Origin of the sequence: Deinococcus aquaticus (assembly GCF_028622095.1) — a bacterium.
In the GTDB taxonomy this organism is placed as follows: domain Bacteria; phylum Deinococcota; class Deinococci; order Deinococcales; family Deinococcaceae; genus Deinococcus; species Deinococcus aquaticus.
Genome location: NZ_CP115165.1, coordinates 2,170,888 through 2,619,052 on the forward strand (window position 1 = coordinate 2,170,888; position 448,165 = coordinate 2,619,052).

Here is a 448,165-nt window from a genome sequence, read left to right on the forward strand (position 1 = left end):
GCGGCACCGTGCTGTACGTGGCCGGTGAGGAATCGCTGGAGCAGATCCGGTTGCGCGCCGACCGGCTGGGCGTGGCCCTGGAGGGCGGCGCGGACATTCAACTCACGCGGGACACCCGCGCCGAGCATGTGGCCGCGCTGATGAGCGAGCATAAACCCGCGCTGTGCATCGTGGATTCCATCCAGACCGTGACCGTGGAAGGCGAGGGCGCGCCCGGCGGCGTGGCGCAGGTCCGCGACGGCACCGCCATGCTGACCCGCGCCGCCAAGGAAACCGGTACGGCCACCGTCCTGGTCGGGCACGTGACCAAGGACGGCACGGTCGCCGGACCGAAAGTCATGGAGCACATCGTGGACACCACCGTGTTCCTCGAGACGGTCGGGTCGTTCCGGCTGCTGCGCTCGGTCAAGAACCGCTTCGGGCAGGCCGGTGAACTGGGCGTGTTCGAGATGCGCGGCGAGGGCCTGATCGCCGTCGAGAACCCGTCGGCGGCGTTCCTGGCCGAGCGGCCCCTGGACGTGCCGGGCAGCGTCGTGGCCGCCACCATCGACGGGCAGCGGCCCATGCTGCTGGAAGTGCAGGCACTGGCCAGCAAGACCCCGTACCCGAACGCCCGCCGGGTCGTGGTGGGTCTCGACCCGCGCCGCGTGGACGTGGTGCTGGCCGTGCTGGAACGCCGCCTGGACCTGACGCTGGGCGGCCTGGACGTGTACGTGAACCTCGCGGGCGGCCTGAAAGTCCCCGATCCGGGCCTGGACCTCGCGATCGCCCTGGCGATCTACTCCGCCGTGGTGGGCCGCGCCCTGCCCGGCAACGTGGCCGTGTTCGGCGAGGTCGGACTGGCGGGCGAGGTGCGCTCCACGACCGGCTCGATCCGCCGCGCCGAGGAAGCCCGCCGCGCCGGGTACACCCGCCTGATCGTCCCACCCGGCCTGGATGGCCACCCGGACGGAGTGAAAAGCGTCGAGGAAGCCGTCGCGCAGGTCTGGCAGGGCCGTGCGGCAGGCAGTCCGGGGGCGGGCAGCCGGAAACCCCGCGCGGGGTAGGCGCGTACCGGACGGCATGAACACTGCCGTTCCGGTCGCGCCCCCCACCTCGCCCCTCTGGTTCCGGGCGCTGACCTGGGTGGCGCCGCTGATGCTGATCGTGACCGCCTGGGTGCCGGATGACGGGGCCGACAGGCCTCTGCCGCTGGCCGGGAGCGTGTTCCTCACGCTGCTGGGCGTGGGACTGGCCGCACTGTTCGCGCAGTTGCCCCGGCGGCTCTCGTACACCCTGACCGACACGGGGCTGCGCGTCAGCCGCTTTTCCGGAACGTTCGAGTGGCCGTACCGTGACCTGCGCCTGCGCCGCACAGAGGGACACCTGGGCCTGAAGGTGGGCGGCGTGGGCCTGCCCGGCTATTACAGCGGCAACTACACCTTCACCGGCCCCGCCTACCGCAGCGTGCAGGCGCTCGCCTCGAACACGCAAGGCGGCCTGATCGTGGAGCGGGGCGGCGTGCCGTACTACCTGACGCCCGCCAACCCGGACGCGCTCGCCCGTGCCCTGGCCGCGCGGGGCGTGCCGACCGTGTAGTGTCGGTCAGGTCATGTCGGTCGGAGAGACGGCATTGAACCGCTCCCGCGTCATCCTGTGCGCAATCCGCCACGACTGGTAAACGCGGCCCGCATCCGCCCCGGAGTGGCCCGTGGCACGCTCGGTGAATGACTGACCACCCCCACGACCACAGCTCCCATGATCACGGACCCGGTGAACACGGCCCTGGTGACCACCGCCCCGACGCACACGCCGCGCAGGGCCACAGTTCAGACACTCACGACGGGGCGCACAACCACGGTGCGAACGCGAACGCGCGGCAACTGACCCTGGCGCTTATCCTGACCGGCGGGTTCCTGATCGTGGAGGTCGCGTACGCCTTCACGTCCGGCAGTCTGGCCCTGCTGAGTGATGCGGGGCACATGCTGACCGACGCCGCCGCGCTGGGCCTGTCCCTGCTCGCCATTCGCGTGGGTGCCAGGCCCGCCGACACCCGCCGCACCTTCGGGTACCGCCGCACCGAGATTCTGGCCGCCGCCCTGAACGCCGGGGCACTGTTTGCCGTCGGCATCTACGTGCTGGTCGAGGCCGCGCGCCGCTTCGCGCAGCCGGTCGAGGTGCAAGCAGCGCCCATGCTGATCGTGGCCGTGCTGGGCCTGATCGTGAACCTCATCAGCGCCCGCATCCTGGCGGGGGGACAGGGGGGCAGCCTGAACATGAAATCCGCGTACCTGGAAGTCATGGGCGACCTGCTGGGCAGCGTGGCCGTCATCATCGGTGCGCTGCTGATCCGCTTCACGGGCTGGACCTGGGTGGACCCGCTGCTGGGCGCCGCCATCGGTCTGTGGGTGCTGCCCCGCACCTGGGCGCTGCTGCGTGCGAGCGTGAACGTGTTGCTGGAGGGCGTGCCGGACGGCCTGAACCTCACGGGCCTGCGCCGTGAACTGGCTGCGCTGCCCGGCGTGACGGACGTTCACGACTTGCACGTCTGGAGCGTGACGGGCGGCGTGAACAACCTCACGGCCCATCTGGTGGCCCCGGATACAGGGGCAGAGCTGCTGCCGCGCGTGCAGGAGATCGCCGGGCGGCACGGCATCACGCACAGCACCGTGCAGATCGAGGGGCCGGATGCCCACAGCGACCACGAGAGCGAGGCGCTGCACCCATAAGAGCGGCGGTGGGATCCTGAAGGTGGATCTCCGGACAGGCCCTGCCCCACAGGCAACGGAAGGCTGTTGGGACGCGTGGTCGGCAGGGGAGAAGGCGGCAGAGCAGGCCGCCTCTGATCTACCCGAAACATGTCTTGACAGGAATATTCTGCTTGAGGCATAATAAGTGCACAACAGAGCGCCCCACAAGGAGGTCAACCGCCACTTGAACCACCTCACCTTCACCGCCCTGGCAGACCCGCACCGGTTCCAGATCGTCGAACTGCTCCGCGCCCGGCCCCTCAGCGTCGGCGAGATCGCTGACCAGCTGAACCTGCGCCAGCCGCAGACCTCCAAGCACCTGCGGGTCCTCAGTGACGCCGGACTGATCACCGTTCACCCCCAGGCCAACCGCCGCATCTGCCACCTGCAGCCCACCGCGTTCCGCGACCTCGACGACTGGCTGGGCCGCTACCGCTCCCTCTGGGAAGCCCGCCTCGACCGCTTGGACGACTACCTGAGCACCCTCCCGCCCGCCACGCCTGACCCCACCGAACCCGGAGGTTCCCCATGACGCACGCCGCCACCCTCGACCACCGCATTGAAGACGCCCGCACCCTCGTCCTGGAACGCACCTTCGCCGCCAATCCCGAACGTGTGTTCGCAGCGTTCACGCAGGCCGAGCACCTGCGCCACTGGTGGGGACCCCGCGGCTGGGAACTCACGCACTGCGAGATTGACCTGACCCCCGGCGGCCGCTGGCACTACTGCATGACCTGCACGGACCCCGCCCAGGGCGACTTCCACGGCATGCAGAGCTGGGGCCTGGGCGTGTACGAACGCATCGAGGCGCCCACCCGCCTGACCTACACCGACTACTTCAGCGACGAGCACGGCGCGGTCAATGACCAGATGCCCGCCACGCTGGCCGACCTGACCTTCGAGGCTGTCCCCGGCGGCACCCGCGTCACCAGCCGTTCCACGTACGTCCGCCCGGAAGACCTGCAGGTCGTCATGGACATGGGCATGCTCCAGGGCATCACCGAAACCTGGGACCGCCTGGCCGAACACCTCGCCTGACCTGAACAGACAGCGGCTCCCCGAGTAGGAGGGGAGCCGCTGCTTTTTGCTCTGTCACACGGATTCCAGCTGTTTCGTTAACAACCCGGAACCACACCGGGTTGCTAACTCCACGCCCGGAATCCTCTTTGCTCCTACTCGCTCTGCGGCGCAGCTCTGCGAGTCCGGATCAGTTCAGCGCGCCGATCTGGAACTGGAAGTTCGTGCCGTCGAAATCCACGTTCAGGCTGGTGTTGTCGGGCACGTGGCCCTGCAGGATTTCGCGGGCCAGTGGCGTCTCGATCTCGCGGCTGATCGCGCGGCGCAGCGGGCGGGCGCCGAAGGCCGGGTCGTACCCGATCTGCGCGAGACGGTCCTTGGCGGCGCCTGACAGGTGCAGGCTCACGCGGCGTTCGGCGAGGCGTTTGATCAGGCCGCGCATCTGGATGTCCACGATGCGGTGCAGGTCGGCGGCGGTCAGGGCGTCGAACACGATGATGTCGTCCACGCGGTTCAGGAACTCCGGGCGGAAGTGCCCCTGCAACTCGCCCATCACGGCGTCGCGGATGTCGGCGGAGCTGTCACCCCGGTGCTGCATTTCCAGGATCAGCGGACTGCCGATGTTGCTGGTCAGGATGATCAGGGTGTTGCGGAAGTCCACGGTGCGGCCCTGCCCGTCGGTCAGGCGGCCGTCGTCGAGCACCTGCAACAGGACGTTGAACACGTCCGGGTGGGCTTTCTCGATCTCGTCGAACAGCAGCACGGCGTAGGGGCGGCGGCGGACGGCCTCGGTCAGCTGGCCGCCTTCCTCGAAGCCCACGTACCCGGGAGGCGCGCCGATCAGGCGGGCGACGGTGTGTTTCTCCATGTACTCGCTCATGTCGATGCGGACCATGGCGTCCTGACTGTCGAACAGGAATTCCGCGAGCGCCTTGGCCAGTTCGGTCTTGCCGACTCCGGTCGGGCCGAGGAACATGAAGCTGCCCAGCGGGCGGTTCGGGTCGCTCAGGCCGGCGCGGCTGCGGCGGATGGCGTCGGCGACGCTGACGATGGCGCGGTCCTGTCCGATCACGCGGTCATGGAGCTGCTCCTCGAGTTTCAGCAGTTTCTCGCGTTCACCCTCCATCAGTTTATTCGCGGGAATGCCGGTCCAGCGGCTCACGACGAACGCGATGTCCTCCTCAGTCACCTGGGTGTGCGCGAACTCCGCGCCCTTGAGTTTGTGCTCCAGCTCCTGCACTTCCTTTTCCAGTTGCGGGAGCGTGCCGTACTCCAGTTCGGCGGCGCGTTGCAGGTCGTAATCGCGGCGGGCCTTCTCGATGTCCGTGCGGACCTGATCAAGCGACTCGCGTTTCTCGCGCAGCGCGGCGACCTCGTGCCGCTCGCCTTCCCAGCGGGCGCGGACGTCCGCGAGTTCGTCCGTGATGGTTTTCAGGACGCCCTCGATGTCCAGCAGGCGGTTCTGGCTGTCCTGGTCCTTCTCACGCTTCAGGGCCTCGCGTTCGATTTCCAGTTGCAGCTTGCGGCGCTCCAGCTGGTCGATGCGTTCCGGGCTGGATTCCAGTGCCATGCGCAGGCGCGCGGCGGACTCGTCGATCAGGTCGATGGCCTTGTCGGGCAGTTGACGGTCCGTGATGTACCGGTGAGAGAGCTGCGCGGCCGCCACGAGCGCCGGGTCGGTGATCTCCACGTTGTGGTGTACCTGGTAGCGTTCCTTGATGCCGCGCAGGATGGAGATGGTGTCCTCGACGCTGGGTTCATCCACGAACACCGGCTGGAAGCGGCGTTCCAGGGCGGGGTCCTTCTCGATCTCGCGGTACTCGCTTAAAGTTGTGGCGCCGATCAGGTGCAGTTCCCCGCGCGCCAGCGCCGGCTTGAGCATGTTGCCCGCGTCGGGGCTGCCCTCGGTCTTGCCCGCGCCGACGATGGTGTGAATCTCATCCACGAACAGGATGATCTCGCCGGCCGAGGCGATCACCTCGTCGATCACGCCTTTCAGGCGCTCCTCGAACTCTCCCCGGAATTTCGCGCCCGCCAGCAGGCTGCCCATCTCGAGGCTGACGATGCGTTTGTTCTTCAGGCCGTCGGGCACGTCGCCCTTCACGATGCGGATGGCGAGGCCCTCGGCAATGGCGGTCTTGCCCACGCCGGGTTCCCCGATCAGCACGGGGTTGTTCTTGGTGCGGCGCAGCAGGATCTGCATGGCGCGGCGGATTTCCTCGTCGCGGCCGATCACGGGGTCGAACTTGCCGTCGCGGGCGCGCTGGGTGAGGTCGGTGCCGTACTTGGCGAGGGCGTCGAACTGCTGCTCACTGGTCTTGGTCGTCACGGTTTTTCCTTTGCGCTGCTCGTTCACGGCGCGGTTCAGGTCAGTCTCGGTGGGCAGGCTCCTGCCCCGGTACTCGCCGCGCAGGGCCAGGAGCAGGGCGTCGGCGGCCACGAACGAGTCGCCCAGCTGTCCGGCCAGGGTGTCGGCCCGTCCGAAGGCGCGGCTCAGGGCCGGGTCGAGGTACAGGTTGTCGCCGCCGCCCTGCACGCGTGGGAGCTTCAGCAGTTCGGCGTCCAGCGCGGCGCGGATCTGGTTCAGGTCGCCGCCTGCCAGGGTCAGGGCGCGCCCGGCGGTGTCGTTGTCGGTCAGGGTGCGCAGGACGTGTGTGGGCGTCAGGTTCTGGTGTCCGCTCTGCTGCGCGAGCTGCTGCGCCTGCTGAACGGCCTGGGTGGTGGCCTCGGTGAAACGGTCGGGATTCAAGTCGGGAACCTCCGGGAGTGGGGGAGTGGATACTGGGTCAACTGTCTCCATTCTGAAACTTGAGTCTAGTCATGTCAAGTTTATTGCGGATGATTAACAGTAACCCAGTTGACTTCTGATCCTCCCGCAGATCCCGCGCCTCTACGAACCCCGCCGACTCACCGCAGAGCTGGGAAACCAGCGCCTCTGTTCCTCTGACGCGGGGTCTGTTTCACTTCGGTGTCCTTACTTCGGTGCCCATGCCCCGCTGACCAGTTCCATCATCCCCTGCCCCCTGGCTGGCGTTCCGGCCCACACGCCCGATACCTCGACTGGCCCTTCCCAGTAAGCGATGCGGGTACTGCGGCTCAGCAGCTCCTGCTCGCGCCGCACCGCCCGCACCCTCAGATCGAACTCGTCCGAGACCAGCTGCCAGTCCAGCGTGTACCGTCGGTCCTGCGGACTGACCCATTCCTCCCCGGGCACGGCCCGCAGGCCTCTGACGGCCCTCACGCTCCCGTCCGGCTCGACCACACTGCCGATCAACTGCGCGACCGTCCCGTCCAGTCGCCGCACCCGGTATACCATCAGGTCCCGGCCACCCTCCAGCTGCACGCTGAACCAGTCCCACAGCGCCGTCTGCCCCGGAATCTGGTTGCCCCACTGATGATCCAGCCACGCCTCGCCCTGCACGGCCCGCCCATTCACGGACCCCGCCAGTGCCAGCCGCGTGATCCCCTGGTAGAACAGCACGCCCGTGTCCGCGCTGCCACTAAAGCCCGGCGGGTGCAGCATCGGCCCTTTCAGCGGCGTCAGGGTCAGGTCCAGCGGCCCCGCCTTCAACGCGAAGGCCCCCGTGGACACCGCCCCCGGCTGCGGCCCCGCCTGCGTCAGCGTCCACGCGCCCTGCCGGATTCGCAGCGGCGGGAACGCCACCTCACCCGTGCCCGGCGACTGCTCCAGGAACGTCACCTGCCCCGAGCGCAGGTCCGTGACCGCCACATGCGAGATGAACACCGGCACCGGCACGCGCGGATCACGCACCCGGAACTGAGCCCAGTGCAGCGCCAGCCCATCGCCGGGCAGGTAGGCACTCACGTACCACCACTCCATCGGGTTCTCGTGCGCTCCGAACTCCGTCACGGCCGGCAGCGCCGCCGGATTCACCGTCGTCTGCACCGGCGCGCACGCCGTCAGGGCCGCCGCAATCAGCACCGTCCACACCTTGATTCGCATCAGGGCCAGCCTAACCGACCCCGAGGTGATCTGTGAGGGCAGATGAGGCCGGGGGATAGGTAACTGATGGTAGGGCTGGCGAGATATATCCCACTGCTCCGGGCCCACGCACCCCACAGCAAACCGACCCCCCAGTTGCCCGGAGGGTCGGTAGCGAGGGGGGTTTACTCTTCGCCCAGGTACGCTTTGCGAACGCTCTCGTCGTTGGCGATGTCGGCGGCGTTCCCGCTGAGTTTGACCTCGCCGGTCTGGAGGACGTACGCGCGGTGGGCGATGCCCAGGGCCATGCTGGCGTTCTGCTCGACCAGCAGGACGGTCGTGCCGCGCTCCTTGTTCAGCTTGACGATGATGTCGAAGATGGCTTCCACGAACAGCGGGGACAGGCCCATGCTGGGTTCGTCCAGCAGCAGCAGGCGCGGGTTGACCATCAGGGCGCGGGCGATGGCCAGCATCTGCTGCTCTCCGCCGGACATGGTGCCGCCCAGCTGCGCCTCGCGCTCTTTCAGGCGCGGGAAGAACTCGAAGCCTTCCTGCACGCGCTTCTCGATCAGGGCGCGGTCCGTGACGGTGTACGCGCCGACTTCCAGGTTCTCGCGGACCGAGAGGTCCTTGAAGATACGCCGGCCTTCGGGCACGTGACTGATGCCTTTTTGCATGGTGTGGTGCGCGGGAATACCGGAGATGTTCTGCCCCTGGTAGGTCATGGTGCCCCGGCGGGGTTTCATCATGCCGCTGATGGTGCGCAGGCTGGTGGTCTTGCCCGCGCCGTTCCCGCCGATCAGGGCGACGATCTCGCCCTCGTTGACGGTCATGCTGACGCCCTTGAGAGCGTGAATGTGGTCGTAGTAGGTGTGGACGTCGTTCAGTTCCAGCATGGGTTTCAGTTCAGACATGAGGACGTTCTTCCTTCCCGTACTCGCCGGCGGCGGCCCCACGGCCCAGGTAGGCTTCCATCACGCGGGGGTCGTTGCGGACCTGATAGGGCAGGCCCTCGGCGATCTTGCTGCCGTAGTCCAGCACGGTGATGTGTTCGGACAGGGTCATGACCAGCCGCATGTCGTGCTCGATCAGGCAGACGGTCACGCCCAGTTCGTCACGGACGCGGCGGATCAGGCTTTTCAGGTCCTCGGTCTCGCGGGGGTTCATGCCGGCGGCCGGTTCGTCCAGCAGGATCAGTTTGGGCGTCGTGGCCAGCGCACGCGCGATTTCCAGTTTGCGCTGGTCGCCGTACGGCAGGTTGGTCGCCAGTTCCTGACGCCACTTGCTCAGGCCCACGAAGTCCAGCATCAGGCGGGCCGTGTCGCGCGCCTCCTGTTCGGAATCATGGAATTTCCTGGTGCGCAGCACGGCGTCCACGAAGCCGCTTTTCAGGCGGGCGTGGCGGCCCACCATGATGTTCTCCTCGCTGGTCATGGTCGAGAACAGGCGGATGTTCTGGAAGGTGCGGGCAATCCCGGCTTCCGTCACCTGATCGGGGCGCATGCCCACCAGTTCCCGCCCGGCGAGGCGGATGGTGCCGCGCGTGGGCTGGTAGATGCCGGTGATCATGTTGAAGAACGTGGTTTTCCCCGCGCCGTTCGGGCCGATCACGCTGACGATGCTGCGCTCGGGGATGCTCATGGTCACTTCGTTCACGGCGGTCAGGCCGCCGAAGATCTTCGTGACACCCTGCACGTCCAGAATGTTGCCGGTGCCGGTCATTTGCGGCCTCCTGCGTTGTCCTCGTGTTTGGCGGGCGCAACGCCGGCCGAGTACACCTCGGCGCCCGTGTTCCCCAGCGCTCCGGCGTTGCCGTCCACGCTGTCGTCTTCCTGGTTGTCCTCGTGGTGCAGTTCGAGGGTACGGCGCTTGTTGGGCAGCAGGCCCTCGGGGCGCAGCAGCATCATGGCGACCAGGATGATCCCGAAGATCAGGCGTTGCAGCTGTCCCGGGTTCACCTGCTGCGGGATGCCCAGGTTGGCGGTCGCCTCGCCCAGGCCCGGCAGGATGCGCAGGTTCAGCAGGGTTACGACGGCCGCGCCCAGGATCACGCCGGGGAAGGAGCCCATGCCGCCCAGGATGACCATGCTGAGCACGCCGATACTCTGGAACAGGTTGAAGGACTCGGGGCTGATGAAGGTCTGCTTGGCGGCGAAGATCATGCCCATGATGCCCGCGAAGCTCGCGCCGGTCGCGAAGGCGATCAGTTTGGTCTGCACCAGCGGCACGCCCATGGCCTGCGCGGCGACCTCGTCGTCACGGATGGCGATCCAGGCGCGGCCGATGCGGCTGCGGTCCAGGCGGACGTTCACCAGCAGGATCACGCCCACCACGATCAGGACCAGCACGTACAGGAACAGCAGGTAATGCTGGTCCTCGGTGAAGCCGAGCGCGCCGGCCAGCGAGTTGAACCAGGGCACGTTGGCGCTGCGGATGGGCGTGATGCCCTGCGAGCCCGCCGTGTACAGGTCCAGGTTGTTCGCTAGCACGCGAATCACTTCACCCAGGCCCAGCGTGATGATCGCGAGGTAATCGCCCTTCAGGCGCAGCACGGGCAGGCCGATCAGCACGCCGACAATCGCGGCGGCCAGGACGCTCAGGGCCAGGAACAGCCAGAAGAAGCCGGGGTCGATGCCGTTGGCGAGCCCCTCGGCCTGACCGGACATCAGCACGATGGTGGCGCGCGCCGCGAGGGTCAGGCCCGCGACCAGACCGAAGGCCGCGAGGCGGAAACTCCAGGTGCTCGTGGCGGTGGGGGCCTGACGGCTGGTCAGGCGGTTGATGTACACCATGCTGGCGGCCGTCACGACCGTCAGGAACAGGCCGATGGCCAGCGTGCCGGCGTTGGTGGCGCCCGGGTTCTCGCCGTAGTACCGCAGGATCTCGGCGAAGCGGGGGCTGGCGAAGATCCCCCAGGTGTACGCGCCGACCGCGAAGAACGCCACGTACCCCAGGTCCAGCAGGCCCGCGAGACCCACCACGATGTTCAGGCCCAGCGCCAGCGCCGCGAAGATCATGATCTGGATGCTCAGGTCGAGCAGGCTGGTGTCTTCCCGTCCGGCCCACGGCAGCACGATCAGCAGGCTGGCCACTCCGACCAGGGCGCGCGCCCAGGGGGCGGCCTTCCACAGGTACGCGAACAGAATGTTCGCCAGGAACAGCGACACGAAGAACGCTTCGGTGATGGGGTTTTTCAGGAACTGCCCGGCGCTGCCCAGTCCCTCGAGGAGCGGGCCGTTATGCGAGACCAGCAGCACGGCGCTGGTGATCAGGAAGAACGCGATCAGCAGGATGGTCCGGTCGGGTTTCCCGTCGCGGTTGGTGTCGAACATGGAGGGCAGGCTCATACTTTCTCCACGTTGCTCTTGCCGAGCAGGCCGGTAGGTTTGAAGATCAGGATCAGGACCAGCACGATGAACGCCCCGATCCGCTGGTAACTGGCGTCGATGGCGCCCAGGTTCTCACTGCCGACCACCATGCCCAGAATGTTCGTCACGCCGATCAGGTTCTGGATGACGCCCAGGGTCAGGCCGCCCAGCACCGCGCCGGGAATACTGCCGATCCCGCCCAGAACGGCGGCCGTGAAGGCGATGATGCCCGGGTCAAAGCCGCTGTAGGCGTTCACGGTACCGAACTTCATGCCGAACAGCACGCCGCTGATGCCGCCCAGCGCCCCGCCGATCAGGAAGGTGGCGCTGATCATGCGGTTGCTGTCGATGCCCATCAGGCCGGCGGTCACGCGGTCCTGCGCGACGGCGCGAATGGCTTTGCCCATGCGGGTACGGTTCACGATGTAGTTCAGGACGGCGAGGCTGATCAGCGCCACGACAACCAGGATCACGTCCTTGAGCTGCATGTCGATGCCCACGCCGCGCAGGAAGTTCCCCAGTGGCGCGCAGGTGCTCTCGGCGGCGCAGAATTTGTTGGCGAAGCCGTTCGGCAGGGTGTACGTCAGGTCGAACCGGCCCTGGAATCCCTCGATGACGCGCAGGACGTCTTGCAGGATCAGGGACACGCCGATGGCGGTGATCAGCGGCACCAGTTTCGGTGCGCCGCGCAGCGGGCGGTACGCCAGGCGCTCGATCAGGACGTTCAGGCCGCCGGAAACGAGCATGGCAGCCAGCAGCGCGATCAGCAGCTTGAGGTAGCCGTTCATCTCGACGCCGTTCAGAACGCGGAAGACTTCGAAGCCGACGACGGCGCCGGTGACGAACACCTCGGAGTGCGCGAAGTTGATGAGTTGCAGCACGCCGTACACCATGGTGTAACCCAGCGCGATGATCGCGTACACGAAGCCCAGGACGAGACCGCCGACGATCACGTTGACCAGGAAGGGCAGGAGGGTCGCGAGATCCAAAGAAATTCAACTCCTTTGCGTGGGAGTGTGGTCGCCCGGTCAGTTAATTGACCAGAGCGGCACAGAGAAACGAATAGTGCAACCGGGGAAGACCGACTCTCGGTGCTTCCTCCGGTCCCTGAACCCGCGCGTCAGCACAGTCAGTTAACTGAAATGGTACTCCGGTCACGCTTGCGCGGTTCCGTGCGCCGGAACCCGGCCCGTCCGTAACGCCCGGCAGGGCGGCGGTCATGAGAACTGGGGCCCGGCGCGTGGCCCGGCCCCAGGATGGTGCGGGGAAGCTCAGTTGTGCGGGGGCGCGTCTATACACGCCCCCCGGTGAACTTCAGTTCTTGGGAGCCTTGACGGGAATGCTGGTGCTGAGCTTGAACTTGCCGGCCGTGACGTTCATCACGTACAGTGTGCCGGCCTTGCGGTCGCCGACCGAGTTGAAGGCCACGCTGCCGGACAGCAGGCCCGTGAAGCTGCCCTTGCGGATGGCCGTTTCGACCTGGGTGCGGCTGGGCAGTTTGTTGCCGTTGGCGCGCACGGCGTTCAGGGTGCCCTGTAGGACGACCTTGGCGGCGTCGTAGCCGAAGGCGCCGAAGCCCTGAGCGTCGTCGTTGAAGGTCTTCTTGTAGTTGGCGGCGAACACCTTCGCGGCGGGCAGCGCGTCGATGGGCGCGGCGACGGTCGTGAAGTAGATGTTGTTGGCGTTGGCGGTGCCGACGATCACGGGCAGTTCGCCGCTGTCGAGGCCGTCGCCCCCGACCACGGGGGTCGCGACGCCGCTTTCACGCAGCTGCTTGATGAACACGCCGACCTGGTTGTAGATGCCGCCGAAGTAGATGGCGTCGGGTTTCTGCAGCTTGATCTTGGCGATGATGCTGGAGAAGTCGCTCTTCTCCTCGGTGCCTTCGTTGGCGACGACGGTCACGCCGCTGGCCTTCAGGGCCTTCTCGACTTCCTTGGCCAGACCTTCGCCGTAGGCGGTCTTGTCGTTGACCACGTAGGCTTTCTTGGCTTTCAGGGTGCCGCTGATGAAGTTGGCGCCGGCCGGGCCCTGCGAGTCGTCGCGGGCCACGATGCGGTTCATGTTGCTCAGGCCACGGTCGGTGACCCCGTTGGCGGTGTTGGCCGGGCTGACCATCGCCACGCGGCTGGGCTGCAGCGCGGCGCTGGAGGGAATGGCGACGCCGCTGTTCAGGGTGCCGACCACGGCCAGAATCTGGCGGTCAGCGGCGATCTTGCGGGCGGCGGCGGTGCCGGTCGCGGGGTCAGCCTGGTCGTCGTAGGGAACGAGGACGAGGTCGAAACCGAGTTTCTTGAACTGGGCCTTGTACTCGTTGACGGCCAGCTGGGTGCCGTTGCGGATCTGGGTACCCAGGTCGCTCTGGCCGCCGGACAGCGGGCTGAGGCTGGCAATCTTGATGGTGGTCTGTGCGGAGGCGGTGCCGAGGGCAAGCGCGGCGAGTACGGTCAGGCTCAGTGCGGATTTCTTCATGGGTCCTCCAGATATGGGTGCACATCGGGCCTGGTGCCCGGGTGCCGTGTGGTGATGCCCAGATTCTATGAAGCACTTAAGGTCCTGTCAATGCGTCACTCATGAAGCTCAGTGAAATGATTGAAGCGAGACCAAACCAATACCAGTGGATGATTGCCGGCGGAGAGTGCGAATTAGCAATATGATTGCGCGGCTGGTGACCGGCTGGCGTGACTGAAGCATTTTCATGCAGTGGAACGCAAGCACAGCTTGTCCAGTTGAGCCGTTGATCCCCCCGGCAGGTGAAGGTTTCCGGCCCTGATCCCTCCCTGGCTCACCACGGAAAAGTGCCGAAAGACCGGGTAGACCGGCAACACCCGAGCTGCCACTCCCGCCGATCTGCCTCTCCTGGCAGTCCAGCTCCGGACAGCAGGCCGGTACGGCCGCCACCCGGCAGGTGCTGGCGGTTGGTGCATTCAGGCAGAAAGCCCCGCCGGACAGAACGTCGGCGGGGCCTGGGGTGCCTGTGGGGCAGGTCTGTCGCCTGCCTCTCAGGACAGTCCGTGCCGGGGACAGCGCAGGGGCCGCTACGGCGTTTTCAGATACGGCGCTTTCAGATCAGATCCAGGTAGCGGTCGAGTTCCCACTGGTGCACGGTCGCGCTGTACTCACGCCACTCGGCGCGCTTGGCGGCCACGAAATGCTCCATGACGTGCTCGCCCAGTGCGCGGCGCATCACGTCGTCCTTTTCCAGTTCCTCGACCGCCTCGCGCAGGTCGGTGGGCAGTTCCTTCACGCGGTGGTGGCGTTTCTCGCGCACCGTCATCTTGAAGATGTTGCGCTGAATGGCCGGGGCGGGTTCCATGTCCTGCTCCATGCCGTCCAGGCCGGCGGCCAGCATGACGGCCAGCGCCAGGTACGGGTTGCAGCTGGGGTCGGGCATGCGCACCTCGGCCCGCGTGGAGTTGCCTCGCTTGGCTGGAATGCGGATCAGGGCCGAGCGGTTACTGGTACTCCAGGCCACGTTCACCGGAGCCTCGAAGCCCGGCACGAGGCGCTTGTAACTGTTCACCAGCGGGTTGGTGATGGCCGTCATGCCGCCCGCGTGGTCCAGCAGACCCGCGATGAACTGCTCGGCGGTGCGGGACAGCCCGTACTCGCCGGCCGGGTCCGCGAAGGCGTTCACGCCACCACGGAACAGGCTCAGGTGGCAGTGCATGCCGCTGCCGTTCACGCCGGGAATGGGTTTGGGCAGGAACGACGCCAGCAGGCCGTACTCCAGCGCCACGCGCTTGACCACGAACTTGAACGTGGCGATGCGGTCGGCCGTTTCCAGCGCCGGGGCGTAACGGAAGTCGATCTCGTGCTGGCCGGGCGCGACCTCGTGGTGGGCCGCCTCGATCTCGAAGCCCATCTCGACGAGTTTGTTGGTGATCTCGCGGCGGATGCGTTCGCCCTTGTCGATGGGAGCCAGATCGAAGTACCCGGCGCGGTCGTGCGTGACGGTGCTGCCCACCCCGGCCGGCGTGCGCTCGAACAGAAAGAATTCCGGTTCGGTGCCCACGAACATCTCGAACCCCAGGGCCGTGGCCCGGTCGATCTGGCGTTTCAAGACCTGCCGGGGGTCCCCCTCGAACGGCGTGCCGTCGGGCAGGGCCACGTCGCAGATCAGGCGGGCGACCTTGCCGCGCTCGCCTTCCTCACGCGAGAACTGCGGGTAGATCAGGAAGGTGCGCAGGTCCGGGCGCAGCAGCATGTCGGATTCCTCGACGCGCGTGAAGCCCTGCACGGCGCTGCCGTCGAAGGTCACGTCGCCGTTCAGGGCCTTGCCGAACTGGGATTTGGGGACCTCGACGTTCTTGGTGTTGCCCAGGATGTCCGTGAATTGCAGGCGTAGGAACTTCACTTCCGCTTCCTGCAGGCGGGTCAGGATGCTCTCCACGGTCGGGCCGTCCGGTTGCGCGGGACGCACGGCGGGCGCGGGGGCGGACGGCACGGGAGTTTTGCTGGAACGGGGGGGCGTCATGGTGAAAGGAACCTCCGGAATGAGAAACGGGAAGAGAATGGGAAGAGACAGCAGGGTGCAGGCAGGATTCAGGATGACCGGCGCAGCCCGGCATGCAGGTCGGGGTCAAGCGTCCCAGGCCCAGGAACACAGAGGCCGAGAGGAGAAAGGTGAATCCCGGCCCGTGAGTCGAGAGACGGCAGAACCCGGCAGGGACGCGGCCTGCGCGGGCGAACCGCAGCCGGGTCCAGGCCGCAGCACACCACCCGGGCATTTCAAAATGGTACGACCTTCGCAGCCGTCCGGTAAGCCGGGACTGCTTGCACGGCCCGGACCAGCCGCGCGGCCCCCGGCCTGTTCCCTCACGCCGCGCCGCTGGTCCAGTGCAAAGTGTTCCGGGAAAGCGGCAGTTCTGCCCATATGAGCTGTAACAAGCTGCAAGGCGCAGCCCCGCCGGGCGGTCGGGGTGCCGGCAATCCGTCATCTTGTTCAGAACAATGCGTTGACCCTGCCGGGGCACCCTCCTATACTCGCGGGCAGTACGTGAGCCACCGTCCGGCGCGGAGCAGACCGCAGGCCATCACACCGCGCAGCCAACGGCGTGGCCCACCACAGGGAGCGACATGAACCAGGACTTCGACGTTAACTCGGCCGCACGCAACTGGCGCGTGGAAACCACCCCCTCCGCCTCCCCGCTGGAAGTCGTGAACGACCTGTTCGCCAGCGACGTGCTGACCCTCGAGCAGCTCAAGGCCCGCCTCAGCAAGAGCGCCCACAAGAGCCTGCAGGCCACCGTGGAACGCGGCGCGCAGCTCGACGCCAGCATCGCCGACACCGTCGCGCTGGCCATGAAAACCTGGGCGATGGAAAAGGGCGCCACGCACTACACCCACTGGTTCCAGCCGCTGACCGGCAGCACCGCCGAGAAACACGACTCCTTCCTGAACCCCGCCGGTGACGGCGTGGCCATCATGTCCTTCTCCGGCAAGGAACTCATCCAGGCCGAGCCCGACGCCAGCTCCTTCCCGTCCGGCGGCCTGCGCGCCACCTTTGAGGCGCGCGGCTACACCGCCTGGGACCCCTCGTCCCCGGCATTCATCATCCGGCACGCCAACGGCGCGACCCTGTGCATCCCCAGCGTGTTCGCCAGCTGGACCGGCGAGGCCCTCGACCTGAAAACCCCGCTGCTGCGCTCCATCGAGGCCCTGAACAGCGCCGTGACGCCCGCCCTGGAACTGTTCGGCGCCAGCGCCGGCACCCGCGTCAGCAGCAGCCTCGGAGCCGAGCAGGAGTACTTCCTGATCGCCGAGGAGTACTACTACCGCCGCCCCGATCTGGTCATGACCGGCCGCACCCTGTTCGGCGCGCAGCCCCCGCGCGGCCAGGAACTCGAGGATCATTACTTCGGCGCGATTCCCGACCGGGTCCTGAGCTTCATGACCGACGCCGAAATGCAGCTGTACGCGCTGGGCATTCCGGTCAAAACCCGCCACAACGAGGTCGCGCCCGGCCAGTTCGAGATCGCCCCGATCTTCGAGAACAGCAACATCGCCGCCGACCACCAGCAGCTGATCATGCAGGTCCTGCGCACCACCGCCCGCAAGTTTGGTCTGGTCTGCCTGATGCACGAGAAACCCTTCGCTGGCGTGAACGGCAGCGGCAAGCACTGCAACTGGAGCATGTCCACCAACGCCGGTGAGAACCTGCTGGAACCCGGCGACACCCCTCACGAGAACATGCAGTTCCTGTTCTTCTGCACTGCCGTCCTGAAAGCCGTCGACACCCACCAGGACCTGCTGCGTGCCTGCGTGGCCAGCGCCAGCAACGACCACCGCCTCGGCGCGAACGAGGCTCCGCCCGCCATTATCAGCATCTTCCTGGGCAGCGAACTGACCGACATCTTCGACCGCATCGTCAGCGGCCAGGGCGGCAGCGGCAAGTCCGCCGGTCTGATGGGCCTGGGCAGCAGCGTCCTGCCCGAAATTCCCGTGCACGCCGGCGACCGCAACCGCACCAGCCCGTTTGCCTTCACCGGCAACAAGTTCGAATTCCGCGCCGTGGGCTCCTCGCAGAGCATCAGCTTCCCCATCACGGTCCTGAACGCCATCGTCGCCGAGAGCGTCTCTGAACTGACGGCCGAACTGAAAGCCAAACTCGATGCCGGGCAGAGCCTCGACGACGCCGTGGCCGAAGTCGTCAAGGGCACCTACCAGAAGTACCAGCGCATCGTGTTCAACGGCGACGGGTACAGCGAGGAGTGGCACACCGAGGCCGAGAAGGAACGCGGCCTGCTGAACCTGCGCACCACCCTCGACGCCGTCGAACAGCTGAACAACGACAAGAACACCGCCCTGTTCGGCAAACTCGGCATCCTGAACGAACGCGAACTTGGCGCGCGCCAGGAAATCATGTTCGACATCTACTTCAAGACCGTGAACATCGAGGGTGAAACCACCGAGTACATGGCCCAGACGCAGATCCTGCCCGCCGCCCTCACTTACCTCGCGGATCTCGGCCGGGTCAGCGGCAGCAAGGCCGCCCAGGGTGTGACTGCCGAAGTCAGCGCCGCCGCCGACGAACTGTTCGACGCCATCCAGGCCCTGCGCACTCAGAACCAGACGCTGGGCGGCGAGGAAGTTCACGAGAAAGCCCACCACATGCGCGACCACGTCCTGCCCGCCATGGGTGACGTGCGCACCGCCGCCGATAAACTCGAGAAGGTTGTGAGCAGCAAGCTCTGGCCGCTGCCCACCTACCGCCAGATGCTCTTCGTGAAGTAAGGGAAGCGCGTGGAGGGGGGGCCGTGGTGAGTGGATCACCTGCCCACCTGCACCCCACGCCCCGACCGGCACGGCCAAGCACCCCAAGCCAGTGACCCGACCTGCCCCGCAGCAGGCGGGTCACTGCTCTGTTGCGGGCCGGCCCACTGCCCATGCCCCACTCCCTGTGCCCCGCTGCCTCTCTCCCGCCCGCGTTTCAGTTCTGCTGCCCGGAGCGGAGTAAACTGCGGGCGTGTTGAATCTGCTTCGCCGCCCCGCCGTCACCCCCGCCGAACTGGATGAGGGGCTGCGCGCGCTGGGGCTGGACGGGTCGCAGCACGTGATCGTGCACGCGAGCCTGAAGTCCTTCGGAACGCTGGACGGCGGGGCCCGGACCATCGTGGACGCCTTGGCCGCGCGGACGGCGACGGTTGTGGCCCCGGCCTTCACGTACACGACGCTCCTGTCCCGGCCGACCTCGACTACGCACGCCCGCTTTCACCGGGACAGCCGGGTCAGCCGCGATATCGGGCGGGTGTCGCAGGAGATCGTGGACCGCGCGGGCGCCCTGCGATCCTTTCACCCGACCCTGAGCTTCATCGCGCTGGGCACCGAGGCGGCCCGCATCACCGAGGCGCAGTCGCTGAGCAGCCCGTACCAGCCGGTCGGGGCGCTGTACGACCTGAACGGGTACGCGCTGCTGATGGGCGTGGATTTCGGCAGTAACACCAGCGTGCACTACGGCGAGCACCTCGCGGGGATGCCGCTGCTGACGCGGTACGTGCCGCTGGACGGTCAGGTGCTGCCCACGGCGTTCCCTAACTGCTCGGCCGACTTCGATCACCTGGCCCCCGAGGTTCACATGGGGCTGCGCAGCACGCAGGTGGGCCAGTCCACGCTGCGCCTGTACCGCGTGCGGGACCTCGTGGACGCCACGGTGCGCCTGCTGAACCGCGACCCGGAAGGGCTGCTGTGCACGTACCGGGGCTGCCGCTGCCAGGAAGTGCGGACGCTGGTGCGCGCCCAGGGCCTGACGCCGCGCCCGCACACGGGCCTGATCAGCTGAGGCGTTTCTCGCTGGAGTGACCGGGCCGCACGCGCAGGTCAGGGCGGACGTGGTGCGCGGCGTGATTGGCCGCCACGGCCGCCTGCGCCAGCCCCACCGAGATCAGCTTGAAATCCTGCCCGGACGCCGCCAAGTCGCCCGCCACGAACACGCCGGGCAGCGCCGTCCGGCTGCCCACCCCGTCTGGTACGTACTCGCCCTGCCAGTCCAGCGGCCAGCCCTGCACCGGGGTCAGGTCCGGCAGGTAGCCGTTCAGGATCAGGACCGTGTCGGCCTTCACGTCGTGCGGCTGTCCGTCCACGGTCAGGGAGGCGCTGGTCGGGGTCAGGGTGGTCAGGGTGGCGGGGGCCAGCAGCTTCAGCTGTCCGCTGCGTCCCGCGTCCTCTAGTGCACCCAGGTCGGCGGGACTGCCCCGGAAGCCGGCGCGGCGGTGCGTGAGCGTCACCTGCGCCCCCGCCTGCGCGAGTTCCAGGGCGGCGCGGGTGGCCTGCGGTACGCCGCCCACGACCAGGACGTGGCGACCCGCGAGTTCTGCCGCGTCCGGTACGTCCGTCCTCACGTCCGGGTGGGTGTCCGCGCCGGGCACGCGGGCCTCGCGGGGCAGCAGTGCGCCCAGGCCTGCCGCCAGGATCACGGCCCCCGCCCGGAAGGTGCGCGGGCCGTCCGGGGTGGTCGCCCCGACGCGCCAGCCCTCACCGTCCGGTTCCAGCGTGCGGGCCAGGGTGTGCAGATGCCACTGCACGTTCAGGCCGTCCAGTTGCCGGACCAGTCCGGCGATCACGTCGGCGGCGGGCGCGGCAGGCAGGCCCGGCACGTCGTACACCCGCCGGTCCGGGTACAGGGCAGTCAGTTGCCCGCCGGGTTCATGCCGGGCGTCCAGCAGGGTCACGCTCAGGCCGCGCCACGCGGCGTAGAAAGCGGCGTGCAGTCCGGCAGGCCCGGCACCGACGACCAGCACGTCCGCGTCACGTTCAGGGGGAAAGGCGGGGGAGGGGACGCTCATGCGGCGAGTATGCCAGACGCTGCCGCGTGACCATGGCAGCCGGGCCGGCAGCAGAACGTCCCCGCCTGATGACTGGCGGGGACGTTCCGGGGGACAGTGTTGTGAGTGCAGGAGTGTGGGTGCAGCGTTCAGCGCTGCTCAGCGCTTGCAGTTCAGCTCTTGCGGTGGCCGAGCATCATCTCGCGGTGCACGATCTTGCGGCGGGGGCGGCCCTCGGCCTGCCCGGTTGCCAGTTCGTGCGCGTCGAGGGTCTGCCAGTCCGCGAAGGAGTACACCTGCACGCCCCGCCCGGCCAGCAGGGCGTCCACGGCCTCGCGGGTGGGGTGGGCCGCGCCGGGCAGGTGGCCGCTATTCACGTCGGCCAGGAGTTGCGCAACGGTGTCGGTGGCGTCCTTACGGTTGGTGCCGACCACGCCGCTCGGGCCGCGCTTGATCCACCCGGCGGTGTACTCGCCCACGCGGCCTTCCACGCGGCCTTCCTCGTTGGGAATCACTCCGCGCCGCTCGTCGAAGGGCACGCCGGGCAGTGCCACGCCCCGGTACCCGACCGAGCGCAGCACCATCTGCACGGGCAGCACCTCGTACTCGCCAGTTCCGACCGCGTTGCCGTTCTCGTCCAGGCGGTTGCGTTCCACTTTCAGGCCGCCCACGTGCCCGGTGCCGTCATCGATGATCTCGGTGGGGGAAACCAGGAAGCGCAGGTGAACGCGGCGGGGTTTGCCCTCGCGTTCACGGCCGGCGAAGTCGCGCAGCACCTCGATGTTCTTCTTCTTCACGTTGTCGGTGACGGCGGCTTCCTCGGCGTCGGTCAGGGCGATCTCGGCGGCGTCCACGACGGGTTCGGATTCGTGCAGTTCGCCGAATTCACGCAGTTCCTTGGTCGTGAAGGCCGCCTGCGCCGGGCCGCGCCGACCCAGGATCCACACGTCATTCACGGCGCTGTGTTCCAGGGCGTCCAGGGCGTGGGGGGCGATGTCGCTGCTGCGCAGTTCCCCGGTGGTCTTGGCCAGGATGCGGCTCACGTCGAGTGCCACGTTCCCCACGCCGACCACGGCGACGCCACCGGCGCTGAGGACCATCTCGCGGGCGGCGGCGTCCGGGTGGCCGTTGTACCAGGCGACGAACTCGGTGGCGCTCATGGAACCGGTCAGGTCCTCACCGGGAATGCCCAGGCGGCGGTCGCTGCTGGCTCCCACGGTATACAGGACGGCGTCGTAGTGGGTCACGGCGTCCTCGTGCGTCAGGTCCGTGCCGAAGGACACGTTGCCCAGGAAGCGCACGCGCGGGTCGCCGAGGGTCTTCTCGAAGCCGCGGGTGACGCTCTTGATGGTCAGGTGGTCGGGCGCCACGCCGTAGCGCACCAGTCCGTAGGGCGTGGGCAGGCGGTCGTACACGTCGATGTCGACGTTCAGGTCGCTTTTCAGCAGGGCTTCGGCGGCGAAGATGCCGCTGGGGCCGCTGCCGATCACGGCGACGCGCAGCGGACGTTCGGGGGTGACTGTCAGACTCATGAAGTTGAGTCTAAGGGTCAACTGCTCGGCTGGGAACGGCCACGCTGGACAGAGATGCGGCGAGGGGTGTCACATCGGCAGAAACACGGCCAGCAGAAACGGAGCCAGCAGAAACAGAGCAGGCAGAGGCAGGGGGCACGCAACAGAACGCTGCCCGGCGTGAGGACCGGGCAGCGCTGCTGAAACAGGAGTGGTGTGGGTGGATCAGGCGGCGGCGATGACGCTCAGGGCCTGTTCGTTCTTCAGGGTGATCTTGCCGTAGCCGGCGCTGATGACACCCTCGCGGGACAGTTCGCCCACGACCTTGGTGACGGTCTCGCGCACGCTGCCGACGGCGGCGGCCAGTTCGTCGTGCGTGGCGTAGATCATGGTCTCGCCGCTGTCGAGCTGGGTGGCCAGGGCAGTGTCCTTGAGTTCCAGCAGTTCCCCGGCGATGCGGGCGCGCAGCCTCTTGCCGACGAGGCGGTAGATGCTTTCGTAGGCGCGTTCCAGCGTGCGGACCAGGTGGGTGGTGACCACGAGGTTGTCCTCGGCGCTCATCAGGGCGGGGTTGATCACGTCGATGCTGGAGTCGGTGACGGCCTCGGCGAAGTAGGCGCGGTTCACGCCGGCCAGGGCTTCCTCGCCGAAGTACTCGCCGGGTTTCACGTAGCGCAGGGTCAGGCCGTTGCCGTCGTCGTCCATGGTGTGAACACGCACGAGGCCGGCGGCGACGCGGTAGAGCATGTCGCTCTTGCCGGGGTAGAGGATGACGGCGCCGGGGCGGTAGGTGACGGTGTCCACGAAGGTCCGGGTGTTGGTGTTAAGGGTCATTGTGTGCGCCTCCTTGGGCGGTGTGAGAGGGGGAAACGGGGTGCCGGGGGCTTATTCCCGACGTGCTCACAGTGTAACCCAACATCACTTTTTTGTAAACACTTTTGTTTCTTTAATCAGTATTGAGATTACAGATCGCCCGGTCAGTCGCGCTTACCGCGAGGCCCAGCAGGACAGCACTTTCAGGCGACCCGCTGGCCCGACGCACCTCACCCGCTGCTCACCGCCGGGCCGACTCCCCCGGCGGGGGCGTTCCCTGCTCACAGCAGGTCTACTTCAGGTACGGGCCGACGCGACAGGTGGTTCGATCTGCCCCGCCGGGACCTGTACTCAGGGGCGGTGCCGGCTGGCCGGAACGGGCGTGGGCGGCGAGGCCTTCACCCCGCCGCCCACCCGGTCCCGCCGCCCTCAGCAGGTCAGGATACAGCCGATCAGAGTTCGTCCTCGCGGCGGATCGGGAAGGCGCTGATCACGCTGTCCTTGTCGGACACGTTGATGACCTTCACGCCCTGCGCGTTGCGGCCCGTCACGCGGACCTCCTCGACGCGGGTGCGGATCACGGTGCCCTTCTCGGTCAGGACCATCAGTTCCTCGTCACCGGCCACGCGGGCCAGGGTGACCAGTTTGCCGGTCTTGTCGGTCACGTCCAGCGTGATGACGCCCATCCCGCCGCGCCCCTTGGCGGGGTACTCGCCGACCGGGGTGCGTTTGCCCAGCCCGCACTCGCTGACGGCCAGCAGTTCGCTGTCCTCGTCACCACCGGGGACCAGGGCCATGCTGACCACGGCGTCCTGCTCGCCTTCACGCAGGCGGATGCCGATCACGCCCTGCGTGGCGCGGCCGGTGTCGCGCACCTCGCCGCTCTGGAAGCGCATGGCCTTGCCGTTGCGGGTCGCCAGGATCACGTGATCGCTGTCCTGCACGATGCCCACGCCGATCAGTTCGTCGCCACTCTGGAGGTTGATGGCGATCAGCCCGGCCGAGGTGATGTTGCCGTAATCGGTGATCAGGGTCTTCTTCACCACGCCGTTGCGGGTCGCGAAGATGAAGCACCCTTCCTCCTCGAAGCCCCGGACGCTCAGGACGGACGCGATGTTCTCCTCGTCACGCAGGCCGGGCAGCAGGTTACGGATGTGCGTGCCCTTGGCGTCACGGCCGGCTTCCGGCAGGTCGTAGATCTTCTCGTGGAACACGCGGCCCTTGTCGGTGAAGAACAGCAGGAAGTCGTGCGTACTGCCCACGAACACGCGGGTGTTCACGTCCTCGTCGCGCAGTTTGCCGCCCGACGCGCCGCGCCCGCCCCGGCCCTGCGCGCGGTAGGCGTCCAGGTTAGTGCGCTTGAGGTACCCGGCCTTGGTCATGGTGATGACCATGTCCTCGACCGCGATCAGGTCTTCCTTGCTGATGTCCTCTTCCAGCAGCGTGATGGTGCTGCGGCGCTCGTCGCCGTAGTTGTCGCGCACGGCGCGGATTTCCTTCTTGATTTCCTTCCAGAGCAGACCCTCGTCACCCAGGACGGAGCGCAGGAACGCAATCGTCTTCTGGAGTTCGTCGAACTCGGCCATCAGCTTCTCGCGTTCCAGGCCCACCAGACGCTGCAGGCGCATGTCCAGGATCGCCTGCGACTGCTCCTCGCTGAGCCCGAAGCGGACCATCAGCGAGTCGCGCGCCTCGGTGCCAGTGTTGCTGGAGCGGATCAGGTTGATGACCTCGTCGATGTGATCAAGCGCCTTGATCAGCCCTTCGAGGATGTGGGCGCGGGCCTCGGCTTTCTTCAGTTCGTACTGCGTGCGGCGCGTGACCACGTCCCGGCGGTGAGCCAGGAAGTACTTCATGGTGTCGACCAGCGGCAGCACGCGCGGCTCGCCGTTCACGATGCTCAGGTTGATGACCGTGAACGTGCCCTGGAGCTGCGTGTACTTGTACAGCTGGTTCAGGACCAGCGTGGGAATCGCGCCTCGCTTGAGTTCCACCACGATGCGCACCGGGTCCTTGCGGTCGGACTCGTCGCGCAGGGCGCTGATGTCGGGGATCTTCCCGGCCTTGTACATGGCGCTGATCGTCTGGATCAGGTTGGTCTTGTTCACCTGATACGGAATCTCGCTGATGATGATCTGGTTCCGGCCGTTCTTTTCCTCGATGCGGGCCTTGCCGCGCACCTTCAGGCCGGCGTGGCCGGTGGCGTAGGCGTCGCGGATGCCGACCTGCGAGATGCGCCCGCCGGTCGGGAAGTCCGGGCCGGTCACGTGCTGCATCATGCCGTCCAGGCCGATGTGCGGGTCGTCGATCAGGGCCAGCAGGCCGTTGCAGATCTCGGTCAGGTTGTGCGGCGGGATGTTCGTCGCCATGCCCACCGCGATGCCGGAGGCGCCGTTGATCAGCAGGTTCGGCACGGCCGAGGGCAGCACGCTGGGTTCCACGGTGGTCTCGTCGTAGTTGGGTTTCAGGTCGACGGTTTCTTTTTCCAGGTCGGCCAGGACTTCCTCGGCGACCTTGGTCATGCGGGCCTCGGTGTAACGCATGGCGGCGGGCGGGTCGCCGTCAATGCTGCCGAAGTTCCCCTGCGGGTGAACCATGGGGTAGCGCATGTTCCACCACTGGCCCAGGCGGACCATGGCGTCGTAGATGGAGCTGTCGCCGTGCGGGTGGTACTTCTTCATGACCTCGCCGACCACGGACGCCGACTTGGCGTGCTTCTGGTTGGCGTACAGGCCCTCAAGCATCATGGCGTACATGATCCGGCGCTGCACGGGCTTGAGACCGTCGCGCACGTCGGGCAGCGCGCGGTCCACGATCACGTTCATGGCGTAGTTGATGAAGTTGGTCTTGACTTCGCTGGTGATGTCAACGGGAAGAATTCCGGTCATGTTGCTCCAGTGGTGCAGGTCCGGGCGTGGCCGGGGCCGCGCCGCAGAGGTGGGATGGGGATGCCCGGCGCGGGGGCCGGGAATGGATCGATTCTAGCACGATTATGTTTTAAGCGTAATAGAACCGACGCCTTCTATAGTCCCCATTGTACCCGAAAACACCCCCGGACACCGCGACCCTCACCACCACCGGAACCCGCCCAGCACCAGCAAAATCAGTCCTCCATGACAGCCCAGACCCCACCCGCCCCGGACGGCGCACTCAACCACCGCTCCTGTCTCCCCGGCCTGACCCGCAGCGGCAACCCCAGCCGCCTCACACCAGCCGGCCAGCAGCAACTCCTGGCCCTGAACTTCAGCCGCCTCATCGACCTGCGGGACCGTACGGAACGCACGGTGGACCCGCCCCCCTTCCTGGGCCACCCCGCCTACCTGAACCTGCCCCTGCTGCCCCGGCGCAACCGTACCTTCAATTAGGTCACCGCCGCCCGCAGCAACACAGGACGCGCTGGCCCGCAGGCTCCACACGCCCGTCCCGCCCACCACCCCCGACGGCCTGCCAGACACCACCCCCCGCTGACCCTGCCGAGCCTTTATGATGACTTCACATGCTTGATCAACTCACGCAACTCGTCAGGGACGTGGATGGCGCCTGGGCCGCAGCTATCGGTGGCCTGGACGGCCTGCTCATCGAGGGGTACTCCACCGCCACCACCGACCTCAATCTGCTGATCGCCGAGCACGCCGGCCTGTACCGCTCGGCCAGCATCGCCTATTCCACCACCCTGAACGGCGGCCAGACCCGCGAGATGTACCTGCGTGGCGAACGCCTGAGCGTGTACCTGCACCCCATCAAGGCCGATTACTTCCTGCTGCTGGCCGTCGACGCCCGCAGCAACCTCGGACAGGCCCGCCTGTACGGCCGCGACACCGCTCGCAAACTGGAGGCGACCCTGTGATCATCGACCCCCTGCGCACCCTGCCCGGCGTGATCGCTGCCGCGCTGGTCGGCCCGGACGGCCTGCCCATCGAAACGCACGGCGAGGGCGGCGACGCCATGGCCGCCGAACTCAGCGCCCTGCGTGCCAGCCTGGACCGCACCGGCCGCCGCCTGGGCGCCGGTGAAGTCACCCGCATCGCGTTTACCAGCGAGCGAATCGAGGTTGTGGCCGTTTCCAGCGGGGACTTCGTGCTGGGGGCCGCCATGGCGCGCGGCAGTGACACCCGCACCGCCCAGCAGACCCTGGCCCGGCTGGCCCTGGAACTCGGGCACCTGCCCCGCCCGGAGATCACGTGATTGAGGCCCTGATGGAGGTGCGCGGCGTGCGCCACACTGCCCTGGTCGCCAACGACGGCCGCGTCGTGGCCCGCGCCGGCCTGCCGGAAGAGCAGCTGAACGCGGAACTGACCCTGATCGCCGCTGGACGCGCCGTGATCGGCAGCCTGCAGGCCAACCTGAACACCGGCGACTGGCAGGAACTGCTGCTGGACGTCGAGGGCGGCCCCGTCCTGCTGACCCCGCACGGCGACCAGATCCTCCTGACGGCCTTCGACGAGGTCGCCAGCCTGGGCCGCGTGCGTTTCGCGGTGCGCCGCCTGCTCGGCACGGCCTGACCGGACCCGCCGCCCGCGCGCCCTGGCCCCCGCCCAGCGGGAACGCCGGGGCGCGTTGCATTCGTCCCGGCATGGGCGCGCTAGCGTAAGCGCATGCAAGACCGTCCCCGCCGCCTGCGCCGCACGCCCGCCCTGCGCGCCCTGACCCGCGAAGTGCACCTGCACCCGGAGCAGTTCATCCACCCGATCTTCGTGCATGAACGCGACACCGTGACGGACATCGCCACCATGCCCGGCGTGCAGCGCCACAGCATTGAAAGTGCCGTGGAACAGGCCCGCGAGGCCCTGAGCCTCGGCATTCCCAGCGTGATCCTGTTCGGCATTCCCGACCACAAGGACGCCCTGGGCACCCAGGCCTACGCTGAGGAAGGCATCATCCAGCGGGCCACGCGCGCCATCAAGGCCAGCGTGCCCGGCATCAGCGTCATTGCCGACACTTGCCTGTGCGAGTACACCGACCACGGCCACTGCGGCCCGCTGTGCGAGGTGCCCGGCCTGAGCGGCCCGGATGCCTGGACGGTCGACAACGACCCCAGCCTGGACCTGCTGGCCCGCACGGCCGTCTCGCAGGCCCGCGCCGGAGCGGACGTCGTGGCCCCCAGCGCCATGATGGACGGACAGGTCGCCGCCATCCGCGCCGCACTGGACGCCGCCGGCTTCACGCACGTCCCGGTCATGAGTTACGCCGTGAAGTACGCCAGCGCCTACTACGGCCCCTTCCGGGACGCTGCCGGATCCACACCCAGCGTCGGGAACCGCGCCACGTATCAGATGGACCCCGCCGGAGGCTACCGCGAGGCGCTGCGCGAGGCCCGCCTGGACGCCGAGCAGGGCGCCGACACCCTGATGGTCAAACCCGTCCTGGCGTACCTGGACGTCCTGAGCCTCCTGAAACGCGAGTTCGACCTGCCAGTCGTGGCGTACAACGTCAGCGGCGAGTACTCGCTGATCAAGGCCGCCGCCGCCGCCGGGTTCATGGACGAGCGCCGCACCGTCCTCGAAACCCTGACCGGCATGCGCCGCGCCGGAGCGGACGCCATCATCACGTACCACGCCATGGACGCCGCCCGCTGGATCGCCGAGGACGCCCGCAAGTGACCAGCGCCGCCAACCCCATCCGCGTCGACTGGATTCCCACCGGCCTGTGGCCCGGCCGCCTGGGCCTGACCTTCGCGCCCGGCAAGAAGGGCGGCAGCGTGTACCAGCCGGGCGTCACGCACGACCGCGACCTGACCGACGACATGCGCACCCTGGCGCAGGGTGGCGCGAACGTCATCGCGCCCCTGCTGGAAGACCACGAGTTCCCCATGCTGGGCCTGGAGGACTACCACGGCGCCGCCGACACCTTCGGCCTGGAAGTCGCGCCGTACCCCATCCCGGACGGGCACGCCCCGCACGACCCGCGTGACTTCGCCGCATACATCGACGAACTGATGACCTACCTGCTGAACGGCCGCAGTGTCGTCGTGCACTGCCGGGGCGGCCTGGGACGCGCGGGCCTGAGCGCCGCGTGCCTGCTCGTACAGGCGGGCCTGGACGCCGACGACGCCATCGCCCTGGTCCGGGAGACCCGCAGCCCGCACGCCATCGAAACGCCGCAGCAGGAACAGTTCATTCACGACTTCGCCCGCTGAGGGCGCGGAGGTCACCCATGATCAGTGTCGCCAACCGCATCCACGTGAAGGGCGAGTACCACGACATCTTCGAGCAGCGGTTCCGCGACCGCGCGGGGCTGGTGGACGGCATGCCCGGCTTCATCGCCAACCACGTGCTGCGCCCCACCCGGGACGGCGATCCGTTCGTGGTGCTGACCTTCTGGGAATCCCACGAGGCCTTCGAGGCCTGGACGACCAGCGACGCCTTCCGGCAGGGCCACGCCCGCAGCGGCATCCTCCCGAAAGACGCCTTCAGCAGCCCGAACGTCCTGGAAATCCATGAGGTCGTCGCCCGGCCCACCTGATCCGGCCGTCCCGCCTGCGTTCCCTCTCCAACCCGGGCAGGCGCGGGAACCATGAAGGTCTACAGCCTGAAGTCGTGGGCCCTCCCGGGGCCGCTGGCCTACACTGGGGCATGACCCGATTCCCTGCTCTGCCCGCCCTGCTGGGGTCGGCCCTGCTTGCCGGGGCGCTGGCCTCGTGCGCGCCCGCCCTGACCGGCCCGCAGACCGGCCGGATCGTGAACACCCGCACCGGGCAGGAAGGCACCGTGACCTTCGTGCGCGGCAGCCTGAACGCCCGCCTGCCGGACGTGTTCGCGCCCGACAACGCCACCATCGTCATCGGCGAGCGCACGTACACCGGCCGCACCTACCTGCTGGACGGCGTGGCCAGCCCCCTGCCGGCCGGCAGCAGTCTTAGCGTGGGCTTTGGGGCCAGCACCGGGGGAGGCAACGCCGGAGACTTCGGTTTCGGCACCCGCTTCGACACCGGCCGCCCCCGCCTCGCCCCGACCCGCACCGGGAACCTGATCGCCCGCGTGCAGGGAGACGCGCCGGGCCTGCTGACCTGCACCCTGACCGTGGACGCGCAGGAACGCGGCATCGGCGAGTGCTTCGACGGCGCGGGCATCCGCTACGCCCTGCAATTCTGAATCGGAGCAGATGCGAGTGGGAGTGATGCGGAGTCCGGAACGGACGGAGCCCACTTGAAGATGGTGGGGGAGAGGCCGCGCGTGGTGTGCCTGTGCGGCAGCGTGCGGTTCCTGGCTGAATTTGACGCGGCGTCACTGGCCGAAACGCTGGCGGGCCGGATTGTCCTGAGTGTCGGGAGCCACAGGCAGCGGGACGAGGACGCCCTGGCCCACCCGACGGGCACCGAACGGGACGCCGCGCTGGACCGCCTGGGTGAGCTGTACCTGCGCAAGATCGACCTCGCGGACGAAGTGCTGGTCATCAACCCCGGCGGGTACGTGGGGGACTCGACCCGCCGGGAGATCGCGTACGCGCAGCAGACCGGGAAACCCGTCCGCGGCCTCGAACCGCTGACATTGTGACTGGATTCAGGCGAGCAGGCTGACCGCCGGGTGCCGCACCGCGTTCACGCGCAGGGTCAGGCGGTCGTCGGGCGTGGCGGTGGGGCGGGCGACCTCGCGCAGCACGTATGCCGGGTCGCCGCGCAGGTCCAGGGTCCGCAGGATCGCCGCGAGGTTCAGCATGATCAGGCCCTCGGCCATGCCGCTGCCCGCGCAGATGTGCGTGCCCAGTCCGTACGGCGCGAACGCGCCGGGGCGGCGGTGCTCCATGCGGCCCGGCGCGAAGCGTTCCGGGTCGAAGCGGTCGGCGTCCGTGAAGCACCCGTCCAGTCCGTGCGGGACGGTCGTACCGATGATCACCCGCCGACCCTGCGGCACCGTGACGCCCGCGAATTCGAAGTCCTGCGTGACCGTGCGGGTCATGGCGGGCGCGATCGGGTGCAGGCGCAGGCACTCCATCACGAAGCGGTGCAGGTGCGGCAGCCCCCCCAGGGTGTCCATGCTGGGCGGCCCGTCCTGGAAGGCGGTGTCGGCCTCCGCGACCAGAGCGGGGACCAGTTCCGGGTGCCGCCCGACGCGGTACAGCACGAACGCCAGGGTGTTCGCGGCAGTGTCCATGCCCGCGATGAACGCCCCCATGGTTGCCATGCGCAGGTCCATGTCCGACCAGAACGCCGGGTCGGCGGCCTGCGCGGCCAGCAGGTCATCGATCAGGTCCGGTGCCCGGCCCGCCTGCTCCGGTGGGACGCGGCGGTGCTCCTCGATCAGTGCCTCCACCATGCCCAGGGACCGCGCCCGCGCCCGCCGGAAGCCCGGCAACTGCTCGACCAGCGGCGGGCGCTGCCGGGTCACGCGGACCATCAGGGTGTTCTGCACGAAGCTCAGCAGGTCGTTCAGGTACGGGCGGGCCGTGCCGTTCACGACCACCCGCGCCAGCTGCTCGGTGATCACCGCCTTGCACCAGTGCGCCACCTGTAGGTCATCCCCGGCGCGCAGCGGCACGAGGTCCTCGGCCGTCACAGACAGCGCGCGGCGCAGGTTCGCGCCCAGGTACGAGCGGGCGTACGTGCGCGACTCGGTCCGGCGGAAGGTGCGGTGCTCCGGGCCGTCCACGCTGATCATGGAGCGCTGCACCCCGAACGCCTGATCGTTCGGCCGCCACGCCTCCAGGGAACGCAGGTGGCGGTGTCCTTCCTTCACGGTCCACACGTTCGCTTCTGGCCCGGCCAGCACCGTGTACGTCTGCCCCAGTCCCGTCACGTTGAACACCGGGCCGTGCTCGCGGTACGCGGCCGTCAGGAAGGCGCGCAGGCGGTGTGGGTACAGCTGCGTGATGCTGCCGATCACGGGCGGCCCGGACACGGTGGGAATGACGCGCGGGGAGGTCGGGTACGGGGCGTTCGTCATGCCCCACGGTACACGCCCGCAACCAGACTGACAAAGCCCCGCCTGCCGTCGGGCGGGGCGGGGCTGAGTCCAGAAGGAGGGCTTCGGCTTACGCCTGACCGTACATGACGGCGCGCTTGACTTCCTCAATCAGCTGCGTGATGGGGATGTCGCGCGGGCACGCCTCGGTGCAGTTGTACGCGGTGCGGCAACGCCACACGCCCGTGTTCTGGTTCATGATGCCCAGGCGCTGCTGCGTGGCCTCGTCACGGGTGTCGAAGATGAAGCGGTGCGCCTGCACGATCGCAGCCGGGCCGAGGTACGAGCCGTTCACCCAGAAGATCGGGCAGGAGGTCGTGCAGCAAGCGCACAGGATGCAGTTGCTGGAGTGCGCCATGCGCTCGGCCTCTTCCTCGGACTGGATGCGCTCGGCGGCGGGGGCCGGGGACTCGTTGATAAAGTACGGCATGATCGCCTTGTACGAGTCGAAGAACGGCTCCATGTCCACCAGCAGGTCCTTCTCGACCTTCAGGCCACGGATGGGTTCAACCGTGATGGTGCCGCCGCTCTTGGCCACGTCGCGCACCAGGGTCTTGCAGGCGAGGCGGTTACGGCCGTTGATCAGCATGGCGTCGCTGCCGCAGATGCCGTGCATGCACGAGCGGCGGAAGGTCAGGCTGGGCTCCATGTACCACTTGATGTGGTTGATGACGTCCAGTACGCGGTCGCTGGCCTGGGCTTCCACGTCGTAGGTGGTCCAGTGCGCCTTCTTGTCCTTTTCGGGGTCGAAGCGCAGGACCTTCACTTTCAGTTGCATCATCGGCACGCTCGCAGAGACGGGCGCGGCGCTGGTCGGTGCGTGGGTCTGGGTCATTGAAGTTCCTTCCGGGCGGCGCCTTCCTGCACACCGCCCGAGTGGGTAGGGGTTTGGGTCAGTACACGCGGGGCTTGGGTTCGAACGCCCGCGTGAAGCCCTTGAGCGACACGGGCTTGTACCCGATCTGCACCTGACCCTCGCGGTTCAGGTCCTTGTACGCCATGGTGTGCTTCAGCCAGTTCTCGTCGTCGCGGGTCGTGAAGTCCTCGCGGTCGTGCGCGCCGCGCGACTCGGTGCGGTTCAGGGCACTGGCGGTCATGGCCTCGGCGCAGTCGAGCATGAAGCCCAGTTCCATCGCCTCGATCAGCTCGCTGTTGTAGCGGCGGCTGGGGTCGCTGACGCCCACGTTCGCGTAACGCGCCTTGAGCTCCTGCACGATCCCCACCTGTTTTTCCATGTCGGGGCCGTTGCGGAAGATCCCGACGTTGTTCATCATGGATTCCTGCAGTTCCTTGCGGATCGAGGCGGCGTTGTCCTTGCCGTTGCTGCTACGCAGGCGGTCGAACAGGTCCACGCTCTCGCGCTCGGGGTTCTCGGGCATGTCCGGGAATTCCACCTGACGTGCGTACTGCGCGGCGTAGATCCCGGCGCGGCGGCCGAACACCACGAGGTCCCCGAGGCTGTTGGTGCCCAGGCGGTTCGCGCCGTGCAGGCTCACGCAGGCCTGCTCACCGGCCGCGTACAGGCCCTCCACGCTGCCGCCGTTCCCGTCACTCAGGCACAGGCCGTTCAGGTCAGTGGGAATGCCGCCCATCGCGTAGTGCGCCGTCGGCTGGATCGGTACGAGATCCTTGACCGGGTCCATGCCCAGGTACGTGCGCGCCAGGTCGGTAATCTCGGCCAGTTTGCCCTCGATCACCTCGCGCGGCAGGTGCGTCAGGTCGATGTTCACGGCGTCCTTGTCGCGGCCCACGCCCCGGCCCTCGCGGATCTCGGTGATGATGCTGCGCGACACGATGTCACGCGGCGCGAGGTCCTTGATGGTCGGCGCGTACCGCTCCATGAAGCGCTCGCCGCTGTCGTTACGCAGAATGCCGCCCTCACCACGGATGCCTTCCGTGACCAAGATGCCCAGCTTCGCCAGACCCGTCGGGTGGAACTGGTAGAACTCCATGTCCTCAAGGGGCAGGCCCTTGCGGTAGTAGATGCTCATCAGGTCACCCGTCAGGGTCAGCGCGTTACTGGTGATCTTGAACGCCCGGCCGTACCCGCCCGCCGCCAGAATCACGGCCTTCGCGTGGAAGGTGTGCAGCTCGCCGGTGCTCAGCTCGTACGCCACCACACCGCGGCAACGGCCGTCCTCGATCAGCAGGTCCGTCACGTGGAACTCGTTGTAGAACGTCGTTCCGGCCTTCACGTTCTGTTGGTACAGGGTCTGAAGGATCATGTGACCCGTGCGGTCCTTCGCGTAGCAGGAACGCTCCACGGCCGCCTTCCCGAAATCACGGGTGTGACCACCGAACTTACGCTGCGCGATCTTCCCGTCCGGCGTGCGCGAGAACGGCAGACCCATGTGCTCCAGCTCGTACACGGCGTCAATGATGTCCTTGGCGAACACCTCGGCGGCGTCCTGATCGGTCAGGTAATCGCCGCCCTTGACCGTGTCGAACATGTGCCATTCCCAGTGATCTTCCTGCACGTTCCCCAGCGCCGCGCCAATCCCGCCCTGCGCAGCGCCCGTATGAGAACGCGTCGGGTACAGTTTGCTGATGCAGGCCACGGACACGTTGCCCTTCGCCGCGTACAGCGCCGCCATCAGGCCCGCACCGCCCGCACCCACAACCAGAACGTCATAACGATGATGCATAGTTATCCTTTACCACCTGCCAATTCTGGACGCAGGCTCAGATTGAGAACAGGCCAATAGTTCCAAAAGCGAACAGCAGCGCGATGACGGTGTAGAACACACCCTTCACCCACGCCCGGTTCGGACGGGACCGCACGTAATCCTCAATGGAGTACCGCGCGCCGTTCGCACCGTGCATCAGCGACAGCGCCAGGATCAACCAGTCATAGAACTTCCAGGCGGGATTCGCGAGTTTCCCCACCACCGCGTCGAACGTGGCGTCCGACTCGCTGACCTGAATGAACGTCATGTAGATGTGCCCCAGAATCAGGAACACCAGGATCAACCCACTGATCCGCATGAAGATCCACCAGTTCAGCTCCGCATTACTGTGCGACTGCTGCCGCGCATCCGTGAACGTCCGGGCACGAATCATCAGTACCCCCCCACCAGACGCGGGTACAGCGTCCACGCCGAGTACAGGAACGCCGCCACGCTGATCAGCAGCACCCCGTACCACATCTGCCGCTGGTACGCCACGCCAAAGCCCGTGAAGTCCATCACGATGATCCGCAGCCCGTTGAACGCGTGATACACCACGCCCGCCGTCACGAACAGCAACCCGATCCGGAACGGCCACAGATCATACGTCTCGTGAATCACCATGTAAAACCGCTCACCAAAAATGAACGACCCGATGCTGAACACATGCAGCAACAGGTAAGCCAGAATTGCCAGCCCGGACAGGCGGTGAAGCAGGAATGCCCACTGCCCCTCTCTTCCTCGGTACATTCTCCCAGTCCTCCTCGACGTCTAAACCTCTTCGCGCAGGCCCCGACACGCCACCACACATTAGGGCGAAGCGTTATGCCGCGTGGGTGACCATTCACACCACTCTTTCAGACAGCGCAGTTTAACACCCACCTGCCAGACCGCGCGCCCCGCGGCCCGACGCACCGAACACCCGATGTCACCGCGTGAGGTGCAGCCCCCATCCCCCACGCGCTACCCTGACACCCATGACCGCCCCCACCCCCAAAGACCCCCAGGCAGAAGCCGAATTCACCCGTAAAATGGTCCTCGGCATCCTCGGCACCCTCGAACAGAAAGGCCTGCTCAGCAAACACGAAGTCGACAGCATCATCCGCGCCGCCCGCCAGGCCGCCTACCCCACCCCACCCCGCCGCACCCCCGGCCCCGCCGCGCCCGGCACCCAGTGGGTCAAACCCGGCCAGCCACACCAGCCCATGGACCGCACCACCCCCGTCGCCATCCCCAACGTCCAGCGCGCCACCCCCACAGGCACCCCAGAGAACGACCAACCGAAAGAAGAAACGCCCAAAGCCGAAGCGCCGCCCGTCATCGACTTTGACCTGCAGTAACGGGCGACCTCGCTACGTACCTACAGATACGTACCAAGAGTTTCCACGGGGCAGAGAACAGCGATCAGAACGAAGGCCCAGGAGGCAGGGGCTTGAAATTCCCCGGTCTCATGGGCCTTGATGCGAAGTGACTATGCCTCGCACGCCCAGCCTACCGCACAGCATCATCACCGCCCAGCTGAACCGAATCACCAGCCTCAGCGGTCTCGTCCCCTACAGCACCTTGCGCAAAAGCGCCATCTGCTGGGAGATGGCGCGGAGCTCCTACGCATCGACGGAAGACCTCCAGCGCCGAGCCAGGAACGCGCCTTCCGGCGCGTTCCTGGCCTTCGATTTCGTCATGGTGCCCCACGCTGGACGGACGATGGAAGGCGTCAACTACCACTACAGCGGCCAGGCCCAGACCCGTCTGGGCCATCAGTTCACCTCCGCTGCCCTGGTCAGGTTCGGTGAAGATCCGGTTCCGTTGCTGGAGCGCTTCAAGGTCTCCCAGGCCCTTGAGACGACCTGTTATCCGTACCGCACCGCCACGCAGGAAATGATCCACGTCGTCCATGATTGCCTCGCAGCGGGCGTCCCCATGGCGGGTCTCTTCCTGGATGGAGAGTTCGGGCGGGACGCGGCCGTGACCTTCAGTCGCGAGCATCAGATTCCGGTATTGATCCGTGCCAAAGCCAATATGACGGTGCAGTTCGAGGGTGAGGGACTCACCCTCGATGCGCTGAGCAAACAGTTCCCTCCGGAACGCTGCCACCTGTACGCGGAGTTCGGGTGGCGTGTCCGCCGATTGCCGGTCGCCCGTGAGGTCGGTGGGTTCGATGTTCTGATCGTGTGGCGCAAAGTGCACGGTGAGTGGACACGCTTTTTCCTGTTCAGCACGTTCGGCGGTGACGTCACGGTTCGCTCGCTGCTGCGGGCCTGGAAGGCCCGCTGGGGGATTGAGGTGATTCACCGGCTGTTCAAACAGAACCTGGGACTGGGACGCTGTCATTGCCGGACTATCCAGGCGCAGGAGAACCGGGTGTGGTGCGTGGTGGAGGCCTTTCACGCGGTTTTACGGGTGCGTCGAGAAGTGCCGGGAATGTCGTGGCGAGCTGCACAACGGCAGGCAGCTCAGAATGCGGAAAAGTACGTCCTGACCGGGATGGAGCAGGACGGCCCCCTGCTTGAGGCCGCGTGACACGTCATCGGCAGGGCAGTGGAAACTCTTGGTACATACAGACAGGAAGGCCGCACCCGGAAGCTGGGGTGCGGCCTTCCTGTCTGTGCTGAAATTCAGCCTCTTGACTGCAGTCTGTGATCTTCCTTCGTAGTTCCCCTGTAGGCTGGCCCCTATCTACACCACCTGTTCCCCGCGTGTGGGGGGTGGCGTATGCTCGGGGCATGTTCAGCGGTTTCTGGCGGGTCGGGGCGTCCCTGGTGGGTCTTCTTCTTTGCCTGGGGCGTTGAGCGCGGCCCAGCGTTCAGTGTTCGCCCCCGGTAGCTCTCGCAGCGGCCGGGGGCGCGTTTCTTGAGGAGGGAGTTCTGGTATGGGAATGACGATTGCGGAGAAGATGCTGGCGGCTCACAGTGGGCATGACGCGGTGGTGCCGGGGCAGTTGATCGAGTGCGCGACCGACTGGGTGCTGTGCCATGAGATCACGACGCCGGCGGCGCTGCGGATGCTGGAGGAGCGCGGCATGGACCGGGTGTTCAACCCGGATCAGATCGTGGCGGTGCCGGATCACAGCGTGCCGGCCATGAACATCAAGGCCGCGAAGATGTACCAGAAGCTCAAGAGCTGGGTGCAGGAGAAAGGCATCAAGCACTTCTACGACGTGGGCCGGGGCGGGATTGCGCACGTGGTGCTGGAGAACACGGGCTTGATGAAGCCGGGGCAGACGCTGGTCAGCGGCGACAGCCACACCTGCAACGCGGGTGCGCTGGGGGCCTTCGCGACCGGGGTGGGCAGCACGGACCTCGCGGGCGCCATCTACGCCGGGAAGGTGTGGTTCAAGGTTCCCGAGACCATGCTGATCCGCGTGACGGGCCAGACGCAGCCGGGCGTGACGCCCAAGGACATCGTGCTGGAGGTCATCAAGCGCATCGGCGCGGACGGCGCGAACTACATGGTCATGGAGTGGGTCGGCGAGTACATCGACAACCTGGACATGGAGGGCCGTTTCACGCTGACGAACATGGCGATCGAGGCGGGCGGCAAGACCGGCATCGTCGCAGTGGACGACACGACGCGGGCGTACATGGCGGCGCGCGGCGTGACGCCCGACCAGTACACCGAGTACCAGTCGGACGCGGACGCGCAGTTCCGGGTGGTCATCGAGGTGGACGCCTCGGCGGTCGAGCCGACCGTGGCGTACCCGCACATTCCCAGTAACGGGCGCGTGGCGGGCAGCGACCGGATCGCCGTGACGCACGCGTACGTGGGCAGCTGCACGAACGGCCGCATCACGGACCTGCGGGAAGTGGCGCGCATCCTGAAGGGCCGCAAGGTTGCGGACGGCGTGCAGATGATCGTCGTGCCCGCCACGCAGCTGATCTGGAAGCAGGCGGCGCAGGAGGGTCTGCTGGAGATCTTCGTGGAGGCCGGCGCGAGCGTCAGTTACCCCAGTTGCGGCGCGTGCCTGGGCATGCACTCGGGCGTGCTGGGGCCGGACGACGTGTGCATCAGCTCCAGCAACCGGAACTTCGTGGGCCGCATGGGTGACCCGAGCGCGCAGATCTACTTGGCCAGCCCGGCGACCGTCGCGGCGAGCGCCGTGTCGGGCTTCATCAGCGATCCGCGCGAGTACAACGACACCATCAACGCCGCCGACTGAACGCCGGTCGCCGGGGGCCGTGAGGGGGAGGGGAGAACGTGGACCTGAACATTCTGCTGGTGGTGGCGGCGCTGCACGCCGTGGTGCTGATCGTGCCGGGACCGGACGTGCTGCTGGTCAGTCAGACGGCGCTGGCCCGCACGCGGCGCGCGGCGCTGCTGGCGGGTCTGGGCGTGGTGCTGGGCATCAGCGTGTGGGCGTCGCTGGCGCTGCTGGGCATCGGGCTGCTGTTCGAGGCGTTCCCGTGGGTGCACGGCGTGATCCGCGTGGCGGGTGGCCTGTACCTGCTGTGGATGGGCTACAGCCTGTGGCGCAGCAGTGCCCGACCAGACACGCAGGCCGCGCCCGTCCAGGCGCCGCTGAGTGATCTGGCCGCCCTGCGCGCCGGGTTCCTGACGAACATCGCCAACCCGAAGGCCGCCGTGTTCTTCGGCAGCGTGTTCAGCGGCGTGCTCGGCACCGACGCGGGAAGCGGCGTGAAACTCGCGGCGTTCGGGATCATCGTGGGCCTCAGCCTGGGCTGGTTCGCGCTGGTCGCGCTGGGCATGTCCACCGCGTCCATGCAGGGCGCGTACCTGCGTGCCCGCCGGGGCGTGGACCGCGTGGCGGGCAGCCTGATGCTGGGCTTCGGGACGCTGCTGCTCGCCTCGCGCGAGTAGACCGCCGGCGCCCGGACCGGGGCGCGGACCTCACGTGCGCCCGCTGCGCGCGAGTAAGCTGGGTGAACTTATGGGTGAAGCAAAACGACGTAAACAACTGGGCCTGATGCCCACCGTGCATCCCTTCGACGCGACCATGGACGCGGATGGCACGCTGACCTTCACGCGCGCCCCCGAGGACGCCGCGCACCGCGACCTGATCGCGGGCGCGCTGCGGCTCTCGCAGCCGTACGGGGCCGCGTGGGACAGTCAGTACCGCACGCTGCACGTCATGCACGGCCGCGTGGACCGCTTCCTGGAAACCGCCGAGGACGTGCAGTCCATTCCTGTGCCCGCGCTGCGCCGCCTGAGCGGCGAACTGGCGCTGGGCCGCGTCGGCGAGGGCAGCGACACCACCGGCCGCTTCCTGCCGGTCGAGGGTGGCGCGGTCCGCCTGCGTGAAGTGCAGCACTCTGCCGACGGCACGAAGTGGGAGGCGTTCCCCGTGAACGTGGACCCCCGCCGCGCCATGGAGTTCCTGCTGCAACACCCGGCCGCGACGCTGGGCGGCGAGGTCGTCGCGTCCTACGTGGCCGAGCAGTGGCGCGAGGGCCGCCTGGACATCGACCCGGAACCCCCGGCGGACCTGCTGGACATGCTCGAAACGCTGGCCCGCGAGTGGCACGGCGACACCGAAGAGGGCTGGCAGGAAACGCACCTGGACGCCACCGACGGCGACGACACGGACCCCGTGCCGGTCGCGCGCCGCGTGGCCTTCGAACTGCGGCAGCCCGCGCCCCTGCAATCCCCGCTGAACCTGTCGTTCGCCACGCTGGGCAACGTGGAAGTCACCGTGAACCGCGAGGGCAGCAGTTACAGCCTCGACGGCGAAGCCTGGATCTCGTACGCCGACCCGGACGGCGAGGCCCGCGAGGACGCCCTGGACCTCCCGGACTTCCTGGACGTGGAGACCGTGCCCGTTCAGGTGTTCGCCGACGGCCGCGTGGAATGGGTGGACGAGGACGTGCCCGCCGAGCATGGCGAGCGCCTGCGCGCCGACCTGCTGCTGGAAACCGGCGCCGGGAACCCGGCCGAGTGGGCGCAGTGGACCCGTGAACTGATCACGCAGACCTTCGAACACGAACTGGTCGTCCCGGAAGACGCCGAGCTGCCCGTGCCCGTCGCGGTGCTGCTGGACATTCCCCTGGACGCCCTGGACGACCCGGACCCGCTGGCGCAGTCGTTCATCGAGTCCGCCCTCACCTTCGACGGCACCAACTGGCGCGACCTGTACGACGAGGAAGTGCCGCAAGAACTCCGCGCGTTCGCTCAACCCGACGGACTGAACTGACATGAGTCTGCCCGGCCTGCTCATCACCGGCGCCGCGCTGTTCGCGTGCTGGATGACCTGCCAGGTGCCCGGCCAGGGACGGCGTGCGCCGCTCTCTTCGGCCTGGGGACCGCTGCTGCTCGGCGTGATCCTGACGCTGTACACCCACCGTGAGATGCGTCTCTGGTCGCACCTTCCCTTCCCATACGCCCTGCTGGGCTGGGCCGCCGTCACGTTCCTGACGCTGCTCGTGGGCCTGACATTGATCCTGCGCGGCCACCTGAGCGGGTGGCCCTGGCTGGGATTCGGTCTGGCGGTGCTCGGCGCGGCTGCCCTGGCGTTGCTCCAGAACGCCGTTTCGTCCGGTGATCCGATTCTGGGTTCACCCTTCATTTCCGGAGGCCGCCATGGCTAAAGTGCACGTATTTGCCCGTGACCACATCAACACCGACGAGATCATCCCCGCCCGGCACCTGACCACCGACGTGGAAAGCGAACTCGCGAAGTTCGCCATGGAGGACTACGACAAGAACTTCGTGAAACGGGTCCAGCCGGGCGACATCATCGTGGCCGGCGCGGACTTCGGCTGCGGGTCCAGCCGCGAGCACGCCGTGTGGGCGCTGCGCGGCGCCGGCGTGGCGGCCGTGATCGCCCCGAACTTCGCGCGCATCTACTACCGCAACTCCATCAACAACGGCTTCCTGGCCCTGGAATGCGACGGCATCGTGCAGGCCTTCCAGGACGGCGACCCCGCCGACCTGAACCTCACGGCGGGCACCATCACGAACACCCGCACCGGGCAGAGCCTGACCTTCGTGCCGGTCGCGCAGTTCGCGCTGGACGTGCAGAAGGCCGGCGGCTGGCTGGAGTACATGAAAGAGCATGATCAGGCGGCGCTGGAAGCCGAGACCCTGGCCGCCCACAGCACGCAGGCCGGTCACGGTCACCCCGGCCAGGACAGCAGCCAGGACGCCGCGCCGCAGGAGAAGCAGCATGCCTAAGATCGTTTCCCTGCCCGGCGACGGTATCGGTCCGGAGGTCACGGCGGCGGCCGTGCAGGTGCTGCGTGAGGTCGCGCCCGACGTGACCATCGAGGAACACCTGATCGGCGGCGTGGCCTTCGACACGCACGGCGACCCATTCCCGCAGCCCACCCGCGACGCCCTGAAGGACGCCGACGCAGTGCTGCTGGGCACGGTCGGCGGAGCGCAGGACAGCGCCTGGAACCTGCTGCCCCGCCACCAGCGCCCGGAAAGCGGCCTGCTGGCGCTGCGCAAGGCGCTCGGCTGCTACGCCAACCTGCGCCCGGTGCGCGTGCAGCCCGGCCTGGAACACCTGTCGCCCCTGAAGCCTGAACTGGCGCGCGGCGTGGACATCCTGATCGTGCGCGAACTGCTGGGCGGCGTGTACTTCGACGGCGACCGCAAGATCGACGGCGACACCGCCTACAACACCATGCGCTACACCACGGCCGAGGTCGAGCGAGTCGCGAAGGTCGCCTTCTGGGCCGCCGAGCAACGCAAGGGCCGCGTCACCAGCGTCGACAAGGCCAATGTGCTGGAAGTCAGCGAACTGTGGCGCCGGGACGTGACCGCCCTGCGCGACCGTGACTACCGCGGCATTCACCTGAACCACGAGTACGTGGACAGCGTCGCCATGCTGATCGTCTCGGACCCCAGCCGCTACGACGTGATCGTCACCGAGAACCTGTTCGGCGACATCCTCAGCGACCTCGCCGCCGTCATTCCAGGCAGCCTCGGCCTGATGCCCAGCGCGAGCCTGGGCGATGGCGCGGGCCTGTTCGAACCCATTCACGGCAGCGCCCCCGACATCGCCGGGAAGGGCGTGGCGAATCCCGCCGCCGCCATCATGAGCGCCGGGATGCTGCTGCGCCACGGCCTGAAACGCCCGGACGCCGCCAACCAGATCGACCGCGCCGTGGCCCTCGCGCTGCGTGCCCAGCCCACCCGCGACCTGGGCGGCACGGCCGACACGCAGACCTTCACGCGCGCCGTCCTGAACGCCCTGGAAAGCTCGCCCGCCGTCGGGTAAACGCCAGCAGGGCAGCCGGGTTCTGCCAGGAGGGGCAGGGGAGATCAGCTTCCCTGCCCCTTCCCGCTGTTCTTATACGGACTCCGATTGAATGGTTTGCAAAAACTGTTCAATCCGAGCGGAGCGAGTGGGAGCAGAACGGATTCCGGGCGTGGAGTTGGCAACCCGGCGCCCTTCCGGGTTGTTAACGAAACAGACGGAATCCGTATTATCCGGGGGGTGCGGTCAGTGCAGGCGTTCGCGTTCGAGTTGCTGGATGCGCCGTTCGAGTTCCCGCAGGCGGCTGCGTTCGCTGCTCTGTCCAAGCTGCCGGACCGCGAAGCGGATCAGGGCGAGGACTCCCACGGCGACACTCAGGACACTCAGGAGGATCAGCAGCTCAGGCAGGCCCAGGGTTGGCATACCCGCAGCTTAGGCGGCCTTCCGGGCGGACGATGCCTCAATTGCCACAGGGCCCCTGTTCACCGGTGCTTCACGCGGCGCATGCTGAGGGCATGAGCGACCCCGCCGTGACCTTTCCCGCCCCGACCCGCATTCCGTACCCCGGCGGCTGCGTGCTGGAACCCGGCCCGTACGCCCTGGACTACCTGCTGAAATGGCGGGCGGACGTGACCGTGCGCGGCACCCTGCACCCGGACACGCCAGTGTACCCGCTGCTGCGCGCCCTGCTGGCCGACCCGGCCGCGCACGGCCTGAGCGCCGCCGAAGCCGGAGCCGCCCGCGACCGCTTTCTGGAACTGGCCGGGCAGGCCCTGACCGCCGAGGGTGGGCAGCGCGCGTGGCTGGAACGCGAATTCCGCTGACAGCCAGCGCGCAGGACGGTGCGCCGGGCGGCTTGGCGGACGGCTGGCTGGACACCCTGACCCTCAGCGACCCGCACCCTGGAGAGACCCGCCACGCCCTGGTCGCCCGGACCCTGCGCAGCGCCGTGACGCGCGGCCTGCTGCCCGAGGGCACGCGGCTGCCCGGCCACCGCCGCCTCGCGCAGCGGCTGGGCGTGTCCCGCAACACCCTGGTGGACGCCCTGACGCAACTGCACGCCGAGGGGTACGTGCGCCCGCGAGGCCGCAGCGGCACGGTGATCAGTGTGCCCGTCATCAGTGTTCCCGGCCACGCGCCCACGACCACCCCGGGCAGTGGTGTGACCGCGCCCGCGCAGAACGGGCGGCCCCTCCCGCTGAGCGCCTGGGCGATCCGCGCGCTCCAAGGTCAGGTCGAGGAGGTCGGCGGTGACCGCTTCGCCGTGGACTTCCGGGTGGGGCAGCCCGTCCCGGACCTGTACCCGGAGGCCGCCTGGACGCAGGCCCTGGCCCGCCGGGCCGCGCAGGTCACGCACGCGCACGCGCACGATCCCCTCGGGCCGCTCGAGACGCGCCGCGCGCTGGCCGCGTACCTGAACGCGCAGCGCGGCGCACGCGTCACGCCCGACATGGTGATGCTGACTGGCGGTACCCAGTCCGCGCTGGACGCCCTGGCCCGCGTGTTCCTCGAACCGGGCCGCCTCGCCGTCGTCGAGGACCCCACGTACGCCGGGGCGCGCGCCGCGCTGGCCGCCACCGGCGCGGACGTGACCGGCGTGCCCGTGGACGACCGGGGCCTCCAGACCGGCGCGCTGCCGCCCGGCGCGACCCTGGCCTACGTGACGCCCGGCTGCCAGTACCCCACCGCAGTCAGTCTGGGCGCGGACCGCCGTCAGGCGCTGATCGCCTGGGCCGCCGCCGCAAACGCCTTCATCCTGGAAGACGATTACGCCGCCGACCTGCACCTGACCTCCCGGCCCCCCCCGGTGTTGCAGGGCCTCGCGCCGGACCGCGTGATCCTGCTTGGCTCGTTCAGCAAGAGCCTCGCGCCCGTCACGCGCAGCGGCTTCCTGGTCGCCCCGCCCGGCGTGCTGCGCGTCCTGACCGGCACCCGCCCCCTGACCGACCGCCTGCCCGGCCGACTGGACGCCCTGGCCCTGGCAGACGTGCTGGCCTCCGGCGCGTACGCCCGCCACCTGCGCCGCGCCCGCACGGCCGTGCAGCGCCGCCAGGAGGTGCTGCTCGGCGCGCTGCGTACCCACCTGCCCGGCTGGCCGGTCCTGCCCGTCGCGTCCGGCCTGCACCTGTACCTGCCGCTGCCGCCCCCCTGGAAGGAAGCGGACGTGCTGGCCCGCGCCGCCCGGCAGGGCGTGGCGCTCAGTCCGGTCGCGCCGCTCTCGCAGGGCGGTCACCCGCCCGCCGTCCTGCTGGGCTTCGCGGCCCTGTCCACCACCGAACTCACGGACGGCGCGGCCCGCCTGGGCAGGGCCCTGAGACAGGGGGCTGACGGAAGGCCCTGAAAGTGGGTGCGGTCAGGACATGCCGGCCCCACCCGCTTGGGGGCGCAGCTGCGGCACACGGGCCGGGTGTCGCGGGGTACACTGCGCGCAATGCGGTTTCTGCTGATAGCTCTGGCGCTCGTCCTGACGGTGATGTACTTCACGTTCGGGCTGCGCTTCGGTTACGTCACCCTGACCCCCACCTACCTGCTGCATGCCAGCGGCGAGAACCGCTACGGCCTGAACATCTTCGAGGACCGCGCCAAGATCGGCGTGCGCGGCTCCTGCAAGGTGCGCACCGGCACGGCCACCGTCCGCCTGCTCGACCCCCAGGGCGTGCAGGTCGCCGGGCAGGTCTGCCCGAAAGGCGAGTGGGGCCTGAACGTCCTGACCAGTGGCCCTGAAGGGAAATACCAGCTGGTCGTGGAATTCGACAAGTTCTCGGGCGTGATGGACCTGAAAGAAGCCCGCCAGTAATCCGGTAACTCAGTAACTCGGAAACCCAGTACCCGGCAATACGGACACCGTGGGAACCCGCTGTGGCCGCATCGAAGCCCGCCGATCACGGGTTTCTCATAGCCGGCCCAGTGCCCGGACCGCTAGGGTCAGAGCTATTCATGACTGCCGCGCCTCCTGCCAACCCGGCCCTTCCTGACCTGCCGGACTGGGCGGCCCCGCAGTGGAGTGCCGCTGACCGGACCCCCAACCCGGACCTGCTGCTGTCGTTACTGCCCGTCACGTTCGGGGCGGACGCCCTGGCCCGCGCGCGCCGCTGGGCGACCTTCTACCCGGCAGACGAGGTGCTGCTTGACCCGCAGGGGCACTTCCGGCCCCAGCCGAGGGATCAGATGCAGTGCAGCGTTCACCTGTACGCCGTGACCCGCCGTCACATGGAGGGCGTCCGGCCTGACGAGGCGGCCGTCATGGCCCGCATGCGCACCCTGGCGCAGGTCGAGGCGGGCCCCCTACAGGACGCGGCGTCACGGGGAAGCCTGCCGACCACCTCCAGCCTTCCTTCCGGCCCGGCGGCCCGCCTGGATCAGCTGTTGCAGACGCTGGGCTGAACTCCGCCCGGGGGGGCCGGCCAGCCCAGACCGGGGGGCCGGTCAGCCCAGCAGGGCGCGCAGGCCCCGGCGCGGCGGTGGGAACCGGGCGGCCTGAACCTGCGCCGCGAAGTCTTCCAGGGTGGCCTGCACCCCCTGAGCCTCGCCCAGCAGGCGGGCGCTGACGCTCTGCACCTGCGAGTCGCGTTCCTGCTCCCAGTGGTTCAGGACGCGTTCGTTCAGGCGGGCGTGGTCGGGGCTGGTCACGTCGCGCGGCGGGGCGAGGCGGTCGCGGGCCCGTTCGAGGTACGTGACGTGATCGGCCGCGCGGGCCGCGCTTTCCAGGGTGCCCTGCGCCTTGAGGTCCGCCACGCGCGCCGCGAGGCGTTCGCGTTCCAGCACGCTGCGGGCGCGCTCGCGACCCTGGATGAGGGCGGCGGCCGCCGCCATGCCCACCAGGGCCAGCGTGAACGTCAGCAGGGACCAGTGCTGCGGCGCGGCGTCCGGCTCGGGCGCGGCACTCAGGTCGGTCAGCTGGCCCTGCTGCGCGGCGTTCGCGGCGATCTCGGCTGTGACGCGCAGGATGCCGTCCCAGTTCAGAAAGCCCTCCACGCCCAGGTACAGCGCCGTGACGGCCAGGATGCCCGCCGTGTACGCGCGCGGGTGGGCCATGCCGGGCGTGCCGGGCGCGAGCTTGGCGCGGTACGCGAGTTCATCCACCAGCCACAGCAGCAGCACGCTGAACATCACCCCGGCCGTCAGGGCGATCAGGGTCAGGTACAGGCGGGACTCCGGGTTGAACAGCAGGTTGATGCTCACGCCGCTGATGACCCCCACGAAGAACTTGCTGAACACCGCGAATGCGTTGAACACGCGTTTACTGCCGCTTTTCTGCTCGGGCGGGCGGATGGCGTGCCCCTCGCGGGCCAGGGTCATGACGGCCTGCTGGGTGTACAGGTTCTCCGCGCCGGTCGTGTCCGGGCGGGCGCCCACGCTGACCAGCGCCTCGAACCGGCGCGCGCGGGCCTGCTCGATGGCGGCGGTCGCGGCCTCGTAATCACGTTCCACGCCTCCGCTGGCGGCGTTCATGAAGCTCAGGTGCTCCTGCTGCCGTTCCCAGCTGCTGCGCACGCCCACGCCCGTCTCGGCCAGCACGCGAGTCAGGGCCGAGCGCGCCTGCTCGTGGTTCACGCGGTACTGCTCGACGTTCAGGGCCAGCAGCCTGGCGCGGCTGTGAAGGGCCGCGCGGGTCGCCTCGTCCGGAATCAGGCTCAGCTCGCCGCGCAGGTCGTCCAGCAGCGCCGCAAACTGTGCCGGCGGCAGCACCGGCAGGAACGACTCGGCGCTCAGCGGTTCCGGGCGGGGCAGCGCCGCCTCGTACAGACGCGGATCGAAGTCCGGCAGGTCATCTGGCGGCGCGGCTTGACCGGCTGGCGGTGCGTCGGTCCGGGCGGCCTCCACCCCTTCCGCTGCGGCGCCGTTCTGGACGGGCTCCCCCTCGAATTCCAGATCCACGGTGCCCAGGTCCGGGCCGCTGAGCGTCACACGTGACAGGGGTCGGGTGGTCGGGGGGCTGATGTCGTCCGGGCGGGTCACCGGCGGGCCGCCTTCACGGCCGACGCGAAGGTCGGGTACACGTTCGACAGGTCGTATGCGCCGGCCAGCAGCACGCGTCGGTCACTGGCCGAGGCTCCCAGCGCCTTCACGAACGAGTCGCGGACAGACAGGCCTCCCGCCCCGGCTTCTGGGCTGAGACCCGCCACGAACAGCATCCGGGTGGCCGCCGCGTTCAGCAGCGTGCGGGTGGTCCCGCCCAGCGCGGCGCGCCCAGGGTCGTCCAGCAGCGCGCCGTCCGTGAACAGCACGATCACGTCCCCGACCTTCGCGGTCTGCGCGGCGCGTTTGGAGGCCAGGGTCAGTCCGGCCGTGATGGCGCTGCCGCGCCCCGTGCAGGGCCGGGTGAGCGCGGTGGTGTAGCGCAGGATGTCGGCCCTGGCCATGCGCGCCCCGTTCTTCGAGCTGAACGTAAAGTCCGCGACGGTCTGCACGCCGTCGCACACGCGCAGCAGGGTCAGGGTGTCGCCGCTGCGCAGCTGGTTGAGCATCACGCTCTGCGCCAGCAGCCGCGCCTGATCCGCGTACCGGAAGGCGGGGTTCTTGCTGCTGCCGGTCATGTCCACCGCGACCGTCAGGTGCAGCGGCGGCGTGGACAGGCCCAGCAGCGTCGAGGCACTCATGGCCGGAACCGGCAGGGACAGGGTGGATAGCAGGGGCAGGGCGGACAGAAGGGCAGGGGTCACAGGCATGGGCACTCCAGGGGGCAGGCGGGCGGGGCCGCCGGGGGAACAGGGGCAGAAGAGGTCCGGGCATAGCCGGAGAGGCGGGTGGTCATGGGGCCACCGGGACCGGGTTGCGGGGGTTCAGGCCGGCAACTGGAACGGCCGCGCCCGCCACGCGCGTGACGCCGGGCGGCACGTCCAGACTGCGGCGGTCATGTGGCAACTCACGCAGCAGGCCCACCTCGCGGCAGGCGGTCTGCTCGCGGTACAGCGTGACCGGCACGCTCTGGCGGCCATCCGGGTCGCCGATCCACACGGCCATGGCGTACTGCGGGGTGACGGCCGCGCACCAGGTGTCGTTCACGTCGTCGGTCGTGCCGGACTTCGCGCCCAGCGGCATGGCCCGCCCCTGCACGCGCTGCAGCAGGCTGGGCCGCAGGAACGGTACGTGGCTGGCGTCCGTGCTGACGGCGGCGGTCAGCAGGTCGAAGGTTTCGTAGGCGACCACCTCGTCCCACAGCGGTTGGCAGTCCGGCCGGGGCAGAGGCAGCGGCCGCCCGCTGGTGTCCGCGACCTCGGCCAACAGGTGCGGGCGGCACAGCAGGCCCCCGCTGGCAAAACTGGCGTACGCGGCCGCCACGTCCAGCGGCGCGGCCCGGTACGTGCCCAGCGACGGACTGGAGCGGTTGCTGCGGTCCTCCTGATACCCGGCGGCGTCCAGCACGGCCCGCAGCGTCTTCTCGCGGGGCGTGCCGACCTGCACGGCCACGGTGTTCAGGCTGCGGGCGTTCGCCTCGCGCACCGTGACCGCCCGGTCCAGGAACGTTCCGGTGCTGTTCCGCACGGCCTGCGAACCGTAGCGGGTCGCCTGATCCGCGAAGGTGCTCAGTTGCGTCACGCCGTCCCCGAACGCAGCGGCGTACAGTAGCGGCTTGACGGTACTCGCCACGGGGCGCAGCGCACTAGACGCCCACTGCCGCCCCGCGTCGCTGCTCTGGTTGCCGCCCGTGGAACTGGCCAGCGCCACGATCCCGCCGCCGCGCACGTCCACGATGGCAGCCCCCTCGGCCACGCCGGTCGGGCGCGGGCCGGTGGCGCCCTCGCCGGTCACGCGGCGCGTCAGAGCGGCCTGCGCGGCGGCATCGACGGTTAGCACGACCCGGCCCACCCGCTTCGGGTCCAGGCCCGCCGCGCGCAGTTCGCGCCGCACGAGTTCCTGCATGGCCCACACGGGCTCCGGTTCGTTCGTGTACGTGGGATTGCGGGCGGCCTGCACCACGCGCAGGTCCGTGCCGCTCCCGGCGTACTCGGCCTGCCACAACCGGGGTTGCAGCGGCGTACTGACCGCCTCCAGGTACGCGCCCTGCCCGATCAGGCCGTGCGAACGCAGGATGTTCAGCGTGACGAGCTGCTGCGTGCGCATCCAGCGGAAGCGGGCGGTGGCCGTCTCGGGCGGCGTGGTGTCCGTCACCAGGTAGCGGCCCGGCGCGGGCAGCAGGCCCACCAGGAACGCGCTCTGCGCCAGTGTCAGGTCCGCCGGGTCCACGCCGAACACCGCGCGGGCCGCGTCGTACACGCCCTTGCGCTGCCCGATCCCGATCCACGGGAGGCTGTTCACGCTCATGGCCAGCACCTCGCGCCGCCCGTACCGCCACGTGACGATGGGGGCCAGAACGAACTCCGTGGCCTTGCGGGTCAGCGTCAGCAGCGGCCCGCGCCGGTCCGTGTCGTAATCGAAATGCCCGGCCAGCACGTTGTTCTTCAGCAGCTGCATGGTGATGGTGCTGCCACCCGCGCCGCTCAGCAGGGCACGGGGAAGGCGGCCCAGGTCCACGCCCGCGTGCGAGAAGAACCGCACGTCCTCCTTGGCCACGTACGCCAGCAGGAACGCCTCACTGACGCCGGTCAGCGGCACGCTCAGGGACTCGCGGCACGGCACGGCGTTCACGGCGTTCCCCGCGCGGCAGTGGTCGATCACGCCCAGCGGCTCGCCGCGCCGGTCCACGACCTCGATGGGCCGCAGTTCCGCCCGCAGATTCCACACCCGCCCCAGCGCCCCGGTCCCCACCGTGCCCGCCCCGCCCAGCGCGATCATGCACAGGGTCGCCGCGCCCACCCAGGCCAGCGCGGCCCGCAGCACGCGCCGCAGCGTCCATGGCGCGGGCCGCCGCAGGAACGGCGAGCGCGGCCACGGGTTCCGCCACCGCTCCCAGACCCTCAGCACGCCCACGCCCCGTGTTCCAGGCGCGGCACGCTCAGCGGACCACGTCCGTCACGCCGGCCGCCGCCGACCGGAACTGCCAGTCGCGCGCCACGCTGTTCCACAGACCCGACAGGCCCACCAGCAGCACCAGCACCGCCCCCAGCGCCGCCAGGGCTGTCACCGCGCCCGGCCAGCCTGCACGGGGCAGTTCCGGACGGGGCAGGCGGGAACGGACTGGCCGGACCCGCCGCGCCGGGGCGGGCGGCACGGACGGAAGGGGGGGCGTTCCAGGCAGGCCCGACGAGTAAGGCCGGGGCTTACGCACGAAACTCATGGACAGAGCATACGGGGCAGGCATGAGGTGCGCATCCCACCAAAGGACGATCAAACGGACGTTAACGCCCCCCGGCCACGGGCAGGTAGCGGTGGGGGAGACCCGTAGCGGTGCCCTCCATCGACACCACACTGTACCCCCCACGTCCTGACAGGGCTTTCAGAATGGTCGTCCAGCATGGAGGCCGGCCTGGGCGGATGAAGGCGCGCTGGGAAAGACCTCCAGGTCACGGCGGGAAGCGGAAGCTGCTAGTGTTTTCCTGAAACCCTTTTCACAACCTGCCCCTGCCTGTTCCGGCCCACTCCTGGAGGTTCCGCATGATCCGAAAGTCCGTCCTGCTGCCCACCGCCTGCCTGCTACCCACTGCCGTCCTGCTGCTGAGTACCGCGCTGGCCGCCACGCCCTTCACGACCGGCGCGCCCGCCGCGAACGCCCCGTACCGCAACGCGGCCCTGCCGGTCGACGCGCGCGTAAACGACCTGCTGCTGCACATGACCCTGGACGAGAAGATCGGGCAGATGACCCAGGCGGAACGCGCCGCCATCCGCGATCTGAACGACATGGCCGTCTTCGGCATCGGGAGCGTGCTGTCTGGTGGTGGCAGCGGCCCGGCCGACAACACTCCGCCGGGCTGGGCGGCGATGGTGGACGCCTTCCAGGCGGCGGCGCTGCGCAGCCGGCTGGGCATTCCCATGCTGTACGGTGCGGACGCCGTGCATGGGCACAACAACGTGCCGGGCGCCACCCTCTTCCCGCATAACATCGGGCTGGGCGCGGCGGGCGACCCGGACCTCGCGCGGCGCATCGGGCGGGCCACCGCCGAGGAGATGACTGGCACCGGCGTCCGCTGGAATTTCAGTCCGTGCCTGTGCGTGGTGCGTGATGTGCGCTGGGGCCGCACCTATGAGAGCTTCGGCGAGACCCCGGCCCTGCCAGTCGCGCTGAGTACCATCATCGACGGGTACCAGGGCGCGGGCGGCCCCGCGCAGCCCGGCGCGGTCCTGGCGACCGCCAAGCACTACCTGGGCGACGGCGGCACCACCTTCGGCAGCAGCGCCACCGAGGGGTACCTGCTGGACCAGGGGGACACCCGCCTGAGCGAGGCGGAACTGCGGCGCGTGCACCTCCCGCCGTTCCGGGCGGCCGTGGCGCGCAACGTGGGCAGCGTGATGGTCAGCTTCTCCGGCTGGAACGGCACGAAACTGCACGCCGACCGTTACCTGATCACCGACGTGCTGAAAAAGGAACTGGGCTTCACGGGCCTCGTGATCAGCGACTGGGCGGGCGTGGACCAGATTCCCGGCGGGTACCCGGTTGCCGTGCGCACGGCCATCAACGCGGGGATCGACATGGTCATGGTGCCCAACGATTACGTGCGGTTCGTGGACACCCTGAGCGCCGAGGTGCGCGCCGGGCGCGTCCCCATGAGCCGCATCGACGACGCCGTGACCCGTATCCTGCGGCAGAAGTTCCGGCTGGGCCTGTTCGAGCGTCCCATGACCGATGCGAGCTTCCAGCGGACCTTCGGCAGCGCCGAGCACCGCGCCCTGGCCCGCGAGGCCGTGCAGAAATCCCTGGTGCTGCTGCGTAACGACGGTGTCCTGCCGCTCCGGCCGGGCGCGCGGCTGTTTGTGGCCGGGCAGAGTGCCGACGACGTGGGCCGCCAGTCCGGCGGGTGGACCCTCACGTGGCAGGGGCAGAACGGCCCGGTGCCCGGCGGGACCAGCCTGCTTGCCGGCCTGCGCGAAGCGGGCGAGGCGGGCGGCGGGTCGGTCACGTACGCGCGGGCCGCGCAGCCCGGACAGGCCCGCGACGCCGATGTGGGCCTCGTCGTGGTCGGAGAGACGCCCTACGCCGAGGGCAAGGGCGACCGCGCCTCGCTGGCCCTGAACGCCGAGGACACCGCGAACATCCGCACCGTGTGCGCCGACGGGCCGTGTGTGGTCGTGACCGTCTCGGGCCGCCCGCTGATCCTGCCCGGCACGCCCATGAACGCTCTGGTCGCCGCGTGGCTGCCCGGCAGCGAGGGCGCGGGCGTGGCCGACGTGCTGTACGGCCGCGCGCCCTTCACCGGGCGGCTCCCGGTCAGCTGGCCGCGCCGTGACGATCAGCTGCCCCTGAACGCCGACACCCGCCCGTACGACCCGCTGTTCCCCGCCGGGTTCGGCCTGACCACCCGACCCTGACATGCACTGGCAGGCGGGGCAGTCGGGCGGGCGGGACGCCCCGCCGCCCCCCGCCGCTACACTCGGGGGCATGACCCAACCCGCACCGGCCCGCGCCCCGCTGCCCACCCGCGACGACCTGCGCGCCCAGTTCCCGCCGCTCGCGCGGGGCCGCGCGTACCTCGACAACGCTGCCGGGGGCCTGCTGCCCCTGCGTGCCATCAAGGCCGTCACCGGGCACCTGATGACCTACGGCGCCACGAACGCCATGCCGGGCCACCAGCCGGGCCGCGAGATTCTGGCCCTCAAGCACCGCGCCCGCGAGGGCACCGCCCTGTTCCTGAACGCCGCGCCGGAAGACGTGGCCCTCGCGCAGAGCGCCACCGCCCTCACCTTCCGGTTGGCCGGGGCATTCGCGCGCCTATGGGGGCCCGGCGACGAGGTCATCCTGAGCGGCCTGGAACACGAGAGCAACGCCAGCCCCTGGCGGGAACTGGAACGCGTGGGCGTCACCGTGAAGGTCTGGCACGCCCGCCAGCCCGACATGACCCTGCACCCCGACGACCTCGCCGCGCTGCTCACGCCCCGCACGCGGCTGGTCGCCGTGACGGCCGCCAGCAACGCGCTGGGCGTCACGCCGGACATTCCTGCCATCACCGCGCAGGTCCGCGCCGCCGGAGCGTGGACCATCGTGGACGCCGTGCACGCCGCGCCACACACCTTCCCGGACGTGCAGACCTGGGGCGCGGACTTCCTGACCTTCAGCCCTTACAAGGTCTGGGCGCCGCACCTGGGGGCCCTGTGGATCCGCCCGGACCTGCGCGCCACGCTCCCCTGGCCCCGCCTGGAATTCATCCCGGTCGGCGACATCACGGGTATCGAGCACGGCACCCCGCAGTTCGAACTGCTGGCCGGATGGCTCGGCACCCTGGATTACCTGCGTGACCTCGCCGGACATGCCGACCTGACCCGCGCCGCCCTGGAAGCCGCCTCCGCGCGCATTCACGATCTGGAACAGCCGGTCATGCACCGCCTCGTGACCGGCCTGCTCGACCACGACCTCGTCACCGTGTACGGCCCGCAGGGCACGCAGGGCCGCGTGGGCACCGTCGCCTTCCGCGTGAGCGGCGAGGCCCCGGAGCAGACCGCCGACCGCCTCAGCCGCGCCGGGGTGGACGTCGCCGCCGGACACTTCTACGCCGCGCAACCCCTGCGTGACCTGGGCCTGTACCCGCAGGGCGTCGTGCGCGCCAGCATCGCCCACTACACCACTACCGAGGACATCGACCGGATGCTGACCGAACTGGGCTGAAGTCAGAGAGGGAAGAGTGGGCAGTGGAGGCGCGACCGCGTCCCACTGCCCACTCCCGATTTACGGCTGGGGCGTCAGCGTGAAGTCCCACTCGAACGAGCGGCCCCAGGGCAGCGTGGCGTCCTGGAGGGTGTACGTGCCACCCAGGCGCAGCGGGAAGGCGTCGCGGGCGAGGTTCAGCAGGGTGTCCTGCGTGCCGGGGGCGGTCAGTTGCGCTTCCGGGATGGCCTTTCTCAGGGCGGCGCGCAGGTCGGCGCTGTAGATCACGTCGTTGGCGTACTCGCGGGCCAGCAGGGCGTCCTGCCGGACGGGGTCCGCGCCGGGCGAGAGGGCCACCTTGGCGTGCGCGAGGGCCGCGCCCAGGTTGTTGCCGGGCGTGCCCCACGCGGCCAGCGCCTTGAGGTTCGCGGTGCGGCGCAGCGTCTGAAGGTCCGTCCACAGACGCGGGTTGCCCAGGTTCACCTTCTCCACGTCGGCCACCGCGACCGGCCCGGCGGTCAGCAGGCGGCTGACGCGCACGGCGGCGCGGCGCGGGTCGCCGCCGTTGAACACGAACACGGTCAGGTCCGCCGGCTGGCCTGCCTCCTGCACGGTGAAGCCGCTGGCCTGCGCGTGATTCACGGCGCTCTGCGTCAGGGGAATGCCCTCGTACTTCATGACCTGCCGTGCGGCGGCCGGGTCGCTGTACTCGAAGGTCACGGTGGCGGGCTGCGGGGCCAGGGCGCGGGCGGTCAGCATGGACAGCACCTCGTCCGCGCCGGGGTAGACCAGCACGTTCGCCGGGGCCTCTTTGGCCAGCGCCGCGCCCTCGGCGGGCGCAGGACTGCCGGGCAGCGCGTCGTCCCAGCTGATGTGCAACTGCGCGAAACTCCCGGCGCGCGCCCAGTCCAGCAGGGTGCGGGTCACGGCGAGGTTGCGTTCGCGGTTCGTGGCGTCCGGTTCGCGCGGCAGCGTGATGAACGCGTACACGGGCTGCCCGGTGCGGGCCGTCCAGGTGCGCAGGGGTTCCAGCCGCGCCAGCGCCTCTGCGGCACTCAGCGGGCTCGTGCGGGACTGCACCAGCCCGCCGTACGCCAGGGCGTCCAGTGCGGCGATCAGCGGGCCGTCCTTGGGTTGCGCCTCCAGCCACGCGCTCAGGGCCGCCGGGTCCGCGCCCACCTGCGCATTCCCCAGCAGCGAGGCAGGCGGAACGTGCGCCGCGCCGCCCCGCAGGTCCGCGATCAGGGCCGGCAGGACCCGCGTGGCCGGGCGGGAATCCAGGGGCAGCAGCGTCTGTGCGTGCGCGCCGCCCAGCGCCCCACCCAGCGCGAGGGTCAGGGAGGACAGCGTGCTCAGCAGAACCGGACGGGAGAACTTCATACCCCAGAGCGTACGGGCGCGGCGTGAGCCTTCCCGCAGAGAAGCCTCTGGACGGGCCGGGGCTTCGCACTCGGCCGGCCCGCGCCGCCCAGCCCGACCCCACTGTGGGCGTCACTGTAGTCATGCGTCCCCACGCGAGCGGCCCGCGCGGCGTAGCCTGCGTCTCATGAAGTCGCCAGGACTACGATGGACGGACATCTGGAAACTCGCCTGGAGGGGCCTGACCCGCCGCCGCGTGCGCACGCTGCTGACCACGCTGGGCATCACGGTCGCGGTCGCCAGCATGGTGATCTTCCTGTCGCTGGGCGAGGGCATCCGCAAGGTGTTCGTCTCGCAGCTCGGCGGGATCGGCCCGGACGTGCAGGTCAGCCTCACGCCGCTGTCGCAGGGACTGGCGCTGCAACCCAACCTGCCGCAGAAGACCGCCGACGACATCCAGGCGCTCGCGCCGGAGCTCGGCATTCAGACGGTCACGCCGGTCATCATGGCCGTGCGCGGCGGCCTGGAAGTCACGCAGAGCGTCGTCCTGTACGGCCTGCCCGCCGCGCAGGGCATCGCGGCCGTGTTCCCCACCACCACCGCCGCTCAGGGCCGCGCCCTGACCCCCGCCGACGAGGGCGCGGGCGTGGCGGTCGCCGGCGCGAAGGCCGCGCAGAACCTGCGGCTGAAGGTCGGCAGCACCCTCAACCTCAACCGCCGCAACCAGGTGAAAGTGATCGGCGTGCTCGCCCCGGAAAGCGGGCTGGTGGACAACTTCATCTTCATTCCGCTGGGCACCCTGCAACGCAGCGAGGGCGCGGCGGGCCGCGTGTCACTGGTCGCCGTGAAACTCGACAACCCCCGCGACGCCCGGCGCGTGGCCGACGTGCTGTCCGAGAAACTGGACCTGGAGGCCGGCACCCAGAGCGACTTCCTGAGTTTCATTGACCGCGCCCTGATCATCAGTGACGCCGTGCGCTTCGGCATCTCGCTGATCGCCCTGATCGTCGGCGGGCTGGCCGTGGCGAACACCGTCATGATGGGCGTCTTTGAACGTACCCGCGAGTTCGGCACGCTGCGGGCCATCGGGGCGCGGCCTTCGTTCGTGCGGTCCCTGGTCCTGACCGAATCGCTGCTGCTATCGCTGGTGGGCGGCGTGGGCGGCGTGCTGCTCGGCCTCGCCGGGATCGCCGGCGTGAACCTCTACACCCAGCAGCTCGCCGGGATCGACGCGGCCGCCCTGACCCCCAGGCTGGTGCTGCTGGCGCTGGCCATCAGCCTGCTGCTGGGCCTGCTCTCGGGCCTGCTGCCGGCCCGGAACGCCGGGCGCATGAGCATCGTGGGCGCCCTCGGGAGAATCTGACATGACCACCACCCACCCCACCCAACCGACCGCCCAGGCGGCCAACCACCCAACGAACCAGGCTGCGCCCACGCTGCCCGGCCTGCGCACCGAGACCCTCTCACGCACCTACCCCAGCGGCGACGGACAGGTGCTGGCCCTCGCGCCCTTCACGCACACCTTCCCGCCCGGCCTGACCGCCGTGGTCGGTCCGTCCGGCAGCGGCAAGAGCACCCTGCTGAACCTCCTGGCCGGCTTCGACGAACCCACCACCGGCCGCGTCGTCGTCGGGGACACCGCCCTGACCACCCTGAGCGAGGCGGACCGCGCCGACTTCCGGCTGCGCCACTACGGATTCGTGTTCCAGAACCACAACCTCGTCAGCATCCTCAGCGCGCAGGAGAACGTCGAGTTCCCCCTGACGCTCGCGGGCATGCCCGCCCGGCAACGGCAGGACCGCGCCCGCGAACTCCTCGCGCTCGTCGGCCTGGAGGCGCGCGCCGGACACCTGCCCAACCAACTCTCGGGCGGCGAGGCGCAGCGCGTCGCGGTCGCCCGCGCGCTGGCGCACGACCCGGCCATCCTGCTGGCCGACGAACCCACCGGCAACCTCGACAGCCGCACGGGCGAGAGGGTCCTGGGCCTGCTGCAACGCGCCGCCGCGACCGGCCGCACCGTCATCCTGATCACCCACGACCGCGACGTGGCCGCGCAGGCCGACCATCACCTGAGCGTGAAAGACGGCGTGGTCAGCCTGGAAGACTGATAAGGACTCCGATTGAATGGCTTGCAAAGCCGCTGGGTCCGAGCGGACGAAGTCCGTATGACAGCGGGTTTCAGTTCCATTGAGGGGCGTGCTCCTGGCCGCTCAATTCCATTTCCAGGCCTCTGATACGGATGCCGTCTGTTTCGTTAACAACCCGGGACAGCACCGGGTTGCTAACTCCACGCCCGGAATCCTCTTTGCTCCCACTCGCGTCCGCTCGGATGGAACGGTTTTCGCAAACCATTCCATCGGAGTCCGTATGAATTCTGCTCTGAGCGGACCCCCGGTACGGGGTAGCCCGCTCAGCTCCCGCTGACCCGGCCGGTGTCCCGTAGCCAGTAGGTGTGCCCCAGGCGGTCTTTCAGCCGCACGACGACCTGCACCTGATCGCCGCGCCGCAGGCTGCCGCTGCCACTCCAGGCGGCGGCGTTCAGCGAGGCGGCGCCGCCCCTGGCGGGCAGGGACGGGTGCAGCGGGGCCTTCCAGGTACCCTGGCCCGTCACGACAAACACGCCGTCCAGCGTGAGGTTCCCGAGCGGCCCGGCCGGAGTGACCGCCGGGGTCAGGGTGCCCGGACGGGCCGGCGCGGACACCTGCACGCGCACGCCCAGCCCGCCGCCGTACAGCGAGGCGCTGGCCTGGGCCGTCAGCACCTGCCCCTGCACGATCAGGGTGGTCGGCGCGCTCAGCAGGTTACCCGGCTGAGGTTCCGGCAGGCGGCCCACGGCCCCGCAGGCGGCCAGAACGCAGGCCAGCGCGGCCATCCAGAGCTTCTTCATGAGCCCCAGAGTAGCGGACGATCAGGGGGGTGTCTGCCACATAAAGTTGCAGCGGCCCCTCCAGGAAGGGCCGCCGCTGCCGGGCAGGGCTGGTCGGGCCCGTCTGGGACGGCCCACGCCCGGAACCCGCTTTGCTCCTCCTCGCATCCGCTCGGATTGAATGGTTTGCAAAACCGCTCAATCCGAGTCCGTGTGATCAGCTCGGGGTTACCAGCTCAGGCCGGGCGCAGTCACGATCCGGTCGGCGGGCTGATCGGTGAACAGCGTGTACGTCAGGGTGTACGTGCCGGGAATCACGCGGGTCAGGATGATGCCGTCACCGTCCACGCGGGGCGTGACGTTCGCGAGGCTGGGGCCCTGCACCTGAAGGGCGCCCCGCACGGCGGGCTGCGCGCCGCCCGTGGGCAGCGGGTCCAGCAGGCGCACGTTCTCCAGGGTGCTGTCCACGCTCAGGACCAGGGTCACGAGGTAGCCCTGCGCGGTGGCCTCCACGCTTTTTTGCAGGCTGGCGCGCGCGCCGCCCTGCACGTTGCGGGTCACGTTCGCGCCGCCGGGGTTGCGTACGCGGGCCTGCCCGGTGGTGCGCAGGTCGATGGGGTCCAGCACGGCTTCGGCGGTGTCGCTGCGGCACACGCGCACTGGCGCTTTCAGGTTCAGGGGTTGCCCCTGGCTGAACTCGCCCGGAACTTCCAGCGGGTAGTCGCTGGTCCACCCAGCTGGCAGGTTCAGTTTCAGGCGGGCGGGCAGGCGGTACGGGAAGTCGGTCTTGGCGGTCGCGGTCAGCTGCGTTACGTCGCAGGCGTTCAGGATGTCGGGCGACGTGACCAGTGTGACTTCCGTCTGCACGCGGTACTCGATGGTCACGCGGTTCGTGCCGCCGTCTGCGACCCGGCCGGGCAGGGGGCGCGTGAAGGTGCTGCCGGGAATGGTGGTCGGCGCGACCGGGTAATCGCCGGGGGCCAGGGGCACCGTGGTGGGCGTGGTCAGGGTCCGGCCGTCGATGGTGAACGGCACGCCGGTCAGCGGGATGCGCTGGTCGCCGTACAGGGCGACGGCGTCCACGGCCAGCTGCCCCTGGGGCGGGCGGGCCACGAAGCGGATGCGGTTACTGCCCGGCTGGTACCGGACCTCGCTGGGCGACACGACGTTCCCGGTGCCTTCGAGTAGCGTGCCGCTGACCGGCACGTACCCGGCAGGCAGTTCCGGGCGCACCACGGCGTCCCCGACCAGCGAATACGACGCCCCCGGAATCGGGCGGCCCTGCGGGTCCACCACGTCCACGATCAGGCGGTTGGCGATCTGCGCGTTCGCGGGGGGCGTGAAGCCGCCCACGCGGGCCGTGATGGGTTTGTCGTCCAGGCGGAAGGCGTAGCGGATGGCGTTGCTGTACTGCTTGGTGGTGGGCAGCACCCGGATGAACAGTTTCCATTCGCCCAGCAGGTCCGGCGTGATCTTGAAGTTGTCCGTGGCGGTGCGGCCGTTCTCGCTGGGGGTCAGGTTCACGCGCGTGCCACTGGGCTGCACAGCCCACAGTTCGGCTTCCTTCGTGCCGTCCACGTCGTAGTTCAGCAGGCCCAGCACGCGGCCGTTCCAGTCGCTGGTGACGTTCACGGTGGCGGCCAGCAGGTCGGTTGCGTCGGTGCTGCGGGCGTTCACGCTGAAATCGCTGGTTTCCAGCGCGAAGGGCGCCGCGACCCGCAGCGCGAAGGAGTTCTTGCCGTCGCCCCGGCTGGTCACCTTCAGGGTGTACGTGCCGGCGCTCAGGCCGCCCGCGAACAGGCTGTCCCAGGTGTGCTCGCGGTTCAGGCCGTAGCGGCGCTCGACGACCGTGCCGTTCGGGCCGGTCAGCGTGAACGTCGTCTCGAACGGTTCGTTCTTCTTGTACAGCTCGTCCCCGAAGTACCCGTCGCCCCGGCGGCCGTCCACGTAATCCGCGAGGTTGAAGCTCGGCGAGTACACCTCCAGGCCCAGGGACTTGCCGGCGTTGGCGGCCGGCACGCGGATCACGTACGACTCCTGCGCCTGCGGCCACTTCTCACCGACCGACACCAGGGGCAGCACGCCGCCCACCTGCGCGGCGGCGGGCGCGGCCGCCAGGGTCAGCAGACCCAGGGCCAGCAGGGCGGGGCGGAAACGGACAGATCGGGCAGGAGTGAACGTGGGCATGACTGCGAAAAATCATACACGCGCCCGCCCGTCTGGCCGCCGCGCCCGTTCACACCGCCCGCCGGGGGTAGCATGCTCGGCAGATGTCCGTCCTCGCCTCCCGCGCCCGCGCGCTGATCGACCCCGACGCCCTGCGCGGCAACCTGGGCGCCCTCGCCGCCCGCAGCGGCACGCCCCTGATCCTGCCGGTCAAGGCGAACGCCTACGGGCACGGCCTGAACCTGATCGTGTCCCTGGCCGCCGCGCACCCGGACGTCTGGGGGTTCGCGGTCGCCACGCCCCGCGAGGCGCAGGCCGCCGCCGCGCTGAACACCGGCAGGCCCGTGCTGCTGCTCACGCCACCCACGCCCGCCGAGGTGCCGGTCCTGGCCGACCTGGGCGTGCGCCTGCCCGTCGCGTCGCTGGCGGAGGCCGCCGCGCTGCCCGCCCACGCCCGCGCGCACCTGAAAGTCGACACCGGCATGAACCGCCTGGGCGCCCGCCCCGAGGAGGCGGTCGCCGTGGGCCTCGAACTGGCCCGGCGCGGCCTGCTGGAAGGCGCGTACACCCATTTCGCCAGCGCCGACGAACCCGACCTGGGCTTCGCGCACGAGCAACTGCGCCGCTTCCGGGCGGTGCTGGACGCCCTGCCCCCCACGCCGCAGCCGCTGCTGGCGCACGCCGCGAACGGTGGCGCCGTCCTCAGCCTGGGCCGCCTGCCGGGCATGGCGCTCGCCCGGCCCGGACTGGCCGCGTACGGCTTCGCCCCCCCGCATCTGCGCGCCCACGCCCCGCTGACCCCGGTGATGACCGTGCAGGCCAGCGTCACGCACCTGCACACCGTCCCGGCCGGCGAGACCGTCAGTTACGGCGGCCTGTGGCGGGCCCCGCGCGACACGCCGGTCGCCACGGTCGGTATCGGGTACGCCGACGGCTACCCCCGGGGCGCTACCGGCCGCGCCGAGGTGATCGTCGCCGGGCAGCGCCGCCCGGTCCTGGGCCGCATCTGCATGGATCAACTGATGATCGACGTGACCGGCCTGACCGTGCAGCCCGGCGACCCCGTCACCCTCTGGACGCAGCGGGAGCTGACCGTCACCGACGTGGCCGCCTGGGGAGGCACCGTGGAATACGAGGTCCTGACCGGCGTGGGCGAGCGCGTGGAACGCCAGGTGGGGGAGACCTCGTGACAGGAAGGTGGGCCGCAGGAGCAATCTCCCACGGCCCACCCCTGCCACCCGCCGCCTAGTGGATGACCACAGGCATGACAATGGCTATTCATCGAAGTGGTAGTGGCGTTTGAGCTTGTCTCGTGCCGCCGATATCGAGAACTGCCAATTCGCCCGCACAGACCGCGCATTGCGGTCTGTTTCCCACGCCAGCAGTTCCGCCTCCACAGCATCCACACTGGCTAAGCGCTGCCCCAGACACTGTCGTTGCAGGACTGACCACTCCAGTTCCGCCATGTTGAGCCACGACGCATGTTTGGGCGTGTACACCCACTCGAAGCGTCGGCTCAGCCGACGCGCCTCCTCGGCCGGGAGATGTTGATACAGCGCGGCTGGACTGTGCGTAGACAGCTGATCCAGCACCAGCACGATCGTGTCCGCTGCCGCGTACCGCACGTCCAGCGCCTGGAGCTCCGCCGCGAACTCGGCGTTGCCTCGCCGTTCCGTGACCGTCACCGTGCGCTGACCCATCAGCGGTTCGAAGGCCACGAAGAAATTCACCGTGCCACAGCGTTTGTATTCATGATCAACCCGTGCCGGGTGTCCCGGCACTGGTGGCAGTGGATCGCGCACGTGATCGAGCATCTGGTAGGACTTCTCGTCGAAGCAGATCACCGGCCGACGGGCATCGTAGGGCAGGGCGTAGGTGTCCAATACGGCTTCCATGCGCCACACGAAGTCCGCGCCTACCTGGGCGACACACCAACTCTCGACCTGCCACGGCTTGAGGACGTTTTTTTCAGCGTACGCCGGACGGTTTCATCACTGATGCTGTCCACCACCCCCAGCGTCACCAGGCGATCAGCCAGCAACTGCATCGTCCAGGTTTCGCGTCCGACGGGCGCGGAGCACACTTCGGCAATGAGGATGGCCGTCCCATGAGCATTCAGTTTGGGCGGCTGTTTCGGCCGGGCCCTTTCGTACAGGGCGGCCTGAAGGCCGCCCTGTACGAACTTGCGCCGGATGGAGGCTACGGTCACGGTGCTGACCCCCACCCGCTCGGCGACGTCCCGATCCTTCAGTCCCTGGTCACTGAGCAGTAACAGGCGGGCGCGGGTCATGACCCGCGCACTGTGGACGCCTTTGCGGGTCATGTCCGTCAGTTCCTGCCGCTCGTTTGCCGTCAACACCACCACAAACTGTTTCTTTCGCCCCATCCCTCAGCTTAGATCAAGCCAAGCGTGTGGTCATCCACTAGAAGAAGCGGCTGACGTCCCGCACGACCACGAACAGCATCAGCATCATCACGAACGCGAAGCCCGCGAGGTTGATGGCCTGCTCCTGACTGAAGGTCAGCGGGCGGCCCCGCACGGCGCCGACCAGGACCAGCAGGATGCGCCCGCCGTCCAGGCCCGGAATGGGCAGCAGGTTGAAGAACGCCAGCGACAGGTTCAGCAGGATGGCGATCTGCACGAGCGCCCAGGGGCTCAGCGCGGCGGCCCGCGAGACGATCTCGGCCGTGCCGATGGGTCCGCTGACGTTCTCGTCGCGGGAGAAGTTCAGGGTCAGGAACCGCTGGAACAGCCCGCCGAAGCTTTTCAGGACCTGCGGCACCGCCTCGCCCGTCACCTGCCACGCCCGGATGAACGCGGCGGGCGCGGTGGTGGCCTGCACGTCCGGGCCGTAGCGGATGCCCAGCAGTTGCCGCTCGCCGTTCACGGTGGGCGTCCAGTCGAAGCGCACGTCGCGGGTCTGCCCGGCCCTCACGACTGTGAAGGTGTGCGGCCCGGCCCTGGTCAGCACGTCCCGCACGCCTTCCCAGCCGGCAGCGTCACGTCCGTCCACGCGGGTCGTGTCCGGGATGTCCTGCCCGTCGATGGCGGTGATCACGTCCCCGGCCTGCAGGCCCAGGGTCTGCGCGGCGGACCCCGCCACGACCTCCTCGATACGGGCGCGGTCCGGGGCGGGCACGCCCTGCGCTGTGAAGGTCACCGTCATGAGCAGCACCGCGACCAGCAGGTTCATGACCGGCCCGGCCAGCAGGACCGCCACCTTGCCCCAGGCGGGCAGCGCCGCGAAGCCCCGCGTGGCCGCCCGCACCTGACCGCTCGCGTCCTCTTCGGGGGCCATGCCGTCGATCTCCACGTACCCGCCGATGGGCAGCAGGCTCAGCCGCCACTCGGTGCCGCGCCACTGGCGCCGCAGCAGCACCGGCCCCATGCCCACGCTGAACGAGTGCACGGCCACGCCCTGCCAGCGGGCCAGCGCGTAGTGCGCCAGTTCATGCAGGAAGGTCGCCACGCCGATGATCAGCACCGTCCACAGCAGGCCCAGCGGCGTCAGCGCGGCCGTGATGCCCTGGACCACGTTCACGCCCGCACCCCGCTGCCCGTGCTGTTGCTCAGGCCGTGGGCGCACAGTTCGCGCGCCCGCACCCGCGCCCAGGCGTCCGCCTCGTTCAGTGAGTCCCAGGTCAACTCGCCGGCCGGCGTTTCGTCCAGCAGTCGCTCGATCAGGCGCGGAATATCCATGAACCCGATCTGCCCGGCCAGGAAGGCGTCCACGGCGATCTCGTCGGCGGCGTTCAGCACCACCGGCGCGAGGCCCCCGGCGTTCCCGGCGCGGTACGCCAGTTCCAGGCACGGGAAGCGCCGCAGGTCCGGCGCGCGGAACTCCCAGTCACCCAGCAGCGGCCACGACCCGTGCGAGGCGACCTCCGGGCCACGCCGCGCGCCCCGCACGTCCCCCGGACGCTGCATGCCGGTCGGCGCGGCGTCGATGGCGTACGCGATGGGCAGCCGCATGTCCGTCGGCCCGAACTGCGCCTTCAGGCTCCCGTCCCGGTAGCGCACGGCCGCGTGCACGATGCTCTGCGGGTGCACCACCACGCCCACCTGCGACAGCGGCAGGCCGTACAGACTGGCGCACTCCATGACCTCCAGGCCCTTGTTCAGCAGCGTGGCGCTGTCCAGCGTCACCTTCGGCCCCATGCTCCAGGACGGGTGGCGCAGCGCCTGCGCGGGCGTCACGCCGCTCAGGTCGTCCGGGCCCAGCCGGAACGGCCCGCCGGACGCCGTGAGGATCAACTCCGCCACGTCAGCCATGTCCTCGCCGGTCAGGCACTGGAACATGCCCGTGTGCTCGCTGTCCACCGGCACGACCCGCCCGCCGCCCACGGCCGCCGCCTGCCACATCAGGTGCGCGGCCGTGACCATCGCCTCCTTGGTGGCCAGCGCCACGGCCTGCCCGGCCTCCAGCGCCGCGCGGGTCGGGGCCAGCCCGATCAGGCCGCTCATGGCGTTCACGACCACGTCTGCACGCTGCGCGGCGACCTCGGACGGGTCCGCGATCACCTGCGCCCCCAGCCCCGACAGGCGCGCGCGGGCCTCGCCCAGCACGTTCTCCTGCACGCTGACCAGTCCGGGGCGGAACTCCCGCACCTGCGCTTCCAGCAGTTCCAGGTTCCGCCCGGCCGCCAGCGCCGCGACCTGCCAGCCGCGCTCACGCGCCACGTCCAGCGCCTGCGTGCCGATACTGCCCGTGCTGCCCAGTACCGCGATGGACTGCACTGCACTGGACTGCGCCGTACTGGACTGCACCGTACCAGACTGCGCTGCGCCGCTCTCTGCCTGCTGCTCCTGCTTCATCACCCTGCATGCTAGTGCAGCGCCCCGCGCGAAGTGCGGGATCAGAGACACTTGATGGGCAGGCGGAGCCGCAGTCGCCTCTGTGCGGTTGCGGCCCCGCCATGACCAGCCTTCAGAGCCTGAACTTCAGCGCGTGAAGATGTTGATGTGCAGGAACAGGTACGTGGCGGGCACCGCGAACAGCAGGCTGTCGATGCGGTCCAGGAACCCGCCGTGACCGGGCAGGCTGTTGCCGCTGTCCTTGGTTTTCAGGGAGCGTTTGATCAGGCTCTCGCTCAGGTCGCCCAGCTGGCTGGCGCTGGCCACCAGAATCGAGTACAGCAGCGCTTCCAGCGGCGACCAGATGCCGGTCACGGTCGTCAGGGCCAGCACGATCACGAAACTGGCGATCAACCCGCCGATGGCCCCCTCGACGGTCTTGCCGGGGCTGACTTCCGGCGCCAGCTTGCGCCGCCCGAACAGGTACCCCATGAAGTACGCGCCGATATCGGCCGCGAAGGTCGCCAGCAGCGGCAGCGCGAAGTACAGCAGGCCGTCCCCGGCGTCCGGGCTGTAGCGCAGCATCAGGAAGTACCCCAGCAGCCACGGAATGTACAGCAGGCCGAACACTGAGTACACGATGCGTTCCAGTGGCCGCTCACCGGGCCGGATGACCTCTATGACCAGCAGGTATGCCACGGCAACCGTCATGACCGCCTCGCGCCACGACCCGCCGGGCCAGGGCGTCTGCGGCCACATAGGCAGGCTCGCCAGGATCAGCGCCACGGCGAACACGCCCAGGCTCACGCGGCGCACATCGATGTCGTTGCGGTCGAGCATGCGGATGTACTCGAACAGGCCCATCACCGACACGAACAGCAGCGCGGGCAGCATGGCCCACCACCCGATCCACACGACCACGCTGATGATCGCAAACCCCACCACGCTGGTCAGGACGCGGCTGCTCAGCGACTCCACGCGGCCTCCGGAAGGGAGATGGCCGGAAGGGATGTGCGATGTGGGCTGTGGGCGGTGGGGATCTCACCACACCCCACGACCCACAGCCCACATCCTGCTTCAGGCGTCCTCACCCGAGGATTTCCTGCTCCTTCTTCTGGAAGGTGCTGTCCACCCTCGCCACGAACTCGTCGGTGATCTTCTGCACGTCGGCCTCGCCGCGCTTGATTTCGTCGTCACCGATGCCCTCGACCTTCTTCACTTCATCCAGGCTGTGCTTGCGGATGTTGCGAACGGCGATGCGGGCGTCCTCGGCGTAGTTCTTGGCGTTCTTCACGAGGTCCTTGCGGCGCTCCTCGGTCAGCATGGGCAGGCTGATGAAGATCGTGTCGCCCTTGTTGTTGGGGTTCAGGCCCAGGTCACTGTCGCGGATGGCCTTCTCGATGGGGTTCAGCGCGCCCCGGTCCCAGGGCGTGATGACCAGCGTGCGGGCGTCCGGCGTGCTGATGCTGGCCACCTGATCGATCGGCACGGTGCTGCCGTAGTAGTCCACGACGATCTTCTTGAGGATGCCGGGGTTGGCGCGGCCCGTGCGCAGCACGGACAGGTTGTTCTCGAGCGACTCGATGGCCTTGGTCATCTTCTCGCGCGTATCGGCCTGGATTGCTTTCATGTCAGCCATGGTCAGGGCCTCCTGAGGGGGGTCATGTGAAACGGAACGGTGGGGGTGAGGGGGGGTCAGACCCCGGGGAATGCCGGAATTGTAGCGCAGCCCGGTCCGCTGTTCGGAGGCGTCCGGTCAGCTGGCCCTGGCCCCGGCGGGTCAGGGGAGCTGGGTCAGGGCGTCTGGATCAGCGTGCCGACCCGCTCGCCTTCCAGCAGGCGGCGCAGGTTGCCGTCCTGGAACAGGTCGAACACCACGATCGGCAGGCCCTTGTCCATGCACAGCGTCAGCGCGGTGGCGTCCATGACTTCCAGGCGCTGCTCGACCACCTCGCGGTGCGTGGCCTGCGCGATGAACTTCGCATCACTGTTTTTGCGGGGGTCGCTGTCGTACACGCCGTCCACGCGGTTTTTGGCCATCAGGACCACGTCCGCTCCGATTTCCAGGGCGCGCAGGGTACTGGTCGTGTCGGTCGTGAAGAACGGCGCGCCGTTCCCGCCGCCGAAGATCACCACGCGGCCCTTTTCCAGGTGACGCATGGCGCGGCGGCGGATGTACGGCTCGGCCACGGCCGCCATCTGAATGGCGCTCATGACGCGGGTGGGCCGCCCGGCACTTTCCATGGCGTCCTGAAGGGCCATGGCGTTCATGACGGTGCCCAGCATGCCGATGTAATCGGCGGTGGCGGGGTCCATGCCCTCGCCGTTGCGGGCGCCGCGCCACAGGTTCCCGCCGCCGATCACGATTGCGAGTTCCACCTCGGTGCCTTCCAGGGCCCCCGTGATCAGGCGGGCCAGCTGAGCGGTGGTGTCCGGGCTGATCCCGAAGCCCGATTCACCGGCCAGGAACTCACCAGACAGTTTGAGCAGAACGCGCTTGAACATGCATACCTCGCTTGGGGTCGGCCGCGCCGCAGCGCGCCGGGAAAAAGAGTGAACGTGACTGAACGGCAACACAATACTCCCGGCAGGCGCGCGGGCGGCTACCGGGAGTACTGTGTCGCGCGCAACGATGAATCCGGCCTGCGGCTCCGGCCCGTCCCGCGTGCGGCGGGGGGGGCCGGAACGTCAGGGGATTTACGCGCCGATTTCGAAGCGCACGAAGCGCTTGATGGTCGCGCCGCCCAGGTACTTCCCGACGGTGACGCTGTTGTCCTTCACGAAGTTCTGCTCGGGCAGGACCTTGTCGGAGTAGAACTTGCCGATCTGGCCCTCGACGATCTTCTCGACGATCTGCTGGGGCTTGCCCTCGTTCAGCGCCTTGTTCGTGAGGATTTCGCGCTCCTTCTCGATGTCGGAGCTGTTCACCTCGTCACGGCTCAGGAACTGGGGGTTCTCGGCGGCGACGTGCAGGGCCACGTCCTTGGCCTGCGTCTCGTTGCCGCCTTCCAGGTCGACCAGCACGCCGATCTTGCCGTTGCTGTGCACGTACCCGGCGATCTGCTGACCTTCGACGAAGGCCACGCGGTTCAGGACCAGGTTCTCGCCGATCTTGCCGGCGGCGGCGGCCACGGCGGTCGCCACGGTGTCGCCGCTGGGCAGCGTGAAGGCGCGGAACGCTTCGATGTCGCTGGTCCCGGCGCTCAGGGCGGCCTGGGCCAGTTCGGCCACCAGGGCCTGGAAGCCGTCGTTACGGGCCACGAAGTCCGTCTCGCTGTTCACTTCGACCATGGCGGCCTTGTTGCCGTCCACCACGAAGCGCACGAGGCCTTCCCTGGCTTCACGGTCGGCTTTCTTGGCGGCCTTCACGATGCCGCGCTCGCGCAGCAGGGCCACCGCTTTTTCCTCGTCGTTCCCGGCGTCGGAAAGGGCTTTCTTGACGTCCATCATGCCTGCGCCCGTCAGTTCACGGAGTTTCTTGATTGATTCCAGCATGTCATGCCTCCTGTGTCGGCTTGAATTTTCTTGGTGTGGGTGGGTGCGCCCGGAAGTCCGGGCACGGCCGGGGCGGGGCCGGAAAAAAGGGTGGTCCGAGAGCGTACTCGCCGGACAACACCCTCCTTTCCGGTCCCGTCAGGGCTTAGCTTTCGGTCTGCTCGGTTTCGGTCGCTTCCGTGGCGGTTTCGCCCTCGGCCGCGCCGACGTCCTCGCCGCCGCCGCGCGCTTCGACCAGCAGGTCGCCGATACGGTGCGTGATCAGCTGGATGGAGCGGATCGCGTCGTCGTTACCGGGGACGATGTAGTCGATGACGTCCGGGTCACTGTCCGTGTCGGCCAGCGCAATGACGGGAATACCCAGTTTGTTGGCTTCCTGCACGGCGATGACTTCCTTGGTGGGGTCCACCACGAAGATCGCGTCGGGCAGACGGTTCATCTTGCGGATGCCGCCCACGAAGCGCTGCAGACGGTCACGCTCGGCGGCCAGCTTGATGCGCTCGGCCTTCAGGCGGTCGTTGATGCGGCCGGACTCGAACATCTCGTCGAGTTCGTTCAGGCGGTCGATGCGGGTGCGCATGGTCTTGAAGTTCGTGAGCATCCCACCGAGCCAGCGGCTGGTGACAAACGGCATGCCGGTGCGGCGCGCTTCGAGTTCCACGATTTCCTGGGCCTGCTTCTTGGTGCCGACGAACAGGATGACGCCGCCGCGCTCGGACAGTTCCTTGATGAAGTCGAAGGAACGGTCCACCTGCTTGAGGGTCTTCTGCAGGTCGATGATGAAGATGCCGTTACGCTCGGCGAAGATGAACCGCTTGAACTTGGGGTTCCAGCGCTTGGTTTCGTGACCGAAGTGAACTCCGGCTTCCAGCAGTTGCTTCATGGAGATGTACGACATGTGAACTCCTGAGCGTTGAAATGTGGGACAAGTTTGCCGTTCTCGTGCCAGCCCAGCGTCATGAACGCCGAAGGTGGGCCAGGCCATACGCGACGCTCCAGCGCGCACAGCGGGTCACGGGGGCACCCAAACGGAAATTATACGACATCAGACGCACTGGTGGGAGGGGGGATGCCGGGTGGACAGCTGATGGCGGAAGGCTGATAGCAGATGGCGGATGGCGGATGGCTCAGCGGAGGCTGTGGGCCAGCGCCGAGACCGCCAGCGCCTGCCGGGCCTGCTCTATCTGGGCGTCCTCCAGATGCCACGCTGCCGACAGGGCCGCGTACGCGCCCACCCACGCCAGCAGCCGCGTGCGCTCCAGCCCGGCCTCCCGCGCGATCAGGGTCGACTGCCGTGCCAGCCGCCCCGGCGTCAGCGCGTGTTCCGGCGTGGGATTGCACAGCATGTTCGCGAAATCGAAGGTCCGCTCGCCGGTCAGGCCCTTCGGGTCGATCACCAGCCAGCCGCGCTCCGGGCTGCGCAGCACGTTCCCGTGGTGCAGGTCTCCGTGCAGGGGCCGCACGTCACGCTGATCCGCCAGCAGGCGCTGCGCGGTGGCCCAGGCCTGCGCGAACGTCTCACCCTGCGCCTGGGCCGCTTCCAACGACCAGAACCAGTGGCGCAGGTCCGGCAGGTCCGGTGGCAGGCTGGGACGGTCCCGGTGCACGCCCGCCGCCGCGCCACACAGAATCCGGGTGGCCGCGTCGTCCTGACCGCCCAGTGCCAGGGCCGCCAGATCCGGCGCGGACTCCAGCCGCTCCATCAGCAGGGCCGCGCCCCCATGGCGGTACACCCGCGCTGCGCCCTCGCCCTCCAGCCACACCATCAGGTCGTTGCCCCGCTGCTCCTCGGCGCTGCGGGCCACCTTCAGCATCGCTGGCTGGCCCTCCCACACGACCGGTTGAAGGTCACTGCTGGGCGTGCGCCGGGCCTCGCCGTCCGGCATCAGGTTCCAGCACCGCAGGTAGCTGTCTACACTCACCCCCGCACTCTGCACCTAAGGAAGGACGCCCGGCCCCTGGTGACAGGGCTTACACTCGGCAACTATGGACTGGTTCTACGCAATCGTTTACGGCATCGTCGAGGGCATCACGGAATTCCTGCCGATCAGCTCGACCGGCCACCTGATCCTCACGGGGAACCTGCTGGGCGTCCCGTGGACCAAGGAAGTCAAGGACACCTTCGAGGTCGTCATTCAGGGCGGCGCGATCCTGGCCGTCCTCGCGTACTACTGGAAGGACTTCCTGCAGATCCGCCGCATCGGCACCGACCGCAGCCAGCAGACGCTCTGGCTGGGCGTGCTCGTCGCCTGCATTCCCGCCGTGATCCTGGGCCTGCTGTTCGGGGACGCCATCAAGGCGAACCTGTTCCGGCCCAGCGTGGTCGCCTGGGCCCTGATCGTGGGCGGCGTGATCATCTGGCTGCTCGAGAGCCGCCGCGTCACCCCGAACGTGGACGCCATCGAGAAGATCGGCGTGCCCCGCAGCCTGATGATCGGTGCGGTGCAGTGCCTCGCGCTGCTGTGGCCCGGCTTCTCCCGCAGCGCCAGCTCCATCCTGGGCGGCATGGTCCTGGGCCTCGACCGGCCCACCGCCACCAAGTTCAGCTTCTACCTGGGCGTTCCCACCCTGGGCGGCGCGGCCCTGCTGGACTTCATCAAGAGCCGCGACATCCTCGCGGAGATCGGCGTTGGGAACGTGTTGCTGGGCGCCGGCGTGTCGTTCGTGGTCGCGTACCTCAGCATCGGCTGGCTGCTGCGTTTCGTGTCCACCAACACCTTCAAGCCCTTCGCGATCTACCGCGTGGTGGTGGGCGTGATCATCCTGATCCTGATCGCCACGGGCGTCCTGAGCAACGGCAACCTCGCCTGACCCTGCCCGCCTGACCTGACGCGCCGCTCCCGGTATTCAGGAGTGGCGCGTTCGCCGTGCAGACCGGCGGGAGGCCTGCCAGAATCGGGGCGTGGTTCCCCCCACCCTCTACCGCCCGTTCCTGAGCGGCACCTACAGCGTCTCGGCCGGCCTGTACCGCCTGGGCGCGCAGCCCGTGCCGTGGCTGGACGACCCGGCGCCCGAACGGCACACCTTCACGCTGGACGCCGAGTACCCGCGCCTGATCGGCAGCAAGGCCGCCGCGCACGCCCGCGCCCTGCACGAGTACGCTGGCGAGGCCGCCCTGACCCCGGCGTTGCGGGAGGCCGTGCTGACCTTCGCGGCCCGGCAGGTGGCCGCCGACAGCGGGGGAGAGGTCAGCTGGGACGGCCGCACCCTGCGCAACACCAGGCTGGGCTGGCAGGCCGACCTGCACCCCCGCTGGAACGCCCTGGAGAACCTGCGGCGCTTCGCGGCCCCGCACGCCGCCCTGGTCGCAGACACCCAGCCCGTGAGCGCCCTGGATTTCCTGGGCCTGAACGCCAGCGAGGACCTCGCCCTGATAGCCCGCGACCCCCGCAGCGGACGCGACTGGCTGGCCGCCACGCACGTCCTGAACCCCCAGCATTGGGACCCCCGCGACAAACTGGGCCGCGACTTCGCGCAGGTGCACGCCCCCATCCCCGGCGGCGGTCCCATGAACGCCAGCGCCCCCCGATTGCTGGACGCCGTGATTACACGCGGCCCGTTCGTGCGTTTCGCCTGGGGCCTGAGCACCACCGACCGCCTCGACCACCACCCCGCCGCGCCGCCCGACGCCGACCGCGACCCCCGCACCCGCTTCGACCCGCACGGCACGTTCCTGCGCGTGGAACGCCAGACCCTCACCGGCTTTCCGCAGGCCCACGGGGCGCTGTTCACCATCCGCCCCTACACGTACCCTCTCACGCAGGCCGTGCAGGAACCCGCCCATGCCCGCGCTCTGGCCGCCGCCATCCGCTCCATGACCCCCGCGCAGACCGCCTACAAAGGATTAACGCTGCTCCGGGACGACCTCCTGAACTGGCTGGACACCCAGGGCCTACACTCGGACCCGTGAACCGCGCCGCCCCCACCCTCGCCGCCCTGCTGCTCGGCGCGCTGCTGGCCGCCTGCGACCTCCCGCAGGACGCCCGCACGCAACCGACCACGCAGACGACCCCCACCCGCACCGCCCCGCCAACCTCCGCCCGCGACCCGCACAGCGGCCTGCGCTGGATCGCCGCGCGCGACCTGCCCCGCGAAGGACAGACCGTCCTCACCCGCATCGCCCAGGGCGGCCCCTTCCGCTACAGCAAAGACGGCAGCACCTTCGGCAACCGCGAACGCCTGCTGCCCCGCCAGAACAGCAGCTACTACCGCGAGTACACCGTCCCCACCCCCGGCGAGAACGACCGGGGCGCACGCCGCATCGTCTGCGGCGGCCAGCCCCGCACCAACACCACCGACTGCTACTACACCGCCGACCACTACGACACCTTCAGGAGAATCCAACCATGATGCAGGTCTTCAACGAAGCGCCCCAGGGCATCCAGACCGCCCCGCACGAACCCCGCATCCTGGCCGCCGGACATCAGGTCAGCGTCCGCGAAATCAATCTCGGCGCCGCCCACGACAAGAGCACCCTCATGCTCGCCTTCCTGAACGGCCTGGGCCTGCGCGACACCTTCGGCCAGAACTGGGACGCCCTCTACGACGTCCTCACCGACCCCGACCAGCGCCCCGCCCGCCTCGCCCTGCTGCTGTGCGACCACGCCCACTTCCGCCGCCGCCACCCCCACCTGAACGCCGACCTCGAACGCGTTCTGCTGGACGCGCAGACCGAAGCCGCCCGCACCGCCCGCTCCCTCTGGCTCCTCAGCGAGGAACCCGACAGCGACACCCGCCACTGGTAACACCGATCTTCCTGAAAAGAGGTAAAGCGAACGTGCGCCCGAAACCACGAGTGACCCCAGCCACCACCACCTTCGGCCCTACCTTCACCAGCCCGCCACTGCCGTGGCCCGTGCGTGTAAGCCGGAGTGTTACCGCTGTGCAACCCGGCGCGGGCCAGTTCGCACGCTTCGCCGTTCACCTGGGCTTCGATTCCGGCGGGCGTGCGGGTCAGGGTGACCGGGTGCGCGCGGGTCTGCACTACTGCGCCGTCCATGCGGTCAAGGGTGACCGTTTCCCACGTGCGGGACAGGGTGCGGGGGTATCGTTCATTGCTTTCACTCCTAGAGGGGCTGGAAGTCAGGCGGGGGCGCGCAATCTTGGCGGATGAGGCGTCCCTTTTTGCTGGCCTGATAGTAAACCTCTGGCGTTTACTTGTTAACTTCTGGCGTTAATGAACGCATAGCGTTAAGCTGTGGGAATGAATGACCGCGTGAGAGAACTGATTGATACCCGCCTTCGAGAGAAAGGGATGAGCCGGGCTGATCTGGCCCGCGCCATAGGGAAGACCCCGCAGACCGTGACGCGCGCCCTGAACGGGAACGAAGGCGGTGGTAACGTCCCCCCCCTGTGGGCCGCGATTCTCGAGGCACTAGACTTGCGCCTGACGGTGGAACCTGGGCAGGGGCAGGGCCAGGGGAACGGCGAAGGGGGGAAGGCGTGAACGTCTACCGCGCGCTCAGTGGGGCGGGATTGGCTGCGGGCCTGGGGGTGCAGGTCTGGCAAATGCGGAGCGGGCCGGGAAGCTCGAGCTTTTCTGATCTTGCCTTCGTGGGTGTGGCGGTGGGTCTTTTCTTAGCCAATGCCTTTCCGGCATTGCGTCTCAATCTCTGGCAGGTCGGCGTAGCCTTTCTGCTGCTGGCCCTGGGCAGCCCTAAGGCGTGGCTGCTGGGCGGCTTCGCAGGCATGGGGGCCGTGATGCTGTGGCAGGCGTACCAGATCAAGATCGGCGAAGAGGGGAAGGCGTGAGGCGGTCTTTCCGGGTAGCAGTGGTGTGCCTGATGGCAGCCATGATTCTTCCCACTGTGGCGCTGATGTTGCGCGCGCCTGAATGGGTGAAGGTGCTTCAAATAGGGTTGATCGTGCTGTGTTGGATTTGGGTCGCGTTCACGCGCCCGAAGCCCGGCGAAGGGGGGAAGGCATGAACACTTCCCGGCTGTGGCTTGTGGCGTGCGCGCTGCTCACCCTGACGCAGGCGTGGCGGACCTGGGAAGAATCTCAGGCGGGTCTAAAGTTGCTACCCGTGGCGGCGCTGCTCTTCTGGCTGTACCTGACGGTGCTGGCGTGGCGTGGCGAGGCGTGAAGCGGCGCAAGCGGTGAGCGGCCCACCTGGAAGCCGGACGGTGCCGGTCGTAATCGTGAACGTTGACCGGGGTGCGCCGTGGGAGGTCTTCGCCCTGGCGTGCGCGCTGCTGTTCCTGGCGTTTCTCTTTCGCCGCGTCTCCTGGGCACGCTGGGCACTGACCGGCGCGGGTGTGCTGGCCCTGATCGTGGCGGGCGTCCTGTGGGCGGCGCTGGCGTAGCAGCACGGCATCCGGCTGTACGTCACGGTTCCTTGCTCACGGCACGTCATGGGAGCCTCAACCAGAGCATGGTGCTTTCGATAGCAAGAACCCCCGTACTGGACGGGGGTTTTCCTGGTGGGTCGTGTAGGACTTGAACCTACAACCCGCTGATTAAAAGTCGGCGTGCGGCCTTCCTGGGGTGTTCGGAGATCATGCGAGAGTGTCCGGGATTGTGCGTACTGAACGGCGTTTAAGCCTCTTTGCTTCGCCGGGATAGATCGGGGTAGATCGGCGTTATTCGGGGCCGTATGGGTCACGTTTGGGCCACGGGGCCGGAAGGCGGGAAGCATGGTGTACACGCTGACAATTGGTCATTCATGCGTAGTCATCCGGGAATCTGCTACCGTGTAGGCATGATCCCGGACTATCTGCCTAACACTTTCCCGGCCCCGAAGTGGGCGCGGGTGGTGCAGGCGGTGACCTGGGCAGAGTACGGCCTGAACGAAGAGGGCCGGATCACTGAAAAGAGCGTGCGCGGTCCCGTGATCGTGTGGGGGCGCACTTCCGGCGAAGGGGAAGACCTGCCCCGCCTGGAAGCGCCCACGCCTTCGCCGCTCGAGCTGGAAACGGCCCGCCTGAACATGCGCCCGCATATACAGGCGTTTGTGCGGTGCGCGCAGGGACGCGGGAGAAACGCCCACGGTAAGCGGGTCGGCTTCCTTTGCCTGTGGCGCGGAGTAAACAAGCATTATCGCAAGAGTATGTGTATGAGGTCTGCTCTGTTTTCTCCAGATGCGATAGTCGTAATCAGTAACGGCGCTGAACTGATATGCGACATTCATCCAAAGTATATATTTTCTCAATTCAGATTGAAAAGACATTACCGTAAGATCAGATTAGAAGAAAAGGCCGGCAATGCTACGCTTGACATTTGCTTCACTGATGATTTGATTCAACTGCTTTTGGAAGTTCAGCAAAAGATCAACCGTGGAATTGTCATCAAACCGGCTGATCTTCCCGGTATTCATCCCATCGTAGCGGCGCGCACGCTACGGGCGCTCTTCGGGAAAGTTGATCTGTCGGGATTCGTTTCGCACTTCTACAGGAAAGACCGCGCGCTTCACCTGCTGCTGATTCTGAAGATGCAGCGCGCTGTATACCGCGCCCACATCGCCCGGCGCGTCCGGCCGGTGCGCCGCCGGTCCCGCATTAGGCGCCCCCTGTATGCGCGGCCCCGGCCCCCAACCTGTCCTCTTGCCCCCCCTGTGGCCTGAACGCCGGGCCGCTTCGAGTGTGGCGAAGCGGTAAGCGGTAGGCCCGGCCCTGCCTGACGTGCGCCCCCTTCCTTCCTGGAAGGCGCGGCCCCTCAGACATTGAACCTTGCCCCCTGTGGGGCAGGGCAGGGGAACACATGACCCAATCCGCATTGAACGTGCCGCACGAAGACGGCGAAGCCCTGTACACTCCCGCGCAGCTGCTCAAGCGGTCCCGCCTTCCCCGTGACTTCGTTTACACCGCTCTGAAGAATGGTGAGCTGATCGCGTACAACACCGGTCGGCAGTCCCGGCCCCGGTACCACGTGCGCTGGGCTGACTTCCTGGCGTGGCGTGAGACTCTGCGCGTGACGGTGCAAAAGTGAAGCCCGGCGTGCAGGCCGGGCGTCAGGGGGAAGCGGGCGGGCTTCGAGGGCATCATAGCGCCCGCGCGCGGCCCGCGCGGCGCACCTTCGCCGGGGGTGTCCTATGACGCCCTTAAGGCGTGCCCTCGAGGCGCTGACGCCCGGCGCAGTGCTTCGGAACTTGGCCGCGTACCTGGGCAAGAGTGCCCCGCACCTGCACAGCGAAGCGCAGGGCGAAGTGTGCGACTTCCGGCCCGGTCAGGAAGAGGAAAACCCGTCCCTGTCCTATGGGCGCGGCACGTCCGGCCCGGTCTTCCACAGGTTCGGCGGTGACGGCTTCGAGGGGGGCGCGGTGGCGTTCCTGGAATCGGCCGGACTGGCGAAGGGGGAAGCGGCGCGCCTGCTACTCGAGTGGGCGGGCGTGAAGGATGAACCCGGCGAAAGGGGAACGGTCCCCAGCTCGAGGCCTGCACCTGTGGACCGGAAGGCGGCGCGGCTGGCGAAGGCTGACGCGGCCCTGTCGAAACTGCACCCGCTCGAAGCCGGGAAGCACGGCGCGGCCCTGCGCGGCTGGGAACGCCTGCAAGCCGGGGACACGCACCCCGAAGCGCTCGAGCTGGCCCGGCGCGGCCTGACTCCGGCCCTGGCGTCCGGTCTGCTGACCGCGTACCGCTGGACAGGGAAGGCGCAGGGCGGGAAGGCCCGCCCCCTGGCCCGGCACATCCTGCGCGGCGCGGTGGCCTTCGAGGTCACGGGACCGGACAGGACGCCCTGGGCAGTGAAGGCCAGGAACCCCGGCGGGAAGGAAGACCTCAAGGAAGCGAAGGCGCAGCGGTACGTGTACGTTTCGGCGGGCCAGTCCACCCCGGCTATGTGCGGCCCCGGTCAGGACAGCGCGGCCCGGTTCCTGATCGTGGAAGGGGAACTGAACGCGGTCGCGTGCGTGCTGATGCTGGAAGCCGTGGCCCACCTCGAGGCGGCGCGCGGCTGGGCTGTGCAGGGCGTGGCGTCAGTGGCAGCCGTGCCCCACGTGGCCCACCTTCCGGCGGGGGCGCAGGTGTACGTGTACGCAGACCCGGACCCTGAGGGCAACGTGGCCCGTGTGACGTGGGCGGAGCTGCTGACCGCGCGGGGGTGCCAGGTCTTCCAGGTGGGCGGGGACGTTTCCCCCTTCGCCGTGGAAGGGAAGGCGGATGCTGACGCCTGTGACGCCCTGGGCACCGTGGGCCAGGGCGCAGACCCCGAAGGGCACGCGGCCCACGTGGGCGCGCGGTTGCTGAGGGCGCTGGAAGCGGCGCGGCCCTGGAAGCCGGAACCGGCGCAGGAAGACGCGGCGCAGGTGACGGGCGGTGACGGCGAAGAGGAACGCGGGGACGTGTGGCTATCCAAACGCGCCGGGTACGGCGTGCGGGACGGTCGGCTGTGCGCCCTGACCCTCAAGAAAGACCCGGACAGCGGCGAAGAAACGGAAGTCAGGGAGCAACTGTGCAACTTCGCGGCGTTCATCACGGCGCAGGTCAGACAGGATGAAGGGCAGGGCGAAGCGGCCCGCGTCTTCGAGGTGGAAGGCTACCGGGCCACGGGCGCGCCCTTCCAACCGGCCCGCATAACTGTGCCCGTGGCAGAGTTTGACCCCATGCGCTGGCCCCTCAAGGAATGGGGCGCGCTGGCCCGCGTGGAAGCCGGGAACGGCAAGAAAGACAAGGCCCGCGCCGCCATTCAAGCCCTGAGCGAAGTGCGCGGCATTGAAGAGCGCACCGTGTACGCCCACACCGGCTGGACAGTTCACCCGGAACACGGGCCGGTCTTCCTGACGGCGGGCGCAGTGATCGGGGCGCGCGGCGCGGTGCCGGGCGTGGAAGTGAACCTTGACCCACGGGGCGAGAATCCCCGCCTGAACGCCTACGCCCTGCCTGACCCGGCGGGCGCGACTGGCGAAGAGATGCGCGCGGCGGTGCGGGCGTCCCTGTCCCTGATGGACGCCGTACCGGATACCGTGGGCGTTCCCATGCTCGGAGGGGCGTACCGGGCGGCGCTGGGCAGGTTTAAGGGCGTGGTGTTCCCCACGGGCGAGACGGGCCGGAATAAGACGGCGTTCACGCTGCTCTGCCTGTACCACTACGGGACGGCGTGGCGAGACGATTACCTGCCGGACGCCTGGAACAGTACGGCTAACACGCTCGAGCGAACCGCGTTCATCCTGAAAGACGTTCTGACCGTCTTCGATGACTTCAAGCCGGAGGGCACGCAGGTAGACCGGGCGAAGATGCAAGGGACTCTTGCGCGCATCCTGCACGGTGCCGGGGATGGTACGGGCCGGGGCCGGATGAGCGCAGACGGGCGCACGCGGGCCGGGTACTACCCGCGTGGCCTTGTGCTGACCTCTTCGGAGGGAATGCCGCGCGGGCAGTCGAACACGGCCCGGACGGTGGTAGTGGAAGTGACGGCCCCCCTGATCGGGCCGCGTGGTACGGCGAAGAGTCGGCACTTTGACGCCCTGGCGGATGCTGGACAGGCGGGCGTGTACGCCCTGGCCCTGGCGGGCATGGTGCAGGCGGTGGCGTCTTCCTTCGAGGCGGTGCGCGTGGGCAGCGCGGCCCATAAGGAAGCGGTGCGCGGCCTGTCCCCGTACCTGAAAGGCGCGCACGGGCGCACGGGGGACACGCTCGCAGACCTTGCGTATGGGTGGCAGGTGTTCCTTTCCTTCGCCTTGCAGGTGGGCGCGGTTCAGGAACTCGAGGCGGCGCAGCGGTGGGAACGGGTCATGCTGGCCCTTCGGGAGATCGCGCAGGGTCAGGCGGCGCACCTGAACGAAGCTGACCCCGTAGACCGGGCGCTGTCGGTGCTGTCCGGGTTGCTGGCGTCCGGGCGGGTGTTCCTGGAAGACCTGCGCGGCGGCGGCGCGCCCCCCGTGGAAGACGCGGCGCTGTGCGGGTACTCGGTGCAGGCGTACCGGGGGGAACACGGCGAAGAGGAAACGGCCCGCACCCGGCCCGGCGCGTCCCTGGTCGGCTGGTACTCCCGGACGGGCGGGGACACGTGGGGGCACTTCCTGCCGGACAACTTGCACGCGGCCCTACAGGACGCCGTGAAGGGCCAGGGCGTCAGCTTGCCGGACGCGGGGACGCTGTGGCGCAACATGGCCGGGCAGCTCCAGGGGCCGGGTCTGATGCGGTGCGAGGCGGCGAAGAAAGACGCTGACGGGCGCGTGACCCAGTGGCGGCCCATGTTCAAGGCGGTCAGGCCGGACACCGGCACGCAAGAGCGCATGATTACCCTTCGTCTTCCTATAACCCGGCTTGGTACGGATGATGGGATAAATGGGATAAATGGGATAGACACCCCTTCAAGCACGTCTGACACGGCATTCTCTCTTATCCCATTCTCTCTATTTTTAAAGGTTAGTAATGGGATAAATGGGATAGAAGAGGGTCAGGAAGAGGCGTTTTCCTCTTCGCCGGTCACCCCTGCCCCCACCCCCCGCGCCCTGACGCTCGAAGACCTGGAAGGGTACGGCGAAGGCGAAGACCTGCCCGGCGGGGTGGCCCTGTGACGGGGGCCGCTGTGCCCGCCCTGCTGTCCCGCCTCGAGGGGGCAGGGGCGCGCCTGGAAGTGCAGGGCGGCGCGCTGATCCTGACCGGGAAGCGCCCCCCGGCTGACCTGCTGAACGAAGTCCGGGACCGGAAGGCGGAAGTACTGGCGTGGCTGACCGCGCCCCCCGAAGACCCGGCCCCCCTGACCGTTCCCTCTTCGCCGGACCCCGTGCCCACTCTGGCCCGCGGCGTCCCGCTCGAAGAGGCCCGCGCCCGGAACGCCCACGCGGCAACCCTGCCCGGTCACTGCGGAAGCTGTGCGCGCGCCGTCCCTGCCCCGGAGTGGGGGCCGGGCATGGCGACGTGCGCCTGTCCCCCGGCGGCGTGGCGTCCCGTGCCGCCCCCGCTGGCCCTGCACCCCGCGTGCCGGTGCGGTGCGTACCTCACGGACGGCGAAGACGTGGGCCGGGGCTGGAAGGCCAGGGCGGCGGCGCGGCCCACGCGGGGCAACCTGCGCGCGGCCCGTCCGGCGGGCTGGGATGACCTGCCCGGCCTGGAAGGGGGCGCGGCGTGACCGGCCTACAGTGGGCGGTCCTGACGGCCTACGCGCGCACCCTTCCCACGGGCAGCGCGGCCCGGTGTGCGCTCGAAGAGGCGACGGCGGCGGGCGCGCCCGCCCCGGCGGCGCAGCGGGTGGCGCTCGAGGTGGCCCGGCAGTCCGGCATGGTGGAAGCCGGGCGGGTCACGGAGTGGGGCCGGTCGGCCGCGCGGGTGTACCTGTCCCGGCTGGGCATCCCGGCGAAGAGGGAACCGTGAAGGGGGACGCCCTGAGCGCGCACGCGCACGCCCTGGCCCTGATGCTCTGCCACTGCGAACATGCCGCGCCCCTGAGCGTCCGGGCCGCGTGGCTGGCCTTCCTTCGCCGTCACGAAGGGCACCCCGAAGACCTGCGCCGCGCCCTGCAGGAAGCCCGCGCCGCCGGGCACGTCCGGGCCGGTCAGCTCACCCCGGCGGGCGTCCGGGTGGCCCTGCAAGCCCTGGGGGGCGGCGCTGTCCCCCCCCGCTCTATACGTGGCCCCCAGTCCGGGGCCGGGAGGTCAGATCATGGCAAACCCTAACCCTGTGGAAGCCCGGAAGGCGAAACGCGCCCGGCGAAGAGGAAAACCCGGCACGCTCGAAGAGGCCCGCGCGCTGCTGTGGCGCGCCCTGGAACGCGCGGGGGAGCTGCTGGAAGTGGAAGACCCGGCGCACGCCCTGAAAGCCGTTCACGCCGTCAGTCAGGGCGCAGCGGCTTACGCCCGGATCGTGGAAGTAGGGGAACTCGAGGCGCGCATAGCGGCCCTCGAAGGCCAGGGCGGCGAAGACGAAGACCCCGCCCCCACTGGCCCGCGCCTTCGCAGGGGGGCCGCGTGACGGGGCGGCGCGGTCGCCTCTCGAAGCTCGAGGCGCAGCGGGGCCGGGCGGTGACGCTGTGGGAAGCCCTGCCGGAACACCTGCGCGCTGACGTGACGCCCGAAGCGCTCGAGCGGGCCGCGCAGGAAGCGCCGCCAACTCTGCGGGGTGACGTGCGGGCCGTGAGTCTGTGGGCGTTCCTGTGCGTCCCGGAAGGGGGGGAAGCGTGACGGCGAAACGGAAGACGCGGGGAACGGTGGCGCGCCTGGAAGCGCTCGAGGGTCGGGAAGCGGCCCGGCGGGAAGCGGTGCAGGCCGGGAACTGGGCGCACCTGGAAGCGGCCCGCGCGCAGCTCGCACCGGCTGACGTGCGCGCCTACCGGGACGCGGTGGGGGCACTCGAGGCGGAAGGGGACGCGGGGGGCATCCTGGCCCGCCTGCAGGTAGCGTGCGCGCACCTGGGGGACGGCGTGCCGGTGGAACACCCGGCGAAGGAAGACGCCGAAGCCTGGGCAGAGCTGGCCCTGAACGGCCCGGACGGCGCGCCCCTGACCGCACCGGACCCCACGCGGGCCGCTGACTTCGTGGGGTACTTCGAGGCGTGCGGCGCGTGGTGTGACCGGGAAGCCCGGCGCGTTCCCCTTTCGCCGGACGTTCACCGGCTGGCCCGGTGGGGCGCGTCCCTGTGGCGCTTCGAGGCGGCGCTGTGCCGCACTCTGAACGGGGGCCGGGCATGAAGGGCCGCGCCGCGCGGGTGGCCCACCTGGAAGCGCAGACCCGCGCCGGTCAGAACCGGGGCCGCGTGCCCCTGGCCCTGCGCCGCCTGAGTGACGCGCACCTGCGAGACCTGGAAGACGCCGTGAGCGCAGCGGGCGGGACCGGCCTACCCGTTCACCCGTGGGAAGACCTGCGCCCCGGCCTGAGTGACCCTGAGCGGGCCGCGTGGCAGTGGGCCAGGGCGCAGACGTGGGCGCGCCTCGAAGACGTGTGGACACGCCCGCCCGCCGGGGCCGCTGACGTGTTCCAGCTGGAAGCGGCCCGCCTCGAGGGACTGGAAGACCGGCCCGCCCGGCACGCCCGCGCCGCGTGGGCCATGCTCGCAGCGCTCGCAGCTGTGATGCTCGAAGAGGGGACCGCATGACCGGCCGGGCACAACCGGAAGCCCTGCGCGGGCATTACAGCAACGGGCGGCCCATGATTCACCTGGGCTTCCGCACGCCCGGCCCCACGCCCTACGCGGCCCGCCTGACCGTCCGGGAAGCGTGCGAGGCGCGCGGGCTGACGGTGTATCAGGTCGCCATGAGCGGGCTAGCGCAGGGCACCGTGGATTCCGGCACGGTGTACCGGCTGGCCCGTGGGGACACGTCCCGCATTGACCTGTACACCCTGGCAACCGTGGCGGGCATTCTGCACACCCTGAGCGGCGAAGTGGTGACGGTCGCTGACCTGCTGACCCTCGAGGTGATCGGCGAAGAGGAATGAAGGGGGGCGGGTTGCCGGTGTGTTGCCGCCCCCTGCACCTGCCCACCCCGTCCCCGCGCAGGGGGCAGCGGGTGGGCGTTTGCCTTCCCGGTTGCCGCGCGCTGGCCTTCGAGGGGACCGGCGAAGGGGAATGAGGGGGGCAGGATTCCCGGTGTTTTCCCGGTCACACCCTGGCCCGCACCTGTCCCGCGCGCGTGGGCAGGGGCGGGCGCTTCCCGTGCGCGTTCCCGCGCCGCTCGAAGGGCAGGGCCGGGCATCTCAGGTTTTCTCAGGTCGGCAGACGCCCACCCCGCGCCCGGAATGCCGTCCCCGTGGGCGGCGGTGCGTGCCGGTGCGTGCGGTTTTCACCCTAGCAATTCCTGACAGGTGGGCCGCTCGAAGGCGGGGGCCGGGGGGATCGTCGAGCCGGGGGGCAGTGGACCGTGAAACGCTGAAAAATGTCAACAATTCTCAACATGAACAAACGCCTACCACATGCCCGGAATGCCGTCCCCGTGGGCGTTTTCCGGTTTCCTCTTCGCCGTCCCTGTGCGCGTGCATCTTAGCCAGGTTCAACCATCTTTCGCCCGGTCGGGACTGGCCCACGCAGGGGACTTCCAGGGGGGCGGGCCGTGCGGCGCAGGTGTTAGGAAGTGTTAGGTTTCGTCAGGAGGCACTAGCACCCACCATGCGCCCGGAATGCCGTCCCCGTGGGCGTTTTCCCGGTTCCCTCTTCGCCGCGCGGTGGCGTGAACCGTGGGCGCGTCCGGCGGATTTTCACCCTGCCAGGGCTTACCACCTGGGGACTTCCGGGGCGGGTGTTTCTCCGGTTCCAAACCGGGAAAGTCTGCCGGGCGGCGCGGGCGGTCCCTGGCCCCTCGAGCTGCGCGGGGGATGTTGTCGGTTCTTAACATCGCGGCCCGCTGGCCTTCGCCCTGTCCTGTCCCGGCGGGCGGTGATCGGCGAAGGGGAAGACCTGGAAGACCCGGCGCTGACGCCCTGGCCCCTGCACCGTGGGGCATGGGTGGAAGCACGCGCCGCGCCGCTCGAGCTGGGGGGACCGGGGGGCCGGGCAACCGTCACCATGATGGTGATAGTTGCCCGGAACCTGGGCAGGTTTAGCCACTTCGGGGCCGGGCGGTGCGCCCTGGAAGCGGCCCGGTGGGCGGGCAGGGGCAACCGTCACGATATGGGGGAAGGTTGCCCCGTGGCCCTGCCCGCATGACCTGGGGAACGATTTGCCCCCGTCGGCAAAATGATGACCCGCGCGGGCGTGACCTGAGGATTCTCTACCAGTCCGGCCCCCTGGCAACCGTCAACCTATGTTGATAGTTGCCCCTGGCCCTGTGTGCGTGGCCTGAGGTTTGTCTAGCAGTCCGGCCCCTGCGTACCATTTTCCTGCTGTCAGGAAAATGCGTCAGGGACGGCGCGGGGATCATTTTCGAGGCGGGTCGAAGATGGTAGGGCGCGGCGCGGGCACGTCTGGAACGCACTTTCGTTTTAAACGGCAGTGGGCGCGGGCCGTGCGGTGCGTCTGGTACGCACTTTCATTTGGGCTGGAAGTGGGGGGCAGGTGATCGGCGAAGGGGGAAAGTGGATCCATCCGGGGCGCGGCTGGGTATTCCCCGGAATGGGGGAAAACTTCGAGCGGGCGCGGTCGCGTTTAAAACGCGGGTGGTGAACTGTCATGGGGTATCGGCCCGGCGTGCGCGGGTGGTGAACTGTCATGGGGTATCGGCCCGGCGTGAACTGTCATGGGGTATCGGCCCGGCGTGAACTGTCATGGGGTCTGCCGGTCGGTGAGGGTCGGTATAGGGTCTGCCGGTCGGTGCATCTGTCATGGGGTGCGCCGGGGTGTGTACCGTTCATGGGGAATGCCGGGACGTGTACCGTTCATGGGGTTCCCGCCTCGGGGATTCTGCAAGGGGTTCCAGGTGGGCCGGATTCTGCAAGGGGTTCCCCGTCCGGTGGATTCTGCAAGGGGTTCCCCGTCCGGTGGATTCTGTATGGGGTTTGCCGGGTGGTGAGGGTCGGCATGGGGTTTGCCGGGTATGCCCGCCGGGGTTGTCCGGTATGGCCGGGGCCGCTGTCCGGTATGGGCCGGGGTTTATCACTATTCCCTCACGGGAAGAGGCCCGCGCGCCGGGTGGGTGCGTGGGCCAGGGCCGGAGCCGGCGGGGATCAGTTCAGGGGGGACGTGGGGCCGCGTTCCTCTTCGCCGGGCAGTGTCGCCCACGCGCGGCGCAGGTACGCGGCCTGATCGGGCGTGAGACGCACCGTCACGCGGTCCCCCTCGAGCGTCAGGGCCAGGAACGCGCCCCCGTCAGGCAGGGGGGACAGGGTGCCGTTCCAGGGCGCGGCCCGGTAGTCTTCGCCCCCACCCATGCACACATTCACGGTGCCGTCTTCCAGGCGCTCGAGGTACTGCGGGGTGTGCGGGCCGCGCGTGCTGGACGGTTCCCCCGTTCCGGGGAGCAAAGCAGGGCCGGGCGCGTCCGGGTCTGCGAAGACCTCGAGGACCGCGCCGGTCATGTCTTCCGCTTCGCCGCCCTCGAGGGTCGGCACGGCTTCCAGGGTGCGGCACACGGCCCACCATGCCGCGAGGCGCGCCGCTTCCCGCGCCCGGCCCGCGCGGCGCTGTGCCTGCACCCATCCGGGGAACAGGTGGGCGTTCACGTAGGCGAGGTGCAGGGCTTCCACGTCTGCCACGGGAAGGGGCGCGGTGGCGCTCTGGCATCGCTCGAGTGCCCACAGGCGGGCGGTGCTGAGGGTGTTCCAGGCGTCCCGGTCCTGCGCGGCGGCGTCTTCGAGTAGGGCACTCAGGCCGGATGCGGCGAAGTGGAAGATGCTCAGGGCGGCGCTGTGTGGCGTGGGAAGGCGCGGCCCGGCGTGCTGCTGCGCGTGGTGTGTCAGGGCGTCCCGCACGTCTTCGAGGCGGGCGGCGACGTGGGCGGGCGTGGGCAGCATGAAGGCGAAGGCGCGGGCGGCGGTCTGCGCCGTCGGGTTCGGGGTGAAGGCGGGCAGGTCCGGGCGGGGGTCGGGTGGGGTCATGGTGCGGGTCTTCCTTCGGGGTGTGGGTGTGGCCCGGCGAAGAGGGAAGCCGGGCCACGGGGCGGAGGTCAGCGGTTCAGGATGCGGGGCGGGTGGGGGTGCGGGCGGGGTGCGGGTCGGGCGTCAGCGCGGGGCCGGTGGGGCTTCCTGGGGGCGCGGCCTGTCACGCGGCCCCCTGGCCCTGCGTTTCCCCTTCGCCGGGTTGCTCGAAGGCGGCGCGGGCTTCCTGAGCGGCGTGGGTGGCCTGCGCGTGACCCTCGAGCGCTTCCAGGACTTCCCGGAACAGCCGGACAGTGTGAAGGGCCAGGGTGGAAGTACGCCCGTCCGGTCCCTGGAAGGTCACGCTACTGCCGGTGGGCAGGAACACGCGGCCCCAGTCTTCGGGGGATGGGCGGGGGGCGGTCACGGTGACCTGCACGCCTTCCGGGACGCGGCGCACCTGGGGAATGCCCCCGTGATCGTCAGTGCAGATGTACAGGGCGGGGTTTCCGTTGCCCTCGAAGATCAGGGCGCACGCGCGCAGGGTGACGGCGAAGGGGAAGAGGGGCCAGGGGGTGCGGACCTTCGGGGGCCGCGGGGCCTTGCGCTTCCGGCCGGTCATGCCCATTCACCTTCGCCGCTCAGTGCGGCTTCCACGTGAGGCCACAGGTGCGCGGGGACGCGGTAACCGGGCGCGCCGTTCACGCGGTTGAAGAATGCCGTGCGCCCACGGTGCCCGGTGAAGATCACGGCCCGCGCGCCGTCCGGCTGGGGAATGGTCAGGGTGTCCGGCGCGGGCCAGATGGTGTGCGCTTCGCCGTCACTGCTGATGAAGTACGGGCGGCGGATGCCGTGCGCGGGGTCTGCCGGGCGGCACGTGGTCAGGGCGGGCAGGGCTTCCAGGTCAAGGGTCACGCGGGCCGGGGCCACGTCTTCGGGCAGGGCAGCCGGGGCGGCGTGGGCGCGGCGCAGGTGGCGCAGGGTGCGGGCGCGGTAGGCGTCCCCGTAATCGGCTGCCATGCCAGCGCCGGTCAGGTCTTCCACCATTGCCAGAAGATCGGCGAAGGGAAGCCCGGCGCGTGTCCAGTGCGCCGCCCACGCGCCCACAATCGGGGCGGTGAGGGCTTCGAGCTGGGATTCTGCGGCGTGCCGGTTCAGGTGCGCCGTGTGGCAGGGGATGCACAGGGCCGCGCCAGTCTTCCCGGCGGCGGTCGGCATGGGCAGCCCGTAGGCGTCCCCGCAGTCTTCGCAGACACCCCACGCAGGGGACGCGGCGCGGGTCATGCGCGCCCGCCTTCGAGCGCCGCGCGGTGCCCGGCTTCGATGGCCTCGAGCTGGGCCAGTTCGCGGGTCAGGACTTCCCGGCGCAACGTGATGTTTCGCAGGGCTTCGAGGCGTTCCGGGGCGGTCAGGGGGGCGGCGGTGCAGTCTGCCGTGAGCTGCGCGGGGGTGCGGGTGTCTTCGAGCGGGTGGGGGTAGGTCATGCGGTCACGTCCTCTTTGGTCAGGCGGCGAAGGGCGAAGGCCAGGGCCAGGAAGCCGGACAGGATCGCCAGGGCGGCGAAGCGGTAAGCGTGCGGGCCAGGGGCGGCGGTCAGGATCAGACAGGCGAAGTACAGGGCGGCGAAGATGCGGGCCACGGCGTCACTTCCTTGTGTGTGGGCGTGCGGTTCCTCGAAGCGGGGCGGGTGGGCGCGGCGTGCCGGTGGGGCCGGGGCGTCTTCCACTTCGCCGGGGATGGATCCATGCGGGCAGGGCTTCGAGGGCGCAGGGGTGAGGGGGGCCGGGCGTGGCCCCCCGGACAGGTCAGGCGGCGCGCACCTGGGGGAACGCTTCGCACAGGAAGGCCCACACGGCGCGGGCGTCCTCTTCGGTCAGCGCTGCGAGGCTGAACACCGGGCGGTCAAGCGCGGCCCCGGCGAAGCCGTAATGCTCACCGCTGGGCACCCCGGCGCGGGCCATGAGGCGGTGAAGGCGGGCGGCGCGGGTCTTTCCGATGGTGGGAGCCTCGAGGGTCTGAGCGGTCACGGTCACGCGGTCGGCACCGTTCAGGATGCTCACGGCGCGGGCCAGCTCGCACGCTTCGCCGTTCACCTGGGCTTCGATTCCGGCGGGCGTGCGGGTCAGGGTGACCGTGTGCGCACGGGTCTGCACTACTGCGCCGTCCATGCGGTCGAGGGTGACCGTTTCCCACGTGCGGGACAGGGTGCGGGGGGCGGTGGTATCGTTCATGCTGCTTCCTTCGGAACTGTGGGGAGTCAGGCGGGGGCGCGTTTTCTTGGTCGGAAGGGCGTCCCTTTCTGCTGAGGTAATAGTAACAGCTACCGTTCACACTGTCAACGGTAGCTGTTTGGAATCGGTAAGTGTTAAGCTGCTGTCATGAACGATGAAATTAGGGCGGCAGTCGAAGCCCGCCTGAGAGATAAGGGAATGAGCCGCGCTGATCTGGCCCGTGCTACCGGCAAGCTGCCACAGGCGATAACCCGCGCCCTGAACGGGGGGAAAGACAGCGGAAGCCCGCCCCCTGTGTGGGCCGCAATCCTTGAGGCCTTAGACCTGCGCCTGACGGTGGAACCGGGCCAGGGGACCGGCGAAGGGGGGAAGTAGGCCGTGCGCCGGACGGTGCGCGGGGATGAGGTGCGCGTGACCTTCGGGGACAGGTTCACCGGCCCGCCTTTGCCGTGGCCTGTGCGGGTGATCGTGCGGGCCGCGCTGCGCGTCCGGGCCTTCCTGCGGGGCAAGCCGTGAGCGGCGCGCCTACCGGGTACAGCGAGAGTACAGACCTGATCGTGTCCTACGGTCCGGCCTTCCCGTGGCAGGTCTTCGCCCTGGCGTGCGCGCTGCTGTTCCTGGCGTTCCTCTTTCGCCGTGTTCCCTGGGCGCGCTGGGCACTGCTGACTCTGGCAGGGCTGTGCTTCATAGGCGCGTGGGCGCTGTGACCCCGCTGCAATGGCGTGCCGCGTTCCTCGGATTGTGTGCCGTGCTGTGCCTCTGCGCGGCGGTCGCTACTGCCCTATACGCCCTGCTGATCTGGACGTCCGGTGAAAATCGAGTGGCTGCCCGCGTGGGGGCGCTGGCGGTGTTGCTTGCCACTCTCGGGCTGGCCGTGGGGGCTGCGGGGCGGCGTTTGAGGGACAGGGGCAGACAGCAGGAATGAAGGCCAGACGGTCCCCGCAGTGATCGGGGCGGGGGCCTGTGTGTAGCACCTGGAAGACCGGCGAAGGGGAAGCGTGGGCTTCATGTGTATGTCACCACAGGTTACCTAACCCGTTGTATCCTGTTTTACCCGGATTCATACGGCTTCATACGGGAGCCTGCGGGAAGGAAGGTGATGACATGCGATTGATTTTTGAATCTCTCGAACTGGCGAAAGCTCTTGACGCCTCGCGGCGTTCTCCCGAAGAGGAAACGCGACGGAAAGCGCTGCTCAGTGAAGCGCGGGCGCTGTCTCAAACGCTCGTCATTCGCCCTGCCCCTCCCGCCCGTCCTCTGATCTCTGCCCACGATTGAGGGGACTATCTGTCAGCGTTTGAACTAACAATCATGCCCCACACGTTCCGTTGTGGGGCATTTGACTGCGGCGTAAAAAGCATAAATGACGCGCTGCGCGGAGAATTACTCACATCCATTCGAGAGGGGCGCAGTCGCGCCTACTACGTGGAAGAGGGCGGTGTTTGCCTGGGATTCATTTCGTTGCGCGCTGAGTCTTTTGAGCTGCGCGACTCCATAGATCGTGAGGAGTTCGTGGTAAGCGGCTTGAAAGTGCCGGGCGTATTGCTTGAACTGATCGGCACCGATGAAAGTGCGAGAGGTAGGGGTGTGGGGCGGTTCCTGTTGCTCTCTGCTTTGGTGCTGGCCCGGCAGGTCGCGGACACTGTGGGGGCGCGCTTTCTGGTGTTGGATAGTCTCCCTGAGGCAGTGGCTTTCTACGCTGCTAAGGGGTTCAGGCGCACGGTGCATCAGCCGGACGCGGCAACCGTGTTCATGGTCCTTGATCTGCTGGAATGAACTGCACGGCGAAGGGGAAGCGTGGGCGCGTGCCTGGGCTTCCCCTTCGCCGTGCCCCTGGCCCGCTCGAGCGGCCCCCGGAACATCTTCCTGACGCCGGGCACATGATCCGGCCCCCACGGTCTAAGCCCGGCTTAGGGCGTCAGGGGGTTTTACTCAGACCTGAGTAAAAGAGGGGCGGGCGGCGTCTGAGTCCACTTCTATATCCAGGTCAACACCGAAGGGACGCACGGCATCCCGCAGGGCGGCGCAGATGGTCATGGCCCGCTCGAAGCCGTAGTGAGCGTCTGGCATGATGACTTCCGCTGTGATGGTGCCGTCCGGGCGAAGCTGAGCGCTCAGGGTCAGCGGGCACCCCGCGCGGGTTTCGGCGCTGGGCAGGGCTTCCCACAGGGCGCGCAGGGCGCTGGGTTCATCTGCCGACGGGTGCGGGTCTGCGAGGTGTTCAAGCACAGCGCGGGCGTTTGGCAGGGCGCGGGCAAGGTGCGCGGCGGTGATCGGCTGGCCCGCCGGGTGCGCCTTCCACACTTCGCCGCGCGTGAGGGCCGTGACGTGCGGCGCGCTGGCCTGCCCGTGACGGTCAGCGCACGCACTCAGGGCTTCCAGGGCAGCGGGGGACAGTTCCTCGAGGTCCGGCGCGGCGCTCAGGTCCAGACCGGCGCGGGTCAGGTGCAGGAAGGCTGACGGGGCGGGGCCGTCGCGCAGGGCTTCGTAGGCACCCCCGAAGATCAGCGCGCCGCACCGGGACAGGTGTTCGAGGTCGGCAAGGTAAAGCAGGGCGCTCAGGTGTTCGAAGGTGGGTGACGGGACGCGCTGGGCAAGGTACAGGGCAGCGGCCCGGCACACGTTCAGGTCTTCGCCCTGCGCCTGGAAGTGGGGCGCGGCGAAGAGGGAAGGCGGGGTGCGCTGTTCGGTCATGGGTTCCCCCTGTCTGCCCTTCGCCGGGCAGGGTGCGGCCCTGAGTCTATTCCTGCCCCACTGTCTTCCGGGATCGTCCGGGGGGATGCGGGTTTACGCTGCTGTCTTTCGGGGTTGTCCGGGGGCCAGGGGAGTAGGCCGGGTTTACCCTGTGGCGTATGACGGGGAAGCGGAAGGGCAAGGCCAGTGACCGGCAGGGGGACGTTACGCAACTGCCGTCCGGGCGGTGGCGGTGGCGGGTCCGGGTGACGTACCCGGACGGGACAACGGCGCGGCCTAGCGGGACGGTGAACACGAAGCGGGAAGGGCATGAAGCGATAGCGCGCGCCCTACAGGAAGCGGGGGAAGGGAAGCGGCCCGTGTCCCGGACTCTGACCGTGGAGCGGATGGTCACGGATTACATGCGCTCGAAGCGGGCCACGTGGGCAGACCGCACGGCCTGGAATAACGAAGCGCTGTACACCCGGCATATAGCGCCCCACCTGGGGCACCTGATCGCGGCGGGCATCCTGCCGGGCCGGTTGCGTGAGTACTTCGAGCTGCTGAGCGTGGCGCGGCCCGGCGAAGAGGGAATGATGCGGCCCCCCCTGGGGTACAGCGGTCAGAGACAGGTTCACGTCCTCTTGCACGGCGCGTATGCCCACGCTATCGCTGACGGCCTGCTGAGGGACAACCCGGCGCAGTACGCGCGGCCCCTGTCCCCCTCGAAGGGCGGCGCCGTGAAAGAGGCGAAGGTGAAGCACTTCGAGCCGGAAGACCTGGCGCGCTTCGTGACCGTGGCCCTGGGGGACCGTTTCGCCCTGCCCCTGGCCTTCCTGGCGTACACCGGCCTACGGATCGGGGAAGCGCTGGCCCTGACGTGGGGGGATGTGCGGCAGGATGACACGGGCGCGCCTTACGTCAGTGTCTCGAAGACCCGCAGTGAGTTTGAGGGGAAGTACTACGCGGGCGGGCCGAAGACTTCGGCCGGCGTGCGGCGCGTGTACCTGTCCGGGGACGCCCTGGGGATCGTGGAAGACATGCGGGCGCGCGTGGCAGTCGAGGCGCGTTCCCTCAAGTACCAGGGCGCGGGTGTGGAAGACACGGCCCCGGTGTTCCCGTCAGTGGACGGGCGGCCCATGCGTCAGGACTCGCTGCGCGCCGTGATGCGCCGGACGTGCGAGGCGGCGGGCGTGGAAGTCCTGTCCCCGCACGCGCTGCGCCACAGTACGGGAACGTTCCTGATCTCGAGGGGGGAAGACCCGGTGAGTGTCGCGGCCATGCTGGGTCACGCGCAGGTGAGTACCACCCTGAACATTTACGCGCACGCCTTGCCCGGCAAGCTGCGCGGTCTGGGGTATGAGCTGTCAGACCTTCGGGGGCGGGGCCAGGGGCGCGCGGCACCTGCACCCCTGGAAGCGCCCACGGTGCCCGGCGGGGGGCCGCTCGAGGGGGAAGGCGGGACCGGCGAAGGGAAGACGCGGGCGGGCGTGTCCCCGGTGCGCCGTGGGGCGGTCAGGAAGGGCGGGCCGCGCCGGAAGGTGTAGGCCAGGGCCAGGGCGTGCGGTCGGCACCGTGGAAAGGTGGGGGGGGTGCGGGGGGGGCGGTCTGATCGTCCCTCTTCGCCGGTTCCTGCGCCGGTCCCCACCCCTGAACGGCCTGAGTCCCCAGAGTGGGGACGCAAAGTCCCAAAAGTGGGGACACGGAGAAACGCTGTCCTGCACGGTGTTTTCTGGAAGTGAGTCCCCACCCCCGTTTTTCGTGGGGACAGGGTTTTTCTTCGTGTCAGACGGCGTGAAACGGCTTGAGTCCCCAATGTCCCCAGATTTTTCGAGGTATAAGAGCTGGAATCTTTCGGGCGTGTTTTTTCTGCGAAGAGGACCGGGCCAGGATGACCCGTCCCCCCTGGCCCGGCGGCGGTCGCTGACGGTGCAGGCCGGGGCCAGGGTGGGAGATCGGCGAAGAGGAAAACGCCGGACGGTCAGCGTCAGCAGGTGCTTACGCTTCGCCTTCCCCTGAGTGGCCCTTATGAATCTGTGGGGACTCTGGGGACTCTGGGGACACGGGGCGAAGAAAGCGCGACTAGCACGGCATTTAACTGTGTCCCCAACTTAAATTATTTCTCTTATGAATTGGGGACTTTGGGGACTCTAGGGAAGGAAGAGGCGTTTTCCTCTTCGCCGGTCACCCCTGAACTTAGACAACTTTTTAGACAGGTATCCCACCATATCCCAGCGTATCCCACTGATTTTAGGGCAGTGGGATACAGTTTTATGCCGTGCTGGACAGTGTTTTTAGGGGTGAATCCCCCGTATCCCAAAAATCCCAGTTTTTTACACCCCCCCCTAGAGTTTTGCAGCGCGCGGCATGTCTCGAGCGCACCCGCCCCCCTGGCCCGGCGGCGGTCACTGACGGTGCAGGCCGGGGCCAGGGTGGGGGTCTTCGAGCGGGACCGGGCACAGTGGGCCAGGGTGACCCCCTGAAACACGGTGGGCCACGTTTGGGCCACGCGGGGCACGGTGGGCCACGTCAGCGGGTGGAAGCAAAACAAGAAACCCCGTCCTAGACGGGGTTTTTCTGGTGGGTCGTGTAGGACTTGAACCTACAACCCGCTGATTAAAAGTCAGCTGCTCTACCGATTGAGCTAACGACCCAACTTGTGTTTGCCTTGCGCGTGCCGTGTGGGCGCGTTCTCAGCGGGGATGAGTATATGTGGGGTGCGTGCGCTTGTCAACAGGTGGCGTCGGGTGGTGGGGAAGGGCGTGCTGCGCGGATGGGAACGACCCCGGAGTGGGAGTTGTCCGGGGTCGTTCTGGTCGGTCAGGGTGGTGGGTGGTTCAGCGTTTCATGCTGGGGGGTACGTTGGGCATGCGGGGTGGTTTCATGCCCTTGGCGCCGGGGCCACTCATGCGCTGGAGCATTTTCATCATGTCTTTCATCTGCTCGTGCATTTTCAGGAGTTTGTTGATGTCCTGCACGGTGTGGCCGCTGCCGGCGGCGATGCGTTTGCGGCGGCGTCCGTCGATCAGTTTGGGGTTGCGGCGTTCCTTGAGGGTCATGGAGCTGATCATGGCGTCGATGCGCTGAATCTGCTTTTCGTCCACGTTGAAACCTTCGGGCAGGGCGCGGCTCATGCCGGGGATGAGTTTGAGCAGGTCGCCCAGCGGGCCCATCTTGCGGATCTGGCGCAGCTGGGTCAGCAGGTCTTCGAGGTCGAAGTCGCCGGGTTTCTTGACTTCCATGGATTTCAGGTCGGCCTGCTGGGCGCGTTCGATCAGGCCGAGCACGTCGCCCATGCCGAGGATGCGTCCGGCGACCCGGTCGGGGTAGAAGGGTTCCAGGCCCGCGATCTTCTCGCTGACGCCCGCGAAGTAGATGGGTTTGCCGGTCACGGTGCGGGCACTCAGGGCCGCGCCGCCGCGCGCGTCGCCGTCCATCTTCGTGATGATCAGGCCGGTGACCTTCACGCGCTGGTCGAAGGTCTGCGCGACATTCAGGGCTTCCTGGCCGGTCATGGCGTCCACGACGAGCAGGCTCTCTGTGGGTTGCATGGCGGCCTGCAGGTCGGCCAGCTGGTCCATGAGGGTCTCGTCGATCTGGAGGCGGCCGGCGGTGTCCACGATCACGAGGTCACGGAAGTCGGTTTTCAGGTGCTCGTCCACGCGGCGTTTCGTCTCGGCAGGGCTCTCGCCGTCCGCAACTTTCAGGACGGGTACGCCCACCTGTTTTGCCAGGACTTCGAGCTGGTCGCGCGCGGCGGGGCGCTGCGTGTCGGCGGCCACCAGCAGGACGCGGCGGCCCTTGCTCTTGTAGTGAGCGGCGAGTTTGCCGGTGCTGGTGGTCTTCCCGGCCCCCTGAAGGCCGACCATGAACCACACGTTCCCCTCGTTTTTCAGTTCGGGTTGCGCGGCCTTGCCGCCCAGCGTCTCGATCAGTTCGTCGTGCACGAGTTTCACGACGGTCTGCCCGGCGTTCAGGCTGCCTTCCACGGACTGCCCCACGGCCTTCTCGGACACGCGGGCCACGAAGTCCTTCGCCACGCCGAAGTTCACGTCGGCTTCCAGCAGCGCCATACGGATCTCGCGCATGGCCGCCTTGACCTGCGCCTCGGTCAGCTGGCGCTCCTTGCCCACCCGGTCGAGGATGTCCTGCAACTTATTCCCAAGGGACTCAAACATGCTGCCACGCTACCACGCGCGTTAAAAGGCGTCTGTGCCGCTCGCACCGCCTGCCGGCCTACCCCGCACGCAGAGGTTCAGTGGGAGGGCCGGGCCGCGCCCAGGCAGCCGCGCGGGGCGGCCTTGCGGGCCGGATCGGGTGGACGCCAGCCTAACGCTCGTTAGGCGGCCCGCGCTATGCTGCGCACATGCAAAAAGTAGTGATAGTAGCGGCCAGCCGCACGCCCACCGGGAAGTTCCTGGGAAGCCTGGAAAGCGTCAGCGCCGTGGAACTAGGCGCCACCACCCTGCGTGAAACCCTGCGCCGCAGCGGCCTGGGCGCAGAACTCATTGAGGAAGTCATCATGGGGCAGGTCGTGCAGGCCGGCTGCGGACAGAACCCCGCCCGGCAGGCCGCCCTGAAAGCCGGACTGACCAGTGAGGTCGGCGCGCTCACCATCAACAAGGTGTGCGGCAGCGGCCTGAAAGCCGTCATCCTAGCCGCCCAGAGCATCCGCGCCGGGGACCAGCACGCTGTCCTCGCCGGGGGTATGGAAAGCATGAGTAACGCGCCGCACCTGCTGCCCGGCGCGCGCAAAGGCTACCGCCTGGGCCACGCGCAGGTGCTCGACGCGAACACCCAGGACGGCCTGTGGTGCTCCATCAACGACGAGGGCATGGGCCTGACCGGCGAACGAGTCGCCGAGAAGTACGCCATCACCCGCGAGGAACAGGACGCCTACGCCACGCAGAGCCACCGCCGCGCCATCGCCGCGCAGCAGGCAGGCCGCTTCACCGACGAGATCGTGCCCGTCACCGTCAGGGACCGCAAGGGTGACACCGTCGTCGACACCGACGAGGGCCCCCGCGCCGACACCAGCGAGGAAACCCTGGGCCGCCTCAAACCCGCCTTCAAGAAGGACGGCAGCGTCACCGCCGGGAACGCCCCCGGCCTGAACGACGGCGCCGCCAGTCTGATGGTCGTCAGCGCCGACTTCGCCCAGGCGCACGGCCTGACCCCCCTCGCCGAAATCATCGACTACGCCACCGGCGGCCTCGCGCCCGAATGGGTCATGATGACGCCCGTCCCCGCCACGCAGAAACTCCTGACCAAGCTCGGCTGGCAGGCCAGTGACGTGGACCTCTGGGAACTCAACGAAGCCTTCAGCGTGCAGAGCCTCGCCGTCAGCCGCGAACTCGGCCTGGACCCCACGCGCGTCAACGTGAACGGCGGCGCCGTCGCGCTCGGCCACCCCATCGGCGCGAGCGGCGCACGCATCCTCGTCACGCTCCTGCATGCCCTGAAACAACAGGGCAAGGAAACCGGCGTCGCCACCCTGTGCATGGGCGGCGGCAACGGCCTCGCCCTGGCCGTCAAGCGGGTAGGCTAAAGGCATGGCAACCCCGACCCTGTGGATTATCGAAAGCACCTACGTCAAAACCGGAGACGAAATCGCCAGGGTCACGCCCGCCCACCGCGAATGGCTTGACCAGCACTACAAGAGCGGCGTGTTCCTCACCAGCGGCCGCAAAGTCGACAACACCGGCGGCGTGATCGTCGCGCAGGCCGACACGTTGCAGGAACTCGTTGACCTGTTCGACCAAGACCCCTTCGTGCAGGCGGGCTGCTCGCGCTACAAGTACACCGCCTTCAACCCCGTCAAACGCGGCAAAGCCGTGCAGATCGAGGGTGTCCCGCTGGTCGAGTGAGTCTGGACGGACTGACGTTTCAGGTCGGTGCCCTTACGGTGACCGTCCATCAGGGCCGGGTGCCCGAAGGGGCGGACTGCTGGGATGCCAACTGGCTGGAGGTCGCCGCCGAGGTTGACCTGCCCGGACAGGCCTGGGTGCGCGCCACGGGATCATTCCTGATGACCAGTGAACTCGCCGGGTTCCTGACAGAGCTGCGGCGCATGAACGAGACGCTGACTGGAACGGCAGACCTTCATCCCCTGGAGCCGAACCTGAGGGTGCGCCTCAAATGCGGTTCAACGGGGGAAATCCTCACAGAGATTGAATTGACTCCAGACCACCTGACTCAGACTCACACCTTCAAGTTGCAACTCGACCAGACCTACCTGCCTGGAATCATCCGGCAGCTGGAAACCATTCTTGAGCGTTTTCCCGTCCGGGGCAGACCGGACTGAACAGGAGTTCCCATGAAATTCGGAGTGATCGGAGCTGGACAGATGGGCGGCGGCATCGCGCAGGTCGCTGCGCAGAGTGGCTTCACCGTGGTTGTGCAGGACATGAAGCAGGAGTTCCTGGACCGTGGCCGCGCCGTGATCGAGAAGTCTGTCGCGAAACTGCACGAGAAAGGTCGTCTGACGGACACGCCGGACGTGATCCTGGGCCGCATGCAGTTCACGACCGACCTGAACGCGTTCGCGGACTGCGATCTAGTCGTGGAGGCCATCGTGGAGAACGAGGGCGTGAAGGCCGACCTGTTCCGCCAGCTGGGGCAGATCGTGAAGCCGGAAGGCATCCTGGCGAGCAACACCAGTTCCATTCCGATCACGGCGCTGGCGAGCGCGTCGGGTCGCCCGGAGCGGTTCATCGGGATGCACTTCATGAACCCGGTGCCGCTCATGCAACTGGTGGAGGTCATTCGCGGATACAGCACCAGCGACGAGACCGCGCAGTTCGTCACGCAGACCGCCGAGCGGATGGGGAAGACCCCGCTCGCCTGCAACGACTTCCCCGGCTTCGTCAGCAACCGCATCCTGATGCCCATGCTGAACGAGGCCATCCAGTGCGTCATGGAAGGCGTCGCGGAACCGGGGGCCATTGACGGGATCATGAAACTCGGCATGAACCACCCCATGGGCCCGCTGACGCTGGCGGACTTCATCGGGCTGGACACCTGCCTCGCCATCATGGAAGTGCTGCACGAAGGGCTGGGCGATGACAAGTACCGCCCCAGCCCCCTGCTGCGCAAGATGGTGCAGGCCGGCCTGCTGGGCCGCAAGAGCGGACAGGGCTTCTACACGTACTGACGACGCACTGAACGGAGCCTCAGGCAAGTAAGCGATGAAGGCCACACGCGCGGTCGGGATGTTAGCTTAATCAGGTCCTCAACCCTGATCGCGCCTTGACCCGGCGTCGCCCTGTCGTTCTCAGTACCACTGCACGCATGACCCCCTGGAGTCCGCATGTTCAAACGCAACTGGTTGACCGTCACCGCCGCCGCCCTGTCCCTCACCGCCATCACCCTCCCCAGCACCGCCAGCGCCGCTGACGTCACCCTCGGCCTGAACAGCAGCCTGGGCCTGGGCTGCCAGGTGGCTGGCGTCCGCGCCGGCGTCCGCTCGGACCGCATCAGTGTGTACGGGCAGGGTTCTTTCTGCACCAGCAACCTTGAAGGGCAGTCCGGCACGCCGTCCTTCGGGCTGGGTGTCTCGGTTGACCTGTTCCGAACCGGGAACTTCACGACCTACGCGCTGGCTGGTGTGGACACTGTGCGGAACAATGTCGCGTTGCAGGCCGGATTGGGTGCCCGTTACGGCCTAGCCCTGGTTCCAGTCGAAGCGTATTTCGAAGCGGGTATTCAGCGGATCAACACTTCACTGCAGGCGATCACTGGACCCCGCCTGGCCCTGGGTGTGAACTACCGCGTGAATATCGAGAACCTACAGGGAAGCATTCCTATTCCGATTGCCACGAACGACGGAACTCCCGCGAACCAGTATGCGGGTTCAGCACCTGTCGAATGCAAGCTGACTCCGGAGGCCGATATCGCTGGCGCCCGCGCTGCGGCGAGTTCCGCTGCCGACGAGGCCATCTCTGCCGGCCTGGGAGGCGTGTCAGCCGTGTATTCGAATGTCTCGTACTCGGTCAAGACTGGCGGCGTCAGCATCAATGGCAACAGCGCGAGGGTGGGCGGCACCGTCACGCTCTCGGGCACTCAGAACAGTACGGGAGAGCGGGTCAGCGGAACGTACGGCGGCTCGATCAGTCTCGTGAGGGACGGCTGCGGCTGGACCGCGACCGGGTACACCCGCAGCGGGTAAGACAGATTTCAGATTCTGCGTTCAATCTACTGGGTCTTTCCTGTAGAGACACCGGGCGGAACGAGAAGAAACTGCACGTCACTTCAGCGCCAGATAACTTGTGCTTCACGCTGTCCAGGACGCAGCGAACCTGATCTGGTCACAATGGCGGACCGTGCCGGAGAGGACCGTGCTCGCCGCGGTACGGTCAGAACTGCCGGGCAACCTCTGATACGGACTCGGGTTGAAAGGTTTGCAAAAACTTTCAACCCGAGCGGAGTGAGCAGGAGAGAAACGGGTTCCGGGCGTGGAGTTAGTAACTCGGTGGCCTTTCAGATTGAGGGCGAAACAGACGTCAGGCCGTATGAATTCATGCTGGCCTGCCACATTCGTGTCGCGCACCGGACATTCACTTTTCGCGGGTCAGTCATTCTGCTGAACTCGACAGCGAAAAGGTGAAGTGTTCCGGTGCTGAGTACGCCAGTCTGTGAAGGCAGATCAGATGCCTGGGCTGCGTTGTGGTGTTCAGCGCCCCCGCTGGTGGTATTCGGGGTTGGGTGTGAAGCCCAGGGCGCTGCTGATGCGGTTGGTCATGTTGAACATGCCGGTGACCTGGGTGGCTTCGAGGATTTCGTGGTCGTTCAGGCCTGCGTCCCGCAGGGGGGTGAGGTCGCGTTCGGTCATGTCGGTGGGTGTGCGGGTGAGTTTCTCGGCGTAGGCGCACAGGGCGGCCTGCCGTGGGGTGAGGGTGGCGTGCCGCCAGTTGACGGCGACCGTGTCGGCCCAGGCGGGGTCGCCGCTGTACTCGCGCAGGGCCGCGCCGTGTGAGACGGCGCAGTACACGCAGCGGTTGATGGTGCTGACGATCACGGCGATCAGTTCGCGCTCCGTGTGGGTCAGGTGCCCGTCGCGGTTGACGAGGGTGTTGAAGTCGTTCCACCACGCCAGGAAGTGCTCGCCGTTCAGGGCCTGCGCGCGGAATACGTTTGGTGTGAAGCCCAGGTTCGCTTCGGCTTTCGCCCAGAGTTTCTGTACGCCCTCGTGCGCGGAGTGCTCGTCCGGCACGGCCAGCCAGGAGATTCGGTTCATGGTCCGCACAGACTAGGGCACGGGCGTGCGGGGTGCGTGGCATCATCGGCGGGTGCCCGTTTCCTGTGCTGAGTTGATCAGCGTTCCTATGTACGCCAACGTGTTCCTGCTGACCACCTCGCAGGGGCGGTTGGTGGTCGATACCGGCACGGTGGTGCACGCGCCGCGTTTCCTGCGGCTGCTGCGGTCGTTCCGGCCGGACTCGTTGCTGGTCACGCACGCGCACCCGGATCATGCGGGCAGCGCGTTCCTGGCGGCGCGGGTGGGCCTGAGCGTGCTGGCGCACCCCCTGGAGCACCCGGCTCTGCTGGGGCAGGTGCATGACCTGCCGTACCCGGCGGGCCGTCCGGGCGTGGGGCGGCTGGTGTCGCGCGCGCACCCGAAAGTCCCGGCGTCGGCCTTGCGGGCTGCGCTGCCGGGTCAGGACGTGCTGGGCTGGGAGGTCGTTCACCTGCCGGGCCACACGGCCGGGCAGATCGGCCTGCGGCGCGGGGGCGTGTTGATCGCCGCGGATGCTGTGGTGGGCAGCGCGGACGGCGCGCACCTGCCCCGAGCGGCGTACAATCACGACCACGCGCAGGCGCTGGCCACCCTGAAGACCGTGGCGGGCATGGACCTCCGCGAGATCTGGCCGGGTCACGGGGGCGTCCTGACCGCCGAGCAGGTCCAGACCCGCGCGGGAAGAGTTGACCGTTGAAAGTCGATAGTTGACGGAAGGGAATGCGCCCTCTCCATCAACCATCGACTTTTGACCTTCTACGGGTTTACTTCTTGGGTTCGTCGGCGACCTGTCCGGTGACGCCCGGGGCGACCCAGGCCATGTTGTTCAGGTCGCCGATGCTGGCGACTTTCCCGGCGGGGACGCGCAGGATGCCGTTGCGGTCCTTGAGGGGGCCGGTGAAGGGGTCGAACTTGCCGCCTTTTTCCATGTCGGCTTTCAGGGTCATGACGCGGTCGTACACGCTGACTTTCTTGCCGGCCACGGTGACGCTCTTGGCTTTCAGGGCGGGCACCCATTTGGGGTTGATGGCCATGCCGTCCTGCGCGCCGAGTTCCACGCTGCCGCCGCGCAGCAGGTTCCAGTAGTCGACTTTCTGGAGGTTCTTGGTGGTGTACGTGCCGGTGTGGACCTTGGTCAGGAAGTCGATGTAGATCTTCTCCCAGTGGACCAGCTGGCCGCTGACGACGTAGTCGGGCGCGAACTTGTACATGGGGGTGTAGTGCGCGAACACCGGGATCTTGCGCGCCCCGGCGGTCTGCACGACGGTGGCGGTGTCCTCGGTGAAGGCCAGCGCGCCGGCACCCTCGCTGATCAGGCTTTCGGCGGCTTCGCGGGCCTTGTTCGGGTCGAACCACGCGTTGATCCACTTGACGCTGACGGTCGCCTTGGGGTTCACGGCGCGCGCGCCCATGGCGAAGGCGCTGATGTGCCGCTTGAGTTCCGGGACGGGGAACGCCGCGACGTAGCCGAGCTTGTCGGTTTTGCTGACGGCGGCGGCCATCATGCCGTTGAGGTAGTACAGCTGGTAGAAATCTGCCATGTACGTCGCCATGTTCGGCGCGCGTTTGAAGCCGCTGGCGTGCGCGAAGATCACGTTCGGGTACTTCTTGGCGGCTTCCAGGGTCTGGTCCATGAAGCCGAAGGACGTGGTGAAGATCACCTTGCAGTTGTCTTTCACGAGGCGGTCGATGACGGGCGTGGCCTGCCCTTCTGGCACGCTTTCCACGTACTTGGTTTCCAGCCACGGCAGGGCCTTCTCGCTGAGTTTGCGGGCCTGATCGTGCGCGTAGCTCCAGCCGATGTCGCCGACCGGGCCGACGTAGATGAAGCAGGCTTTCAGTTTGTCGGTCTGCTGGGCCTGCGCGGCGGGACTGACGGCCGTGCCGAGCAGGGCCAGGGTGACGGGCAGAGCAGCAAGAATCGTTTTCTTCATGGGAGGACCTCCGGGCGGGCAGGGCAGACGCGCCGCCGCTGGTGTTCATTGTGCCTTCATTCTGTCTTTAAGAAAAGGGACAGGCTGACCAGAATTCTAGATTCCACACCCGGTACCGCCCGGACACGCTGCAATCTGTCGGGCAAACAGCCTTCACCATGATCCCGGCGCGGTGACAGCGGCCCGCGCGCCCAGCCGGATCACGCTGCCACTGTACCTCCGCCACCGTACCCACGCTGCTGTAGCCCCGCCGCTGCAACCCTGTCACTGTGACCCCGGACGCGGCCTTTGAACCGATTACGCCCAGAATGCGTATACCTGAACAGGAGGGCCACCATGACCGACCCACGCACCCCCGAGGACCAGACCCCCACCCCCCAGGCGACCGAAACCCCCATCGCCGAGACTCAGACCTCGGACAGCCAGCGCCGCATCCTGACGCCCGGCAGTGACCTGAACCCCCGCCGTGAATTCCTGCGCAGCGCCGCGATGTTCACCGGCACGGTCGCCGCGCTGGGAGGCGGCCTGGAAGTCCTGACCCGCCGCCCCGGCCTGAGCAGCGCCGAGGCCCAGGCGGCCGATCCCTTCAGCCGCGCCGACCGTCCCCTCGGGCCGTACGACACCAAGGAGAAGGTCACGCCGTACCAGCAGGCCACCACGTACAACAACTTCTACGAGTTCGGCACCGACAAGAGCGACCCGGCCCGCCTCGCCGGGAGCCTCAAGCCGCGCCCCTGGACGGTCCGCATCGACGGCGAGGTCCGCAAACCGCAGACCATCGACATCGACACCCTGCAGTCCTGGTTCCCACTGGAAGACCGCATCTACCGCATGCGCTGCGTGGAAGGCTGGAGCATGGTCATGCCGTGGCTGGGCTTCCCGCTGGCCGCCCTGATCCGCCGTCTGGAACCTACCAGCAAGGCCAAATACGTGCAGTTCACGGCGCTGCTGGACACCAAACAGTTCCCGGGCCAGAAACAGCAGGTGCTGAAATGGCCGTACGTGGAGGGTCTGCGCCTCGACGAGGCCCTGAACCCCCTGTCGTTCATGGCCGTCGGTCTGCACGGCCGCACCCTGCCCGGCCAGAACGGCGCGCCCCTGCGCCTCGTCGTGCCCTGGAAGTACGGGTTCAAGAACATCAAGAGCATCGTGCGGATCACCCTGACCGACAAGCAACCCCTGACCACCTGGATGCAGGCCGCGCCGCAGGAGTATGGCTTCTACGCGAACGTGAACCCGGCCGTGTCGCACCCCCGCTGGAGTCAGGCGACCGAGCGGCGCATCGGTGAACTGGGCCGCCGCAAGACCCTGCCGTTCAACGGGTACGCCGACGAGGTCGCCGCGCTGTACAAGGGCATGGACCTGCGGAAGAACTTCTGACCGTGACCCGCCCCGCACCCACCCCGGCGCCCGCCCGCCGCCCCCCGGCCCGCCTGGGCTGGCTGGTCCCGGCCGTCACGGTCGGCGGCCTGCTCCCGGTCGCCGTGCTCGTCTACGACGCCCTGAGTGGCGCGCTGGGAGCCAACCCCATCCAGCGCGCCACCCTGCAGACCGGCCTGCTGACACTGGCGCTGCTGGTGCTGTCACTGGCCTGCACGCCCCTGCGCCTCCTGACCGGCTGGACGTGGCCCGCCCGCATCCGCAAGACGCTGGGCCTGCTGGGGTTCGGGTACGCGGCCCTGCACTTCCTGATCTACCTGTTCGACCACGGCTTCGACCTGACCCTGATGACCGAAGACGTCCTGAAACGCCCCTTCGTCACGGCCGGGTTCACGGCCCTGCTGCTGCTGGTGCCGCTGGCCCTGACCAGCACGCCGCGCGCCGTGAAACGCCTGGGCTTCCAACGGTGGACGCGCCTGCACCAGCTGGCGTACGTGGCCGTCAGCCTGGGCGCGCTGCACTACTACTGGGGCGTGAAGAAGGACCACACGCCGCCCCTGATCTACGCCGCCGTGATCGCCGCGCTGTTCCTGATCCGCTTCCTGAAACGCCGCCCCGCCCGCAGCGCCCGGGCCGGAAGCCGCGCCGCGAAGTCCTGACGCCAGCCGCCTCACCCGCCACCCCCGGCACAGCCCCCAGCCTTCTGGCCGGGGGTTTGTTCATGCCGGGCATTGAACCTCCGGCGCGGCCCCTGCGTACCCAGGGTGACGCCCCATGCCCACCGGAGGTCCCCCATGAACCGACTGCCTGCCCTGACCACCCTGACGAGGCTGGCGACCCTGACGGCCGCCAGCCTGCTGACCCTCGCCACACCCGCGCGGGCTGTAACCGCCGGGCAGACCCCGCCCGAGCTGACCGGCGGCCCCTGGCTGAACGCCCCCGCGCCCCTGACACTGGCGGGCCTGAAAGGCAGGGTGGTGCTCGTGAACTTCTGGGTGTACTCGTGCGTCAACTGTCATAACAGCCTGCCCACCCTGAAAGGCTGGTACGGGCAGTACCGCGCGCAGGGCCTGGAGATCATCGGCGTGCACACCCCGGAATTCGAGTCGGACAAACCCACCGCCAGCGTGCAGGCCGCCCTGAAAGAGGACGGCGTGACCTGGCCGGTCGTGCAGGACAACGCCCGCACCAACTGGCGCGCCTGGGGCGTCCGGGCGTGGCCGACGTTCCTGCTGATCGACCGGCAGGGCCAGGTGCGGTATTCGCACCGGGGCGAGATCAGCGCCCGCTTCCCGCAGGCCATTCCGGTTCTGGACGCGCAGATCCGGGCGCTGCTGGCCGGGAAGTGATTCCGGCGCTGCTACTGGCGGCCGCCCTGAATACGGCTCTTTCCGCCGCTCCGGCCCTGATGGTCAGCGTGCGCCCGCCGCCCGGCGTGGGCTTCAACGCCCGCAGCCCATCGCTGATCACCGTTCAGGCCGGAACGTACCGGCAGCAGTTCCCGCTGACCGGCGTGCCTGACCCCACGTACCCGGACGCCTTCCGCGCCGTGCGGCCCCTGAGCGTGCGCCTGCCCGCCCACGTGCGCGGCTCCGTGACCCTGCACGCCCGCCTGTTCCTGTGCGACCGCGTGAACGGCCTGTGCAGCGTGCACGAACAGACCCGCCGCGTGACCCTGAAAGCTGGACTGACTGTGCCCGTGGCCGTGCAGGTGACAGGGGAGAGGTGACAGTCTGCACAGCAAAGAGGCCCGGCGTCTTCACGCGCACCGGGCCTCTCCCATTTCCCACTGCCTACTGCCTACAGCCCACTCACCGCTCGCCGCGCACGTACGCGCGGCCCAGCGCGGCGGGGGCGTTCCCGGCCTGCCCGCGCATGCCGGCCAGGGCCAGCACGACCAGCACCAGCACGAACGGCATGGCGCTGAAGACCTCGGTGGGAATGGGGCTGTTGCCCTGAAGGCGGAACTGCAGGTAGTACAGGAACCCGAAGAACAGCGCCCCGGCAATGGCGCGCAGGGGCCGCCAGCCGACGAAGATGACGAGCGCCACGGCGATCCAGCCGAGGCCGCCGGTCATGTTGTCCGCCCACGAGGACCGGTACGACAGGGACAGGAACGCCCCGGCCAGTCCGGCGAGGGCGCCGCCGCCCATGACGGCCAGCACACGGATCAGGCCGACGTTCACGCCCAGCACGTCCGCCGCCGCCGGATTCTCACCCACCGAGCGCAGCGTCAGGCCCGAGCGGGTGGCGCCCAGCCAGAAGGCCATCGCGCCGGCCAGCAGCAGGGCCGCGACCGTGAACGGACTGATCGTGAAGCCTCCCAGGGACAGGTCGGCGACCTTGTTGAACAGGGGCAGGCCCTCGAAGCGCTTGCCCAGCAGACCGGCGGTGCCCGTGCCGATCAGGGCGAGCGCCAGCCCACTCACGAACTGGTTGGCGCGCAGCGTGATGGTCGCCACGGCGTGCAGCAGGGCCAGGGCCGCGCCGGCCAGCATGGACGCGCCCACCGCCAGCCACAGGTTCGCGTCCGGGCTGCTGGCGGCGACCGCGAAGGCGGCCAGGGCGCCCACGGCCATCAGGCCCTCGACGCCCAGGTTCACGACCCCGGCGCGTTCGTTCAGGATGGCGCCCAGGCAGGCGAGCAGCAGCGGCGTTCCGACCGCCAGGGCGCGCACGAGCGCCTCGATCACAACGTTATCCATGAGAAACCTCGGGGTGAGCGGTGCGCGGGAAGCGGGCCGCAGTGAGGGAGACGTGGCTCGTCACGCGCGGCCCCACTGCACGCGGTGGCGGACGAAGATCTCGCTGGCGATCAGGCACAGCAGGATCACGCCGCTGAAGATGTCCACCACGCGGAACGGGAGGTTCAGGTCGATCTTCAGGATGTCGCCGCCCGCCAGGATGATGCCCATGACGGGCGCAGTGATCAGGCACAGCGCCGGGTTCCCGCGCGCCAGCCACGCGACGATCACGGCCGTGAACCCGTACCCGAGGCTGATCTGCCCCGCCTCCAGCAGGCGGTGGTGAATCCCGGCGACCTCTCCCGCACCGGCCAGTCCGGCCGCGCCCCCGGTGATCAGCGCGACCAGCAGGGCCACACGGCCGCTGCTGAGGCCCGCGTACCGCGCCGCGCCCGGGTTCTCGCCCACCACGCGCAGCGCATACCCGAACGTGGAGCGCGACAGCACCCACTGCAGGCCCAGCGCGACGGCCACGCCCAGCAGCAGCGTGGGCCAGTGCACCTGCGACCCGCCCAGCGTGGGCAGGTTTGCGGCGTCCGGGAAGGTGTCGGTGTAGATGTACCCGCGCACGTCCTTGCCTTTCCACGGCCCGGCGATCAGGTACGTGACCAGCGCCACCGCGATGTAGTTCAGCATCAGCGTGGACAGGATCTCGTTCACGTTCACGCGCCGCAGGGCCGCCGCGATCAGCGCCCACAGGCCCCCGCCGACGAAGCCCGCGACGAACACGGCCGGCAGCAGCAGAGGCCCCGGCAGCGGCACGAACAGCGCCGTCCCGGCCGCGAACACCGCGCCCAGCAACAGTTGCCCCTCGGCGCCGATGTTGAAGAACTGCGCGCGGAACGCCAGGGCCAGCCCCGCCCCGATCAGCAGCAGCGGAATGGTGCGCCGCCCCACCTCGCCCAGGCCGGTGGAGTCGCCCAGCGTGCCGCGCAGCATGGTGCCGTACACCTCGGCCGGGGACTGCCCGGCCAGCTTGAAGACCAGCGCGCAGATCAGCAGCGCTGCGACCAGCGACGCCAGCGTGACCAGCGCCGAGCGGGCCGCCGAGGGGGCGTTCAGGGGCACGAACCTCATGCCACCACTCCCTGATCCGCGCCGGGAAGGCTGTGCGGGTGCGCGCCGCCCATCAGCAGGCCCAGCGACTCACGCGTCACCCCGGACACCGGGAACGGCCCCAGCAGCGAGCCGCCCACCATGACCGCCACGCGGTCCGACAGGCTCAGCAGTTCATCCAGGTCCTCGCTGACCAGCAGCACGCCCGCGCCCTGCGCCGTGCGTTCCAGCAGCACCCGGTGCACCTGATCGGTCGCGCCGATATCCAGCCCGTACGTGGGGTGCACCGCCAGGATCAGTTTCGGCTGCCCGGCCAGTTCGCGCGCCAGGATCAGCTTCTGGATGTTCCCGCCCGACAGCAGCCGCGTGGGCGTGTGAATGCCCGGCGTGGCGACCGCGTAGGCTTCCACCTCGCGCCGGGCGCGGTCGTCGGTGGCGCCCAGGTCCCGCGCCAGCCCGCGCGCCAGCGGCGGCCGCGCGAAATCCCGCAGCGCGAGGTTCTCCGCGACCGTCATGCTGGGCACCGTGCCGCTGTGAATGCGGTCCTCCGGGATGTGCGCCACGCCCGCCCGGAAGCGCCCGGCGGCGTCCCCGGTCAGCGGCTGACCGTCCAGCGTGACCGCGCCCGTCGCCTCGTGCAGGCCCGCTAGGACCTCGACCAGTTCACTCTGCCCGTTCCCGGCGATCCCGGCCACGCCGAGTACCTCGCCCCGCCGCAGCTCGAAGCTCACGCCGCGCAGGGCCGGCAGACCGCGCGATCCCTGCGCGCTCAGGTCGCTTACGCTCAGCAGGGTGCCCGCCTCCGCACCGGGGCCGCCCGCGCGTTTGCGGGTGAAGTCCACGCTGCGGCCCATCATCAGCTCCGCGAGGCTCTCACGGGTCGCGCCCTGCGTGGGTACGCCACCCACAACCTTCCCGCGCCGCAGCACCGTCACGCGGTCCGCGACGGCCAGCACCTCGTCCAGCTTGTGCGAGATGAAGATCAGGCTGCGCCCATCCGCCTTCAACTCGCGCATCACGCGGAACAGCCCGTCGGCCTCCTGCGGGGTCAGCACGCTCGTCGGCTCATCCAGAATCAGGACCCGCGCGCCGCCCAGCAGGGCCCGCACGATCTCCACGCGCTGCTTCTCGCCCGGCGACAGGTCCGACACGCGCGCCTCCGGGTCCACCTCCAGCCCGTACCGCGCCGAGAGTTCCCGCACCCGGCCCGCCACGCGCCGCGCCGGGAACAACCCACCCGCGCCGCCCAGCGCCAGATTCTCGGCCACTGAATGCCGCGAGACCAGCAGCGGATGCTGCGGCACCAGCCCGATCCCGAGCCGCAGCGCCTGCGCCGGACTGCCGATCCGCACCGCCCGCCCGTCCAGCTCCACCGCGCCCTCGTCCGGCTGGTACAGACCGTACAGGATCGAGATCAGCGTACTTTTCCCCGCGCCGTTCTCGCCCAGCAGGGCCAGCACCTCGCCCGCGTGGACGGTCAGGTCCACCGCGTCGTTGGCAACCACGCCAGGAAACCGTTTGGTGATGCTGCGCAGCCGCAGCGCAGGCGGCGCACCCGCCGCAGCGGAGGGCGAACCGGAAAGATCAGAAGAATGTGTCACGCAGAAAAGTCCTTTGGAGTCGCGGCTGACCGCGCCTGCCCTGAAATGTATCCGCACAGACTAGGACAAAAGGCCGCCCCCACCCCCGCCCCTGCCCAGCCAGCAGGCCGCCGGAACCCTCAGCGCAGGGTCTTCAGGGGAACGTTCAGTAGAAGTCGCCGCCGCTGGGGAAGGTCACGACTTCCGCGATGCCGTGGCGGTTCAGGCGGGCGATGAACCCGGCGTCCTCGCGGTACGCCATGCCGCTGTCCATCGCCACGCACAGCCGCCCCGCGTACGGGATGGGCGCGCCGGCTCCCAGGGTCGGGCCGTGCAGGTGCTCGTCCAGCAGCACGTACACCGGCGTGTGCCCGTGCGCGATGCGCTGCCCGCCGAAGGTGCTCAGCATCTGCCGGGCCTTCTCGTCCCCGGCGCCCAGAACGAACGCGAACCGGTCCGTGAAGGCGTTCAGGAACGCGCCCCAGTCGTCCGGGTTGGGGTTAGTCATCAGTTCCAGCACGGCGGCGTTCACGCCCTCGACGCTGCTACCCAGCTTCAGGTACATCAGGCTGTCGGCGTGCACCAGCAGCCAGTCGTGCGAGGCCGCCATGACGGGCCGTTCGGACAGCCACGCCAGGTCGCTGGGTTCCAGCAGGTCCGCGTCCCGCATCTGACCGCCGTTCTCCAGCCAGTACTCCCGGTACCCGTAGCGGTCCTGCGGGTCGCTGTGCCGGAATACCAGCGCCGCCAGGAACATCACCTCGTGGTTGCCCAGCAGCGCCGTCACCTGCCCGCCCACCTCCTGCGCCTGCACTTCCAGGCTGCGGACCAGCCGGATCACGCCCACGCCGTTCGGGCCGCGGTCCACGTAATCACCCAGGAACACCACGTGCGCGTCCCCGGCCGTCCAGCTGCCGTCGAAGTCGATCAGGCCGGCGCGCAGCAGAATGGCACGAAGCTTGTCGTACGCGCCGTGAATATCCCCGATCACCCACAGCGGCCTCACGCGCGCGGCCCCCACAGGTGGCAGGAGGCGGAGCAGGGCAGGTGGACTCCGGCCGGAGAGGGAAGACGCTGTTCAGGAAGGCCGCAGTTCACGCCCTGAAGTGTAGCGTCCCCGTAGCGACCTGCACGGGGGCTCTGCTGCGCTCCCTGACTCCCCGTCACCTGTCGTCGTCGGTGCCCGCGCCGTCCCCTTCCGGCAGGGTGCGCCATTTGGTCATGCGTTCCGTGATGTCGTCCTGAATGCGCCGCACGTTGCTTTCCAGCCCGGCGCGCGTGGAATCCAGCTGGTGGCGCAGCCGCATGATCTCCTCGACCCCGGCGAGGTTCACGCCGAGTTCCTGCGTCAGGCGGCGGATCTCGCGCAGGTGCTCGATGTCCCGCTCGCTGTACAGCCGGGTCTTGCCGCTGCTGCGCCCGGGGCGGATCAACTGTTTACGCTCGTACAGGCGCAGCGTCTGGGGGTGCATGTCCACCAGTTCCGCCGCGATGCTGATCACGTACACCGGCCGGTCCCGCGCGTCCACCTTGCCGTCCGCGCCCGGCAGTTCACGCGGCTGCGCCTGCGCCCGCAACTCGTCCTCGATCCGCTCGATCTCCGCCTCGAACTCACCCTGAATGTCGTCCAGTTCATGCTGAAGCCGCATGACCTCCTCGACCCCGGCAAGGTTCACGCCGAGTTCCTGCGTCAGGCGGCGGATCTCGCGCAGGTGCTCGATGTCCCGTTCGCTGTACAGGCGGGTCTTGCCGCTGCTGCGACCGGGGCGGATCAGACCCTTGCGTTCGTACAGCCGCAGCGTCTGGGGGTGCATATCCACCAGTTCCGCCGCCACGGAAATGACGTACACGGGCCGATGTCTGGAGTCAGAGGGCATAACTTCCGTTGAGTATACCCGCGTCACTGTTTCTGCAACCGGGAGGCAGCAGCCAGTGCAGGGGCAACTCACGTCGGGTCAGGGCGGAGTTGCTGCAGAAGGCCGTCACGGTACAGATCATCCCAGCCTGCACGTTTGCGGTTTTTGTTGATCGCACCCACTGACCCCTCCTGACGCATCAGATTCAAGGCCCACCGTCTGAGCACCGCCAGGTTCTCGGCACCGTGATCCGCGACTGTCACGTTGGCATCTTCCGCAAAGGCAACATCCAGCACCCAATGCAACGAGTTCTCCACCTGCCAGTGCGTCCTGACCGCGTGTAACGCGGTCAGCGGGTCCGGTGCAAACGAGCACAGGAACAACCTCCGCTGCGACACCCGTTTGCCCTTCACGAGCCTGGAACTTTCAATCAGCGCGACACTCTGCAAGCCCGGCCACTCGTGATCATCCAGATCCGGGCTTGCAGGCAACACCCAGCAGGTCCGCCGCTCATCCCGCCGACGATCATCCCAGGTGCTGACTCCCAGGAGTGCCGTGTCCGCAAACAGACGACGCGAAGCGTCGTCGAACATCTCCTGGACATCCTCAAACAACGTGTCCTGATTGCCCTTCAGAGCCAGAACGTACTGCGCTTGGAGCGCAACCAACTTCCTCGCCACCGTCCGCTGGGTGCCCATCGCGTCGATCGTCACGATGCACCCGGCCACGTCCAGATACGCCAGCGTGTCGAGCACACTGGGCAAGGTGGAGAGTTCGTTCTGCTTGCCCTTGACGGCCTGAGCACTCAGACAGAGGCCCTGCCGTGCAGCCCACACGTTCACCATGTGAATGCCCTGAACTTCGTGGGCCGAGGTGCCACGGAGCCGCTTGCCGTCAATGCTGATGATGTCCCCTTCAAGCTTGCCGCCAACCGCCTGCTTGACCCAGTCCAGCGCGCTGGACTGGAAGGCGGTGGGGTCCAGCTTCGAGAGGACCCGTCGGAAGGTTTCATGATCGGGGACACGCCTGAAATCGAGAAAGCGTAGGAACCATTCCCGTTTGGACTGCACGAACGTCTGAATCTCCGGGAAGGTGTCGGCGCCACTCATGACAGCGCAGAGAGCCATGACGACGATGTTCACGAGGCTGTGGTTCAGCCCACGGTGGTGTCGCTGATCCGGCAGATCAGCGAAGATCGCGGCGGCCAGTTTTAGTTGCTCGTCGGACATGCCGTCAGACTCTCATCTCTCGACGTGAGTTGCCCCTGGCAGCCAGTGGCGTGTGGGCAGCGGGGAGCGGATCGGGGGCGGCCCACATCCCACTGCCCTCCGATCCTGGACGCCCGGCGCGTGTCAGCCCGTATCATCCCCGGTATGACCCATCAGACTCCGGACCTGAGTGCCGCCCTGAACCGTGAGCAGGCGAACGAGGAACTGTTCGCGCTGCTGCGCCTCCCCTCGGTCAGCGCCGACCCGACCCGTAAAGGCGACATGGCCGCCACCGCCGAATTTCTGCGCGCCAAACTGAGTGGCCTGGGTTTCACGGCCCGCATCGACCCGACCGCCGGGCACCCCGTCGTGTACGCCGAGCGCCTGAACGCCCCCGGTAAACCCACCGTGCTGATCTACGGGCACTACGACGTGCAGCCCGAGGCACCCCTGGAAGAGTGGGTCACGCCGCCCTTCGAGCCCACCATCCGCGACGGGCGCATCTACGCGCGCGGCAGCACCGACGACAAGGGGCAGGCCTACGCTCATGTGAAGGGTGTGGAACTGCTGCTCGCGCAGGGCGAACTGCCCGTGAACGTGAAATTCCTGCTGGAAGGCGAGGAGGAGATCGGCAGTCCGAACCTCGAACCGTACCTGCGTGATCACGCCGATGAACTGAAAGCCGACGTGATCGTCATCAGCGACGGTAGCCGCTTCGCGCCCGAGATTCCCACCATCACGTACGGCGTGCGCGGCCTCAGCTACGTCGAAATTCACGTGCAGGGTGCCAACCGCGACCTGCACAGCGGCAGCTACGGCGGCGCCGCACCCAACCCGATCAATGCCCTCGCGGAGATCATCACGCGCCTCAAGGACGACCAGGGCCGCGTGACCATTCCCGGCTTCTACGACGGCATCGACGAACTGACCCCCGAGGAACGCCAGATGTGGGCCGACCTGCCCCACAGCGACGACGAATTCGCCGCCAGTATCGGCGTGCCCGCCCTGCCCGGCGAGGCCGGGTACAGCACCCTGGAACGCCTGTGGGGCCGCCCCACCCTCGACGTGAACGGCATCTGGGGCGGCTACCAGGGCGAAGGCAGCAAGACCGTCATCGCTGCCAGGGCCGGAGCCAAGGTCAGCATGCGCCTCGTCCCCGGACAGGACCCCGACCGCATCACGCAGCTCATCACCGACTACGTGCCCACCATCGCCCCCGCAGGCATCACCGCCACCGTCCACCCGCACCACGGCGGCCGTCCCTTCAAGTTCGACCTGAACAGCCCCTACAACCTCGCCGCCAATCGCGCCCTCAAGCGCGTCTTCGGCCGTGAAGCCGTGTTCGCCCGCACCGGCGGGAGCATCCCCATCGTCGCCGCATTCAACGACCTGCTGCACGCCCCGGTCCTGTTCGTGGACCTCGGCCTGAACGAGGACGCCCCCCACAGCCCCAACGAGAGCTTCGCCGTCAGCGACTACCACAACGGCATCCTGACGAGCGCCTACCTGTTGCAGGAACTCGGCGCGCCCAACACCGCCGAATGAAACTCGGCTTTCTCGCCTCGCACGGCGGCAGCGCCGCGCGGCACCTCGTCGAGGCCTGCCGCGCAGGCGACCTGAACGCCACGCCGGTCGCCCTGGTCAGCAACAACAGCCGCTCCCCGGCCCTCGCCTGGGCGCAGGGGGCGGGCCTGACCGTCGCGCACCTCAGCAGCGCGAAGCACCCCGACCCGGACGCCCTGGACGCCGCCATTCTGGACGTTCTGGTCGGCGCGGGCGCGGACACCCTGATCCTCAGCGGCTACATGCGCGAGATCGGGCCGCGCGTCCTGACGCACTTCGCGGGCCGCCTCGTGAACATCCACCCCAGCCTCCTGCCCCGCCACGGCGGACGCGGCATGTACGGCGACCGCGTCCACGAAGCCGTCCTCGCCAGCGGCGACACCGAGAGCGGCGCGACCGTCCACCTCGTCACCGCTGGCATCGACGAGGGTCCCATCCTCGCGCAGGCCCGCGTGCCCGTCCTGCCCGGCGACGACCTCGCCAGCCTCAAAGCCCGCGTGCAGGCCACCGAAGGTGAGCTGATGCTACGGGCCGTCCGGACCCTGGGCGCGTAACAGGAGAGGAGGGGCGTGAAACGGAAAGTCTTCGACCTGAGCGGCTGGGCGCGTGTCACCCGGCACGACCAGACCGTCCTGCACGTTCCCGGTCACGTGATCGTGGATTTCGTCGCGTACGAGGTCAACCGGTCCCTTGACGTGCCCATTCCCGGCCAGGACGGACTGCGGCGCGTGCTCGACAGCGGGTACCGCTGGGTCCGCGCTCATCCCACCACCGGCGAAGGCACGCCCGGCAGTGCCCTCACCATCCAGCTCGACCCTACCGGACGCCCCGTGCAGTTCTACATCGACCTGCACGGTGGCGAGGGTTGGCACGAGAGCGGATTCCCCTGGCATGACGACCTGTACCTCGACGTGATCGGTCATCCCGCCGAACACGACCCCTGGGTGATCGACGCGACCGCCATCATCGATGGCGACGAACTCGACGACGCCGTCACACAGGGTCTCGTCACGCCCGCCCAGGCCGACGCCGCCTGGACGCACGCCCGGATGGTCGAAGCGCAACTCCAGGCGGGCACCTACCCACCCCTGCACGTCCTGAAACGCTACCTGGAAGACCCCTACACCTGACCATGAACCCGTGATCGCCGCGCCCGCCTCAACTGCGGAGCGCGGCGGCTCGTTGCTGCCCTACGCTGCGGGCGTGAAGCGCAAGGATGGCCGGTATCTCCAGTTCTTTCCCGGCGTGCAGGGCACGCAGCGCGTCGTGACGCTGCCCGAGGGCTGGCTGGTGGACGTGACCTTCACGCACGTTCCTCAGCCGCACACGGTGACCGTTTATGGGGTCACGGTGCCCACCCTGGCGGTCGGGGCGCGCTGGCTGACGCTGGTGCCCCCGCAGGAGCACGCGGCGCTGCTGGTCATCCTGAAGAGACGCCCGTGTTCGCCTACGCGGACGTGTGCGCCGCCACCGGCCTGGGCGAGGACGGCATGCCCTGGCTGGATGACCTGTATCTCGACGTGCGAGCCCTCCTGAATGCAGACTGGATGCCCGGCGTGCCGGAAATCATTGATGCCGACGAACTGGACGCGGCGTTGCGGGGCGGTGACATCACTGGGCAACAGCACGCTCTGGCGCGGGCAACGGCGCGGGAGGTGGCGGCGCAATTGACCTGTAATGCGAATCCGCTTCTGCATGCGGTCCAGGCGTTCGTGCTGGGTGGCGCGGGGTCGGGGTGATCCGCTGCCGGCTCTCCGCTTATACTTGAACTCAGTTCAAATTCTGTGTTCGACCCTGGAGGTTCCACCCATGACTCAAGCTGCCACCCTGCCCGCTTTCGCTGCCCAAGCCGTCAAGAAGGCCCTGCATGACATTCCCATGAACGCCACGGTCGGCGTGCAGATTACGGACGTGGGCGTCGGCTGGGCGACTGGCGTTGCGCCGGACACCGCGCCGTTCCGCAATCACCTGGGCACCATTCACGCGGGCGTGCAGTTCCTGCTGGCCGAGGCCGTGAGTGGCGCGGCGTTCGCGGGGGCGTTCGCGGCGCAACTGGCGGGCGCCGTGCCCCTGATCGAGAAACTGGAGACGCACTACGTGAACCGCGCCGTGGGCGACCTGACCGCGCGGGCCGAGGCGGCGGACGCGGCGGGGATCGCGGCGGCGCACGCGGAGTTCGCGGCGGACGGCAAGGCCCGCCTGATCGTGAACGTGACCGTGCAGGACGGCGAGGGTAAGGACGTGATGCGCGCCGTCGCCCACTGGTACCTGCGCGCCCGCCCCCAGGCGAAGTAAAGGCCAGGGGCATGACAGCGGTGCTCCTGACGGGCATGTCCGGTGCGGGCAAGAGCGCCACGCTGCTGGAACTGGCTCGCCGTGGCATCCGCGTGGTGGACACGGACGCCGGGGACTGGAACGAGTGGGTGCAGGCCCCGGACGGCCCGGACTGGGTGTGGCGACTGGACCGCCTGAATGCGCTGCTGGACGAGGCGGGGTCTGCGTCCGTGGTGCTGGCCGGCTGCCGGAGTAATCAGGGGGCGCTGTACCCGCGCCTCCGGGCGGTGGTGCTGTTAACGGCGCCGCTGCCCGTGCTGCTGGCGCGCGTACAGCACCGGGAGAATCCGTATGGCCGGACGGCAGACGATCGGGCCCGGATCGCGGAGCATGTGGCGTGGGTCGAGCCGTTGCTGCGGCAGTCCGCGACGCTGGTGCTGGATACGGCGCTGCTGTCCGTGGCGCAGGTGGCGGACCGGGTCGAGGAGCTGCTCCGTGAGCCCGGTACGGACTCCGGTTGAAAGGGCCGCACAATCACTCCACCCGCTCTGTTCACGAGACAGGCGGAAGCCGTGGATTCTTGCACGTGGCTCTCGGTCCACCTCCAGGCTGACGCTGCTGCCGGGCTGTAGGTCGCGTCCTTGCTTTACCCTGCGTGCATGACTGTGTTGCTGCTGGATCATGTGGCGATCGCCACGCCGGACCTGGAGGCGGGTTCCGCGCCGTACGTGGCGCTGGGCCTGCATCCGGAAGGGCCGGATGAGGAGGTCGCGTCGCAGGGCGTGCGGGTGCGGGCGTTTCAGGTGGGCGAGACCCTGATTGAGCTGCTGATGCCCACGCGGGAGGACAGTCCCATCGCGGCCTTCCTGGCGAGGAAGGGGGCGGGGCTGCATCACACGGCGTACCGCGTGGCGGACCTGGACGCCGAGATGACCCGCCTGCGGGCGGAGGGCGCACGCTTTCTGAATGAGGTTCCCACGCCGGGCCGGGCCGGGTCGCGCGTGGCGTTCCTGCACCCGAAGTGGGGGGCGGGCACGCTGATCGAGCTGGTCGAGCATCCAGCTGGTGGGCACCCGGCTGGTGGGCACGGTTGAGACGTCCCAGACCGCTGTGGTGGGTGCCGGCGCTGCTGATCATGGGGGCCATCTGGTCGCTGAGCAGCGCGCCGCAGACGCCAGGGCCGTCGCTGGAGCACCCGAAGGACTGGATCGCTCATTTCTCGGCGTACCTTGCGCTGGCGTTCACGCTGGCCCGCGCGACCGGGCGGCGCGGCGCGGCGCTGGTGATCGCAGCGTGGTTCGGGGCGCTGGACGAGGCGCATCAGGCATTCGTGCCGCCGCGTGAGGCGGGCGTGCAGGACTGGTTGTTCGACGTGGCGGGCGCGTGGCTGGGTTCATGGCTGGCGCTGCGCGGCGCCGCCCGCCCGTCCGCCCGGCCGGACGAGCCTCCGGAGCGGGCAGTGGGCCACGCGACCTGACCGCCGGGGGGTGGGGGGGGTGGTTGCCGGGCGGCGGTGACGGCGGGCAATCTCTGCCGGCGTCGCAGTTCTGTCAGAGTTGGGCCGCTACGCTGCCGGGCATGACGACCGCCCTGAGTTCCGTTTCCACTTCCGACGGGCACGTGGCGGCCCTTCAGGCGGCCCTGACGCAGCTCGACAGCGTTATCCTGGGCAAGGGCGGGCAGGTGCGGCTGGCGCTGGCCTGCCTACTGGCGCGCGGGCACCTGCTGATCGAGGACCAGCCGGGCGTGGGCAAGACCACGCTGGCGCAGGCGCTGGCCCGCACCTGCGGCCTGGAGTTCCGGCGCGTGCAGTTCACGGCGGACCTGCTGCCCGCCGACCTGACGGGCGTGAGCGTCTGGGACGCCCCGGCGGCCGCGTTCCGGTTCGTGCCGGGGCCGGTGTTCAGCGAGATGCTGCTGGCCGACGAGATCAACCGCGCCACGCCCCGCACGCAGGGGGCGCTGCTGGAAGCCATGGAGGAACGGCAGGTCTCGGAAGGTGGCGTGACCCGCCCGCTGCCACAGCCGTTCTTCGTGATCGCCACGCAGAACCCGGCGGCGTTTGTGGGCACCAGCCCGCTGCCGGAAGCGCAGCTGGACCGCTTCCTGATGACCGTCACGCTGGGCTACCCGGACGTGCGCGCCGAGCGGCAACTGCTGGAAACGGGCGGCCGCAGCCAGAGCGTCCGGGACCTGGGGGCTGTCCTGAGCGCCCCGGCCCTGCTGGCCATGCAGGCAGGGGTGGACCGCGTGCACGCCGCCGCGCCGCTGCTGGATTACCTGCAACTGCTGGCCCGCGCCACCCGCGAGCACCCCGCACTCGCGGCGGGCCTGAGCCCACGTGCGCTGCTGGCGCTGCTGGCTGCCGCGCGCGCCTGGGCGTACCTGCACGGGCGGCCCATGGTGCTGCCCGAGGACGTGCAGGCCGTGTTCCCGGCGCTGGCCGCGCACCGCCTGCCGCCCCGCGACCCGTCCGTGAATGTGGGCGCGCTCCTCGCGGCGCTGCTGGCCGACACGCCCATTCCCTGAGATGACCCGTCCCACGACCACCGCCCCCGCGCCCCGCGCCGACCGCGTGAGCGCCGCGCTGCACCTGCGACCCACGGGGTTCGGGCTGGCGTTCCTGATCCTGATCCTGCTGACCCTGATCGGCTGCGTGAACTACGGCCTGAGCCTCGGGTACGGCCTGACGTTCCTGCTGGGCGGCGTGTGGGTGGTCACGGCGGCGCAGGCGTTGCGTTCGGCGCGCAGCCTGACCCTGACGGTCCGTCCGTCCGGCTCCGTTCACGCCGGGCAGGACGCCCCGCTGACCGTGCAGGCCCAGGCGGGCGGCAGTGGCGGCGCGCTGGAAGTCCGCCTGCACGCCCAGGGCCGCGAGCTACGCGCGGCGCTGCACGTGCGGGCGGACGGCGCGGCGCTGACCGTGGCGTTCCCGACCGTGGTGCGCGGCCCGCTGAGCATCCGGGTGCACGCCCACGCGCTGGACCGCCTGGGCCTGTGGCGCGTGGCACTGCCCGCCCCGCCCGCCCCGCTGACACTGCTGGTGTGGCCCGCCCCGGAAAGCCCGGTCCCGCCGGTCCCGGTCCGCGCGGCGCCCGGCGTGAGCGGCGACGGCCTGCGCGGCCCCGGTGACGAGGAGTTCGCCGGGCTGCGTCCCTACCAGCCGGGTGACTCTCCCCGGCAGGTGTCGTGGCGGCACGTGGCCCGCACCGGGCAACTCCTGACCCGCGAGACCGACGCCGCGCGCGGACACGCCACCGACCTGCACTGGCAGGACGCGCCGGGAGACCCCGAGGCCCGCGCCTCCCGCCTGAGCGCCTGGGCGCAGCACCTGTCGGCACTGGGCACGCCGTTCGCGCTGACGCTGCCCGGCACGCACTTGAAGGCCGCTGCGGGCGAGGCGCACCTGCACGCCGCGTTGAACGCCCTGGCGACCGTGGACCCCCTGCCCGCCGCGCCCGGCCCGGCACGCGGCGCGGCGCGGCTGGTCTCGCACGCCGCCACGCTGGTCACGCAGGCCACGCCGCCCACCCTGCTGGCCCTGGCGGTCACGCTGGCGCCCGGCGGACTGCGGCACCCCGTGTGGATCACGCTGCTGATCATCCTGCTGCTGGCGCACGCCCTGGCCCGCGTGCTGCCGCGCCCCGGCCGGACACTCGACCCGCTGCCTGTGTGGCTGCTGGCGCTGCTGGCCGTGGGCGGGGCCGCCGCGCTGATCACCACGCAGGGCACCCTGCTGGGCCGCGACGCCGGAACGGCCTTCCTGGGCCTGCTGATCGCCCTGAAAACCGCCGAGAGCCGCTCGTCCCGCGACGGACGCATCCTGATCCTGCTGGGCCTGTTCATGACCAGCACGCATTACTTCTACAGTCAGGGGCCGCTCGCGGCGCTACACACCCTGATCAGCGCCGCGTTCCTGCTGGCCGCCGCGCCCGCCTGGATCGCCCCGGTCGCCTCCGGCCCGGCCTCCACCCCGGCCGCCCCCGGCGGGGAAGGGAGGCGCGCGCACCTGCGGGACTCGCTGCTGGGCGCCGGCCGCCTGCTGGCCCTGGCAGCCCCGCTGGCGCTGGTGCTGTTCGTGCTGTTCCCCCGGCCGGCCGGGCCGCTGTGGCAACTGCCCGTGCAGGGGCAGGCCACCACCGGCCTGAGCAACGAGATCAGCGCCGGCGAGTACTCGAACCTCGCGCAGAACAGCGCCGTCGCCTTCCGCGCCGACTTCCAGGGCGCGCTGCCCACCCCCGATCAGCGTTACTGGCGCGGCCCGGTCTACGAGGCGTACGACGGCCGCACCTGGCGGCAGGTCCGCGCGCCCGGCCGGACGCCCAGCGTGGACGTGACCGGCCCGCCCCTGAACTACACCCTGACCCTGGAACCCAGCGGGAACCCCTGGCTGCTGGCGCTGGACGTGCCGCTGACCGTCCCGGACGGCGCGTTCCTGACCAACGCCTTCCAGGCCGTCACCCCCCGACCCGTCACCACCCGCCGCCGCGTGGAACTCCAGAGCCGCGCCGCGCGACTGGGCGTGCAGGAGGACCCGGAACGACTGGCCTTCGACCTGCAACTCCCGGCCGGACAGAACCCCCGCGCGGTCGCCCTGGCCACCAGCTGGCGCAGCCTGAGCCCCGAGGCGCGCGTGCAGGCGGGCCTGGACCTGCTGCGCACCGGGGGCTTCACGTACACCCTGTCCCCGCCGCTGCTGCCTGAGCAGGACCGCGTGGACGACTTCCTGTTCAGCTCCCGCCAGGGCTTCTGCGAACACTACGCCAGCGCCTTCGCGGTCCTGATGCGCGCCGCCGGCCTCAGCGCCCGCGTGGTCGGCGGCTACCAGGGCGGCGAGGCGAACGGCTCGTACCTGATCGTGCGCCAGCAGGACGCCCACGCCTGGACGGAAGTCTGGCTGCCCGGCCAGGGCTGGGTTCGCGTGGACCCTACCGCCGTCGTCGCGCCCGCCCGGGTCAGCGCCGGCCTGAGCACCGCCCTGACCCGCCCACAGGCCGCCGCCCCCACCGCACCCGGCACCCTCAAACGCCTGCAACTGCGTCTGGACGCCATCCAGAACCGCTGGAACGACCTGGTCGTCGACTACGACGGTGGTCGCCAGAGTGACCTGCTGACCCGCGCCGGACTGGGCGGCGTGGGCAGCGCCCCGTACCTGCTGCTGCTCCCCACCCTGATCGCCCTCACCCTGCTTCCCGCCCTGCTGCTCGCCCGCCGCCGCGCCCGCCCCAGCGACCCCGCCAGCCGTGCCCTGCACGACCTGAGCGTGCACCTGCACCTGCCCCGCGCCCCCGGAGAAACGCCCACCGCGTACGTGACCCGCGCCGCCGCGCAGTACCCGCAGTTGCATGCCGCCCTTCAGGACGTCCTGAGCGCCTACCACGCCGCCCGCTACGCCCCACAGCCCCCCCCGGACGCCCTGACGCGCCTGCGCCGGGCCGTGCGGAACGTCCGCCGCTGATACGGACTCTGGGCTTGGAGCTGACGCAACGGTGCATTCCGGTATGGTGCCCTGCCCGACAGCGGTGGCGCTGGCCTCTGCACTAGCATGGCGGGGTGAACGTGATCAAAGCCGCCCTCTCGATCATCGCCGCCCTCTCGGCTGCCCTGATCGCCTACAGCGCCTTTTTCGTGCGGGGTGATCTGGGGGGTGTCATGGCGTACCTGCGGGCGCGTGGGGCGCTGCGCCGCCTGCGTGAAAGCGGCACGCCCGAGCAGGTCGCGCAGGGGCAGGCGCAGTTGCAGGCGCTGGGGCAGCAGGTGGGTGACCCGGCGCTGGCCGCGCAACTGATTCCGCTGGCCCTCACGGTGGGGTTGCTGGTGGGTGCGCTGGTGTGGTGGGCCTTCTCGCGCCGGCAGTCGGGCACGCCCCGCACGGACATTCAGGAGCGCATGGTGTACCGTCTCGCGCACCGCAAGGGTGGGCGGTTCACGCTGGATGACCTGCGCGCCGCCAGTCCCCTGACCGACGAGCAGGCCCGCGCCGTCACGGCCCGCCTGCTGGACCTGGGCCGCCTGACCCGTGACGGCGACACTTTCCGCCTGCCCTGAATGACCGGCACGCACCTGCCCCGAGGAACCACCCCATGACCGACACGCCCGACACCCTCGCGGACCTGCTGGACCGCGCCAACCACGACCCCGATACTGGCCTGCGCGCCGCGCTGGACAGCGTGCAGGGCCAACCTCACCCGCGCGTGGCGGCCATCGCCGCGCACCTGAGCGCCGCCAAGCGTGACCTGTGGACGCGCATCGCTGCTGCCACCGGCACGCCCGTCCCCCCGGATGACGCGGGCCTGTCCCGCCTGAGCGACTGGGAAGTCAGCGCTGCGCAGGCCCTCCCCGCCCACACGCTGAATGTCACCGTCCCCACCGCCGATCCCGACGCGGCGGGCGGTGAGCCGCCCATGACCGTTGCCGCCCTGATCCGCCTGAACGCGACCCTGACCGGCAGCCGCGCCGCGCAGATCCGCCGGCTGGCGCAGCAGCCCCGCCTCGCCTGACATGCCCGCGGACCGGCCCTTCCTGACCGATCCTACCCCGGACGGCACGCACGGGAACGGCGCCGTGCCGCCTGCCCTGTTCGATCTGGCGGTCAACCGCGCCGCCGCTGCCCTGCGCGGCCTGCGCCCCGCCCAGCCGGACGCCGCGCTGGCCGCGTGGCACGCCCGCACCCGCTTCGCCCGCCGCGTACCCCTGGACGCCGTGAAGGCCGCCCTGGCCACCCGACCCGCCGGGACCGAGTGCCACTGGGCGGGCGGCGAGGGGGGCGGCTGGCAGCCCGGACGCGCGCCCTTTCCGTAGGCAGTGGGAAGTGGGCCGTGGGAAACGCTGCTCCACGGCCCACTCCCTACGCCTCGCCGCTGACCGACGCCGCCACGGTCCAGGCGGCTACCTCGACCGCCCGGGTCAGTTCCGGCTGCGGAAGGTACGGCACGGCTTTCGCCTCGGCCAGGGCGACCCCGGCGCTGGCGGGCAGGTGCAGGAACCCGCACGGCACGTCCGCCCGGCCCAGACTGCGCAGGGCGTGCAGCGCGTGGTACATGACCGCGTTGCACACGAACGTTCCGGCCGTGTCACTCAGGTGGCCGGGTATGCCCGCCCCGTGCCACGCGGCAAGCACGGCCCGCAGCGGCAGGGTGCTCAGGTATGCGTCCGGGCCGCCTGCCTGGACTGGGGCGTCCCGGTGCTGCTGCCCGGCGTTGTCGGGAATGCGGAAGTCCATCACGTTCACGGCCACGCGCTCCAGCGTCACCTGTGGTCGTCCGCTCGCCAGACCGGTCAGGAGGACGGCGGCCGGGCGCCGGGTGTCCAGCAGTTCGGTCAGGCGGGCGCAGGCGGCGTGCGGCTCGACCGGCAGCAGCGCCGACACGACCCGCAGGCCGCCGAGCACCTGCCCGTCCAGTGCCTGGGCCGCCTCGGCGCTCGGGTTGACGGGGTGCGTGTGGAACGGCTCGAAGCCGGTCAGGAGCAGCGTATTCACGCCCCGCAGGGTAGCGCGGCGGCGCCCCCGGCCGGTACGCTGGCTGTATGCGCCTGCTGCCTGCCCTGCCGCTCCTGGCGGCCCTGCTGACCCCGTCCGCCCTGGCCGCCACGACCACGCAGTACGCCGTGCTGCGTGGCGTGCAGGTGCAGGGCCGCGTCGCCACCCTGACCCTGGATTACGTGGATGTGTTCTCGGACACCGACGCCGACGCCCGCCGCGTCGTGGCGCTCGGTGAGTACCCGTCCGCGCAGGCGTACTTCGAGGCGAACCCGAGTGGGCTGTACGTCCGGAACGTGAACCCCCTGCTGCGGACCCTGAAGACCGACGCCCGCACCGTGTTTGCCTTAGCGTGCCTGGACCGTCCGGACGGCATGCAGGCTGTGCCGCTGGAGACGTTCGTGTCTGCCTGGAAGGGCTTTGCGCCGCAGGGCTGCTGGCCGTTCAGCGAGCGGGTCGTGGCGCTGCACCTGAACGGCACCCGCGTCCTGCGCGCCGAGCAGGTGTACTTCCCGTGAGCGCGGCGCGGTCCTGAGCAGCAGGCCTGAGCGGGAAGGGCCGTCCTGAAACGAACACCGCAGTTTCGCCGCGCCGCGCGGCCTATGCTCGGGCGTATGCCTGAACTGCCGGAAGTGGAAACCACGCGCCGCAAGATCGAGCCGCTGTTGCGGGACCGGACGATCCTGCACGTCGAGCACGACGCGCCGCACAAGTACCGTGACACGCACCTCGCCGCAGGGCGCCGCGTGACGGGCCTGTCGCGGCGCGGGAAGTACCTGATGCTGAACCTCGCGCCCGAGAGTGGGGACGGCCCGCACGACCTGGAATTCATCGTGCACCTGGGCATGACCGGCGGGTTCCGGCTGGAGGGCGGGCGGCACACGCGCGTGACGATCCGCACGGATGGCGGCGACCTGTTCTTCGACGACGCCCGGCGCTTCGGGAAGATGGCGGTCGTGCGGCCCGGCGAGTACGCGGGCATGCCGACCCTGGCGGGCATGGGCCCCGAACCGCTCTCGGAGGACTTCCGGGAGGAGCCGTTCGCGGCGCTGGCCGCGCAGGCGGGGGCGGTGAAACCCTGGCTGCTGTCGCAGAAACCCGTGAGTGGTGTGGGGAACATCTACGCCGACGAGAGCCTGTGGCAGGCGGGCCTCCACCCCGCGCAGTCGCACCTGACGCGCGAGGAGGCCAGGCGGCTGTACGCGGCGGTCCGGGACGTGATGGGCCGCGCCGTCGAGGCGGGCGGCAGCAGCCTGGGCAGCGGCGTGGGCAACTACCGGCAGCACGACGGCCTGTCCGGGCTGTTCCAGCATTCGCACGCCGTGTACGGGCGCGGCGGCGAGACCTGCCCGCGCTGCGGGACCACCATCGAAAAGACCGTGCTGGCCCAGCGCGGCACGCACCACTGCCCGCAGTGCCAGCCGCTGCGCGGCCCGGAAGGCCGGGCGAAGGGAGGCAGCGTATGACGGACCTGACCGGACTGAGACTGTCGTACACCCGCGCCGAACTGCGCCGCGCCGAGCTGCACCCCGATCCGCTGGAGCAGTTCCGGGGCTGGTTGCAGGAGGCCATCGACTCGGGCCTGCGCGAACCTTACGCGCTGAGCCTCGCCACCGCCGACGCGGCCGGGCGGCCGGGCGTGCGCACCGTGTTGCTGCGCGGCGCGGACGAACGCGGCCTGACCTTCTACACCAACTACGAGTCGCACAAGGGCCGCGACCTGGGCGCCAACCCGCAGGCGGAACTGCTGTTCCACTGGGCCGAGCACGAGCGGCAGGTGCGCGCCTACGGCCCCGTGACGCGCGTGCCGGACGCCGAGAGCGACGCGTACTTTCACGCCCGCCCACGGGAGTCGCAACTCGCCGCGCATGCCAGCGACCCGCAGAGCGCGCCCGTCCGTGACCGCGCGGCGCTCGACGCCACCTTCGCCGCGCTGCACGCCCGCTACCCGGAAGGCACTGAAATTCCCCGCCCCGCCTTCTGGGGAGGATTCCGGGTGCAGGTGCAGGAATGGGAGTTCTGGCAGGGCCGCGAGAGCCGCCTGCACGACCGTTTCCGCTACGTGCGGGCGGGCGCAGACTGGCAGACGGACCGGTTGATGCCCTGACAGGCCCCTTCACGCCGGCCCCGCAACAGGGACCGGGCTGCACGCGGCGAGCGACACGTCCGCTGGGGGCATCAGACGACACGGCGAATAATTCACATCTCGCCTCCTAAAATGACCGCATGGCCCTGAGCGTCGTGGAATCCAGTGTGCGCTCCCGTGTGGGGCCACCGGAACACGGCGCGGACCTGCTGCTGGCCTCCGCCCACCACGTCGCCCTGATCGCCGGGTTCAGTTTCGGCACCAGTGCCGGGGGCACCCAGCCGCGCGGCATGCCCCCTGCCCGCTTTGCCGCGACCGTCGGCATGGCGGGCCTGCGCGACCTACCGCCCGAAGCCACGCTGCGCGAGGCCACCGACCACCTGAGCGCCTCGCTGACCAGCGCCCTGCGGCACGCCGTGATGGGCGGCGAACGCCTGCAGGTGGGATTCGCGTTCGCGGCGATCAGCAACGCCCGCCGCGAGGTCTGGCAGGCCGGGCCGGTCGCCGCGCTCTGGGACGACCCGGGCCTGGAAGGCACGCAGGGCGGTTTTCCCGGCACCCTGCCGTCCCTGAGCGCCGCCGGGCAGGCCCGCGCGCTGGTCATTCAGGCGCTGCTGGCCCAGGGTTCCGGGCAGTTCACGCAGACGCAACTCCAGGCGTCCGACCCGGCGCAGGCGATCATTGCGCCGCTGCTGATCGCGCACGCCTCGCTGGCCAACTCGACCGGGCCGCTCGGGTACGGCCTGATCAACGGCGAGCCCGTCCCGGACGAGCACCTGCGCGTGCACCGCCTGCCGCCCGGCCCGCGCGAGATCAGCCTCGCCACCGCCGGGTACCCGGCCATCATGAACACCCTGGCTGCCACGGAACGCCGCCTTCAGGACCTGCTGCGCACCGACCCCCTGCTGATCACCCGCTTCCCGTACGTGCGCCCCCACCGCCCGGACCACGAAGGGTACGCCGACCGCGCCTACGCCCGCGTGCGCGTCTGGTAAAGCGGCCCTGCCCCTGTCCGTCCGGCAGCACTCTGTAGTCGGCCTCGCCATCTTCATGAGACGGGCGGTGCATGCTGACCCGCGTGAGCAACCTTTACACCGCAGAAGCAACCGCCACCGGAGGCCGCGCCGGCACCACCAAGAGCAGTGACGGCCGCCTGGACCTGAACCTCAGCGTGCCCGCCGGAATCGGCGGCGACGACGGCCCCGGCACGAACCCCGAGCAGCTGTTCGCCGCCGGGTACGCCGCGTGCTTCCAGGGTGCCCTGGGCGTGGCCGCGCGCCGCGCCAAGATCGAACTGACTGACGACAGCACCGTCACCGCCCGCGTGGGCCTCCAGAAGTCCGGACTGGCCTTCGCGCTCGACGTGGAACTCGAGGGGCACTTCCCCAACCTGACCGGGGAGCAGGCGATGGCACTGATGCATGCCGCGCACGAGGTCTGCCCCTACAGCGTCGCCACGCGCGGCAACGTGGACGTACGCATCAGCGTCCGCTGAACCCAGACTCGCTGAACCCAGGCCCGCTGCGTATGCCCCGCCCCGTCCGCCCGGATGGGGGCGGGGCACACGCCGGTTCTGGCCGGATCGGCGCGTCAGGCCGGCGGGGGTGGGCCGTTCAGGTCGGCTCGCGGCTTTCCAGGTAGGTGTCCTCGGCGTCCTCGCCCAGCAGGTTGCGGCGCTCGGCGGGCGTCAGGGCGATCATCACGCGGCGCAGCACCACGTCCACGGCCTGCTCGGCGCTCTCGTCGAGAGTCAGGCCGTCCAGTAGCGGCACGTCGTACGCGGCGGCCAGTGTTTCCAGTTCGTCCTGCATGGCCCGGATCTCATGGAAGTAGCGCATGTAGCGGTGCAGGGGGCGGCTGGCCCCGGTCTCGTCGTTGCGGCTCTCGAAGTGCCGCTGGTGCTCCTCGGCGTCGGGCAGCGTGACCAGCATCGGCACGACCAGCGCCCCGCTGAACGACCCGGCCTGCAGATACCCGGGGACCAGATGCACGCCTTCCAGCACCAGACTGGTGCCCTCCTGCACGCTGCGCTCCACGACGGCGCTCAGGCCCACGCTGACCTGCTGCACCTGATCGCGGAACCCGGCGATCAGCGTCTCGCGACTGGGGTGCTCGGGGCGGGGCGCGCCGGGCGGCAGCAGGGCCTCCCAGGCGCTGAAGGTGCTGGCGTGCAGCGTGGGAATCAGGGCGGGGGAGACCATGGCCCGCATAACCTCCCGGATGGAATCGGTACTGACAACGCGGGTGATGCCCAGCCGGTACGCGATCTCGGCCGCCAGGAAGCTCTTGCCGGTGCCGCTCACGCCGCCCAGCAGCACGATCACGGGGCGCGGCGGCCTGCGGATGACCCGCAGCAGGCGGTAGCGGGCGCTGACGTCCGGGCCGACCTCGTCACGCAGCAGCGCCTCGACCTTCTCGCGGATGGCGGCGCGGCGCACCACGCGGTCCTCGCTGCCGCGCAGGTCCCGCTGCGTCACGCGCGCCACCTTGCGCGCCACGTCCGGCGGCACGCCCGCCGCCAGCATGGACTGCACCAGGATGCCCTTGCTGAACGGGCCCGGCACCTCGCTGCCGCCACTGATGACGCCCAGCTTGCCCCGGTTGTGTTGCAGGTAGCGGTAGGTGAGGCGCAGGTGCTCGCCGTAATGTTCGGCCAGGGCGTCCTCGGTCAGGCGGTCGATGGCCTCGGCGCTCAGGGTCCGCACGCCCTGGCGGCGCAGTTTGACGTCCACGCTGCTGGCGGTGGCGTAGGCGTCCTTGCCGGACAGTCCGGCGTCTTCCAGAGTGCGGGCCAGGACGCCCCGGCTGAACGGCAGGTTGCCCTTGCGGGCCGTGACGATGATGTCCACGAACGCCGGGGTCTGCCGCGCCGTTTCCTGCGCCGTTTCGGGTCCGGCGAGGTCATGGGCGACCTCGGCCATCAGGGCCTGCAACTCGGCGGGGCTGACCAGCGTGCGCCGCGCCAGCCGCAGTTGCTGCTCGATGCGGCGCGCGGCGGCGGCCGCGACGCTGGCGTCTGCTCCGGCGTTCACGAGCGACTCGACCAGCAGGCCCCGGCTGAACGGGAAGGCGTGCCGGGCCGTGCCGATCCGCAGTTCCGGCTGACTCATACGGACTCCGATTGAATGGGCTGCAAAGACCATTCAATCCGAGCGGATGCGAGTGGGAGAGAAGCGGGTTCCGGACGTGGAGCTGGCAATCCGGTGAAGTTCCGGATTGTCAGCGAAACAGACGGAATCCGTGTCACGCGCGCTCCCGGTCGGGTGGGGGGTCGCCGCGCAGGGAAGGGTGAAGACGGGTCATGCGCCGCAGTGTAACGTTCCGCCCCGGTCGGCGCGGCGCGTGTTCCGTGCGGGCGGTCAGTGGCGGGGCGGGTCGCGTTTGACGGCCCCTTCCAGCAGCAGGCTCAGGGCCAGTCGCATCTCTTCCTGCAGGGGCCGCTCGGTGCCGTAGGCGCTCCAGCGCAGCGCGACCATCAGGTACGTGTCGGCGATCAGGTTGCTGATGCGTTGCAGGCTCAGGTCGGTGCGCATCATGCCCGCCTGGTGCATGGGCCGCAGGATCAGCTCGATCACCTTGCTCAGCGGCAGCGCCTGGTATGCCGTGCGGGCGCGTTCCGGGTTGGGGTTCATGACCTCGTACGCCAGCGGGGGGAACAGGTCGCGTTCGCGGGTGTTCTCGTCGGCCAGCCGGTCCCAGACCTCGTACAGCACCGTCAGCGGGGCCGCGCCGTCGTGCAGGCGGGTCTCGGCGTGGTCGCGCAGGCGGTTCATGACCTCGCTGCCGTAGTCCAGCAGCACCGCTTCCTTGTACGGGTAGTAGTTGAAGAAGGTGCCGCGCGACACGTTGCTGGCCTTGGCGATATCGGTGGCGGTCGTGGTCTGGAAGCCACCCCGCTTGAACAGGTCAATGGCGACGGTATAGATGCGGGCGCGGCGGCGCTCCTTCTGGCGTTCGCGCAGCGAGGTTGAATCCATGATCCTCACAGGATACTGCCACGGGTTCAAAATTACACCCCGTCCAATCTGATCCGTTCTGTTGTGTCAGCTCATCACCAGTCAGGTGGCCGGTCACAGAGTCGTGCAGAGGAGGCTGGTGCCAGCCGGGCGGCGTTCCAGGCGGCATGCGTCCGCTGGGGGAGAGGCCCGGTGCCCGCGCCGGTTGCGGTACGCTGAACCGCATGAGCGTGATCCTCGGCATCGACATCGGCGGCAGCGGCATCAAGGGCGCGCCAGTGGACACCCGCACCGGCAAGCTGGCCGGCGAACGCTGGCGCATCCCCACCCCCGAGGGAGCCGCGCCGGACGACGTGAAGAAGGTCGTGGCGGAACTCGTCGCGCACTTCGGGCTGGAAGGCCCGGTCGGCGTGACCTTCCCCGGCATCGTGCAGCGCGGCCACACCCTGTCCGCCGCGAACGTCCACCCGGACTGGGTGGGCCTGGACGCCGACGCCCTGTTCAGCGAGGCGACCGGCCACGAGGTGCACCTGATCAACGACGCCGACGCCGCCGGACTGGCCGAGGCGCGCTTCGGGGCCGGCAAGGGCGTGCAGGGCACCGTGATGGTCCTGACCTTCGGCACCGGCATCGGCAGCGCCCTGATTCACGACGGCGTGCTGGTGCCCAACACGGAACTCGGGCACCTGTGGCTGCGCGACAAGCACGCCGAAAGCTGGGCGTCCGACCGCGCCCGCGAACTGGACGACCTGAACTGGAAACAGTGGAGTAAACGCGCGAGTACCTACCTGCAACACCTGGAACTGCTGTTCAGCCCGGACCTGTTCATCATCGGCGGCGGCATCAGCAAGAAAGCCGACAAGTGGCAGGAACACCTGAAGGTCGAGCGCAGCCGCGTCGTGCCCGCCACTCTGCTGAACGAGGCCGGGATCATCGGGGCCGCCATGATGGCCGCCCGCCACGCGGAACCGGCCGCGGGAACTCCCATCTCACGGGAACCGGCCCCTGAAGGCCCGCCCACCCCCCGCAAGACCTCGACCCGCAAGGCCCCCACCCGCAAGAAAGCCTGACCCTCCAGAGGCGTCAGCCGGGAACCCACGTCAGCATGACCCCGTACAGGGCAGCATGGGATTCCTGAAGAAGATGATGGCCGCCATCGGTGTGGGCGGCGCGAAGGTCGACGCCCGCGTGAATAACCCCAGCCTGCGGGCCGGTGACACCCTGACCGGCGTGCTGGCCGTGCAGGGCGGCAGCGTCGAGCAGCGCATCGAACGCATCAACCTGGGGCTCGCCACCCGCTACCGGCACGACGACACCCACGTCACGCACCAGCTGACCCGGGCGCAGGTCGTGCCGGCCTTCGACCTGCGGGCCGGCGAGACCCGCGAGTTCCCGTTCAGCCTGCCTGTCCCGCTCGACACGCCGCTGTCGCTGCCCGGCACGCAGGTGTGGCTCGCCACGGACGCCGACATTGCCGGCGCGGCCGACCCGGGCGATCAGGACCACCTGCAGATCCTGCCCAGCCGCGAGGCGGAAACGCTGATCATGGCCGCGCAGCGCCTGGGCTTCAGCCTGAGCGGCAGCGAGATCGAACACCACCACGGCCGCATTGCGCAGGAACTCGCCTTCCGACCCCCGCACGGCCAGTACCGCGTGGCCGAGGTCGAGATGATGCTGTTCCACACGGGCGGCGGCCTGGACGTGATCCTGGAAGTGGACCGCCGCGCGACCGGCGTGGCCAGCCTGTTCACCAGCGAGTTCGAGCAGCGCGGCCGCTGGAACCTGGGCGCACATACGCTGGCGCAGGGACCGGACGCCGTGGCCCGCGAACTCGAGGCCCGCATCCGCGCCCTGCTGTGATTGCCCTGCTGTAACGGCCCTCCTGTACCTCCCTTGATGGCAGCCCCCGCGCCGCGCGGCGTAGCATGCCGCCCATGACCGACCACGCCGACCCGCTCGCTCCCCGCCTGCTCACCTGCGACGTGCTGTTCACCGGCATGGGGGGCGCGCAGTCGCCGGGCGGTGTGGTCGTGGTGGGCGGCACGGTCGCCGCGACGGGTGATCCGGCCGCGCTGCGCGCCTCGTACCCGCACGCGCGCGAGGAAGCGGTGGGCGGCGTGATCGCGCCGCCGCCCGTGAACGCCCACACGCACCTGGACATGAGCCACTACGAGTTTACGGCCCTGCCGTACTTCCGCTGGATTCCGGAGGTGGTCGTCCCGCAGCGCGAGAAACGCAGCGTGGAGGCCGCCCTGCACGGCGCGGACACCCTGCGCCGCCTGGGTGCGGGCGGCGTGGGGGACATCGTGTACATGCACGCCCCGGAGGTCACGGACGCCCTGCTGGCCCGTGAGGACCTGCGCGGCGTCCTGTACTACGAGGCGCTGGGCACCTTCCCCGACAAGGCGGACGACATCTTCCGCACCATCCGCGAGCGCCTTGAACGCTGGCGCCGTCTGGAACGCCCCGGCGGGCCGCGCGTGGGCCTGTCCCCGCACACGCCGCACACCGTCAGCCACCGCCTGATGCGCCTGCTGTGCGACTACGCTGCTGGCGAGGGCCTGCCCCTGCAGATCCACGTGGCCGAACACCCCGCCGAGCACGACCTGTACACGTGCGGCGGCGGCCCCATCTGGGACAACCGGCTGGCGCCTTTCTACCCCGAGACCTTCGCGGAGGTGATCGGCCGCGCGCCGGAACCGGAGCTGACGCCTGTGCGCTACCTCGACGAACTGGGCGTACTGAACGCGAAACCCACCCTGATCCACATGGTGAACGTCACCCCGGACGACATCGCCCGCGTGGCCCGCGCGGGCAGCGCCGTCGTGACGTGCCCGCGCAGCAACCACCACCTGGAGTGCGGCGTGTTCCCGTGGGCGGCCTTCGCGGCGGCCGGCATAGAGGTCGCGCTGGGCACCGATTCCGTCGCCAGTGGCGGCTCGCTGGACGTGCGCGAGGAGGTTGCCTTCGCGCAGACGCTGTACCCCACCCTGGACCCGCGCGTGATCGTGCGCGCCGCCGTGAAAGGCGGGCACCGCGTGCTGGGCAGCCGCGCGCCGTTCATCCGCCGGGGCGAGGCCTGGAACGAGGCGTACCTCTGGCGCTGACGGGCACACCCGGAGCGCGACGGAAACGGCCCGGATTCGTACTGAATCCAGGCCGTGCCTGTCAGCGGGGCCTTATACGGGTTCCGTCAGGCTTTTATCTTGACTCGGGTCCAACAAAGCGGGCTGATGGGGAGTTGTGAGACCACCCATCAGCCCGCTCCCATTTCTAACTCAAATTCCAGACTGGCGTGCCCCTACCCGCATCCATTACCCATGGGAAGCCCTCTGGACCGTCATTCTCACTGGCCTCCTCGCCGGACCACCCAACATCCTCGCCCTCACCCAGTGGCTCGCCGGACACCGCGAGGTGCTGGCACAGCACCTCGACCTCGACCGCCTCCCCCAGCAGGCCATGATCTACCGCTTCTTCTGGTCGCTGGACCAACATCTTCCTGAACTGCAAGGCGTCCTGCTGGACTGGGTGAAGGCTCAACATCCCACGGCGCATGACCGCTTGGTCATCCTCGCTGGTGACGGCAAAGTCCTGAAAGGGAGTGCACGAGAGGGCCGCACGGCCCTCTCGTTCCTGTCGGTCTTCTTCCATGAGCTGGCGCTGACCGTCGCGCAGGTCGATCAGGCCGGACGTCATGAAGCCAAAGGGATGCAGGATCTGCTTCCCATCCTCACGACGCTCTTCGGGAACGGGTGGCTCGTGACGTTGGACGCCGCCTACACCGAGCGGGAACTCACGACTCGAATCGACGAGGCAGGCGGAGCCTACCTCGTCCCACTCAAAAACAACACCCGCTCGCTCAAGGAATGGGCGAAGTTTGCGTTCACATACCCGGCGCACGATCACTTCGTGGACGTTGAGAGACGCAGTGGGGAAATCTGGGAGCGGCGCACGTCGGTGATCACCGGCGCACAGGTCCCCGAGGAGATCAAGGAAGGGCTGTGTGGCGTGCAGACGTTGATCCGGCGAGAGCACCAGGTCACGCGCCGCGATGGCATACAACGGGTTGAGGTGCGGTATGCCGTCAGCAGCCGGCTGCTGACGGCTCAGGAAGCGGAGCGCATCTGGCGCGGTCACTGGGGCATAGAGAATCGAAGCCACCATTGCCGGGATGTCGTGCTGCACGAGGATGCGTGTCGGTTGCGCAAAGGAGCACAGGGACGGGCGATGCTCAATGGCGTGATGGTTGCTCTGCTCAGTGGAAAAACTCGTCAGATCACAGCACTGGTGCGCCGCCTGACCATTGATCCGTTGCTCGCTCTTCAACTCCTGATTCCTGAACTCGCGTCAAGATAAAAGCCTGGGGTTCCGTCTGTTTCGTTGACAACCTCGGGTGCTAGGGGTTGGCGACGAGACAGAAAAAGCGGAAGCTCCGGTATGCCTACCAAAGAACTTCCGCTGCACCAGTCTACGGTGACGGACCTCTTCACGATTATCTACGTCTACGTCGACGATTACCTCAAGGCCGCTGCCCGCAGCGGCCTGTTCACCTTACCCGACGAACCCAACCAGAAGGCCAGTTACGCCGAGCTCATGACCATCGCACTCGTCGGTGAGCTCCTCCACCAGCCCTCGGCACAGCAGTGGTTCGCTCAGGTACGCGCCACCTACACCTTCCTCTTCCCCTCCTTACCCGATCGCTCCCGGTATCTCCGCATCCAACTGAACCTCGAACGGATCTATGCCGACCTCGCGCTCCGATTGCCCCACTTCGATGACGACACCGTCTATGTCATCGACAGCAAACCGCTCGTGTACTGCGTTGGAGCCCGACACAAACGGCCCAGGAGCATGACCACCGCGACGAGTGGCCGGGGTGGACACGGTGGATATGGCAGAACCGGGTTCTTCTACGGGTTCAAGCTGCATGCCGTGATCGACGATCACGGCATGCTCGTGCGCTTTGCCATTGTTCCTGGGAGAGAGGGAGACCCACCCGTGGCACGGGCACTCTTGGATCCCCAGGAAGCGGCGTTGGTCCTAGGCGATCGAGGGTATCAGGGCTGTGGTGTATATGCCCAGCCGAAGAAAAACTTCAAGAAGCCACGCCACTGGTGGGGGGCGATGCGGTGGGTGAGGAAAACGATCGAGACTGTTTTTTCACGTCTGGATCGTTCTTTTCACCTGATGTTGCCACAGTTGAATTCGGAGAGATCCATCCGGGCTCACGTGTGTCGCAAGATCGCGGCCCACAACCTGGGCCTCTACTTCGGAGGCTGCTGAGCCCCTAGCACCCGAGGTTGACAGATCGGAACACCACCGATCTGCCAACTCCACGCCCGGAACCCGTTCCGATCCCACTCGCATCCGCTCGGATTGAATGGCTTTACAAGCCATTCAATCGGAGTCCGTATTACTGGCTGACGTTCGCCTCGCAGGTGCCGTTCGCGACGGTCTGCCCGCCGCGCTGCATGGTCAGGCGACCCTGGTACGGCAGGCTCAGCGGGGCCGTGACCTCGCAGATGTACGTGGTGTTCCCGGCGGCCACCCAGGAGAACGTGACGTAGCGGCGGTCCGGGTCGTAGCGCGCCACGCCGAACCCCTCGCGCCCGGCGGCGAAAGCGTCAAGGCGGTCGCGGTCGTTCACGCTGGCCGTGCCACCCGACACGCTCACGAGGTCCGGGATACTGATGGTGGCGGCCACGCTGCGCCCGTCAATGGGGCCGGACACGGTCCAGGTGTCCCCGACCGTCAGGGGTCCCGCCTGACGCGGCGAGGGCCCCTGCTCTTCGCGGGCGGCCAGCAGGGACGCCACGGGGGTGCAGGAGGCCATGAGAACAGGAAGCAGCAGGGCGGCCGTCAGAACACGCAGGGTCATGGGCAGAGCATACGGGCCGCACATGAGGACCGGCGCGGCCTTCCAGCCGGTCCTGAAGCGGGCATTCATGGTGTCTGAGCGCTTGCGGCTCAAGTTGCTTATGTGCGCCTCACTGAAATCCGTTCGTATGCCGGGCCGGCCGCGCGTTATACTCACTTGTCATGTTCCGTGTCCTGAACAAATTATTCGATAACAACCAGCGCGACGTGGCGCAGATCGTGAAGACGGTCGTGCAACCCGTGAACGCCCTGGAAGAAGAAACCATGAAAGTGGAAGATCTCGCCGCAGCCTTCATGGACCTGCGCCGCCGCGTTCAGGAGGGCGGCGAGACCCTCGATGACGTGGTCGTCCCGGCCTTCGCGCTGATCCGCGAGGCGGGCCGCCGCTCCATCGGCAAACGCCACTACGACGTGCAGCTGATCGGCGGGTACGCCCTGCACCGGGGCCGCATCGCGGAGATGCGCACCGGCGAAGGCAAGACCCTGGTCGCCACCCTGGCCCTCGCCCTGAACGCGCTGGAAGGACGCGGCGCGCACCTCGTGACCTCCAACGATTACCTCGCGCGGGTCGGCATGGAAGAAATGAGCCTGCTGTACCGCACGCTGGGCCTGACTGTCGGCCTCGCCAGCCGTGAACTGCAACCCGCTCAGAAGCAGGCCGCGTACGCCTGCGACATCACGTACGTCACGAACAGCGAACTGGGCTTCGATTACCTGCGCGACAACATGGCCCAGAGCCGCGAGGCCCTCGCCCTGCGCGCCGAGCACCCCCTGAACTTTGCCATCGTGGACGAGGTGGACTCCATCCTGATCGACGAGGCCCGCACGCCCCTGATCATCAGCGGGCAGGCCGAGAAGGCCACGGACCTGTACTACGTGTACGCCAAACTGATCCGCCGCCTGCAGAAAGGTGAACCCGCCGAACCCGGCGTGCGCACCGAACCGACCGGCGACTACACCATTGACGAGAAGAGCAAACAGGTGCACCTGACCGAGGGCGGCATCAGCAAGATCGAGCGCCTGTTGAGCCTCGGGGACCTGTACAGCCCCGAGAACATGGACAAGGCCCACATGATCACCCAGGCCATCCGCGCCCGCGAACTGTACCAGCGCGAGAAGGACTACATCGTGAACGCCGAGGGCGAGGTCATCATCGTCGACGAGTTCACGGGCCGCTCCATGCCCGGCCGCCGCTACGGCGAGGGCCTACACCAGGCCATCGAAGCGAAAGAAGGCGTGAAGATCGAGAACGAGAACCAGACGCTCGCGACCATCACGTACCAGAACTTCTTCCGCCTGTACAACAAATTCTCAGGCATGACCGGCACCGCCAAGACCGAGGAGAAGGAATTCCTCGACATCTACGGTAGCGACGTGCTGGTCATCCCCACCAACAAATCCATCCTGCGTAAGGACTCCGAGGACCTCGTGTACCGCACCCGCCTGGGCAAGTACAACGCCGTCGTGCAGGAAGTCGTGGAACTCCACGCGACCGGCCGCCCCGTCCTGATCGGCACGGCCAGCATCGTCACCAGCGAACAGCTCAGCGGCCTCCTCACGCAGGCCGGCGTGAAACACAGCGTCCTGAACGCCAAGTTCGAGGCGCAGGAAGCCAGCATCATTGCGCAGGCCGGCCGCTCGGGCACCGTGACCATCGCCACCAACATGGCCGGGCGCGGCACCGACATCATGCTCGGTGGGAACGCCGAATTCATCCTGGGTGAAGCCATCGAGCAGAACTTCGGCATCAGCCGCTTCACCCCCGAAGCCGAAGGGTTCATCAAGGCCGTCAGCCGCCAGGACGAGAACGCCGTGCAGGCCGGCATGCTGATCCCCGGCATGACCGAGGAGTTCGCCCGGCAGGCCCTGCAGGTGCAGGCCGACATTCTCGCCGACCGCCAGAAGGTCAAGGACATCGGCGGACTGCACATCATCGGCACGGAACGCCACGAGAGCCGCCGCATCGACAACCAGCTGCGCGGCCGCGCCGGACGTCAGGGCGACCCGGGCAGCAGCCGCTTCTACGTGTCGTTCGAGGACGACCTGATGCGCCTGTTCGCCAACGACCGCGTGATCGCCATGATGGACCGCCTCGGCATGGACGACAGCCAGCCCATCGAGGCGAAAATGGTCACCGGTGCCATCGAGAAAGCGCAGGCGCGCGTCGAGGACCGCAACTTCAGCACCCGCAAGCAACTGCTGGAATTCGACAACGTCATGAGCAAACAGCGCGACACCATCTACGCCCAGCGCCGCGAAGTGCTGCTCGGGCCAGACAGCGACGTCGAGGAAAGCACCGAGGGCATGATCGCCGACTACGTCGACATGCAGCTCGCCACGCACCTGCCCGCCGAGGCCAGCCACGACCAGTGGGACACCGAAGCCCTGAAAGCCGCCGTGCTGGATACCACCCCGCAACTCGAATCCTTCGACTTCGAGGGACTGCGCGCCATGAGCCCCGCCGACGCGCAGGACACGCTGCTCAAAGCCGTGGCCGACGCCTACGACGCCCGCCGCGACGAACTGGGCAACACCATGCTGATCAGCCTCGCCCGTTACGTGCTGCTCCAGACGGTCGACCAGCACTGGAAAGAGCACCTGCACAACATGGACGTCCTGCGCCAGGGCATCGGCCTGCGCGGCTACGGCCAGCGCGACCCGTTCACCGAGTACAAGTTCGAGGCGACGAACATGTTCAACGAAATGGTCGACAACCTGAAAACGGACGTCACCAAGTTCGTGTTCAGAATGCAGTTCGGACAGACTGGGTAACATCATGCACGAGCAGGGAGGGAGCCCCAGTCACCGGGTGCTCCCTGTTTCCTTAAATGCCCTGTGCTGTCCGGTTGAAGCTGGGTTCGCCGCAGCTTCGTCTGACAGCTTGCCTGCATCGGTGCGTCAAGGTGCCTCCATGCAAGGCGCAGAGCTTCCTCACGGGGCCGACCTACGCTGAATTCACCCACAATTAAGGCCGACCGGGTGAAGTCGGTGAGGGCCAACCCCGCCCCAGCGCGGGGTTTTGACTGCGCCGCCCCGGCTTGTGAGCGCACGCTGCTGCCGTAGATGGACGTTCCCTCAGCGTTCCCTGTAGTGCCGCTGAAGATTAACTTCAGTTGCCTTGAGAGGGCCGTCATGACCCTGTATGAGGTCCAGGCGCACACTACCGATATGAACCTGCTCCTGATCATGGCGGCCCTGACACTCCTGATCATGCTGGGTGCCTTCGTTGCGCTCACGCGTGACGACCGCGCCCTGCTGACCGAGCAGGAGGACCTCCCCCACGACCTTCAGCCCCTGCCCCGCGCGTACAACCGCCGCGTGGCGGCCCCGGCCAGCGCCGACGAGCACGCCCACTACCCGCAGGCCGCCGACTGATAAACACGCTGTAGAAATACGTAGGAAGCCCGTTTCCCAGCATGTTGCAAGGGTGACCCGTGAGCGCCTCCATTCACGGCGCGCCGCCGTATTACGCCCACAGTAGAATGGGGGTTATGACCTCCGCTTCACCCGATACCCTGGTGCTGATCGACGGGCACGCCCTGGCGTTCCGGTCGTACTTCGCCCTGCCGCCACTGACCAACCGGCAGGGCGAAAGCACGCACGCCATCCTGGGATTCCTGCGCCTGACCCTGCGCCTGGCGCGGCAGCGCAGTAACCAGGTGATCGTGGTGTTTGACCCGCCGGTCAAGACCTTCCGGCACGAGCAGTTCGAGGGGTACAAGGCCGGGCGCGCCGAGATGCCCGCCGACCTGCCCGGCCAGATCAACCGCATCCGCGAGATTGTGGACGCCATCGGCCTGCCGCGCCTGGAGGAACCCGGCTACGAGGCCGATGACGTGATCGCCAGCCTGACCCGCAAGGCCGAGGGCACGGGCATGCAGGTGCGGATCGTGACCAGTGACCGCGACGCGTACCAGCTGCTGGACGACCACGTGCGCGTCATCACGAACGACTTCCGCCTGATCGGCCCGGACGAGGTGCTGGAAAAGTACGGCGTGACCGTCCGGCAGTGGGTGGATTACCGCGCCCTGACTGGCGATGCCAGCGACAACATTCCCGGCGCCAAGGGCATCGGCCCGAAAACAGCGTCGAAGCTGCTTCAGGAGTACGGTTCGCTGGAAGGCATCTACGCCGCCGCGAAGGCCGGAACCCTGAAACCCGACGGGACGCGCCAGAAACTGCTGGACTCCGAGGAGAACGTGCAGTTCAGCCACCAGCTGTCGTGCATGGTCACGGACCTGCCGCTGGACGTGGAACTCGGGACTGGGCGACTGCCGGGCAACCCGGCCCGCCTGGAAGAGCTGCTGGACGAACTGAACCTGATGAGCGTCAAGCGTGACGTGGCCGCCCTGGACGCCGCCGACGCCAGCCCGGCCCTGCCGGACAGCGTGCACGACGCCGCGCACCAGACCGCGCCGCACGACGAACCCAGCGCCGACCCGCTGCCGGACCTGACCACCGACACGGCCCCCTGGCAGGCGCCCACCGGGACGGTCATCTGGGGCTACGCCCTGTCCCGCGAGGACGACCTGACCGCCGCCCTGACCGACGCCGCCACCTTCGAGGTGACTGGCGACCCCGCCGCCGGGGAGTACAGCGGTCTGCTGCGGACCGCTCCCACCCACGAACCCGCCCAGTGGAAGAAAGCCGAGGTGTACGCCCTGCCCGGCACCCTCTTCGACAGCCCCGACACGCCCGCCGCGCCCCTGACGAAAACGCAGCAGAAAGCGGCCGAGAAGGCCCTGAAAGATCAGGAGAAAGCGGCCGCGAAACTCCGCGCGCAGTACCCCGCCACCGTCAGCGAGACCGAATTCGCCGCCCAGCCGACCGTGACGGCCGCCGCCGCCAAGGCCCTCGCCACGCACCTGCGTGTGCGCGGCCTGAACACCGAACCCGGTGACGACCCCCTGCTCATGGCGTACCTGCTCGACCCGGCCAACACCACCATGAACGCCGTCGCGCAGCGATACCTGAACGCCCCCTGGCCCGACGACGCCGCCGGCCGCGCCGCCGCCACCGCCCAGCTGCTGCACCTGCTGCCGCCGCTGCTCAACGACACCCGCCGCGCCCTGTACCACGACATGGAACAACCCCTGTCCGGCGTGCTGACCCGCATGGAAGTCCGGGGCGTGCAACTCGACAGCGAGTACCTGCGCGGCCTGTCCGCCGCCACCGCCGCCCGCCTCCAGATCCTCGAAACGCAGATCCACTCGCTCGCCGGACGCGAATTCCAGATCCGCAGCCGCGACCAGCTCGAAGCGGTCCTGTACGACGAACTCGGCCTAGCCAGCGGCAAGAAGACCAAACTGACCGGCAAGCGCAGCACCGCCGTCGCCGCCCTCGAACCCCTCCGGGACGAGCACCCCATCATCCCCGCCCTGCTGGAATACCGCGAACTGGAAAAACTGCGCGGCACGTACCTCGAACCCCTCCCCAACCTCGTGAACCCCGCCACGGGCCGCCTGCACACCACCTTCGCGCAGGCCGCCGTCGCCACCGGCCGCCTCAGCAGCCTCAACCCCAACCTCCAGAACATCCCCATCCGCAGCGACGCCGGCCGCGAAATCCGCAAGGGCTTCATCGCCGCGCCCGGCATGTGCCTGATCAGCGCCGACTACTCACAGATCGAACTGCGCCTCCTGGCACACATCGCCGACGACCCCCTGATGCAGCAGGCCTTCCAGGAAGGCGCGGACATCCACCGCCGCACCGCCGCGCAGGTCCTCGGACTCGACGAGGCCACCATCACGCCCAACCAGCGCCGCGCCGCCAAAACCGTGAACTTCGGCGTGCTGTACGGCATGAGCGCCCACCGCCTCAGCGGCGACCTCGGCATTCCCTACGCCGACGCCGCCGGATTCATCGAAACGTACTTCAACACCTACCCCGGCATCCGCGGGTACATCGACCGCACCCTCGAATTCGGCCGCCAGAACGGGTATGTGGAGACGCTGTACGGCCGCCGCCGCTACGTCCCGGAACTCATTGCCACCAACCGCACCCTGCGCGAGGCCGGCGAACGCCTCGCCTACAACATGCCCATCCAGGGCACCGCCGCCGACATCATCAAACTCGCCATGATCAAACTCGACCGGGAACTCCAGGGCACCGGCGCGCACCTCCTGCTGCAAGTCCACGACGAACTGCTGATCGAAGCCCCCGAAGAGAAAGCCGAAGAGATCAGCCGCCTCGTAAAAACCATCATGGAAGGCGCCGCCAGCCTCAAGGTGCCCCTGGCCGTCGAGGCAGGCACCGGCCCTAACTGGTACGACACGAAGTAAGGGGTTTGGGTTGCCCTCCGACCTCAGGGCAGGAATGCTGTCAGGCAGGATGGACAACCTCACGGAAAATGCACTCCAAGCACTGAACGACCGCCACGCGAAGTTCGAGGATTGCCTGATCAGACGCGTCTCACTTGCCTTCACCTCAACCCCGCAGTGGAGGCAGGTCACTGTGGAGATCGAAGCGAAGGACAATCGTGCAGCAGACGGCTGGGGTCAGGTGCTGTTTGAATTTCGCGGCGTGACACTGTTACACCTTCTTGAAGACCGAACGACGAATGTCGTGCTTGGCGGAATCAAATGGACGCTCACCGCACTGGGCTGGAAGGCGGACTTCAGCCCCGTTCATTCCGAGGGGAGCCTTTCGACCTTCATCATTGAAGCCCGGGAGGTCTGGTTCAAGAGCGCGCCGCAGAGCGAACCTGTTCAAATAGCTCCATGACTATCAGGGCTGTCTTCTGGGATATCGGTGGGGTGCTCCTCACGAACGGCTGGGACCGCAAGCAACGCGCGGATGTTCTCTCACGCTTCGGGCTGGACCTGACCGAGTTCACTGAGCGGCACAAACTGGCCGCGCCGGAACTCGAACTGGGCCGCATGACACTCGATGAGTACCTGTCGCAGACGGTGTTCCACGCCCCGCGTGACTTTACCCGCGAGGACTTCCGCGCTGCCATGGAAGCCGAGAGCCGCCCCCACGACGACGCCTTGGCCCTCGCCCGCGACCTGAGCGGCCGGTACCGCATGTACGCCCTGAACAACGAAGGCCACGACCTGAACGAGTGCCGCATCCGCAACTATGCCTTGCACGAGTTCCTGCTGGCCTTCTTCAGTTCCTGCTACCTGGGCGTCATGAAACCCAACCCCGCCATCTACCGCCTGGGCCTGAACCTCGCCAGCCTCCGCCCCGAAGAGACCGTGATGATTGACGACCGCGCCCAGAACGCCGAGGCGGCCCGCTCGGTCGGCATGCACGCCGTGCGGTACGAGAACGCCGCGCAGCTCCGGGAGGAACTGGCGGCGCTGGGCGTGAAGTAGGGGAGGGGGAGATGACGACTGACCGTCAGGAAGCTAATTTTGCCCTGCTGGCCCTGCTTTTACGGGAAGTCGACGATCACCCTGATCTCAGATTTGGCCAGCTGCTCTGGAATCTGGGAGTCTTGATGCCGGGTAGTTCGGGGAACATCCTTGACCCGCACGCTGAAGAGTCCACAGTGACGCTCCGACGCGTTCAGCAGCGATTGGCAGTGACAAAGCAGGGGTCCGATCCGCCCGATTGATCGTTTACCCCTGCGTCAGGAAGGCTTTGACGGCGCCGAGGCTGGCGGTGTCGAGCAGAAGTTTGCCGCTGGGGCGGTGCAGCAGGGCGGGCGTGCGGGCCAGGGCGTGTGCTTCGGCGAGCCGCGCGAAGGCGTCGGGTTGTTCCTGACGGTGCAGGACCTCAATCTGGGTGTCGAACGCGCCGCGCAGGGGCAGGGCCAGCATGCGTTTCAGGGTTTCGCACTGCGGGCACTGGTCCTGCGTGAACAGCACGAACGGCCGGGTCTGATCGGTATCAGTCATGCGCGACCGCCGTGCGTTCGGGCCAGAGTTCCGCGAAGTCCTCGTCGGCCAGGGGTTCCACGTTCAGTTTCGCGTAACTGCTGCCCTTGGCGCTGAAGAAGTCGTGCGTGGTGCCGCGCGTGCGGATGCCGTTCAGGACGACCGGGTTGATATCCTCGTCCGGGAAGCGGCGTTCCAGGCCCAGGTTGTCGGCCAGCACGTTGAAGTTGAAGCGGATGAAGCGCCCCACGTCCTCGGTCAGGCCCACCCCGGCGTACAGGGTGTCGGTGTACGCCAGTTCGTTGCGGTACAGGGTGTCCAGCGCGCCGTCGAACCACGCCAGGGCCTCGGCCTGCTGCGCCTCGCTCATGGCCTCGAAGCGTTCCTGGGCGAGCAGCGCCACGTACACGCCGTGCATGGCCTCGTCGAGGATGATCAGGTTGAAGATCTCGCCGGCCGACACCATGCGGCCCTGCCCGGCCATCAGCAGCGGATAGTAGAAGCCGCTGTAGAACAGTGCCGTTTCCAGCATGCACGACACGACCATCTTGCGCCACAGCCCGAAGTCGCTGGTGTCCGGGTCGGCGAACACGTCCTGAATGAACGCGATCTTGAACTGAAGCTGCGGCTGCGCCTCCACCCACGCGAACACGGCGCGTTCCTCGGTGGTGGACAGGAACGTCTTGTTCATCAGGCTGTAGCTGCGCGCGTGAATGTCTTCCATCATGCCCTGGAATTGCAGGGTCGCCTTACGGATGTGGCCCGGCACCAGCCCACGCAGGGCGGGCATGCCGACCTCGCCCTGCAGGGTGTCCAGGGCGTTCAGGCCGGCCGAGGCGTGCATGTACGTCCAGCGTTCGGCTTCGGTCAGGGATTTCCAGACGATGGCGTCGTTTGACAGCGGAATCTCTTCCGGGAACCACAGTTGCGAGGTGTACTTCTCGTAGAACGTGACCGAGAAGCTGTCCTCGGGTTCGCTCCAGTTCGTGGCAGTAAAGGGGGTTCGGGTCATGGGGAGTCTCACAGGGGGGGGTGGGGGTGTGCTCCCTCTCCGCTGGGGGGAGGGCCGGGGTGAGGGGTGTTCAGATCAGATGGTGCAGATCAGACGGCCCAACTCATACAGCGCAGCTGAGGCACTCGTCGATGCTGACCTTGCGCAGTCGCGTGTAGTACAGCGTTTTCAGGCCTTTGGCGTAGGCGTACAGGTAGTAGCGTTGCAGGGTACGCGTGGTGGCGCTGCTGGGAATGAACAGCGTGCAGCTGATGCCCTGGTCCACGTGCTTCTGCGCGGCGGCGACCGTGTCGATCACGCGGCGCTGGTCCATGTCGTACGCTTCCTCGTAGAACCACTCGGTCAGCTCGTTCAGGTGCGGCATGGGGTAGATGGTGCGGGCCTTGTTGCTGGTGCGGGTCTCGACGCGTTCCGTGATGGGCATGATGCTGGCCGACGCGTTGCTGACGTAACTGATGCTGCCCGTGGGGGCGATCGCCATGACGAAGGAGTGCGCCAGCCCGTGCGTCCGGATGTCCTGTACCAGCTGCGCCCAGTCCTCGCAGGTGGGGAGATGGTGACCCTCGAACAACGCGGCGACTTCGGGCGTGCGGGGAGCGAAGTCCTGCGCGAGGTACTGCGCGAAGTGCTCGCCGCTCTGGTAGCGACTGCCCTCGAAGCCCCGGAACACGAAGCCCGTGTCGCGCGCGATCTCCATGCTGGCGCGGCGGGCGTGGTAGTGCACGGCCGCGAAGTACACGTCCACGAACTCCAGCGCCTCGGGGCTGCCGTACGCGATCTCGTTCTTCGCCAGGAACGAGTGCAGGCCCATGGCGCCCAGGCCCACGCTGCGCATCTCCTCGTTCGCGCGGCGCACGGCGGGCACCTCCGTGATGCTGGTGGAGCGGGCCACGTCGTCCAGCATGCGCACGGCGGCGCGCACCACGCGGCCCAGATCGCCACTGGCGACACTCTGCTCGATCACCAGCGACGCAAGGTTGCAGCTCACGTCCAGACCCACCTGATCCTGGCCTTCTTTGCCGTACGCGTGGAAGGTGCTGGGCAGCGTGGGTTGCAGGATCTCGCTGCACAGATTGCTCATCTTGATCGTCCCGACGTTCGGGATGGGGTTCACGGCGTTCGCGTTGCCCTCGAACAGCAGGTACGGGTACCCGCTCTCGCCCTGCGTGACCGCGATCTCCTCCATGACACGCCGCGCCGACACGCGCTTCTTGCGGATGTCCGGGTTCGCGACCAGCGCGTCGTACTCGCGCGTCCAGTCGATACTCGTGAACTCGCGCCCCGTCGCCTGGAACAGCGAGTGCGGGTAGAACTGGTAGATGTCCTCACCGGCCCGGACCTTCTGCATGAACACGTCCGGCACGGTCGCCCCGACCGACAGGGTCTTCAGGCGCGCGTCCTCGTCCGACGCGATCTTCTTGGCACTCAGGGTGTCCAGGAAGTCGGCGTGCATGACGCTCAGGTAGATCGCCCCGGCGCCCGGACGCTGCCCGGCCTGATCGGCGTAGCGCAGCATGTTGTCCAGCATCTTCGCCACGCCCATCACGCCCTTCGTGACGTTCTGAATGCCGCGCAAACTCTCGCCACGCGCCCGCAGGTTACTGACCTCCACGCCGATCCCGCCGCCGCCCTTGCTGAGTTCCGCCACGAACGACAGCGTCTTCGTGATGGAATCCAGGTTGTCCGTGCAGTCCTGAAGCAGGAAGCAGCTGACCAGCCGCCCCGTGTTCGCCTTCCCGGAATTCATCAGGGTAGGCGTGGCCGGCGTGAACGTCTGGTTCACCAGGTGATGCACGAGTTCCAGCGCTTCCTCGACGCTGCTGCTGCGCGCCAGGGCCGTCACGCTCAGGCGGTCCTCGAAGCGCTCCAGCCACTGCTGGCGGTCCGGGGTCATGGTCGCGTACTCGCTGTAGAACTTGAACGCCCCCATGAACGACCGGAACCGGAAGTCGTACCCGTACGCCCGCTGGAACACGGCCTTCACGTCACGCGGGTGGTAGCGCGCGAACACTGCCGGGTCCCACACGCCCTTCTCGGTCATGTACGCGACCTTCTCGGCCAGCGTCGGGAACGTCACGGTATTGGGGTTCACCTTCTCCGTGAAGTACGCCTGCAGCGCCTGCGCGTCATGACTCGTGTCGATACGCGTGCCCGAAAGCACCCGGTTATTCAGTTCAATCCAGCGTTCCATAACTTTCCCCCCCACCCGGCAGGTGCGACCGCACCCAGCGCGTGACCTGCTCACGGTCCGAGACCGTTCCACCCTTGTTCAGACGCGCCACCAGCGGCACCCGGAACTCCGAGGCGATCCGGTCCCCCGCCCGCCCGAAATTCGCGCCCCAGTGGTAACTGCCGCTGGACACCACGCCCCGCAGGCCCCCCGCATGCGCCCGCAGGAACGCCGCCGTGCTGGCCGGCACCTCCCCCTGCCCGAACGTGTACGTCAGCAGCAGGAACGGTTCACCCGGCGCGGGCGGCGCGTCCTTCACGGACCCCACCGGCACGCCCCCCGCCTCCCGCGACACCGCCAGCGCAAAGCGGCGCACGTTCCCGGTCAGGGAATCGAACACCAGCCTCATGCCGGACTCCTGCCCCGTAAAACAGGCCCGGAAGCAGAGCGCAGCCCGGAAGGCCGCAAGGATGAAACCCATGTACGCATAAGAGAAACCGCCTTGTGCCCCTACCGCGGGGGACCGTGAGATGGGCGTGTCTTCGCTGGGCGAGCGTTCGGACTGAAACCGTGGCGCGACCGTACCGGACTGAACTCCACTGTGGGAGCGTGACCGGATTTCCCTCTGTTCCCGCGAAGTGCTGCCGGGTGGCAACGACAGCGCGGAGTCTACATGCTGTATCTCCGCCGGTCAAACCGGGCGTGGGGATACAGCATCTTGTGTCTTTGATTGCGGAGTAAAATGCCAGAACGGACTCAGGATGTGTCCAGAGTCCGTTCTGAGTTACGGCCGTCTGCGGCCCAAGCTGGTCAGCCTATCATCCACAGGGTGATCAGATCGGAGAGGTCCTGCGAAAAGGATGCCAGGGCCAGACTGACGGCCACCCCGTTCAGATACTTGAGGTATGGAATCAGTTTGCTGATACTGCCGGATTTGTTGGCTTTAATCAGCGCAAGAATCAGGACGGCCGGAACGATAACAAGCAGGGCTTCTAGAAGCATGGCACTCCTTGGAAAGACAGAGAGAATCCATAAATGGGTGACACCGCATGGCTGACCGGCCGAGCGCTAAAAGTCCATGAAGAACCGCCTTGTGCCCCTACCGCGGGGGACCGTGAGATGGGCGTTTCTTCGCTGGGCGAGCGTTCGGACTGGAACCGTGGCGCGACCGTACCGGACTGAACCCCACTGTGGGAGCGTGACCGGACTTCCCTCTGTTCCCGCGAAGTGTTGCCGGGTAGCAACGACAGCGCGGAGTCTACATGTAGTACGTGGTCAGGTCAAACGCACCTGCACATGCAAGATCTTGACTGTTCCGTCCCGCGTGTCCCGCACTGAAAGACCCCCGTGACGGCCCGCGCGGCATGATGCCCCGGTGACGTTCTCCGCCCGCCTCCTGCTGACCCTGCTGTGCGCCGCCCTGCTCCCGACCGGTCTTGCTGCGTCACCTGCCGCGCAGGCCGCCGCGAAGGTTCCCGGGTACGTGCTTCAGGGCATGCCGCTCGTCCGGCAGTCGTACAACGCCTGTGGGCCTGCCAGCATCACGCAGGTGCTGGCGTACTTCGGGCGGCAGGTCAGCATGGCCGACGTGAGCCGCCAGACCCGCCCCAGCGACCGCTCGTACATGACCGCGCAGGCCATCGTGAACTACGCCCCGAAAGTGGGCATGCAGGCCCGGCTGTTCACGGGCGGGAACCTGAACACCGTCAAGAGTGCCATTCGCGCCGGGCTGCCCATCATCGCGCTGCAATCGCACATCACGGACACCGGCACTGTCATCCCGCACTGGCGGGTGCTGGTCGGGTACAACGACGTGACCGCGCAGGTGTACATCATGGACCCCCTGCTGGGGTACGTCGCCATGCGCTACAGCGACATGGACCGCGTCTGGGCCGACCAGCGAGGTCAGTTTGCGGTGCTGTTCCCGCCCACCCTGGCCGGGACGGTCCGGAAGGTCATCGGGTAGGGGTCAGTCACGCGCCGGTCAGGGCGGCTCATCTGCGGCCCGCCGTGGCCCGCGCTGTCCGTACACTGACGGCATGCCCATCCGCCGCCGCCTGACCGCGCTGCTCCTGCCCGCCCTGCTGGGCAGCTGCGCGCTGCTGAACGACCCGCGCAGCAGTTTCAACGCCGGTCAGACCTGGATCGTCACGGGACAGGACGGCCCGGTGCCCCTGCGAACCGTGGCCCGCACCGGCCTGTTCAGCGACGAGATCGCCACCGACCGTACGAAACTGTTCTGGCAGGACCGGCCCGTGCCGAAGCTCACGACCAACCAGACGGGCCTGTTCGCCGCGCGGATCCTGTTCCCGAACACCGCGCCGGTCATCACCCGCGAACCGCAGAGCGGTGAAACCATGATCGTCTGGAATGCCGGGCAGCCGGGCGTGCTGTACGCCTGCCTGATCCGCGACGGCGGCTCGCCCCGCACGCACGTGTACGGCGACCTGACCCGCTCGTACCTGCAACAGGAGGCCCCGCTCGGGCAGTGCGAGGCCGTCCTTCAGGACTGACCGAATTCAGACCTGGCGGGCCACGTCAGGGCCAGCAGGGCGTCCACGGTCTCCCCGACGGTCAGGGCGCTGCTGTCCACGACTGCCCAGCCAGCCTCGCGGAACAGTTCGGGCGGCATCTGTCCGTACAGCCCGTCGATCAGGGGAACGAGCACGGACGTGTCGTACGTCTTGTTCGTGCGGGTCCGGTTGCGTTCGTGCGCGACCTCCAGGGTGGTGTACAGCCGCACCGGGCGCACGTCCAGACCCTCCCAGTGGCGCGCCATGAACGCCAGATCGTCCGGCCACAGCACGTCCTCAATAGCCACCGCAAAGCCCTCCTGCGCGTACAGGCGGGCCGTCTGCGCCGCCCGACGTGCGGGCCAGCGCGAACTGCCGCGCGGCCTCCGGCGGGTGATCCAGCGCCGGCTGCGCCAGCCCGGATACCACCTGCTCACGTAGATCGTCGATGGACAGGTGCAGCCCGAACGGGAAGCGGCCCAGCAACGCCGCTGACACCGTACTTTTGCCCGCACCCGGACTGCCGCTGAACACCCAGATCACGCCGCTCATGCCGGGCAGCGTAGCGCAGCCCCTGCCCACGCCCTTCCTTAGATGCCACGTGACCGGCGACAGTTTGACCGGCGACTGGCAGCCGCTGTCCGGGTACCGCTCAGATCAGGAACACGCCGTCTTCCTGCACGACCTCGCCGTCCAGGCTCAGGCGGCCGCCCTGGCGCAGGTCCGTGATCAGGTCCCAGTGGACGGCGCTGGCGTTTATGCCGCCCGTTTCCGGGTAGCTCTTGCCGATGGCGAGGTGCACGGTTCCGCCGATCTTCTCGTCGAACAGGATGTTCCCGGTGGGCACCTGAATGCCGGTGTTCGTGCCGATGCCTAGTTCACCCAGGCGGCGCGCGCCGGGGTCGGTGTTCAGCGCGGCGTGCAGGGCGCTCTCGCCCTCGTCGGCGCTGGCAGCCACGACCTGCCCGGCGCGGAATTCCAGGCGGGCGCCGCGCACCATCTGCCCCTGGTACTCGGCGGGCACGGTGAAGGTCACGATCCCTTCGGCGCTGTCCTCGTGCGGCCCGGTGAAGACCTCGCCGCTGGGCATGTTGCGTTTGCCGTCACTGTTCGCCCAGGTGCGCCCGCCCACGCGCAGGGTCAGGTCGGTGCCGGGCGCCTCGATGCGGACCACGTCGGCGCGGGTCAGGCGTTCGATCAGGCGGGCCTGGGTGGCGCGGACCTCACCCCACGCGGCGACCGGGTCGGGCCGGTCGAGGAACATGGCGCGCATCACGAAATCCCCGAACTGCGCTTCATTCATGCCGGCCTGCGCGGCGGCGTGCGCGGTGGGGTACAGGGTCAGGCTCCACTTGCGGCGGGCGCGGGCGGAGGCGACGGGGGCGTTCGCGGCCAGCAGGCGGGCGCGGCGGGCGGCGTCCACGGGGTGGGCGGGGGCAGGTGTCAGGACGCGCAGGCTACCGTCCAGGGCTTCCACGTCGCCCAGATCGGCGGGGTGAATGGCGTCCAGCACGGCGTCACTGGCGAGTTCCGCGAAGTCCTCCTGCTGGCCTGGGTAATCCACGCGCACGACGGGCCGCGCGCCGCGCGTGAGCAGGGCGCGGGTCACGGCGCGGATCAGGGGCGTGGCCGCCTGCCCGCCCGCGACCAGCAGGCGCTCGCCGGGCGCGGCCGAGAGGCAGTAGTCGGCCAGCAGGGCCGCGTGAAGGTCCGGGTCGTACGCCACGTAAGAGGTGTTTGTTTGCACGTCCGCGAGGCTACCACCCGCCGCGCGGGGTATTCTCGCCGGATATGACGGCCCCAGTTTCAACCGCGCCCGACCCCCTGAACACTGCCGTACTGACGATCGCCTGCCCGGACCGGGGCGGGATCGTCGCGGCCGTCTCGCAGTTCCTGCACAACCACGGCGCGAACATCATCCACAGTGACCAGCACAGCACGGACCCGCAGGGCGGCACGTTCTTCATGCGCATGGAATTCCACCTCGCGGGGCTGGACCTGGCCCGCGATCAGTTCGAGCGGGCCTTCGCGAACGTGGTCGCCACGCCGTTCGGCATGGACTGGAGCGTGCATTACACCACGCAGCCCAAACGCATGGCCGTGCTGGTCAGCCGTTACGACCACTGCTTCCTGGACCTGATGTGGCGCAAGCGCCGGGGTGAACTGAACGTGGAGATCCCGCTGATCATCAGTAACCACGAGGACCTGCGGCGCGACGCGGAGATGTTCGGCATTCCCTTCCACGTCGTGAAGGTCACCAAGGAGAACAAGGCCGAGGCCGAGGCCGAGCAGGTGCGCCTGATGCACGAGGCGAACGTGGATTTCGCTGTGCTGGCGCGGTACATGCAGATCCTGAGCGGCGAGCTGCTGCGCTCGTTCGGGCGGCCCGTGATCAACATTCACCACTCGTTCCTGCCCGCGTTCATCGGGGCGAACCCGTACCGCGCGGCGTTCAACCGGGGCGTGAAACTGATCGGCGCGACCAGCCACTACGTCACCGAGGAACTCGACGCCGGGCCGATCATCGCGCAGGACGTGATTCCCGTCACGCACCGCGAGACGCCGGACACCCTGATGCGCCTGGGCCGTGACGTGGAGCGGCAGGTGCTGGCCCGCGCTGTGAAAGCGCACGTGGAAGACCGCGTGCTGGTGCACGGCAACAAGACCGTCGTGTTCTGATACGGACTCCGATTGAATGGGCTGCAAAGACCGTTCAATCCGAGCGGAGCGAGAAGGAGAGAAGCGGGTTCCGGGCGTGGAGTTGGCAATCCGGTGAAGTTCCGGATTGTCAGCGAAACAGACGGAATCCGTATGAGATGGCGTGAGCAGGGGGGGCCATGAGACCTGCCCCACGCCCTGCCGCGTCCATGTCCCTTGAGCTTACCGATCGGTCAGGTTAGGCTGGTTCTCATGGCGACCCTGTACCTCGTGCTGCTGACCCTTCACAACCTCAACCGCTGGGTGATCCTGCTGACCGGCCTGTGGGCACTGGTGCAGACCATCCCCGGCCTGACCAGCGGCCGGCCCTTCACGCCCGCCGATCGCCGCCCCGTCGCCGCGTTCATGGGTAGCCTGCACCTTCAGGTGGTGCTGGGCCTGCTGCTGTTCGCGTTCATGGGCATGCAGAACATCCCGGTGTTCGCCGGAGCGCCCCGCCCCAGCTTCCAGTGGGAACACCTGGGCCTGGGCGTCCTGGCCGCCGTGTTCGCCACGCTGGGCAGCATTCAGAGCCGCAAGGCCGCCACCGACCCCCTGAAATTCCGCGCGGCCGCCCTGTGGACCGGCCTGTCGATGATCGTCATCCTGGCGGGCATTCCCTGGTGGCGGCCCCTGCTGCGCTTCTTTAACCAGTAAGCGCGCCCTGCTGCGCCCGGCCCCCTTCCCGCGTGGGTGGGGGCCGGGTCATACCGGGGTGGGCCGGTCGGGGGTTCGAGCCTTGGCCGGTGCGTCCGGCGCGGCGCGGGGCGTGGGGCGAAGCAGGCTCAGCAGCACGCGGCCCCGGTCGGCCGGGCGCGGCACCTGCGCGGCGATCAGCAGTGACCGCGCCAGCCAGCCCAGCCGACCACCGAGGGTCAGGCCAGTGCCCGGTCCGGGGCCGCGCAGGTGGGTCACGGCGTTCCAGTGGCCCAGTCGCACGCTGCGGGCCGCCCAGTGCGGACCGGCCGGGAAGGGCTGTGCCCCGGGCCTGCAGAGCGTGCGGGCCACGTTCTGCCCGGCGTGCCAGCCGTGCGCGGCCGTGCGGGCCGCCCAGACGGACGTGGGGTCCGGCACGCGCAGGGCCGCGTCGGTCAGCAGGAACCCCCCGGGCGTGCGGGGCAGGGTTTCCGTGCCGGGCAGAACGTGCGGCGCCGCGTCCGTGACCACGGTCAGGTCGTGATCGTCGCGCCCGTCACTGCCAGTTCCGCGGGCCAATTCATGAATGGTCACGCCGGCCGCCCCCAGGGCCGCGCGGACCGGGACGCTCAGGCCGGGCTGCGCGGACAGCAGTTCGCCGCCGCACCGCAGGGTCACGCCGCCGCCCAGGTCACGTTCCCGCTGCCACTCACGGACGGCCAGGGCCAGTTCCGCCCCGGCCACGTCGCCGCCCAGCACGGTCACGCGGACCGGCGGGTGGTCACTCAGCCGGTCTGCCAGCGCGGCGGTGGGTGCGTCCGGCCGGTCGTCACCCAGGATCAGGTGATCGAACCCCAGCCAGCACGGGTCGTGGTCTGCGCGGCTCACCTGAAGGCGCTGCATGGTCAGGTCCGCCTGCATGACCCGGCCGACCAGCACGGTCGCGCGGGGCAGCAGCGTGCGCAGGGGTGTGCGGGCGGACTCTGCTGGCAGGTGCCCGGCCAGCACATCGGCGTGCAGGTCGGGCGCGTGAACGTCCGGCGTTTCGCTGATCACGGTCAGGTGCACGTCACCGCTGCGCACGGCCCGCCCGGCGGCCCGCAGCAGCGCCCGGTACGCGGCGAGGCCCGCCGGGCCGTTCCCCACGATCACCACCCGCGTCACCAGGGAACGGCCGGCCGTCAATCGGATCGGCTGGTGGGCGGGCAGGCTGGAGAGGGGGGCAGGCATGGCAGGAACCTCCGGGGAAACGGCGTGGCAGGCAGGGCGGGGCAGCAAGCAGGGGAGAGTGGACGGTCGCCCAGAGTGTGCCACTGGCCGCGTTACGGCCCCGTTAGCGCTTGCCCCTGCTTGTGCATGTTGTCCTGCCTACCATGACCGGACCGTGATCAGCTGGCGGTCAGGTGCGCCCGTCCCGGTCGGGTGGAGCCGCTGCCGCGCAGCACGGCAAACGAAAACCGCCACCGGCCGCAGGGGCGGGGTGGCGGTCGGCAGAGGGCCGGCTCAGCGGCCGGGTTCGATGATGACCTTGCCGGTCGTCTTGCGGTCCAGCAGGTCTTGGAAGGCGCGGGCGCTGTCGGCCAGGGCGTAGGTGGGGCCGACCTGCGGCGTGACCTGCCCGCTCCCGACCAGTCCGGCGAGGGCCTGCGCGGCCTGCATGGTCGCGGCGCGGTCGTTCATCAGGCTGGTCAGCCACAGGCCCGTGACGGTCAGGTTGCGTTTCATGAGTTCCACGGGGCGCATGTTCGCCTGCTCGCGGCTGGCGTTCCCGATCACGATGATCCGGCCCTGCGGGGCGGCCATGTCCAGGCTCTCCTGGAAGCGTTTGCCGCCCACGACTTCCAGGATCAGGGGCACGCCCTTGCCGCCGGCCGCGTCACGGACTTTCTGCACGCGGTCCGGGTCGTCCTGCAGGATGGTCACGTCGGCGCCCAGGTCGCGGGCCAGCGCGAGTTTCTCGTCGGTGCTGGCCAGCGCGATCACGTGCATGCCCATCGCCTTGGCGAGCTGGATGCTGGCGGTGCCGAGTGCCCCGGCGGCGGCCTGCACGAGCACCCACTCGCCTTCCACGCCGCGCCCCAGGGTTTTCAGGCCGTGGTACGCGGTGAAGTACGACACGGGGAACGCGGCGGCCTGCGCGCCGCTCAGGTTCTCCGGGACGGGGATCAGGCCGGCGGCGTTCACGACCGAGTAGCGGGCCAGGGCGCCGCTGCCGCCCAGCGCGGCCACGCGCTGCCCGACCTGCACGCCCGTGACGCCCTCGCCGAGGGATTCGACGATCCCGGCGAATTCCATGCCCGGCGTGTAGGGCACGCGGGTACGGGTCAGGTACTCCCCGGCGACGCTCAGAACGTCCGCGAAGTTGATGCCGACGGCCTCGACCTCGATGCGGACCTCGCCGGGGCCGGGGGTGGGGGCGGGAACGTCCTGGAGTTCCATCACGTCTGGGGGGCCGAGTCGTTCGACCCGGATGGCCTTCATGGATTCACTCATGAGGCGCAGCATACCCGACTGTCACCCCCAAAGTGAACGTTGACGTACATCTTGAACGTGAACGTGTTTGACCGGGTTCAGAAATCGTGAAAAGCTAGGGGCCGAACCACAACCACATCACCCACCCATCAGGAGGCCCTACCGTGAGCACCCCCGAGTCCAGCAGCCAGCCCAGCCTCGTGCAGCAGTCCCGCGACGGCGACGTCCTCATCCTGACCATCAACAACCCGCCCGTGAACGCCTTCTCGCCCGGCGTGCCCGAAGGCCTGAAAGCCGGCCTGGACGCCGCCGCAGCTGACGACAGCGTCAGGGCCGTGGTCATCATCGGCGGCGGGCGCACCTTCGTCGCCGGGGCCGACATCCGCACCTTCGACCTGCCCCGCGAGCAGTCCCCGGACCTGCGCGGCACCATCGAGAAACTCGACGCGTTCACCAAACCCACCGTCGCCGCCATTCACGGCACCGCGCTGGGCGGCGGCCTGGAACTCGCCATGGGCTGCACGTACCGCGTGGCCGTGCCCGGCGCGCAGGTCGGTCTGCCCGAGGTGAAACTGGGCGTCCTGCCCGGCGCGGGCGGCACGCAGCGCCTGCCCCGCGTGGTCGGCGCGGCCAAGGCGCTGGACATGATGCTGAGCGGCAACCCCATCAAGGCGACGGAAGCCGGGCAGCTCGGCCTGATCGACCGCATCATCGACGGCGACCTGCTGGCCGGAGCGGTCGAGTTCGCCCGCGAGATGGCCGACGCCCGACCCCTGCCGCGCATCAGCGAACGCAGCGTGCCCGGCGCCACGCCCGACGTGTTCGCCGCCGCCCGCCAGGGCATTGGGAAAACGCACCGTGGGCAGCTCTCGCCATCGCTGATCGTGGACCTCGCCGAGATGGCCGCCACCGTTCCCTTCCAGGAAGGCTGGGACGCCGAGGCGACCAAATTCATGGAAGCCAAGGACAGCCCCCAGAGCCGTGGCCTGCGCCACATCTTCTTCGCCGAGCGTGAAAGCGCGAAGATTCCCGGCATCACCAAGGACACGCCCACCACGGAAATCAAGTCGGCCGGGATCATCGGGGCGGGCACCATGGGCGGCGGCATCGCCATGAACTTCCTGAACGCCGGCATTCCCGTCACCATCGTGGAAACGCAGCAGGAAGCCCTGGACCGTGGCCTGAGCGTCATCCGCCGCAACTACGAGAACACCGCCAAAAAAGGCCGCATGAGCATGGACGACGTCGAGACCCGCATGGGCCTGCTGACGCCCACACTGGACATGGGCGACCTGAAAGACGCCGACATCATCATCGAGGCCGTGTTCGAGAACATGGACGTGAAGAAGGACATCTTCACGCGACTCGACGGCATCGCCAAGCCCGGCGCGATCCTGGCGAGCAACACCAGCACCCTGGACGTGAACGAGATCGCCAGCGTCACCAGCCGCCCCGAAAGCGTGATCGGCCTGCACTTCTTCAGCCCCGCGAACGTCATGAAACTGCTGGAAATCGTGCGCGCCGAGAAGACCAGCGACACCGTCCTGGCGACCAGCATGGCCCTCGCGAAGAAGATCAAGAAAGTCGGTGTGGTCGTCGGCGTCTGCGACGGCTTCGTCGGGAACCGCATGGTCCACCGCTACGGCGACGAGGCCCGCCAGATCGTCGAGGAAGGCGCCCGCCCCGAGGACGTGGACGCCAGCATGAACGCCCTGGGCCTGCCCATGGGACCCTTCCAGATGAGCGACATGGCCGGCCTGGACATCGGGCACGCCATCCGCCAGCACCAGGCCAAGGTCGCCGGGCAACCCAAGCCCGACGGCTGGCTCGACCGCATCGTCGAGACCGGACGCAAGGGCCAGAAGACGCAGGGCGGCATCTACGACTACGACGAGACCCGCAGGCCCATCCCCAACGCCGACATGCAGGCCCTCATCGAAACCTACCGCACCGAGAAGGGCATCACGCCCCGCGAGATCACCCAGGAAGAAAGCACCCGGCGCCTCGCGTACTCCCTGGTGAACGAGGGCGCGAAAATCCTGGAGGAAGGCATCGCGCAGCGCGCCGGGGACATCGACGTGATCTACATCTACGGGTACGGGTTCCCCGCCTACCGTGGCGGCCCCATGCAGTACGCCAGCGAACAGGGGCTGAAGAACGTGGTCGCCGACCTGGAGAAGTACGGCCAGACGCCTGCGCCCCTCCTGAAGCGACTGGCCGATGAGGGCAAGACCTTCGCCCAGTACGACGCCGAGAAAGGCCGGGCCTGACCCACATGGACGTCCCGGACGCCCTGCTGCTGCTACCGGCCGGGTCGGACGTACCGGGACTGACCGCGCTGATTCGCCCGCCGTTCACCCTGCGGGCCATGCCGACCGACCCGCAGGCCCTGAGCGAGATGGTGCGCCGCATCGGCACCCGCGAGGAACAGATGAGGTCGTACACCCACCTGTTTGCGCTGCACGGGCCGTCCGCGCCGCCTGAAACCTACCGGGACGCGTTCTTCACGCTGACGGACCAGATCGAGCAGCACAGCCCACACGCCATTCTCTGCACGCTCAGCGGCGAACGCACCCTGCGGTAAGCCCACCCGCTGAACCCGCCTCTTCACATACCCAGGAGTTCCATCATGAAAGACGCTGTCATTGTTTCCACCGCCCGCACCCCCATCGGTAAGGCCTACCGGGGCTTCCTGAACGACACGCACGGCTCTGATATCGGCGCGCACGCCGTCATGCACGCTGTGCAGCGGGCCGGCATCGACCCTTCCGAGATCGAGGACGTGATCATGGGCGCCGGGAACCCGGAAGGCGCGACCGGCAGCAACATCGCCCGGCAGATCGCGCTGCGCGCCGGTTTGCCGGTGAGCGTGTCGGGCGTGACCGTGAACCGCTTCTGCTCCAGCGGCCTGAACACCATCGCGCTGGCCGCGAACCACGTGATGACCGGCCAGGGCGACGTGTTCGTGGCGGGCGGCCTGGAAAGCATCAGCCTGACGCAGAACGAGCACGCCAACGGGTACCGCCTGCGCGGCGAGTGGCTGACCGAGCACAAGCCCGAGATCTACATGCCGATGCTTCAGACGGCCGAGGTGGTCGCAAAGCGCTACGGCATCAGCCGCGAGGCGCAGGACGAGTACGCGCTGCAAAGCCAGCAGCGGACGGCAGCGGCGCAGCAGGCCGGGCTGTTCGAGCATGAGATCGTACCCATGACGGCCCGCATGAAAGTGCAGGACAAGGCCACGGGAGAGATCAGCACCCGCGAGGTCACGCTGAGCCTGGACGAAGGCAACCGCGCCGACACCACCCTGGAAGGCCTGAGTAAACTGAAGCCCGTTATCGAGGGCGGCGTGATCACGGCCGGGAACGCCTCGCAACTGTCGGACGGCGCGGCGGCCGTGGTCGTCATGAGCGGCGACATGGCCCGCGAGCGCGGACTGGCCCCGCTGGGACTGTTCAAGGGCTTCGCCGTGGCGGGCCTGGAACCCGACGAGATGGGCATCGGCCCGGTGCTGGCCGTCCCGAAACTCCTGAAACGCCACGGCCTGAGCGTGGACGACATCGACCTGTGGGAACTGAACGAGGCGTTCGCCGTGCAGGCCCTGTACTGCCGGGACACGCTGGGCATCGACCCGGCCAAGTACAACGTGAACGGCGGCGCGATCAGCGTCGGGCACCCGTACGGCATGAGCGGCGCGCGCCTGACCGGGCACGCCCTGCTGGAAGGCAAACGCCGGGGCGCGAAGCACGTGGTCGTGACCATGTGCGTGGGCGGCGGCATGGGCGCAGCCGGTCTGTTCGAAGTGCTGTAAGGGCGGCGTTCAGGGCCGCGCCCTGAACCGAGTGGAACGAGAAGCCGTGAGAGGCGGTGGTGGGAAGTGGCGATGGTGGGAAGGGGAGGTCGCGGGAGTGCTATTTTCCCGTGACCGGAACTGGACACCATCGCCAGGGGAGTAGGAGGTGGGCTGTGGGGGTGACCCTGCGGCCCGCTTTCTGTTGCAGGGTGTCGTGACCCCTCACCCGGCCCTTCGGGGCGCCCTCTCCCCAGGGGAGAGGGTCGGGGGCTGTGGCTCCTGCTGTCGGCTCGTCACAATCGCTTAACGTCAAACGAATTAGAGTGTGGGCATGACCACCACGCCTCTCACCCCGCACGGCCTGCACCACGTCACCGCCGTCACCGCCGACGCCCGCGCCAACCTCCAGTTCTACACCGGCGTCCTCGGCATGAGGCTCGTCAAGAAAACCGTCAACCAGGACGACGTCACCGCCTACCACCTCTTCTTCGCAGACAGCGTCGGCACCCCCGGCAGCGACCTCACCTTCTTCCAGTGGCCCGTCCCACCCGAACAACCCGGCAACAACAGCGTCACCCGCACCAGCCTCCGCATCCCCGACGGCACCCTCGACTGGTGGCACGCGCACCTCAGCGCCCACGGCCTGACCGTCACGCCCGTCACCCGCCACGGCCGCCCCCACCTGGACTTCAGTGACCCCGAAGGCCAGCGCCTCAGCCTCGTGGAAGGCGGCCCGCACGGCACCCCCTGGGAAGGCAGCAGCGTCCCCACCGACAAACAGATTCACGGCCTTGGCCCCAGCGAACTGACCCTCCCGAACCTGTTCCCCACCACCCGCGTCCTCGAACGCGCCTACCACATGACCCCCGCTGGCACGTACCCAGACCCCGAACAACCCGAGCGCACCATCCACGTCTACGCCATGCACGACGGCGGCCCGCACGCCGAACTGCACCTGCGCATCGACCCCACCATGCCCCCCGCCCGTCCCGGCGCCGGCGGCGTACACCACATCGCCCTGCGCGTCCAGGACGACCAGTACCACGACTGGAACACCCACCTGACCGCCCTGGGCCTGCGCACCAGCGGCGAAGTGGACCGCCACTGGTTCCACAGCATCTACTACCGCGAACCGCAGGGCATCCTGATCGAACTCGCCACCGACGGCCCCGGCTTCACCGTCGACGAACACCCCGACCACCTGGGCGAAACCCTGATCCTCGCCCCGTTCCTCGAACCCCGCCGCGCCCAGATCGAAGCGGGCCTCACCCCCCTCACCTGAACCCACAACACTGAACCCACAACGAAGCCGCCCCCACCGTCAATTGGTGGGGGCGGCTTCGCGTGCCGTCAGAGTTACTGGCAGTCCACCACAGGGAACGCCTGCGCCGACTCCTTGATATTGCTGTACTGCCCGTTCTGATCCACGCCCTGCACCCGCACGAACGTGTTCCCCTTCACCCGCACGATCACCGGATTCACCACAATCGCCTGAGCCGACAGCTTGTTCTGAGTCAGCACCCGCAGAGGAGCCGTATTCGGCGTCAGGGTACTCGTCGCCCGGCCCGAACCGCTGTAATCCACCTGCCCGTAACTGTAGAACTCCTGATCCTCGGTCGTGCCCGTACTCAGGCCCTTAAACTGCACGTACAGCTTGCTCAGGCCGCCCTGCCACGTCAGGTCCACGTACATTTCCGTGTTCAGGTTGTCGCAGATCACGTACGACCCCGCCGCCACGGTATTCCCGTTCTGATCCGTGAACGCCGTCGTCGTCCGGTACTGCGTGCTGTACGCGAAATCCTTCAGACTCAACGAGTTCGACGCACCCGACCCCGGCGTGAACCCGTCCGATACCGTCACAGTCACCCCGCAACTCGCCAGGATGCCCGTCAACCCGATTGCCGCCAACGCCAGTTTCTTCATACCACCCACTGTGCCCGCCGAACCTGACCGGGACGTGATGAATCCCTCAGCAAACCTGAGAAAAAGAACAAGCCCCCGCGCGAAGCAGGGGCCGAAAGTGTGAAGCTGGGAATTACTGGCTGAGCGGCTGAGCAGTGCTGGCGAGGGTGCACTTGCGGTACACGGGCGTCAGGCCAAGGTTCTTGCTGGTGATGGTAAAGCTGGAGCCGGTAGAGGTATTGATCGTGAGGTCGGCGTAGAAGCCACCCTCAACGCGGTCGCTCGCGTTCACCTTCTTGACCGGTAGCTCGTTCGGGCTCACCACGATGCTATTGGGCAGGAATTTGCCCGTTGCAGAGTTGAAGTCAAAAATGGCCTTGTAATCGCCGTTGCTGTCCTTTTTGAGATCGCTCGCTTGCAGGGTGACTTCCTGGTTGTAGACGTTCGTCTTATCGCCTTTAACAGCGACCTTGACAGAAGTGATCGTGCCACCCGTGGCGAACTTCACGATCACCTGGGTTGAGCGGGCGCGGCTGACCGTGCTGGGGTTGGTGATCTCGTCGCACCCCACAAAAGCCATCTGCCCGTCGGTGGCGTATTCCGTGGAAACGCCAATGACGCGTCCGCTTCCACTCCCGTCGGGGGCGACTCCGGCGCTTCCGCACGCTGCGAGGATGCCGCTCAGACCGACTGCTGCTGCCAGGATTCTTTTCATGCCTCTCACTTTGCCTGCCGGGCCTGATCTGCACGTGACGGGCCGCTGAGGAAACCTTCAGTTCCGTGAATGCTGCGCGGCAGGGTAAAGGGGCGGCCCACCGCCGGGCGTGCCAGGGTGGGCCGGGGGGCGTGGCGGCGGGTCAGGCCATGCTGAGGGGGGCGCTGAGTGCGGCGGCCTGCGGGTCCAGGCGCGGCACCTGCGGCAGCGGGTGGCCGTCCGGGCCGAGGACCGTGCCGTACATCATGTGCGGCGTGGCGTGGTCGATGCGGACGCGGTACACGCCGGGGCCGGTCGCGCCGATGGCGGCGGGGACGATGGTGGGGTGGTTGCCGCGCGTGTGGCCTTCCAGGAAGCCGTCGCTGTGCGCGTCGCCGCGAATCAGGACTTCCTGCGTGGTGCCGACCTTGGCGGTGTTCTTGCGGGCGCTCCAGTCTTTCTGCCTGGCGATCAGGCGTTCCAGGCGTTCGGTTTTCACTTCGCGGGGCAGGTCGTCGAAGTGCTTGTAGCTGGGCGTGCCGGGGCGGGCGCTGTACGCGAACATGTACGCGCTGTCGTACCCGACCTCGTCGTACAGGCTGAGGGTCTGCGCGAAGTCGTCCTCGGTCTCGCCTGGGAATCCGACGATGATGTCGGTGGCGAGCACGACGTGAGGGAGGTGTTTCTTGATGTCCGCGACGTGCGCGAGGTACTGCTCGCGGGTGTACTCGCGGGCCATGCGGCGCAGGACGCTGTTGCTGCCGCTCTGGACGGGCAGGTGCACGTACTCGCAGATGGCGGGCGTGTCGGCCATGGCGGCGGCGACGTCCTCGGTGAAGTTCATGGGGTGGCTGGTCGTGAATTTCACGCGGCGTACGCCGCTGCGGCCCACCATGCGCAGCAGGTTCGCGAAGGTGGGGTACCCGCCCAGCCGGGCGCCCTGGTCCACTCCGTACGCGTTGACGTTCTGGCCCAGCAGCGTGACTTCCTGCACGCCCGCCGCGAGTTGCAGGTCCAGTTCACGCAGGATGTCGTCCGGGTGGCGGCTGACCTGCGGGCCGCGCGTGGTGGGCACGATGCAGTACGTGCAGTGGTGATCGCAGCCGCGCATGATCGTCAGGTGCGCCTGCAACTGCCCGGCCGGGGCGGGCGGAACGTGGTCGTGCAGTTCATCCCGGAACGCCAGTCCCCAGAAGCGCTCGTTGCTTTCCAGCGCCTTGCCGATATCCAGCAGGCTGCCCGGCCCGAGCAGGATGTCCACGCCGAACTTGCGGGCCATCTGCTGCCCTTCTTCCAGCTGCGCGAGGCAACCCATCATGCCGATCACCAGGGAGCGGCGGGCCTTGATCTTGCGCAGGTCGCCCAGCAGACTGCGGACCTTCTCGACGGGTTTCCCGCGAATGGCGCAGGTGTTCAGCAGCACGAAATCGGCCACGTCCACGCTATCCACGATGTCCGCCCCGAAACTCACGAGTTGCGACTGGACCAGATGCGTGTCGTACTCGTTCATCTGACACCCGTAGGTGACGATCATTGCCTTCATGTGTGTCTCTCCTCTCAGCCGTTCGGATGGATTCCGGGGCCTTTGCCTGCCCGCTGCGTCGTGCTGGGCGGTCGGAGGGCAGTGTAGCGGACGGGCCCGGGGTGCGGAGGCGGCTCAGGGCTGTGCTGGCGGTATGGGCCGCAGTTGCAGGGTGTACCCGAGGGCTTCGCGGCCCAGGAGGACGGTGCGCAGGCGGCCGTCCAGGGTGACGGTGCCGCCCGTGTCATGCCGGACGAGGTAGAGGTTGGCGCGGTGGGTGCCGTTCTCGTAGAGGTTCAGGGTGAGTTCGGTGCCGTCGGCGAGGCGTCTGAAGGGGCCGCTTCCGGCGTAGACTCGGCGGCTTTCGAGGTTCACGAGGCTGCCGCTGGCGCGTCCGTCGCGTTCGACGAGGCCGAGGGTCAGGCGGTACGGGACGCGTCCGGTGGGGCCGATGCCGACGCCCTCGTACACGCCGCTGATCTACCGTTCGAGGGTGGTGGTGGGCGGGAAGTACGCGCCGAACGCACAACTGCTCAGGGCCAGAGGGAGCAGCAGGGTGGCGGTCAGGGCGAGGGGAGCGGTGGGTCGGCGCATGGGCCGCAGCGTACGCACCCCTCATGAAGCGGGCCTGATGCCGTGCGCCTGATGCGCTGTGGGTGCGGTCAGCGTTCGGCGCGCAGGGTCACGTTGTGCTTCACGCCGCCCACGGTGAGGGTGCCGCTCAGGATGGTGCTGGTGACGGTGGCGCCCAGCAGGCCGCTGGCCCTGAGGGGCACGTTGCTGACGCCGAAGCCCAGCAGGCTGGCGTTCAGGCGGGGCGTGTCGCCGGGGTCGATGGTGGCGGTCAGGGTCGCGCCGCCCGGTCTGGGCAGTTGCGTGCCGCGCAGGATGAAAGTGCCGCCGCTGGTCAGGTTGCGGTACTCGCCGCGTGCCTCGTGAGTGACGGGGTCCACGGTGTACGTCACGCGGATCTTCTGCGGGGTCAGCAGGAACCGCGCCTCGCCCGCATACGAGTACACGGGTTGCGCGGCGGGTTGTGTGGCGGGGGCGCAGGCGGCCAGCAGGACCGGCAGCGCCAGGGTCGCCAGTGGGAGGGCGGCGCGTTTCACGCAGGCTCCGTGCCCGTGGCGGGGGCGGTGTCCAGCGCGTGGGCCAGGGCCAGCAGCGTGTCGTCCTGCCCGTGCCGCCCGACGAGCTGCACGCCCACGAACGGCTGCCCGCCTGCGTGGTGCGCGGTGGGCAGCGCGGCGGTCGGGGCGCCCAGCAGGCTGAACGGCGCGGTCAGGCGCAGCACGGCGCGGCGCAGCGGGAGCGGGCCGCCCGGCAGGTCCACCTCGTCCTGTCCGGTCAGCGGGGGCGGGGTGGGCACGGCGGGGGCCAGCAGCACGTCGAAGGTGTCCAGCAGGGCGTCCAGTTGCCGGCGGTACGCGGCGCGGCGCGCGAAGGCCGCCTCCACCTCGTCGGCACTCAGGGCCGCGCCCTGGCGCAGGGCCGCCAGCGTGAACGGCAGGAAGCCCGGATCGTCCAGTGTCAGGGCGTCCTGGTGAACGGCGGCCGCCTCACTCAGCACGATGGGCGAGTACGCGTCCAGCACTTCCGGGAAGTCCACGGGTGTCACGGTCGCTCCCAAGCGCGTCAGGGTGCCCGCCACGCCCAGCACGGCGGCGTGTACGTCCGGCGTCACCCAGCCGTCCGGGAGCCACAGGCCCACGCGCCGGCCTGCCCAGTCCTGCGGGGGGACGGGCTGGCCGGTCAGGGCTTCATGAACGCGGATGATGGTGCGCAGGTCGGCGGCCAGCGGCCCGGTGTGATCGCAGGTGCGTGACAGGGGCAGCACGCCCGCCTCGCTCCAGTCGGCGTGTCCCTTGGTGGGTTTGAAGCCCCGCACGCCGCACCACGCGGCGGGCACGCGGATGCTGCCGCCAGTATCGGTGCCCAGCGCGAAGTTCACCTGCGCCAGCGCCACGCTGACGGCTGCGCCGCTGCTGCTGCCGCCCGGCACGCACTCCAGCCGGGTGGGGTGCGCGGTTCCGCCGAAGCCGTTGGCGCCCGTGATGCCCAGCGCGATCTCGTGCAGGTGCGTCTTCCCGGCCGCGCTGGCCCCCAGCTCCAGCAGTCGGCGCACCAGCACGCTCTGGCCGGGGTCCGGGACGGGCGCACGCGTACTGGCGCGCAGCGGCCAGCCGGGCACCCCGAACAGGTCCTTCACGCTGAAGCGTAGGCCCGACAGTGGCCCGCCGGGCACGCCGGGCAGGGGAGACGCGGGCCGGAACGCCCAGGCCCGCTGCGGGTCACTGGCGTCTGATCTGATGGCGTCCGGGGTCACTGGGGTGAGGTGATCGGGGCGGGCGGGATCGGTCACCCGTACAGGGTAACGTAACGCCCAGGCGGCCAGAACGGCAGGGTGCTCAGAACGGCAGGATGGGTGACTGCTTCCACTGCCCCTGCGACAGCGTGAACGGCCCGAAGTTCTGCAGGCCCAGCGGCCCGAAGTTCGCCGTGAACCCACCGTCCACGCGGTACGTGACCAGCTGGCCGCGCGCCACCTTCAGGAACGACGCGGCCGTGTTCAGCGTGACCGGAATGGAGAGGTCTGCCCGCTGCGTGCTCACGCCCCGCGCCGCGATATCGACGTTCGGGAACGATACGTCGCCCACGGCGGCTCCGTCGATGATCAGCGTCCCGGCGATGTTCGCCATGCGCAGCGGCACCGGGTTGGGGTTGGTCACCTGAAGGTTCATGGTCAGGTTCGCCACGGGCACGCTACCGAACCCGCCGGGCAGGGTCAGGCTGGTCAGGTAGACGTTCTGCACCTGCACCTGCGGGACCTGCACAAGCTGTTGCAGGGGCGCGCAGGCGCTCAGGGACAGGGCGGCGGTACTCAGGGCAGCGGCGGGAAGCAGGCGCATACCGTCAGGCTACCCTGCCCCCCGCGCGGGAATCTGACGCGCCCGGTCAGGTTCCCGCGCGGGGGCGACCGGGCCGCTGCACTACGCCCCACTACGCTACGCTGCCTGCATGCGACCCACACCCCGTTCCGGCTGTTTCCGTTCGCTGCCCGCCACCCTCGGCGCGGCGCTGCTCGTGTCGTCGGCGCAGGCCGCCACGCTGGACTTCGGCGTGTCGTACCGCGCTCCGGACGCCGGACTGTGGGGGCGCGTGGGCGTGTCGGACCTGGACCTGCTGGGGGGGCAGGTGTCGGCCGCCCTGAGCAGCCGCGCGGCGCAGGTCGGGTACGCCCGCAGCCTAAGCCTGCCGCCGCTGGGCGCCGCGACCGCCCGCACGGACCTCGCCGTGACCTGGCAGGGCGGCGTGCGCGTGGAGAGCCGCGCCAGCGCCGGGGTGGGACCGGTCGCGCTGAACCTCGCGGGCGCGTACTTCACGGCCCCTGTCACGGACGTGGACCCGCTGGCCCCGTTCGCGCAGGCCCCGGCGGACCTGCGTGAGCGCGGCTGGAACGCGGCGCTGACGGCCCGTTACCGCGTGAACCGCGACCTGATCGCCGTGCTGGGCGGAGAACTAGGCGCGCAACCGCAACTGAGCGCCGTGGTGGAGGGCCGCCGCGCCGTCACCCGGCCCGTGCCTCCCACCGACCAGCCACCTGCCGGAGAGGAGGAAACTGACGTGACCACGCTAGACCCGGCCCTGACCGACCCAGCCCTGGCTGACGCTACGCCAGCTGATGCCATGAACCGCGGCGACGCCATGGATACGGACGAGGCCATGACCGATGAGCAGCCGGAAACCGAGACGGTCGGCACGCTGACGTGGCGGGCGGGCGTGCTGGCCGGGCGGGACGTGCTGGGCCTGACCGGCGGTGTCAGCTACGCCACCGGGAACGGCCTGAGCATCGGGGTGGACGCCCTGGCCGGCGTCAACACCTACGGAGTGAGCGGCAGTGTGTCCGCGCCGGACCTGCTGGGTGAGGGCAGCATCCTGCGCCTGTACGCCGCCTACGAGCCGTGGAGGACGGCCAGTTCGCCGCTGCGGACCGGTGTGAGTGCCAGCTTCCCGGCGGGCAGCGGCACCCTGACCCTGGACGCCAGCGCCGGGCGCACCCTCCAGGGTCAGGCGGGCTTTGGCGTGCGCGTGGGGTACACCCTGCCGCTGCCCTGAGCTGTGCCCCGACCCCCGGCGGGGGAAGGCTGCCTTCGCTGCTGGACCGCTCGACTGTGTCCAGCAGCGCATTTTTGCGTTCTCTGGATGAACCTGCCGTCAGGTGCCTGGACCCCTTCTCATGAGGACGGACGGGATACTGCCGGCATGAAGAAGCTCTCCCTGACCCTCCTGGCTCCCGCCCTGCTGGCCCTCGGCTCGGTCGCCGGTGCCCAGACCGCGCAGGACATCATCAGCAAAGTGGACTCCACCCAGAAAGCCGCCAGGGACGTGTCGTTCCGCCTCAGTGGGAACGCCACCCTGGACACCAGCAGCCAGAAGATCGACCTGACCATCAAGGCCATTCCCGCGCAGAACGTCGCCCGCGTGCAGTTTGCGGCCCCTGACGCCCTGGCCGATAACGTGGTCGTGGCCGACAAGAACGAGATCCGCCAGTACCTGTACCTGACCAACCAGATCACCGTCACCAGCGCCCAGAAAGCCGCCAGCAGCGCCGGCCTGAGCCTGGACTTCACGCAGCTGAGCAACACCGCCAGCATGCTCAGCAGTTACAACGTCAAACTGCTGGGCACCAGTGGCACTGCCGGCAAGCGCCTGTTCCAGCTGGAAGCCACGCCCAAGAGCGGCGGTACTGACCGCACCCGCGTGTGGATCACCGAGGCCGGCTGGCGTCCCACCCGCATTCAGGTCCTGAACAGCGGCGGCAAGACCCTGGCTGACCTGAACGTCTCGAACTACCGCGTGAACGCCGGGCTGACGGCCGCCGGCATCAAGGCCCTGCCGAAAGACGCGCAGATCATCCGTCAGTAACCTTCCTTCAGCGTGGTGCGGCTGCGGCCCGGTGTCCCCGTGATGCCGGGCCGGCCGCTATGTGGGCATGGCACCATGAAAAAACCCCCGCCGGGATGGGCGGGGGGTGTCGGTGAAACTCGGTCGCTGCGTTCAGTTCAGGACGCGGCGGGCACCGTCGTAACGGCTGGCCCAGTACGAGTTGCTGAACAGGGGCTCGATCATGCTGCGGCCGTGGTAGCTGTTGGCGTTGGCCATCATGCCGTCGCCCATGTAGATGCCGACGTGGCTGGCGGTGCGGCCCATGGTGTTGAAGAACACCAGGTCCCCGGCGCGCAGGTCGCGGCGGCTCACGGCGGAGCCGGTGCGCCACTGGGCGGCGGCGGTGCGGGGCAGGTTCACGCCCATCTGGCGGAACACGTTCATGGTGTAGCTGCTGCAGTCGATGCCGCCGTTGCCGCTGCCACCCAGCACGTAGCGGATGCCCAGGTAGCGGGTGGCGGCCGAGCGCACGAAGCCGTTGCCGCGCGGGACGGGCGAGGCGGCGGTGGTGGCGCGCGGCGCGGATGTGGAAGCGGAGGCACTGCTGCCTCCGGTGGTGATCTTCTGACCCACGTTGATGGTCGTGCTGTTCAGTTTGTTCAGCTTCATCAGGGTGCTGGCTTCCACGCCGGTCGCGCGGGCGATCGAGTACAGCGTGTCACCGGGTTTGACGGTGTACGTTGCTGCGCTGGCGGCGCCACTGAAGGCGAGGGCGGTTAAAAGTACGTGGGAGAGTTTCATCGACGCCTGAAGTTTAGCGTGTCTTTATTTATTTGGCCTTCATTCTTGGCGGAACCGGCACCTGATATGCGCCTATACGGGTTTTATGCGTCGGTTGGCCGGGCGGCGCGCGGCTGAATCGTGCTGCGCATCTCAGTTTTCTCAGAGTGCGGCTCATGCAACTTTAGGTGGAGGGCCGCCCCCGCAGAGGCGCTGCAACGGCAATGCCGGGTTTTCCTCACTCTCACGCCGAGCTCATGCTTAAAACTGGCTCCGGGTGAAGCGGCGGGGCGCGGTGCTGGGTTCTGCCACTTCACCCGTCTGCCGCCCGCCAGTCCCGCCAGCGCCCACCCACCGGGGCTCTCTGGCCGCCCCGCGCTCTGCCGTCTTATACTCGGCAACAGCGCACTCACCCCGACCCGGCCCGCCTGCGGCCACCACCCACCCGGTGCATTGGAGGACAGCATGAAGGAAACCATGACCACCGAACAGATTCAGACCGGCCTGAAACACTACCGCCGCATCGCCCGCCAGGACATGCTGCGCGCCGCCGAAACGCCCCACCCCGACGCCTTCCTCAAGCACGCCGAATGCCGCCGCGAGATCTACGCGCAGCTCGGCACGCACGCCGAGACGCACGCACCCGACGAGGTCATCGCCCGCGCTCTCGACCTGTACCGCGCGCTGCCCTTCGCCACCGGCACGCCGGAACACGAATACCCGGACATCAAGGGCCACGAGAACGCCCTGGAGAACTTCTTCCTGCTGGTCGGCCTGGACCCCAAAACCCGCCGCGAGGCCCGCAGCAAACGCCCGAAACTGGGCACGCTGTCCGCGCCGGCCGCCCCCACTTCCTGAACCGGGCCTCCTGAACTGGCACCCACCTGCGCCCCTCCACCCGGAGGGGTTTTTTGCTGCCCCCGCCCACGGTTGCCCGGCCCGGCCCGCCGTATCCTGCGGGCGTGACCGACGCCGGGCCACCTCACCCCCTAGCCAACCCCGTCAGCGCCGCCCAGCGCCACGCGGCCCTGCTGACCCTGGAAGGCCGCAACCGCGCCTGCCGCGCCTGCGACCTGCGCCCCGGCTGCACGCAGGTCGTGGTGGCCGAGGGCCGGGCCGACGCGCCACTGCTGATCGTGGGTGAGGGCCCCGGCGGGCAGGAGGACCTGACGGGACGGCCTTTCGTGGGGCGCGGCGGGCAACTGCTCGATCAGATCCTGCACGCCGCCGGCATCGACCGGGCCGACGCGTACATCACGAACATCGTCAAGTGCCGCCCCCCCGGCAACCGCGACCCGCACCCGCCCGAAACGCAGACCTGCACGGCCCGCTGGCTGGAACCGCAACTGACCCTGCTGCGCCCCCGCGTGATCCTGGCCGTCGGGCACACCGCGACCTCGTACCTGCTGAGCACCCGCGCACGCATCACGGACCTGCGCGGCCAGTGGTTCCCCTACCGGCATGCCGACGGGCAGGGCGGCACGTACGAGGCCCCGCTGATGCCGCTGCTGCACCCCGCGTATCTGCTGCGGCACGACACGCGCGCGCCCGGCGGCCCGAAAAGCCTGACGTGGCGCGACATCCGCGAGGCGGCGGCCGTGCTGCGCGGCGACCACGAACCCGCCGCGTTCGCCGCGCTGGCCCCCGCCGACATGCAGGGGCAACCGGGGCTGTTCTGATTCCCGGCCCTTGCCGTCTGCCTGCCCCCACCGTGACCGGACGGACACCCGCCCCCGCCGCCGCCCGCTATGCTCGGCGCATGTCTCACCCGGAATTCGTTGGACTCGTGAACTCATTGCAGGCGACCGCCGAGGCGGCCCTGGGCGACCTGAACGCCGCCACCGCCAGCGCCGCGCGCGACGGCCTGCTGGAGGAACGCCGTGCCCGCCAGACCGCCGAACGCAGCCTGAAACTGCTGACCATGCTGGCCGAGAAGACCCGCGGGAACCTCGACTTCACCGAGGCCGACCTGCTGACGGACGCCATCGGCAGCGTCCGCGAGCGCCTGAACGCCGCTCCGCAGGGCGGCGGGGCGCAGAACTGACGTGCGCGCCACCCTGCAACGCGTGACCCGCGCCACCTGCACGGTCGAGGGCGAGGTCACGGGGCAGACCGGCCCGGGCCTGCTGGTCCTGCTGGGCGTCGCGCCCGGCGACACCGAAGAGACGGCCCGCGCCCTGGCCGCCAAGATCGCCAAACTGCGGATCTTCAACGACGAGAACGGCAAGATGAACCGCAGCGTGCTGGATATCGGCGGCGGCGTGCTGAGCGTCAGTCAGTTCACGCTGTACGCCGACACCCGCAGCGGCAATCGCCCCAGCTTCACGGCCGCCGCCCCGCCCGAACAGGCCCGCGCGCTATACGGCACCTTCAACGCCGCCCTGCGAGGGCTGGGTCTGCCGGTCGGTGAGGGCGTGTTCGGCGCGCACATGGTCCTTGACCTGACCAACGACGGCCCCGTCACCCTGACCCTCGACCTGTAGTCCTGCCGGTCAGGTGCGCCTCTCACGCTCGGCCCCTATCCTGCGGGGCATGAACCGCCGCTCCCTGCTGCTGGCCGCGCTGCTCCTGGTGGGCGGCGCGGCGGCCTACACCGTTAAACCCGGCGATACGCTGTACTCGATCTCCCGCGCCAACGGCACCACGCCCGAGGCGCTCATGAAACTGAACAACCTGGGGAGCACGACCCTGGAAGTCGGGCAGGAACTGCGCCTCCCCGGTCAGGCCGCCGCGCCCGCCCGGCCTGCACCCGCCCGCCCGGCGCAGACGCCGCCTGCCGCGACCAGCAAACCCGGCCTGCCTGCCCCGCTGCCGCCCGAGCAACTGACCCCCACCGCGCCGACCGCGCGCATCGCGGGCGTGAACGTCACGGTGCCCGCCAGTCTGCGCATGGGCGAGGCCTTTACCGTGCAGCTCAGCGGCGCGCGGGCCGCGCAGGCCACCGTGCGTTTCCCCAGCGAGATCGGAGAGGACGTCCGGCAACCCAATGAGATCCTGAAACCCGTCGGGGCGGCCGGGGAGTACTCCGTGCCGGGCCGCGTGGTGCTCGGCAAGACCACCCCGGTCGTGTTCGAGGTCAGCGTGGGCGGCGAACTCGTGCGCGGCCGCATTCCGGTCGTGGGCCTCGACCAGCCTATCCAACACCTGAACCTGCCTCCGCAGATCAGCGGCGTGCTGGTCGATCCGGGCCGGAAGGCCGAGGACGCCCTGGTCGAGAAGGCCTACGCCCGGCGCACCCCGCAGGTCTGGACGCGGCCCTTCGCTCCGGCCCTGAGCGGCGTGAGCCCCACCAGCAGTTCCTTCGGGCAGCCGCGCACGTACACGGCGGGCGGCCCCGTCGCTTACCACTTCGGCACCGACTACCCCGCCAGGGCCGGAACGCCCGTGCTGGCAGTGAACGACGGCATGGTCGTGATCGCCGGACGTTACCCGGTGCGCGGCGGGCTGGTCGTCATCGACCACGGGGCGGGCGTGACCAGCCTGTACTTCCATCAGAGCCGCGTGACCACGAAGGTCGGGCAGAAAGTCACGCGCGGCCAGAAGATCGGTGAGGTCGGCAGCACTGGCTTGAGCGCCGGGCCACACCTGCACCTCGAGATCCGCGTGCGCGGCGAGGGCACCAACCCGGGCGGCTGGATGAACCGCCTGTGGCCCCGCTGAGCTGAACGACCCCTCCGGCCGGGCGGCGCTATGCTCCGCGCATGACCTCCGCGCCCGGCCACCCCACAGGCGATCTGCCCCGCACAGGCGAGCTGTTGATCGTGACGCCGCACCCCTCCGGGCAACTGCCGGCCGACGTGCTGCGCGATATGCTGGGCGACGACGCCTTCGACACGCCCCGCCGCGAGGCGTTCCTGCGCCGCATCTTCCTGGACGGCGACCCGTACACGGACCTGCTGTTCAGCGTGCCCGGCGCGCGCCACGCGCAGGCTCCCTGGAGCCGCTTCGCCGCCGACCTGAACCGCGAGCGCGGCGACCTCGACGACAACGGCGTCCTGAAAGTCATGGGGTTTGACCGCGCGCCCCTGTACCCGGCCGGGTGGACGCCCGGCGACGCCACGCGTGAAAGGCGGCTGCGGCGCATCTGGGACCCTTTCGATGCCCTCGTGACCGCCGAACTTCAGGGCGTGGGCCTGATGATCGTGGGGCACTCCATGGCCCCCACCGGCCCCGCCCTGGGCGCGGATACCGGCGTGCCCCGCCCCGCCATCTGCCTGATGCCCGGCACGCCCGGTCAGCCCACCTTCCCGCACGCCCTGTGGGACGCCCTGCAACGCGCCTGCCAGGACGCCTTCGCGCCCATCATCGCCGGCAGCTCCGACCCGCGCGTCACGCTGGGGGAACCCTGGGCGACTGACACCCTGAGCCTCACGCACAGCGTCCGTAGCGGCGTACCCGCCTTCGGGATCGAATTCAACGCCGGACTGTACCTGCAGGGCGGGCAGCCCATCGACCCGACCATCCGCGCCCTGAACGCCGCGTTTGGCGTGTTCGCGCACGCTGCACTGAACCTGCTGCGCCGCTGAAGTCGCCCGGGAGTGGGGGAGTAGGCAGTGGGAAGCAGGATGTGCGGGCATCCACTCCCCACTGACGGCCGTGCGGTGTTCAGGCCTCTCTGGTCGCCAGTTCCCGGATGACGCCCAGCAGTTCCTGCGCCGCCGCCGGGTCCGGCACGCCGGTCAGCGCGTCTTCCAACAGGGTCAGGCCCTCGCGGGCCAGGGCGTCCGCGTAGGCCTGCGCGTGGGCCACGCTGCCGCTCTCCAGCAGCCACCCGTGAATCTGCGCGATCACGGCCGGGTCCTTGTCGGGGCGGTCGCGGCGCATCTGCTCCAGGAACACCTCACGCTGATCGTGCGGCGCGTGCGCCAGCCAGTGCAGCACAATCAGCGTGCGTTTGCCTTCCAGCAGGTCCCCGCCGATCTCCTTGCCGTACTTGACGGGGTCGCCGTTCAGGTTCAGCACGTCATCCCGGATCTGGAAGGCCGCGCCCAGCGCCAGTCCCGACGCATGAAACCCGGCGTGCGGCTCGGCTCCCGCCGCCAGCGCCCCCAGTTGCAGCGGCACGACCACCGTGTAGTACGCGGTTTTCAGGCGCACCATCTCGAGGTAATCCTCCTCGCGCAGGTCCCAGCGGCGGCCCTCCACCCAGCACAGGTCCAGGTGCTGCCCCTCCGCCGTGCGGTGAATCATGTCCAGGAAGGCCTGCATGCCGCCCGGCACGCCCGCGCGGTGAACGGCAGCCCACATGTACGCGTGCAGGGCGTCTCCGGCGTTGATGGCCAGCGGCACGCCGTGCAGGCGGTGCAGGGCGGGTCGGCCCCGGCGTTCCTCGCTGTCGTCCTCGATGTCGTCGTGGATCAGCACCCAGTTCTGGAACATCTCCAGCCCGGCGGCCAGCCACAGCGCCGCGTCCCACGGCGTTCCCTGCGAGGGTGCCGCTTCCTGCTGCGCGCCGTGCACGCGGGCGCTGGCGAGCAGCAGTTCGCTGCGGATGCCCTTGCCGCCGCGCTGCGGGTAATCGCGCAGCATGCCGTAATACCCGGTCAGTTCCGGACGGTCCGACCGTTCGGGCAGCAGCGAAAGCACACGGGACAGCAGATCAGCACGCATCGCCGCGCAGTCTAGAGCAGCGGCGCCGTTTAGAGCAGCCGCGCCGTTCCGGGCGGTCACGCGGGCCGCGGCGCATGCCGGCGGGGGTGTTCAGGGTGCGTGAAGGCCCCCCCGGCGCAGAGCGTACCCGACAGGACAGTTCCGCCCGGAACGGTGGGCGAGCATACAGGAATGAAACTGAACCGGACCCGCCCGAACCTCCGCGCCGCGCCGCAGGACCGCGCCCGCCCGCGCCGCAGCCTGCGCCCCCTGACGACCGCGCTGCTGATCGGCGGGCTGGCCCTGGGAGCCGCCGCGCTGGCCCAGACGGCACCCGCCTCGCCCGCGCCTGCCCAGGTGCAACCGGCCGAACTGAACCGGCCCGTGAACCTGCGGCCCGCCCTGAGCGGCGAGCGGCGCCACCTGACCATCCCGAACTTCGGCCGGGTCGCGTACTACGCCGATCCGCGCGGCGAGGGCCGCCCGCTGGTCCTGACCAGCAGCGTGAACGCCGCCGCCAGCGCCTACGAGATGAAACCCATCTGGGACGCCTACGTGGGCACCCGCCCGGTGTACGCGCTGGAATGGCCCGGATTCGGCAGCAGCGACCGCCCGGACGTCACGTACACGAAAGAACTCATGACGGCCGCCCTGAACGCCCTGATCACCGAACTGAACGCCGACGTGGACGTGGTCGGCCTGAGCCTGGGCAGCGAGTTCGTGGCCCGCGCCGCGCTGCTCGACCGCCGGGTGCGTAGCGTCGCGCTGATCAGCCCCAGCGGCCTGGGCAACCCGCGCGGCGGCACCCAGGAAGCCACCGCCGATGACGGCGGCCAGCAACTCTACGACCGCCTGAACACCTTCAGCACCCCGCTGTACGCGGTCATCCGTACGCGCCCCAGCATCCAGTACTTCCTGAGCCGCTCGTTCCGGGGTCCCGTGGACGGCGGCCTGATCGACTACTCGCTGGACACCACCCGTCAGCCCGGCGCGAAGTACGCCCCGATCTACTTCATCAGCGGCCGCCTGTTCACGCCCGACGCGTACGCCGACCTGTACTCGCGCCTGAACACCCCGGCGCTGGTCCTGTACGACCAGGACGGCTTCGTGTCCTTCGAGCGCCTTCAGGCGTTCACGCAGCAGAGGGGCGTGCAGGCCGTCCGTATCCCTGGTACGGACGGCCTGCCGCACTTCGAGAAGATGCCCGAGGTCAGGGCTGCGCTGGACGCCTTCTGGGCCGCACTCCGCTGACTCCCGACCTGGCTGACCCCCGGCCTGCCGGGGCCGGTCAGGGTAGACCGCCCCGGGGGCCTGGGGACCCGTACCACCGCCGGGGGAGGGGGGATCTCCCCGGTTCATGAAGGGCATCTGCGCGCCTTTCTGAAGTGAGTTCAATTAGGCTGAGTCCAGGCCCGTCATGACCCACCCGACCCCCGATGCCCCCTGCCAGCCGTCCAGCGATCACGCGGTCGGACTGGCCTGGGCGGCCCGCGACGATTCCCCGGAACGCGCGTCGCTGCTATCCAGTGCCGAACTGGGCGGCCCGTGCGACGCGCAGGCGGGCGTCACCTCCGGGTACCTGCTGTGGCGCGACGGGGCGCTCCCGCAGGCCGTGGAACGTATCGGCCGCAGCCTGATGCACCTGCGACAGCAGCCCCCCAGCGTGTGGCTCGGACGGGGCCTGAACATCCTGGCCGCCCTGCAGAGCCAGCTGAACCGCCCCGACCTGGCCGTCTCGCTGTACGAGGAGCAACTGACCCTGGCCCGCAGCATCCACGACCCGGAACTGCTCGCCACGGCCCTGCACGACCTGGGGGTCGAACTGCGCTTCAGCGACCCGGAACGCGCCCGGCAGCACATCACCGACTCCATCACCGCCTTCCGCGCCCTGAAGTACGACTTCGGCGTGGCCGTCGCCCACCTGAACCTCGCCGAGGCCGAGCAGTACAGCGGCCACCCGCACGAGGCGCTCGGGCACGTGCAGGCCGCCCTCACCTACCCCCTGCTACGCCAGCATCCCCTGATGACCGCCGAACTGCAGGCCACGCTGTTCGGCGTGTACCACGCGCTGGGCGACCCGCGTGCCGCTGGCAGCGCCGCCGAACTGCGCGCCCTGACCACCCACCCCCACCCGGAAGTGCACCTGACGGCCGCGCTGGCCCTGGCCGCCCACGCCGCCCCGCCGGAAGCGGCAGCCCTGCTGGAAGCCGCCCTCCAGCGCGCCCGGGAACTGGGCAGCCACACCCTGCTGCCCGCCGTGCACGAGCAGCTCAGCGCCGCGCACGCCCGGCAGGGCCACCACGACCGCGCCCTGCACCACCTGCACGAAACGCTGCGCCTGACCCGCGAACGCCACGCCGCCGAACGCCACCAGTCCTTCCAGAGTTTCGAGGTCCTGCAACGCATTCAGGCCCTTCAGGAAGTAGCCGAGCAGGAACGCACCCGCAACACCGAACTCAGCGCGCACCTTCAGGAACTCCGCGCCCTGAACAGCCGCATCCGCGAACTGGGCCGCACCGACCACCTGACCCAGCTGTTCAACCGCGAACACCTGTTCAACGAAGGCGAGCGGCTGGTCCTGAGCGCCACCGGACGCACCCCGCTGGCCGGCGCGATCATCGACATCGACCACTTCAAACGCATCAACGACACCTGGGGTCACCAGCTGGGAGACGCCGTGCTGCGCCAGCTGGCCGACCTGATCCGCGCCGCCGCGCAGCCCGGCGACCTTCCCGCCCGGTACGGCGGCGAGGAATTCGTCCTGCTGCGCCCCGGCGCGACCGCCACGCAACTGGCCGTCACCTGCCGCGCCCTGAACGCCCACGTTCAGCAGCACCCCTGGCACACCCTGACCCCGGACCTGCGGGTCACCGTCAGCATCGGCGTGGCCGACACCACCACCCCGGACCTGGACACCATGCTGGGCACCGCCGACCGCCGCCTGTACAGCGTGAAACGCAGCGGCCGCAACGCCGTGCAGCACCTCGACTGACCCGGCACGCCGGATCGCCGTCCGTCCCTCAAGGGCACCCTTACAGACGGCGGATGCGGGCCTCATGCACCTCTGCCACGCTGGGGTATGACCCTGCTGACAATCATCGGCCTTCTCATTCTGCTGCAGGTAGTAGCCGGCACCGCCCTGGGCCTGTGGTTCTCGTACCTTGCACTGCGGGGCCCGCGCGCGGAACGGCCACAGCGCCGCAGACGCGCCACGCAGAACGGCTGACACGGACTCCTACTGGTTGATCCGGTGTCCGGAACAGGAGCGGACAGGCACCCTCTGACCCTCTTATACGGATTCCGTCTGTTTCGTTGACAACCCGGAAGGACGCCGGGTTGCCAACTCCACGCCCGGAACCCGTTTCTCTCCTGCTCGCTCCGCCCGGGTTGAAAGCTTTTGCAAACCTTTCAACTGGAGTCCGTATTATGACCCCATCAGATGAAGATCTGCTTTGCGCGTGAGAGCGGTGACCCTGTCATCATGCCAGTTCATGCCCGAGCGCCTCCGAATCCTGCTGATCGACGATAACCTGGCAGACCTGCTGCTGGCCGAGGAAGCGTTCGAGGATCACGCCGCCCACACCGAACTGATCACCTGTAACTCCGGCCGCGACGCCCTGAACTGGCTTCAGAACCCCCGCGAAGCCCTCCCGGACGTGATTCTGCTCGACTGGCACATGCCCGGCATGACCGGCGAGGAAGTCCTGGACGCCCTGAAAGCCGACCACGCCCTCGCCGCGCTGCCCGTGACTGTCATGTCAGGCGTCCCCATTGACCGCGCCGACGTGAATCAACTTACCAAGAGCGTCACCCTGGACGACCACCTTCAGCAGATCGCCCGGCTCGTGAATGACTGGCGCTCCCAGCACCGCGCCCCCGCCGCCGGGACGTGCTGCCCGGAATCATCCAGTCAGCGGCAGTGACCGGCATGCAAGGAATCACGTACGCCTGCTGACCCACGGCATCCGGCACCCCTGACTCCCGTCCTCCCGCAGACCAGTCGTAGCGCAGAGCCCCCACCAGCCCCATCTTCATGCACCGCACACCCCCGGCGCTGGTGACGCGCCTGTAAGACCCACCGTCCTAGCCTATGTGTACCCAACAACACGCAGCCGCCCGAGTGAAGGCGGCAGGGCCGCCCCACCACCGCGTGGGGCTTTCTACGGCCACGCCGTGATCCTGCATGGATGCGTACACGGGCAGCCGCGCCGCCCCCTCACATGGAATCCGTATCACACTGAACGCTACGCCAGGGAGAGTCGCGGCGCAGCGCTGGAGCCCCACCCTGCGCCCTGCATGGAGGGCCAAGCATGGACAACCGCACCGCTGCGAAAGCCCTGACCATCGCCGGAGCCGCCTCGATCATCGGGTCCATCATCATCTGGGCCACCCACGGTGGACAGACCAGGGACGAAGCTGCCAAAGCCCACGGCGAACGCTACGGCATCTTCGAGGGCGGCCGTGCTGGGAGCTGCTTTAACGGTACAGGCCCACGGCCACGTACCGGCCTCCTACTACTGTCGGAACCGAATGAAGCGGCGCGACGAAAAACCACACGTCATCCACCTCCACCCCCAGCGGCCTCGGCTGCGGCCCGGACGACACCACCTCCAGCACGCCCACCAGCCAGTCCACATCCACCGCCACCAGCCCACGCAGCACCCACTCCTCAGCGCGAACACTGACCATCAACTCCACATCCCGCTCCGACAACGACGCGAAATCCAGCGGAACCCGCCGTACCTCCGGCCTCAGCACCGCCGTCCTCCCATTGAACGACGCCGCCGCGTAACACGGCACCTCCACCACACCAGATGCCGGAATGCCCGCAGCCACAAGAGGATACATACCACCGAGAGTACCCCCACCCGCACCGAGGGAGCAGCCGTGCGCCCCACCACCCAGCCTCACCAACGCTGCCACCATCCAGCCCGCCGCGACCCCCATCGCCGCGACCACCACGGCGACCTACACCAACCTGCTGGAAGTGCCGGTTACGGAGGAGAGCACAGCAACCAAGAAGAGACCATCAACGTGCACGGCCGCATCACGCCGATCCGCGTGGTGAACGGCAAGGACCTGACCGCCATGATCCGCACGCTGGGCGGAAGCGCCTGATCACACGCGGTATGATCCCCAGCCCGAACAACCGCAAGCAGATCATCTGGGCGAACCTGAACGACCCCACGCCCACCCGGCAGGCCGTGAACGGGAACTGACCCACTGACGGGAGGCGAGCCATGCAAGAACCGCTGACCGTGCTGGGAGAGCGTGGCCGCCTCCCCCTGCTGGCCCGCGTGCCACGCCTCGCGCACCCCCAGGTTCCGCAGTCAGGGTGTGGTTGGGAAGGGGTACGGCAAGGTCAGCACGGCGATCAGTACCCCGGCCACACCCAGCAGCGTGAGTATCCGGCGTCTGGAATCCAGATCAGATCCACTAGGAACGCCGTGAAATAGACCGCGAAAGAGAGGATCAGCCAGTACGTCTGGAAGGGGAGGAGCCAGTACCACCGTCCTGCTCGTGCCACTCACGGCCCTAGACGATCACGTGTGCGCCAGCGTCGGCGCACTCGCCGGGGCCATCCTGCCTCTGTGTACCCTGCGCGTCGCCGTGAAACTCATCGGGCAGAAGTACGGTGTCGAACTCGGGGAACTTACTGCCACCAACGGCCCGAACAAGAAGGTGACAGCGCGTGATCATCGACGGCTACTGGCTGAAACTCATGTGGGCGGTCCTGGCGGGCGGTTCGTCAGCGCCCTGATCCGCCTGATTCTCACGGCTCTCAGTTGGCCAGACCAGCGTGGGCGGCGGCTGTTCGCAGTGATCGTGTCGGCCATAGCAGGCGTGTTCTTTATCTGGCGGCATGGCAGTGCAGGCCCCTGTCCGTGCTCATTCCCCTCGAGGAGACGTACCGGAACCTCGCGGCCCTGCTGCTCGTCACCTGGGCGATCCTAGATAGCATCCGGGGCGGCGTACCGGCTGGCCGTCAGCACCCGAATTCCTCATGAGAATTTAGGGCTTTTCTGACGGGGTGCTTATGTGACCTTTAGAAACCACACCATCCGTCTGGATTGGTGAATATCACCTCTTTGAGGGCGAAAGTGAATTTAAAATTAAGGCACTATGCCGCAGTCCATTACTGTTCTCCTGATTGACGACAACCCAGCGGACCTGCTTCTGGCCCAGGAGGCCTTCTCCGAGTACAGCGAACGGGTACGCGTCATCTCGCACACCGGCGGGCGGGAAGCCCTGGCGTACCTGAAAGATACCCAGCAGGCCCTGCCGAACGTCATCGTGCTGGACGTGAACATGCCCGGCATGAGCGGCTTCGAGGTCCTGGGCGCCATTCGTGAGGACCCGGAACTCCGGCACCTGCCCGTCGTGATGCTGACCACGTCAGCGCAGGAGAAGGACATTGACGCCGCGTATGACCTGATTACCAGTTCGTACATGGTGAAGAACGCGAAATTCAGTGAGTTCGTGGATCAGATCGATCAGTTCGTGAAGTACTGGCTGGGGTCGCAGTTCAAGCGGACCCGGCGCCCGTAGGTACACACACCCTGTGCCGACCCCACCCCCTACCCGTGCCCTGGCGGGAGGCAGGGGGCCTCTGTTCATTCCGGGAGGTCGGTCGGTGAACCTGCCAGGACGTGGTACGCGAGCGGGTACTTCGCAGCGCGCCACGGGTCTGGAGGTAGGTGGTCGTGACCGCTCACCCGCGCCCACCGGCCTGGGTGGCCGTGAGTTGCAGCACGGGCAGGTGCAGCGTGATGGGCCGGACGTGCCACGTGAAGTGCCAGCGGCGCACGCCAGTGGACCGGAGGGTGCTGGCCACGTGGGCAGCGCGCGCTTCCTCGAGGAGCTGGGCTTGACGGGACAGGGCGGCCTGATGGCGTTCTTCAAACATGATGGACCTCGCGGGGGTGGGGAGAGGCTGGAGTGTGGGGTGTGATACGGACTCCGATTGAATGGTTTGCAAAAACTGTTCAATCCGAGCGGAGCGAGTGGGAGCAGAACGGATTCCGGGCGTGGAGTTGGCAACCCGGCGCCCTTCCGGGTTGTTAACGAAACAGACGGAATCCGTATGATCGACCGTCCCGCCGTCCGCCGGAGCAGACGTGGGTGCGTGCGGTGGACGGGGTCAGGTGAGGTGCAACTGGCCCTTGAAGGTCATGAGGACGAACGTGCTGGTGCGGGCGTCGTCGGTGTCGTCGGATTCCAGGCGGGTGAGAAGGTCGTTCAGGGCGTCCTGCGCGGCGCGGTACTGCCGGGGCGTGAGCTGCACGGTGCGCAGCCGCAGGGCAGGCGCGAACGGACCGGTGTCCCCTTCGGCTTCCGGTGCGCCGCGCCCCAGGTGAACGGTGAGGTCGTCCCCGCTGGCGTCTGGGTGGCCCTGGCGGGACTGCCAGTCGAGGATGGCGTGCGCGTAAGTGGTCGTGACCTCACGCATGACGGGCTCGATGAGCGTGAGGGGCTGGTCGAGTTGCACCAGGGTGCGGGGTACGTGAAAGGTGCGGGCCGCCGCGACGTACAGCACGCGTTTACCCTGGTGACCGGCGACGCGCAGCAGGCCGCAGTCTGTGAGTTTGCGGACGTGGTACGTGACGCGGTTGGCCGGTTCGCTGATGGCCCGGGCGGCGTGACTGGCAGTGGCGGGTTGTAGGAACTGCTCGAGGAGGCGGGCGCCGTAGGAGAAGTCCAGCAGTGCGCCGGCCTGCGCGAGGCTGGTGACCTGAAAGGTCTCGCCGGGAGCGTGAAGGGGCGCTGGGTGGGTCATGCGTTCATTGTGCGGAGATCAATTTTCAATTGAAAGCTGAGATTCTGAAAACGCCAGCAGGCGGGACCGCACGCTGCAAGAACCCGCAGGATGGGTTGAAGGAGGACTCCGGCTCATCAGGCGTCCACCCCCCGGCCACTGACCATCACCGACAGCTGAAACGGACGGAGTCCGTATCATCCACGAGGAATACGTGCGGGACAACCGCTGAGCGAACGCACACAGCTCACGCTGAACCCTGCCCAACAGAACAGCCCCACCCCGAGGCTCGGGGGTGGGGCTGATGTCTACCTACTACTAGCGCACGACGATGTTGATGATGCGGCCGGGGACGTAGATCTCCTTGACGATCTGCTTGCCCTCGATGAACCGCGCGACGTCGGCGTTGGCTCTGGCAGCGGTCATCGCCTCGTCCTGCGTGGCGCTCTTGCTGATGGTGACCTGTCCGCGGACCTTGCCGCCCACCTGCACGCCCATGGTGACGGTGTCGCGAGTGGCGGCCTGCTCGTCGGTGGCGGGCCACGCGGCGGTGTGCACGCTGCCGTCCTGGCCGCGCGCCGTCCAGATTTCCTCGGCGATGTGCGGTACGACGGGCGCCAGCAGGCGGTTGAAGATATCCAGCGCCTCGTCCCAGGCGGGTGTGCCGAATATGGGGGCGCGTTTAGCCTTGACGAGGGTGTTCGTCAGTTCCATCAGCGACGCGATGATGGTGTTGAAGCTCAGGCGCTCGAAGTCCCCCGTGACCTTCTTCAGGGTGTTGTGTACTGCGAAGCGCAGGTCAGCGTCGGTGACGGTCTCGGCGGGGCCGGTGACCTTGTCGTCGGTGTACAGGGTCCATACGCGGCTCAGCCACTTGGCGGGGCCGTTGATGCCCTGCGGGTCCCACGGGCCGCCCAGTTCCCACGGGGCGATGAACATCAGGTACGTGCGCACGGTGTCCGCGCCGTACTCGCGCACCAGGTCGTCGGGGTCGACGACGTTCCCGCGTGATTTGCTCATCTTCTCGCCGTCCTCGCCCAGGATCATGCCCTGGTTCCGGAGGTGCGCGAAGGGTTCGCTGTGCTTCGTCAGTCCCATGTCGCGCATGACCTTCACCCAGAAGCGCGAGTACAGCAGGTGCAGGATCGCGTGCTCGATGCCGCCGGTGTACAGGTCCACGGGCATCATGGGGTCCTTGCTGGGGTCGAAGGGGCCCTCGTGGTAGTCGGGGCTCAGGTAGCGGTACATGTACCAGCTGGAGTCCACGAAGGTGTCCATGGTGTCCGTGTCGCGCTCAGCGGGGCCGCCGCAGACGGGGCAGGTAGTCTTCAGCCACTCCTGGTCCAGTTTCAGGGGGCTCTGGCCGGTCGGCGTGAACTCCACGTTCTCGGGCAGGCGGACGGGCAGCTGGTCCTCGGGGACGGGCTGCGCGCCGTGTTCGGGGCAGTGCACGAAGGGAATAGGCGTTCCCCAGTAGCGCTGGCGGGCAAACAGCCAGTCGCGCAGACGGTACGTGGTTTTCGCCCTGGCGATCCCGCGCGCCTCCAGTTTCTCGATGATGGTGGCGATGCTGGCCTTCCCGCCGCTCAGGCCGTCGAACTCGCCGCTGTTCACGATCGTGCCCTCGCCGGTGTAGGGCGCGGCGGCGTCCTCGGCCATCGGCTCGCCCCCCTCGGGACGGATGACTTCCACGATGTTCAGGCCGAACTTGCGCGCGAACGCGAAGTCCCGCTCGTCATGCGCGGGCACCGCCATGATGGACCCGGTGCCGTACGTGACCAGCACGTAATCGGCAATCCAGATGGGCAGCTGATGACCCGTGATGGGGTGCGTGGCGTAGCTACCGGTGAACACGCCGGTCTTCTCGCCCTCCTGCTGGCGCTCCACGTCCGTCTTGCGGCCCGCCGCCGCCACGTACGCCTCGACCTCCGCGCGCTGTTCGTCGGTGGTCAGGTCCTTCACGCGGGCGTGCTCGGGGGCCAGCACCATGAACGTCGCGCCCATCAGGGTGTCCGGGCGGGTCGTGAACACCGTCTCCGGCCCGGCCGGCGTGTCGAAGGTCACCTCTGCCCCGACCGACTTGCCGATCCAGTTCGTCTGCATCAGACGTACCTTCTCGGGCATGTCCGCGCCACTGAAGTCCAGCAGCTCGTCGGCGTAGTCCGTGATCTTCATGTACCACTGGCTCAGGTTGCGTTTCTCCACCGCCGTCCCGCAGCGATCGCAGTGGCCGTTCACGACCTGCTCGTTCGCCAGCACCGTCTGGTCCTTCGGGCACCAGTTCACCAGCCCGCCCTTCTTGTACGCCAGGCCGCGCTTGTAGAACTCGATGAAGAACCACTGGTTCCAGCGGTAGTACTCCGGGTCGCAGGTGGCGAACTGACGGCTCCAGTCGATCATGGTACCCATCGCCTGGAACTGCCCGGTCATGCGTTCGATGTTCGCGTACGTCCACTTGGCGGGGTTGGTCTTGTTCTTGATGGCGGCGTTCTCGGCGGGCAGGCCGAACGCGTCGAAGCCCATCGGGAACAGCACGTTGTACCCGCGCATGCGCATCCAGCGGGCGCGGGCGTCCGGCGCGACGTTCGCGTACCAGTGCCCGATGTGCAGGTTCCCGCTCGGGTACGGGAACATCGTCAGCGCGTAATGCTTCTCGCCCGGCGCGCTCTCATCGAAGGTGTACAGGCCGCTGCCCGCCCACGCCGCCTGCCACTTGCCCTCGATGGCGTGCGGGTTGTACCGCTCCATGCGCGGCTCGGGAATGTTGACAGGCCTGGATTCGTTGTTCTGGGTCATGAGGTGGCTCCTTCAGAAGTGGGGGAGGGGGTGGGGAATGGGCGCTGGCCGCCGCTACCGACTGTCAGCGCCAAAAAAAACGCCCCGGCACGCAGCCGGGACGCCCGAACGAACCTGACGGCTAGTCGGGGCGTCCCGGGCTGAGAAGCGCAGAGCGGATCATGCCCGGAAGTGTAGCGCAAAGCGCCGCGCACGTCAGCAGGGCGCGGCCCCCCAGTTCAGATGCCGCCGGGTAGGACAGCTCCAAGTCTGATGAGGTGGTCAGGGGGCGGGCACGCCACTCAGGTGAACCAGCATGCCCGCCCCCTGATGCTCGGCAATGAACGTCAGCCGCTCCTGGCCGCGCAGCAGCACTATCTCCCGCTGAATCCCATCATCCGGGCGTTCCGTGAACCGTGTGAACCCCCCGGCGCGCAGCACGTCCAGCACCGCGTCCGGCTGCCACTGCGGGAACGCGAACTGCTCCAGGCGGGTATTTCCGCTGCGAATCTCGGCCCGTACCGTCCGCGACTCCGGGCAGGTCGGCGTGCCGCCCGCCGGAACGGCCGCCAGCCCCCACACCCGCCCCGGCTGCTCGAAACAGTACAGGTCGCCCCGCCAGCGCGCCCCGGACTGCCACCACGCCCCCGCACCCGCCAGCAGCACCAGCGCCGCGACCACCCACACCACTCCCCTCAAGCCGCTCCCCTCATGCGCGCAGGCTACCCCGCCCGGCCCGGAGTCGCCCAGGGGCGCGTGACCCCCCTTTCCCGAAGCGTTCAGATTCCGGACAGCCGGATGGCCGGCGGGGGTGTCCCTGCCGGCCATCTGTCTGGTCACCTGTGACCGTGGGGTGGTGTGCTTCTTGTGGTTATTCCTGGCTGGTGATGTACGGCAGGTTGCGGTCGAACTGCGCGCGGTCCAGGCCGTAGCCGTACACGAACGCGTCGGGGATGGTGAAGCCCAGGTACTCGACGGGAATCTCGACCTTGCGGCGGCTGGGTTTGCTGAGCAGCGCGGCGATCTTCAGGGTTTTGGGGCCGCGTCCTTCCAGGTAGTGCAGCAGGTAGTTCATGGTGATGCCGGTATCCACGATGTCCTCGACCAGGATGACGTGGCGGTCACTGATGGGGAACTGGAGGTCCTTGACGATGCGGACCTCGCCGCTGCTCTGCTTGGCGTTGCCGTACGAGCTGGCCTGCAGGAAGTCGATGGTGCAGGGCATGTCGATGGCGCGCACCAGGTCGGCGTGGAACATGAATGCGCCGTTCAGGACGCAGATCAGGTGGGGTTCCATGCCGTGGTAGTCCTCGCGGATTTTTGCGGCGATTTCGTGAATGCGGGCCTGAAGTTGGTCCTGCGTGATCTGTACGGGGCCGTTGCCTGGGGCGAGACTCATAGGGGATCAGGCTAACACGCCGCGCCGCTGCGCTGACCGGGGCGCCGCCGGCTTCTGGCCTGCCGGGCAATGCTCTATGCTTCGGCGCATGTCTGTTCTGAGTGCCCCTGATCTGAAGCGCGTTCCGGGCGTGCTTGGCCGCATCGTGGAACTTCGCGCCGGGGATTACGTGGGCGCGGACCCGCAACTGGGCGCGCCCCGCCCCGACGAGCGGCGGTTCGAGGCGGCCCTGGGCGCGCCGGGCCTGTCTCTGATTGCCGAGGTGAAGCGCGCCAGTCCCAGTGAGGGCGCCATTGCGCCGCTCGACCCGGCCGACGCGGCACGGGCTTACGCGGCGGGCGGCGCGGCGGCGATCAGTGTCCTGACCGAACCGCGTTACTTCGACGGGAACCGTGAGGCGCTGCTGGACGTGGTGGCCACCACGGACCTTCCGGCGTTGCGCAAGGATTTCGTGGTGCATCCGGCCATGCTGCGCGAGGCGGCCGACTGGGGCGCGTCGGCGGCGCTGCTGATGGTCAGCGTGCTGCACGAACACACCGGCGAGTACCTGAGCGCGGCGCACCACCTGGGCCTGGACGCCCTGGTCGAGGTGCACGACGAGCACGAACTGGACATCGCGCTGGAGGCCGGAGCGCGGATCATCGGCGTGAACAACCGCGACCTGACCACCCTGAAGATCGACCTGGGCGTCAGTCCGCGCCTGATCCGCCGGGCGCGTGACGCGGGCTTTACCGGCGTGCTGGTCGCCGAGAGCGGCTACCGCACCCCGCAGGACATCGCGGCCGTGCGCGGGCTGGCGGACGCGGTGCTGGTGGGCAGCAGTCTGGCGGGCAGCGGCGACCTCGCGCGCGCCGCGCGTGACCTGATGACCCCGTGACCGGCCCAGTCCATATCAGCCCCGACCAGACCGACACCCTGACGCTGCTCGGCACGGGTGATAGCAAGGGCGTGCCGCGTTTCTGGTGCGCCTGCCCCGTGTGTACCGAGGCGCGCGGCGTGAACGGGCAGCCCGGCGTGAACCGCCGCACGCGCACGGCCACGCTGCTGCGTTCGGGCGGGCAGTCGGCGCTGCTGGATGCCGGGCCGGACACGCACGCCGGACTGGCCCGCCTGAACGGCCCGCTCGTGCCGGACGCGGTGTTCATCTCGCACGCGCACAACGATCACCTGCTGGGCCTGGGGGATCTGCTCGACTACGTGCGCTACGCCGCCGGGCGGCTGCGCGTGTACGCCCCGCCGGAGGTCGTGCCGGAGATCGCCGCGCGCTTCCCGTACGCCTTCCCGGAGGGCGAGGGGGGGCCGGTACAGCCCATCCCGCCGCAGGGCGTGCCGGTGGGTGAGGTGGTCGTGCGGGCCTTCCGGGTGCCGCACGGCGCGAACGGCCACAGCCACGCCTACCGCCTCGACCGCCCCGCCGGGGCCGGGGGTGACGGCTGGTCGGCGGCGGTCGTCACGGACGCCATCGGCATTCCGCCAGAGCTGGCCCGCGAGTGGCTGCGCGCGCCCGGCGGCGCGGGCCTGGACACGCTGGTGCTCGGCACGTCCTTCGAGGACGAGTCCGGCGCGCCCCTGACCGGCCGCAGCGTGTACGACGTGCGCGAGGCCCTGACCCTCCCCTGGGCGCAGGCGGCGGGGCAGGTCGTCCTGACGCACCTGTCGCACGGGGTGGACGTGCGCCACGCCGGTCACCTGCCGCCCGGCTGGCAGTACGCCCGCGACGACCTGACCGTTCACCTGCCCGCTGCCCCGTACCGGCCCGGTCCCCCCCCGACCCACAACCTTTGATGGTCGCAGCTCATCTGCCCGTCGCCTACACTGGGCCGCAATGACCGCCGCCGTTCAACCACCCCGCTACCTGCGCTGGCTGATTCTGGGCGGCGCACTGCTGCTGATCGGCGGCGCGGCCCTCCAGCCGGACGCGCGCGAGTTCCTGGGCCGCGCGTACGCCGCCCTGACCAGCAGCGACCCCCGCGTCACGCACGCGTTCGTGGACGGCCTGGGCTGGGCCGGGCCGCTCGCGCTGATCGCGGGGTTCGTGCTTCAGGCGGTACTGCCGGTCCTGCCGGCGCTGGTCATGACCGCCGTGACCGCCCGCGCCTACGGCCCCTACGAGGGGTTCCTGATCGTGTACCTGGGCACGCTGCTGGGCGCGGCCGCCGGGTACGGCCTGGGCCGCACGCTGGGCGATACGCTGATCCGCACCCTGGCCGGTGAGACCGCCCGCCGCACCGCGCATGATTTCGCCGCCCGCTACGGCCTGCAGGGCGTGCTGATGGTGCGCCTGATGCCGGTCCTGTCCGCCGACGTCATGAACCTCGTGGCGGGCGCGGCCCGCATGGGTTTCCGGCCGTTCATGGTCGCCACGGCCGCCGGGGCGCTGCCGGTCACGCTGCTGGTCGTGTGGCTCAGCGGGAACACGCAGCGCATGCTGTGGGGCCTGGGCCTGCTGTCGGGCGTGGTGGCCGTCGTCGGCCTGAGCCGCTGGCTGCTGGCCCGCCGCGCCGCGCGTCCCCCGCGCCCCTGAACAACCTGCCCCTCTCCACCCCGACCAGCGCGAGTTTGGTTACACTGCACTGAACATCCGCTCAGCGGACCGCAGGAGGCAGGAGCACATGACTGAAAGCAAGCAAGGCGCGCAGGCGTCAGCCTACGAACGCGCGGGCGTCAGCATCGACGCCGGACACCGCGCCGTCCACCTGATGAAAGACGCGGTGGCCCGCACCCACACGCCCAACGTGCTGGGCGGCCTGGGCGGCTTCGGCGGCCTGTTCCGCGCCGCGTTCGGCCACATGGAAGACCCGGTCCTGGTCGCCAGTACCGACGGCGTCGGCACGAAAACCAAGGTCGCCGTCCGCACCGGGCGCTTCGGCGGGCTGGGCGGCGACATCGTGAACCACTGCGTGAACGACATTCTCGTGCAGGGCGCGCGCCCGCTGTTCTTCCTGGATTACGTCGCCATGGGCAAACTCTCGCCCGAACGGGTCGCGGAAGTCGTGACCGGCGCGGCGCAGGCCTGCGAGGCGCTGGGCGTGGCCCTGCTGGGCGGCGAGACCGCCGAGATGCCCGGCGTGTACGTGGACGGCGAACTGGATATCGTGGGCACCATCGTGGGCGTCGTGGACCGCCCGGCCCTGATCACGGGCGCGCGCATCGAGGCGGGCGACACCGTGATCGCGCTGCCCAGCTCGGGCCTGCACACCAACGGCTTCTCGCTGGCCCGCATGGCCCTGGACGACCTCGACTGGAACGAGGCGCGCGCCGACCTGAACGGCCAGACCCTCGCGGACCTGTTGCCCGTCCCACACCGCTCGTACCTGCCGGCCTTCGACGCCCTGCAGGCGGCCGGGGTGGACGTGCGCGGCATGGCGCACATCACGGGCGGCGGCCTGATCGACAACCCGCCCCGCGTGTTCCCGGCCGGCATCGGCATGCAGGTCGATACCGGCAGCTGGACCGTGCCGCCCGTCTTCGAGTTGATCGTGGCGCGCGCCGGCGTGGAACGCCACGAGGCCTTCCGCGCGCTGAACATGGGCGTGGGCTTCCTGTTCATCCTGCCCGCCGCGCAGCAGACGGCGGCGCTGGACGCCCTGAGGGTCGCCGGCGAGCAGCCGTGGGTGATTGGTCAGATGACGGCCGGTCAGGGCGTGACCTTCACGGGAGCCGTTTGACCAGGCGGCTGGCCCCCACCGGGTTCGCCGCGCCGGACCGCGCCACCGCCACGGAATTCTGGGTCGTGCGCCACGGCGAGAGCACCTGGAACGCCGACGGCCGCTACCAGGGGCAGACCGACGTGCCGCTCAGCCCCATCGGGGTGTTGCAGGCGTCCAGCCTCGCCGAGCGCCTGACCGCGCAACCCTTCGACGCCGTGTATACCAGCGACCTGAACCGCGCCGCGCAGACCGCCCGCATCGTCGCCGAGCGCCTGCATGGCGCGCCCCCCGCGCAGACCGACGTGGGCCTGCGCGAGATCGACGTGGGCGAACTCGCGGGCCTGACCATCCACGAGATCCGCGCCCGCTTTCCCGAGTACCTGCAGGCCCTGAGCGCCGAACCCTGGAGTACCCGCCGCCCCGGCGGGGAAAGCATGGAGGACCTGTACGCCCGCAGCGGCGAGACCTTCGCGCAGATTCAGGCGCGGCACCCCGGCCAGCGGGTGCTGGTGTTCACGCACGGCGGCGTGGTCCGCGTGGCGGTGGGCCTCGCACTCGGCGGCGTACCCGCCAACGCCTGGGCGCGCCTGAGTGTGTCGAACACCTCGGTCACGCGCGTCCTGCTGGGCGCGGGCAGCGGCATGCTGCTGGGCTTCAACGACGACGCCCACCTGGAAAGCCTGCTGGAAGCCACCGAGGCCGACGACGTGCTCGGACAGGCCCCGTAACAGCAGGCCTTCCACACGCGCGGTCGGTCCTGCTGGAGGGGCCGGCCGCGCTGGCATTGACGGGCGCGCGGCGGCCAGTCGGAGGCACGCCAGCGGGCGGGGCAGGGGTCGGGATGCGGTGCAAAGATGCACCCCGTCCGCAGGAGCGCGCCCCCACCCACCGCTGGGCGGACACTCGGGGCAGGACCGCCGCTTCCTCTGCGCCGCGCCCGGACCGTCCGGCGCGGCCCGCTCCCAGCGGCGGCAGGTGAAGCCATGACGCACCCCGCTCCCCTCACGCCCCCCAGCCTGCCCCTTACCCTGCTGCGGCCCGACTCACTGCTGCCTGTCCCGGGCCCGGCTCCGGCACTGCCGCGCATCATTCAGGGCGGCATGGGCGTGGCCGTCTCAGACTGGCGGCTGGCACGGGCCGTATCCATGACCGGCGAACTGGGCGTCGTGTCCGGCACCGGCATCGACACCGTGCTGCTGCGCCGCCTTCAGGACGGCGATCCGGACGGGCACGTCCGCGCGGCCCTGAGTCACTTTCCGGACGCGGCCCTCGCGGCGCGCACCGTGCAGCGCTTCTTCCTCCCGGCGGGCCGCGCGCCGGGGCAGCCCTACGCCCGCGTGCCGCTGCCCACCGCCGAACGGCATCGCGACGCCTGGGAACTGTCGGTGCTGGGCGCGTTTACCGAGGTGTTCCTGGCCCGTCAGGGGCACGCGAACCCGGTCGGCCTGAACCTGCTGACCAAGTTGCAGCTGCACACCCTGCCGTGCCTGTTCGGGGCGATGCTGGCCGGGGTGGACACCGTGATCATGGGCGCTGGCATTCCGCGTGACATTCCGCGCGTGCTGGACGCCCTGGCCGCCGGGCAGCCCGCCACCCTGAATCTCGACGTGCGCGGCGGCGACCCCGTGCCTTTGACCCTGGACCCGGCCGCGTACGGCGGAGCGGGCGTCGCCCTGACCCGCCCGAAGTTCTATCCGGTGGTGGCGTCGCACGTGCTGGCGGGCGTCCTGGCCCGCAAGGCCAGTGGGGGCGTGGAAGGCTTCGTGGTCGAGGGGCCGACGGCCGGGGGGCACAACGCCCCGCCGCGCGGCCCCCTGACCCTGGATAGCAGTGGTCAGCCGGTGTACGGCGAGCGGGACGGGGCGGACCTGCAAGCCCTGCGCGCCCTGGGCCTGCCGTTCTGGCTGGCCGGCAGTCACGGCACCCCGGACGCCCTGGCGCGGGCGCTGGCAGCGGGCGCGGCGGGCATTCAGGTGGGCACCCTGTTCGCCTTCGCCGCCGAGTCCGGCCTGTGCGCCGACCTGAAAGCCGAAGTGCAGGCCCGCGCCCACACCGGCACGCTGGAGGTGTTCACGGACCCGCTGGCCTCGCCCACCGGGTTCCCGTTCAAGGTCGTGAACCTGCCCGGCACGCTCTCGCAGGCCGGGGCGTACGCGGCGCGGCAGCGGGTGTGCGACATCGGGTACCTGCGCGAGGCGTACCGCACCCCCCAGGGCCGCGTGGGCTGGCGCTGCCCCAGCGAGCCCGTCGCCGCGTACGCCGCCAAGGGCGGACAGGCCGCCGACACGACCGGACGCAAATGCCTGTGCAACGCCCTGATGGCCGACGCCGGGTACCCGCAGGTGCAGCGCGGCGGGCACACCGAGCCGCCCCTGCTGACCAGCGGCGACCGCCTGAACGACCTGCGGGACCTGCCCACCGCCTACCACGCCGCTGACGTGATCCGCGTCCTGCGCGGCTGAACCCCGCTGCGCGCCCATGCGCTAGCCTGGGGGGCACATGCCTTCCCTTCCATCCACCCGTTCCGGCCGGGGCAGGCCGTGACCGCCCCGCTGCCCCCGGCCGGAAGCCCGCCGCCCACCGACCTGCTCGCCCGCTACCGCGCCGGGGACCTGCGCGCCCTGGCTCGCGCCGTCACGCTGGCCGAGGCGGGCCTGCCGGGCGCGCGGCCCCTGCTGCGCGCCGCCCGTGAACGCACCGCCCGTCAGGGGGGGCGGGCCGTGGTGCTGGGCGTGACCGGCAGCCCCGGCAGCGGCAAGAGCACCCTGACCGACGCCCTGATCGCCACACTCCGCGCGCGTGGGCAGCGGGTCGCGGTGCTGGCCGTGGACCCCAGCAGCCCGTACAGCGGCGGCGCGATCCTCGGGGACCGCATCCGCATGCTGCGCCACCACGCCGACGCGGGCGTGTTCGTGCGCTCGCTCGCCAGCCGGGGCGCGCTGGGCGGCCTGTCCGCGCGGACCATGTCTGTGCTGTCCCTGCTGGAAGGCGCGGGCTTCGACTGGGTGATCCTGGAAACCGTGGGCGTCGGGCAGTCCGAGGTGGACGTCGCCGCCGCCTGCGACCACACCCTGCTGGTCCTCACGCCGGCCGGCGGGGACGGCGTGCAGGCCTTCAAGGCCGGGATCATGGAGATCGCAGACGTGATCGCCGTGAACAAGGCCGACCTGCCCGGCGCCGCCCGGACCGTCCGGGAACTGATGGCCGCGCAGGGCCTCGGCGCGCACGACGAGCACACCTGGATGGCCCCCATCCGGCAGACCATCGCCTCGAAGGCCGACGGCCTGGACGCCCTGATCGACGCCGTCGAGGCGCACCGCGCGCACCTGGGCGAGAGCGGCCTGCTGGCCCGCCGCGAGGCCCGCGCGGAATTCGAGGTCCGGTCCCTGGTGCAGGAGCGGCTGCTGAGACTGGCCCGCGAGCGCAGCGGCGACCTGTACGCCCGCGTGGCCCGTGGAGAACTGAGTGCCGACGAGGCCGCCGACACCCTGCTGGAGCAGGCGTGAAGGCCCGCCCGCTGGCCGGCTGGCTGCTGGCCTTCCTGACCGCACAGCGCCTGCTGGAACTGCGGGTCGCGCGCCGCAACGAACGCTGGGCGCGCGAGCAGGGCGCCGCAGAGTACGGCCAGGAACACTACCCGCTGTTCTTCGTGCTGCACCCCGCCTGGATGGTGTTCACGTTCCTGGAAGGCCGCGCAGGGGGCGGGCGCGTGAACGTCCCGGCGCTGCTGCTGTTCCTGCTGGCCCAGCCGCTGCGCTACTGGGTGATCCGCACGCTGGGCCGCTACTGGAACACCCGCATCCTGATCGTGCCCGGCGGGCAGCGCGTCACGGGCGGCCCGTTCCGCTTCCTGCGCCACCCGAACTACGCGGTGGTGGCGCTGGAACTTGCCGCCGCGCCGCTCGCGGTGGGCGCGTGGCGCACCGCGCTGGCCTTCACGCTGCTGAACGCCGCGCTGCTGCTAGGCATCCGCATTCCCGCCGAGGAACGCGCCCTCGCGCACTACCGGGCCGGGCAGCAGGAACAGCCGTAAGATGGCCCGCACTGGCCTGAGCCTGGGCTGACGGTCCTGCGCTCAGGCGGTCTGAGGGAAACGCCGCTCGAACACCAGTCCGGTGGGCGTGTCGGCCAGCAGGACCGGCGTCACGACCGGAAGGCCCTGCAATTCCATGCGCACGCGTCCCGCGTCGTTGGTGTGGGCCACGCCCGCCGCGACGGCCCGCATGGTCCAGCCCTGATGGGTGGCCGCCAGCATGACTTCCAGTTCACTCAGGCCGCTCTGCAACTGGGGCGTGAACAGCACCGCGCGGGCGGGCCGCGCCTGATCCCGCAGTTCATCGCTGATCTGCGGCCAGTCAGGTGCCGTGAGGTGCATGTGACCGGACGGTTGCCGCTCGGCTTGCACCACGAACGCGCCCCGCAGGTCGGCCACGGCGACAGCCAGGGGGGCTGCGCCCGGCAGGACCAGCGCCACGTCGAAATCCGGCAGGACCGCGCTGAAGTAATCCGCAGCGTCCTGCACGTCCCGGTCGCTCAGGCGTAACAGGGACTCCCGCACCCGCTCCGGGCTGGGAAGCGCACGGGCAATGGCGGCGCGGAACACTTCAGTCATACCCGCAGAGTAATGCTGCGTCCCTTGCAGCACTGTCACAGGTGACCGCCAGAGCTTCATCAACCGTTGACCCACCGCACCCTCCCGGCCACACGGAATCCGCATCATGGCCGGTCAGGCCGGACATCCCGGCCGCTGTGGGGAACCGGCCTGCCACCCGCAGCGGCCGGGCGGAGTACCGTGCAGAACATGTCGGCCCCCGTCCCCGCACCACCCACCCGTCCGGCCGACCCCACCAGTGGCCGCGCACCCGGCACCGCTACCACCGTTGCGGCCCGGAACGCCGCCGCCATCGCCGTGGCCGTCACCGCCGGGCACTTCATCAACGACGCCTACAGCGCCATGCTCACCCCCCTGACCCCCGCCCTTCAGAGCAAGTACGGGGTAAGCATCGCTGCCGTCACCCTGCTCACCAGCGTGTACTCGCTGACCAGCAGTGTCCTGCAACCCCTGCTGGGCATCATCGGCGAACGCCTCGACCGCCGCTACGCCGCCGCGCTCGGCCCCCTGATGACCGGCGTCGGCCTGACCCTCATGGGCTTCATCCCCTGGTTCGGCGCGCTGATTCTGCTCGTCGCGGTCGCCGGACTCGGCAGCGGCTTCTTCCACCCGGCCGGTGCCGCGTACGTCGCGCAGCACAGCCCCCCCGACAAACGCGGCCTGTGGGCCAGCCTGTTCAGCGCGGGCGGCACCGCCGGCATGGCCCTCGGCCCGGTCTTCGCCGGGGTGGGCCTCACTCACCTGCCGTGGTTCGCGCTGATCGGCGTGGTCGTCGCCGCCATCACCTTCGCCGTCACCCCCAGCGGCGTGCAGAAGGCGAAGCGCATCCCCATGCGCGACTACGCCGGCATCTTCCGGGGGCCGCTGGTGTGGCTGTGGGCCATGGCTGTCCTGCGCTCACTGGCCAGCATGGGGTACAACGCCATGCTGCCGTTCATGCTGCTGGCGCGCGGGTACGGCGCGCGCGAGGTTGCCATCACGCTCGCCGTGTACTCGGTCGCCAGTGCCATTGGCGGCATCGTCGGCGGACGGCTCAGCGACCGCCTGGGCCGCGTGACCATCCTGCGCGGCGCGATCCTCACCACCATCCCCTTCTTCGCCGCGCTGATTCTCTCCAGTCCCGAGAACTGGTGGTTCTACCCCCTGACCTTCATCGTCGGGGCCGCCGTGAACGCCAGCATTCCCGTCGGCGTCGTCACCGCGCAGGAGTACGCGCCAGGGCACGTCGCGGTCGCCAGTTCGATCATGATGGGCTTCTCCTGGGGCTTCGCGGGCCTCCTCGTGTTCCTCGTCGGCGCGCTGGCCGACGCCACCAGCCCCACTACCGCCGCGCTGGCCGCCCTGAGCCTCCTGATCCCCAGCGCCCTCATTGCCGCGCGCCTCCCGGAACCGCAGAAGGTGCAGTTCAGCTGAGCGGCGGCCGGGCCTGATGCGGACTCCATATGACAGCAGGGTGGGTCCTGAGACATTCCTCGGGACCCACCCTGTTCTGCCCCCGGCTTGTCAGGCGGGTGCGAGTTCCCGCGTTTCCTGCGCGCGAACGGCGTCCATGACGAGTTTCAGCGTGTCGCGGCGCTGGGCGGCGTCGGGGATGTTCAGGCTGACGATCACCTCGTCGGCGGCCGCGTCGCGGGCCAGGGCGTGCAGGCGTGCGGCCACACTCTGCGGGTCTCCGATGATGGCGCGGCGACGCATGGAGTCAGCCAGCACGCGTTCCTGCGGAGTGTACGGGTACGCTTTTGCCTCGGTGACGGTGGGGTAGGGGGCGCTCTCGCCGCGCGTGAGGCGCAGGAACATCAGGCCCAGCGGCAGGCTGAGTTCCTCGGCCTCGGCGGCGGTGGGGGCAGTGACGACGCTCGCGGCGACGATCACGCGCGGCTCCGGGAAGGATTCCGAGGGCTGGAACGCGGCCCGATAGGCGTCGGCGGCGGCGCGGGCCTGCGCCGTGTCCGGGTTGATGTGCCACGCGAACGCCAGTCCCGCCCCGGCCTTGGCCGCCACATGCGCGCCGTAGCCGCTGCTGCTCAGAATCCACAGCGGCGGGAACAGCCCCTCGCCCGCCGGGGCCGCCACGGTGCCCGCGAAGGGGTGCCCGGCCGGGTACTGCCCGGTGCCGAAGGCGATCAGGTCCGAGAGTTGCCGCTCGAACGGTTCATCCATCAGGCCCTGCGCGCCGCGCAGTGCGCGGGCCGTGCGGCCGTCCGTGCCCGGCGCGCGCCCCAGGCCCAGGTCCACCCGGTCCGGCGCGAGGGCCGACAGCAGCCGGTAGCCTTCCGCCACGCTCAGCGGCGCGTGATTGGGCAGCATCACGCCGCCCGAGCCCAGGCGGATGCGGCTGGTGCGCTGCGACGCCGCCGCCAGCACCGCGAGCGGCACGCTGGAAGCGAGTGCGCCCATGTTGTGATGCTCGGCCACCCAGTACCGCTCGAACCCGGCGTCCTCGGCGGCCTTCGCGTACGCCAGCGCCGCCTCCACCGACTCGGCCGCGCTGGACCCCAGCGGCACGGGAACAAGGTCGAGCACGGACAGCGGCAGGGGAGAGGAAACACTCATGCCCGGCAGTCTGCGCCTGCACGCGCCGCGCAACCCTGCCCACCATCACGAACCGGCACCCCCCTAGCCCACAGCGCCCGCGCGCCCAATCCTCCCGCCCAGCCGCGCCTATCCTGTACCGCATGAGGTTCCACGCTTGAACAACGACATTCCCGTGCAGACCCTCGGCGGTCAGGGCGAGGTCATGGCGCACGCGGTCGACGCCTGCGTTCACTGCGGCTTCTGCCTGCCCGCCTGCCCCACCTACGCGCTGCTGGGCGACGAGATGGACAGTCCGCGCGGCCGGATCGTCCTGATGAAGGAGGTGCTGGAGGGCGGCCTGCCCCTGATGGACGCCGCGCCGCACCTGGACCGTTGCCTGGGCTGTCAGGCCTGCGTGACCGCCTGCCCCAGCGGCGTGCCATACGGCGAACTGATCACGGCGTTCCGGGGTTGGAGTGAGCCGCAGCGCCAGCGCAGTCCGTTTGACCGGGCCAAGCGGGCCGCGATCCTGAAGATCCTGCCCGCCCCGAAGGTGTTCAGCGTGGCGGCCCGCCTGGGCCAGTTCGCCAAGCCGCTGGCGCCGGTGCTGCCCGCCGCGCTGCGCAGCCCGCTGGACCTGCTGCCCGAACATGTGCCCGCCATGCAGCCCAGCGCCGACTTCACGCCCGCGCGCGGCGTGCGGCGGGGACGGGTGGCGTTCCTGGTCGGCTGCGCCCAGCAGGCCCTGACGCCCAACTTCAACGCCGCGACCCTGCGTGTCCTGAGCCGCAACGGCATCGAGGTCGTCATTCCCGACGGGCAGGGCTGCTGCGGCGCCGCCGCGCTGCACACCGGCGCGCGGGACGAGGCGCTGAAGCTGGTGCGCGCCAACCTGAACGCCTTCAACCCGGACGACTTCGATGCGATCCTCTCGAACGCCGCCGGGTGCGGCGCCGGCCTCAAGGAGTACCCGATGGTCCTGCACGGCGAGAGCGACGAGGCCCGCGCGCAGGCCTTCGCCGCGAAGGTCATGGACATCAGCGAGTACCTGGGCGGCCTGCTGGCCGACGGCACGCTGGAACCCACCCTGCCCGCCAGCCGCCCCCTGAAGGTCGCGTACCACGACGCCTGCCACCTCGCCCACGCGCAGGGCGTCCGCGCCCAGCCGCGCGACCTGCTGCGCGCCATCCCCGGCGTCACCGTCCTCGAAATCCCCGAGGGTGACCTGTGCTGCGGCTCGGCCGGCACGTACAACCTCGAACAACCCGAACTCGCCACGCAACTCGGCGAGCGCAAGGCAAAGAACATCCTCTCCACGCACCCCGACCTGATCGCCAGCGGCAACATCGGCTGCCACACCCAGATCCAGAGCCACGTGCGCCGCCAGGGCGACCGCGCGCCCGTCATGCACACCATCGAGATTCTCGATCTGGCGTACCGGGGGGAACTGTGAAAGGGGATAGGGGATGGTTGATGGTTGATGGAGGGGTGGGCTCGTGAGCATGGAGAAACTCGCGCTGACCACTAATTCCCGTGCTCGCAAGCCTGCCTCGGCGGGGGGGGCGCACAATGCCCTGGCCGCCGACCTCACGCGCCTGCTGGGGCCGCGCAAGGTCCTGTCGAACCTGTCCGAACGCCTGAACTACCGCTATGACGCCATTCAGTTCGGTGCCACGCCGCTGGCCGTCGTGCTGCCCGAAAGTACCGAGGACGTGGTGGCGGCCGTGCGGGCAGCGCGCGCGGCGGGCGTGCCCATCGTGGGGCGCGGCGCGGCCAGCGGCCTGTCGGGCGGCGCGGCCCCCACGGAACCCGGACTGGTGATCTCTTTCACGCGCATGACCCGCCTGACCATCCACCCTGATCGGCGTGAGGCGCAGGCGCAGGCGGGCGTGATCACCCTGGCTGTCAGCGACGCCGCCAGACCGCACGGCCTGATCTACCCGCCGGACCCCGCCAGTTTCCGCACGAGCACCATCGGCGGGAACCTCGCGGAGAACGCGGGCGGCCCCATGTGCTTCAAGTACGGCGTGACCGGCGATTACGTCCGCGCCCTGAGCTTCGTGGACGCAGACGGCGAGCTGCACCACGTCACCCGCGACGCCTTCGACCTCGCCGGACTGCTGATCGGCTCCGAGGGCACCCTGGGCCTGATTACCGAAGCCACCCTGCGCCTGATCCCGCCCGCCACGCACACCCGCACCCTGATGGCGCACTTCCCCGAGGTCGGTGCCTGTGCCGAGGCCGTCAGCGCCGCCATCGCCGCCGGGGCCGTGCCCAGCAAACTGGAATTCATGGACCGCGCCTGCACGAACGCCGTCGAGGACTACCTGAACCTCGGCCTGCCCAGAGGCGCCGAGGCCGTGCTCCTGGTCGACACCGACGGAGACGACCTGGACACCGTGCAGGACGAACTGCAACTCGTGGCCGACGCCTGCGAACGCGCCGGGGGCACCGTGCGCCGCGCCGCCACCGACGCCGAGGGGGCCGCCCTGTGGCGCGCGCGGCGCAGCGTCAGCCCCGCGCTGGGCCGCATCCGCCCGCAACGCATGAACGAGGACATCGTCGTGCCCCGCTCGGCCCTCCCGGACGTGGTCCGCGAGATCCGCGCGCTCGGCGACGCCAGCCCCTTCCGGCTCGTGCAGTTCGGGCACATCGGAGACGGCAACCTGCACCCGAACATCCTGTTCGACCCCCGCAAGGAAGACACTCACGCCGTGCACGACCTCGCGCACGAGATCGCCCTCGTCGCCCTGCGGCACGGCGGCGTCCTGAGCGGCGAGCACGGCATCGGCTCCATGAAACGCGACTTCATGACCGACGCCGTCGACCCCGGCACCCTGAAGGCCCTGTGGAACGTCAAACGCGCCCTCGACCCGCACCTCGCCCTGAACCCCGGCAAGATCCTTCCTGCGGAAGGAGTGGACGGTTGATGGGTGATGGTCAATGGAACCAGCGCGGCCGTTCGTCCATCTCCTTTCAACCATCAACCATTCACTCCGCCGGAGGCCGCCCATGACCATCCTTGACCTGTCCCCCGGCGATCAGACCATCACCGTCAGCGGCGACACCACCCTCCCGGAAGTATTCGCCACGCTGCCCGCCGGCCTGTACCCGCCGTTCCCGCGCGTGAACCTGCCCGGCACGGTCGGCGACCTGATCACGCGCGGCGGCTTCGGGCAGACCTTCCCGTTCGCGTCCGACATTCTGGGCGTCACCTTCCGCGCCCCCAGCGGCCGCGTGATCCGCGCGGGCGGCCGCACCGTGAAAAACGTGCAGGGCTACGACCTGACCCGCCCGTTCGTGGGCAGCTTCGGCCTCCTGGGCGAGGCGCTGGAGGTCACGCTGCGCCTGCGCCCCGGCCTGAGCACCGGGCACATCGTCCACCCCGGCCCGCTGGCCCCCACCGCCGCCCGCTTCACCTGGGCTGCCCCGGACGGCACGCACGTCGTGCACTTCGGCCATGAACGCGAGGTCCGCACTGCCCTCGACCTGCCCGGCGCGGTCCCTGTCACCACCCCGCCCGACTACACTCCGCTGTTCCCCGGCGGCATGGGCGTCGCAGAAGACGGCCCCCTGCGCGACCTGCGCTTCGCATGGCACGACGGCGCGGCTCACCCCACCCCGCCCGCCCTGTTCACCACCCTGGCCGCCAGCCTGTAATACGCACTCCGGTTGAAAGGTTTGCAAAGGCTTTCAACCGGAGCGGACTCGTAGAGCTGGGGCGCAGAGCGAGCAGGAGAGAAACGCCCCTCCAGGCGTGGAGTTGGCAACCCGGTACATTGGCGGGTTGTCAACGGAACAGACGGCATCCGTATAGCACCACCCACCGGCCTATCACCCGTGGTCGGCAGATACACCCCTGACTCTTTTCGCTATTCTTGACGGCGTGCTTAAAAACATCTCCCTGATGACGGCCCTGCTGCTCGGCGCAGCCGGCGCCCAGACCGTCGACCTCCGCATCCTCGAAACCACGGACCTGCACACCAGCGCCCTCGGTTACGACTACTACCAGGACAAACCCACCGGGGAATTCGGCCTGGAATACACGGCCACCCTCATCAACAACGCCCGCAACGAGAAACGCAACAGCCTGCTGTTCGACAACGGCGACCTCATCCAGGGCAACCCCCTCGGCGACTACGTGGCCCGCATCAAGCCCCTCCAGGACGGCCAGATGCACCCCATGCACGCCGCCATGAGCGTCCTCAAATACGACGCCGCCAACCTCGGCAACCACGAATTCAACTACGGCCTGCCCTTCCTCAAGCAGATCATCGACGCCGCCCCCATGCCCATCGTCAGCGCCAACACCTACGTTGACGACGGCACCGGCAAACCCGGCGCGAACGCCTTCAACCCCTACCTCATCCAGCGCCACACCGTCTACGACACCAATGGCCGCCCCTACATCATCAACGTCGGCGTCATCGGCCTCCTGCCCCCCCAGATCGTCCAGTGGGACAAGAGCAACCTCGACGGCAAGATCGTCACCGCCGACATCGTCGAAACCGCCCGCAAATTCATCCCCCAGATGAAAGCCCAGGGCGCCGACATCATCGTCGCCATCGCCCACAGCGGCATCACCGCCGACTACACCCCTGGCCAGGAAAACGTCGCCACCGAACTCACCAAAATCGCCGGTATCGACGTCGTCCTCTCCGGCCACAGCCACCAGGTGTTCCCCGGACCCGTCTACAAGAGCATCCCCGGCGCCGACATCACCAAAGGGACCATCAACGGCAAACCCGTCGTCATGGCCGGCTTCTGGGGTAACGACCTCGGCATCGTCGACCTGAAACTCGACTACGACCGCAAAACCCAGAAGTGGACCATCAAGGACAGCGCCGCCCTCGTCCGCCCCATCTGGGACGCCGCCGCCAAGAAAAACCTCGTCACGCCCGACCCCCGCATCGCCAGGGCCGTCAAAACCGCCCACGAAGGCACCCTCGCCTACGTGCGCGGCAAGGTCGCCGACCTGACCGCCCCCATCAACTCCTACTGGGCCCTCGTGCAGGACGACCCCAGCGTGCAACTCGTCAACAGCGCCCAGACCGCCTACGTCAAGGCCGCCCTCGCCAGCACCCAGTACAAGGACCTCCCCGTCCTGTCCGCCGCCGCACCCTTCAAAGCCGGCGGCCGCGCCGGAGCCAGCTACTACACCGACATCCCCGCCGGCACGCTCGCCATCAAGAACGTCGCCGACCTCTACGTGTACCCCAACACCGTCCAGGCCGTCCTCATCACCGGCGCGCAGGTCCAGGAATGGCTCGAACGCAGCGCCGGCCAGTTCAAACAGATCGACCCCGCCAACACCCAACCCCAGGACCTTGTCGACACCAGCTTCCCCACCTACAACTTCGACGTGATCGACGGCGTCAACTACGAAATCGACGTCACCCAACTCAACCGCTACAACGCCAAAGGCGAAATCGCCAACGCCAGCGCCCACCGCATCAAGAACCTCACCTACCAGGGCAAACCCATCGACCCCGCCCAGCAGTTCGTGATCGCCACCAACAACTACCGCGCCAGCGGCGGCGGCAGCTTCCCCGGCCTGACCGGCAAGAACATCATCCTCGCCGCCCCCGACGAAACCCGCCAGGCCCTCATCGGCTACTTCAACCAGCAGAAAACCATCAACCCCACCGCCGACGGCAACTGGAAACTCACCTCCATCCCCGGCGCCACCCTCCTCTACACCAGCAGCCCCAACGCCCAGAAATACCTCCCCGCAGGCGCCACCCTCACCAAAACCCGCGAAGACGGCTTCGCCGAATACAACATCAAGAACTGAACGCAACGAAGCACAAAAAAGCCCCCTACCAGTACAGTGGGGGGCTTTCTTCTATGAATCGCTTGGGATGGCTAGAATAATCAGGCGCGCATTAAGGGTTCCTGACCACAGATACCGTGCCGCCGCCCACAGATGTGACAATACCTGTCGTCATGTCTTCGATCAGCCAGACGATTTGATAGGTTCCGACCTCGCCAAACGCGACGGTCACGCTTGTGTTGCCCGTCACATCATTGCTGAATGTAATATTCTTCTGAGCACTGTTCTGGTAAAGCACAGCAGCCACACGACTACGGTTGCTCATACCACCCAGGGACCACGTACCCGTTGTGTAATTCAGTTCCCCGGTGCCGCTGTTAGGGGGAGTAGGACTGGTGACGGTGTTAGTGGTATAGGAAGAGCGAGCGGCACGAATTGCAGCGCGATTGATGGTGACCGGGATGCACTGAATGTTACGGTTGCCTTCCGTATCCTGAACCGTCACACGCAGGTCATAACGTTCGTTAGGGTTGTTGTCAGGTACGTATGCTGACCCGTCAATGTCAAGGTTGTTGAGTACGACGTCACCGATGGCAATCGAAGGATTGTACCCGTAGTTCAACATCAGGACGTCAACTGGCGTACGTCCGTTGACTGGTTTGCTGGCGTCACACTGGGTCGTTCCGTTCAGCGTCAGCGGTTGTGTGCCGTCGAACGGACCCACGATGCGTGCCTCCACGACATTCACCCCAGTGTTGTCACTGACGGAGATTAGGACACCTGAACTGCTGTCGATTTGACTGGGTTTCTGGAGATCTGTGATAGCAGGGAAGCGAATGGTAGAGGCAGGGGGCAGTACGCTGGTGGTGTTGTGCCTGAATTGACTGCTGGTTTCCAGGGGGCGTGAGATGTTTGCACCCGTCGGGTCGACCAGTACTGTCGTGCGGGCACGCACAGTGTAAATGTCTGCTGGCAGAGCGGCCACGTCGAACGTGGTGTTGCAAGTCAATGATTCCGTACTGCCACTGCAAACGTTGCGATCACTGCTATCGAGAGTTCTGGAGGCTACCGTGACACCACGGTAATCCAGTAGGTCCACCTGAATGGGCTGCGTGATGGTGTAGTCCGCACTGCGCTTGGTCAAGGTGATCTGGACAGGTACGCTGGGCGTCGTGACAGTAACTCCATCGCTGGGGGAAGCGATCTTGAAATCCGGGCTGGTCAGATTCTGCACCTGGACACTGGCTTCCGCGCTGATCCCACGCAGACCGGTCTTGGTATAGGCGATAACCTGGAGTTTCAGAGGACCGTTGGCGAAGCGCGTGGTGTCGACGCTGAAGGTAGCGCGGGCCTGCGTGGTGACATAGGTACTATTGTCTACAACACCCTTGGAGTCTGTCACCTGAAGAATCATGCGGTCTACCTGACTGGCAGCGTCGAAGTTGCCGGATACATTGACGCTCATGTTGCCGGAGTAAGGCGCACTGCCCACAACTTCCAGAACGGGTGCTGGCGCCTTCTCAGTCGGTGCAGTAGTGACGACGTACGTGAAGGTACGGTCGACGGTGCGGGTGTTGCCTGCCGCGTCACTTGCCTTGTATTGGACTGCGTACGTGCCAGCCTGGGTGGGTGTAAACACGGCGCTGTAGGAGGCTCCACTCTGGCGGCCAAGGGTCGTGAGGGACTGGCCCTGTAACCCCACGAGCACTTCGATGTTTGCGACACTGCTGGTCGCGTCAGTGGCCGTGGCGGTCAGCGTGATGGGCGCAGTCGTGAACTCCTGTGGGTTGGCGGGGAGGGCAGGTATGACGTCTGGTGCCGTGGAGTCGATCGTAAACGTGACGTTGCGTGCGGCCACGTTGCCGACGTTATCGGTCGCGGTGGCGGTCACGGTGTGCTGACCGTCGCTCATGGTGACTGGCTGACCGTTTTCAGTGTAGGTGACGTTGCCGTTCACGCCGGAGGCGCTGTCGGTCGCGGTGGCATTCAGGGTGACGGGCGTGCTGGACAGACTACCGTTCAGCGGTGCATTCCAGTTGATGATGGGGGCAGTCTTGTCCACGTACACGGTGGTTTTCGTGACGCCCACGGTGCCCAGCGAGTCGGTGAAACGAACGCCGATGTCACGCAGACCCTCGTTCAGGTTGTCGAAATCGAAGGTGAAGGTAGGGTTGCCAGTGGCCGTGGTGGTCGTGAGCAGGGTCTGACCATCCGCCTGAAGTTCCGCCTGCGTCATGCTGGGGGCGTCGGTGGTGGCGGCGGCGCTGATCACCAGGGGACCGCGGACGTAAGTGCGGCCATTGCTGGTGTAGGTGCTGCCCTTGGGATCGGCGTTGGGCGGTGTGATCGCAGGCCCAGCCGTAACTTGGACGGTGCTGGCGGTTTTCACCTTCACGCCGGTTACGGTTGCGTCGGCGCTGGCGTTACCGGCCCGGTCGGTTGCGGCGGCCCTGATGGTGTAGGGGGTGCCGTCCGTCTTGCGGGGGTACCAGGTGACGCTGCCGTTCCCGCCGAGCGTGCCGATGAGTTCGTCGGTGCTGCCGTCGTTTGCGTACACCTTGATGCTGGCGACGCCGGTGCCGCTGTCCTGACCGATCAGGCTGATGGTCACGGGGGTGCTGGTGAACATCTGGCCCTGGGTGAGGCTGGTGATCTGCACGGTCGGGGCGGTGCCGTCGTACGTGTAGGTGGAGGTGGCGGTGCCGGTGTTGCCGGCCTTGTCGGTGGCGCGCACCGTGACGGTGTGGTTGCCGTCCGTCTTGGGCAGGGTGGGAGCAGTGGCGTTGAACGCGCTGCCGTCCACACTGTATTCCAGGGCAACGGTGTCACCGGGAGTGGTGTCGTTCGGTACTGCTTTCACGGAGGCGTCGCTAGTGCTGCCCAGCAGCGCGCCATTGGCGGGATTGCTGATGGTGACGGTGGGTGCAGCGTTGTTCACGCGGGCAGTCACGTTGGGGGTGGGGAAGGTGTTTCCGGCGTTGTCGGTGATGACGGCCGTGATGGCATGGTCACCGTCGCTGAGTTTGGTGGTGTCGACCGGGAAGGTGTACGTTCCGGCGATGCCGCTGGTCTGGGTGCCGCTCAGCAGGCCGTCGATGTACAGGCTGACCGTGGCGACGCCACTGCCGTTCGTGTCGCTGGCGGTGACGCTGAGGGTAGCCTGCCCGCGCAGATCACCGGACGGAGCCGTGACGGTGCCGGCGGGGGGTGTCGTGTCGCTGGTGGTGAGGGCGACGGTGAAGGTGACGGTGGTGTCGGTGCTGTTTCCGGCGCGGTCGTACGCGCGGGCGGTGAGGGTCTGGCTGCCGTTGGGGGCGGCCCAGGTGACGGTGCCCTGCGTGCCGGTGACGGTGCCGATCTTGGTGGTGCCGCTCAGGACGTCGATGTGGTCGACGGCGACGTTGTCGGTGCCACTCACGCTGATCGTGATGGGGTTCTGCGTGAACTTCTGGCCCTGGGTGGGGCTGGTGATCTGCACGGTCGGGGCGGTCCGGTCGACGGTGATCGTGCGGGTCAGGGTGGTGGTGTTGCCGGCAGCGTCGGTGGCGGTGGCAGTCAGGGTGGCGGCGGTGCCGTCCTGGCAGTCACCGTACGCCCACGTGCTGCCTGTGATGGTGCCGCAGCTGGCTGCGTAGGTGACGGCCGCGCCTGTTTCCGTGGTGGCGTTCAGGGTGATGGTCCCAGCGCTGCCGACGGTGGCGGGTGCGTTCCAGTTGAGGACCGGGGCGGTGTTGTCGATCTGGACCTTGATGTCCTGGTTGCTGACAAGACCGACGCCGTTGGTGGCCTGCACGGTCAGGGTGTAGGTGCCGTCGGGGAGGGTCTTGCTGTCCAGGGTCAGGGCGTAGCGGGTGCTGCCGTCTGGCTGGGCGCTCAGGCTGGGCGTGGCGTTCAGGCGTACGCCGCCGTTGAACAGGGCGACCTGACTGACGCCGCTTTCCGGGTCTTTCACGAAGCCGTCGAGGGTGATCACGCCGCGCGAGATGGATGCGGTGGGGGCGGGCTGCACGGTGGCGGTGCCCACGAAGGTGGGGGCGGTGGTGTCGGCCGTGGCGAGTTTGACCGCGACGTTCACGGGGGCGCTGGCGGGGCTCCTGTTGCCGGCCCTGTCGGTGGCAATGACGGTCAGGTCGTAGGTGCCGCTGGTGGGCGTCCAGGTGACGGTGCCGCTGGCGCCGCTGACGGTGCCGATGCTGGTGCCGTTCGCGAAGACTTCCAGGCTGCTCACGCCGCTGCCGGTGTCGTTGCCGGTCACGTTGACTGTGACGGGGTTGCTGGTCAGGGTGCTGCCAGCGGTGGGGCTGGTGATCTGCGCGGTGGGCGCGGTGGCGTCGCTGGTGACCTTGATGGTGCTGCTGGTGCGGTTTCCGGCGGCGTCCTGCGCGGTGGCCGTGATGGTATGCGTGCCGTCGCTACTGAAGGTGGCCTTGTTGCCGGTCAGGGCTGCGCCGTCGACGGTGTACGTGACGGTCCCTTCGTTGGTGGTGGCGTTCAGGGTGACTTCACCGCGCGTGACGGCTCCGTCGGCGGGGCTGATCCAGTTGACCACCGGAGCCGTGTTGTCGACGGTCAGGCTGGCGCTGGTTTCGGCGCTCAGGCCGGCGTTGTCGAATGCGATGGCCCGCAGGTTGTGGGTGCCGTCGCTGAGTTTGGTGGTGTCGAGACTGAAGGTGTACTTGCCGCCCACGCCCGCCGCTTTGGATTCGATCAGGGTGCCGCCGTCGTACAGGTCGACCTTGGCCACGCCGCTGTCAGTGTCAGCGGCGGTAGCGGTGACCGTGACCGTTGCCCGCTGCGCAGTGGCGGGGATGGGGGAGAGGGCGACGGTGGGGGGAGTGGCGTCGCTGCTGGTCAGGTTGACCTTGATGCCGCCGAGGGTGGTGGTGTTGGTGCGGCCTGTCTTGTCGGTGGTGGTGGCGCGCAGGGTGTAGGTGCCGTTCATGGGGGCCCAGGTGACGTCACCACTGGCGGCCGTGACGACGCCCACCTGCGTGTAATTGGTGTCCCCGTCCTTTTTGGCTTCCACGAGGATGCGGTCCAGGCCACTGACGGCGTCCGTGCCGGTGACGCTGATCTTGATGGGGTTCTGCGTGAAACTCTGGCCCTGCTGGGGGCTGGTGATCTGCACGGTGGGATCGCTGGCATCGACCGTGATGACCTTGGCGGGGCTGCTGAAGCTGCGGCCGCCGTCGGTGACGGTGGCGGTGACGCTCTGCTTGCTGCCGTCGGCGCAGTCGGTTCCCAGGGTCCAGATGTTGCCGCTGATGGTGCCGCAGGTGGCCGTGTAGGCGATCTGGCTGCTCAGGTCCTGGCCGTTGCGGGTGGCGGTGGCGCGCAGGGTGACGGTGCCGCCGCCCTTCACGAAGTCGCTGGCAGGACTCAGCCACGTGAAGGTGGGGGCCGTCACGCCGCCGTTATCGCCGGTGCTGGCGGCGTTGAATGTCACGGCGATGTTGCGGCTGGTCACGAAGCCCACGCTGTCTTCCGCTTCGACGGTGAGGATCACGGTTCCGGCCGTGCGGGCCGTATTGCCGGGAGCCTTGGTCAGGTCGACCGTCAGAGTGTTGCCGCTGACGGATTTGACCAGCGTGCCGCTTTCCAGCACGCGGATGGTCACGGGCGCTGGGGTCTTCTGGGCGTCACCGCGGGTGTCCTGCGCCGTCACGCTGAGCAGTGCGGCGTCCCCGACGATCAGGGTGGCGGTGTCCGTGGCCGCCTGGCCGTTCAGGTTCACGGTGGTCAGGGTGGGCGCGGCCGCGTCGATCAGGAACGGAGCCTTGATGGCGGTTACGGCGCCGGCGTTGTCGGTGGCTTCGACGGACACCTCGTGCTGCCCGCCGCTCAGGGCCGGGAGGGCCAGCGCGATGGAAGCTGCGGGCGTCAGTTCGGTTTTGGCGCCGTTGTCAATGGAGTAGACGACTTTCGTGATGCTGCCGCCGATATCCGGGTCGGAGACGCTGACGTCCAGGCGGCCACGGCTTGGCAGGTACGTGTCGGGTGCAATGGCGCGGCCGCCGGCCTTGATGCTCACGGCGGGCGCGGTGTTGCCGGGCGTGCTGGGCGTGCTGCCGCCACCGCAGGCGACGAGGGTACCGGTGAGAAGAAGAAGGAGAGGGTTACGGGGGACAGTTTTCATTCAGCGGACCTCTTCGGTGACGGTGGCGATGTAGACGCGAACCTGTGCTTGGGGGATGTTGATGGTGCGCGTGGCTCCCAGGGTGTCCTGGCCGGTGAGGGTGATGTTCATGCGCACTTCGGCGCAGGCACCCTGGCCCGACGCGAGGACTGCCGAGCCGTCCACGCAACTGTCGGCTGCGGCGATGGCCGCCTGTTCGCTCAGCAGGTACAGTCCGGTGGTGGGAGCCGTGAAGGCAACGGCCGTGGCTGCCTTTTCCGTGAAGGTGCAGGTGGCGGCGCCGCCCGGGCAGACGTAGCCTTCCGGAACCTTGATGTTCAGGGTGGAATTAAAGGTGTTCGAGGGCGCCGCGAAGGGCGTACCGGAAGCGTCCGTGTACACGACTTTTGCAGAGGTGACGGTCAGGCCCAGACTGCCGGCCTGCACCTGGAAGTTCAGGGCACCCTGGGTGGGCCGGTACACCTTGACCTCGCTGCCCAGGTAAGCGCCGCGGCTGCCGTCTGCGTTCTTGGCGTAGACGTTGACCACGTCGGCGGCGACCTCGGTGCCGCTCAGGGCGGCCGTCATGCTGACTCCCTGTCCGACGTTCACGCCGGTTTCACCGCACGCTGCAAGAATGAGGGGGAGGGCGAGTAGGGAGAGTTTCTTCATGCGGGGTCCTCCGGGGTGGGGGCGTCTTTGAGGTGCGGGTTGAGGATGTAGAAGGCGAGGCGTTTCATGCCGGCGAGGAAGTCGATGTTTTCGACGATGAGACCACGCCATTCGTCACTGATTTCTTGCGGATGGCCGCTGCGTTCGAGGGTACGGGGTTGGATGACGACTGGGGCGAAGTTGAGGATGCCTTTGATACCGGCGTCGGCGAGGGCCTGCGCGGCGTCCTGGGCGTGTTCGGGGGGGACGGCGAGGAAGCCCATGTCGACGGTGTTGTGGCGGGTGAAGTCGCGCAGTTCGTCGGTGTGGCGGACGGTGAGGCCGCGCACCTGCTGGCCGACGAGGGCGGGGTTGACGTCGAACAGGCCGACGTACTGGAACTGGTAGTCGCTGGCGCCGGGGTAGTTGGCGATGGCCTGTCCGAGGCGGCCGACCCCGACGATGACGACGTTCCAGGTCTGGTTGAGGCCGAGGACCCGGACGAGTTCGCGTTTGAGGATGGGGACGGTGTAGCCCATGCCGCGCGTGCCGAAGCGGCCGAAGTACGCGAGGTCCTTGCGGACCTGGAAGGCGCTGACGCCGGCGCGTTCGGCGAGGTCGCTGCTGCTGGTGCGGCTGATGTCCTGCGTTTCGAGTTGTTCGAGGATGCGCAGGTAGGTGACGAGGCGGCTGATGGCGGCGGTGGGGATTTCGGCCACGTTAGCGAACCCGGAAGCTGTCGAGGCCGTTGGTGGCGAGGCGGGCTTCGGTGCGGGTCAGGGCGTCGGGGTTGGCGTAGGGGCCGACGAGGACCGTGACTTTCTTGCCTTCGGGGGCGTTGACGGTGGGGGCGTACCCGAGGTCCCGGAGTTGCTGGACGAGGTTCTGGGCGCTTTCCACGCGGTCGAACGCGCCGACTTGCAGGTAGGTGGGGCCGCTGGGGGCGGGGGTGGTGCCTGGCGCGTTGGTGGTGGGGGCCGTCGCGGCGGGGGTGTCGGTCGTGGGGGCCGGAGTGGCCGGGGTGGTGCTGTCGGTGGCGGGCTGGTTGCGGGGTGGGTACAGGACCGCGCCGGGGTAGGCGCGTTGCACGTCCGCGAGGGCCTGCCGGGCGCTCTGCTCGTCGGCGAAGGGGCCGATCTGCGCGACGACCTGCGCGCCCAGGTCGATGGGGTAGACGGTGTACCCGATGCCCTGGACGGGCGCGGCGGCGTTCTGCGCGGCCGTTTCGCTGCTGAAGGTGCCGAGCGTGATGCGGTAGTCGCTGCGCAGCGGCACGCGGCTCTCGCTGGTGCGCACGGCTCCTTCCGGGCGGGGGGTGGGTCCGCCCGTGGTGGCCGGGTCGGTCGCTGTCTGGTCCTCTGGGGTGGTCGCGGTGTCGGTGCTGGTCTCCGTGCTGCCCGTGGCGTCAGCGGGATTGGGGCTGGCCGGCTCAGTGCTGGCGGGATCGGCGACCAGGGGAGCGCCGATGGGGGCCGCTTCGATCACCGGGGCGGTGTCCTGTGCGGCGATGTCGCTGGGCGCGGTGGCTCCACTGTCGGTGGTGCCGGCCGGGGCCGTCTCAGCCGGGGCGGATTCGAGGGTGCCGGTGGGCGCTGCCTGAACGGCCGCAGGGTCGGTGCCGGGCGCAGCGGGAATGCTGGCGTCGGTCCCGGCGGCGCTGGTGGCCGCAGGCTGGGGCGTGCCGCGCAGCAGCAGCGTGCCGAAGCCGCCCAGCAGCAGCAGGACCAGCAGGCCGATCAGCAGGTCGGGCCAGCGGCGGGGTCCGGAGGCGGGCCGGGTCATTTCAGGGCTCCGGCGGCGCGGGTGCTGCCCAGCGCGGCGGCCGTCTTCAGGGACGCGCGGGCGTCGGTTTCGCGGGTCTGGGCGCGCTGGGACAGGCCCAGCTGGAACCACGCCTCGGCGTTTTTGGGATCGTCACTGACGAGTCCGCGCAGGACCGCTTCCGCTTCCGCGTAGCGGGCGCTGGCGAGCAGGGCGCTGGCGAGATTCAGGCGGGCGGTGGGCGTGGGGTTCAGTTTCACGCTTTCGCTCAGGGCGGTCGCGGCGGCCGGGTAGTCCTTCTGCGCGTAGGCGCTCAGGCCCAGCCACAGGGTGGTGTCGGCGCTGGGCGCGCGCGTCTGGCTGGACGTCAGGGCCTTGATGGCCTGCGGGTACTGCCCCTGGCGGTACGCGGCGACGCCCTGCACGAACAGCGCGCGGGCCAGGGTGGCCTCGTCCGGGCGCAGCGTGAGGGCCAGTGCGGCGTCGCGGGCGGCCTCGGCGTTCTGGTTGAGGGTCAGGCGCACGCCGGCCAGCGCGGCGCGGTAGGCGGCGTTGTCAGGCGCGAGTTTCACGGCATTCTGGTAGAAGCTCAGCGCGCCGGGCCGGTCGCTGCGCAGGGCGCGCAGTTCGCCCACGCGGGCGAACGCGGCGGCGTTGCGGCCGTCCTCGCGGGTGGCGTCCTGCGCGGCGAACACGGCGGCGCGCGTGTCGGTCAGGGCCAGGATGTCGGCCTTGCGCAGCAGCAGCGTGGCGCGGTCGCTGCCGTTGGCGGCGCGGGGCACGGCGGCGTCCAGTTCCCGCGTGGCGCGTTCCGGCAGGCCCTGCGCCACGTAGATGTCCGCCAGCAGCAGCGCGGCGTCCAGGCGGGCGGGGGCTTGCGCCAGCAGCGCGTACACGCCGGGCAGCGCGGCAGCCCCCTGACCGCTGAGGGTCCGGGCCTGCGCGAGGCGGTACTGCACGTCCAGGTTCTGCGGGTCCAGCGCGCTGATGGTGGCCAGCGTACCGCTCAGGGCCGCGAAATCAGCCTTGCGGGTCTGCTCGGTGGCCAGCGCCTCGAGAACCTGCTGCTGCGCGGCGGGACTGGCCTGATCCTTCATCAGGCCGGCGGCCTGCCCGTACAGCGTGAGGGCCTGCTCGTGGTTGCCGGCGCGGGTGGCGATCACGCCCAGGTTGTACGGCCCCTCGAAGCGGGTGGGGGCCAGCGCCGCGAACTGGGTGAATTCGAAGGTGGCGCCCTTGTCGTCGTTCTGAGCGAACAGCACCAGCCCCAGCCCGAAGTGCGGAGCGGGGTTGGTGTAGTTCTGCGTGATCAGCGACTCGAAGGCCGCGCGGGCCTGCGGGTAGTTCCGGGCCTGGAACGCGGCCTGCGCGGCTTCCAGCTGGGCCTGCTGTTCGGGGGTCAGGGGCGTGACTGTCACGGCGGGTACGCTGGTGCCCGCGCTGCTGGCCGGCGTGGCCGGGTCGGCGGGTGCGCCGGGCGTGGCGGGAAGGTTCACTTTCGGAAGGGTGGGCGTACCGGCAGATTGCAGGGTGTTCTGAATCCCGGCCGCGCCGACCGTCTCGATCATGGTCTGAGCGGCGCTCTGGCTGGCAAGGGCCAGCGTCAGGCCCAGCAGAACGGAACGTGTGTATTGAGTCACCTTGATGGCCTCCTGATGTTCGGAAACGCGAGTAGCGTAGCATTAACCTCTATCGGAACCCTTACTCATGTGCGCGCCGCGCGTCCGTCCGGGCGGCGCGCCCGCCCATTTCAGGCGGGCGCAGCCTGACCGGCTCCCTGCTCACCGCTGACGGCGTACGGGCGTTTCAGGGCCAGTTGCCCGCAGGCGGCCCCGGCGTCCCGCCCACGCGAGCGGCGCACGCTGACGTCCACGCCGCGCGCTTCCAGGGTGTCGTAGAAGGCCTGAAGCTGCTCCTCGGTGGTGCTCTCGAAGTCCGAGCCGGGCCAGGGGTTCATGGGAATCAGGTTCACGTGACTGACCATGCCTCGCAGCAGGTCGGCCAGCAGTTCGGCCTGCCACAGGTGATCGTTGATTCCCTTCAGCATCGTGTACTCCATGGTGATTCGGCGGCCCGTGACCGACTGGTACTCGCGGGCAGCGGCCATGATCTCCTCGATGGAGTTCACCGCGCCGGTCGGGATGATGCGGCGGCGCGTCTCCTCGTCCGGGGCGTGCAGACTGATCGCCAGTTTGATGCCCAGGTCGTCCTCGGCCGCCAGCCTCTGAATGCCCTTGGCAATGCCCACTGTAGAGAGGGTAACGCGGCGCTTGCTCATGTCCAGCGCGTCCGGGTGCAGCAGGATGCGCGCGGCCAGCATGGTGTGGTCATAGTTCAGCATGGCCTCGCCCATGCCCATGAACACCAGGTTGCGGATCTCGCGCGGCGCGAAGCCCTCACCGCCCGCCACGGCCAGCACCTGCCCCACGATCTCGCCGGGCGTCAGGTTCCGGCCGAAACCCATCGCGCCCGTCGCGCAGAACGCGCACTTGGCGGGGCAGCCGACCATGGTGGACACGCAGATGGTCTTGCGGTCCAGGTACGGCATGTACACCGCTTCCATCTGCCGGCCGTCCATCAGCGTGAACAGGTACTTCACGCTGCCGTCGGCGCTGCGGACCGTCTCGATCAGCTTGAACGGGTTCAGCTGGTACGAGGCCTCCAGTTCCGCGCGGGCCTGGGCGGGCAGGTTGGTCATGGCGTCGAAGGTGCCCACGCCCTGCTCGAACACCCACTCCAGCAACTGCTTGCGGCGAAAGCCTTGCAGCGGGTAGGCGTCGGGGTGAAGGTCCAGTAAAAGCTCCATGAAGACAGTGTACGGGGCGGGCGGCTCCCCTTCCGTGAGCCAGCACCGCCCGGTCAGACCGGCGTGACCCGGCCCCCCACCCAGACCTCGGTGCCGCCGTCGGCCGGGGCGTACTGGGCGCTCAGGCGGGCAGGCTGACCGGGCCGGCGCTGCGCCGCGCGGATCAGGGTACTGTCTGCCGGCAGGCGACCCAGGTGGCCCAGCACGCCGGTCAGGCAGGCCAGCATATTGCTGCTCGCGGCGTCCTCGGTGAAGCCCTTCAGAGGTCCGAACGCCCGGAAACTCACGTCCGCGCGGGCCGGGCCGCCCATGCAGAACAGGATCAGACCGGTCGTGCCGGTCGCGCGGTTCACGCCGCTCACGGCCGCGTCGTCCGGCACGAAGGCGTCCAGTGCGCCCAGGTCCGCGACCTCCGCCACCAGATTCGGGCGGCCCGTCCCGGCCACCCAGGCAGGGGAGAGGCCCGATCCCGACAGGCCCAGCACCGACAACTCCAGCACCGACAGGTCCGCCGTGACCGCCTGCACCGTCACCACGCCCTGACGCAGCAGCCACTCGCCGCCGCACAACTGCGCCATCTGCACCTCGCCGCCTGCCTCCGGGTCGCCCTGCGTGACCTCCAACACGTCCAGCAGGCCTGCGCTGCCCTGCACGGCGCTCAGCGCGGCGATGGCGGCGCTGTCACTGCTGCCCTTCTCGCGGGTCGGCGTGAACACACACAGCCTCAGACCCGTCGGGTCGGCGGCCTGCACGAACACGCTCAGAGGCGCACCCGAGGCCGCCGCCCGCGCCTGAGCGTCGCCCCCCTCCAGAAAAACGGCCACCTGTTTTCCACCGCTGCCGTCCGGCGCGGCGAACACCCGGCGCAGGTCCGGAACGGGCGCGGTCTCAGAGTCGGTGACGGGAGCGGGTTTGGCGTTCATGCCGTCATTCTGGCCCACTGACCGTGCGCCACCAGCCGGGCCGTCTCGACACCTTGCCTTACGCGCTGACCCACTCGCGCAGCAGGGTTTCGAGGTGTTCGTCGTCCAGTTCGTTGTGCTCGGCCAGCGCCTTGATGTGGTCGGTGACGCGCCGCAGGGCGTCCTCGCCGTAGTGCAGGCCCATCTCGCGGGCCTTGTAGGCGATGGCGTGCTTGCCCGTGACCTTACTGGCCGCCTGGATGCGGCGGCCCACGCCGAACACGCCGGGCGGGATGGCCTCGTACGCGCCGGGGTTCAGGTAGATGGCTTTCAGGTGCATGCCGGCCTTGTGGTTGTACGCGAACTCGCCGGTCAGGTAGTTGTTCCAGGGGATCGGGAGGTCGACCATGCGGGCGATCATGCGGTCGAGTTCCGGGAGCATGTCGAGGTTGTACTTGTCGATCAGGCCCTGCGGGTCGAAGGTGAACATCCGGGCCAGGAACCCGCCCAGCGGCGTGATGCCGTTGCGTTCGCCGATGCCGAGGATGGTGGTGTCGATGTGCGTGGCTCCGGCCTCGACGGCTTCGTAGGCGTTGGATACGGCGCAGCCCGTGTCGTTGTGCCCGTGGAATTCGATGCCGCACTCGGCGTGGATGACCTTGCGGACTTCACGGACCAGCGTGTACACCTGCCGGGGCGTGGCGACGCCGACCGTGTCGGCCAGTCCGACGCGGTGCACGCCCAGGTCGGAGACGGCCTTGTACACGGCCATCAGGTCGGCTTCCTCGCTGCGGAAGGTGTCCTCGGCGCTGAAGCGGATCTGGAGGTCCGGGTGGTTGGTCTTGATCCAGCTGATGACCTCCTGCGCGGCCTCGATGATCTGCCCGATGTTCTTGCCGTGGCTGAATTCGCGCAGGAAGGAACTGGTGCCGAACAGCAGGTCCAGGCCGTCCACGCCGGTGTCCACGGCGCGCTGCACGTCGTCCATGTGGCAGCGGACGTGCGTGAGGAACTTGGCGTTCAGGCCCAGGCTGGTCAGGCGGCGGATGTCGGCGTGCGTCTGGGCGCTGACCATGGGCGTGGTGACCTCGATGAATTCCGCGCCGAAGGCGTCGAGCGCGCGGGCGATTTCGATCTTGTCGTCGGTTTTGAAGTTCCCGCGTGCGAACTGTTCGCCCTCCCGCAGGGTGGAGTCGATGATCGCCCAGGAGCGCGCGGGGATCAGGGGGGCGGGGTGTTCGGCGGTCGCGGTGGGGTCCTGGGTCATGGGGGCTGCCTCTCGTGCCGTATTCTGCGGGTCCGCCTGATGAATGTCAAGGAAAAAGGTTAAATAGATATCAATTGATAAGATAGTGGTGGGTTGTTCTGCGCAATGCCCGGTGCGGTGTCCGGCTTGGTGTCCGGCGCAGACGACCCGCAGGCCCGCGCATCCGCACAACGGCTGATCCCACACCGGGGCCGCCGGTGTACCGTGGACACCATGTCGTCTGTGCCCGCTCCCAGCCCCGCAACTGAATCGATCAAGAGTCCGGGCCGCGAAATTGCCGCCATCGCCGTGCCCGTCAGCCTTGAAATGGTCATCCAGCTCGTCCTGACCTTCATCAACCAGATCATCGTCGGCACGCTCGGCGCGGTCGCCGTCGCCGCCGTGGGCCTCAGCGGCAGCCTCGGCTTCCTGTTCTTCGTCACCCTCGGCGCGCTCGGCAGCGGCACCAGCATCCTCATCGCCCGCCGCGCCGGGGCCAGCGACCAGACCGGCGTCAACCAGACCCTGACCGTCAGCGTCGCCACCAGCGTGCTTGCCGCCGCCCTCCTGACCGTCCCGGTCGTCCTGGGCGCCGGCACCCTCCTCGCCCTGGCCGGCGGCGAGGAAGCCGTCACCCGCACCGCCACCCCCTACATGCAGGTCAGCATGCTCGCCCTGATCCCCGGCAGCCTCGCCTGGATCCTCAGCGGCGCGCTGCGCTCCCTCGGGCACGCCCGCACCCCCCTGGTCGCCACCGTCATCACCGTGATCGTCGAGAGCCTCGTCGCATACGGGCTGGTGTTCGGCGTCGGCCCCCTCCCGCAGCTCGGGGTGGTCGGCGCCGCCTGGGCGCTGGTGATCGCCAACACCCTGAAAGTCGCGCTGCTGGCCTACCAGATCTACGGCCCCCGGCACCTCGCCGCGCTCACCCTGCCCCCCCGCCCCGCGTGGCGGTCCATCGCCGCGCCCCTGCTGACCATCAGCGCCCCCATCGCATTTACCGAGTTCGCCTGGAGTCTGGGCGGCTTCATGTACGCCGCCGTGTTCGCCCGCGTCGGCACCGCTGCCCTCGCCGCCAGTCAGATCGTCGGCACGCTCGAAGGCATCTTCATCGTCGGCTCCTTCGGCCTGATGAGCGCCGCCACCGTCTTCATCGGCCGCTCCCTGGGCGCGGGCGACGCCGCCGCCGCGCAACTCTGGCTTTCCCGCATCGGCCGCGCCGGCATCGTCACTGGCATCGGCTTCGGCTTCCTGTTCGCCGCCAGCGCCTTCCTCGTGCCCGGCCTGTTCCCGAAAGTCGGCGCGGACGTGCACCACATCGCCCTGATCGGCATCCTGATCAGCGCCGTCACGCAGGTCGTCAAGGTCCGCAACATGATCATCGGCGGCGGCGTCCTGCCCGGCGCCGCCGACGGCAAGGGCGTCATCATCGGCGACGTCGTCGGCGCGTTCATCGTCGGCCTGCCGCTCGCCATCGGCCTGGGCCTGTACTCCCCGCTGGGCGTGTGGGGCGTGTTCCTGGCCCGCAGCGCCGAGGAAACCGTGAAAGTCCTGATCTTCGAATGGAGACGCCGCCGCATCAACTGGGACAGACTCGCCACCGAACAGCGCGGCAAGGAAGTGGTCGCCGCCCACTGAAGACGGCAGTGGGAAGTGGGGAGTGGGAACCGCCGGTCAGCTGGCTCCCACTCCCCACTCGCTCCTCTTTACTACCCGTCTTCTTCCAGGGTGCGGCGCAGATCGTCCAGGCTGACACTCTTGGCGGGGGCGTCCAGGGCCACCTGACCGCCGCGCAGCGCCACGACCCGCTGACCCAGGTGCAGGGCTTCTTCCAGCTGGTGCGTGACGAACACAACCGTCACCTTGTGCTGCCACCACAGGGCCAGCAGTTCGTCCGCCAGGGCGGTGCGGGTGGCGTGGTCCAGGGCGCTGAACGGTTCGTCGAGCAGCAGCAGGCCCGGCTGGATGGCCAGCGCGCGGGCCAGGGCGACGCGCTGCCGCTGCCCGCCGCTCAGTTCGTGCGGGCGGCGCGTCTCGAACCCGGCAAGACCCACCTGCCGCAGCGTGTCGGTCACGCGTGCCTTCCGCTCCGCGCGGTTCAGGCCGCGCAGGCCGAAGCCCACGTTCCCGGCGACGGTCAGCCACGGGAACAGCGCCGCTTCCTGCTGTACCAGCGTCAGGCGCGGGTGCGGGCCCCGGACGACCTCGCCGCCCAGCGTGATCTGCCCCGCCTGGGGCCGCAGGAAGCCGGCCAGCAGGCTCAGCAGGGTGCTCTTGCCGCTGCCGGACGGTCCCACGACGCACAGGAACTCCCCGGCGGGCACGTTCAGGGTCAGGGGACCGACGCCCGCGCCGCTCGCCGCGCGGCTCTGGTAGCGGTACGTGACGCCGTCCAGCGAGAGCGGCGCGCCGGACTGCCGGGCCGGACTGACCGCCGGCGACTCGGCGTTCAGGGACGTGATGCGCGGAGCGGTCACGACTGCACCTCCAGCCCGTAGGTGCGGCGCACGCGGGCCTCGGCGGCGCGCAGCAGCGTGTCGAACAGCCCGCCGATCACGCCGATGATGATGATGGTCGCCAGGACCAGCGCCACGTTCGCGGTGTTCCGCCCGATCTCCAGCTGCTCGCCAAGGCTCTTGACGCCCGCGATCAGCAGTTCACCGCCGACCAGGGCGCGCCACGCGAAACTCCACGCGGTCCGCAGGCCGGTCAGGACGTTCGGCACGCTGGCAGGCAGCAGCACCCGCAGGGTCAGGCCCAGCCCGCGCGCGCCCAGCGTACGGCCCGCCACGCGCAGCGCCGGGGGTACGTTCAGCAGCGCGCCCGACACGGCCAGCGCCACCGGGATGAACCCTTCCAGTATCACCACGAACAGCACGGCCTGCTCGTTCAGGCCGAAGAACAGAATCGCGAACGGCACGAACGCAATGCTCGGCACGCTCTGAATGCCGGTCAGGTAGGCGCCCAGCGTGGCCCGCAGCGGCAGCCAGGCGCCCATCAGCAGGCCCACCACGCCGCCCAGCAGCACGGCCAGCAGGTACCCGGTCAGCACGCGGCGCAGGCTGCCGCCGATGGCGCCCAGCAGTTTGCCGTCCTGCGGGCCGGTGCCCCACAGGCCGTAACTGACTTCCGTCCACACGGCCTTCGGGCCGGGGAACACGTACGGCGGGTACACTTTCAGCACGTCGGTGACAAGCCACCAGAGGCCCAGGATGATCAGCAGGCCCGCCACCTGCCAGGACAGCACCCGCCAGCGGGACGGTTGCCCACTGGTAGGGGAAAGATCGGTCGAACGGTTGGCAGTGGTCATGAAACTCCTGAAAAGATCGGCGGGTGAGGCGCGCGGGAATTACTTGCGCAGGAAGGGCGTGAGGTCCGGGGCGCTGCGGGCGTACCCGGCCTCCACGTTCAGCGCGGCGTACTCCCTGAGTGCGGCCGGGTCCAGCGCCGTCGTGAAGCGCGTGCGGGCGAAGGCGCGCTGCAACACGCGCGGGTCGAGTTTCTCGCCCGTCAGTTTCAGCAGCTGGGCGTTCACGGCCGTCTGCGCCGCTGCCGGGGAGCGGTTGATGAACGCCACGGTGTCCGCGTGGGCTTTCAGGAACGCCGTCACCAGGGCCGGGTTCGCCTGGGCGAACTTGGTGTTCACGATCAGAACAGTGGTGGGGTACTTCCCGTCGCGCCATACGGTCTTCTCGGTGCCGATCACCTTGTGGCCCTGCGCCTCAAGGGCCGCGCCCCACGGTTCGGGAACCAGCGTGGCGTCCACGCGCCTGGCAGCGAAGGCGGCCAGCACGTCGGCGGGGGCAATGGGCGTGATGGTCACGGTGCCGCCGTCCGTTCTGGATTTCAGGTCGTTCTCGTTGAGGATGTGCCGCAGGCTGATGTCCTGCGTGTTACCCAGGCTGGGCACGGCGACGCTCTTGCCGCCCAGATCCCTGTACGACTTGATTCCGCTGTCCTTGCGGGCCACCAGGACCGCGCCGGCCTCGCTGGCCCCCGCGAGGAACTGCACGGGCATGCCGCGCCCGGCGGCGTTGATGGCCGGGCCCGGCCCCACGTACGCGATGTCGATCTGCCCGGCGGCGAAGGCCTCGGTCAGGGTGGTGCCGGACACGAACTGCCGGGCGTCCAGTTTCACCTTACCCAGCGCCTTCTGGAAGGTGCCGCGTTCCAGGCCCACCAGGGCGGGCGCGTGCGTCAGGTTCGGGAAGTACCCGAGGCGCACGGTGGAGGCAGACTGGGCGGCGGTCTGGGCTGAGGAGGCCGGCAGGCTGATCAGCAGGCCGAGCAGGGTGGAGACGGTCAGCTTGGTCGTTCGGGTCATGCGTCCCTCCGTGGGTGGATGATGCATTTCAAAGGTCCGGGAGGGGCGGTGCGTGTGACGCCTCCCACCGGACCTTCAGGTTTTCCTGATCCAGACCTGCCGGGGCAGGGCCAGTGAACAGAAGTAGCGGGGGGCGCCGTTCAGTTACGTCCCGCGTATGCGGCGCGCAGCACCTCGGCCACCTCGGGCCGCGTGAACTCGGCCGGCAGGTTCTCCCCGGCGCTGAGTTTCTCGCGGACCTTCGTGCCGCTCAGCACCAGGTGGTGGCTGCTGTCGTGCGGGCAGGTGCGGGGGCTGACCAGCTGACCGCAGGAGTTGCAGTAGAAGGTATGCTCGAACTTCAGGATCTGAATGCCCAGTTCTGCCGGGGTGTACGCGCTGAAGATCTCCTGCGCGTCGTATGTGCCGTAGTAATTGCCGACGCCCGCGTGGTCGCGGCCCACGATGAAGTGCGTCACGCCGTAGTTACGCCTCGATAGGGCGTGCAGGATCGCCTCGCGCGGCCCGGCGTAGCGCATGGCGGCCGGGTACACGCTCAGCAGCGTGCGGGCCTGCGGGTAGTACCCCTCCAGCAGCACCTCGTAGGCCTTCACGCGGGTGTCGGCGGGCACGTCGTCGCCCTTGGTGGTCCCCACCAGCGGGTGCAGCAGCAGGCCGTCCACCAGTTCCAGCGCCACCTTCTGAAGGTACTCGTGCGCGCGGTGAATGGGGTTGCGGGTCTGGAAGGCCACGCTGGAACGCCAGCCGCGCGCCTCGATCACCTCGCGCACCTCGGCGGGCGTGCGGTGGTGGCGGGGGAATGCGCCGCGCGGAATCTCGAACAGCGCGACCGGCCCGGCCAGGTTCACGTCCCCCTGGGCCAGCAGGGCGGCCACGCCGGGGTGCGCGGAGTCCTCGGTGCGGTAGATCTCGCGGGCTTCCAGGCTCTTGCGGGCCTCGTAGGCTTCCTGCACGTCGATCCAGCCGATGTCCTGCCCGCCGTGGCTCAGGACCACGCGGCCGCGCAGCCCAGCCTGATCGCGCCCCACCGGCAGCGTGATGGGAATACTCCAGGGGGTGCCGTCCGCGAGGCGCAACCGCTCGATGACCGACAGGTAGTCGGCCTCGTTCACGAAGCCGGTCAGCGGGGAGTACGCGCCGGTGGCGAGCATTTCGAGGTCGGCGGCGCTGCGGTCACTGATGTTCAGGCGGGGCAGACCAGCCAGTTCGGCCGGGTCGAAGTCGTGACCGGGGCGGCGCACGAGGTTCACGAGGGTTCCGCCGAGGGGCGTGGGCAGCAGGGTGGATTCGGGCAGCAGGATGGTCATGGGAGGAACCTCGTGAATGAACAGTGGGGCGGAGGGCATTGGTGGATCAAACTACTCAACTATTCCGGGCGGGAAAAGCCGCTCGAAAGGGCAGGCGGCGTTCCGGATGCGGTGAGGTCAACAGCGGCGGTTCACAGGGCGTTCCCTCCGGCCCACAGGCCGCACTCGGTCTTGCCCTTCCCGGCCCAGCGTCCCGCGCGGGCGTCCTCGCCAGGGCGTACGGCGCGTGTGCAGGTCCAGCAGCCCACACTCAGGAACCCGTCGAAGTACAGCGGATTCACCGGCAGGTCGTGCTCATGCGCGTACGCTTCCAGGCGCTCGCGGGTCCAGTGGGCCAGCGGGTTCACCTTCACCCGCGCGCCCTGCTCCACGAAGGGAATGTCGGCGCGGGTGGTCGCCTGATCGCGGCTGCGGGCGTTCAGCAGCGCGTCCGGCGCCTGGGCGCGCAGGTACGACTGAAGGGGCGCGACCTTTCGCACGGCGCAGCAGGCGTCCGCATCGGCCGCATACAGCGCCGGGTCCGTCTGCCCGTCCTCGGGACTGGCCCCGTCGTTCAGGGTCACGAAGGTCAGTTCCGGGTAGCGCGCCGCCAGCCGGTCACGGGTCGCCAGGGTCTCGGGGAAGTGATAACCGGTGTCCACGAACACCACCTCGCCCCGGTACCCGGCTTTCGCGGCCAGATCGATCAGGACCACGCCGTTCAGGTTGAACGCACTGGGCATCAGCACCCGCCCGTGCGCGCCGAGCGCCCAGCGGATCACGTCCAGCGGATCGCTGTCCGGCGTGAAGTCGGGCCGGGGCGAGAGGGTGGTCATACAAACTCCGGTGGAATGGTTCGCCAGAACTGTTCCACCCGAGCGGATGCGAGCAGGAGTCGGGCGGAGTCCGGACGTGGAGTTGGCAACCCGGCGGTGTTCCGGGTTGTCAACGCAACAGACGGAATCTGCCTCATACCTTCAGCGCCTCCAGCAGTTGCCGCACGCCCTCGTCCACGCTGATGCGGTCGGTGCGCAGGTGCAGGTGCGGGTTCTCGGGGGCCTCGTAGGGGTCGCTGACGCCCGTGAAGTGCGGGATCTCCCCGGCAATGGCTTTCAGGTACAGGCCCTTCACGTCGCGTTCCGTCACGACTTCCAGCGGGGCGTCCACGAACACTTCCAGTGCGTCCGGGAAGCTGCCCAGCACCTCGCGGCGCGTGTCGGCGTAGGGGCTGATCGCGCTGACCAGCACCGTCACGCCGTGCTTTGCCAGCAGCCCTGCCACGAACCCGATGCGGCGCACGTTCGTGTCCCGGTCGGCCTTCGAGAAGCCCAGGCCCTTGCTCAGGTTCTCGCGTACGGCGTCACCGTCCAGCAGTTCGGTCGCCACGCCGCGCGCCAGCAGTTCGGCGTACAGGGCGCTGGCCAGGGTGCTCTTGCCCGCGCCGCTCAGACCGGTCAGCCACACCACGCGGCCCGTACCCACCGGGGGCTGCGCGACGGCCGTCACGCGGTCACCGCGCCGCGCAGCGCGCCCAGCACGGCGTCCGGCGCGAAGTGCTCGTGACCGATGCGGTCGCTGTACTCCACGAAGCTCTCGCCCGGCTGCTTGTTCGCCTGGAATTCCGACAGCACGGCGTCCGTGTACTCGTTCAGGCTCTCGGCGGGTACCGCGCCCTTCAGTTTGGTGCCGGTGCGGTGCGCCTGCCCGATGCTGCCCGCCAGGTGAACGTTGAACACCTCGTGCACGGTGCCGTCCTTGTCGGTCTTGTTGGCACCCATGAAGCCCAGGTCCGCCACCTGATAGCGCGTGCAGGCGTTGCTGCACCCGGTCAGGTTGATGGTGAACGGCACGTCCAGTCCGCTGAATTTCGCCTCGATGTGGTCGATCAGGTTCGCGGTGCGGGTCTTCGTCTCGGTCAGCGCGAGGCGGCAGAACTGACTGCCGGTGCAGGCGATGGTCGTGCCGCGCAGCGTGGTCTTCGGCGCCAGTTCCAGTTCGCTCAGCGCGGCCGTCACGGCGTCCAGGTCGGCGGTCGCCACGTGCGGCAGGACCATGTTCTGGAAGGCGGTGGTGCGCAGCACGCCCTTGCCGTAACGGTCGGCCAGATCGGCCAGCGCGCGGGCCTTCTCGGGGTTGATGCGGCCCACGGTGGTCGCCACGACCACGTAGTTCAGGCCGTCCGCCTGCGGGTTCACGCCCAGCACGTCGTTCCCGCCGAACCGCGCGGTTGGCGCGGCCGGGCCGTCCGTCAGCTTGCGGCCCAGGTAGTCGTTCTCGACGATCTCGCGGAACTTCTCGACGCCCAGGTCCTTGATCAGGAACTTCAGGCGGCTCTTCTTGCGGTTCTGGCGGTACCCGTGATCACGGTACGCGGCGGTGATGGCCTGCCCGACCTCCACGACCTCCTCGGGGCGGATGAACACACCCAGGCGCTTGGAGAGGTGCGCCACGGCACCCAGACCGCCGCCCACCCACACGTCGAACCCGACCTCGCCGTTCACCCGGTGGGCCAGGAAGCCGATGTCGTTGATCATGTGGATGCCTTCCAGTTCGGGGACCGCCGTGATGCTCATCTTGAACTTGCGCGGCAGGTCCTGGAAGTCGGGGTTCCCGGTCAGGGTGCCTTCCATGGCGTGGGCCAGGGGGCGCACGTCGATGATCTCGCGGGCGTCCAGGCCGGCCAGGGGGCTGGCGATCACGGCGCGCACGGTGTCACCGCACGCCCCCTTGGGGTGCAGGCCCAGCGGCGCGAGCCGGTCGAAGATCTGCGGGATCTTGTCGATGGTCAGCCAGTGAAACTGGAACGCCTGACGGTCCGTCACGTCCAGGAAGCCCCGGCCGTACTCCTCGGCGATGTTGGCGACCTCGCGCATGGTGGCGCTGGAAAATTCGGCGGCCGGCACGCGCACGCGCATCATCAGGAAGCCGTCCTCCTGCGGGCGCTGCGGGTACACGCCCGCCCACTTCAGCAGGTCGATGCGCTCGGGGTCGATGAAGCCCTGCGCGGCGTACTGCGGGATCAGGTCGAAGATCTGGAACGGGGGCACTTCTTTTTTCAGGGCTTCAATGTCGCTCATGGTGTGTCCTTTTGGTCGTGCAGCTCAGGCTGGGAGGTGTGTTCGGAGGGGCGGGACTCAGTGGCTCGGTGGTTGGACGCGCCGTGGTCCGGTGCCTAGCGGCGCAGCAGTTGGTAGCGCAGGCGGCGGTACTGAAAGTACATGATGCAGCCCACGCAGATCTTCTCGGTCAGGTTCAGGACGGCCAGCGCGATCACGACCACGCCCAGCAGCGCCCCCACGACCGGCAGGCCCGCCAGGGTGAACGCGGCGGAGGCCAGCAGGAAGGTGCCGCCCACGCCCTGCGCGAAGTGATGCGCGCGGGGGTCCTCGTCCACGACCTCGGGGCTCAGGCCCAGACTGCGGCCCAGCAGGCGGTACGCGGCGCGCATGGGGGACACCCCAGGGCGCACGGCCCCCAGCAGCATGGCCGCGCCCAGGATCAGCGTCAGGGCTGGAAGGGTCAGGATCACGGCCAGCAGCGTCACGAAGACCACGGTCAGCTGATTGAATTTCAGCGCACTGAGGTCCGTGCGTGCGGGCTGTCGGGTGGGGGCGGAGGCAATCATTGACAAAAAAGGTAAACCTTTATGGCGTACAAAACAAGTCAACTATCCAGACAGGTGACCGGATACACCCTTCACGGCGCCCACACCCACCGCCCGGGCCAGCGCAAACGCCCCCCGGAACAGCCGGAAATCCCTTTGCCAGCGCGGCCGGCAGGTTGTCCTGGCGCCAGCGGAGTGGGGAGGCGCCACGTCAAGCGGACCTGCGGCAACGCGGCCCACACCTGCCCGCTAGCCTGCCGGAGCCACCCCCGCCAGGTGGGCTGACCACGCCCCACCCCTTTCCCCCGGCCCACCCAGCCCAGCAGGAGACCCCATGACCGACCCGACCCCACCAGCCAGCCTTAACCGCCCCGCCGCGACCCGCCGTCCGGCCCGCCTGCTGGCCACCGCCGCCCTGGGCGTGCTGCTGCTGGCCGGTGCGTATGCCGGCGCGACTGCCTTAGCCGCGCCCAGACCCTCACCACCGACCTGACCGGCACGCTGCGCGCCCGCGCCGCCGCCTCGGGCGCGCAGGTCAAGCAGGTGTCGTACACGCGCGGTTTCACGTACAGCACGCAGGTGCTGCGCCTCACGCTGCCCGGCAGCACCGGGGCCTCGCAGACCCTGCTGGTCACGAACGACATCCAGCACGGCCCGCTGCCCGCCCTGAAAGGCGTGGGGCAGGCCACCGTGACCACCACCTTCCGCCCCGAGGACCCGCAGGCGCAGGCCGCGTACGCGCGCGCTTTCCCGGACCGCCAGCCGCAGGTGCAGACCGTCATCGGACTGGCCGGAGACACGCACAGCCGCGTGGACGTGCCGGGCGGCACCCTGACCGAGCAGGGCACCACCGTCAACTGGCAGGCGCTGGGCGGCACCGTGGACGTGCAGGGCAACGACACCCGCCTGAACCTCAGCTGGCCCGGCCTGACCGTCAGCGACCCCGGCGACGGCGACCCGACCACCGGCACCATCGGTCGCGTCACCCTGACCGGCGAGAACCGCCGCAACGGTCCCGCAGACCCCATCGGCCTGGGCCGCGCCAGCCTGACCCTGGACCGCGCTGCCCTCCAGGGAGACGGGGCCTCCATGAACCTGACCGGCCTGAACATCAGCGCTGACACCGCCGCGCAGGGCAACTACCTGAACAGCACCGTGAAGTACGACGTGGGCACCCTCAGCCTGCCCGGCCCCGACGGCGCCGCCCAGTCCCTGCGTGACCTGCAACTACACCTGAGCCTCGGTCACCTGGCCCGTGAACCGCTGGCCCGCCTTCTGGTCCTGCTGAACGACGCGCCGAGGGAGCTGGACGGCGCACAGCCGGGTCAGCCGGACAGTGCCGTCAGTGATCCGCTCGCGGGCCTCAGCGCGGCGCAGCAGACGCAGGCCCGCGCCGACCTGCTGGCCGTGCTGCAGGACAACCCGGTCCTGACCCTGGACCGCCTGAACGTCACGCAACCCGCCGGGAACGTCACCCTGACCGGTCGGCTGGCCCTGCCCGGCGCGGCCCGCCTGAACGATTCGCAACTTCAGGCGCTGTCCGACCAGCCCGCCGCGCTGCTGCCCCTGACCGACCTGCAACTGAAACTCAGCGCCACCTGGGACGCCCTGAACACCCTGTTCGGCAACTTCGGCCCGCTGGCCCAGATGGCCGACATCGACACCCTGATCAGCGCCGGGTACCTGACCCGCAGCGGCGACCAGCTTGGCCTCGACCTGCGGTTCGATCAGGGCCGCGCCACCCTGAACGGCCAGTCCATGGAGTAATGGCCCCAGGAGTAACTGTCCCTGGAGTCACCGGAGGCCGCACCCGCCGGGCAGGACGGCCGCTCAGGGTTGGTTCTCGCAGGCCAGTCCGTCGCGGTCGCCGTCCATCTCAGGCCGGTACCCGGGCTGGCCGCGCCGCAGGGGCAGGGTCGCGCCAGCTGCGCGGGCGGCGGCGCAACTGCTGAACACGGCGGGCGCGGCTGACTGGCGGATCTCCGGTGTCCCGGTCTTCGGTGTGACCTGCGTGGCGCAGCTGCGGCCCGTGGGCAGCCGGAAGGGTGCGCTCGCCGGCCGGTTCACGCGGTACCCCAGGTCCTCCAGGGCGCCCAGCGTGAGGGGACTGACCGGGTTGACCCGCCCCGTGAAATCCCCGGCGGTGCCGGACAGGATCTCGCTGCACACCGCTGCCCCGGCCCAGTGCCCGGCGTCCGGGTCGAGCGGCACCCCTACCTCCCGGCCGCCCAGCGCGCGGTACGCGGCCAGGGCGCGCGGGCCGGTGTAGTACAGCTGCTTGCCCACCCGCCTGACGAAGGTCCTGCTGTCCGAGTCGCCGTTCATGGACACCCGGTACTCGGCCTCCCACAGCGTTCCCACGCCCAGCGTGTGCAGCAGCTCGTGAATCATGGTGTCCAGCAGGTCCGCGCGCGGCAGGTCCCCCAGGCCGTCACTGTTCAGGTCGATGGTGCCGTAGATGGGCAGGTACGATCCGTCCCGCAGGTCGCAGGGCATGCCGGTGGCGTACACGTCGTCCCCCAGGCTTTTCACGACCACGAACACCACGAAGCGCGGCGCGGTCTCCCGCAGGCGCGGCAGGCCCCGGTCGCAGTCCCCGGCGGGCGCGTTCAGCCGGACGGGCGTGAACGGCGAGGCGATCAGGGCCGACACGCGCGCCGCGGCCTCCTGCACCGTGGCCCGCTGCGCGGCACTTAGCGGTCGGCCCAGCAGGCGGGTCTCGATGGTGAACGCCCCGGGCGCACCGGCGGGGGCGGCGTGCGCGTGCGGCGCGGTCGCCAGCAGTCCGCCCACCGCCACGGGCAGCAGGGACCGGAGCAGGGAACGCAGCGTCGGGGCGAACGTGAACAGCGGAGGCACGCCCTCACTGTAATCCCCCGCAGCAGACCCGGAACCTGACATGATACGGACTCCGGTTGAAAGGTTTGCAAAAGCTTTCAACCCGAGCGGACTCGTAGAGCTGCGCAGCAGAGCGAGCAGGAGAGAAACGGGTTCCGGGCGTGGAGCTGGCAACCCGGCGCATTGGCGGGTTGTCAACGAAACAGACGGAATCCGTATGATAGGCCCAGCCGGCACCCGTCCCCCGCGCCCGCCGCCCCCTTAAAACGGAACCTCACGGAGTTGCCATGCCCAATTCGCTACCTGATCACCTGCCCGGCCGACTGGCCAGTCCGCTGTCCTCTCCGGCCCGCCGCGCCCCTGCCCTGCACCCGGGCCTGAGTATCGCGGTCCTGGGTGTCCTGCTGGCCCCCGGCCTGACTGCCGCTGCCCAGAGCAGCAAGGCCCAGATCAATACCACCCAGATCAACACGGCCCGGGCTGCTCAGGCGGCGCCCGCCCCGCGCACGCTGGACATCACGGTCGGCCAGCAGGGCACGGAACTGCCCGTGAACGTGGGTGACGTGCTGCGGTTCACGCTGGGCGGCCCGTCCGGCACCGGGTACTCGTGGCTGGCGCTGGAGGTCGACCCGGCGTACCTGCGGCTGCTGGACCGCAAGACTGCCGCGCCGGCCGGGGATGGGGGCCTGCCCATGCCCGGCGGTCCCGGCCCGGTCACGGTGTACCGTTACCGCGTGCTGGCCGCGCCGCGCCCGGGTTTCACTGTGCCGCTGATGTTCGCGCACGTCCCGCCCGGACAGTCGGGCCTCGTGAGCGCCGACCTGATCCGCTACAGCCTCGTGACCCGCTAGGTGGTCCTGCATGAAGAGTGGCCCTGCATGAAGAGGAGCCCTGCATGAACTCTGAACCCGGCGGCTCTGACCCCCACCCTGACACCCAGTTCAGTGAGTACGCGCAGAACCGTGTCGTCACCGGTACGCGCGGCGTCAGCCGGGACGAACTGCGGGATCTGATCACTGAGCACGGCTGCTGGGGGCGCACGCTGGCCGACTTTCAGGACCTCGCGGGGGTGCGGATCTCGGGGGACACGGCGTACATCACGCAGTTCTACCTGCTGCCCGGCCCGGCCCCCCACGCGGACGGTCAACCCGAGTCCCTGGCCGACACCTGGGACGCCCTGCAACGTGAGCACGCGCTGCCCGCGCCCCCCGCCCCGTCCACCTGACTCGCCGCCCGGCAGGGAAGTCCGTACTACACTGCTCAGAGTGAACACGTTCAAAGTTCAGGTGGGTGCCGTGACCCGCGACCTTCCCATCGTTCCCGTCGCTCCTGGTGTCAGTGTCGCCCTGTTCAACATGCTGGGCGACACCGAAGTCACCGAGGCCGCAGGCCGTGAACTGGCCCGCCTGCTGCCCGCCGATATCGACGTGCTGGTCACGCCGGAAGTCAAGGCGCTGAGCCTCGCGCACGTCATCAGCCGCGAGAGCGGCAAGCCGTACATCGTGATCCGCAAGACGCAGAAGCCGTACATGGTGGACCCCGTGGCGCGCGAGGTGGTCAGCATCACGACCGGCAAACCGCAACTGCTGGTCCTGGACGGCTTCGACGTGCAGAAGATCCGGGGCCGCAAGGTCGCCATCGTGGACGACGTGGTGTCCAGCGGCGGCACCCTGCACTCCATCCGGCAGATCATCGAGGAGGTCGGCGGCGAGGTCGCGGCGGTCGTCGCCGTGTTCACCGAGGGCCAGGAACGCCCGGAAGTGACGGCGCTGGGCCACCTGCCGCTGTTCGAGAGCGAACCCACCGCAGGCTGACCCGGACCGTCCGCTCCGCTGCCGCGCGCCGGGTGGGCCGGGTGCGTCCATTCCAGTGGAACAGACCCGGCGCACCTGAAGCGCCGCGCGCACAGCCGGGATAGGGTGGGTCGCATGAACAACCCGAACGAACTGACCGTGCAGGTCGGCAGTCTGGAACGGCACCTGCCCATCGTGCGCACCGGGAACCTGGGGCGCGTGCCGCTGGTGGAATTCATGGGCGACAGCGCCTTCACGAACGCCGCCGCGCAGGAGATGCTGGCCCTGATCCCCCCGCAGACCCAGGTGCTGCTGACCGTCGTCACGAACGCCCTGCCCCTCACGCATGAACTGAGTGACCGCAGCGGCATCCCGTACGTGTGCGTGCGCAAGAAACGCCGCACGTACATGCACGACCCGCTGATTCAGGAGGTGCCCAGCATGTCCCTGGGTGTCACGGAAACCCTGTGGCTGGACGGCCCGCACGCCGCCCGGCTGAAAGGCCAGCAGGTGACCATCGTGCAGGACGTGATCGCGTCCGGCGGGACCGCGCAGGCCCTGGCCCGCCTCGTGGAACGCTCCGGTGGAACTGTCACCGCGTACATCGCCGCGTTCCGACGCGGCACGCCCCCCATGGCCGTCACGGCCCTTCAGGACCTGCCGACCCTGCCCGGTTAGTTCTTCTTACTCAGCAGGCCGGGCAGGTCGTCCGGCAGGCGGCGCATGGGCAGGTCGAACAGGGTGCGGGCGGGCTCGTTGGGGGCCGTGTTGCCCTCCTTGAGCATGGCGTACTGATGTCGCGTGATGGGCGGGTTGGGCAGGATCTGCATCAGCGGCACGGCGAGGTCCATCAGGGCCAGCGGCACCGGCACGATGGGTTTCTTCTTGCCCAGCGCCCCGAGTTCGAGTTCCAGCAGTTCCCGGAACGTGAATTCCTGCGGGCCGGTCAGGGCGTACGTGTGCCCGCTGCCCAGGTCGGACCCGGCGGCAGCGGCGAACGCCTGGGCCACGTCCTGCACGCTGACCGGCCGGAACGGAAAGCGGCCGTCCCCGATCTGCGGCACGATCGGCGCGGTACTCACGAGTTCCCGCAGGACCCGCCCGAAGAAATCATCGCCCGGCCCGAAGATCAGGCTGGGTTGAAAGATCGTCCAGTTCAGGCCACTGTCCCGCACGAGCGCCTCGGCCTGCGCCTTGCTGCTGGAGTACCCGCTGCTGCTGTCGGGCCGCGCGCCCAGCGCACTCATGTGCACGTACCGCGCGCCGCGCGGCGTGGCCGCCAGGACGTGGCGGGTGCCTTCCACATGCACGCGGGCGAAGGTCTGATCCCCCTTCTCGGCAATGATGCCGACCAGATGCACGACCACCTGCGGGTCGGCCTGCCCCACGGCGCGCTGCACGCTGCCGGGATCGGTGACGTCCAGTTTCACGCCCCGCGCGCCGCCCACGTCGCGGCCCGAGCGGCTGCCGGCCGTGACGGTGTGCCCGCGCGCGATAAGTTCGGCCACGACGGCCTTTCCGACGAAGCCGCTGGCTCCGGTAACAAGTACGTTCATGCTGAACCTCCAGAAGGGTGCGGGGGGATGGCCGGGCTGCCCAGCAGGGCCGCCGCGATCTGCTGCGCGGCGCTGGGCGCGTCCGGCCCGGCGTACTGACCGCCGAGTTCCTGCGCCAGTATGGGCTCGGCGTTCAGCAGCGCGCCGCCGTAGAACAGCGGCATCCCCAGGCCGTCCAGGTCGCGCAGGTGCGCGCGGGTAGCGTCCAGAGCCCAGGTGCCGTTCAGGGCCAGCAGGACCGCGCGCGCCTCCCGCTGCCGGGCGTACACGGCCAGGTCGCCCAGCGGTACGTTCGCGCCCAGGTACGCCACGCGCACGCCCCGGCGGCGCAGCGCCAGCGTCAGCATCATCAGTCCCAGTTCGTGCTGCTCCTCGGGCGCGCAGGCCGCCACGACCAGCGGGCCGCACCCGCCCTGCACGCCCGCCACGTCCATCAACGCCGACAGGCGGGACCGCAGGTACGCGGTCGCCTGATGCTCGTGCGCAATGGTGATCTCACCGCGTTCCCAGCGCGCCCCGATCTCGACCATGGTGGGACTGATCACGCCGGTCATGACGTCCTCGACCGGCAGGTGCGCGTGCACCCCGGCCAGCACCGCGCCGGCCCGGTCGGTATCCGAGGCCAGCAGCGCGTCGGTCAGCAGCGCCGACCAGCGGGCCACGCCGCGCCCCTCCGGCTGCGCGGGTGGGGGTGCCGCCACGGGCACCTCGGCCGGACTGCTCGAGGGTCGGGTGGCCTGCACGGTCAGTTCGGCTGCGCGGCCGGCGGGCACGCCCGACTGTAACTGGGACTGCATGTACTGAATGGCGGCCACGTCCCCGGGCGAGTACAGGCGGTACCCGCTGGCGTTCCGGACAGGATGCGGAAACCCGTACCGCCGTTCCCACTGCCGCAGCGTGGTGGCGGGAACGCCCGTCTGCACCTCGACTTCCGAGGCGGTGAACATTCCGGTCTGGGACCGTCCGGCGGTGGGCTTCATCGTAGACCATTGTGGCGCACGCCGGGACCGTTTGATGGTAAGGATTACGCATAATACGGACTCCGATAGAATGGTTTGCAAAACCGTTCCATCCGAGCGGATGCGAGTGGGAGCAAAGCGGGTTCCGGGCGTGGAGTTGGCAACCCGGTGTCGTTCCGGGTTGTCAACGAAACAGACGGAATCCGTATAAGGCCGCGCCGACATGCATTGACGGCCATCCGGGCGGACCCCGGCCCCCGTTCCGGCCCGGCGCCAGGGTCATCTGCCTGCCGGGGGCGGCCAGTACAATGCCCTGTTCATGCGAAGCGCCGCCCAGACCCGATCCCACCTGCTGCCTCTGCGGCGACTGCTGACCGTGTCGCGCCCGGCGCTGTGGGTGAATACCATCGGGACGCTGATCACGGGCGTGTGGCTCTCGGGCCGCCTGTACACGCTGGACCCGGCCACGCTGCTGCTGCTGGCGTACCTGACGTTGCCGTTCAACCTGCTGATCTACGGCCTGAACGACCTGTCCGACCGCGAGGAAGACGCCCGCTCGTCCCGCAAGGGTGGCTGGCAGGGCGCGCGCCTGACCCTGGCCGAGGGTGGGCCGCTGCTGCGCGCCACGCTGATCCTGAATATTCCCGCGCTGCTGGCGCTGGCGCTGTTGCTGCCCCCGGCCGCCACGACCCTGCTGCTGGTCTCGGCGGCGCTGTTCGTGGCGTACAGTCTGCCGCCCCTGCGTCTGAAGGGCCGCCCGTTTCTGGACGGCTTGAGCAACGTGGCGTACGCCCTGCCGCTGGCCCTGCCTGCCCTGACGCTGGGCAGCCCGGTGCCGTGGTGGCCGCTGCTGGCCCTCATGAGCTACTCGGTCGGGAAGCACGCCTTCGACGCCGCGCAGGACATTCCCGCCGACCGGGCCGCCGGGACGCGCACCGTGGCGACCACGCTGGGCACGCGGGGCAGCGCCGCCTACGCGCTGGCGTGGTTCGTACTGGCGGCGGCGCTGCTGCTGCCCGTCTCGCAACTCACGGCGCTGGCGCTGCTGCTGACCTGCGGCGGTATGGCCATGGGCCTGCTGCGCCGCCCCACGCCCGCACAGGCCGCGCGCCTGTACCCCCTGAGCATCGTCACGCCGTGGATCGTGGGCGCGGTGGCGGGCGTGCAACTGGTGTACCTGCTGGCGCGCGGCCAGTGGACCGGCCTGTGAACTGGCCTACGAGCTGGCCCGTGAACTGGCCCATGAACTGGCCCATGAACTGGTCTGTCACGTGAGCCACGTGGGGGTCGTGGGCGGCGGGATCGCCGGACTGACCCTGGCCGCACTCCTGGCCGCGCGCGGGCACGCGGTCACCGTGTACGAACAGGACCGCGCGGGCGGCAAGCTGCGCCGCGAACAGGCGGGCGGCCTGAGCTTCGACACCGGCCCCAGCCTCTTCACCTTCCCAGACGTGTGGCGCGCCGTCCTGCACCGCCTGCACGAACCCGACCCGCTGGACCTGCGCCCCCTGCCCGGCGCTCTGGGCGTGCACCACACCCCGCACGGGCCGGTACCGCTGCCCGTGCCGCCCAAACATGCGCTGTTCCCGCACTGGCAGCGGTACGCGCAGGCGGCCGAGCCCCTGCGGGCGCACCTGACCACCCTGCTGACCACCCCGCCCCGCCTGAGCGACCCGGCGTTCCTGCGGGCGTCGGCGGCGCTGCTGCGCGTGACCGGCCCGCACGCCAGCGCCGCCGCCTGGCTGCGCGCCCGGCACCTGCCGCCCACGCTGGAGCACGCGCTGGCCACCCACGCCCTGAACGCCGGCCTGAGCCCGGGTGACGCCCCGGCCCTGTACGCCCTGATTCCCGCGCTGGCCGGTGATCAGGTGCTGCGGCCCGCCCGGGGAATGGGCGCCCTGCTGGACGCCCTGCGCGGCTTCTGCGAGGCGCGCGGCGTGACCATTCGCGAAGGCGTGGGCGTCCGCGCCCTGACCGGCACCACCCTGACCCTGAACGGGGGAGGGGTCCGCCGCCACGATCTGATCGTCAGCGCCATCGACCCGGCCCGCCTCGCCCAGCTGCGCGGCCAGCCGGTCAGACCCGGCCCCCGGACCGTCAGTGGGGTGGCCCTGTACGCTGCGCTGCCCGCCCCTGCCCTCCTGCCCGCCACCAGCGTCATCCCGCCCGTCAGCTTCCGGGACTTCCGGGCCGCCCTGCGTGCCGGGGCACTCCCGCCCACCACACTGGCACTCGTGCACGCAGACGGCCCGCGCCTCGCCGTCCTGCTGACCGCCCCCCCCACCGGCCGCACCCTGACCGCCGACCACCCCTGGGTCCGGGGGCAGCTACGGCGTGTGGAACGCACCCTGAACGTGCCCGGCCTGCTGGACTCCGCCCTGGATACCGTCACCCTGACGCCCGCGCACTACGCGCGGGGCGGCCACCCGGGCGGCGCGATCTACGGCGCAGCCCTGCCCGTCTGGCGCGGCGGCCCGCTGCACCCCCAGCCATACTGCCTGACCCCCACGCTCTGGCAGGTCGGAACCGGCGTGCACCCCGGCGGCGGCCTGCCCGCCATCCTGGGCGGCGCGCTGATCGTGGACCGCCTGCTGCGCGAAGCGGGCTGGTAGATGAACAGCACCCCCTTCCACGCGGAGGGGGTGCGTGGTGATCGTGACGCTTACTGGCCGGTGATGGCCTTGTAGGGGTCGACCAGACCGTACCCGAAGTTATTGTCCTTCCCGGCCGTGCCCAGGTCCCTGGCGGTGCTGGTGAGCAGGCTGAGCAGCTGGGTGTTCGTGAGGGTGGGTTTGGCGGCCCAGACGACGGCGGCAGCGGCACTGACGTGCGGGGTGGCCATGCTGGTTCCGTCGAGGGACTCGTAGTCGGCGCCGGTCACGGCGACCGTGCCGGTGGTGGGGAGTTTGGTCAGCAGGCCCTGCCCGTCGGCCTGCTGGACGCCCACGACGGGCACGGCGTAGGTGTTCGTGAGGGTCATGCCGAGCGCTCCGGCGGCGTTGTTGTAGATCATGACGCCCCTGGCGCCGCTGGCGACGGCGTTCGCGGTCTTCTCCTCGAAGGAGCAGGTGCCGCGCGCGATCAGGGCGATGTTGCCGCTCAGGGCTGCGTTGCGGGTGCTGGTGCCGCAGAATTCGTTCGCGCCGGCCGTGCCGGTGCCGTCACCGGCCTTCACGACGTTCCCGGTGAAGCTGCCCCGCCCGGTCAGGTCGGCGGCCTGCACGTTACTGAAGGTCACGCCGCCGCCAGAGGCGCTCGCGGCGGTGCCCTGCCCGAGCGGCACGCTGCTCAGGACGGCCACGCCGGGCCCCGACAGGTCCACCTGCGTGCCGAAGTTACTGAAGTCGGCCTTGGCGAGGTTGCTGTCCACGGCGGCCACGCCGGCCACCTGGGTGTAAGCGGCGGGGTAGGACACGGCGGCCCCGTCGTTCCCGGTCGCGGCGATGATCAGGGCGCCCTTGTTGTACGCGGCGGTGTACGCGCGCTGTTCGGTGGTGCTCTTGCTGCCGCCGCCCAGGCTCATGGACACCACGACCCGGTCCTGCGTGCCGCCCTGCGATTTCAGCTGGGCCACGCACCAGTTCACGCCGTTGATGATGCCGCTGCTGCTGCCGGACCCGGTGTCGCCCAGCACGCGGCCCATGTACAGGTTCGCGCCGGTCGCCACGCCGCCCACGCCGTTCGGGTCCATGCCGCTCTGCTGGCCGGTCGCGCCGGTGCCCGCCCCGTACTGCGCGAACACGGTCCCGGCGACGTGTGTGCCGTGGTGGGACACGTCGTTCAGCGCGTAGGGGTCGTTGCGGTTGGCTTCGGTGGTCACGAAGTTCTTGAAGCCCGTCAGTTTCCGCTGGAATTCCGGGTGATTCCCGTCGATGCCGGTGTCTAGGATGCACACCGCGACCTTGGTGGTGGCGGCCCCGGTGTACCCGGCGGCGCGCAGGGCGGGAACGCGCAGGGCGTTGTCGCCCCAGGTGTACTCGCCGCTGGGTGCATACAGCGCCTGGGCACCCAGGCCCTGCGCGCCCAGGGTGTTGGGGGCGGGGCGGGCGTCGCTGCTGCCGCTGCGCATGCCCTGGGCGCGGTGCACGGCTTCCTGCTCGATGTACTCGACGCTGGGGTTCGCGCGGAGTTTCGTGAGGGCGGCGGGGCTCAGGCGGACGGCGGCGGCGCTGATGTCCGCCCACTGGCTGCTGATCACGCCCCCGGCCGCAGTGATGGCCTGCGCCTGCACGGCGGCCTGAGCGGCGAGTTCCTGCGCGCCGAGGCCCTGACCCCCGAGGTTCTGGGCGCTGAGCGGCTGGCGGAAGCCCACGAGGTAGCTGTCCGTCCCGGCCGGCGTACCGGCGACGGGGGCGGTAGGAGCGACGGCGTCCGGGGTGACGGCACTCTGCTGTCCGCAGGCGGCCAGGGTCAGGGCGAGGGTCGTTGCCAGCAGGGGGTGGGTCAGTTTCATGCGTGCCTCCGTGAGGTCTGGCCGTGGGACGGGAAGGCTGTTCCGGCCGCACGGGGAAGTGCGGCAGGGACGTGGAATTCACCGGCAGACGCTATTGCAATTAAGCTTGGCGCGGATACTAATGCGCGCCCGGAGGTCGGCCTCACAGGTCAGCTAGACAGCTCTAGACGGGGTACAACAAATAGACGCACGGTCGCTTGCGTTTCGTCAGCCAGTCAGTTATCAGGACGGGGTGTCGCGTGGCCCGAAAGAGAGCCTTGCCAGAGAGCAAGGGAATCAGATTCACGCAATTCAAACGCGAAACCCACCCTGCGCGGGCTCTCCGCACGAAAGAGGCAGGCAGAGGTTCATCCCCCTGCCTGCCCCCTCTACGGTTACCTTCCGTTGGAGTGCCCCGTTGACTGTCTCCTACGGGACGCTTACCAGCGCTCAGTGACGGTCTTGAGCTGCATGAAGTTCGCCAGATAGTCCGGGCCGCCCGCCTTGCTGTCCGTGCCGCTCATGTTGTACCCGCCGAACGGCTGCACACCCACGATGGCGCCCGTGATCTTGCGGTTGAAGTACAGGTTTCCCGCCTCGAACTCGTGCCGCGCCTGCTCCAGCCGGGCGCGGTCACGGCTGCAGACGCCGCCCGTCAGGCCATACTCGGTGCTGTTCGCGATGTCCAGCGCGTCCTGCCAGTCCCGCGCGCGGATCACGGACACGACCGGCCCGAAGATCTCCTCCTGCGCCAGCCGCGCGTCGCGCTTCACGTCGCCCACGATGGTCGGCTGCACGTAGTAGCCCTGTTTGCCGTTCGCCTCGCCCGTGGCCTCGCCGCCCAGCAGCACCTTGCCCTCACTGGGAGCTAGTTCCAGGTAGCCCTTGATCTTGTCGAAGCTCATCTGGTTCACGACCGCCGTGACGTTTGCGTTCTCCTCGCCCGTGCCCACCTTCAGGGCCTTCGTGCGCTCCACGAAGCCACTGACCACGGCGTCGTACACGCTGTCCACCACGATCAGGCGGCTCATGGCGCTGCACTTCTGCCCGTTGAAACCGAACGCGCCCTGCACGGCCGCCGTGACCGCCATGTCCAGATCGGCCGTCTCGTCCACGATCAGGCCGTCTTTGCCGCCCAGCTCCAGAATGACCTTCTTGATCCACTTCTGGCCCGGCTGGGTCTTAGCGGCCACCTCGTTGATGTGCAGGCCCACCGCGCGGCTCCCCGTGAACGTGATGAAGCGCGTCTTCGCGTGCGTCGTCAGGTACTCGCCCACCTCTTTCCCCACGCCCGGCAGGAACTGCAGCACCCCGGCAGGCAGCCCCGCTTCCAGCAGGATGTCTACCATCATGCCCGCGATCAGGCCGCTGTCCTCGGCCGGCTTGGCGATCACGCAGTTGCCCGCCACGATCGGCGCGGCCAGCATGCCCAGGAAGATCGCGCACGGGAAGTTCCACGGCGAGATGCTGACGCCCACGCCCACCGGCATGAACATCAGGCCGTTCTCCTCACCCTCGAACCACGTCGTCTCGGCCGCGCCGAAACCCGCGTACTTCATGGCGCTGCGCGCGTAGTATTCCAGGAAATCGATGGCCTCCGCCACCTCCACGTCGGCCTCGGCGTAGTTCTTGCCGACCTCGACGCTCATCAGCGCGCAGGCCTCTAGGCGGCGGGCCTTCAGGATCGCGGACGCCTTCAGCAGAATGCGGGCGCGGGCGTCCACATCCCACTTCTTCCACGACTCGAACGCCTTCCACGCGCCCTGCAGGGCACGCTCGGCGTCGTCGATGGTGGCCTTCGCCGTCGTACCCACTACTTCACTGGTATCGCAGGGGTTCAGCGAGGTCAGCTTCTCGGCCGTGTCCACGCGCTCACCGTCGATGACCAGCGGGTAGTGCTTCCCGACCAGCTCGGCGCGCACTTTCTTCAGCGCGGCCCTGTAGGCCTGAACGTTCTCTTCCTTCGTGAAATCGATGAAGCTCTGCGGGCGGTACTCTTGGATCTTTAACATATAGCTCCTTAGATGAATTACACGGCTGTTCTTTGTCAAGATGCGCGTAGATTTAGCGTACCAGTCTTAGGCCTACTTCTAACAATTCCTGACATATTATATCAAGAACGTGGTTTTGCGTCGAAGTGAAATGAATAAAAGTGTCATGTGTGCTTATGCCTCTTGTGACACTGCCGAAGCATCCGTCGCCCTCCCATACTCCGCCGAGATGATCCGTAGCACCCTTTACGGCCTTCATGCCAAGTTGCGTGGCGTAATAATGGCACACCAGAACAAGTTGATCTACAGATCTGCTTGATGACGTTCCTGTCAAAAGAATGCTGTTGTAATGCGCACCTGGGCGCATGTAAGGATTTCTCAATGCTGCTTCGCGTTCGAGAAAAACCTGTACATTGGCAGCGTGAGGGACGTCTTCAAAAAAAATAGTGCCTTCGTGCCCGATGGAGTAGGCGAATTGAGTGTTGGCCCTCTCGTGATAGAACTCTTCAAACACCTGATCCATTGGGTGATAATCATCGGGTGAACTGATTTCTCGTACACCCAAAGTACACGGAGCACCGTCGATCCTCGAAGGGACGGAAAGGCCGGCGAGTTCGGTCTGCATGGCAATCAGTGCGTGATTGCAGTATCCCCACTTGGCAGTCATCTCAGCCCGGAGCGCATCTGGGCTGAGGAAGCACCCATCTGCCTTCTCGAATCCTGTTATGAAGTCGCGCGCACGTCGGCTCCAAGCCCACGTGAGTGCGTTACCGAGCATCCGGCTCGTCTCTTCAGTAGCAGGACTAGGAACAGGTAATGGGTTCAACACGTTCGTTCAGCCCTTGACCATGCCGCGCAGCACGAACATGACGTTGGCGGGGCGTTCGGCGATGCGGCGCGAGAAGTACGGGTACCAGTCGCGGCCGTAGGGGATGTACGCGCGGACGCGGTAACCCTGCGCGGCAAGGTTCTTCTGGAGGTCGCGGCGGATGCCGTACAGCATCTGGAATTCGAAGGTGTCCTTGCTGATGCCGTTGGCGAGGACGAAGTGCTGCACGTCGCGGATGATGCTCTCGTCGTGCGTGGCGACGTTCACGTAGTTGCCGGCTTTCATGTGGGCGTACACGAGTTTGCGGTAGCCCGCGTCCACGTCGGCCTTGACGGGCATGGCGACCGTCTCGGGTTCCAGGTACGCGCCCTTGACGATCCGGAGGTTGGGGTGCAGGTCGTCCAGCGCGGCGCGGTCGGCCTCGCTGCGGTACAGGTACGACTGGAGGACGCTGCCCACGTGCTCGCGGCCGAACTCGCCGATCAGGGTGCGGAGCTGCGCGAGGGTGATGTCCACGCGCGGGTGGTCTTCCATGTCGAGGCACACGAACCCGCCGTACTGTTTGGCGCGGCCCACGATGCGGCGGGCGTTGGTGAGGCCCAGGTCCCCGCCCTCCACGGTCTTGCCCTGGCCGACGCTGCTGAGTTTCACGCTGACGTACGGTCTGATGCCCTGGGCGTGCGCGGCGTCCATGAGGTTCAGGACGTTGTCGGCGAACGCGGTGCATTTCTCGGGTGAGTCGATGAATTCGCCCAGCAGGTCGAGGTTGGCCAGGACGCCGTCCTTTTCCAGTTCCTTCACGGCGTTCAGGGCGGTCTGGATGCTCTCGCCGGCCACGAAGCGCTGGGCGACGCCCCAGCCTCGGGCGCGCACGATGTTCTCGATGGTTTTCTGCCCGGCGACGGTCAGGACGGCTTTGCGGTACAGCTGGTCGATCATGCTTGTTTCTCCGGTGGGGTGGGCTGGGCGAGGTTCTGGAGGACCAGGGCGGCGAAGGTGCGGACGTGCGTGCGGGCGGCCTGACGGGCGGCGTCCGGATCGCGCGCCAGGATGGCGTTCAGGATGTCGGCGTGCTGGGCGTCGGTCTGGGGGTGGGCGTTGTACGTGCGGGTCTGGTGCTTGATAAGCGCCACGCGTTGTTCCAGGTCGCGGTTCAGGTCGGCCAGCGCGGCGTTGTGGGTGGCGGCGGTGACGGCCCGGTGGTACGCGAGGTCCAGTCGGGTCTGTTCGCGGTAGTCGCTGCAGGGCGCGCGTTGCAGGGCGCTCAGGGCGCCGCGCAGGGTCTGGGCGTCGGCGGGGGTGTGCTGGCGGGCGCACAGGGCGGCGGCCAGTCCGTCAAGTTCCTCGCGGACCACGTAGGTGTCGCGGGCCTCATCGGCGGTGACGGTGCGCACACGCACGCCCTTGTTCGCCTCGGCGATCAGCAGGCCGTCCTGGGTCAGGCGCATCAGGGCCTCGCGGATGGGCGTGCGGGACACACCGAGCTGCTGGCCGAGTTCCACCTCGCCCAGGCGCTCGCCCGGTGCGATGTCGCCGTCCAGTACGGCGCGGCGCAGGTGTTCGTAGACGCCGTCGCGGACCAGGGTGGGGCGCTCGAAAGAGGTCATTGTGGATATTGTATACAATCCTTGCGCAGATCTGCAAGCCAACGGACCTGATGAGAGCTCACTGGTATGGGAGCACGCCGCTCCCTCTCCCGTGCGCCTGACGCCCGATCCAGACAGGCCGGGGGCAGCAGGCGCGGCCTGAAGGGTGCTCACATCCCGGCTCATACGCCGCCACGCCGGGGCAGCACCCGGCTGTCGGGTCGCTGGTATTGGGCGTCGCCAGCGAGCCAGAAAGGATGGCGGCGCGTGACCGCCGAATGAGCACAGGTGAAGCCTGGGAGAGCCTGCATCACCACTCCGGTCTATTGTGATCAAAACTGCATTTGCGGTGATGGGCGGCCCCTACACTGGCTCCATAGTTTTCCTGGGTACGCAGTGAGTAAGAGGCGCACAAGGTTTCTGTGCGTCTCTTCGTGCCTATTGGAATCTAAGGAGTTGAACATGGCTGTAGGTAAAGTGAAATGGTTTAACGCGGAGAAGGGCTTCGGTTTCATTCAGACGGAAGGGAGCCCCGACGTGTTCGCGCACTTCAGCGCCATCCAGAGCACCGGCTTCAAGAAGCTCAACGAGGGCGATGAAGTCGAGTTCGAAGTGGAAGAAGGCCAGCGCGGCAAGGGCCCGCAGGCCAAGAACATCGTCGTGACGAAGGCCGCGCCCGTCAGCGAGTACGGCGGCAACCGCCGCGACGACCGCTGGTAATCGCAAACCACCCCTAACCGGAGGAGCCCACCAGGGCCACTCCGGTTTTTTTTTGTCGTCCCGCCCGCGCCCGCTCACCCCGGCGCGGGCGAACTGCTGTCTCCACCTCCCACGCGGGCATGAAGGTCAGCACGCCAATATGCTTACGGTCCGCGCCAGTCACCCTCCTATACTTCAGGACGATGACTGCAACCCAAGCTGATACGACCGGCGTGAGCAACCCCCTGCTGAACGTCGGGTTCCGCATTCCGTTCGACCAGATCCGCCCCGAGCACGCCGCGAGCGCCGTGGACACCCTGCTGGCCCAGACGCAGGAGAAGCTCGAGCAGCTGGCCGCCGCCCCGCAGCGCGACTTCGTGAACTTCATGGCCGACCTTGACACCCTGACCGAGCAGCTGGACACCGTGAACACCATCGTTCACCACCTGGACGCCGTGGTCAGCAGCCCCGAATGGACCGCCGCCAAGATGGAGATCCTGCCCAGAACCAGCGAGTTCTACACCCGCCTGGGCCTGCACGAAGGTCTCTGGGACGCCCTGAAAGCCTTCGCGGCCACCCCCGCCGCCGCCGCGCTGGACCCCGTCCGCGCCCGGCACCTCCAGACGACCATCGACGACTTCCGCCGCGAGGGCGCCGACCTGCAGGGCGATGACCGCGACCGCCTGCTGGCCCTGAACACCCGCCTCGCGGAAATTACCAGTGCCTTCTCCCGCAACGTCCTCGACTCGACCGCCGCCTACGAACTGCTCGTGCCCGCAGAGCGACTGGCCGGCGTGCCGCAGCGCGTGCAGGACGCCACCCGCCGTGACGCGCAGGGCAAAGGCCAGGACGGTCACCGCCTGACCCTGCACGCCCCCACCCTGCTGCCCATCCTCACCTACGCCGACGACCGCGAACTGCGCCGCGAACTGTGGCAAGCGCAGGGTCAGCTGGGCGTGCAGGAAGGCCGCGACAACCGCCCCCTGATCCGCGAGATCCTGCAACTGCGCCGCGAGAAGGCCGCGCTGCTGGGCTTCCGGGACTTCGCGGACTACGTGCTGCACGACCGCATGGCCGGAGGCGGCGACCGCGCCCTGAGCTTCGAACGCGACCTGGACGCCCGCACCCGCCCCGCCTTCGAACGCGAGAACGCCGAACTGGTCGCCTTCTACCACGAGCAGGCCGGCGCGGACGCCCCGGAACTGCAACCCTGGGACGGCGCGTACTGGGCCGAGAAGCAGCGGCAGGCGAAGTACGACTTCGACGAGGAAGCCCTGCGCCCGTACTTCCCGATGGACGGCGTCCTGACGGGGATGTTCGAGATCGTGCGCCGCGTGTTCGGCGTGACCGTCAGCGAATCCAAGGCGCCCGGCTGGCACCCGGAAGTTCGGTACTACGACATCCACGACGAGGCGGGAGCGCACGTGGCGAGCTTCTACACCGACTGGTTCCCGCGCGACAGCAAACGCGCCGGCGCGTGGATGAACGCCTTCATCACCGGCGGCCCCCGCGACGGCGGCGTGGACCCCCACCTGGGCCTGATGTGCGGCAACATGACCCCCCCCGACGGCGACACGCCCGCCCTGCTGTCCATCCGCGAGGTCGAAACGGTCTTCCACGAGTTCGGGCACCTGCTGCACCACGCGCTGGCCCGCGTAAGCGTCCGGAGCCTCAGCGGCACCCGCGTCGCCTGGGACTTCGTGGAACTCCCCAGCCAGATCATGGAGAACTGGGTCATGGAACGCGAGGCGCTGGACCTGTTCGCCCGCCACTACCAGACCGGGCAGACCATCCCCGAGGACCTGTTCGCCCGCATGATCGCCGCCCGCAACTACCGCGCCGCGAACGCCGCCATGCGCCAGTACTCCTTCGGCCTGACCGACCTGAGCCTGCACGTGGAATTCGACCCGACCGGCGACGCCGACCCCCTGCTGTACGCGCGGGACATCATGGCGACCTTCATTCCGTTCCCGCTGCCCGCCACGTACGCGCAGATCGCCAGTTTCAGCCACCTGTTCAGCAGCCCCGTCGGGTACGGCGCCGGCTACTACAGCTACAAGTGGGCCGAGGTGCTCGACGCGGACGCCTTCAGCCGCTTCGCGCAGGAAGGCATCTTCAACCGCGACACGGGCCGCGCCTTCGTGGACGCCATCCTGAGCCGCGGCAACAGCGCCGACCCGGCCGAACTGTACCGCGAGTTCATGGGCCGCGACCCCGACGCGGACGCCCTGCTGCGCCGCAGCGGCCTGCTGCCCGCCTGAAGCCTCCCCAGTCCTGATACAGACTCCGATTGGTAACTGCTCAGCAGGGTAAATTGCTCAGAATCTGAATTCAGCCCTAAAAATTGCTAAGAAGCTGGTTTCGAATGACTGAAATTGCCGATATGGGCGAATTGGTCCGTCCAAAGCAGATTTGCAGTAAATATTATGTTCATACAAAACGGGAACAGGCGTTTTTTGCCGTGTTTATCGTGCTGAGCAGTTACTCCGATTGAATGGTTTGTAAAAACCGTTCAATCCGAGCAGACGCGAGCAGGATTAAAGAGGATTCCGGGCGTGGAGTTGGCAACCCGGTGCCCCTGCGGGTCGTTAACGAAACAGACGGAATCCGTATGAGTTTTGGTCCAGCAGGTCCGGTTCACGCCGGGCCTGCTGGCATGTGTGGCGCGGGCGGCGCGGGTCTGCGCTTACCCTGGAGCCTGCGGCGGGTTAAGCTGCGTTCACGATGCTCATCAGTTTCTTCCGGCGTTCCTCCCGCCCGCTGGCCGCTCTGCTGGCCTTCGCCCTGCCGGTGGCTGTGCTGCCGGCCGCCGCGCAGGCGGGACCGTCCAGCGCGGAGACGCTGCTGATAACCCGCCTGAACGAGGTACGCGGCCAGGGCGTGAACTGCCCCGGCAGCGGCCGCCGCCCGGTCGCCGGGACGCTGCGTTACACGCCGGAACTGGCGGCCGCCGCCCGCATTCAGGCCGGGTACATGAGCGCCACGGGCCGCATCAGTCACACCGGGCAGGACGGCAGCACCCCGAAAGTCCGCGCGGCCAGTACCGGCGTGAACGCCGTGAGCGTCACCGAGATCATCTACATGGGCGGCGGGGTCAACCCCGAGCAGGCCATCCGCTGGTGGCTGAACTCGCCGGAACACTGCTTCTGGATGAACGACGCCCGCTACACCCAGGTGGGCGCGGCGGTCGTGCAGGGCTCACGCGGCGCCGCGTACGTGATGGTCCTCAGCAGCAACTCCCGGTAACGCGGCGGCTGGTGTGGCCTGCCTGCCGCCGGGGGAGGCGGGTCACGGACTGTCCCGTTACCCGAACAAGCGTTCGTTTGACTCCCGTGGGCCTTACACTGGAGCTCACATGAACAAGGTGTACCCCGACGCCCGCGCGGCGCTTTCCGACATCGTGCAGGACGGCCAGACCATCGCCGTGGGCGGTTTCGGTCTGTGCGGCATCCCCGAGCAACTCATCCTCGCCCTGCGCGACACCGGCGCCACCGGCCTCACCGCCGTCAGCAACAACGCCGGCGTGGACGGCTGGGGCCTTGGCCTGCTACTCCAGACCCGCCAGATCCGCCGCATGATCAGCTCCTACGTCGGCGAGAACAAAGAATTTGAACGCCAGTACCTCGCCGGGGAACTCGAACTGGAATTCACCCCGCAGGGCACGTTGGCCGAGCGGATGCGCGCGGGTGGTGCAGGCATCCCCGGCTTTTACACGAAGACTGGCGTGGGGACGCTGGTGGCGGAGGGGAAGGAGCACAAGGAGTTTGATGGTCAGACGTACATCCTGGAACGGGGGATCGTGGCGGACGTGGCGCTGGTGAAGGCGTGGAAGGCGGACCGGGCGGGGAATCTGGTGTACCGGAAGACGGCGCGGAACTTCAACCCGATGGTGGCGACCTGCGGCCGGGTGACCGTGGCGGAGGTGGAGGAGATCGTGGAGGTCGGTCAGATTGATCCGGACGACGTGGACACGCCCGGCATCTACGTGCAGCGGGTGGTGGTGAACGCCAACCCAGAGAAACGTATTGAGCAGCGCACCGTCCGCGCCGGCTAGAGCCTCAGCGGCAGGCGTTCTCCTCGTTCTTCTCCTGCTGCCACCACCCGTCGAACGGTGTGACCGGCACGGCGCGCTTGTGACGGGTCTGAAGGTACATCCGTTCCAGCTTCCCGGCGACCTCCTCCGGCACGGGCTGGCCCTCCAGGTAATCGTCGATCTGCGCGTACGTGACGCCCAGTGCGTGCTCGTCCGGCAGGCCCGGGCGGTCGTCTTCCAGATCGGCGGTTGGCACCTTGCGCCACGTTTCCTCGGGCGCGCCCAGCTGAGCGAGCAGCTGCGCGCCCTGGCGTTTGCTCAGGCCGGTCAGGGGCGTGACGTCCACGCCGCCGTCACCGTACTTGGTGAAGAACCCGGTCAGGGCCTCGGCGGCGTGATCGGTGCCCACGACCAGCAGGTTCAGCTGCCCGGCTAGCGCGTACTGCGCGACCATGCGCTCGCGCGCCTTGATGTTGCCACGCACGAAATCACGCAGTTCCCCACCGGCACCCGCCTCTGCCAGGGCGGCGGCGGCGGCGCTTGAGGCGGCGTCCACCGCGCCTTTCACGTTCACGGTCACGCTGTGGTCCGGGCGGATGAACGCCAGGGCGCGCTGCGCGTCCGCCTCGTCAGCCTGCACGCCGTAAGGCAGGCGCACGGCCATGAACGTCGCCTCGGTCCCCCCGGCGCGCAGGCGCTCGGTGGCCAGCTGGCACAGCCGCCCCGCCAGGGTGCTGTCCTGCCCGCCGCTGATGCCCAGCACGAAGCCCCGCGCGCCCGACGCGCGCAGGTACGCGCACAGGAACGCCACGCGCCGCTCGATCTCGGCGGCCGGGTCAATCGGCGCCTGCACGGCCAGTTCACGCTGAATCTGCTCTCGAAGACCGGTCATGCGGCGCAGTATTCCACGCGTCCGGCCTGCCTGAAGGTGGGGCGTTGGTGCCCCGCCGGGCCGCCCGCTGCGGAACATCCGGCGTTCCGGGCGGCCCGCTGCACCTAAGATGGGTGATGTGAGTGACCGCCCCACCCTTCTGCGCCTGCCTGCCGACGCCGTGGCCGCTCCCGCTCCGGATACCCTGACGGTCGACGGGGTCATCGAACACCTGGGTCTGGGGGCGTTTCAGTACCGGCTCCTGGTGATCTGCGGCCTGACCTTCGCCGCCGACGCCATGGCCGTGCTGGTCATGGGATTCGCGCTGAGCGGCGTGCGCGAGTCGTTCGGGCTGGAGGCCGGGACACTGCCGGTCACGCTGCTGACCCTGGCGACCTTTGCGGGCATGTTCGTGGGCGCGCCCTTCTGGGGCCGGGCCGCCGACCGCTTTGGCCGCCGCCCGGTGTTCCTGACGACCGTGACGCTGGGCGTGCTGTTCGGCCTGCTCAGCGCACTGGCACCCAGCGTGTGGGTGCTGATCGCCGCGCGGGTCCTGACGGGCTTCGCCATCGGTGGGACCATGCCCGTGGATTACGCCATGATGGCCGAATTCATGCCCGCCGCGCTGCGCGGCCGCTTTCTGGTGCTGGTCGAGGGCTTCTGGGCCATCGGGACGCTGGGCATGGCGGCGCTCGCCTCGGTGCTGCTGGCCGGCGGCACCCTGGAATTACCCGGCGACGGCTGGCGCTGGCTGGTGGCCCTGACGGCCCTGCCGGGCATCGCGGGTCTGTTCGTGCGGCTGGGCGTGCCGGATTCGCCCCGCTGGCTGGTCGCGCACGGCCGCATGGACGACGCCCTGAGCGCCCTGCGGCAGGTGGCCCGCCGCAACCGCCGCGAGCTGCCGGACCGGCCGCTGGCCCCGCCGCTGCCCCTGCTGCGCCAGAAATCGCGGTTCGCGGTGCTGTTCGGCCCGGACCTGCGGGACCGGACGTTCCTGCTGGCCGCCGCGTGGTTCGGCATGAGCCTCGGGTACTACGGCATCTTCTCGTGGCTGCCCACGTACCTGCGCGCCAACGGCTTCGAACTGACCGACACGTACCTGACGACCCTGCTGCTGGCCTTCGCGCAGGTGCCGGGGTACCTGCTGGCCTCGCTGCTGGTCGAGTGGGTGGGCCGCCGCGCCACGCTGGTGGGCTTCATGCTGGTCAGCGCGCTCGGCGCGTACCTGTTCCTGCTGGTGGACTCGGCCGTGGGAGTGCTGCTGGCCTCGGCGCTGCTGTCGTTCTCGCTGCTGGGCACCTGGGGCGCACTGTACGCCTACACGCCCGAGCTGTTCCCCACGCTGCTGCGCGCCTCGGGCATGGGGGTCGCCAGTGCGTTCGCGCGGCTGGGCAGCCTGATCTCGCCGTTCGCGGGCGCGCTGCTGCTGGGCGGGAACCTCGCGCAGTCCCTGACGGTGTTCGCGGCGCTGTTCGTACTGTCGGCCGCCTGCATCTGGACGGTCGGCATCGAGACGCGCGGCCGGCCGCTGCGGGACCGGGAGACCGCGTGACCTCCAAGGGAGCGTTCGGCCCGGCGCTGTTCACGGACCTGTACCAGCTGACCATGATGCAGGGGTACTTCGTCAGCGGCCTGCACACCCAGCCCGCCACTTTCGACCTGTCGTACCGCCGTAACCCCTACCGGGGCGGGTACGCCGTGTGGGCCGGACTGGAACCTGCCCTGGAGTACCTGAACGGCCTGCGTTTCGGCGAGACGGACCTCGCGTACCTGGGCAGCCTGGGCCTGTTCCGCCCGGATTTCCTGTCGGCCCTGCGCGACTGGCGCTTCACGGGCCGCGTGACGGCCTTCCCGGAAGGCAGCGTGGTCTTTCCCAGCGAGCCGCTGCTGACCGTGCAGGGACCGCTCTGGGAGGCGCAACTGGTCGAGACGGCGCTGCTGAACGTCCTGAACTTCCAGACCCTGATCGCCACCAAGGCCGCCCGCTGCCTGCACGCCGCGCAGGCTGGCGCGCACGGGGGCGAGATCGTGGAATTCGGCGCGCGCCGCGCCCAGGGACCTGACGGCGCACTTGGCGCGGCCCGCGCCGCCGTGATCGGCGGGGCCACCGGCACCAGCAACGTGGAAGCCGCCGCCCGCTACGGCCTGCGCGTGACCGGCACGCACGCGCACGCCTGGGTCGAGAGCTTCCCGGACGAACTGAGCGCCTTCCGCGCCTACGCCGCGCTGTACCCGGACGCCACCACGCTGCTGCTCGACACCTTCGACACGCTCCGCAGCGGCCTCCCGAACGCCCTGACCGTCGCGCGGGAACTGCGTGAGGCCGGGCACGAACTGCGCGGCGTGCGCCTGGACAGCGGGGATCTGGCGTACCTGTCCGCGCAGGTGCGGGCCGCGCTGGACGGTGCGGGCTTCCCGGACGTGCAGATCATCGCCAGTAACGACCTGTCGGAATTCGTGATCGAGAGCGTCATTCAGGGCGGCGGGCGCATCGACGTGTACGGCATCGGCACGCAACTCGCCACGGGCGGCGGCGAAGGCGGCGGCGCGCTGGGCGGCGTGTACAAACTCGTGGCACTGGGCGGGCAGGACCGCATGAAACTCACGGGCGACCCGGCCAAGACCAGTGTGCCCGGCACCAAACGCGTGTGGCGCGCCTGCGACAGTGCGGGCCGCCTCGCGCTGGACGTCGTGGCCGGCGAACAGGAGGCGGCCCCGCAGCCCGGCGAGCGCGTCAGCGACCCCGCCAACCCCATGCGGTCGCGCCGCGTTCCGGACGGCCTGACCTGGACCGACCCGCGCGTGACCGTCATGGACGCCGGGCGGCGCACCCGTCCGCCCGAGACCCTGCCGGACCTTCAGGCCCGCGCGCACTCGGCGCTGGCATCCCTGCCCGACGGCACTCGCCGGCTGCTGAACCCGCACGCGTACCACGTGAGTCTCAGCGCCGCGCTTCAGGGGCGCCGGGACGCCCTGATCACGGACCTGCGCGACCGCCACGGGCTGTAAGGGGGAGCCGTGCCGCCCGCCTCCCGCACGCCCGGCGCGCTCGCCGTGTACATCGGGCGCTTCCAGCCGCTGCACGACGCGCACCTGCACACCATTCAGGCGGCGCTGCACCGGCACGCGCACCTGCTGGTCCTGACCGGCAGCGCCAACCTCGCCCGCTCGGCCCACAATCCCTGGACCGCCCCGGAACGCGCCCGCCTGATCCGCGCCGCGCTGCGCGAGTCCGGTCACGACACCCGCCGCCTGAGCGTGCGCCCCCTGCCCGACGAGTTCGACGCTGGACTGTGGGCCGCGCAGGTGCAGGCCGCCGTGGCCGCCACCCTGGACCGCCTCGGGCCGCGCCCGGTCGTCCTGACCGGCTTCGAGAAGGACGCCAGCAGCGGTTACCTGCGCTGGTTCCCGCAGTGGCAGGCCGACCCCGTCCCCGCCCAGACGGCCGGCGGGACGGGCCTGCTGAATGCCACCGACCTGCGCGCCGCACTGCTGGGCAGGGGAGAGGTGCCGCCCCACGTCCCACCAGCCGTGCAGGCTTTCCTGCGCGACTTCCTGCGCACCCGCACCGCCGCCCGCCTGAGCGCCGAGTACCACGCCATTCAGGCCGCCCGCGCCGCCCTGAGCGGCACGCCCACGCCCCGGCACGAGCGGCTGGACCTGCACACCGACGCACACACTGTCTGGCTCGCGCGCCGCGACGGTCCCATCGGGCGCGGCCTGTGGGCGCTGCCCGCCACCCCCCTCCTGCCCGGCGACCTGCCCTCTCAGGCCGCCGTGTTCGCGCACCCGGCCCGCTCACCGGTCTGGCCCACCACCGCGCACGCCGTCCGCGTCACTGCCCCGCCGCCCGGCACGCGGCCCGTCCCGCTGGACGCCGCACTGGCCCGCCCACACGCCTTCTTCGAGGATCACCACGTCATCCTCTGCCGGATGCTGGAGGCGGGCCGCAGTCGTGCGTGAAAGGCATGGACTGTCCATCAGCCATCCTCCATCAGCCTGCCTGAAACGTGCCTGTGACGGACAGTGGGCATGATGGCCCTGTCCGATCCGTCCGGTCGGGCCGCTTGACAGGCCCGGCCAGCGCGCCGCAAGCTGCCCCTGACTTTCACAATTTCGCCCCTACCGACTTCAAGGAGGTCACCCATGCCCTGGACCCGAGACGAGATGGCCGCCCGCGCGGCCCGTGAACTGCAAGACGGCTACTACGTGAACCTGGGCATCGGCCTGCCCACCCTGGTCGCCAACCACATCCCACAGGGCGTCAGCGTGATGCTGCAAAGTGAAAACGGCCTGCTGGGCATCGGCCCGTTCCCCACCGAGGACGAGGTGGACCCGGACCTGATCAACGCCGGCAAGCAGACCGTCACGGCCCTGCCCGGCGCGAGTTTCTTCTCCAGCGCGGACAGTTTCGCCATGATCCGGGGCGGGCACGTGAACCTCGCGATCCTGGGGGCCATGCAGGTCAGCGAGCGGGGGGACCTGGCGAACTGGATGATTCCGGGCAAGATGGTCAAGGGCATGGGCGGCGCGATGGACCTCGTGGCGGGCGTGCAGCGCGTGGTGGTCCTGATGGAGCACGTGGCGAAGGGCGACGCGCACAAGATCCTGCGCGAGTGCGACCTGCCGCTGACCGGGCAGGCGGTCGTGAACCGCATCATCACGGACCTGGGCGTGCTGGACGTGACCCCGGATGGCCTGAAGCTGGTGGAACTTGCGCCCGGCGTCACTCTGGACGAGTTGCAGGCGAAGACCGGCGCGGCCGTTCACGCCTGACACGGATTCCGTCTGCCCCCGCATCCTGACCGGTGCGGGGGGTGTGTCATGAATCCCACCACAACCTAACGACCGTTTGTTAGACTGTGGGCAACAATGACCCAGCCAGACACCAGCGCCCCCCCGGCGCCCCCCGCCCGTAGCGCGTGGCAGGACGCCCTGGAACGCCTCGCCACTGACCGCCTGACCGTCCACGCCGGCGGCGGACCCAAAGCCCAGCAGCGCCAGCACGACAAGAACCGCCTGACCGCCCGCGAACGTATCCGCCAGCTGATCGACGACCAGACGCCCTTCAACGAACTGATGACCTTCGCCGGCTGGGAGATGTACCAGGACGTCGGCGGTTGCCCGTCGGGCGGCACCGTCACCGGCATCGGCACCATCCAGGGCCGCCCGTGGATGATCATTGCCAACGACGCCACCGTGAAGGCGGGCGCGTTCTTTCCGATCACTGCGAAGAAGGTCATCCGCGCGCAGACCATCGCCCTGGAAAACCACCTGCCGGTCGTGTACCTCGTGGATAGCGCCGGTGTGTACCTGCCCATGCAGGACGAGATCTTCCCCGATCAGGACGACTTCGGTCGCGTGTTCTACCTCAACGCCCGCATGAGCGCGCGCGGCATCCCGCAGATCGCCGCGATCATGGGCAACTGCGTGGCGGGCGGCGCGTACCTGCCCGTCATGTGCGACACGCTGATCATGACCGAAGGCTCAGGCCTGTACCTCGCCGGACCCGCGCTGGTGAAGGCCGCCATCGGGCAGGTCGTGGACAGCGAGGACCTCGGCGGGGCCAGTATGCACGCCAGCATCGCGGGCACCGTGGACTACAAGGAACCCGACGACGCCGCCGCACTGAAACGCATCCGCGCGCTGGCCGACCTGTACGCGCAGGGCGAAAGCGCCCCCTTCGCCAGACGCCGCAAGGAGCCGCTGCCCGCCCCGGAACGCGACCTGACCGACCTCGTGGGCTTCGACGGTAGCAAGACCTACGACGTGCGCGACCTGATCACCGCCCTGGTGGACGGCGGCCCAGAAGGTGAGCCCAGCTTCCACGAGTTCAAAGCCGAGTACGGCGAGACCCTCGTGTGCGGCTTCGCCCGCGCCGGTGGCTTCCCCGTCGCGTTCGTGGCGAACCAGCGCACCGTCATCAAGAAGAAACTCAAGAGCGGCGGCGAACCCGGCCTGCGCACCCGCATCGAGGTCGGTGGCGTCATCTACGGCGACAGCGCCGACAAGGCCGCCCGCTTCATCATGGACGCCAACCAGGCCGGCGTGCCCCTCGTGTTCCTGAGCGACGTGACCGGCTTCATGGTCGGCCGCGACAGCGAACAGGAAGGCATCATCCGGCGCGGCGCGAAACTCGTGAACGCCGTCAGCAACTCCGTCGTGCCCAAGATCACCATCATCACCGGGGGTTCTTTCGGCGCGGGGAACTACGCCATGAACGGCAAGGCCTACGCCCCCCGCTTCCTGTTCGCGTGGCCCAGCGCCAAATACGCCGTCATGAGCGGCAACGCCGCCGCCAAGACCCTCATGGACATCCAGCTCGCCGCCCTGAAACGCGCCGGTACCGAACCTGACGACGAGGACATCCTGCGCCTCTACGACGAGGTCAAGAGCAAGTACGACACCGAACTCGACCCCCGCTACGCCGCCGCCCGCCTCTGGGTCGACGAGATCATTCAACCCAACGACACCCGCGAGCGCCTGATCCGCGCCCTGGAAGCCTGCGCCCAGAACCCCCACCAGGACGAATTCCGGGTCGGCGTGTTCCAGGTGTAAGCGGGCGGATGGCTGAAGGCAGATGGCCTATGGCCTACAACGCCCCAGCCCCGCCTTCGCCATCCGCTATCTGCCATCCGCCATCTGCCCTCCGAAGGAGCCCCCCATGACCAGTACCCTGAACCGTCCCGACGCCAGCAATCCGAACACGCAGCCCCTGAACGACGAGCAGCGCACGATCATCAGCGCGCTGAAGTCATTCCTGAAGAACAAGGTCGAGCCGGGCGCGGCCGAGCGTGACCAGACCAGCGAGTTCCCCATGCAGATCGTGCGGGAGCTGGGCGAGATGGGCATCATGGGCGCGCAGACGCCCGAGGAGTACGGCGGCACCGGCCTGGACACGGCGACGTTCGCGCAGATCATTGAGGAGATCGCCGCCGTGGACGGCAGCCTGTGCCTGACGGTCGCCAGCCACAACAGTCTGTGCCAGGGCCACATCCTGATCGGCGGCACCGAGGCGCAGAAGCAGAAGTTCCTCCCGGCCCTGGCGAGTGCCGAGAAGCTGGGCGCGTGGGGCCTGACGGAACCCGGCAGCGGCTCAGATAGCGGTGGCATGCAGAGCAACGCCAAGGAGCAGCCGGACGGCAGCTGGATCCTGAACGGCAGCAAGAACTTCATCACGCAGGGCAGCGTGGGCGGCACGTACGTGATCCTGGCCCGCACCGACCCCGCCCGCTCCGGCAAGGGCAAGAACGACGGCATCAGCGCGTTCGTGTTCAACCGCGACGAGGTCACGGGCTTCAGCATCGGCCGCAAGGAAGACAAGCTCGGCCTGCGCAGCAGCGACACCGCCCAGCTGATCTTCGAGGACATCCACCTGCCCGCCGACGCCCTGCTCGGCGAGCGTGGCAACGCCTTCAAGGACGTCATGAAAGTGCTCGACGGGGGCCGCGTCGGCATCGCCGCCATGGGCCTCGGCCTGGGCCGCGCCGCGTTCGAGTACGCCACCCGCTACACGCTCGGCCGCGAGCAGTTCGGCAAACCCATCGCCACCAACCAGAACATCAGCTTCCGCCTCGCCGACATGGACACCAAACTTGAAGCCGCGCGCCTGCTGATCCGCAAGGCCGCCGACCTGAAAGACGCGGGCATGAACTTCACTGTCCCGGTCGCCCGCGCCAAACTGTACGCCACCACCGTCGGCGTCGAGGCCTGCGACGAGGCCATCCAGATGCTCGGAGGGTACGGCTACATCAAGGAATACCCCGTGGAACGCATGTGGCGCGACAACCGCCTCACCCGCATCGGCGAGGGCACCGACGAGGTGCAGCGCCTCGTCATCAGCCGCGACGTCCTGAAGAGATTCGCGGACTGAACCGGGGGGCCGGGGAGGGGCCGGGGGTCAGTCCTCCGGCTCCTCCAGTTTTTCCAGGAACTCGTCGTACTGGTACGTGATCTGATCCGAGAAGCCGTACCCGAATCCGCCAGCGTTCGACACCAGCCGTTCCAGCCGCTTGAATGGAATGTCTTTCAGGTCGAGGGTCGCCGCGCGTTTCAGGGCCGCCTCGAAGACGCCTTCCATGCTGCCGTAGTTGTTCTCCGGCCAGTCGCCGTACGCGTGCAGGCACATCACACCGGCCTCCACGTAGCGCAGTTCCGCGTCGAGCGCGTCGGCGGGCGCGGCGACCTTCAGGTACGCGGCCAGGGCCTTCTTCGCCCCGCCGACCTTCATGGTTGGAAGGCGACCGGACGTGCGGAACGCCTTCTCCAGCTCGGTTTCCAGCCGGTCCAGCAGGCCGCTGTGGTCGCCTTCCAGCAGCGCGGCCAGCTGGCGTTTGTTGTCGGCGCTGGCGCGGTACAGGGCTACGAGGACCTCGCGGAGTTCCGGAGCGTCCATATCACCGAGCGTCTGGCGAAGTTGCGTGAGGGTCAGGGCCATGCCGTCAGCGTACCGGCTGGCGGGTGCGACAATCAGCCATGAAAGCCGGAAGACTGTGGGGGGTGGGGGCGGCACTGGCGCTGGGCGCGTGGGTCCTCTCGACCAGACGCGCCGCCTCGTACGCCCAGTTGCACCCGGAGTTGCGCTCGCCGTTCGTGCGCCTGCGGACGCCGCCGTTCACGCCGGGCGTCGTGGCGGTTATGGGGGCGATGCAGGCCCGCGCGAAGGCCCCCGCGTTGCCGAACGGGGTGGCGGTCGAGGAGCGGCGCATTCCCGGCCTCCCCGGTGCGCCGGATGTGACGGTGTTCGTGTATAGGCCCCCGAATCTCCCGGCGGGCGCGGCGGCGATCCTGAACATTCACGGGGGCGGGTACGTGACCGGGTCGGCCGCCTCGTACCACCCGCAGAGCGCCGCGTACGCGCGGGAACTCGGGGTGCTGGTCGTGGGTGTCGAGTACCGCCTCGCGCCGGGCACGCCGTTCCCCGGCCCGCTGGAGGACTGTTACGCCGCCCTGACCTGGATGGCACGCGGGTCGGATGCGCTGGGCCTCGACCCGGCCCGTATCGCGCTGGTCGGCGACAGTGCCGGGGGTGGACTGGCCGCCGCTCTGGCGCAACTCGCGCACGACCGGGGCGAGGTCACGCCCGCGTTTCAGCTGCTGTACTACCCGATGCTGGACGACCGCACCACCCTGGCAGCCACGCACGACGAGCGCGGGGATTTCATCTGGCGGCCCGCGTCCAACCAGTTCGGGTGGTCGGCTTACCTGGGCCGCCCTCCAAGGATGGACAGCGCCCCCGAGTACGCCGCGCCCGCCCGCCGCGAGAGCCTGGAAGGCCTGCCGCCCGCGTGGATCGGCGTGGGCACCCTCGACCTGTTCTGCCCGGAAGACCGCGCGTACGCCCGCCGCCTCACGGGCGCCGGCGTGCCCTGCGAGTACGTCGAGGTGCCCGGTGCGTACCACGCCTTCGAGCGCTTCGCGCCGGACTCGGCGGTGGCCCGCACCTTCACGGCCTCCGCCCTGAACGCCCTGCGGCGCGGGCTGGGGCTGGCGTGAAGAGGACTGTCAGAATCTGTCAGGTACGCGCGTGGGGGGCCTTGAGTGCTGCGGGCGGGACGTTTGTCTGGAGTGCGTGCTGCACGGCGCGGCGGGTGTGAGTCCGGGGTGTGAACTTATCGTAAGCTTCGTGCCATCTCTGTCAGGGTTTGGTCTTTACACTGGTGGACATGAAGGGCCTGCGTGAATTTGTTGACTGGCTCCGCGAGGTGCTGAAAGGCAGCCCGCAACCACAGCCGGTGCCGATCCCCGTGCGCGTGCGTGACCGTCGCTAGGGGCACTGCTTTTCCCGTCATCTTCCCGCCCACCCGCTGTTTCCGGGGTGGGCGTTTTTCTGCCGTGTGCGGCGCAGGTCTGGTGGTGTCTGGGTGTGGGTGACCGTGTGCGCGGCGCTGTGTGGGCAGCGCGGGCGTGCCGGGGTGTGGGGGCGCTATTGTGCAGGGCGTGGCTGACGGCGATCATGGCATGAGTGAACTGCGCGCACTGGTTTCGGCGCGGCCCCCGGCGGAAGTGGAAGGGATTGAGAAGGCGTACGTGTTCGCGCGCGACGCGCACGCGGGCGTGAACCGCAAGAGTGGCGAGCCGTACATCACGCACCCGGTGGCGGTCGCGGTGATCCTGGCGCGGCTGGGCATGGATTCGGACAGCATCATGGCCGGGCTGCTGCACGACACGGTCGAGGACGTGGAGTACGTGACGTTCGGCATGATCGAGAAGCAGTTCGGGCCGGACGTGCGCCGCATCGTGGAGGGCGAGACGAAGGTCAGCAAGCTCTCCAAGCAGGGTTCCCAGGCGGCCGAGGTCAGTGACGCCGGGCGGGACGTGCAGGCCGAGAACCTGCGGCAGATGCTGATCGCCATGACCGGGGACATCCGCATCATCGTGGTGAAACTCGCCGACCGGTTGCACAACATGCGCACGCTGGGCAGCATGAAACCCGAGAAGCAGCAGCGGATCGCGCGGGAGACCATGGACATCTTCGCGCCGCTCGCGCACCGGCTGGGGATCGGGCAGATCAAGTGGGAACTGGAGGACCTGAGTTTCCGGTACCTGCAACCCGACGAGTACGAGTACCTTCAGTCGCGTCTGCGCACCCGGCAGGAGGAACGCGACGCGCTGATCACCCGCGCCGTGAAAGAACTTCAGGAGGCGCTGGAGGATGATCTGGAGTTGCCCGAGTGGGTGTCGGACATCGACATTGCGGGGCGCAGCAAGCACCTGTGGAGCATTCACACCAAGATGCAGCGTGAAGGCAAGGCCCTGGAGCAGATTTTCGACCTGCTGGCCATCCGCGTGATGCTGACCCCGCGTGATCTGGTCGTGCCGCCCGGCACGGACGACGTGCGCCGCGAGCGGGCCGAAGCGACCCGTGAGAAACGCATCTGCTACCACACGGTCAGCATCGTGCATTCCATGTGGACGCCGCTGCCGGGCCGCTTCAAGGATTACATCGCGGTGCCCAAACCGAACGGGTACCAGTCGCTGCACACGACCGTGATCAGCCAGAGCGGCCAGCCGATCGAGGTGCAGATCCGCTCGCGGCGCATGCATGAGGTCGCGGAGTACGGCGTGGCCGCTCACTGGATGTACAAGCAGGGCAACCAGCTGGCGCAGAAGGACCGCGAGAACTGGATCTCGCAGCTGCGCGAGTTGCAGAACGAGATCAACGACGCCTCGGATTACATGGACGCCGTGAAGACCGACATCCTGTCGCAGCGGGTGCGGGTGTTTACGCCCAAGGGACTGGCGATCAGCCTGCCGTCCGGCAGCACCCCGGTGGATTTCGCGTATCACATTCACACCCGTATCGGCGAGACAACCGTGGGCGCGCGCGTGAACGGCAGCATCGTGCCGCTCTCGTACAAGCTGGGAAACGGCGACATGGTCGAGATCGTGACCAGCAAGAACGGCCACCCCAGCAAGGACTGGCTGAACTTCACCGTGACCCGCAGCGCCCGCGCGAAGGTCCGGCATCACTTCCGCATGGAGGAACGCGACGAGGCGCTGCAACGCGGCCACGACCTGCTAGAACGGTACCTGCGCAAGCGGCAACTGGCGGTGCGGCAACTGATGCGCACCAAACTGCTGGAAGACGCCACCCTGAAACTGCTGGGCACCCGCAACCCGGACGACCTGTACCTGGCGCTGCACGCCGGGAAGCTCACGCCCAGCGTGGTGGGGCGTGTCCTGTCACCGCAACTGGCGCAGGAGCAGGCCCCGGCGAGGCGCGTGCCGACCCCGCGCGTACCGGAACCGGGCGGCGTGTACGTGGAGGGGTTCACCACGAACACCAAACTCAGTCAGTGTTGCAACCCCATCCGGGGTGATCAGGTCATGGGGTACCTGACGCGCGGGCGTGGCGTCAGCGTGCACCGCATCGACTGCCCGAACATGATCCGCCTGCTGAAAGACGAACCGGAACGCTGTGTGGCGGCCAGCTGGGACGCCGGAACGCCCGGCACGACCCTGGTGGACCTGGATGTGATCGGCCCGGACCGCGCCGGCCTGCTGGCTGACGTGCTGGGCATCCTGGCACGCGAGAAACGCAGTCCGACCCGCGTGGAAGCCGTGGTGGGCATGGAGGAGGTCGCCGTGATTCACCTGCGTCTGCCGGTGCTGGGCAACAGCGACCTGGAGAACATGCGGCGCGCCATCATGCAGGTTCAGGGCGTGGACGACGTGATCCGCGTGGGCGGCCGCAAACGCAACGGGGCCAGTTCCTGACGGGTCGGCCCGGCGGATGCTCTAGACTGCCCGGGATGCTGACAATCCTGACCGTTCATGCCTGCCCGGCGCGGAGCAGCGCGTGCCGCTGACGCTGCTGCCGGACCTGGGTGACCTGCTCAGGCTGCAACCACAGTTCAACGCGGGCACGGTCGTGGAGGCCCTGCGGTTCCTGCGGGTGAGCGCGGCGCTGTGGGGCAGCGGCATGGATCCGGACCACCCGCTGCGGGACGCGCTGCCCGCCGCCCGCGTGGACATCACGGACGGTCTGGTCGGGGACTGGGCGTGGGCGGACGCCGAGCACACCCAGTTGCAGGACTTCCTGCAGCAGTTCTCGCAGGGCCGTGAGCGCCTGCGGGCCGCCGCGCAGGCCGAGTCGGCGCTGGCGCAGCTGGTCACGGCTCCCCTGTCCCTGACGCGCGCCTGCCACCCGGAGGTGCTGGCCGGGGTACAGCAGGCCGTGCGGGGCGTGCAGGACGCGCTGGACGAGGGACCGGGCACCCGCTGGCGTGTACGCCGCCTCACGGAACTGGCTGCCCGCCTCGGGGACGCGGGGGGCGTCCTGATCGTTCCGCTGGACGACCTGCCGGACCTGCTGACCCTGCTGCCCGGCGCGGTCCTGCCCGACCTGATCGGGTTCCAGCCGGGCGAAACCAGTCGCCTGCGGGCCCTGGCCGACCGCGCGTGGCAGCTGAACGAGGACGACGACCTGAGCGGCCTGCTGGACAGCCTCAGCCGCGAGGCGGGGGACGCCGTGACCCCCCGCGCCGAACTGGACGCCGCCGCCGCCGGCATTCACCTCGCGGTGGGTGACCTGGGCACGGCCCGGACCCTGCTGGAACGCGCCGCGCACGGCCTGACCGACGATCAACCCCGTAGTCTGGCGGGCCTGACCCTGGCGCGGCTGGGGCAGGTGCGGGACGCGCAGGGTGACCGGGAACTCGCACAGCGCACCTACCGCGCTGTGCTGGCCCTGCGGTACGCGCCGCAGGTGGCCCGCGAGGCCGCGCAGGCCGGACTGGACACGCCGTTCGCATTGACCCTCAGCTGAAGAGCGGCTAGCTGGTTACAGGACCCGTTCGATCCACTGGGCGCGCACATCCAGGCGTTCGGCGTGCAGCGCGTGGGGCGGGCCGCTCAGGGTCAGGCCCAGCGGGGCGGCCAGGGTATTCACGTGAACCTCCGCCTGCGCACGCCGTAGTGGCCACGCTGTGTGTCTGATTACACCCCGGTACACGTGCCCGGCCCGGTCGGCCGAGAACAGACGCAACCGGTCGGTCAGCCACGTCTCCAGCGAGTCGCCGCTCACCTGCAGCGGGTCTCCGACCGGCCGGTACGCTCCGGCGAACTGCCCACCACCGGGCGTGCCGGGCGCGCGCAGTTCGCTGGCGTAGCGGGTCACGTCGCCCTGCCGGTCCACCCACATGCGGCTGTGCCGGTACGGCAGGTGAAACAGGGTACGGGCCAGGGCTGCCGCCACAGGCTGCGTGACGTCCAGGCTGTAGAACCACACGCCGCGCTCGCCGTTCACGGTCACGTAGGTCCGCAGGTTCAGTTCCGGGAAGGCGCTCAGACCCGGCACGTCCGGCAGCCCGGTGGGGGAGACGCCCTCCATCTGGAACGGCACGACGCCCAGGTACGCCTGAGAACCGTACGTGTCCAGCTGCACGCCACGCGGAAGCGTGCGCTGCAACGCCCCGGCGGGAACCGGCCAGTGCAGGAAACACAGGTCAAGCCACTGCATCCGCAGCACCCAGGGGCGCGTCACGCCCGACTCCGCAGGACAGAAACACGCCGTTCCCGCCGATGTTCCAGCAGCATCAGGCCCGGTTTCCCGGAGGCCGGGCCTGACGGAAGGCGTCTGTTCCTGAGTGAGAACGTCTGGGGCATCGGGTCAGCAGAGCATGCCCGCCGCGACGCAGATGGTGTGATGTCCCTGTATGTGAGAGGCCGCAACCCCCGCTCAACCCCCGGTGAACGCCGCCTTGGGCCGCCCATCATCAGGCACACCGGGGCGGCCACTAGGCTGACCTCGTTGCACAACCCGGCTGCGCCCTGACCTGTCAGGAACGGAAAGCCGGGCCTTACGGCGGCTCCCGCTCTCATGCCAACGCCCAACGGAACCGCCGCACCCCATACCCATCCAGGAGGCACCACCATGACCATGAACAACGAAACCGTGCTCGATAAACTCCAGTACCTGCTCGGCACCCTGCGCGACGGCGAGAAAGGCTTTGCCGACGCCGCCGAGCACGCCACCGACCCGAAACTCAAGGCCCTGTTCACCGAACGCAGCGCCCAGCGCCAGCAACTGGCCGCCGAGATCGAGCAGAAGATCGCCGCTCACGGCGACAAGCCCCGCGAGGGCGGCAGCGTGGGCGCCGCGCTGCACCGCACCTGGCTGAACGTCCGCGACGCCGTCACGGGCCGCGACGACTACGCCGTGGTCGCCGAAGCGGAACGCGGTGAGGACGTGGCCGTCGAGAACTACCAAGACGTGCTGAAAGAGGCCGAGCTGCCCGCCGAGATCCGCGCCTTCGTGGAAGGACAGTTCAGCCGCGTGAAGGCCAGCCACGACCAGATCCGCGACCTGAAACACAGCATGCAGGCCAGCTGATCGACTCCGGCTGAAAGGCCCGTAAAGCCAGGCTTTTATCTTGACGCGAGTTCAGGAATCAGGAGTTGGAGAGCGAGCAATGGATCAAGGGTCAGGCGGCGCACCAGCGCCGTGATCTGACGGGTTTTTCCACTGAGCAGCGCAACAACCACGCCATTGAGCATCGCCCGTCCCTGTGCTCCTTTGCGCAACCGACACGCATCCTCGTGCAGCACGACATCCCGGCAATGGTGGCTTCGATTCTCAATACCCCAGTGACCGCGCCAGATGCGCTCCGCTTCCTGAGCCGTCAGCAGCCGGCTGCTGACGGCATACCGGACCTCGACCCGTTGTGTGCCATCGCGGCGCGTGACCTGATGTTCACGACGGATCAACGTCTGCACGCCACACAGCCCTTCCTTGATCTCCTCGGGGACCTGTGCGCCGGTGATCACCGACGTACGCCGTTCCCAGACCTCCCCGCTGCGCCGCTCGACGTCCATAACCTGATCGTGCGCCGGGTACATGAACGCGAACCTCGCCCATTCCTTGAGTGAGCGGGTGTTGTTCTTGAGTGGGACGAGGTAGGCTCCGCCTGCCTCGTTGATTCGAGTGGTGAGTTCCCGCTTGGTGTAGGCGGCGTCCAACGTCATGAGCCACCCTTTCCCGAAGAGGGTCGTGAGGGTGGGGAGCAGATCCTGCATCCCTTTGGCTTCATGACGTCCGGCCTGATCGACCTGAGCGACGGTCAGCGCCAGCTCATGGAAGAAGACCGACAAGAACGAGAGGGCCGTTCGGCCCTCTCGTGCACTCCCTTTCAGGACTTTGCCGTCACCGGCGAGGACGACCAGGCGGTCATGCGCCGTGGGATGTTGAGCCTTCACCCAGTCCAGCAGGGCGCCTTGCAGTTCAGGAAGATGCTGATCCAGTGCCCAGAAAAAGCGGTAGATCATGGCCTGCTGGGGGAGGCGGTCGAGGCCAAGGTGCTGTGCCAGCACCTCGCGGTGTCCGGCGAGCCACTGGGTGAGGGCGAGGATGTTGGGTGGCCCGGCGAGGAGGCCAGTGAGAATGACGGTCCAGAGGGCGTCCCACGGGTAATGGATGCGCGTAGGGTCACGCCAGTCTGGAATTTGGGTTAGAAATGGGAGCGGGCTGATGGGTTGTGTCACGACTCCCAATCAGCCCGTTTTGTTGGACCCGAGTCAAGATAAAAGCCTGCCGTAAAGCCTTTCAGCTCGGATTCCCGGAGAACGGCTGTTGCTTGACAATCCAGCAGAGAAGAAGCGCGGTACCCAAGGGTAACTGCGCTTCTTCTGTGTCGAATGTGGTTTCTCTGTCGATTGGGGTTCAGCTGCGTTTGCGGCGGCGCAGGCGTTCCATGGCGGAATCCAGGCTCAGGCGCATGCGTTCCAGGGCCTGCGCGAGGTCGCCGATCTCGTCGTTGCGTTCCGGCTGCACCGGGCGGGACAGGTCGCCCATGCTGATGGCGTCGGCGACGCGCACCAGACGCTCGATGGGTTCCACGACGCGCTGCGCGGCCCGCACGGCCAGATACGCGGCCAGTCCCAGGGCCAGCAGGGATACGAACAGCACCAGCAGCAGCGTGTTGCGCAGCGTGGCGGCCTGCGCGGCGTTCTCCACCCCGACCGCAACCGAGTACAGCAGGTTGGGGTTGTCGCTCTCGGTGGGCGTGGTGCTGACGCTGCGCACGCCCGCGTTCTCCAGCACCGAGATCTTCTGCACGATGTAGTTCACGCGGGTGCTGCGCTGGTTGACGGGATCGGCGGCCAGCTTGTCCAGTTTCAGGGTGTCGTTCTCAGTACCGGCCCCCACGGACTTCAGTTCCTCGGCCATCTTCCGGTAGGTCTCGGACGGGTTGACGGTCTGGGTGAACGTGGACTGCTTGGGGTTCTCGATCAGCCAGTTGCTGATCTCCGGGTTCAGCAGGTCGTCCAGTTCCGGCGTCTGACTGCGGAAGTACCGGGTGCCGTCGCGCAATTCGATCTGCACGAAGCCCACGCTGGAACTGCTGACCAGTGCCTGCAACTGCGCCGCGATGGACTGACTGCGGGTCGGGTCGAGGTTCGTTCCGACGGCCACGGCGACCGCCTGCGCGTTGCGCTTGACGAGTTGCCCCTGCAGGTTGGGGAGGGTCAGGGCCAGCACGCCCAGCGTCAGCGCGCTGGACACGCCCAGCGGCACGAGCGCTCCGACCGCCATGCGGCGCGACAGGCTGCTGCGGCGACTGGCGGCCGAGCCCGGCGCGTCGGCCAGGGGCGTGACGACCACCGCGTCCATGGGCCGCAGCTGCACTTCCGGGGCCACTTCGGGTGCGGCGGCGGCGGGCATGCTGAGCGCACCCGTGAAATCACTCCAGACGTCGGCGCTGGCTACCTCCGGGGCGGCCATGACGGCCGCGCCGCCCGACCCGGACGGACCGCCGGTCAGACCCTGGCCGAAGGAGGAGGGTTCACTGGACGGCCCGGTCCTGGGAGCCGGCCCGGCCAGCAGGTCAGCCGGCGCGGCGGAACTGCCCGGCAGAACCGGCTCGGCGGCGAACAGACTGCCCGGCGTGAATTCACCCATGTCCAGCACGGGCGCGGCGTTCGGGGTACGCCAGTCGTCTGCGGCGGGCAGAGGCGCGAACGGATCCGTACCCAGCCCCGCGCCGAACAGGGCGTCCTCGGCGCGCGGCAGGGAGGCCACGCTGTCGTCACTGAACTTCACTTCCGGCCAGACCGCCGAGGCCCGCAGGTCCGCGAGGTCCTGCGACGCGCTGGGCTGGGGCAGACTGGGGGCCAGGGGCGCGTCGTCCGGTGCGGTCGTGACCAGCGCGGATACCACCTGACGCGCCGGCGGGGCCACACCCTGGAAGGGCTCGCTGATCAGGTTGGTCTCGTCGCGCACCTCTTCCAGTGACACGCTGGACCCCACCGCCTGGAACATGGACAGCAGCAGTTCGGCGCGGGCCCGGCCCGTGGGTTTCATCAGGCGGCCCGAACGGCGGGCGCTGAGGCGCTGGGCCTGCTCGCCGTTCAGCCCGAAGCGTTCCATCAGCTGCTGTTCCAGAACCTGCCGCATGCTGTCCGCAACGGGCTGCCGGATGACGACCGTGTACTTCATGACCGTACCTGCGCGGGCGGTGCAACTGAACTCGGGGTGTTGGGTGTATTCATCGGGGGGCCTCCGGCGGTGCGTGCGTGCGGCCTGCGGTGGCGGCCCGCAGGTTGACGGGAAAAGCGGGAAGGAAAACGGCCTGCCTGCTGTGTTGTGGCGGGGCGGCGGGTCGGGCGGCGGGTCACGTGATCCCCCGGTCGCGCAGGTTGCGGGCGAACTGCTGCACCCGCTCGGGGTTCAGCTGACGCGCCAGCCCGGACAGCAGGCCGCTGAGGGTCGCGGAGCTGCCCAGTTCATCCAGCACCTCGTCGACCATCACCTCGGCCATCGGACCGATCACCGGCGTCAGGCACTGCGTGACGGTGTCGGCCGTCTCGTCCGTCACGCGCTGCTCACGCTGGGCCGCGCGGTTGATCCACTGCTCAGCGGCCTGCAGGCGTTCGGTCACGTCCGGGACGGTCAGGCCCGCCAGACGCGCGACCTCGGTGATATCCCGCGTGCCGTCCACCTGATGCAGGACGCGCCAGATGGTGTACGGCAGCGGCGTGCTGTCGCTCAGGCCCGCCGGCCACTGCGGGGCGCTCACCGGGCGTCCAGGCCGGCGGCGGTCCACTCGGGCCGGTCACGCAGGTCCGTAATGGGCAGGTCCAGCAGGCGCAGGCCCAGGCGGGCCAGGGTCGCTTCCAGCGCGGCCAGCAGCGCCGGCCGGAACTCGGCCACCGTGACTTCCTCGTCGATGGACAGTTGCCCGGCGCTGAGGTGAATGTCCTGCGCGAACGGATCCAGGCACGGGTACGTCTCGGCGAGGCGCATGGTCACCTGACGCCACGTGGCGTCCAGCGGCGCGGCCCGGTGAATGCGGGACAGCAGGTCACGCCAGAACGCCACCAGCCGGTCCCGGTTCGCTTCGCTGTTCTGCGAGTACGCCACGCAACCCGCGCCGGCCACCGGCAGCGTGCCGCCCAGCACCCGCCCCGACGACCAGAACGAGCAGTGCTCACCGGCAATCAGCAGGCCGTGGAAACGGTCGCGTTCCAGTTCGCCCCGCTGGTCCGGCCACGCGCCGCTCAGGGGACGTCCCTGCGCGTCGCGGGTCGTCCAGATCAGGTCGCTCAGGGTGGGAGCCAGGACCGTCAGGCTGACCGACGCGCGCGGCACGCCCCGCAGCGCCGTCTCCCAGGAGAGGGTCTGACCGCCGCGCGTGAAGCCTCCCAGCAGCACGCCGCGCGTCCAGACGAAGCGCACCCAGCGCCCGCTCTCCCAGGCGTCGAACGTGCCGCTGAACTCCTGGGTCTGCCGCAGCGCGAGATCGGACGCGATTTCAGTCCAGGGGTAATGGTCGGTGCGCAGGCCGGTATACACCGCCGCGTCGGGCGGCACGCGCACCAGATGATTCAGTGCCTGAAAGGCCGGCGGCGGGGCGGATGACTGTGAGGAAGCAGGGGTTGGCTCAGGCATGAGGGTTCCGGGGGTCAGAATGAGGACTGGCTTTGCAGGGAGTGAACACGCTCCGTTATGGATACCTCATCATGACACCCCCTGGTGTCTTACGTGCCGCTTACAGGTGTCGAAAAAGTCACGTTCCGCACGGCGTCGCGCACAGACCGGCGCGCCCGCCACCCCTATTCGCCGCTGCCACAGGCCGCACGCTGGCACCTTCATACAACCCTGACCTCTCACAGGACATAAGAGGGGGGGAGGCGTCCGCGCCGCAGCGCCGGATCACCTCCCCCCCCTGGTCCTGAGTGGACTGCTGGGCTCAGCCCAGTTCGTCCAGCAGCGCCTGCACGCGGGCTTTCAGGTCACCGCGTTCCTGCGGGGCGCCCAGCTGGTGCAGGCCACCGTGGTAGGCGTCGGGGTCGCCGAACAGGCGCGACAGCAGCTCGAATTCACGCTGGCTGCGCAGGCTGGCGTCGTCGCGGAACATGTTCACGTACTGATCCTGGAAGGCCCACTCGCTCAGCTGGCCGTCCAGGAAGGCGCGCATCAGGCGGCGGTACGGCTCGGCGTTGTCGTCGGTGGCGACGGCACCCTCACCGCTGCGCAGCGGCACGTGCTGCTCGAACACCGGGCCCAGCGCCTCGGGGGTGATGTCCCAGTTGTTCACCTCGAAGGCTGGCTGGCCGTCCTGGAACAGGATCAGCTGCGGGCTGTGGTGAATCAGGCCGGTGCGCTGCGCGATGTGGTTACTGGCGGGGCGCCAGTCCACGACGCGCACGAACCCGACGGGCAGGTCGTGGCGTTGCAGGAAGGTTTCGAGCACGCCGAAGCCCTGCATGGTCTTGTGGCAGGTGCCGGCCTTGAACACGGCGGCCAGCGGGTACTCGGTCAGGAACTGATCGACTTCCTCGGGCGTGGTCAGCGGCACGAGCACCTGGGGTTCGTTCTGGGCGGTCTGGGTCATACCCCCAGCATAGCGCCCGCTTTACAAAACGAAGTAATTCCGCTTCCGTTTGTCCCGTCTTCCGGCCGCCCGGTCTCTGCTGCCCAGATCCTGCTGCCCGGCAGCCGGTTATTCCAGGGTCCAGACGTGCGCTTTCAGGTGCGTGGCGCCCGGGTAGTCCTCACCGGAACTCAGGTGGTCACTCAGGCGGGCGCGGCGGCCCTCCCCGCCGTTCGCGTCGTCCAGGCCAGCCAGGACCATCCGCTCGAACGCGCCGGGCGTCACGCCCGCGTGGTTCAGCAGCGCCAGCACCTGCCCGCCCGGAGCCGTGACCGCCGACGCCAGCGCCATCAGGCCGCCGTAATCCCGCTCGGAACGCCAGGTGCCGCGCGGGCCGCGCGCGAAACTCGGTGGGTCCAGAATCACCAGATCGAACTGCGCGCCGCGCCGCGCGAGGCGGCCCAGCCACTCGAACACGTCACCGTACAGGAAGTCGGTATCCGGGGCGTGCAGGCCGCTCAGGGCGTAGTTCGCCTGCCCCCACGCCAGCACCTTGCGGGACAGGTCCACGTTCTTCACGACCTGCGCGCCCCCCACGGCCGCGTTCACGCCGAACCCGCAGGTGTACGCGAAGGTGTTCAGCACCCGGCCTTCCCCATGGGTGGCGTGCTCCCGCACCCACGCGCGGGCCGGGCGGGCGTCCGTGAACAGGCCCACGCTCAGGTCCGCGCCGGGGCGGATCAGGAACGGCACGCCGTCCTCCAGGGCCGTCACCTCGGGCCGCGCCTCGCCCCACACCGGGTCGGGCGGCGACAGGAACTCGCGGTCCACGTTCGCCGCGTGCCGCGCCTCGACCGGGCGGCGCTTGAGGTACACGCCCGCCAAACTGCCCGCGCGGCCGCAGGCGTCGGCCAGCGCCTGTTCCTCCCAGGGTTCCAGCGCGTCGTACAGGCTCAGGATGCCGGCGTCCCCGGCGATGTCCAGCGTGAACAGGCCCCCGGTTTCGGTCTGGTGCGCCGCGCGGTACACGGTCGTGCCCAGCGACGGCAGGTACGCCCGCGCCGCCAGCAGGCCCGGCAGGCTGGCCAGCAGCTCCGTGAAGGTCAAGGACGCCCGCCGAGAATCCACCACACGGCGGCCGTCGCCACGGCTGTGACCATCCAGAAGCGCATGGTGACGTGCGTTTCCGGCCAGCCGATATCCGCGTGCTCGAAGTGATGCTGAATGGGAGACATCTTGAACACCCGCTTGCCACGCAACTTGAACGACGCCACCTGAATCACGACGCTCAGGACCGCCGCCACCGGAATGATTGCCGCGAGCGGCAGCAGCCACACGTCCGCGTACAGCACATACGCGCCGGCCGCGACCGCCCCGATCGCGTGACTGCCCATGTCGCCCATGAACACCCGCGCCGGATGCGCGTTGAACCACAGGAAGCCCAGCAGCGCCGCGACCAGCAGCGCGCTGACCGGCGACAGCGCCAGCAACGGCAGCAGTACGATGATCGCCACGCCGCTCAGCAGGCCGTCCAGCCCGTCCGTGAAGTTGAAGGCGTTCACGCTGCCCACCATCACCAGCGTCAGCAGGATCACGTCGGCCACCGGCCCCAGACTGGGCAGCAGTTCATGCGCGGCCAGCGGCGCGGCAAAGTACGCGAACGCCAGCGACACCACGAACTGCAATGGGAACTTCTCGCGGGCCAGCAGCTCCGTGCGGCCCTTGCCGGTCATGCGCGACCGGATCTTCAGCAGGTCGTCGATGCCGCCGATCACGCCCATCGCCAGCGCCGCGAGCATGATGATCAGCTCACGCGGCCCACCGGCATTCCCGGTCAGGTACAGCGGAAAGAACACCAGCGCTGCGGCCAGCACGAACGGCACGCCGCCCGCCGTGGGCGTGCCCTCCTTGACCAGGTGCGTCTGCGGGCCGTCCACGCGCACCTTCTGCCCCCAGCCACGCGCCCGGCTGACCCGCACGAACAGGCCCACCAGGAACCACGAAAGCAGCGCCGTGACGACCATCATGGCCGCACCACCCGGAAAGCAAACAGGACACTCATCTCAACCGAGGAGCCTACCACGCGCTAGGAGGCCGCCCGCCCGCACGCAACGGCCCGACAGGAGCAACTCACGTCGGGTCAATTGGCGAGGTAACGGATGAAGTCGCGCATGTCGGTCACGCAGGCGGGCGCGGTCTGCGCGGCGCTGCTGCCGGTCACGGTGCGCAGCACGCCCCGGTCACTGAGGTACAGCTGACTCACGCGGTACTTCACGCCGGACTGCTGGAAGTCGTACGCGGCCAGCACTCCCCACTGACCGGAGCGGTCCACGGGCTGCGTGACGACGTTGCTGACGCTGCGCCCCAGTGACGACTGGAGTTTCACCGCGAACAGGCGGGCGTCGTCGGGCGTGGTGAACTGCGGGAAGGCCTGACCGTGACGTTCCTCACGCATGACGCACTGACCACTGGCGTCCGCCCAGTAGTTGGCGTCCCCGTTCAGGGGCGTCCAGCCGGTCATGGGGACGATCAGGGCGGCGCTGTGGCTGGATAGGCCCAGCAGGGTCAGCAGAACGGAGGCCAGAAGGGCAGGGAAGGCGCGGGCAGACATCGTGACTCCGAGCCTAGCAAAGGCATTCTGGCAATCTTGACCCACCTCTCATGAAGCCGCACCCCACGATGGGGGGGGACACACGGATTCACGCTTTCTTCCGCGCGATGTTCAGCGGCTGCCCAGCGACTCCAGGCGCTCTTGCAGGCCCGCCTTCACTGCGGGCCACTCGCCGATCAGCACACTGAACATCACCGAGTCGCGCGTGAACCCGTCCGGGCGGCGCTGGTAGGCGCGCAGCACGCCCTCACGCACCGCGCCCAGGCGGGTCATGGCCCGGAGGCTGCGTTCGTTGCGGGCGTCCACCTTGAACTGCACGCGCCCGGCCCCCAGCTCCTCGAAGGCGCGCGTCATGAGCAGCAGTTTCGCCTCCGGGTTCACGGCCGTACCCTGCGCGGCGGGCAGCAGCATGGTGCCGATCTCGGCCCAGCCGTCGGCGGCGTTCACCTCGCTGAAACTGATCCGCCCCACCACTGGCCCCAGCCCGGCCCCCTCCGGTCCGTTCCGGTGCACCGCGAAGTTCACGCGGCGCGGCAGGGCGTTCAGCGCCGAGACGTACGCCGCCCAGGCCGGAATGCCTGGGTCAGTCGGTCCGCCCCGCGCCAGGAACCGCAGGGTGTCGGGCGTGGCGCCGGTGTACAGGTCCGCTGCGTGCTCCTCACGCAGCGGCCCCAGCGTCACGGTCCGCCCGGCCAGGACCGGCGCGCGCAGCCACTCCGCTTCCGGCAATGGCGCTTCCGGCAATGGCGCTTCCGGCAGCGGCGCGGGGGTAGGCAGGATGGAGTCAGGGCCGGCCGGGGGGACGTTCACGCCGCCCATCGTACCGGCCGCCCACGCCGCGCCCCCCCGCGCAGGTGCGGACCAGTGCCCGCGCTCAGCCCCGGTGGTACGGTTCCCCGGCGCTGATGGTGCTCGCGCGGTAGAGCGCCTCGGCCAGCACCACCATCGCCAGGTCGTGCGGCAGGGTCAGCAGGCCCAGACTCCACAGCGCGTGCGCCGAGGCCCGCAGGTCGTCCGTGTGCCCGTCGGGCCCGCCGATCGCGAAGGCCAGTTCGCCCACGCCGCCCAGCGCCTGCGCGTCCAGGTACCCGCTGAGGTCCTCACTGGAGAACTGACGGCCGCGCGGGTCCAGCAGCACCAGCGGGGATTTTCCGGCCGCCCGGCGCACCGCCTCGCTTTCCAGGGCCTGCGTGCGGCCGCTCACGCGGGTCACCTGGAGCTTGTGGTAGCGGCGCAGGCGTTTCTCGTACTCGTCCCAGCCGGCGCGGGCGTACGCGAGCTTCGGTTCTCCAACGGTAATCAGGTGCAGCCTCACGCGGGCCAGCCTACGTCATCGCGCCTCACTGCTCGGGCCGCCCCTGGGGCCGCGCAGACTGAAAGCGGGTGCCGCGCACGGCGCGGCGCACTCCGGCCCGCTAGACTGTCATTCATGCAAGGCGCGACGAATACTTCTGGACCGAACCGGTGGGCCGTCCGGACGGAACGCGCGTGAACTACGCGGCGACCCTGGCTGTCCTGGCCGTTCTGGCCTTCTGCTTTCCGTTGACGGTGCGTCTGGGCTCTGTGGTGGGCGTGCCGGAGGCCGTGTCCGTGTCGGTCATGGGCGCCCTGTTGACCTTCGGACTGGCGACGTTCCTGGTGCGCTGGCAGGTCAACCGGCACCGCGTTCACCTGGAGCGGCTGGAAGCGGCGCGCGCGCAGGTGGCGGCCGATCCGCAGAACCCCCGGTCGTATTTCGTGTCGGGTGAGCACCTGGGCAGTATGCTGCTGCGCCTGGACCGCCGCCGCGAGGCCGCCGAGGTCATCGACCGGTACGCGCGGCTGGCCGGCGCGCGGGAGTCCGAGATCGTCGCGCTGCGGGAATCACTGTCGAGCGCCGAACGGCGGCAACGCCGCGCCCAGAGGAGGGAAGCATGAAAGCCTACAAGGGCGTCGTGGAAAACGGCGTGGTTGTCATTATCGGAGGCCGCCTGCCGGAAGGCACGGTCGTGACCGTCACGGTCGGCGAGGGCGAACTGCTGCGCGCCCGCATCACCAACGTCCTCAAGCGCCCGCGCAAGGTCAAGGTGCGCCTGAAACCGAACACCGGACTGGCCGCCAGTTTCACGGAACGTGCCGCGCAGATTGGCTCGCAGGCCAGCCAGCAGGCCAGTCAATTGGGCGAGCGGGCCAGCAGCGCCGCCAGCGAACTGGGGCACGTGCTGACCGGCCCGCTGCGGCAGGGAGCCGAACCGGCCAATGAGTGACCCGCACACCGATCCGTACTCTGGCCTGCACGGACAGCCTCACCCGGAGCCCGACCTGCACGGTGACCCGGCCACGCAGCCGGAACCGGATCTGGAACCAGACCTGGAGACCGCCCCGGAGACCGACTTCAGCCCTGTGAGCATCCCGGACGGGGCGCGCGTGTGGCTGGTGCCCACCCCTGTCGGGAACCTGGGTGACATCACGCTGCGGGCGCTGGACGTCCTGCGGGCTGCCGACGCGGTCGCCTGCGAGGACACCCGCCGCACCGGGGCACTCCTGACGCACCTGGGGATCCGTAAGCCGCTGGTGAGGTTGGACGCGCACACCATGCGCCGCGCGCCGCAGGTGCTCGAAAAGTACCCGCGTCTGGCGTACGTCAGTGACGCCGGTACGCCCGGCATCAGCGACCCGGGCGCGGAACTCGTGCAGGCGGCCGTGGCCGCCGACATTCCCGTGGAGGTGCTGCCGGGCGCCACCGCCTTCGTGCCCGCACTGGTCCTGTCGGGCCTGCCCGGCGGGCGCTTCACCTTCGAGGGCTTCCTGCCGCGCAGTGGCCGGGAACGCAAGGAGCGGCTGGCGGCCGTGGCGGCCCGCGCGGAAACCAGCGTGCTGTACGAGAGCCCGCACCGCCTGCACGCCACGCTGCTGGACCTCGCGCAGGCGTGCGGGGAAACGCGCGCGGCCAGCGTCACGCGCGAACTCAGCAAGCGCTTTGAGGAAACGGCGCGCGGCACCCTGACCGAACTGGCCGCGCACTTCAGCGGCGGCGTGCGCGGCGAGATTGCTGTGGTCGTCGCGGGCCGCAGCGACGCCGAGCGGGCCGCCGAGGCCGCGCAGGTCGATCACCTGGGGCAGGCGCAGACCTGGGCCGCCACTGGGCTGGGGGTCAGGGATATACGTGATCTTCTCGTTTCGCAGGGTTTGCGTAAGAATGACGCATATGCTCTGGCGTTACAGGCAACCGGCACCCAGGCCGGTCCGCCGTCACGCCGCCCATGAAACGAGGCCACTATGACCGACCAGCACACCCCCGCCGCCCCCAACGATGCCCTCACCGCTGAACCCACCCGCCACCCCAACCCCAGCGGCGTGCGCCGGATCGCCGTCCTGACCAGCGGCGGCGACGCCCCCGGCATGAACGCCGCCATCCGCGCCGTCGTCCGCACCGCCACCTTCGAGGGCATCGAGGTCGTCGGCGTGCGCCGCGGCTTCTCCGGCCTGCACCGCGGCGAGTTGCAGATCCTCGGGCCGCGCGACGTGGCCAACACCATCCAGCGCGGCGGCACCATCCTCCTGACCGCCCGCAGCCACACCTGGCGCACCCCGGAAGGCCGCGCGCGCGGCGCGCAGCACCTGCGCGACTGGAACGTGGACGGCCTGATCGTCATTGGTGGCGACGGCAGCTTCCACGGCGCGCACTACCTGCAGCAGGAGCACGGCATTCCCGTGATCGGCCTGCCCGGCACCATCGACAACGACCTGTACGGCACCGACCACACCATCGGGTACTTCACGGCTGTCGAGACCGCCCTGGACGCCGTGGATAAACTCCGCGACACCGGGGCCAGCCACGAACGCATCTTCGTGATCGAGGTCATGGGCCGCCACGCCGGGCACATCGCCCTGGACGTCGCCGTGGCCGGAGGCGCCGAGGAAGTCTTCATTCCCGAGGACGCCAAGGACGTCAGCTGCGTCGTGGACGTCGTCAAGCAGAGCGTCGCCAAGGGCAAGACCGGCAGCATCATCATCGTGGCGGAAGGGTACCCGGGCGGCGCGCAGGGCGTGGCCGACGCCATCCAGGCGGGCACGGGCATGGAAACCCGCGTCAGCATCCTGGGTCACATCCAGCGGGGCGGCAGCCCCGTCAGCAGCGACCGCGTGCTGGCCAGCCGCCTGGGCGAGGCGTCGGTGTACGCGCTGATGGAAGGCCGCAGCGACGTGATGATCGGCCGTCAGAACCACGGGATCGCGTACGTGCCGCTCAGCGACACCTGGGAGAAACGCAAGGACGTGAGCCGCGACCTGTACCGCTGCGCCAAGACCCTGAGCATCTGATCGCCCTGCAACCAGCAACGCGCCGCCGGACAGTTCCAGGCGGCGCGTTGCTGGTCAGGGGTTCACTTGACGGGTGCTTTCACACTGACGGTCGTGCTGAGCTTCGTCTTACCGGCCGTGACGTTCATCACGTACAGGTTGGCGGCGCGGCGGTCCCCGACCGAGTTGAACGCGACCGTGCCGGACAGCAGACCGCTGTACGTGCCGCTGCGGACGGCCGTTTCTACCTGCTGGCGGGTGGGGGCCTTCCCGGCGGCCTTCGCGGCGCTCAGGATGCCGCGCAGGGCGACGCGGGCGGCGTCGTACCCGAACATGGCAAAGCCCTGCGGGGCCATTGCGAAGGCCTTGCGGTACGACGCGGCGAAGGCCCTGGCGGCCGGCAGGGACTCGACCGGCGCGGCGGTCGTCGTGAAGTACACGTTGGTGGCGCCTGCCCCGGCGATCTTCATCAACTCACCGCTGTCCAGGCCGTCGCCGCCCACCAGTGGTGCGGTGATGCCCGCGCCGCGCAGTTGCCGCAGGAAGACGCCCACCTGGTTGTACACCCCGCCGAAGTAGATGGCGTCGGGCTTCTGCAGGCGGATCTTGGCGACCACGCTGGAGAAGTCGGCCTTCTCCTCGGTGCCCTCGTTCACGATGACCTTCACGCCGGCCGCTTTCAGGCTGCGTTCCACCTCGGCGGCCAGACCCTCGCCGTACGCGGTCTTGTCGTTCAGGATGTACACCTTCTTCGCCTTCAGGGTGCCCCGGATGAAGCTGGCCCCGGCGGGTCCCTGCGCGTCGTCGCGCGGCACGATGCGGTTGACGTTCTTCAGGCCCCGGTCCGTGACCTGATTGGCGGTGCTGCTCGAGTTCACCATGACCACGTGGCTGCTCTGCAGCGCGGCGCTGGCGGGAATGGTCACGCCGCTGTTCAGAGCGCCGATCACGGCCAGAATCTGCCGGTCGGCGGCGATCTTGCGGGCGGCGGCGGTGCCGGTGGCGGGGTCGGCCTGATCGTCGAAGGGAACGAGTTGCAGTTTCAGGCCCAGTTTCGCGAAGTCTGGTGCGGCCTCCCGGATGGCGAGGTCGGTGCCGTTGCGGACCTGCGTGCCCAGGTTCCCGATGGACCCGGACAGCGGGCTGAGGGTGGCGATCTTGATGGTGGTCTGCTGGGCGTGCGCGGCGCTCTGGGCGAGCAGCAGTGCGGCCAGGGTCATGGTGAAGCGGGTGGAAGCAGGCATGGTATGAACTCCTCTTGTCTGGCGGACCGGAGGGTGAAGCGGGTCCGTCGCCGTTCGAGGATAGGCCGGCCCTGACGGCTGACCGGAGGATGTCCAGCCAGATACGGCCCCGTGGCGGGCCGGGTGTCTACACAGGTCGCGGTGCGTCCAGGGGCGGCAAAAGCCGCCTCAGGACGTGCCAGCGCCATTTAAAGGTCTGAAAAGTAGACAGAAGCAGAGCGGGCCAGCCAGCAGGGCGGCGGGGGCCGCGCGTCACAGGAATCTTCCCGGATCGCGCGGCCCCCGCCGCCCTGAGTTACGAACCGCCCGGCTGGATCAGCCCTTGACAGCCCCGGCGGTCAGGCCGGACACGATGTTGCGCTGGAACACCAGCACCAGAATGATCAGCGGGATCGTCACCACGATACTGGCGGCCATGATCTGCCCCCACGGCTGATCGAACTGCGTGGCCCCCGAGTAGTTCGCGATCACGACCGGCACCGTGCGGTTGGTACTCGTGAACGTCAGCGCGAACAGGTACTCGTTCCAGGCGTTGATGAACGCCAGCAGGCCCGTCGTGACCAGCGCCGGCATCATCACCGGGAACAGCACCAGGAACAGCGTCTGCAACGGGCTGGCGCCGTCCACCAGCGCCGCTTCTTCCAGTTCGCCCGGAATGTCCCGCACGAAACTGGTCAGCACCCACACCGTGAACGGAATCGTGAAGATCAGGTACGACAGGATCAGGCCCAGCGGGTTGTTGTACAGCCCGAAGTTGTTGATCAGGGTGTACAGACCCGACAGCACCGCGATCTGCGGGAACACGCTGACCGCCAGGATCACGTACATGACGATGCTCTTGCCCTTGAACCGGAACCGCCCCAGCGCGTACGCCGAGAACGCCCCCAGCAGCAGGCTGATGGCGACCGAGCCGACCGCCACGATCAGCGAGTACACCAGACCCCGCTGGAAGTTCGGATTGGCGAAGACCTCTGTGTAGTTGTTGAAGGTGGTCTTGGCCGCGATGAACTGCGCGGGTGCCAGGAACAGGTCGCCGGGCGAACGCAGGCTGGTCAGGACCGCCCAGACGAACGGAGCGAGCAGATACACGCCGATCACGATCACCAGCAGGTAGAACGCGGCGCGTTGCAGGTAGTACAGGGCGGGATTCTTGCTTTTCAGGTTCATGTGCTCACCTCCTCGGCTGGCAGACTCAGTCGAACTTCACGCGGAAGGCCGTCACGTAGATCACGACGATCACCATGATGATCACGAACACCGCCACGCTGACAGCGCTCCCCATGCCCAGCAGCTGATTGTCGATCAGCGCCTGCCGCGCGTACCCGGTCATGCTGGTGCTGGCGGCGTTCACGTTCCCCAGCATCACGGACATCACGTCGAACACGCGCAGGGCGTCCAGGCTACGGAACACCAGCGCCACCAGCAGCGCCGGGCGCAGCAGCGGCAGCGTCAGGCGCCAGAACTGTGTCCACTTGCTCGCGCCGTCCATGTCGGCCGCCTCGTACATGTCGCTCGGCAGGCTCTGCAGGCCCGCCAGGATCAGCAGCGCCATGAACGACGTGGTCTTCCAGACGTCCACGGCGATCAGTGCCCAGATGGCGCTGTCGGTGTTCGCCAGGACCGCCTGACCACCCAGCACGCCGCGCCCGATCAGCCCGAAGGAATCGTTGTACAGGTACGCCCACATCTGCGCCGACACCACCGTGGGGATTGCCCACGGCACCAGCATGGCGGTGCGCAGGAACCCGCGCCCTTTGAACGCACTGTTCACGACCAGCGCGATGATCATCCCGAACACCGTCTCCAGGAACACGGAGACCACCGTGAACAGCAGCGTGTTCTTCACGGCGCCCCACCACTTGGGGTCCTGCAGGAAGCCCAGCGCGATACCGTCCTCGGTGGTGAACCAGAAGTTCTCCAGGCCGATGAACGTCCGCTGATCCGGGCTGGTCAGGTTCGCCTCGAACAGCGAGAAATAGATGGTGCGGTACAGCGGGTACCCGGCGACCAGCGCAATGGCGATCAGGGTGGGCAGCAGCAGCCAGAAGGCCTGCCGGGCGCGGGCCGTCTCGATGCCACGGGTCTTGGTGGGTTTCGGTGCAGTATTCACGGTCATGATCGGGAAGCCTCCTTCGGCACGTGTTCAGAAACGGTGCGGGTGTCCAGGCGGGCCGGGCGCAGTGCGGGCATTGATCGGCGGCCCCGGTTGACCCGCTGCCGACAACCGGAGTGTTCCGGTGAATGAATGAAGGCAGTGTACGTGCCGTGAGAGAAAGTTGAGTCACAGTGAAGATTCGCCCAAGCTGCGGGTGCGGACTGGCGGTCAGCAGGACTCAGAGAAAGGGGGGACGCCCATACGCGGGCGTCCCCCCTGACCCACACCGGCCTGAACGCGGCCGGGTGGTGAACGCTTACCAGCCGCGACCCTTGATGCGGGCCAGGTCGGTCGAGAGCTTGGCCACGGCGGCCTGCCCCTTCATCTTGCCGTTCAGGACGTCGCTGACGGCAGTGCTGAAGGCCTGCGACACCTGGTTGTACTTGCCTTTCGTGGGGCCGGAGGGGCGCGCGACGGCGCTCGTGAACACGCTGTACAGGCTGCCGAAGAAGGGGTTGGCCTTCAGGATGTCCTTGTCCTTGTACAGGGTCTGGATGGTGGGGTTGTACGTGCCCTCGATGGCGCGGATCTTCTGCTCGGCCGGGCCGGAGAGGTAGCGCACGAGGTCGATGGCGGCGGCCTGGTTCTTGCTGTAGGTGCTCACGCCGAGCTGCCAGCCGCCGAGGGTCGCGGCGTTGCGGCTGCCGCCGCTGGGCAGGGGCGCCACGCCGATCTTGCCCTTGACCTTGCTGTCATCGCCCTGGCCGAGCGCCCAGGCGTAGGGCCAGTTGCGCATGAACATGGCGTTCCCGGACTGGAAGATGCCGCGCGCTTCCTCTTCACCGTAGGTCGTGACGCCGGCGGGGCTGATGGTCTTGATCCAGCTGGCGGCGGTATCCAGGGCCTTGGCGGCCTGGGCGTTGTTGATGGTGATCTTGCCGGTGCTGTCGACGATGGTGCCGCCGCCGAAGGAGACCAGCCACTCCATGGCGTCGCAGGTCAGACCTTCGTAGTTCTTGCCCTGCCACACGTACCCGGCGAAGGACTTGTTGGTTTTCTGCTCGCCGGCCTGGATCTTGCTGGCCATCAGGGCCAGTTCCGTCCAGGTTTTGGGGGCGGCGCTGAAGCCGTACTTCTTGAGCAGGTCGGTGCGGTAGTACAGCAGGCCGGCGTCGGTGAACCAGGGCATGGCGACCAGTTTGCCGTTCACGGTGTTGGCGTCGACGATGCCCTTGAAGTGAGCGTTGACTTCAGCGGCGGGCACCTTGCCTTTCAGGTCCACGAAGTGCTGGGCCAGCAGGCCGGGCCACACGACGTCCAGCTGGTAGACGTCGATGTCGCTGCTCTTGGCGGCCAGCTGCTGCTGGTACAGGCCCAGGCGGTCGTTGGTCAGGTTGGGGCTCTCGAAGATCTTGACGGTGTTGCCGGTTTTCTTGGCCCAGCGCGCGGCGCCGTCCTTGCAGAGCTGAAGTTCCTGGCCGACGGTTCCGCAGGCGAGGGTGACGGTGACGGCGCTGGCGTTGCTGGTGGCGGCGATGGCGACGGTCAGGCTCACGAGTGCAATAGCTTTCTTCATGCATCCCCCTTGGTGGGTGCTGGACAGGCCCAGCCCGCTTCATCTGGGAAGCGGTTCCACGTGTATTAACTTCAGGTAACGCAAGGTTACATGCCCGGTGAAGACCTGTCAATGGAAACAGTTCCAATAACGATCCAGAAACGGGGGGGGACCCCACCCGAAACAACAGAAGAAGGCTGCGTAGAACGGCAAAAACGCCTGATCTGGACAGCATTCCACATGGCCGGCTTCATAAAGACCGATCCTGAAAAATCTTACAATTGGAAAGTTTCTGGCCTTTCAGCGCAAGCGCGCAGCGTCCCACTTCGCAAACCTCAGCGCCGCACCACAGGCGGAAACCTGACCTACCCAACCCGGATCAGTGGCGCAGTTCGTACGCGGCGTCACGGGTGCCGGTCCCCAGTTTGCGCAGCAGGCCGTCCTGAACCAGTCGCCGCAGCGTCCGCCACGCTTGCTGCGTGCTGAGGTCGCAGGCCTCGCGCAGATCCACGTTCCGCACGCGGCCCCGCTCACGGGCCAAGGCCAGCGCAATCGCGCGAATCTCGGCGGCGCTGGGCCCACTGGTATCACGCGGCTCACGCGCAGCAGACCGGGCCTTACGGCGTGACGGCCCGGCGGGTACCGGCGGCTGTTCCACAGCCTGACCCTGCCCCTGTGCTTGAGCCTGCGCCTGGGTGGCGGCCGGCTGGTCCGTCTGCGTCCCCTCCACGCGGTCGGCGGCGGGTCTGACCTTGACCGGCTGCACCCCGACTTCAGGCAGGCCGGGTGAGCCGGATTCCGGCAGCGTCCGCTCTGGCGCAGTCCATTCCGGGCGGGGGCGTTCCCCAGGCGGTTCAACCTGCGCGGCAGGCTGGGGCTCAGGGGTCTGAGGCGTGGCGGTCTGCTGCGCAGCGCTGGGGATGGGGCGTTCGCGGCCCAGCGCGCGGCGCACCTCGTCCGTCAGGATGTACGCGATGCCGCGCCCCACGCCGGCCTTCACGATCAGCGCGTGGTCCTCCATGCCTCGCAGCAGGCGGGGCGTGCGGTCCTCCGGGAGTTGCAGGGCGCGGGCCAGGGCGGCGCGGGTCGCCTCGCCCTCACGGGCCAGCAGGCTCAGGACGATCAGCACGTCCAGCGACAGCGTCTGCATTTCCTCCTGCTTGCGCGCCACGAACCGCACGAATTCCGCGTCGAAACCCGGCGAGTGCAGCGCCAGCGTCACGGAATCCGGGTACGTCGTGAACTCCGGCGGTTCCTTCCCGTGCCGCAGCATCAGCGAGTACATCTTGTCCACGCCCACGCCCGCCCGCTCGACCAGCCCCAGGCGCGCCAGCACCTCGGCCAGCAGCGGGTTGCGGCGCTTGGGCTGGTGGCGCAGGATGTTCCCCGGCGTGATCCCGCCCGGCAGGCCGCCGGGGTTCATGATCTCCAGCCGGTCCGGGAAGTGATGCACGTGCACCGCGTCGCGCAGCGTGTAATCCCGGTGGGTCAGCGCGTTCAGCAGCGCCTCGCGGTACACGGCCTCGTCCTGATCCCACACCTCGATCCGGAACAGGCCCACCTGCACGGGCGTGAAGCGGTTACGCGCCTGAATCAGTTCGGCCAGCCGGGTCAGCAGCGCCGGAATGGGCCGCAGCAGGTCCTCCCGGAACTGGAATTCCACGTCGCTGTTCTGGTGGTGGTAGAAGCACACCTCGGACTGCGGCACGTGCGCCCGCAGCGCCGCCGGCGTGCCCGCCAGCAGGATGGCCGCCAGCGTGGGCCGCAGCGCCCCGCCACTGGGAACGAGCAGCCCCAGTTCCTGAAGGAAATCCAGGTCCGGCAGGTTCGACGCACTCGCCCGGCGCCCCAGCGCCCGCAGCCTCGCCACCTCGGACGGGTCCAGGTCCGCCAGGGACGCGTCGGGCGGCACGACCGCCGTGAAATCCTGATCCGCGACCGGTTCCGCCTCGCTGGGCGTGACCGGCACCAGATGCGCGCCGTCCCAGGCGATCACCGAACCGTCCGGCGCGGCCAGCACGTACGGAGCCTGCGGCACGAACACCGCCAGCACCCGCGCGCCCCCCGGCAGACGGTGGTGCTGCACGTTCACGGTCAGGCGACCCCCGGACAGCTCGAAGATCGCGTGCGTGACCATCAGCGGGTGCAGTTCGCCCGCGTCCCGCTCGGCGGCCGGGAGGTCCAGCACGTCCACGCCCACCAGCACCGTGCCGCCCCGCGCGTTCGCCAGCCCCACCGCGTACCGCGCGAGGTCCTGCGGAGAGACGTTCAGGGGCAGATGAATACACGTCGGCCCCGCCAGAGGCAGCACCCCCAGCGGCGAAATGGCGTCAGCAGCGTCCAGCGTCACAATCGATCAGTATACATCCCGCCCGGCCGGCACGGCCCGCAGCCACACCCGCTCGACCGGCACCGATTCCGCACCGGGCGGCAACCACACAAGCGCGGCCCGGCGACCACAGCCGTACAGCACGGCGGCCTGCCCGAAAGCCAGGCCCAGCCGCGCCGCCTCCCGCAGCGACGGGCCGCGCAGGACCAACGACGGCTCCCGCCACTCGCCCTCGCCGTTGAGGGCCTCCAGCACGGTGCGGTCGGGTGCGCCTGCCCAGGCCGTGGCCTGCGCCAGCAGTGCGGTGTGCGCCGCGTCGTTGCGTGCCCGGGGCTGCATCTGCCCCCACGGGTTCCAGGCGGTCACGATGGCCCAGCGTCCGGCCGTCCAGTCCGGCAGCGACCCCGACAGCGACCCCAGTAGGGCGGGCGCAGGGCCGTTGCCGGTCAGGGCCACCCGCGCGCCCGGCGGTCCGTACCGCGTGGCGCGGAAGGCCGCCCGCAGGGCCGGGTCGGGCCACACGCCGCCTGCCGGGGGCCGCACCCGGTTCAGTACCCGACGGTGGCGTTCAGGTTCACGATCTGGGCGTTGCGGTACCGCAGGACCAGACTGATCTTCTGCCCGGCCTTGAAGTTCCCGCCCAGCACCACGCGGTACCCGCCAGAATCGTTGAGGTTCAGGCTGCCGGGCACCGGGATGGCCTGCACGACCTCGCAGTTCGGCAGGCAGCGCAGCAGGCGGGCACGGCCCAGGCTGCTCCACACGCCGGTCAGTTCGTCGGGGCGCTGCACGTTCAGCGTCCCGATCAGGATGGCCCCGCCGTGCGAGGGTTTCAGGGTCAGGGGCCGCACGGCCGCCTGCCCGGCGCTCAGGCCGGCGGCGGCCGTCAGGGCCAGCACGGACGCCCGCAGCGCGCGGGTCACTCGGCGTCCTCCAGGTCGCCCGCTTCGTCGTCGGGTAGCAGGGGAGAGGCGGCGTCCACGTCGGTTTTCATGATTTCCCGCAGCACGCTGGTGGCGAAACTGCCGCGCGGCAACGTGAACGACACCGTGAAGCCGTCGTCCTCGGGACTCACGCTGACATCCTCGGGGAACACGCGCGTGAGGCGGCGGTCGCCCTTGCGCGACGAGAACAGGTCGGCGGACAGGCCCAGCGCCGACAGCGCCTCCTGCTCCAGCGCCCCGGCGTCCAGCGTCAGGGGCTTGACCTTCTTGCCGAACAGCGTGCCGGTCGCGCTGACCTCGCCCCGCGCCGCACGCGGAGATTCCTGCTCGGCGTCCTCGACCTGAAATACGCCGCCAGTATCGTGTTTCTTGGCCATGTCCCCGGCCAGCAGGCCCGTGAACACCCCGCGTTCCAGGCGCAGGTTCACGAACCCGTTGAACACCACGCTCTGCAGCGCCGTCGTCAGGAACCGTCGCACGCGCGGGTCACGCACGCGCGACTCGCCCCGCACGACCCGCAGGCCCTCCTCGGCGTTCAGGCCACCCAGCCCGAACCGCTGCGGCCCGAAGTAATTCGGCACGCCCTGCGCCGCCAGCAGCTCCAGCGTCTGCCCGGCCTGCCCGGCGTGGCCCGCCGCGTCCCTTACCCGCACCGAGAAGCGGTTGGCACGCAGGTGCCCCATGCCCAGCTTGTTCCCGTGCCGGGTCAGTTGCAGCACCCGCACGCCGTCCAGCGCGAAGTTCTGCACGCGCGCCTCGTACTTCTGCGGCAGGCTGATCCACTGGGTGGTCACGGCGTGCCGGTCCTTCAGGCCAGCCACGCCCACCTCGCGGTCACGCACGCCGACCTGCTCACCGAGTTCGCGTAGCACGTGCGCGGTCGTGTGCCCGGTCTTCTCGAACTGCAGGTACAGGTGCTCGCCCTCACCGGACGGCACGTACAGAGGCACTTCATCCACACGGAAATCACCGGGTTCCTGACGGAGCGTTCCGCCGGTTCCCGGGCCTTCCGTCAGCGCCCGCAGCGCCGACCAGTCAAACACCAGACTCACGATGCTGCCCACCATATCCCGAGATTTCCCGGCGGACGTGAAAAACTCCTCAGCGTTCCCGGACCGGCCCCCGGCACCGCCCGGATTGAAGGCCGGTCAATCAGAGGGCGGGTCAGTTCAGGACGCGGTTCCCGGCGTCGGCCGGCGGAGTCCAGTCCGCGCGGAACAGGTGCGCGCCGTCCACGCGGACCGGCGCGTACCAGACACGCACCCCACGGTCCTGCGCCGTGACGGGCAGCAGCGCCTCCTGGCCGTCACGCAGTTCCAGCAGCGGCTCGCCCGACACGGCCCGCACGGGCAGCCACGCGTTCATGCCCGCCGGGGACCACCCGGCCAGCCGCAGCGGCCGCCCCGACACGTTCCGCAGGTGCGCGCCCCGCTCGCTGAGCGTGACACTCAGGTCCGGCCAGTCCGGCGTGACCGCGTGATTCCAGCGGGTCTGCCAGCGCGCGTGAGAATCGAAACCCGGCGCCGCCGACCGCGAACGCGCCGGCACCAGCGCCGTCAGCAGGCCCGCCCCGGCCACCAGCAGCGCCGCCACGGTCACGCTGAGCGTCAGCGGGTTCAGGTGCGCCGGGTCCCGCAGGGCCAGCAGCAGCCCGGTCCCCAGGGTCAGGCCCACCAGCGGCCAGCCCAGCCGGTCCCAGGCCGGACCTGCCCGCCGGGACGGCCCTGCCCCCGACAGCGCCGCGCCGGACCGCCATGCGCCGCCGTCCCACGCATCGTCCGTTCCGACCCCCGGTGACCGCACGAACGTGGCCGGCACGAACGCAGCGGGCAGGTACTCGGCCAGCAGCAGCAGGGCCGCCCCCACCCCGAACAGCGCCGGTACGTCCAGCAGGGGGGCCAGCAGCATCAGCAGCAGCCCCGGCACCGCCCACCACGCCCCCCTGGGGGTCAGGCCACGCCGGGCCGCCCGGCCGACCCGCACCAGCCAGTACGCGCCCAGCAGGGCCAGCGCCGCCGCCAGCAGTGGGCTCAGGCCCGCCCCGACGTCCAGCAGGCCGACGTTCAGCACGGGTGGGCGCCCCCGGCGCCGCGTTCAGAACCGGTCATTCCCCTGCCCACCCTTGCGGTGACGGCCCAGCCCGGCCGCCACGCCACCCCCAGCACCCGGCTGCGGCGCCGGCGGCAGGGCCGCGCCCGCCTCCGGCAGAGGCGCGGGCGGGGCACTCAGCACGCCCGGCTGCCCGTGCCGCTCGACCTCGAACGCCAGGTGCCCGATCTCGTCACGCAGGATGCCCTCCCAGGCGGTCTTCACGGCGTTCAGGCTGCCCGGCATGGCGAACACCACCGAGCCGCGCACCAGCCCCGCCACCGCCCGCGACAGCATCGCCGCGCCCCCCACCTGCTGGTACGACAGCATGCGGAACAGCTCACCGAACCCCGGAATGGGTTTGGTGATCATGGACTCCACGACCGGCACCGTCACGTCCCGCCCCGTGATGCCCGTCCCGCCGGTGGACAGCACCACCGTCGCCTCACGCGCGAACGCCACCAGACTGGAGCGGATGTGCACCGCGTCGTCCTTCACGACCCGGTACCCGACCACCTCGTGCCCCTGCGCGCGCAGTTCGCTCAGCAGGTACTGCCCGCTGGTATCGGTCTCCTCGGTGCGGGTATCGCTGACGGTCAGGACCGCCACGCGCACGGACCGCTCGCCGTGCTTCCGGTGCTGTCCCGCAGAATCGAGCGGCGTGCTGGCGCTGTCCGGAGCAGGGGTGGAAGGCGTGCCGGGAGGAAGGTCCGTCATGCCGACCAGCCTACCCCGTCCCCGCCGGAGAAAAGGAGCGGTTCTCACGCAGGCGCCCCCCCCGGAACGGGTGCCCCGCCACTGGCCCTGGCTTCAGGGCTGCTCCGGCTTCAGAGTGGCCCGGCGTTCAGGACGTTGCGGGCACTGTCGGGTAGCAGGGCGCGGTCCACGCGGCGCAACTCCGCGCGCGTGCAGCGCCGGGTCAGGGCCATGAACACGTCGGCCTGCTGCGCCAGGAACTCGCGGTACCCGTCCTCCTGGCCGCTGCGCACGCACTCCAGCGCCAGCAGGTCCAGCTGCCCCGTCAGTTGTTGCAGCGCCAGGTGCCGGGCCGCGCCGGCCCCGCTGTCGCCCAGCGTTCCGCGCAGTTCGGGCAGCCGCTCGGGCCATCGTTGCAGCAGACGCGCGGCGCGGCGCACGTTCGGGTCGTCCAGGGTCAGCAGGCAGGCGCGGCAGGGTTGCTCACGGCTGGCCTCGCCGCACACCGGGCAGGGCCGCCAGCCCTGCTCCTCACGCCAGCGGCGGGCGCGGGTGATCGCCTCGGCCGCCCGCAGCGCCGCGCCCTTCAGTTCGGGGCTGCGTTCGCTCTGCACGCCCTCGACCAGTTGCCGCGCCCGCGCGCGGTCCGGGGCGGGCAGCGGCGCGGGCGTCGGCACGGCCGCCTCGGGGCCGCGCACCGTGCCCACGCTGAAACGGATCTCGCTGATGGGTTTCTCCGGAATCAGGGCGTTCAGGGCCTTCATGAAATGGTGGCGCTGCATGCTCAGGTGGTGCGCGGTGGCGCTGTCACGGACTTCCACGAACAGCGTGCCGCCCTGCTGGGTGCGGGGCCGCGTGATGCGCGCGATTTCCGGCCCGACGGCCTGCGGCCACATCAGGATGGCGCGCGCCCGCTCGATGCCGCGCGCGATCCGGGCGGTGCCCAGCGTCGCGCCCATCAACTCGCCCATCTGGCGTGGGCCGCTCAGGCGGCGGCCACGCGTCACGCGCCCACCCCGGCCACGTCTGGCACGTCGGCCAGTTCAGCCTCGGCCAGCTCAGGCTCAGGCAGCTCCGGCTCAGGCAGGTCCGGCCCGGCTTCCGGCGTGAAGCGGCCCGACTGCGCCCGCAACGTCAGGGCCGCGCCCGGCGCGCGCTCGGTGCCGGTCACGATCGCCTGCGGCACGCTGGCCGCCAGTTCCAGCAGGAACGACCGCCGCACCGGGTCCAGTTCCGCCGAGAAGTCATCCACCAGCAGTACCGGCCGCTCTCCGAAGCGCTCGGCCAGCAGCTCCAGTTCCGCTCGCCGCAGCGCCAGCGCCACGGTGCGGCCCTCGCCCCGGCTGGCGTACTCGCTGGCCGGGAAGTCCCCCAGCGTCAGCAGCAGGTCGTCGCGGTGCGGGCCGGTCGCGGTACTCCCGCGCGCGAGTTCCTCGGCGCGGCGCGACCCCATGTCCTGCGCGTACGTTTCGGGCGTGGTGGATTCCGTCAGGGACAGCGTCAGGGTCTTGCGGCTGCCCAGCGCGGCGTTCGCCTCGGCCGCCAGTTCGTTCAGGCGGACCAGCGCGCGGCGGCGGAACAGCATGATCTCGGTGCCCAGCCGCACCAGCGACTCGTCCCACACGTGCATGGCCCATTCCTCGCCGCCGCGCAGGGCCGCGTTCCGCTGCGACACCGTGCGCTCGTAGCGTGAGAGTTGCTCGGCGTAGCGGGCACTCAGGCGCGACAGCAGCGAATCCAGGAACGCGCGCCGCCCGGACGGTGACCCGAACACCATCTCGCTGTCCTCCGGGCGGATCCACACGGCGCTGCCGCGCGGCAGGTCCCCGGTGCGGACGCGTACGCCGTCCAGTTTCAGTTGCCGCCGCCCGCGCCCCAGTCCGACCTCCTGCACGCTCAGGCTGCCGCCGCTTTCCAGGTCGGCGCGCACGTACGCCTCGGTCTCGCCCTGCTGCACCAGTTGCTCCAGGCGGGACACGTCCGTCAGGCCGGTCAGCGCGAGGTACGCGGCTTCCAGCAGGTTGGTCTTGCCCGCGCCGTTCTCGCCGAACACACCCGTCACGCCTGCCGGAAACGCCAGGGTGCACGGCGCGAGGTTCCGGTAGTTCAGGGTGGACAACGAATCAAGACGCACCCGACCATTCTAGAGCGCCGGCGTTCAGGCACAGAGGCGCCGGTCACAGGAGCGTGCCTGATGGGAAAGCGGCAGCGGAAAGCGGGGGCGCGGGCGGGCACGGTACGCTGGGCGGCATGAGTGACTCCGCCCCCACACCTGAACTGCCCACCCCAGAACTGCCCAGCCTGGAGTCCCTGAACGCGTTCGGCGCGGGCCGCCTGCCGGGCCTGATCGGCGTCCGGTTCACGCACGCCGAACGGGGCCTGCTGCGCAGCGAACTGACCATCCGCCCCGAACTGCTCGCCCCGAACGGCTTCCTGCATGCCGCGAGCGTCATTGCGCTGGCCGACACCACCTGCGGGTACGGCACGCGCATCCTGCTGCCCAGTGGCGCGCACTCGTTCACGACCATCGAACTGAAAAGCAACCACCTGGGCACCGCCCGCGACGGCACCGTCACCTGCGAGGCCCGCAACGTGCACGCCGGGCGCACCACGCAGGTCTGGGACGCCGAGGTCCGCGCGCCTGACGGCAAACTCATGGCGCTGTTCCGCTGCACGCAGGCCGTCCTGTACCCGAAACCCGCCCCGGCAGGCGAGTGACTTGCCCGCCGCGCGCACCTTCCTGACCCACCCGGACCCCCTGACCCGCGAGGTTGCCCGCAACTACGCCGGGGGCGCATTCCTGATGGACAACGGCGACGGCCTGCAGTGGTACTCCGTCGAGGGCCGCGCCGTCCTCCCGCTGACCGAGGCGGACGGACTGCACGTGCCCCGCCGCCTGCGCCGCGAACTGAAGCACTTCGAGCCGCGCGTGGATACCGCCTTCGCGCAGGTGGTCGCCGGGTGCCGGGGCGAACTGCCGGGCAGCCCCGCCCGCGACGGCGAGTGGATCAGCGACGAACTCGCGGACCTGTACACGCACCTGCACGCGCAGGGACTGGCGCACTCCTTCGAGGTCTGGCGCGGTGGCCAGCTGGCCGGGGGTGTCCTGGGCCTCGCGCTGGGCGGCGCGTTCATTGCCGAGAGCAAATTCCACCGCGTCACGAACGCCAGCAAGGCCGCGCTGATTCTCCTGGCCGCGCACCTGCACGCGCGCGGGTTCACGCTGCTGGACGCCCAGATTCAGAACCCGCACATCGAAACGCTCGGTGTGCGGGAAGTTGACAGCGACACGTACGGCGCGCTGCTGGGCGCGGCCCTGCCCCTGAACGTCAGCCTGTAATGCGGACTCCGATGGAATGGTTTGCAAAAACCGTTCCATCCGAGCGGACGCGAGTGGGAGCAAAGCGGATTCCGGACGTGGAGCTGGCAACTCGGTGTTGTCCCGGGTTGTTAACGAAACAGACGGAGTCCGTATAAGGGGTGTGGGAAGTGCTGACCCCACAGCCCCCGGTCACCCTCCGGTCAGGGCGCCCCACAGCAGGTAACCGTTCAGGGCGATGATGATGCCCGCGAACAGCCACCCGAGCGCCGTCACGTGCGGGCGGCTGACCAGCACGCCCATGATGTCGCGGCGGGCGGTGAAGGCCAGCAGGGGAATCAGGGCGAAGGGCACGCCGAAACTGAGGATCACCTGCGACAGGATCAGGACGCTGGTGGGGTCCAGGCCCAGCAGGATCACGATGAACGCCGGGAGCATGGTGACGGTGCGCCGCAGCCACAGCGGAATGCTGAAGTTCACGAAGCCCTGCATGATCACCTGCCCGGCCATGGTGCCCACGGCGCTGCTGCTCAGGCCGCTGGCGAGCAGCGCGATGGCGAAGGCGGTCGCGGCGGCCGGGCCGAGCAGGGGCGTCAGGGTCCGGTACGCGGTTTCCAGGTTCCCGGCGTCCTCGATGCCCTTGCCGTAGAAGGTGGCGGCGGCCACGGCCAGCATGCTCATGTTGATCAGCCCGGCCACGCCCATGGAGACGATCACGTCCACGCGGTTCAGGCGGCTCAGGCGCAGTTTTTCCTGGTCGTTGCGGGTGGGCACGCGGCCCTGCGTGAGCGCGGAGTGCAGGTAGATGACGTGCGGCATGACGGTCGCGCCGATGATGCCCACCGCGAGGTACACGCTGTCCACGCCCTGGAAGGACGGCACGAAGCCCGCCCCGAGCTGCGCGAGGTTGGGCCGCGCCAGCACGAACTGCGTGAGGTACGCCACGCCGATGATGGCCACAAAGCCCCCGATCACGAGTTCCAGCGGGCGGAACCCGCGGCGCTGGATGGTCAGCAGCCAGAACGTCAGAACGCCTGTGATGGCCGCGCCCCAGATCAGCGGCAGGCCGGTCAGCAGCTGAATGGCGATGGCCGCCCCGATGAACTCGGCGAGGTCGGTGGCAATGGCGACCAGTTCCGCCTGCACCCAGTACAGCCACACGGCGGGGCGCGGGAAGCGTTCCCGGATGACTTCCGGCAGGTTCTTACCCGTGGCGATGCCCAGTTTGGCGCTGAGGTTCTGGATCAGCATGGCCATCAGGTTGGCGGCCAGGATCACCCACAGCAGGCCGTACCCGAACTGCGCGCCGCCCTGGATGTTGGTGGCGAAGTTACCGGGGTCCATGTACGCGATGGAGGCGATGACGGCCGGCCCGAGAAACGGCAGGATGCGGGCCAGGCCGCGCTTGCCGCCCCGCTGTTCGAGGATGGCGGAGGCGCGGGCGTTCATGCGGTCGTCCAGGGAAGTGGGAGCGCCGGGTGTGGCTGTGACGGGTGTGGTAGGGGTGGGCGGTGCGCCGCCGGGGTGGGATGAATCGGGGGCGGGCGGGGGGGACGACATGCCGCATCTTAGGCATGCCTAAAAATAAAGTCCAGTCCTGGCACGGCCCGCCCTGCCCACGACCCCACAGCATCAAGAAAGGCCCAACCCCCGCGCCGCCCCCACTGCCGCCCCTCCGCTGCCCCCTCAGCCCCCACCTCCTAGCCAAGTCGCGCCCCCCACCCCCTCCGGGCGCTTACCCTCAAGGGCATGACCGCACCCGCCACCCCCACCCCTCCGACCCAGGCAGACCGCACCGACACCCTGCGCGTCCTGATCTGCGACGAGATGAACCCCGGCAACCTGGAACACGACGGATTCCAGATCGACTACCAGGGCAACATGGACCGCGCCGAGACCCTGCGCCGCCTGCCCGACTACGACGCGCTGATCACCCGCAGCCGCACCAAGGTCGACCGGGAACTCATCGACGCGGCCGGACCCCGCCTGAAAGTCATCGGGCGCGGCGGCGTGGGTGTGGACAACATCGACCTGGACTACGCCAGCCTGCGCGGCCTGCTGGTCCTGAACGCCCCGGAAAGCAACAACGTCTCGGCCGCTGAACTGGCCGTCATGCACCTCATGGCCGCCGCGCGCGGCCTGACCCGCAGCGACCGCAAAACCCGCGCCGGAGAGTGGGACCGCAAGTACCTGGGTCAGGAACTCAAGGACCGCACCCTGGGCATCGTCGGCCTCGGCCGCATCGGCTCAATCGTCGCCGACCGCGCCCAGGGCCTGCGCATGAACGTCGTCGCGTACGACCCGCACGTCCCGGACAGCAAATTCGAACGCCTCGGCGTGAAACGCGCCGCGACCCTCGACGACCTGCTGGCCCAGGTGGACGCCATCACCGTGCACACCCCCCTGACCGACGAGACGCGCGGCATGATCGGCGCCGAGCAACTCGCCCGCCTGAAGAAAGGCGCCATCGCCGTGAACGCCGCGCGCGGCGGCATCATCGACGAACAGGCCCTCGTGGACGCCCTGCACAGCGGCCACCTGTTCGCCGCCGGCGTGGACGTGTTCGTGGACGAACCCCCCACCCCGGGGCACATCTTCCTGCACGCCCCTAACCTGGGCATCACCGCCCACCTGGGCGCCAATACCTTCGAGGCGCAGGAGCGCGTCGGCGCCGAGATCGTCTCCCGCGTCCTCGACGCCCTGCACGGCGACGTCAGCAAGGGCGCCGTGAACGCTCCCGCCCTGGACGCCAAGACCATGGAGGCCCTCGGCGGCTACCTGAAACTCGGGGATAAACTGGGCCGCATCCTCGCGCAACTGCTGCCCGGCGCGCACGACGTGGAAGTCACCTTCCGCGGCGAATTCCCCGCCGACCCCGCCCCGGTCGTCACCAGCGTCCTGGTCGGGTACCTGAGCGGCAGCACCGACGAGACGCCCAACATGATCAACGCCCGCGCCCTGGCCCGCGAACGCGGCGTGAACATCGCCATCCGCGAGCAGGCCGACAGCCCCGACTACCAGACCGAGGTGATCGTGAAGATCACGGGCGGGCAGGCCGGAGAGAAGGAACGCACCCGCACCGTGGGCGGCACCGTGTTCGGCAAGAACCCCCGCCTGACGCGCCTGCGCGACTTCCGCGTGGAACTCGAACCCGAAGGCAACATCCTGATCGCCAGCAACCAGGACAAACCCGGCGCGGTCGCCAAACTCAGCACCCTGCTCGGCACCTGGGGCGTGAACATCGCCGGCATGGCCCTCGGCCGCGCCGAGAAGGGCGGGCAGGCCCTGTTCACCCTGACCCTCGACGACGCCCTGACCCCGGCGCAACTCGCGCAGGTCCGCGAACTCGACGTGATCGACAGCGCCTACATGGTCCGCGCCTGAAACGGACCCCGATTGAGTAACAGCGCAGCGTGAGGGGGGCGGCCCGATCGGGTTCGCCCCCTTTTCTGTGTGCTGGGGCTTCTGTGTTCTGAAACTGCTGTGGTCCGGGCTGCGTGGCCCCGCTGAAGTTCAGAGCTGCCGGTGCAGGCGGTCGGCGGCGACCAGCAGTACGTCCCACACGCCACTGAACGGCGGAGCGTAGGCGAGGTCGGCGTCGAACAGGTCCTGCGCGGTCGCGCGGGTGCCCAGCAGGGCCGCGACCACATCCACCCGCTTCACGCTCAGGTGATTGCGGCCCAGCAGTTGCGCGCCCAGCAGGCGGCCCGTGCCCTTCTCGCCGGTCAGGCGCACGTGAATGGGCCGGGAACTCGCGTGGTACCCGGCGTGGTCGGTGCTGGTCACGTCCACGCTCACGGCGTTCAGGCCCAGTTCCTCCGCCTCGGTCTGGGTCAGGCCGGTGCGGGCCACGCCCAGCTCGAAGGTCTTGAAGATCCCCGTGCCGACCACGCCGGGAAAGCGGGCGTTCCCACCGGCCATGTTCACGCCCGCCACGCGCCCCATGCGGTTGGCGGGCAGGCCCAGCGGAATGTGCACGCTGCGGCGCGTGACGCGGTGCGTGCTCTGCGTGTTGTCCCCGGCCGAGTAGATGCCCGGCACGTTCGTCTCCTGCCGGGCGTTCACGGCCACTGCGCCCGTCTTGCCCAGGCGCACCCCGGCCGCCCGCGCCAGCTCCACGTTCGGTTTCACGCCCACCGCCACGACGACCAGATCTGCCCGCACCAGCCCGGCGTCGGTCTGCACGCCCGTCACGCGCCCGGTGCCGGTCAGGCCCTCCACGGTCACGCCGCAGCGTACGTCCACCCCGCCACGTTCCAGTTCCTCACGGACCTGCGCCTGCAACTGCGGGTCCAGCATGCGGCCCGCCACCTCCGGACCCCGCTCCAGCAGGACCACGCTCAGGCCCCGCGCCCGCAGCGCCTCGGCCAGCTCCAGCCCGATGTACCCGCCGCCGATAATGCATGCCCGGCGCGCGCCCGCCACGCTCGCCTCCAGCGCCTGCCCGTCCGGAATGTCACGCAGCACGTGCACGCCCCCCAGGTCCGTCTGCGCCCACGCGGGCCGCACCGCCGACACCCCGGTCGCCAGCAGCAGCCGGTCGAACGGTTCGGTCATCGTGCGCCCCGCCTCCCGGTCCAGAACGGTGACCGTCGCGGCCCGCGCGTCCACGCCTGTCACCTCCTGCTGCGTGCGCACGCTGATGCCCCGCGCCCGCATCTGCTCCGGCGTGCGCGCCACCAGATCACCGAAGTCCTCGACCTCACCGCCGATCACGTACGGCAACCCACACGCGCCGTAACTCACGTACTCGCCCCGGTCGAACACCACGATCTGCGCGTCCGGATTGAACCGCCGCGCCCGGCTGGCCGCACTCATCCCAGCGGCCACGCCGCCCACAATCACGATTCGCATGCCCGCAGCGTAGCCGCTCCCCACCCAGCAGCCATATCGGCGGCCTTCATGAGGGAGCAGGTGGGGTTGGTACGGGCGGTCAGGTCGCGCGCACGCTGTCACCCACCACCGGCCCCCTGGCTCAGCGGCCGAAGTCCTGCACCCAGTACGTGGTGAAGGTGGTGCTGGGCGTGCCGTTGCCCATGGCCGCCCCGAACGAGGTCCAGTCGGGGTTCATGAGGGTGCGGCAGTGGCCGGGGCTGTCGATGAGGGTCTGAAGGGCCTCCTCGGGCGTCAGGACGTTGTACGCGGCGTTCTCTCCGACGAGCGTTCCGGTGAAGCCGCTCTGCTGGGCGCGCTGCGGGGGTTCGCTGCCGGTTTCGGGATTCACGTGCCCCCGGAAGTTCAGGCGGATCATGTCGTTCACGTGCATCTGCGCGCTGCTGGCGAGAGTCTGGTCCCACACCAGCGGGCCGGTCGTGCCGAACAGCTGGTCCCCGCAGCGTTGCCCCTGACGGCGGGCCTCGTTGGTGATGTTCATGAACCGCACCATCCATTCGTGGGGGTCGCTGGCCTCGATCTGGGCAGGCTGCACGTACACCAGCGCGGCGCGGCCGTCCTGCACCGACACCCCGTAACGGCTGAAGCCGATGCGGTGCCCGCACTGGTTGGCTAGGGCGTCGGCCACTGGCCGGGCCTTCCCGAGTTTCGCCAGCGTGAAACTCGCCCAGCGTTTGGCGGGGTAGCGGGCCTGACCCAGCTCGTTCTTCAGCGGAAAGCCCCGCAGGACCCTGGCGGCCACGGCGTCCAGGGCCGGGTCGCGCTGGGCCTGCTGGCCGCAGCTGAGAAAGTCCGACTGCACGAGGTGCGCGAACAGGTCAGCCGTGTTGATGACCTGATCGGGGCTCAGGACCGCGCCGCCGGGCAGGGTGACGCCGGGCCCGCTGCCCGGAGCCGGTGGCGTGCCAATGGGTGCCGCTGGGAGGGGCACCGTCGCCTGGGCGCTGGCGGGTGTGCCCAGAGGCAGGCCGGTCAGGGCGGCGCACAGGACAGCGGCGCGCGTGAAGGGAAGGGATGAGCCGGCAGGGGAGGGAGCGTCGGAAGGGGCAGCGGAGGGGGCGACGGAACGCAGGGGCCACCTGGGTGAGGGGAGTCTCAACATCTTCAGACCACTACATCATGAGAACCGCACGGTGTCCTCACAATCTGCCGCTCAAGCATGCGAATTCTCACGTTCGTCGGGTGTGCACCCACCGGGGGAACGCGCGGGCCGCCGCTTCCGGTACCGGCGCGGTACTCCGCTGCACAGCGCCGCCCGGCACCCGGCTGGGGGGGCTACCATGCTGGGCATGAGCGACGCATCCCCGACGCAGCACACGCCGGACCACACGCCCCTGAACCGCGCGCGCCTGATCGCCCCCGGCCCCGTCGAGGTCGCGCCGGACGTGCTGGCCCAGCTGGCGCAGCCGCAGATGCACCACCGCGCCCAGGCCGGCATCGACAAACTGATGGAAGCGCGCGCGAAACTCTCGCAGCTGCTGGGTGACCCCTACGACGCGGTCATCACGACCAGCAGCGGCACCGGCGCGTTCGAGGGCGCGCTGCTGAGCACCACCCCGGCGGGCGCGCGGGTCGTGAACGCGCAGGCCGGCAAGTTCAGCGAACGCTGGGGCGAGATGGCGCAGCGCTTCGGGTACGACACGGACATCGTGGCCCGGCCCTGGGGCGAGGTGCTCGACCCGCAGGAAGTCGCGGACACCGCGCGCGGCGCGCACACCCTGCTGATCACGCACAGCGAGACCAGCACCGGCGCCCTGCACGACCTGCAGGCCATCGCGCAGGCCGCCCGGGCCCAGAACCCGGACCTGATCGTCATTGCCGACTGCATCACCTCGTACGGCGTGGCCGAACTGCGCCCGGCCGCGTGGGGCGTGGACGTGATCGTCTCCGGCAGCCAGAAGGGCACCGCCACCCCGCCGGGCCTGGGCTTCGTGCTGTTCAGCCCTGAGGTGCAGCAGCGCATGATCCGGAATCCCGGCAACGCCTTCTACCTCGACATGACCCGCGAACTGGCCGGGCAGAAGGCCGGCAGTACCCCGCAGACGCCCGCCATCAACCTGATCTACGCGCTGAGCACCGCCCTGGACCGCCTGCTGAGCGTGCCACTGGAAGTCCTGTGGGCCGAGCAGCGCCGCAAGACCGACGCCCTGATCGCCGCCGGAACCGTGCTGGGCGCGCCCGCCTGGGCTCCGCGCACCAGCCCGGCCGTCGCAGTCCTGACGCCCCCGGCGGGCGTGACTGGCCGGCAGGTGGCCGCGCAACTGGCCGCGATGGGCCAGCGCGCCCTGCCGGGACAGGCCCCCCACGAGGACACCGTGTTCCGCGTGAGCACCATGGGCTATGCCGACCGTTACGACGCGCTCGGCATCGCCGGAATCCTGGAAGACGCCTTCGCGGCACTCGGCGTGTCCTTCGAGCGGGGCGTCGCCGTGAACGCCGCGTGGCAGGCCCTGAACCGCTGAGCGCCGCAGCCATCAGTCCAACATGAAACCGCCCTGGCCTGAAGCCGGGGCGGTTTCACGTTGGACACTGTGCCCCGTCGCGAACGGGGCATCACACGGGGATCTGCACCGCGATCTGCCCGCTGCGTCCGGGACGCCTCCCGCGTGCCTTACCCTGTCCGGCATGACCCGCGCCCTGTACCACACCAGTCAAGATCTGCTGTTCACCGCGCAGGTCACGCACGCACGCGAGCACGAGGTGGCGCTGGACGCCACGGCCCTGTACCCGGAAGCGGGCGGTCAGGCGGCCGATACCGGCTCTCTCCGCTGGACGGACGGAAGCGGCGAGGCGCGGCAGGCGTCGGTGACGCACAGCCGCAAGGAGAAGGCCACCGGCCTGATCTGGCACACCCTGAACGGCGACGTTCCTCCGGTCGGCACCACCGTCACGGGCGAGGTGGACGCGGAGCGTCGCTGGCTGCACTCGCAGCGGCACAGCGCCGAACACCTGCTGGCCCAGGCGTTCGTGCGCGTGAACCCGGCCTTCACGGTGGACGCCGTGAACATGACCGGCTCCGAATGCACCCTGGACCTGCGCGGCGACCCGGCCGAGGTGCACGTGCGGGCCGCCGAGGCGCTGCTGCGCGACACGCTGGGCCGCACCGATCTGACCCTCGAAACGCCGGTCGTGCCGGACCATGACCTGCACCAGTACCCGTTGCGGCGAGATGCGACGGTCAGCGGGGACGTGCGCCTCGTGATCTTCCGTGACGGACAGGGCGAGCCGTTCGACGTGAGCGCCTGCGGCGGCACGCACGTCCCGCGCGCAGGCATGGCCGCGCCCGTCGTGGTGCTGCGGACCGAGCGCGTGCGGGGCGGCGTGACCCGCGTGACCTTCATGGCGGGCGAGGAAGCCGCCGCGCACCTGAGCGGCGTGTACGCCGACACCCGGAAGCTGGCCGTGGGCTTCAGCGTGCCGGTCGAGCAGGTGCCGCAGCGGGTGCAGGCCCTGACCGACAGCCACGCGGCCCTGCAGGCGCAGCTGGACGCCCTGCACGCCGCGCACGCCCGCACCCTGCGGGACGCCGCCCCCACAGAGACGTACGGAACCGTGACTCTGCGCCCGGTGACGCTGCCCGACCCGGCCGGCCTGCTGCCCGCCCTGACCGACCTGAAGCCCGGCGAGGTCGTGGTCGCTGTGACCGACGCGGGGCGCGTGGGCATCGGCAGTGCCAACCCGGACGTGAACGCCGGAGGGGTGCTGCGCGCCGCCCTGACCGCCAGCGGCGGCAAGGGCGGCGGCCGACCCGACCTCGCGCAGGGCAGCACCCCGGACACCGCCGCTTTCACGCGCGCCGTCCGCGAAACGCTCCTCGCCACCGCCTGACTGTTCACAGCCACCCCGGAACTTGGTAGGCTCAGGGGTCATGAGTATTCACCTGAACGCCGAACCCGGCCAGATTGCCGAAACCGTCCTCCTGCCGGGCGACCCGCTGCGCGCCAAGCACATCGCCGAGACCTTCCTGACCGACCCCGTCCTGCACAACACCGTGCGCGGCATGCACGGCTACACCGGCACGTACAAGGGCCAGCGGGTCAGCGTGCAGGGCACCGGCATGGGCATCGCCAGCTCCATGATCTACGTCAGCGAACTGATCACGGGGTACGGCTGCAAGAACCTGATCCGCGTCGGCACCGCCGGCAGTTACCAGGCGGACGTCCACGTGCGCGACATCGTGCTCGCGCAGGCCGCCTGCACGGACAGCAACATCAACAACATCCGCTTCGGCGCCAAGAACTTCGCCCCCATCGCGGACTTCGACCTGCTGATGCGCGCCTACCAGATCGCCCGTGAACGCGGCCACGCCACGCACGTCGGGAACATCATGAGCAGCGACACCTTCTACCACGACGATTTCGACCAGTACAAAATCTGGGCGGACTTCGGCGTGCTGGCCGTCGAGATGGAAGCCGCCGGGCTGTACACCCTGGCTGCCAAGCACGGCGTGAAGGCCCTGACCGTCCTGACCATCAGCGACCACCTCGTCACCCGCGAGGAAACGACCGCTGAGGAACGCCAGCTGACCTTCAACGCCATGATCGAGATCGCCCTCGACGCCGCTCTGGGCGAGTAACCCTTCAGGACTGCACCCCAGGCTGCATCGGCCAGGTCGCCGTGTGTGGCCCGGTTTTACACTGCCGGAATGAAACGGGAACGGGGCTGGACGTTCGGGTATCCGGCGGCCTGGAGTGGTCGTCAGGCGATGTGGGGACCTGCTCGACTGGCCCGGCTGCGGCTGGCGCTGGGACTGCTGTTCCCGCCGCTGCGCTGGCCCCGGCGGCGGGTGGCGGACCTGCCTGCCCCGCTGCGCGGCGTGGCGTGGCCTGCGGGCGTGACCCCGCTGGGCGTGTACCGCGACCGGGCGGGCGAGACTTTCGTGCGCCTGCGTGGCCCGGCCGACTCGCACGGACAGTGGCGGGCGCTGGCCGGTATCCGGGGGGCGCTGCTGGCCGCCGGGTGCCCGCCCGTGCCGACGGGTGCCGTGGGTTTCGGCGTCCCGGCGGACCTGTTCCGGGTGGGGGAGGACTCCCTGCTGGTCGTGGTCGGCTCGGACGGCGGAACGCTGGACCTCCCGCTTATCTCCCGGTCAGCGCAGGGGCGTGGAGGGCCGGGCCTGAACCTGGGCGCCCTGCCCGGCGTGTCCTGGCCGGAACCGCAGGGCGCGCCGCACGTCCTGTTGCCGCCGGGCACGGACATCCGCGCGGTTTTCACGCACTGACTGGCACAGGCAGCCGCGCAGGGGTGGGCGGCGCAGCCCCCGCTGATCGGCCCCGCGCAGGCCTTCACGCTCCTGACGAACGGCGAACGGATCGTGACCCTGAGTGCCGTGCAGGTCTGCGAAACGCCCCCAGTGTGGGCCGCCGCGCTGGAAGGCGACCTGTGGAGTCACCTCCGGCGGCGCGCGGCCGCCCGTCCGTAGAGGCGGTCAGTAGTCGCCGTCGGCGCTGAAGACCGGGCTGGTCAGGACGGCGTACCCGGTGGCGGTGGCGGCGTCATTGCGGCTGCCGAGCGTGAGCATGATCGCCTTCCCGAGCGCCTCGTACCGGTCCACGCGGGCCTTCCAGTCGGCCGGGTCGAACTGCACGTAGTCCTCGTCCAGGCCGGGGCGGTAGCGGCGCAGGGCCGCGATGTACGCCGCGTGATCCGCGCGGGCCTGCGTGATCTGCCGCGCGTACAGGGCTCCTGTCTGCCCGCCGAGGGGACTGCGGGCCAGGGCCGCCAGACTCCCGATCTGCTCTTCCAGAAACGCGAAGGACCGGGGCACGGCGTGCGCGTACATCGTGCCGCCCCCGGCGCGCGTGCCCGCCAGTTCGCTCTCGATGGCGCGCATCTCGCGGTACTGCCTTCGCAGCGTGTCGATCCGGGCGCTGAGTTTCGGGTTGCCGTTCAGGGTGCGGCGCAGCGCGGCGGCGCGGCACTCTGCCCAGTTGTAACTGGCGTTGTCCTGATCGACTTCAGACCAAGCGCCGATGGTCAGATTGCTGTATGTGCTGCTGTCCACGGCGTTCGCCAGGGCGCAGTTCGCCGGGGCCTGCGCCCGCGCGGCGCCGGATGCAAGGGTCAAGAACAGGCTCAGCAGGACGGACCGGCGCAGGAGTGTCATACCCCAGCGTACCCGGCCCGGTCTGTGCTGCCTACCGCTTACGCCCGGCGCACCATCCGCGCGATGAAGAACCCGTCGATGCCGCCGTCCGGGACGGTCAGCACGCCCGGTCCCGCCGGGACGGTGGGCACCTCGATGCCCGGCACGGCCTGCGCCTCGAAGTCCGGGTGGGCGTCCAGGAAGGCCTGCACGACTTCCGGCCCTTCCTGCGGCGTGACCGAGCACACCGAGTACACCAGCGTTCCGCCGGGCTGCACCAGCGCCGCCGCGTTCGGCAGCATCCGCGCCTGAAGCGCCGCCATCTCCTGCACGGCGTCCGGCGTGAGGCGCAACTTGATTTCCGGGTGGCTGCGCAGCGTACCGCTGCCAGTGCAGGGGGCGTCCAGCAGCACCACGGCCGCCGGTTCCAGTTGCAGGGGTTCGGTCAGGTCGTGCGTCACGAACTCGGCTTTCAGGCCCAGGCGGCGCAGGTTCCCGCGCGCCGCGTCATGCTTGCGGGCCACGAGGTCCACGCTGGTGACCTGCGCGCCGCGCGTGGCGAGCATCGCGGCCTTCACGCCCGCCCCGCCCGCCAGGTCCAGCACCCGCACACCGCTCACGTCGCCCAGCGCGTCCACGCAGGCCAGACTGGCCGGGTTGATCGGCTGCGCCTGCCCGTTCTCGTACGCGGCGGTGCGGCGCAGCGGGCGGTCCAGTTCCACGCGGTCCACGCCCTGCACGCCGGGGTGCACCACGCTGCCCTCCTGATCCAGCGCGCGCACGCCCGCTTCCGACAGGCTCAGCCACAGCGGTTGCGGGCGCAGCAGGTCCGCCATGACCGCGCCCGCCTGCTCACCGAACGCCGCGCGGTACACCCCGGCCAGCCACCCGGGCAGTTCCGTGCGGGTCTCGTCGGTCGCGTCGGGCAGCGTCACGCGGCGCAGCACGGCATTCACCAGTCCGGGCGGCCCCAGCCGCGCCCCGCGCGCCAGATTCACGTACTCGCTCGCCACCGCGTGCGGCGCCGTGCCCAGGAACAGTTTCTCGAATGCGCCGGCCATCAGGACCGCCCGCGTCTTCGGGTGCGTCTCGCCCTTGAGCATGGGGGTCAGGGCGCGGTCCAGCGTCAGCGCGTGCCGCAGCGTGCCGTACACGACGTGCGTCGCCAGACCCGAATCCCGGCCCGGCAGGCGTGCCTGCTGCAAGGCGTCGTCCAGCGCCGGGGCCGCAAACGCGTCGCCGTTCAGCACGCGCAGCAGCACCCGCACCGCCACCTCACGCGCAGGATTGAAAGGCCCCGGCAGGTCCTCGCGGGGACCGCGGGACGAACCGGAAGCAGGGCGGGCAGAGGGTCGGCGTGGAGCGTCGTTCACCTTGGCAGTGTACGCGCCGGAAGGGGGGAGAGTGGAAAGTGGATGGCCTTGACAGAGGCAGCCGGGCCGCGCACACGCTCTTGACCATCAGCCATCAGCCATCAGCCATCAGCCATCAACTGCTCACCCTGGGCCGGGCGATCAGCGTCCAGGCGAGCAGGGCCAGCAGCACGCTGCCGCTGAGGAGGTAGGGGGCGGCGTGGCTGGCGCTCTGGTACAGGCCGGTGCCGATCAGGGGGCCGGTCATGCGGCCCAGGGCGAGGGCGCTGGAGTTCAGTCCGGCGACCGCGCCCTGCTGGTCCTCGGTGACGCTGAGGCTCAGGGCGGTGCTGAGGCTGGGGCTCAGGACGGCGCTGCCGATCCCGATGACGGCCAGGGCCAGCGTGATGGGCCAGAAGCTCTGGCCGGTGGGCAGCAGGAACATCCCGGCGGCCATGATCAGCAGCCCGGCGGCCACGAGGGGAGTGGTGGGCAGTTTCTTGGCGAGGGGGCGGATCGCGCCGCCCTGCACCAGCGCGGCGACCAGACCGAAGATGGTGAGCATGCCGCCGACGGTGCGCGCCGCGCTTTCCGGGGTGAGGGCCAGGGTGTCCTGCACGTAGAAGCCGATGGTCTGTTCCATGCCGACGCTGGCGAGGGTGCTCAGGGCGCTGATGGCCAGGAACAGCGGGATGGCTCCCTGGCCCAGCAGGGCGCGGCGGCTGCCTTTGGGTTGTTCGGGTGTTCCGGCGCGGCGCGTTTCGGGCAGGGTGCGCCACGCGACGAGGGCGGTGATCAGGCCCAGCGCGGTGCTGAAGAAGATGGGCGCGGTGAGGCTGACGGTGCTCAGGAGCGCGCCGATGGCGGGGCCGAATACGACGCCCAGACCGAAGGCCGCGCCGATCAGGCCGAGGCTGGCGGCGCGGTCTTCCTTGTTGCTCAGGTCGGCCATCATGGCCTGCGCGGTGGGCAGGGTGGCGCTGGAGAGCATGCCGCCGATCAGGCGGGACCCGACCAGCAGCGCGAACAGTGCCGTGCCGCCCAGGGTGCCCTGGAGGCCCAGCTGGGCGAGCACACCGAACAGGCCGAAGCTGATGGAAAAGCCCACGAGGCCCAGGATCAGGATGGGTTTGCGGCCCTGCCGTTCGCTGCGGCTTCCCCAGATGGGGGAGAAGATGAACTGCATCAGGGAGTAGCCGGTGGAGAACCAGCCGGTCTGTGTCTCGGTCAGGCCGAGCTGGCGGCCCAGGGGCGCGATGATGGGGAACAGGACGCTGAGGCCCAGCATGGCGATGAAGATGGTGAAGAACAGCGTCAGGCGCGTGCGGCCCGTGGCTGCGGGGGGGGTAGGGGAGGCCGACATGCGCGGAGTATACGCCCCCCCTGACCGCTCGGTAAGGACGCCTGTCCGTCTGTGCAGACCCTACTGGGCAGGAGATGACGCGGCAGGCCGCTGCGTGGAAACGCATCCTGCGGCCTCGCGCCGCCTGCCGCTTCTGCCGGCGGGGTCTGCCCGTGTGCTGGACTGCGTACCTGCGGTGCCGGGGTGTGTCGGGTGCCCGGGTGGCCGGGGCGGTTTTCTGAAACGTTCTGGGCCGGAGTGGCGCGCAGGTCACGCGGCGCATGAGTGGGGGGATGCGGAACTCTCACGTTTGCCGTATGATCGGGCGATCTTTTTAACTCTGGTACCGGTTCCGGCGGGCGCAGCAGGCGTCATCCGTAAATATTGGACCCGGTTCGATAAGTCATGGTTTTATCTGACTGGAACGTTAATTCTTTCGAAGTGTGGGCATTGCCAACAGGGCCGGACAGGTCTATAATGCTGGGCGAGCAACCAGTGACAACTCAGCCGACAGGGCTCAGGTCGGCACCCCCGGACGCCTCCTCCTGTGGAAGGCCGATGGAACCAGACGTACCCCAATTGGAAGCGGTTCAAAAAGACCGCCACTCTGTAAGGAGCCTTATGAAAAAAGCACTGACCGTCTTGTCCCTCGCGCTGCTCGGCCAGGCCAGCGCCGCCACCATCACCGTCTGGACGCACTTCGGCGACAGCGAACTCGCATGGCTGCGCACCCAGGCCGCCCAGTTCAAGACGAAAACCGGTAACACCGTCAACATCGTCAGCGTCCCCTTCGATCAGATTCCCGACAAGCTGATCCAGAGCGCCCCCAAGGGCCAGGGCCCCGACCTCGTCACCACCCTGCCCCAGGACCGCCTCGGCCAGCTGGCCGCCGCCGGCGTGATCGAGCCGATGGACAAGTACATCACCAGCAAGACCGACCTCGACAAGACCGCCGTCAGCGCCATGACCTACGGCGGCAAGCTGTTCGGCCTGCCCATGTTCGCCGAGGCCGTCGCCGTCGTGTACAACAAGAAACTCGTGCCCAGCGCCCCCACCACCTGGAACGCGTTCCTGGCCGCCGCGCAGAAGAACACCAGCAGCGGCAAGTACGGCTACCTCGCCGACCTCAGCAACGCCTACATGCAGTTCGGGATCGTCAGCGCCTACGGCGGTTACGTCTTCAAGAACACAGGCGGCACCCTGAACACCAAGGACGTGGGCCTCGCCAACGCCGGCGCCGACAAGGCCAGCGCGTTCCTGAACGACCTGCGCTACAAGTACAACCTCGTGCCCGAAGGCGTGGACGGCGGCGCCGCCAAGAGTGCCTTCGTGGACGGCCGCCTCGCCATGTTCCTGACCGGACCCTGGGACATGGGCGACATCAAGAAAGCCGGCATCGACTACGGCATCATGACCTTCCCCACCCCTCCCGGCGCAGCCGGCAAGTGGAGCCCCTTCGTGGGCGTGCAGGGCACCATGCTCAACGCCTACAGCAAGAACAAGGCCGCCGCCGCGCAGTTCGCCAAGCAGATCGGCTCCAGCGACGCGCAGGTCGCCTTCAACAAGGCCGGCGGCCGCATCCCCGTCAGCCTCAGCGCCCGCACCAAACTGAAGGCCGACCCGGTCGTCGTGGGCTTCGGCAAGAGCATCAGCGCCGGCACCCCCATGCCGAACGTGCCCCAGATGGGCGCCGTGTGGGGCCCCTGGAGCAACGCCATCGCGCAGAGCGTCCAGAAGCCCGGCCAGAACTACGGCCAGATTCTCGACAAGGCCGTGCAGGAAATCAACAGCAACATCAAGTGATCCTGTCCATCCAGTGATCCTGTAACGCCGCTCCTGCCCCGCCGCGCCCACCCACGCCGGACGGGGCAGCCGCTTTTCCGGCCCGTACGGCGCGGGCCAGGGTGTACGCTGACAGTCACCAGGTCTGCCCCTCATCCCCGCTCTACCCGCCGCGCTGCCGGCGGCTGCATCTGCCCCTAGCGCACAGAGGTTGACCCATTCCATGACCCACACCATGTCCCCACCCCCCAGGCGGCGGCCCACCATTCCGCCTCAGGGCACCCGTGGCGTGTTCACCGCGCTGCTGATCCTGGCCAGCCTGATCGCCGTGAGTTTCCTGACCGGCTGGCTGCTGTCCGGCCTGGCCGCGCAGGTTCTGCCCGGCGCGCCCGCGTACACCATCCTGATCTTCACGCTGCTGGCCCTGCTGCTGCTGACACCCCTGACGTACCGCCTGTTCCCGTGGATCACCAACTGGTTCTACCTGCTGCCCGCGCTGGTGTTCATCCTGGCGTTCACGGTGCTGCCGGTCATCCTGACCGTGAATTACGCCTTCACCAACTACAGCGGCGAGAACAGCGGCAACCCGGACAGCGCCTCGCGCACAGCCGCGACCCTCAGCGCCGACCGCCTGACCGTGACCCTGCCGGAACTGGACCTGAGCACGCAACCCTTGCCCGAGTACCTCAAGTGCGCCGCGCCCACCTGCGCGGGCGGCACCGTCGTCCTGTTCGACGAAGAGGCCAGCGTGCCGTACCGGCAGAAGATCGCTAGCGTCAGTGGCAACAGCGTCACGCTGGCCGCGCCCGTCCCGGAGACCGTGGCCGTCGCGCAGGGCACCCGCCTCAACCGCTACGAGTACGTGGGCCTCGCCAACTTCCGCGAGATCTTCGGGAAGGCCAGCCGCGCCCTGTGGCCCGTGTTCCTGTGGACCGTGGTGTTCGCCTTTTCTACCATCGTCATCAACTCGCTGGCCGGCCTGATCCTGGGCATCCTGCTGTACAACAAGCGCCTGAAGGGCCGCAACGTGTACCGCACGCTGCTGTTCCTGCCGTGGGCGGTGCCCGCCGTGATCAGCGTGCAGATGTGGGTGGCGCTGTTCAACCAGCAGTTCGGGATCGTGAACAAGACTCTGGGCCTGCTCGGCATCGCTGCCGTGCCCTGGCTGGGCGACCCGCTGTGGGCGAAGGTCAGCATCCTGCTCGTGAACCTGTGGCTGGGTTTCCCGTACATGATGACCGCCACCATCAGCGCCCTGAGCACCATCAACGAGGACCTGTACGAGGCGGCCGAGATTGACGGGGCCAGCCGCTGGCAGCAGATCACCAACATCACGCTGCCGCTGCTGCGCACCTCGTTCACGCCGATCCTGCTGTCGGGCTTCGCGTTCAACTTCAACAATTTCGGCATCATCTACCTGCTTACGGCGGGCGGCCCGGCCCAGGAAGGGCGTGAAAGCACCGCGCAGAGCACCGACATCCTGCTGTCGTGGGGGTACAACACCGCGTTCGTGTCCAGCGGCGGGCAGAACTTCGCGCTGGCCAGCGCCATCGCGCTGATCATCTTCTTCCTGACCCTCGCCATCAGCCTCGTGAACTTCCGCGCCGCCGGCGTGTTCGAGGAGGCCCGCAAGTGACCGCCACTCCCAACAAGCCCGGCCAGACCCCGGGCCTGCCGCCCGGCGGGTACGTCCACCGTGAACCCAGCCTGCTGCGCCGCGCGCTGCCGTGGCTGGTCACGGCCGCCCTGATCATCGGCCTGCTCGTGCTGGGGCAGGCGCTGGTCGAGAACATGAAAGGCCGCCAGAAGAGCTTCTCGATCTACTTCGTCGAGCGCGGCTGGGTTCGCTTCCTGCTGTTCCTGCTGGCCGCCAGCGGCGTGCTGGCCCTGACCAGCCTCCTGGGGCAGCGGATCGGCATGGCCCGCACGGGGCGCCGCATCAGTTACGCCGCCGTGCTGGGCGACCAGCTCACGCACCTGTTCCTGATCCTGGTCGTGCTGGTCGCCGTGTACCCACTGCTGTACGTGCTGATCGCCGCCTTCGACCCGCGCAACAGCCTGTTCGCCTTCCCGGACTTCGAGAACCCCAACATCCTGTACCGCAGCGGCCTGATGCCCCGCCTGGACGTGCTGAGCACCGAGAACTTCGCCAAGCTGTTCGAGGGCGTCACCATTCCCGGCTGGCAACTGCTGCTGGCCGGCGTGGGCGGCGCGTCCCTCGCCACGCTGCTCCTGCTGATGCTGGTCGGCCGCTTCGGGCGTGACAGCGTGGGCCTGCAACGCACCCGTACCTGGGCGCTGCGGGTCGTGGTCGCCGCGCTGGCCGCGCTGGTGCTGTTCATGACGCCCGCGCAGTTCACGGGATTCAGCAACGAGAGCAAGTTCCTGCTGTCGGTTCGCAACACCCTGTTCGTGTCCGGCGTGACCGGCATCCTGGCGATCCTGCTGTCCACTACCGCCGGGTACGCCATGGCGAGGCTGCGCTTCCCCGGCCGGTTCCAGATGCTGCTGTTCTTCATCTTCATCCAGATGTTCCCAGTGTTCCTGGCGCTCGTCGCCGTGTACAAACTCCTGACGGACCTGGGCCTGGGCAACACCTTCACGGGCCTGATCCTGGCGTACTCGGGCGGCGCCATCGCCTTCAACACCTGGATCTTCAAGGGCTACGTGGAAAGCCTGCCCGAATCGCTTGAAGAAGCCGCCATGGTGGACGGCGCGACCCGCTGGCAGACCTTCGTGAAGGTCGTGCTGCCACTGTCGGGCGGGATCATGGTGTTCATCTTCCTGAACCAGTTTATCGGCACGTACGCCGAGTTCATCCTGGCGAACGTCCTGCTGACCGGCGTGGAGCAGTGGACGGTCGGCGTGATGTTGCGCTCGTTCACGACCGGACAGTTCAGCACCAAGTGGGGCGTGTTCGCCGCCGCCAGCACTCTGGGCGCCCTGCCGATCATCGCGCTGTTCTACGGCTTCCAGAACTACTTCGTGGGCGGCACCGTGTCCGGCGGCGTCAAGGAGTAATCACCTTCATCCTGCACAGGCGAAGGCCCCCAGCTTGATCGGCTGGGGGCCTTCTGCGGTGTGCGGATTCAGGCCTGCGGGGCGGCGTCCGGGTCGGGCATGCTGGCGGTCACGGCCGGGTCCACGCCGTCCTCGAAGCGGCGGAAGTTCTCGCGGAACATCCGGGCGAGTTTGCGGGCCGTCTCGTCGTAGGCCTGTGGGTCGGCCCAGGCGTCGCGGGGGTTCAGGACGCCCGCTGGGATGCCCTGCACGTCGGTGGGGATCTCCAGCCCGAAGTGCGGTTCGCGCTCGAAGGTCGCGCTGTCCAGTTCGCCGCTCAGGGCGGCGCCGATCAGGCGGCGGGTGTGCGCGATGCTCATGCGCTGGCCCGTGCCGTACATGCCGCCGGTCCAGCCGGTGTTCACCAGCCACACGCGCGCGCCGCTGGCCTGCACCCGGCTGGCCAGCAGGCGGGCGTACTCGCCAGGGTGGCGGGGCATGAACGGCGCGCCGAAGCAGGTGCTGAAGGTCGGGCTGGGTTCGGTCACGCCGTCCTCGGTGCCGGGGATCTTGGCGGTGAAGCCGCTGATGAACTGGTACATGGTCTGCTCGGCGCTCAGGCGGCTGATGGGCGGCAGCACCCCGAAGGCGTCGGCGGTCAGGAACACCACGTTGCGGGGGTGGCCGCCCAGGCTGCCGGGCTGCACGTTCGGAATCTGGCTGATCGGGTAGGCGCTGCGGGTGTTCTCGGTCAGGCTGTCGTCGTTCAGGTCCGGGTTGCCTGCTCCGTCCAGCACCACGTTTTCCAGCACGGTGCCGTAGGTGCGGGTGGTGCGGTAGATGTCGGGCTCGGCCTCGGCGTTCAGCTTGATGACCTTGGCGTAACAGCCGCCCTCGAAGTTGAAGATGCCCGTATCGGTCCAGCCGTGCTCGTCGTCGCCGATCAGGTGGCGGCTGGGGTCGGCGCTCAGGGTGGTCTTGCCGGTGCCGCTCAGGCCGAAGAACAGCGCCACGTCGCCGCCGTCGCCCACGTTCGCCGAGCAGTGCATGGGCATGACACCCTGATCAGGCAGCAGGAAGTTCAGCACGCCGAAGATGCCTTTCTTGTTCTCGCCAGCGTACTGCGTGCCGCCCGCGATGATCATGCGGCGCGTGAAGTTCATGATGATGAACGTGTCGCTGCGTACGCCGTCCAGCGTGGGGTCGGCGCGGAAAGACGGGATGTTCAGCACGGTCCAGTCCTCGTGGAAGTCCGCCCGTTCGGCCGGGGTGGGCTGCACGAACATGTTGTGAATGAACAGCGAGTGGTACGCCATCTCGGTCACCATGCGGCACCCGATGCGGTAGCGGGGGTCCGTGCCCGCGTACACCTGCTGTACGAACAGTTCCTTCCCTTCGGCGTAGCGGGTCATCTTGTCTAGCAGGCGGTCGAATACCGCGCCGCTGATGGGCGTGTTGAATCCGCCCCACCACACCGCGTCGCGGGTCAGGTCGTCCTCGACGATAAAGCGGTCTTTGGGGCTGCGGCCGGTCTTGTTGGTGCGGACGGTCAGGGGGCCGCAGGCGGCCTGCACGCCCTCGCCCAGGCGGGTGGCGTGCGCGTACAGGTCGTCCACGCCGGGGTTCAGGTGAATGGTGGCGGTCTTGATGCCGAGGTCGGCAAGGGGTGCGCTGGCGGTCAGACTCATGGCGGTCCTCCTCTGGCGGGGCAGTCGGGTACAGGGTGAATGAGGGGAGGCGCGGGACGGTCCGGGTCAAGCCCGGCGCTGCGTGAACGCAGCCGTTCCTGCAGGCAGCCTGCACTAAGGGCGGAGTTGGTGTGTTGTCCTACAGTGGAATCTTCGCCTGGGAAACGGTTCCAGTCAAACCTTTCGGGTGTCACGCCTGGGGGAACAACACACACTAATGTCCGAGCGCACCGGACAGACTGCCGGCCGCCTGCCTCCTGCCACCAGCATCCACCCCCGACTTACAGCACCGTTACGACCAGCCCGGTCACACCACGCACATGACAGGTCCGGCCCACCCGGACAGCCACGCACGACGAAAGCAGGAGGCGAACCCCGGACCGGGGTGCCTCCTGCCACTGCCGCCCTCACTCCCCGGCCGTGTAGACCGGAGGGGAGCTCAGTACGTCAATCAGTTGGTGGGTTTGGTATCGCCCGCAGGCTTGCCGGACTCGGCCGCCGTGCGCGCCGCTGCCGGAGCGTCGGGGGCAACCGCGCCGCCCGCGCTGCTGCCGGTCGTGGCGGCCTGCGTGGCCTGCGCCGCGCCGGGAGCCGGGGTCGCCTTATTCTCCTCGATGCGCTCCAGCCACGCCGTACCGATCAGGTTCCGGGCGTTGCGGCCCGCCTGACGCAGCGACTGCGCCGCCTCGGGGCTCACGCCCTCCACGGCGCTCAGGATTCCCTGGCGGGCCGCCGGCACGCGGGCCAGCACCACCGCGCCGGTCCCGATCAGGGCCAGGGCGGTCAGGCTACCGGCGGGGCCGCCGCTGCGGTCATCCCGGCGGGCCCGGCGCGTCTGCTTCTCCAGCACTTTCAGTTCGCGGGCCAGTTCCTTCTGAAGCGGGGCCACCTTCCGGTCGACGGCCTTCTGAAGTTTCGCGGGGCTCAGGGCCCTGCGACCGGCAGCCAGTTCACGTTCCGCGTCGCGGCGCGCCTGTTTCAGGGTGCGGTCCATGCGGCGCTGGCGGGTCTGCGCGCCGTCGGCCACCTCGTGCAGGGTGCTGCTCACGCGGTCGTGCACGGTGGCCAGCAGTTCCTTCCCGGCCCCCTGTGCGCCCACCAGGGTATCCCCGGCCGTGTGCTGCGCGGCGCTCAGCAGGCGCCCCGCCTTCCGGCGCCCCTGTTTCGTGACCGTCTGGGTACTCTCGGCCAGCGTGCCGGCCAGCACGCCAGCGCGTTCCTGCGCGGTGCCTGCCAGTTCCCCGGCCGTGCCCGCCAGCCCACCGGCGACCGTGGCGACCTCGTCCAGCACGCTGCTGAGCAGGCTGGAGGCGCGCGGAACACCTTCCTCACGGATCAGTTGCGCGGCGCTCTGGCCCCGGCGGGCGGCCTCGTGGGCCAGCCCCTGCGAGAGCTCCTGCGCCTGCGCCAGACCCTGCGTCAGTCCCTGCGCCAGGGTGGGTTTCACGGTGTCCTGGAGGGTGTGCTGCGCGCCGCTCCACACGTCGCGGCTGCCCGTGACCAGGGCGCGGCGGGTGTCCTTGTTCAGTGCCAGGGCCGCGAGGCCACCCAGCATCAGCAGGCTGCGTTTGCTGACGCCGCCGTTCATTTCGTTACTCATGACTTGCTCCTTTGAACTTCACCCGCGTGAGTGGGCGGCCCGGCCCACCTTGAGCCCGCGACCTGCCCGGAGTGAACCGGTTGCCCGCATTCTCTCCCCGCGCCCGCAGCCGAACGTGGGGGCAATGTAATGAGGATTTCATGTTCAGCCCCCCCGCCAGACATCTGCCCGCCAACCCTGACCCCCAGCCAACCCTGAAACCTGCTGCTGACCCCGCTTGCCCGGCGAGGCAGACGCTAGACTGGCCGGCGTGACCCGAAAGGCCCGCCCACGCGACGAGACCACCCAGACCGCGCCGCTCCCGGCTGCCCCGGCAGTGGCCGTGGACGCCGGGCCGCCCCTGACCCGGCTGGAAGTCCGGAATCTCGCGACCATCCAGATGCTGGACCTGCACTTCGGCGCGGGCCTCAGCGTCTTTACCGGCGAGACCGGCGCGGGCAAGAGCATCATTGTGGACGCCCTGGGCCTGCTGCTGGGATCGCGCAGCAACACCGACCTGATCCGCACAGGCGAGGACGACCTGCTCGTGACCGGCTTCTGGAACGACGACGTGGCCAGTCGCCGCGTGACCAGCCAGGGCCGCAGCACCGCCCGGCTGGACGGCGAGGTCGTCACGCTGCGCGAGTTGCAGGACTGGGCGCAGCGCCGCCTGACCATCCACTGGCAGCACAGCGCCGTCAGCCTGCTCGGCCCGGCCAACCAGCGTGCCCTGCTGGACCGCCAGCTGCCCGCCGAACTGGGTGCGTACACGGCCGCGTACCGAGCCTGGACGGAGGCCCGCGCCCGCCTGGAGGCCCTGCGCGCCAGCGAACGCGAGCGCGCCCGGCAGCTGGACCTGCTGCAATTCCAGGCGGCCGAGATCACCGAGGTGAACCCCACGCCCGGCGAGGAGGAACCCCTCCAGGCCGACCTGAACCGCTTGGCAAACCTGGAAAGCATCGCGCAGGGAGCCGCCGGGGCCATCACGCTCCTCAGCGACGGCGACGAGAACGCCCTGGGCTTCCTGGCCGAGGCGGTGCGTTCCCTGAACGTCAGCGCCCGCTACGACGAGACGACCGCGCAACTGCAACGCGAACTGCGTGAGGCGCTCGACAGCGTGCAGGCCGTCACCGGGGAACTGCGCGCCGTGGCCGAGGATCAGGCCCCGGACCCCGAGGAACTCGCGCGGGTCGAGGCCCGCCTGGGCGCGCTGGGCAAACTGCGCGCCAAGTACGGCCCGACCCTGGACGACGTGCTGACCTTCCACGCGCAGGTCGAGCAGGAACTCGCCGCCCTGACCCGCGACGAGCAGGACGCCGGTACACTGGACGCCGACGTGGCCGCCCTGCTGACCGGCGTGCGCCGCGCCGCCGCCGACCTGGACGCCGCCCGCACCCGCCGCGCCGCGCCGCTGGCCGCCGAACTGGTCGGCGTGATCCGGCAACTCGGCATGCCGCACGCCCGCCTGGAATTCCAGCTGACCCCCCTGGCCGAACCCGGCGCGCACGGCCTGAGCGACGTGACCCTGCAGTTCACCGCGAACCCCGGCGAGGACCTCGCCCCGCTGGCCGACGTGGCCTCCGGCGGGGAACTCTCACGCGTGATGCTGGCCATCAGCACCGTGCTGGGAGCCGACACGCCCGCCGTGGTGTTCGACGAGGTCGACGCGGGCATCGGCGGGGGCGCGGCCCTGGCTGTTGCGGCGCAACTGCGGCACCTCGCGCAGACGCGGCAGGTGTTCGTGGTCACCCACCTCGCGCAGATTGCCGCGCAGGCCGACCATCACTTCAAGGTGGAAAAGAGTGTGGAGGCCGGCCGCACCGTCAGCCGCGTGCGCCTGCTGCCGCCAGAGGAGCGCCTGCACGAGATTGCCCGCATGCTCAGCGGCAACACCAGCGACGCCGCCCTGCAACACGCCCGGGAACTGCTGGGCTAGGGCCGCCGCGCCTGACCGGCAGAGCCCCCGGAAACGTCGCGGCGCCGGGCCGCAGGCCACGAGGTGTGCCTTTGGTAAAGGTGACCTTCAGTTGAGCGTCAGGCGGGATGCCTAAGCTGCTAGACATGACCCGATCCCACCTGCCCCTGCTGGGCGCCGCGCTGCTCGGCGTGAGTCTGCTGAGCGCCTGCACCATGTCCGCCCCCGGTAACCTGCGTGTTCACGAGGCCCTGCTGTACGGCGGCACCCAGGAACGCATCGTGTGGGTGTACGGCACGCTGGGCCAGGGCAGCGCCCAGAGCAGCGTGAAACTCGGCGCGAACACCGCCGAACTGCGCGCCCAGATCAGCGACGACCTGGGCCTGCCCGGCACGCTCAGCGTGAACGGCAAGGCCACGTACCGCTCGGCCACCAGCGTCACCGCGCAGAAACTCAGCGTCACGCGCCGCACCGACGGCACCTTCAACGTCACGCCGCTGCCCGGCGCGGCCCTGAGCGCCGTGTACTTCACGGACGGGCAGACCTGGACCAAACTGAACGGTACCAGCGGCACCGTGAGCGGCACCCGCAGCGACGGCCTCGGCAGCGCCGGACAGCTGACCAGCGAGGAAGGAGCCGCGCTGGGCCGCGCCCTGCTGGGCCAGGGACCCCTGGCGGTCGGCGTGCTCGACAGCGCCGCCATCCCCGACGCGCCCCTGGGAGTGGAACCCGCCCCCACCGAGTACCGCCGCACGGCCCTGTACGTCCTGCCGAACGTGCCCACCCAGACCGCCGTGACGCCCACCCTGCCGGGCCGCCCCACCACGCCCCCCCTGACCCCGCCCCCCAGCGCCACTCTGCCAGGAGCCGCCGTGACCTTCACCGAACTTGCCAGCGGCACGCAGTCCAGCGAAACCGCCCCCGTCACCCGCGTGGCCCGCACCAGCAGCGAGGCACGCACCCTGTACGCCGCCGCGTACGCCCGTCAGACCGGCGCGCCCACCCCGCCTACCCTGAACGGCTCGACCCTGGTCGGCGTGTTCCTGGGCCAGCGGGCCACCGGCGGCTACAGCCTGAAAGTCACGGGGGCCAGCGTCAGCAGCGGCGTCCTGACCCTGGTCGTGCAGGTCAAGGCCCCGGCCGCGAACTCGTTCACCACGCAGGCCATCACCAGCCCCTGGGCCATCGTGCAGGTTCCCGGCAGCTTCACCCAGGTCCGGGTCGTGGACACGGCCGGCCAGCCGCTCCAGAGCGGCGCAGGCAACGACCGCTGACGCCGAGCCTGAACACAGCGTCCCCTTGAACGCAGCGCCCGCCTGGAACTGATGTTCCGGCGGGCGCTTTGACTACGGGGTTCTGCGACTGGCCGGCCGGGCCCGCCGCCGGGGGCCTGCCCCCTCGGGGGGGTGCGTTGCCCGCGTTCCCGCACTGACGGTCAGGCCGGGCCCGCCGATCAGGACGGCCAGAGTGCCGCACAGCAGCAACCACGGAACTTCCAGCCGCCCCCAGCCGACTGGTCCGGACAGCAGGCCCGGAAGTTGCGTCACGACCACCAGCGCCGCCAGCGTGCCCGCCAGTGGCCTGGAGGCCAGTCCCAGCAGCAGCAGCAGTCCACCGGAGAGTTCCAGCACGGCGCTCAGGGGCGCGGTCAGCAGCGGAAGCGGCACCCCGGAGCGCGTGAAGGTCTCGGTCACGCTGGGCAGGCCCGCCGTGAAGATCTTCTGGAACCCATGTGCAGTGAAGATGGCGGCGGTCGCCATCCTGATCACCGTCAGCGCCGCTTCCGGGTGTTGTCTCACAATTGCCAGTGTACCCGGCGCGCCTGCCTGGGGCACACGCAGGCGGCGGCCCCCCACACCGGGAGGGCCGCCGCAGCGCTTCAGGCCCAGGGGCCTGAGAGACGGATTACTTGCTGGGAACCTTGATGGCGCCGCTGATGATCTTGGCCTTCACGGCTTCCAGGCGGGATACCTGGGCGCTGGTGATCAGGGCCTTGTTGTACTGGTCGACGGAGTAGCCCACGCCGCCTTCTTTCAGACCGAAGCGGCGCTCGCCACCCTTGAACTTGTCTTCCTTGACGTCCTTGATCAGGGCGTAGACAGCGTTGTCGACGCGCTTGAGCATGCTGGTCAGGCCGTGGTTCATGGTGGCGGGGTTCTTGTCGAAGTCGCCCAGGTAGTTCTGGTTGCTGTCCACGCCGATGAAGAACATGGGGCGGGCGTCGCCGGCGCAGGCCTTGGCGTAGGCGTCGCTCTTCTTGAGGGACGCGAACTTGTTGCTGCTGAACTTCACGCCGCTGGGCAGGGCGCTGGCTTTCAGGCACTGGGTCTGCTTGATGTAGTCGATCACGCCGTTCCCGGACGCACCGGCAGCCGCGAAGATGATGTCCGCACCCTTGGCGCGCATGCTACCGGCGATTTCCTTGGCCTTGCCGGGGTTGTTCCAGGCGTCGGGGGTGGTGCCCACGTACTGCGCGATGATCTTGACCTTGGGGTTGGCGGCTTTCGCGCCGGCCGTGTAGCCCGCCTCGAACTTGTGGATCAGGGGGATGTCCATGCCGCCCACGAAGCCCACGACGCCGGTCGAGCTGTTCAGCGCGGCGATGTAGCCGACGAGGTAGCTGCCCTGCTCTTCCTGGAAGACCAGGCTGGCGACGTTCTTCTCGGAGGACACGTCGTCGATCAGGCCGAAGTACAGGTCAGGGTTTTCCTTGGCGACCTGGCTGATGCTGGCGTTGTTGGCGAAGCCCACGCCCACGGTCAGGTCGAAGCCTTCGTTGGCGAAGGAGCGGATGCCCTGCACGGTCTGGCTGGGGTCGCTGGGTTCGAAGTCGGAGGACTTGATGCCCAGGTTCTTCACGGCGCGCTGGGTGCCCTCGTAGGCGCTCTGGTTGAAGCTCTTGTCGAATTTACCGCCGGCGTCGTAGGCGATGCCGACGCGCATGGTCTGGGCAGAGGCGACGCTGGCGCTCAGGGCAAGGGCAATGGTCAGGATCTTCTTCATGGGTGTTCCTCCAGAGTGTTCGTTGATGAATGCTTGAACAGAGTATACGGAATTCTGCGTCTGTCCAGTCCCCACCAGGGTCACACTCTTAACCACAGAGGGGGCCGGTAGCGGGTAGGAGAATTCTTGTGAACTTCTTAACGCTTGCGCCTGACGGTCGTCTGATACGGGCTTCACCGCACACCCACGAAACCCGCACCGTCCAGCGCATTCTTCCAATCGCCCGCTCATCAGAGCAGACAGGTGAGAGAGCAGACAGGGGAGATGGTCGCTTCTGCCTCCGGCCATTTTCGGCAGTTCCGACGCGCTCAGCTGTCCAGGTGCCCGAAGCCGTCCAGGCCGTCGAACAGGCCGCGCAGCGGGTACTGGTGGATGGGCGTGCGCGTTCCGCCGATACTGAAGTTCTCGTGGCCCAGGCGCTCCTGCATCGCCTCTCGCTCCTCGGGCGTCATGCGGCCCAGCAGGCTCTGCTCGCCCATCTGCGTGCCGTGCGCCGCCAGCGCCGCCGCCTTGTTCCCGGCGTAGGCGGACACGTCCATCCGCACCGCGAAGGTCTCCTCGGACACGCCGTACACCAGCGGGTCGAGGTCCTGCCCCATGCGCGCGATGCCCGCCGCCGACTCGACGCTCATGGCCGTGAAGTACAGCCGTTTCGGGCCGCCGTACGGCAGGGACCCCGCGCTGAAGAACGCCGCACTGGCCGCCCGGTGAATCTGCAGGTGATCCACGTGCCCGTACCCGCCGTGCGGGTCGAAGGTCACCATTACCTGCGGCTGCACCTGCTCGATCAGGGCGCGCAGTTTCACCTCCACGTCCAGCGGGTTCACGTTCATCATGGCCAGCGGATCATCGTGGCGGGTGCGCTCGTACCGGCCGGAGTCGTGGTAATCCAGGAAGACCGGGGCGGGGATTTCCAGCGCGCGGCACGCCTCGATCAGTTCCTGCTCGCGCTGGGCGCCCAGGTCGGTGACGGTCATGCCGGGCACCGTGATCTTCCCGGCCTCGCCGCGCGTGGCGCAGGCCAGCACCACGTTCACGCCCAGCCGCGCGTAGTGCGTCAGGGTGCCGCCCACGCTGAAGGCCTCGTCGTCCGGGTGGGCGAACACGGCCAGCAGGGTCGGGCGGGTATTGAGGGCAGGCGCAGTGTGCGGCTCCGGAGCGTTCAGGTCAGTCATGCCGGGCAGTGTACGGGCCGCGCCCGCAGGCGGGTGTGCCGGCCTCCCCATTCGCCACGCCGTCAGGCTTCGCGGGCGGCCAGCACCTGCCCGCGCCCGTGGAAGTCCCACAGTGCGTCCGGCCACGTGCGGTAGATCAGGCGGCGGTTCCCGGCGTCGGCGGCTTCCAGCGCCTCTCCCAGCGCGCGGTAAAAGCGGCTGCCCTGTTCCTGCATGGCGCGGGCCGTCCAGTACACTCCGGCTTCCATCATCTGCGCGTGCTGCTCCTCGGTGATCACCCGCCCAGCATGCCGCTCACGGCGCGTGACTGGTGCCCCGCCGGCTGCCAGCATGGCCCGCGTGGCCCTGATACGCCCGGCGCAGGGTGTCTGCTACGCTCGGACGCATGACGAAGGTGGTGGCCATCACATCCGAGAAGGGCGGCGTGGGGAAAAGCACGCTGGCCGTGCACCTCGCGGGCGCGGCGCACGCCAGCAACCGCAAGGTCCTGCTGATCGACGAGGACGGCCGCGTGGGCAGCAGCCTGCGCTGGGCGGCCCGCAGCAGCGGCCTGCCGTTCCCCGTGCTGGACGCCGGGGACGTGAAACCCCGCCGACTGGCGGACTTCGACGTGGTCATCCTGGACACCGAGGGCCGCCCGCGACGCAAGGACCTGCGGCAACTCGCGCAGCGCACCGACCTGATCCTGGTACCCAGTGGCGTGTCCCCCCTGGAGGTGGAGGCCACGCGGGAACTGATGGACTTCCTGCTGGCCGAGGATGCCGGACGCAAGACCCGCGTGGTCCTGACCCGCGTGCCCCCGGTGGGCCGCGCCGCCGAGGACATCCGCGAGGACCTGCGCGAGGACGGCATCACCGTGTGCAACACCCTGGTCCGTCAGTACGCGGCGTTCCAGCGGGCCGCCGAGCAGGGCGTCCTGGCCTGCGACGTGCGCGACCCGCGCGCCGCGGCCGCCTGGGACGACGTGCTGGCCCTGTCACGCGAGATCCTGTGAAGCGCGCGCCAGTGAATATGGCAGGGGGAAAGTAGGTGGGACGCTTCGATTACCTGCAGGAACGGGAAGCCCCGGCGCCGGAGACGGCCGACAGCGGCGCCCCCCGCCGGGCCGGGAAGAAGGGCCGCAAGAAGGGCGGGAAGGCCCGCAAGGCCCTGAAGGTCACGCCGGAACCCGACGGGCGCAGCAAGGGCGAGACCGCCGAGCGGGTCGAGGCGGTGTACGTCCGCAAGGAAACGGTGCGGGCCGTGTGGCGCGCCGTGAAGGCCGAGGGCGGCGAAAGCGTCAGCGAACTGGTCGAGGACCTGCTGCTGGCGTGGCTGCGCGAGCGCGCCTGACGCGCGTGACCTGCCGGATAGCACGTCGGGTGGCATGGCTGGCCTGAGCCCAGGCGCGGCGCTGGCGCTGAGGCTGGCCGGGCTGGCTCTGGCGCTGCTGGTGACCGTGCCCGGCCTGCTGAACCCCCTGCGGGGCGGCGTGCTGGACGGCGCGAACCTGATCTTCCACGAGGCCGGGCACGTCCTGCTGGCCTGGGCGGGCGAGACGCTCATGCTGCTGGGCGGCAGCCTGATGCAGGTGGCGGTACCGCTGGCCTGCGCCGCCGCGTTCATGGTGCGCGGCGACCGGTACTCGGCGGGTATCGTGGGCCTGTGGCTGGCGCAGTCGCTGTCGGGCGTGGCGGCGTACATCCGGGACGCGCCGCTGCGGCAACTGGACCTGATCACGGGCGATCCGGACACCCACGACTGGTGGCAGCTACTGGGCGGCTGGAACCCGCTGCACAACTCGCTGGGACTGGCCGACCCGCTGGGCCGCTTCGTGACGTTCCTGGCGTTCGTGGCCGTGATCGTCTCGGTGCTGCTGGCCGTCTGGGACGACCTGCGCTAGCCTGCGTGCATGACGGGATCAGGAGGGACTGGTGTGGTGGGACGCTTTGCGCCCAGTCCGACCGGGGCCATGCACCTGGGCAACGCCCGCACGGCGCTGCTGGCGTGGCTGCACTCCCGCGCGCACGGGGGGCGTCACCTGCTGCGCTTCGAGGACCTGGATACCGGGCGGGTCCGCCCCTGGGCGTACGACCTGACCCGCCGGGATCTGGAGTGGCTGGGCCTGGACTGGGACGGGGAAGTCATTCAGTCGCGGCGGCTGGACCTGTACCGGGACGCCGCCGCGCGCCTGGACACCTACCCCTGCACCTGCACCCGGCGCGAGATCCGGGACGCCATCCAGGACAGCGCCGGGGCGCCGCACGGCGAGGAGCCCGTGTACCCCGGCACCTGCCGCGCCGCACCCCGGAGCCCGGACCGCCCGGCGGCGCTGCGCTGGCGCGTGCCGGAGGGGGAGGCCTGCGCGCACGACGCCCTGAGCGGCCGGACGCTGTGCCAGGACCTGCGCGCGGACGTGGGTGATCTGGTGCTGCGCCGCAACGACGGCGTGTACGCCTACCACCTGGCGGTCGTGGTGGATGACGCGGCGGGCGGCGTGACCGACGTGCTGCGCGGCGAGGACCTCTGGACGGCCACGCCCCGGCAGGCTGCGCTTCAGGCGGCACTGGGTCTGCCCACGCCCCGCTACCTGCACGTGCCGCTGATGACCGATTACCGGGGCGAGCGCCTCGCCAAGCGGGGGGGAGCGCCGCCGCTCTCGGCGCTGCGTGAGGCAGGGGAGAGCGCGGCCCGTATCCGCGCGGAACTGGCCCGTAGCCTGGGCTGGCTGGTGCAGGACGAGGTGAGCCTGCCGGACCTGCTGCCCCTCTGGTCGGCGGAACTCGCGCGGCCCGGCGCGGGGTGAGGGCGTGCGTCCCTGTCGGTGAATTGCGCGGATTCTCACTGTCCGGACCTGTCAGACGAAAAGCGGCCAAACAGGCCAAACTTAGACGAGTTGTCTAAGTTTGCCAAACGGACGTTCGGAGCGGCAGTCCTACGCTGAACCCATGCCCCTGACCCTTCCCACCTACCCGCAACCGGACGAACGCGGCCGCTACGGCCGCTTTGGCGGCCGGTACGTGCCCGAAACGCTGATTCCCGCCCTCGACGAACTCGAACAGGCCTATCTGACCGCCAAGACCGACCCCGCCTACCTGAACGAACTCGAGCGGCTGCACCGCGAATTCGTGGGCCGGCCCAGCGGCCTGTACCTCGCCGAGCGCCTCACCGCGCACGCCGGCGGCGCGAAAATCTACCTGAAACGCGAGGATCAGAACTACACCGGCGCGCACAAGATCAACAACTGCCTCGCGCAGGCCCTGCTCGCCAAGCGCATGGGCAAACAGCGGGTCGTGGCCGAAACCGGGGCCGGGCAGCACGGCGTGGCCAGCGCCACCGCCGCCGCCCTGCTGGGCCTGGACTGCGTGGTGTACATGGGCGCCGAGGACATCCGCCGCCAGGAACTGAACGTGTTCCGCATGAAACTGCTGGGCGCCGAGGTCCGCGCCGTCACCAGCGGCACCAGCACCCTCAAGGACGCCACCAACGAGGCCATCCGCGACTGGGTCACGAACGTCCGCGACACCTTCTACATCCTGGGCAGCGTCGTCGGGCCGCACCCGTACCCCGCCATGGTCCGCGATTTTCAGAGCGTGATCGGCGAGGAAGTCAAGGTGCAACTCCAGGCGCTGGAGGGCACCCCCACCCCGGACGTCATCGTCGCCTGCGTGGGCGGCGGCAGCAACGCCATCGGTATCTTCGCGCCGTACGCGTACCTGCCTGACGGCCAGCGCCCCCGCCTGATCGGCACCGAGGCCGCCGGGGAAGGCGTGGACACCGGACGGCACGCCGCCAGCGTGGCCGGCGGGCGCGTGGGCGTGCTGCACGGCAGCATGATGTACCTGCTGAACGATTCCGAGGGGCAGATCGTGCCGCCGCACTCCATCAGCGCGGGCCTGGACTACCCCGGCATCGGCCCGGAACACTGCCTGTACAGCGACACCGGACTGGCCGAGTACGTGCCCGTCACGGACGCCCAGGCGCTTGAAGGCCTGCAACTGTGCACCCGCCTGGAAGGCATCATTCCCGCGCTGGAAAGCGCGCACGCCATCTACCATGCGGTCGAACTGGCCCGCACCATGCGCCCCGAGCAGATCATCGTGGTGAACCTGTCCGGGCGCGGCGACAAGGACGTGGCCGAGGTCATGCGCCTGCTGGATCTGCCGGAAGGGCAGAGCAGCACGCCCAGCCATAATCTGCCGGGCCACAACCTGCCGGGTTACACCCAGCCCACTCACACCCAGTCCGGGCATACCCCGTCCATCATGGCCCAGCAGGAGGTGCAGGCATGACCGCCCCCGTCCAGACCGGCGCCCAGCCGCAGGCCACCGTGCCCGGCGCGACCCGTATTCACGCGGCGTTCGCCCGCGCCGCGCAGGAAGGCCGCGCCGCGTTCATTCCCTTCATGACGGCCGGGTACCCCACTGCGTCCGCCTTCCCGGCTGTGGCGGACGCCCTGCTGACCCAGGCGGACCTGCTGGAAGTCGGCATTCCGTACAGCGACCCCCTCGGCGACGGCCCTACCATTCAGCGGGCCAGCGAGCAGGCCCTGGGCGGCGGCACCAGCACCCGCCACACCCTGCAACTCGTCAAGGACCTGCGCGCCCGGCACGACACGCCGGTCGTGATCATGACCTACGTGAACCCCATCTACGCCGTCGGGCCGCGCGAATTCATGCGACTGGCGCAGGACGCCGGGGTGGACGGCCTGATCCTCCCGGACCTGCCGCCCGACCAGGATCTGGAAATTGCGGACCTCGCCGCCGAGCACGGCATCGCCGTGACGTTCCTGATCGCCCCCACCAGCACCCCCGAACGCGTGAAACTGGTCGCGGAGGCCTGCACGGGCTTCCTGTACGCCGTCAGCGTGACCGGCGTGACCGGCACCCGTGAGGGCGCGGCGCTGGGCGAGGTGCCCGCCATGCTGGCCCTGGCCCGCCAGTACGCCCGCGTGCCGGTCGCCGTGGGCTTCGGAGTGAAAGACGCCGAGACCGCCCATCAGGTCGCGCAGGTCGCGGACGGCGTGGTCGTGGGCAGCGCCTTCATCAACGCCGTGCAGCACGGACAGGACGTGGGCGCCCTGGCCGCCGGCATCGCCGAGGGTTGCCGCAAGGACTGAATGCTTCAGCAGCCGGGCCGCGTGGGACATTCCCCTGCGGCCCGGCTGCTGCGTGGCCTTATCAGGCGGGCAGGGTGCGGGCGGCGCGGAGGTTGTTGCGGGTCATGACGCCCCAGGCGATCAGGGTCAGGGCGGCGCACAGCACGAACACGCTGCGGTACCCGAAGGTCTGCGCGACCGCGCCGGACGTGACGCCGCTGAGCATCGCGCCCACGCTGCTGGTGTTCGCGAACAGGGTGGTGGCGGCGCTGAAGCGGCCGGGCATCAGCGTCTGGAAGTAGGTCATGCCCAGGCCCGCCAGGATCGCCAGGACGACCGCGCGCACGACCTGCGCGGCGATCAGCAGGGGCAGGCTGTTCGACAGGACGATCAGCGCGAAGTGCAGCACGAACAGGCCCATCCCGGCGGCAATCAGGGTGGGCACGCCGGGCAGGCGCCGCCACATGACCAGGGCCAGCATGACCGGGATTTCCAGCAGCGCGCACAGGCCCACCAGGAACCCGACCTCGCGGGCGTCGCCGCCCAGGGTGTCGGTCACGAACAACGGGAACATCGCCATGCCCATCTGCATGCTCATGCCGTACAGCACGAACGCGGCGGCCCCGAAGGCGATCACGCGGCGGTTGGCGCGGCGGGTCTGCGCGGCGGCCTGTTGCGCGCCGCGTTCCTGCTCGGCGGTGGCCTGGGCAGCGCCGGGGCTGGGCAGCGGGCGGCGGCCCGGCACGCGGATCAGCGGCAGGGCGGCCAGCGCGAAGCACGCGGCGGCAGCCAGGAACACGGCGCGGTAGTTGCTGTCGCCCAGCAGCAGCGCGCCCAGGCCGGGGCCGACCACCCACGACAGGCTGAACACGCTGCGCAGCACGGTCATGGCGCGGTCGGCGAGGTCAGCGGGGACATCCTTGAGGCTGGCGCGCGCAAACGAGAACACCTGCGGGAACGCGGCGGCCCCCAGGGACAGCAGCAGCACGCCGATGGTCAGCAGGCCCGCGAAGCTGGGCGTGACGCTGATCAGGGCGTACGCGGCGGCCCCGGCGGCCAGGGTGGCCATCACGATGGGTTTGCGGTTGGGCAGGCGGTCGCTCCAGCGGGCCAGCAGCGTGGCGACCAGCACGGCGGCCACGGCGTTCACGGTCAGGAACACGCCGATCTGGAAGGGGCTCATGCCGGCGCGGTTCACGGCGTACAGCGCCAGGTACGGCACGGCCAGCGACAGGCCGAAGCCCAGCAGGAAGACACTCAGGGCCAGTCCGGTGGCGTGCGGGAGCTTCAGCATGCTGCTCAGGCCTGCGGGGGTGGGGGGCGCGGCAGCGGTCATTCGGGTGCTCGTTCTGGGTGGTCTGCGGGGGTCCGTCCGTTCATCCGGACCACTGTAAGCCCGCCACGCCGGGATGGACCGTGAGGAGGTGCTAGCCTCCGGCATGACCCCTGAACCGATCAAGACGCTGCCCCGCCGTCAGGACGTTCCGCAGGAGCAGACCTGGGATATCGAGGCCCTGTACGCCACGCCCGACGCCTGGGCTGCCGAGGGAGACGCCCTGAGCCGCGACATCGCCACGCTGTCTGTCCACGCCGGACAGCTGGGTACCCCGGACGGCCTGCTGGCCTACCTGGCGGCCGCCGACGACGTGGAACTGCGTCTGAACCGCTTCATGTCGTACGCCGGCATGACCGCCAGCGTGGACGGCCGGGACGCTGTGGCCGCCGCCCGCCGTGACCGCGCCGGGAACCTGGGCGCGCACTACGGCAGCACGGCCGCCTTCTACCGCCCGGAACTGCTGGCCCTGGACGAGGCGACGGTGCGCGGCTGGCTGGACCGCCCGGACTTCGCGGACCAGCGCGTGCGCCTGGAACGTATCCTGCGCGGCAAGCCGCACGTCCGCAGCGCCGAGGTCGAGGAACTGCTGGGCGCCGTGCAGGCCCCCTTCGCCTCCGAGCGCGGCATTCACCCGGCGCTGGCGAACATGGACCTGCGCTTCGGCACGGCGGGCGGCGAGACGGTCACGCAGGGGAACGTGGATCGCCTGACCTCCCACCCGGACCGCGAGGTGCGCCGCGAGGCCTGGGAAGGGTACGCCGACGCGCACCTCGCCGCGCGGCACTCGCAGGCCGCCATGTACGCCACGAACATCCGCCAGAGCGTGTTCCTGGCCCGCGCCCGCCGCTACCCGGACGCGATCACGGCGTCCCTGGCCCCGGACCGCATTCCCACCGACGTGGTCACCACCCTGCTGCACACCTACCGCGCCAGCACCCCCATCTGGCACCGCTACTGGCGGGTGCGCCGCGAGTGGCTGGGCCTGAACGAACTGCGCGAGTACGACGTGAAGGCCGCGCTGGTCCCCCCCCGCCACGTGGACTACGCGCAGGCCGTCACCTGGATCGGCGAGGGCATGGCCCCACTGGGCGAGGAGTACGTGCAGGACATGCTCTCGGGCCTGACCACCGAACGCTGGGTGGACTACGCCGAGAACGACGGCAAACGCCAGGGCGCGTACAGCAACGGCGGCGGGCGCGTCAAACCGTTCATCTTCATGACCTGGAACGACACCATGAACAGTTACAGCACCCTGGCGCACGAGATCGGGCACTCCATGCACTCGCTGCTGTCCATGCGTGAGCACCCGTACTCGGTGCCGCGCTACACGCTGTTCCACGCGGAAGTCGCCAGCAACTTCAATCAGGCGATGGTGCGCGCCCACCTGCTGAAACAGGCCCGGGAAAACGGCGATACCGAGTTTGAGGTGCAGATCATCGAGGAGGCCCTGTCGAACTTCCACCGGTACTTCTTCATCATGCCGACCCTGGCCGCCTTCGAACTCGAAGCGTACCGCCGGATCGAGGCGGGCGGCACCCTGAGCGCCCCGGACCTGACCGAACTGACCGCCGACCTGCTTGCCCAGGGCTACGGCGACGGCGTGACCATGGACCGCGAACGCAGCGGCATCCTGTGGGCGCAGTTCAGCACGCACCTGTACGCCAACTTCTACGCGTACCAGTACGCGACCGGCATCAGCGCCGCGCACCAGCTCCTGGAGACCTTCGCGGGCGACCCGGACGCCGCCCGCGAGAACTACCTGCGCTTCCTGCGCTCTGGCGGCCGCCTGGACCCCATCGACGCGCTGCGCGAGGCGGGCGTGGACATGCTGAGCCCCGCGCCCGTGCAGGCCACCTTCCGCACCCTGGAAGGCTACGTGGCCCGCCTGGAAGAACTGCTCGCCGGGCGCCGCTGACAACCGCGTTCAGTCACACCGCTCTCAGGCTTTCCTGATCCGGCCCGCACCATCCCGCGCGCACCCCTGCACTGACCAGTGGGTGCGCCTTTCCTGTGATCCGGGAAGGCCGGCTGCCTTCAGGCCCGGGCGGCGCAACCGCCGACGGGTCGGACCGACCGTTGAGCCCCCACTTGACCCCCCCCCGGTGGGTGCAGCGGGAGGGGCATGACCGGGGAATTGTATTGACCAATTTGATGAACATAGAATGAACGGGCTTTGAGCTTCAGAGAGGAGAGTCCCATCTTGGAAACCCTGCGTGTATCCGGCACTTCACGCCCCAACGCCATCGCTGGTGCCATCGCTGCGCTGCTGCGCTCGCAGGGACAGGTGGAAATGCAGGCCATCGGCCCGGCCGCCGTGAACCAGGCAGTCAAGGCCCTGGCCATCGCCCGTGGTTACCTGACCGGTGACCAGCTTGATCTGGTTGCACAGCCAGAATTCGTGAAACTCGAAACCCCGCAGGAGGAACGGACCGCCGTGAAATTCTCGGTTCGCGCCATTCCCGCCACTCCTGCCGTGCCCGCCTGAACTGACCGTCAGGCCGGGAAAGGTGGGTGGGGAACGGTCCGGGGTACGACCGGCGGGATGCGCCGCTGGTGCATGCCGGTCGCGCCGTCGCGGCGGATAGAGGCACGCCCAACCCGGTCTCATAAAATCTGAGTGCATGACACTTAGATTGAAGTCAGGAGGAAGCGCCCCATGGAATTCTTAGGCCCCTACACCCCCCTGATCCTGCTCGTGTTCGTCGCGTCCATGCTGATCCAGGGCTACCTGACCCGCACGTACGGCCGCTGGAGTCAGGTCCGCAACCCCCGCAACCTGACCGGCGCAGATGTGGCCCGCCAGATGCTGGACGCCAACGGCTTGGGCCACGTTCCCGTGAACGCCGTTCCCGGCAACCTGAGTGACCACTACGACCCCATCCGCAAGACCGTGAACCTCAGCCAGGGCGTGTACGGCGTGCCCAGCGTGAGCGCCATGGCCGTCGCCGCGCACGAGGTCGGACACGCCATCCAGGACAAGGTCCGCATGCCCGCCCTGCTGCTACGCGGCCGCCTCGCCGTTCCCCTGAGCCTCGGCATGAACCTCGCCCCGTGGCTGCTGATGGCCGGCATCGTCCTCCAGGTGACCGGCCTGATCTGGGTCGGCGTGATCCTGTTCGGCGCGGCCCTGCTATTCCACCTGATCACGCTGCCCGTCGAATTCGATGCCAGCCGCCGCGCACTGGCTTACCTGGAAGCAGGCAACCTGACCGGCAGCCCCGAAGGGCAGAAGGGCGCGCAGGCCGTCCTGACCGCCGCCGCCCTGACCTACGTCGCCGGATTCGCCATGGCCCTCGCACAGTTCCTGAACGTGCTCGGCATGGCCCGCAACCGCAGCTGACCACCCCTCCCTCCCACACAAACAGCCCCCGACCTCTGGTGTCGGGGGCTGCCTGCTGTTTGACCTCCTAGAAGACCAGAATCAGACGTTGAAGCCGAACATGCGCATCTGGCGTTTGCCGTCGTCGGTCATCTTGTCCGGACCCCATGGCGGCGTCCACACGAACTCCACGTTCACCTCGGACACTCCGTCCAGGCGGCTGACGGCCATCTCGGCGTCCGCACGGATCAGGTCCTGCACGGGGCACCCCACGCTGGTCAGGGTCATGGTGATGTCGATCAGGCCGTTCTCGGCGATGTCCACGCCGTAGATCAGGCCCAGGTCGACCACGTTCACCGGGATTTCCGGGTCCTTGACGATCTTCAGGGCTTCCAGAACCTGCTCCTGGGTGGGCAGCGTCACTGGCGGGCCTCCGGGCCGGTCGCGGTGGGCATGCCCTCGTTCGCCCAGGCCAGGGTGCCCCCGGCGAGGTTCACGACCTGCGAGTACCCCTGCGTTTTCAGGTACTCGCCGGCGCGGGCGCTGCGGGCGCCGCTGCGGCAGATCATGACCAGTTCACGGTCTTTGGGGAGTTCCGCGAAACGCGACTCGAACTCGCTCAGGGGAATCAGCGTGGCCCCCTCGGCGTGCACTTCCTCGAACTCGTTCGGCTCGCGAACGTCCACCAGCAGCGCGCCGGCCTGCACGCGGCGCTGCCCTTCCTGCACAGAGATGTCTTCCATGCGGGTCAGCATAGCGGAGCGCCGCGCAGGGAATGTGCTTCCCGCCGCCGACCGGCACCCCGCGCCCCCTATGCTGCCCTCATGACTCCGCCTGCTCTGCCCACTGACGGCGTGACCCTGATCGACCTGCGCCCCGAACCGCTGCGCCGCCCGCTCCTGAATGACCTGACCGCCCAGCCCGTGCGCGTGGTCAGCCTGGACGACATTGAGACCGGCGCGCACGGCCTGACCCGCGACCTGGGGCCGCTGCTGGTCGTATGCGAACGCGGCGTGCGCAGCACCCTGGCCGCCCGCTACCTGCGCGCCGACGGCCTGGACGCCGACGCGTACCCCGGCGGCGTGCCCGCGTTGCAGGAAGCCCTGCGGGGCGCGTGAACCCACCCCCGTCCGCCCCTGCACCTGTGCGGCGCGCCTCTCACGCGCCGCGCCGCTAGACTGCTTCTCATGTCAGCTCTGCCCCCCGGTTTCATCACGACCAGCGATGTGCTTCAGGAGCGCCTGAGCGGCGCGGACGTCCGCCGCCTGGAACTCGCGTACGGCAACGAGGAACTCCTGTACGGCCTGGACGTGCTCGGCCTCGCCGGGCCGTTCAGTCGCGTCACGCCCTGGGAGCTGGAGGACGAGCGGGGCGTGCGCCGCATCAACGCCAGCGGGTACGCCGCCACGCCCTTCGGTGAGATGCCGCCCGTCATCACGGACTTCATGCAGGAGTTCCTGCGCCATAACCGCGCCATGGGCCTCCCGCAGCAGAGCACCGGCCCCTGGCGCGCCGCGCTGGAAGCGAACCTCGTGCGGCTCCTGGCGCGCGAACTGCCCAGCCACGCGGACAGTCAGGTGTTCTTCTGCTCCAGCGGCACCGAGGCCATCGAGGGCGCCCTGAAGTTCGCCAGGGTCTGGAGACCCAAGGCGAAATTCCAGATCTCCTTCGCCAGCGGGTACCACGGCAAGACGCTCGGCAGCCTGAGCCTCACGCCGAACCCCGAGTACCAGGACATCTTCCGGCCCCTCGTGCCGGGCGCGCTGACCAGCCCCTACGGCGACTTGGACGCCCTGCGCACCCTGATCCGCCGGGTCGGGCCGGACAACGTCGGCTGCGTGGTCATTGAACCTATTCAGGGTGAGGGGGGCGTGAACATCCCGCCCGCCGGATTCCTGCGCGGCGTCGGGGAACTGTGCCGCCAGCACGGCATCGTGGTCATCGCCGACGAGATCCAGACCGGCCTGGGCCGCACCGGCCACTGGTTCGAATCGGCCGCGCAGGGCCTGGACGCCGACATCATCACGCTCGCCAAACCCCTGGGCGGCGGCATGACCGCCGTGGGCGCCACCATCGTCCGCGCGCCCATCTACAAGAAAATGCTGGGCGGCCTGAGCAGCAAACGCCACAGCAACACCTTCGGTGGCGGCGCCCTCGCCATGGCCGTCGGCATGAAAAGCCTGGAGTACCTCATCGAGAACGACCTGCCCGCCCGCAGCGCCGCGCTGGGCGAACAGGGCCTCGCACGCCTCCAGGCTCTCCAGGCGCGCTTCCCGAAACTGCTTCAGGCAGTGCGCGGCCAGGGCATGCTGTTCGCCCTGCAATTCCAGCCGATGGTCGGCGTGCCCCTGCCCGGCGCCCTGAAGGAACTGGTGTTCGAGGCGACCGCCATCCTCGCGCTGCGCGAACTGCACGGCGCGGGCGTCATGGCTAACCTCAGCCTCAGCAGCAAACGCACCGTGCGCCTGACCCCGGCACTGGACATGCCGCAGGACGTGTTCGACACCATGTTCAGCCGCGTGGAGGCCTTCGTGCAGACCCACCCGAACGCCCGCGACCTGCTGACCCGCACGCCCCCGCAGGTCACGGCCCGCCTCGCCGCGTTCGCCGCCAGCAAACCCAAGAAACGCACGCCCAGCGACGGGTAAGACGGACTCCGATGGAATGGTTTGCAAAAACCGTTCCATCCGAGCGGATGCGAGTAGGAGCAGGGCGGGTTCCGGGCGTGGAGTTGGCAACCCGGTGCCGTTCCGGGTTGTCAACGAAACAGACGGAATCCGTTTTACAGGTACTGCTGCCTCACAGCCCGCGTTCCAGCGCCGTGTCCAGCCGCTCCAGCAGCAGCGTGACCTCGCCCGGCGTGATGCTCAGGGGCGGCCCCAGCAGCAGGTGGTCGCCGCGCACGCCGTCGAGGGCGCCGCTGCCGGGGTACGTGAGCAGCCCGGCGTCGCGGGCGGCGGCGGCGACCCGCTCGGCCACGCCGGGGGTGGCGTGCGCCTGCCCGGTAGCGGGGTCGCCCAGGATCACGCCCAGCAGCAGGCCGTGCCCGCGCACGTCCAGCACGCCGGGGTGGCGGCCCTGCAGCGCGCGCAGGCCGCTCAGCAGTTGTGCGCCACGTTCCCGCGCGGCCCGCACCAGTTCCTCGCGCTGCACGATGTCCAGCACGCTCAGGCCCGCCGCCACGCTGACGGGGTGCCCGGCGTACGTGAAACCGTGCTTGAACGCGCCGCTGCCGTTCATGACCGTGTCGTACACCTGCGCCGAGGCCATCACGCCTGCCAGGGGCGCGTACCCGGCGGCCAGTCCCTTGCCGAGCACCACGAGGTCTGGCGTCACCTGCGGGTCGTGCAGGCGCACGCAGAGCGGCTCCCCGCAGCGGCCCATGCCCGCCATGACCTCGTCCGCGATGAACAGCACGCCGTACTCCCGGCAGATCGCCGCGACTCGGGCGTGATACCCGGCGTTCGGGGCGAGCGCCGCGTCCGACGCGCCCACCACTGGCTCGCATATGAACGCCGCGACCGATTCCGGCCCGACCTCCTCCAGCAGCGCCCGCAGACGTTCGGCGTCGGCCTCGCCGCTCAGGGACGGGTCGGGTTTCGGCAGTTTCGGCCACGCGTCCGGGCGCATCAGCGGGGCGTACACCTCACGCCGCGCGCCCATGCCCGACGCGGCCAGCGCGCCCAGGCTCGCGCCGTGGTAGCTGGGCACCCGCGTGACCACCCGGAAGCGCCCCGGTTCGCCCCGCTCGACGTGGTACTGCCGCGCGAGCTTGATGGCACTCTCGTTCGCCTCGGACCCGCCCGACACCGCCCAGAAGCGGTAGCCGGGCAGGTTCAGGAACCCGGCCAGCCGCGAGGCGTAGGTTTCGAGCACGTCACTGGAGAACTGCGACCCGTGCACGAACGCCAGCCGCGCCGCCTGCTCCGCCATGGCCTGCGCCACCTCGCCCCGCCCGTGCCCCACGTTCGCCACGAGCGCCCCGGATGACCCGTCTAGGTACGAGCGGCCCTGATCGTCGTGAATGAACACCCCGTGGGCAGAAACGGCGGTCGGGTACGATTTGCGGCTGCGGTAGAACACGTTCGACATGGGATGGGTTCCTCGTGCGGAAAGAGAGAGTGGGAGGAGAGCAGGGGGGCGTGATGGTTTATGAGCGGGACAGGGGCACTCCGTCCGGGTTCGGAGCCTGGGCAATGGCGCTCACCAGGTGTCGCCCCCACCGGCAGGCGGCCACGCGCCCAGCGCCTGCCGGACCGTCACGACCTGCCCGAAGTGGTGCGCGGTGTGCAGTGCCATGTCGGCCAGCAGTTCCCCGATGGTTTCCTCGTGGTTCACGGGGTTCGCGAGGTCCGGGCGGGCTGCGTGCGGGTCGATGCGGGCCAGCAACTCGTAGAATTCGTTCTTCACGCGCGGCCAGTCCTCACTGCTCACGGCTGGCCAGGTGTCGGCGGCGTGCTTTGGGTACGGTTGGGCCTCGCCCATCTCGATGATGTCCAGCATCCAGCGGTTCCACCAGTTGATGTGCGCCACGAGTGCCGCCACCGAGTGCGGCAGGCCCGCCGGGCGGGTCGCGGCCGTGTCGGCGTCCAGGCTGCTCAGGGACGCCTCGACGCCCACGAAGGCCTGCCCGCCCCGGAACAGTTTGGGCAGCAGGCGCGCGAAGGCCATCTGGGTTCGTTCAGTGCGGTTAGGATCAGTCATGGGGCCCAGTGTTCCAGAAAAATTCGTGGGGCGGAGGTCACGGGAATGCCGGAGAATCATCATGAATAGCAGAAGCGGCGGGGTCCGGACCCTGAGCGAACTGGGCCTGCGGTTGCCGGACGCCGGGGCGATCCGGGAGATGCTGGGCGCGGCGTACCCGCTGGACGGCCTGATCGTGCATGAGGATGACCTCGCCCCGGAGTTCCTGAACCTGCGCAGCGGCCTGCTGGGTGAACTGTTCCAGACGTTCACCAACCACCGCCTGCCGCTGGCCCTTGTCGTCCCGGACCCGGCGCGTCACGGCGAGCGCTTCGTAGAACTTGCCCGCGAGCACGCCGGGCACGCTCTGGTGCGCATCACGCCGACCGTGGAGGCCGCGCGGACGTGGCTGGCGCGGCCTGCCCAGTCCTGAAGATCAGGCCGCGCCGCCCACACCTCCTCAGTACTGCTGGGCTGCTCAGTACCGTTGCGCGACCGTCTTGGTCTGCAGGAACCAGAACAGGTAGTCGGGGCCGCCGACCTTGGCGTTCGTGCCGCTCATGCCGTACCCGCCGAAGGCGTGCGTGCCGCTCAGGGCGCCCGTGCACTTGCGGTTGATGTACAGGTTGCCCACGTGCAGGTCCCGGCGGGCCACCGCGATCTTGTGCGGGTCACGCGAGTAGAACGCGGCGGTCAGGCCGTACTCGGAGTCGTTCGCCAGTTCGATGGCGTGTTCCCAGTCGCGGGCGCGGGTGAAGGTCAGCACCGGCCCGAAGATCTCCTGCTGGAAGAGGGGATCGGCCGGGTCCACGTCCGCAAACAGGGTGGGGGAGACGTAAGCGCCCACGCGCTCCCCGGTGTCGGGCGTGTCGCCGCCCAGCACCAGCCGCGCGGTCGTGCGGCCCGCCTCGACAAACTGTGAGATGCGGTCGGCGCTGCCCTGGTGAATGACGGGGCCGATGGCGGCGTTCTCCTCGGGCAGACCGACCTTCAGCGCGCGGGCCTTCTCGGTCACGCGGGCCAGCAGGTCGTCGTACACGCTGTCTTCCGCGATCACGCGGGAGCAGGCGCTGCACTTCTGGCCGCTGTACCCGAACGCGGCCTGCACGATGCCGGTCGCGGCGGCCTCGATGTCCGCATCCGCACACACGACCGTGGGGTCCTTGCCGCCCATCTCGGCGATCACGCGCTTGAGCCACCGCTGGCCCGGCTGTACCCGCGCGGCCCGCTCGTAGATGCGGCAGCCGATCTCCTTGCTGCCGGTAAAGGCGATCATGCGCACGCCCGGGTGATCCACCAGCGGGTCGCCCAGCACGTCGTCGGTGCCGGTCAGGAACTGCACGGCGCCCCGGGGCAGGCCTGCCTCGAACAGCAGTTCGGCCATCAGGTACGACGAGAGCGGCGTCTCCCCGGCGGGTTTCCACAGGACGGTGTTCCCGGCGGCCAGCGCGCCCAGCGCCATGCCCAGCGGAATGGCGCTCGGGAAGTTCCACGGGCTGATGCACGCCACCACGCCCAGCGGCTCGTACACGGTGGTCACGTGCTCGTCCGGCATGGGGTACACGGCCTTGCCCTGCGACCAGCGCAACGTTTCACGCGCGAAGACCTCGAAGTGGTCCACCGACTCGGCCACCTCGCCGTCCGCCTCGGCCCAGTTCTTGCCGTTCTCCAGCGTCATGACCGCGTTGAATTCCATTCTGCGGGCGCGCAGCAGTTCGGCGGCCCGCTTGAAGATGCTGGCGCGTTGCAGCGGGTCGGTGCGGCGCCACTCCAGGAAGGCGGCCTGCGCGGCGGCCACGGCCTCGTTCAGCTGTGCAGGTGTGGCGTTCTGAAAGTGCCACAGCGTCTCGCGGGTGTCGGCGGGGTTGCGCACGGCGAAGGTGCCGCCCCCCTGGGCGTCCTGTCCGGCGATGATCAGTGGGAAGGTGCGGCCCACGTACGCCTCACGCACGGCCCGGAAGGCGTCGCGCTGGCGGGCGGCGACCGCCTCGTCCTGAAAGGTGTGGTACGGCTCGTGCTCGAAAGGCAGCAGGCCTTCCAGATGGGTGGTGGTCATCGGTCTCCTCTGGGTCGTGCGGATTGAAGTGCCGTGAGGCTAACACGCCGCAGAGGGGGGCGTAAACACGCTGTCAGACGGTAGAAAACTGGGCCGGTAGCCTGAGTCGCAGTCCTGAAGTGGCCCGGAAACCTTACGTTTGAAAGGCGAGTGTGTAGTGACTGACCGGCAGTCACGAGACGGTCACGCCCCGCCCGCCACCATGACCCCGTCGCCCCACCCCCGACAGGAGGTCCCAGCATGCCCGTTCCTGCCCTGCACGTCCCCACCCTGCCCAGCGGCACCCACCCCATCGGCAACTACCAGATGCACCCCGACCCCGGCAGCGGCCGCTACCGCATTCAGGTGCAGTGCGCCGGACACTGGCACGCCGTCACCGTTCTGCCGGGCGAGGAACGCCTGCTGGTCACGCTGCTTCAGGCCCCGTTCCCGGCCGTGCAGGACGGCTGGATCGTCGCGGCCCGCTCACCCCTGGGCGGCCCCCTCACCTGACGCGCCCGCCCACAACGCCGCCCCAATCAGGCCCGCGTCCGCGCCCAGCGCCGCGTGCACCAGCTCGGGCCGGTACCGCTCCGGGAAGGCCGCCAGCGCCGCGCGCACCTGCCCCAGGAACCCGGCGCGCAGGCCCACGCTCCCGCCGAACGCCACCCGCGTGACGCCCAGCAGCGCCGCCACGTCCGCGCACTTCCAGGCCAGCAGCGCCGCCGCGCGGCCCGTCACCTCCAGCGCCCGTGCGTCCCCGGCGTCCGCCGCGTCGCACAGCGCCCGCGCGTCCCCGAAGCCCAGCGTCGCCGCCTGCGCGCCCAGCGCCGTGCCGCTCGACTCGAACTCCAGCGGCCCCAGCGGCCCCAGCCCCGGCACCTGGGCGCCCGGCCCCCACGCCGCCGGCACGCTCACGAAGCCCAGCTCGGCGTCCAGGCCGTTCCTGGCCAGATGCAGCTGCCCGCCCAGCACCAGCCCCGCGCCCACTCCGGTACTGACCGTCACGAACATGAACTCGCTCACGCCGCGCCCCGCCCCGGCCCGCGTCTCGCCCCACGCGGCGGCCCGCGCGTCGTTCAGGGCCGCGCACGGCAGGCCCAGCGCCACGCCCAGCCGCGCGGCGAGCGGCACGTCCGTCCAGCCTGGAAAGGTATGCGCCGCCGTGGCCGTCACGCGCCCACCGGCCACCGCACCCGCGCAGGCCACGCCCACCGCGCCCGCCTGCCCGGCCAGCGGCGCGGCCAGCTCTACCACAGCCCCCAGTACCGCGTCTGGCGTGGCCGGGCGGGGCGTGCGGGCCTCCAGGCGTTCCAGCACGTGGCCGTCTGCCGCAACCAGCGCGGCCCGCAGGCCCGTCCCGCCGATATCCAGCGCCAGCAGGGGAGAGACCGTCAGGGAACGGACAGAACCGGATTGATCAGACACAGGCGCATTCTGTCACGCCCCGCCGCACGCGGGAACGCCCGTGGGTGACGTTCACTGCCGCTCGATCTGGCCGCCCTGCGTGACGATCAGCTGCGCCGGACGGTCGGAATCCAGTGTCACCGGTTGCCCCTGCCCCTGACGCTGGCCCTGTGTTTGCACGCTCACCTCGGCCCGCGTGACGCCCTCGGGCAGCGGCACCCGCCATGACTCGTGCGGCCACAGCGAGGCGCGTTCCAGGCACTCGCCGCCCGGCAGGCACACCTGAAGGCGCGACACGATCCCCCCCGAGCGGTTCCCGATGCGCAGCCCCGCCTCAGCCCCGAAAAACGCCTGCGCCCACGCGCCCAGCGTCACGGCCGCCAGCACGACCGTCAGCGCCACGGCGGCGACACCGAAACGGGCCGGCGTGGGCGGGGTGGCAGAGGACAGGTGCGGCACTTGGGCGCTCATGCCTCCCAGCGTGTCAGGAGTTCTTCTGCGCCGCGTCAGCCATTCGGACGATCACCCGTGGGGGGAGTCGGCGGGCTGTCCCCGCTCGCGGAACGCACGCACAGCGGGAACACCCCCGTGAACAGGCGCGGCCACGCCAGCCGCGCCTCCCCCAACTCCAGGGTCAAGCCGCGCCCCGCGAAGTGTTGCTCCCACACGGCCTGCGCGCGCGGCCGCATCAGTTCGGCCAGCCTGCGGTTCGCTTCCGGCAGTTGCGGCCCCAGATCGAAGGGACTGGGCTGCCCCAGCTCGGCGCGCAGCAGTGGACGCACCTCACCCTGGTACAGCACGTCGTCCACCATCCGCGCAAACAGCGTCCCGGCGTGCCCGGCCCGGTCCGTGACGAGCGCGGCCAGCTTCCCGAACGCCACCGCCGACCCCAGCGTGTTCCCGGCCGTGTTCCACGCACTGAATCCCGCGAGCTGCGCCAGCGGCAGCCCCTGCATCAGCGTCCACAGGCGCGCCTCGGCCCCGTTCGGGTACGCGATGTCGGCCACGCTGACCGCCCGTCCGGCCCGCAGGTCAGCCCGCACGGCGTCCACGAAGGCCGGCAGGTGCCGGTGCGGGGTGTCCACCGTCCCGAAATCTGGCTGCCGGTGCGCTTGCCGCGTCCCCGGCGTGTTCACCGCCAGAACGAACGCCGCCTCCGCCAGACTGTCCGCCAGGACGCACCCGGCCGCCCGCAGGTGCGCGCGCACCAGTTCGCCCGCCGGGCGGTCCTCGTACAGCAGCTCTGCGCCCGCCCCGCTCACGCCGCTGTACCGCACCCACACCGGCACCGTCTCCGGGCGTAGCGCGCGGGCCAGCAGCGCGCACGGCACCTCGTCCGCACCCGGGTACACGTCCAGCCGCTCCCACACGCCCAGTTCGTCCGCGCGGGCCTCCAGCATCCGCCGGTCGAAGGCCGCCAGTCCGTACGGCGTGGTGTCGTCCAGCGTCAGGCACAGGTGCGCCAGCGTGCCGTCCGCCAGCAGGTCCAGCGCCGCTAGGTGCAGCGCCCGGTTCCGCTCTCGCGTGCCCACCCAGTCGGCCAGCACCTCTGCGGGCAGCGCCGCCCGCGCTGTCTCCAGCGCCTCCCGGTGCACCTCACCGTGCCGCGCGTGCCGGTCGAACGCGTCACTGAACGCCCGGAGCTCCCGCCCCCACTGCCCGTAGTACGCCTTCTCCTCGTGCGGATCGTTGTCATGCGCGACCCGCACGATCACCCCAAACGCGTAGATCCGCAGCGCCGGGTTCAGCGCCCGCACCTCCCGCAGCGCCTCCAGCCGCGCCAGCGCCACGTCCAGTCCGTCCGTCACGCGCCGCGCCGGAATCATGCCGCCCAGACACAACGTTTCCAGGCACACGACCAGCGCGTCCGCCGCCCCGGCCTCCTCCAGCAGCCACGCCCGCAGCGCCCCCGTATCCCCGGGCGTGAAGAACTCCGGCAGCGCCCGCGCAGGTGGCACGTCCACCACCGCGCCCGTCATGCGGCCCAGCCCGACCGGCAGGTCCAGCGTGGGAGGGCGGGTATCCGGCGGGATCAGCAGCACGCGCTCAGGGATCATGCCCGGCAGGGTAGAGCATCCATCCCTGGCGCAGCCACCAACGCACCGCGCCCCATTGGAACGCGCCCCACCAGAAGCAGGCGGGGCGCAGACAGAAGCAGTGGCTCAGCTGGACAGGGGTTTCGGTCGGGTGTCCTTCCAGATGCCCCGGCTGGCCGCCTGCACAGGCACCGGCCGCAGGTCACCCGTTCCCGGCAGGGCCGGTTGTCGCCACCCGGCCGGCGGCACGGGCACGCCCGGCAGCGCGGCCGTCACGGCGCTCAGCAGTGCGGCGCGCATCAACGGTACCTGCTCACGAACGAACCGACGTTCAGGACGCCCTGCCCCATCTTCGACTTGTACGTCGCGTCCGTGCTGGGCGTGGCCGTCAGGCGCAGGTTCGCGGCGATGGTCGCGGGCCTCAGGTCCGCCGCGCCCGTCGACATGGCCAGCGCCACCGCCCCCGACACCGCCGGAGCGGCGAACGACGTGCCCGAAGCGTACGCCAGGCGGCTGTCCGGGTAGCTGGTCACCACCTTCTCACCGGGCGCAGTCAGGGACATGGCCGTGCTGTACGTCGAGAAGAAGGACTTCATGCCTTTCATGTCCACGCTCCCGATACCCAGCAGGCCGCTGTTCACCGTGAACTTCCCGGTCGTGAGGTTCTGCGCGGGATAGACCATGCCTTCCGTGCCGCTGTTCCCGGAGGAATTCACCACCACGACGCCCTTGGCGATCGCCGCACTGATCATGGCGTTCAGGGCAGCCGAGTCCGTATCGGAACCCAGTGACAGGTTGATGACGCGCGCACCGCTCGCCACTGCGCGGTCCACGGCCTGCAGCACCCGCGACATCGGCCCGCGCCCAGCGGGATTCAGGACCCGCAGCGGCAGGATTTCCGCGTTCGGCGCGATCTGCAGCACCACGCCGCTGACGGCCGTGCCGTGCCCGTACTTCTTGACGCCGGTGACCGGCAGCTCTTCTTGCGGGGTGGCGTCGCCGCCCACGTAATCCCACGCGCCCACCGTGTCGATCCGCCCGCGCAGCAGCGGGTGGTTCAGGTCGATGCCCGTATCGATCACGGCGACCTTCACGCCCCGCCCGAGTTCCGGGACCAGCCTGTGCGCAGCCTGAAGGTTTATCAGGCTCCAGTACTCCTGCGTACTCGCCCAGTCCTTGGCCTGCATGAAGGTGTTTCCGCCGGCCCAGCTGGTTGCGCCATTGGCCCAACTGGTCGCGCCGTTTGCCCAGCTGGTAGCACCCAGCCCGTCTGCCAGTCCCTCCGCTGAAGTGTCGTTCAATACTTCCAGTTCCTGATCGACTTCCAGCGTCACGCCCTGGGCATTCACGCCCAGCGCCTGAAGGCCCTGCCCGCTCAGGCTGGCGGCCTTCAGGGTCCCCGGAACCGACAGCAGCGCGTACCCGCTTTCCGGATGGAACGCGATGATCTGCGTGCCGGGCGCGGCGCTGCGCAGGGCCGCCTCGGTCACGTCGGCCCCGATCCGGACAGTGGCGATCTGGCCGCCGGAGACCAGCGCGGCCGGTGCGGGTAGAGCGCTCTGAACCGGCGCGGACCGCTGACTGCAGGCGGCCAGCGACAGCGCAGCGGCGATCAGGGTCAGGCGGGACAGGACGGTCGTGTGAATCTTCATGCTGCTTCCTCCGCTCTCCGGCAGCGCGGCCCGGCATAGCGAGCAGACGGTCTCGGAGTTCTGATGTTCAGTGTGCGGGGAAAGTGTGACGCCCCTGAGACAGCGAAACTCCCTGCCGGGTGCCCCCGACGGGTGAGTCCCCGTACGTGCTGGCCGGCCTCCAGCGAACTTCAGGTGCGCCTAAGTCGGGAAAAGTCACAAAACCGGGGTATTTGTGACGGCCACACGCCCGCTGAAAGCGCCTGGGGCCTGAAACCAGCCCACCGCACAACACCTGATACGGACTCCGATTGAATGGTTTGCAGAACCATTTCAGGCCGAGCGGAGCGAGTGGGAGAAAAACGGGTTCCGGGCGTGGAGTTGGCGACTTGGCGCCCTACCGAGTTGTTAACGAAACAGACGGAATCCGTATCAGTGTTCGGCTTCCAGCAGGGCGCAGACCCGGTTCCGTCCGGAGCGTTTGGCGCGGTACAGCTGCTCGTCGGCCAGCGAAACCAGCCGCTCGTGGTTCGGAACGCGTGGGTCCGTCGCCACGCCCATCGACAGCGATACCGTCAGCGACGGGTGAATCTGGGACCAGTCGTACACGTTCACCAGTTCACGGACCCGCTCGCAGATCCGCTGACCCTGCTCGGTGGTGGTGTTCGGGAAGACGAACAGGAACTCCTCACCCCCGTACCGCCCCACACTGTCCGAGGGCCGCACCGCGTTCTGGAACAGCGCCGCGACCATCCGCAACACCTGATCCCCCACCAGATGCGAGAACTGATCGTTGATCTGCTTGAAGTGATCGATGTCCGCCATGGCCACGCACAGCGGCGCCTGCGTGACCCGGCCGTGCAGGAACTCGTGCTGCAACACGCCCTCCACATGCCGCCGGTTGAACAGCCCGGTCAGGCCGTCCTCGGACAGCTGCCGCTCCAGCAGACGCGACTGCTCCTCCAGCATGTTCACCAGCCCGCTCTTCTCGGTGTTCACCCGCTCCAGCGCCTCGTTAGCACTCGCCAGCTCGATGGTCTTCAGTCGGTAGATCTGCGCCTCGGACTTCACGCGCTCGACCTCCAATTGCGTCATCAACGCCCGCGTCTTCAGGGCCGCTGCCAGACTGTGAATCTCACGTTCCACGTCATGATGCCGCCGGTACAGATCGAACGCTTCTTGGTGCCGTCCCTCGGCTGCACACAATTCCGACAGTTGCAGGTACGTGTTCATCATGATGTCTTTCGACGCCAGTGGTTCTGCCAATGCGAGTGAATGCCCGTAGTGTTCCCGTGCGCCTTTGAAATCACCAGTGTTCTGAAGAACGCGTCCGAGTTCAAGATGATGCTCGGCTTGCGGGATGGTCAGATTGTGCGTTTGCGCATCTCGGATTGCCTGCTGGAGCAGTGCAATGCCTTCTTGGACATTACCTAGTTGCGCAATGGCTCGACCCGCTGTGGCAAGAGCGATGGTGCCAACTTCGAGGTTGCCGGCGTGTTCGGCGTGCGTGATGGCGGCCTGCGCGGCCTGCGCGGCCCGTTCCGGCTGCCCCAAGTCGAAGGCGATGGTGGCCTGCATGCTCAGCGCAAACGCCATGCCGCTGACGTGATTCAGCGAGCTGTACAGTTCCAGGCCGTCCTGCGCGAGTTCCATGGCTTTGGCGTGGTCGCGGTTGTAGTAGTAGAGGTTCGAGAGATTGTGCAGGGCGTGCGCTTCACGCAGGCGGTCATGGTCCTCGCGGGCGATGCGCAGCACCACGGCCAGGTGATCGGCGGCCTTCTCGTACTCCTGAAGGTTCGAGTACACGGCGGCCGTGAAGTTGGCGCAGTCAGCCTGCAGGGCGCGGTTGTCGCACAGGATGCCGATGTCCATGCCCTGCGCCAGATGCGTCAGGGCTTCCTCGTACTGGCCGGCCATGAAGCAGTAAAAGCCGCTGGTGCGCTGCGCGAGGCCCAGGATCAGGTCGTTACCGCAGCGGCGCGCGGCGTCCAGGGCGCGCGGGGCGATCAGCGCGCCGCCCTTGGGGTCGCTCTGGCGGATACTCCAAGCCTGCTCGATCAGCTGCTGGGCTTCCTGGCAGTCTTCGCTGGTTGCGGGCGCGGTGGGGGCGGGTGGGTGCAGGTCGGGGTGCAGGCGCGGGGCCAGCATGGGCTTGAGTTCCGGCTGGTTGCTGGTGACCATCATGATCAGGCGTTCCACGATGTCCGGGTCGAACTGCGTGCCGCTGCCGCGCTGCATCTCTTCCAGTGCGGCCGTGACCGTCCACGCTTCCTTGTACGGGCGTTCGGAGGTCAGTGCGTCGAACACGTCGGCGACGGCCACGATGCGGCCGGACATGGGGATGTCCGTGCCGCTGAGCCGGCGAGGATAGCCGCCGCCGTCCCAGCGTTCGTGGTGCGTGCGGGCGATCTCCTCGGCCATGCGCAGCAGGCGGGACGTGCTGCCCTCCAGCACCTTCGCGCCGATGACGGTGTGGAGTTTCATGCGTTCGAATTCTTCCGGGGTGTACGGACTGGCTTTCAGCAGGATGTCGTCGCTGACGCCGATCTTGCCGATGTCGTGCAGGCGGGCGGCCCAGCGGATCAGGTCGACTTCCTCGGGCGGGAGGCCCATCATCTGCGCGAGTTGCCCGCTGAGTTCCCCGACGCGGCGGGTGTGCTGCCCCGTGCGGTCGTCCCGGTACTCGGCGGCCATGCCCAGCCGCGTGACGATCTCGATCTGCACGGCTTCCAGTTCGGCGGTACGGACCCGCACGGTCTCCTCGGCCTGCAGGCGGGCGTGCTGCGCGGTCTCGTTCAACTGGCGGTACACGTCGGCGTCGTGGCGGGCGCGTTCCGCCTCGAACTGGCTGCGCAGGGACTGCACCTGCCGCTCGCTGTCCTCGCTGAACAGCTGGCGTTCCAGTTCCCGCAGCGCCCGCAGGAACGGGTACGCGTCGGCAGGGCGTCCCTGTTCTTCCAGGCCGTGGACCAGGGTGGTCAGGATGGTCAGGGCCGAGGCGTTCAGGTCGTGCTGCCGGGCCTGTTGCAGCGCGCTCTGCAACTGCGTCAGGGCCGCCTGGGTGTCCTGTCGGCCGAAGGCGGCGCGGCCCAGGCTTAGCAGGGCGTTCACGCGGCCGTGCACGTCGCCGGTCGCCTCGGCCCAGTACAGCGACTGCCGGAACATCGTCTCGGCCTGCGGGGCGTCCCCGAGTTGCAGGTGCACCTGCCCCAGGTTGTCGAACAGGTCGATCAGGTGCGGCGTCTGGTCGTGCGTGCGGGCCAGTTCAATGGCGCCCAGCAGGGTCCGGGCCGCCTGATCGGTGTCGTTCAGGTCGTTGTGCGCCAGTCCCAGGATGCCCAGCGCGGCCAGTTCGGTCTGCAGGTCCCCGCAGCGGCGGGCGGTGTCCAGGCCGGGTTGCAGGAACGTCAGGGCGTGCGTGGGCTGGCCCATCAGCAGGAACGAGTGCGCGATGTTCACGCTGCACGCGCCGCGCAGTTCGTCCGGCAGTTCCTGGTACTGGTCGCACAGTTGCTGGCAGCCGTGCAGGGCGGCCAGGGCGTCAGCGTGCGCGCCCAGGTTGGCGTGCAGCATGCCGATGTTGTTCAGGCAGTGTGCCTGCCCGGCCCGGTCGCCGCTCCGCGCCCGCAGGTCCAGTTCCCGCTGCTGGGACTCCACGGCCAGCCGCAGTTGCCCGCCGCGCTGAGCGGCGCTGGCCAGCAGCGACAGGGCCTCGATCTCGGCCGCCTCGTTCCCGGCGGTGTGGGCGGCGTTCACGTAGTCGGTGGCGGCGTGCAGCAGCCCGGTCAGCGCGTCCGGGTGGGCAAGTTCGCTCAGGGCAGCGCAGCGTTCCGCGTGCGCGTGCAGGTCGGTCAGGGGACCGCCGGGATGCGGGTCACTGACGGCCACCGGGGGCGTGGGGGCGTTCCCGGTCACGCGGGGCGGGTCCGGGGCAGGGGAGAGGGGTGGCCGTCGGCCTCCGGCAGAGCGGCAGAAAACTGGAAGGGACTCAGGTGGTCCAGGGCCATCCGCAGCAGTTCGGAGGTGCTCGCGGCGTCCTCCGGGCAGACGACCAGCGAGGTCTGCAGGTCCAGCGGGACGGGTGCACCCTGTTTCAGGTGCGTCAGGGCCGCGCCCAGTCGGTCCTGCCAGCCACGCACCGCCTGATCCTGCGCGGCGTGGCCGGCCGGTTCTGGCGGCGGGAACCGCAGCAGCAGCGCGAAGGTCGCGCCGTTCAGGCGGTACGCGCGGTCCTCGGCGCGCGTCACGGTGCGCAGGGTCCGGGCCAGCCGGGAGATCAGGTCGTTCCCGCCCGCGTACCCGGACGTGGCGTTCAGGTAGCGGATGTTGCCCAGATCCACCAGCGTCACCGCGAACCGCGCTCCGTGCCGCGCGGCGAACGCCACCTCGGCGTGCAGGTCCGCCAGGAACGCCTGCCGGTTCCCCAGTCCGGTGTACTCGTCCGTCAGGGCCGAGCGTTCCAGGGCGCGCAGCAGGGTCGCCTGCGTCAGCGCCAGCGCCACGCAGCGCGCCGCGGCAGGCAGCAGCAGGCTCGCCTCACGCGGGCCGGCCGGGTCGGGACTGCCGGGCGTCCGGGTGCCGAAGGGCCGCAGCCGCAGCGTCTGCTCCCCGATCTCGACGGTCAGGACGCCGGACTCTGCCTGGTCGCCCGCCCCGCCGTCCTGGTCGGCGGGCGTGTTCACGGGCAGTCCCGTGCGGTGCAGCGCCGCGCTGGCCGGGCCGCTGGCCTGCGGGAACCACGCGGCGCAGGCGTCCGTGCCGGCCAGTTCCGCCAGGACCGGCAGGCTCACGTTCAGGATGTCCGGCACGCTGCGGGCGTCCTCCAGCAGGTGCGTGAGGGTCAGGAGCGCCCCGCTGTCCTGACGGGCTTTCAGGGCCCGGTCTTCCAGCACCCGCACCTGCTCGAGCAGCAACTGGTGGGCCTGCCGGTCGGCCTGCACGTCCAGCGCGCGCGTCAGGGACCCGCCGATCAGGCGCGCCGCGCTGCTGAGGGACGCCTGCACGCCCGCGTCCCATTCCGCGCCGGGCTGCCCTGTGAAGGCCAGCGCGAGCCCCGCCCCGGCAGCCGTCACGGGCAGTAGCAGGGCCGGAACCGGCGCCCCAGCCGGGCTGCGCAGCGTGAGCAGGTCCGGAGTGCCCCCCGCCGCAATCCATACCGCCGGGCTGTCTGTGATGGCCCCGGGCCAGTGCGCGGGCGGTGCTCCCGCCGCCGCCAGGACCTCCGGCGCGCCGTGCGTGGGGAGTCTCAGCAGGGCCGCCCCGTCCAGGCCCGGTACGCTGCCCATGTTGTCCATTACGACCTGAAGGATGGCTGCCGGGCTGGCCTCGGCCCCGTACGCGCTGACCAGTTCCAGAAGGTGCATGGCCTCTGCGGGTAGCTGCGACCGGTGCGGCCACGCCGTGCGTTCACTGCCGGCTGGCGGCACACAACGGTACCCGGCCCCGCGGACCGTCTCGATGCGCGTTCCGTCCCCGCCTTCCAGCTTGCGGCGGATACGGTTCACGTACGCGTCGACCACGCGCTCGTCACCGCTGAACTCCAGGCCCCACACGCGCTCCAGAATATCGGCGCGGGTGTACAGGCGGCCCGGATTGGCCCGCAGCAGCGTGAACACCGCCTGCTCCCGCGCGGTCAGGGACTCGGCTGGTGCGGGGGTGGTCGGGGCGGCGCCGGTCGGGAACGCGGCGGGCGCAGAGGTGTCCTGCCGGGTTGAAGAGGCCGGGACTGGCTCTGCCGCCAGTGCACCCTGCCGGACCAAGTGGTTCATACCGGGTGATCCTGCCACGCCCCCGCTTACAGAAATCTCTCATGCGGAGTGAAAGTGGCGACAGGTATTGTCGCCGGAATGCGCTGCCGCCCAGACCGGATTCGTGCAGTCTGCACCTGCCTGCGGGGCACGCCAGCTGCCACGCTCCCCGCAGTCAGGCCCCCCGGTCAGGCAGGTGGCCGGCCTCCTTCCAGGAAGGCCAGCACGGCGCTCTGCATCTGCACGCTGGTGTAATGCCCGACCCCGGCGAAGGTGCGTTCTACCAGACCCGCGTCTGCACCTGCCTGCGCGAACGCTGCCCGGTACGCCGCCGCCGTGGGCGCGTGATGCGCCGCCAGCGGAAAGGTCGGGTCGGCCTCACCGCTGGCCAGCAGCAGCGGCGTGACAGGCAACTCCGCCACGTGCGTGACCGGCCGGTAGGTGTCCAGGAAGGCCCGCAGGTGCGGCCCACGGACCTCCGGTTCCTGCCACACGCCGGACGTGATCAGCGCCGCCGTCCGCGCCACCGGAAAGCCCGCGTCCGGCAGCGTGCGCCGCAGCGTCTGCACCACGTACCCGCCCATGCTGGACCCCACCAGCCACAGCGGCGCGCTCCGGAAATCTGGCCTGAACTCTGGCCCGAATTCCGCGCTGAACTCTGCGTGCAGCGCCTCCAGCAGGGCCGGAGCCTCGGCCACCGTGCGGCGCACACTCTCCCACACGTACTCGCGGGCATTCAGGCCCGGTGGGGTGTCGCCCTGCCGCTCACCGTGCAGCGCCGCGTCCGGCAGCAGCACCGCCGCGCCGCCCCCTCCCGCACGGCCCGCCGCCAGGGCCGCGTACACGCCCAGCTTGCCCTCCTTGGCCGCCCAGGCCCCGTGGTACACCACGCACAGCGCCGTGACCGCCTGCCCCTCGGGCGGCAGTTCCAGCAGGCACGGCACGCCCCCCAGGACCCGGCGCACCACCCGGTACGGGCGGCCCCCGGCCAGCGGGGTCGCGTGCGGGTCGGCCGGGTCGAACGCGCGGGTCACGCGTCCACCCGGACCGCCGGACCGTCAGGGCGCGTGGCCCACACGTCCGGGTTGCGCAGCGCCGCCCAGTCCCCGAAGCCCAGACCCAGCGCCAGGGCCAGCAGATTCCCGTGCGTGACCACGACCACCACGCCTGCCGGGTCGCGCGCGTCCGCCAGAGCCGCCTGAATGTGGGCTCGGGCCTCCGCGCCGGACTTGCCGCCCGGCAGGCACAGGGTGTCGTCCGCGAAACTCTCCCGCAGCCGCTCGCGCCAGTCGGCGCGGGATGCGCCGCTCAGGACCCGCTCGGTCAGGCGCTCATCCGTTGTGACGGGCAGGCCCAGCCGATCTGCCAGCGGACGCGCCGTCGCCGCCGCCCGCACCCACGGACTGCTGACGATCCGCGTGACGCCCAGCCCGGCCAGCGAACTGGCCAGGGCCTGCGCCGCCGCCCCGCCGTCCGGGGTCAGCGGCGCCCCCGGTTCCTGCCCGGTCGCCTGCGCGTGCCGCACCAGCAGCAGCGTTCCCGGCTTCACTTCAACTCTGCCCGTCATACGTTCCCACCCCGGGCGCGCATCTCGGCCCGCAAGGCCTGCACGTCCACCGCCCCCACCTGCCCCGCGTGATCCCGCGCCGCCCACGCCGCCGCGATCCCGGCCGCCTCGCCCATCGTGTGGCAGTTCTGCTGCACGCGAATCGCGGACTGCGCCTCGAAGGTACTGCTCGCCGCGCGGCCCGGCACCAGCAGGTTCACCACGCCGCGCGGCACCAGCGCCCGGAACGGAATCTCGTGGTACGCGTCCGGCGCGAAGTACGGCGCGCTGCCCTCCCGCTCGTGCAGCAGCCGCGCGCCCCCCTTCACCGAGTGGATGTCCACCGGGTAGTGATTCCGGCAGATGGAATCCTCGAAGCGCGCGCAGTCCAGAATGTCCGTCACGCCCAGCGTGTACTCGCCCTCGATGCGCCGCGTCTCGCGCACGCCCACCATCGGCGCGACCACCCCCACGAACGCGTCCTCGCAGCCCGGCAGGAACCGGCGGCAGAAGTCCGTCAGGCGCGTCACGGCCGCCCGCCCGTCCAGTTGCGCCTCGCTGAGCTGCCAGGGGTCCGCGCCGTCGTTCAGATCCGCACGGATACGGGGGCAGTTGAAACTCAACTCTCCGGGCCGCCCCGGCACGCTGAACGCCTGGAAGTAATCCCCATCCCGCTCCAGCAGCACCCCGTCCGCCACCGCCTGCCGGAACAGGCCCTCCAGCGAACTGCGGCGGCCCCACACCATCCAGAAATGCAGGAACTCCGCCGACTCCTGCGGTTGCCCCGCGCCGTTCAGGAAGTCACGCAGCCGCCCCGTGTCCACGCCCGCCAGCGAGAACCGCAGACTCATGGCCTGATGCACCCCGTCCCCATCACCCGCCTGGAACGGCACGCCCGCCGCCGCCGCCACGTCCGCGTCCCCGGTCGCGTCGATGAACACCCGCGCCCGCAGCGCCTGCAAGCCGCCCTTGTTGTGCATGACCAGCGCCCCGATCCTGTCCCCGTCCATGACGGGCTGCACCACCTGCGTATGAAACAGCACCTCCGCCCCCGCGTCGGCCAGCAGGTCGTCCAGCACGAACTTCAGGCCCTCCGGATTGAACCAGTTATCGTTCCCGTGCGCGTCCACCGCGCCGTCCCCCCGCGCCCGCAGGCGGGCCTTGATCTCGTCCGTCAGACCCAGGTTCAGGTTCTGCCCGCCCGACACGTTCCGCATCAGCGGCGTCACCCACGCGTTCGTGCCCGTGCCGCCCAGGCTGCCCTGCGCCTCCACGACCAGCACCCGCGCGCCCGACCGGGCCGCCGCGACCCCCGCGACCGCCCCGGCCGTCCCACCCCCCGCCACGATCACGTCCCACTCGCGGTCCAGCGTCCGGTAGGAGAGGGTGCCCCCGTTCACACGTCCCGCCAGTCGTGCGTCAGCAGGTGCCTCAGCGCCGCCTGCGTGAGCCAGTCGAAGGTGTTCGGCGCGTCCTGAAAGCGACGGTGGATCTCGCCCAGCGGTACCCACTCGTGACCGGCGGCCCCGTCGCCGCGCTCCGTCAGGTCGCCGCTGGCCTGCACGCGGAAGAAGAAGCCCACGCTGTCCACCGGCCCGCGCCGGGTCTGGTACACGAAACTGGGCGTCAGGCATTCCACCTCGGCGGCCGGTGTGCCCGTAGTCGTGCCGCGCAGGTCCGTCAGGTAGTCGCTGACGGTCAGGCCCGTTTCCTCGCGGACCTCGCGCGTCAGGGCGTCCGTGATGCCCTCGAAGGGGTCGAGTTGCCCGCCGGGAAATTCCAGGCGTCTGGGTTGCCCGGGTTTCACGCGGCGTTGCAGCAGGACCTCGCGCCCGTGGGGGCCGCTGCGTTCGATCACGGCGCGGGCGTTCACGTAGAAGTCCTTCCGGCGTCGTGGCCGCGTCAGCAGTCGTGGCAGCGCCAGCATCAGCCTTTCACCGCACCTTCCAGGCCTTTCATGAAGTACTTCTGGCCCATCAGGAACACGATCAGGATCGGGATGATCGTGATCACGGCGCCCGCCATGACGGCGCGGCTGTTCGTGCTGAAGGTGCTGCTGAGTTCCAGCAGGCCCGCCGAGAGGGGCAGCATGTTCTTGTCGGGCAGCATGATCCGCGCCCACAGGAACGAGTTCCAGTACGCCACGAATTCCAGGATGGCGAAGGCCACGATGGTGGGGAGCGCCAGCGGTAGCATGATGCGTCGCCAGATGGTCAGTTCGCGCGCGCCGTCGATGCGGGCGGCCTCGATCAGTTCCTGCGGGACGCCCAGGTACGCCTGCCGCAGCAGGAACAGCCCGATGATGCTGGCCGCACCCGGCAGGACTACCGCCATGTACTGACGGATCGCGTCAATGACCGGGTTGGTCTGTTGCAGCAGGCCCAGTTTGATGGTCGTGATGTAGTTGACGATCAATCCCGCCTCGTTCGGCAGGACCATCAGGATCAGGATGGAGTAGAAGATCAGGTCCCGGCCCGGAAAGCGCATCTTGGCCAGCGGGTACGCGGCCAGGGTGGCCAGAGTGGTCGTGATGGTCACGCCCAGCACGCAGATGACCAGCGAGTTCAGGATCAGGCGCCAGAACGGCACGGTCGTCCCGCTGAACACCTCGGCGTAGTTGCGCAGGGACACACCTTTGGGCAGGATCTTGGCCTCGTAGATGTTCCCGGTCGGTTCGAACGACGTGATCAGCGTCCAGTAGAACGGGTAGAGCATGATCAGCGCGATCACGATCAGCACCGCGTACGCCAGGACGTTCTGCACGCGTTGCCGGGCCACGCGGCGCGATTTGAGCTGCGCGGCCAGCCGGGCGTGTTCTTCGGCACTCATGGGGGCGGTCGCGGCGGGCAGGGGGGAGGTCATACGGACTCCGATTGAATGGACTGCAAAGGCCATTCAATCCGAGCGGATGCGAGAAGGAGAGAAACGGGTTTCGGACGTGGAGTTGGCAACCCGGCGCCCTTCCGGGTTGTCAACGAAACAAACGGAATCCGTATCAGGTCAGGCATCGACTTTCCCTCCGCGCGTCAGTTTGAAGTTGATCAGGCCGAAGAGGATGCTGATGACCGCGATGATGATCCCGGCCGCGGCCGCCAGCCCGTACTGGAAGTCCACGAACGCCCGCGAGTACGTGTAGAACAGCGCCGAGTACGTACTGCCGGCCGGGCCGCCCTGCGTCATCACGTAGATCTCCTCGAACACCTTGATGGCGCTGATGGTGGACATCAGGCTGCACACCAGAATCGTGGGCCGCAGCCCCGGCAGCGTGATGTTCCAGAACACCTGCGTGCGGGTCGCGCCGTCGATGGTGGCCGCTTCTTCCAGCTCCGGGCTGATGCCCTGCAACCCCGCGAGGTACAGCACCATGTAGTACCCGATGCCCTTCCAGAGCGTCACGAACATCACCGCGTACAGCGCCGTGGCCGGGTTGTTCAGGAATGACCCGTTCTGCGGCAGGCCCAGGAATCCCAGGACGGCCGTGACCGGCCCGCCCTGCTGGTACATCCAGTTCCAGATCAGGCCCACCACCGCGAAACTCGTCACGACCGGCACGTAGTACGCGGTGCGGAAAAACCCGATGCCTTTCAGGGGCCGGTTCACCAGCAGCGCCACCAGAATCGCGATCACCTGAATGACCGGCACGACCAGGATGTACTTCAGGCTGTTGGTCAGCCCCGACCAGAACTGCTCGTCGGCGAAGAGTTCCCGGAAGTTCGCCAGGCCCACCCACTGCGGCGGCGAGATGATGTTGTACTTCGTGAACGCCAGGTACGTGCCGAAAATCACGGGCCACGTGTGGTACACGACCAGCAGGATCAGGAACGGAAGCATGAAAGCGTAGGCGATCAGGGTGTTACGGGCCGTGACCTTGGCGCCCGTTCCACCCAACTTGTGCTGTGCCCGGCGTGACACACGCCGCTGGGTTGAAGTCATGCCCGGCAGTGTACGCACTTTGCGGCCCGCAGGCATGAAAAAACCAGCCTCCCGCTGCGGGGAAGCTGGTGCGGACCACGCGGGGTCCGGTGGGAAGTTCAGGCTGGGATTACTTGCCGTCGCCGTCGGTGGCTTCGCGCTTGCCTTCGCTGTACTCGGCGTTGGCCTGCGCGTTGTGAACCTCGGCCTTGGCGCGGTCCTCAAGGGCTTCGGCCTTGTGGTGCGCGTCGCCCGTCACGGCGTGCGCGACGTTGTGACCGGCCTCGCGGGCGCGGTCGGCGGCCTCGTTGACCTTGGCCTTGGCGGCGTCCAGCATGTTCCCAGCCGTGCTTTTGTCATCACTCATTGTGAACCTCCTGCAAGTTGGATTCCCTCTTGGGTGTGAATAGCATCGGGCAGCGGCGCGCCCGTGCGGTGAGGGAACGTTCAGGAGTCCCCCAGGAACCGGAAGGCAATCCTTAATCAGTGCGGCCCGTGGACGACGTGGCCGGGCCGCGCCCGTAAAACTCTGAACTGCGTCCAGACCGCGCCCTGAACCTTTCGGGTAACACGGACACCAACTCCGGACTCACGCGACTGGGGTACAGTGGTTCCCGTCATGGATAACCACATCAAGGTGCCCACGCAGGGCGAGAAGATCACGATGCAAGACGGCAAGCTCACCGTGCCGAACCACCCCATCATTCCCTTCGTCGAGGGCGACGGCACCGGCCCCGACATCTGGAAAGCCAGCGTGCGCGTCCTCGACGCCGCCGTCGAGATCGCCTACGGCGGCGAGAAGAAGATCGAGTGGATGGAAGTCTACGCCGGTGAGAAGAGCCTCGAAGTGTACGGCGCCAACGAGTGGCTGCCCCAGGGCACCCTGGACGCCTTCGACGAGTACCTGTTCGGCATTAAGGGCCCTCTGACCACCCCCGTCGGCACCGGCATCCGCTCCATCAACGTCGCGCTGCGCCAGGAACTCGACCTGTACGCCTGCGTGCGCCCCGTCCAGTACTTCAAGGGCGTGCCCAGCCCCGTCAAGCGCCCCGAAGACGTGGACATGGTCATCTTCCGCGAGAACACCGAGGACATCTACGCCGGCATCGAGTACAAGGCCGGCACGCCCGAGGCCGACAAGGTCCGCGGCTTCCTGATGCGCGAGATGGGCGTCACCAAGATCCGCTTCCCCGACACCAGCTCGTTCGGCATCAAACCCGTCTCGAAGGAAGGCACCGAGCGTCTCGTGCGCGCCGCCATCCAGTTCGCCATCGACAACGGCCGCAAGAGCGTCGCCATCGTCCACAAGGGCAACATCATGAAGTTCACGGAAGGCGGCTTCCGCGACTGGGGCTACGAACTCGCCAAACGTGAATTCGGCGCGGTCGAGATCGACGGCGGCCCCTGGTGCCAGCTCCCGAACGGCATCATCATCAAGGACGTCATCGCCGACAACTTCCTCCAGCAGATCCTGCTGCGCCCCACCGACTACGACGTGATCGCTACTCTGAACCTCAACGGCGACTACGTCAGCGACGCGCTGGCCGCACAGGTCGGCGGGATCGGCATCGCCCCCGGCGCGAACATCAACTACGTGACCGGCCACGCCATCTTCGAAGCCACGCACGGCACCGCCCCCAAGTACGCCGGCAAGGACGTCATCAACCCCAGCTCCGTGATCCTCTCGGGCGAGATGATGCTGCGCTACATGGGCTGGACCGAAGCCGCCGACCTGATCCTGAAAGGCCTGGACGACACCATCCAGCAGCGCGTCGTCACGTACGATTTCGCCCGCAACATGGAAGGCGCCACCGAAGTCAAGACCAGCCAGTTCGGTGACAAGATCATCGAGAACATGAAAGCCCGCAAGGCCTGAACCACAGACCAGGGAGGCCCGGACGCAGCGTGTGCGGTCCGGGCCTCCCTGTTGATAGGCGCTGGCGCCAGCAGGGCAGGCCCGCTCACCAGAACGGTAGAGCGGGCCTGTCTGCGGCTGCGGGTTTACCCGATGGCGAGCATTCGTTCGATGGGCACCAGGGCCTTTTCACGGATGTCGGCGGGGACGGTCACGCGCGGCTGCAGGTTCTCCAGTGCGTCACGGATGTTCTCCAGGGTGATCATCTTCATGTACTCGCAGCAGGCGGTGCGGCTAACCGGAATGAAGGTCTTTTCGGGCACGTCGTGTTCCAGGCGGGTGACCATGCCGGTCTCGGTGACGACGATGAATTCCTGCGCGGCGCTCTCGCGGGCGCGGTGGACCATGCCCTCGGTGGAGTACAGCTGCAACTCCGGCAGGGCGCCCAGGATTTTCGTGGAGCAGCCGCACTCGGGGTGGATGAGCAGTTCGGCGTCCGGGTACGCGGCCTGCTGGTCCGTGACGTCCTCGGGGCGGATGGCCTCGTGCACGTGGCACGCGCCGTCCCAGACGTCCATGGCGCGGCCGGTTTCGCGGATCACGTGCGCGGCCAGGAAGCGGTCCGGGGCGAACAGGACCGGCACGTTCTGCGGGAGGTTCTGCACGATCTGCACGGCGTTCCCGCTGGTGCAGCAGTAGTCGCTCTCGGCTTTCACGTCGGCGGTGGTGTTCACGTACGTGACGACCAGCCCGCCGGGGTTCTGCGCTTTCCAGTCGCGGATGCCCTGCGCGGTGACGGTGTCGGCCAGCGAGCACCCGGCGCGCAGGTCGGGCAGCAGCACGGTCTTGTCCGGGTTGAGGATCGCGGCGGTTTCGGCCATGAAGTGCACACCGGCGAACACGATCACGTCCGCGTCGGTCTTCGCGGCCTGCCGGGACAGGCCCAGCGAGTCGCCCACGTAGTCCGCAATGCCCTGCACCTCGGGCCGCTGGTAGTTGTGCGCGATGATCACGGCGTTCTTCTCTTGGCGCAGGCGTTCGATGTCCGCGCGGATCTGCGCCTCGTCCGGTAGGACTTCCAGTTGCAGCAGGTCGCGGTGGGGCGTCTGCGGGCGTGGGACGACCGGGCTGCCGGCGGGGTCGGGGCGTTCCGTGACGGGGCGGGGGGTGGGGGCCGTATTGGGCAGGTCGGTCATGACAGGTCCTCGGGTGCAGCGGGGTCGGGGGTGGGAATGAAGTTCAGGCTGATGTCCAGCGCGGGGGCCGAGTGCGTCAGCGCCCCGGCGCTCACGAAGTCCACGCCGCTGGCCGCCACGCGGGGCAGGCGGGACAGGGTCATGTTGCCGCTGGCTTCCAGCGTCACGTGCGGCGCGAGGCGGTCACGCAGCGCCACGGCCTGTGCCAGCAGCTCGTCGCTCATGTTGTCCAGCAGCACGCGGTCGGCGCGGGCGTGCAGGGCTTCTTCCAGGCCCGCGAGGTCCGGCACCTCGCACTCGATCTTCAGCAGGTAACTGTGGTCGCGGGCGCGGCGGATGGCTTCCGTGATGCTGCCGGCGGCGGCCACGTGGTTGTCCTTGATCAGGATGCCGTCGTCCAGGCCCGCGCGGTGATTGAACCCGCCCCCGTGCCGCACCGCCTGTTTCTCCAGGTCGCGCCACAGCGGGGTGGTCTTGCGGGTGTCGAGCAGGCGCGTGTGCCCGCCGCCCAGCGTGTCGGCGTAGCGCCGCGTCTGCGTGGCCACGCCCGAGAGGCGCTGCATCAGGTTCAGGGCGAGGCGTTCGCCGGTCAGGAGGCTGCGGGCCGCGCCGATGACCGTGCCGATCGGGCCGCGTGTGCGGGCCTCGCCGTCCCGCGCGGTCCAGGTGACGGTCACGGCCGGGTCTACCAGCGCGAACACGCGCGTGGCGACCTCCAGGCCGCTCAGGACGCCCGGTTCCTTCAGCAGGAATTCGGCGGTGGCCCGCTGCGAGGCGGGAATGGTGGCGAGGGTCGTGGCGTCCCCCCGGCCGATATCCTCGGCCAGAGCGGCACGCAGGCGCTCGTCGAGGCTCAGCATGGGGCGGTCCCCAGCGGTGACGTTGTGCGGGATTTCACGCGGAAGACCCTAGCACGGCCGCAGCGGCCGCGCCCACCGGCACCCGTGTCACCTGCTCGCCCAGTGCCCGCGACTGTAGCGAATGCACCGCGCCCGCTGCCTCGCCCGGGAAGTCCGTCCGGTGGTGCCCACCGCGCGATTCCTCACGGTCCAGCGCCGCCCGCAACACCCGCTTGCCGATCAGGGCCAGATGCCCGGCCTCCAGGCTCTCGCGGGATTCGGCGCCTGTGACCGGCCACGCCCAGGCGTCCAGCGCGGCCCGCAGTCCCGCCCCGTCGCGCCGCAACCCCGCCGCGCCCGCCACCAGTGCCCGCAGCGCGTGAAGGCAGGCGGGGTCCACCAGCGGGGCCGGCAATGCCTCGGTGCGCGCCGGCACTGGCTTGAGGACCGCCAGGGCCGCCCGCGCCGCCCGCGCGCCGAACACCAGCCCCTCGGACAGACTGTTACTGGCCAGCCGGTTCGCGCCGTGCAGGCCGCTGGACGCCACCTCACCCGCCGCGTACAGGCCCGGCACGCCCGTGCGGCCCTGCACGTCCGTCTGCACGCCACCCATCGTGTAATGCACCGCCGGCTGCACCGGAATCAGGTCCGCGCCCAGGTCCAGGCCCAGCGGCGCCAGGGACGCCGTGACCGTCGGGAAGCGGGAGCGCACGAACGCTGCGCCCAGGTGCCGCAGGTCCAGGTCCACCCGGCCCGTCGCGGCGATCTCGGCCGCAATCGCGCGGGCCACCACGTCACGCGGCGCGAGTTCCAGCGCCGGATCGTAGCGCTCCATGAACCGCTCGCCGCGCGCGTTCAGCAGCCGCCCACCCTCGCCCCGCGCGGCCTCCGTCACCAGAAACGCCGCGCCGCCCCGCACCACCGCCGTCGGGTGAAACTGCACGAATTCTAGGTCCCGCAGCGCTGCGCCCGCCTGCCATGCCAGCCCCAGCCCGTCCCCCGTCCCCTCGGGCGGCGCGGTCGTCACCGGGTACAGCCGCCCAAAGCCCCCGGTCGCCAGCAGCACCGCCCCGGCGCGCACCTGCACCGGCCCGTCCGGCGTGAGCAGGTCCGCGCCCACCACCGCACCCCCGGACACCCGCAGATTCCGCACGAACGCGCCCTCCAGCACGTCCAGCGCCGGACCCCGCGCCGCCCCGAGCGCCCCGGCCAGCGCCAGGCTGATCGAGTGACCCGTCGAGTCCCCCGTGTGACGGATGCGCGCCCGACTGTGCCCGCCCTCCAGCGTCACGTGCGGGCTGAACGTCACGCCCAGGTCCCGCAGCGTCTCCACGTGCGACCGGGCGTCCCGCACGAATGCCTGCACCGCCTCCGGCTCGCACAGTCCCCGCCCGGCCTTCAGGGTATCGAGTGCGTGCGCCTCCTCGTCACCCTGCGCCAGTGGGGCCGCAATTCCACCCTGCGCCCAGCGGGTCGAGCCACCCGTCAGGGGCGTCTTGCAGGCCAGCGTCACGTCCGCCCCGTAACTCCGGGCCGTCAGAGCCGCGTACGCGCCCGCCACCCCGCCCCCGATCACCAGAAGCTCCGTCTCGACAATCCTCACGCCCGACAGGGTACGGCACGGGAAGAGTGGGCAGGGGTGACACTGGCGGGCCATCAACCATCACCCGTCACCCATCGCGCCCACCTGCTCTAGACTGCGCGGCATGACGCGACTGCTGCTTGCCCTGGCGGGCGTGATTCTGTTGGCGGTCACGGCGCTGGCCCTGGTGTGGTTGATCGGTCAGGTCCTGGTGGGTGTGGGCGTGGTGCTGGTGGGCGCCGTGGGTGTGCTGGGCCGACTGCTGTGGTTCCTGCTGGTGACGGGCGTGCTGGCGGGGCTGGTGTACTTCGTGGCCAGTGCGTGGCGTCCGGCCTTGCGGGCGCGTGGCGGGACTGGGTCCGCCCGGTCCAGCGTCGCCGCCCGCCCGGCCGGTGCCGCGCTGCTCACGTTTGCGCCCCCTGCGGCCGCTCCGGTCAGTCTGGAGAAACCTCCGGTCTCGCCGGACGTTTCCGCCTGAGCCTGCCCACTCTCCTCAGGACTTCCTTCAGGCCTGCGCGGGCCACCATGCCAGGATGTTCGTATGCCTGACCAGACCCCGGACGCCCAGACCCCGGACGCCATCACCCCGGGCGCCATCACCCCGGGCGCGGCGACCGATTCCAGTGTGGTGAACCCGGCCCGGTTCCTGGGCCGCGCGGACGTGTACGCGCAGGCCCGCCCCGGCTACCCGGACGCGCTGGGCGCGTGGTTGCGGGACCTGGGGCTGCTGAACGCACGGGTCGCGGATATCGGCGCGGGCACCGGCCTGTTCACGCGCCTGCTGCTGGCGCACGGCGCGGCCGTGACGGCCGTGGAACCCAACCCGGACATGCGCGCCCGGCTGGGTGAGGGGTTGCGCGGCGTGCCGGGGCTGACCATGCAGGCCGGAACGTCCGAGGCGACCGGACTGCCCGCCGCCTCGGTGGGTCTGATCACGGCGGCGCAGGCGGCCCACTGGTTCGACCCGGGGCGGACCCTGCCGGAGTTCCGGCGCGTGCTGATTCCGGGCGGGCGGGTGCTGTTCGTCTGGAACGACTGGCGGGCCGCACAGGAAAGCGCACCATTCAACCGCGCGTACGGTGAGGTCGTGCGGGCGTTCACGGGTGACGATCCCCTTCAGATCCGCGTGCCGGAGGATGACCTGCCGCTGTTCATGCCCGGCGGGTTCGAGGTGCGCGAGTGGACGCACACGCACCCCCTGACGCTCGGGGCCCTGCATGCGCTGGCGGGCAGCGTGAGTTACCTGCCCGCACCGGACTCACCGGACTTCCCGGCCCTGCGGGCGGCGCTGGACGCGGCTTTCGATGCTCACGCGCAGGCGGGTGCGCCGGGCGCTGAGGCTCACGTGGAACTGGCGTACCTGACGCGCGCATACCTGGGCACGCTGGACTCCACCGCTCCCGGACCCACCGCGCCCAGCCGCGCCGTGTTACGCTGAGGACAGAACCCCCGGCGGGTCCGACCGGCCGGGAAAGGAGGTTTCGCCATGACCCACCCCGACACCGTCACCCCCTGGCCCGCCGCGCTGCCCCCCGGTGGGTACGCCGCCGAGGTCGTGGCGAACGCCTTCATCGAACTGGCCCGCCGCGAGGGACGGCACCTGACGCAGATGCAGGTGCACAAGCTGGTGTTCATCGCGCATGGCTACGCGCTGGCCCTGCTGGGCCGCCCCCTGACGTACAACACCGTGCACGCCTGGAAGAACGGCCCGGTCATCCGCCGCCTGTGGGAACGCTGGGGCGGGCGGGGCGTGCAGCCCATCGAGTCGCCGCTGCCGGTCGCGCCGTCCGAACCGGACCTGCACGCCGACCCGGACGCCGCCGAGGTGATCCGCAGCGTCTGGAGTGCCTACGGCAGCATGGACGGCCTGGAACTCTCACGCCTGACCCACCGCGCCGGTAGCCCCTGGGCGCAGGTGTACGCGGCCCGCGCGGACCTGATCCCCGACGAAATCACCCGCGAGTACTACACCGCCCTGGCCCGTAGCGCCTGATGCCGGACCCCGCGCCGCCTGCCACCCCGCCCCCTGCCCCGTCCCCAGCGCCCGAACGGACCGCCATCGAACAGGCCGTGCTGCACGGACTGGAAGCCGAGCGGCGCGCCCTGCCCACCCAGGCGGACCTGGAACGCCGCACCCGCGAACTGCGTTACCGCGAGGCCGTGGATCAACGCTGGCTGCGGCTGGGCGTGGGGGCCATCGTGTTCCTGCTGTCCGGCGCGTGGCTGGCCGCCGACGTGGTCCTGACCCTGGCGGCCGGGTGGGGCGAACTGGCGGGCCGACCGTTCCGGCTGGACAGCAGCGTGCTCGTGGCGTTCCTGACGACCAGCACCGCCACCGTGATCGGCCTGTTCCTGGTGTTCCTGCGCTGGCTGTACCCGCAGGGGCGCGCCCTGCCGGACGCCCCGCCCCCCACACCGGACCCCTGACGCTCGCAGGGGCGCGGGCAGGTCGTAACGCACACTTCAGTTGGGTGCGCACAATCCCGTAGAATGGCAGATTGTGACGCGCGCCGCCGCCCGAGCCCAGCCCCTGCGCTGAGACCGCTCTGGTCCCCTCCGGCGCGGCCCACGCTCCCGGAGGACTTTTGAGTTACTGGCGCAACACCATCAAACCCCTGCTGGACGACGAGACCGGCACCCTGTTCAAGCAGGCCCCCGTCCGCGTGACCCTGGCCTTCCCCAACCGCTACTCGGTCGGCATGGCCTCGCTGGGGTATCAGGTCATCTACCGCATGTTCAACAACGAGGAAGGTGTCGCCTGCGAACGCGCCTTCCTCCCCGACGACGTCGAGGCCTTCGAGAAGACCGGGCAGGCCCTGCCCACCGTCGAGACCGGCCGCGACGCCGGCGACTGCCAGCTGCTGGCCATCAGCGTGTCGTTCGAGCTGGACCTGACGAACATCATCCGCCTGCTGGACGTGACGGGCCTGCGCCCCCTGCGCGAGGAACGCGACGACAGCGACGCCATCGTCATGATCGGCGGGCCGTTCACCAGCAGCAACCCCTACCCGCTCGCTCCCTTCGCGGACGTGATCATCATCGGGGACGGCGAGCAGATCATCCCGGTCGTCAGCGAGGCCCTGCGCGAGGCCGAGAGCCGCGAGGACTTCTACGATCTCGTGGACGGCATGCCCGGCGTGTTCCTGCCCGCCCGGCACACCCACGAACCCAAGTGGGCGACCGCGCCCAAGGAACTGCTGCCGGCGTACAGCCAGATCGTCACGCCGCACAGCGAACTGAGCAACATGTTCCTGGTCGAGGCGCAGCGCGGCTGCCCACGCCCCTGCACCTTCTGCCTCGCCCGGACCATGTACGGCCCCAACCGCAACAACCAGGCGCAGGAACTGCTGGACGTCATCCCCGACTGGGCCACCAAGGTCGGACTGGTCGGCGCGGCCCTCAGCGACTTCCCGCACACCAAGTTCGTGGGCCGCACCCTGACTGACCGGGGCATCAAGCTGGGCGTCAGCTCCATCCGCGCCGACACGGTCGACGCCGAACTGGCCGAGATTCTCAAGGCCGGCGGGCTGCGGACCTTCACGGTCGCCAGCGACGCCCCCAGCGAACGCCTGCGCCGCTGGCTGAAAAAAGGCATCACCACCGAGGACCTCATCAAGACCGCGCACATCAGCCGCGACCTGGGCTTCAAGGGCATCAAGGTGTACATGATGATCGGCCTCGGCCCGGAAAACGACGACGACATCACGGAACTGATCTCGTTCACCAAGGAACTCGCCGGGATCAACCGCATCGCGCTGGGCATCAGTCCCTTCGTGCCCAAACGCCACACGCCGCACTTCGCGGACCCCTTCGCGGGCGTGCAGGTCATCGAGAAGCGCATGAAACGCATCCAGAAGGAACTGCGGACCACCGCCGAACTGCGCAACGTATCCGCCAAGTGGGCCTGGGTGGAAAGCGTGATTGCGCGCGGTGGCCCGGAGGTCGGCATGGCCGCCTACCAGATCTACCGCAACGAGAGCATCGGCGCGTGGAAGAAAGCCCTGGCGGACGTTGGCTGGAGCGACGAGTTCGAGACGAACGCCCCCGCCATCGACCTACCGCCCGGACAGTACGAGAGCAAGGACGTCAGCGCCCACGCGCAGGGCCTCGCCATCTGACCCGTTCAGGTTCCCGGCTCAGCCCCCTCCCGTACAGGAGCGGGGCTGATTCCGTGCGCCTACCATTCACGAGCCATAGCCCACGCCTCCAGTCATACGGCTTCCGTCTGTTTCGTTAACAACCCGGCAGGGCACCGGGTTGCCAACTCCACGCCCGGAATCCTCTTTGCTCCTACTCGCGTCCGCTCGGATTGAATGGTTTTTGCAAGCCATTCAATCGGAGTCCGTATCAGTTAATTCTGCGAGGCCAGGAACGCCGCCTGATTGCGGTAGAAGGTCTTCACATCCCGGAACGACAGGTTGCCCGTGATGTCGATGTGGTCGTACCCGCTGACGCGGCCCAGGCGGTACCAGTTGCCGGGCGTGGTGGCCTGCCCGGTGTACGCGGCGCTGCCCTGGCCGGTCGGGGCGTTCATGGAGGTGTTCGGGACGATCCCGTCGTTCGCCCACCACGCGCTGCTGTACGTGACGGCCCCGCCGGGGCTGCGGCCCGTGATGTTGCCCAGGCCGGGTTTCAGCGGCCACGCGTAGGGGTACGCGATGGGTTGCAGGACTGGGTTCATGGTGGGGGTGGGGTACTGCCAGCCGCTGATCAGGCCGGTGGTGGTGGCGTTCGTCTCCCACGAGAAGTACCTCGTGGTGCGGCTGCGGCCCGCGTAGGCGTTCAGGGCGGCCGAGCCGTCCACGCTCAGATCGTACGCCGCCTGATCGCGGCTGTTCCAGATGCCGGAGTTGAACACGCGGGTGTTGTACGTGGTGAAACTCTCGCCCGGGGCGCGGCTCAGGCCCCACTGGCCCAGGTCGAAGTTGTACACGAAGTTCTCGGGACTGACCGCGCCGACGCTGCCCGCGAAGGCCAGGATCAGGTTCTTGAACATGGGCACGGCGTCCTGCAACGTGTCGGCGGCGGGGCTGCCGTTGTTGGGGCTGCTGACGGTCATGACGTTACGGATCCACCCGGCGCGCCCCCCGGCGAACAGGCCGCCGCTGGCGCGATTGGCGGCGTCGCCGTCATCCAGGAGTTTCACGAGTAGCCGCGCGGTCTGACCGCCCATGGAGTGACCCAGCAGGTTCACGGGGTGCTGCGCGTCCCACTGCGGGTAGAAGCCGGGGTAGCACTTGGCGGCGTCCGTGCGGGCGTGCCCGTGCGTGGCGGCGTGCGCCGCGCCGTAGTCCACGCAGCCCCCCTTGATCTGCGCGTACAGTTCGGCGGCGCGGTCCCAGTTGCTGCTGACCGGCCCCATGCTGGCCGTGAAGACGCTGTACCCCTGGCCGCGCAGGTCCTGCTGCACGTCGTTCAGGCCGCCCCAGTAGCGCAGGCCCAGCGCCTCGTCCCGCCCGAAGCCGCCCAGGCCGTGTACCAGGATCAGCGGCGTGCTCTTATCCAGCGCCTGCGCGTTCAGCGGTGCGGGCAGGGCGGTGTCGCTCAGGTCGGTCATGCGGGCGGGTGCGGTCGCCTCGGGCGGGGTGGGCACGCCCGCCGCCGTGGACGCGGGCAGGGCGGTGGCGTCCGGGCGGGTGGGTGCGCCGCAGGAGGCGAGCAGCAGGGCGGCGCTCAAGGCGGCGAGGACGGGGGTGCGGGCAGGCGTACGGTGCGGGGCAGGCTGTGACATGACGGCTCCTGGGCCACGGGCGGAGGCAGGCCCGCGCCGGGTGCCGGAACAGGACTGCTGAAGTCCCCTCACGCTGGAACGGACGGTTCTGCCGCGGGTGGCAGCTGGGTTGTGGGTACGCTCAGCACAGTGACATACCGGAGCAGCGGTTTACTTGACTGACATGTTGCAGTTTTAGAAAAGGACGTCTGGCACGGCGCTTTGGCCTCAGAATGAGGTGTGAACCCAAAGAATGCACGTGCCAGACGGCTCTATTCTGACATCCTCACCTGCTTTTCGCGCAAACAACATCGCGATTCCTTTCAGGTCTTCCTGGACCTCCTCCTCGACGGTTCCGGTCGTCCCCTGCCCACTCGCGCAACCGTCAAATCGCCCTCCGCGATCAGTCGATTCCTCAACCACACGATCTGGGATCTCCGGACACTCTGCCGCTTCATGCGCCAGGCTGCACTCCAGCTCTTCAATGACACCTGGAAACATGCTCCACACCAGCGTCCCCGGGTCGAATTCCTGGTCGACCTGACCAGCCTCGAAAAGGCAGGAAAGTTCCCCGGACTCTCCGACTGGATGCACGTCCTGAACGCCGTGAACGGCGTTCACCTGGTCGTCCTGTACATCTGCTGTGGAGACCTGAAGCTCCCCTGGGCCTTTCAGATCTGGCGTGGAAAAGGCACGTCCTCACCCGCCGCGTTAGCCCTCAAACTGCTCCGCACTGTTCCACCCGTCATGCTTCAGGGGAAGCGCCGCCCCCGTCTGCATGCAGACGGGGGCTTCGAAAGTGCGGAGTTCATTGAGGCCGTCCTGGAAAGAGAAATAGACATCGTGATTGGTGTCCGGCGCAACAGAACACTCGCGAATGGGACACCCATTCACGAGCTGATGACCCGCGGGTACAAGGCACAACTCCAGGGTCTGAAACCCACCATGTACGTCTCGTGGGCATGGCTATACCGGAACAAAGAGCCAGAGCAGCGCTTCGTCATGTCGAACATCAACCTGGGCGGCAAGTACCTGGCCAGAGTCGGGAAACGCCGCTGGCGGATCGAGGGCTTCTTCAAGACCATCAAGGGGCGGTTCGGCCTGGAGCGGTTCGCGCAGCACAGCAAAACAGGTGTGATGCGGTGGTGGTGTCTCTCAGGGCTGGCGTATCTGCTCTGCCACTTGGCGGATCAGGATGTGCCGCCCAGACCACCGGGAACATGGCCAGATTGGGGAGCGTTAGCGAGAACCGTTCGGTTCTCGTTTATCCCAGAAGTGCGTCGTAGAGCGCTTCAACTGGAACTCGCCGAGCTTGATGCCTTCCAGGACGCACTTTCTGCTCCCGCCCCCTAAACTGCAAGATGTCAGTTGACGCGGGTTCATTTTTAAACTGACCTGCATCCGGGGGGAGGCTGAGGCGGAGGCCACGTGCCAATCCTGGCGTTTGTAAATAATTCTGCTTCAAATACAGTCAATCTCACGCCGCCCTTGCCTGGATGCGGCATGATGGGGCGTATGACGAACCCCACCCCCCGCCCGCAGACCATGGCGGAAAAGATCCTCTCCCGGCGCGGCACCATGGCGGTGTACGCCGGGGACCTCGCGGTCGTTGAGGTGGATCAGGTCATGGTCGTGGACTCCATCGCCCAGAGCTTCATCCAGCGCATGCAGCAGGACCTGAACGCCACGCCTAAATACCCCGAGCGGGTCAGTATCGTGATCGACCACGTCGCCCCGGCCAGCACCGTCAGCGTGGCGCAGGCGCAGAAGGAAGCCCGCGAGTACGCCGCGCAGACCGGCGTGCGCCTGTTCGACGTGGGGCGCGGCATCTGCCATCAGGTGCTGATGGAAGAGGGCCTCGCCCGGCCCGGCTGGATCGTGCTGGGCAGCGACAGCCACAGCACCACGTACGGCGCGGTCGCCGCGTTCGGGACCGGCATGGGCGCCACGGACATCGCCCTGGCTGCCGCCAGTGGAAAGACCTGGCTGAAAGTCCCCGAGAGCGTCAAGGTCACCTTCACCGGCGACCTCAGAGCGGGCGTGAGTGCCAAGGACGTCGCGCTGGAAATGATCCGCCGCCTCGGCGCGGACGGCGCGACCTACCAGAGCATCGAGATGCACGCCGGGGACCGCTTCACGCGCGGCGAACGTATGACCCTGGCGAACCTGTGCGTGGAGGCCGGCGCGAAGGCCGGACTGGTCGTGCCCGGCGGCGAGATCCTCACCGCGTACGGGTACGACATCCCCGACTGGGTCTACCCCGACGAGGGAGCCACGTACGTGCAGAGCATCGAGATCGACCTTGCCAACCTGAACCCCCGCATGAGCGCGCCCAGCGAGGTGGACAACGTGTTCGACGTCGCCGATCTGCGCGAACAACTGCGCGACCAGCACGTGGATCAGGTGTTCATCGGCACCTGCACCAACGGGCGCATCGAGGACCTGCACGCCGCTGCCGACGTCCTGCGCGGGCGGCGCGTCGCCCCCGGCACCCGCCTCCTCGTGATTCCGGCCAGCAGTCAGGTCATGGAGGACGCCATGGCCGACGGTACCCTCCTGACCCTGCAACGCGCCGGGGCGGTGCTGGGCACGCCCGGCTGCGGGCCGTGCATGGGCCGCCACCAGGGCGTCCTGGCCCCCGGCGAGGTCTGCGTCAGCACCAGTAACCGCAACTTCATCGGGCGGATGGGCGACAAGGACGCCCACATCTACCTCGCCTCGCCCGCCGTGGCCGCCGCGACCGCCGTGATGGGCCGCGTGGCACTGCCCGAGGACGTGCTGGCCACCCCGGTACCCGCGTGAAGGTCCGGCTGGATCACTGCGTGGTGCACGTCTCCGACTGGGCGCGCTCGAACGAGTTCTACGCACGGGTGCTGGGGGCCGAGGTCATCCCGCGCGGGCAGGGCTTCGCGTACCGCTTCGGGGCGCGGCAGCTGAACCTGCACGGGCCGGGCCTGAGTCCGGAGCCGCTGGCGCGCGTGCCGGTCGCGCCGGGTGGCAGTGACCTGTGCTTCGTGTGGGACGGCCCGGTCAGCGGGGCCGCCGCGCACCTGAGTGCGTGTGGCGTGCCGGTGGAACTGGGTCCGGTGGCTCGCGCGGGCGCGCAGGGTGACGGCCTCAGCGTGTACTTCCGCGATCCGGACGGGTCGCTGCTGGAATTCATCAGTTACGAACAAGCGTACGAGCAAGAGGGGGCCTGAGATGCCGAGAATCTGGAAATTTGGTGACAGCGTGAACACGGACGACATCCTGCCGGGCAAGTTCGCGCCGTTCATGGCGGGCGAGGACGTGTTTCAGACGTTCGCGTTCCATTACATCCGCCCGGAGTTCGCCGCGTCCGTGCAGCCCGGCGACGTGCTGATCGGGGGGCGCAACTGGGGGCTGGGCAGCAGCCGCGAGTACGCCCCGCAGGCGCTGAAGAAGTTGCAGGTGGGCGGGATCGTCGCGCCTACTTTTGCGCGCATTCATTACCGCAACCTGCTGAACCTGGGCATTCCGGCGTTCGAGTTCGACCTGACGGGTCTGCTGGAGGACGGCGCGGAGGTGTCGCTGGATGTGCCCACGGGCGTGCTGACGCATGCGGGCGGGACGGTGCAGTTGCCGCCACCGCCGGAGTTCCTGCGTGAGGCTCTAGCAGAGGGGAGCATCCTGGCGTTCTTCAAGAAGCACGGGCGCTTTCCGGGTGAGGCGGCCGGGTAGTTCTGCGGCCGGACAGTCCTGGCCTCCCGCGCAGGTCTGGCCCCCGCCGCGCAGGTCTGGGGGCCTGTTGCTGGCCTGAGGGCCGGTAGACTGGAGGCATGGCGACCCTTGAGATTGAATGCCCCGTGTGCGCGGAAGTGCTGGAACTGACGGACGAGGACCGCGCCGAACTGGCGGTCGGGGACGTGATCGTGTGCGATTCCTGCCACTCGGAGATGGAAGTCACCGTGAACGGTGAGGGTGAGGACTTCGACCTGGAGTTGCTGGGTGAGATGACGACCTGCCCGAATTGCGGTGAGGAGTTCGAGGTGACCGAGGACATGCTGGCGGTCGCGCCGGTGCAGGTGCTGGATGGTGTGGAGGTCAGTGTGGTGTCGTGTCCGCACTGCAAGGGCCTGGTGGCGCTGGAGTTGATGGATGACGGGGACGTGATCTGAGAGCGAGGTTCCGGGCACCTGCCTAGGCAATTGCGAACGCAAAACTTTTCATGTAATAACCTACCAAACGTAAGGAGTGAATATGGCTACCGTTCAATTTGAAAACCCTGATACCGGCGCACTGATCGAACTCACCAACCCCGAACTCGGCGAACTCGTCACCGACGACGAAACCGGCGTGGAATACGAGGTCGTGTCCATCGACCCCCCCCGCCTCGAAGCCGCCCCGCAGGAAGCGGAGGACTGGGGAGAGTGACCCCGCCAGGGCACGCGGTCAGGCCGTTCCACCGGAACACCTGACCGCGCTCCCTTGCAAGGCCACCAACCCCGGACACCCCCATGGCAGACCTCGCCGTTCTGTACGACCGCATCCGCCCCGACGAGAAGATGCTCTTCGAGGCCCTCGACGACCTCGGCGTTCCCTATGACAAGGTGTACACGCCGCAACTGACCGTCACCTTCGACGACCAGGGCCGCGCTGGCGTCCCATGGAAGGTCGCCATCGAACGCTGCGTCAGCCAGAGCCGCGGCCACGGCGTCACACGCGCCCTCGAAGGCTTCGGCGTGAAGGTCATCAACCCCGCGCACGTCATCGAACTGTGCGGCGATAAACTCGCCACCAATGCCGCCCTGCACGCCCACGGCCTGCCCACCCCCCGCACCGGCGTGGCCTTCGATGGCGACGCGGCCCTGCAACTCATCGAGGAGATGGGCTACCCGGTCGTCCTGAAACCCACCGTCGGCTCGTGGGGCCGCATGGTCAGCCGCCTGAACGACCGCGCCGCCGCCGAGGCCGTCATCGAGCACAAGGAAGTGCTGGGCGGCCCGCAGCACGGCATCTTCTACGTGCAGGAACTCATCAACAAGCCCGGGCGGGACATCCGCGCGTTCGTGGTGGGCGGCGTGTGCATCGGCGCGATCTACCGTACCAGCGAACACTGGATCACCAACACCGCGCGCGGCGCGAAGGCCAGCAACTGCCCCGTCACGCCCGAGATGGCCGACCTGGCCGTGCGGGCCGCCGCTGCCGTCCACGGGCAGATCGTCGCCATCGACCTCGTCGAGGACCCCGCCGCGCACAACGAGTGGGGCGGCCTGAAGATCATCGAGATCAACCACACCATGGAATTCAAGAACTCCGTGGCGACCACTGGCGTGAACATCCCGCGCCTGATGGGCGAGTACGCCATCAGCCTGCTGTAACCGGCTGCAAAGAGAAAGGCCCGGTGTGCTGATCACCGGGCCTTTCTTCTGGTTGCGTCCCCTCTGGGTGGGTCAGTCCAGCACGTCGATGCCGGTAGCCCGCACCCGCTCACGCACGTCCTTCAGGCCCTCACCGCTGACACGCATCACGAAGCGCCGCCGACCGTTCTCGCCGCCGTACGTGGCGACACTGATGATATTGCTCGGCAGGATAGCCCCGGTCGCGCGTTCCAGGCTGCCCGGCACGTCCGGCATGTCCAGCGTCAGGCGCTGCCCGCCCTCGCGCATGCCCAGGATGCCCGTGAAGGCCCGCAGGACATCCATGGTTGTGATGATCCCGCTCAGGCGGCCCGCGTCGTTCAGGACCGGCAGGCCCCCCACGTGATGCTCCTGCATGCGCAGCGCCGCGTCCTCCATGTACTCGCCCTCGGCGGCCGTGATGACCGGGCGGGCCATCATCTCCTCGACCGTCAGTTTGCTCAGCAGGTAATTCAGCTCCCAGACGCTCAGGGTCGTGGCCTTGCTGGGCATGGCGTCTTTCAGGTCCTTGCGGGTCGTGATGCCCACCAGCCGGTCACCGTCCATGACCGGCAGGCGCCGGAACCCACCTTCCTTCAGCAGTTTCAGGGCGTCCATGACGGGCGTATCGGGAGTCACGGTGATGGGTTGGGGGGTCATCCAGTCACGAACGAGCATGCGCGCAGTCTACATGCGCGGTGTGGAAAGCGGCGCATGTGAAGCGCGTCAGCGGGCCTTCATTCGGCTCAGAAAGAGCCGTGCTACGGTGCGAATCATGAAGATGAACGCCAAGATTCTCGCTCCCCTGGCCCTCGTGGCCGCGTACGGCCTCGGCACGGTCGCCCCGCACGCCCAGACCACCGCCCAGAAGGTCGGGTTCGTGGACGTGTCCAAACTGCTGGCCGCCCACCCCGGCGACAAGGACATCCAGGCCATCCAGAAGAAAGCCGACGATGAACTCTCGGCGCTCGACAAGCAGATCAAGGCCATCGACGCCAAGGGCGCCGGCGCCTCCGCCGCCGAGAAGCAGAACCGCGAGCAACTGGTCGCCACCATCAAGAGCAAGGCCGACGCCTACGACAAGCAGCTGGCCCCCAAGATCGCCGTGGTCGAGAAGGCCGTCGACAGCGCCATCAACACGACCGCCAAGAGCAACGGCTACTCCATCATCATGGACCGTGACGTGGCCGCCAAGAGCGGACTGGTCATCTACGCCGACAGCACCACCGAACTGACCGACGCCGTCGCCAAGTCCGTCAAGTAACCCCACCCCCACAGGCTCAACGGTGACGCCGGGCCCCGCAGGCAGATTGCTGGCGGGGCCGCACCATTCCCCGCGCTGCGGGCCGTGCGCGCCGCCCACCTGCAAGGAGACACCACCCTTGAACAAATTCATGATCATCCTTCCCCTGGCCCTCCTGACAACCGTTCCCCACGCGCAGCAGAGCAAGAGCCGCGTCGGTATCCTGAACGTGCAGACGGTCGTGAAGGCCATGCCCGGCAGCAAAACCTACCTGGACCTGAATGCCAAGGCGACAGCTGACCTGACCGCCAAGCAGAAGAACCTTCAGGCGCTGGCTGCGAAGGCCACCACGACCGCCGACCGCGCCGCGCTGACCAAGGCGCAGCAGGCGTACGCGGCCGCCCGCGCCGACTACGCCAAACGGATTGACGTGGCCTTCCAGCCGCTGAGCAAGAAGGTCAATGCCGCCGTGGCCAAGGTCGCCAAGGCCAACGGGTACACCGTGGTCTTCGACGAGAAGGTCGCCGCTCAGACCAGTCTGGTCGTGTACGCCAACGAGGCCGCCACCAGCCTGAACGCCGCCGTCATCAAGGAACTCAAGTAACACGGACTCCGGCTGGATGGTCTGTAGGGCCATCTGACTGGAGCGGAGGCGAGCAGGAGCAGAGCGGGTTCCGATGCGATGTAGGTGCCGGGCCGTGAACGGAGCCGATGGAATCCGCGTAAGCCGTCATCCCTGCCGGCAGCAGAAGAGGGCCGCCCGTTCTACCTGAACGGGCGGCCCTTCTCTTTGCTTTTGTCCTTCTGCTTGGGCTTTTGAGGCTAGCTCTCAGCGCGCCCGGTTTCAGAGGCGGATGGTTTCGTTCTCACCCATGTCGGGCTTGCCGCCGACCAGACCCTTGGCGAATTCCAGCAGGCTGCGCATCTTGCCGTTGCCTTCCCAGTACTCGGCGCCGCTGGCGTGAATCTGGATCAGCTGAATGTTCGGGTCTTCCTTGCCCTGCGGGAAGTACGCCTGGTAGAAGTCGCTCCAGAGTTCATCCAGTTTCGCGCGGTTCTCGACGAGCTGGGCGGCGCCGTTGACGCTGACGTACACGCCCTTGTCGGGGCTGGAGTAACTGACGTTCACCTGCGGACGGGCCGCCATGTCCTGCACCTGCTCGGTGTCCTTGCCGCCGATGAACCAGATGTCACCGTCGAACTCGACCTGCTGCGTGGTCATGGGGTGCGCGTGCAGGTGCCCCTCGGCGGTCTGGACGGTCAGCATGGCGAAATGCACTTCCTTGATCAGGCCGGCGAGCGTTTTGACGGAGTCCGTGCGGGTGGTATCGGGTTGAGTCATGGGTTCACCCTGCCACGCCCCCGCCGCGCCGGACTGGGGGGAGGCGCACCGTGTGAACAGCTTCGTAACCCGTCCTGAAGGAACGCTGCACGCCGCGTGAGGAACAGACCGTCCCGGCGTGTGGACAGCCGTGCGGCCCGGATGCCAGAGGTCCGGGCCGCACGTTCGCACAGGGAGGGCCACGACAGGAGGGTCAGGCGGGCAGGTGCTGACCTTTCGGGCGGGTGTCGGGCACGTTGCGGACCAGCAGCACGCCCAGGATGAAGAACGCGGCGGCAATGCCGAACACCAGCGTGTACCCCAGGTTGTCGCCGCGCGCGTTCCCCCAGTCGAGCAGCGCGCCCTGCGGCCCACCGATGAACTGCGGGGCCACGAACGCCACGTGCCAGATGCCCATGTCACGCGCGAAACTGGTGTCGCTGGGCATGGCGTCGCTGCCCAGCGCCCAGTCCACGCTGGTGAACGCCCCGAAGCCCAGGCCGAACACCACGGCCAGCAGCAGCGCCGCGCCGAAGCCCGGCACGACCAGCAGCAGCAGCGCGGCGGCGGCCATGGTGGTACCCGCCACGTAGATGACAGGTTTGCGGCCCACCCGGTCACTGATGCGCCCGCCGATCAGCGCCGAGACGATGCTGGCCACGATGATGCACGCCAGCATGATCGAGTTGGAGGTCGCCGGGTCCTTCTGGTTCAGCACGTCGGCGTTGTAGTACTGCAAGAACGGCTGCACCGAGTACTGCCCCAGCGCGAACAGCACGCGCGTGATGAACACCCACAGGAACGGCTGGTACGCGAACAGCGTGCGCCAGGGTGCCGGCGTGTGACCGGCTGCGGGCGCGTGATCGTCCGGCACGCCACGCATGGTCACCAGCGCCGGGACGAGCAGGAACACGCCGATCAGCACGAACGACACCAGCGCCGGCAGGTGCAGGCTGCCCACCACGAAGGCACTCACGGCGCCCAGCAGTTGCCCGGCCGCCTGAAGCATGCCCATCACGCCGCTGTACCGGCCGCGCTGCTCGGGCGGCACGAGCTGCGGAATCAGGGCCGAGTACGGCGCGGTGGCGTAATTGTTCCCGAACTGCACCAGCACGAACCCCAGCACATACACCCAGAAGCCCGTCATGCCGCCGAGCAGGGTCACGGCGGCCGCCATGACCGCCAGTCCCGCGATGTTCACGCCCACGCCCAGGCGCAGGTACGGCACGCGCCGCCCCGTGCGGTCACTGTGCGCCCCGACCAGCGGCGGGATCACCAGGGCCATGACCGCGCCGATGGCGACCAGCGCCCCCGAGTACGTGCCTTTCAGGGAGGAACCCACGAACGATTCCACGTTGGCGGGCATCAGGACCAGCAGCAGCAGCAGCCAGTGGAACGCCGTGCCGAACCAGAACGCGGACAGCACCCACGGACTGACGCGCGGGGCGGTAAGAGATTGGGCAGTCATGATGCGGCGAGTATACGGGCGGCCGGGCGACGAACCGCGCCGGAATGACCACCCTGGAACGCCCGCCCGGCGTGCGGGTTGGAAAGAGGCGGCCCCCGGCCCTGGCCTGCGCGGGGCAGGGAAGACCGGGGGAAGACGGCGGCCCGGGGGAATGTCAGGGCCAACATCCGGAGCCCACCTGGGAACTGCCCACCTGGGACCTGCCTTCAGTTGGGCAGTGGGAGCAGGCGGCGCAGGTACGCCTCGCCGCGTGGCGTGAGCCGCAGCAGGTGCAGGGGAGGGGCGTCCTGATCGGCGTTGCGGCACATGCTTTTCAGGGCGCAGGGGCCGCACGCGCAGCCGTCCGTGGTCTGCGTGGCCTCCTGCACGTACCCGCCGCTTTGCAGGGTGCGCAGCATGCCGCTCAGGGCGGTCTCGCTGCTGCCCAGGTCGCGGGCCAGTTCGGCGGGCGTGCGCGGCTGCCCGGCAATGGCGTTCAGGATGCCTGCCAGTGGCGAGGCGCTCATGCGAACGCCGCCCCGGACGTACGCACCCGTGTCATACGGATTCCGTCTGTTTCGTTGACAACCCGGGACGGCACCGGGTTGCCAACTCCACGCCCGGAACCCGTTTCTCTCCTGCTCGCTCTGCTCGGACCCAGCGGCTTTGCAAGCCATTCAAGCGGAGTGCGTATCACAGGACCCTCGACGCGATCTGGTACACGATCAGGCCCACGATCCAGGCGGTGGCCAGCTGGTACGCGACCGTCACCCACGCGACGCGCCGCCCGTGCTCCTGCGCCATGGCCCCGACCGTGGCGATGCAGGGCGTGTACAGCAGCACGAACACCAGGTACGCCAGTCCGCTGGCGGGCGTGAACGCGCGGGCCAGTGCGGCGGCCAGCGGCGTCTGCGTGTCGGCGCTGGCATCGGCGCTCAGGCTGGGCAGCGCCAGCACGGTCGGCAGGGCCGACACGCTGGCCTTCACGGCGTCCCAGGCGGCGCCCAGCGTCTGCGTGATTCCGGCCACGAGGCCCAGCGGTGCGGGCGCGGCGGCCTGCTCACCCAGGTAGATCTGCCCCAGGGTGCCCACGACGACCTCCTTGGCAATGAAGCCCGGCACGAGCGCCCCGGTCGCCTGCCAGTTCCCGAAGCCCAGCGGCGCGAAGATGGGCGACACGGCCTGACTGACCACCCCGAACAGGCTCTCCTGGGGCGGCACGGTCGCGAACTTCTGGCCGCTCACGGCGGGCAGGGCCAGCAGCAGCCACACGACGGCCACGGTCCCCATGACGGTGGTGCGGGCGCGGCGCGCGAAACTCGCGGTGCGCCGCCACGCGTGCTTCCACAGCACCCGCCACGCCGGGAAGCGGTACGGCGGGAGTTCCAGCAGCACGCCGCCCCCCTCGGCCGGCAGGGACGTGCGGCGCAGCACCAGCGCGAACAGGAACGCCACGGCCATGCCCAGCACGTACAGTCCCCACACCAGCCAGCTGCCGGAACGTGGGAACAGCGCGGCGGCGAACACCACGTACACCGGCAGGCGCGCCGAGCAGCTCATGAACGGCAGGATCATGCTGACCAGTACCCGGTCACTGCGGCGTTCCAGGGTGCGGGTGGCGTACACGGCGGGCACGTTGCACCCGAAGCCCAGGATCAGCGGAATGAACGCCCGGCCGTCCAGGCCCACCGAACGCATGGCGCGGTCCATCAGGAAGGCGGCGCGGGCCATGTACCCGCTGTCCTCCAGGAAGCTCATGGCGAGGTACAGCACCAGCAGCGTCGGCAGGAAGCTCAGGACCGTGCCCACGCCCGGAATGATCGCCCCGGCCACCAGGTCACGCGCCAGCGGGAACCACGCCAGTCCCGCCGACGCCCACCCGCTCAGGATGTCCTGCATCGGCCCGCCGATCAGATCCACGAACGGCGAGGCCACGCTGAAGGTCAGGCGGAACACCAGCAGCACCAACCCCAGGAACAGCGGAATGCCCAGCAGCGGGTGCAGGGTCAGGCGGTCGAGCCGCTCGCTGAAGGTCCGGCGGGCCTGCGCCTGTGGCACGGCCACGCGTGCCAGATCGCCCGCGCGGGCGTACCGGGCCTCGGCAATCTCGATCAGGGGGTCCAGGCCACGGGCCTCCAGCGACGCGAGGTGCGCGTCGGCGGCCTCCAGCAGCGGCTGATGTCCGGTCGCGGCCAGTCGGCCCCGCACGCTCGGGTCGCCCTCCAGCAGCGCCAGCGCCAGGTAGCGGTGCGCGTGCGGCGGCAGGGTACTCAGGCCCGACATGCGGAACGTGAGGTCCTGCGCGGCCTCCTCGATGGCCGGCGGGTAGCGGACGGCCACACCCAGCGTCGCCCGGTCCAGCACGCCGCTCATCAGGTCCGCCGTGCCCACGCTGCGGCTGGCGACCGTCTCGATGACCGGCACGCCGAGCGCCCGCGACAGCGCCTGGGCGTCCACGGTCAGGCCCTTGTCGCGCGCCTCGTCCACCAGGTTCAGCGCGACCGCCACCGGCAGCCCGAAATCCATCAGTTGCAGCGTCAGGTACAGGTTGCGTTCCAGGTTCCCGGCGTCCAGCACGTTCATTACGGCATCCGGGGCCTCGTCCATCAGGGCGGTGCGGGCGATCAGTTCCTCGGGCGTATGCGGGCTCAGGGAGTACGCGCCGGGCAGGTCCAGCAGGTGCACGCTGCGCCCCGCGTGACTCAGGTGCGCCTCGCGTTTCTCGACCGTCACGCCCGACCAGTTCCCGACTTTCAGGCGCGTCCCGGCGACCGCGTTGATCAGCGTGGTCTTCCCGACGTTCGGGTTGCCGACCACGACCACGCGCGGCTCACGCGCGCCCTGAAGGCGGGCGACGGTGGCGGCGCAGGCGGCGGCGTCCGGTCGGCGCAGTCCCCCCAGGTCCGGCAGGGGAGGCGGGACCAGCGGGGCCGTCACAGGCGTACCCGGATGCCCCGGAGGTCCGCGAGGCGCAGCGCGAGGTCCGTGCCGTTCACGCGCAGCTCCAGCGGATCACCCATCGGCGCGCGGCGCACCACCGTCACGGGCGCGCCCCGCACGAACCCCAGTTCCAGCAGGCGGCGGCGCAGCGGGTGTCGGGGGTCGAGGGACACGACGTGCGCGGTGTCCCCTGGATTGAGTTGATCAAGGGTTCGTTCTTCCATCGGGTGCCTCCGACCCCATCGGGATCATTCCCGATCAGGATAGTCGGATTACAGCGGTTGACAAGGGTCCCCGGTCACGCAGCGCGGCAGGCTCTTCAGGGCGTTCCGGGCAGCGCGTCCCAGTACGCCTGGAGGTCCGGGGCCAGCGGCACCTCGGCCACCACCTGCGTCCCGGCCCACGGGAACGCCACGCGCGCCGCGTGCAGCGCCTGCCGCGCCAGCCCCAGCCGCGCCGTGAGTTCCGGCGTCTGCCCGGTCTCCATGAATTCCAGGAACACGTCCGGGTCACGGCCGTAGATCTTGTCCCCGACCATCGGCAGACCCAGGTGAGACAGGTGCGCGCGAATCTGGTGCAGGCGGCCACTGCGCGGGTACGCCTCGATCAGGGCGTGCCCGGCCCGGCGATCCACGACCCGGAAGTCCGTCACGGCCGGTTTCCCGTCCGGCACGACCGCCTGCCGCATGGCGATACGGTTCGCGCCGCCCAGGCCCAGGTCGCCCAGCGGGCCGTCCAGCGTGCGGCGCTCCCAGTCGGGCGTGCCGTGCACGAGCGCCAGGTACGTCTTGCCGACCAGATGCGTCTTGAACAGCGTGAAGAACCGCTGCGCGGCCTCCCGGTCACGCGTCAGGAGTTGCGCGCCGCTGGTTTCGCGGTCCAGCCGGTGCGGCGGCGCGAGGCTGGCCTCGCCGGTGGCGCGCTGCATGAACGTCAGCAGGTCCGGCACCTCCACCCGCGCGCGCACCGGGTGCGTGAGCCACAGCGCGGGCTTGTGCACCACGTAGAAATCCGGGTGTTCCAGGATCACGCGGGGCCGCTCGGTGGGCGGCAGGAGGGGCGCGGGTCGGTCCGGTCCAGTCGCGCTCACAGTTCCCACACGCTGGCGTAGTCCCGCCCGACCAGCCGCGCCGACAGGTCCACGCCCCGCGCGACCGTGCGCTCCAGCCGCGCCCGTAGCCACTCGCCCGGCACCTCCGGCGCGTGCCAGTGGGCGGACGTGGCGTACACGAAATGCGGATTTACCACGCAGCGGAAATCCACCATCAACCCGAACGCGAACGCCCCGTGACTCAGGTACCCGTGATCCAGCCCGCCCGACACCAGGAACGTCACGGGCTTATCGAACCACGCGCCGTGCAGGCCGCGCGCCGCGTCACTGCTGCCCGTCAGTTCCACCAGCGCCCTCGCGCCGGACCCCAGCCCCCAGTTGTACACGGGCACGCCCAGGAACACGCCGTCCGCCCCGGCAACCGCCGCGTGGTACAGCGCCGCGTGCGGGTGCTCGTAACAGCCGCCCGGCCCCTGAACGTTATCGAAGGGCGGCAGCGGCTGCGCGCGCAGATCCAGGAACGTGACCTCGTGCCCCTGCGCCCGCAACTGCGCGGCGGCCAGCGTGCACAGCCACGCGCTGCGGCTTTCCGGATCGAGACTGGTGGACAGGACCGTGAACTTCACGCCCCAGAGCGTAGTGCATGCCGCCGGACAGGTCAGCGGGCGGCGTCCTCCAGCTGCTTCAGGTGTTCGATGCGGGCGTCCGTGCCAGGGTGCGTGCCCAGCAGGTCCGGCACGCCGCCCGGCCCTCCGTCCTGGGCTTCCAGCCGCGCCAGGATGGCCTGAAGGGGCCGCGTGGTGCGGTAGCGTTCCAGCATGAAGCGGGCGGCCACCTCGTCGGACTGCGTCTCGGCGGCCCGCGAGTACCCGCCCTGCACCAGCGCGACCGGCACGGCCGCCGCGAAGGTCGTGGCGCTCACGATGTCCCCGGTCAGCGCCGTGACGATCAGCGACAGCCCCAGCGCCTGGTACACGCTGGCCAGCCCGTGCCGCTGCGTGACGTGCCCCGCCTCGTGCGCCAGCACCCCCACCAGTTCCCGGTCACTGCGGGCCAGCGCGACCAGCTGATCGGTCATGACGACCGTGCCGTTCGGCAGCGCGAACGCGTTCGCGCCCAGCCCACTGCTACCCGCAGGTTCACCGTCGCGCAGCAGCAGCCGGTACCCGTACGGGCCGCCCGCCCAGCCGCTCACGTCCCGCAACGCCGCCTGCAACTGCGCCTGCCGCGCCGCGCTCAGCTCACTCGGGCCGATCAGGTTCTGACCCTCCAGTACCTGCAGCGTTTCGCGGTCGAAGGTCGCCAGCACACCCACGGGCGTCACGGCCGCCGCCTGCCGCGCCAGCGCCGGCACGCCGAACGTCACGAAGGCCCACAGGACCGCGCCCGTCACGGCCACCGCGCCCAGCGCCGTGCCCCAGCTGCTCTCCAGCCTCCGCACGCCGCCCAGCAGGCGGTTTCGGCCGTGCCGCTGTTCCCAGGCGCGGATGGCCGCGTCGTCTGGCGTCTCGAAGCGGCTGCCGTCCGGGAAGCTCAGGCTGCGGCGCACGCCGGGCAGCGCCGCTTCCAGCGTCACCTGATCCGCGCGCCAGTGATGCTCAGCCTGCGCGCCCAGCCGCACGCGCACCTGATCGCCGTCCAGCAGCAGCGTCGCCGGGTGGTCGCGGCTGCTGCGGCCATCGAAGAACACGCCCTGTGCGGTCAGGCTGTCCGTCGCGGCCGGGTCGGGTCCTGTCAGGTCCGGCACGTCAGAACCCCAGCCCGATGTCCAGCAGTTCGGTGGCGGCCTCGCCCAGCGCCGACTCCGGGCCGCCCGCGCCGCCCGCGAAGTCATCCAGGGAAGCGATGGCCCGCACGCTCACACCCTCCAGCAGGTAGCGGTTGCGGCGGATGTCCGCCCAGGGGGTCGCCAGTCCCAGCGTCAGCAGTTGCGCTGCGCCGTTCGACACGGTGATCCACACCACCCGCCACGGATTGAAGGTCGCGCCCGCGCGGACCACGCCGCCCAGTTCCGTGTTGTTCAGCACGTACCGCATGGTCGCCGCCCGCACGTACTGCCACGCCACGCCGTTCAGCGCGATCAGGATCACGTACCCCACTGCAAGGAAGATGAAGAAGAACAATCCGGAACCCAGACTTTCCCAGTCCATGCTGTCCAGATCGAAGCCACTACCTGCCATCCACGCCACCAGCGCCACCACTGCCGGCACGGCCAGCAGCAGCCCCGCCCCGACCAGCAGGCCCACGCCCGTCAGCGCGATCAGGTACATGGGCGCCACGTCCCCCCGGAAGTTCCCGCGCGCCGAACCGTACGACAGGTTGTTCACCTGATACCGGCGCTGCATGAACCACGCCCAGGGCAGCGCCAGCCCCCCGCTGAGACTGGCCGCCACGTTCGCCGCGCCGTACGCCACGTACGCGCCTTTCACACTGCCGTCAAAGTGAAAGCGCAGCCCCCGGTGCGTGGTATTCACCGCCTGAAAACGCATGGACTGCGCCACCAGCCACGGGTACAGCAGCGCGAACGCCAGCGCGATCAACGCCGACAACCACCACCACCGCTCACTCTGCTGGCTCAGCGTGTACGCCCCGAACAGCGCCCCCACCACCACGTACGACCGCAGCAGCTTCAGCGGATTGGCCCGGTACTCGAAGTTATGGCCGTCCACCCAGGTATGCCCGTAGAAGTACTGCCGGTTACGCACCCGCGCCCACGGCAGGTAGATGCCCAGCGTCACCACCGACAGCGCCGCGTTCACGATCCACAGCCGGAAGTACTCCCCGGCCGACCCCGTAAACGACACCGGGTACGTCGTCACCTGTGGCGCGGCCCGTTCCGGCGCGGGCAGCCTCTCCGGCCCAGAGGGAAGGTCATGCCGCCCCGGAACGGCCGTCCCGGGTGCGGGCACGGTGGGTTCTGGCGCGCGTGGCAGGGCGGGATCGGTCATGCCCCCATGCTACGGGGCGGCCGCCCCCGTCGTTTCCTCAGGTGCGCGGCGCACGAGAAAGCAGCGGACGCCAGAGGCACCCGCTGCGAATCTGCCGCCGGTCTTACCAGCGGTTGTCGCGGGCGCCCATGCCGCCGCCCATCGGGGCGGGCGCGGCGTTGGTGACGACCACGTTCTTGGCCTGCGGGCCCTTGTTGCCCTGGCCGGCTTCCACTTCGAATTCGACCTCGTCGCCCTCGTTGAGCTTGCGGAAGCCGCCGCTCTGAATGGCGCTGTAGTGCACGAACACGTCGGGGTTGCCCGGGTGCTCGAGGAATCCGTAGCCTTTTTCCACGTTAAACCACTTCACTCGACCTTGAGCCATAACTCTCCTTGCATCCCGGAAATTCACTGCCTGGTATCCAATCCTCTGGACTGAACCCAACAGACTGGCATGAATTTTGAGACCCCCGGATTATCGCACGGCCTCTCAGAATGCGCACGCCAATCTGCCGCACCTGCCCAGGCATCCCCACCCGCCGGCGGCCGCAGAGGCCCGTGTGAGACGGCGCGCGGCGATTTTCTTGAATCCAGGTTCAATCAGCCGCTCCGGTCTCATGAGGGTCCTGCCCCGCCTGACCGGCCCAGGCCCCTGCCGCGCAGCGCGTGGCCGGCTGCGGCACCGCCGGAACGCCCGGACCTTCATGCTAGGCTGGCAGGCAGTTCAAGACCCACCGCGCGTGATCACAGGGAAGCGGCGTGCGTACCCGCGCGGCCCACACCCGGAGTCACGCCCGGACTTTCGGAGGAAAGGCATGCCGCGCTACGCCCTGGACGGGCACGTCCCACACATTCACCCCACCGCCTTCATCGCCCCCAGCGCCGACCTGATCGGGCAGGTGACCGTCAGCGAGCACGCCAGCGTGTGGTTCGGAGCCGTGCTGCGCGGCGACCTGGAAGCCATCACGGTCGGTCCCGCCTGCAACGTGCAGGACGGCGCGGTGCTGCACACGGACGCCGGTTGGCCCTGCATCCTGACCGATCACGTGACCGTCGGGCACCGCGCCATCGTGCACGGCGCCATCTGCGGTCCCGGCAGTCTGGTCGGCATGGGCGCCGTGATGCTCAGCGGCTCCAGCCTGGGGGCCGGGGCCGTGCTGGGGGCCGGGGCCGTGCTGCCCGAAGGCGTGCACGTGCCGGACGGCATGCTGGCCGTCGGCATTCCGGCGCGGGTGGTGCGTCCCGCCGCCAGTGGCGGCAACGCCACCAGGTACGTGCAGAACGGCGCGCGTTTCCGCGAGGGCCTGACCCTGCTGGACGGCGACCTGCAGGCCTCCGCCGACCCTGCGCAGGACACCCTGGCCCGCGTGGACGGCCTGTGACCTCACGCCGCGCGGCGCTGCGCGTGGTCGCCGGAACCGGCCCGGCCACGCCGCGCGGCCCGCACGGCCACGTCAGAGGGGCCGCCGTATGAAGGAACGCCGCCCGCGCACGCCCCGCCCCCCGGACTCGCCGGAAGCCCGCGAGGCCGCCGCCATCGCCCGCGTGGCCCGCGCTGCCCGCGCGGCCGCCAGGGCCGACGCCCGGAAAGCCGACCTGAAACAGGCCCAGCAGCGCGACGGGACAGACCCAGCCGCGCCCAGCGCAGCCACACCTGCCGCAACCACGCAGACTGACCACGCGGGCGCGAATCTCACTGGCACGGCTGACCTCGGTGCCGCAGCGCTTGGTCCCGCAGCGGCCGGCGCTGCGCGGCTGGAGCCGGCGCCGCCGGACGCTGCGTTGCTGGACAGCCCGCAGCCCGACATTGCCGACTCCGACACCCTAAAACCTGACCCTCTGGAACCGAATGCCCTGGAATCTGGCGCCGCGCCGGACCCGTCGCTCTCCCCGTTCGCTGACCGGCCTTCCGCCTTCCGACCTGACCCTGCGGTGGATTCCATGACTGAACTTGACGGCCACGCGGCGGGCGACCCGCTGCCCGCTGCCCCGGCGGACGACGCGCACGGTAGTGAACCGGGCGACCTGATTCCGGAACTGACGCCCATGTTTCCTGGCGCGGCCCCGTTCCTGGCGCGGTTCCTGCCTCACTCGGAACCCAGTCACACGGGCCTCACGCATCACTTCTGCGACCTGCACGCCTTCCTGAAGTACCTGCACGGGGGAGGCTGGTACGGGTACCTGCACGCCGCGCTGGGCGAGCAGAGTGCCTTCGTGCTGCTGTTCGAGGGCCGCGCCGTGACGGCCGCCGCCGCCAGCAGCACGGGCGAGCAGGCGCTGGGCGAACTGCTGAACCTGTACGAGCAGGGCGCGTCGCTCAGCGCGCACCCGCTGCCCGCAGACCTGACGCACGTACTGAGCGGCATCGGCTCGCGCGCCTGGAAGTTCAACCTGACCGAGGACTTCACGGGCCTGCACGCCCGACCGACCGGCGCGATCTACTACCTGCGCGGGCAGATCATGGCGACCCTGCCCGCCACCCTGCCGTACGAGGGAGCGTTCCCCGCGCCGCTACGCCCGCAGACGCTGATCCTGCCGCGCAGTCTGGCCGGGTGGGCGCACCACCAGTACGCCATGACGCTGCGCGGCCGGGACGCCACGAACGCCATCACGGGCCTGCACCAGACGTTCCGTGCCCGGCACGGTGCGCCCGGACTGGCCTTCCTGCGCGCCCTGAGCGAGTCCCTGTCGCCCGCCGAGTACGCCCTGCGCTCGGACGTGGCCCTGCACGACCTGGAATCGATGGTGCAGGACTTCGTCAAGAGCGGGTACGTCCGCGAGGTCTGATACGGACTCCGATTGAATGGCTTGCAAAGCCGCTGGATCCGAGCGGACGTGATGAGCAGCAGGACGGACGGAGGCCGTATGAAAGCGGCGTTCCGTTGATGGATGAACATGCCTCCATCCACTGCACTTCAGACTGCTGTGAACTCCTGTGGACGCTGTCCGGCGCGGGCGGTCAGTCGAGGTAGCCTTCGCTGAGCACCCACAGGCGGAAGGCCGCGCCGTCGTCCTGCGCCTGCGGGGCGGGCGTGGTTTCGCGTGAGTTGCTGAAGTAACGCCCCGTAACGCCGATGGGGTCGGCGGCGAGGTGAATGCTGGTCTGCGCGCCCTGTTCGGGCGTGATGGCGAACAGGTCCACGACGCGGTACAGCTGACTGACGAGGCCGCCGTTGTTGTGCGCGAAGCCGGTGGCGACCATGCCCGGGTGCAGGCTGTTGCTCTGGATGCCGCTCTCACGGCGGGCGAGTTCGCGGGCGAACAGGATGTTGGCGAGTTTACTCTGCGAGTACGCGGCCCACCCGCCGTACCCGCGCCGGAATTCCGGGTCGTCGAAGCGGATGCGGCCCATGGCGTGCGCGGCCGAGGCGACCGTCACGACGCGCGGCGCGGCGCTCTGGCGCAGCAGGGGCAGCAGTTCGTGGGTCAGCACGAACGGCGCGAGGTGGTTCAGGGCCCAGGTCTGTTCGGTTCCCTCGCTGGTTTCCTGCCGGCGGGTGTTGAACGCCCCGGCGTTGTTGACCAGCACGTCCAGTTGCCCAAAACGTTCAGTGTACTCGTGGGCGGCGCGGCGCACCTGGGCCAGTTCGCTCAGGTCGGCCAGCAGGGTGGCGGCGGCTCCGGTCTGGCGGGCGGCCTCCTCGGTCTTGCTGGGGTTGCGGCCCATGATGGTCACGTGTGCGCCGCGCGCGGCGAGTTCGCGGGCGGTGATCAGGCCGATGCCGCCCGTCGCGCCGGTGATCAGCACGCGCTGTCCGTGCAGGGGGGCGGTGGGGGTGGGGGTGCTGGAAGTCATGCCTCACAGCATAGAAGCCGGGCGCGCGCCGGGGCTGAAGCATAAAGGACAATCGCGTGCCCGGCGGCCCGGGAAGGGACCGGTCAGCAGGGGGAGCGCAAAAAGTGAGGCTGATACCTTGAGCGGATCAGCCTCCTTGCGCTGCGGACTTCACTCGGCCCGCCTTCTGAATTGTTGTGCGCTGATAAGGGTAGTGTAGGCGGCGGCGTTCACAGAAATGTCACGTGCAGATGAAGGCGCGCTAAGGCCAAGGAATGCTCAATACTCCCCTGCGCGTAGCCCTGGGGTGGTGCAGGCATTGGTTCTGGCCGTGCTTTTACAGCGCTGGTGGGGTCTCGGCGGCGCTGAAGGCCTGCACCCCGGCGTTCAGCAGTCGGTCGAGGGTCGCGGCGAACTGACCGTTCTGGGCGCTGTCCAGGTTGCCGCTGACGGCGTGCGAGGCGGCGCTGTGAATCAGCAGGGTCACGCAGGTCAGCAGGTACGGGATGCGGGGGCCGCTGCCGGGCAGGTGGGCCTGCAGGCGGCCTTCGAGGTCCGCGAAGACCTGCTGGCGCCGGTGCGTGAAGGCGGGTCCGCTGCCGCTCTGGAGCAGAGTCAGCAGCGAGCGTTCCTGTACGAGATGCATGTAGATGGCCGCGAAGGGGCGGTCGCGCTGGCCGCTGTGGATTTCGGCCAGCAGCGGGGCGAGGCGGATTTCGAATTCTCCGAGGCGCAGGCCGAGCAGTTCGGCGAGGATGTCGGTGGTGGACGTGAAGTACGAGTAGATGGTAGGTCTGGAGACGCCGACGTGCCGGGCCACGTCGCCCATGTTCACGGCTTCGAAGCCGTGGGTGGTGAACAGGTGCTCGCTGCCGTCGAGAATCTGCTGCCGCCGGTCGGCGGAGGGCAGGCGGCGGCGGCCTCCGGTGGGGGGGGAGAGGGACATGCTAATCAGTCTACACCACTACTGACATATTGTCACTTGACATATTGTCGGCAATCATTCATGCTGTGACCCATCTGACAGAGTGTCACGTACCCTGTTCACTTTCGAGGCGACCATGAACGACGCACCCCCCACACCCGCCCGCCCCACCCTGAAAGAATCGTACCGCCGCCTGACCCCGGCCGAACATAGCCTGTGGCGCCACCCGATCATGTGGGCCGCCGGGGCCGCCTTCCTGTTCGTGCCCATGGTCTACGCCGGCGTGTACCTCATGAGTGTCTGGGACCCCAGCGGTAACCTCCCGGACCTGCCCGCCGCCCTGGTCAACCTGGACACCGGCACCGTTTCACGCGGCAAGAACGTCAACGCCGGGCACGACCTGGCCGTGGAACTCCAGAAAGACCCCCCCGTGAACTTCATGCGCTACCCCACCCAGGCCGCCGCCGAGCAGGCCGTGCGCCGGGGCGAGGTCTACTTCGCGCTGACCATCCCCGCCGACTTCAGCCGCAAGGCCATCAGCGGCGACAGCAGCCAGCACGGCCTGCTCCAGCTGTACCGCGCCCCCGGCATGAACTACTACGCCAGCACCGTCGCCGACCGCGTCACCAGCGCCATCGCCGAGGACCTGAACGCCACGCTCGGCCAGAACCGCTGGGAAGTCGTGCAGACCAGCCTCAAAGACGTGCAGCAGGGCTTTTCTGATATTCACGATGCCACCGTGAAACTCGCGAACGGCGCGCAGGACCTGCTGGACGGCACCGAGAAACTCCAGGACGGCGCCGGCAAACTCGCTACCGGCGCCGGCACCCTGGCCGCCGGCGCAGACAAGCTCGCCGGCGGCGCCAGCAGCCTCAGCGGCGGCGTCAGCAGCCTCACGGGCGGCGTCACGAAACTGGGCGGCGGCCTGAAACAACTCGAAGCCGCCGCGCCCGGCGAGCAACAACTCGCGCCCCTGCGCAACGGCAGCGCCAGACTCGCCAGCAGCGCCGACCAGCTGTCCGGTGGCCTGAACAAACTTGCGGACGGCAGCGACCAGTTGGCCGCCGGAGCGAAGAAACTCGGCGGCGGCGCCACGCAGGTGAACACCGGCACCGGACAGCTCGCCGCGCAACTCCCGGCCCTCGCCAGTGGCCTGGGCGACCTGAACACCGGCGCCCGGCAACTGGCCGCCGGCGCCGGAAAACTGAACGCCGGCGTCACAGACGGCCTGAAACCCGTCGCCGACGGCGCCGCCCAGCTCAGCAAGGGCGCCGCCAGCCTGAACGCCGGGCTCGGCAAGGCCCAGACCGGCGCGAAACAGGCCGCCGATGGCGCCACGCAACTCTCGGCCGGCCTGACCCGCCTGGACAGCGGCCTCGGCACCCTGCAAAAAGGCGCGCAGAGCCTCGCGGGCGGCAGCAACACACTGGCCACCAGCCTGAAAGGCACGCCCGCCGCCACCGGCGCGCAGAACGTGCAGACCGGCGCGGCACAACTGAACGCCGGACTGCAACAATCCCAGGCGGCCGCCAGCTCCGCAAGCCGGGGCGCACAGACCCTCGCCACGCAACTCCCGGCCCTGAGCGGCGGCCTGACCGACCTGAAAACCGGCGCCGCCCAGTTGCAGACCGGCGCCGATCAACTGAACGCCGGCGTCAGCAGCGGCCTGAAACCCCTCCAGACCGGAGCGGCCGACCTGCAAAGCGGCGCGAACCGACTCGCCAGCGGCGCCGCCAGCGCCCAGACCGGCGCGCAGAAAGCCGCCGCCGGAGCGAAAGAACTCGCCGCCGGCACCGCCCAGGTGCAGACCGGCGCGCAGCAACTGAACACCGGCGCCGCTGCCCTGGCCGCCAACACCCGCAAAGCCGCCACCGGCGCCGCCCAGCTGGCCGCCGGAGCCCGCGACCTGCAAGGCGGCGTGACCACCCTGGCCGACGGGAACATCAAGATCAAGAACGCCCTGGGCGACATTAACGCCCAGCTGCCCGCCCAGAAGGACCTGAACACCCTGAACACCGGCGGGAAATCCCTGGCCATCAACAGCGCCAGACTCGCCACCGGAGCGGCCACGCTCGCCAGCGGCGCCGCCGACCTGCAAGGCGGCACCGGCGACCTGCGCAGCGGCGCCCTGAAACTCCGCAACGGCCTGACCGAACTGCGCGACAGGGTCCCCACCGACACCGAAGAACTCGGCGGCGACCCCACCGGCCTCGCCCAGAGCGTCACCGTGCAGACCCGCGCCACCGCCGACGTCCCCAACAACGGGAGCGCCTTCGCCCCGTACTTCATTGCCCTGGCCCTGTGGGTCGGCGCGACCCTGACCACCTTCATCTTCCCGTTCCTGCTGATCCCCGACAGTGGCCGCACCGCCACCCAGAGCGCCCGCGTCCTGCGCAAACTCACGCACCCCCTGGCCATCGTCATCGGGCAGGCCCTGATCGTCGTGACCGGCGTGCACCTCATGAACGTGCCCTTCCTGAACCCCGCGCAGGTCGTCCTGACCGCCGTGGCCGGCAGCGTCACCTTCATGACCGTGATCCTCGCCCTGAACCTGCTGTTCGGCCCGGCCGGGCGCGTCCTGGCGCTGATCCTGCTGATCGTGCAACTCGCGGCCAGCGGCGGCAGCTACCCCATCGAACTCTCCAGCCCCTTCTTCCGCCTGATCCACACCGTCATTCCCGTCACCGACGTCATCAACGCCCTGCGCAGCGCCATGTTCGGCGCGTACGAAGGCCAGTACTGGACCTTCATGGGCCGCATGGGCGTGGTCGCCGCCGTCGCCCTGGCCGCCGCGCTCCTCAGCCGCCGCCGCTGGGTGTACACCCCGGACAGCAACTTCCGCTCACCCATCATCACCGACGTCGGCTAAGCCACCCCGTACCACCGCCGCGCCACGCCCGCCACCGGGCCCCGGGCGCGGCGCACCCGTTTCAGCGTGGCGGCCGCCCACTCTCAAGGGCCGCCCGGTACGACCCCACCGACTCGCCCGGACACGACAGCGGATGCACCTGCACCAGCCGCCGCCACGATTCGACCCGCTGGTCGTCCAGTAGCACCTGCGGCTTGGGCAGGAATGCCATAAACACGCTCTCCAGCCCCACCTCACGCGCACTGTCCCGCGCGTAGGCGGCCCCACCGGAACTCCAGCAGTACAGCTCCGCGCCCTGCGCCGCCAGTTCCCGCACATGCGCAATGGCGCCTGGGATGGGCACCCGCGACCGCCCCACATTCCGAACCAGCGTCTCATCCACATCCACGTACACCACGAGCGGGGGAGGGGTCATCAGATCACCTCGCGGAATGCCACGCTCTGGCTGCGGTTCTGCAACTCGCTGCGCAGGTATTGCAGGCGGGGGTGTTCCAGCCTGGGGTCGTGGGCCAGGATGTGTTTCGCCAGTTCGCGGGCCTGCTCGATGATCTGCGTGTCGTTGGCGAGGTCCGCGAGGCGCAGGTCCGGGATGCCGCTCTGGCGGGTGCCTCTGATCTCGCCGGGGCCGCGCAGTTTCAGGTCGGCTTCCGCGATGACGAAGCCGTCGGTGCTGCCTTCGATGATCTTGAGGCGCTGGCGGGTCTTCTTGCTGTGTTCCCCGGCGATCAGCACGCAGTAGGACTTGGCGCTGCCCCGGCCGACGCGGCCGCGTAGCTGGTGCAGCTGGGCGAGGCCGAAGCGTTCGGCGTTCTCGATGACCATCACAGAGGCGTTGGGAACGTCCACGCCGACCTCGATGACGGTGGTGGAGACGAGCAGGTCGAATTCGTGCGCGCGGAAGCGGTCCATCACATGGTCCTTCTCGGCGGCGCTCATCTTGCCGTGCAGCAGGTCGATGCGCGCTTCCGGGAGGATGGTTTTCAGGTCGTCGGCGAGTTGCGTGGCGGCCAGCAGTTCCAGGGTGTCGCTTTCCTCGATGAGAGCGGTGACGACGAACGCCTGCCTCCCTTCGCGCACCTGTCCCATGACGAACCCGTAGGCCTGCTGGCGGGCAGTGTCCTGAATCAGTTTCGTTTCGATGGGCGTGCGGCCGGGGGGGAGTTCGTCGATCACCGAGAGTTCCAGGTCGCCGTACGCGGTCAGTGCCAGCGAGCGGGGGATGGGCGTGGCGCTCATGACGAGCACGTCGGGACGGCCGGTCAGGAGGCGGCGGCGCTGCTGCACGCCGAAGCGGTGCTCCTCGTCCACGACTGCCAGCCCGAGGTTGTCGAAGCGTACGTTCTCCTGAATGAGGGCCTGGGTGCCCACGACGACGTCCACGTCGCCCTCGGCAATGCGGGTCTGCATCTCCAGTTTCACCTTGGGGGTCATCGCGCCGATCAGCAGGCCCACGCGCACGTCCAGTTTGCCCAGGTACCCGACGAGGTTCGCGTAGTGCTGCCGGGCGAGAATCTCGGTGGGGGCCATCAGCGCGCCCTGGTAGCCGTCGCGCACGGCGAGGTACAGCGCGCAGGCGGCCACAGCCGTTTTCCCACTGCCCACGTCGCCCTGCACGAGGCGGGCCATCTGGCGGTCGCTGCGCATGTCGTCCGTGATTTCCAGCAGCACGCGCCGCTGGGCGTTCGTGAAGCGGAACGGCAGCGCGCCCTCGAAGGTGTGGATGTCCTCGCTTTTCGCGCCGAAGCGTTTGCCTTCCAGCACGGCGTCCTCACCCTGAAGCAGCATGCGCAGTTCCAGGAACAGGTACTCGTCGAAGCGCAGGCGGTGGTTCGCGCGGGCCAGTTGCGCCTCGTCGGCCGGGTAGTGCATGCCCCACAGGGCGTCCGCCAGGTCGGTCAGGGCGTACTTCTGCCGCCAGTGCGCGGGCAGGTAATCGTCCAGCGGCGCGGCCAGCAGGGCGCGGTGCGCGGCGCGGCGCAGGAATTCCTGCGAGACGCCGTCCTTGCTGTCGTACACGCCCACGATCCGCCCGGTACTCAGGGAGTCCTGCGCGCCGTCCACGGTTTCCAGGTGCTCGACGCCCAGTTGCACGCTGCGCCCGAAGCGTTTCACGCGGCCCGTCAGGACCAGCCTCGCGCCCTCCCGTAGCTGCTTTTCCACCCACGGCTGGTTGAACCACGTGGCCTTCACCCGCCCGCCCGACGGGGTTTCCAGGGTCACGTCCAGAATCTGCATGCCGGGTTTCGGGCTGCGGCGCGACTTGGCGACCACCCGGCCCTCCACCGTGACCTTCTGCCCGTCCTCGACTTCGGACAGGTCCGGCAGGGCGCGGCGGTCCTCATGGCGGTGCGGGTAGGCGTGCAGCACGTCCCGCACGGTGTGCAGGCCCAGGGATTGCAGTTTGCGCACCCCGCCGGGGCCGGTGTCCAATCGGGCAATTTCGGCGTCCAGCGGGAGGCGCTCGCCGGGCGCGGCGGTCGGGGGGGCCGTGCGAGTCGCGGCGCGCGGCGCAGCGGGTTTCGGGGCGTCCGGGTCGGCCAGCAGCGCCAGCGCCCCCCGCAGAGCCGCCTCACGCTCCGGGCCGTCCAGCTCCGCGTACCCACGCAGCGCCTCGCGCACCTTCGGGAAGGGGTTCCCCAGCGGCGAGGCCAGCAGCCGCTCCACGCCGCCCGCCACCACGCGGTTCTGACAGCCGCCCGCCAGTTCGGCGTTCAGGGGCCGCCGCAATTTCTCCCGCAGTTCCGCCACAGTCGCCATGCGCGCTCAGGCTAGCAGAGCGCGCGCGGCGGTGTCCGTGAGGGGGACGTTATTCCAGACTGACGGGCTTGGCGGTGTGGGTCTCATCCTGAGCGGCCGGCACGGCGCGCAGCAGGAGGCTGAGGCCGAGGGCCACGGTGACCAGCGTGAGGGCCAGGATGTACGCGCGGCGCAGTCCCTCGGCCAGCTGGAACCCGCCGCTTTCGATGGCGGCCGGGCCGATCAGCAGGGCCATCAGGGCCACGCCGAGTGCGCCGCCCATCTGCCGGGCAAACAGGACGCCGCTGGTGACGGCGCCGAGGTCCTCACGCGGGCTGCTTTCCTGCGCGGCGAGCAGCAGGCTGAGCATGGCCAGGCCCATGCCGGTGCCGACCGCGAAGCCCAGGACGCTGGTGACCCAGAGCGGCGCGTGCACGGCGAAGATCAGCGCGGCGAACATGAGGACCAGCACGGCGAATCCGGTCTGCGCGATGCGGGCCAGCGGTACGGTCTTGACCAGTCTGGCGGTGAGGATGGCGGTCAGGGTCCAGCCGACCAGCATGGGGGTCAGGATCGCCCCGGCGGAGGTCGCGCCGCCCCCGCTGACGCCCTGCGCGTACAGCGGCAGGTACGCGATCACGCCGAAGTACGCCGCGCCGCCCAGCAGGTTCCCGGCGAACGCGATGCGCGGCAGCCGCTGGCGCAGGGCACGCATGGGCAGCAGCGGTTCCGGGTGCCGGCGCTCGACCAGCACGGCTGCCAGCAGGGTCAGCAGGCCGCCCCCCACCATGAGCCACTGCCGCTGCTCCAGGCCCCAGACGAGCAGGCCGCTGCCGGCCGTGAACAGCAGCGCGCCGGGCCAGTCGAGCCGCGCGGGGCGGGGCCGCCCGGTTTCCGGCAGGAAGCGCAGGGCCAGCAGCAGGGCGGCCACACCGAACGGGAGGCTGGCGTAGAAGGTCCAGCGCCACGACAGGCTCTCGGTCAGCCAGCCGCCCAGCAGTGGCCCCAGCAGACCGGAGATGCCCCACACGCCCGAGATGAACGACTGGACCCGCGTGCGTTCGGCCAGGGTGTACAGTTCGCCGATCATGGTCAGCGTGAGGGGCAGCAGGGCGCCCGCGCCGAGTCCCTGCACGGCCCGCGCCAGGATCAGGGCGGTCATGGAGGAGCTCAGGCCGCACAGTGCCGACCCGATCAGGAAAATGGCGACGCCCCACAGGTACAGGCGGCGCCGCCCAACGATGTCGCTCGCGCGGCCCCACAGGGGGCTGGAGACCGTGCTGGTCAGCAGGTACACCGCGAACGGCAGGGCGTACAGGCGTTCGCCGCCCAGGTCCGCGATGACGCTGGGCATGGCGGTGGCGACCACGCTGGCCTCCAGCGCGGCGAGGAACACGCCAACGACCAGTCCCACCGTGGCGAGCTGCCGGACCTGCGGGGAGATGGTGGGGGCCGGGGCTGGGGTGGGGGGAGCGCTCACCTGTGCAGGCTACTCCCGGCGCGGTCATGAAGATTGCGCGACTGGATTCATGGAATCTGAATCGTTACAGTCAGGGCATGACTACCAACACCAACTCACTGCATCAACGTCCCCTGGGCCGCAGCGGCCTGAGCGTCAGCGAGATCGGCTACGGCGCCTGGGGCATCGGCGCGGACATGTGGAAAGGCGCGCAGGACGACGAGAGCCTCACCGCCCTGCGCCGCTACGTCGCCCTTGGCGGCAACTTCATAGATACAAAGTGCCGTTAGTAGACTTGCTGGGTTTGCCCGTGTCAGACGCACTCAGCATATTCTCAAGCGGTTCAAAGTCCACCAGTACGCCTACGGTCTGGTTCCGTGCCTTCCGGTCACTCTCCGAAAAGTCAATGGAGAAATGCAGCCCTAGCTTCACCATCGTCAGATTCACCCTCTCGAATTCCTCAGCTTCCAAGTCTGCGCGTAGCTGAGTCAGAGTGTCCCGCACCTTCAATGCCTCTGCTTTGATGAATGCCTCAAAAGCCTGCTTGGCTGCATCCTCAGTTAGCCTACCGCGTGTCTTGGATTTATCCTGATAAGACTCGCTTATTTTTTTGCCTATAGATTTAATATCAGATAGCTTGAATGTGGTAGCGATAGGCTTGATGATAAACTTGTCAATATCCTCAAGCGATATGCCAAGCGAGTCGAATACCTTAACTCTCGATTCAAGCAATTTCTTGTTTTGCCTAATTAGCTTATCAATGCTATCTAGCTGCTGTTGAATGTCCTTAACGTGTTCGGAGTATGCGCCGACCATAGCAGCGAAGTTTTCATCACCAGCGAGTTTTATGCTTGCGTCTACTAAGGCACGTTGCTTGGCTTTTAGTGCTTCTCTCTCATCAGTCTTGGCATCTATCTGCAACTGTAGGTGCTTCACACCAGTTACCAACTTAGACAGTTCAAACTCATATTGTGTTTCGATGCCTTCAACATCAACAGTATCAAGGAACGTAATAAGCGCGTCATGGAAGACCTTGTATGCCACTTGAGAACGGCAGGTGCTAACAGCGGTAGCCGATACACCACTTTTCTGTTTATCGTTGCGTTCAGTCCTGAATGTTTGGCAGATGAAACCAAACTTAGCGCTGTTACCCTTATGCCATCCCATATTAGCGACACCTACTCGCCCACAGTTAGCGCAAGTAATAAGTTTGGTGAATGGTGGTGTTGCAGTGCTGCTACCAGTTTGCTTCTTGCTGACTACTTGCAGGGTTAGCAGAACTTGCTGTGCTAGTTCGGGCGATATGATAGCGGGATAGCTAACCATTCTAGATTCACCCATGTAAACTTCTTCTCTTTCTTGGCCTGAGTACATTATAACGCGGGTAAGTAGCTGGTTAAGTTGAGTAGTACCAAACTTACCATTCTTCTTAGCTTTGATGCCAATATCGTTGAGATACCTGCTAGTTTCACCAAGATTTTTGCACTCTACAAACTTCTCACAAGCTACCCGCACCATAGCTGCTTCACTCTCGTTAATGACAAGATAGGTATACTTCACCTTATGTCCGTTGTGAAGCACCTGTCTTGACTTGATATCGTATCCGTATGAGGGTGAGTAGATGTAGCTTTTCAGTTCCTTGAAAGCAAACATCTTACCCTGACTCATGCGGTCTTCAATCTGGGTACGTTCCCACTCTGCTACGGCTACATCAAAGAGAGTGTCTTTCTTGATTGAGTTGAAAGTAGGGTAGGTCTTACTCTTGGTGATGAGAGTAACGCGCCCACCACGCAAGTAGATATCTTTGAAGAAGCTTTGGATAACCAGCGCTTCACGTCCGGTCCTATCGACGCTGTAGCAGACAACATCGGTGACACGTCCAGACTCGACTAAATCGAGAACCTTCTGAATGCCCGCACGTTCCCCATAACTCTTGCCGGTCTGGGTGTCGTGAATCCACTCAACGAGTGTCCAGCCTTGGTCTTTGCCCCACCGTTCACACGCCTCTGCCTGTCGGCTGATGCTGGTGTTGGTGTCCTGAATTGCTGTGCTGACGCGGGTGTAAGTCAGAAAGGTTCTCATAGTGTCCATGCTAACAGCCTACCACAAAGTTAACTTAGTAGAGAAAGCGAGTCATGCCGCCAGATGGTGTATCTGACGGTGCGGGAAGTGGCATAGCTAGTATGCGTGACTGTGCTATCTGAAGTCGGCCCACCAGCCTTCCAGCGGGGTTGCGGGTGTGGCAGACTGCGGGTCAGGAGATTTGTTTTTTAGTAGATTCTAGCGCGTCTCTTCTTAGTTGATTGATTTTGGTGTTAATTTCCTGCATATCTTTTTCAAAAACATAATATTCGCCGACCAGTTCTTGCAATCTTTTGAAAAGCTTATCTCTATAATCGTCTCTAGACATATAAAAATACAGCATACGGGTTTGATGTGCCATTTGCTTGTGTCTATTTCTCGTGGAGATAACTAAAGCTTCAATTGCATCAAGCTTAGTCTGAAAATCTGAATTATCTTCTGCGAGATAAATCATTGAGTTTAATTCCATGTCGATTAATCTGATAGTCTCTTCAAATTGAGATTCCACATCATCAATTGCATTACTAGACTTATATTCGGAAATCAAGTCATTAAATAAGGCTATCTTATTATTTAGCCTCTCGATATCATGCGCGGGTATTTCGTGATGTATTGTCCCTATTGCATATCTTATGATGGCGGAGAACGCCAAAAGTCTATGGTCAATTTCTTTGATGCTTGATGATACTTTTCCTAAAGATATTAAATACTCCTTGGCTGAATCATGCTTCCTCTTAACTAAATTTTCCTCTTTTTGCCTCTCCAACTCCTTATCCTTGTTTCTTTCGCTAACTTTTGCGGTTGCAAAGACACCCATTAGTGCTATTGACGCACCTAAAATGTTAGATATTATTAAAGACCAATTAAATAAACTAGTGCTAGTTTTGGCTGCTTCTGCGGCAGGTTGAACCAATGGTATAAGTTCAGGTAGCGTCATCGTTCAGTCCTTCTGTTTTTCGATGCTACCTCTGTCGATATGCTGTCCAATAGTTTGAATCTTTCATCTTTTAGGAGTTTTATAGTAGAGTCTATGTTGTCATATAAATTTCTTCGGGAAATGTAATATTTATCGAGAGTGGCGCTATTGTCTGGTTCTGTAGCGGATTCCAAATCAATTGAGTCTCTGATTTTGCTAACTAGCGAAGAGAGATATGAAATAGTGAGTATATAATCTTTCCGAATATCAAGAATATTGTCACCTAACCTAGATACTAGCTTTTTAGAATAATTATCGTTCTCAAAGAAAACTAAGCTAGATGTTAGCGTGATATCTATGAACTTAGATAATTGAATCAATTTATTCGTTATATTGCTATTATTTTCCTGCGTATTGATTTTACTCTCCAGTACAACCATCTCTTCGACAATGGGGCGCACTTCATTGAGGTGAGTGCGTAGTCTGGAGTAGTCCTCAATCAGAATATCTATTCCAAAAAGACTTTGTCTGGTCTTTCTTATATCGCTATCTATCTCATCAAGTTTTACTGAAACCTCTCCTAGAAGTTTCAGATAATTGGCAGCTGATTCATGCACCCTCTTGATTTCGCTTTCTCTTTTTTGATGACGAATCTCTTTATCTTTTTGAATGGAATTAATTACTGCTGTGACTACAACACCAGATAGCGCGATAAACGCACCTTGCACTTGAGGACTGTTCCAGAAGGGTGTAGGTGGTGGCGTAGCAGCCGCAACCTGAAGCATCGATGTCAATTCGGTTATGCCCACACCAGACGCTAACACGCTGGTTCGGCACCCGCCCCTGCACATGCCACACGCTACGCGGGTGTCCTGCACGAACACCACATGGCATGCATAGGTATCAGTGCTGATAGGTCCAGTCGATATACCTATCAGATATGAACATGCTATGGGCTAGGCGAGATAGATAGCAGTAGCAATTTCGATACGGCAAAGGAAATAATCTACAGAATTATTAGTTTATCTAATTTCCTGCATGTATCTTAATTCGATGGCATGTTGTGGGTAGACTATCGGTTTCTAGAATCCTAATTTATGCGCTACTTTTCGAAAATAAAAACCCTAGGTCGTCCGTATAATAAAGATATAAGAAGTACGAACAACGTACTAACAAAGGAGATGCATGAAAGAAGTCAGATTGGGAATCAGGTTGGACAAGAAGTTAATGGAAGATTTGAAAGCATATGCAGTCGATAGCGATACACCATATAGCATGATAATTAGACAAGCAATCAAGCAATACATCAAGGAGAATAAGCAATGAAAGTATTTATTATCAACAATGGCATCATCAAGAAGAATGAGAATGGCAGCGGTGGAGTATTAGTCAACAGTCAAGCCATACAGGGTCTAAAGTATCCGCTAACCCGTGATGCATCGAAAGTCATAGTAGCCATTGCGCTTAAGTCGGATGGCTTGGTAGCACGGATGACTAGTTTTGAATTAGCTACTCTTGCGGGTCTGACCCTGAATGCTGCTGCTATCGCAGTCAATGAACTAGAGAGAAATAGCATGTTAATGGTAGTAAGCGGCTGGCTGTGATGCAAAAGTGCATATGACATTTACGACAGTGTATGTGACATTTACGACAAGTGTACATGACATTTACGACATAAATATGTCACAGATGGCATACTATAACGAATAAGATAACGAATACTCATAACGAATAACTATAACTATAGGAAGTGAAATATGAAAAATAATATAGAAAGTAAAGGCAAGAGAAGCGGCAAGTCAGAAGACATATTCTACATGAATCAGTTCTACGATACCAACATTCAATCAACCCTAACCAGCGCGGAAGCACAAGTCTACGGTGCATATCTGCGCTACTCCAATGGTGGTAAAGATAAGTGCTTCCCTAGTCAGGACAAGCTATCTGAGAATCTGGGACTGAGTGTGAGGACCATAGCTAGGGCATTGGACACACTGAGAGACAAGGGCTACATCATCCTGTTGAAGCGTGGTAACGATAGGACAGGTAGCAGCATCTACGTAGTCAAGACACCATTTGAACTAGGATTCAAAGTCGCTAGGGATGATGACAATGCCATGTCTGTAGCCGCAGTGAAAGCACTAGCGCCTAAAGCCAAGACTGAACCTAAGAAATCCGCCGTAAAGAAGACCCAATCATCTAACCATGCCATGAGTCAAACCGCAGTGACCGAACCGGCACCGGGCGTTGCGAAGACCGCTGAGGCGCATGAAGAAGCAGATGGACATAGACCCGAAACCATGACAAGTGAAATGATAATGGCTGTCTATAGCTTGGCTAATCAGGTATACGCACTCGCACTCGATAAACAATACAGCGACATTATCAGCACAGATAAAAACCAGTGGGTAAGCATGCTGGTTAGGAAAGACCGTGCGGAGTACCAAGAAGTTACCGAGTACCTAAATTACCAACTAGAAGCGCTGTCTGCTTAACCATCTATAGCATGCCATAAGATGTATGGCAGTGAACCGTTAGCGTTATCGAGATAGGGCGCAGTGCAGCGAGTACCTATCGAGATTAGCGACTCTACAGAGAGATTGGGATAATTCCTAGTCTCTCTTTTGTTATTCGCAGATGAAGACTTGAATTAAAGTACAGGTAGGATCGGTGAGTCTGCAAATCTCCTACACGTATCGTAATTCACTTAAATAATTGGAGATGATTTGGATGCAAAACTATATATATGGACTTATTAACCCAGAGACACAGGAACTTAGATACATAGGCAAGACCAATAACACAGTCAAGCGCTACCAAAGCCATTGCAGGGCTAAAGGTAACAGCTATCGGGATAAGTGGATTCGCAGTCTCAAGGATGCAGGACTGATGCCAGAGATGGTGATTATCGAGACATGCGGCAAAGATTGGGTAGAAGCTGAGAAGTTCTACATAGCATATTTCAAGTCGCTAGGCTGCCTGCTGACTAATCTGACCGCTGGTGGTGAAGGCTGTGAAGGGCATAAGCACACCGACCAAGCCAAGCGAATCATGCGGCTGAAAAAGTTGCACAAGCCACTGTCTCAGGAACACCGAGAGAGTCTGTCCAGCGCGGCAATGGGCAAACCTAAAAACTATGTCAACGGCAAAGCCAAGAGATGCAGGGTCACAAAGCCAGATGGTGAAGTAGTCGAGACACTGAGTCTCAGGAAATTTAGCGTCGATAATAACTTGAATCCTAACATCATGTCTAAGGTCGCAAGAGGTATGGTTAAAAGCCATCGGGGTTATGTAGTCGAGTATATCTAAAGTGCTACTTTTGAAAACTAGGTCAGCCGTATAATAAGAGTATAAGTAATACAAATGAATTACATAACAGGGAAGGTGAGTATGAAAAACAGAAAGAACAAGGTTATTATAGTTAGGATTCCAGACGATTTAAGGGTGTGGCTAGAAGATGAATCTGATAAGCAGGGCATTAGCATAAGCAAGCTAGTGAGACACCTACTATTCAGTTCAAAGGGCAAGGCTGGTTAACATCAGTAGAAAATCGAATATCTACACCATCGATACCAGCGCATTTATCACTAATGTTGCTGGTATTAGCATTGACTATCAGCAGGTACTTTCACGAATCAAGTCCATAAAGTATTCAGGATTTACCCTTTTGAGTACCTTGATTAGCTTATGCACAAGCAGCGGCGGCATGCTATCGGTGTCCATTACGCATAGGCAGCTATCTGAAATAACCGGAATGTCTATATCAACAATTAGCAAAAGCATAGTCAGACTCGCGCAAGCGGGTCTTATCACTTATTAAAGGAGATTTAACATGTTATCAAACAAGCAGAGATGGGATAAGAATTACAGCGAAGGCGTAAAAGTAGAAGATGGAATTATCAATTACCTAACCGGCAAGGGATGGGACTTATTGGAACGTCCAGAGGGCAAGCATCCTGAATGGGATATCAAGGTAGGAAACGATAAAGGCAGAGTAGAGACAATCGAAATCAAGGGTGACTACACCGTATATCCAAACGTAGTCTTTGAGTTTTGGCATAACGGTAAGCCTAGTGGAATCGCCACAAGCAAGGCTGATTGGTACATGATTTACTTTGTCAAAACCAACGAACTATTCACTGTCAAGAGAAGTCAAGTGCTTGAGATGTTCATGACTCATCCTGAACTATGGACACTGAGGAAAGTCAACAATCCATCAACTGAAATTGAAACACTGACATACGGATTAAGCAAAGAGAACATCAAGCGTATTGCGTTCTACAAGAAGGTTGAGATTTAATGTCAAGTCTCAGCATCATGCTAGAAGGCAACAAGGATAACAACCAAAAGCGATATGTGACAGTCGAGACACGTCTGAAGATGGGTAGCTATCAACCCCCGTGCATCCTGACTCGCTATAGCTTGATGGTGTCACTTGTAAGCGCTGGTTACAACATCCCTTATCACCACAGACCCGCTTGTAAGCTATGCGGGCATAGATACTATCCCTCACACTTCCGAAACTATTACTGTTCTGAGTGCGATAACCAGTATGCACAGAAGCTTAGCTTATCGCCTGTCGATTGTATTGAATTGGACATGTCATATCGTGCGATTATGGCTAATCTTGGCTTGCCTAATAGTAAGCAATTATATAGCATTATCGATGATTGGGATGAAACAAATGAAGAAGAATGTATATCCAAGATAAAGACAGCATTAGGTGAATCATGGTAACGGCATTAGCAGTCACTTCACTTCATTTTGCTATCTGGTACATACTCGCACCGGCATATATAAAATACACGGCATCACATAGCATATTTAATTATAATAGGAGTATTACTGATGACACCAAAACAGAAGAAAGACATAAAGATTAAGTACAATGGCTTAGGTATTGAAGTATTCAATCTGTATTCTCGATTCAGGGGAAGAGGTATGGGTGAAGTGTTGAGTGGTGTTGTTGTAACAAGCAGGCTTGATGCTTCACGAGTCAATACACTAACTGTCAACTATCTAGAAGAGGTTGGTGTGTTGCGTAATGTCAAGATGGTGAAAGTAAATAGCACTACTTATAGATTCGACTTAGTTTAAAGGAGATATGATGAAGAAGGAAAACAAGATAACTCGCAGGGATGACAAATCACATGAGATTGACAAGATGGTGAAGTTACTAATGTCACAAGATGCAGCACTAACATTGCTGGCTGCAACAGCGCATGCTGAGGCTAACTACACTGAAGAGGCTAGCCCTGATGCCTAAACTGCTACAAGAGAACAAGGAACTGCAACAAGAAAACTACTTCCAGCTATACCGCACAATGGGTAATGCCAGAAGCTTAAGAAGATTGGAAGAGGCCACTGGACTTAGCCTGACTAGCTTGCATCGAATGTCAGTGAAGTACGGATGGCAACAGCGCTTGAATGAAGAGGCTGACCGGCTGGCGAGTCTGGTTAAAGCGCAGTATGAAGAGAAGGAGTACAGCAGCGCGGCTACTCGTGTGTCCCTAGCCGACACCATCTTCAAGAAGTTGGAAGACAGTGTGGGTGACTTGAGTATCAGCAGCTTCAAGGATGCCAAGACCGCGCTTGAGATGTATGCGCTTCTGACGGGCAAGCCGACTGCGATAACTCAGGACGTATCGAGTCTGCCAGTTGAGACACTGACAGATGAGGAATTAGAGAAGCTAGCAGCCTTGCTTGTATCTGACTAACCCGACAGCTATTTCACACTAAGAAATATTGTTGCTACACAACTAGACCTATAACTAGTTCTGCTACTCGATAAGTAAGAGTTTGTCAATACCCGCCATCACACTTAATCATGCTATTTGACCTACTTGACAAACTCACGTACTTATGCTACTTGCACAACTAATCACATTCTATTAAAGGAGAAGCTACAACACATAGCACTATATGATTGTTCATCTATCAAAAATTAACACACACTTTGGTTCGGTAGTAGGATTCACCCTAACTCACTTAAGCATGCTTACTTATCTGATGCATGCCATATGCAATCTAATTATTGACTACATAGTATTTATGTCTAGTTTGTCGATATAAGCCATTCTAAGGCTTAGCAATTAAATAACAGAAGGAGATACGCACAAGCGCTAGCTATGGCCTTAATAGCCATTCTGTGCGCTTCTAGGGCTATTTAAAGACTCATGGATAATATAAAAATAACTCAGCAGCAAAGAAGCGCAATCATCAGAGAAGCCGGAAGGCGAGACATAGTTTTCTTCCAGCGTAACATTCTAAAAACACCCGAGGAATTCATCAGGCCACATCAGAAGGTGTGGCTTGAATCATTTGAGAATTACAGTAACGTGCTTCTTCTTGCACCGAGAGAACACCTGAAGTCAAGCACCCTGACTACCTACCTGCTACACAAGGTCCTGTACAACCCAGAGATACGAATACTCATTGTCACCATCTCAGATAGCTTGGCTACAGGGATGTTGCAGCGTATCAAGTCGATTCTGGAAACCAACACCACCATTAGACAGCTATTCGGTGATGTGAAAGGGAATGGTGTATGGGGTGCGGATGGTCTGACACTGAAGCGAAAGAACATCTACACAGAACCCACCATCAAGGCCATTGGCATAGGTACGGCTGCTGTCGGTAGTCGCTGTGACTTGCTTATCTGTGATGACTTGATAGACAGCACCAAAGCGGATTCACCTACTGAACGAGACAAGCTATCAGAGAGATTCAACGGGGAATTGTCCAGCTTGGTAAGTGATGGGGGAAAGACCATCGTGCTAGGCACACGCAAAGGCGCACATGACCTGTACTCAGAGTTGCTTGACAACAAGAGTTACTACTGTCTTGTTCAACCTGCCATCACCAGCCACAGACCGGAAGACCTGACGTGCGAATACATCAGGGACAGCAACGGGGTTATCACTGGTGTCGAGATAGCAGAAGAAGTAGCAGTCTTAGACCCGGTTAGATGGCCCATCGAAAGACTAATGCTACGCCGTATCAACACCGGAAGCACGCGCTTTCTCAGGGAGTATCAGAACGATATCAGTAGCTTCACTGGAAACCTACTGAAACCAGAATGGCTAACTGTATCGACTGTACCACCTATTGAACAGATGAATTTATATATGGGTGTTGACTTAGCTATCTCGGATAAAACCAACAGTGACTTCACCGTTATCACCACAGTTGGAGTGGACAAGAAGACCAATCGAATCTATCTGCTAAAGATGCACCGTAGCCGGTCTGATTTCCCTACCACCATTGAGAACATCAAAAGCGAGTATCAGTCATGGCATATCAAGCCATTGAAAGTAACGGTAGAAAGCAACGCTGCACAGATGGCAACATTCCAAATGCTGTTCAGGAATACCCATCTACCTGTATTCCCTAGTCACACGAGTAAAGGTAAGGATATCCGTATGCAACTGCTAGCGCCTCTGTTCGAGAGTGGCAAGATTCAGTTGTCTCATGGCTTTGATAGTGACGGTATCTTCAGAAACGAATGGGCTAGCTTCCCATCTATGAAAGTACATGATGACGCGCTTGACTCGGTAGAAATAGCATTGAGGCCAATACTCAAACAATCAAGTAAAGGTGCTGGTAGAGTTATTACCAGTGGCATTAGATAAACATTCAACATCATATTTAGGAGATAAATGAAATACTTTGAAATAGCATCACACGAATATAAAGCTATGCAATCCGCTTCCAAGATTGGCAACTATTACAACAGCGACTTCTACACCGACTACCCTAGAAAATCCGTTGTGCTTCCGATGGGCAGGACCATTGAAAACACTTTGGTATTCGACAATTGGATAAGCAAAACAGTCAATAGATATGCCAGTGCATCAGCGGGCAAGAATGCTTCTGTAGAGTTGTCTGACTCGGGTATTCAATTAGCATTAGAAGAATGGCATGACTCGATAAGCTTTGGTAGTAAACTAACCAGCATAGCGCGGTATCAGGGTCTATACGGCTTTAGCGTTGTGAAACTCATACTTAGGCATGCTAGGGATGAAGAAGGGCTAGTGAATGTAGCAGGTAAATCTACTGAAGACATTCTGAAAGATGTTGACATTGCTGTGTTTGGTGCGGATACCTCATTCGTAAGGCATGACGAATATGGAAACATCGATAGCATCTGCATATTGGTTGGAGATAGATTAGAAGTATTTACCAACAATGCTATAGAAGTGTACAAGTTGAATGGTAGTCGATACAGACTAGTCAAGACTGATGCTAACCCACTTGCGCCTTATCCAATGGCATTTGTAGTCAATAACCTTCTAACTGGTAGCACTACTTCCAGTGATGTTGCAGGTATAGTGACTTTGCAAGAATCACTAAATGATGCACTAACATCACTGCGCTTAGTTAATCACTATCACGGATTCCCGATATATACCGCTACTGGTGTGCAGATTGCATATGATGAATCGGGTAACACCAAGCCTCTGATTATGGGTGCTGGGATGACACTACAAAGCGAATCAGACAGCACCAAGTTTGGACGTGTCGAGATGCCCGCTATCACACCACTCAAAGAAAGTATTGAAGCACTGACTAAGGAAATCGCTATATCGACTAACTCTCTGAGTCTACTGACAGGTCAGATACCATCAGGAACCGCATTGGGATACATGCTAAGCGACTTCAACAGCGCTGTGTCAGAGAAGCAGCTACATCTCAAATCGTTCATGCTTAGCTTCCATAGAACCATTCTGAAGCTTATTGAGTACATGCTAGGACAGAAGACTAGCGATATCAAAATCAAGGCTTACGTCAGTGGGCATAACTCACTAGCTGACAATACGGCACATGCTGAGGCGCTGGAACTATTTACTGCCGGTGCGCTGTCACTTCAGACCCTACTCGATAACTCCGATTGCATCGACAGCACATCAGAGGAACTATCACGAATAGCCAAAGAGAAGGCTGCTAATCCCAATGCCAGTATCTCTAGCCTTCTGGGTGTCTAATGGAAGACTATAGTAGCCGGGTAAGTCAAGCAATGCGGTTGCTGGTAGAAAAAGCCATCTCTGCTGATGCTGACATTATCGAGAATGCCATGAGTGAAATCGCAGTGATGGTGAAAGATGGTGACAAGAAAGCTATAGCAGCATTCTTCAAGGAAGACCCTAAAGGCGTAGCAGAGTATTTGAAGAGTGGCAAGATGCCTACTTCGATAGCTGGTAAAAGATTCGTGGCTATGTACCAGTCTCTAGCATCGATACTAGATGTGATATTTGAAGGCGAGACTCTACAAATTCAAAGCTTCATAGCATCAACCGGCATCAGTGCTGCACAAGCAGATGCACTAGCCCTCAGTAGCTTGTTCATGAGTCCTGCCATCAAGCAGACGATTCTAAACGAGTGGGTCAATAAGCCTTACAACGGCTACCCATTGTCACAGCGGATATGGGGATTAAACAAAGCCACTGAGAACAAGCTAATGCAGATGGTAGCCGCTGGATTCGCAGACGGCAGGAACCCAAAGCAGCTAGCCGGACTGGTGAGGGGAATCACCGGGCAACAGTCGGCATCGAATATCAGACGGCTGCTGTTGACTGAGAACAGTCGAGTGCAGCACGGTGTTCAGAAACTCGCTGTCCGTGAGTTCCGGCACATCAGCTACGTGGTGTTGAAGTTCGGTGTGAGACACAAGGAACCCTGCCTCTGTGACCCGTACCAGCGGAAGGGGAGAATGAAATATGAGGATGCACCGGACTTGCCGTTACATCCTTCTAGTTCTAGCTATTATCAGCCCATACCTACGCCAATCGATGAATGGAAGAAGGAAATGGGTTATGTCTGAATTACTGTTTGGGGAATGTTGATTTGAACCAAAAAGTAGCGCTGTTCTCTTTCAGATTTAGGGTGAATCTGGGAACAGAATTATATTTAAGTTTATCAACGATGTACACATCAAGCACATCGGTATCAGAGAATGAAGGCGAAAGTGTTACTTCGCCATCGAAGAAGAGTGGTGTAAGAGGCCCATCATTGACTTTATAGGCTACTGTGTTATCTTTGAAGGGTATATATCCTTGTTTTTCATCGTATGTCTCATCTTTAATGAATGCAGACGCATCGGTAAAGAGGGTGTTGGACAATGTGTTAAATGCAACATAGAATGTGAATGAACCTACTCCATCTAAATAATAGCTATTCGCAATATATGCAAGAATCCTCTTATCACCGTTAAGAGTAAGAACTTCTGAAAGTCTCTCTTTGCTGGTGGCTTTAATCGTAAAACTATTAGCATCAGAAGAGAGAGTGAAACCGCAAGCGCTAAAGTCGCTGAATGGCCTATTATCTCTAGAGTGCTGCTTTACCGTTTGTGATGGAGTAGGGAAGACTGCTGGCCTGATATATGTAACTTGCCATTGATTAAGCTTGACAGTGCTGCAATTGATATCTTCCGCTGAGGCTGCGCTAAACATAGCGAGTGCAAGAGTCGAGAGAACATTGATGCGCCGCATATGTGATTTTGTCATTGAATCTCAATATATAAATCCGATTTTCAATGTCAAGCAGATTTGCCCGTCACCCCCCATTTCAACAAGGCCACAGAATCGCCGTGAAGGTGCCTCTGGAATCTCCCGAGGGGTAAAGTACCCCCCCAATTCTGCCCCGACCTGCCGTCACCCGGCCCCACTGGTGTTCCAGCTACAGGGCAGCACTCAAATCTAATAAATACAATTGCACTATAACTAAAGGAGTATGAATGTCAGAAACAATAGAAAACACTGCTGATGATGCGGAAGCAGTAACAACACCGGATAGCCAATTTCAAGAACTAATTGAAAACCTCAAGAAAGATAACTACAAGCAGCGGCAGGAATTGAAAAGCCTTAAGACTGCAATGGAAGAGTTAAACAATGCTAAGTCAAAACTAGAAGAAGAGAAGAATGAATGGGAACAGCAGATAGCGGAAACCAAGCTAAAGAATAGGCAACACCTAATTCAGTCTGAACTAGATAGAGTAAGCATTACTGAAGAATCAGCAAGGAAGCTAGCTATAAAAATGCTTGATGATTCGGAAGACATTCAAGATGGATTGAACAAAGTTATTGAGGAGTATCCTTTCTTAGTCGGTAAGTCAAGAGTAGTCATTCCTGATACCGGAAATGCTAAGGCGCAAGCAGTAGCAGTTCCCAACGAAAGCAAGCTATCAGCCGGACTCTCTAAACTAATTAAACAATAAGGTGAGTATCATTTAGACAGGTGATTTGCCTGTCATTTTTTTATTCCATTTCATATCATAGGAGATAACTAACATGGCATTAACATTAATTGAAGCACAAAAGCTAGTACAAGATGAAGTACAGTCAGGCGTTATTTACAATACATACATTCAGAACCCACTACTAGGTTTACTGCCATTCGAGAACATCACCGGAACTGCAACCGTCTATGTTCGGGATTCTGGCCTAGCCGCTGGTAGCACTACCCGCGCTATCAATGCCGACTACGTAGAAGGCACTCAGGCATTCACCCGCCTAACTGCTTCACTCGGCAGACTTGGTGGTAAAGCACAAGTCGATAACTTCTTAGAAGTAACTGGTAGCAACGTTACCGACCAACTAGCTGCACAGATTGCCAGTAAGGCACGTAGCACTGCTATCGCATTCCAAGACCAATTCTTCAACGGTGATGTTACTGTTGATGCTAACGGTTTCGACGGACTCAAGAAGCTGCTAACTGCTACTTCTCAAGATATGACCGCTGCTACTGTCATTACTCTTGATGATGTTGACTCAGCCCTTCTAGCTATTGAAGGTGATGCTAGCGCTATTTTCGTGAACGATAAGACTCTAGCTAAGCTTAACGGTCTTGCCCGTGCTAGTGGACTCGTTAAATACAACGATATCGACTTGGTAGGCAGCCGCGTCAGCAGCTACGCCGGTATTCCCCTCATCCGTGCGGGCCGCAATGCTGCCGGTCAGATTCTCGCAGACGGTGAAATCTACGCTGTTCGCTTTGGTGTTGATGGTGTTCATGGCATTCAAGCCAATACACCCACAGTCAAAGTCATCAGCCCTGATGACAACGCCACTGCACCAGTCTGGACAGCCCGCATCGATTGGTACGCTGGTTTAGCCCAGAAGACCCTAACTAGCGCTGTTCGCCTCAAGCGCACACTGTAATTCTAGGCTAGTCATGAATACTAACCCACTAGCGGCTAACTATTCTGTTCAGAGTTTCGCTTTAGCTAGAGTTAGAAGTATATCCAGAGACAACAGAGATAATCCACCCTTCAGTTTGACTGATGCAGAGTGGATACAGTTTCTAGAAGAGACAAAGCTTCCCCTCAAGGGATACCAGCTATCAGACTACTACCAAGTCTATAAAGCTGTTTATCTTGCCATAAGCACCAATCCCGACAGGCTATCCAGCTTATCGGAAGCTAGTGGGTCATATGGCTTTGTAGATATTGAGTCTACAAAGAAGTCACTCTTGAAGGCGCAAGCCGAACTCAACGAATCTCTAGGTATCTGGCCTTCCGGTAATATTCGTGGTGGATTAGTTACAAGCAGCATAGTAAGAAGCTGGTAGATATGAAACCAGTTTACTTACTATCTGTGGCTAAGACTGGAATACCGGGAAAGCAAAAGCTAATCTATACAAGGGATGCCATGATAGGCGGTTCAATTGCCCCTATGTCACTTGCTGACTATAGCAAGCGCTACTCTGATGGTGCATATATCAATAACGGTGCTTATTCATTCTCAACCATCGAGATTCTTAAAATTGGTGATGTGTTGGAATACTCGGATATGAAGCTGAAAGTAATTGGCTTTGTTCGGGGTAGATTCAGAAATCATGCACACTTACTGGTGATAGCCAATGAGTAACAATCAGCTATTTAATAGCCTGCTACAGCGCGTGCATGATGCTGTTGAAAAAGCGTTGGAAGATACCGCTGTCATGGTACAAGCTGAGGCACGAGAGGATGTTCCTAAAGACACTCAAGCGCTGATGCACTCAATCCAAGCTGAGAAGGTATCTGACCTTACCTACAAAGTCACTGCTAATACTAAGTACGCTTTGTATGTCCATGAAGGCTATGTGTCCAAATCAGGCAGATTCATAGCAGGTACTCCCTATCTAACCGGCCCAATCTCACGACAAAAGGTGAAGATACTTGACAGGATTAGGGAGAATCTGCAATGAAAAACATAGACAGCCTTATCAATGGCTTATATACAATGCTATCTGGTGTCGATGCGAGTAATAACTATTTGGGATTATTTGATTCTACAACCAAAGCTATTGCCTTCAATGAAATTCCCATAGAGTATGAACTGCCTAAGAATGGCAAATGCTTCATGGTATACGCGCTTGAAACAACTCAGGCTAAATCATCAGAAACCAAAATTAGGCTATCTGACACAGTTCTGAAGATATTCATATCAGGTGACTCTGCGCTAGCTTTATCTGCTGCTGTGAGTGACGCTTTAGACGGTTCGATAATTTCAACATTCCACTGTAGCTATCTGGGTATGAATATCATGCCCAATGGCAATATAACTATTCGATTCAATTTAATATAAACAAGGAGAAATAAATTATGCCAACACGCAAAATGCTACAAGTTATTCCCAAGACTCTAACCTTCACTCCTACTGGCGGCACTGCCGTTGTTTTCTCTGACTTCTCTGAAGCAGTTAGCTTCACCTATGAAGACAGCTACTCTGATATCTCCAGTCAGTCAAGCGACTATGCCATCGGCAAGATGCTAACCGGACGCGCCGCTAGCATGAAGGCTGTAGTCAATAACTTTGACCTACAACAGATGCAAGCTATGGTCAGCACTACGCCTGCTGATTATGCTGTTGCTACTGATACTCTTACTCTCAACTCTGGCAACTTCAACGTAAACTACGGTTTGCTTGTATTTGTTGGTCGAGACACTACAACTGGAAAAGATATCACTATCACCCTCAAACGTGCGGTAGCTAAAGTCAGTGGTGACTTAGCTTTCGGTAAGGACTCAGAAGCTAAAGCTGGACTACAGTTCGATGCTGTACGCGACGGCAGTAACACTGCTGTTGTAACTATCGCCTACGCTGTCTAAGCTTACTCAACTGACCCTAGCCTGAATGGTTAGGGTCTTTACTCATTTAAGGAGTTAATATGAAAAGAACTAATGATGAAAAGATAATTGGTATGCCTACAGAAGTAGCCATCAACGGTAAGCAGTGCAAAGTGAAGAGGCTAAAAGTCAGAGAAGTTAATGAACTAATCGCTGCCAAAATGGACAGAACCAAGAAGGCGCAAGCTAGTCAGATGAAGTTAGCCAAGATACAGTTAGCTGTACAGAATGGCAATCTAGAATCACTTGGAATAGCTGAAGAAGATGTTGATAAAGCCATTGAGGATATTCAAGCCATGCTAGGTGAAATGGCAATAGAAGCCGGTGGGGCGCACAATATGTGGCTAATTGAAAGCTGTGTTGAAGCTGATAAAGCAGACTTGGAAGATATCGAGTTCGATGAATATGACGCTGCTGTAGATGCTATTTTTGAGGTTAATCCGAGTCTGGGAAAGTCAAAAGAGATGCTTCTGATGAATCCGTTCCAGATGAACCAGAATGGGTAAAAAAGTTCAATCAGAATAAATCTGATAGCGGTATCGAGATAGAGTTAGCTGATTATTATGTCATCCTCTCTAGGGAGATGGGATATACCTACGATGATATTCTAGAGATGTATGATGAGGTATTTCACCTTTATATAGATAGATGCTTTGACCTACTATCCAAACAAGTAGGTATGGGTGCTGTGGGCTACGATTTCAGAACTGAAGAAAGAAAAGCCGTAGACAAATTCTTAACTGATGGGTTTGAAGACTAATTAACCGACTAGCCCTAGCCTTATGGTTAGGGTTTTTTGATTTATAAATTTAAGGAGAATAATGCAAGACTTATTAAGGCTATCGGTTGAGATAGGCGCAAACATCAGCGGTTTACAGAATGGTCTGAACCAAGCGCAGAACAGCGTAAACCAGTTTTCCAACGAGACAGCCAATGCGGGTGCTGCCGCATCTCAGTCTCTCGCAACCTCTGGCATTGCTATTGCTGCTGGCATTGCTGCTTCAGTGGGTGTGGCGATTGGGGCCATCACGAGTGTCTCTGCTGAGGCCCACAAAGCACAGAACCAGCTTCAAGCCTCATTAGGGCTGACAGCGGAAGAGGCAAAGCAACTTGGTGTGATTGCCAAAGATGTTTTCAAGAATAACTTTGGTGCTTCTATAGGTGAAGTAACTGCTTCTCTTGGAACCGTCAGAGGACAGCTTAAGGGTCTTTCAGATGAGGACTTGAAGAATGCCACTGAGAATGCGTATCGACTCAAAGATGTATTCGGTGTTGAGATAGTTGAATCTGTCGATGCGGTGAAGACATTGATGAATGACTTTGGCCTGAGTCAGAAAGAGGCGAATGACTTCATCACTAAAGGCATGCAATCAGGACTAAACGCATCTGGTGACTTCTTGGACACCATAGGCGAGTATTCTAATCAGTTTGCTGGAATGAAGCTGAGTAGCGGTGAATTCTTCTCTGCCCTTCAGACTGGTTTGAAAGGTGGAGTATTAGGCACTGACAAGATAGCCGACTCGTTCAAAGAGTTTGGTATCAGAATTATCGATGGAAGCAAAACTACTACTGATGCACTAGGCGAACTGAACATATCAGCCAAGCAGGTTTCAGAAGAACTTGCTTCAGGCGAGATGACTAAAGGTGATGCCTTCAAGTTGATTCAAGAAAGACTCTCAAGAGTCAATGACCAAGTTAAGCAAAATGCTATTGGTGTAAGTCTGTTCGGTACTCAATGGGAAGATATAGGTGGTAAAGCCATTCTTGCTGTTGATTTACAGAAGACTGCAATGGAAGACATGAAGGACGCTACGTCAGGACTCGACATAGCATATAACGATTTAGGTTCAGCGGTTCAGGGAGTAGGAAGACAGCTAGTAGCGGCATTCATGCCCATTGGTGATTCAATACTCAACCTTCTCAACTCGCTGATGCCGTACATCAAGCTAGTCACTGATGGCATAGCTACTATCGGTGATGCCTTCAATGCCCTACCTACCCCGATACAGAACACAGTTACAGCGTTAGCCCTAGTCGCTGGTGCTGTGAGTGCTGGTGTTGCTATATACGGCACTGTTTCACCAATGCTTGCGGGTGTAGGTGCTAGCTTTACTGCACTCAAGACTACAATGCTGGGATTCGCTGCATCTGCACGAGTAGCAGGAACTTCTATAGCGGCTAGTATTAGTGCTGCTATGTGGCCTATTGCATTGGCTGTCGCTGCGATAGGCGGTCTGTATTTAGCTTATAGAAATAACTTCTTAGGTATTAGGGACTTCTTGAAGCCGATGATAGCTAACATAGTCACTATCGTTGGTAAAGTTGTAGATGGTATCAAATATGTCGTTTACAACTCAGACATGCTATGGAAGGCTTTTCTAAAGTCTCTCGACATAACAAGTAAGGCATTAGGTTCAATAGTTAAAGGTATAGGAACTATCCTGTCTGGTGTAGGTCTAATCATCTACGCGGCATTCATAGAACCATTTGTGTCGGTCTTCGCTGCATTGAATACGGCTAGTGCGGGAATACTCAATGGTCTAAAATCACTAGTAAATAACATAGCTAATGTCCTCAGACCTGTATTCGCCATTCTAGAGAAGATGGGAATAGCTTTAGGTCAGTCACTACAGCAAGCTTTAAACAGCGTTGGTGGGTTTGTCTCTAATCTGTTCGGTGGTGCTGCTGCTGATATTCAGGCACAAGCCAATGCTGCTGCGAAGAGTAACAGCACCTTTGGTAAGGGACTCGACAAAGTAGAAGCTGGGTGGAACAGCGTTACAGGTGCAGTGAATGGGGCAAGCGCGGCTTATCGTTCCCTAGCCTCAAACACTCAGGCAGCTATGAAGACACCACCCAATGTCCAGGTGCAGAATGTGCAGCTTCCGGCTAAGCCTGTCTCGACTGGTGTACCTGCACCTGTTTCTGTACCAGTCAACACACCAGCAAGCACCGGCTACAGCGGGAACATTGCGGGTGCTGATGTGGCTGCACCTAAAACAACCAGCGCGGGCAAGACCGCTGCACCGTTCAAAGCTACGGCTGAGGACATAGCGGGTCTGTCTACAGAAATCAAGCGACTCGTGGAAGACCAACAGCGGCTAGTCAAAACAGGAAAAGTCACTGAAGACCAAGCCATAGCATATGCACGCAAGGTAGAAGACTTGCGGATGAAAATAGATAAGTTAAACCTTGAGTCAAACAAGAATATTTCAGCACAATACAATCAAGCTAAGTCACTCATTACTTCGACTAATGCTACTGCAACTGCTGCAAAGGTGAAGGCTGATGCAGATGCCAAAGCTAAGAAGGCTGCTGAGGATAGGAAGAAGGCAGAGGAATTACTGAATAAAGAGATTGGTAAGCTTGGTGCGTCAGTCAAAGATATGTCTGATGCGGATATAGCATCTACCATTGAAAGACTCGCTGGAAGGAGTGCGCTAGGTGATGTGCAGAAACTAGCCATCTTGCAAGCTGAAGCAGAGTCTAGGGCAACTGAGAGACAAGATGCGGCACAGCAACAGCTAAACGATTCTCTGGAAGAATACTTCAAGGTAGTCAATAAGACTGGCGCGGCTATAGCCGACTTTAACGATTCGGCAGATGGCATGTATTCTGACGCTAGGCGACAAGCTGTAGAAACATCACTAGCTGATGAACTGTCTCTAGCTGGTGATAACGAGTCTGCCAAGTTGGAAATCAAGAAGAAGTATCTAGCACAGCTATTAGAATTAGACATTGCTAAGCTAGAAGATGAAAGCAATGCTAAGGCTGGTGCGTTAAGCCGAGACTATACCGCTGCACTTGCCGAGGCATCTGCTTTAGGAATCGATACTAACCAACTTACGCAATCATACCTAAATGCTAGGCTGGCATTACAGGCCAATTCAGAAAGCGCCATAGCTGCCATTAGGTCTAAGAATGCTAGAGAAATAGCTGAAGATGAGATGGCACTGAATAAGAAAGTTGTGGAAGAAAGAGTGAGGATAAACAAGGAAGCTGCAAAAGATATTATCGATGCAGCAACTAAGTCTATCGACACATCAAGTATTGCTGGCCTAACTGAAGCGCGGCAAGTATTGGAAAACTTGAGAAGCACCATCTCTAGCATTGACTCTGAAAGCTTGACTGACTTAGACGACGCGCTATCTGATATCGATAAGAATATTCAATCAATTAAAGCTAGTGCGCTTAGTGGTGTGAATGATGTTATTGAATCCACCGCTGAGTTATCTGATGAATTCGACAAACTTGGTGTCTCACTTTCCCCAAAAGAGAAGTATGTCAGTGATGGTGTGGCTGCTTATGACGCCCTGATAGAGAAGTATGATGATGCGCTTGAACGCCTCAAGCTGCTTAGGGAAGTATTCGAGAGGACTGATGATGTTGCTGGAATGGCAATGGTTGATGCTATCGTCTCAAATACCACAAATGCTAAATCATCCGTTGTGTCTGCCAAGTCTGAGAAGTCCGGCAAGCTAGGCGGTGAATTCGACAGCAAGTCTGCTGCTGCAAGAGACAAGATGAATGCTGATATTGCTTCCAAAGAATTGCAGCTGGTATCCGAGGTATCAAGCTTTAAGCTGAGTAGCCTTGATACAGAAAAGAATGCCAAGCTTGCACTTGCCAAGACTGACGAAGAGAAAGCACTGATTGAACTTGCATACATTGGCAAGATAAAAGATGCCAAACTTAAGTCAATTGCTGATGCAATGGAAGTCAAGCTATCTGCAATCGAGTCTGAGAAGAAGGCTGAACTTGAAAAAGAGGGACTGACTCAAGAACAGACCGCACGCATAAATGCACTCTATGAGGCCAAGAAGCAGCTTGTTATAGATAGTCACAGACTTGAACGAGAAGAGATAGGCAAGACTGCCAAGCAAGCCGAGGAAGCGCAGAACAAGCAGCTAAGCAAGTGGAAGGAGTTGCTGCAACAGTTTATCAAAGATATGGCAAGTGCTGTAGGCAGTGCGTATGCGTCTATATCAAGCAACAATGCTAATCTGGCTGATAGTATATTCAACACTCCAGAGGACAAAGCTAAAGCGGAAGGCGATACCGCAAATGCTAATGCCGGTGCTTACAAGGATGCCGGAACTAGCATATTCAGTAGTGCAATGACACTCCTATCTAAAGCGCTACCTGAATTCTCTTGGCTGATTGAATTAGTCAGTGGATTGTTTGCTAAGATGCCACAGCTAGGCATCATATTCCAGCGAGTAGGGGAGATGTTCCTACTTGGCTTTAGCTTGCTGGAACCAGTTATCAACATGCTAGCTACCGTGCTTGAACCGCTGCTGAACATCATGAAGGTGATGATGGAAGCTATCATCAAGCCATTGCTGCCCATCCTGACATTCTTTGTTGAAGTAGTAGGTGGAATCATAAAAGCGGTATATGGAGTGATTAAGACTGTCTGGAACACTGTAGCTGCATTCTTGAACAGCATCAATATTCTAGGTTGGAAACCATTCAGCCTAAGCATGCTGCCTGAGTTAAGTGCGGATTCGCCCGGCACAGCCCCAATAGCAACACCTGCACCACCTACAGGCGGTAGCACATCGGGTAGCGGGAGTGGCAGTAATAACACGGTAGTCAACGACACTAAGACTAGTGTGACCATAAATGTTAGTGGTAACTCAGACCCTAACGAGATAGCTAGGCTGGTAGAGAAGAAATTAATTAAGTCACTCAGATAAGGAAGGTTAATAGCCTTCCTTAATTTTATTAGGAGATAAATGGACAGTGCAATTATAGGTAAATATTCATCAGACAGACTCGTGATAACTGAATTCAATATCGATAGAACAAATGTCAGAACGATTCAGAACGGGATAAAGAGAAAGGCTGTGGGCCACGCTAAGCAATCAGTTTCTATTAGCTTGTCTGGATACCTAATCTGCACATCCTTTGCTGAACTAGAACTAGAGAAAGACAGGTTATTGAATGCATTAAACGAGAATGAACTGAAACTAGTAATAGGACATAGGCCAAATGTCTATTGGTTAGTATCTTGGTCAGACTCGGATTTAGCGCACAAAGCTAAGAATGGTGGGTATGTTCTCCCCATATCGCTTAATTTCGACTGCCTAGAATCGTCTGCTGTTAATGGTATTCCTGTTAGCAAGGGATATGTAAAATTAGATAGTCAGTTCATAGACTCAAGCGGGAATATATTTGAGGATGGTCATGCATCACAGCCCTCAGCAATTCTATTCTCACCCACTACCCTTACAGCAACAGCACAGACGGCGCTTACTGTTGGTATATATGCCATTGAAGTTAGTAAGAGTGCTGCATATGCAGTTGCCACGCTAAAGGCTAATGGAGTGGTAATAGCTACTCTGTCGAGTCCGGTTAAGAGTAGTAATGTATTTGGTATAAGCTTCTCTGATTCATATGTTGCATTGCATATTGATGGCTTTAGGAAGGTTGTAAGCGACTTATCTGCTAAGCCTACTTACACTATGAATGCTAGTTCCGGCAAGCTTTGGGAACTTGAATTAGACTTCATACCGCTGGGTAATTACTCTGCTGAGGTAATAGCTTTGTCTAGTGCATCTAGCATTATTGAGGCAAGAGCTGTTGCTAACGGTCAGCAGATAGTAAATCTAGGTTCTGCGCCCGCACCTGCTAGCTTGATAATCAATGCCAGTGGACATAGCACGGCATCAGTAAACAGGTTCGGGGTATCGAGTACCCAGAATCAAGGGAAGCTAGTGCTGAATGGCATTGATGCTTCTGTAGAAACATTCCCAGCCAATGATTTGATAACCGTTGAATATCTATCTGGATTCTCGACACTACTGCCATATCTTGAAACTGGTGTAAACACATTCAGCGCATCTGGAAACAGCCAATTTATGATTGCATGGCATAAGAGGTATTACTAATGAATTTTGAATTATTTTTGATTAATCCAGTCACCTACTCAAAGGAAAGCAATAAGGCATTCAGCAATGCTTTTGGTCTGACTATTGAGAAGAGTCTGAATGGCATAGGTAGCTTTAGCTTTGCTGTTGCGTTAGGACAAGCCAAGTTCAAGCAAGCCATCACGCATCAGGCCGGTATGAAACATGTGATGGTTTATGCCGATGGCAAGCCATACATGCATGGAATAATTACAAGCTATGACAGTTCGGATATTGGACTGACTAAGATTGAATGCCGTGAAGTGCTACAGCTATTGCAGGACAGCATCATAGAAGGCAAATATGAAATAACGAATATCCAGTCTGAATACATCCCGCCTAGCACGGGTGTAGATGTGGCTGACCATTATGACTTGGTGCAGTATCCATATTGGAACAAAGCTAATGGATTGGGCTACTGGTATGCGAGAAGTATCCTACTGTCACCCGCTACGGATAAGTTGCCTAGCATCTCTGACTATGGATTAAAAGAAGATTCTAACGGTGTATCGATGGGCAGCGGTGAATTAGCTAAGAACTTTGTCTATAATAGGTATTTTGCTGAAAACCCGAAAGATAACTATTCTTACATGGTCAAGTCAAATGGCATTGGTGCTTTGAGTGTCCTTCCGATTTGCAGCGATGAACCGCCATACCCACAGGGGATACTATTTGATGCGGTTTACAGCATTTCAGAAACTACTGGAGAACCGCTAGACGGCTACGTATTTGCGGCTGTGATTGACTACGAGGGTAAGATTTCTCAGATGTACCAGCATTCTCTTCCTGTATTCAATTTCAACAATCGTGAGGTATCGGGTCTGTATGCAGCCGCACGGGGTGAGGTTGAATGCTATTACGATTTCAAAACACTGGAATCTGAATACATTGTTGATAGAACAATAGTCATCAACTTCAATGGTCAGAGAAAAATCACATCATTTGAAGGTATGTCTTTCCCCAAATCTCTGTTCGATGTATCCAAGCTAAATGCCAGAGGTGCTATCTGTGTAAGTCAAGGGACTACCATAACCTCAGCGCTAATTGGTAAAGATTCTGAATCTAGCATTGTTGATTTTATCAATGAGTCTTCTGATTCGATAGCTTTTTCAATGCATGAAGATAGTGCGCCTGCTAATGCCTATGTCACAAAGCTTTCTTACAGCGATTCTGATAGATGGTCAATTATCTCTGACTTGCTGAACATAGAAGGTGGAGTAAGTCTGCGATATAAGGAAAGTAAGCTAGGTGTGATAAGTTATGAAATTGTCAAGTATGACCAGCTGCAACAAGTTGTGAAGTTTACTGATGGTAGTGATGTGTTCAATGTTGAATATCTGAAAGACTTTGCTGATGTTTACAATGTCCTCACTGCTAGATGTAACTATTCGCACAGCCATAACCAGTATTCCTATAACAATTCAATAGAGATAGTGCTAAGGCCGGATGCTGAAAGACCTAACTATCTGGGAAGACTGAAAGAGAAAGTTGTATCCTCAAACAGCATCAAAGATATATACACTCTGACTCTGTGGGCGAGTAGCATATATGATGAACACTGCTACCCGGCTAGCCCTATCGACTTTGACACCCTGCTATCTGCCGACTGGTTAGATATGGCATTTGGTCAGACTGTCATCATGCATGGTCTAGAAGAGGGTGTTGGGATATCAGAGAAGCTAAACAAAATTAGCATTGACACATCAACGGGAATAGCAAGGATATCACTAGCTAAGCGAGTAAGCCTAGCGAGTGCGTTACTTGAGAATCGACTCAACGCAAACATTTAAGGAGAACATATGAACATTTTAGATAAAGAGAAATTAGACTCAACACTTAAAGAAATCAAGAAAGAAGCTGATAGCCGGTTCAATGACTGGACTGACGAACAGAAGCGCAGTTGGGTGTATGCCACTGCCTATGCTTGGATGGCATCTTTTGATAATGCTGATGCGTTGGTAGTAGATGCATCAGAGTCAGATGCGGGAACTAAGCTAGCATTGATGCACATAGAGATAATGATGAATAGCATGTCTGAATCTGCTAGTAAGTCAAAAGCTAAATAGCCCTAGAAGCGCACCATATCGACGATAAGCCACTAACAGGAAGATTGGTGTGTAATGTATCGTATCGAAATCTGCTGACCCGTATATCGCCTTACACAACCTCACTTGTCATAAGACATGAAATTACCCCTAGAGAAATCTAGGGGCATCTTTCGTTTGTGCTGGCTTAGTTGGTTTCTTCTTCTCTGGCAGCATCTAGTTCGGCTTGCAGTTCTGATTTAGCTTCTTTGTACTGCTCACCTGTCGGGTTATACGTCTTCATTGCTTTTTCTGCTTCTTCCAAGTTGCCATCAGCAATATGGTTTCTTACTTCTTTTTTGAGTTTAGTCCATTTGGCATTTGTAAGTTTGGGTTTCGATGCGGATGAAGTGCCAGTGCCTAAGAACGCCATGATGTGCGCTTCTCGCTGTTCATCCGTCATGTTCATAATATCTTCTGCTGTCACACCGGCTTTAGCTTGTGTGGATTTGCTATTCAGGCTGGTGATGTAACTGCTGAACCATTCTTCAAAAGCATCATCATCGAGAATAACATAGTCATTTCCATAAGCCTGAAAGCCTTTGTCGGCTTTGCCATCTTTGGTAATTGGCATTCCGATTTTAACTTCTTTCTTTTCGCCATCTAAGACAAATTTAGTTTCAGGTGCAGTCAGGGGAAGCATTGTGGTGTAAGCAATATGCTTTTCTCCGATAGCTTTTTTAATAGCATTGCTGAGTGCTTTAGCTGTCAGTTGACTCATATCACCGTCATAAGCGCTCAGGATATCGGTTAGCTTAGTGATTGATGGCTTGCTGCTTTTTTTAGTCATAGAAATACCTCGGCACTCAGACTAGTACGGCTATAGCGGGAAGACAAGTGAGTGTGAGTGAATCTATGTTAGTAGAGACAAAAAAGACCCCCACCCATACCGGCAGGGGTGAGGGCTGGCTATCGAGTAGGTCAGGTGGTACGGCTGCTGAGATACCAGCGCATCAGGCTAGTGCTACTATCCAAACTTTGCTGATACGGCCATGGGTTACGGTGACGGCCACAGCGAACGCCTCGTCGGACAGGTCGCCCGCGAACACCCGGGCACCCTCATCGCCACCAAGATCAGTCCCCTGAACGGGCAGTGGCCCGCCGCGCCCGCCACCACCGCCGATCAGGCCTACCCCGGCGAGTACGTGATCCGCATGACCGAAGAGAGCCTCGCCCGCCTGGGCCTGGACACCATCGACGTGCAGCAACTTCACGTCTGGAACGACTCCTGGCTGGGCCAGGGCGACTGGCAGGACGCCGTGACGCAGCTCAAGCGCGACGGCAAGGTCCGCGCCTTCGGCATCAGCGTCAACGACCACCAGCCTCACAACGCCGTGGCCGCCGTCGAGGCCGGAGCGGTGGACAGCGTGCAGGTCATCTACAACGTGTTCGACCAGTCCCCCCAGGACCGCCTGCTCGACGCCTGCCACGCCCACGGCGTCGGCGTGATCGTCCGCGTGGCCCTCGACGAGGGTAGCCTGACCGGCACCCTGACCGAAAACACCACCTTCCCGGAAGGCGACTGGCGCAACGGGTACTTCGGCGGCAACCGCCTGACCGAACTGCAACCCCGCCTGCGCGCCATCGAACAGGACCTCGGCCTGCGCACCGACCAGCTCGCCGAGACCAGCCTGCGCTTCGTCCTCAGCCACCCGGCTGTGTCCACCGTGATCGTCGGGATGCGCTCGGTGCGTAACGTGGAACGCAACGCCGCCCTCGCGGACGGCCAGGGCCTCCCGGCCGAACAGGTACGCAAACTCTACGCGCACCGCTGGGACCGCAACTGGTACCTCCCCGCCGAGTAACGCCCAGCTCCGGGGGGTTCCGGACGCGCGGTACGCTGCGAGCATGAAACGACTCGGTGACGTGATCATCTTGGAACTCCCCGCCACCCTGATGGGCACGCCCAGCGTCATCCACCCGGTCGCGCTGGTCGGCCCGGACCATATCCTGACTCTGGTGGACACCGGGCTGCCCGGCATGCTGGACGCCATCATCGGCGAACTGCACGCCGCCGACTTCACGCTCGGGCAGGTGCGGCGAGTGATCGTCACGCACCACGACCTCGACCACATCGGCAGCCTGGAAGCCGTCGTGCACGCCACCGGCGCGGAAGTCTGGGCACTGGAACCCGAGGTGCCGTACGTCACGGGCGAACGGCGTGCCCAGAAACTTCCCAGCCCCGAGCAGGCGCAGGCGATGCTGGCCGACCCGGATCTGAACCCCGTCATGCGCGCCATGCTGACCCGCGAACCCGTCCGTGTGCCCGTCAGCCGCGCCCTGCGGGACGGCGACCTGCTGCCCGGTCAGGTCCGCGTGATCGCCACGCCCGGCCACACCCCCGGCCACCTGAGCCTGCTCGTTCCCGGCGGGAACATCCTGATCAGCGGCGACGCGCTGACCTCACAGGACGGCGCGCTGCACGGCCCCCTCTCCCGCGCCACGCCCGACCTGCCCGGCGCGCACGACTCCGTCCGCCGGCTCGCGCAGGAGGACGTGCAGACCATCGTCACGTACCACGGCGGCGTGGTCAGCGACGACGCCGGAGGGCAACTGCGCGCCCTGGCCGCCAGCCTGGACAGCTGACCCCGGCCCTTACCCCGTCCCGGCAGGTTGCCGCTGCATCAGCGCGGTGCGTTTGCACCGTGCCACGATCTCGCCCCGCTGGTTGATCGCACGGTGCTCCACGGTCACGATGCCCGCGTCGGGGCGGCTGCGGCTCTCACGGACCTCCAGCACCTCGGACTCGGCGTGAATGGTGTCCCCGTGAAACACGGGTTTCGGGAAGGTCACGTCCGTCAGGCCCAGGTTCGCCACCAGCGTGCCCAGCGTCAACTCATGCACGCTGAGGCCCACCAGCAGGCTCAGGGTGAGCAAGCTGTTTACCAGCGGTCGCCCGAACTCGGTTCCGGCCGCGTACTCGTGATCCAGGTGCAGCGGCTGCGGATTCATGGTCATGGTCGTGAAGAACACGTTGTCGGCCTCGGTCACGGTGCGCGTCACGCGGTGCCGGATGAGGGTGCCGGGCGTCAGCTCCTCCAGGTAACGCCCCTGCGGGCGGTTCAGGTCCTCATTCATGGGGTGCCTCCGGTGGTCAGTGGGGAGCAGGAAGTGGGGAGTGGATCGTGGTGTTTCCACGGCCCACGCATCACTGGCCTACTCATCACTGCCGACCTCCTGCGCGAGGATGGCGCGCGCGGCGGCCAGCATGGGTTCATCGACCATCTGGCCCTCGAAGCTGAAGGCTCCGTGCCCCTGCGCGGCGGCATCGTGGGCGGCGGCGAGCAGGGCGTGGGCGCGGGTCTTCTCGGCGTCGGTCGCGCCGAAGAGGTCGTGGGCCAGTGCAACCTGCGCCGGGTGGATGCAGAGCTTCCCGGCGTACCCGAGGGCGCGGCCCAGCGCCCCGTCCTCGCGGAAGCGGTCCGGGTCGTTAAGGGCGGTCACGACGATATCCAGCGCGGGCACGCCGGTCAGGCGGGCGGCCAGCGCCACCTGCGAGCGGGCGTACAGCACTTCCAGCCCGCCGGGGGTGCGCCGCCCACCCAGGTCGGTCGTGTAGTCCTCCGCGCCGAAGTAGGCCCAGCGCACGGCGTCTTCACGCAGGATCTCGTGGGCGTTCCACACGCCGGCCCCGGTTTCCAGGCCCGCCAGGATCGGCAGGTTCAGGCCGTGCGTGGCCAGCGCATTCACGACGAGGCGCACGTCGGCGGCGCTCTCCAGTTTCGGGATGACCACCCCGGCCAGTTCTGGCGTGAGGACGTTCAGGTCGCCTGCGAAGTACGGCGAGTGCGGGGCGTTCACGCGCAGGAACACCGGCAGGTGCGGCGCGGCCGTCATCAGGTCCCGCGCGGCGTCCTGCGCGACCGGGCGGGCGGCGGCCTTCGCTTCCGGGTTGCCGGGAATGGCGTCTTCCAGGTCGATCACCACGGCGTCCGGCTGCGCGCGCGGCAGTTTGGCGATCAGGTCGGCGCGGTTGCCCGGCGCGAACAGCAGGCTGCGCGGGCGGGCCAGTCGGGGGGCGCTCACGCGGGCCACCCCTGGCGGAGCAGCTTGCAGGAGAACAAACGAACGTTCGTTGACATGCCCCGAGGATAGCGGCTGGACCCGCTCCCGGCGAGCCGCGCCGGAGGGCCGGACAGCCTACCCGGCCCGCCCGGCCGGGTCCGGTTCGTCCAGTCGCAGCAGCGCCGGGGAGAGGAAGCCCGCCAGGGCGGCCAGTCCACTCAGGACGCCGCCCACGATGAAGACGCCGCGCACGCCGATCCACTCGCCCAGAGGCGCGGCGAGGGCCAGACCGGCCGGACCGGCCAGACCCATGACCATGTTCAGCAGCGACAGCGCGCGGCCCTGCAACTCGTTCGGAATGACCCGCTGAAGCAGCGCCGTCATGGGCGCGTTCCCGAACGTGAAAGCCGCGCCGCTCACGACCCACCACGTGATCGCCAGCCAGAACGCCCCTGCCGGGGCCAGGGCTGTCAGGGCGACCGTCACGCACGACACGGCGAACGCCACGAGGACCGTCACGACCTGCCGGCGCGGGTTGAGGGCCGCGATCAGCACCCCGCCCGCGATCATGCCCAGCCCGGACAGGCCCTCCATCAGCGCGACCTGCGCCGCCCCGCCCCCGAAGTGCTCCTTGACGAGCAGCGGCGTCAGCGTGAAGGTGGGCATGACGGCCAGGACCACCGCGCCCAGCAGCAGGTACAGCCGCCGCAGGCCCGGATGCCCCCAGACCACGCGGACGCCCGCGCGGAACTCGGTCAGGACGCCCGTGCGGTCCTCCCGCGCCAGCCGCCGCTGCGGCACTGCGTACACCAGCAGCGGCGCGACACCCAGCAGGGCCGTGACCACGTCGATGCTCAGGGCCGCGCCCAGCGGCAGCACGCTGATCGCCAGCGCTCCCAGCGGGGCGGCCGCGACGGTCATGATCCCCTGAAGGGACTGGTTCAGTCCGGCGGCGCGCGGCAGGAACGAGGCGGGGACCAGCATGGCGCTGCTCGCGCCGGCCGCCGGTGTCTGGAAGGCCTGCATGGCCGAGCGGATGAACATCATGGTGTACACGTGCCACAGTTCGACCGTGCCGCTGGCGAACAGGCTGATCAGGACCAGCATGCACGCGGCGCTGACCACGTCGGCGGTGATCATGATCGCGCGGCGGCTGTAGCGGTCCGCGAAGATGCCGCCCAGCGGGGACAGCAGCGCCTGCGGCAGCAGGGCCGCGACGCCCGCGATGCCCAGCGCGGCGGCGCTGCCGGTCGTGTCGGTGATCCACCACAGCAGCACGAACTGCGTCATGGCCGAGCCGATCAGGGACAGGGCCTGCCCGGTAAAGATGCTCCAGTAGCGGCGCTGCCAGCCGGGGCCGGGATCGTAGGCGGCCTGGGGGTCCGGCGCGGCGGGGTTCAGCGGGTCCATGCGGTCAGCGTCTCCCGCAGCGCGTGGACCTGCGTGTCGTTCAGGCGGGGCAGGCCGGTCAGGTCGCCCATCCAGTACCCGTCGCAGGCGAGGCGGATGGCGTGCGCGGTCCCGGCGGGCAGACCGTCGTGTTCGGGTTCGGTCAGCAGGAACGCCTGGGCCTCGCTCAGGCCGGCCAGCAGCGCCGGGTGCCCGGCCAGTGGCGCGAGGGCCGCGTGCAGCGCCTGCCCGTCCTCGTCCGGGGTGAAGGTCAGGGCGATGTACGCGCGCAGCCACGCGCCGCGTGCCGGGCCGTGCGCGGCGAGTTCGGCGGCGTGCGCGGTGGTCAGCCGCTGGCGGAAGTCGTCGATCAGGGCAGCGCCCAGCGCACGCAGCAGGGCGTCGCGGGTGGGGTAGTGGTGCAGCAGGCCGCCCTTGCTGATCCCGGCGGCGCGGGCCACGGCGTCCAGCGACAGGGACGCGCCCTGCTCGCGCAGCACGGTGGAGGCGGCGGCCAGCAGGGCGGCGCGGGTCAGTTCCGGTTGGCGGGCTCTTGGCATGCTGCCAACATACCGTCCAGACGGTCGGTAAAGATGAGTGGCGTTCCTGGCGCGCCTGCCTAGTTTCCGGCATTGACCCGGTGAGGGCGCGGCGCGTACACTTCCCGGCATGAACGCGGCGAGTAACAACAACGTGAATGATGATCCCTGCTAGGGGACGTCACGCCGCATACCGCGCCCCCGACCCCACCACGGAGTCGGGGGCTTCTTCATGAACAAGGAGACGAGAGCCCATGACCACCGAAGCGCACACCCCGGAAGCCGCCCAGCAACGCCTGCCCCGCACCCTCACCCGCGACCTGAACCACCACGACGGTCAGACCGTGCGCCTGCAGGGCTTCGTGCACGCCCGCCGCGACCTGGGCGGCGTGCAGTTCGTGGTGCTGCGCGACGTGAGCGGCGTCACGCAGTGCGTCGGTAAGGGCCTGAACCTGCCGCTCGCGGAGAGCAGCGTGGAGGTCACGGGCACCGTCAAGGCGCACCCCAAGGCGCCCGGCGGGTTCGAGGTGCAGATCAGTGAGTTCCGCGTGATCAGCGCCGCCGTGGAGGCCAGCCCGGTCGAGATTCCCAAGATGGAATGGAACGTCAACCCGGAAACCATGCTGGACTACCGCGTGGTGACCGTGCGCGGCCTGAAGGAACGCGCCGCGCTGAAGGTGCAGGCTGAACTCGTCGCGGCGTTCCGGGATCACCTGATGACCGAGGGTTTCACCGAGATCAGCACGCCCAAGATCGTCTCGGCGGGCGCGGAGGGCGGCGCGAACCTGTTCCCCATCGACTACTTCGGGCACCCCGCGTACCTCGCGCAGAGCCCGCAGCTGTACAAGCAGATCATGGTCGGCGTCTTCGAGCGCGTGTTCGAGGTCGCGCCCGTCTACCGCGCCGAGGAGCACGCCACCAGCCGCCACCTGAACGAGTACCTGAGCCTGGACGTCGAGATGGGCTTCATCGAGGACGAGGAAGACGTCATGAGCCTGGAGAACCGCCTGCTGGCGAGCATCATGACCCGCCTGCACGCCACCTCGCAGGCCGAGTTCGACCTGCTGGGCGCGACCATTCCCGACGTGCCCGCGCACATTCCGCGCATCAGCCTGTTCGACGCCCGCGCCCTCGTGACCGAGAAGTACGGGCATTCGGTGGGCGGCAAGGACCTCGACCCGGAAGCCGAGCGCCTGCTGTGCCAGCACTACGCGGAAACAGAGGGCAGCGACTTCGTGTTCGTCACCAAGTACCCCCGCGCCGCCCGGCCCTTCTACGCGCACCCGGACAGCAACCCCGACGGCAGCCTCAGCAGCGAGATCACGCGCGGCTTCGACCTGCTGTTCCGCGGCATCGAGATCACGTCGGGCGGCCAGCGCATCCACGACCACGCCATGCTGATGGAGTCCATCGCCGCGTACAAACTCAACCCCGAGTCGCTTTCGGGCTACACCGAGGTCTTCAAGTACGGCATGCCCCCCCACGGCGGCTTCGCCATCGGCGCCGAACGCCTGACCGCCAAACTGCTGGGCATCAGCAACGTCCGCTACGCCCGCGCCTTCCCCCGCGACCGCCACCGGCTGACGCCCTGAGGGGCGTGGGTGATGGTTGATAGATGATGGTTGATGGCTGATGGACAGGCTCGCCCCGTGACGGGTGGGCCTGTTTTCCATTGTTGGGCGGGTGTACGCTGGATGCACACCCCAGCCCCCCCGGCCCCGGAGGAACCACCATGCGCGCACCTGCCGTCCGACCCGCCCTGATCCTGACTGCCGCCCTGCTGGGAAGCGCCAGCACGCACGCACTGGCCGCCTGCGACCCCGCCGGGTTCATGCCGCCCGGCACCCGCACGTACCGCCTGACCACGCAGGCCCAGAGCAGCACCTTCACGTCCCGCGCCCAGGTGAAAGGCAACGCCGTGACCGTGCAGACCACCATGGGCGGCCAGACGACCACCAGCACCTGGACCTGCACCGGCAAGGGCATGACCGCCAACATCGGCTCCGGCAAGGGCGACCTGCGACTGGATTCCGGGTTCTACCCGCCCACATCCGCCTGGAAGGTCGGGTATGCCTGGACCAGCGACGGGAAGCTGCAGGCCAGCGGCGGCATGAATATGCAGAGCCGCAGCCGCAGCCGCATCGCCGCGCAGGAGAAAGTCACCACGCCCGCCGGGACCTTCACGGCGCTGCGGGTCGAGACGACCACGACCACCACCATGACCCCACCCGCCGGGACGGACCTGCCGCCCGGCATGGACCTGAACAAACTGATGGGCGGCGAGACCACCAGCACCGCGTGGTACGTGCGCGGCGTCGGCCTCGTCAAGCAGACCATCCCATCCGCGCAGCACAGCATGGTCCTGACGAAGTACACCCGCTGACCCACTCCCGCTGGCCCTTACCGGCCCCGGCGCACCTGGGCTACCATTCCCGGCATGACCGACCCCACCCGAGGCAGCAACGAACAGGCCCTGAACGAGGAATTCGCGCAGTTCAGCGTGGACGGGCAGCGCATGTACGGCCTGCTGCACCGCCCCACCGGCGACGCGCCCGCGCAGGGCTGGCCCAGCGTGGTCATCCTGCACGGCTTCACCGGTAACCGTGGCGGCGATCACCGCCTGCTGCCGCTGCTGTCACGGTTCCTGGCGGCCAGGGGCATCGCCAGCCTCCGCTTTGATTTCCGTGGCAGCGGCGAGAGCCACGGCGATTTCAGCGAGATGACCGTCACCCGCGAGGTGCAGGACACGCAGGCCGCCTTCGAGTACCTGCGCCGCCAGTCGGGCATCGACCCGGAACGCACCATGCTGCTGGGCTTCAGCATGGGCGGGCTGGTCGCCGCGCTCAGCGCGCCCCTGGTGCGCCCGCACCGCCTCGCGCTGTGGGCCCCCGCCCTGCCGGAACTGTGGTTGCCGTTCCTGCGCGGCGGCTTCCTGCCCGCCACCGTCACGGATTACGGCGGCTGGCCGCTGGGCCGCGACTTCCTGCAGGAAATGACCCGCCTGCGCCCCCTGGAAGCCGCTGCCGGGTGGCAGGGCGAGGCCCGCGTCTTCCACGGAGACGCCGACCAGACCTGCCCCCCCGAATATGGCGTGCGCTACGCCCAGGCCCTGCGCTGCGAGGCCGTCGCCATTCCCGGTGCGGGCCACACCTTCGACTCGCTTGAACAGGTGGACCTGCTGTACCGCGAAACGGCGCGCTTCCTCACCGGGGAGTGAAGGAGAGGCGGGATGCGGTGCGTGTGGAGCGGGGAAGGCAGGGGCCGTTCCCGCCCACTTCTCACTCCCGACCCGCCACTGCCTACCCGTCCGAGCGGGCGACCCAGATGGTGTGCCACGCGCCCCGGCCCTCGCGGGCGCGGGCGCGGCGGACCTCGGTGTGGTACCCGGCCCTCTCCAGCGCGGCCGTGAAGCGCGGCACGGCCTCCACGCTCCAGACGGCCAGCAGACCGCCGGGCGTCAGGGCGGCGCGGATGGCGGCCAGACCGCGCGGGGAGTACAGCCAGTCGTTGCCGTGCTGGGTCATGCCTTCCGGGCCGTTGTCCACATCCAGCAGGATCGCGTCGAAGGTCCGCCGCGAGGCGCGGATCAGGTCGGCCACGTCGCCCACGTGCACGCGGGTGCGCGGGTCGGTCAGGGGGTACCCGGCGGCCTGTGCGAGCGGACCACGGTTCCAGTCCACGACGGCCCCCACGAGTTCCGCGACGGTGACGGTCCCGTCCGGCCCGGCGCTGCGCAGCGCGGCGGCCAGCGTGAAGCCCATGCCCAGACCGCCCACCAGGACGTGCGCGGCGGCGCGGCCCGCCACCTGCGGCACGGCGTACTCGGCCAGGGCCTCCTCGCTGGCGTGCTGGCGGCTGTTCATGAGTTCGCTCACGTACCCGCTGATGCGGATGCTGAACTCGTTCTCACGCTGCCACAGTTCCAGCTGATCGGGACTGCCGGGAATCGGCGCGGAACCCAGCGGCACCCAGGCTTTCAAGCGCGCACCGGGCGGAGGGAAGGAAGGGGGAGGCGGGGGCAGACAAACGGCATCCGGCCAGTGTACCCGCCTGCCCCGCCTACAACCCGATCAGGGCGCCCAGCGCGGCCGCACCGATCACGACCAGCGCGGGGTTCACGCGCGTGCGGGTCAGCAGCGCGAACGCGGCGGCGGCGATGACGGCCCCTGCCACGTTTTGCACGCTGCCGCGCGCCAGGACCAGCACCCCGGCCAGCAGTACGCCCCCACCGAACGGCAGCAGGGCACTGCGGATGGTGGGCAGCCACTTCCAGCCCAGCAGTCGCCTCCAGGCGAGGGCGGCGGCGGCGCTCAGCAGGGCGGTCGGGCCGTAGAAGCCCAGCGTGGCGGCGGCCGCCCCGGCCCACCCGCCAGCCGCGAAGCCGTAGTGGGTCATGGCCAGCATGTTCGGTCCCGGCATGACCTGCCCCAGCGCGAACCCGCTGGCCAGCGTGTCGGGCGTGATCCAGTGCCGCTGCCCGACCAGCACCCGTTCGATCTCGGCGAGGTTCGCGCCGCCGAAACTGATCAGGCCCAGCCGCGTGAAGGTCAGCAGGATGTCCAGCCAGTTCGCTCCGGCGTCCGTCATGGCCGCTCCGGTTCCGGGCGGGGACGGTGCAGGATCAGGCCCGCGCCCACCACGACGGCCAGGACCGGCAGCAGGTCCAGGCGCAGCAGGCCGATCCCGGCGAAGGTCACCAGGGCCAGCACCCACCCGCCGCGCAGGCCGCCCACGACCCGCAGGACCGGCAGGGCCGCCGTGAGCATGACCGCCAGGGCCGCGCAGGCCGCGCCACGCAGCGCACTCTGTAGGGGGGCGGGCAGCCCGCCGGGCAGGCCGAGCGTGACGACCGTGACGGCCAGCATGGCGATCAGTCCGGGCGTCAGCACGCCCACGACCGCCCAGAGCGCGCCGGTCCAGCCGCGCAGGCGCGCGCCGATCATGGCGGCCAGATTCACAGCGTTCGGGCCGGGCGTCAGTTGCGCCAGCGTGTACGTCTCCGCGAAGTCCAGTTCGGTCATCCAGGCGCGTCCCAGCGCGGCGCGGCGCATGTGGGCGGGCAGGCCGCCGCCGATGCCCACCATCGCCACGCCCGCAAACACCCGCAGCAGGTCCGAGTGCGTGGGCGTGACCGGAACCGGCGCCGGTGGGTGGTGGGGTGCGTCCTCCGGCGGGGCGGGCGGCGGGGCGGCGGGGGCACTCATCTGAACTCCGGTTGAACAGCGTTCAACCCGAGCAGGAGAGAAGCGGATTCCGGGCGTGGAGTTGGCACCCCGGTGCCGTGCCGGGGTGTGAACGCAACAGACGGAATCCGTACCATGGCCCGAGGCTACTCCCGGCCCTGCCGCGCGGGCGTGACTGGCGGGGGAACACCCGTGCACGCAACGCACGCAACCTTCTCCTGACGTGCCTGCTGAGCCGCCCCACTACGCCAACTGGCTGATTCTGCCCGCGTAAATTCGCCCGTGGCGTATCCTGGGAGGCACGATGACCACCTCACCCCCGGACGCCGCCGTGCACGTTCGCGATCTGCGCAAGGCCTACGCCGTACACGAGAAGGAACCCGGCTTCATGGGCAGCCTGCGCTCGTTCGTGAGCCGCAAGACCCGGCAGGTCGAGGCAGTGCGCGGCGTGAGCTTCGACCTGCACCCCGGCGAGGTCGTGGGGTTCCTCGGGCCGAACGGGGCGGGGAAGACCACCACCCTCAAGATGCTCTCGGGGCTGCTGCACCCCTCGGGCGGCGAGGCGCGCGTGGCGGGCTTCGAACCCCGGCGGCGCGAGGCGGCGTTCCTGCGGCAGATCACGCTGGTCATGGGGCAGAAGCAGCAGCTGATCTGGGACCTCCCCGCGCTGGATTCCTTTCTGGTCAATCAGGCGATCTACGAGATCCCGGATGACCAGTACCGCGCGACCATGCGCGAGTTCACGGACGTGCTGGGCCTGGACGGCATCCTGAAAAAGCAGGTGCGCAAGCTGTCGCTGGGCGAACGCATGAAGTGCGAACTGGCCGCCGCGCTGCTGCACCGCCCGAAGGTGCTGTTTCTGGACGAACCGACCATCGGGCTGGACGTGAACATGCAGGAAAGCGTGCGGGCCTTCGTGCGCGACTACAACGAGCGTTACGACGCGACCGTGATCCTCACGAGTCACTACATGGCGGACGTGACCGCCCTGGCCCGTCGCATCCTGGTGATCGACCAGGGCGCGCTGGTGTTCGACGGCGACCTGGGCAGCCTCGCCGGGCAGGCGCGGGCGGGGAAGACGATCCGGCTGCAACTGCGGTCCCCCGTGACCGCGCAGGCACTCGCCGCGTACGGGCAGGACGTGAGCGTGGACGGCCTGAGCGCCCAGCTGAGCGTGCCGCGCGCCGAGGTCAGCGAACGCGCCGCGCGGCTGCTGGCCGACCTGGACGTGGCCGACCTGACCGTCGAGGACCCCAGTATCGAGGCGGTCATGGCTGACCTGTTCGGACACCGCACGCCCCCCGCGCCCGCACTGGAAAGCGCGTGAGCCGCCCCGGCCCCCTGAACACCGCGCGGGTGCTGTTCGTCACGCGCTTCGCGGAGATGGCCGAGTACCGCGCCGAGGTTGTCATCTGGATGCTGTCGGGCACGCTGTCGCTGGTCATGATGCTGGTCTGGATGGCGCAGGCGCAGGCCGCGCCCGGCGGGCAGATTCGTGGCTACGACGCCGCCGGGTTCGCCACGTACTTCCTGAGCACCTGGCTGGTGTCGCAACTGCTGGTCGTGTGGGTCGCGTGGGAACTGGACTTCGAGATCCGGCAGGGCACCCTGTCGGCCAAGCTCCTGCGCCCGCTGGACCCCATGTGGACGCACTACGCGTCGCACGTGGCCGAGCGGCTGGTCAGGATCGCGCCCATGCTGGTGCTGGTCACGGCCTTCGCGCTGCTGTCCGGCGCGCGCTTCACGACCGAGTGGTGGGCGTACCCGGCCGCGCTGGGCCTCGCCGCGCTGGGCTTCACGGCGCGTTTCCTGTACGAGTACGCCATCGGCCTGCTGGCCTTCTGGACCGAGAGCAGCACCAGTTTCCAGGAACTCGCGTGGCTGGTGTACGCCGCGCTGGGCGGCATGTTCGCCCCGCTGGACTTCTACCCCGCCTGGGTGCAGGCCGTGGCCGTCTGGACGCCGTTCCCGTACATGCTGGGCCTGCCCGCGCAACTCCTGGCGGGGAAGGCCGGACCCGAGGACGCCCTGCGCGGCGCGCTCGTCATGCTGGGCTGGCTGGTCGTGTTCTGGTTCCTGCGGCTGGCCGTCTGGCGCGCCGGCCTAAAGAAATATGGCGCGGTGGGAGCATGAGGGTTGATGGTAAACGGTTGATGGTTGACAGAGGCTGGTGCGCTCTTCCATCAACCATCAACTATCAACCATCAGCCTTCTGGGGGGCCGCGTGACGCGTTACCTGCGCCTGTTGCGGATCTTCACGGGCGCGACCCTGTCGGCGCAGCTGGAGTACCGTGCGAACTTCGTGGGGGCGCTGCTGGCCAGCCTGGGCGAGGTGGGCGTGGCGCTGCTGGGCCTGGGGATCGTGTTCGGGCAGCCCGGCATTACCAGCGTGGGCGGCTGGTCGTTCCGGGAGGCGCTGCTGGTCACGGGGTTCTTCATGCTGACCGAGGGTGTGATCAGCGTGTTCATCCAGCCGAACATGAGCAAGATCGCGGACGCCATCCGCACCGGCAGCATGGACTTCACTCTGCTCAAACCCATCGACGCGCAGTTCGGGGTGAGTGCCCGGCACCTGAACGTGCTGCGCGCCCCGGACCTGCTGATTGGCCTGGGCCTGATCGCCTACGCTGCGTCGGGCCTGAGCGTCACGGCGGGTGGGGTGCTGGGCGCGGCGCTGCTGTACGCCTCGGCGGTCGTGATCGTGTACTGCATCTGGCTGGCGCTGAGCACCACGGCGTTCTGGTTCGTGAAGACGCAGAACGTCGCGGAACTGTTCAACGGCGTGTTCGGCGCGGCCCGCTTCCCGGTGTCCGCCTTCCCGCTGCCCGTGCGGGCGTTCCTGACGTTCGTGGTGCCGGTGGCGTTCATCACGACCGTGCCCGCGCAGGCCATGACGGGCGAACTGGCCTGGAGCGTGGCGCTGGCGTCGCCGGTCGTAGCGGCCGCGCTGTTCGTGGGTACCCGCCTGTTCTGGCTGCGCGCGGTCGGCAGTTACACCAGCGCGAGCAGCTGATGCCCACAGGTCCGGGCGCCTGGGAGGCCCCCACTTGGCAGGCACTGGGCCTGAGCCGCCCGCGCGCCCTGCCCCTGACCGGCGCGGCCCGCGAGCGGCTGGCGCACATGACCGAACTGCGCGACATCGACTCGCCCGCCGCAGCCGCCCGCGCCGGGGCCGAGTACGCCGGGGAACGCTGGCTGGCGCCGGACCTGCTGGGCGTGCGCCCCTGGCTGCCGCCGGACACGCCGCGCCGCGAGGTGCCGGGCGCCGTCCTGAACGGCGAGTGGACCGGCTTTCTGGCCCTGCTGGGCGAGTACGGCCCGTGGGTGTACGCCGCCGACGTGCGCGCGTTGCAGGTGCTCTCGGGTGCGTACGCCGCGCTGGTGCAGGCCGCGCAGGTCGCGCCGGAACCCGTGGCCCTTCAGGCCGCCGCACTCTCGCTGGCCGACGCGCCGCACCACACGTTGCTGATCCGGTTGGAAGCCACACCGTACCGCCGCCCCGGGCGGCCCGCGCGCTGGTGGTCGTGGCGGCTGCCCGGAAGGCAGCCTCCCGCCGACGCCACCACGCTGGTCGAACTGGAACGCGCCTTCTGGACGCAGGTGGCCGCGCACGCCCAGGACCGCCGCGCCGCCTGGGCCACCCGCCGCTAGGGTGCGCCTCCGCCGTGTGCTTCCGACTTGCTGCGCCGGGTTCCGGTCAGGGCGGACATTTTAAGCTGTCGTTCACGTCCCTGCCGGATTGTCGGCTGCTGCCGACTTTTCCCCGCGCCGCCGCATTACATTTCCGCGTATGACTCCCGGCGATTCAGATCAGACCCCCATCCTGTTCCAACCCCTCGCCCTGCGCGACATGAAGCTCCGCAACCGCGTGGTCGTGTCTCCCATGTGCATGTACTCCGCCGACGGCGGCCTCGCCAACGACTTCCACATGGTGCACCTGGGGCAGTACGCGCTGGGCGGCGCGGGCCTGATCATCACCGAGGCGGCCGCCGTGAGCCCCGAGGGCCGCATCAGCCCCGAGGACCTGGGCCTGTGGGAGGACCGGCACATCACGCCGCTGGGCCGCATCACGGACTTCGTGCACGAGCACGGCGGGCAGATCGGCATTCAACTGGCGCACGCCGGGCGCAAGGCCAGCACCTACGCCCCCTGGCGCGGACGCGGCGCGGTTCCCGAGGAACGCGGTGGCTGGCAGGTCATCGGCCCCGCAGACGAGCCGTTCAGTGACACCTTCCCCACGCCCCGCGTCATGACCGGGGACGACATTCAGCGCGTGACGGACGCCTTCGCGCAGGCTGCCCGCCGCGCCGAGATCGCCGGATTCGACACGGTCGAGATTCACGCCGCGCACGGCTACCTGCTGCACCAGTTCCTGTCGCCCCTGGCGAACACCCGCACCGACGGGTACGGCGGCAGCTTCGAGAACCGCACCCGCCTGCTGCTGGAAGTCACGCGCGCCGTGCGCCGCGTGTGGCCCATGCACAAGCCCCTGCTGGTCCGCCTGAGCGCCACCGACTGGGCCGACGGCGGCTGGGATGAAAGTCAGACCGTCGTCCTGTGCGGCCTGCTGGCTAACGAGGGCGTGGACGCCGTGGACATCAGCAGCGGCGGCCTGACCGTCGCGCAGCAGATCACCGTGCAGCCCGCCTATCAGGTGCCGTTCGCCGCGCAGGTCCGGGCCGCCGTGCCGCACCTGAAAGTCATCACGGTCGGCATGATCGACACCCCCGAACGCGCCGAGGAAGTCCTGCGCAACGGCGACGCGGACCTGATCGCCCTGGCCCGCCCGCTGCTGGGCGACCCCCACTGGACCGAAGCGGCCGCCCAGAGCCTCGGCGTCGAGCGCGACCTGATCCCCCAGTACGCCCGGGGCACCCGCACCACCTGAGCGTCTGATACGGACTCCGATTGAATGGTTTGCAAAAACCATTCAATCCGAGCGGACGCGAGTAGGAGCAAAGAGGATTCCGGGCGTGGAGTTGGCAACCCGGTGCCCTGCTGGGTTGTTAACGAAACAGACGGAATCCGTATGACTTCCGCCCCCCACATTCCCGCCTACAGGAACGCCGGGACGGAGTCCGTGAACTGCCCGTCCAGCAGGTGCAGCGTGCGGTCCGCGAAGGTGGCGAGGCGGTCGTCGTGCGTGACGAGCAGCACGCCCGAGCGTTCCTGCCGGGCGAGACTGACGAGTAGTTCGGCCACGGCGTGCGCGTTGTTGCGGTCGAGGCTGCCCGTGGGTTCGTCCGCCAGGACCACGGCGGGCCGGGTAGCCAGGGCGCGGGCCACGGCCACCCGCTGGCGCTCGCCGCCGCTCAGGACGCCGGGCAGGCTGTTCTCGCGGCCGCCCAGGCCCACGCGGGCCAGCAGGTCGCGGGCGCGGGCCTCGTCGCGCGTGCCGGCCAGCCTGGACGGGATCAGTACGTTCTCCAGCACGGTCAGGTCTTCCAGCAGGTAGTGATGCTGGAAGACCAGTCCGACCCGTCCGGCGCGGCGCGTGGCACGCACCTGCGTGTCCAGGCTGTCGATGCGCTCGCCGGCCCACCAGACCTCGCCGCTCTGCGGGACGTCCAGGCCGCCCAGCAGGTGCAGCAGCGTGCTCTTGCCGCTGCCGGACGGGCCGGTCACGGCGACCACCTCGCCCGGCATGACCCGCAGCGACACGCCCTGCAGGGCCGTCAGGCTGCCGTACGTCTGGCGCAGATCGCGGGCTTCCAGGGCGGGCGCGGCAGGCCGGGCGGGTTCGTGCGTCGGTGCCTGAGCTGTGGGGGAGTGGGCTGTGGGTGGGTGGGTCGTCACGCGCGCATGCTAGAGCACGCGCCGCTGCCTGGTGCGCAGTGCGGGCGGGCGGCTGGCATTGTTCCCGCAGACTGTATTTCAGTAGTTTGTCAAGCTAGGATGAGCGGCATATGGCCCGGATGGACGATCTCAGACACTCTCCGCTTTTTCACGACGTCCCCACAGAGGCCCTGCAGGAGGCGATGCAGGTCATCACCGAACGCCGCTACTACCCTGGTCAGGTCATCCTTGAACAGGACGCCGAGGGCGAGGCCCTGCACCTGATCACCGGCGGGGTCGTGCGCGTCTCCCGCATCAGCCTGGGCAGCCGCGAACGCGTTCTGGGCGACGTGTACGCCCCCGGCGTGATCGGCGAGACCGCCGTGCTGGGCGGCGGTGAACGCAGCGCCACCGTGCGCGCCCAGACGGACGTCACGACCCTGATGCTGTACCGCTCTCACTTCAAGCAGATTCTCAAGCGGCACCCGCAGGTCCTGTGGAACCTCAGCAGCATGCTGGTGCAGCGCGTGACGTTCCTGAACGACGAACTGATCGCCTTCGGCCTGAACACCGAGTCCGCCCTCAGTCACGTGTTCACCAGCCTGTACCGGCAGCGCGTGCAGGCGGGCGTGCCCGACCCGCAGGTACTGCCGCTGTCCACGCAGGACATCATGGCCCGCATCTCCAGCAGCCGCGAGACCGTGTCGCGCGTCATGCGCAAACTCGATACGGCCGGCCTGCTGACGTACACCAGCGCGCAGGTGACCCTGATCGACCCGGACGGCCTGGAGAACATCGCCCTGGACGACAGCGACAGCGTCGACTGACCGCCGCACAGATAGGGGCCGGTGCGCACAGGGCGTTGCACACCGGCCCCTATCTGTTCCTGGCCTCCTTCCACCTGCTTTACGCTGCCTGCGTCACGCCGACTGCTCTATGCTGCGCGCATGAAACTGGCACGCATGATGTACGGCAATCAGGCCCGCTGGGGCGAACTGGACGGCGACACGCTGCACCTCACGGGCGGCATGGGCGGCCCCCGCACGGGCGAGCAGGTCCCGCTGGACCGCGCGGCGCTCCTGGCCCCGGCGGAACCCAGCAAGATCGTCTGCGTGGGCCGCAATTACCTGGATCACATCCGCGAACTGGGCAACGACAGCGGCGATCTGCCCAAAGAGCCCGGGATCTTCCTGAAAGGCCCGAACGCCCTGGCGGAACCCGGTGGGACCGTGCAGCGCCCCGACTGGACGCAGAACTTTCACTTCGAGGGCGAGCTGGCCCTGGTGATCGGCACGCAGGCCCGCCACCTGACCCCGGACAGCGCGCTGTCGCACGTGGCCGGGTACACCTGCGGGCTGGACCTGACCGCCCGCGACCTTCAGAAGACGGACCTGCAGTGGTTCCGCGCGAAGGCCGCCGACCGCTTCTGCCCGCTGGGACCGTGGCTGGAAACTGAGCTCGATCCCCGTGACCTGCGCGTGCAGACCCGCGTGAACGGCGAGACCCGCCAGGACGGCCGCACCAGCCAGATGATCTTCCCGGTCATGGACATCCTGGTGTACCTGACCCGTTTCGTGACCCTGGAACCCGGCGACGTGGTCCTGACCGGCACGCCCGAGGGCGTCGGCCCGCTGAACTCCGGCGACGTGGTCGAGGTCGAGGTGCAGGGCGTCGGCGTGCTGAGCACCCCCATCGGCTGAGCACCCCCGGGTTCATACGGACTGCCGTCTGTTTCGTTCACAACCCGGGACGGCAGCGGGTTGCCAACTCCACGTCCGACAGTCCGCTTTACTCGCATCCGCCCGGACGGAACGGTCTCTGCAAACCATTACATAGGAGTCCGTATCAGTCCAGCGCGGGCAGCGGGGCCGGGCGGCCGAACAGGTACCCCTGCAGGAACGTGCAGCGCACCTCGCGCAGCAGCGCCGCCTGCAGGGGCGTCTCGACACCCTCGGCGACGGTCAGGACCTCCATCGCCCCGGCCAGGGTCACGATCGCGCGGATGACTTCCAGGGCGCGCGTTCCGGCCGGACCTTCACGCCCCAGGTCGCGCGTGAACGAGCGGTCGATCTTCAGGATCTGCACGGGCAGGCTCGACATGGCCCCCAGGCTGCTGTACCCGGTCCCGAAGTCATCCAGCGCCAGCCGCACGCCCAGGCTCCGCAGGTCGTGCAGCACGGCTCCGGCCCGCCCGGCGTCCAGGAGGCTGCTCTCGGTGATTTCCAGGACCAGCAGGTCCGGGTTCACGCCGGTTTCCTCCAGCACGGCGCGCACCTGATCCACGTACCCGGGCTGATCGAACTCGCGGGCGCTGACGTTCACGCTGACCCGCCCGATCCGGCGGGTGTGGGCGTCCAGCGCAGCCTGCCGCAGCACGAACGCCCCGATCTTCAGGATCTGCCCGGTCGCCTCGGCCAGCGGAATGAACTCGGCCGGGCTGACCATCCCGCCGGGCCGGTTCCAGCGGACCAGCGCCTCGTGCCCGATCAGGCGGTGATCGCTGGCCGTCACGACCGGCTGGTAATGCACCTGCAACTCGCCGCGTTCGACGGCGTGGTGCAGCGCCGCCGTCTTCTCGATGTCGTGCGGATTGCGGCGGTCGTGCGCGTCGTTGAAGTACGCGTAATTGTGCCCGGCGTGCTTGGCACGGTTCATGGCGGCGTCCGCCTGACTCAGCAGCCGTTCCGGGTCCACGCTGTCTTCCGGGTAGATGCTCAGGCCGGCGCTCCAGCTCATCCAGAGTTCCTGGCCGGCCACCATGAACGGCCGGCTCAGGGCGTCCTCGATGCGGCTCAGCACCACGTCGGTGTCCTGCGCCGCGCGCACGTCGTTCAGCACGACCGTGAATTCGTCACTGCCCATGCGGGCCACGAGATCCCCGGTCGACACGCAGCCCTGTAGCCGCTGCGCCACCTGTTGCAGCAGGGTGTCCCCGGCGGCGTGCCCCAGCGAATCGTTGACCAGCTTGAAGCCGTTCAGGTCCAGCAGGGCCAGCGTGACCCGGTTGCCGCTGTGTCCGGCGCGGCGCATGGCGTGCGTCAGGTGCTGCCGGAAGTGCGTGCGGTTGGGCAGCCCGGTCAGCGGGTCGTTCAGCGCCAGCCGGTCCAGTTCCCGCACCGTGCGGCGCAGCGCAACCTCGTCCATGACCAGCGCCGCGAACTCCTGCAGGGCCACCACGTCGCTGTCGCTGAGGCAACCGGGCTGGTGATCGATCAGGCACAGCGTCCCGAGCTTGAGGCCGTCCGGCGTGACCAGCGGCGCGCCCGCGTAGAACCGCACGTTCATCGCGCCCGTCACCGTCTCGAAGTGCCGCACGCGCGGGTCCTGGGCGGCGTCGGGAATGACCAGCACCCCGGACTGCTCGATGGCCAGCGAGCAGATCGAGTGATTATCGCGCGGCGTCTCGCTCACGTCGCAGCCGACCCGCGCCTTGAACCACTGCCGGTCCCGGTCCACCAGCGAGATCAGCACGGTGGGCATCCGGAAGTGCCGCGCGACCAGCCGCACGATCCGGTCGAACTGCGCCTCCGGGACCGAGTCCAGCAAACCCGTCTCGTACAGGGCGCGCAGGCGTCCGTCCTCGTCTCCCATGAGATCGAAGCGGGGCTGACCTGATTCGGAAGGGCGTGCCGACAACATGCTGCGCAGCGTACCGGGCGGGACGTCACACAACTCTGATTCAGCGCCGGTCTAAAGGTGGCCAGCGGCGCCTGGACAGCACAAACCCCGCCTGGGCAATCGCCGGGGCGGGGTCTGGCTCCTGCGCAGGAGCGTATTCGGATTCCGTCTGTTTCGGTGCCCACCCGGCCAGAGCGCCGCATGAGCAACTCCACGCCCGGAACCCTCTCTGCTCCTGCTCGCGTCCGCTCGGATGGAATGGTTTGCAAAAACCGTTCCATCGGAGTCCGTATTACTTGAGCAGGTTACGGCTGATGATGACCCGCTGGATCTCGTTGGTGCCCTCGTAGATCATGTTCAGTTTCACGTCGCGCAGCAGTTTCTCGACCGGGTACTCGCCGACGTAGCCGTACCCGCCGTGCACCTGAATGCCCTCGTTCGCGGCGTTGAAGGCCATCTCGCTGCAGTACGCCTTGGCGATGGCGCTCTCGAAGCCGTGGGGTTGCCCGGCGTCGACCAGCCACGCGGCCTTCTGGTACATCAGGCGGCCCGTCTCGATGCCGATAGCCATCTCGGCCAGTTTGAACTGAATGGCCTGCAACTCCGCGATGGGTTTGCCGAACGCGGTGCGGTCCTTGGCGTACTTGATGCTTTCTTCCATGGCGCGCCGGGCAATGCCGACCGAGCCGGCCGCGACGGGAATGCGGGTCTTGTCGAGCGTTTTCATGGCGATCTTGAAGCCGTCGCCCAGGCCGCCCAGCTGGTTGGCTTTCGGCACGCGCACATCCTCGAACACCAGTTCGCTGGTCAGGCTGGCGCGCTGGCCCATCTTGTGCTTGATCTTGTTGTAGCTGAAGCCCGGGGCGTCCTTGGGCACGACAAGCGCGATGGTGGCGCGGTGCCCGCCCTGACGGTCGGTGGTGGCGAACACGACCGTGAACTCGGCCAGGCCGCCGTTGCTGATCCACATCTTGGTGCCGTTCAGGACCCACTCGTCGCCGTCGAGGACGGCGGTGGTGTGCATGCTGGCGGCGTCCGAGCCGTTGTTCGGTTCGCTCAGGGCGAAGGCGGCCAGTCCGGCCTTCTCGGTCAGGGGCGTCAGGAAGCGTTTCTGCTGCTCCTCGGTACCGCCGATCAGGACGGGCGCGATGCCCAGTTCGCTGGCCATCAGGACGGTGTAGATGCCCATGCAGCCGTACGCGAGTTCCTCGCCGATCAGGCACTCGTCGAACATGCCCAGGCCCAGGCCGCCGGCGTGCTCGGGGACGCTGGGGTTGAGCAGTCCGACCTCGAAGGCCTTCTCGACGACCTGCCAGGGCAGTTCTTCCTTCTGGTCGTACTCGGAGGCGATGGGCGTGATTTCCTTGCGGGTGAAGTCACGGGCGAGTTGCTGAAGCTGGCGTTGTTCGTCGTTCAGGGTGAAGTCCATGGTGTTCCTCCAGGGGGGCCGTGCGGCGCGGCCCGTGCGGGCGCTGGCCGCGCCGGGCGGCGTGTTCACAGCGTGAACAGGGTAGGGTTTGTACTCAGTCCAATCTAGCAGTCCGGGCGGGCGCGCGCATCCCCCCTGGCCCCCAACTCCGGACGTTCCCCGCCCACCCCCGGTCCCTGCCCGCAGCCGATCACGGAGCGATCACGCCCCGCCGCGTACAAAGGAGACCGGCCCCGCAGCAGTGGGCCCCGCTCCGGGCCCCGGGCGCCCGCCACCCCACCCGCACGCCGCAGGAGGCCCGCCATGCACCGCGACAGGCAACGCCGCAGACCAGCCGCCGCCCACGGCACCCCCGGCCGTGACGGCGGCGACCGCCACGACACCACCCAACACGGCGCCACCCAGAACAAGGTCACGCACACCACCCGCCTCACGGTCACCGACGACGAGACCTTCGGCCCGCACGGACCTGCCCGTGTCACCCGCAGCGGCAGCCTGATCCTCGACGCGGCGCACCCCACCCACACCGACCTGACCACCGGCAAGTGCGGCGGTGACGCCCACCTGCAACTGCGCGTCACGTACGCCCGGACGCCCGGCGGGACCGTTACCGTCCACGCGGACGCCCGGCTGTTCGAGGGTGACCCGGCCCACGGCCCCACCGCTCACGACCCAGCCGCTCACGACCGCGTGCCTGCCGGGCAGGTCCGGTTTCACGGCCGCGTTCCCAGCGGGCAGACCCGCACTCTCGCGGCCCGTATCCGCGCAGCCGACGCGAAGGGTCAGTCCGGGATCGGTCAGCTCGGGATCAGTCAGCTCGGGATCGGGGACGCCCGCGTCCGCGTGACCGTCAGCAACCTGCGCCTGGACGACACCGACCCCCACGGCACCCTTGAAGCGAAGGCCCGGTCGCTCGGCGCGGCCCTCACCGGCCCTCCCACCGGCCCGTGCGAGGCGGTGCGGGGCGGCCACCGACGCCGCTACGAACGCTGCGACCTCTACTTCTCGCCCGCCACCGGCGCGCACGCCGTTCACGGTGAAATCCGCCGCAAGTACGACGCGCGCGGCGGTCCCGACAGCGACCTCGCGCTGCCCGTCACCGACGAGACCACCAGCCCGGACGGTCAGGGACGCTTCACTCACTTTCAGGGGAACGCCAGCGTGTACTGGCACCCTCACACCGGCCCCATGATCATCTGCGGGGACCTGCGCGCCCACTGGGCGGCCAGCGGCTGGGAACTCGGCGCGTACGGGTACCCCACCAGTGACCCCCTGACCAGCGGCCCCGGCGAGTGCTTCAGCGACCTGCAGGGCGGCGTGCTGTACGTGGCAGACCACGCCCCGCGCGAGCCCGCCACAGCCCACCTGAGTGCCCGTGACCTCCTGAACGCCTTCAGCCGCGCCCTGCACCGGCACGTCGGCGGGGACCCCCGCCTCTCCGTGGCGGCCGTCACGTGCGCGGGCGTCAGCGGCACCGCGCCCGACTTCACCCGCAGCGGCAACCGCACTCTCACCTTCCGCGTCACGGGCCGCCCGGACAGCGGCCACTGGTTCATTCCCGAACCGGCCTTCGAACTGACCATCCCCGTTCAGGTGGCCGCCACCCCGCCGCCCGACTCGCGCCGCGCCGTCACCCTGATTGCCCGGCAGGCCGGCCTGATCGGCATTCACGCCGCCCCAGGCCAGGATGCCGGGGCCACCGCGCACGCCCTGCTCGGTCACCTGACCGCCCTGTTCCGCGCGCCCATCCGCCTGGGCGTCATCCCCGGTCACGCCGGCCTGCTGAGCGTGAAGGTCACCGCCGGCGGCGGCCTGACCCTGTTCTTCCGGCCCGACGAGCGCGGCTGGGCCGCCGCCGCCCTTGCCCAGCACACCCTGGATCATCTGGACTTCTGAGGCTGAGCGGGCAGCGGCGGCCGTTCCTGTTCCCTGGCAGTTCCAACGGGAGCCCCCCCTGCCAGTTTAGCCCTGAAAGGGGAGGGTGCCGGGCGCGGTGGCCTCGCCGCGCAGCCACGCGACGACGGCCCGGCGGGCCTCCGGACGGAAGCCGTAGCTGAGCAGGGCGGGGGCGTCCACGTCCAGCGCCGCGTAGGGGTTGTACAGCGCGAGGTGCAGGTCCGGGCGGGTGCCCCGGAGTGCCGGGTGCCGGTGGCGGGACGTGGTTGCCAGGATCAGCGGCGTGCTGCCGGCGTGCAGCGCGGCCCAGTCCAGTTCGGCCGGGTCGTCGAAGGCGATCAGGTCCACCGTGTACACCTCGCCCAGGTCGGCGGCCAGGGTGGCGGCGTCCACGCTGGCCTCGCTGACGTTCTCACGCGCCACGCGCCGCTGCGCGACCAGGCGCACCGCCGAACCGGGAAGCGGGGCCACCGGAGTGCGGTACGCGGTCAGGGCCTGCGCCCACGCCCGCGCGAACACGGGCGCGTCGGCCTGCGGGTCCAGGGTCGGGTCGGCCTGCGCCGGGTACGTGCGCGCCAGCGCGGCGAGGCGCGCGGCACTCGCCCGCATCTGCGCCGGGTCCAGTCGCCCGTCGGCCAGTGCCTGCGCGGTGGCGTCCAGGGTCGCCTCCTGCGCCTCGCGGCGGCCCAGTGCCATGACCAGATCCGCGCCTGCGGCCAGGGCCAGTACGCCCGCCTCGCCGCGCCCGTAGTGATCGTCGATGGCTTTCATGCCCATGGAGTCCGTGACGATCACGCCGTCGTACCCCCACTCCTGGCGGAGCAGCCCGGTCAGGGCTGCGCGGGACAGCGTGGCGGGCGCGCCTGCGTACAGCGCGGGGAACACCACGTGCGCCGTCATGACCGCCGGGGTCACGGGCAGCAGGTCACGGAACGGCGCGAACTCCAGCCGGTCCAGGTCCTCGCGGGAACGGGTAACGCTGGGCAGCGCGTAATGACTGTCCAGCGCCGTGTCCCCATGCCCCGGGAAGTGCTTCACGCACGCCGCCACGCCCGCCGCATGGTGCCCCGCCAGCGCCGCCCGCCCATGCCGGGTCACGCGCCCGGTGTCGGCCCCGAAAGCCCGGTCGCCGATCACCGGGTTGGCCGGGTTCACGTTCACGTCCAGCACCGGCGCGAAATTCCAGTTGATGCCCACGCGCCGCAGTTGCCGCGCCAGCCCCCCGCTGACCTGCCCTGTCAGGGCCACGTCGTCCGCCGCGCCCAGCGCCATCGCGGACGGCGCAAACGGCCAGAAGTCAGGCCGCACGATCGCGCCGCCCTCGTGATCCAGCGCGATCAGGGCGTCCTCGCCCATCAGGGCGCGCAGGTCCGCGCACAGCCGCGTCAGTTGCGCCTCGTCCACCACGTTCTTCCCGAACAGGCACACGCTGCGGATTCCGTACCGGCGCAGGTGCGCGGCCGTGTCGGCGTCCAGTTCCGGTCCCGGAATGTCCACCATGACCAGCTGCCCGGCCATGAGGGGGGCGGCCGGTTCCAGGGCAGGGGAGGAGGGCTGCTGTGAGGCGGGCTGTTGAGGGCCGGGCCGGGCCGGGTCAGCTTGATTGGTCACGCGCCCAGGGTACGGCAGGCACGCCCCGGTGCGCCGCGCAGGTGGTCAGGACCGGCCCGCCAGCGCAGCCCGCCGATCTGGCTACACTGGCGCGCATGAACAGCCCATCCCGGACCGTGCCCCTGATCACGCTGCCCGAGCGTCTGGCGGCTCTGCGTGGCGCGCTGATCGTCAGCGTGCAGGCCGACGACGGCAGCCCCCTGCGCGAGGTCACGCACATCGTCGCCCTGAGCCGCGCGGCGCTGCTGGGCGGCGCGGCGGCCCTGCGCCTGCGCTCTCCCGGCGACATCCGCGCCGTGCGGGCCGTGACGGACGTGCCGGTCATTGGCCTGACGAAGCAGGCGCAGCCGGACTCGGCCGTGTACATCACCGCCACGCCCGCCGAGGTGACGGCTGTGGCGCAGGCCGGCGCGGACGTGGTCGCCTTCGACGGCACCGACCTGCCCCGCCCGCACCCGGTCACGGAACTGGTCGCGGCGGCCCACGCGGCGGGCGCGCTCGCCATGGCGGACATCAGCACCCTGGACGAGGCCCGCGCGGCGTACGCGGCGGGCGCGGACATCGTGGGCACCACCATGAGCGGGTACACGCCCCACAGCCCGCAGCAGTCGGGGCCGGACTTCGCCCTGATGCGCGCCCTGCACGCCGAAGGCCTGCCGTTCATCGCGGAGGGCCGCCTGAACAGCCCCGAGCTGGCCGCGCAAGCGCTGGCGACCGGCGCGCACGCGGTCGTGGTCGGCAGCGCCATCACCCGCCCGGACCACGTGACCCGCTGGTTCGCGGACGCCCTGCGCGGCCCGTGACGGCCGCCCTGCGCCGCTCCATGATACGGATTCCGTTTGTTCCGCCCTCCACCCGGAAGGGCGCCGGGTTGCCAGCTCCACGTCCGGAACCCGTTTTGCTCCCACTCGCTCTTCTACGAAGCTCTACGAGTCCGCTCGGATTGAACGGTCTTTGCAGCCCATTCAATCGGAGTCCGTATGAGAGCGGCCCGGTCAGGTTCTCAGGCACGGCCGCGCGTAAACCGCTACATTCGGCGCACATCCTTCTCAGATGCATTCTTCTCAGGTGCAGCTCCGCGTGATTTCCGCGTGCCGTCCACTGCCGTTCCCACCCTGCCCACCCGACCCAGCCCCGTTGACCCAGTCCCGTTTCAGGAGTCCATATGAAGAAGTTCCTCGTGACCGCCGCCCTGCTCGCCACCGCTACGGCCAGCGCCCAGAAAACCCAGCTGGAATTCTGGACCATCAGCCTCGCCCCGCTGTTCAACGACGAGATGAACCGTCTGGTCACGCAGTTCGAGAAGGAAAACCCGACCGTGGACCTCAAGTGGGTCGACGTGCCCGCCACCGCCATCGAGCAGAAACTGCTGGCGGCCGTTGCCGCCGGACGCCCCCCGGCCGCCGTGAACCTCAGCAGCGACATGAGCGTCAAACTGGTCCAGCAGGGCGCGCTGGAACCCCTGACCCTGACCGACGCGCAGAGGAAGCTGTACTTCGCCAGCCCCCTGAACACCTTCACCTTCGACGGTAAGGTCATGGGCGTCCCGTGGTACTGGTCCCCGAAAGTCGTGGCGTACAACACCGAGATCTTCCGCAAGGCCGGACTGGACCCCGCCAACCCGCCCCGCACCATCCAGACCCTGATCGCCGCTGCCAAACAGATCAAGGACAGGACCGGCCTGTACGGGTTCATGCCGAACATCAACGGCATCAACATGCTGTACCTGTTCCAGGAAGCCGGGCTGCCCGTGCTGGACAAGAGCGGCAGCCGGGCCGTATTCAACAGCCCCGAGCACGTGCAACTCCTGACCACCTACGTCGACCTGTACAAGAAGGGGTACATTCCCGAGGACACCATGCGCCGGGGCTTCACGGCCGCCACGGAACTGTACTCGGCCGGGAAGCTCGCCATGCTGATCACCGGCCCGCAGTTCATCCTGCGCGTCGAGAACGACAACAAGGACATCTACGGCGTCACCAAGGTCGCGCCGTACCCCATCAACATCGCCGGGAACGTCATCCACACCGGCCTGATGGGCTTCATGGTGCCCAAGGGCGTGCGCGACAGGTCCCTGGCGCAGAAGCTCGCGCTGTTCCTCACGAACGACGTGAACCAGCTTCAGTTCAGCCGCGTCACCAAGACCACCTTCCCGTCCACCGTGAAGGCCAGCACCGACAAGTTCTTCAAGCAGGGCGGCGCGGACGCCGTCAGCCAGGGCCGCCTCGTGGCGTCCACCGAACTGAAGAAAGCCAAGGACCTGACCCTGATCTACCCCGACGCCAGCAAACTGAACAAGGTCTTCAAGGACAACATCGAATCCGCCATGGCCGGGCAGAAAACCCCCAAGCAGGCGCTCGACGACATCGTGAAAGCCTGGAACGCCAGCCTGTAACCGGGGCGCGGGAAACGGGAGGCGGCGCGCGGTCAGGGTGCGCCCGCCTCCCGCTCCTTTCCCGCCCCGGTCGTTCCTGCCGTGTATCGCAAGTGAGGTCCGAATATGAAACCTAACCGCTCTTTCGTGGCGCTGCTCTTGGCGCTGAGTGCAGGTTCGTCCGTTCCGGCAGGTGCCGTTCCGGTGACGGTCACGCCCGCCCCGGCGGCGAGGCTGGTCACCCCGTTCCCCGGCGTGGTGCCGCAGCCGCGCGCGGCGCAGTTCCCGCCCGGTATGCTCCCACTGGCCGGTCTGGGCGTGCGGGTGGTGGGGGGCGCGCCGGAACTGGCGTGGGCGGCGCGTGACCTGCGCGCCGAGTGGCAGACCCGGCTGGGCGCGTCCCTGGCGGCAACTGGGCCCGACGCGGCCGGGAGTGCCCCGAAGATCACCGTGGGTACGCTGGCCGACCCGGACCTCGCGGCCCGCGCGCAGAAGGCCGGTCTGCTGACCCGTGACCCGGAAGGCTACGCGCTGTGGGTGGACGCGGGCGGCGCGTTCGTGGTCGGCGCGGACGCGCGCGGCGCGTACCTGGGCGCGCAGTCGCTGCGGCAACTGCTGACCCCGGACGGCCTGCGCTTTGCCCGCATCACGGACGCTCCGGCCCTGAAACAGCGGATCGCCATGATCTACCTCGACAGCACCAGCCAGGGCGTGAACGACCGCCTGATTCCCCTGCTGGCCGCCCTGAAGTTCAACGCGGTGCTGGTCATGAGCGACTACGTGCAGTGGGACACCGCCCGCGCTGGGGGCTTCGCCCATCCGGGCGGCGCGACCAAGGCCGAGGCGCGGCGCGTGGCGGACCTGGCCCGCAGTCACGGCCTGGAGGTCATTCCGCTGATCGAGACGCTCGGGCACGTCGGGTGGATGTTCTACGGTGGCAAGAACCTGGACCTGCGCCAGGACGAGGGCAGTCAGAACCCGTACGCGTACGACACCCTGAACCCCGCCACGTACGACCGCGTGATCCTGCCCATCCTGAAAGAGGCGGTCGAGGTGTTCCGCCCGGCCCGCGTGCACCTGGGACACGACGAGGTCCGCAGCCGCGACCGCTTCCCCGCGCGGGAGAACGGCAAGGCAGTGGGCTTCGAGAAACTGTTCGTGGACGACGTGCTGAAACTGCACGGGTACCTGAAGTCCATGAACGTGAGCAGCATGATCTGGCACGACACGGCTTTCGCGGACGCGGTGGTGGGCAGCGTCCCGGCCCGGCTGCCGCGTGACCTTCAGGTGGCGTACTGGGCGTACGCACCCGGCACGGCGTTCCCGGCCCTGAAGACCGTGCGGGACCTGGGGTTCCCGGTGCTGGGAGCCAGCTGGAGCGACCCCGGCAACGCCGAGGGATTCGCGCGGGCGGCGGCGCAGGGGGGCGCGGCGGGGATGATCCAGACCCGCTGGACCGGGTACTTCGGGAATCCCAGCCTGTGGGACGGGAACGCCGAGCAGGGCGTGGCGTTCGTGCGGGCCGCCAGCGCCTTCTGGAACCCGGCCGCGCCGCCCCTGACGGACGCGGCGGCCCGCTACCGTGACCTGTACCGCCCGGCGGAGTACCGCGCGCGGGCGGGCGCGACCGTGAATCTGGGGCCACTGGTCACCCGCGCCCTGGCCGACGACGACGGCAGCGGCTGGATCGGCAAGGGGTCCGACATCGACCTGCGGAACCTGAAGCCGGGCGTGCAGCGGCTCGGCGAGTACACCTTCGATATCAGCGGGGCCGTGATGCTGCGCGGCAGCCGCGCCAGCGTGAAGGGCCTGCCGCCGCAGGCGGTGATCGACCTGGACCGCCGCGCCTCGGGGCTGGTCTTCCTTCAGACGACCGGCTGGCCCGCCGCGACGCCCCGCGAGAGCGTGGGCCGCTACGAGATCGAGTACGCGGACGGCACCCGCCAGACGCTGCCGCTGGAGTACGGACGGCACCTGCGCGCCTGGACGGACCTGCAACCCACGTCCATGATTCCCGCGCCTGCCTGGACCGGAAAGACGGGGGACGGGCTGGACGTGAACCTGACTGCGCTGGAATGGATCAATCCCAGACCGGACACCGTGATCCGCCGGGTCACGCTGGTCAGTGGCGGCGGGAATGCCAATCCGGCGTTGCTGGGGCTGACGCTGCTGGGGGCGCCCTGACCCGGCCGCCCTGACCCAGCCGCCCTGCCTGCCCTGTCCGGTCAGGGGAGACGGGATGGATGTGGGCCCGCTCCAGTCTGATCTGCCACGCTGGAAGCCTGTGCTCCCCCCCTCGTGCGTCCGGCTGGCCTGGAACATGACATTTTCCAGCCGGGCGTACGTCACCTGGGTTTGGCAAAGAAACGCAGCAACCTCTCAATTGTAATGTAGTATTGCGTACGGATCACGCAAATGATTCTTGACTCATCCCCTGAAGGCCACTAGCCTGAGCGCACGCTCGATTTGTATCAGCCTGCCTTCATGCACGGTACGCGGCCCCCGCGCCACGTCACCGCCATGAACGCTCATCGGAGGTTCCATGAAGAAACTGCTCCTGACCGCCCTGCTTTCCACCCTGAGCGCCGCCTCCGCCACCACCCTCGTCTTCGGCGGCAACGGCGAACCCGTCAGCCTGGAATCCGGCAACATCACCGACGGCATCAGCATCCTCGTCCAGCGGCAGATCTACGACACCCTGGTCGACTTCAAGGCAGGCAGCACCGACCTGGCCCCCGGCCTGGCCACCTCCTGGAAACCCAACGCCAACAACACCTCCTGGACGTTCACGCTGCGCAAGAACGTGCGCTTCCACGACGGCACCGCCATGAACGCCGACGCCATCGTGTTCAACCTGAGCCGCTGGTGGGACAAGGCGCACCCCTACGGCTTCCGTGACCAGGGCCGCACCTTCGAGATCATGGGCGAACTGCTCGGCGGCTACAAGGGCGACGCCACCGCCGTCATCAAGAACATCGTCAAGGTCAACGACACCACCGTCCGCATCGACCTGAACAAACCCAGCAGCGTGCTGCCCAACGTGCTGGCCGCCGGTTACTTCGGCATCGCCAGCCCCGCCGCCATCAAGAAAGAAGGCGCGAAGTACGGCACGCCCGCCAGCAAACCCGTCGGCACCGGCCCCTTCATCTTCCAGAGCTGGCGCACCGGCGACCGCGTGACCCTGCTGCCCAACAAACTGTACTGGGGCAGCAAGGCCAAGGTCGACCAGCTGATCATCCGTTCCATCAAGGACGCCAGCCAGCGCCTGAACGAACTGAAGGCCGGCACCATCGACTTCGCCAACGACCTGACCCCCGACAGCCTCAAGAGCGTGCAGGCCGATAAGAACCTGCTGGCCGTCAAGCGCCCCAGCTTCAACGTGGGCTTCGTGAGCATGAACAACCGCAACCAGTACCTGAAAAACCAGCAGGTGCGTCAGGCGATCAGCATGGCCATCAACAAGAAAGCCATCGTGGACGCCTTCTGGAACGGCCTGGGCGTCAGCAACGCCAGCTTCGTGCCGCCCGTCCTGGAATGGGCCAACAGCTCCAAGGTCCCGGCCGACTACAAGTTCGACCCGGCCGCCGCCAAGAAGATGCTGGCCGAAGCCGGCTACCCCAACGGTTTTTCCATCGACCTGTGGTACATGCCCGTCAGCCGCCCGTACTTCCCCACGCCCAAACCCATCGCGGAAGCCATCGCCGCTGACCTGAGCGCCATCGGCGTCAAGGTCAACCTGAAAACCGAGGACTGGGCCAAGTACCTCGAGGACCGCAACAAGGAACCCGGCTTCGACATGTACATGATCGGCTGGACCGGCGACTACGGCGACCCCGACAACTTCTACGGCGCGTACTACGGCAGCAACGCCAGCGACGACATCAACTGGAACCCCGCGAACGTCGAAACCCTGCTCCAGCAGGGCCGCGCTGCCGCCACCCAGGATGCCAAGGCCAAGATCTACGGCCAGCTGCACGAACTGACCTACAACGCCGCGTACCGCGTGCCCGTCGTGCACAGCCAGCCGCTGGCCGCTGCGCGCACCTACGTCAAGGGCTGGGTGCCCAGCCCCCTGGGCAGCGAACCCTTCAACACCATCACCGTCACCGGCAAGAAATAAGTCAGGGAAGCGCGCTGCCAGTAACTCCGGCCCGCGTTCCTGTTCAACCCTGACTTCCTGAGCCCGACCCTGCGGAGCAGCCCCGCCCACTACCGGGAGGAGGCTGCTCCGCCCTTGCCGCCCGACCCCCTGCCCGCACACACCCGCACGTCAGTTCCCGTGATCCCACGCAAGGAGGCCCGCCTTGGGCAGTTACCTGATCCGCCGAATCTTCCGCACCCTGCTGGTCATGCTGGGCATCAGCCTGGTCGTGTTCGTGTTCGTCCGCTCGATTCCCGGCGATCCGGCCCTGGCGATGCTGGGCGAACGCGCCACGCCCGAAGCGGCCGCCGCGCTGCGCGAGCAACTCGGCCTGAACAAACCCTGGTTCTTCAATCCCGCCAACCCACTGGACGCCCAGTACCCCAAGTACATGAGCGCGCTGTTGCAGGGCGACCTGGGCAGCGGTATCAAGAGCAACATTCCCGTCCGGGACGACCTGAAAGCCCGCTTTCCTGCCACCGCCGAACTGAGCGTCGCCGCGCTGCTGTTCGCGCTGGTGGTCGGCATGCCCGCCGGGATCCTGGCGGCCCTGCGCCGCAATAGCATCTGGGACAACCTCGCCACGACCGTCTCGCTGATCGGGGTGAGTATGCCGGTCTTCTGGCTGGGCCTGCTGCTGTCGTACTTCTTCGCCGTGAAACTCGGCTGGCTGCCCCCCAGCGCCCGCCTGAGCTCGTCGGTGAACATCGAACCCATCACGGGCTTCTACGTCCTGGACGGCCTGCTGCGTGGGCAACCCGCCGCCGCCTGGGACGCCGCGCGCCACCTCGTGCTGCCCGCCATCGCGCTGGGCACCATTCCGCTGGCGATCATCGCGCGCATCACCCGCTCCTCCATGCTGGACGTGCTGGGCCAGGATTACGTGCGGACCGCGCGTGCCAAGGGCCTCAGCGGCCGCTCGGTGGTCCTGAAACACACGCTGCGCAACGCGCTGCTGCCGGTCGTGACCGTCATTGGCCTGCAGGCGGGCGCGCTGCTGGGCGGGGCCGTGCTGACCGAAACGATTTTCTCGTGGCCGGGCATCGGCTCGTGGGTGTACGACGCGATCAGTCAGCGTGACTACCCCATCATTCAGGGTGGCGTGATCTTCGCTGCGCTGGTCGTCAGCGTCGCCAACCTGCTGGTCGATCTCAGTTACGCCGCTCTCGACCCCCGCATCCAGTACAGCTGAAGGGAACTGGTGACCTCATGACAACTGCAACCACCGCTCCCGCCTCCAAATCCCGTCAGGACAGCATCTTCTGGCGCCGCTTCCGCCGCAGCGCGCCCGGCAAGGTCGGCGCGGTCATCGTGGCCGTGTTCGTGCTGCTGGCCGTGTTCGCCAGCGTCCTGAAACCCTACGACCCCACCGTGGACCGCAACTACAGCCTGATCCTCAAACCACCCAGCCTCAGCGCCCTTTGGAATAAGGACGTGGCCGAAACGTACACCGATCCCGTCACCGGCCAGGTGAACATCTGGCGCGCGCCGTTCGGCACCGACAACCTGGGCCGCGACATCATGACCCGCACCCTGCACGGCACCCGCATCAGCCTGAAAGTCGGGGTGGTCAGCACCATCCTGGCCCTGGTTCTGGGTACGCTGCTGGGCCTGCTCGCCGGGTACTTCGGCGGGTGGCTGGACAGCGTCCTGGGCTACCTGACGGACGTGATGCTGGCCTTCCCCAGCATCCTGCTCGCCATCGGCTTCGCCAGTATCTTCAGCGCCAGCGACCCGCCCCTGCTGATCGCCGCCATGGACCGCCTGTTCGCCCTGAACAGCCCGCAACTCGTGACCGCCATGCTGGCCGTGTCGCTGGTGCAGGTGCCGGTGTACATGCGACTGGCGCGCGCCGTGGTGCTGTCCATCCGCGAACGCGAGTTCGTGCAGGCCGCCGGGGCGCTGGGCGCCTCGCAGGGCCGCATGATCTTCCGGCACGTCCTGCCGAACAGCCTCTCCCCGCTGATCGTGCAGGGCGCCCTGAGCATCGCCACCGCCACCATCGAGGTCGCCGCGCTGGGCTTCCTGGGCATCGGCGCGCAGCCGCCCCTGCCGGAATGGGGCACCATGATCAGCGACGGCCGCCAGTACTACATCGACGCCCCGTGGACCATGATCTTCCCCGGTCTGGCCATCCTGCTGACCGTGCTGGGCTTCAACCTGCTCGGTGACGGCCTGCGCGACGTGCTGGATCCCCGCAGCACCCAGTAAAGAGGGTGATGGTCGAGAGTTGATGGTTGATAGAGGAGAGGAGGGACGCCCGGCATGCGCGGCGTCCCTCCTCTCATTGGTCACTGTGGGCTTTCAGCGTTCCCAGGGCCACGCGCCGGGCGCGGCGGCAATCCCGACGGTACGCGGGCCGGTGTGCACGTTCAGGACCGGGTTCACGCCCGTCACGTCCGACCACACGATCGGGTGGCGGCCCTTCAGGTGGCCCAGCACCTCGTCGGCGTCCTCGCGCACGCTGCCGTACA

The 448,165-nt window shown here is 67.6% G+C and carries 442 protein-coding genes, 1 tRNA gene and 2 pseudogenes (2 of these 445 running past the window's edge); 245 read left to right on the plus strand and 200 right to left on the minus strand.

Going from position 1 to position 448,165, the window contains the following annotated elements; genetic code table 11:
• From radA to M8445_RS10525, 5 genes are all read left to right on the plus strand, one after another.
• Positions 1-1,046: the 3' portion of a DNA repair protein RadA gene (gene radA / locus M8445_RS10505; protein WP_273990887.1), read on the plus strand. Its footprint begins 349 nt before the window's first position; the window shows 1,046 of its 1,395 coding nt (coding positions 350-1,395); its start codon lies beyond the left edge, outside the window; the stop codon is at positions 1,044-1,046.
• Between the two features lie 16 nt (positions 1,047-1,062).
• Positions 1,063-1,578 carry a PH domain-containing protein gene (locus tag M8445_RS10510; RefSeq protein WP_273987711.1) on the plus strand — a complete coding sequence of 172 codons (516 nt, stop codon included), beginning with the start codon at positions 1,063-1,065 and terminating at the stop codon, positions 1,576-1,578.
• Positions 1,579-1,706: 128 nt separating this feature from the next.
• Positions 1,707-2,708 (plus strand): cation diffusion facilitator family transporter, encoded by a 1,002-nt coding sequence (locus M8445_RS10515; RefSeq protein ID WP_273987712.1) that lies wholly within the window; start codon positions 1,707-1,709, stop codon positions 2,706-2,708.
• A gap of 205 nt (positions 2,709-2,913) precedes the next feature.
• On the plus strand, positions 2,914-3,261 hold the full coding sequence (locus M8445_RS10520; protein ID WP_273987713.1) for an ArsR/SmtB family transcription factor: 348 nt from the start codon (positions 2,914-2,916) through the stop codon (positions 3,259-3,261).
• Entirely contained in the window at positions 3,258-3,767 is a 510-nt protein-coding gene (locus tag M8445_RS10525) for an SRPBCC family protein (RefSeq protein WP_273987714.1), read from the plus strand. The genes M8445_RS10520 and M8445_RS10525 overlap by 4 nt, the downstream gene beginning before the upstream one ends.
• 169 nt (positions 3,768-3,936) lie before the next feature.
• Here M8445_RS10525 and clpB read toward each other — a convergent pair whose 3' ends face one another.
• From clpB to glnA, 8 genes are all read right to left on the minus strand, one after another.
• Positions 3,937-6,495 carry an ATP-dependent chaperone ClpB gene (clpB, locus tag M8445_RS10530; protein ID WP_273987715.1) on the minus strand — a complete coding sequence of 853 codons (2,559 nt, stop codon included), beginning with the start codon at positions 6,493-6,495 and terminating at the stop codon, positions 3,937-3,939.
• A gap of 225 nt (positions 6,496-6,720) precedes the next feature.
• Positions 6,721-7,710 (minus strand): lipocalin family protein, encoded by a 990-nt coding sequence (locus M8445_RS10535; RefSeq protein ID WP_273987716.1) that lies wholly within the window; start codon positions 7,708-7,710, stop codon positions 6,721-6,723.
• Positions 7,711-7,874: 164 nt separating this feature from the next.
• A complete protein-coding gene (locus M8445_RS10540) occupies positions 7,875-8,603 on the minus strand; it encodes an ABC transporter ATP-binding protein (RefSeq protein ID WP_273987717.1) in 729 nt (242 codons plus the stop codon).
• Positions 8,596-9,411 (minus strand): ABC transporter ATP-binding protein, encoded by an 816-nt coding sequence (locus tag M8445_RS10545; RefSeq protein WP_273987718.1) that lies wholly within the window; start codon positions 9,409-9,411, stop codon positions 8,596-8,598. Before M8445_RS10545 ends, M8445_RS10540 begins: the two co-directional genes overlap by 8 nt.
• Complete coding sequence (locus M8445_RS10550; protein WP_273987719.1) at positions 9,408-11,036, minus strand: branched-chain amino acid ABC transporter permease; 1,629 nt, start codon at positions 11,034-11,036, stop codon at positions 9,408-9,410. Before M8445_RS10550 ends, M8445_RS10545 begins: the two co-directional genes overlap by 4 nt.
• The gene (locus M8445_RS10555) at positions 11,033-12,046 is read right to left on the minus strand and encodes a branched-chain amino acid ABC transporter permease (protein ID WP_273987720.1); all 1,014 of its coding nucleotides are present in this window, start codon (positions 12,044-12,046) and stop codon (positions 11,033-11,035) included. Before M8445_RS10555 ends, M8445_RS10550 begins: the two co-directional genes overlap by 4 nt.
• A gap of 325 nt (positions 12,047-12,371) precedes the next feature.
• Positions 12,372-13,529, minus strand: a complete 1,158-nt coding sequence (locus tag M8445_RS10560) for a branched-chain amino acid ABC transporter substrate-binding protein (RefSeq protein ID WP_273987721.1) — start codon at positions 13,527-13,529, stop codon at positions 12,372-12,374.
• A gap of 592 nt (positions 13,530-14,121) precedes the next feature.
• A complete protein-coding gene (gene glnA, locus M8445_RS10565; protein ID WP_273987722.1) occupies positions 14,122-15,534 on the minus strand; it encodes a type I glutamate--ammonia ligase in 1,413 nt (470 codons plus the stop codon).
• Positions 15,535-16,136: 602 nt separating this feature from the next.
• Here glnA and M8445_RS10570 point away from each other — a divergent pair.
• Complete coding sequence (locus M8445_RS10570) at positions 16,137-18,293, plus strand: glutamine synthetase III family protein (protein ID WP_273987723.1); 2,157 nt, start codon at positions 16,137-16,139, stop codon at positions 18,291-18,293.
• Between the two features lie 232 nt (positions 18,294-18,525).
• The gene (locus tag M8445_RS10575) at positions 18,526-19,338 is read left to right on the plus strand and encodes an AAC(3) family N-acetyltransferase (RefSeq protein ID WP_273987724.1); all 813 of its coding nucleotides are present in this window, start codon (positions 18,526-18,528) and stop codon (positions 19,336-19,338) included.
• Here M8445_RS10575 and M8445_RS10580 read toward each other — a convergent pair.
• From M8445_RS10580 to gyrA, 4 genes are all read right to left on the minus strand, one after another.
• Positions 19,331-20,341 carry an NAD(P)/FAD-dependent oxidoreductase gene (locus tag M8445_RS10580; RefSeq protein ID WP_273987725.1) on the minus strand — a complete coding sequence of 337 codons (1,011 nt, stop codon included), beginning with the start codon at positions 20,339-20,341 and terminating at the stop codon, positions 19,331-19,333. The two genes, M8445_RS10575 and M8445_RS10580, sit on opposite strands and share 8 nt — an antisense overlap.
• 152 nt (positions 20,342-20,493) lie before the next feature.
• A complete protein-coding gene (locus M8445_RS10585; RefSeq protein WP_273987726.1) occupies positions 20,494-21,852 on the minus strand; it encodes an FAD-dependent oxidoreductase in 1,359 nt (452 codons plus the stop codon).
• Positions 21,853-22,056: 204 nt separating this feature from the next.
• Complete coding sequence (locus tag M8445_RS10590) at positions 22,057-22,665, minus strand: helix-turn-helix domain-containing protein (protein WP_273987727.1); 609 nt, start codon at positions 22,663-22,665, stop codon at positions 22,057-22,059.
• A 431-nt stretch (positions 22,666-23,096) separates the two neighbouring features.
• The gene (gene gyrA / locus M8445_RS10595) at positions 23,097-25,532 is read right to left on the minus strand and encodes a DNA gyrase subunit A (RefSeq protein ID WP_273987728.1); all 2,436 of its coding nucleotides are present in this window, start codon (positions 25,530-25,532) and stop codon (positions 23,097-23,099) included.
• A gap of 225 nt (positions 25,533-25,757) precedes the next feature.
• Here gyrA and M8445_RS10600 point away from each other — a divergent pair, with 225 nt between their 5' ends.
• The 9 genes from M8445_RS10600 to M8445_RS10640 all read left to right on the plus strand — a co-directional run bounded on the left by M8445_RS10600 (position 25,758) and on the right by M8445_RS10640 (position 30,137).
• Positions 25,758-26,009, plus strand: coding sequence for a tyrosine-protein phosphatase (locus M8445_RS10600; RefSeq protein WP_273987729.1), 252 nt, complete (start codon positions 25,758-25,760; stop codon positions 26,007-26,009).
• Between the two features lie 131 nt (positions 26,010-26,140).
• Entirely contained in the window at positions 26,141-26,491 is a 351-nt protein-coding gene (locus M8445_RS10605; protein ID WP_273987730.1) for a roadblock/LC7 domain-containing protein, read from the plus strand.
• Positions 26,488-26,829: a roadblock/LC7 domain-containing protein gene (locus tag M8445_RS10610; RefSeq protein WP_273987731.1), complete on the plus strand. Its 342-nt coding sequence runs from the start codon at positions 26,488-26,490 to the stop codon at positions 26,827-26,829. Before M8445_RS10605 ends, M8445_RS10610 begins: the two co-directional genes overlap by 4 nt.
• Positions 26,826-27,146, plus strand: coding sequence for a roadblock/LC7 domain-containing protein (locus tag M8445_RS10615; RefSeq protein WP_273987732.1), 321 nt, complete (start codon positions 26,826-26,828; stop codon positions 27,144-27,146). The genes M8445_RS10610 and M8445_RS10615 overlap by 4 nt, the downstream gene beginning before the upstream one ends.
• Positions 27,147-27,239: 93 nt before the next feature.
• Positions 27,240-28,244 carry a porphobilinogen synthase gene (gene hemB / locus M8445_RS10620; RefSeq protein WP_273987733.1) on the plus strand — a complete coding sequence of 335 codons (1,005 nt, stop codon included), beginning with the start codon at positions 27,240-27,242 and terminating at the stop codon, positions 28,242-28,244.
• Positions 28,241-28,780: a cyclin-dependent kinase inhibitor 3 family protein gene (locus M8445_RS10625; RefSeq protein ID WP_273987734.1), complete on the plus strand. Its 540-nt coding sequence runs from the start codon at positions 28,241-28,243 to the stop codon at positions 28,778-28,780. The genes hemB and M8445_RS10625 overlap by 4 nt, the downstream gene beginning before the upstream one ends.
• A 17-nt stretch (positions 28,781-28,797) precedes the next feature.
• On the plus strand, positions 28,798-29,106 hold the full coding sequence (locus M8445_RS10630; RefSeq protein ID WP_273987735.1) for an antibiotic biosynthesis monooxygenase family protein: 309 nt from the start codon (positions 28,798-28,800) through the stop codon (positions 29,104-29,106).
• Positions 29,107-29,216: 110 nt separating this feature from the next.
• Complete coding sequence (locus tag M8445_RS10635) at positions 29,217-29,735, plus strand: hypothetical protein (RefSeq protein WP_273987736.1); 519 nt, start codon at positions 29,217-29,219, stop codon at positions 29,733-29,735.
• Positions 29,736-29,795: 60 nt separating this feature from the next.
• On the plus strand, positions 29,796-30,137 hold the full coding sequence (locus M8445_RS10640) for a hypothetical protein (RefSeq protein WP_273990889.1): 342 nt from the start codon (positions 29,796-29,798) through the stop codon (positions 30,135-30,137).
• A 6-nt stretch (positions 30,138-30,143) separates the two neighbouring features.
• On the opposite strand, the gene M8445_RS10645 is transcribed toward M8445_RS10640, so the two are convergent.
• The 5 genes from M8445_RS10645 to sdhC all read right to left on the minus strand — a co-directional run bounded on the left by M8445_RS10645 (position 30,144) and on the right by sdhC (position 34,957).
• Positions 30,144-31,523: a cytochrome P450 gene (locus M8445_RS10645; protein WP_273987737.1), complete on the minus strand. Its 1,380-nt coding sequence runs from the start codon at positions 31,521-31,523 to the stop codon at positions 30,144-30,146.
• Between the two features lie 88 nt (positions 31,524-31,611).
• Positions 31,612-32,376 (minus strand): succinate dehydrogenase iron-sulfur subunit, encoded by a 765-nt coding sequence (locus M8445_RS10650; RefSeq protein WP_055363022.1) that lies wholly within the window; start codon positions 32,374-32,376, stop codon positions 31,612-31,614.
• Positions 32,377-32,434: 58 nt separating this feature from the next.
• Positions 32,435-34,186: a succinate dehydrogenase flavoprotein subunit gene (sdhA, locus tag M8445_RS10655; RefSeq protein ID WP_273987738.1), complete on the minus strand. Its 1,752-nt coding sequence runs from the start codon at positions 34,184-34,186 to the stop codon at positions 32,435-32,437.
• A gap of 37 nt (positions 34,187-34,223) precedes the next feature.
• The gene (locus M8445_RS10660) at positions 34,224-34,601 is read right to left on the minus strand and encodes a succinate dehydrogenase hydrophobic membrane anchor subunit (RefSeq protein ID WP_189063350.1); all 378 of its coding nucleotides are present in this window, start codon (positions 34,599-34,601) and stop codon (positions 34,224-34,226) included.
• A complete protein-coding gene (gene sdhC / locus M8445_RS10665) occupies positions 34,601-34,957 on the minus strand; it encodes a succinate dehydrogenase, cytochrome b556 subunit (RefSeq protein ID WP_273987739.1) in 357 nt (118 codons plus the stop codon). The genes M8445_RS10660 and sdhC overlap by 1 nt, the downstream gene beginning before the upstream one ends.
• 227 nt (positions 34,958-35,184) lie before the next feature.
• Between sdhC and M8445_RS10670 the strand changes: the two genes are divergently transcribed.
• The 8 genes from M8445_RS10670 (at position 35,185) to leuB (ending at position 42,383) form a co-directional block, all read left to right on the plus strand.
• The gene (locus M8445_RS10670) at positions 35,185-35,547 is read left to right on the plus strand and encodes a hypothetical protein (protein ID WP_273987740.1); all 363 of its coding nucleotides are present in this window, start codon (positions 35,185-35,187) and stop codon (positions 35,545-35,547) included.
• Positions 35,548-35,680: 133 nt separating this feature from the next.
• Positions 35,681-36,727 carry a transposase gene (locus tag M8445_RS10675; protein ID WP_273987741.1) on the plus strand — a complete coding sequence of 349 codons (1,047 nt, stop codon included), beginning with the start codon at positions 35,681-35,683 and terminating at the stop codon, positions 36,725-36,727.
• A 349-nt stretch (positions 36,728-37,076) separates the two neighbouring features.
• Entirely contained in the window at positions 37,077-38,363 is a 1,287-nt protein-coding gene (locus M8445_RS10680) for a homoaconitate hydratase family protein (protein WP_273987742.1), read from the plus strand.
• Between the two features lie 38 nt (positions 38,364-38,401).
• Positions 38,402-39,022, plus strand: a complete 621-nt coding sequence (locus tag M8445_RS10685; RefSeq protein WP_230289204.1) for a LysE family transporter — start codon at positions 38,402-38,404, stop codon at positions 39,020-39,022.
• Between the two features lie 70 nt (positions 39,023-39,092).
• Complete coding sequence (locus M8445_RS10690; RefSeq protein WP_273987743.1) at positions 39,093-40,352, plus strand: hypothetical protein; 1,260 nt, start codon at positions 39,093-39,095, stop codon at positions 40,350-40,352.
• 1 nt (position 40,353) lies between these two features.
• Positions 40,354-40,746, plus strand: coding sequence for a hypothetical protein (locus M8445_RS10695; RefSeq protein ID WP_273987744.1), 393 nt, complete (start codon positions 40,354-40,356; stop codon positions 40,744-40,746).
• Entirely contained in the window at positions 40,739-41,332 is a 594-nt protein-coding gene (locus tag M8445_RS10700) for a 3-isopropylmalate dehydratase small subunit (RefSeq protein WP_273987745.1), read from the plus strand. The genes M8445_RS10695 and M8445_RS10700 overlap by 8 nt, the downstream gene beginning before the upstream one ends.
• Positions 41,325-42,383 (plus strand): 3-isopropylmalate dehydrogenase, encoded by a 1,059-nt coding sequence (gene leuB, locus M8445_RS10705; protein ID WP_273987746.1) that lies wholly within the window; start codon positions 41,325-41,327, stop codon positions 42,381-42,383. The genes M8445_RS10700 and leuB overlap by 8 nt, the downstream gene beginning before the upstream one ends.
• A 225-nt stretch (positions 42,384-42,608) precedes the next feature.
• Here the strand turns inward: leuB and M8445_RS10710 are convergent, their stop codons facing one another.
• The gene (locus M8445_RS10710) at positions 42,609-42,785 is read right to left on the minus strand and encodes a hypothetical protein (protein ID WP_273987747.1); all 177 of its coding nucleotides are present in this window, start codon (positions 42,783-42,785) and stop codon (positions 42,609-42,611) included.
• 92 nt (positions 42,786-42,877) lie between these two features.
• On the opposite strand from M8445_RS10710, the gene M8445_RS10715 reads away from it, so the two are divergent.
• The 4 genes from M8445_RS10715 (at position 42,878) to M8445_RS10730 (ending at position 45,746) form a co-directional block, all read left to right on the plus strand.
• Positions 42,878-43,186, plus strand: coding sequence for a hypothetical protein (locus tag M8445_RS10715; RefSeq protein ID WP_273987748.1), 309 nt, complete (start codon positions 42,878-42,880; stop codon positions 43,184-43,186).
• Positions 43,162-44,703, plus strand: coding sequence for a MocR-like pyridoxine biosynthesis transcription factor PdxR (gene pdxR / locus M8445_RS10720; RefSeq protein ID WP_420704089.1), 1,542 nt, complete (start codon positions 43,162-43,164; stop codon positions 44,701-44,703). The genes M8445_RS10715 and pdxR overlap by 25 nt, the downstream gene beginning before the upstream one ends.
• A gap of 90 nt (positions 44,704-44,793) precedes the next feature.
• On the plus strand, positions 44,794-45,159 hold the full coding sequence (locus M8445_RS10725; RefSeq protein WP_273987749.1) for a hypothetical protein: 366 nt from the start codon (positions 44,794-44,796) through the stop codon (positions 45,157-45,159).
• Positions 45,160-45,299: 140 nt separating this feature from the next.
• Complete coding sequence (locus M8445_RS10730) at positions 45,300-45,746, plus strand: hypothetical protein (protein WP_273987750.1); 447 nt, start codon at positions 45,300-45,302, stop codon at positions 45,744-45,746.
• Between the two features lie 42 nt (positions 45,747-45,788).
• Here the strand turns inward: M8445_RS10730 and M8445_RS10735 are convergent, their stop codons facing one another.
• The 4 genes from M8445_RS10735 to M8445_RS10750 form a co-directional block, all read right to left on the minus strand.
• The gene (locus tag M8445_RS10735; RefSeq protein ID WP_273987751.1) at positions 45,789-47,321 is read right to left on the minus strand and encodes a hypothetical protein; all 1,533 of its coding nucleotides are present in this window, start codon (positions 47,319-47,321) and stop codon (positions 45,789-45,791) included.
• Complete coding sequence (locus M8445_RS10740; protein WP_273987752.1) at positions 47,318-48,031, minus strand: VWA domain-containing protein; 714 nt, start codon at positions 48,029-48,031, stop codon at positions 47,318-47,320. Before M8445_RS10740 ends, M8445_RS10735 begins: the two co-directional genes overlap by 4 nt.
• Before the next feature lie 82 nt (positions 48,032-48,113).
• Positions 48,114-50,228, minus strand: a complete 2,115-nt coding sequence (locus tag M8445_RS10745; protein ID WP_273987753.1) for a transglycosylase domain-containing protein — start codon at positions 50,226-50,228, stop codon at positions 48,114-48,116.
• A 31-nt stretch (positions 50,229-50,259) separates the two neighbouring features.
• A complete protein-coding gene (locus M8445_RS10750; RefSeq protein WP_273987754.1) occupies positions 50,260-50,541 on the minus strand; it encodes a hypothetical protein in 282 nt (93 codons plus the stop codon).
• A 317-nt stretch (positions 50,542-50,858) separates the two neighbouring features.
• Between M8445_RS10750 and M8445_RS10755 the strand changes: the two genes are divergently transcribed.
• Both M8445_RS10755 and M8445_RS10760 read left to right on the plus strand, forming a co-directional pair.
• Positions 50,859-52,727, plus strand: a complete 1,869-nt coding sequence (locus M8445_RS10755) for a glycoside hydrolase family 3 protein (protein ID WP_273987755.1) — start codon at positions 50,859-50,861, stop codon at positions 52,725-52,727.
• A 70-nt stretch (positions 52,728-52,797) separates the two neighbouring features.
• Positions 52,798-54,018, plus strand: a complete 1,221-nt coding sequence (locus M8445_RS10760) for a cysteine desulfurase-like protein (RefSeq protein ID WP_273987756.1) — start codon at positions 52,798-52,800, stop codon at positions 54,016-54,018.
• 60 nt (positions 54,019-54,078) lie between these two features.
• Here the strand turns inward: M8445_RS10760 and M8445_RS10765 are convergent, their stop codons facing one another.
• The gene (locus M8445_RS10765) at positions 54,079-55,377 is read right to left on the minus strand and encodes a DUF4127 family protein (protein WP_273987757.1); all 1,299 of its coding nucleotides are present in this window, start codon (positions 55,375-55,377) and stop codon (positions 54,079-54,081) included.
• Positions 55,378-55,543: 166 nt separating this feature from the next.
• Between M8445_RS10765 and M8445_RS10770 the strand changes: the two genes are divergently transcribed.
• On the plus strand, positions 55,544-56,719 hold the full coding sequence (locus M8445_RS10770) for an ABC transporter permease (protein WP_273987758.1): 1,176 nt from the start codon (positions 55,544-55,546) through the stop codon (positions 56,717-56,719).
• A 1-nt stretch (position 56,720) separates the two neighbouring features.
• On the plus strand, positions 56,721-57,464 hold the full coding sequence (locus M8445_RS10775) for an ABC transporter ATP-binding protein (protein WP_273987759.1): 744 nt from the start codon (positions 56,721-56,723) through the stop codon (positions 57,462-57,464).
• Between the two features lie 302 nt (positions 57,465-57,766).
• Here the strand turns inward: M8445_RS10775 and M8445_RS10780 are convergent, their stop codons facing one another.
• Together M8445_RS10780 and M8445_RS10785 are read right to left on the minus strand one after the other, a co-directional pair.
• On the minus strand, positions 57,767-58,243 hold the full coding sequence (locus M8445_RS10780) for a hypothetical protein (protein WP_273987760.1): 477 nt from the start codon (positions 58,241-58,243) through the stop codon (positions 57,767-57,769).
• Positions 58,244-58,450: 207 nt separating this feature from the next.
• Positions 58,451-60,409: a hypothetical protein gene (locus M8445_RS10785; protein ID WP_273987761.1), complete on the minus strand. Its 1,959-nt coding sequence runs from the start codon at positions 60,407-60,409 to the stop codon at positions 58,451-58,453.
• Positions 60,410-60,492: 83 nt separating this feature from the next.
• Between M8445_RS10785 and alr the strand changes: the two genes are divergently transcribed.
• Positions 60,493-61,578 (plus strand): alanine racemase, encoded by a 1,086-nt coding sequence (gene alr, locus M8445_RS10790; RefSeq protein WP_273987762.1) that lies wholly within the window; start codon positions 60,493-60,495, stop codon positions 61,576-61,578.
• 84 nt (positions 61,579-61,662) lie between these two features.
• Here the strand turns inward: alr and M8445_RS10795 are convergent.
• From M8445_RS10795 to M8445_RS10835, 9 genes are all read right to left on the minus strand, one after another.
• Positions 61,663-62,774 (minus strand): IS630 family transposase gene (locus M8445_RS10795; RefSeq protein ID WP_273987763.1). Its coding sequence is split into 2 segments (ribosomal slippage): positions 61,663-62,348 and positions 62,348-62,774, totalling 1,113 coding nucleotides; the frame shifts between segments, so codons are not numbered across the junction.
• Between the two features lie 37 nt (positions 62,775-62,811).
• Positions 62,812-63,930, minus strand: coding sequence for a M50 family metallopeptidase (locus tag M8445_RS10800; protein WP_273987764.1), 1,119 nt, complete (start codon positions 63,928-63,930; stop codon positions 62,812-62,814).
• Entirely contained in the window at positions 63,927-65,204 is a 1,278-nt protein-coding gene (gene dxr, locus M8445_RS10805) for a 1-deoxy-D-xylulose-5-phosphate reductoisomerase (RefSeq protein ID WP_273987765.1), read from the minus strand. The genes M8445_RS10800 and dxr overlap by 4 nt, the downstream gene beginning before the upstream one ends.
• 126 nt (positions 65,205-65,330) lie before the next feature.
• On the minus strand, positions 65,331-66,161 hold the full coding sequence (locus M8445_RS10810; protein ID WP_273987766.1) for a phosphatidate cytidylyltransferase: 831 nt from the start codon (positions 66,159-66,161) through the stop codon (positions 65,331-65,333).
• Between the two features lie 109 nt (positions 66,162-66,270).
• Positions 66,271-66,822: a ribosome recycling factor gene (gene frr / locus M8445_RS10815; RefSeq protein WP_273987767.1), complete on the minus strand. Its 552-nt coding sequence runs from the start codon at positions 66,820-66,822 to the stop codon at positions 66,271-66,273.
• Positions 66,823-66,977: 155 nt separating this feature from the next.
• Positions 66,978-67,688 carry a UMP kinase gene (pyrH, locus tag M8445_RS10820; RefSeq protein WP_273987768.1) on the minus strand — a complete coding sequence of 237 codons (711 nt, stop codon included), beginning with the start codon at positions 67,686-67,688 and terminating at the stop codon, positions 66,978-66,980.
• A 192-nt stretch (positions 67,689-67,880) separates the two neighbouring features.
• Positions 67,881-68,678 (minus strand): translation elongation factor Ts, encoded by a 798-nt coding sequence (gene tsf, locus M8445_RS10825; RefSeq protein WP_273987769.1) that lies wholly within the window; start codon positions 68,676-68,678, stop codon positions 67,881-67,883.
• Between the two features lie 145 nt (positions 68,679-68,823).
• The gene (gene rpsB, locus M8445_RS10830; protein ID WP_273987770.1) at positions 68,824-69,576 is read right to left on the minus strand and encodes a 30S ribosomal protein S2; all 753 of its coding nucleotides are present in this window, start codon (positions 69,574-69,576) and stop codon (positions 68,824-68,826) included.
• A gap of 229 nt (positions 69,577-69,805) precedes the next feature.
• A complete protein-coding gene (locus M8445_RS10835) occupies positions 69,806-70,600 on the minus strand; it encodes an aminoglycoside phosphotransferase family protein (protein WP_273987771.1) in 795 nt (264 codons plus the stop codon).
• Between the two features lie 64 nt (positions 70,601-70,664).
• On the opposite strand from M8445_RS10835, the gene M8445_RS10840 reads away from it, so the two are divergent.
• The 19 genes from M8445_RS10840 (at position 70,665) to M8445_RS10925 (ending at position 82,989) form a co-directional block, all read left to right on the plus strand.
• Entirely contained in the window at positions 70,665-71,489 is an 825-nt protein-coding gene (locus tag M8445_RS10840) for an undecaprenyl-diphosphate phosphatase (RefSeq protein ID WP_273987772.1), read from the plus strand.
• Between the two features lie 91 nt (positions 71,490-71,580).
• Positions 71,581-72,588 carry a heme-dependent oxidative N-demethylase subunit alpha family protein gene (locus M8445_RS10845; RefSeq protein ID WP_273987773.1) on the plus strand — a complete coding sequence of 336 codons (1,008 nt, stop codon included), beginning with the start codon at positions 71,581-71,583 and terminating at the stop codon, positions 72,586-72,588.
• On the plus strand, positions 72,585-73,028 hold the full coding sequence (locus M8445_RS10850) for a guanyl-specific ribonuclease (protein ID WP_273987774.1): 444 nt from the start codon (positions 72,585-72,587) through the stop codon (positions 73,026-73,028). The genes M8445_RS10845 and M8445_RS10850 overlap by 4 nt, the downstream gene beginning before the upstream one ends.
• Positions 73,025-73,423 carry a barstar family protein gene (locus M8445_RS10855; protein WP_273987775.1) on the plus strand — a complete coding sequence of 133 codons (399 nt, stop codon included), beginning with the start codon at positions 73,025-73,027 and terminating at the stop codon, positions 73,421-73,423. Before M8445_RS10850 ends, M8445_RS10855 begins: the two co-directional genes overlap by 4 nt.
• Positions 73,424-73,881: 458 nt before the next feature.
• Positions 73,882-74,124, plus strand: a complete 243-nt coding sequence (locus M8445_RS18330; protein ID WP_420704090.1) for a helix-turn-helix domain-containing protein — start codon at positions 73,882-73,884, stop codon at positions 74,122-74,124.
• Positions 74,121-74,429, plus strand: coding sequence for a hypothetical protein (locus M8445_RS10860; protein WP_273987776.1), 309 nt, complete (start codon positions 74,121-74,123; stop codon positions 74,427-74,429). The genes M8445_RS18330 and M8445_RS10860 overlap by 4 nt, the downstream gene beginning before the upstream one ends.
• A 172-nt stretch (positions 74,430-74,601) precedes the next feature.
• Entirely contained in the window at positions 74,602-74,763 is a 162-nt protein-coding gene (locus M8445_RS10865; RefSeq protein WP_273987777.1) for a hypothetical protein, read from the plus strand.
• Between the two features lie 40 nt (positions 74,764-74,803).
• Positions 74,804-74,983, plus strand: a complete 180-nt coding sequence (locus M8445_RS10870; RefSeq protein ID WP_273987778.1) for a hypothetical protein — start codon at positions 74,804-74,806, stop codon at positions 74,981-74,983.
• 395 nt (positions 74,984-75,378) lie between these two features.
• Positions 75,379-76,239: a hypothetical protein gene (locus M8445_RS10875; protein ID WP_273987779.1), complete on the plus strand. Its 861-nt coding sequence runs from the start codon at positions 75,379-75,381 to the stop codon at positions 76,237-76,239.
• 137 nt (positions 76,240-76,376) lie between these two features.
• Entirely contained in the window at positions 76,377-76,604 is a 228-nt protein-coding gene (locus M8445_RS10880; RefSeq protein WP_273987780.1) for a hypothetical protein, read from the plus strand.
• Positions 76,605-76,707: 103 nt separating this feature from the next.
• Positions 76,708-80,136: a DUF927 domain-containing protein gene (locus M8445_RS10885; protein WP_273987781.1), complete on the plus strand. Its 3,429-nt coding sequence runs from the start codon at positions 76,708-76,710 to the stop codon at positions 80,134-80,136.
• The gene (locus M8445_RS10890) at positions 80,133-80,690 is read left to right on the plus strand and encodes a hypothetical protein (protein ID WP_273987782.1); all 558 of its coding nucleotides are present in this window, start codon (positions 80,133-80,135) and stop codon (positions 80,688-80,690) included. The genes M8445_RS10885 and M8445_RS10890 overlap by 4 nt, the downstream gene beginning before the upstream one ends.
• The gene (locus M8445_RS10895; RefSeq protein WP_273987783.1) at positions 80,687-80,932 is read left to right on the plus strand and encodes a hypothetical protein; all 246 of its coding nucleotides are present in this window, start codon (positions 80,687-80,689) and stop codon (positions 80,930-80,932) included. The genes M8445_RS10890 and M8445_RS10895 overlap by 4 nt, the downstream gene beginning before the upstream one ends.
• Positions 80,929-81,234, plus strand: coding sequence for a hypothetical protein (locus M8445_RS10900; protein WP_273987784.1), 306 nt, complete (start codon positions 80,929-80,931; stop codon positions 81,232-81,234). The genes M8445_RS10895 and M8445_RS10900 overlap by 4 nt, the downstream gene beginning before the upstream one ends.
• On the plus strand, positions 81,221-81,529 hold the full coding sequence (locus M8445_RS10905) for a hypothetical protein (RefSeq protein ID WP_189098320.1): 309 nt from the start codon (positions 81,221-81,223) through the stop codon (positions 81,527-81,529). Before M8445_RS10900 ends, M8445_RS10905 begins: the two co-directional genes overlap by 14 nt.
• Complete coding sequence (locus tag M8445_RS10910) at positions 81,526-81,738, plus strand: hypothetical protein (RefSeq protein WP_273987785.1); 213 nt, start codon at positions 81,526-81,528, stop codon at positions 81,736-81,738. The genes M8445_RS10905 and M8445_RS10910 overlap by 4 nt, the downstream gene beginning before the upstream one ends.
• On the plus strand, positions 81,735-82,244 hold the full coding sequence (locus tag M8445_RS10915; protein ID WP_099749914.1) for a hypothetical protein: 510 nt from the start codon (positions 81,735-81,737) through the stop codon (positions 82,242-82,244). The genes M8445_RS10910 and M8445_RS10915 overlap by 4 nt, the downstream gene beginning before the upstream one ends.
• A complete protein-coding gene (locus M8445_RS10920; RefSeq protein ID WP_273987786.1) occupies positions 82,241-82,648 on the plus strand; it encodes a hypothetical protein in 408 nt (135 codons plus the stop codon). The genes M8445_RS10915 and M8445_RS10920 overlap by 4 nt, the downstream gene beginning before the upstream one ends.
• Complete coding sequence (locus M8445_RS10925) at positions 82,645-82,989, plus strand: helix-turn-helix domain-containing protein (RefSeq protein ID WP_273987787.1); 345 nt, start codon at positions 82,645-82,647, stop codon at positions 82,987-82,989. Before M8445_RS10920 ends, M8445_RS10925 begins: the two co-directional genes overlap by 4 nt.
• Positions 82,990-85,149: 2,160 nt before the next feature.
• On the opposite strand, the gene M8445_RS10930 is transcribed toward M8445_RS10925, so the two are convergent.
• The 6 genes from M8445_RS10930 to M8445_RS10955 all read right to left on the minus strand — a co-directional run bounded on the left by M8445_RS10930 (position 85,150) and on the right by M8445_RS10955 (position 88,229).
• Positions 85,150-86,019 carry a hypothetical protein gene (locus M8445_RS10930; RefSeq protein ID WP_273987788.1) on the minus strand — a complete coding sequence of 290 codons (870 nt, stop codon included), beginning with the start codon at positions 86,017-86,019 and terminating at the stop codon, positions 85,150-85,152.
• A gap of 163 nt (positions 86,020-86,182) precedes the next feature.
• Positions 86,183-86,620, minus strand: coding sequence for a hypothetical protein (locus M8445_RS10935; protein ID WP_273987789.1), 438 nt, complete (start codon positions 86,618-86,620; stop codon positions 86,183-86,185).
• Complete coding sequence (locus M8445_RS10940) at positions 86,617-87,282, minus strand: hypothetical protein (RefSeq protein ID WP_273987790.1); 666 nt, start codon at positions 87,280-87,282, stop codon at positions 86,617-86,619. The genes M8445_RS10935 and M8445_RS10940 overlap by 4 nt, the downstream gene beginning before the upstream one ends.
• Entirely contained in the window at positions 87,279-87,482 is a 204-nt protein-coding gene (locus M8445_RS10945) for a hypothetical protein (RefSeq protein WP_273987791.1), read from the minus strand. Before M8445_RS10945 ends, M8445_RS10940 begins: the two co-directional genes overlap by 4 nt.
• The gene (locus M8445_RS10950) at positions 87,479-87,724 is read right to left on the minus strand and encodes a hypothetical protein (protein WP_273987792.1); all 246 of its coding nucleotides are present in this window, start codon (positions 87,722-87,724) and stop codon (positions 87,479-87,481) included. Before M8445_RS10950 ends, M8445_RS10945 begins: the two co-directional genes overlap by 4 nt.
• Positions 87,725-87,803: 79 nt before the next feature.
• On the minus strand, positions 87,804-88,229 hold the full coding sequence (locus tag M8445_RS10955) for a hypothetical protein (protein ID WP_273987793.1): 426 nt from the start codon (positions 88,227-88,229) through the stop codon (positions 87,804-87,806).
• A gap of 378 nt (positions 88,230-88,607) precedes the next feature.
• Here M8445_RS10955 and M8445_RS10960 point away from each other — a divergent pair, with 378 nt between their 5' ends.
• The 3 genes from M8445_RS10960 to M8445_RS10970 all read left to right on the plus strand — a co-directional run bounded on the left by M8445_RS10960 (position 88,608) and on the right by M8445_RS10970 (position 90,005).
• Positions 88,608-88,745: a hypothetical protein gene (locus M8445_RS10960; protein ID WP_273987794.1), complete on the plus strand. Its 138-nt coding sequence runs from the start codon at positions 88,608-88,610 to the stop codon at positions 88,743-88,745.
• Positions 88,742-88,936: a hypothetical protein gene (locus M8445_RS10965; RefSeq protein ID WP_273987795.1), complete on the plus strand. Its 195-nt coding sequence runs from the start codon at positions 88,742-88,744 to the stop codon at positions 88,934-88,936. The genes M8445_RS10960 and M8445_RS10965 overlap by 4 nt, the downstream gene beginning before the upstream one ends.
• 604 nt (positions 88,937-89,540) lie before the next feature.
• A complete protein-coding gene (locus tag M8445_RS10970; protein ID WP_273987796.1) occupies positions 89,541-90,005 on the plus strand; it encodes a GNAT family N-acetyltransferase in 465 nt (154 codons plus the stop codon).
• A 156-nt stretch (positions 90,006-90,161) separates the two neighbouring features.
• Here the strand turns inward: M8445_RS10970 and M8445_RS10975 are convergent, their stop codons facing one another.
• Positions 90,162-90,923, minus strand: a complete 762-nt coding sequence (locus M8445_RS10975) for a Panacea domain-containing protein (protein ID WP_273987797.1) — start codon at positions 90,921-90,923, stop codon at positions 90,162-90,164.
• A gap of 359 nt (positions 90,924-91,282) precedes the next feature.
• On the opposite strand from M8445_RS10975, the gene M8445_RS10980 reads away from it, so the two are divergent.
• On the plus strand, positions 91,283-92,449 hold the full coding sequence (locus M8445_RS10980) for a tyrosine-type recombinase/integrase (protein ID WP_273987798.1): 1,167 nt from the start codon (positions 91,283-91,285) through the stop codon (positions 92,447-92,449).
• A gap of 1,031 nt (positions 92,450-93,480) precedes the next feature.
• Here the strand turns inward: M8445_RS10980 and M8445_RS10985 are convergent.
• Together M8445_RS10985 and ffh are read right to left on the minus strand one after the other, a co-directional pair.
• A tRNA-Lys gene (locus M8445_RS10985) sits at positions 93,481-93,556 on the minus strand.
• Positions 93,557-93,739: 183 nt separating this feature from the next.
• Entirely contained in the window at positions 93,740-95,080 is a 1,341-nt protein-coding gene (ffh, locus tag M8445_RS10990; protein WP_273987799.1) for a signal recognition particle protein, read from the minus strand.
• Positions 95,081-95,268: 188 nt separating this feature from the next.
• On the opposite strand from ffh, the gene M8445_RS10995 reads away from it, so the two are divergent.
• The 5 genes from M8445_RS10995 (at position 95,269) to M8445_RS11015 (ending at position 99,069) form a co-directional block, all read left to right on the plus strand.
• Positions 95,269-96,450: a thiolase family protein gene (locus tag M8445_RS10995; RefSeq protein ID WP_273987800.1), complete on the plus strand. Its 1,182-nt coding sequence runs from the start codon at positions 95,269-95,271 to the stop codon at positions 96,448-96,450.
• Between the two features lie 4 nt (positions 96,451-96,454).
• A complete protein-coding gene (locus tag M8445_RS11000) occupies positions 96,455-96,769 on the plus strand; it encodes a YciI family protein (RefSeq protein ID WP_273987801.1) in 315 nt (104 codons plus the stop codon).
• Positions 96,766-97,206, plus strand: a complete 441-nt coding sequence (locus M8445_RS11005) for a WapI family immunity protein (RefSeq protein WP_273987802.1) — start codon at positions 96,766-96,768, stop codon at positions 97,204-97,206. Before M8445_RS11000 ends, M8445_RS11005 begins: the two co-directional genes overlap by 4 nt.
• Before the next feature lie 12 nt (positions 97,207-97,218).
• Positions 97,219-98,055 (plus strand): 3-hydroxyacyl-CoA dehydrogenase family protein, encoded by an 837-nt coding sequence (locus M8445_RS11010; RefSeq protein ID WP_273987803.1) that lies wholly within the window; start codon positions 97,219-97,221, stop codon positions 98,053-98,055.
• A gap of 156 nt (positions 98,056-98,211) precedes the next feature.
• Positions 98,212-99,069: a hypothetical protein gene (locus M8445_RS11015; RefSeq protein WP_273987804.1), complete on the plus strand. Its 858-nt coding sequence runs from the start codon at positions 98,212-98,214 to the stop codon at positions 99,067-99,069.
• A 504-nt stretch (positions 99,070-99,573) separates the two neighbouring features.
• Here M8445_RS11015 and M8445_RS11020 read toward each other — a convergent pair.
• The gene (locus M8445_RS11020) at positions 99,574-100,137 is read right to left on the minus strand and encodes a peroxidase-related enzyme (RefSeq protein WP_273987805.1); all 564 of its coding nucleotides are present in this window, start codon (positions 100,135-100,137) and stop codon (positions 99,574-99,576) included.
• Positions 100,138-100,210: 73 nt separating this feature from the next.
• Between M8445_RS11020 and M8445_RS11025 the strand changes: the two genes are divergently transcribed.
• Positions 100,211-100,834: an MBL fold metallo-hydrolase gene (locus M8445_RS11025; RefSeq protein ID WP_337961592.1), complete on the plus strand. Its 624-nt coding sequence runs from the start codon at positions 100,211-100,213 to the stop codon at positions 100,832-100,834.
• A gap of 67 nt (positions 100,835-100,901) precedes the next feature.
• Here M8445_RS11025 and M8445_RS11030 read toward each other — a convergent pair whose 3' ends face one another.
• Positions 100,902-102,071, minus strand: a complete 1,170-nt coding sequence (locus tag M8445_RS11030) for a BMP family ABC transporter substrate-binding protein (protein WP_273987806.1) — start codon at positions 102,069-102,071, stop codon at positions 100,902-100,904.
• 336 nt (positions 102,072-102,407) lie between these two features.
• Between M8445_RS11030 and msrP the strand changes: the two genes are divergently transcribed.
• From msrP to M8445_RS11050, 4 genes are all read left to right on the plus strand, one after another.
• On the plus strand, positions 102,408-103,451 hold the full coding sequence (gene msrP / locus M8445_RS11035) for a protein-methionine-sulfoxide reductase catalytic subunit MsrP (RefSeq protein ID WP_273987807.1): 1,044 nt from the start codon (positions 102,408-102,410) through the stop codon (positions 103,449-103,451).
• A gap of 89 nt (positions 103,452-103,540) precedes the next feature.
• Positions 103,541-104,110 carry a protein-methionine-sulfoxide reductase heme-binding subunit MsrQ gene (locus M8445_RS11040; protein ID WP_273990893.1) on the plus strand — a complete coding sequence of 190 codons (570 nt, stop codon included), beginning with the start codon at positions 103,541-103,543 and terminating at the stop codon, positions 104,108-104,110.
• Positions 104,111-104,245: 135 nt separating this feature from the next.
• Entirely contained in the window at positions 104,246-104,800 is a 555-nt protein-coding gene (locus tag M8445_RS11045; protein ID WP_273987808.1) for a redoxin family protein, read from the plus strand.
• Positions 104,797-105,180, plus strand: a complete 384-nt coding sequence (locus M8445_RS11050; protein ID WP_273987809.1) for a hypothetical protein — start codon at positions 104,797-104,799, stop codon at positions 105,178-105,180. Before M8445_RS11045 ends, M8445_RS11050 begins: the two co-directional genes overlap by 4 nt.
• An 82-nt stretch (positions 105,181-105,262) precedes the next feature.
• Here the strand turns inward: M8445_RS11050 and M8445_RS11055 are convergent, their stop codons facing one another.
• The 6 genes from M8445_RS11055 to M8445_RS11080 all read right to left on the minus strand — a co-directional run bounded on the left by M8445_RS11055 (position 105,263) and on the right by M8445_RS11080 (position 111,916).
• The gene (locus M8445_RS11055) at positions 105,263-106,156 is read right to left on the minus strand and encodes an ABC transporter permease (protein WP_273987810.1); all 894 of its coding nucleotides are present in this window, start codon (positions 106,154-106,156) and stop codon (positions 105,263-105,265) included.
• A 60-nt stretch (positions 106,157-106,216) separates the two neighbouring features.
• Positions 106,217-107,272, minus strand: a complete 1,056-nt coding sequence (locus M8445_RS11060) for an ABC transporter permease (protein ID WP_273987811.1) — start codon at positions 107,270-107,272, stop codon at positions 106,217-106,219.
• Positions 107,269-108,756: an ABC transporter ATP-binding protein gene (locus M8445_RS11065; protein ID WP_273987812.1), complete on the minus strand. Its 1,488-nt coding sequence runs from the start codon at positions 108,754-108,756 to the stop codon at positions 107,269-107,271. The genes M8445_RS11060 and M8445_RS11065 overlap by 4 nt, the downstream gene beginning before the upstream one ends.
• A 241-nt stretch (positions 108,757-108,997) precedes the next feature.
• Positions 108,998-109,837: a metallophosphoesterase gene (locus M8445_RS11070; protein WP_273987813.1), complete on the minus strand. Its 840-nt coding sequence runs from the start codon at positions 109,835-109,837 to the stop codon at positions 108,998-109,000.
• Between the two features lie 157 nt (positions 109,838-109,994).
• Positions 109,995-110,708: a heat shock protein transcriptional repressor HspR, fused homodimer type gene (gene hspR, locus M8445_RS11075; RefSeq protein ID WP_273987814.1), complete on the minus strand. Its 714-nt coding sequence runs from the start codon at positions 110,706-110,708 to the stop codon at positions 109,995-109,997.
• Positions 110,709-110,776: 68 nt separating this feature from the next.
• Positions 110,777-111,916: an ISAs1 family transposase gene (locus M8445_RS11080; RefSeq protein ID WP_273987815.1), complete on the minus strand. Its 1,140-nt coding sequence runs from the start codon at positions 111,914-111,916 to the stop codon at positions 110,777-110,779.
• Between the two features lie 144 nt (positions 111,917-112,060).
• Here M8445_RS11080 and M8445_RS11085 point away from each other — a divergent pair, with 144 nt between their 5' ends.
• From M8445_RS11085 to M8445_RS11145, 13 genes are all read left to right on the plus strand, one after another.
• Complete coding sequence (locus M8445_RS11085; protein ID WP_273987816.1) at positions 112,061-113,440, plus strand: dipeptidase; 1,380 nt, start codon at positions 112,061-112,063, stop codon at positions 113,438-113,440.
• Complete coding sequence (gene purN / locus M8445_RS11090) at positions 113,437-114,012, plus strand: phosphoribosylglycinamide formyltransferase (protein ID WP_273987817.1); 576 nt, start codon at positions 113,437-113,439, stop codon at positions 114,010-114,012. Before M8445_RS11085 ends, purN begins: the two co-directional genes overlap by 4 nt.
• 15 nt (positions 114,013-114,027) lie before the next feature.
• Positions 114,028-114,588: a DUF402 domain-containing protein gene (locus M8445_RS11095; RefSeq protein ID WP_273987818.1), complete on the plus strand. Its 561-nt coding sequence runs from the start codon at positions 114,028-114,030 to the stop codon at positions 114,586-114,588.
• Positions 114,589-114,897: 309 nt separating this feature from the next.
• The gene (locus tag M8445_RS11100) at positions 114,898-115,197 is read left to right on the plus strand and encodes a DUF402 domain-containing protein (protein ID WP_273987819.1); all 300 of its coding nucleotides are present in this window, start codon (positions 114,898-114,900) and stop codon (positions 115,195-115,197) included.
• 70 nt (positions 115,198-115,267) lie between these two features.
• On the plus strand, positions 115,268-115,753 hold the full coding sequence (locus tag M8445_RS11105) for a PaaI family thioesterase (protein WP_273987820.1): 486 nt from the start codon (positions 115,268-115,270) through the stop codon (positions 115,751-115,753).
• An 11-nt stretch (positions 115,754-115,764) separates the two neighbouring features.
• Positions 115,765-116,253 carry an AAA family ATPase gene (locus tag M8445_RS11110; RefSeq protein ID WP_273987821.1) on the plus strand — a complete coding sequence of 163 codons (489 nt, stop codon included), beginning with the start codon at positions 115,765-115,767 and terminating at the stop codon, positions 116,251-116,253.
• A 138-nt stretch (positions 116,254-116,391) separates the two neighbouring features.
• Positions 116,392-116,826, plus strand: coding sequence for a methylmalonyl-CoA epimerase (gene mce / locus M8445_RS11115; RefSeq protein ID WP_273987822.1), 435 nt, complete (start codon positions 116,392-116,394; stop codon positions 116,824-116,826).
• Positions 116,823-117,209 (plus strand): VanZ family protein, encoded by a 387-nt coding sequence (locus M8445_RS11120; protein ID WP_273987823.1) that lies wholly within the window; start codon positions 116,823-116,825, stop codon positions 117,207-117,209. Before mce ends, M8445_RS11120 begins: the two co-directional genes overlap by 4 nt.
• Positions 117,210-117,310: 101 nt before the next feature.
• Entirely contained in the window at positions 117,311-118,261 is a 951-nt protein-coding gene (locus M8445_RS11125) for an AAA family ATPase (protein ID WP_273987824.1), read from the plus strand.
• A gap of 1 nt (position 118,262) precedes the next feature.
• Complete coding sequence (locus tag M8445_RS11130; protein ID WP_273987825.1) at positions 118,263-121,190, plus strand: transglutaminaseTgpA domain-containing protein; 2,928 nt, start codon at positions 118,263-118,265, stop codon at positions 121,188-121,190.
• Between the two features lie 95 nt (positions 121,191-121,285).
• Positions 121,286-121,780, plus strand: coding sequence for a hypothetical protein (locus tag M8445_RS11135; protein WP_273987826.1), 495 nt, complete (start codon positions 121,286-121,288; stop codon positions 121,778-121,780).
• Positions 121,781-121,815: 35 nt separating this feature from the next.
• A complete protein-coding gene (locus M8445_RS11140; protein ID WP_273987827.1) occupies positions 121,816-122,232 on the plus strand; it encodes a hypothetical protein in 417 nt (138 codons plus the stop codon).
• Position 122,233: 1 nt separating this feature from the next.
• On the plus strand, positions 122,234-122,533 hold the full coding sequence (locus M8445_RS11145) for a hypothetical protein (RefSeq protein ID WP_273987828.1): 300 nt from the start codon (positions 122,234-122,236) through the stop codon (positions 122,531-122,533).
• Between the two features lie 46 nt (positions 122,534-122,579).
• Here M8445_RS11145 and M8445_RS11150 read toward each other — a convergent pair whose 3' ends face one another.
• Positions 122,580-123,212 carry a pyroglutamyl-peptidase I gene (locus tag M8445_RS11150; RefSeq protein WP_273987829.1) on the minus strand — a complete coding sequence of 211 codons (633 nt, stop codon included), beginning with the start codon at positions 123,210-123,212 and terminating at the stop codon, positions 122,580-122,582.
• Between the two features lie 47 nt (positions 123,213-123,259).
• On the opposite strand from M8445_RS11150, the gene M8445_RS11155 reads away from it, so the two are divergent.
• The 5 genes from M8445_RS11155 to M8445_RS11175 all read left to right on the plus strand — a co-directional run bounded on the left by M8445_RS11155 (position 123,260) and on the right by M8445_RS11175 (position 126,793).
• The gene (locus M8445_RS11155; RefSeq protein WP_273987830.1) at positions 123,260-123,730 is read left to right on the plus strand and encodes a hypothetical protein; all 471 of its coding nucleotides are present in this window, start codon (positions 123,260-123,262) and stop codon (positions 123,728-123,730) included.
• Positions 123,731-123,826: 96 nt separating this feature from the next.
• Positions 123,827-124,678: a DNA-formamidopyrimidine glycosylase gene (locus M8445_RS11160; RefSeq protein ID WP_273987831.1), complete on the plus strand. Its 852-nt coding sequence runs from the start codon at positions 123,827-123,829 to the stop codon at positions 124,676-124,678.
• Positions 124,675-125,319, plus strand: coding sequence for a pyridoxamine 5'-phosphate oxidase (gene pdxH / locus M8445_RS11165; RefSeq protein ID WP_273987832.1), 645 nt, complete (start codon positions 124,675-124,677; stop codon positions 125,317-125,319). Before M8445_RS11160 ends, pdxH begins: the two co-directional genes overlap by 4 nt.
• A gap of 119 nt (positions 125,320-125,438) precedes the next feature.
• The gene (locus M8445_RS11170; RefSeq protein WP_273987833.1) at positions 125,439-126,293 is read left to right on the plus strand and encodes a hypothetical protein; all 855 of its coding nucleotides are present in this window, start codon (positions 125,439-125,441) and stop codon (positions 126,291-126,293) included.
• Positions 126,294-126,376: 83 nt separating this feature from the next.
• Positions 126,377-126,793: an organic hydroperoxide resistance protein gene (locus M8445_RS11175; protein ID WP_273987834.1), complete on the plus strand. Its 417-nt coding sequence runs from the start codon at positions 126,377-126,379 to the stop codon at positions 126,791-126,793.
• Between the two features lie 118 nt (positions 126,794-126,911).
• Here the strand turns inward: M8445_RS11175 and M8445_RS11180 are convergent, their stop codons facing one another.
• Together M8445_RS11180 and M8445_RS11185 are read right to left on the minus strand one after the other, a co-directional pair.
• A complete protein-coding gene (locus tag M8445_RS11180) occupies positions 126,912-128,408 on the minus strand; it encodes a 2-phosphoglycerate kinase (protein WP_273987835.1) in 1,497 nt (498 codons plus the stop codon).
• Between the two features lie 249 nt (positions 128,409-128,657).
• Positions 128,658-129,275, minus strand: coding sequence for a TetR/AcrR family transcriptional regulator (locus M8445_RS11185; RefSeq protein WP_273987836.1), 618 nt, complete (start codon positions 129,273-129,275; stop codon positions 128,658-128,660).
• A 203-nt stretch (positions 129,276-129,478) separates the two neighbouring features.
• Here M8445_RS11185 and ppgK point away from each other — a divergent pair, with 203 nt between their 5' ends.
• The 5 genes from ppgK (at position 129,479) to M8445_RS11210 (ending at position 134,537) form a co-directional block, all read left to right on the plus strand.
• Positions 129,479-130,324, plus strand: coding sequence for a polyphosphate--glucose phosphotransferase (ppgK, locus tag M8445_RS11190; RefSeq protein WP_273987837.1), 846 nt, complete (start codon positions 129,479-129,481; stop codon positions 130,322-130,324).
• Positions 130,325-130,379: 55 nt separating this feature from the next.
• Complete coding sequence (locus M8445_RS11195; RefSeq protein WP_221591257.1) at positions 130,380-131,114, plus strand: sporulation protein; 735 nt, start codon at positions 130,380-130,382, stop codon at positions 131,112-131,114.
• A 74-nt stretch (positions 131,115-131,188) separates the two neighbouring features.
• Complete coding sequence (locus M8445_RS11200; RefSeq protein WP_273987838.1) at positions 131,189-132,361, plus strand: amidohydrolase family protein; 1,173 nt, start codon at positions 131,189-131,191, stop codon at positions 132,359-132,361.
• Positions 132,362-132,497: 136 nt separating this feature from the next.
• A complete protein-coding gene (locus M8445_RS11205; RefSeq protein WP_273987839.1) occupies positions 132,498-133,610 on the plus strand; it encodes an ISAs1 family transposase in 1,113 nt (370 codons plus the stop codon).
• Between the two features lie 81 nt (positions 133,611-133,691).
• Complete coding sequence (locus M8445_RS11210) at positions 133,692-134,537, plus strand: transposase (RefSeq protein ID WP_273987840.1); 846 nt, start codon at positions 133,692-133,694, stop codon at positions 134,535-134,537.
• 130 nt (positions 134,538-134,667) lie between these two features.
• Here the strand turns inward: M8445_RS11210 and M8445_RS11215 are convergent, their stop codons facing one another.
• On the minus strand, positions 134,668-135,132 hold the full coding sequence (locus M8445_RS11215) for a hypothetical protein (protein ID WP_273987841.1): 465 nt from the start codon (positions 135,130-135,132) through the stop codon (positions 134,668-134,670).
• A gap of 161 nt (positions 135,133-135,293) precedes the next feature.
• On the opposite strand from M8445_RS11215, the gene secA reads away from it, so the two are divergent.
• The 6 genes from secA to M8445_RS11245 all read left to right on the plus strand — a co-directional run bounded on the left by secA (position 135,294) and on the right by M8445_RS11245 (position 142,692).
• Positions 135,294-137,903, plus strand: a complete 2,610-nt coding sequence (secA, locus tag M8445_RS11220) for a preprotein translocase subunit SecA (RefSeq protein ID WP_273987842.1) — start codon at positions 135,294-135,296, stop codon at positions 137,901-137,903.
• 396 nt (positions 137,904-138,299) lie between these two features.
• The gene (locus M8445_RS11225; protein WP_273987843.1) at positions 138,300-138,506 is read left to right on the plus strand and encodes a hypothetical protein; all 207 of its coding nucleotides are present in this window, start codon (positions 138,300-138,302) and stop codon (positions 138,504-138,506) included.
• 116 nt (positions 138,507-138,622) lie between these two features.
• Positions 138,623-141,412, plus strand: a complete 2,790-nt coding sequence (gene polA / locus M8445_RS11230) for a DNA polymerase I (RefSeq protein WP_273987844.1) — start codon at positions 138,623-138,625, stop codon at positions 141,410-141,412.
• A gap of 49 nt (positions 141,413-141,461) precedes the next feature.
• On the plus strand, positions 141,462-141,854 hold the full coding sequence (locus M8445_RS11235; protein WP_273987845.1) for a hypothetical protein: 393 nt from the start codon (positions 141,462-141,464) through the stop codon (positions 141,852-141,854).
• Positions 141,851-142,450, plus strand: a complete 600-nt coding sequence (locus M8445_RS11240) for an HAD family hydrolase (protein ID WP_273987846.1) — start codon at positions 141,851-141,853, stop codon at positions 142,448-142,450. The genes M8445_RS11235 and M8445_RS11240 overlap by 4 nt, the downstream gene beginning before the upstream one ends.
• 11 nt (positions 142,451-142,461) lie before the next feature.
• Positions 142,462-142,692 carry a hypothetical protein gene (locus M8445_RS11245; RefSeq protein ID WP_273987847.1) on the plus strand — a complete coding sequence of 77 codons (231 nt, stop codon included), beginning with the start codon at positions 142,462-142,464 and terminating at the stop codon, positions 142,690-142,692.
• 4 nt (positions 142,693-142,696) lie between these two features.
• On the opposite strand, the gene M8445_RS11250 is transcribed toward M8445_RS11245, so the two are convergent.
• The 5 genes from M8445_RS11250 to M8445_RS11270 all read right to left on the minus strand — a co-directional run bounded on the left by M8445_RS11250 (position 142,697) and on the right by M8445_RS11270 (position 147,138).
• Positions 142,697-142,975, minus strand: a complete 279-nt coding sequence (locus M8445_RS11250; protein WP_273987848.1) for a thioredoxin — start codon at positions 142,973-142,975, stop codon at positions 142,697-142,699.
• Positions 142,968-143,966, minus strand: coding sequence for a ribonucleotide-diphosphate reductase subunit beta (locus M8445_RS11255; protein ID WP_273987849.1), 999 nt, complete (start codon positions 143,964-143,966; stop codon positions 142,968-142,970). Before M8445_RS11255 ends, M8445_RS11250 begins: the two co-directional genes overlap by 8 nt.
• Positions 143,967-144,069: 103 nt before the next feature.
• Positions 144,070-146,157: a class 1b ribonucleoside-diphosphate reductase subunit alpha gene (gene nrdE, locus M8445_RS11260; RefSeq protein ID WP_273987850.1), complete on the minus strand. Its 2,088-nt coding sequence runs from the start codon at positions 146,155-146,157 to the stop codon at positions 144,070-144,072.
• Positions 146,141-146,545, minus strand: coding sequence for a class Ib ribonucleoside-diphosphate reductase assembly flavoprotein NrdI (gene nrdI, locus M8445_RS11265; RefSeq protein WP_273987851.1), 405 nt, complete (start codon positions 146,543-146,545; stop codon positions 146,141-146,143). Before nrdI ends, nrdE begins: the two co-directional genes overlap by 17 nt.
• A 401-nt stretch (positions 146,546-146,946) precedes the next feature.
• Positions 146,947-147,138, minus strand: coding sequence for a hypothetical protein (locus M8445_RS11270; RefSeq protein ID WP_273987852.1), 192 nt, complete (start codon positions 147,136-147,138; stop codon positions 146,947-146,949).
• A gap of 373 nt (positions 147,139-147,511) precedes the next feature.
• Here M8445_RS11270 and M8445_RS11275 point away from each other — a divergent pair, with 373 nt between their 5' ends.
• Together M8445_RS11275 and M8445_RS11280 are read left to right on the plus strand one after the other, a co-directional pair.
• Complete coding sequence (locus M8445_RS11275; RefSeq protein WP_273987853.1) at positions 147,512-148,102, plus strand: C39 family peptidase; 591 nt, start codon at positions 147,512-147,514, stop codon at positions 148,100-148,102.
• A 73-nt stretch (positions 148,103-148,175) separates the two neighbouring features.
• Entirely contained in the window at positions 148,176-148,649 is a 474-nt protein-coding gene (locus tag M8445_RS11280) for a hypothetical protein (protein ID WP_273987854.1), read from the plus strand.
• On the opposite strand, the gene M8445_RS11285 is transcribed toward M8445_RS11280, so the two are convergent.
• The 3 genes from M8445_RS11285 to M8445_RS11295 all read right to left on the minus strand — a co-directional run bounded on the left by M8445_RS11285 (position 148,640) and on the right by M8445_RS11295 (position 150,396).
• Entirely contained in the window at positions 148,640-148,957 is a 318-nt protein-coding gene (locus M8445_RS11285) for a hypothetical protein (protein WP_273987855.1), read from the minus strand. The two genes, M8445_RS11280 and M8445_RS11285, sit on opposite strands and share 10 nt — an antisense overlap.
• Complete coding sequence (locus M8445_RS11290; protein ID WP_273987856.1) at positions 148,947-149,201, minus strand: AAA family ATPase; 255 nt, start codon at positions 149,199-149,201, stop codon at positions 148,947-148,949. Before M8445_RS11290 ends, M8445_RS11285 begins: the two co-directional genes overlap by 11 nt.
• 100 nt (positions 149,202-149,301) lie before the next feature.
• On the minus strand, positions 149,302-150,396 hold the full coding sequence (locus M8445_RS11295) for an aminopeptidase (protein WP_273987857.1): 1,095 nt from the start codon (positions 150,394-150,396) through the stop codon (positions 149,302-149,304).
• A 44-nt stretch (positions 150,397-150,440) separates the two neighbouring features.
• Between M8445_RS11295 and purU the strand changes: the two genes are divergently transcribed.
• Positions 150,441-151,328 (plus strand): formyltetrahydrofolate deformylase, encoded by an 888-nt coding sequence (gene purU / locus M8445_RS11300; RefSeq protein ID WP_273987858.1) that lies wholly within the window; start codon positions 150,441-150,443, stop codon positions 151,326-151,328.
• A 231-nt stretch (positions 151,329-151,559) separates the two neighbouring features.
• Positions 151,560-152,003: a hypothetical protein gene (locus M8445_RS11305; protein ID WP_273987859.1), complete on the plus strand. Its 444-nt coding sequence runs from the start codon at positions 151,560-151,562 to the stop codon at positions 152,001-152,003.
• A gap of 48 nt (positions 152,004-152,051) precedes the next feature.
• On the opposite strand, the gene M8445_RS11310 is transcribed toward M8445_RS11305, so the two are convergent.
• Both M8445_RS11310 and M8445_RS11315 read right to left on the minus strand, forming a co-directional pair.
• Positions 152,052-153,212, minus strand: coding sequence for an NAD(P)/FAD-dependent oxidoreductase (locus M8445_RS11310; RefSeq protein WP_273987860.1), 1,161 nt, complete (start codon positions 153,210-153,212; stop codon positions 152,052-152,054).
• A 273-nt stretch (positions 153,213-153,485) separates the two neighbouring features.
• Positions 153,486-154,475 carry an NADPH:quinone oxidoreductase family protein gene (locus M8445_RS11315; RefSeq protein ID WP_273987861.1) on the minus strand — a complete coding sequence of 330 codons (990 nt, stop codon included), beginning with the start codon at positions 154,473-154,475 and terminating at the stop codon, positions 153,486-153,488.
• A 143-nt stretch (positions 154,476-154,618) separates the two neighbouring features.
• Here M8445_RS11315 and M8445_RS11320 point away from each other — a divergent pair, with 143 nt between their 5' ends.
• The 4 genes from M8445_RS11320 (at position 154,619) to M8445_RS11335 (ending at position 159,529) form a co-directional block, all read left to right on the plus strand.
• The gene (locus tag M8445_RS11320; RefSeq protein WP_273987862.1) at positions 154,619-156,724 is read left to right on the plus strand and encodes a 3-hydroxyacyl-CoA dehydrogenase NAD-binding domain-containing protein; all 2,106 of its coding nucleotides are present in this window, start codon (positions 154,619-154,621) and stop codon (positions 156,722-156,724) included.
• A gap of 5 nt (positions 156,725-156,729) precedes the next feature.
• Positions 156,730-157,038, plus strand: a complete 309-nt coding sequence (locus M8445_RS11325; protein WP_273987863.1) for a hypothetical protein — start codon at positions 156,730-156,732, stop codon at positions 157,036-157,038.
• Positions 157,039-157,083: 45 nt separating this feature from the next.
• A complete protein-coding gene (locus M8445_RS11330) occupies positions 157,084-158,265 on the plus strand; it encodes an acetyl-CoA C-acyltransferase (RefSeq protein ID WP_273987864.1) in 1,182 nt (393 codons plus the stop codon).
• Positions 158,266-158,578: 313 nt separating this feature from the next.
• On the plus strand, positions 158,579-159,529 hold the full coding sequence (locus tag M8445_RS11335; RefSeq protein WP_273987865.1) for a ring-cleaving dioxygenase: 951 nt from the start codon (positions 158,579-158,581) through the stop codon (positions 159,527-159,529).
• Between the two features lie 74 nt (positions 159,530-159,603).
• Here M8445_RS11335 and M8445_RS11340 read toward each other — a convergent pair whose 3' ends face one another.
• From M8445_RS11340 to M8445_RS11370, 7 genes are all read right to left on the minus strand, one after another.
• Positions 159,604-160,170, minus strand: coding sequence for a hypothetical protein (locus tag M8445_RS11340; protein ID WP_273987866.1), 567 nt, complete (start codon positions 160,168-160,170; stop codon positions 159,604-159,606).
• A 112-nt stretch (positions 160,171-160,282) separates the two neighbouring features.
• The gene (locus tag M8445_RS11345) at positions 160,283-160,864 is read right to left on the minus strand and encodes a hypothetical protein (protein WP_273987867.1); all 582 of its coding nucleotides are present in this window, start codon (positions 160,862-160,864) and stop codon (positions 160,283-160,285) included.
• Between the two features lie 142 nt (positions 160,865-161,006).
• A complete protein-coding gene (gene miaB / locus M8445_RS11350; RefSeq protein ID WP_273987868.1) occupies positions 161,007-162,386 on the minus strand; it encodes a tRNA (N6-isopentenyl adenosine(37)-C2)-methylthiotransferase MiaB in 1,380 nt (459 codons plus the stop codon).
• Between the two features lie 114 nt (positions 162,387-162,500).
• Positions 162,501-162,836: a hypothetical protein gene (locus M8445_RS11355; RefSeq protein WP_273987869.1), complete on the minus strand. Its 336-nt coding sequence runs from the start codon at positions 162,834-162,836 to the stop codon at positions 162,501-162,503.
• Between the two features lie 191 nt (positions 162,837-163,027).
• Positions 163,028-163,474 carry a hypothetical protein gene (locus M8445_RS11360; protein WP_273987870.1) on the minus strand — a complete coding sequence of 149 codons (447 nt, stop codon included), beginning with the start codon at positions 163,472-163,474 and terminating at the stop codon, positions 163,028-163,030.
• Complete coding sequence (locus M8445_RS11365; RefSeq protein ID WP_273990894.1) at positions 163,471-164,676, minus strand: amidase; 1,206 nt, start codon at positions 164,674-164,676, stop codon at positions 163,471-163,473. Before M8445_RS11365 ends, M8445_RS11360 begins: the two co-directional genes overlap by 4 nt.
• A 97-nt stretch (positions 164,677-164,773) precedes the next feature.
• Entirely contained in the window at positions 164,774-165,274 is a 501-nt protein-coding gene (locus M8445_RS11370; protein WP_273987871.1) for an LEA type 2 family protein, read from the minus strand.
• 109 nt (positions 165,275-165,383) lie between these two features.
• Between M8445_RS11370 and M8445_RS11375 the strand changes: the two genes are divergently transcribed.
• Positions 165,384-166,481, plus strand: a complete 1,098-nt coding sequence (locus M8445_RS11375) for a hypothetical protein (protein ID WP_273987872.1) — start codon at positions 165,384-165,386, stop codon at positions 166,479-166,481.
• 147 nt (positions 166,482-166,628) lie between these two features.
• Positions 166,629-167,291, plus strand: a complete 663-nt coding sequence (locus M8445_RS11380; protein ID WP_273987873.1) for an outer membrane lipoprotein carrier protein LolA — start codon at positions 166,629-166,631, stop codon at positions 167,289-167,291.
• Positions 167,292-167,423: 132 nt separating this feature from the next.
• Here M8445_RS11380 and M8445_RS11385 read toward each other — a convergent pair whose 3' ends face one another.
• Positions 167,424-168,053: a C40 family peptidase gene (locus M8445_RS11385; protein ID WP_273987874.1), complete on the minus strand. Its 630-nt coding sequence runs from the start codon at positions 168,051-168,053 to the stop codon at positions 167,424-167,426.
• Between the two features lie 444 nt (positions 168,054-168,497).
• On the opposite strand from M8445_RS11385, the gene M8445_RS11390 reads away from it, so the two are divergent.
• The 6 genes from M8445_RS11390 (at position 168,498) to M8445_RS11415 (ending at position 172,558) form a co-directional block, all read left to right on the plus strand.
• Positions 168,498-168,890: a hypothetical protein gene (locus M8445_RS11390; RefSeq protein WP_273987875.1), complete on the plus strand. Its 393-nt coding sequence runs from the start codon at positions 168,498-168,500 to the stop codon at positions 168,888-168,890.
• Between the two features lie 104 nt (positions 168,891-168,994).
• The gene (locus tag M8445_RS11395; RefSeq protein WP_273987876.1) at positions 168,995-169,711 is read left to right on the plus strand and encodes a uracil-DNA glycosylase; all 717 of its coding nucleotides are present in this window, start codon (positions 168,995-168,997) and stop codon (positions 169,709-169,711) included.
• Between the two features lie 80 nt (positions 169,712-169,791).
• Complete coding sequence (locus M8445_RS11400) at positions 169,792-170,076, plus strand: DUF1844 domain-containing protein (protein ID WP_273987877.1); 285 nt, start codon at positions 169,792-169,794, stop codon at positions 170,074-170,076.
• 1 nt (position 170,077) lies between these two features.
• Positions 170,078-170,515, plus strand: coding sequence for a D-aminoacyl-tRNA deacylase (gene dtd / locus M8445_RS11405; protein ID WP_273987878.1), 438 nt, complete (start codon positions 170,078-170,080; stop codon positions 170,513-170,515).
• A gap of 49 nt (positions 170,516-170,564) precedes the next feature.
• Positions 170,565-171,692, plus strand: coding sequence for a peptidoglycan DD-metalloendopeptidase family protein (locus M8445_RS11410; RefSeq protein ID WP_273987879.1), 1,128 nt, complete (start codon positions 170,565-170,567; stop codon positions 171,690-171,692).
• Between the two features lie 41 nt (positions 171,693-171,733).
• Positions 171,734-172,558 (plus strand): N-formylglutamate amidohydrolase, encoded by an 825-nt coding sequence (locus tag M8445_RS11415; protein WP_273987880.1) that lies wholly within the window; start codon positions 171,734-171,736, stop codon positions 172,556-172,558.
• A gap of 79 nt (positions 172,559-172,637) precedes the next feature.
• On the opposite strand, the gene M8445_RS11420 is transcribed toward M8445_RS11415, so the two are convergent.
• Positions 172,638-173,642 (minus strand): polyprenyl synthetase family protein, encoded by a 1,005-nt coding sequence (locus M8445_RS11420; RefSeq protein ID WP_273987881.1) that lies wholly within the window; start codon positions 173,640-173,642, stop codon positions 172,638-172,640.
• Between the two features lie 171 nt (positions 173,643-173,813).
• On the opposite strand from M8445_RS11420, the gene M8445_RS11425 reads away from it, so the two are divergent.
• From M8445_RS11425 to M8445_RS11440, 4 genes are all read left to right on the plus strand, one after another.
• Positions 173,814-174,872: an alpha/beta fold hydrolase gene (locus tag M8445_RS11425; protein WP_273987882.1), complete on the plus strand. Its 1,059-nt coding sequence runs from the start codon at positions 173,814-173,816 to the stop codon at positions 174,870-174,872.
• Positions 174,873-175,038: 166 nt separating this feature from the next.
• Positions 175,039-176,613: a tetratricopeptide repeat-containing diguanylate cyclase gene (locus tag M8445_RS11430; protein WP_273987883.1), complete on the plus strand. Its 1,575-nt coding sequence runs from the start codon at positions 175,039-175,041 to the stop codon at positions 176,611-176,613.
• A gap of 87 nt (positions 176,614-176,700) precedes the next feature.
• The gene (locus tag M8445_RS11435; protein WP_273987884.1) at positions 176,701-176,847 is read left to right on the plus strand and encodes a hypothetical protein; all 147 of its coding nucleotides are present in this window, start codon (positions 176,701-176,703) and stop codon (positions 176,845-176,847) included.
• 265 nt (positions 176,848-177,112) lie between these two features.
• Positions 177,113-177,544, plus strand: a complete 432-nt coding sequence (locus tag M8445_RS11440) for a response regulator (protein WP_273987885.1) — start codon at positions 177,113-177,115, stop codon at positions 177,542-177,544.
• Between the two features lie 553 nt (positions 177,545-178,097).
• Here the strand turns inward: M8445_RS11440 and M8445_RS11445 are convergent.
• A complete protein-coding gene (locus M8445_RS11445) occupies positions 178,098-178,469 on the minus strand; it encodes a hypothetical protein (protein ID WP_273987886.1) in 372 nt (123 codons plus the stop codon).
• 39 nt (positions 178,470-178,508) lie between these two features.
• Here M8445_RS11445 and M8445_RS11450 point away from each other — a divergent pair, with 39 nt between their 5' ends.
• From M8445_RS11450 to M8445_RS11460, 3 genes are all read left to right on the plus strand, one after another.
• A complete protein-coding gene (locus tag M8445_RS11450) occupies positions 178,509-178,739 on the plus strand; it encodes a hypothetical protein (RefSeq protein WP_273987887.1) in 231 nt (76 codons plus the stop codon).
• Positions 178,740-179,506: 767 nt separating this feature from the next.
• A complete protein-coding gene (locus M8445_RS11455) occupies positions 179,507-179,629 on the plus strand; it encodes a hypothetical protein (RefSeq protein WP_273987888.1) in 123 nt (40 codons plus the stop codon).
• Between the two features lie 115 nt (positions 179,630-179,744).
• Positions 179,745-180,170 (plus strand): response regulator, encoded by a 426-nt coding sequence (locus M8445_RS11460; protein WP_273987889.1) that lies wholly within the window; start codon positions 179,745-179,747, stop codon positions 180,168-180,170.
• A gap of 163 nt (positions 180,171-180,333) precedes the next feature.
• On the opposite strand, the gene M8445_RS11465 is transcribed toward M8445_RS11460, so the two are convergent.
• From M8445_RS11465 to hpt, 5 genes are all read right to left on the minus strand, one after another.
• Complete coding sequence (locus tag M8445_RS11465; protein WP_273987890.1) at positions 180,334-180,528, minus strand: hypothetical protein; 195 nt, start codon at positions 180,526-180,528, stop codon at positions 180,334-180,336.
• Between the two features lie 234 nt (positions 180,529-180,762).
• Complete coding sequence (locus tag M8445_RS11470; protein WP_273987891.1) at positions 180,763-181,398, minus strand: hypothetical protein; 636 nt, start codon at positions 181,396-181,398, stop codon at positions 180,763-180,765.
• Positions 181,399-181,695: 297 nt separating this feature from the next.
• Positions 181,696-184,173, minus strand: coding sequence for a leucine--tRNA ligase (gene leuS / locus M8445_RS11475; protein WP_273987892.1), 2,478 nt, complete (start codon positions 184,171-184,173; stop codon positions 181,696-181,698).
• 261 nt (positions 184,174-184,434) lie between these two features.
• A complete protein-coding gene (locus tag M8445_RS11480; RefSeq protein ID WP_273987893.1) occupies positions 184,435-184,851 on the minus strand; it encodes a hypothetical protein in 417 nt (138 codons plus the stop codon).
• 172 nt (positions 184,852-185,023) lie between these two features.
• A complete protein-coding gene (gene hpt / locus M8445_RS11485; protein WP_189066236.1) occupies positions 185,024-185,551 on the minus strand; it encodes a hypoxanthine phosphoribosyltransferase in 528 nt (175 codons plus the stop codon).
• Between the two features lie 88 nt (positions 185,552-185,639).
• On the opposite strand from hpt, the gene trpC reads away from it, so the two are divergent.
• The 8 genes from trpC to M8445_RS11525 all read left to right on the plus strand — a co-directional run bounded on the left by trpC (position 185,640) and on the right by M8445_RS11525 (position 193,234).
• Complete coding sequence (gene trpC / locus M8445_RS11490; protein ID WP_273987894.1) at positions 185,640-186,428, plus strand: indole-3-glycerol phosphate synthase TrpC; 789 nt, start codon at positions 185,640-185,642, stop codon at positions 186,426-186,428.
• The gene (locus tag M8445_RS11495) at positions 186,425-187,336 is read left to right on the plus strand and encodes an MBL fold metallo-hydrolase (protein ID WP_273987895.1); all 912 of its coding nucleotides are present in this window, start codon (positions 186,425-186,427) and stop codon (positions 187,334-187,336) included. The genes trpC and M8445_RS11495 overlap by 4 nt, the downstream gene beginning before the upstream one ends.
• A gap of 40 nt (positions 187,337-187,376) precedes the next feature.
• The gene (locus M8445_RS11500; protein ID WP_273987896.1) at positions 187,377-188,075 is read left to right on the plus strand and encodes a TVP38/TMEM64 family protein; all 699 of its coding nucleotides are present in this window, start codon (positions 187,377-187,379) and stop codon (positions 188,073-188,075) included.
• Between the two features lie 88 nt (positions 188,076-188,163).
• Positions 188,164-189,219: a phosphoribosylformylglycinamidine cyclo-ligase gene (purM, locus tag M8445_RS11505; RefSeq protein ID WP_273987897.1), complete on the plus strand. Its 1,056-nt coding sequence runs from the start codon at positions 188,164-188,166 to the stop codon at positions 189,217-189,219.
• Positions 189,216-189,929: a histidine phosphatase family protein gene (locus M8445_RS11510; protein ID WP_273987898.1), complete on the plus strand. Its 714-nt coding sequence runs from the start codon at positions 189,216-189,218 to the stop codon at positions 189,927-189,929. Before purM ends, M8445_RS11510 begins: the two co-directional genes overlap by 4 nt.
• Before the next feature lie 255 nt (positions 189,930-190,184).
• Positions 190,185-191,663, plus strand: a complete 1,479-nt coding sequence (locus M8445_RS11515) for a beta/alpha barrel domain-containing protein (protein ID WP_273987899.1) — start codon at positions 190,185-190,187, stop codon at positions 191,661-191,663.
• Positions 191,664-191,741: 78 nt separating this feature from the next.
• Positions 191,742-192,707, plus strand: coding sequence for a methylmalonyl Co-A mutase-associated GTPase MeaB (gene meaB, locus M8445_RS11520; RefSeq protein WP_273987900.1), 966 nt, complete (start codon positions 191,742-191,744; stop codon positions 192,705-192,707).
• On the plus strand, positions 192,704-193,234 hold the full coding sequence (locus M8445_RS11525; protein WP_273987901.1) for an isoprenylcysteine carboxyl methyltransferase family protein: 531 nt from the start codon (positions 192,704-192,706) through the stop codon (positions 193,232-193,234). Before meaB ends, M8445_RS11525 begins: the two co-directional genes overlap by 4 nt.
• A 42-nt stretch (positions 193,235-193,276) precedes the next feature.
• Here the strand turns inward: M8445_RS11525 and M8445_RS11530 are convergent, their stop codons facing one another.
• Positions 193,277-193,813, minus strand: coding sequence for a hypothetical protein (locus M8445_RS11530; RefSeq protein WP_273987902.1), 537 nt, complete (start codon positions 193,811-193,813; stop codon positions 193,277-193,279).
• Between the two features lie 189 nt (positions 193,814-194,002).
• Here M8445_RS11530 and M8445_RS11535 point away from each other — a divergent pair, with 189 nt between their 5' ends.
• On the plus strand, positions 194,003-195,226 hold the full coding sequence (locus M8445_RS11535; RefSeq protein WP_273987903.1) for an MFS transporter: 1,224 nt from the start codon (positions 194,003-194,005) through the stop codon (positions 195,224-195,226).
• 90 nt (positions 195,227-195,316) lie between these two features.
• Here M8445_RS11535 and M8445_RS11540 read toward each other — a convergent pair whose 3' ends face one another.
• Positions 195,317-196,366, minus strand: coding sequence for an LLM class flavin-dependent oxidoreductase (locus M8445_RS11540; protein ID WP_273987904.1), 1,050 nt, complete (start codon positions 196,364-196,366; stop codon positions 195,317-195,319).
• A gap of 136 nt (positions 196,367-196,502) precedes the next feature.
• Here M8445_RS11540 and glcF point away from each other — a divergent pair, with 136 nt between their 5' ends.
• The 4 genes from glcF (at position 196,503) to cpdB (ending at position 202,121) form a co-directional block, all read left to right on the plus strand.
• A complete protein-coding gene (glcF, locus tag M8445_RS11545; RefSeq protein ID WP_273987905.1) occupies positions 196,503-197,780 on the plus strand; it encodes a glycolate oxidase subunit GlcF in 1,278 nt (425 codons plus the stop codon).
• A gap of 49 nt (positions 197,781-197,829) precedes the next feature.
• Entirely contained in the window at positions 197,830-199,257 is a 1,428-nt protein-coding gene (locus M8445_RS11550; protein WP_420704091.1) for an FAD-binding oxidoreductase, read from the plus strand.
• A gap of 82 nt (positions 199,258-199,339) precedes the next feature.
• The gene (locus M8445_RS11555) at positions 199,340-199,987 is read left to right on the plus strand and encodes an FAD-binding oxidoreductase (protein WP_273987907.1); all 648 of its coding nucleotides are present in this window, start codon (positions 199,340-199,342) and stop codon (positions 199,985-199,987) included.
• 247 nt (positions 199,988-200,234) lie between these two features.
• Complete coding sequence (gene cpdB / locus M8445_RS11560) at positions 200,235-202,121, plus strand: 2',3'-cyclic-nucleotide 2'-phosphodiesterase (protein ID WP_273990895.1); 1,887 nt, start codon at positions 200,235-200,237, stop codon at positions 202,119-202,121.
• Positions 202,122-202,212: 91 nt separating this feature from the next.
• Here cpdB and M8445_RS11565 read toward each other — a convergent pair whose 3' ends face one another.
• From M8445_RS11565 to lysS, 8 genes are all read right to left on the minus strand, one after another.
• Entirely contained in the window at positions 202,213-208,236 is a 6,024-nt protein-coding gene (locus tag M8445_RS11565) for a beta strand repeat-containing protein (protein WP_273987908.1), read from the minus strand.
• Positions 208,237-208,887, minus strand: a complete 651-nt coding sequence (locus M8445_RS11570; protein WP_273987909.1) for a hypothetical protein — start codon at positions 208,885-208,887, stop codon at positions 208,237-208,239.
• On the minus strand, positions 208,884-209,585 hold the full coding sequence (locus M8445_RS11575) for a redox-sensing transcriptional repressor Rex (RefSeq protein ID WP_273987910.1): 702 nt from the start codon (positions 209,583-209,585) through the stop codon (positions 208,884-208,886). Before M8445_RS11575 ends, M8445_RS11570 begins: the two co-directional genes overlap by 4 nt.
• A gap of 1 nt (position 209,586) precedes the next feature.
• A complete protein-coding gene (locus M8445_RS11580; protein WP_273987911.1) occupies positions 209,587-210,648 on the minus strand; it encodes an SPOR domain-containing protein in 1,062 nt (353 codons plus the stop codon).
• Complete coding sequence (locus M8445_RS11585; RefSeq protein WP_337961593.1) at positions 210,645-212,267, minus strand: tetratricopeptide repeat protein; 1,623 nt, start codon at positions 212,265-212,267, stop codon at positions 210,645-210,647. Before M8445_RS11585 ends, M8445_RS11580 begins: the two co-directional genes overlap by 4 nt.
• A gap of 110 nt (positions 212,268-212,377) precedes the next feature.
• Entirely contained in the window at positions 212,378-213,433 is a 1,056-nt protein-coding gene (gene rlmN, locus M8445_RS11590) for a dual-specificity RNA methyltransferase RlmN (RefSeq protein ID WP_273987912.1), read from the minus strand.
• Positions 213,434-213,486: 53 nt separating this feature from the next.
• Complete coding sequence (locus M8445_RS11595; RefSeq protein ID WP_273987913.1) at positions 213,487-214,356, minus strand: PhzF family phenazine biosynthesis protein; 870 nt, start codon at positions 214,354-214,356, stop codon at positions 213,487-213,489.
• Positions 214,357-214,414: 58 nt separating this feature from the next.
• Entirely contained in the window at positions 214,415-215,602 is a 1,188-nt protein-coding gene (gene lysS / locus M8445_RS11600; RefSeq protein ID WP_273987914.1) for a homocitrate synthase, read from the minus strand.
• A gap of 213 nt (positions 215,603-215,815) precedes the next feature.
• Here lysS and M8445_RS11605 point away from each other — a divergent pair, with 213 nt between their 5' ends.
• Complete coding sequence (locus tag M8445_RS11605; protein WP_273987915.1) at positions 215,816-217,219, plus strand: MATE family efflux transporter; 1,404 nt, start codon at positions 215,816-215,818, stop codon at positions 217,217-217,219.
• A 71-nt stretch (positions 217,220-217,290) separates the two neighbouring features.
• Here the strand turns inward: M8445_RS11605 and M8445_RS11610 are convergent, their stop codons facing one another.
• The 8 genes from M8445_RS11610 to M8445_RS11645 form a co-directional block, all read right to left on the minus strand.
• Positions 217,291-218,043: an ABC transporter ATP-binding protein gene (locus M8445_RS11610; RefSeq protein ID WP_273990897.1), complete on the minus strand. Its 753-nt coding sequence runs from the start codon at positions 218,041-218,043 to the stop codon at positions 217,291-217,293.
• Positions 218,044-218,054: 11 nt separating this feature from the next.
• Complete coding sequence (locus M8445_RS11615) at positions 218,055-218,891, minus strand: ABC transporter permease (protein ID WP_273987916.1); 837 nt, start codon at positions 218,889-218,891, stop codon at positions 218,055-218,057.
• A gap of 39 nt (positions 218,892-218,930) precedes the next feature.
• Complete coding sequence (locus M8445_RS11620; protein WP_273987917.1) at positions 218,931-219,905, minus strand: ABC transporter substrate-binding protein; 975 nt, start codon at positions 219,903-219,905, stop codon at positions 218,931-218,933.
• Between the two features lie 140 nt (positions 219,906-220,045).
• Positions 220,046-221,212, minus strand: coding sequence for a sulfate adenylyltransferase (sat, locus tag M8445_RS11625; protein WP_273990898.1), 1,167 nt, complete (start codon positions 221,210-221,212; stop codon positions 220,046-220,048).
• Positions 221,213-221,343: 131 nt separating this feature from the next.
• Entirely contained in the window at positions 221,344-222,027 is a 684-nt protein-coding gene (locus M8445_RS11630; RefSeq protein ID WP_273987918.1) for a phosphoadenylyl-sulfate reductase, read from the minus strand.
• Positions 222,028-222,160: 133 nt separating this feature from the next.
• Complete coding sequence (gene cysC, locus M8445_RS11635; protein ID WP_273987919.1) at positions 222,161-222,697, minus strand: adenylyl-sulfate kinase; 537 nt, start codon at positions 222,695-222,697, stop codon at positions 222,161-222,163.
• Positions 222,694-224,268 carry a nitrite/sulfite reductase gene (locus M8445_RS11640; RefSeq protein ID WP_273987920.1) on the minus strand — a complete coding sequence of 525 codons (1,575 nt, stop codon included), beginning with the start codon at positions 224,266-224,268 and terminating at the stop codon, positions 222,694-222,696. The genes cysC and M8445_RS11640 overlap by 4 nt, the downstream gene beginning before the upstream one ends.
• 95 nt (positions 224,269-224,363) lie before the next feature.
• On the minus strand, positions 224,364-224,816 hold the full coding sequence (locus tag M8445_RS11645) for a DUF4395 domain-containing protein (protein ID WP_273987921.1): 453 nt from the start codon (positions 224,814-224,816) through the stop codon (positions 224,364-224,366).
• Positions 224,817-225,129: 313 nt separating this feature from the next.
• Here M8445_RS11645 and M8445_RS11650 point away from each other — a divergent pair, with 313 nt between their 5' ends.
• Both M8445_RS11650 and M8445_RS11655 read left to right on the plus strand, forming a co-directional pair.
• On the plus strand, positions 225,130-225,288 hold the full coding sequence (locus M8445_RS11650; protein WP_273987922.1) for a hypothetical protein: 159 nt from the start codon (positions 225,130-225,132) through the stop codon (positions 225,286-225,288).
• 8 nt (positions 225,289-225,296) lie between these two features.
• A complete protein-coding gene (locus tag M8445_RS11655) occupies positions 225,297-226,562 on the plus strand; it encodes a YdgA family protein (RefSeq protein ID WP_273990899.1) in 1,266 nt (421 codons plus the stop codon).
• A 63-nt stretch (positions 226,563-226,625) separates the two neighbouring features.
• Here M8445_RS11655 and M8445_RS11660 read toward each other — a convergent pair whose 3' ends face one another.
• Positions 226,626-227,654: an excalibur calcium-binding domain-containing protein gene (locus M8445_RS11660; protein WP_273987923.1), complete on the minus strand. Its 1,029-nt coding sequence runs from the start codon at positions 227,652-227,654 to the stop codon at positions 226,626-226,628.
• A 266-nt stretch (positions 227,655-227,920) separates the two neighbouring features.
• Here M8445_RS11660 and M8445_RS11665 point away from each other — a divergent pair, with 266 nt between their 5' ends.
• From M8445_RS11665 to M8445_RS11680, 4 genes are all read left to right on the plus strand, one after another.
• The gene (locus M8445_RS11665) at positions 227,921-228,484 is read left to right on the plus strand and encodes a hypothetical protein (protein WP_273987924.1); all 564 of its coding nucleotides are present in this window, start codon (positions 227,921-227,923) and stop codon (positions 228,482-228,484) included.
• Positions 228,485-228,528: 44 nt separating this feature from the next.
• On the plus strand, positions 228,529-228,858 hold the full coding sequence (locus M8445_RS11670) for a hypothetical protein (RefSeq protein ID WP_273987925.1): 330 nt from the start codon (positions 228,529-228,531) through the stop codon (positions 228,856-228,858).
• 40 nt (positions 228,859-228,898) lie between these two features.
• On the plus strand, positions 228,899-229,447 hold the full coding sequence (locus M8445_RS11675; protein WP_273987926.1) for a phosphoribosyltransferase family protein: 549 nt from the start codon (positions 228,899-228,901) through the stop codon (positions 229,445-229,447).
• 114 nt (positions 229,448-229,561) lie between these two features.
• A complete protein-coding gene (locus tag M8445_RS11680) occupies positions 229,562-230,104 on the plus strand; it encodes a phosphoribosyltransferase family protein (protein WP_273987927.1) in 543 nt (180 codons plus the stop codon).
• Here M8445_RS11680 and M8445_RS11685 read toward each other — a convergent pair.
• Positions 230,101-230,982, minus strand: coding sequence for an NAD-dependent epimerase/dehydratase family protein (locus tag M8445_RS11685; protein WP_273987928.1), 882 nt, complete (start codon positions 230,980-230,982; stop codon positions 230,101-230,103). The genes M8445_RS11680 and M8445_RS11685 overlap by 4 nt on opposite strands.
• Positions 230,979-231,962 (minus strand): MerR family transcriptional regulator, encoded by a 984-nt coding sequence (locus tag M8445_RS11690; protein ID WP_273987929.1) that lies wholly within the window; start codon positions 231,960-231,962, stop codon positions 230,979-230,981. The genes M8445_RS11685 and M8445_RS11690 overlap by 4 nt, the downstream gene beginning before the upstream one ends.
• A 298-nt stretch (positions 231,963-232,260) precedes the next feature.
• Between M8445_RS11690 and M8445_RS11695 the strand changes: the two genes are divergently transcribed.
• Both M8445_RS11695 and M8445_RS11700 read left to right on the plus strand, forming a co-directional pair.
• Positions 232,261-233,151, plus strand: coding sequence for a UbiA family prenyltransferase (locus tag M8445_RS11695; protein WP_273987930.1), 891 nt, complete (start codon positions 232,261-232,263; stop codon positions 233,149-233,151).
• 61 nt (positions 233,152-233,212) lie between these two features.
• A complete protein-coding gene (locus tag M8445_RS11700) occupies positions 233,213-234,553 on the plus strand; it encodes a phytoene desaturase family protein (RefSeq protein ID WP_273987931.1) in 1,341 nt (446 codons plus the stop codon).
• A 50-nt stretch (positions 234,554-234,603) separates the two neighbouring features.
• Here the strand turns inward: M8445_RS11700 and M8445_RS11705 are convergent, their stop codons facing one another.
• From M8445_RS11705 to M8445_RS11725, 5 genes are all read right to left on the minus strand, one after another.
• Complete coding sequence (locus M8445_RS11705) at positions 234,604-236,394, minus strand: S8 family serine peptidase (RefSeq protein ID WP_273987932.1); 1,791 nt, start codon at positions 236,392-236,394, stop codon at positions 234,604-234,606.
• Positions 236,395-236,813: 419 nt separating this feature from the next.
• Complete coding sequence (pruA, locus tag M8445_RS11710; protein ID WP_273987933.1) at positions 236,814-238,385, minus strand: L-glutamate gamma-semialdehyde dehydrogenase; 1,572 nt, start codon at positions 238,383-238,385, stop codon at positions 236,814-236,816.
• Positions 238,386-238,437: 52 nt separating this feature from the next.
• The gene (locus tag M8445_RS11715) at positions 238,438-238,989 is read right to left on the minus strand and encodes a hypothetical protein (RefSeq protein WP_273987934.1); all 552 of its coding nucleotides are present in this window, start codon (positions 238,987-238,989) and stop codon (positions 238,438-238,440) included.
• 210 nt (positions 238,990-239,199) lie between these two features.
• A complete protein-coding gene (locus M8445_RS11720) occupies positions 239,200-240,132 on the minus strand; it encodes a proline dehydrogenase family protein (protein WP_273987935.1) in 933 nt (310 codons plus the stop codon).
• Positions 240,129-240,800 carry a GntR family transcriptional regulator gene (locus M8445_RS11725; RefSeq protein ID WP_273987936.1) on the minus strand — a complete coding sequence of 224 codons (672 nt, stop codon included), beginning with the start codon at positions 240,798-240,800 and terminating at the stop codon, positions 240,129-240,131. The genes M8445_RS11720 and M8445_RS11725 overlap by 4 nt, the downstream gene beginning before the upstream one ends.
• A 441-nt stretch (positions 240,801-241,241) precedes the next feature.
• On the opposite strand from M8445_RS11725, the gene M8445_RS11730 reads away from it, so the two are divergent.
• The 5 genes from M8445_RS11730 (at position 241,242) to M8445_RS11750 (ending at position 245,532) form a co-directional block, all read left to right on the plus strand.
• Positions 241,242-241,499, plus strand: coding sequence for a cold-shock protein (locus M8445_RS11730; RefSeq protein WP_055362985.1), 258 nt, complete (start codon positions 241,242-241,244; stop codon positions 241,497-241,499).
• A gap of 182 nt (positions 241,500-241,681) precedes the next feature.
• Positions 241,682-243,739, plus strand: coding sequence for a M3 family metallopeptidase (locus tag M8445_RS11735; protein ID WP_273987937.1), 2,058 nt, complete (start codon positions 241,682-241,684; stop codon positions 243,737-243,739).
• Positions 243,740-243,843: 104 nt separating this feature from the next.
• Entirely contained in the window at positions 243,844-243,972 is a 129-nt protein-coding gene (locus M8445_RS11740) for a hypothetical protein (protein ID WP_273987938.1), read from the plus strand.
• Between the two features lie 230 nt (positions 243,973-244,202).
• Entirely contained in the window at positions 244,203-244,724 is a 522-nt protein-coding gene (locus M8445_RS11745) for a CAP domain-containing protein (protein ID WP_273987939.1), read from the plus strand.
• Positions 244,725-244,833: 109 nt separating this feature from the next.
• Entirely contained in the window at positions 244,834-245,532 is a 699-nt protein-coding gene (locus tag M8445_RS11750) for a CoA transferase subunit A (protein WP_273987940.1), read from the plus strand.
• Between the two features lie 4 nt (positions 245,533-245,536).
• On the opposite strand, the gene nadE is transcribed toward M8445_RS11750, so the two are convergent.
• Positions 245,537-246,403 (minus strand): ammonia-dependent NAD(+) synthetase, encoded by an 867-nt coding sequence (nadE, locus tag M8445_RS11755; RefSeq protein WP_273987941.1) that lies wholly within the window; start codon positions 246,401-246,403, stop codon positions 245,537-245,539.
• A gap of 118 nt (positions 246,404-246,521) precedes the next feature.
• Between nadE and M8445_RS11760 the strand changes: the two genes are divergently transcribed.
• From M8445_RS11760 to M8445_RS11785, 6 genes are all read left to right on the plus strand, one after another.
• On the plus strand, positions 246,522-247,934 hold the full coding sequence (locus tag M8445_RS11760) for an MFS transporter (RefSeq protein WP_337961594.1): 1,413 nt from the start codon (positions 246,522-246,524) through the stop codon (positions 247,932-247,934).
• Positions 247,935-247,987: 53 nt separating this feature from the next.
• Entirely contained in the window at positions 247,988-249,391 is a 1,404-nt protein-coding gene (locus M8445_RS11765; RefSeq protein ID WP_380091449.1) for a nicotinate phosphoribosyltransferase, read from the plus strand.
• 9 nt (positions 249,392-249,400) lie between these two features.
• Positions 249,401-250,345, plus strand: coding sequence for an ADP-ribose pyrophosphatase (locus M8445_RS11770; RefSeq protein ID WP_273987943.1), 945 nt, complete (start codon positions 249,401-249,403; stop codon positions 250,343-250,345).
• Between the two features lie 183 nt (positions 250,346-250,528).
• Complete coding sequence (locus M8445_RS11775) at positions 250,529-251,158, plus strand: CoA transferase subunit B (protein WP_055363407.1); 630 nt, start codon at positions 250,529-250,531, stop codon at positions 251,156-251,158.
• Between the two features lie 96 nt (positions 251,159-251,254).
• On the plus strand, positions 251,255-252,940 hold the full coding sequence (locus M8445_RS11780; RefSeq protein WP_273987944.1) for an acyl-CoA carboxylase subunit beta: 1,686 nt from the start codon (positions 251,255-251,257) through the stop codon (positions 252,938-252,940).
• Positions 252,941-253,046: 106 nt separating this feature from the next.
• Positions 253,047-254,255 (plus strand): acyl-CoA dehydrogenase family protein, encoded by a 1,209-nt coding sequence (locus M8445_RS11785; RefSeq protein WP_273987945.1) that lies wholly within the window; start codon positions 253,047-253,049, stop codon positions 254,253-254,255.
• Positions 254,256-254,282: 27 nt separating this feature from the next.
• Here the strand turns inward: M8445_RS11785 and M8445_RS11790 are convergent, their stop codons facing one another.
• Positions 254,283-254,819, minus strand: coding sequence for a hypothetical protein (locus tag M8445_RS11790; protein WP_273987946.1), 537 nt, complete (start codon positions 254,817-254,819; stop codon positions 254,283-254,285).
• Between the two features lie 38 nt (positions 254,820-254,857).
• Between M8445_RS11790 and M8445_RS11795 the strand changes: the two genes are divergently transcribed.
• The 3 genes from M8445_RS11795 to M8445_RS11805 all read left to right on the plus strand — a co-directional run bounded on the left by M8445_RS11795 (position 254,858) and on the right by M8445_RS11805 (position 259,652).
• Entirely contained in the window at positions 254,858-255,877 is a 1,020-nt protein-coding gene (locus M8445_RS11795) for an alpha/beta hydrolase (RefSeq protein WP_273987947.1), read from the plus strand.
• A 465-nt stretch (positions 255,878-256,342) separates the two neighbouring features.
• Complete coding sequence (locus M8445_RS11800; RefSeq protein ID WP_189063800.1) at positions 256,343-258,601, plus strand: RelA/SpoT family protein; 2,259 nt, start codon at positions 256,343-256,345, stop codon at positions 258,599-258,601.
• Positions 258,602-258,683: 82 nt separating this feature from the next.
• A complete protein-coding gene (locus tag M8445_RS11805) occupies positions 258,684-259,652 on the plus strand; it encodes a hypothetical protein (RefSeq protein ID WP_273987948.1) in 969 nt (322 codons plus the stop codon).
• Between the two features lie 15 nt (positions 259,653-259,667).
• On the opposite strand, the gene M8445_RS11810 is transcribed toward M8445_RS11805, so the two are convergent.
• Positions 259,668-260,369 (minus strand): YqjF family protein, encoded by a 702-nt coding sequence (locus M8445_RS11810; RefSeq protein WP_273987949.1) that lies wholly within the window; start codon positions 260,367-260,369, stop codon positions 259,668-259,670.
• 390 nt (positions 260,370-260,759) lie between these two features.
• Between M8445_RS11810 and M8445_RS11815 the strand changes: the two genes are divergently transcribed.
• A complete protein-coding gene (locus M8445_RS11815; RefSeq protein WP_273987950.1) occupies positions 260,760-261,218 on the plus strand; it encodes a PA2169 family four-helix-bundle protein in 459 nt (152 codons plus the stop codon).
• Between the two features lie 35 nt (positions 261,219-261,253).
• On the opposite strand, the gene M8445_RS11820 is transcribed toward M8445_RS11815, so the two are convergent.
• The 10 genes from M8445_RS11820 to M8445_RS11865 form a co-directional block, all read right to left on the minus strand.
• Positions 261,254-262,366, minus strand: a complete 1,113-nt coding sequence (locus M8445_RS11820; protein WP_273987951.1) for an ISAs1 family transposase — start codon at positions 262,364-262,366, stop codon at positions 261,254-261,256.
• A gap of 178 nt (positions 262,367-262,544) precedes the next feature.
• Positions 262,545-264,320: a HAMP domain-containing protein gene (locus M8445_RS11825; protein ID WP_273987952.1), complete on the minus strand. Its 1,776-nt coding sequence runs from the start codon at positions 264,318-264,320 to the stop codon at positions 262,545-262,547.
• A gap of 175 nt (positions 264,321-264,495) precedes the next feature.
• Positions 264,496-264,900 (minus strand): DUF8082 domain-containing protein, encoded by a 405-nt coding sequence (locus M8445_RS11830; RefSeq protein WP_273987953.1) that lies wholly within the window; start codon positions 264,898-264,900, stop codon positions 264,496-264,498.
• On the minus strand, positions 264,897-265,700 hold the full coding sequence (locus tag M8445_RS11835; RefSeq protein WP_273987954.1) for a hypothetical protein: 804 nt from the start codon (positions 265,698-265,700) through the stop codon (positions 264,897-264,899). Before M8445_RS11835 ends, M8445_RS11830 begins: the two co-directional genes overlap by 4 nt.
• A 373-nt stretch (positions 265,701-266,073) precedes the next feature.
• Positions 266,074-266,718, minus strand: coding sequence for a monothiol bacilliredoxin AbxC (abxC, locus tag M8445_RS11840; RefSeq protein WP_273987955.1), 645 nt, complete (start codon positions 266,716-266,718; stop codon positions 266,074-266,076).
• A 108-nt stretch (positions 266,719-266,826) separates the two neighbouring features.
• Positions 266,827-267,804, minus strand: a complete 978-nt coding sequence (locus M8445_RS11845) for a class I SAM-dependent rRNA methyltransferase (RefSeq protein ID WP_273987956.1) — start codon at positions 267,802-267,804, stop codon at positions 266,827-266,829.
• Complete coding sequence (locus M8445_RS11850) at positions 267,801-268,724, minus strand: phospho-N-acetylmuramoyl-pentapeptide-transferase (RefSeq protein ID WP_273987957.1); 924 nt, start codon at positions 268,722-268,724, stop codon at positions 267,801-267,803. The genes M8445_RS11845 and M8445_RS11850 overlap by 4 nt, the downstream gene beginning before the upstream one ends.
• 113 nt (positions 268,725-268,837) lie before the next feature.
• Entirely contained in the window at positions 268,838-269,308 is a 471-nt protein-coding gene (locus M8445_RS11855) for a hypothetical protein (protein WP_273987958.1), read from the minus strand.
• A gap of 111 nt (positions 269,309-269,419) precedes the next feature.
• On the minus strand, positions 269,420-270,118 hold the full coding sequence (locus M8445_RS11860) for a GNAT family N-acetyltransferase (protein ID WP_420704092.1): 699 nt from the start codon (positions 270,116-270,118) through the stop codon (positions 269,420-269,422).
• A 64-nt stretch (positions 270,119-270,182) separates the two neighbouring features.
• Positions 270,183-270,623 (minus strand): 23S rRNA (pseudouridine(1915)-N(3))-methyltransferase RlmH, encoded by a 441-nt coding sequence (locus tag M8445_RS11865; protein ID WP_273987959.1) that lies wholly within the window; start codon positions 270,621-270,623, stop codon positions 270,183-270,185.
• Positions 270,624-270,796: 173 nt separating this feature from the next.
• Here M8445_RS11865 and M8445_RS11870 point away from each other — a divergent pair, with 173 nt between their 5' ends.
• The 4 genes and pseudogenes from M8445_RS11870 (at position 270,797) to pfkA (ending at position 273,610) form a co-directional block, all read left to right on the plus strand.
• Complete coding sequence (locus M8445_RS11870; protein WP_273990904.1) at positions 270,797-271,225, plus strand: hypothetical protein; 429 nt, start codon at positions 270,797-270,799, stop codon at positions 271,223-271,225.
• Positions 271,222-271,407 (plus strand): annotated as a pseudogene (locus tag M8445_RS18335) (hypothetical protein); the annotation flags it as partial. The gene M8445_RS11870 and the pseudogene M8445_RS18335, both read left to right, overlap by 4 nt.
• Before the next feature lie 139 nt (positions 271,408-271,546).
• Positions 271,547-272,554, plus strand: coding sequence for a 16S rRNA (cytidine(1402)-2'-O)-methyltransferase (rsmI, locus tag M8445_RS11880; protein WP_273987960.1), 1,008 nt, complete (start codon positions 271,547-271,549; stop codon positions 272,552-272,554).
• 12 nt (positions 272,555-272,566) lie between these two features.
• Positions 272,567-273,610: a 6-phosphofructokinase gene (pfkA, locus tag M8445_RS11885; protein ID WP_273987961.1), complete on the plus strand. Its 1,044-nt coding sequence runs from the start codon at positions 272,567-272,569 to the stop codon at positions 273,608-273,610.
• Between the two features lie 62 nt (positions 273,611-273,672).
• Here the strand turns inward: pfkA and M8445_RS11890 are convergent, their stop codons facing one another.
• The 12 genes from M8445_RS11890 to recF all read right to left on the minus strand — a co-directional run bounded on the left by M8445_RS11890 (position 273,673) and on the right by recF (position 286,674).
• Complete coding sequence (locus M8445_RS11890) at positions 273,673-274,833, minus strand: branched-chain amino acid ABC transporter substrate-binding protein (protein WP_273987962.1); 1,161 nt, start codon at positions 274,831-274,833, stop codon at positions 273,673-273,675.
• A gap of 315 nt (positions 274,834-275,148) precedes the next feature.
• A complete protein-coding gene (locus M8445_RS11895; protein ID WP_273987963.1) occupies positions 275,149-276,000 on the minus strand; it encodes a carbohydrate ABC transporter permease in 852 nt (283 codons plus the stop codon).
• Positions 276,001-276,025: 25 nt separating this feature from the next.
• Positions 276,026-276,949, minus strand: coding sequence for a carbohydrate ABC transporter permease (locus M8445_RS11900; RefSeq protein ID WP_273987964.1), 924 nt, complete (start codon positions 276,947-276,949; stop codon positions 276,026-276,028).
• Positions 276,950-277,244: 295 nt separating this feature from the next.
• Positions 277,245-278,504 carry an ABC transporter substrate-binding protein gene (locus M8445_RS11905; protein WP_273987965.1) on the minus strand — a complete coding sequence of 420 codons (1,260 nt, stop codon included), beginning with the start codon at positions 278,502-278,504 and terminating at the stop codon, positions 277,245-277,247.
• A gap of 358 nt (positions 278,505-278,862) precedes the next feature.
• On the minus strand, positions 278,863-280,833 hold the full coding sequence (locus M8445_RS11910) for an ATP-binding protein (RefSeq protein WP_273987966.1): 1,971 nt from the start codon (positions 280,831-280,833) through the stop codon (positions 278,863-278,865).
• A 6-nt stretch (positions 280,834-280,839) separates the two neighbouring features.
• Positions 280,840-281,334, minus strand: coding sequence for a DUF3293 domain-containing protein (locus tag M8445_RS11915; protein WP_273987967.1), 495 nt, complete (start codon positions 281,332-281,334; stop codon positions 280,840-280,842).
• Between the two features lie 26 nt (positions 281,335-281,360).
• The gene (locus M8445_RS11920; RefSeq protein ID WP_273987968.1) at positions 281,361-281,735 is read right to left on the minus strand and encodes a hypothetical protein; all 375 of its coding nucleotides are present in this window, start codon (positions 281,733-281,735) and stop codon (positions 281,361-281,363) included.
• On the minus strand, positions 281,732-282,823 hold the full coding sequence (gene truD / locus M8445_RS11925; protein WP_273987969.1) for a tRNA pseudouridine(13) synthase TruD: 1,092 nt from the start codon (positions 282,821-282,823) through the stop codon (positions 281,732-281,734). Before truD ends, M8445_RS11920 begins: the two co-directional genes overlap by 4 nt.
• Positions 282,824-282,920: 97 nt before the next feature.
• Complete coding sequence (locus M8445_RS11930; protein WP_273987970.1) at positions 282,921-283,826, minus strand: hypothetical protein; 906 nt, start codon at positions 283,824-283,826, stop codon at positions 282,921-282,923.
• A 24-nt stretch (positions 283,827-283,850) separates the two neighbouring features.
• Positions 283,851-284,561 (minus strand): MogA/MoaB family molybdenum cofactor biosynthesis protein, encoded by a 711-nt coding sequence (locus M8445_RS11935; protein WP_273987971.1) that lies wholly within the window; start codon positions 284,559-284,561, stop codon positions 283,851-283,853.
• A gap of 110 nt (positions 284,562-284,671) precedes the next feature.
• The gene (locus M8445_RS11940; protein WP_420704093.1) at positions 284,672-285,547 is read right to left on the minus strand and encodes a DciA family protein; all 876 of its coding nucleotides are present in this window, start codon (positions 285,545-285,547) and stop codon (positions 284,672-284,674) included.
• Positions 285,544-286,674, minus strand: a complete 1,131-nt coding sequence (gene recF, locus M8445_RS11945) for a DNA replication/repair protein RecF (RefSeq protein WP_273987972.1) — start codon at positions 286,672-286,674, stop codon at positions 285,544-285,546. Before recF ends, M8445_RS11940 begins: the two co-directional genes overlap by 4 nt.
• A 116-nt stretch (positions 286,675-286,790) precedes the next feature.
• Between recF and M8445_RS11950 the strand changes: the two genes are divergently transcribed.
• Together M8445_RS11950 and aat are read left to right on the plus strand one after the other, a co-directional pair.
• Positions 286,791-287,258 carry a PaaI family thioesterase gene (locus tag M8445_RS11950; protein WP_273987973.1) on the plus strand — a complete coding sequence of 156 codons (468 nt, stop codon included), beginning with the start codon at positions 286,791-286,793 and terminating at the stop codon, positions 287,256-287,258.
• A 1-nt stretch (position 287,259) separates the two neighbouring features.
• Positions 287,260-287,880 carry a leucyl/phenylalanyl-tRNA--protein transferase gene (gene aat / locus M8445_RS11955; RefSeq protein ID WP_273987974.1) on the plus strand — a complete coding sequence of 207 codons (621 nt, stop codon included), beginning with the start codon at positions 287,260-287,262 and terminating at the stop codon, positions 287,878-287,880.
• A 171-nt stretch (positions 287,881-288,051) separates the two neighbouring features.
• Here the strand turns inward: aat and M8445_RS11960 are convergent, their stop codons facing one another.
• Positions 288,052-289,308, minus strand: a complete 1,257-nt coding sequence (locus tag M8445_RS11960; protein ID WP_273987975.1) for an Nramp family divalent metal transporter — start codon at positions 289,306-289,308, stop codon at positions 288,052-288,054.
• A gap of 300 nt (positions 289,309-289,608) precedes the next feature.
• Here M8445_RS11960 and serA point away from each other — a divergent pair, with 300 nt between their 5' ends.
• Positions 289,609-291,243, plus strand: a complete 1,635-nt coding sequence (gene serA / locus M8445_RS11965) for a phosphoglycerate dehydrogenase (protein ID WP_273987976.1) — start codon at positions 289,609-289,611, stop codon at positions 291,241-291,243.
• 129 nt (positions 291,244-291,372) lie between these two features.
• Here the strand turns inward: serA and M8445_RS11970 are convergent, their stop codons facing one another.
• Positions 291,373-292,713, minus strand: a complete 1,341-nt coding sequence (locus M8445_RS11970) for an FAD-dependent oxidoreductase (protein WP_273987977.1) — start codon at positions 292,711-292,713, stop codon at positions 291,373-291,375.
• Positions 292,714-292,834: 121 nt separating this feature from the next.
• A complete protein-coding gene (locus tag M8445_RS11975; protein WP_273987978.1) occupies positions 292,835-293,683 on the minus strand; it encodes a CAP domain-containing protein in 849 nt (282 codons plus the stop codon).
• A gap of 358 nt (positions 293,684-294,041) precedes the next feature.
• Between M8445_RS11975 and M8445_RS11980 the strand changes: the two genes are divergently transcribed.
• The 4 genes from M8445_RS11980 to M8445_RS11995 all read left to right on the plus strand — a co-directional run bounded on the left by M8445_RS11980 (position 294,042) and on the right by M8445_RS11995 (position 297,973).
• Positions 294,042-295,214 carry an aminotransferase class V-fold PLP-dependent enzyme gene (locus M8445_RS11980; RefSeq protein WP_273987979.1) on the plus strand — a complete coding sequence of 391 codons (1,173 nt, stop codon included), beginning with the start codon at positions 294,042-294,044 and terminating at the stop codon, positions 295,212-295,214.
• 163 nt (positions 295,215-295,377) lie between these two features.
• On the plus strand, positions 295,378-296,580 hold the full coding sequence (locus M8445_RS11985; RefSeq protein WP_273987980.1) for an alanyl-tRNA editing protein: 1,203 nt from the start codon (positions 295,378-295,380) through the stop codon (positions 296,578-296,580).
• Positions 296,581-296,620: 40 nt separating this feature from the next.
• Entirely contained in the window at positions 296,621-297,328 is a 708-nt protein-coding gene (deoD, locus tag M8445_RS11990) for a purine-nucleoside phosphorylase (RefSeq protein ID WP_273987981.1), read from the plus strand.
• A 69-nt stretch (positions 297,329-297,397) separates the two neighbouring features.
• Positions 297,398-297,973 (plus strand): hypothetical protein, encoded by a 576-nt coding sequence (locus M8445_RS11995; protein ID WP_273987982.1) that lies wholly within the window; start codon positions 297,398-297,400, stop codon positions 297,971-297,973.
• 207 nt (positions 297,974-298,180) lie between these two features.
• On the opposite strand, the gene M8445_RS12000 is transcribed toward M8445_RS11995, so the two are convergent.
• The 3 genes from M8445_RS12000 to M8445_RS12010 form a co-directional block, all read right to left on the minus strand.
• Entirely contained in the window at positions 298,181-298,858 is a 678-nt protein-coding gene (locus M8445_RS12000; protein WP_273987983.1) for a hypothetical protein, read from the minus strand.
• 38 nt (positions 298,859-298,896) lie between these two features.
• A complete protein-coding gene (locus M8445_RS12005; RefSeq protein WP_380091447.1) occupies positions 298,897-300,105 on the minus strand; it encodes an RsmB/NOP family class I SAM-dependent RNA methyltransferase in 1,209 nt (402 codons plus the stop codon).
• Between the two features lie 220 nt (positions 300,106-300,325).
• The gene (locus tag M8445_RS12010) at positions 300,326-301,552 is read right to left on the minus strand and encodes an MFS transporter (protein WP_273987984.1); all 1,227 of its coding nucleotides are present in this window, start codon (positions 301,550-301,552) and stop codon (positions 300,326-300,328) included.
• 600 nt (positions 301,553-302,152) lie between these two features.
• Here M8445_RS12010 and M8445_RS12015 point away from each other — a divergent pair.
• The 3 genes from M8445_RS12015 (at position 302,153) to M8445_RS12025 (ending at position 306,334) form a co-directional block, all read left to right on the plus strand.
• The gene (locus tag M8445_RS12015) at positions 302,153-303,334 is read left to right on the plus strand and encodes a sugar ABC transporter substrate-binding protein (RefSeq protein ID WP_273987985.1); all 1,182 of its coding nucleotides are present in this window, start codon (positions 302,153-302,155) and stop codon (positions 303,332-303,334) included.
• Between the two features lie 214 nt (positions 303,335-303,548).
• A complete protein-coding gene (locus M8445_RS12020; protein WP_420704094.1) occupies positions 303,549-304,949 on the plus strand; it encodes an ABC transporter permease subunit in 1,401 nt (466 codons plus the stop codon).
• Entirely contained in the window at positions 304,946-306,334 is a 1,389-nt protein-coding gene (locus tag M8445_RS12025) for a sugar ABC transporter permease (RefSeq protein WP_273987987.1), read from the plus strand. Before M8445_RS12020 ends, M8445_RS12025 begins: the two co-directional genes overlap by 4 nt.
• A gap of 68 nt (positions 306,335-306,402) precedes the next feature.
• Here M8445_RS12025 and pckA read toward each other — a convergent pair whose 3' ends face one another.
• Positions 306,403-308,001 carry a phosphoenolpyruvate carboxykinase (ATP) gene (gene pckA / locus M8445_RS12030; RefSeq protein WP_273987988.1) on the minus strand — a complete coding sequence of 533 codons (1,599 nt, stop codon included), beginning with the start codon at positions 307,999-308,001 and terminating at the stop codon, positions 306,403-306,405.
• Positions 308,002-308,452: 451 nt separating this feature from the next.
• Positions 308,453-309,601 (minus strand): serine/threonine-protein kinase, encoded by a 1,149-nt coding sequence (locus tag M8445_RS12035; protein ID WP_273987989.1) that lies wholly within the window; start codon positions 309,599-309,601, stop codon positions 308,453-308,455.
• A 250-nt stretch (positions 309,602-309,851) separates the two neighbouring features.
• Here M8445_RS12035 and M8445_RS12040 point away from each other — a divergent pair, with 250 nt between their 5' ends.
• A complete protein-coding gene (locus M8445_RS12040) occupies positions 309,852-311,516 on the plus strand; it encodes a DNA repair protein RecN (protein WP_273987990.1) in 1,665 nt (554 codons plus the stop codon).
• A gap of 125 nt (positions 311,517-311,641) precedes the next feature.
• A complete protein-coding gene (locus M8445_RS12045) occupies positions 311,642-312,769 on the plus strand; it encodes a protease complex subunit PrcB family protein (protein WP_273987991.1) in 1,128 nt (375 codons plus the stop codon).
• 72 nt (positions 312,770-312,841) lie between these two features.
• Here M8445_RS12045 and M8445_RS12050 read toward each other — a convergent pair whose 3' ends face one another.
• The 4 genes from M8445_RS12050 to M8445_RS12065 form a co-directional block, all read right to left on the minus strand.
• The gene (locus M8445_RS12050) at positions 312,842-313,294 is read right to left on the minus strand and encodes a DoxX family protein (protein ID WP_273987992.1); all 453 of its coding nucleotides are present in this window, start codon (positions 313,292-313,294) and stop codon (positions 312,842-312,844) included.
• 106 nt (positions 313,295-313,400) lie between these two features.
• Positions 313,401-314,498 carry a BMP family lipoprotein gene (locus M8445_RS12055; protein ID WP_273987993.1) on the minus strand — a complete coding sequence of 366 codons (1,098 nt, stop codon included), beginning with the start codon at positions 314,496-314,498 and terminating at the stop codon, positions 313,401-313,403.
• Between the two features lie 308 nt (positions 314,499-314,806).
• Entirely contained in the window at positions 314,807-315,673 is an 867-nt protein-coding gene (locus M8445_RS12060; protein WP_273987994.1) for a PIG-L family deacetylase, read from the minus strand.
• A 62-nt stretch (positions 315,674-315,735) separates the two neighbouring features.
• Positions 315,736-315,951 carry a hypothetical protein gene (locus M8445_RS12065; RefSeq protein WP_273987995.1) on the minus strand — a complete coding sequence of 72 codons (216 nt, stop codon included), beginning with the start codon at positions 315,949-315,951 and terminating at the stop codon, positions 315,736-315,738.
• A gap of 107 nt (positions 315,952-316,058) precedes the next feature.
• Between M8445_RS12065 and M8445_RS12070 the strand changes: the two genes are divergently transcribed.
• From M8445_RS12070 to trpA, 6 genes are all read left to right on the plus strand, one after another.
• Entirely contained in the window at positions 316,059-316,667 is a 609-nt protein-coding gene (locus M8445_RS12070; RefSeq protein ID WP_273987996.1) for a ParA family protein, read from the plus strand.
• A 35-nt stretch (positions 316,668-316,702) separates the two neighbouring features.
• Positions 316,703-317,005: a hypothetical protein gene (locus tag M8445_RS12075; RefSeq protein ID WP_273987997.1), complete on the plus strand. Its 303-nt coding sequence runs from the start codon at positions 316,703-316,705 to the stop codon at positions 317,003-317,005.
• 34 nt (positions 317,006-317,039) lie between these two features.
• Positions 317,040-317,555 carry a hypothetical protein gene (locus M8445_RS12080; protein WP_273987998.1) on the plus strand — a complete coding sequence of 172 codons (516 nt, stop codon included), beginning with the start codon at positions 317,040-317,042 and terminating at the stop codon, positions 317,553-317,555.
• A gap of 9 nt (positions 317,556-317,564) precedes the next feature.
• Entirely contained in the window at positions 317,565-318,458 is an 894-nt protein-coding gene (gene gluQRS, locus M8445_RS12085) for a tRNA glutamyl-Q(34) synthetase GluQRS (protein WP_273987999.1), read from the plus strand.
• Between the two features lie 142 nt (positions 318,459-318,600).
• Positions 318,601-319,944: a tryptophan synthase subunit beta gene (gene trpB / locus M8445_RS12090; RefSeq protein WP_273988000.1), complete on the plus strand. Its 1,344-nt coding sequence runs from the start codon at positions 318,601-318,603 to the stop codon at positions 319,942-319,944.
• Entirely contained in the window at positions 319,941-320,771 is an 831-nt protein-coding gene (gene trpA, locus M8445_RS12095; protein ID WP_273988001.1) for a tryptophan synthase subunit alpha, read from the plus strand. The genes trpB and trpA overlap by 4 nt, the downstream gene beginning before the upstream one ends.
• A gap of 61 nt (positions 320,772-320,832) precedes the next feature.
• Here trpA and M8445_RS12100 read toward each other — a convergent pair whose 3' ends face one another.
• Entirely contained in the window at positions 320,833-322,086 is a 1,254-nt protein-coding gene (locus M8445_RS12100; RefSeq protein WP_273988002.1) for an MFS transporter, read from the minus strand.
• A gap of 103 nt (positions 322,087-322,189) precedes the next feature.
• Between M8445_RS12100 and pepF the strand changes: the two genes are divergently transcribed.
• The 3 genes from pepF to M8445_RS12115 all read left to right on the plus strand — a co-directional run bounded on the left by pepF (position 322,190) and on the right by M8445_RS12115 (position 325,426).
• Positions 322,190-324,001, plus strand: coding sequence for an oligoendopeptidase F (gene pepF, locus M8445_RS12105; RefSeq protein ID WP_273988003.1), 1,812 nt, complete (start codon positions 322,190-322,192; stop codon positions 323,999-324,001).
• A 285-nt stretch (positions 324,002-324,286) separates the two neighbouring features.
• Positions 324,287-324,571, plus strand: coding sequence for a stage V sporulation protein S (locus tag M8445_RS12110; RefSeq protein WP_273988004.1), 285 nt, complete (start codon positions 324,287-324,289; stop codon positions 324,569-324,571).
• Between the two features lie 171 nt (positions 324,572-324,742).
• Positions 324,743-325,426, plus strand: coding sequence for a zinc metallopeptidase (locus M8445_RS12115; protein WP_273988005.1), 684 nt, complete (start codon positions 324,743-324,745; stop codon positions 325,424-325,426).
• Between the two features lie 81 nt (positions 325,427-325,507).
• Here the strand turns inward: M8445_RS12115 and M8445_RS12120 are convergent, their stop codons facing one another.
• Together M8445_RS12120 and M8445_RS12125 are read right to left on the minus strand one after the other, a co-directional pair.
• Positions 325,508-325,828 (minus strand): metal-sulfur cluster assembly factor, encoded by a 321-nt coding sequence (locus M8445_RS12120; protein WP_273988006.1) that lies wholly within the window; start codon positions 325,826-325,828, stop codon positions 325,508-325,510.
• Positions 325,825-326,148, minus strand: a complete 324-nt coding sequence (locus tag M8445_RS12125) for a rhodanese-like domain-containing protein (protein WP_273988007.1) — start codon at positions 326,146-326,148, stop codon at positions 325,825-325,827. The genes M8445_RS12120 and M8445_RS12125 overlap by 4 nt, the downstream gene beginning before the upstream one ends.
• Before the next feature lie 81 nt (positions 326,149-326,229).
• On the opposite strand from M8445_RS12125, the gene M8445_RS12130 reads away from it, so the two are divergent.
• Together M8445_RS12130 and M8445_RS12135 are read left to right on the plus strand one after the other, a co-directional pair.
• A complete protein-coding gene (locus tag M8445_RS12130; RefSeq protein ID WP_273988008.1) occupies positions 326,230-326,523 on the plus strand; it encodes a rhodanese-like domain-containing protein in 294 nt (97 codons plus the stop codon).
• Between the two features lie 69 nt (positions 326,524-326,592).
• Positions 326,593-328,053 (plus strand): class-III pyridoxal-phosphate-dependent aminotransferase, encoded by a 1,461-nt coding sequence (locus M8445_RS12135; protein WP_273988009.1) that lies wholly within the window; start codon positions 326,593-326,595, stop codon positions 328,051-328,053.
• A gap of 151 nt (positions 328,054-328,204) precedes the next feature.
• Here the strand turns inward: M8445_RS12135 and M8445_RS12140 are convergent, their stop codons facing one another.
• Both M8445_RS12140 and M8445_RS12145 read right to left on the minus strand, forming a co-directional pair.
• Positions 328,205-329,497, minus strand: a complete 1,293-nt coding sequence (locus tag M8445_RS12140; protein ID WP_273988010.1) for an aminotransferase family protein — start codon at positions 329,495-329,497, stop codon at positions 328,205-328,207.
• 111 nt (positions 329,498-329,608) lie between these two features.
• Complete coding sequence (locus M8445_RS12145) at positions 329,609-330,109, minus strand: DinB family protein (protein WP_273988011.1); 501 nt, start codon at positions 330,107-330,109, stop codon at positions 329,609-329,611.
• A 61-nt stretch (positions 330,110-330,170) separates the two neighbouring features.
• Here M8445_RS12145 and M8445_RS12150 point away from each other — a divergent pair, with 61 nt between their 5' ends.
• Complete coding sequence (locus M8445_RS12150) at positions 330,171-330,521, plus strand: DUF4180 domain-containing protein (protein WP_273988012.1); 351 nt, start codon at positions 330,171-330,173, stop codon at positions 330,519-330,521.
• A 45-nt stretch (positions 330,522-330,566) separates the two neighbouring features.
• Here M8445_RS12150 and M8445_RS12155 read toward each other — a convergent pair whose 3' ends face one another.
• Positions 330,567-332,144, minus strand: a complete 1,578-nt coding sequence (locus tag M8445_RS12155) for an L-glutamate gamma-semialdehyde dehydrogenase (RefSeq protein ID WP_273988013.1) — start codon at positions 332,142-332,144, stop codon at positions 330,567-330,569.
• Between the two features lie 240 nt (positions 332,145-332,384).
• Between M8445_RS12155 and M8445_RS12160 the strand changes: the two genes are divergently transcribed.
• Positions 332,385-332,636, plus strand: a complete 252-nt coding sequence (locus tag M8445_RS12160; protein ID WP_273988014.1) for a hypothetical protein — start codon at positions 332,385-332,387, stop codon at positions 332,634-332,636.
• Here M8445_RS12160 and M8445_RS12165 read toward each other — a convergent pair.
• The 14 genes from M8445_RS12165 to M8445_RS12230 all read right to left on the minus strand — a co-directional run bounded on the left by M8445_RS12165 (position 332,610) and on the right by M8445_RS12230 (position 348,769).
• The gene (locus M8445_RS12165; protein ID WP_273988015.1) at positions 332,610-333,551 is read right to left on the minus strand and encodes an ROK family protein; all 942 of its coding nucleotides are present in this window, start codon (positions 333,549-333,551) and stop codon (positions 332,610-332,612) included. The genes M8445_RS12160 and M8445_RS12165 overlap by 27 nt on opposite strands.
• A 51-nt stretch (positions 333,552-333,602) precedes the next feature.
• Positions 333,603-334,001 carry a hypothetical protein gene (locus tag M8445_RS12170; protein WP_273988017.1) on the minus strand — a complete coding sequence of 133 codons (399 nt, stop codon included), beginning with the start codon at positions 333,999-334,001 and terminating at the stop codon, positions 333,603-333,605.
• A 35-nt stretch (positions 334,002-334,036) separates the two neighbouring features.
• Entirely contained in the window at positions 334,037-335,587 is a 1,551-nt protein-coding gene (locus M8445_RS12175) for a DUF4127 family protein (protein WP_273988018.1), read from the minus strand.
• A 105-nt stretch (positions 335,588-335,692) separates the two neighbouring features.
• Complete coding sequence (locus M8445_RS12180; protein ID WP_273988019.1) at positions 335,693-335,866, minus strand: hypothetical protein; 174 nt, start codon at positions 335,864-335,866, stop codon at positions 335,693-335,695.
• A complete protein-coding gene (locus M8445_RS12185) occupies positions 335,866-337,218 on the minus strand; it encodes a S8 family peptidase (protein WP_273988020.1) in 1,353 nt (450 codons plus the stop codon). The genes M8445_RS12180 and M8445_RS12185 overlap by 1 nt, the downstream gene beginning before the upstream one ends.
• 411 nt (positions 337,219-337,629) lie before the next feature.
• Positions 337,630-341,112 carry a diguanylate cyclase gene (locus M8445_RS12190; RefSeq protein WP_273988021.1) on the minus strand — a complete coding sequence of 1,161 codons (3,483 nt, stop codon included), beginning with the start codon at positions 341,110-341,112 and terminating at the stop codon, positions 337,630-337,632.
• The gene (locus tag M8445_RS12195) at positions 341,109-342,965 is read right to left on the minus strand and encodes a winged helix-turn-helix domain-containing protein (RefSeq protein WP_273988022.1); all 1,857 of its coding nucleotides are present in this window, start codon (positions 342,963-342,965) and stop codon (positions 341,109-341,111) included. The genes M8445_RS12190 and M8445_RS12195 overlap by 4 nt, the downstream gene beginning before the upstream one ends.
• 167 nt (positions 342,966-343,132) lie before the next feature.
• Positions 343,133-343,978: an alpha/beta hydrolase family protein gene (locus M8445_RS12200; protein WP_273988024.1), complete on the minus strand. Its 846-nt coding sequence runs from the start codon at positions 343,976-343,978 to the stop codon at positions 343,133-343,135.
• Positions 343,975-344,511, minus strand: coding sequence for a histidine phosphatase family protein (locus M8445_RS12205; RefSeq protein WP_273988026.1), 537 nt, complete (start codon positions 344,509-344,511; stop codon positions 343,975-343,977). Before M8445_RS12205 ends, M8445_RS12200 begins: the two co-directional genes overlap by 4 nt.
• Entirely contained in the window at positions 344,508-345,890 is a 1,383-nt protein-coding gene (locus tag M8445_RS12210; protein WP_273988029.1) for an FAD-dependent oxidoreductase, read from the minus strand. Before M8445_RS12210 ends, M8445_RS12205 begins: the two co-directional genes overlap by 4 nt.
• Complete coding sequence (locus tag M8445_RS12215) at positions 345,887-346,417, minus strand: NUDIX domain-containing protein (RefSeq protein WP_273988030.1); 531 nt, start codon at positions 346,415-346,417, stop codon at positions 345,887-345,889. The genes M8445_RS12210 and M8445_RS12215 overlap by 4 nt, the downstream gene beginning before the upstream one ends.
• Complete coding sequence (locus tag M8445_RS12220; RefSeq protein WP_273988032.1) at positions 346,417-347,352, minus strand: carbohydrate ABC transporter permease; 936 nt, start codon at positions 347,350-347,352, stop codon at positions 346,417-346,419. The genes M8445_RS12215 and M8445_RS12220 overlap by 1 nt, the downstream gene beginning before the upstream one ends.
• 138 nt (positions 347,353-347,490) lie before the next feature.
• The gene (locus M8445_RS12225) at positions 347,491-348,423 is read right to left on the minus strand and encodes a carbohydrate ABC transporter permease (protein WP_273988033.1); all 933 of its coding nucleotides are present in this window, start codon (positions 348,421-348,423) and stop codon (positions 347,491-347,493) included.
• A 109-nt stretch (positions 348,424-348,532) separates the two neighbouring features.
• Entirely contained in the window at positions 348,533-348,769 is a 237-nt protein-coding gene (locus M8445_RS12230; protein WP_273988035.1) for a hypothetical protein, read from the minus strand.
• Between the two features lie 252 nt (positions 348,770-349,021).
• Here M8445_RS12230 and icd point away from each other — a divergent pair, with 252 nt between their 5' ends.
• Positions 349,022-350,278 (plus strand): NADP-dependent isocitrate dehydrogenase, encoded by a 1,257-nt coding sequence (gene icd / locus M8445_RS12235; protein WP_273988036.1) that lies wholly within the window; start codon positions 349,022-349,024, stop codon positions 350,276-350,278.
• A gap of 125 nt (positions 350,279-350,403) precedes the next feature.
• Here icd and nadA read toward each other — a convergent pair whose 3' ends face one another.
• The 3 genes from nadA to nadB are packed head-to-tail and all read right to left on the minus strand — an operon-like array spanning position 350,404 to position 353,895.
• The gene (nadA, locus tag M8445_RS12240; protein ID WP_273988037.1) at positions 350,404-351,453 is read right to left on the minus strand and encodes a quinolinate synthase NadA; all 1,050 of its coding nucleotides are present in this window, start codon (positions 351,451-351,453) and stop codon (positions 350,404-350,406) included.
• A complete protein-coding gene (gene nadC, locus M8445_RS12245) occupies positions 351,450-352,313 on the minus strand; it encodes a carboxylating nicotinate-nucleotide diphosphorylase (protein ID WP_273988038.1) in 864 nt (287 codons plus the stop codon). Before nadC ends, nadA begins: the two co-directional genes overlap by 4 nt.
• Positions 352,314-352,347: 34 nt before the next feature.
• Positions 352,348-353,895 carry an L-aspartate oxidase gene (nadB, locus tag M8445_RS12250; protein WP_273988040.1) on the minus strand — a complete coding sequence of 516 codons (1,548 nt, stop codon included), beginning with the start codon at positions 353,893-353,895 and terminating at the stop codon, positions 352,348-352,350.
• Between the two features lie 103 nt (positions 353,896-353,998).
• On the opposite strand from nadB, the gene M8445_RS12255 reads away from it, so the two are divergent.
• The 5 genes from M8445_RS12255 (at position 353,999) to M8445_RS12275 (ending at position 357,992) form a co-directional block, all read left to right on the plus strand.
• Complete coding sequence (locus tag M8445_RS12255; protein ID WP_273988042.1) at positions 353,999-354,352, plus strand: hypothetical protein; 354 nt, start codon at positions 353,999-354,001, stop codon at positions 354,350-354,352.
• A 63-nt stretch (positions 354,353-354,415) separates the two neighbouring features.
• On the plus strand, positions 354,416-355,312 hold the full coding sequence (locus M8445_RS12260) for a class I SAM-dependent methyltransferase (RefSeq protein ID WP_273988045.1): 897 nt from the start codon (positions 354,416-354,418) through the stop codon (positions 355,310-355,312).
• A 48-nt stretch (positions 355,313-355,360) separates the two neighbouring features.
• Entirely contained in the window at positions 355,361-355,867 is a 507-nt protein-coding gene (locus tag M8445_RS12265) for a Panacea domain-containing protein (protein ID WP_230296239.1), read from the plus strand.
• On the plus strand, positions 355,867-356,301 hold the full coding sequence (locus M8445_RS12270) for a hypothetical protein (RefSeq protein WP_273988047.1): 435 nt from the start codon (positions 355,867-355,869) through the stop codon (positions 356,299-356,301). Before M8445_RS12265 ends, M8445_RS12270 begins: the two co-directional genes overlap by 1 nt.
• Positions 356,302-356,459: 158 nt before the next feature.
• Positions 356,460-357,992, plus strand: coding sequence for a B12-binding domain-containing radical SAM protein (locus M8445_RS12275; RefSeq protein WP_273988048.1), 1,533 nt, complete (start codon positions 356,460-356,462; stop codon positions 357,990-357,992).
• A 233-nt stretch (positions 357,993-358,225) separates the two neighbouring features.
• On the opposite strand, the gene M8445_RS12280 is transcribed toward M8445_RS12275, so the two are convergent.
• The gene (locus M8445_RS12280) at positions 358,226-359,605 is read right to left on the minus strand and encodes an esterase/lipase family protein (RefSeq protein WP_273988050.1); all 1,380 of its coding nucleotides are present in this window, start codon (positions 359,603-359,605) and stop codon (positions 358,226-358,228) included.
• 219 nt (positions 359,606-359,824) lie between these two features.
• Between M8445_RS12280 and M8445_RS12285 the strand changes: the two genes are divergently transcribed.
• The 7 genes from M8445_RS12285 (at position 359,825) to lysX (ending at position 364,923) form a co-directional block, all read left to right on the plus strand.
• Positions 359,825-360,937 carry a transposase gene (locus M8445_RS12285; RefSeq protein WP_273987271.1) on the plus strand — a complete coding sequence of 371 codons (1,113 nt, stop codon included), beginning with the start codon at positions 359,825-359,827 and terminating at the stop codon, positions 360,935-360,937.
• 162 nt (positions 360,938-361,099) lie between these two features.
• A complete protein-coding gene (locus M8445_RS12290; protein WP_273988051.1) occupies positions 361,100-362,386 on the plus strand; it encodes a 3-isopropylmalate dehydratase large subunit in 1,287 nt (428 codons plus the stop codon).
• Entirely contained in the window at positions 362,383-362,784 is a 402-nt protein-coding gene (locus M8445_RS12295) for a VOC family protein (protein WP_273988053.1), read from the plus strand. The genes M8445_RS12290 and M8445_RS12295 overlap by 4 nt, the downstream gene beginning before the upstream one ends.
• Position 362,785: 1 nt before the next feature.
• Positions 362,786-363,283 carry a LeuD/DmdB family oxidoreductase small subunit gene (locus M8445_RS12300; RefSeq protein WP_273988054.1) on the plus strand — a complete coding sequence of 166 codons (498 nt, stop codon included), beginning with the start codon at positions 362,786-362,788 and terminating at the stop codon, positions 363,281-363,283.
• Positions 363,284-363,381: 98 nt separating this feature from the next.
• Complete coding sequence (locus M8445_RS12305; protein WP_273988056.1) at positions 363,382-363,720, plus strand: hypothetical protein; 339 nt, start codon at positions 363,382-363,384, stop codon at positions 363,718-363,720.
• A gap of 82 nt (positions 363,721-363,802) precedes the next feature.
• Positions 363,803-363,976 (plus strand): lysine biosynthesis protein LysW, encoded by a 174-nt coding sequence (gene lysW / locus M8445_RS12310; RefSeq protein ID WP_273988058.1) that lies wholly within the window; start codon positions 363,803-363,805, stop codon positions 363,974-363,976.
• 83 nt (positions 363,977-364,059) lie between these two features.
• A complete protein-coding gene (gene lysX / locus M8445_RS12315) occupies positions 364,060-364,923 on the plus strand; it encodes a lysine biosynthesis protein LysX (RefSeq protein WP_273988060.1) in 864 nt (287 codons plus the stop codon).
• Positions 364,924-364,995: 72 nt separating this feature from the next.
• Here the strand turns inward: lysX and M8445_RS12320 are convergent, their stop codons facing one another.
• Positions 364,996-365,619 carry a CBS and ACT domain-containing protein gene (locus tag M8445_RS12320; RefSeq protein WP_273988062.1) on the minus strand — a complete coding sequence of 208 codons (624 nt, stop codon included), beginning with the start codon at positions 365,617-365,619 and terminating at the stop codon, positions 364,996-364,998.
• Positions 365,620-365,716: 97 nt separating this feature from the next.
• Between M8445_RS12320 and M8445_RS12325 the strand changes: the two genes are divergently transcribed.
• Entirely contained in the window at positions 365,717-366,205 is a 489-nt protein-coding gene (locus M8445_RS12325) for an OmpH/Skp family outer membrane protein (protein ID WP_273988063.1), read from the plus strand.
• A 130-nt stretch (positions 366,206-366,335) separates the two neighbouring features.
• Positions 366,336-366,788 (plus strand): OmpH family outer membrane protein, encoded by a 453-nt coding sequence (locus tag M8445_RS12330; RefSeq protein WP_273988064.1) that lies wholly within the window; start codon positions 366,336-366,338, stop codon positions 366,786-366,788.
• 240 nt (positions 366,789-367,028) lie between these two features.
• Here the strand turns inward: M8445_RS12330 and M8445_RS12335 are convergent, their stop codons facing one another.
• From M8445_RS12335 to M8445_RS12380, 10 genes are all read right to left on the minus strand, one after another.
• Positions 367,029-367,526, minus strand: coding sequence for a pyridoxamine 5'-phosphate oxidase family protein (locus M8445_RS12335; protein WP_273988065.1), 498 nt, complete (start codon positions 367,524-367,526; stop codon positions 367,029-367,031).
• A 193-nt stretch (positions 367,527-367,719) separates the two neighbouring features.
• On the minus strand, positions 367,720-368,973 hold the full coding sequence (locus M8445_RS12340; RefSeq protein WP_273988066.1) for an MFS transporter: 1,254 nt from the start codon (positions 368,971-368,973) through the stop codon (positions 367,720-367,722).
• A 206-nt stretch (positions 368,974-369,179) separates the two neighbouring features.
• On the minus strand, positions 369,180-369,479 hold the full coding sequence (locus M8445_RS12345; protein ID WP_273988068.1) for a helix-turn-helix domain-containing protein: 300 nt from the start codon (positions 369,477-369,479) through the stop codon (positions 369,180-369,182).
• Positions 369,480-369,645: 166 nt separating this feature from the next.
• Complete coding sequence (gene feoB, locus M8445_RS12350; protein ID WP_273988070.1) at positions 369,646-371,889, minus strand: ferrous iron transport protein B; 2,244 nt, start codon at positions 371,887-371,889, stop codon at positions 369,646-369,648.
• Positions 371,886-372,116 carry a FeoA family protein gene (locus M8445_RS12355; RefSeq protein WP_273988072.1) on the minus strand — a complete coding sequence of 77 codons (231 nt, stop codon included), beginning with the start codon at positions 372,114-372,116 and terminating at the stop codon, positions 371,886-371,888. Before M8445_RS12355 ends, feoB begins: the two co-directional genes overlap by 4 nt.
• Before the next feature lie 95 nt (positions 372,117-372,211).
• A complete protein-coding gene (locus M8445_RS12360) occupies positions 372,212-372,982 on the minus strand; it encodes an RluA family pseudouridine synthase (protein ID WP_273988074.1) in 771 nt (256 codons plus the stop codon).
• Positions 372,979-373,569 carry an NADPH-dependent FMN reductase gene (locus M8445_RS12365; protein ID WP_273988075.1) on the minus strand — a complete coding sequence of 197 codons (591 nt, stop codon included), beginning with the start codon at positions 373,567-373,569 and terminating at the stop codon, positions 372,979-372,981. The genes M8445_RS12360 and M8445_RS12365 overlap by 4 nt, the downstream gene beginning before the upstream one ends.
• A gap of 32 nt (positions 373,570-373,601) precedes the next feature.
• Positions 373,602-374,690: a M48 family metallopeptidase gene (locus M8445_RS12370; protein ID WP_273988077.1), complete on the minus strand. Its 1,089-nt coding sequence runs from the start codon at positions 374,688-374,690 to the stop codon at positions 373,602-373,604.
• Between the two features lies 1 nt (position 374,691).
• A complete protein-coding gene (locus M8445_RS12375; protein WP_273988078.1) occupies positions 374,692-375,891 on the minus strand; it encodes a YjgN family protein in 1,200 nt (399 codons plus the stop codon).
• Positions 375,892-375,994: 103 nt separating this feature from the next.
• Entirely contained in the window at positions 375,995-376,255 is a 261-nt protein-coding gene (locus M8445_RS12380; protein ID WP_273988079.1) for a cold-shock protein, read from the minus strand.
• A gap of 430 nt (positions 376,256-376,685) precedes the next feature.
• Here M8445_RS12380 and M8445_RS12385 point away from each other — a divergent pair, with 430 nt between their 5' ends.
• Together M8445_RS12385 and M8445_RS12390 are read left to right on the plus strand one after the other, a co-directional pair.
• A complete protein-coding gene (locus M8445_RS12385; RefSeq protein WP_273988081.1) occupies positions 376,686-377,252 on the plus strand; it encodes a gamma carbonic anhydrase family protein in 567 nt (188 codons plus the stop codon).
• A 559-nt stretch (positions 377,253-377,811) separates the two neighbouring features.
• Positions 377,812-378,657, plus strand: coding sequence for a hypothetical protein (locus M8445_RS12390; protein WP_273988082.1), 846 nt, complete (start codon positions 377,812-377,814; stop codon positions 378,655-378,657).
• Between the two features lie 172 nt (positions 378,658-378,829).
• On the opposite strand, the gene M8445_RS12395 is transcribed toward M8445_RS12390, so the two are convergent.
• Both M8445_RS12395 and M8445_RS12400 read right to left on the minus strand, forming a co-directional pair.
• Positions 378,830-379,666 carry an SDR family oxidoreductase gene (locus M8445_RS12395; RefSeq protein ID WP_273988083.1) on the minus strand — a complete coding sequence of 279 codons (837 nt, stop codon included), beginning with the start codon at positions 379,664-379,666 and terminating at the stop codon, positions 378,830-378,832.
• 316 nt (positions 379,667-379,982) lie between these two features.
• Complete coding sequence (locus tag M8445_RS12400) at positions 379,983-380,591, minus strand: TetR/AcrR family transcriptional regulator (protein WP_273988085.1); 609 nt, start codon at positions 380,589-380,591, stop codon at positions 379,983-379,985.
• 115 nt (positions 380,592-380,706) lie between these two features.
• On the opposite strand from M8445_RS12400, the gene M8445_RS12405 reads away from it, so the two are divergent.
• Complete coding sequence (locus tag M8445_RS12405) at positions 380,707-383,439, plus strand: YhgE/Pip domain-containing protein (protein WP_273988087.1); 2,733 nt, start codon at positions 380,707-380,709, stop codon at positions 383,437-383,439.
• A 61-nt stretch (positions 383,440-383,500) separates the two neighbouring features.
• Here M8445_RS12405 and M8445_RS12410 read toward each other — a convergent pair whose 3' ends face one another.
• From M8445_RS12410 to M8445_RS12420, 3 genes are read right to left on the minus strand one after another with little or no spacing between them, the layout of a single operon-like run.
• Positions 383,501-383,854, minus strand: a complete 354-nt coding sequence (locus tag M8445_RS12410) for a DUF705 domain-containing protein (protein ID WP_273988088.1) — start codon at positions 383,852-383,854, stop codon at positions 383,501-383,503.
• The gene (gene recG, locus M8445_RS12415; RefSeq protein WP_273988090.1) at positions 383,854-386,196 is read right to left on the minus strand and encodes an ATP-dependent DNA helicase RecG; all 2,343 of its coding nucleotides are present in this window, start codon (positions 386,194-386,196) and stop codon (positions 383,854-383,856) included. Before recG ends, M8445_RS12410 begins: the two co-directional genes overlap by 1 nt.
• A gap of 49 nt (positions 386,197-386,245) precedes the next feature.
• A complete protein-coding gene (locus M8445_RS12420) occupies positions 386,246-387,655 on the minus strand; it encodes an MFS transporter (protein ID WP_273988092.1) in 1,410 nt (469 codons plus the stop codon).
• 77 nt (positions 387,656-387,732) lie between these two features.
• On the opposite strand from M8445_RS12420, the gene M8445_RS12425 reads away from it, so the two are divergent.
• Complete coding sequence (locus M8445_RS12425) at positions 387,733-387,924, plus strand: hypothetical protein (protein ID WP_273988094.1); 192 nt, start codon at positions 387,733-387,735, stop codon at positions 387,922-387,924.
• Here the strand turns inward: M8445_RS12425 and M8445_RS12430 are convergent.
• The 3 genes from M8445_RS12430 to M8445_RS12440 form a co-directional block, all read right to left on the minus strand.
• Positions 387,902-389,716 (minus strand): recombinase family protein, encoded by a 1,815-nt coding sequence (locus tag M8445_RS12430; protein ID WP_273988095.1) that lies wholly within the window; start codon positions 389,714-389,716, stop codon positions 387,902-387,904. The genes M8445_RS12425 and M8445_RS12430 overlap by 23 nt on opposite strands.
• A gap of 172 nt (positions 389,717-389,888) precedes the next feature.
• The gene (locus M8445_RS12435) at positions 389,889-390,653 is read right to left on the minus strand and encodes a hypothetical protein (RefSeq protein WP_273988096.1); all 765 of its coding nucleotides are present in this window, start codon (positions 390,651-390,653) and stop codon (positions 389,889-389,891) included.
• A complete protein-coding gene (locus M8445_RS12440; RefSeq protein ID WP_273988098.1) occupies positions 390,650-391,510 on the minus strand; it encodes a hypothetical protein in 861 nt (286 codons plus the stop codon). The genes M8445_RS12435 and M8445_RS12440 overlap by 4 nt, the downstream gene beginning before the upstream one ends.
• 307 nt (positions 391,511-391,817) lie before the next feature.
• Between M8445_RS12440 and M8445_RS18340 the strand changes: the two genes are divergently transcribed.
• The 12 genes from M8445_RS18340 to M8445_RS12490 all read left to right on the plus strand — a co-directional run bounded on the left by M8445_RS18340 (position 391,818) and on the right by M8445_RS12490 (position 400,452).
• On the plus strand, positions 391,818-391,958 hold the full coding sequence (locus M8445_RS18340) for a ribbon-helix-helix protein, CopG family (protein WP_380090407.1): 141 nt from the start codon (positions 391,818-391,820) through the stop codon (positions 391,956-391,958).
• Positions 391,955-392,236 (plus strand): hypothetical protein, encoded by a 282-nt coding sequence (locus M8445_RS12445; RefSeq protein WP_273988099.1) that lies wholly within the window; start codon positions 391,955-391,957, stop codon positions 392,234-392,236. Before M8445_RS18340 ends, M8445_RS12445 begins: the two co-directional genes overlap by 4 nt.
• A gap of 153 nt (positions 392,237-392,389) precedes the next feature.
• The gene (locus M8445_RS12450; protein WP_273988100.1) at positions 392,390-393,127 is read left to right on the plus strand and encodes a helix-turn-helix domain-containing protein; all 738 of its coding nucleotides are present in this window, start codon (positions 392,390-392,392) and stop codon (positions 393,125-393,127) included.
• Positions 393,128-393,353: 226 nt separating this feature from the next.
• Entirely contained in the window at positions 393,354-393,941 is a 588-nt protein-coding gene (locus M8445_RS12455; RefSeq protein ID WP_273990908.1) for a GIY-YIG nuclease family protein, read from the plus strand.
• A 367-nt stretch (positions 393,942-394,308) separates the two neighbouring features.
• Complete coding sequence (locus tag M8445_RS18345; protein WP_420704106.1) at positions 394,309-394,452, plus strand: helix-turn-helix domain-containing protein; 144 nt, start codon at positions 394,309-394,311, stop codon at positions 394,450-394,452.
• A gap of 12 nt (positions 394,453-394,464) precedes the next feature.
• Positions 394,465-394,932: a hypothetical protein gene (locus M8445_RS12460; RefSeq protein ID WP_273988101.1), complete on the plus strand. Its 468-nt coding sequence runs from the start codon at positions 394,465-394,467 to the stop codon at positions 394,930-394,932.
• Positions 394,933-395,480: 548 nt separating this feature from the next.
• A complete protein-coding gene (locus M8445_RS12465; protein ID WP_273988102.1) occupies positions 395,481-395,729 on the plus strand; it encodes a hypothetical protein in 249 nt (82 codons plus the stop codon).
• A gap of 7 nt (positions 395,730-395,736) precedes the next feature.
• Positions 395,737-395,898: a hypothetical protein gene (locus M8445_RS12470; protein ID WP_273988103.1), complete on the plus strand. Its 162-nt coding sequence runs from the start codon at positions 395,737-395,739 to the stop codon at positions 395,896-395,898.
• Positions 395,891-396,349 (plus strand): hypothetical protein, encoded by a 459-nt coding sequence (locus tag M8445_RS12475; RefSeq protein ID WP_273988104.1) that lies wholly within the window; start codon positions 395,891-395,893, stop codon positions 396,347-396,349. The genes M8445_RS12470 and M8445_RS12475 overlap by 8 nt, the downstream gene beginning before the upstream one ends.
• Positions 396,350-396,808: 459 nt before the next feature.
• Positions 396,809-398,263 carry a phage terminase large subunit family protein gene (locus M8445_RS12480; RefSeq protein ID WP_273988106.1) on the plus strand — a complete coding sequence of 485 codons (1,455 nt, stop codon included), beginning with the start codon at positions 396,809-396,811 and terminating at the stop codon, positions 398,261-398,263.
• 27 nt (positions 398,264-398,290) lie between these two features.
• A complete protein-coding gene (locus M8445_RS12485; RefSeq protein ID WP_273988108.1) occupies positions 398,291-399,616 on the plus strand; it encodes a phage portal protein in 1,326 nt (441 codons plus the stop codon).
• Between the two features lie 89 nt (positions 399,617-399,705).
• Positions 399,706-400,452 carry a hypothetical protein gene (locus tag M8445_RS12490; RefSeq protein WP_273988109.1) on the plus strand — a complete coding sequence of 249 codons (747 nt, stop codon included), beginning with the start codon at positions 399,706-399,708 and terminating at the stop codon, positions 400,450-400,452.
• 1 nt (position 400,453) lies between these two features.
• On the opposite strand, the gene M8445_RS12495 is transcribed toward M8445_RS12490, so the two are convergent.
• Complete coding sequence (locus tag M8445_RS12495) at positions 400,454-401,134, minus strand: hypothetical protein (RefSeq protein ID WP_273988111.1); 681 nt, start codon at positions 401,132-401,134, stop codon at positions 400,454-400,456.
• Positions 401,135-401,364: 230 nt separating this feature from the next.
• Between M8445_RS12495 and M8445_RS12500 the strand changes: the two genes are divergently transcribed.
• The 11 genes from M8445_RS12500 (at position 401,365) to M8445_RS12550 (ending at position 413,713) form a co-directional block, all read left to right on the plus strand.
• Positions 401,365-401,844, plus strand: a complete 480-nt coding sequence (locus M8445_RS12500) for a hypothetical protein (RefSeq protein WP_273988113.1) — start codon at positions 401,365-401,367, stop codon at positions 401,842-401,844.
• A gap of 73 nt (positions 401,845-401,917) precedes the next feature.
• Complete coding sequence (locus M8445_RS12505; RefSeq protein WP_273988114.1) at positions 401,918-402,787, plus strand: major capsid protein; 870 nt, start codon at positions 401,918-401,920, stop codon at positions 402,785-402,787.
• A gap of 435 nt (positions 402,788-403,222) precedes the next feature.
• On the plus strand, positions 403,223-403,495 hold the full coding sequence (locus M8445_RS12510) for a hypothetical protein (RefSeq protein ID WP_273988115.1): 273 nt from the start codon (positions 403,223-403,225) through the stop codon (positions 403,493-403,495).
• The gene (locus M8445_RS12515; RefSeq protein WP_273988116.1) at positions 403,488-403,814 is read left to right on the plus strand and encodes an HK97 gp10 family phage protein; all 327 of its coding nucleotides are present in this window, start codon (positions 403,488-403,490) and stop codon (positions 403,812-403,814) included. Before M8445_RS12510 ends, M8445_RS12515 begins: the two co-directional genes overlap by 8 nt.
• Positions 403,811-404,194, plus strand: a complete 384-nt coding sequence (locus M8445_RS12520; RefSeq protein ID WP_273988118.1) for a hypothetical protein — start codon at positions 403,811-403,813, stop codon at positions 404,192-404,194. The genes M8445_RS12515 and M8445_RS12520 overlap by 4 nt, the downstream gene beginning before the upstream one ends.
• A gap of 17 nt (positions 404,195-404,211) precedes the next feature.
• On the plus strand, positions 404,212-404,718 hold the full coding sequence (locus M8445_RS12525) for a hypothetical protein (RefSeq protein ID WP_273988119.1): 507 nt from the start codon (positions 404,212-404,214) through the stop codon (positions 404,716-404,718).
• A 59-nt stretch (positions 404,719-404,777) separates the two neighbouring features.
• Positions 404,778-405,242 carry a hypothetical protein gene (locus M8445_RS12530; RefSeq protein ID WP_273988120.1) on the plus strand — a complete coding sequence of 155 codons (465 nt, stop codon included), beginning with the start codon at positions 404,778-404,780 and terminating at the stop codon, positions 405,240-405,242.
• Between the two features lie 315 nt (positions 405,243-405,557).
• Positions 405,558-410,435, plus strand: a complete 4,878-nt coding sequence (locus tag M8445_RS12535; RefSeq protein ID WP_273988121.1) for a phage tail tape measure protein — start codon at positions 405,558-405,560, stop codon at positions 410,433-410,435.
• 39 nt (positions 410,436-410,474) lie between these two features.
• Complete coding sequence (locus M8445_RS12540; RefSeq protein WP_273988123.1) at positions 410,475-411,629, plus strand: hypothetical protein; 1,155 nt, start codon at positions 410,475-410,477, stop codon at positions 411,627-411,629.
• Positions 411,629-413,437, plus strand: a complete 1,809-nt coding sequence (locus M8445_RS12545) for a hypothetical protein (protein ID WP_273988124.1) — start codon at positions 411,629-411,631, stop codon at positions 413,435-413,437. The genes M8445_RS12540 and M8445_RS12545 overlap by 1 nt, the downstream gene beginning before the upstream one ends.
• 9 nt (positions 413,438-413,446) lie before the next feature.
• Positions 413,447-413,713: a hypothetical protein gene (locus M8445_RS12550; protein WP_273988125.1), complete on the plus strand. Its 267-nt coding sequence runs from the start codon at positions 413,447-413,449 to the stop codon at positions 413,711-413,713.
• A 166-nt stretch (positions 413,714-413,879) separates the two neighbouring features.
• On the opposite strand, the gene M8445_RS12555 is transcribed toward M8445_RS12550, so the two are convergent.
• Entirely contained in the window at positions 413,880-414,521 is a 642-nt protein-coding gene (locus M8445_RS12555; protein ID WP_273988127.1) for a hypothetical protein, read from the minus strand.
• 196 nt (positions 414,522-414,717) lie between these two features.
• Between M8445_RS12555 and M8445_RS12560 the strand changes: the two are divergent.
• A pseudogene (locus M8445_RS12560) lies at positions 414,718-415,536 on the plus strand (aldo/keto reductase); the annotation flags it as partial.
• Between the two features lie 43 nt (positions 415,537-415,579).
• Positions 415,580-416,317 carry an MBL fold metallo-hydrolase gene (locus M8445_RS12565; protein ID WP_273988129.1) on the plus strand — a complete coding sequence of 246 codons (738 nt, stop codon included), beginning with the start codon at positions 415,580-415,582 and terminating at the stop codon, positions 416,315-416,317.
• Between the two features lie 9 nt (positions 416,318-416,326).
• On the opposite strand, the gene M8445_RS12570 is transcribed toward M8445_RS12565, so the two are convergent.
• The 4 genes from M8445_RS12570 to M8445_RS12585 all read right to left on the minus strand — a co-directional run bounded on the left by M8445_RS12570 (position 416,327) and on the right by M8445_RS12585 (position 419,685).
• On the minus strand, positions 416,327-416,809 hold the full coding sequence (locus tag M8445_RS12570) for a MaoC family dehydratase (RefSeq protein ID WP_273988131.1): 483 nt from the start codon (positions 416,807-416,809) through the stop codon (positions 416,327-416,329).
• A 78-nt stretch (positions 416,810-416,887) separates the two neighbouring features.
• The gene (locus M8445_RS12575; RefSeq protein ID WP_273988132.1) at positions 416,888-417,757 is read right to left on the minus strand and encodes an HpcH/HpaI aldolase/citrate lyase family protein; all 870 of its coding nucleotides are present in this window, start codon (positions 417,755-417,757) and stop codon (positions 416,888-416,890) included.
• A 114-nt stretch (positions 417,758-417,871) separates the two neighbouring features.
• Positions 417,872-419,146: an MFS transporter gene (locus tag M8445_RS12580; RefSeq protein WP_273988133.1), complete on the minus strand. Its 1,275-nt coding sequence runs from the start codon at positions 419,144-419,146 to the stop codon at positions 417,872-417,874.
• The gene (locus tag M8445_RS12585) at positions 419,134-419,685 is read right to left on the minus strand and encodes a TetR/AcrR family transcriptional regulator (RefSeq protein WP_273988134.1); all 552 of its coding nucleotides are present in this window, start codon (positions 419,683-419,685) and stop codon (positions 419,134-419,136) included. The genes M8445_RS12580 and M8445_RS12585 overlap by 13 nt, the downstream gene beginning before the upstream one ends.
• A gap of 233 nt (positions 419,686-419,918) precedes the next feature.
• Between M8445_RS12585 and aspS the strand changes: the two genes are divergently transcribed.
• The 3 genes from aspS to M8445_RS12600 all read left to right on the plus strand — a co-directional run bounded on the left by aspS (position 419,919) and on the right by M8445_RS12600 (position 422,881).
• Positions 419,919-421,256, plus strand: a complete 1,338-nt coding sequence (gene aspS / locus M8445_RS12590; protein WP_273988135.1) for an aspartate--tRNA(Asn) ligase — start codon at positions 419,919-419,921, stop codon at positions 421,254-421,256.
• Between the two features lie 140 nt (positions 421,257-421,396).
• The gene (locus M8445_RS12595) at positions 421,397-422,047 is read left to right on the plus strand and encodes a hypothetical protein (protein WP_273988136.1); all 651 of its coding nucleotides are present in this window, start codon (positions 421,397-421,399) and stop codon (positions 422,045-422,047) included.
• Positions 422,048-422,101: 54 nt separating this feature from the next.
• Positions 422,102-422,881, plus strand: a complete 780-nt coding sequence (locus M8445_RS12600; RefSeq protein WP_273988137.1) for an alpha/beta hydrolase family protein — start codon at positions 422,102-422,104, stop codon at positions 422,879-422,881.
• A gap of 82 nt (positions 422,882-422,963) precedes the next feature.
• Here M8445_RS12600 and M8445_RS12605 read toward each other — a convergent pair whose 3' ends face one another.
• The 3 genes from M8445_RS12605 to M8445_RS12615 form a co-directional block, all read right to left on the minus strand.
• Complete coding sequence (locus M8445_RS12605; RefSeq protein ID WP_273988139.1) at positions 422,964-423,644, minus strand: spermidine synthase; 681 nt, start codon at positions 423,642-423,644, stop codon at positions 422,964-422,966.
• Between the two features lie 79 nt (positions 423,645-423,723).
• Positions 423,724-424,251 carry a chromate transporter gene (locus M8445_RS12610; protein WP_273988140.1) on the minus strand — a complete coding sequence of 176 codons (528 nt, stop codon included), beginning with the start codon at positions 424,249-424,251 and terminating at the stop codon, positions 423,724-423,726.
• Positions 424,248-424,868, minus strand: coding sequence for a chromate transporter (locus M8445_RS12615; protein ID WP_273988141.1), 621 nt, complete (start codon positions 424,866-424,868; stop codon positions 424,248-424,250). The genes M8445_RS12610 and M8445_RS12615 overlap by 4 nt, the downstream gene beginning before the upstream one ends.
• 283 nt (positions 424,869-425,151) lie before the next feature.
• Between M8445_RS12615 and M8445_RS12620 the strand changes: the two genes are divergently transcribed.
• The 5 genes from M8445_RS12620 to M8445_RS12640 all read left to right on the plus strand — a co-directional run bounded on the left by M8445_RS12620 (position 425,152) and on the right by M8445_RS12640 (position 429,735).
• Positions 425,152-426,174, plus strand: coding sequence for an ABC transporter ATP-binding protein (locus tag M8445_RS12620; RefSeq protein ID WP_273988143.1), 1,023 nt, complete (start codon positions 425,152-425,154; stop codon positions 426,172-426,174).
• A gap of 56 nt (positions 426,175-426,230) precedes the next feature.
• Positions 426,231-426,980, plus strand: a complete 750-nt coding sequence (locus M8445_RS12625) for an ABC transporter permease (RefSeq protein WP_273990909.1) — start codon at positions 426,231-426,233, stop codon at positions 426,978-426,980.
• 91 nt (positions 426,981-427,071) lie between these two features.
• Complete coding sequence (locus M8445_RS12630) at positions 427,072-427,860, plus strand: ABC transporter permease (RefSeq protein WP_273988144.1); 789 nt, start codon at positions 427,072-427,074, stop codon at positions 427,858-427,860.
• Positions 427,860-428,498 (plus strand): hypothetical protein, encoded by a 639-nt coding sequence (locus M8445_RS12635; RefSeq protein WP_273988146.1) that lies wholly within the window; start codon positions 427,860-427,862, stop codon positions 428,496-428,498. Before M8445_RS12630 ends, M8445_RS12635 begins: the two co-directional genes overlap by 1 nt.
• A gap of 139 nt (positions 428,499-428,637) precedes the next feature.
• Positions 428,638-429,735, plus strand: coding sequence for an NADH:flavin oxidoreductase/NADH oxidase (locus M8445_RS12640; RefSeq protein WP_273988148.1), 1,098 nt, complete (start codon positions 428,638-428,640; stop codon positions 429,733-429,735).
• A 167-nt stretch (positions 429,736-429,902) separates the two neighbouring features.
• On the opposite strand, the gene M8445_RS12645 is transcribed toward M8445_RS12640, so the two are convergent.
• A complete protein-coding gene (locus M8445_RS12645) occupies positions 429,903-430,562 on the minus strand; it encodes an ABC transporter ATP-binding protein (protein WP_273990911.1) in 660 nt (219 codons plus the stop codon).
• 263 nt (positions 430,563-430,825) lie between these two features.
• On the opposite strand from M8445_RS12645, the gene M8445_RS12650 reads away from it, so the two are divergent.
• Together M8445_RS12650 and M8445_RS12655 are read left to right on the plus strand one after the other, a co-directional pair.
• Positions 430,826-431,449 (plus strand): Crp/Fnr family transcriptional regulator, encoded by a 624-nt coding sequence (locus M8445_RS12650; RefSeq protein ID WP_273988150.1) that lies wholly within the window; start codon positions 430,826-430,828, stop codon positions 431,447-431,449.
• A gap of 120 nt (positions 431,450-431,569) precedes the next feature.
• A complete protein-coding gene (locus M8445_RS12655) occupies positions 431,570-432,322 on the plus strand; it encodes a fumarylacetoacetate hydrolase family protein (RefSeq protein ID WP_273988151.1) in 753 nt (250 codons plus the stop codon).
• A gap of 145 nt (positions 432,323-432,467) precedes the next feature.
• Here the strand turns inward: M8445_RS12655 and M8445_RS12660 are convergent, their stop codons facing one another.
• Entirely contained in the window at positions 432,468-434,261 is a 1,794-nt protein-coding gene (locus tag M8445_RS12660) for a putative bifunctional diguanylate cyclase/phosphodiesterase (RefSeq protein ID WP_273988152.1), read from the minus strand.
• A gap of 271 nt (positions 434,262-434,532) precedes the next feature.
• On the minus strand, positions 434,533-435,669 hold the full coding sequence (locus M8445_RS12665) for an acyl-CoA dehydrogenase family protein (RefSeq protein WP_273990912.1): 1,137 nt from the start codon (positions 435,667-435,669) through the stop codon (positions 434,533-434,535).
• Positions 435,670-435,972: 303 nt separating this feature from the next.
• On the opposite strand from M8445_RS12665, the gene M8445_RS12670 reads away from it, so the two are divergent.
• Positions 435,973-437,565, plus strand: a complete 1,593-nt coding sequence (locus tag M8445_RS12670; RefSeq protein ID WP_273988153.1) for an LGFP repeat-containing protein — start codon at positions 435,973-435,975, stop codon at positions 437,563-437,565.
• A gap of 66 nt (positions 437,566-437,631) precedes the next feature.
• Here the strand turns inward: M8445_RS12670 and M8445_RS12675 are convergent, their stop codons facing one another.
• Positions 437,632-439,065 (minus strand): glycoside hydrolase family 3 N-terminal domain-containing protein, encoded by a 1,434-nt coding sequence (locus M8445_RS12675; RefSeq protein ID WP_273990913.1) that lies wholly within the window; start codon positions 439,063-439,065, stop codon positions 437,632-437,634.
• 206 nt (positions 439,066-439,271) lie between these two features.
• Between M8445_RS12675 and M8445_RS12680 the strand changes: the two genes are divergently transcribed.
• The 6 genes from M8445_RS12680 to M8445_RS12705 all read left to right on the plus strand — a co-directional run bounded on the left by M8445_RS12680 (position 439,272) and on the right by M8445_RS12705 (position 447,902).
• Entirely contained in the window at positions 439,272-439,979 is a 708-nt protein-coding gene (locus M8445_RS12680) for an N-acetylmannosamine-6-phosphate 2-epimerase (RefSeq protein WP_273988154.1), read from the plus strand.
• A gap of 362 nt (positions 439,980-440,341) precedes the next feature.
• A complete protein-coding gene (locus M8445_RS12685) occupies positions 440,342-441,571 on the plus strand; it encodes an ABC transporter substrate-binding protein (protein ID WP_273988155.1) in 1,230 nt (409 codons plus the stop codon).
• Between the two features lie 105 nt (positions 441,572-441,676).
• Positions 441,677-443,734: a beta-N-acetylhexosaminidase gene (locus M8445_RS12690; RefSeq protein WP_273988156.1), complete on the plus strand. Its 2,058-nt coding sequence runs from the start codon at positions 441,677-441,679 to the stop codon at positions 443,732-443,734.
• A 358-nt stretch (positions 443,735-444,092) separates the two neighbouring features.
• A complete protein-coding gene (locus M8445_RS12695; protein ID WP_273988158.1) occupies positions 444,093-445,670 on the plus strand; it encodes an ABC transporter substrate-binding protein in 1,578 nt (525 codons plus the stop codon).
• Between the two features lie 184 nt (positions 445,671-445,854).
• Entirely contained in the window at positions 445,855-446,883 is a 1,029-nt protein-coding gene (locus tag M8445_RS12700) for an ABC transporter permease (RefSeq protein WP_273988159.1), read from the plus strand.
• Between the two features lie 17 nt (positions 446,884-446,900).
• Positions 446,901-447,902, plus strand: a complete 1,002-nt coding sequence (locus M8445_RS12705; RefSeq protein WP_273988160.1) for an ABC transporter permease — start codon at positions 446,901-446,903, stop codon at positions 447,900-447,902.
• A gap of 93 nt (positions 447,903-447,995) precedes the next feature.
• Here M8445_RS12705 and M8445_RS12710 read toward each other — a convergent pair whose 3' ends face one another.
• Positions 447,996-448,165: the 3' portion of a DegV family protein gene (locus M8445_RS12710; protein ID WP_273988161.1), read on the minus strand. Its footprint extends 730 nt past the window's final position; the window shows 170 of its 900 coding nt (coding positions 731-900); its start codon lies off the right edge, out of view; the stop codon is at positions 447,996-447,998.

What these genes read in the sequence shown, in the direction of transcription:
- M8445_RS10510 (WP_273987711.1), top strand. Translation starts at nt 1,063, where the DNA reads ATGAACACTGCCGTTCCGGTCGCGCCCCCCACCTCGCCCCTCTGGTTC.
- M8445_RS10515 (WP_273987712.1), top strand. Translation starts at nt 1,707, where the DNA reads ATGACTGACCACCCCCACGACCACAGCTCCCATGATCACGGACCCGGT.
- M8445_RS10525 (WP_273987714.1), top strand. Translation starts at nt 3,258, where the DNA reads ATGACGCACGCCGCCACCCTCGACCACCGCATTGAAGACGCCCGCACC.
- M8445_RS10535 (WP_273987716.1), bottom strand. Translation starts at nt 7,710, where the DNA reads ATGCGAATCAAGGTGTGGACGGTGCTGATTGCGGCGGCCCTGACGGCG.
- M8445_RS10540 (WP_273987717.1), bottom strand. Translation starts at nt 8,603, where the DNA reads ATGTCTGAACTGAAACCCATGCTGGAACTGAACGACGTCCACACCTAC.
- M8445_RS10545 (WP_273987718.1), bottom strand. Translation starts at nt 9,411, where the DNA reads ATGACCGGCACCGGCAACATTCTGGACGTGCAGGGTGTCACGAAGATC.
- M8445_RS10550 (WP_273987719.1), bottom strand. Translation starts at nt 11,036, where the DNA reads ATGAGCCTGCCCTCCATGTTCGACACCAACCGCGACGGGAAACCCGAC.
- M8445_RS10560 (WP_273987721.1), bottom strand. Translation starts at nt 13,529, where the DNA reads ATGAAGAAATCCGCACTGAGCCTGACCGTACTCGCCGCGCTTGCCCTC.
- glnA (WP_273987722.1), bottom strand. Translation starts at nt 15,534, where the DNA reads ATGACGCCCCCCCGTTCCAGCAAAACTCCCGTGCCGTCCGCCCCCGCG.
- M8445_RS10570 (WP_273987723.1), top strand. Translation starts at nt 16,137, where the DNA reads ATGAACCAGGACTTCGACGTTAACTCGGCCGCACGCAACTGGCGCGTG.
- M8445_RS10580 (WP_273987725.1), bottom strand. Translation starts at nt 20,341, where the DNA reads ATGAGCGTCCCCTCCCCCGCCTTTCCCCCTGAACGTGACGCGGACGTG.
- M8445_RS10585 (WP_273987726.1), bottom strand. Translation starts at nt 21,852, where the DNA reads ATGAGTCTGACAGTCACCCCCGAACGTCCGCTGCGCGTCGCCGTGATC.
- M8445_RS10590 (WP_273987727.1), bottom strand. Translation starts at nt 22,665, where the DNA reads ATGACCCTTAACACCAACACCCGGACCTTCGTGGACACCGTCACCTAC.
- gyrA (WP_273987728.1), bottom strand. Translation starts at nt 25,532, where the DNA reads ATGACCGGAATTCTTCCCGTTGACATCACCAGCGAAGTCAAGACCAAC.
- M8445_RS10600 (WP_273987729.1), top strand. Translation starts at nt 25,758, where the DNA reads ATGACAGCCCAGACCCCACCCGCCCCGGACGGCGCACTCAACCACCGC.
- M8445_RS10605 (WP_273987730.1), top strand. Translation starts at nt 26,141, where the DNA reads ATGCTTGATCAACTCACGCAACTCGTCAGGGACGTGGATGGCGCCTGG.
- hemB (WP_273987733.1), top strand. Translation starts at nt 27,240, where the DNA reads ATGCAAGACCGTCCCCGCCGCCTGCGCCGCACGCCCGCCCTGCGCGCC.
- M8445_RS10630 (WP_273987735.1), top strand. Translation starts at nt 28,798, where the DNA reads ATGATCAGTGTCGCCAACCGCATCCACGTGAAGGGCGAGTACCACGAC.
- M8445_RS10635 (WP_273987736.1), top strand. Translation starts at nt 29,217, where the DNA reads ATGACCCGATTCCCTGCTCTGCCCGCCCTGCTGGGGTCGGCCCTGCTT.
- M8445_RS10640 (WP_273990889.1), top strand. Translation starts at nt 29,796, where the DNA reads ATGGTGGGGGAGAGGCCGCGCGTGGTGTGCCTGTGCGGCAGCGTGCGG.
- M8445_RS10645 (WP_273987737.1), bottom strand. Translation starts at nt 31,523, where the DNA reads ATGACGAACGCCCCGTACCCGACCTCCCCGCGCGTCATTCCCACCGTG.
- M8445_RS10650 (WP_055363022.1), bottom strand. Translation starts at nt 32,376, where the DNA reads ATGACCCAGACCCACGCACCGACCAGCGCCGCGCCCGTCTCTGCGAGC.
- sdhA (WP_273987738.1), bottom strand. Translation starts at nt 34,186, where the DNA reads ATGCATCATCGTTATGACGTTCTGGTTGTGGGTGCGGGCGGTGCGGGC.
- M8445_RS10660 (WP_189063350.1), bottom strand. Translation starts at nt 34,601, where the DNA reads ATGATTCGTGCCCGGACGTTCACGGATGCGCGGCAGCAGTCGCACAGT.
- sdhC (WP_273987739.1), bottom strand. Translation starts at nt 34,957, where the DNA reads ATGTACCGAGGAAGAGAGGGGCAGTGGGCATTCCTGCTTCACCGCCTG.
- M8445_RS10670 (WP_273987740.1), top strand. Translation starts at nt 35,185, where the DNA reads ATGACCGCCCCCACCCCCAAAGACCCCCAGGCAGAAGCCGAATTCACC.
- M8445_RS10675 (WP_273987741.1), top strand. Translation starts at nt 35,681, where the DNA reads ATGCCTCGCACGCCCAGCCTACCGCACAGCATCATCACCGCCCAGCTG.
- M8445_RS10680 (WP_273987742.1), top strand. Translation starts at nt 37,077, where the DNA reads ATGGGAATGACGATTGCGGAGAAGATGCTGGCGGCTCACAGTGGGCAT.
- M8445_RS10690 (WP_273987743.1), top strand. Translation starts at nt 39,093, where the DNA reads ATGGGTGAAGCAAAACGACGTAAACAACTGGGCCTGATGCCCACCGTG.
- M8445_RS10695 (WP_273987744.1), top strand. Translation starts at nt 40,354, where the DNA reads ATGAGTCTGCCCGGCCTGCTCATCACCGGCGCCGCGCTGTTCGCGTGC.
- M8445_RS10700 (WP_273987745.1), top strand. Translation starts at nt 40,739, where the DNA reads ATGGCTAAAGTGCACGTATTTGCCCGTGACCACATCAACACCGACGAG.
- leuB (WP_273987746.1), top strand. Translation starts at nt 41,325, where the DNA reads ATGCCTAAGATCGTTTCCCTGCCCGGCGACGGTATCGGTCCGGAGGTC.
- M8445_RS10710 (WP_273987747.1), bottom strand. Translation starts at nt 42,785, where the DNA reads ATGCCAACCCTGGGCCTGCCTGAGCTGCTGATCCTCCTGAGTGTCCTG.
- M8445_RS10715 (WP_273987748.1), top strand. Translation starts at nt 42,878, where the DNA reads ATGAGCGACCCCGCCGTGACCTTTCCCGCCCCGACCCGCATTCCGTAC.
- M8445_RS10725 (WP_273987749.1), top strand. Translation starts at nt 44,794, where the DNA reads ATGCGGTTTCTGCTGATAGCTCTGGCGCTCGTCCTGACGGTGATGTAC.
- M8445_RS10730 (WP_273987750.1), top strand. Translation starts at nt 45,300, where the DNA reads ATGACTGCCGCGCCTCCTGCCAACCCGGCCCTTCCTGACCTGCCGGAC.
- M8445_RS10740 (WP_273987752.1), bottom strand. Translation starts at nt 48,031, where the DNA reads ATGCCTGTGACCCCTGCCCTTCTGTCCGCCCTGCCCCTGCTATCCACC.
- M8445_RS10750 (WP_273987754.1), bottom strand. Translation starts at nt 50,541, where the DNA reads ATGAGTTTCGTGCGTAAGCCCCGGCCTTACTCGTCGGGCCTGCCTGGA.
- M8445_RS10755 (WP_273987755.1), top strand. Translation starts at nt 50,859, where the DNA reads ATGATCCGAAAGTCCGTCCTGCTGCCCACCGCCTGCCTGCTACCCACT.
- M8445_RS10760 (WP_273987756.1), top strand. Translation starts at nt 52,798, where the DNA reads ATGACCCAACCCGCACCGGCCCGCGCCCCGCTGCCCACCCGCGACGAC.
- M8445_RS10765 (WP_273987757.1), bottom strand. Translation starts at nt 55,377, where the DNA reads ATGAAGTTCTCCCGTCCGGTTCTGCTGAGCACGCTGTCCTCCCTGACC.
- M8445_RS10770 (WP_273987758.1), top strand. Translation starts at nt 55,544, where the DNA reads ATGAAGTCGCCAGGACTACGATGGACGGACATCTGGAAACTCGCCTGG.
- M8445_RS10775 (WP_273987759.1), top strand. Translation starts at nt 56,721, where the DNA reads ATGACCACCACCCACCCCACCCAACCGACCGCCCAGGCGGCCAACCAC.
- M8445_RS10780 (WP_273987760.1), bottom strand. Translation starts at nt 58,243, where the DNA reads ATGAAGAAGCTCTGGATGGCCGCGCTGGCCTGCGTTCTGGCCGCCTGC.
- M8445_RS10785 (WP_273987761.1), bottom strand. Translation starts at nt 60,409, where the DNA reads ATGCCCACGTTCACTCCTGCCCGATCTGTCCGTTTCCGCCCCGCCCTG.
- alr (WP_273987762.1), top strand. Translation starts at nt 60,493, where the DNA reads ATGTCCGTCCTCGCCTCCCGCGCCCGCGCGCTGATCGACCCCGACGCC.
- dxr (WP_273987765.1), bottom strand. Translation starts at nt 65,204, where the DNA reads ATGAAGCAGGAGCAGCAGGCAGAGAGCGGCGCAGCGCAGTCTGGTACG.
- frr (WP_273987767.1), bottom strand. Translation starts at nt 66,822, where the DNA reads ATGGCTGACATGAAAGCAATCCAGGCCGATACGCGCGAGAAGATGACC.
- pyrH (WP_273987768.1), bottom strand. Translation starts at nt 67,688, where the DNA reads ATGTTCAAGCGCGTTCTGCTCAAACTGTCTGGTGAGTTCCTGGCCGGT.
- tsf (WP_273987769.1), bottom strand. Translation starts at nt 68,678, where the DNA reads ATGCTGGAATCAATCAAGAAACTCCGTGAACTGACGGGCGCAGGCATG.
- rpsB (WP_273987770.1), bottom strand. Translation starts at nt 69,576, where the DNA reads ATGTCGTACATCTCCATGAAGCAACTGCTGGAAGCCGGAGTTCACTTC.
- M8445_RS10840 (WP_273987772.1), top strand. Translation starts at nt 70,665, where the DNA reads ATGGACTGGTTCTACGCAATCGTTTACGGCATCGTCGAGGGCATCACG.
- M8445_RS10855 (WP_273987775.1), top strand. Translation starts at nt 73,025, where the DNA reads ATGATGCAGGTCTTCAACGAAGCGCCCCAGGGCATCCAGACCGCCCCG.
- M8445_RS18330 (WP_420704090.1), top strand. Translation starts at nt 73,882, where the DNA reads ATGAATGACCGCGTGAGAGAACTGATTGATACCCGCCTTCGAGAGAAA.
- M8445_RS10865 (WP_273987777.1), top strand. Translation starts at nt 74,602, where the DNA reads ATGAACACTTCCCGGCTGTGGCTTGTGGCGTGCGCGCTGCTCACCCTG.
- M8445_RS10875 (WP_273987779.1), top strand. Translation starts at nt 75,379, where the DNA reads ATGATCCCGGACTATCTGCCTAACACTTTCCCGGCCCCGAAGTGGGCG.
- M8445_RS10880 (WP_273987780.1), top strand. Translation starts at nt 76,377, where the DNA reads ATGACCCAATCCGCATTGAACGTGCCGCACGAAGACGGCGAAGCCCTG.
- M8445_RS10885 (WP_273987781.1), top strand. Translation starts at nt 76,708, where the DNA reads ATGACGCCCTTAAGGCGTGCCCTCGAGGCGCTGACGCCCGGCGCAGTG.
- M8445_RS10905 (WP_189098320.1), top strand. Translation starts at nt 81,221, where the DNA reads ATGGCAAACCCTAACCCTGTGGAAGCCCGGAAGGCGAAACGCGCCCGG.
- M8445_RS10920 (WP_273987786.1), top strand. Translation starts at nt 82,241, where the DNA reads ATGAAGGGCCGCGCCGCGCGGGTGGCCCACCTGGAAGCGCAGACCCGC.
- M8445_RS10925 (WP_273987787.1), top strand. Translation starts at nt 82,645, where the DNA reads ATGACCGGCCGGGCACAACCGGAAGCCCTGCGCGGGCATTACAGCAAC.
- M8445_RS10930 (WP_273987788.1), bottom strand. Translation starts at nt 86,019, where the DNA reads ATGACCCCACCCGACCCCCGCCCGGACCTGCCCGCCTTCACCCCGAAC.
- M8445_RS10935 (WP_273987789.1), bottom strand. Translation starts at nt 86,620, where the DNA reads ATGACCGGCCGGAAGCGCAAGGCCCCGCGGCCCCCGAAGGTCCGCACC.
- M8445_RS10940 (WP_273987790.1), bottom strand. Translation starts at nt 87,282, where the DNA reads ATGACCCGCGCCGCGTCCCCTGCGTGGGGTGTCTGCGAAGACTGCGGG.
- M8445_RS10945 (WP_273987791.1), bottom strand. Translation starts at nt 87,482, where the DNA reads ATGACCTACCCCCACCCGCTCGAAGACACCCGCACCCCCGCGCAGCTC.
- M8445_RS10955 (WP_273987793.1), bottom strand. Translation starts at nt 88,229, where the DNA reads ATGAACGATACCACCGCCCCCCGCACCCTGTCCCGCACGTGGGAAACG.
- M8445_RS10970 (WP_273987796.1), top strand. Translation starts at nt 89,541, where the DNA reads ATGCCCCACACGTTCCGTTGTGGGGCATTTGACTGCGGCGTAAAAAGC.
- M8445_RS10975 (WP_273987797.1), bottom strand. Translation starts at nt 90,923, where the DNA reads ATGACCGAACAGCGCACCCCGCCTTCCCTCTTCGCCGCGCCCCACTTC.
- ffh (WP_273987799.1), bottom strand. Translation starts at nt 95,080, where the DNA reads ATGTTTGAGTCCCTTGGGAATAAGTTGCAGGACATCCTCGACCGGGTG.
- M8445_RS10995 (WP_273987800.1), top strand. Translation starts at nt 95,269, where the DNA reads ATGCAAAAAGTAGTGATAGTAGCGGCCAGCCGCACGCCCACCGGGAAG.
- M8445_RS11000 (WP_273987801.1), top strand. Translation starts at nt 96,455, where the DNA reads ATGGCAACCCCGACCCTGTGGATTATCGAAAGCACCTACGTCAAAACC.
- M8445_RS11010 (WP_273987803.1), top strand. Translation starts at nt 97,219, where the DNA reads ATGAAATTCGGAGTGATCGGAGCTGGACAGATGGGCGGCGGCATCGCG.
- M8445_RS11015 (WP_273987804.1), top strand. Translation starts at nt 98,212, where the DNA reads ATGTTCAAACGCAACTGGTTGACCGTCACCGCCGCCGCCCTGTCCCTC.
- M8445_RS11020 (WP_273987805.1), bottom strand. Translation starts at nt 100,137, where the DNA reads ATGAACCGAATCTCCTGGCTGGCCGTGCCGGACGAGCACTCCGCGCAC.
- M8445_RS11030 (WP_273987806.1), bottom strand. Translation starts at nt 102,071, where the DNA reads ATGAAGAAAACGATTCTTGCTGCTCTGCCCGTCACCCTGGCCCTGCTC.
- msrP (WP_273987807.1), top strand. Translation starts at nt 102,408, where the DNA reads ATGACCGACCCACGCACCCCCGAGGACCAGACCCCCACCCCCCAGGCG.
- M8445_RS11045 (WP_273987808.1), top strand. Translation starts at nt 104,246, where the DNA reads ATGAACCGACTGCCTGCCCTGACCACCCTGACGAGGCTGGCGACCCTG.
- M8445_RS11055 (WP_273987810.1), bottom strand. Translation starts at nt 106,156, where the DNA reads ATGGATAACGTTGTGATCGAGGCGCTCGTGCGCGCCCTGGCGGTCGGA.
- M8445_RS11060 (WP_273987811.1), bottom strand. Translation starts at nt 107,272, where the DNA reads ATGAGGTTCGTGCCCCTGAACGCCCCCTCGGCGGCCCGCTCGGCGCTG.
- hspR (WP_273987814.1), bottom strand. Translation starts at nt 110,708, where the DNA reads ATGCCCTCTGACTCCAGACATCGGCCCGTGTACGTCATTTCCGTGGCG.
- M8445_RS11080 (WP_273987815.1), bottom strand. Translation starts at nt 111,916, where the DNA reads ATGTCCGACGAGCAACTAAAACTGGCCGCCGCGATCTTCGCTGATCTG.
- M8445_RS11085 (WP_273987816.1), top strand. Translation starts at nt 112,061, where the DNA reads ATGACCCATCAGACTCCGGACCTGAGTGCCGCCCTGAACCGTGAGCAG.
- purN (WP_273987817.1), top strand. Translation starts at nt 113,437, where the DNA reads ATGAAACTCGGCTTTCTCGCCTCGCACGGCGGCAGCGCCGCGCGGCAC.
- M8445_RS11105 (WP_273987820.1), top strand. Translation starts at nt 115,268, where the DNA reads ATGACTCAAGCTGCCACCCTGCCCGCTTTCGCTGCCCAAGCCGTCAAG.
- M8445_RS11110 (WP_273987821.1), top strand. Translation starts at nt 115,765, where the DNA reads ATGACAGCGGTGCTCCTGACGGGCATGTCCGGTGCGGGCAAGAGCGCC.
- mce (WP_273987822.1), top strand. Translation starts at nt 116,392, where the DNA reads ATGACTGTGTTGCTGCTGGATCATGTGGCGATCGCCACGCCGGACCTG.
- M8445_RS11125 (WP_273987824.1), top strand. Translation starts at nt 117,311, where the DNA reads ATGACGACCGCCCTGAGTTCCGTTTCCACTTCCGACGGGCACGTGGCG.
- M8445_RS11130 (WP_273987825.1), top strand. Translation starts at nt 118,263, where the DNA reads ATGACCCGTCCCACGACCACCGCCCCCGCGCCCCGCGCCGACCGCGTG.
- M8445_RS11140 (WP_273987827.1), top strand. Translation starts at nt 121,816, where the DNA reads ATGACCGACACGCCCGACACCCTCGCGGACCTGCTGGACCGCGCCAAC.
- M8445_RS11145 (WP_273987828.1), top strand. Translation starts at nt 122,234, where the DNA reads ATGCCCGCGGACCGGCCCTTCCTGACCGATCCTACCCCGGACGGCACG.
- M8445_RS11155 (WP_273987830.1), top strand. Translation starts at nt 123,260, where the DNA reads ATGCGCCTGCTGCCTGCCCTGCCGCTCCTGGCGGCCCTGCTGACCCCG.
- M8445_RS11160 (WP_273987831.1), top strand. Translation starts at nt 123,827, where the DNA reads ATGCCTGAACTGCCGGAAGTGGAAACCACGCGCCGCAAGATCGAGCCG.
- pdxH (WP_273987832.1), top strand. Translation starts at nt 124,675, where the DNA reads ATGACGGACCTGACCGGACTGAGACTGTCGTACACCCGCGCCGAACTG.
- M8445_RS11170 (WP_273987833.1), top strand. Translation starts at nt 125,439, where the DNA reads ATGGCCCTGAGCGTCGTGGAATCCAGTGTGCGCTCCCGTGTGGGGCCA.
- M8445_RS11180 (WP_273987835.1), bottom strand. Translation starts at nt 128,408, where the DNA reads ATGAGTCAGCCGGAACTGCGGATCGGCACGGCCCGGCACGCCTTCCCG.
- M8445_RS11185 (WP_273987836.1), bottom strand. Translation starts at nt 129,275, where the DNA reads ATGGATTCAACCTCGCTGCGCGAACGCCAGAAGGAGCGCCGCCGCGCC.
- ppgK (WP_273987837.1), top strand. Translation starts at nt 129,479, where the DNA reads ATGAGCGTGATCCTCGGCATCGACATCGGCGGCAGCGGCATCAAGGGC.
- M8445_RS11195 (WP_221591257.1), top strand. Translation starts at nt 130,380, where the DNA reads ATGGGATTCCTGAAGAAGATGATGGCCGCCATCGGTGTGGGCGGCGCG.
- M8445_RS11200 (WP_273987838.1), top strand. Translation starts at nt 131,189, where the DNA reads ATGACCGACCACGCCGACCCGCTCGCTCCCCGCCTGCTCACCTGCGAC.
- M8445_RS11210 (WP_273987840.1), top strand. Translation starts at nt 133,692, where the DNA reads ATGCCTACCAAAGAACTTCCGCTGCACCAGTCTACGGTGACGGACCTC.
- M8445_RS11215 (WP_273987841.1), bottom strand. Translation starts at nt 135,132, where the DNA reads ATGACCCTGCGTGTTCTGACGGCCGCCCTGCTGCTTCCTGTTCTCATG.
- secA (WP_273987842.1), top strand. Translation starts at nt 135,294, where the DNA reads ATGTTCCGTGTCCTGAACAAATTATTCGATAACAACCAGCGCGACGTG.
- M8445_RS11225 (WP_273987843.1), top strand. Translation starts at nt 138,300, where the DNA reads ATGAACCTGCTCCTGATCATGGCGGCCCTGACACTCCTGATCATGCTG.
- polA (WP_273987844.1), top strand. Translation starts at nt 138,623, where the DNA reads ATGACCTCCGCTTCACCCGATACCCTGGTGCTGATCGACGGGCACGCC.
- M8445_RS11235 (WP_273987845.1), top strand. Translation starts at nt 141,462, where the DNA reads ATGGACAACCTCACGGAAAATGCACTCCAAGCACTGAACGACCGCCAC.
- M8445_RS11240 (WP_273987846.1), top strand. Translation starts at nt 141,851, where the DNA reads ATGACTATCAGGGCTGTCTTCTGGGATATCGGTGGGGTGCTCCTCACG.
- M8445_RS11245 (WP_273987847.1), top strand. Translation starts at nt 142,462, where the DNA reads ATGACGACTGACCGTCAGGAAGCTAATTTTGCCCTGCTGGCCCTGCTT.
- M8445_RS11250 (WP_273987848.1), bottom strand. Translation starts at nt 142,975, where the DNA reads ATGACTGATACCGATCAGACCCGGCCGTTCGTGCTGTTCACGCAGGAC.
- M8445_RS11255 (WP_273987849.1), bottom strand. Translation starts at nt 143,966, where the DNA reads ATGACCCGAACCCCCTTTACTGCCACGAACTGGAGCGAACCCGAGGAC.
- nrdE (WP_273987850.1), bottom strand. Translation starts at nt 146,157, where the DNA reads ATGGAACGCTGGATTGAACTGAATAACCGGGTGCTTTCGGGCACGCGT.
- nrdI (WP_273987851.1), bottom strand. Translation starts at nt 146,545, where the DNA reads ATGAGGCTGGTGTTCGATTCCCTGACCGGGAACGTGCGCCGCTTTGCG.
- M8445_RS11270 (WP_273987852.1), bottom strand. Translation starts at nt 147,138, where the DNA reads ATGCTTCTAGAAGCCCTGCTTGTTATCGTTCCGGCCGTCCTGATTCTT.
- M8445_RS11280 (WP_273987854.1), top strand. Translation starts at nt 148,176, where the DNA reads ATGCCCATCCGCCGCCGCCTGACCGCGCTGCTCCTGCCCGCCCTGCTG.
- M8445_RS11290 (WP_273987856.1), bottom strand. Translation starts at nt 149,201, where the DNA reads ATGAGCGGCGTGATCTGGGTGTTCAGCGGCAGTCCGGGTGCGGGCAAA.
- purU (WP_273987858.1), top strand. Translation starts at nt 150,441, where the DNA reads ATGACGGCCCCAGTTTCAACCGCGCCCGACCCCCTGAACACTGCCGTA.
- M8445_RS11305 (WP_273987859.1), top strand. Translation starts at nt 151,560, where the DNA reads ATGGCGACCCTGTACCTCGTGCTGCTGACCCTTCACAACCTCAACCGC.
- M8445_RS11310 (WP_273987860.1), bottom strand. Translation starts at nt 153,212, where the DNA reads ATGCCTGCCCCCCTCTCCAGCCTGCCCGCCCACCAGCCGATCCGATTG.
- M8445_RS11315 (WP_273987861.1), bottom strand. Translation starts at nt 154,475, where the DNA reads ATGAGTGAATCCATGAAGGCCATCCGGGTCGAACGACTCGGCCCCCCA.
- M8445_RS11325 (WP_273987863.1), top strand. Translation starts at nt 156,730, where the DNA reads ATGGACGTCCCGGACGCCCTGCTGCTGCTACCGGCCGGGTCGGACGTA.
- M8445_RS11330 (WP_273987864.1), top strand. Translation starts at nt 157,084, where the DNA reads ATGAAAGACGCTGTCATTGTTTCCACCGCCCGCACCCCCATCGGTAAG.
- M8445_RS11335 (WP_273987865.1), top strand. Translation starts at nt 158,579, where the DNA reads ATGACCACCACGCCTCTCACCCCGCACGGCCTGCACCACGTCACCGCC.
- M8445_RS11340 (WP_273987866.1), bottom strand. Translation starts at nt 160,170, where the DNA reads ATGAAGAAACTGGCGTTGGCGGCAATCGGGTTGACGGGCATCCTGGCG.
- M8445_RS11345 (WP_273987867.1), bottom strand. Translation starts at nt 160,864, where the DNA reads ATGAAAAGAATCCTGGCAGCAGCAGTCGGTCTGAGCGGCATCCTCGCA.
- miaB (WP_273987868.1), bottom strand. Translation starts at nt 162,386, where the DNA reads ATGAAGGCAATGATCGTCACCTACGGGTGTCAGATGAACGAGTACGAC.
- M8445_RS11370 (WP_273987871.1), bottom strand. Translation starts at nt 165,274, where the DNA reads ATGCGCCTGCTTCCCGCCGCTGCCCTGAGTACCGCCGCCCTGTCCCTG.
- M8445_RS11375 (WP_273987872.1), top strand. Translation starts at nt 165,384, where the DNA reads ATGCGACCCACACCCCGTTCCGGCTGTTTCCGTTCGCTGCCCGCCACC.
- M8445_RS11380 (WP_273987873.1), top strand. Translation starts at nt 166,629, where the DNA reads ATGAAGAAGCTCTCCCTGACCCTCCTGGCTCCCGCCCTGCTGGCCCTC.
- M8445_RS11385 (WP_273987874.1), bottom strand. Translation starts at nt 168,053, where the DNA reads ATGAAACTCTCCCACGTACTTTTAACCGCCCTCGCCTTCAGTGGCGCC.
- M8445_RS11390 (WP_273987875.1), top strand. Translation starts at nt 168,498, where the DNA reads ATGAAGGAAACCATGACCACCGAACAGATTCAGACCGGCCTGAAACAC.
- M8445_RS11400 (WP_273987877.1), top strand. Translation starts at nt 169,792, where the DNA reads ATGTCTCACCCGGAATTCGTTGGACTCGTGAACTCATTGCAGGCGACC.
- M8445_RS11410 (WP_273987879.1), top strand. Translation starts at nt 170,565, where the DNA reads ATGAACCGCCGCTCCCTGCTGCTGGCCGCGCTGCTCCTGGTGGGCGGC.
- M8445_RS11415 (WP_273987880.1), top strand. Translation starts at nt 171,734, where the DNA reads ATGACCTCCGCGCCCGGCCACCCCACAGGCGATCTGCCCCGCACAGGC.
- M8445_RS11420 (WP_273987881.1), bottom strand. Translation starts at nt 173,642, where the DNA reads ATGCGTGCTGATCTGCTGTCCCGTGTGCTTTCGCTGCTGCCCGAACGG.
- M8445_RS11425 (WP_273987882.1), top strand. Translation starts at nt 173,814, where the DNA reads ATGAAACTGAACCGGACCCGCCCGAACCTCCGCGCCGCGCCGCAGGAC.
- M8445_RS11430 (WP_273987883.1), top strand. Translation starts at nt 175,039, where the DNA reads ATGACCCACCCGACCCCCGATGCCCCCTGCCAGCCGTCCAGCGATCAC.
- M8445_RS11435 (WP_273987884.1), top strand. Translation starts at nt 176,701, where the DNA reads ATGACCCTGCTGACAATCATCGGCCTTCTCATTCTGCTGCAGGTAGTA.
- M8445_RS11440 (WP_273987885.1), top strand. Translation starts at nt 177,113, where the DNA reads ATGCCCGAGCGCCTCCGAATCCTGCTGATCGACGATAACCTGGCAGAC.
- M8445_RS11445 (WP_273987886.1), bottom strand. Translation starts at nt 178,469, where the DNA reads ATGTATCCTCTTGTGGCTGCGGGCATTCCGGCATCTGGTGTGGTGGAG.
- M8445_RS11460 (WP_273987889.1), top strand. Translation starts at nt 179,745, where the DNA reads ATGCCGCAGTCCATTACTGTTCTCCTGATTGACGACAACCCAGCGGAC.
- M8445_RS11465 (WP_273987890.1), bottom strand. Translation starts at nt 180,528, where the DNA reads ATGTTTGAAGAACGCCATCAGGCCGCCCTGTCCCGTCAAGCCCAGCTC.
- M8445_RS11470 (WP_273987891.1), bottom strand. Translation starts at nt 181,398, where the DNA reads ATGACCCACCCAGCGCCCCTTCACGCTCCCGGCGAGACCTTTCAGGTC.
- leuS (WP_273987892.1), bottom strand. Translation starts at nt 184,173, where the DNA reads ATGACCCAGAACAACGAATCCAGGCCTGTCAACATTCCCGAGCCGCGC.
- hpt (WP_189066236.1), bottom strand. Translation starts at nt 185,551, where the DNA reads ATGAGTCTCGCCCCAGGCAACGGCCCCGTACAGATCACGCAGGACCAA.
- trpC (WP_273987894.1), top strand. Translation starts at nt 185,640, where the DNA reads ATGTCTGTTCTGAGTGCCCCTGATCTGAAGCGCGTTCCGGGCGTGCTT.
- M8445_RS11500 (WP_273987896.1), top strand. Translation starts at nt 187,377, where the DNA reads ATGACCGCCGCCGTTCAACCACCCCGCTACCTGCGCTGGCTGATTCTG.
- purM (WP_273987897.1), top strand. Translation starts at nt 188,164, where the DNA reads ATGACTGAAAGCAAGCAAGGCGCGCAGGCGTCAGCCTACGAACGCGCG.
- M8445_RS11515 (WP_273987899.1), top strand. Translation starts at nt 190,185, where the DNA reads ATGACGCACCCCGCTCCCCTCACGCCCCCCAGCCTGCCCCTTACCCTG.
- M8445_RS11530 (WP_273987902.1), bottom strand. Translation starts at nt 193,813, where the DNA reads ATGACTGAAGTGTTCCGCGCCGCCATTGCCCGTGCGCTTCCCAGCCCG.
- M8445_RS11535 (WP_273987903.1), top strand. Translation starts at nt 194,003, where the DNA reads ATGTCGGCCCCCGTCCCCGCACCACCCACCCGTCCGGCCGACCCCACC.
- M8445_RS11540 (WP_273987904.1), bottom strand. Translation starts at nt 196,366, where the DNA reads ATGAGTGTTTCCTCTCCCCTGCCGCTGTCCGTGCTCGACCTTGTTCCC.
- M8445_RS11550 (WP_420704091.1), top strand. Translation starts at nt 197,830, where the DNA reads ATGGAGAAACTCGCGCTGACCACTAATTCCCGTGCTCGCAAGCCTGCC.
- M8445_RS11555 (WP_273987907.1), top strand. Translation starts at nt 199,340, where the DNA reads ATGACCATCCTTGACCTGTCCCCCGGCGATCAGACCATCACCGTCAGC.
- cpdB (WP_273990895.1), top strand. Translation starts at nt 200,235, where the DNA reads ATGACGGCCCTGCTGCTCGGCGCAGCCGGCGCCCAGACCGTCGACCTC.
- M8445_RS11565 (WP_273987908.1), bottom strand. Translation starts at nt 208,236, where the DNA reads ATGAAAACTGTCCCCCGTAACCCTCTCCTTCTTCTTCTCACCGGTACC.
- M8445_RS11570 (WP_273987909.1), bottom strand. Translation starts at nt 208,887, where the DNA reads ATGAAGAAACTCTCCCTACTCGCCCTCCCCCTCATTCTTGCAGCGTGC.
- M8445_RS11580 (WP_273987911.1), bottom strand. Translation starts at nt 210,648, where the DNA reads ATGACCCGGCCCGCCTCCGGACCCCGCCGCTGGCCCGACCTGCTGATC.
- rlmN (WP_273987912.1), bottom strand. Translation starts at nt 213,433, where the DNA reads ATGGAGCTTTTACTGGACCTTCACCCCGACGCCTACCCGCTGCAAGGC.
- M8445_RS11595 (WP_273987913.1), bottom strand. Translation starts at nt 214,356, where the DNA reads ATGAACGCCAAACCCGCTCCCGTCACCGACTCTGAGACCGCGCCCGTT.
- lysS (WP_273987914.1), bottom strand. Translation starts at nt 215,602, where the DNA reads ATGACCCAGGACCCCACCGCGACCGCCGAACACCCCGCCCCCCTGATC.
- M8445_RS11605 (WP_273987915.1), top strand. Translation starts at nt 215,816, where the DNA reads ATGTCGTCTGTGCCCGCTCCCAGCCCCGCAACTGAATCGATCAAGAGT.
- M8445_RS11615 (WP_273987916.1), bottom strand. Translation starts at nt 218,891, where the DNA reads ATGACCACTGCCAACCGTTCGACCGATCTTTCCCCTACCAGTGGGCAA.
- M8445_RS11620 (WP_273987917.1), bottom strand. Translation starts at nt 219,905, where the DNA reads ATGACCCGAACGACCAAGCTGACCGTCTCCACCCTGCTCGGCCTGCTG.
- sat (WP_273990898.1), bottom strand. Translation starts at nt 221,212, where the DNA reads ATGACCATCCTGCTGCCCGAATCCACCCTGCTGCCCACGCCCCTCGGC.
- M8445_RS11630 (WP_273987918.1), bottom strand. Translation starts at nt 222,027, where the DNA reads ATGACCACCCTCTCGCCCCGGCCCGACTTCACGCCGGACAGCGATCCG.
- M8445_RS11640 (WP_273987920.1), bottom strand. Translation starts at nt 224,268, where the DNA reads ATGAGCGACATTGAAGCCCTGAAAAAAGAAGTGCCCCCGTTCCAGATC.
- M8445_RS11645 (WP_273987921.1), bottom strand. Translation starts at nt 224,816, where the DNA reads ATGATTGCCTCCGCCCCCACCCGACAGCCCGCACGCACGGACCTCAGT.
- M8445_RS11650 (WP_273987922.1), top strand. Translation starts at nt 225,130, where the DNA reads ATGACCGACCCGACCCCACCAGCCAGCCTTAACCGCCCCGCCGCGACC.
- M8445_RS11665 (WP_273987924.1), top strand. Translation starts at nt 227,921, where the DNA reads ATGCCCAATTCGCTACCTGATCACCTGCCCGGCCGACTGGCCAGTCCG.
- M8445_RS11670 (WP_273987925.1), top strand. Translation starts at nt 228,529, where the DNA reads ATGAACTCTGAACCCGGCGGCTCTGACCCCCACCCTGACACCCAGTTC.
- M8445_RS11680 (WP_273987927.1), top strand. Translation starts at nt 229,562, where the DNA reads ATGAACAACCCGAACGAACTGACCGTGCAGGTCGGCAGTCTGGAACGG.
- M8445_RS11685 (WP_273987928.1), bottom strand. Translation starts at nt 230,982, where the DNA reads ATGAACGTACTTGTTACCGGAGCCAGCGGCTTCGTCGGAAAGGCCGTC.
- M8445_RS11690 (WP_273987929.1), bottom strand. Translation starts at nt 231,962, where the DNA reads ATGAAGCCCACCGCCGGACGGTCCCAGACCGGAATGTTCACCGCCTCG.
- M8445_RS11695 (WP_273987930.1), top strand. Translation starts at nt 232,261, where the DNA reads ATGCGAAGCGCCGCCCAGACCCGATCCCACCTGCTGCCTCTGCGGCGA.
- M8445_RS11705 (WP_273987932.1), bottom strand. Translation starts at nt 236,394, where the DNA reads ATGAAACTGACCCACCCCCTGCTGGCAACGACCCTCGCCCTGACCCTG.
- pruA (WP_273987933.1), bottom strand. Translation starts at nt 238,385, where the DNA reads ATGTTAAAGATCCAAGAGTACCGCCCGCAGAGCTTCATCGATTTCACG.
- M8445_RS11715 (WP_273987934.1), bottom strand. Translation starts at nt 238,989, where the DNA reads ATGCAGACCGAACTCGCCGGCCTTTCCGTCCCTTCGAGGATCGACGGT.
- M8445_RS11720 (WP_273987935.1), bottom strand. Translation starts at nt 240,132, where the DNA reads ATGATCGACCAGCTGTACCGCAAAGCCGTCCTGACCGTCGCCGGGCAG.
- M8445_RS11725 (WP_273987936.1), bottom strand. Translation starts at nt 240,800, where the DNA reads ATGACCTCTTTCGAGCGCCCCACCCTGGTCCGCGACGGCGTCTACGAA.
- M8445_RS11730 (WP_055362985.1), top strand. Translation starts at nt 241,242, where the DNA reads ATGGCTGTAGGTAAAGTGAAATGGTTTAACGCGGAGAAGGGCTTCGGT.
- M8445_RS11735 (WP_273987937.1), top strand. Translation starts at nt 241,682, where the DNA reads ATGACTGCAACCCAAGCTGATACGACCGGCGTGAGCAACCCCCTGCTG.
- M8445_RS11740 (WP_273987938.1), top strand. Translation starts at nt 243,844, where the DNA reads ATGACTGAAATTGCCGATATGGGCGAATTGGTCCGTCCAAAGCAGATT.
- M8445_RS11745 (WP_273987939.1), top strand. Translation starts at nt 244,203, where the DNA reads ATGCTCATCAGTTTCTTCCGGCGTTCCTCCCGCCCGCTGGCCGCTCTG.
- M8445_RS11750 (WP_273987940.1), top strand. Translation starts at nt 244,834, where the DNA reads ATGAACAAGGTGTACCCCGACGCCCGCGCGGCGCTTTCCGACATCGTG.
- nadE (WP_273987941.1), bottom strand. Translation starts at nt 246,403, where the DNA reads ATGACCGGTCTTCGAGAGCAGATTCAGCGTGAACTGGCCGTGCAGGCG.
- M8445_RS11765 (WP_380091449.1), top strand. Translation starts at nt 247,988, where the DNA reads ATGATGCAGGGGTACTTCGTCAGCGGCCTGCACACCCAGCCCGCCACT.
- M8445_RS11775 (WP_055363407.1), top strand. Translation starts at nt 250,529, where the DNA reads ATGCCCTGGACCCGAGACGAGATGGCCGCCCGCGCGGCCCGTGAACTG.
- M8445_RS11780 (WP_273987944.1), top strand. Translation starts at nt 251,255, where the DNA reads ATGACCCAGCCAGACACCAGCGCCCCCCCGGCGCCCCCCGCCCGTAGC.
- M8445_RS11785 (WP_273987945.1), top strand. Translation starts at nt 253,047, where the DNA reads ATGACCAGTACCCTGAACCGTCCCGACGCCAGCAATCCGAACACGCAG.
- M8445_RS11790 (WP_273987946.1), bottom strand. Translation starts at nt 254,819, where the DNA reads ATGGCCCTGACCCTCACGCAACTTCGCCAGACGCTCGGTGATATGGAC.
- M8445_RS11795 (WP_273987947.1), top strand. Translation starts at nt 254,858, where the DNA reads ATGAAAGCCGGAAGACTGTGGGGGGTGGGGGCGGCACTGGCGCTGGGC.
- M8445_RS11800 (WP_189063800.1), top strand. Translation starts at nt 256,343, where the DNA reads ATGAGTGAACTGCGCGCACTGGTTTCGGCGCGGCCCCCGGCGGAAGTG.
- M8445_RS11815 (WP_273987950.1), top strand. Translation starts at nt 260,760, where the DNA reads ATGACCATGAACAACGAAACCGTGCTCGATAAACTCCAGTACCTGCTC.
- M8445_RS11825 (WP_273987952.1), bottom strand. Translation starts at nt 264,320, where the DNA reads ATGAAGTACACGGTCGTCATCCGGCAGCCCGTTGCGGACAGCATGCGG.
- abxC (WP_273987955.1), bottom strand. Translation starts at nt 266,718, where the DNA reads ATGACCCAGACCGCCCAGAACGAACCCCAGGTGCTCGTGCCGCTGACC.
- M8445_RS11850 (WP_273987957.1), bottom strand. Translation starts at nt 268,724, where the DNA reads ATGATGGTCGTCACGGCGCTGCTTTCGTGGTTCCTGGTGGGCCTGTTC.
- M8445_RS11855 (WP_273987958.1), bottom strand. Translation starts at nt 269,308, where the DNA reads ATGTCTGCCCGCGCCTTCCCTGCCCTTCTGGCCTCCGTTCTGCTGACC.
- rsmI (WP_273987960.1), top strand. Translation starts at nt 271,547, where the DNA reads ATGAGTGACCCGCACACCGATCCGTACTCTGGCCTGCACGGACAGCCT.
- pfkA (WP_273987961.1), top strand. Translation starts at nt 272,567, where the DNA reads ATGACCGACCAGCACACCCCCGCCGCCCCCAACGATGCCCTCACCGCT.
- M8445_RS11890 (WP_273987962.1), bottom strand. Translation starts at nt 274,833, where the DNA reads ATGCCTGCTTCCACCCGCTTCACCATGACCCTGGCCGCACTGCTGCTC.
- M8445_RS11895 (WP_273987963.1), bottom strand. Translation starts at nt 276,000, where the DNA reads ATGAACCTGAAAAGCAAGAATCCCGCCCTGTACTACCTGCAACGCGCC.
- M8445_RS11900 (WP_273987964.1), bottom strand. Translation starts at nt 276,949, where the DNA reads ATGACCGTGAATACTGCACCGAAACCCACCAAGACCCGTGGCATCGAG.
- M8445_RS11905 (WP_273987965.1), bottom strand. Translation starts at nt 278,504, where the DNA reads ATGAAGAAAGCTATTGCACTCGTGAGCCTGACCGTCGCCATCGCCGCC.
- truD (WP_273987969.1), bottom strand. Translation starts at nt 282,823, where the DNA reads ATGGTGGGCAGCATCGTGAGTCTGGTGTTTGACTGGTCGGCGCTGCGG.
- M8445_RS11935 (WP_273987971.1), bottom strand. Translation starts at nt 284,561, where the DNA reads ATGACGGACCTTCCTCCCGGCACGCCTTCCACCCCTGCTCCGGACAGC.
- M8445_RS11950 (WP_273987973.1), top strand. Translation starts at nt 286,791, where the DNA reads ATGAGTGACTCCGCCCCCACACCTGAACTGCCCACCCCAGAACTGCCC.
- M8445_RS11960 (WP_273987975.1), bottom strand. Translation starts at nt 289,308, where the DNA reads ATGAACGCCCGCGCCTCCGCCATCCTCGAACAGCGGGGCGGCAAGCGC.
- serA (WP_273987976.1), top strand. Translation starts at nt 289,609, where the DNA reads ATGACCGCACCCGCCACCCCCACCCCTCCGACCCAGGCAGACCGCACC.
- M8445_RS11970 (WP_273987977.1), bottom strand. Translation starts at nt 292,713, where the DNA reads ATGCGAATCGTGATTGTGGGCGGCGTGGCCGCTGGGATGAGTGCGGCC.
- M8445_RS11980 (WP_273987979.1), top strand. Translation starts at nt 294,042, where the DNA reads ATGAGCGACGCATCCCCGACGCAGCACACGCCGGACCACACGCCCCTG.
- M8445_RS11985 (WP_273987980.1), top strand. Translation starts at nt 295,378, where the DNA reads ATGACCCGCGCCCTGTACCACACCAGTCAAGATCTGCTGTTCACCGCG.
- deoD (WP_273987981.1), top strand. Translation starts at nt 296,621, where the DNA reads ATGAGTATTCACCTGAACGCCGAACCCGGCCAGATTGCCGAAACCGTC.
- M8445_RS11995 (WP_273987982.1), top strand. Translation starts at nt 297,398, where the DNA reads ATGAAACGGGAACGGGGCTGGACGTTCGGGTATCCGGCGGCCTGGAGT.
- M8445_RS12000 (WP_273987983.1), bottom strand. Translation starts at nt 298,858, where the DNA reads ATGACACTCCTGCGCCGGTCCGTCCTGCTGAGCCTGTTCTTGACCCTT.
- M8445_RS12010 (WP_273987984.1), bottom strand. Translation starts at nt 301,552, where the DNA reads ATGTCGGCCTCCCCTACCCCCCCCGCAGCCACGGGCCGCACGCGCCTG.
- M8445_RS12015 (WP_273987985.1), top strand. Translation starts at nt 302,153, where the DNA reads ATGAAAAAAGCACTGACCGTCTTGTCCCTCGCGCTGCTCGGCCAGGCC.
- M8445_RS12020 (WP_420704094.1), top strand. Translation starts at nt 303,549, where the DNA reads ATGTCCCCACCCCCCAGGCGGCGGCCCACCATTCCGCCTCAGGGCACC.
- pckA (WP_273987988.1), bottom strand. Translation starts at nt 308,001, where the DNA reads ATGAGTCTGACCGCCAGCGCACCCCTTGCCGACCTCGGCATCAAGACC.
- M8445_RS12035 (WP_273987989.1), bottom strand. Translation starts at nt 309,601, where the DNA reads ATGAGTAACGAAATGAACGGCGGCGTCAGCAAACGCAGCCTGCTGATG.
- M8445_RS12045 (WP_273987991.1), top strand. Translation starts at nt 311,642, where the DNA reads ATGACCCGATCCCACCTGCCCCTGCTGGGCGCCGCGCTGCTCGGCGTG.
- M8445_RS12055 (WP_273987993.1), bottom strand. Translation starts at nt 314,498, where the DNA reads ATGAAGAAGATCCTGACCATTGCCCTTGCCCTGAGCGCCAGCGTCGCC.
- M8445_RS12060 (WP_273987994.1), bottom strand. Translation starts at nt 315,673, where the DNA reads ATGACTGACCTGAACGCTCCGGAGCCGCACACTGCGCCTGCCCTCAAT.
- M8445_RS12070 (WP_273987996.1), top strand. Translation starts at nt 316,059, where the DNA reads ATGACGAAGGTGGTGGCCATCACATCCGAGAAGGGCGGCGTGGGGAAA.
- M8445_RS12080 (WP_273987998.1), top strand. Translation starts at nt 317,040, where the DNA reads ATGGCTGGCCTGAGCCCAGGCGCGGCGCTGGCGCTGAGGCTGGCCGGG.
- gluQRS (WP_273987999.1), top strand. Translation starts at nt 317,565, where the DNA reads ATGACGGGATCAGGAGGGACTGGTGTGGTGGGACGCTTTGCGCCCAGT.
- trpB (WP_273988000.1), top strand. Translation starts at nt 318,601, where the DNA reads ATGCCCCTGACCCTTCCCACCTACCCGCAACCGGACGAACGCGGCCGC.
- trpA (WP_273988001.1), top strand. Translation starts at nt 319,941, where the DNA reads ATGACCGCCCCCGTCCAGACCGGCGCCCAGCCGCAGGCCACCGTGCCC.
- M8445_RS12100 (WP_273988002.1), bottom strand. Translation starts at nt 322,086, where the DNA reads ATGACCGCTGCCGCGCCCCCCACCCCCGCAGGCCTGAGCAGCATGCTG.
- pepF (WP_273988003.1), top strand. Translation starts at nt 322,190, where the DNA reads ATGACCCCTGAACCGATCAAGACGCTGCCCCGCCGTCAGGACGTTCCG.
- M8445_RS12115 (WP_273988005.1), top strand. Translation starts at nt 324,743, where the DNA reads ATGGAATTCTTAGGCCCCTACACCCCCCTGATCCTGCTCGTGTTCGTC.
- M8445_RS12125 (WP_273988007.1), bottom strand. Translation starts at nt 326,148, where the DNA reads ATGGAAGACATCTCTGTGCAGGAAGGGCAGCGCCGCGTGCAGGCCGGC.
- M8445_RS12130 (WP_273988008.1), top strand. Translation starts at nt 326,230, where the DNA reads ATGACTCCGCCTGCTCTGCCCACTGACGGCGTGACCCTGATCGACCTG.
- M8445_RS12135 (WP_273988009.1), top strand. Translation starts at nt 326,593, where the DNA reads ATGTCAGCTCTGCCCCCCGGTTTCATCACGACCAGCGATGTGCTTCAG.
- M8445_RS12140 (WP_273988010.1), bottom strand. Translation starts at nt 329,497, where the DNA reads ATGTCGAACGTGTTCTACCGCAGCCGCAAATCGTACCCGACCGCCGTT.
- M8445_RS12145 (WP_273988011.1), bottom strand. Translation starts at nt 330,109, where the DNA reads ATGACTGATCCTAACCGCACTGAACGAACCCAGATGGCCTTCGCGCGC.
- M8445_RS12150 (WP_273988012.1), top strand. Translation starts at nt 330,171, where the DNA reads ATGAATAGCAGAAGCGGCGGGGTCCGGACCCTGAGCGAACTGGGCCTG.
- M8445_RS12155 (WP_273988013.1), bottom strand. Translation starts at nt 332,144, where the DNA reads ATGACCACCACCCATCTGGAAGGCCTGCTGCCTTTCGAGCACGAGCCG.
- M8445_RS12160 (WP_273988014.1), top strand. Translation starts at nt 332,385, where the DNA reads ATGCCCGTTCCTGCCCTGCACGTCCCCACCCTGCCCAGCGGCACCCAC.
- M8445_RS12170 (WP_273988017.1), bottom strand. Translation starts at nt 334,001, where the DNA reads ATGAGCGCCCAAGTGCCGCACCTGTCCTCTGCCACCCCGCCCACGCCG.
- M8445_RS12175 (WP_273988018.1), bottom strand. Translation starts at nt 335,587, where the DNA reads ATGATCCCTGAGCGCGTGCTGCTGATCCCGCCGGATACCCGCCCTCCC.
- M8445_RS12180 (WP_273988019.1), bottom strand. Translation starts at nt 335,866, where the DNA reads ATGCGCGCCGCACTGCTGAGCGCCGTGACGGCCGCGCTGCCGGGCGTG.
- M8445_RS12185 (WP_273988020.1), bottom strand. Translation starts at nt 337,218, where the DNA reads ATGAAGATTCACACGACCGTCCTGTCCCGCCTGACCCTGATCGCCGCT.
- M8445_RS12195 (WP_273988022.1), bottom strand. Translation starts at nt 342,965, where the DNA reads ATGAACCACTTGGTCCGGCAGGGTGCACTGGCGGCAGAGCCAGTCCCG.
- M8445_RS12205 (WP_273988026.1), bottom strand. Translation starts at nt 344,511, where the DNA reads ATGACGGGCAGAGTTGAAGTGAAGCCGGGAACGCTGCTGCTGGTGCGG.
- M8445_RS12215 (WP_273988030.1), bottom strand. Translation starts at nt 346,417, where the DNA reads ATGCTGGCGCTGCCACGACTGCTGACGCGGCCACGACGCCGGAAGGAC.
- M8445_RS12220 (WP_273988032.1), bottom strand. Translation starts at nt 347,352, where the DNA reads ATGACCTCCCCCCTGCCCGCCGCGACCGCCCCCATGAGTGCCGAAGAA.
- M8445_RS12225 (WP_273988033.1), bottom strand. Translation starts at nt 348,423, where the DNA reads ATGACTTCAACCCAGCGGCGTGTGTCACGCCGGGCACAGCACAAGTTG.
- M8445_RS12230 (WP_273988035.1), bottom strand. Translation starts at nt 348,769, where the DNA reads ATGAGTGATGACAAAAGCACGGCTGGGAACATGCTGGACGCCGCCAAG.
- icd (WP_273988036.1), top strand. Translation starts at nt 349,022, where the DNA reads ATGGATAACCACATCAAGGTGCCCACGCAGGGCGAGAAGATCACGATG.
- nadA (WP_273988037.1), bottom strand. Translation starts at nt 351,453, where the DNA reads ATGACCGACCTGCCCAATACGGCCCCCACCCCCCGCCCCGTCACGGAA.
- nadC (WP_273988038.1), bottom strand. Translation starts at nt 352,313, where the DNA reads ATGCTGAGCCTCGACGAGCGCCTGCGTGCCGCTCTGGCCGAGGATATC.
- M8445_RS12255 (WP_273988042.1), top strand. Translation starts at nt 353,999, where the DNA reads ATGACGCGACTGCTGCTTGCCCTGGCGGGCGTGATTCTGTTGGCGGTC.
- M8445_RS12260 (WP_273988045.1), top strand. Translation starts at nt 354,416, where the DNA reads ATGCCTGACCAGACCCCGGACGCCCAGACCCCGGACGCCATCACCCCG.
- M8445_RS12265 (WP_230296239.1), top strand. Translation starts at nt 355,361, where the DNA reads ATGACCCACCCCGACACCGTCACCCCCTGGCCCGCCGCGCTGCCCCCC.
- M8445_RS12270 (WP_273988047.1), top strand. Translation starts at nt 355,867, where the DNA reads ATGCCGGACCCCGCGCCGCCTGCCACCCCGCCCCCTGCCCCGTCCCCA.
- M8445_RS12280 (WP_273988050.1), bottom strand. Translation starts at nt 359,605, where the DNA reads ATGTCACAGCCTGCCCCGCACCGTACGCCTGCCCGCACCCCCGTCCTC.
- M8445_RS12290 (WP_273988051.1), top strand. Translation starts at nt 361,100, where the DNA reads ATGACGAACCCCACCCCCCGCCCGCAGACCATGGCGGAAAAGATCCTC.
- M8445_RS12300 (WP_273988054.1), top strand. Translation starts at nt 362,786, where the DNA reads ATGCCGAGAATCTGGAAATTTGGTGACAGCGTGAACACGGACGACATC.
- M8445_RS12305 (WP_273988056.1), top strand. Translation starts at nt 363,382, where the DNA reads ATGGCGACCCTTGAGATTGAATGCCCCGTGTGCGCGGAAGTGCTGGAA.
- lysW (WP_273988058.1), top strand. Translation starts at nt 363,803, where the DNA reads ATGGCTACCGTTCAATTTGAAAACCCTGATACCGGCGCACTGATCGAA.
- lysX (WP_273988060.1), top strand. Translation starts at nt 364,060, where the DNA reads ATGGCAGACCTCGCCGTTCTGTACGACCGCATCCGCCCCGACGAGAAG.
- M8445_RS12320 (WP_273988062.1), bottom strand. Translation starts at nt 365,619, where the DNA reads ATGCTCGTTCGTGACTGGATGACCCCCCAACCCATCACCGTGACTCCC.
- M8445_RS12325 (WP_273988063.1), top strand. Translation starts at nt 365,717, where the DNA reads ATGAAGATGAACGCCAAGATTCTCGCTCCCCTGGCCCTCGTGGCCGCG.
- M8445_RS12330 (WP_273988064.1), top strand. Translation starts at nt 366,336, where the DNA reads ATGATCATCCTTCCCCTGGCCCTCCTGACAACCGTTCCCCACGCGCAG.
- M8445_RS12335 (WP_273988065.1), bottom strand. Translation starts at nt 367,526, where the DNA reads ATGACTCAACCCGATACCACCCGCACGGACTCCGTCAAAACGCTCGCC.
- M8445_RS12340 (WP_273988066.1), bottom strand. Translation starts at nt 368,973, where the DNA reads ATGACTGCCCAATCTCTTACCGCCCCGCGCGTCAGTCCGTGGGTGCTG.
- M8445_RS12345 (WP_273988068.1), bottom strand. Translation starts at nt 369,479, where the DNA reads ATGAGCGCCTCGCCACTGGCAGGCATCCTGAACGCCATTGCCGGGCAG.
- M8445_RS12355 (WP_273988072.1), bottom strand. Translation starts at nt 372,116, where the DNA reads ATGGAAGAACGAACCCTTGATCAACTCAATCCAGGGGACACCGCGCAC.
- M8445_RS12375 (WP_273988078.1), bottom strand. Translation starts at nt 375,891, where the DNA reads ATGACCGATCCCGCCCTGCCACGCGCGCCAGAACCCACCGTGCCCGCA.
- M8445_RS12380 (WP_273988079.1), bottom strand. Translation starts at nt 376,255, where the DNA reads ATGGCTCAAGGTCGAGTGAAGTGGTTTAACGTGGAAAAAGGCTACGGA.
- M8445_RS12385 (WP_273988081.1), top strand. Translation starts at nt 376,686, where the DNA reads ATGCCGCGCTACGCCCTGGACGGGCACGTCCCACACATTCACCCCACC.
- M8445_RS12390 (WP_273988082.1), top strand. Translation starts at nt 377,812, where the DNA reads ATGACTGAACTTGACGGCCACGCGGCGGGCGACCCGCTGCCCGCTGCC.
- M8445_RS12395 (WP_273988083.1), bottom strand. Translation starts at nt 379,666, where the DNA reads ATGACTTCCAGCACCCCCACCCCCACCGCCCCCCTGCACGGACAGCGC.
- M8445_RS12400 (WP_273988085.1), bottom strand. Translation starts at nt 380,591, where the DNA reads ATGTCCCTCTCCCCCCCCACCGGAGGCCGCCGCCGCCTGCCCTCCGCC.
- M8445_RS12405 (WP_273988087.1), top strand. Translation starts at nt 380,707, where the DNA reads ATGAACGACGCACCCCCCACACCCGCCCGCCCCACCCTGAAAGAATCG.
- M8445_RS12410 (WP_273988088.1), bottom strand. Translation starts at nt 383,854, where the DNA reads ATGACCCCTCCCCCGCTCGTGGTGTACGTGGATGTGGATGAGACGCTG.
- recG (WP_273988090.1), bottom strand. Translation starts at nt 386,196, where the DNA reads ATGGCGACTGTGGCGGAACTGCGGGAGAAATTGCGGCGGCCCCTGAAC.
- M8445_RS12425 (WP_273988094.1), top strand. Translation starts at nt 387,733, where the DNA reads ATGACTACCAACACCAACTCACTGCATCAACGTCCCCTGGGCCGCAGC.
- M8445_RS12430 (WP_273988095.1), bottom strand. Translation starts at nt 389,716, where the DNA reads ATGAGAACCTTTCTGACTTACACCCGCGTCAGCACAGCAATTCAGGAC.
- M8445_RS12435 (WP_273988096.1), bottom strand. Translation starts at nt 390,653, where the DNA reads ATGACGCTACCTGAACTTATACCATTGGTTCAACCTGCCGCAGAAGCA.
- M8445_RS18340 (WP_380090407.1), top strand. Translation starts at nt 391,818, where the DNA reads ATGAAAGAAGTCAGATTGGGAATCAGGTTGGACAAGAAGTTAATGGAA.
- M8445_RS12445 (WP_273988099.1), top strand. Translation starts at nt 391,955, where the DNA reads ATGAAAGTATTTATTATCAACAATGGCATCATCAAGAAGAATGAGAAT.
- M8445_RS12450 (WP_273988100.1), top strand. Translation starts at nt 392,390, where the DNA reads ATGAAAAATAATATAGAAAGTAAAGGCAAGAGAAGCGGCAAGTCAGAA.
- M8445_RS12455 (WP_273990908.1), top strand. Translation starts at nt 393,354, where the DNA reads ATGATTTGGATGCAAAACTATATATATGGACTTATTAACCCAGAGACA.
- M8445_RS12460 (WP_273988101.1), top strand. Translation starts at nt 394,465, where the DNA reads ATGTTATCAAACAAGCAGAGATGGGATAAGAATTACAGCGAAGGCGTA.
- M8445_RS12465 (WP_273988102.1), top strand. Translation starts at nt 395,481, where the DNA reads ATGACACCAAAACAGAAGAAAGACATAAAGATTAAGTACAATGGCTTA.
- M8445_RS12470 (WP_273988103.1), top strand. Translation starts at nt 395,737, where the DNA reads ATGATGAAGAAGGAAAACAAGATAACTCGCAGGGATGACAAATCACAT.
- M8445_RS12475 (WP_273988104.1), top strand. Translation starts at nt 395,891, where the DNA reads ATGCCTAAACTGCTACAAGAGAACAAGGAACTGCAACAAGAAAACTAC.
- M8445_RS12480 (WP_273988106.1), top strand. Translation starts at nt 396,809, where the DNA reads ATGGATAATATAAAAATAACTCAGCAGCAAAGAAGCGCAATCATCAGA.
- M8445_RS12485 (WP_273988108.1), top strand. Translation starts at nt 398,291, where the DNA reads ATGAAATACTTTGAAATAGCATCACACGAATATAAAGCTATGCAATCC.
- M8445_RS12490 (WP_273988109.1), top strand. Translation starts at nt 399,706, where the DNA reads ATGAGTGAAATCGCAGTGATGGTGAAAGATGGTGACAAGAAAGCTATA.
- M8445_RS12495 (WP_273988111.1), bottom strand. Translation starts at nt 401,134, where the DNA reads ATGACAAAATCACATATGCGGCGCATCAATGTTCTCTCGACTCTTGCA.
- M8445_RS12500 (WP_273988113.1), top strand. Translation starts at nt 401,365, where the DNA reads ATGTCAGAAACAATAGAAAACACTGCTGATGATGCGGAAGCAGTAACA.
- M8445_RS12505 (WP_273988114.1), top strand. Translation starts at nt 401,918, where the DNA reads ATGGCATTAACATTAATTGAAGCACAAAAGCTAGTACAAGATGAAGTA.
- M8445_RS12515 (WP_273988116.1), top strand. Translation starts at nt 403,488, where the DNA reads ATGAGTAACAATCAGCTATTTAATAGCCTGCTACAGCGCGTGCATGAT.
- M8445_RS12520 (WP_273988118.1), top strand. Translation starts at nt 403,811, where the DNA reads ATGAAAAACATAGACAGCCTTATCAATGGCTTATATACAATGCTATCT.
- M8445_RS12525 (WP_273988119.1), top strand. Translation starts at nt 404,212, where the DNA reads ATGCCAACACGCAAAATGCTACAAGTTATTCCCAAGACTCTAACCTTC.
- M8445_RS12530 (WP_273988120.1), top strand. Translation starts at nt 404,778, where the DNA reads ATGAAAAGAACTAATGATGAAAAGATAATTGGTATGCCTACAGAAGTA.
- M8445_RS12535 (WP_273988121.1), top strand. Translation starts at nt 405,558, where the DNA reads ATGCAAGACTTATTAAGGCTATCGGTTGAGATAGGCGCAAACATCAGC.
- M8445_RS12540 (WP_273988123.1), top strand. Translation starts at nt 410,475, where the DNA reads ATGGACAGTGCAATTATAGGTAAATATTCATCAGACAGACTCGTGATA.
- M8445_RS12545 (WP_273988124.1), top strand. Translation starts at nt 411,629, where the DNA reads ATGAATTTTGAATTATTTTTGATTAATCCAGTCACCTACTCAAAGGAA.
- M8445_RS12550 (WP_273988125.1), top strand. Translation starts at nt 413,447, where the DNA reads ATGAACATTTTAGATAAAGAGAAATTAGACTCAACACTTAAAGAAATC.
- M8445_RS12555 (WP_273988127.1), bottom strand. Translation starts at nt 414,521, where the DNA reads ATGACTAAAAAAAGCAGCAAGCCATCAATCACTAAGCTAACCGATATC.
- M8445_RS12565 (WP_273988129.1), top strand. Translation starts at nt 415,580, where the DNA reads ATGAAACGACTCGGTGACGTGATCATCTTGGAACTCCCCGCCACCCTG.
- M8445_RS12570 (WP_273988131.1), bottom strand. Translation starts at nt 416,809, where the DNA reads ATGAATGAGGACCTGAACCGCCCGCAGGGGCGTTACCTGGAGGAGCTG.
- M8445_RS12580 (WP_273988133.1), bottom strand. Translation starts at nt 419,146, where the DNA reads ATGGACCCGCTGAACCCCGCCGCGCCGGACCCCCAGGCCGCCTACGAT.
- M8445_RS12585 (WP_273988134.1), bottom strand. Translation starts at nt 419,685, where the DNA reads ATGCCAAGAGCCCGCCAACCGGAACTGACCCGCGCCGCCCTGCTGGCC.
- aspS (WP_273988135.1), top strand. Translation starts at nt 419,919, where the DNA reads ATGACCACCGAAGCGCACACCCCGGAAGCCGCCCAGCAACGCCTGCCC.
- M8445_RS12595 (WP_273988136.1), top strand. Translation starts at nt 421,397, where the DNA reads ATGCGCGCACCTGCCGTCCGACCCGCCCTGATCCTGACTGCCGCCCTG.
- M8445_RS12600 (WP_273988137.1), top strand. Translation starts at nt 422,102, where the DNA reads ATGACCGACCCCACCCGAGGCAGCAACGAACAGGCCCTGAACGAGGAA.
- M8445_RS12610 (WP_273988140.1), bottom strand. Translation starts at nt 424,251, where the DNA reads ATGACGGACGCCGGAGCGAACTGGCTGGACATCCTGCTGACCTTCACG.
- M8445_RS12615 (WP_273988141.1), bottom strand. Translation starts at nt 424,868, where the DNA reads ATGAGTGCCCCCGCCGCCCCGCCGCCCGCCCCGCCGGAGGACGCACCC.
- M8445_RS12620 (WP_273988143.1), top strand. Translation starts at nt 425,152, where the DNA reads ATGACCACCTCACCCCCGGACGCCGCCGTGCACGTTCGCGATCTGCGC.
- M8445_RS12625 (WP_273990909.1), top strand. Translation starts at nt 426,231, where the DNA reads ATGGCCGAGTACCGCGCCGAGGTTGTCATCTGGATGCTGTCGGGCACG.
- M8445_RS12635 (WP_273988146.1), top strand. Translation starts at nt 427,860, where the DNA reads ATGCCCACAGGTCCGGGCGCCTGGGAGGCCCCCACTTGGCAGGCACTG.
- M8445_RS12640 (WP_273988148.1), top strand. Translation starts at nt 428,638, where the DNA reads ATGACTCCCGGCGATTCAGATCAGACCCCCATCCTGTTCCAACCCCTC.
- M8445_RS12650 (WP_273988150.1), top strand. Translation starts at nt 430,826, where the DNA reads ATGCAGGTCATCACCGAACGCCGCTACTACCCTGGTCAGGTCATCCTT.
- M8445_RS12655 (WP_273988151.1), top strand. Translation starts at nt 431,570, where the DNA reads ATGAAACTGGCACGCATGATGTACGGCAATCAGGCCCGCTGGGGCGAA.
- M8445_RS12660 (WP_273988152.1), bottom strand. Translation starts at nt 434,261, where the DNA reads ATGTTGTCGGCACGCCCTTCCGAATCAGGTCAGCCCCGCTTCGATCTC.
- M8445_RS12665 (WP_273990912.1), bottom strand. Translation starts at nt 435,669, where the DNA reads ATGGACTTCACCCTGAACGACGAACAACGCCAGCTTCAGCAACTCGCC.
- M8445_RS12670 (WP_273988153.1), top strand. Translation starts at nt 435,973, where the DNA reads ATGCACCGCGACAGGCAACGCCGCAGACCAGCCGCCGCCCACGGCACC.
- M8445_RS12675 (WP_273990913.1), bottom strand. Translation starts at nt 439,065, where the DNA reads ATGGTGGACATTCCGGGACCGGAACTGGACGCCGACACGGCCGCGCAC.
- M8445_RS12680 (WP_273988154.1), top strand. Translation starts at nt 439,272, where the DNA reads ATGAACAGCCCATCCCGGACCGTGCCCCTGATCACGCTGCCCGAGCGT.
- M8445_RS12685 (WP_273988155.1), top strand. Translation starts at nt 440,342, where the DNA reads ATGAAGAAGTTCCTCGTGACCGCCGCCCTGCTCGCCACCGCTACGGCC.
- M8445_RS12690 (WP_273988156.1), top strand. Translation starts at nt 441,677, where the DNA reads ATGAAACCTAACCGCTCTTTCGTGGCGCTGCTCTTGGCGCTGAGTGCA.
- M8445_RS12695 (WP_273988158.1), top strand. Translation starts at nt 444,093, where the DNA reads ATGAAGAAACTGCTCCTGACCGCCCTGCTTTCCACCCTGAGCGCCGCC.
- M8445_RS12705 (WP_273988160.1), top strand. Translation starts at nt 446,901, where the DNA reads ATGACAACTGCAACCACCGCTCCCGCCTCCAAATCCCGTCAGGACAGC.